Source organism: Pseudomonas sp. MUP55 (assembly GCF_034043515.1).
Taxonomy (GTDB): domain Bacteria; phylum Pseudomonadota; class Gammaproteobacteria; order Pseudomonadales; family Pseudomonadaceae; genus Aquipseudomonas.
On the sequence record NZ_CP138214.1, the window covers coordinates 3,723,311 to 4,184,683 of the forward strand.

Annotated in this window: 403 protein-coding genes, 10 tRNA genes, 4 pseudogenes and 1 riboswitch (2 of these 418 only partly in view); of the genes and pseudogenes, 150 read left to right on the forward strand and 267 right to left on the reverse strand. The window is 61.0% G+C overall.

The features are described from left to right. The 11 genes from SC318_RS16665 to SC318_RS16715 all read left to right on the forward strand — a co-directional run. Window positions 1-254 carry the final stretch of an alpha/beta fold hydrolase gene (locus tag SC318_RS16665; RefSeq protein ID WP_320427680.1) on the forward strand. The gene continues 502 nt to the left of window position 1, outside the view, so 254 of the gene's 756 nt are visible here — the last part of the coding sequence; its start codon lies beyond the left edge, outside the window; the stop codon is at window positions 252-254. A gap of 103 nt (window positions 255-357) precedes the next feature. Next, complete coding sequence (locus SC318_RS16670) at window positions 358-1,125, forward strand: FadR/GntR family transcriptional regulator (protein ID WP_320427681.1); 768 nt, start codon at window positions 358-360, stop codon at window positions 1,123-1,125. Between the two features lie 243 nt (window positions 1,126-1,368). Further along, window positions 1,369-2,571: an ABC transporter substrate-binding protein gene (locus SC318_RS16675; protein WP_320427682.1), complete on the forward strand. Its 1,203-nt coding sequence runs from the start codon at window positions 1,369-1,371 to the stop codon at window positions 2,569-2,571. Window positions 2,572-2,612: 41 nt separating this feature from the next. Further along, window positions 2,613-3,473: a branched-chain amino acid ABC transporter permease gene (locus tag SC318_RS16680; RefSeq protein ID WP_320427683.1), complete on the forward strand. Its 861-nt coding sequence runs from the start codon at window positions 2,613-2,615 to the stop codon at window positions 3,471-3,473. Between the two features lies 1 nt (window position 3,474). After that, window positions 3,475-4,485 (forward strand): branched-chain amino acid ABC transporter permease, encoded by a 1,011-nt coding sequence (locus tag SC318_RS16685; RefSeq protein WP_320427684.1) that lies wholly within the window; start codon window positions 3,475-3,477, stop codon window positions 4,483-4,485. Then, window positions 4,482-5,231, forward strand: coding sequence for an ABC transporter ATP-binding protein (locus SC318_RS16690; protein WP_320427685.1), 750 nt, complete (start codon window positions 4,482-4,484; stop codon window positions 5,229-5,231). Before SC318_RS16685 ends, SC318_RS16690 begins: the two co-directional genes overlap by 4 nt. Next, the gene (locus tag SC318_RS16695) at window positions 5,231-5,926 is read left to right on the forward strand and encodes an ABC transporter ATP-binding protein (RefSeq protein ID WP_306493608.1); all 696 of its coding nucleotides are present in this window, start codon (window positions 5,231-5,233) and stop codon (window positions 5,924-5,926) included. Before SC318_RS16690 ends, SC318_RS16695 begins: the two co-directional genes overlap by 1 nt. Window positions 5,927-5,939: 13 nt before the next feature. Further along, window positions 5,940-7,208, forward strand: a complete 1,269-nt coding sequence (locus SC318_RS16700; protein WP_320427686.1) for a Zn-dependent hydrolase — start codon at window positions 5,940-5,942, stop codon at window positions 7,206-7,208. Continuing rightward, window positions 7,205-8,611: an amidase gene (locus tag SC318_RS16705; protein ID WP_320427687.1), complete on the forward strand. Its 1,407-nt coding sequence runs from the start codon at window positions 7,205-7,207 to the stop codon at window positions 8,609-8,611. Before SC318_RS16700 ends, SC318_RS16705 begins: the two co-directional genes overlap by 4 nt. Window positions 8,612-8,756: 145 nt before the next feature. Next, complete coding sequence (locus tag SC318_RS16710; RefSeq protein WP_320427688.1) at window positions 8,757-9,620, forward strand: LysR family transcriptional regulator; 864 nt, start codon at window positions 8,757-8,759, stop codon at window positions 9,618-9,620. Window positions 9,621-9,678: 58 nt separating this feature from the next. Further along, window positions 9,679-10,683: a LacI family DNA-binding transcriptional regulator gene (locus tag SC318_RS16715; RefSeq protein WP_320427689.1), complete on the forward strand. Its 1,005-nt coding sequence runs from the start codon at window positions 9,679-9,681 to the stop codon at window positions 10,681-10,683. On the opposite strand, the gene SC318_RS16720 is transcribed toward SC318_RS16715, so the two are convergent. The 10 genes from SC318_RS16720 to SC318_RS16765 all read right to left on the reverse strand — a co-directional run bounded on the left by SC318_RS16720 (window position 10,680) and on the right by SC318_RS16765 (window position 24,428). Next, window positions 10,680-11,405: an SDR family oxidoreductase gene (locus SC318_RS16720; RefSeq protein ID WP_320427690.1), complete on the reverse strand. Its 726-nt coding sequence runs from the start codon at window positions 11,403-11,405 to the stop codon at window positions 10,680-10,682. The genes SC318_RS16715 and SC318_RS16720 overlap by 4 nt on opposite strands. Window positions 11,406-12,261: 856 nt before the next feature. Then, a complete protein-coding gene (locus tag SC318_RS16725; RefSeq protein WP_320427691.1) occupies window positions 12,262-13,794 on the reverse strand; it encodes an FGGY-family carbohydrate kinase in 1,533 nt (510 codons plus the stop codon). Window positions 13,795-13,796: 2 nt separating this feature from the next. Further along, window positions 13,797-14,876: an alcohol dehydrogenase catalytic domain-containing protein gene (locus tag SC318_RS16730; RefSeq protein ID WP_320427692.1), complete on the reverse strand. Its 1,080-nt coding sequence runs from the start codon at window positions 14,874-14,876 to the stop codon at window positions 13,797-13,799. Window positions 14,877-14,903: 27 nt separating this feature from the next. After that, entirely contained in the window at window positions 14,904-15,896 is a 993-nt protein-coding gene (locus SC318_RS16735) for an ABC transporter permease (protein ID WP_320427693.1), read from the reverse strand. Then, the gene (locus SC318_RS16740) at window positions 15,862-17,370 is read right to left on the reverse strand and encodes a sugar ABC transporter ATP-binding protein (RefSeq protein ID WP_320427694.1); all 1,509 of its coding nucleotides are present in this window, start codon (window positions 17,368-17,370) and stop codon (window positions 15,862-15,864) included. The genes SC318_RS16735 and SC318_RS16740 overlap by 35 nt, the downstream gene beginning before the upstream one ends. Before the next feature lie 63 nt (window positions 17,371-17,433). Then, window positions 17,434-18,357, reverse strand: a complete 924-nt coding sequence (locus SC318_RS16745) for a substrate-binding domain-containing protein (protein ID WP_320427695.1) — start codon at window positions 18,355-18,357, stop codon at window positions 17,434-17,436. 294 nt (window positions 18,358-18,651) lie between these two features. Further along, on the reverse strand, window positions 18,652-20,094 hold the full coding sequence (locus SC318_RS16750) for a pre-peptidase C-terminal domain-containing protein (RefSeq protein WP_320427696.1): 1,443 nt from the start codon (window positions 20,092-20,094) through the stop codon (window positions 18,652-18,654). A 147-nt stretch (window positions 20,095-20,241) separates the two neighbouring features. After that, the gene (locus SC318_RS16755; RefSeq protein ID WP_320427697.1) at window positions 20,242-21,306 is read right to left on the reverse strand and encodes a lipocalin-like domain-containing protein; all 1,065 of its coding nucleotides are present in this window, start codon (window positions 21,304-21,306) and stop codon (window positions 20,242-20,244) included. After that, a complete protein-coding gene (locus tag SC318_RS16760; RefSeq protein WP_320427698.1) occupies window positions 21,296-23,758 on the reverse strand; it encodes an ABC transporter permease in 2,463 nt (820 codons plus the stop codon). The genes SC318_RS16755 and SC318_RS16760 overlap by 11 nt, the downstream gene beginning before the upstream one ends. 1 nt (window position 23,759) lies before the next feature. Then, the gene (locus tag SC318_RS16765; protein ID WP_320427699.1) at window positions 23,760-24,428 is read right to left on the reverse strand and encodes an ABC transporter ATP-binding protein; all 669 of its coding nucleotides are present in this window, start codon (window positions 24,426-24,428) and stop codon (window positions 23,760-23,762) included. A 280-nt stretch (window positions 24,429-24,708) separates the two neighbouring features. Here SC318_RS16765 and SC318_RS16770 point away from each other — a divergent pair, with 280 nt between their 5' ends. From SC318_RS16770 to SC318_RS16780, 3 genes are all read left to right on the forward strand, one after another. Beyond that, a complete protein-coding gene (locus tag SC318_RS16770; protein WP_320431251.1) occupies window positions 24,709-25,386 on the forward strand; it encodes a lipopolysaccharide core heptose(II)-phosphate phosphatase PmrG in 678 nt (225 codons plus the stop codon). A 186-nt stretch (window positions 25,387-25,572) separates the two neighbouring features. Then, entirely contained in the window at window positions 25,573-27,228 is a 1,656-nt protein-coding gene (arnT, locus tag SC318_RS16775; protein ID WP_320427700.1) for a lipid IV(A) 4-amino-4-deoxy-L-arabinosyltransferase, read from the forward strand. A gap of 21 nt (window positions 27,229-27,249) precedes the next feature. Next, window positions 27,250-28,767, forward strand: coding sequence for an ArnT family glycosyltransferase (locus tag SC318_RS16780; RefSeq protein WP_320427701.1), 1,518 nt, complete (start codon window positions 27,250-27,252; stop codon window positions 28,765-28,767). A gap of 50 nt (window positions 28,768-28,817) precedes the next feature. Here SC318_RS16780 and SC318_RS16785 read toward each other — a convergent pair whose 3' ends face one another. Continuing rightward, window positions 28,818-29,531: an AAA family ATPase gene (locus SC318_RS16785; RefSeq protein WP_320427702.1), complete on the reverse strand. Its 714-nt coding sequence runs from the start codon at window positions 29,529-29,531 to the stop codon at window positions 28,818-28,820. Further along, window positions 29,531-30,271, reverse strand: a complete 741-nt coding sequence (locus SC318_RS16790; protein WP_320427703.1) for an ABC transporter permease — start codon at window positions 30,269-30,271, stop codon at window positions 29,531-29,533. Before SC318_RS16790 ends, SC318_RS16785 begins: the two co-directional genes overlap by 1 nt. A 661-nt stretch (window positions 30,272-30,932) precedes the next feature. Between SC318_RS16790 and SC318_RS16795 the strand changes: the two genes are divergently transcribed. Both SC318_RS16795 and SC318_RS16800 read left to right on the forward strand, forming a co-directional pair. Continuing rightward, window positions 30,933-31,241, forward strand: a complete 309-nt coding sequence (locus SC318_RS16795) for a DUF6124 family protein (RefSeq protein WP_320427704.1) — start codon at window positions 30,933-30,935, stop codon at window positions 31,239-31,241. A 472-nt stretch (window positions 31,242-31,713) separates the two neighbouring features. Continuing rightward, window positions 31,714-32,022, forward strand: coding sequence for a DUF6124 family protein (locus tag SC318_RS16800; protein WP_320427705.1), 309 nt, complete (start codon window positions 31,714-31,716; stop codon window positions 32,020-32,022). Window positions 32,023-32,544: 522 nt separating this feature from the next. Here the strand turns inward: SC318_RS16800 and SC318_RS16805 are convergent. After that, window positions 32,545-33,693 (reverse strand): integrase core domain-containing protein, encoded by a 1,149-nt coding sequence (locus SC318_RS16805; RefSeq protein WP_413817564.1) that lies wholly within the window; start codon window positions 33,691-33,693, stop codon window positions 32,545-32,547. A 120-nt stretch (window positions 33,694-33,813) separates the two neighbouring features. Then, window positions 33,814-40,086, reverse strand: a complete 6,273-nt coding sequence (locus SC318_RS16810) for a non-ribosomal peptide synthetase (RefSeq protein ID WP_320427707.1) — start codon at window positions 40,084-40,086, stop codon at window positions 33,814-33,816. Between the two features lie 489 nt (window positions 40,087-40,575). Here SC318_RS16810 and SC318_RS16815 point away from each other — a divergent pair, with 489 nt between their 5' ends. Together SC318_RS16815 and SC318_RS16820 are read left to right on the forward strand one after the other, a co-directional pair. Further along, on the forward strand, window positions 40,576-41,370 hold the full coding sequence (locus tag SC318_RS16815; RefSeq protein ID WP_320427708.1) for a helix-turn-helix transcriptional regulator: 795 nt from the start codon (window positions 40,576-40,578) through the stop codon (window positions 41,368-41,370). Then, on the forward strand, window positions 41,370-42,794 hold the full coding sequence (locus SC318_RS16820) for an efflux transporter outer membrane subunit (protein ID WP_320427709.1): 1,425 nt from the start codon (window positions 41,370-41,372) through the stop codon (window positions 42,792-42,794). Before SC318_RS16815 ends, SC318_RS16820 begins: the two co-directional genes overlap by 1 nt. A gap of 7 nt (window positions 42,795-42,801) precedes the next feature. On the opposite strand, the gene SC318_RS16825 is transcribed toward SC318_RS16820, so the two are convergent. From SC318_RS16825 to SC318_RS16880, 12 genes are all read right to left on the reverse strand, one after another. Next, the gene (locus SC318_RS16825) at window positions 42,802-43,635 is read right to left on the reverse strand and encodes a hypothetical protein (RefSeq protein WP_320427710.1); all 834 of its coding nucleotides are present in this window, start codon (window positions 43,633-43,635) and stop codon (window positions 42,802-42,804) included. Between the two features lie 119 nt (window positions 43,636-43,754). Continuing rightward, window positions 43,755-44,897 (reverse strand): RAD23 family protein, encoded by a 1,143-nt coding sequence (locus SC318_RS16830; RefSeq protein ID WP_320427711.1) that lies wholly within the window; start codon window positions 44,895-44,897, stop codon window positions 43,755-43,757. Between the two features lie 320 nt (window positions 44,898-45,217). Beyond that, window positions 45,218-45,724: a hypothetical protein gene (locus SC318_RS16835; protein ID WP_320427712.1), complete on the reverse strand. Its 507-nt coding sequence runs from the start codon at window positions 45,722-45,724 to the stop codon at window positions 45,218-45,220. Beyond that, window positions 45,721-46,239, reverse strand: a complete 519-nt coding sequence (locus tag SC318_RS16840) for a hypothetical protein (RefSeq protein ID WP_320427713.1) — start codon at window positions 46,237-46,239, stop codon at window positions 45,721-45,723. Before SC318_RS16840 ends, SC318_RS16835 begins: the two co-directional genes overlap by 4 nt. Continuing rightward, window positions 46,236-46,898, reverse strand: a complete 663-nt coding sequence (locus SC318_RS16845; protein ID WP_320427714.1) for a hypothetical protein — start codon at window positions 46,896-46,898, stop codon at window positions 46,236-46,238. The genes SC318_RS16840 and SC318_RS16845 overlap by 4 nt, the downstream gene beginning before the upstream one ends. Window positions 46,899-47,153: 255 nt before the next feature. Beyond that, window positions 47,154-48,086 carry a pyridoxamine 5'-phosphate oxidase family protein gene (locus tag SC318_RS16850; RefSeq protein ID WP_320427715.1) on the reverse strand — a complete coding sequence of 311 codons (933 nt, stop codon included), beginning with the start codon at window positions 48,084-48,086 and terminating at the stop codon, window positions 47,154-47,156. Window positions 48,087-48,166: 80 nt separating this feature from the next. Further along, entirely contained in the window at window positions 48,167-49,051 is an 885-nt protein-coding gene (locus tag SC318_RS16855) for a LysR family transcriptional regulator (RefSeq protein ID WP_320427716.1), read from the reverse strand. Continuing rightward, complete coding sequence (locus SC318_RS16860) at window positions 49,051-49,971, reverse strand: LysR family transcriptional regulator (protein WP_320427717.1); 921 nt, start codon at window positions 49,969-49,971, stop codon at window positions 49,051-49,053. Before SC318_RS16860 ends, SC318_RS16855 begins: the two co-directional genes overlap by 1 nt. 16 nt (window positions 49,972-49,987) lie before the next feature. Continuing rightward, window positions 49,988-50,614, reverse strand: a complete 627-nt coding sequence (locus SC318_RS16865; protein ID WP_320427718.1) for a glutathione S-transferase family protein — start codon at window positions 50,612-50,614, stop codon at window positions 49,988-49,990. Window positions 50,615-50,754: 140 nt separating this feature from the next. Further along, complete coding sequence (locus SC318_RS16870; RefSeq protein ID WP_320427719.1) at window positions 50,755-52,002, reverse strand: ATP-grasp domain-containing protein; 1,248 nt, start codon at window positions 52,000-52,002, stop codon at window positions 50,755-50,757. Next, entirely contained in the window at window positions 51,999-52,910 is a 912-nt protein-coding gene (locus SC318_RS16875; RefSeq protein WP_320427720.1) for an EamA family transporter, read from the reverse strand. The genes SC318_RS16870 and SC318_RS16875 overlap by 4 nt, the downstream gene beginning before the upstream one ends. Before the next feature lie 33 nt (window positions 52,911-52,943). Beyond that, on the reverse strand, window positions 52,944-53,276 hold the full coding sequence (locus SC318_RS16880; protein ID WP_320427721.1) for a pyridoxal-phosphate dependent enzyme: 333 nt from the start codon (window positions 53,274-53,276) through the stop codon (window positions 52,944-52,946). Window positions 53,277-53,663: 387 nt separating this feature from the next. Here SC318_RS16880 and SC318_RS16885 point away from each other — a divergent pair, with 387 nt between their 5' ends. The 4 genes from SC318_RS16885 (at window position 53,664) to SC318_RS16900 (ending at window position 57,710) form a co-directional block, all read left to right on the forward strand. After that, the gene (locus SC318_RS16885) at window positions 53,664-54,740 is read left to right on the forward strand and encodes an aldo/keto reductase (RefSeq protein ID WP_320427722.1); all 1,077 of its coding nucleotides are present in this window, start codon (window positions 53,664-53,666) and stop codon (window positions 54,738-54,740) included. Window positions 54,741-54,812: 72 nt separating this feature from the next. After that, window positions 54,813-55,055: a hypothetical protein gene (locus SC318_RS16890; RefSeq protein WP_306493644.1), complete on the forward strand. Its 243-nt coding sequence runs from the start codon at window positions 54,813-54,815 to the stop codon at window positions 55,053-55,055. Between the two features lie 151 nt (window positions 55,056-55,206). Beyond that, window positions 55,207-56,421, forward strand: coding sequence for a DUF1835 domain-containing protein (locus SC318_RS16895; protein ID WP_320427723.1), 1,215 nt, complete (start codon window positions 55,207-55,209; stop codon window positions 56,419-56,421). 452 nt (window positions 56,422-56,873) lie between these two features. Further along, a complete protein-coding gene (locus SC318_RS16900; protein ID WP_320427724.1) occupies window positions 56,874-57,710 on the forward strand; it encodes an HAD family acid phosphatase in 837 nt (278 codons plus the stop codon). 47 nt (window positions 57,711-57,757) lie between these two features. On the opposite strand, the gene SC318_RS16905 is transcribed toward SC318_RS16900, so the two are convergent. Further along, a complete protein-coding gene (locus SC318_RS16905; protein ID WP_320427725.1) occupies window positions 57,758-58,246 on the reverse strand; it encodes an Hcp family type VI secretion system effector in 489 nt (162 codons plus the stop codon). Between the two features lie 184 nt (window positions 58,247-58,430). Here SC318_RS16905 and SC318_RS16910 point away from each other — a divergent pair, with 184 nt between their 5' ends. Beyond that, a complete protein-coding gene (locus SC318_RS16910) occupies window positions 58,431-59,345 on the forward strand; it encodes an Ssp4 family T6SS effector (RefSeq protein WP_320427726.1) in 915 nt (304 codons plus the stop codon). 76 nt (window positions 59,346-59,421) lie between these two features. Here the strand turns inward: SC318_RS16910 and SC318_RS16915 are convergent, their stop codons facing one another. Next, window positions 59,422-59,706 (reverse strand): hypothetical protein, encoded by a 285-nt coding sequence (locus tag SC318_RS16915; protein ID WP_320427727.1) that lies wholly within the window; start codon window positions 59,704-59,706, stop codon window positions 59,422-59,424. A gap of 320 nt (window positions 59,707-60,026) precedes the next feature. On the opposite strand from SC318_RS16915, the pseudogene SC318_RS16920 reads away from it, so the two are divergent. After that, window positions 60,027-60,221: pseudogene (locus SC318_RS16920) on the forward strand (phosphohydrolase); the annotation flags it as partial. 6 nt (window positions 60,222-60,227) lie between these two features. Here SC318_RS16920 and SC318_RS16925 read toward each other — a convergent pair. The 18 genes and pseudogenes from SC318_RS16925 to SC318_RS17010 form a co-directional block, all read right to left on the reverse strand. Next, the gene (locus SC318_RS16925; protein ID WP_124387326.1) at window positions 60,228-60,650 is read right to left on the reverse strand and encodes a RidA family protein; all 423 of its coding nucleotides are present in this window, start codon (window positions 60,648-60,650) and stop codon (window positions 60,228-60,230) included. Between the two features lie 172 nt (window positions 60,651-60,822). Further along, window positions 60,823-62,406 carry a flavin monoamine oxidase family protein gene (locus SC318_RS16930; protein WP_320427728.1) on the reverse strand — a complete coding sequence of 528 codons (1,584 nt, stop codon included), beginning with the start codon at window positions 62,404-62,406 and terminating at the stop codon, window positions 60,823-60,825. Between the two features lie 11 nt (window positions 62,407-62,417). Next, complete coding sequence (locus tag SC318_RS16935; RefSeq protein WP_320427729.1) at window positions 62,418-63,341, reverse strand: ABC transporter substrate-binding protein; 924 nt, start codon at window positions 63,339-63,341, stop codon at window positions 62,418-62,420. 18 nt (window positions 63,342-63,359) lie between these two features. After that, window positions 63,360-64,133, reverse strand: a pseudogene (locus SC318_RS16940) (amino acid ABC transporter ATP-binding protein). Then, window positions 64,126-65,097 (reverse strand): amino acid ABC transporter permease, encoded by a 972-nt coding sequence (locus SC318_RS16945; RefSeq protein WP_320427730.1) that lies wholly within the window; start codon window positions 65,095-65,097, stop codon window positions 64,126-64,128. Before SC318_RS16945 ends, SC318_RS16940 begins: the two are co-directional and overlap by 8 nt. Window positions 65,098-65,116: 19 nt before the next feature. Next, window positions 65,117-67,510 carry a TonB-dependent receptor plug domain-containing protein gene (locus SC318_RS16950; RefSeq protein WP_320427731.1) on the reverse strand — a complete coding sequence of 798 codons (2,394 nt, stop codon included), beginning with the start codon at window positions 67,508-67,510 and terminating at the stop codon, window positions 65,117-65,119. Window positions 67,511-67,981: 471 nt separating this feature from the next. Then, window positions 67,982-70,108, reverse strand: coding sequence for a type II secretion system secretin GspD (gspD, locus tag SC318_RS16955; RefSeq protein ID WP_320427732.1), 2,127 nt, complete (start codon window positions 70,106-70,108; stop codon window positions 67,982-67,984). Between the two features lie 5 nt (window positions 70,109-70,113). Next, entirely contained in the window at window positions 70,114-70,614 is a 501-nt protein-coding gene (locus SC318_RS16960) for a type II secretion system protein, XpsN-like (RefSeq protein WP_320427733.1), read from the reverse strand. Continuing rightward, complete coding sequence (gene gspM / locus SC318_RS16965) at window positions 70,611-71,213, reverse strand: type II secretion system protein GspM (protein WP_320427734.1); 603 nt, start codon at window positions 71,211-71,213, stop codon at window positions 70,611-70,613. The genes SC318_RS16960 and gspM overlap by 4 nt, the downstream gene beginning before the upstream one ends. Further along, window positions 71,188-72,180, reverse strand: coding sequence for a PilN domain-containing protein (locus SC318_RS16970; RefSeq protein ID WP_320427735.1), 993 nt, complete (start codon window positions 72,178-72,180; stop codon window positions 71,188-71,190). Before SC318_RS16970 ends, gspM begins: the two co-directional genes overlap by 26 nt. Further along, complete coding sequence (locus SC318_RS16975) at window positions 72,177-72,878, reverse strand: type II secretion system minor pseudopilin GspK (RefSeq protein ID WP_320427736.1); 702 nt, start codon at window positions 72,876-72,878, stop codon at window positions 72,177-72,179. Before SC318_RS16975 ends, SC318_RS16970 begins: the two co-directional genes overlap by 4 nt. Continuing rightward, window positions 72,875-73,483 (reverse strand): type II secretion system protein GspJ, encoded by a 609-nt coding sequence (locus SC318_RS16980; protein ID WP_320427737.1) that lies wholly within the window; start codon window positions 73,481-73,483, stop codon window positions 72,875-72,877. The genes SC318_RS16975 and SC318_RS16980 overlap by 4 nt, the downstream gene beginning before the upstream one ends. Then, complete coding sequence (locus SC318_RS16985; protein ID WP_320427738.1) at window positions 73,480-73,812, reverse strand: type II secretion system protein; 333 nt, start codon at window positions 73,810-73,812, stop codon at window positions 73,480-73,482. Before SC318_RS16985 ends, SC318_RS16980 begins: the two co-directional genes overlap by 4 nt. After that, window positions 73,809-74,234, reverse strand: a complete 426-nt coding sequence (locus SC318_RS16990; RefSeq protein ID WP_320427739.1) for a GspH/FimT family pseudopilin — start codon at window positions 74,232-74,234, stop codon at window positions 73,809-73,811. The genes SC318_RS16985 and SC318_RS16990 overlap by 4 nt, the downstream gene beginning before the upstream one ends. 7 nt (window positions 74,235-74,241) lie before the next feature. Then, window positions 74,242-74,652, reverse strand: coding sequence for a type II secretion system major pseudopilin GspG (gene gspG / locus SC318_RS16995; protein WP_320427740.1), 411 nt, complete (start codon window positions 74,650-74,652; stop codon window positions 74,242-74,244). Window positions 74,653-74,673: 21 nt separating this feature from the next. Further along, on the reverse strand, window positions 74,674-75,870 hold the full coding sequence (gene gspF / locus SC318_RS17000) for a type II secretion system inner membrane protein GspF (protein ID WP_320427741.1): 1,197 nt from the start codon (window positions 75,868-75,870) through the stop codon (window positions 74,674-74,676). Beyond that, window positions 75,867-77,564, reverse strand: coding sequence for a GspE/PulE family protein (locus tag SC318_RS17005; protein WP_320427742.1), 1,698 nt, complete (start codon window positions 77,562-77,564; stop codon window positions 75,867-75,869). Before SC318_RS17005 ends, gspF begins: the two co-directional genes overlap by 4 nt. A 227-nt stretch (window positions 77,565-77,791) precedes the next feature. Continuing rightward, on the reverse strand, window positions 77,792-78,832 hold the full coding sequence (locus SC318_RS17010; RefSeq protein WP_320427743.1) for a LacI family DNA-binding transcriptional regulator: 1,041 nt from the start codon (window positions 78,830-78,832) through the stop codon (window positions 77,792-77,794). 206 nt (window positions 78,833-79,038) lie between these two features. On the opposite strand from SC318_RS17010, the gene SC318_RS17015 reads away from it, so the two are divergent. Further along, window positions 79,039-81,231: a TonB-dependent receptor gene (locus SC318_RS17015; protein WP_320427744.1), complete on the forward strand. Its 2,193-nt coding sequence runs from the start codon at window positions 79,039-79,041 to the stop codon at window positions 81,229-81,231. A 1-nt stretch (window position 81,232) separates the two neighbouring features. Then, window positions 81,233-82,576 (forward strand): LLM class flavin-dependent oxidoreductase, encoded by a 1,344-nt coding sequence (locus SC318_RS17020; protein ID WP_320427745.1) that lies wholly within the window; start codon window positions 81,233-81,235, stop codon window positions 82,574-82,576. A 113-nt stretch (window positions 82,577-82,689) separates the two neighbouring features. On the opposite strand, the gene SC318_RS17025 is transcribed toward SC318_RS17020, so the two are convergent. From SC318_RS17025 to thrS, 9 genes are all read right to left on the reverse strand, one after another. Then, window positions 82,690-82,766, reverse strand: a tRNA-Pro gene (locus SC318_RS17025). 90 nt (window positions 82,767-82,856) lie between these two features. Further along, window positions 82,857-83,213: a MerR family transcriptional regulator gene (locus SC318_RS17030; RefSeq protein WP_003174972.1), complete on the reverse strand. Its 357-nt coding sequence runs from the start codon at window positions 83,211-83,213 to the stop codon at window positions 82,857-82,859. Continuing rightward, window positions 83,194-83,496, reverse strand: a complete 303-nt coding sequence (gene ihfA, locus SC318_RS17035) for an integration host factor subunit alpha (RefSeq protein ID WP_002553164.1) — start codon at window positions 83,494-83,496, stop codon at window positions 83,194-83,196. The genes SC318_RS17030 and ihfA overlap by 20 nt, the downstream gene beginning before the upstream one ends. Window positions 83,497-83,499: 3 nt before the next feature. After that, window positions 83,500-85,878, reverse strand: a complete 2,379-nt coding sequence (gene pheT / locus SC318_RS17040) for a phenylalanine--tRNA ligase subunit beta (RefSeq protein WP_320427747.1) — start codon at window positions 85,876-85,878, stop codon at window positions 83,500-83,502. A gap of 26 nt (window positions 85,879-85,904) precedes the next feature. After that, window positions 85,905-86,921 carry a phenylalanine--tRNA ligase subunit alpha gene (pheS, locus tag SC318_RS17045; protein ID WP_034099107.1) on the reverse strand — a complete coding sequence of 339 codons (1,017 nt, stop codon included), beginning with the start codon at window positions 86,919-86,921 and terminating at the stop codon, window positions 85,905-85,907. A 109-nt stretch (window positions 86,922-87,030) separates the two neighbouring features. Beyond that, a complete protein-coding gene (gene rplT, locus SC318_RS17050; RefSeq protein ID WP_005789679.1) occupies window positions 87,031-87,387 on the reverse strand; it encodes a 50S ribosomal protein L20 in 357 nt (118 codons plus the stop codon). Between the two features lie 30 nt (window positions 87,388-87,417). After that, window positions 87,418-87,612 (reverse strand): 50S ribosomal protein L35, encoded by a 195-nt coding sequence (rpmI, locus tag SC318_RS17055; RefSeq protein ID WP_002553160.1) that lies wholly within the window; start codon window positions 87,610-87,612, stop codon window positions 87,418-87,420. A gap of 60 nt (window positions 87,613-87,672) precedes the next feature. Further along, window positions 87,673-88,224, reverse strand: coding sequence for a translation initiation factor IF-3 (gene infC, locus SC318_RS17060; protein ID WP_015884933.1), 552 nt, complete (start codon window positions 88,222-88,224; stop codon window positions 87,673-87,675). Next, the gene (thrS, locus tag SC318_RS17065) at window positions 88,224-90,146 is read right to left on the reverse strand and encodes a threonine--tRNA ligase (protein WP_320427748.1); all 1,923 of its coding nucleotides are present in this window, start codon (window positions 90,144-90,146) and stop codon (window positions 88,224-88,226) included. The genes infC and thrS overlap by 1 nt, the downstream gene beginning before the upstream one ends. 367 nt (window positions 90,147-90,513) lie before the next feature. Here thrS and SC318_RS17070 point away from each other — a divergent pair, with 367 nt between their 5' ends. Together SC318_RS17070 and SC318_RS17075 are read left to right on the forward strand one after the other, a co-directional pair. After that, window positions 90,514-90,828, forward strand: coding sequence for a hypothetical protein (locus SC318_RS17070; protein ID WP_320431252.1), 315 nt, complete (start codon window positions 90,514-90,516; stop codon window positions 90,826-90,828). Window positions 90,829-91,117: 289 nt separating this feature from the next. Continuing rightward, window positions 91,118-91,330 carry a cold-shock protein gene (locus SC318_RS17075; protein ID WP_003234260.1) on the forward strand — a complete coding sequence of 71 codons (213 nt, stop codon included), beginning with the start codon at window positions 91,118-91,120 and terminating at the stop codon, window positions 91,328-91,330. A gap of 72 nt (window positions 91,331-91,402) precedes the next feature. Here SC318_RS17075 and SC318_RS17080 read toward each other — a convergent pair whose 3' ends face one another. Next, window positions 91,403-91,723: an I78 family peptidase inhibitor gene (locus SC318_RS17080; protein WP_320427749.1), complete on the reverse strand. Its 321-nt coding sequence runs from the start codon at window positions 91,721-91,723 to the stop codon at window positions 91,403-91,405. Between the two features lie 144 nt (window positions 91,724-91,867). Beyond that, complete coding sequence (locus tag SC318_RS17085) at window positions 91,868-92,173, reverse strand: hypothetical protein (protein ID WP_320427750.1); 306 nt, start codon at window positions 92,171-92,173, stop codon at window positions 91,868-91,870. Between the two features lie 153 nt (window positions 92,174-92,326). On the opposite strand from SC318_RS17085, the gene SC318_RS17090 reads away from it, so the two are divergent. Next, the gene (locus tag SC318_RS17090) at window positions 92,327-92,533 is read left to right on the forward strand and encodes a hypothetical protein (protein WP_320427751.1); all 207 of its coding nucleotides are present in this window, start codon (window positions 92,327-92,329) and stop codon (window positions 92,531-92,533) included. 33 nt (window positions 92,534-92,566) lie between these two features. Here the strand turns inward: SC318_RS17090 and SC318_RS17095 are convergent, their stop codons facing one another. From SC318_RS17095 to SC318_RS17125, 7 genes are read right to left on the reverse strand one after another with little or no spacing between them, the layout of a single operon-like run. Continuing rightward, window positions 92,567-93,595, reverse strand: coding sequence for a nucleoside hydrolase (locus SC318_RS17095; protein ID WP_320427752.1), 1,029 nt, complete (start codon window positions 93,593-93,595; stop codon window positions 92,567-92,569). Window positions 93,596-93,621: 26 nt separating this feature from the next. Next, on the reverse strand, window positions 93,622-94,026 hold the full coding sequence (gene rbsD, locus SC318_RS17100; protein ID WP_320427753.1) for a D-ribose pyranase: 405 nt from the start codon (window positions 94,024-94,026) through the stop codon (window positions 93,622-93,624). Then, window positions 94,023-94,940 (reverse strand): ribokinase, encoded by a 918-nt coding sequence (gene rbsK / locus SC318_RS17105; RefSeq protein ID WP_320427754.1) that lies wholly within the window; start codon window positions 94,938-94,940, stop codon window positions 94,023-94,025. Before rbsK ends, rbsD begins: the two co-directional genes overlap by 4 nt. Before the next feature lie 23 nt (window positions 94,941-94,963). Beyond that, entirely contained in the window at window positions 94,964-95,986 is a 1,023-nt protein-coding gene (locus SC318_RS17110; protein ID WP_320427755.1) for a LacI family DNA-binding transcriptional regulator, read from the reverse strand. A gap of 3 nt (window positions 95,987-95,989) precedes the next feature. Beyond that, window positions 95,990-96,967, reverse strand: coding sequence for an ABC transporter permease (locus SC318_RS17115; RefSeq protein ID WP_124387360.1), 978 nt, complete (start codon window positions 96,965-96,967; stop codon window positions 95,990-95,992). Next, window positions 96,964-98,517 carry a sugar ABC transporter ATP-binding protein gene (locus SC318_RS17120; protein ID WP_320427756.1) on the reverse strand — a complete coding sequence of 518 codons (1,554 nt, stop codon included), beginning with the start codon at window positions 98,515-98,517 and terminating at the stop codon, window positions 96,964-96,966. Before SC318_RS17120 ends, SC318_RS17115 begins: the two co-directional genes overlap by 4 nt. A 57-nt stretch (window positions 98,518-98,574) precedes the next feature. Continuing rightward, complete coding sequence (locus tag SC318_RS17125; RefSeq protein WP_306493774.1) at window positions 98,575-99,534, reverse strand: sugar ABC transporter substrate-binding protein; 960 nt, start codon at window positions 99,532-99,534, stop codon at window positions 98,575-98,577. A 451-nt stretch (window positions 99,535-99,985) separates the two neighbouring features. Between SC318_RS17125 and SC318_RS17130 the strand changes: the two genes are divergently transcribed. The 3 genes from SC318_RS17130 to SC318_RS17140 all read left to right on the forward strand — a co-directional run bounded on the left by SC318_RS17130 (window position 99,986) and on the right by SC318_RS17140 (window position 102,187). Continuing rightward, window positions 99,986-101,074 carry an asparaginase gene (locus SC318_RS17130; protein ID WP_320427757.1) on the forward strand — a complete coding sequence of 363 codons (1,089 nt, stop codon included), beginning with the start codon at window positions 99,986-99,988 and terminating at the stop codon, window positions 101,072-101,074. Between the two features lie 167 nt (window positions 101,075-101,241). Beyond that, on the forward strand, window positions 101,242-101,493 hold the full coding sequence (locus SC318_RS17135) for a DUF1654 domain-containing protein (protein WP_306493776.1): 252 nt from the start codon (window positions 101,242-101,244) through the stop codon (window positions 101,491-101,493). A 4-nt stretch (window positions 101,494-101,497) separates the two neighbouring features. Beyond that, the gene (locus tag SC318_RS17140) at window positions 101,498-102,187 is read left to right on the forward strand and encodes an endonuclease (protein WP_057721559.1); all 690 of its coding nucleotides are present in this window, start codon (window positions 101,498-101,500) and stop codon (window positions 102,185-102,187) included. 31 nt (window positions 102,188-102,218) lie between these two features. On the opposite strand, the gene SC318_RS17145 is transcribed toward SC318_RS17140, so the two are convergent. Beyond that, window positions 102,219-102,584 carry an SPOR domain-containing protein gene (locus tag SC318_RS17145; RefSeq protein ID WP_320431253.1) on the reverse strand — a complete coding sequence of 122 codons (366 nt, stop codon included), beginning with the start codon at window positions 102,582-102,584 and terminating at the stop codon, window positions 102,219-102,221. Between the two features lie 260 nt (window positions 102,585-102,844). Here SC318_RS17145 and csrA (SC318_RS17150) point away from each other — a divergent pair, with 260 nt between their 5' ends. Together csrA (SC318_RS17150) and SC318_RS17155 are read left to right on the forward strand one after the other, a co-directional pair. Then, the gene (gene csrA, locus SC318_RS17150; RefSeq protein ID WP_003192511.1) at window positions 102,845-103,039 is read left to right on the forward strand and encodes a carbon storage regulator CsrA; all 195 of its coding nucleotides are present in this window, start codon (window positions 102,845-102,847) and stop codon (window positions 103,037-103,039) included. A 205-nt stretch (window positions 103,040-103,244) separates the two neighbouring features. Beyond that, window positions 103,245-103,508: a hypothetical protein gene (locus SC318_RS17155; protein WP_320427758.1), complete on the forward strand. Its 264-nt coding sequence runs from the start codon at window positions 103,245-103,247 to the stop codon at window positions 103,506-103,508. Between the two features lie 5 nt (window positions 103,509-103,513). On the opposite strand, the gene SC318_RS17160 is transcribed toward SC318_RS17155, so the two are convergent. Beyond that, a complete protein-coding gene (locus SC318_RS17160; RefSeq protein WP_320427759.1) occupies window positions 103,514-104,185 on the reverse strand; it encodes an HAD family hydrolase in 672 nt (223 codons plus the stop codon). 201 nt (window positions 104,186-104,386) lie between these two features. On the opposite strand from SC318_RS17160, the gene SC318_RS17165 reads away from it, so the two are divergent. From SC318_RS17165 to SC318_RS17175, 3 genes are read left to right on the forward strand one after another with little or no spacing between them, the layout of a single operon-like run. Next, on the forward strand, window positions 104,387-104,638 hold the full coding sequence (locus SC318_RS17165) for a DUF2790 domain-containing protein (RefSeq protein WP_320427760.1): 252 nt from the start codon (window positions 104,387-104,389) through the stop codon (window positions 104,636-104,638). A gap of 42 nt (window positions 104,639-104,680) precedes the next feature. Then, complete coding sequence (locus SC318_RS17170) at window positions 104,681-105,352, forward strand: heavy metal response regulator transcription factor (RefSeq protein WP_320427761.1); 672 nt, start codon at window positions 104,681-104,683, stop codon at window positions 105,350-105,352. Further along, window positions 105,349-106,749: a heavy metal sensor histidine kinase gene (locus tag SC318_RS17175; RefSeq protein ID WP_320427762.1), complete on the forward strand. Its 1,401-nt coding sequence runs from the start codon at window positions 105,349-105,351 to the stop codon at window positions 106,747-106,749. The genes SC318_RS17170 and SC318_RS17175 overlap by 4 nt, the downstream gene beginning before the upstream one ends. Before the next feature lie 12 nt (window positions 106,750-106,761). On the opposite strand, the gene SC318_RS17180 is transcribed toward SC318_RS17175, so the two are convergent. The 5 genes from SC318_RS17180 to SC318_RS17200 all read right to left on the reverse strand — a co-directional run bounded on the left by SC318_RS17180 (window position 106,762) and on the right by SC318_RS17200 (window position 110,856). Beyond that, complete coding sequence (locus SC318_RS17180; protein WP_320427763.1) at window positions 106,762-107,208, reverse strand: anti-virulence regulator CigR family protein; 447 nt, start codon at window positions 107,206-107,208, stop codon at window positions 106,762-106,764. Between the two features lie 62 nt (window positions 107,209-107,270). Next, complete coding sequence (gene pcp / locus SC318_RS17185; RefSeq protein WP_320427764.1) at window positions 107,271-107,900, reverse strand: pyroglutamyl-peptidase I; 630 nt, start codon at window positions 107,898-107,900, stop codon at window positions 107,271-107,273. A 7-nt stretch (window positions 107,901-107,907) separates the two neighbouring features. Beyond that, window positions 107,908-108,858 (reverse strand): DUF979 domain-containing protein, encoded by a 951-nt coding sequence (locus SC318_RS17190; protein WP_320427765.1) that lies wholly within the window; start codon window positions 108,856-108,858, stop codon window positions 107,908-107,910. After that, window positions 108,855-109,571, reverse strand: coding sequence for a DUF969 domain-containing protein (locus SC318_RS17195; RefSeq protein WP_320427766.1), 717 nt, complete (start codon window positions 109,569-109,571; stop codon window positions 108,855-108,857). Before SC318_RS17195 ends, SC318_RS17190 begins: the two co-directional genes overlap by 4 nt. A 556-nt stretch (window positions 109,572-110,127) precedes the next feature. Beyond that, on the reverse strand, window positions 110,128-110,856 hold the full coding sequence (locus SC318_RS17200; protein WP_320427767.1) for an ArsR/SmtB family transcription factor: 729 nt from the start codon (window positions 110,854-110,856) through the stop codon (window positions 110,128-110,130). Between the two features lie 74 nt (window positions 110,857-110,930). Here SC318_RS17200 and SC318_RS17205 point away from each other — a divergent pair, with 74 nt between their 5' ends. After that, window positions 110,931-112,091, forward strand: coding sequence for a cytochrome P450 (locus SC318_RS17205; RefSeq protein ID WP_320427768.1), 1,161 nt, complete (start codon window positions 110,931-110,933; stop codon window positions 112,089-112,091). Window positions 112,092-112,302: 211 nt separating this feature from the next. On the opposite strand, the gene SC318_RS17210 is transcribed toward SC318_RS17205, so the two are convergent. Then, a tRNA-Val gene (locus SC318_RS17210) sits at window positions 112,303-112,379 on the reverse strand. A 184-nt stretch (window positions 112,380-112,563) separates the two neighbouring features. Between SC318_RS17210 and SC318_RS17215 the strand changes: the two genes are divergently transcribed. Beyond that, window positions 112,564-113,847 carry an NAD(P)/FAD-dependent oxidoreductase gene (locus SC318_RS17215; RefSeq protein ID WP_320427769.1) on the forward strand — a complete coding sequence of 428 codons (1,284 nt, stop codon included), beginning with the start codon at window positions 112,564-112,566 and terminating at the stop codon, window positions 113,845-113,847. A 157-nt stretch (window positions 113,848-114,004) separates the two neighbouring features. Here the strand turns inward: SC318_RS17215 and SC318_RS17220 are convergent. The 19 genes from SC318_RS17220 to leuC form a co-directional block, all read right to left on the reverse strand. Continuing rightward, window positions 114,005-114,081: transfer RNA gene (locus tag SC318_RS17220), tRNA-Asp, on the reverse strand. A gap of 104 nt (window positions 114,082-114,185) precedes the next feature. Then, window positions 114,186-114,262: transfer RNA gene (locus SC318_RS17225), tRNA-Asp, on the reverse strand. Between the two features lie 56 nt (window positions 114,263-114,318). Then, window positions 114,319-114,394 (reverse strand) — tRNA-Val (locus SC318_RS17230). A 169-nt stretch (window positions 114,395-114,563) separates the two neighbouring features. After that, on the reverse strand, window positions 114,564-115,328 hold the full coding sequence (locus SC318_RS17235) for an SDR family oxidoreductase (protein WP_320427770.1): 765 nt from the start codon (window positions 115,326-115,328) through the stop codon (window positions 114,564-114,566). Window positions 115,329-115,339: 11 nt separating this feature from the next. Next, window positions 115,340-116,551: an O-succinylhomoserine sulfhydrylase gene (locus SC318_RS17240; RefSeq protein ID WP_320427771.1), complete on the reverse strand. Its 1,212-nt coding sequence runs from the start codon at window positions 116,549-116,551 to the stop codon at window positions 115,340-115,342. A 66-nt stretch (window positions 116,552-116,617) separates the two neighbouring features. Continuing rightward, entirely contained in the window at window positions 116,618-118,123 is a 1,506-nt protein-coding gene (gene purF / locus SC318_RS17245; protein ID WP_124363594.1) for an amidophosphoribosyltransferase, read from the reverse strand. A gap of 40 nt (window positions 118,124-118,163) precedes the next feature. Then, entirely contained in the window at window positions 118,164-118,721 is a 558-nt protein-coding gene (locus SC318_RS17250; protein ID WP_003192538.1) for a CvpA family protein, read from the reverse strand. A 248-nt stretch (window positions 118,722-118,969) separates the two neighbouring features. After that, complete coding sequence (locus tag SC318_RS17255; protein ID WP_320427772.1) at window positions 118,970-119,629, reverse strand: SPOR domain-containing protein; 660 nt, start codon at window positions 119,627-119,629, stop codon at window positions 118,970-118,972. Beyond that, window positions 119,613-120,920, reverse strand: a complete 1,308-nt coding sequence (folC, locus tag SC318_RS17260; protein WP_320427773.1) for a bifunctional tetrahydrofolate synthase/dihydrofolate synthase — start codon at window positions 120,918-120,920, stop codon at window positions 119,613-119,615. Before folC ends, SC318_RS17255 begins: the two co-directional genes overlap by 17 nt. Continuing rightward, window positions 120,917-121,837: an acetyl-CoA carboxylase, carboxyltransferase subunit beta gene (gene accD / locus SC318_RS17265; RefSeq protein ID WP_320427774.1), complete on the reverse strand. Its 921-nt coding sequence runs from the start codon at window positions 121,835-121,837 to the stop codon at window positions 120,917-120,919. The genes folC and accD overlap by 4 nt, the downstream gene beginning before the upstream one ends. A gap of 244 nt (window positions 121,838-122,081) precedes the next feature. After that, window positions 122,082-122,714 carry a phosphoribosylanthranilate isomerase gene (locus tag SC318_RS17270; RefSeq protein ID WP_320427775.1) on the reverse strand — a complete coding sequence of 211 codons (633 nt, stop codon included), beginning with the start codon at window positions 122,712-122,714 and terminating at the stop codon, window positions 122,082-122,084. 64 nt (window positions 122,715-122,778) lie between these two features. Continuing rightward, the gene (gene truA, locus SC318_RS17275) at window positions 122,779-123,603 is read right to left on the reverse strand and encodes a tRNA pseudouridine(38-40) synthase TruA (protein ID WP_320431254.1); all 825 of its coding nucleotides are present in this window, start codon (window positions 123,601-123,603) and stop codon (window positions 122,779-122,781) included. A 212-nt stretch (window positions 123,604-123,815) separates the two neighbouring features. After that, window positions 123,816-126,389, reverse strand: a complete 2,574-nt coding sequence (locus tag SC318_RS17280) for a FimV/HubP family polar landmark protein (protein ID WP_320427776.1) — start codon at window positions 126,387-126,389, stop codon at window positions 123,816-123,818. A gap of 163 nt (window positions 126,390-126,552) precedes the next feature. Further along, a complete protein-coding gene (locus SC318_RS17285) occupies window positions 126,553-127,563 on the reverse strand; it encodes an aspartate-semialdehyde dehydrogenase (RefSeq protein ID WP_320427777.1) in 1,011 nt (336 codons plus the stop codon). A gap of 238 nt (window positions 127,564-127,801) precedes the next feature. Beyond that, entirely contained in the window at window positions 127,802-128,914 is a 1,113-nt protein-coding gene (asd, locus tag SC318_RS17290; RefSeq protein ID WP_056861238.1) for an aspartate-semialdehyde dehydrogenase, read from the reverse strand. 64 nt (window positions 128,915-128,978) lie between these two features. Beyond that, the gene (gene leuB / locus SC318_RS17295; RefSeq protein WP_320427778.1) at window positions 128,979-130,061 is read right to left on the reverse strand and encodes a 3-isopropylmalate dehydrogenase; all 1,083 of its coding nucleotides are present in this window, start codon (window positions 130,059-130,061) and stop codon (window positions 128,979-128,981) included. Between the two features lie 53 nt (window positions 130,062-130,114). Beyond that, entirely contained in the window at window positions 130,115-130,879 is a 765-nt protein-coding gene (locus tag SC318_RS17300) for a class I SAM-dependent methyltransferase (RefSeq protein ID WP_320427779.1), read from the reverse strand. A 124-nt stretch (window positions 130,880-131,003) separates the two neighbouring features. After that, entirely contained in the window at window positions 131,004-131,645 is a 642-nt protein-coding gene (leuD, locus tag SC318_RS17305; RefSeq protein WP_306493798.1) for a 3-isopropylmalate dehydratase small subunit, read from the reverse strand. Between the two features lie 11 nt (window positions 131,646-131,656). Beyond that, the gene (gene leuC, locus SC318_RS17310) at window positions 131,657-133,075 is read right to left on the reverse strand and encodes a 3-isopropylmalate dehydratase large subunit (RefSeq protein ID WP_306493799.1); all 1,419 of its coding nucleotides are present in this window, start codon (window positions 133,073-133,075) and stop codon (window positions 131,657-131,659) included. A 139-nt stretch (window positions 133,076-133,214) separates the two neighbouring features. Here leuC and SC318_RS17315 point away from each other — a divergent pair, with 139 nt between their 5' ends. Both SC318_RS17315 and SC318_RS17320 read left to right on the forward strand, forming a co-directional pair. Continuing rightward, complete coding sequence (locus SC318_RS17315) at window positions 133,215-134,105, forward strand: LysR family transcriptional regulator (protein WP_320427780.1); 891 nt, start codon at window positions 133,215-133,217, stop codon at window positions 134,103-134,105. 65 nt (window positions 134,106-134,170) lie between these two features. Further along, window positions 134,171-137,449: a PAS domain S-box protein gene (locus SC318_RS17320; protein WP_320427781.1), complete on the forward strand. Its 3,279-nt coding sequence runs from the start codon at window positions 134,171-134,173 to the stop codon at window positions 137,447-137,449. 64 nt (window positions 137,450-137,513) lie between these two features. Here SC318_RS17320 and SC318_RS17325 read toward each other — a convergent pair whose 3' ends face one another. From SC318_RS17325 to gltX, 11 genes are all read right to left on the reverse strand, one after another. Then, a complete protein-coding gene (locus SC318_RS17325) occupies window positions 137,514-138,449 on the reverse strand; it encodes a hypothetical protein (RefSeq protein WP_320427782.1) in 936 nt (311 codons plus the stop codon). A 123-nt stretch (window positions 138,450-138,572) separates the two neighbouring features. Beyond that, window positions 138,573-139,247 carry a hypothetical protein gene (locus SC318_RS17330; RefSeq protein WP_320427783.1) on the reverse strand — a complete coding sequence of 225 codons (675 nt, stop codon included), beginning with the start codon at window positions 139,245-139,247 and terminating at the stop codon, window positions 138,573-138,575. Between the two features lie 386 nt (window positions 139,248-139,633). After that, on the reverse strand, window positions 139,634-140,593 hold the full coding sequence (locus SC318_RS17335) for a tRNA dihydrouridine synthase (protein ID WP_320427784.1): 960 nt from the start codon (window positions 140,591-140,593) through the stop codon (window positions 139,634-139,636). A gap of 55 nt (window positions 140,594-140,648) precedes the next feature. Further along, a complete protein-coding gene (locus tag SC318_RS17340; protein ID WP_320427785.1) occupies window positions 140,649-141,083 on the reverse strand; it encodes an acyl-CoA thioesterase in 435 nt (144 codons plus the stop codon). A 39-nt stretch (window positions 141,084-141,122) separates the two neighbouring features. After that, window positions 141,123-141,956: an alpha/beta hydrolase gene (locus SC318_RS17345; RefSeq protein WP_320427786.1), complete on the reverse strand. Its 834-nt coding sequence runs from the start codon at window positions 141,954-141,956 to the stop codon at window positions 141,123-141,125. Window positions 141,957-141,971: 15 nt separating this feature from the next. After that, window positions 141,972-142,511 carry a TetR/AcrR family transcriptional regulator gene (locus SC318_RS17350; RefSeq protein ID WP_320427787.1) on the reverse strand — a complete coding sequence of 180 codons (540 nt, stop codon included), beginning with the start codon at window positions 142,509-142,511 and terminating at the stop codon, window positions 141,972-141,974. Between the two features lie 186 nt (window positions 142,512-142,697). Continuing rightward, window positions 142,698-142,773, reverse strand: a tRNA-Glu gene (locus tag SC318_RS17355). Window positions 142,774-142,851: 78 nt separating this feature from the next. Continuing rightward, a tRNA-Ala gene (locus tag SC318_RS17360) sits at window positions 142,852-142,927 on the reverse strand. Window positions 142,928-142,976: 49 nt separating this feature from the next. Further along, a tRNA-Glu gene (locus tag SC318_RS17365) sits at window positions 142,977-143,052 on the reverse strand. A gap of 78 nt (window positions 143,053-143,130) precedes the next feature. After that, a tRNA-Ala gene (locus SC318_RS17370) sits at window positions 143,131-143,206 on the reverse strand. A 147-nt stretch (window positions 143,207-143,353) separates the two neighbouring features. Then, window positions 143,354-144,835 carry a glutamate--tRNA ligase gene (gene gltX, locus SC318_RS17375; protein WP_005789780.1) on the reverse strand — a complete coding sequence of 494 codons (1,482 nt, stop codon included), beginning with the start codon at window positions 144,833-144,835 and terminating at the stop codon, window positions 143,354-143,356. 323 nt (window positions 144,836-145,158) lie between these two features. On the opposite strand from gltX, the gene SC318_RS17380 reads away from it, so the two are divergent. After that, window positions 145,159-146,307, forward strand: a complete 1,149-nt coding sequence (locus SC318_RS17380; protein WP_413817565.1) for an integrase core domain-containing protein — start codon at window positions 145,159-145,161, stop codon at window positions 146,305-146,307. 176 nt (window positions 146,308-146,483) lie between these two features. Here SC318_RS17380 and uvrB read toward each other — a convergent pair whose 3' ends face one another. Next, a complete protein-coding gene (uvrB, locus tag SC318_RS17385) occupies window positions 146,484-148,499 on the reverse strand; it encodes an excinuclease ABC subunit UvrB (RefSeq protein WP_306493808.1) in 2,016 nt (671 codons plus the stop codon). 342 nt (window positions 148,500-148,841) lie between these two features. Here uvrB and SC318_RS17390 point away from each other — a divergent pair, with 342 nt between their 5' ends. Further along, a complete protein-coding gene (locus SC318_RS17390) occupies window positions 148,842-150,038 on the forward strand; it encodes an amino acid aminotransferase (RefSeq protein WP_320427789.1) in 1,197 nt (398 codons plus the stop codon). Between the two features lie 100 nt (window positions 150,039-150,138). Beyond that, a complete protein-coding gene (locus SC318_RS17395; protein ID WP_005789784.1) occupies window positions 150,139-150,348 on the forward strand; it encodes a hypothetical protein in 210 nt (69 codons plus the stop codon). A 107-nt stretch (window positions 150,349-150,455) separates the two neighbouring features. Here the strand turns inward: SC318_RS17395 and ptrR are convergent, their stop codons facing one another. Next, window positions 150,456-151,328 (reverse strand): putrescine utilization regulator PtrR, encoded by an 873-nt coding sequence (gene ptrR / locus SC318_RS17400; protein WP_320427790.1) that lies wholly within the window; start codon window positions 151,326-151,328, stop codon window positions 150,456-150,458. A 105-nt stretch (window positions 151,329-151,433) separates the two neighbouring features. Between ptrR and SC318_RS17405 the strand changes: the two genes are divergently transcribed. Then, on the forward strand, window positions 151,434-152,825 hold the full coding sequence (locus tag SC318_RS17405) for an aldehyde dehydrogenase family protein (protein ID WP_320427791.1): 1,392 nt from the start codon (window positions 151,434-151,436) through the stop codon (window positions 152,823-152,825). An 85-nt stretch (window positions 152,826-152,910) separates the two neighbouring features. On the opposite strand, the gene SC318_RS17410 is transcribed toward SC318_RS17405, so the two are convergent. Together SC318_RS17410 and SC318_RS17415 are read right to left on the reverse strand one after the other, a co-directional pair. Further along, window positions 152,911-153,213, reverse strand: a complete 303-nt coding sequence (locus SC318_RS17410; protein WP_320427792.1) for a protealysin inhibitor emfourin — start codon at window positions 153,211-153,213, stop codon at window positions 152,911-152,913. Between the two features lie 28 nt (window positions 153,214-153,241). Beyond that, entirely contained in the window at window positions 153,242-154,303 is a 1,062-nt protein-coding gene (locus SC318_RS17415; protein WP_320427793.1) for a M4 family metallopeptidase, read from the reverse strand. A gap of 133 nt (window positions 154,304-154,436) precedes the next feature. On the opposite strand from SC318_RS17415, the gene SC318_RS17420 reads away from it, so the two are divergent. The 4 genes from SC318_RS17420 to SC318_RS17435 all read left to right on the forward strand — a co-directional run bounded on the left by SC318_RS17420 (window position 154,437) and on the right by SC318_RS17435 (window position 158,485). Further along, complete coding sequence (locus tag SC318_RS17420) at window positions 154,437-155,366, forward strand: DNA/RNA non-specific endonuclease (RefSeq protein WP_320427794.1); 930 nt, start codon at window positions 154,437-154,439, stop codon at window positions 155,364-155,366. Window positions 155,367-155,403: 37 nt separating this feature from the next. Further along, a riboswitch (cobalamin riboswitch) is annotated at window positions 155,404-155,598 on the forward strand. A gap of 114 nt (window positions 155,599-155,712) precedes the next feature. Then, the gene (locus SC318_RS17425; protein ID WP_320427795.1) at window positions 155,713-156,723 is read left to right on the forward strand and encodes an ABC transporter substrate-binding protein; all 1,011 of its coding nucleotides are present in this window, start codon (window positions 155,713-155,715) and stop codon (window positions 156,721-156,723) included. Continuing rightward, window positions 156,720-157,724, forward strand: a complete 1,005-nt coding sequence (locus SC318_RS17430) for a FecCD family ABC transporter permease (RefSeq protein ID WP_320427796.1) — start codon at window positions 156,720-156,722, stop codon at window positions 157,722-157,724. Before SC318_RS17425 ends, SC318_RS17430 begins: the two co-directional genes overlap by 4 nt. Next, the gene (locus SC318_RS17435; RefSeq protein ID WP_320427797.1) at window positions 157,721-158,485 is read left to right on the forward strand and encodes an ABC transporter ATP-binding protein; all 765 of its coding nucleotides are present in this window, start codon (window positions 157,721-157,723) and stop codon (window positions 158,483-158,485) included. The genes SC318_RS17430 and SC318_RS17435 overlap by 4 nt, the downstream gene beginning before the upstream one ends. A gap of 151 nt (window positions 158,486-158,636) precedes the next feature. Here the strand turns inward: SC318_RS17435 and SC318_RS17440 are convergent, their stop codons facing one another. The 4 genes from SC318_RS17440 to SC318_RS17455 all read right to left on the reverse strand — a co-directional run bounded on the left by SC318_RS17440 (window position 158,637) and on the right by SC318_RS17455 (window position 162,472). Then, window positions 158,637-159,134 (reverse strand): GNAT family N-acetyltransferase, encoded by a 498-nt coding sequence (locus SC318_RS17440; RefSeq protein ID WP_320427798.1) that lies wholly within the window; start codon window positions 159,132-159,134, stop codon window positions 158,637-158,639. Window positions 159,135-159,140: 6 nt separating this feature from the next. Then, window positions 159,141-160,091, reverse strand: coding sequence for an alpha/beta hydrolase (locus SC318_RS17445; RefSeq protein ID WP_320427799.1), 951 nt, complete (start codon window positions 160,089-160,091; stop codon window positions 159,141-159,143). Further along, window positions 160,091-160,531 (reverse strand): tryptophan-rich sensory protein TspO, encoded by a 441-nt coding sequence (gene tspO / locus SC318_RS17450; protein WP_320427800.1) that lies wholly within the window; start codon window positions 160,529-160,531, stop codon window positions 160,091-160,093. The genes SC318_RS17445 and tspO overlap by 1 nt, the downstream gene beginning before the upstream one ends. A gap of 1,368 nt (window positions 160,532-161,899) precedes the next feature. Continuing rightward, window positions 161,900-162,472: a nucleotidyltransferase family protein gene (locus SC318_RS17455; protein WP_320427801.1), complete on the reverse strand. Its 573-nt coding sequence runs from the start codon at window positions 162,470-162,472 to the stop codon at window positions 161,900-161,902. 109 nt (window positions 162,473-162,581) lie between these two features. Between SC318_RS17455 and SC318_RS17460 the strand changes: the two genes are divergently transcribed. Further along, on the forward strand, window positions 162,582-162,938 hold the full coding sequence (locus tag SC318_RS17460; RefSeq protein ID WP_320427802.1) for a hypothetical protein: 357 nt from the start codon (window positions 162,582-162,584) through the stop codon (window positions 162,936-162,938). A gap of 196 nt (window positions 162,939-163,134) precedes the next feature. Here the strand turns inward: SC318_RS17460 and SC318_RS17465 are convergent. Continuing rightward, window positions 163,135-164,037: pseudogene (locus SC318_RS17465) on the reverse strand (LysR substrate-binding domain-containing protein); the annotation flags it as partial. A gap of 140 nt (window positions 164,038-164,177) precedes the next feature. Between SC318_RS17465 and SC318_RS17470 the strand changes: the two are divergent. The 3 genes from SC318_RS17470 (at window position 164,178) to SC318_RS17480 (ending at window position 166,439) form a co-directional block, all read left to right on the forward strand. Further along, window positions 164,178-164,573, forward strand: a complete 396-nt coding sequence (locus SC318_RS17470; protein ID WP_320427803.1) for a RidA family protein — start codon at window positions 164,178-164,180, stop codon at window positions 164,571-164,573. 313 nt (window positions 164,574-164,886) lie between these two features. Next, entirely contained in the window at window positions 164,887-165,831 is a 945-nt protein-coding gene (locus SC318_RS17475) for a hypothetical protein (protein ID WP_320427804.1), read from the forward strand. Window positions 165,832-166,226: 395 nt separating this feature from the next. Then, a complete protein-coding gene (locus tag SC318_RS17480) occupies window positions 166,227-166,439 on the forward strand; it encodes a DUF6124 family protein (RefSeq protein WP_320427805.1) in 213 nt (70 codons plus the stop codon). A 66-nt stretch (window positions 166,440-166,505) separates the two neighbouring features. Here SC318_RS17480 and SC318_RS17485 read toward each other — a convergent pair whose 3' ends face one another. The 10 genes from SC318_RS17485 to SC318_RS17530 all read right to left on the reverse strand — a co-directional run bounded on the left by SC318_RS17485 (window position 166,506) and on the right by SC318_RS17530 (window position 173,908). Continuing rightward, complete coding sequence (locus SC318_RS17485) at window positions 166,506-167,300, reverse strand: GNAT family N-acetyltransferase (RefSeq protein ID WP_413817647.1); 795 nt, start codon at window positions 167,298-167,300, stop codon at window positions 166,506-166,508. Window positions 167,301-167,456: 156 nt separating this feature from the next. After that, window positions 167,457-167,939 (reverse strand): GNAT family N-acetyltransferase, encoded by a 483-nt coding sequence (locus SC318_RS17490; RefSeq protein WP_320427807.1) that lies wholly within the window; start codon window positions 167,937-167,939, stop codon window positions 167,457-167,459. A gap of 151 nt (window positions 167,940-168,090) precedes the next feature. Beyond that, window positions 168,091-168,531 carry an SRPBCC family protein gene (locus SC318_RS17495; protein WP_320427808.1) on the reverse strand — a complete coding sequence of 147 codons (441 nt, stop codon included), beginning with the start codon at window positions 168,529-168,531 and terminating at the stop codon, window positions 168,091-168,093. 92 nt (window positions 168,532-168,623) lie between these two features. After that, complete coding sequence (locus SC318_RS17500) at window positions 168,624-169,010, reverse strand: nuclear transport factor 2 family protein (RefSeq protein ID WP_320427809.1); 387 nt, start codon at window positions 169,008-169,010, stop codon at window positions 168,624-168,626. A gap of 59 nt (window positions 169,011-169,069) precedes the next feature. Further along, window positions 169,070-169,450, reverse strand: a complete 381-nt coding sequence (locus tag SC318_RS17505; RefSeq protein ID WP_320427810.1) for a nuclear transport factor 2 family protein — start codon at window positions 169,448-169,450, stop codon at window positions 169,070-169,072. 68 nt (window positions 169,451-169,518) lie between these two features. After that, window positions 169,519-170,262 carry an SDR family oxidoreductase gene (locus tag SC318_RS17510; protein WP_320427811.1) on the reverse strand — a complete coding sequence of 248 codons (744 nt, stop codon included), beginning with the start codon at window positions 170,260-170,262 and terminating at the stop codon, window positions 169,519-169,521. A 64-nt stretch (window positions 170,263-170,326) separates the two neighbouring features. After that, window positions 170,327-171,430, reverse strand: coding sequence for an alkene reductase (locus SC318_RS17515; RefSeq protein WP_320427812.1), 1,104 nt, complete (start codon window positions 171,428-171,430; stop codon window positions 170,327-170,329). Between the two features lie 55 nt (window positions 171,431-171,485). Beyond that, window positions 171,486-172,067, reverse strand: coding sequence for a TetR/AcrR family transcriptional regulator (locus SC318_RS17520; RefSeq protein WP_320427813.1), 582 nt, complete (start codon window positions 172,065-172,067; stop codon window positions 171,486-171,488). Between the two features lie 57 nt (window positions 172,068-172,124). Next, a complete protein-coding gene (locus SC318_RS17525; RefSeq protein ID WP_320427814.1) occupies window positions 172,125-173,366 on the reverse strand; it encodes a cation:dicarboxylate symporter family transporter in 1,242 nt (413 codons plus the stop codon). Window positions 173,367-173,482: 116 nt separating this feature from the next. Next, window positions 173,483-173,908 carry a VOC family protein gene (locus tag SC318_RS17530; protein WP_124389013.1) on the reverse strand — a complete coding sequence of 142 codons (426 nt, stop codon included), beginning with the start codon at window positions 173,906-173,908 and terminating at the stop codon, window positions 173,483-173,485. A gap of 203 nt (window positions 173,909-174,111) precedes the next feature. Between SC318_RS17530 and SC318_RS17535 the strand changes: the two genes are divergently transcribed. Then, window positions 174,112-174,990 (forward strand): LysR family transcriptional regulator, encoded by an 879-nt coding sequence (locus SC318_RS17535; RefSeq protein WP_320427815.1) that lies wholly within the window; start codon window positions 174,112-174,114, stop codon window positions 174,988-174,990. A 49-nt stretch (window positions 174,991-175,039) separates the two neighbouring features. Here SC318_RS17535 and SC318_RS17540 read toward each other — a convergent pair whose 3' ends face one another. Continuing rightward, window positions 175,040-175,495 (reverse strand): winged helix-turn-helix transcriptional regulator, encoded by a 456-nt coding sequence (locus SC318_RS17540; protein WP_320427816.1) that lies wholly within the window; start codon window positions 175,493-175,495, stop codon window positions 175,040-175,042. Between the two features lie 151 nt (window positions 175,496-175,646). Here SC318_RS17540 and SC318_RS17545 point away from each other — a divergent pair, with 151 nt between their 5' ends. Further along, window positions 175,647-176,903: an MFS transporter gene (locus tag SC318_RS17545; protein ID WP_320427817.1), complete on the forward strand. Its 1,257-nt coding sequence runs from the start codon at window positions 175,647-175,649 to the stop codon at window positions 176,901-176,903. Between the two features lie 96 nt (window positions 176,904-176,999). Continuing rightward, complete coding sequence (locus SC318_RS17550; RefSeq protein ID WP_320427818.1) at window positions 177,000-177,896, forward strand: EamA family transporter; 897 nt, start codon at window positions 177,000-177,002, stop codon at window positions 177,894-177,896. A 132-nt stretch (window positions 177,897-178,028) separates the two neighbouring features. On the opposite strand, the gene SC318_RS17555 is transcribed toward SC318_RS17550, so the two are convergent. The 5 genes from SC318_RS17555 to SC318_RS17575 are packed head-to-tail and all read right to left on the reverse strand — an operon-like array spanning window position 178,029 to window position 182,255. Next, a complete protein-coding gene (locus tag SC318_RS17555) occupies window positions 178,029-178,565 on the reverse strand; it encodes a carboxymuconolactone decarboxylase family protein (protein WP_320427819.1) in 537 nt (178 codons plus the stop codon). A gap of 23 nt (window positions 178,566-178,588) precedes the next feature. Then, on the reverse strand, window positions 178,589-179,596 hold the full coding sequence (locus SC318_RS17560; RefSeq protein ID WP_320427820.1) for a zinc-binding alcohol dehydrogenase family protein: 1,008 nt from the start codon (window positions 179,594-179,596) through the stop codon (window positions 178,589-178,591). A gap of 25 nt (window positions 179,597-179,621) precedes the next feature. Beyond that, a complete protein-coding gene (locus tag SC318_RS17565; protein WP_320427821.1) occupies window positions 179,622-180,665 on the reverse strand; it encodes an alcohol dehydrogenase catalytic domain-containing protein in 1,044 nt (347 codons plus the stop codon). 10 nt (window positions 180,666-180,675) lie between these two features. Next, the gene (locus SC318_RS17570) at window positions 180,676-181,395 is read right to left on the reverse strand and encodes a hypothetical protein (RefSeq protein ID WP_320427822.1); all 720 of its coding nucleotides are present in this window, start codon (window positions 181,393-181,395) and stop codon (window positions 180,676-180,678) included. After that, window positions 181,392-182,255, reverse strand: coding sequence for an alpha/beta fold hydrolase (locus SC318_RS17575; protein WP_320427823.1), 864 nt, complete (start codon window positions 182,253-182,255; stop codon window positions 181,392-181,394). Before SC318_RS17575 ends, SC318_RS17570 begins: the two co-directional genes overlap by 4 nt. A gap of 365 nt (window positions 182,256-182,620) precedes the next feature. Here SC318_RS17575 and SC318_RS17580 point away from each other — a divergent pair, with 365 nt between their 5' ends. Together SC318_RS17580 and SC318_RS17585 are read left to right on the forward strand one after the other, a co-directional pair. Beyond that, entirely contained in the window at window positions 182,621-183,574 is a 954-nt protein-coding gene (locus tag SC318_RS17580) for a GlxA family transcriptional regulator (protein WP_320427824.1), read from the forward strand. 267 nt (window positions 183,575-183,841) lie between these two features. After that, entirely contained in the window at window positions 183,842-184,786 is a 945-nt protein-coding gene (locus SC318_RS17585) for an EamA family transporter (RefSeq protein ID WP_320427825.1), read from the forward strand. A gap of 47 nt (window positions 184,787-184,833) precedes the next feature. On the opposite strand, the gene SC318_RS17590 is transcribed toward SC318_RS17585, so the two are convergent. The 11 genes from SC318_RS17590 to SC318_RS17640 form a co-directional block, all read right to left on the reverse strand. Further along, window positions 184,834-185,064: a hypothetical protein gene (locus SC318_RS17590; protein WP_320427826.1), complete on the reverse strand. Its 231-nt coding sequence runs from the start codon at window positions 185,062-185,064 to the stop codon at window positions 184,834-184,836. A gap of 156 nt (window positions 185,065-185,220) precedes the next feature. Continuing rightward, window positions 185,221-185,769, reverse strand: a complete 549-nt coding sequence (locus tag SC318_RS17595) for a hypothetical protein (RefSeq protein WP_320427827.1) — start codon at window positions 185,767-185,769, stop codon at window positions 185,221-185,223. A gap of 14 nt (window positions 185,770-185,783) precedes the next feature. Beyond that, on the reverse strand, window positions 185,784-185,909 hold the full coding sequence (locus tag SC318_RS17600; RefSeq protein ID WP_320427828.1) for a hypothetical protein: 126 nt from the start codon (window positions 185,907-185,909) through the stop codon (window positions 185,784-185,786). A 156-nt stretch (window positions 185,910-186,065) separates the two neighbouring features. Continuing rightward, on the reverse strand, window positions 186,066-187,520 hold the full coding sequence (locus SC318_RS17605) for an MFS transporter (RefSeq protein ID WP_320427829.1): 1,455 nt from the start codon (window positions 187,518-187,520) through the stop codon (window positions 186,066-186,068). A gap of 236 nt (window positions 187,521-187,756) precedes the next feature. Continuing rightward, on the reverse strand, window positions 187,757-189,163 hold the full coding sequence (locus SC318_RS17610) for an amino acid permease (protein WP_320427830.1): 1,407 nt from the start codon (window positions 189,161-189,163) through the stop codon (window positions 187,757-187,759). 134 nt (window positions 189,164-189,297) lie between these two features. Next, window positions 189,298-191,022 (reverse strand): OPT family oligopeptide transporter, encoded by a 1,725-nt coding sequence (locus SC318_RS17615; protein ID WP_320427831.1) that lies wholly within the window; start codon window positions 191,020-191,022, stop codon window positions 189,298-189,300. Between the two features lie 83 nt (window positions 191,023-191,105). Next, window positions 191,106-191,732, reverse strand: coding sequence for a glutathione S-transferase family protein (locus SC318_RS17620; protein WP_320427832.1), 627 nt, complete (start codon window positions 191,730-191,732; stop codon window positions 191,106-191,108). Window positions 191,733-191,871: 139 nt separating this feature from the next. Then, window positions 191,872-197,595, reverse strand: coding sequence for a dermonecrotic toxin domain-containing protein (locus tag SC318_RS17625; protein WP_320427833.1), 5,724 nt, complete (start codon window positions 197,593-197,595; stop codon window positions 191,872-191,874). 90 nt (window positions 197,596-197,685) lie between these two features. Continuing rightward, window positions 197,686-199,743, reverse strand: coding sequence for a methyl-accepting chemotaxis protein (locus SC318_RS17630; protein WP_320427834.1), 2,058 nt, complete (start codon window positions 199,741-199,743; stop codon window positions 197,686-197,688). 250 nt (window positions 199,744-199,993) lie between these two features. Further along, on the reverse strand, window positions 199,994-200,689 hold the full coding sequence (locus SC318_RS17635) for a tRNA (adenine(22)-N(1))-methyltransferase (RefSeq protein WP_320427835.1): 696 nt from the start codon (window positions 200,687-200,689) through the stop codon (window positions 199,994-199,996). A 16-nt stretch (window positions 200,690-200,705) separates the two neighbouring features. Next, window positions 200,706-201,416: a FadR/GntR family transcriptional regulator gene (locus SC318_RS17640; protein ID WP_320427836.1), complete on the reverse strand. Its 711-nt coding sequence runs from the start codon at window positions 201,414-201,416 to the stop codon at window positions 200,706-200,708. A gap of 336 nt (window positions 201,417-201,752) precedes the next feature. On the opposite strand from SC318_RS17640, the gene SC318_RS17645 reads away from it, so the two are divergent. Further along, the gene (locus SC318_RS17645) at window positions 201,753-203,114 is read left to right on the forward strand and encodes an MFS transporter (RefSeq protein ID WP_320431255.1); all 1,362 of its coding nucleotides are present in this window, start codon (window positions 201,753-201,755) and stop codon (window positions 203,112-203,114) included. Window positions 203,115-203,132: 18 nt separating this feature from the next. Next, complete coding sequence (gene gudD / locus SC318_RS17650; protein ID WP_320427837.1) at window positions 203,133-204,458, forward strand: glucarate dehydratase; 1,326 nt, start codon at window positions 203,133-203,135, stop codon at window positions 204,456-204,458. A 68-nt stretch (window positions 204,459-204,526) separates the two neighbouring features. On the opposite strand, the gene SC318_RS17655 is transcribed toward gudD, so the two are convergent. From SC318_RS17655 to SC318_RS17665, 3 genes are all read right to left on the reverse strand, one after another. Next, window positions 204,527-204,904, reverse strand: coding sequence for an addiction module antidote protein (locus SC318_RS17655; RefSeq protein WP_320427838.1), 378 nt, complete (start codon window positions 204,902-204,904; stop codon window positions 204,527-204,529). Window position 204,905: 1 nt separating this feature from the next. Continuing rightward, window positions 204,906-205,208 carry a type II toxin-antitoxin system RelE/ParE family toxin gene (locus SC318_RS17660; protein WP_320427839.1) on the reverse strand — a complete coding sequence of 101 codons (303 nt, stop codon included), beginning with the start codon at window positions 205,206-205,208 and terminating at the stop codon, window positions 204,906-204,908. Window positions 205,209-205,479: 271 nt separating this feature from the next. After that, window positions 205,480-206,358, reverse strand: a complete 879-nt coding sequence (locus SC318_RS17665) for an MBL fold metallo-hydrolase (protein ID WP_320427840.1) — start codon at window positions 206,356-206,358, stop codon at window positions 205,480-205,482. Between the two features lie 125 nt (window positions 206,359-206,483). Between SC318_RS17665 and SC318_RS17670 the strand changes: the two genes are divergently transcribed. From SC318_RS17670 to SC318_RS17685, 4 genes and pseudogenes are all read left to right on the forward strand, one after another. Then, window positions 206,484-207,455 (forward strand): GlxA family transcriptional regulator, encoded by a 972-nt coding sequence (locus SC318_RS17670; protein WP_320427841.1) that lies wholly within the window; start codon window positions 206,484-206,486, stop codon window positions 207,453-207,455. Window positions 207,456-207,580: 125 nt separating this feature from the next. After that, window positions 207,581-208,192 carry an LbetaH domain-containing protein gene (locus SC318_RS17675; protein ID WP_320427842.1) on the forward strand — a complete coding sequence of 204 codons (612 nt, stop codon included), beginning with the start codon at window positions 207,581-207,583 and terminating at the stop codon, window positions 208,190-208,192. Window positions 208,193-208,247: 55 nt separating this feature from the next. Beyond that, window positions 208,248-208,463: pseudogene (locus tag SC318_RS17680) on the forward strand (dienelactone hydrolase); the annotation flags it as partial. A gap of 58 nt (window positions 208,464-208,521) precedes the next feature. Next, on the forward strand, window positions 208,522-208,692 hold the full coding sequence (locus tag SC318_RS17685; protein WP_320427843.1) for a DUF2986 domain-containing protein: 171 nt from the start codon (window positions 208,522-208,524) through the stop codon (window positions 208,690-208,692). Here the strand turns inward: SC318_RS17685 and SC318_RS17690 are convergent. From SC318_RS17690 to SC318_RS17715, 6 genes are all read right to left on the reverse strand, one after another. Then, on the reverse strand, window positions 208,664-209,659 hold the full coding sequence (locus SC318_RS17690; RefSeq protein WP_320427844.1) for a GlxA family transcriptional regulator: 996 nt from the start codon (window positions 209,657-209,659) through the stop codon (window positions 208,664-208,666). The genes SC318_RS17685 and SC318_RS17690 overlap by 29 nt on opposite strands. Before the next feature lie 4 nt (window positions 209,660-209,663). Continuing rightward, complete coding sequence (locus SC318_RS17695; RefSeq protein WP_320427845.1) at window positions 209,664-210,206, reverse strand: isochorismatase family protein; 543 nt, start codon at window positions 210,204-210,206, stop codon at window positions 209,664-209,666. A gap of 127 nt (window positions 210,207-210,333) precedes the next feature. After that, a complete protein-coding gene (locus tag SC318_RS17700) occupies window positions 210,334-211,545 on the reverse strand; it encodes a YeeE/YedE family protein (RefSeq protein WP_320427846.1) in 1,212 nt (403 codons plus the stop codon). Window positions 211,546-211,715: 170 nt separating this feature from the next. Beyond that, window positions 211,716-212,255: a GNAT family N-acetyltransferase gene (locus SC318_RS17705; protein ID WP_320427847.1), complete on the reverse strand. Its 540-nt coding sequence runs from the start codon at window positions 212,253-212,255 to the stop codon at window positions 211,716-211,718. Window positions 212,256-212,394: 139 nt separating this feature from the next. Beyond that, window positions 212,395-212,470: transfer RNA gene (locus tag SC318_RS17710), tRNA-Asn, on the reverse strand. Between the two features lie 54 nt (window positions 212,471-212,524). Next, window positions 212,525-213,427 carry a LysR family transcriptional regulator gene (locus SC318_RS17715; protein ID WP_320427848.1) on the reverse strand — a complete coding sequence of 301 codons (903 nt, stop codon included), beginning with the start codon at window positions 213,425-213,427 and terminating at the stop codon, window positions 212,525-212,527. 100 nt (window positions 213,428-213,527) lie between these two features. Here SC318_RS17715 and lldD point away from each other — a divergent pair, with 100 nt between their 5' ends. Next, a complete protein-coding gene (lldD, locus tag SC318_RS17720) occupies window positions 213,528-214,667 on the forward strand; it encodes an FMN-dependent L-lactate dehydrogenase LldD (protein ID WP_320427849.1) in 1,140 nt (379 codons plus the stop codon). Window positions 214,668-214,970: 303 nt separating this feature from the next. Then, window positions 214,971-215,897, forward strand: a complete 927-nt coding sequence (locus SC318_RS17725; RefSeq protein ID WP_320427850.1) for a GGDEF domain-containing protein — start codon at window positions 214,971-214,973, stop codon at window positions 215,895-215,897. 21 nt (window positions 215,898-215,918) lie between these two features. Here the strand turns inward: SC318_RS17725 and SC318_RS17730 are convergent, their stop codons facing one another. The 6 genes from SC318_RS17730 to SC318_RS17755 form a co-directional block, all read right to left on the reverse strand. Beyond that, on the reverse strand, window positions 215,919-216,692 hold the full coding sequence (locus tag SC318_RS17730) for an iron-containing redox enzyme family protein (RefSeq protein WP_413817648.1): 774 nt from the start codon (window positions 216,690-216,692) through the stop codon (window positions 215,919-215,921). A 76-nt stretch (window positions 216,693-216,768) separates the two neighbouring features. Next, the gene (locus SC318_RS17735) at window positions 216,769-219,231 is read right to left on the reverse strand and encodes an EAL domain-containing protein (RefSeq protein ID WP_320427852.1); all 2,463 of its coding nucleotides are present in this window, start codon (window positions 219,229-219,231) and stop codon (window positions 216,769-216,771) included. Between the two features lie 71 nt (window positions 219,232-219,302). Further along, on the reverse strand, window positions 219,303-221,120 hold the full coding sequence (locus SC318_RS17740; RefSeq protein ID WP_320427853.1) for an ABC transporter ATP-binding protein: 1,818 nt from the start codon (window positions 221,118-221,120) through the stop codon (window positions 219,303-219,305). Beyond that, window positions 221,113-221,748 (reverse strand): DsbA family protein, encoded by a 636-nt coding sequence (locus SC318_RS17745; protein ID WP_306493857.1) that lies wholly within the window; start codon window positions 221,746-221,748, stop codon window positions 221,113-221,115. Before SC318_RS17745 ends, SC318_RS17740 begins: the two co-directional genes overlap by 8 nt. 3 nt (window positions 221,749-221,751) lie before the next feature. Beyond that, entirely contained in the window at window positions 221,752-222,693 is a 942-nt protein-coding gene (locus SC318_RS17750) for an oxygen-dependent tRNA uridine(34) hydroxylase TrhO (protein ID WP_320427854.1), read from the reverse strand. Between the two features lie 154 nt (window positions 222,694-222,847). Beyond that, the gene (locus SC318_RS17755; protein ID WP_320427855.1) at window positions 222,848-225,754 is read right to left on the reverse strand and encodes an RHS repeat-associated core domain-containing protein; all 2,907 of its coding nucleotides are present in this window, start codon (window positions 225,752-225,754) and stop codon (window positions 222,848-222,850) included. A gap of 195 nt (window positions 225,755-225,949) precedes the next feature. On the opposite strand from SC318_RS17755, the gene SC318_RS17760 reads away from it, so the two are divergent. Genes SC318_RS17760 through SC318_RS17770 form a run of 3 tightly spaced genes read left to right on the forward strand, consistent with a single transcriptional unit; the run spans window position 225,950 to window position 238,175 of the window. Then, entirely contained in the window at window positions 225,950-228,775 is a 2,826-nt protein-coding gene (locus SC318_RS17760; RefSeq protein ID WP_320427856.1) for a Tc toxin subunit A, read from the forward strand. 2 nt (window positions 228,776-228,777) lie between these two features. Next, window positions 228,778-233,595: a Tc toxin subunit A-related protein gene (locus SC318_RS17765; RefSeq protein WP_320427857.1), complete on the forward strand. Its 4,818-nt coding sequence runs from the start codon at window positions 228,778-228,780 to the stop codon at window positions 233,593-233,595. After that, window positions 233,592-238,175, forward strand: coding sequence for a SpvB/TcaC N-terminal domain-containing protein (locus tag SC318_RS17770; protein WP_320427858.1), 4,584 nt, complete (start codon window positions 233,592-233,594; stop codon window positions 238,173-238,175). Before SC318_RS17765 ends, SC318_RS17770 begins: the two co-directional genes overlap by 4 nt. 80 nt (window positions 238,176-238,255) lie before the next feature. Here SC318_RS17770 and SC318_RS17775 read toward each other — a convergent pair whose 3' ends face one another. The 3 genes from SC318_RS17775 to SC318_RS17785 form a co-directional block, all read right to left on the reverse strand. Further along, window positions 238,256-241,243, reverse strand: a complete 2,988-nt coding sequence (locus tag SC318_RS17775) for an RHS repeat-associated core domain-containing protein (protein ID WP_320427859.1) — start codon at window positions 241,241-241,243, stop codon at window positions 238,256-238,258. 137 nt (window positions 241,244-241,380) lie between these two features. Next, a complete protein-coding gene (locus tag SC318_RS17780) occupies window positions 241,381-241,674 on the reverse strand; it encodes a BolA family protein (protein ID WP_124387483.1) in 294 nt (97 codons plus the stop codon). 6 nt (window positions 241,675-241,680) lie between these two features. Further along, window positions 241,681-242,199: a DUF2059 domain-containing protein gene (locus SC318_RS17785; RefSeq protein ID WP_003175221.1), complete on the reverse strand. Its 519-nt coding sequence runs from the start codon at window positions 242,197-242,199 to the stop codon at window positions 241,681-241,683. A gap of 203 nt (window positions 242,200-242,402) precedes the next feature. Between SC318_RS17785 and SC318_RS17790 the strand changes: the two genes are divergently transcribed. After that, window positions 242,403-243,791, forward strand: a complete 1,389-nt coding sequence (locus SC318_RS17790) for a class II fumarate hydratase (protein ID WP_320427860.1) — start codon at window positions 242,403-242,405, stop codon at window positions 243,789-243,791. Window positions 243,792-244,025: 234 nt separating this feature from the next. Here the strand turns inward: SC318_RS17790 and SC318_RS17795 are convergent, their stop codons facing one another. The 12 genes from SC318_RS17795 to pap form a co-directional block, all read right to left on the reverse strand. Further along, window positions 244,026-244,982, reverse strand: a complete 957-nt coding sequence (locus tag SC318_RS17795; RefSeq protein ID WP_320427861.1) for a DMT family transporter — start codon at window positions 244,980-244,982, stop codon at window positions 244,026-244,028. A gap of 73 nt (window positions 244,983-245,055) precedes the next feature. Further along, complete coding sequence (locus SC318_RS17800; protein ID WP_320427862.1) at window positions 245,056-246,024, reverse strand: fimbrial protein; 969 nt, start codon at window positions 246,022-246,024, stop codon at window positions 245,056-245,058. 37 nt (window positions 246,025-246,061) lie between these two features. Continuing rightward, window positions 246,062-246,598, reverse strand: coding sequence for a fimbrial protein (locus SC318_RS17805; protein WP_320427863.1), 537 nt, complete (start codon window positions 246,596-246,598; stop codon window positions 246,062-246,064). 12 nt (window positions 246,599-246,610) lie between these two features. Continuing rightward, window positions 246,611-247,090 (reverse strand): fimbrial protein, encoded by a 480-nt coding sequence (locus SC318_RS17810; RefSeq protein ID WP_320427864.1) that lies wholly within the window; start codon window positions 247,088-247,090, stop codon window positions 246,611-246,613. A gap of 43 nt (window positions 247,091-247,133) precedes the next feature. Continuing rightward, window positions 247,134-247,616 (reverse strand): fimbrial protein, encoded by a 483-nt coding sequence (locus SC318_RS17815; RefSeq protein ID WP_320427865.1) that lies wholly within the window; start codon window positions 247,614-247,616, stop codon window positions 247,134-247,136. A gap of 10 nt (window positions 247,617-247,626) precedes the next feature. Beyond that, complete coding sequence (locus tag SC318_RS17820) at window positions 247,627-248,208, reverse strand: fimbrial protein (RefSeq protein WP_320427866.1); 582 nt, start codon at window positions 248,206-248,208, stop codon at window positions 247,627-247,629. Window positions 248,209-248,225: 17 nt separating this feature from the next. After that, window positions 248,226-248,987 carry a fimbria/pilus periplasmic chaperone gene (locus SC318_RS17825; protein ID WP_320427867.1) on the reverse strand — a complete coding sequence of 254 codons (762 nt, stop codon included), beginning with the start codon at window positions 248,985-248,987 and terminating at the stop codon, window positions 248,226-248,228. Continuing rightward, the gene (locus tag SC318_RS17830) at window positions 248,984-251,587 is read right to left on the reverse strand and encodes an outer membrane usher protein (protein WP_320427868.1); all 2,604 of its coding nucleotides are present in this window, start codon (window positions 251,585-251,587) and stop codon (window positions 248,984-248,986) included. Before SC318_RS17830 ends, SC318_RS17825 begins: the two co-directional genes overlap by 4 nt. Before the next feature lie 20 nt (window positions 251,588-251,607). After that, window positions 251,608-252,168 carry a fimbrial protein gene (locus SC318_RS17835; RefSeq protein WP_320427869.1) on the reverse strand — a complete coding sequence of 187 codons (561 nt, stop codon included), beginning with the start codon at window positions 252,166-252,168 and terminating at the stop codon, window positions 251,608-251,610. A 51-nt stretch (window positions 252,169-252,219) separates the two neighbouring features. Then, window positions 252,220-252,729, reverse strand: coding sequence for a fimbrial protein (locus SC318_RS17840; protein ID WP_320427870.1), 510 nt, complete (start codon window positions 252,727-252,729; stop codon window positions 252,220-252,222). 496 nt (window positions 252,730-253,225) lie between these two features. Further along, complete coding sequence (locus SC318_RS17845) at window positions 253,226-254,410, reverse strand: thiolase family protein (protein WP_320427871.1); 1,185 nt, start codon at window positions 254,408-254,410, stop codon at window positions 253,226-253,228. Window positions 254,411-255,789: 1,379 nt separating this feature from the next. After that, window positions 255,790-257,304, reverse strand: coding sequence for a polyphosphate:AMP phosphotransferase (gene pap / locus SC318_RS17850; protein WP_320427872.1), 1,515 nt, complete (start codon window positions 257,302-257,304; stop codon window positions 255,790-255,792). 155 nt (window positions 257,305-257,459) lie between these two features. Between pap and mnmC the strand changes: the two genes are divergently transcribed. The 5 genes from mnmC (at window position 257,460) to SC318_RS17875 (ending at window position 264,764) form a co-directional block, all read left to right on the forward strand. Continuing rightward, window positions 257,460-259,451, forward strand: a complete 1,992-nt coding sequence (gene mnmC / locus SC318_RS17855) for a bifunctional tRNA (5-methylaminomethyl-2-thiouridine)(34)-methyltransferase MnmC2/FAD-dependent 5-carboxymethylaminomethyl-2-thiouridine(34) oxidoreductase MnmC1 (RefSeq protein ID WP_320427873.1) — start codon at window positions 257,460-257,462, stop codon at window positions 259,449-259,451. Between the two features lie 161 nt (window positions 259,452-259,612). Beyond that, window positions 259,613-261,385 (forward strand): N-acetylglutaminylglutamine amidotransferase, encoded by a 1,773-nt coding sequence (locus tag SC318_RS17860; RefSeq protein WP_320427874.1) that lies wholly within the window; start codon window positions 259,613-259,615, stop codon window positions 261,383-261,385. A gap of 3 nt (window positions 261,386-261,388) precedes the next feature. Then, window positions 261,389-263,134 (forward strand): N-acetylglutaminylglutamine synthetase, encoded by a 1,746-nt coding sequence (gene ngg / locus SC318_RS17865; protein ID WP_320427875.1) that lies wholly within the window; start codon window positions 261,389-261,391, stop codon window positions 263,132-263,134. 143 nt (window positions 263,135-263,277) lie between these two features. Continuing rightward, on the forward strand, window positions 263,278-264,477 hold the full coding sequence (locus tag SC318_RS17870; protein ID WP_306493884.1) for an osmoprotectant NAGGN system M42 family peptidase: 1,200 nt from the start codon (window positions 263,278-263,280) through the stop codon (window positions 264,475-264,477). Between the two features lie 59 nt (window positions 264,478-264,536). After that, window positions 264,537-264,764 (forward strand): YheU family protein, encoded by a 228-nt coding sequence (locus SC318_RS17875; protein ID WP_003192759.1) that lies wholly within the window; start codon window positions 264,537-264,539, stop codon window positions 264,762-264,764. Between the two features lie 8 nt (window positions 264,765-264,772). Here the strand turns inward: SC318_RS17875 and csrA (SC318_RS17880) are convergent, their stop codons facing one another. Together csrA (SC318_RS17880) and SC318_RS17885 are read right to left on the reverse strand one after the other, a co-directional pair. Next, the gene (gene csrA, locus SC318_RS17880) at window positions 264,773-264,976 is read right to left on the reverse strand and encodes a carbon storage regulator CsrA (RefSeq protein WP_320427876.1); all 204 of its coding nucleotides are present in this window, start codon (window positions 264,974-264,976) and stop codon (window positions 264,773-264,775) included. Between the two features lie 127 nt (window positions 264,977-265,103). Beyond that, the gene (locus SC318_RS17885; protein WP_320427877.1) at window positions 265,104-265,919 is read right to left on the reverse strand and encodes an SDR family oxidoreductase; all 816 of its coding nucleotides are present in this window, start codon (window positions 265,917-265,919) and stop codon (window positions 265,104-265,106) included. A gap of 329 nt (window positions 265,920-266,248) precedes the next feature. Here SC318_RS17885 and SC318_RS17890 point away from each other — a divergent pair, with 329 nt between their 5' ends. After that, window positions 266,249-266,401, forward strand: coding sequence for a DUF3309 family protein (locus SC318_RS17890; RefSeq protein ID WP_003192767.1), 153 nt, complete (start codon window positions 266,249-266,251; stop codon window positions 266,399-266,401). Window positions 266,402-266,462: 61 nt separating this feature from the next. Here the strand turns inward: SC318_RS17890 and SC318_RS17895 are convergent, their stop codons facing one another. The 5 genes from SC318_RS17895 to SC318_RS17915 form a co-directional block, all read right to left on the reverse strand. After that, entirely contained in the window at window positions 266,463-268,550 is a 2,088-nt protein-coding gene (locus tag SC318_RS17895) for an LTA synthase family protein (protein WP_320427878.1), read from the reverse strand. A 415-nt stretch (window positions 268,551-268,965) separates the two neighbouring features. Further along, the gene (locus SC318_RS17900) at window positions 268,966-269,157 is read right to left on the reverse strand and encodes a PLDc N-terminal domain-containing protein (protein ID WP_003172956.1); all 192 of its coding nucleotides are present in this window, start codon (window positions 269,155-269,157) and stop codon (window positions 268,966-268,968) included. A gap of 67 nt (window positions 269,158-269,224) precedes the next feature. Beyond that, complete coding sequence (locus tag SC318_RS17905; RefSeq protein ID WP_320427879.1) at window positions 269,225-269,755, reverse strand: hypothetical protein; 531 nt, start codon at window positions 269,753-269,755, stop codon at window positions 269,225-269,227. A 40-nt stretch (window positions 269,756-269,795) separates the two neighbouring features. Continuing rightward, window positions 269,796-270,311, reverse strand: a complete 516-nt coding sequence (locus SC318_RS17910; RefSeq protein ID WP_320427880.1) for an ankyrin repeat domain-containing protein — start codon at window positions 270,309-270,311, stop codon at window positions 269,796-269,798. A gap of 97 nt (window positions 270,312-270,408) precedes the next feature. After that, complete coding sequence (locus tag SC318_RS17915; RefSeq protein WP_320427881.1) at window positions 270,409-272,235, reverse strand: long-chain-acyl-CoA synthetase; 1,827 nt, start codon at window positions 272,233-272,235, stop codon at window positions 270,409-270,411. Between the two features lie 395 nt (window positions 272,236-272,630). On the opposite strand from SC318_RS17915, the gene SC318_RS17920 reads away from it, so the two are divergent. Further along, window positions 272,631-272,909, forward strand: coding sequence for a DUF3509 domain-containing protein (locus SC318_RS17920; RefSeq protein ID WP_003172952.1), 279 nt, complete (start codon window positions 272,631-272,633; stop codon window positions 272,907-272,909). Between the two features lie 60 nt (window positions 272,910-272,969). Here the strand turns inward: SC318_RS17920 and SC318_RS17925 are convergent, their stop codons facing one another. The 4 genes from SC318_RS17925 to aroC all read right to left on the reverse strand — a co-directional run bounded on the left by SC318_RS17925 (window position 272,970) and on the right by aroC (window position 276,238). Next, window positions 272,970-273,239, reverse strand: a complete 270-nt coding sequence (locus SC318_RS17925; protein ID WP_320427882.1) for a response regulator transcription factor — start codon at window positions 273,237-273,239, stop codon at window positions 272,970-272,972. A 209-nt stretch (window positions 273,240-273,448) separates the two neighbouring features. Beyond that, entirely contained in the window at window positions 273,449-273,979 is a 531-nt protein-coding gene (locus tag SC318_RS17930; RefSeq protein WP_320427883.1) for an acireductone dioxygenase, read from the reverse strand. Beyond that, window positions 273,976-275,136, reverse strand: a complete 1,161-nt coding sequence (locus SC318_RS17935; protein WP_306493894.1) for an MFS transporter — start codon at window positions 275,134-275,136, stop codon at window positions 273,976-273,978. The genes SC318_RS17930 and SC318_RS17935 overlap by 4 nt, the downstream gene beginning before the upstream one ends. 10 nt (window positions 275,137-275,146) lie before the next feature. Next, window positions 275,147-276,238, reverse strand: coding sequence for a chorismate synthase (gene aroC, locus SC318_RS17940; protein WP_320427884.1), 1,092 nt, complete (start codon window positions 276,236-276,238; stop codon window positions 275,147-275,149). Window positions 276,239-276,381: 143 nt separating this feature from the next. On the opposite strand from aroC, the gene SC318_RS17945 reads away from it, so the two are divergent. Further along, complete coding sequence (locus SC318_RS17945) at window positions 276,382-277,344, forward strand: alpha/beta hydrolase (RefSeq protein WP_320427885.1); 963 nt, start codon at window positions 276,382-276,384, stop codon at window positions 277,342-277,344. A 99-nt stretch (window positions 277,345-277,443) separates the two neighbouring features. Beyond that, entirely contained in the window at window positions 277,444-278,247 is an 804-nt protein-coding gene (locus SC318_RS17950) for a hypothetical protein (protein ID WP_320427886.1), read from the forward strand. A 127-nt stretch (window positions 278,248-278,374) separates the two neighbouring features. Here SC318_RS17950 and prmB read toward each other — a convergent pair whose 3' ends face one another. Continuing rightward, window positions 278,375-279,283 (reverse strand): 50S ribosomal protein L3 N(5)-glutamine methyltransferase, encoded by a 909-nt coding sequence (gene prmB, locus SC318_RS17955; protein ID WP_320427887.1) that lies wholly within the window; start codon window positions 279,281-279,283, stop codon window positions 278,375-278,377. Between the two features lie 239 nt (window positions 279,284-279,522). Between prmB and SC318_RS17960 the strand changes: the two genes are divergently transcribed. From SC318_RS17960 to SC318_RS17980, 5 genes are all read left to right on the forward strand, one after another. Further along, a complete protein-coding gene (locus tag SC318_RS17960) occupies window positions 279,523-280,113 on the forward strand; it encodes a cysteine hydrolase family protein (protein WP_320427888.1) in 591 nt (196 codons plus the stop codon). Window positions 280,114-280,255: 142 nt separating this feature from the next. Next, window positions 280,256-280,576, forward strand: coding sequence for a hypothetical protein (locus SC318_RS17965; RefSeq protein ID WP_300628290.1), 321 nt, complete (start codon window positions 280,256-280,258; stop codon window positions 280,574-280,576). Window positions 280,577-280,651: 75 nt separating this feature from the next. Then, the gene (locus SC318_RS17970) at window positions 280,652-281,209 is read left to right on the forward strand and encodes a Smr/MutS family protein (protein ID WP_003175227.1); all 558 of its coding nucleotides are present in this window, start codon (window positions 280,652-280,654) and stop codon (window positions 281,207-281,209) included. A 78-nt stretch (window positions 281,210-281,287) separates the two neighbouring features. Beyond that, window positions 281,288-281,833 (forward strand): GTP cyclohydrolase I FolE, encoded by a 546-nt coding sequence (gene folE, locus SC318_RS17975; RefSeq protein WP_003192797.1) that lies wholly within the window; start codon window positions 281,288-281,290, stop codon window positions 281,831-281,833. A gap of 102 nt (window positions 281,834-281,935) precedes the next feature. Next, a complete protein-coding gene (locus SC318_RS17980; RefSeq protein ID WP_320427889.1) occupies window positions 281,936-282,307 on the forward strand; it encodes a glutathione S-transferase N-terminal domain-containing protein in 372 nt (123 codons plus the stop codon). A gap of 44 nt (window positions 282,308-282,351) precedes the next feature. On the opposite strand, the gene SC318_RS17985 is transcribed toward SC318_RS17980, so the two are convergent. The 3 genes from SC318_RS17985 to SC318_RS17995 are packed head-to-tail and all read right to left on the reverse strand — an operon-like array spanning window position 282,352 to window position 285,288. Then, window positions 282,352-282,672, reverse strand: coding sequence for an AtuA-related protein (locus SC318_RS17985; protein ID WP_320427890.1), 321 nt, complete (start codon window positions 282,670-282,672; stop codon window positions 282,352-282,354). Beyond that, the gene (locus tag SC318_RS17990) at window positions 282,669-283,994 is read right to left on the reverse strand and encodes an acyclic terpene utilization AtuA family protein (RefSeq protein WP_320427891.1); all 1,326 of its coding nucleotides are present in this window, start codon (window positions 283,992-283,994) and stop codon (window positions 282,669-282,671) included. The genes SC318_RS17985 and SC318_RS17990 overlap by 4 nt, the downstream gene beginning before the upstream one ends. Window position 283,995: 1 nt before the next feature. Next, window positions 283,996-285,288, reverse strand: coding sequence for a CitMHS family transporter (locus SC318_RS17995; protein ID WP_320427892.1), 1,293 nt, complete (start codon window positions 285,286-285,288; stop codon window positions 283,996-283,998). A gap of 124 nt (window positions 285,289-285,412) precedes the next feature. Between SC318_RS17995 and SC318_RS18000 the strand changes: the two genes are divergently transcribed. The 20 genes from SC318_RS18000 to SC318_RS18095 all read left to right on the forward strand — a co-directional run bounded on the left by SC318_RS18000 (window position 285,413) and on the right by SC318_RS18095 (window position 304,715). Then, window positions 285,413-286,300, forward strand: coding sequence for a LysR family transcriptional regulator (locus SC318_RS18000; protein WP_320427893.1), 888 nt, complete (start codon window positions 285,413-285,415; stop codon window positions 286,298-286,300). Between the two features lie 156 nt (window positions 286,301-286,456). Further along, on the forward strand, window positions 286,457-286,762 hold the full coding sequence (locus SC318_RS18005; RefSeq protein WP_320427894.1) for a hypothetical protein: 306 nt from the start codon (window positions 286,457-286,459) through the stop codon (window positions 286,760-286,762). Beyond that, window positions 286,743-288,050: a type III PLP-dependent enzyme gene (locus SC318_RS18010; RefSeq protein WP_320427895.1), complete on the forward strand. Its 1,308-nt coding sequence runs from the start codon at window positions 286,743-286,745 to the stop codon at window positions 288,048-288,050. The genes SC318_RS18005 and SC318_RS18010 overlap by 20 nt, the downstream gene beginning before the upstream one ends. A 10-nt stretch (window positions 288,051-288,060) precedes the next feature. Next, window positions 288,061-288,960, forward strand: a complete 900-nt coding sequence (locus tag SC318_RS18015; protein ID WP_320427896.1) for a hypothetical protein — start codon at window positions 288,061-288,063, stop codon at window positions 288,958-288,960. A 58-nt stretch (window positions 288,961-289,018) separates the two neighbouring features. Beyond that, the gene (locus tag SC318_RS18020) at window positions 289,019-289,939 is read left to right on the forward strand and encodes a beta-ketoacyl-[acyl-carrier-protein] synthase family protein (protein ID WP_320427897.1); all 921 of its coding nucleotides are present in this window, start codon (window positions 289,019-289,021) and stop codon (window positions 289,937-289,939) included. After that, window positions 289,936-291,543, forward strand: a complete 1,608-nt coding sequence (locus SC318_RS18025) for a class I adenylate-forming enzyme family protein (protein WP_320427898.1) — start codon at window positions 289,936-289,938, stop codon at window positions 291,541-291,543. Before SC318_RS18020 ends, SC318_RS18025 begins: the two co-directional genes overlap by 4 nt. Then, window positions 291,521-291,775, forward strand: a complete 255-nt coding sequence (locus SC318_RS18030) for a phosphopantetheine-binding protein (RefSeq protein WP_306493910.1) — start codon at window positions 291,521-291,523, stop codon at window positions 291,773-291,775. Before SC318_RS18025 ends, SC318_RS18030 begins: the two co-directional genes overlap by 23 nt. After that, the gene (locus tag SC318_RS18035) at window positions 291,776-293,329 is read left to right on the forward strand and encodes an AMP-binding protein (RefSeq protein ID WP_320427899.1); all 1,554 of its coding nucleotides are present in this window, start codon (window positions 291,776-291,778) and stop codon (window positions 293,327-293,329) included. After that, window positions 293,298-294,818 (forward strand): AMP-binding protein, encoded by a 1,521-nt coding sequence (locus SC318_RS18040; RefSeq protein ID WP_306493912.1) that lies wholly within the window; start codon window positions 293,298-293,300, stop codon window positions 294,816-294,818. Before SC318_RS18035 ends, SC318_RS18040 begins: the two co-directional genes overlap by 32 nt. Window positions 294,819-294,939: 121 nt before the next feature. After that, a complete protein-coding gene (locus tag SC318_RS18045) occupies window positions 294,940-295,344 on the forward strand; it encodes a VOC family protein (protein WP_320427900.1) in 405 nt (134 codons plus the stop codon). Beyond that, window positions 295,341-296,468, forward strand: a complete 1,128-nt coding sequence (locus SC318_RS18050; protein ID WP_320427901.1) for an acyl-CoA dehydrogenase family protein — start codon at window positions 295,341-295,343, stop codon at window positions 296,466-296,468. The genes SC318_RS18045 and SC318_RS18050 overlap by 4 nt, the downstream gene beginning before the upstream one ends. Beyond that, entirely contained in the window at window positions 296,465-296,944 is a 480-nt protein-coding gene (locus SC318_RS18055) for a hypothetical protein (protein ID WP_320427902.1), read from the forward strand. The genes SC318_RS18050 and SC318_RS18055 overlap by 4 nt, the downstream gene beginning before the upstream one ends. Window positions 296,945-296,952: 8 nt before the next feature. Beyond that, the gene (locus SC318_RS18060; protein ID WP_320427903.1) at window positions 296,953-297,774 is read left to right on the forward strand and encodes an alpha/beta fold hydrolase; all 822 of its coding nucleotides are present in this window, start codon (window positions 296,953-296,955) and stop codon (window positions 297,772-297,774) included. Continuing rightward, window positions 297,758-298,744: a 3-oxoacyl-[acyl-carrier-protein] synthase III C-terminal domain-containing protein gene (locus tag SC318_RS18065; RefSeq protein WP_306493917.1), complete on the forward strand. Its 987-nt coding sequence runs from the start codon at window positions 297,758-297,760 to the stop codon at window positions 298,742-298,744. Before SC318_RS18060 ends, SC318_RS18065 begins: the two co-directional genes overlap by 17 nt. A gap of 38 nt (window positions 298,745-298,782) precedes the next feature. After that, window positions 298,783-299,901, forward strand: a complete 1,119-nt coding sequence (locus tag SC318_RS18070; protein WP_320427904.1) for an acyl-CoA dehydrogenase family protein — start codon at window positions 298,783-298,785, stop codon at window positions 299,899-299,901. Window positions 299,902-299,960: 59 nt separating this feature from the next. Then, window positions 299,961-300,752: a hypothetical protein gene (locus SC318_RS18075; RefSeq protein ID WP_320427905.1), complete on the forward strand. Its 792-nt coding sequence runs from the start codon at window positions 299,961-299,963 to the stop codon at window positions 300,750-300,752. Then, window positions 300,749-301,696, forward strand: coding sequence for a beta-ketoacyl-[acyl-carrier-protein] synthase family protein (locus tag SC318_RS18080; RefSeq protein WP_320427906.1), 948 nt, complete (start codon window positions 300,749-300,751; stop codon window positions 301,694-301,696). Before SC318_RS18075 ends, SC318_RS18080 begins: the two co-directional genes overlap by 4 nt. Continuing rightward, window positions 301,686-302,990, forward strand: a complete 1,305-nt coding sequence (locus tag SC318_RS18085) for a cytochrome P450 (RefSeq protein WP_320427907.1) — start codon at window positions 301,686-301,688, stop codon at window positions 302,988-302,990. Before SC318_RS18080 ends, SC318_RS18085 begins: the two co-directional genes overlap by 11 nt. Further along, window positions 302,974-304,044: a MupA/Atu3671 family FMN-dependent luciferase-like monooxygenase gene (locus SC318_RS18090; protein WP_320427908.1), complete on the forward strand. Its 1,071-nt coding sequence runs from the start codon at window positions 302,974-302,976 to the stop codon at window positions 304,042-304,044. The genes SC318_RS18085 and SC318_RS18090 overlap by 17 nt, the downstream gene beginning before the upstream one ends. Window positions 304,045-304,058: 14 nt before the next feature. After that, window positions 304,059-304,715 carry a GIN domain-containing protein gene (locus SC318_RS18095; protein WP_320427909.1) on the forward strand — a complete coding sequence of 219 codons (657 nt, stop codon included), beginning with the start codon at window positions 304,059-304,061 and terminating at the stop codon, window positions 304,713-304,715. On the opposite strand, the gene SC318_RS18100 is transcribed toward SC318_RS18095, so the two are convergent. Genes SC318_RS18100 through SC318_RS18125 form a run of 6 tightly spaced genes read right to left on the reverse strand, consistent with a single transcriptional unit; the run spans window position 304,652 to window position 312,595 of the window. After that, the gene (locus SC318_RS18100; RefSeq protein ID WP_320427910.1) at window positions 304,652-305,371 is read right to left on the reverse strand and encodes a 4'-phosphopantetheinyl transferase family protein; all 720 of its coding nucleotides are present in this window, start codon (window positions 305,369-305,371) and stop codon (window positions 304,652-304,654) included. The genes SC318_RS18095 and SC318_RS18100 overlap by 64 nt on opposite strands. Window position 305,372: 1 nt before the next feature. Continuing rightward, a complete protein-coding gene (locus tag SC318_RS18105) occupies window positions 305,373-306,698 on the reverse strand; it encodes a sensor histidine kinase (protein ID WP_306493925.1) in 1,326 nt (441 codons plus the stop codon). Next, a complete protein-coding gene (locus SC318_RS18110; protein ID WP_320427911.1) occupies window positions 306,691-308,103 on the reverse strand; it encodes a sigma-54-dependent transcriptional regulator in 1,413 nt (470 codons plus the stop codon). Before SC318_RS18110 ends, SC318_RS18105 begins: the two co-directional genes overlap by 8 nt. Window positions 308,104-308,150: 47 nt before the next feature. Continuing rightward, complete coding sequence (locus SC318_RS18115) at window positions 308,151-310,580, reverse strand: ABC transporter permease (protein ID WP_320427912.1); 2,430 nt, start codon at window positions 310,578-310,580, stop codon at window positions 308,151-308,153. 1 nt (window position 310,581) lies between these two features. Next, a complete protein-coding gene (locus SC318_RS18120) occupies window positions 310,582-311,298 on the reverse strand; it encodes an ABC transporter ATP-binding protein (protein WP_306493928.1) in 717 nt (238 codons plus the stop codon). Window positions 311,299-311,344: 46 nt separating this feature from the next. Next, the gene (locus SC318_RS18125) at window positions 311,345-312,595 is read right to left on the reverse strand and encodes an efflux RND transporter periplasmic adaptor subunit (protein ID WP_320427913.1); all 1,251 of its coding nucleotides are present in this window, start codon (window positions 312,593-312,595) and stop codon (window positions 311,345-311,347) included. Window positions 312,596-313,019: 424 nt separating this feature from the next. Between SC318_RS18125 and SC318_RS18130 the strand changes: the two genes are divergently transcribed. Next, window positions 313,020-313,565 (forward strand): helix-turn-helix transcriptional regulator, encoded by a 546-nt coding sequence (locus SC318_RS18130; protein WP_320427914.1) that lies wholly within the window; start codon window positions 313,020-313,022, stop codon window positions 313,563-313,565. A 199-nt stretch (window positions 313,566-313,764) separates the two neighbouring features. Here SC318_RS18130 and SC318_RS18135 read toward each other — a convergent pair whose 3' ends face one another. From SC318_RS18135 to SC318_RS18160, 6 genes are all read right to left on the reverse strand, one after another. Next, entirely contained in the window at window positions 313,765-314,811 is a 1,047-nt protein-coding gene (locus SC318_RS18135; protein ID WP_320427915.1) for an alpha/beta fold hydrolase, read from the reverse strand. Then, the gene (locus SC318_RS18140) at window positions 314,801-316,153 is read right to left on the reverse strand and encodes an MATE family efflux transporter (protein ID WP_320427916.1); all 1,353 of its coding nucleotides are present in this window, start codon (window positions 316,151-316,153) and stop codon (window positions 314,801-314,803) included. The genes SC318_RS18135 and SC318_RS18140 overlap by 11 nt, the downstream gene beginning before the upstream one ends. After that, window positions 316,150-316,794, reverse strand: coding sequence for a hypothetical protein (locus SC318_RS18145; protein ID WP_306493933.1), 645 nt, complete (start codon window positions 316,792-316,794; stop codon window positions 316,150-316,152). Before SC318_RS18145 ends, SC318_RS18140 begins: the two co-directional genes overlap by 4 nt. Beyond that, window positions 316,787-317,047, reverse strand: coding sequence for an acyl carrier protein (locus SC318_RS18150; RefSeq protein ID WP_306493934.1), 261 nt, complete (start codon window positions 317,045-317,047; stop codon window positions 316,787-316,789). The genes SC318_RS18145 and SC318_RS18150 overlap by 8 nt, the downstream gene beginning before the upstream one ends. Continuing rightward, entirely contained in the window at window positions 317,022-317,981 is a 960-nt protein-coding gene (locus tag SC318_RS18155; protein WP_320427917.1) for a 3-oxoacyl-[acyl-carrier-protein] synthase III C-terminal domain-containing protein, read from the reverse strand. Before SC318_RS18155 ends, SC318_RS18150 begins: the two co-directional genes overlap by 26 nt. A gap of 208 nt (window positions 317,982-318,189) precedes the next feature. After that, window positions 318,190-318,792 (reverse strand): glutathione S-transferase family protein, encoded by a 603-nt coding sequence (locus SC318_RS18160; protein ID WP_320427918.1) that lies wholly within the window; start codon window positions 318,790-318,792, stop codon window positions 318,190-318,192. A gap of 303 nt (window positions 318,793-319,095) precedes the next feature. Between SC318_RS18160 and SC318_RS18165 the strand changes: the two genes are divergently transcribed. After that, window positions 319,096-320,442, forward strand: coding sequence for an NCS2 family permease (locus tag SC318_RS18165; RefSeq protein ID WP_320427919.1), 1,347 nt, complete (start codon window positions 319,096-319,098; stop codon window positions 320,440-320,442). 80 nt (window positions 320,443-320,522) lie between these two features. Continuing rightward, window positions 320,523-321,161, forward strand: coding sequence for a LysE family translocator (locus SC318_RS18170; RefSeq protein WP_320427920.1), 639 nt, complete (start codon window positions 320,523-320,525; stop codon window positions 321,159-321,161). Here the strand turns inward: SC318_RS18170 and SC318_RS18175 are convergent. Together SC318_RS18175 and uraH are read right to left on the reverse strand one after the other, a co-directional pair. Further along, entirely contained in the window at window positions 321,139-326,397 is a 5,259-nt protein-coding gene (locus SC318_RS18175; protein ID WP_320427921.1) for a dermonecrotic toxin domain-containing protein, read from the reverse strand. The genes SC318_RS18170 and SC318_RS18175 overlap by 23 nt on opposite strands. A 151-nt stretch (window positions 326,398-326,548) precedes the next feature. Continuing rightward, the gene (uraH, locus tag SC318_RS18180; RefSeq protein WP_320427922.1) at window positions 326,549-326,902 is read right to left on the reverse strand and encodes a hydroxyisourate hydrolase; all 354 of its coding nucleotides are present in this window, start codon (window positions 326,900-326,902) and stop codon (window positions 326,549-326,551) included. 389 nt (window positions 326,903-327,291) lie between these two features. Between uraH and puuE the strand changes: the two genes are divergently transcribed. The 7 genes from puuE to SC318_RS18215 all read left to right on the forward strand — a co-directional run bounded on the left by puuE (window position 327,292) and on the right by SC318_RS18215 (window position 334,305). Beyond that, window positions 327,292-328,218 carry an allantoinase PuuE gene (gene puuE / locus SC318_RS18185; RefSeq protein WP_320427923.1) on the forward strand — a complete coding sequence of 309 codons (927 nt, stop codon included), beginning with the start codon at window positions 327,292-327,294 and terminating at the stop codon, window positions 328,216-328,218. After that, window positions 328,215-328,730: a 2-oxo-4-hydroxy-4-carboxy-5-ureidoimidazoline decarboxylase gene (gene uraD, locus SC318_RS18190; RefSeq protein WP_320427924.1), complete on the forward strand. Its 516-nt coding sequence runs from the start codon at window positions 328,215-328,217 to the stop codon at window positions 328,728-328,730. Before puuE ends, uraD begins: the two co-directional genes overlap by 4 nt. A 41-nt stretch (window positions 328,731-328,771) precedes the next feature. Then, window positions 328,772-329,767, forward strand: coding sequence for an allantoicase (gene alc, locus SC318_RS18195; RefSeq protein ID WP_320427925.1), 996 nt, complete (start codon window positions 328,772-328,774; stop codon window positions 329,765-329,767). Between the two features lie 144 nt (window positions 329,768-329,911). Continuing rightward, entirely contained in the window at window positions 329,912-330,415 is a 504-nt protein-coding gene (locus tag SC318_RS18200; protein WP_124387530.1) for an ureidoglycolate lyase, read from the forward strand. Window positions 330,416-330,466: 51 nt separating this feature from the next. Continuing rightward, a complete protein-coding gene (locus SC318_RS18205) occupies window positions 330,467-331,753 on the forward strand; it encodes a urate hydroxylase PuuD (protein ID WP_320427926.1) in 1,287 nt (428 codons plus the stop codon). 194 nt (window positions 331,754-331,947) lie between these two features. After that, window positions 331,948-333,294 (forward strand): nucleobase:cation symporter-2 family protein, encoded by a 1,347-nt coding sequence (locus SC318_RS18210; protein WP_320427927.1) that lies wholly within the window; start codon window positions 331,948-331,950, stop codon window positions 333,292-333,294. Window positions 333,295-333,519: 225 nt separating this feature from the next. Beyond that, window positions 333,520-334,305, forward strand: coding sequence for an outer membrane protein OmpK (locus tag SC318_RS18215; protein ID WP_003192827.1), 786 nt, complete (start codon window positions 333,520-333,522; stop codon window positions 334,303-334,305). Window positions 334,306-334,354: 49 nt separating this feature from the next. Here the strand turns inward: SC318_RS18215 and SC318_RS18220 are convergent, their stop codons facing one another. Further along, the gene (locus SC318_RS18220) at window positions 334,355-335,485 is read right to left on the reverse strand and encodes a patatin-like phospholipase family protein (protein WP_320427928.1); all 1,131 of its coding nucleotides are present in this window, start codon (window positions 335,483-335,485) and stop codon (window positions 334,355-334,357) included. A gap of 29 nt (window positions 335,486-335,514) precedes the next feature. Beyond that, window positions 335,515-336,450, reverse strand: coding sequence for a lipid A biosynthesis lauroyl acyltransferase (locus SC318_RS18225; protein ID WP_320427929.1), 936 nt, complete (start codon window positions 336,448-336,450; stop codon window positions 335,515-335,517). Between the two features lie 118 nt (window positions 336,451-336,568). Between SC318_RS18225 and minC the strand changes: the two genes are divergently transcribed. The 4 genes from minC (at window position 336,569) to SC318_RS18245 (ending at window position 339,309) form a co-directional block, all read left to right on the forward strand. Next, window positions 336,569-337,306 carry a septum site-determining protein MinC gene (minC, locus tag SC318_RS18230; protein WP_306493951.1) on the forward strand — a complete coding sequence of 246 codons (738 nt, stop codon included), beginning with the start codon at window positions 336,569-336,571 and terminating at the stop codon, window positions 337,304-337,306. A gap of 201 nt (window positions 337,307-337,507) precedes the next feature. Continuing rightward, window positions 337,508-338,320, forward strand: coding sequence for a septum site-determining protein MinD (gene minD, locus SC318_RS18235; protein ID WP_003192835.1), 813 nt, complete (start codon window positions 337,508-337,510; stop codon window positions 338,318-338,320). Between the two features lie 3 nt (window positions 338,321-338,323). Beyond that, a complete protein-coding gene (gene minE / locus SC318_RS18240) occupies window positions 338,324-338,578 on the forward strand; it encodes a cell division topological specificity factor MinE (protein ID WP_003175252.1) in 255 nt (84 codons plus the stop codon). Between the two features lie 95 nt (window positions 338,579-338,673). After that, window positions 338,674-339,309, forward strand: a complete 636-nt coding sequence (locus tag SC318_RS18245; protein ID WP_027603908.1) for an RluA family pseudouridine synthase — start codon at window positions 338,674-338,676, stop codon at window positions 339,307-339,309. A 134-nt stretch (window positions 339,310-339,443) separates the two neighbouring features. Here SC318_RS18245 and SC318_RS18250 read toward each other — a convergent pair whose 3' ends face one another. Both SC318_RS18250 and SC318_RS18255 read right to left on the reverse strand, forming a co-directional pair. Then, complete coding sequence (locus SC318_RS18250; RefSeq protein ID WP_320431256.1) at window positions 339,444-340,286, reverse strand: IS3 family transposase; 843 nt, start codon at window positions 340,284-340,286, stop codon at window positions 339,444-339,446. Beyond that, window positions 340,283-340,591: a transposase gene (locus SC318_RS18255; RefSeq protein WP_320427350.1), complete on the reverse strand. Its 309-nt coding sequence runs from the start codon at window positions 340,589-340,591 to the stop codon at window positions 340,283-340,285. The genes SC318_RS18250 and SC318_RS18255 overlap by 4 nt, the downstream gene beginning before the upstream one ends. 157 nt (window positions 340,592-340,748) lie before the next feature. Here SC318_RS18255 and SC318_RS18260 point away from each other — a divergent pair, with 157 nt between their 5' ends. The 3 genes from SC318_RS18260 to SC318_RS18270 all read left to right on the forward strand — a co-directional run bounded on the left by SC318_RS18260 (window position 340,749) and on the right by SC318_RS18270 (window position 344,665). Continuing rightward, window positions 340,749-342,038 carry a M18 family aminopeptidase gene (locus SC318_RS18260; RefSeq protein ID WP_320427930.1) on the forward strand — a complete coding sequence of 430 codons (1,290 nt, stop codon included), beginning with the start codon at window positions 340,749-340,751 and terminating at the stop codon, window positions 342,036-342,038. Window positions 342,039-342,247: 209 nt separating this feature from the next. Then, window positions 342,248-342,424: a hypothetical protein gene (locus SC318_RS18265; protein ID WP_194937676.1), complete on the forward strand. Its 177-nt coding sequence runs from the start codon at window positions 342,248-342,250 to the stop codon at window positions 342,422-342,424. 72 nt (window positions 342,425-342,496) lie between these two features. Further along, window positions 342,497-344,665, forward strand: a complete 2,169-nt coding sequence (locus SC318_RS18270) for a mechanosensitive ion channel family protein (protein ID WP_320427931.1) — start codon at window positions 342,497-342,499, stop codon at window positions 344,663-344,665. Between the two features lie 111 nt (window positions 344,666-344,776). On the opposite strand, the gene SC318_RS18275 is transcribed toward SC318_RS18270, so the two are convergent. The 5 genes from SC318_RS18275 to SC318_RS18295 all read right to left on the reverse strand — a co-directional run bounded on the left by SC318_RS18275 (window position 344,777) and on the right by SC318_RS18295 (window position 349,616). Further along, the gene (locus tag SC318_RS18275; protein WP_320427932.1) at window positions 344,777-344,998 is read right to left on the reverse strand and encodes an MbtH family protein; all 222 of its coding nucleotides are present in this window, start codon (window positions 344,996-344,998) and stop codon (window positions 344,777-344,779) included. 82 nt (window positions 344,999-345,080) lie between these two features. Beyond that, window positions 345,081-346,481 carry an aspartate aminotransferase family protein gene (locus SC318_RS18280; protein WP_320427933.1) on the reverse strand — a complete coding sequence of 467 codons (1,401 nt, stop codon included), beginning with the start codon at window positions 346,479-346,481 and terminating at the stop codon, window positions 345,081-345,083. A 245-nt stretch (window positions 346,482-346,726) separates the two neighbouring features. Next, entirely contained in the window at window positions 346,727-347,494 is a 768-nt protein-coding gene (locus SC318_RS18285) for an N-acetylmuramoyl-L-alanine amidase (protein WP_320427934.1), read from the reverse strand. Window positions 347,495-347,616: 122 nt separating this feature from the next. Then, window positions 347,617-348,936 (reverse strand): ATP-binding protein, encoded by a 1,320-nt coding sequence (locus SC318_RS18290; protein WP_320427935.1) that lies wholly within the window; start codon window positions 348,934-348,936, stop codon window positions 347,617-347,619. Further along, a complete protein-coding gene (locus tag SC318_RS18295) occupies window positions 348,936-349,616 on the reverse strand; it encodes a response regulator (RefSeq protein WP_320427936.1) in 681 nt (226 codons plus the stop codon). Before SC318_RS18295 ends, SC318_RS18290 begins: the two co-directional genes overlap by 1 nt. 176 nt (window positions 349,617-349,792) lie before the next feature. Here SC318_RS18295 and dsbD point away from each other — a divergent pair, with 176 nt between their 5' ends. From dsbD to dsbG, 3 genes are read left to right on the forward strand one after another with little or no spacing between them, the layout of a single operon-like run. Then, the gene (gene dsbD, locus SC318_RS18300) at window positions 349,793-351,520 is read left to right on the forward strand and encodes a protein-disulfide reductase DsbD (RefSeq protein ID WP_320427937.1); all 1,728 of its coding nucleotides are present in this window, start codon (window positions 349,793-349,795) and stop codon (window positions 351,518-351,520) included. Next, window positions 351,520-352,365, forward strand: coding sequence for a prolipoprotein diacylglyceryl transferase family protein (locus tag SC318_RS18305; protein WP_320427938.1), 846 nt, complete (start codon window positions 351,520-351,522; stop codon window positions 352,363-352,365). Before dsbD ends, SC318_RS18305 begins: the two co-directional genes overlap by 1 nt. Beyond that, entirely contained in the window at window positions 352,341-353,102 is a 762-nt protein-coding gene (gene dsbG / locus SC318_RS18310) for a thiol:disulfide interchange protein DsbG (protein ID WP_320427939.1), read from the forward strand. Before SC318_RS18305 ends, dsbG begins: the two co-directional genes overlap by 25 nt. 619 nt (window positions 353,103-353,721) lie before the next feature. Here dsbG and SC318_RS18315 read toward each other — a convergent pair. After that, complete coding sequence (locus SC318_RS18315; RefSeq protein WP_320431257.1) at window positions 353,722-366,621, reverse strand: non-ribosomal peptide synthetase; 12,900 nt, start codon at window positions 366,619-366,621, stop codon at window positions 353,722-353,724. A gap of 50 nt (window positions 366,622-366,671) precedes the next feature. Then, window positions 366,672-367,424, reverse strand: a complete 753-nt coding sequence (locus SC318_RS18320) for a thioesterase II family protein (RefSeq protein WP_320427940.1) — start codon at window positions 367,422-367,424, stop codon at window positions 366,672-366,674. 301 nt (window positions 367,425-367,725) lie between these two features. Here SC318_RS18320 and SC318_RS18325 point away from each other — a divergent pair, with 301 nt between their 5' ends. Then, window positions 367,726-368,277, forward strand: a complete 552-nt coding sequence (locus tag SC318_RS18325) for an RNA polymerase factor sigma-70 (RefSeq protein WP_124363749.1) — start codon at window positions 367,726-367,728, stop codon at window positions 368,275-368,277. Between the two features lie 527 nt (window positions 368,278-368,804). Here SC318_RS18325 and SC318_RS18330 read toward each other — a convergent pair. Together SC318_RS18330 and SC318_RS18335 are read right to left on the reverse strand one after the other, a co-directional pair. Beyond that, the gene (locus SC318_RS18330; protein WP_320427941.1) at window positions 368,805-369,593 is read right to left on the reverse strand and encodes a substrate-binding periplasmic protein; all 789 of its coding nucleotides are present in this window, start codon (window positions 369,591-369,593) and stop codon (window positions 368,805-368,807) included. Window positions 369,594-369,685: 92 nt separating this feature from the next. Next, window positions 369,686-370,309 carry a TetR/AcrR family transcriptional regulator gene (locus SC318_RS18335; RefSeq protein WP_320427942.1) on the reverse strand — a complete coding sequence of 208 codons (624 nt, stop codon included), beginning with the start codon at window positions 370,307-370,309 and terminating at the stop codon, window positions 369,686-369,688. A 153-nt stretch (window positions 370,310-370,462) separates the two neighbouring features. On the opposite strand from SC318_RS18335, the gene SC318_RS18340 reads away from it, so the two are divergent. From SC318_RS18340 to SC318_RS18375, 8 genes are all read left to right on the forward strand, one after another. Further along, the gene (locus SC318_RS18340; RefSeq protein ID WP_320427943.1) at window positions 370,463-372,241 is read left to right on the forward strand and encodes an acyclic terpene utilization AtuA family protein; all 1,779 of its coding nucleotides are present in this window, start codon (window positions 370,463-370,465) and stop codon (window positions 372,239-372,241) included. A gap of 12 nt (window positions 372,242-372,253) precedes the next feature. Next, window positions 372,254-373,126 (forward strand): SDR family oxidoreductase, encoded by an 873-nt coding sequence (locus SC318_RS18345; protein ID WP_320427944.1) that lies wholly within the window; start codon window positions 372,254-372,256, stop codon window positions 373,124-373,126. 3 nt (window positions 373,127-373,129) lie between these two features. After that, a complete protein-coding gene (locus tag SC318_RS18350; RefSeq protein WP_320427945.1) occupies window positions 373,130-374,746 on the forward strand; it encodes an acyl-CoA carboxylase subunit beta in 1,617 nt (538 codons plus the stop codon). Between the two features lie 16 nt (window positions 374,747-374,762). After that, entirely contained in the window at window positions 374,763-375,920 is a 1,158-nt protein-coding gene (atuD, locus tag SC318_RS18355) for a citronellyl-CoA dehydrogenase (protein ID WP_320427946.1), read from the forward strand. Further along, on the forward strand, window positions 375,917-376,678 hold the full coding sequence (locus tag SC318_RS18360) for an enoyl-CoA hydratase/isomerase family protein (RefSeq protein WP_320427947.1): 762 nt from the start codon (window positions 375,917-375,919) through the stop codon (window positions 376,676-376,678). Before atuD ends, SC318_RS18360 begins: the two co-directional genes overlap by 4 nt. Window positions 376,679-376,789: 111 nt before the next feature. Then, window positions 376,790-378,712 (forward strand): acetyl/propionyl/methylcrotonyl-CoA carboxylase subunit alpha, encoded by a 1,923-nt coding sequence (locus SC318_RS18365; protein WP_320427948.1) that lies wholly within the window; start codon window positions 376,790-376,792, stop codon window positions 378,710-378,712. Window positions 378,713-378,785: 73 nt separating this feature from the next. Continuing rightward, entirely contained in the window at window positions 378,786-379,328 is a 543-nt protein-coding gene (locus SC318_RS18370; protein WP_320427949.1) for a 3'-5' exonuclease, read from the forward strand. 63 nt (window positions 379,329-379,391) lie between these two features. After that, complete coding sequence (locus tag SC318_RS18375) at window positions 379,392-379,676, forward strand: pyrimidine/purine nucleoside phosphorylase (RefSeq protein ID WP_320427950.1); 285 nt, start codon at window positions 379,392-379,394, stop codon at window positions 379,674-379,676. 49 nt (window positions 379,677-379,725) lie between these two features. On the opposite strand, the gene SC318_RS18380 is transcribed toward SC318_RS18375, so the two are convergent. Next, complete coding sequence (locus SC318_RS18380) at window positions 379,726-380,529, reverse strand: MOSC domain-containing protein (protein WP_320427951.1); 804 nt, start codon at window positions 380,527-380,529, stop codon at window positions 379,726-379,728. 40 nt (window positions 380,530-380,569) lie between these two features. Further along, window positions 380,570-381,505 carry a chemotaxis protein CheV gene (locus SC318_RS18385; RefSeq protein ID WP_306493975.1) on the reverse strand — a complete coding sequence of 312 codons (936 nt, stop codon included), beginning with the start codon at window positions 381,503-381,505 and terminating at the stop codon, window positions 380,570-380,572. A 549-nt stretch (window positions 381,506-382,054) separates the two neighbouring features. Here SC318_RS18385 and SC318_RS18390 point away from each other — a divergent pair. The 3 genes from SC318_RS18390 (at window position 382,055) to SC318_RS18400 (ending at window position 384,342) form a co-directional block, all read left to right on the forward strand. After that, window positions 382,055-382,504: a hypothetical protein gene (locus SC318_RS18390; protein WP_320427952.1), complete on the forward strand. Its 450-nt coding sequence runs from the start codon at window positions 382,055-382,057 to the stop codon at window positions 382,502-382,504. A 288-nt stretch (window positions 382,505-382,792) separates the two neighbouring features. After that, window positions 382,793-383,686, forward strand: a complete 894-nt coding sequence (locus SC318_RS18395) for a sensor histidine kinase (RefSeq protein WP_320431258.1) — start codon at window positions 382,793-382,795, stop codon at window positions 383,684-383,686. After that, window positions 383,683-384,342 carry a response regulator gene (locus SC318_RS18400; RefSeq protein WP_320427953.1) on the forward strand — a complete coding sequence of 220 codons (660 nt, stop codon included), beginning with the start codon at window positions 383,683-383,685 and terminating at the stop codon, window positions 384,340-384,342. The genes SC318_RS18395 and SC318_RS18400 overlap by 4 nt, the downstream gene beginning before the upstream one ends. Here the strand turns inward: SC318_RS18400 and yegS are convergent. The 15 genes from yegS to flhA all read right to left on the reverse strand — a co-directional run bounded on the left by yegS (window position 384,301) and on the right by flhA (window position 399,717). Then, a complete protein-coding gene (gene yegS, locus SC318_RS18405; RefSeq protein WP_320427954.1) occupies window positions 384,301-385,221 on the reverse strand; it encodes a lipid kinase YegS in 921 nt (306 codons plus the stop codon). The genes SC318_RS18400 and yegS overlap by 42 nt on opposite strands. Before the next feature lie 254 nt (window positions 385,222-385,475). Next, a complete protein-coding gene (locus tag SC318_RS18410) occupies window positions 385,476-385,868 on the reverse strand; it encodes a DUF2802 domain-containing protein (protein ID WP_306493979.1) in 393 nt (130 codons plus the stop codon). Window position 385,869: 1 nt separating this feature from the next. Beyond that, entirely contained in the window at window positions 385,870-386,352 is a 483-nt protein-coding gene (locus SC318_RS18415) for a chemotaxis protein CheW (protein WP_057721368.1), read from the reverse strand. An 80-nt stretch (window positions 386,353-386,432) separates the two neighbouring features. Then, window positions 386,433-387,224, reverse strand: a complete 792-nt coding sequence (locus tag SC318_RS18420; protein WP_320427955.1) for a CheW domain-containing protein — start codon at window positions 387,222-387,224, stop codon at window positions 386,433-386,435. After that, window positions 387,224-388,012, reverse strand: a complete 789-nt coding sequence (locus SC318_RS18425; RefSeq protein ID WP_320427956.1) for a ParA family protein — start codon at window positions 388,010-388,012, stop codon at window positions 387,224-387,226. The genes SC318_RS18420 and SC318_RS18425 overlap by 1 nt, the downstream gene beginning before the upstream one ends. A 50-nt stretch (window positions 388,013-388,062) precedes the next feature. Further along, window positions 388,063-388,950 (reverse strand): flagellar motor protein MotD, encoded by an 888-nt coding sequence (motD, locus tag SC318_RS18430; RefSeq protein WP_306493982.1) that lies wholly within the window; start codon window positions 388,948-388,950, stop codon window positions 388,063-388,065. A gap of 181 nt (window positions 388,951-389,131) precedes the next feature. After that, window positions 389,132-389,872, reverse strand: coding sequence for a flagellar motor protein (locus tag SC318_RS18435; RefSeq protein WP_306493983.1), 741 nt, complete (start codon window positions 389,870-389,872; stop codon window positions 389,132-389,134). Continuing rightward, the gene (locus SC318_RS18440; RefSeq protein WP_320427957.1) at window positions 389,872-391,011 is read right to left on the reverse strand and encodes a protein-glutamate methylesterase/protein-glutamine glutaminase; all 1,140 of its coding nucleotides are present in this window, start codon (window positions 391,009-391,011) and stop codon (window positions 389,872-389,874) included. The genes SC318_RS18435 and SC318_RS18440 overlap by 1 nt, the downstream gene beginning before the upstream one ends. Window positions 391,012-391,059: 48 nt before the next feature. After that, entirely contained in the window at window positions 391,060-393,237 is a 2,178-nt protein-coding gene (locus SC318_RS18445; RefSeq protein ID WP_320427958.1) for a chemotaxis protein CheA, read from the reverse strand. A gap of 11 nt (window positions 393,238-393,248) precedes the next feature. After that, a complete protein-coding gene (locus tag SC318_RS18450) occupies window positions 393,249-394,037 on the reverse strand; it encodes a protein phosphatase CheZ (RefSeq protein ID WP_320427959.1) in 789 nt (262 codons plus the stop codon). 18 nt (window positions 394,038-394,055) lie between these two features. Continuing rightward, on the reverse strand, window positions 394,056-394,430 hold the full coding sequence (locus tag SC318_RS18455) for a chemotaxis response regulator CheY (RefSeq protein WP_015885173.1): 375 nt from the start codon (window positions 394,428-394,430) through the stop codon (window positions 394,056-394,058). 167 nt (window positions 394,431-394,597) lie between these two features. After that, a complete protein-coding gene (gene fliA, locus SC318_RS18460) occupies window positions 394,598-395,338 on the reverse strand; it encodes an RNA polymerase sigma factor FliA (protein ID WP_320427960.1) in 741 nt (246 codons plus the stop codon). Then, entirely contained in the window at window positions 395,335-396,168 is an 834-nt protein-coding gene (fleN, locus tag SC318_RS18465; protein WP_003192912.1) for a flagellar synthesis regulator FleN, read from the reverse strand. Before fleN ends, fliA begins: the two co-directional genes overlap by 4 nt. A gap of 105 nt (window positions 396,169-396,273) precedes the next feature. Continuing rightward, the gene (gene flhF, locus SC318_RS18470) at window positions 396,274-397,590 is read right to left on the reverse strand and encodes a flagellar biosynthesis GTPase FlhF (RefSeq protein WP_320427961.1); all 1,317 of its coding nucleotides are present in this window, start codon (window positions 397,588-397,590) and stop codon (window positions 396,274-396,276) included. Between the two features lie 12 nt (window positions 397,591-397,602). Continuing rightward, window positions 397,603-399,717: a flagellar biosynthesis protein FlhA gene (gene flhA, locus SC318_RS18475; RefSeq protein ID WP_320431259.1), complete on the reverse strand. Its 2,115-nt coding sequence runs from the start codon at window positions 399,715-399,717 to the stop codon at window positions 397,603-397,605. 281 nt (window positions 399,718-399,998) lie between these two features. On the opposite strand from flhA, the gene SC318_RS18480 reads away from it, so the two are divergent. Together SC318_RS18480 and SC318_RS18485 are read left to right on the forward strand one after the other, a co-directional pair. Next, a complete protein-coding gene (locus SC318_RS18480) occupies window positions 399,999-400,307 on the forward strand; it encodes a transposase (RefSeq protein WP_320427350.1) in 309 nt (102 codons plus the stop codon). A gap of 8 nt (window positions 400,308-400,315) precedes the next feature. Next, complete coding sequence (locus SC318_RS18485; RefSeq protein ID WP_320431180.1) at window positions 400,316-401,146, forward strand: IS3 family transposase; 831 nt, start codon at window positions 400,316-400,318, stop codon at window positions 401,144-401,146. A 914-nt stretch (window positions 401,147-402,060) separates the two neighbouring features. Here the strand turns inward: SC318_RS18485 and flhB are convergent. From flhB to fliS, 23 genes are all read right to left on the reverse strand, one after another. Continuing rightward, window positions 402,061-403,197: a flagellar biosynthesis protein FlhB gene (gene flhB, locus SC318_RS18490; RefSeq protein WP_320427962.1), complete on the reverse strand. Its 1,137-nt coding sequence runs from the start codon at window positions 403,195-403,197 to the stop codon at window positions 402,061-402,063. A gap of 3 nt (window positions 403,198-403,200) precedes the next feature. Next, window positions 403,201-403,986 (reverse strand): flagellar biosynthetic protein FliR, encoded by a 786-nt coding sequence (gene fliR, locus SC318_RS18495; protein ID WP_320427963.1) that lies wholly within the window; start codon window positions 403,984-403,986, stop codon window positions 403,201-403,203. A gap of 4 nt (window positions 403,987-403,990) precedes the next feature. Continuing rightward, window positions 403,991-404,260, reverse strand: a complete 270-nt coding sequence (gene fliQ / locus SC318_RS18500) for a flagellar biosynthesis protein FliQ (protein WP_010208761.1) — start codon at window positions 404,258-404,260, stop codon at window positions 403,991-403,993. Window positions 404,261-404,264: 4 nt separating this feature from the next. Beyond that, a complete protein-coding gene (gene fliP, locus SC318_RS18505; protein WP_124363771.1) occupies window positions 404,265-405,008 on the reverse strand; it encodes a flagellar type III secretion system pore protein FliP in 744 nt (247 codons plus the stop codon). Continuing rightward, a complete protein-coding gene (gene fliO / locus SC318_RS18510; RefSeq protein WP_320427964.1) occupies window positions 405,008-405,448 on the reverse strand; it encodes a flagellar biosynthetic protein FliO in 441 nt (146 codons plus the stop codon). The genes fliP and fliO overlap by 1 nt, the downstream gene beginning before the upstream one ends. 1 nt (window position 405,449) lies before the next feature. Continuing rightward, complete coding sequence (gene fliN / locus SC318_RS18515; protein WP_320427965.1) at window positions 405,450-405,917, reverse strand: flagellar motor switch protein FliN; 468 nt, start codon at window positions 405,915-405,917, stop codon at window positions 405,450-405,452. Between the two features lie 56 nt (window positions 405,918-405,973). Continuing rightward, the gene (fliM, locus tag SC318_RS18520; protein WP_105523143.1) at window positions 405,974-406,942 is read right to left on the reverse strand and encodes a flagellar motor switch protein FliM; all 969 of its coding nucleotides are present in this window, start codon (window positions 406,940-406,942) and stop codon (window positions 405,974-405,976) included. 9 nt (window positions 406,943-406,951) lie between these two features. Further along, window positions 406,952-407,452 (reverse strand): flagellar basal body-associated protein FliL, encoded by a 501-nt coding sequence (fliL, locus tag SC318_RS18525; protein WP_124387578.1) that lies wholly within the window; start codon window positions 407,450-407,452, stop codon window positions 406,952-406,954. Between the two features lie 211 nt (window positions 407,453-407,663). After that, window positions 407,664-408,956: a flagellar hook-length control protein FliK gene (locus tag SC318_RS18530; protein WP_320427966.1), complete on the reverse strand. Its 1,293-nt coding sequence runs from the start codon at window positions 408,954-408,956 to the stop codon at window positions 407,664-407,666. A 105-nt stretch (window positions 408,957-409,061) separates the two neighbouring features. Then, complete coding sequence (locus SC318_RS18535) at window positions 409,062-409,406, reverse strand: Hpt domain-containing protein (RefSeq protein ID WP_320427967.1); 345 nt, start codon at window positions 409,404-409,406, stop codon at window positions 409,062-409,064. Window positions 409,407-409,436: 30 nt separating this feature from the next. Next, entirely contained in the window at window positions 409,437-411,155 is a 1,719-nt protein-coding gene (locus SC318_RS18540) for an ATP-binding SpoIIE family protein phosphatase (protein WP_320427968.1), read from the reverse strand. After that, the gene (locus SC318_RS18545) at window positions 411,152-411,457 is read right to left on the reverse strand and encodes an STAS domain-containing protein (RefSeq protein ID WP_320427969.1); all 306 of its coding nucleotides are present in this window, start codon (window positions 411,455-411,457) and stop codon (window positions 411,152-411,154) included. Before SC318_RS18545 ends, SC318_RS18540 begins: the two co-directional genes overlap by 4 nt. 183 nt (window positions 411,458-411,640) lie before the next feature. Beyond that, on the reverse strand, window positions 411,641-412,090 hold the full coding sequence (gene fliJ / locus SC318_RS18550) for a flagellar export protein FliJ (RefSeq protein ID WP_306493995.1): 450 nt from the start codon (window positions 412,088-412,090) through the stop codon (window positions 411,641-411,643). A gap of 3 nt (window positions 412,091-412,093) precedes the next feature. Beyond that, window positions 412,094-413,452, reverse strand: coding sequence for a flagellar protein export ATPase FliI (fliI, locus tag SC318_RS18555; RefSeq protein WP_320427970.1), 1,359 nt, complete (start codon window positions 413,450-413,452; stop codon window positions 412,094-412,096). Then, window positions 413,442-414,206 carry a flagellar assembly protein FliH gene (gene fliH, locus SC318_RS18560; protein ID WP_320427971.1) on the reverse strand — a complete coding sequence of 255 codons (765 nt, stop codon included), beginning with the start codon at window positions 414,204-414,206 and terminating at the stop codon, window positions 413,442-413,444. The genes fliI and fliH overlap by 11 nt, the downstream gene beginning before the upstream one ends. A 10-nt stretch (window positions 414,207-414,216) precedes the next feature. After that, window positions 414,217-415,233, reverse strand: a complete 1,017-nt coding sequence (gene fliG, locus SC318_RS18565) for a flagellar motor switch protein FliG (protein WP_306493998.1) — start codon at window positions 415,231-415,233, stop codon at window positions 414,217-414,219. Further along, entirely contained in the window at window positions 415,226-417,001 is a 1,776-nt protein-coding gene (fliF, locus tag SC318_RS18570) for a flagellar basal-body MS-ring/collar protein FliF (RefSeq protein WP_320427972.1), read from the reverse strand. Before fliF ends, fliG begins: the two co-directional genes overlap by 8 nt. A gap of 16 nt (window positions 417,002-417,017) precedes the next feature. Beyond that, the gene (gene fliE / locus SC318_RS18575; protein WP_124387586.1) at window positions 417,018-417,347 is read right to left on the reverse strand and encodes a flagellar hook-basal body complex protein FliE; all 330 of its coding nucleotides are present in this window, start codon (window positions 417,345-417,347) and stop codon (window positions 417,018-417,020) included. A 132-nt stretch (window positions 417,348-417,479) separates the two neighbouring features. Then, the gene (locus tag SC318_RS18580; RefSeq protein WP_320427973.1) at window positions 417,480-418,856 is read right to left on the reverse strand and encodes a sigma-54-dependent transcriptional regulator; all 1,377 of its coding nucleotides are present in this window, start codon (window positions 418,854-418,856) and stop codon (window positions 417,480-417,482) included. 7 nt (window positions 418,857-418,863) lie between these two features. Further along, window positions 418,864-420,075, reverse strand: a complete 1,212-nt coding sequence (locus tag SC318_RS18585; protein ID WP_320427974.1) for a sensor histidine kinase — start codon at window positions 420,073-420,075, stop codon at window positions 418,864-418,866. A 110-nt stretch (window positions 420,076-420,185) separates the two neighbouring features. Further along, a complete protein-coding gene (locus SC318_RS18590) occupies window positions 420,186-421,661 on the reverse strand; it encodes a sigma-54 dependent transcriptional regulator (protein ID WP_306494001.1) in 1,476 nt (491 codons plus the stop codon). A gap of 170 nt (window positions 421,662-421,831) precedes the next feature. After that, the gene (gene fliT / locus SC318_RS18595; RefSeq protein ID WP_320427975.1) at window positions 421,832-422,128 is read right to left on the reverse strand and encodes a flagellar protein FliT; all 297 of its coding nucleotides are present in this window, start codon (window positions 422,126-422,128) and stop codon (window positions 421,832-421,834) included. A gap of 25 nt (window positions 422,129-422,153) precedes the next feature. Beyond that, window positions 422,154-422,558, reverse strand: coding sequence for a flagellar export chaperone FliS (fliS, locus tag SC318_RS18600; RefSeq protein ID WP_320427976.1), 405 nt, complete (start codon window positions 422,556-422,558; stop codon window positions 422,154-422,156). A gap of 256 nt (window positions 422,559-422,814) precedes the next feature. Between fliS and SC318_RS18605 the strand changes: the two genes are divergently transcribed. The 4 genes from SC318_RS18605 to SC318_RS18620 are packed head-to-tail and all read left to right on the forward strand — an operon-like array spanning window position 422,815 to window position 430,206. Next, window positions 422,815-423,939 carry a DegT/DnrJ/EryC1/StrS family aminotransferase gene (locus tag SC318_RS18605; RefSeq protein ID WP_320427977.1) on the forward strand — a complete coding sequence of 375 codons (1,125 nt, stop codon included), beginning with the start codon at window positions 422,815-422,817 and terminating at the stop codon, window positions 423,937-423,939. Continuing rightward, a complete protein-coding gene (locus SC318_RS18610) occupies window positions 423,936-425,081 on the forward strand; it encodes a hypothetical protein (protein ID WP_320427978.1) in 1,146 nt (381 codons plus the stop codon). The genes SC318_RS18605 and SC318_RS18610 overlap by 4 nt, the downstream gene beginning before the upstream one ends. Next, window positions 425,078-425,869, forward strand: a complete 792-nt coding sequence (locus tag SC318_RS18615; protein WP_320427979.1) for a class I SAM-dependent methyltransferase — start codon at window positions 425,078-425,080, stop codon at window positions 425,867-425,869. Before SC318_RS18610 ends, SC318_RS18615 begins: the two co-directional genes overlap by 4 nt. Continuing rightward, on the forward strand, window positions 425,866-430,206 hold the full coding sequence (locus SC318_RS18620; protein WP_320427980.1) for a glycosyltransferase: 4,341 nt from the start codon (window positions 425,866-425,868) through the stop codon (window positions 430,204-430,206). Before SC318_RS18615 ends, SC318_RS18620 begins: the two co-directional genes overlap by 4 nt. 68 nt (window positions 430,207-430,274) lie before the next feature. On the opposite strand, the gene fliD is transcribed toward SC318_RS18620, so the two are convergent. From fliD to SC318_RS18680, 12 genes are all read right to left on the reverse strand, one after another. Beyond that, on the reverse strand, window positions 430,275-431,666 hold the full coding sequence (gene fliD, locus SC318_RS18625) for a flagellar filament capping protein FliD (RefSeq protein ID WP_320431260.1): 1,392 nt from the start codon (window positions 431,664-431,666) through the stop codon (window positions 430,275-430,277). 79 nt (window positions 431,667-431,745) lie between these two features. Continuing rightward, window positions 431,746-432,096, reverse strand: a complete 351-nt coding sequence (locus tag SC318_RS18630; RefSeq protein WP_320427981.1) for a flagellar protein FlaG — start codon at window positions 432,094-432,096, stop codon at window positions 431,746-431,748. A gap of 75 nt (window positions 432,097-432,171) precedes the next feature. Continuing rightward, window positions 432,172-433,593 (reverse strand): flagellin N-terminal helical domain-containing protein, encoded by a 1,422-nt coding sequence (locus tag SC318_RS18635; protein ID WP_320427982.1) that lies wholly within the window; start codon window positions 433,591-433,593, stop codon window positions 432,172-432,174. A 309-nt stretch (window positions 433,594-433,902) separates the two neighbouring features. Next, window positions 433,903-434,832, reverse strand: coding sequence for a ketoacyl-ACP synthase III (locus tag SC318_RS18640; RefSeq protein WP_306494007.1), 930 nt, complete (start codon window positions 434,830-434,832; stop codon window positions 433,903-433,905). Window positions 434,833-435,111: 279 nt separating this feature from the next. After that, window positions 435,112-436,713 carry a flagellar hook-associated protein 3 gene (locus SC318_RS18645; protein ID WP_320427983.1) on the reverse strand — a complete coding sequence of 534 codons (1,602 nt, stop codon included), beginning with the start codon at window positions 436,711-436,713 and terminating at the stop codon, window positions 435,112-435,114. A 14-nt stretch (window positions 436,714-436,727) separates the two neighbouring features. After that, the gene (gene flgK, locus SC318_RS18650; RefSeq protein ID WP_320427984.1) at window positions 436,728-438,773 is read right to left on the reverse strand and encodes a flagellar hook-associated protein FlgK; all 2,046 of its coding nucleotides are present in this window, start codon (window positions 438,771-438,773) and stop codon (window positions 436,728-436,730) included. A 10-nt stretch (window positions 438,774-438,783) separates the two neighbouring features. Beyond that, window positions 438,784-440,049, reverse strand: coding sequence for a flagellar assembly peptidoglycan hydrolase FlgJ (gene flgJ, locus SC318_RS18655; protein WP_320427985.1), 1,266 nt, complete (start codon window positions 440,047-440,049; stop codon window positions 438,784-438,786). Window positions 440,050-440,053: 4 nt separating this feature from the next. Further along, complete coding sequence (locus SC318_RS18660) at window positions 440,054-441,142, reverse strand: flagellar basal body P-ring protein FlgI (protein ID WP_320431261.1); 1,089 nt, start codon at window positions 441,140-441,142, stop codon at window positions 440,054-440,056. A gap of 27 nt (window positions 441,143-441,169) precedes the next feature. Beyond that, the gene (flgH, locus tag SC318_RS18665) at window positions 441,170-441,865 is read right to left on the reverse strand and encodes a flagellar basal body L-ring protein FlgH (RefSeq protein ID WP_320427986.1); all 696 of its coding nucleotides are present in this window, start codon (window positions 441,863-441,865) and stop codon (window positions 441,170-441,172) included. A 52-nt stretch (window positions 441,866-441,917) separates the two neighbouring features. Continuing rightward, the gene (gene flgG, locus SC318_RS18670; RefSeq protein WP_057721328.1) at window positions 441,918-442,703 is read right to left on the reverse strand and encodes a flagellar basal-body rod protein FlgG; all 786 of its coding nucleotides are present in this window, start codon (window positions 442,701-442,703) and stop codon (window positions 441,918-441,920) included. 70 nt (window positions 442,704-442,773) lie between these two features. Further along, on the reverse strand, window positions 442,774-443,514 hold the full coding sequence (locus SC318_RS18675; protein ID WP_306494011.1) for a flagellar basal-body rod protein FlgF: 741 nt from the start codon (window positions 443,512-443,514) through the stop codon (window positions 442,774-442,776). 674 nt (window positions 443,515-444,188) lie between these two features. After that, window positions 444,189-445,751: a sigma-54-dependent transcriptional regulator gene (locus SC318_RS18680; RefSeq protein ID WP_320427987.1), complete on the reverse strand. Its 1,563-nt coding sequence runs from the start codon at window positions 445,749-445,751 to the stop codon at window positions 444,189-444,191. 257 nt (window positions 445,752-446,008) lie between these two features. On the opposite strand from SC318_RS18680, the gene phhA reads away from it, so the two are divergent. The 3 genes from phhA (at window position 446,009) to SC318_RS18695 (ending at window position 448,459) form a co-directional block, all read left to right on the forward strand. Continuing rightward, window positions 446,009-446,812, forward strand: a complete 804-nt coding sequence (phhA, locus tag SC318_RS18685) for a phenylalanine 4-monooxygenase (RefSeq protein ID WP_320427988.1) — start codon at window positions 446,009-446,011, stop codon at window positions 446,810-446,812. Between the two features lie 97 nt (window positions 446,813-446,909). Continuing rightward, complete coding sequence (locus SC318_RS18690; RefSeq protein ID WP_213547755.1) at window positions 446,910-447,266, forward strand: 4a-hydroxytetrahydrobiopterin dehydratase; 357 nt, start codon at window positions 446,910-446,912, stop codon at window positions 447,264-447,266. Beyond that, on the forward strand, window positions 447,266-448,459 hold the full coding sequence (locus tag SC318_RS18695; protein WP_320427989.1) for an amino acid aminotransferase: 1,194 nt from the start codon (window positions 447,266-447,268) through the stop codon (window positions 448,457-448,459). The genes SC318_RS18690 and SC318_RS18695 overlap by 1 nt, the downstream gene beginning before the upstream one ends. Before the next feature lie 119 nt (window positions 448,460-448,578). On the opposite strand, the gene SC318_RS18700 is transcribed toward SC318_RS18695, so the two are convergent. Next, a complete protein-coding gene (locus SC318_RS18700) occupies window positions 448,579-449,388 on the reverse strand; it encodes a UDP-2,3-diacylglucosamine diphosphatase (protein WP_320427990.1) in 810 nt (269 codons plus the stop codon). Between the two features lie 141 nt (window positions 449,389-449,529). Between SC318_RS18700 and SC318_RS18705 the strand changes: the two genes are divergently transcribed. Further along, window positions 449,530-450,411, forward strand: a complete 882-nt coding sequence (locus tag SC318_RS18705) for a DMT family transporter (RefSeq protein ID WP_320427991.1) — start codon at window positions 449,530-449,532, stop codon at window positions 450,409-450,411. A gap of 2 nt (window positions 450,412-450,413) precedes the next feature. Here the strand turns inward: SC318_RS18705 and SC318_RS18710 are convergent, their stop codons facing one another. After that, the gene (locus SC318_RS18710) at window positions 450,414-450,701 is read right to left on the reverse strand and encodes an Rdx family protein (RefSeq protein WP_320427992.1); all 288 of its coding nucleotides are present in this window, start codon (window positions 450,699-450,701) and stop codon (window positions 450,414-450,416) included. Window positions 450,702-450,786: 85 nt separating this feature from the next. Here SC318_RS18710 and SC318_RS18715 point away from each other — a divergent pair, with 85 nt between their 5' ends. Continuing rightward, a complete protein-coding gene (locus tag SC318_RS18715; protein ID WP_320431262.1) occupies window positions 450,787-452,976 on the forward strand; it encodes a patatin-like phospholipase family protein in 2,190 nt (729 codons plus the stop codon). 129 nt (window positions 452,977-453,105) lie between these two features. Here the strand turns inward: SC318_RS18715 and SC318_RS18720 are convergent, their stop codons facing one another. Beyond that, the gene (locus SC318_RS18720; protein ID WP_320427993.1) at window positions 453,106-453,540 is read right to left on the reverse strand and encodes a MarR family transcriptional regulator; all 435 of its coding nucleotides are present in this window, start codon (window positions 453,538-453,540) and stop codon (window positions 453,106-453,108) included. A gap of 121 nt (window positions 453,541-453,661) precedes the next feature. Next, window positions 453,662-455,788 carry a DNA helicase RecQ gene (gene recQ / locus SC318_RS18725; protein WP_320427994.1) on the reverse strand — a complete coding sequence of 709 codons (2,127 nt, stop codon included), beginning with the start codon at window positions 455,786-455,788 and terminating at the stop codon, window positions 453,662-453,664. 277 nt (window positions 455,789-456,065) lie between these two features. Between recQ and SC318_RS18730 the strand changes: the two genes are divergently transcribed. The 3 genes from SC318_RS18730 (at window position 456,066) to SC318_RS18740 (ending at window position 460,645) form a co-directional block, all read left to right on the forward strand. Continuing rightward, window positions 456,066-456,653, forward strand: coding sequence for a UPF0149 family protein (locus SC318_RS18730; protein ID WP_320427995.1), 588 nt, complete (start codon window positions 456,066-456,068; stop codon window positions 456,651-456,653). A 20-nt stretch (window positions 456,654-456,673) separates the two neighbouring features. Continuing rightward, a complete protein-coding gene (locus SC318_RS18735) occupies window positions 456,674-457,057 on the forward strand; it encodes a YbaN family protein (RefSeq protein WP_320427996.1) in 384 nt (127 codons plus the stop codon). 117 nt (window positions 457,058-457,174) lie between these two features. Further along, on the forward strand, window positions 457,175-460,645 hold the full coding sequence (locus SC318_RS18740) for a hybrid sensor histidine kinase/response regulator (protein ID WP_320427997.1): 3,471 nt from the start codon (window positions 457,175-457,177) through the stop codon (window positions 460,643-460,645). 124 nt (window positions 460,646-460,769) lie between these two features. Here the strand turns inward: SC318_RS18740 and rmuC are convergent, their stop codons facing one another. Beyond that, window positions 460,770-461,373 carry the 3' portion of a DNA recombination protein RmuC gene (rmuC, locus tag SC318_RS18745; protein ID WP_320431263.1) on the reverse strand. It continues 761 nt past the right edge of the window, so 604 of the gene's 1,365 nt are visible here — the last part of the coding sequence; its start codon lies beyond the right edge, outside the window; the stop codon is at window positions 460,770-460,772.

Here is a 461,373-nt window from a genome sequence, read left to right on the forward strand (position 1 = left end):
ATATCGGCAATGCCGACGCGGCGCGACTCGGCAACCGCTATGCCACGCTGTTCCCCGAACGCATCGCACGCATGGTGCTGGTCAACACCGGGCGCGGTGAACCGCTCGCGTACGGCATCGACCTGTTGCTGCTCAAGGAACCGCCCCAGGCCAGCGGCGATGGCTGCATCAGTCGCTGGCTCGGTGATTTTCTGGCTTACGGCAAACAGCCACCTTCGACTACACGGTGTCTGGACCGTGGCGGTTGGGATTGACCGTTTACGACCTGTTGATACCAGAAACGACACGCTGCGTTGACGCTGCGGCCCGATCGTTATTAAGTGCTATTTATCCGCATTAATACGATAAATCGAACCCATGCTGAGCCGCCCGCTACGCCGCAAACGCCAGAAGCTTTCCGATGTGATCGTCGAGTCGGTCAAGCGCTCGATCGTCACCGATGCCTTGAAGCCCGGCGACCGCTTGCCCACCGAACGCGAGCTGATGGAAAGTTTCCAGTGCTCCAAGGGCTCGGCGCGCGAGGCGCTCAAGGCGCTGGAAGTGGAGGGCCTGGTGAGCACACGCACCGGCCCCAGCGGCGGCGCCTACCTCAACCAGGCCGGCACCGAGCCCGCCAGCCGCGCCCTGCGCAACTACCTGCACTTCCAGCACCTGGACGGTGAACAGGTGTACCAGCTGCGCAAGGTCATCGAAGTGGAACTGGCGGTGTCGGTGCTCGGGCGCTTGAGCGAGGACGACTACCGGGCGCTGCAGGACAACGTCGACTTTTGCAGCGCCCCCGAAGACAGCGAAGCCGGCCAGCGTGAGCAGCGCCTGGCGGAACTGGAATTTCACAACCTGCTGGCCAAGGCCTGCCCCAACCCGCTGCTCAGTTTCATGGCGCAGTTTCTCAACGACCTGCTGCGTGACCTGGTGGTGCTGAAAAAAGCCTACAAGCCCAAGCGCAAGCAGTTCGATGCGGCCAACCTCGACTACCACAAGCAACTGCTGATCGCCTTTCGCGCCGGCGATGAAAGCGCGGTGCGCAGCTTGATGCATGAACACATGTGCGATGCCGAACACCATATGAGCGCCCTGGAAGGCCAGGTCAGCCCGCACTTCCTGCTGGAGTTCGATCACTCATAAACCATCACAAATCCCATGTGGGAGGGGCGGTGCGACGATTCGACTTGCTCCCGATGACTGAGCATCAGTCACTGCATCTGTGCCTGATCCACTGCTATCGGGAGCAGGCCCCCTCCCACATTGGATATGCATTCCAAGCGATAGACCCGCCTTACCTCAATAAAAAATGCCTGCCCACAGGCCCTTGCTCCACCGTATCGCCCTTGCCGCTCCTGCCAATAAAACCAAACCAGGGAGTCACCCATGCAGCGTCGTACGTTATTGAAAGCCAGTCTCACCTTCGCCTCCGCCCTCAGCCTCCCGCTGAGCGTGCGTTCAGCATTCGCCGCCGAGCCCTTTACCTTTTACGGCCTCAAGTCCATGTCTGGCGCTTTTGCCAGCTATGGCAAGTTTGCCGACATGGGGTCGCGCCTGGCGGTGGAACAGCATCCCGAGCTGCTCGGCCGCCCGTTGAACTACAAGGTCATCGACACCGAAGGCAATGCCGGCAAGGCGGTGCGCAAAGTGCAGGAGGCGATCCAGCAGGACGGCGCGCGGTTCTTCCAGGGCTGCACGCTGTCCTCCTCCGCCTTGGCGGTGGCCAAGGAAGTGGACAAGGTCGGCGGCGTCTTCATGACCCCGGTGGGCGCCGATGAGGTCACCGGCAAGGACTGCAACAAGGCCACGTTTCGCTGGTCGGTGCCCACCTACGGCGCGATCCGCGAAACCATGGTGCCGCTGATCAAGCTACTGCCGGACGCCAAGCGTTGGTACACCATCACCCCGCAATATGTGTTCGGTGAAGCCTTGCTTGAAGGCGCGAAAAATATCCTCAAGGAACACGGCCTGGAGCACGTCGGCAACAGCTACCACTCGTTGCAGGAACAGGAATTCTCCGGCTACCTGACCAACGCCATCTCCACCAAACCCGATGTACTGGTGCTGCTCAATTTCGGCAGCCAGTCATCCAACACCCTGCGCCAGGCGGTGAATTTTGGCATCAAGGAGCGCATGAAGGTGCTGCTGGTGTGGTCCGCCGGCCTCGATCAGTTCCAGGAACTGGGCAGCGATGTGCTCGAAGGCGTGTACCTGGGCGCGCAGTACTGGCACCAGGTCGACACGCCGCTGAACCGCGAGCTGGTCAAGCTGACACAGGCCAAATACGGCATCAACCCCACCTACCCGCTGGCCGCGGATTACATCAGCACCAAAGTGATGCTCGAGACCATCATTACGACCGGCAGCTTTGACGGCCCCACCGTGGCCAAAGCCATGCAGGGCCTGAGCTATGAAGGCCCGACCGGCAAGGAATCGATCCGCGCCGGCGACCATCAGGTGATCAAGGATTACTACCTGCTGATCGGCAAGGCCGCCGGCGATATGGCCGACAAGGACGACCTGGCCAAGGTGCTCAGCGCCGGCCAGTCCTTCCCGCCGGTGGAAGCCACGGGCTGCACGCTCGCCTGATTCCCTGAACGTTGCACCGGCTTCCTGCTGAGGGCTTGCGCATGCTTAATCTTTACCTGTTTCAGATACTCAACGGTCTGGGGTTGGGAATGATCTACTTCCTGATCGCGGTCGGGCTGACGATCATTTTCGGCCTGCTCAACTTCGTCAATTTCGCCCACGGCGCGTTCTTCCTGCTGGGCGCCTACCTCTGCTACACCGCCGTCAGCCTCACCGGCAACTTCTGGCTGGCGCTGCTGATTGCGCCGCTGGTGGTGGCCGCGCTCGCGTGGGTGATCGAGCGCCTGCTGATCCAGCGGATCTACCACTTGCCGCACATGTTCCAGATTCTGGTGACCCTGGGGATCGCGCTGATCATCCAGGAAGCCAGCGTGATGATCTGGGGCCCGGTGGGCAAGAGCGTCGCGGTGCCGGAACTGCTGCGCGGCGTGCTGGTGGTGGGCGATTTCATCTATCCCTACTACCGCCTGTTCCTCATCGTGTTTTCCGCGCTGGTGGGCCTGGGCCTGTGGCTGCTGCTGGAACGCACGCGCTTCGGTGCCCTGGTGCGCGCCGGCAGCGAGAGCACCGAAACCGTGTCGCTGCTGGGCACCAATATTTTCCGCCTGTTCTCCATGACCTTCGCCCTTGGCGTGGCCCTGGCCGGCGTCGCCGGGGTGCTGTTTGCGCCGCTGCGTGGCGCCCAGCCGTTCGTTGGCCCGGAGATCCTCGGCGTGGCGTTCGTGGTGGTGGTGATCGGCGGCATGGGCTCGTTCAGCGGTGCGCTGGTCGGCGGTTTGCTGGTGGGCGTAGTGCAAAGCCTGATGACCACACTCTGGCCCCAGGGCGCGAGCCTGATGATCTACGGCGCGATGGCCGTGGTGATTCTGGTACGCCCCTACGGCCTGTTCGGGAGAGCCTGACATGAGCGAGAAAAACCCCCTGCCGTTTGCCAAGACCCAATCGCGCGCGATGCTGCTGTGGGTGCTGGCGGTGCTGATCGGCCTGCCGTTGATATTGCCGTCGGCCACCCTGGCCACCGAAATCCTGATCTTTGCCCTGGCCGCGCTGGCCTGCAACCTGCTGCTGGGCTACACCGGGCTGTTGTCGTTCGGCCAAGGCATCTTCTTTGGTGCCGGTGCGTATTGCGCGGCGCTGCTGATGATCCACCTGCAACTGGGTCTGTTCAGCGCCCTGCTCGGCGCGGCCCTGACCGGTGGCTTCCTGGCCCTGCTGGTGGGCGCCCTGGCCATTCGGCGCACCGGTATCTACTTCGTGATGCTCACCCTGGCGTTCAGTCAGATGGCCTACTTCGTCGCCTACACCCTGAGCGACTGGACCGGCGGCGACAACGGCCTGCTCAGTGTGCCGCGCCCGGAAATCCGCATCGGTGACATCGTGCTGCTGTCGCTGGCCGACGCCCGCGCCTTTTACGGGTTTGTCGCCGTGCTGTTCCTGCTGATCTTTATCGGCGCGCGCCGGGTGATCGCTTCGCCGTTCGGCAGCACCCTGATGGCGATCCGCGAAAACGAAACCCGTGCCTCGGCCATCGGCTACGACACGCGGCACTTCAAGATCCTGGTGTTCGTATTGTCCGGCGCGGTCACCGGCATTGCCGGGGCGCTGTACGCCATGCTGCTGCACTTTGTGCCGCTGTCGAACATCGACCTGGCAATGTCCGAGAACATCCTGATCATGACCATCGTCGGTGGCACCGGCTCGTTGTTCGGCTCGTTGCTGGGCGCCGGTTCCATCGTGCTGCTGGGGGACTTCCTGTCGGACCTGTGGCCGCGCTGGCTGATGCTGCTGGGGGTGATCCTGATCCTGGTGGTGATCTTTATGCGCGGCGGCTTGTGGGGCGGGTTGGCCGCTGTGTTCGAAAAAATACGCGGCCGTCGCACGCCCAGCGTCGTGGCAAAGGAGCACGTGCAATGAGCATTTTGCTGGAAACTCAAGACCTGGAACTGGCCTACGGCGCGTTCCATGCGGTCAACGGCGTCAACCTCAAGGTCGAGGCCGGCACCATCCACACCATCATCGGCCCAAACGGTGCGGGCAAGACCAGCCTGTTCCACTGCCTCACGGGCGAGCGCCAGGCCACCGCCGGCGCGATCCACTTCGACGGCAAGAACCTGATGCGCAAACCCGCCCATGGCCGCGTGGGCCTGGGCATGGCGCGCTCGTTCCAGCTCACCAGCCTGTTCCAGAACCTCAGCGTGCGTGAAAATCTGCGCCTGGCCGCCCAAGGCCGTGACGGCGCGCGCGCCCTGAATTTCTGGCGCCGCGTGGACAGCAAGCGCGAGCACCTGGAGATGGCCGACCAGGTGCTGGAACGCCTGCAACTGACCGCCCGCGCCGAGACCCTGGCCGGCGAGTTGTCCCACGGCCAGCAGCGCGTGCTGGAAGTGGGCATGTCGATCTGTTCCAAGCCCAAACTGTTGATGCTCGATGAGCCCACCTCGGGCATGGGCATCGACGATATTCCGATCATGACCCAACTGATCAGCGACCTGGGCCGCGACCACACGGTGCTGCTGATCGAACACAACATGAGCATCGTCATGTCCATCAGCCAACGCATCACGGTGATGAGCCACGGGCAGATCCTGGTGGAAGGCACGCCGCAATTCGTGCGTGCCGATGAACGTGTGCGCACGGCTTACCTTGGGGAGGCGGCGTGATGCTGATCGTCGAAAACATTCACTCCTACTACGACAAAAGCCATGTGCTCGAAGGCGTGTCATTGACCGTCAACCCCGGCGAGCTGGTGACGCTGCTGGGCCGTAACGGCGCCGGCAAGACCACCACCTTGCGCAGCATCCTGGGCATCATCTGCCCGCGCCAAGGCCAGATCCACTTCAACGGGCAGGCGCTGGTGGGGCAGAAGATATTCGAAATCGCGCGCCAGGGCCTGGCGCTGGTGCCGGAGAACCGCGGGATTTTCCGCCTGCTCAGCGTCGAGGAAAACCTGCGCATCGCCGTGCGCAAGACCAGCCGCTGGCAACTGGAAGACGTGTACGCCATGTTCCCGCGCCTCAAGGAGCGGCGCAGAAATGCCGGGCATGCGCTCTCCGGCGGCGAACAACAGATGCTCGCCATCGCCCGCGCCCTGCTCAACGATCCCAAGCTGTTGATTCTCGATGAGCCCACCGAAGGCCTGGCGCCGGTGATCGTCGACGAACTGGTGAAGATTCTGCGCAAGGTCAAGGACGACGGCCTGCCCGTGCTGCTGGTGGAACAGAACCTGATGGTCTGCGACAAGCTCGCCGACCGTCATTACGTACTCGAACAGGGCCGCGTGGTGTACGAAGGCAGCGCCGCGGATTTCCGCGCCGACCCGAGCATCAAGAATCGCTATCTGGCCCTGAGTGCCTGACCGGAGAATGCCCATGAATTCTTTTGCGCAACCGCTGCAGAGCAACGCCCCGCTGATCAATCGCGACCGCCTGTGGCAATCCTTGATGGACCTGGCCCGGCTCGGCGCCACGGCCAAAGGCGGCGTGTGCCGCCTGGCCCTGACCGACCTTGACCGCCAGGCCCGTGACCTGTTCGTGCAGTGGTGCGAGGCCGCCGGCTGCAGCGTGACGGTGGACGCCATCGGCAATATCTTTGCTCGCCGCGCCGGACGCAACAACGCCCTGCCCCCGGTGATGACCGGTAGCCATATCGACACCCAGCCCACCGGTGGCAAGTTCGATGGCTGCTACGGGGTGATGGCCGGCCTGGAAGTGATCCGCACCTTGAATGAGCTCAACATCCAAACCGAGGCGCCGATTGAAGTGGTGGTGTGGACCAACGAAGAAGGTTCGCGCTTTGCGCCGTGCATGATGGGCTCCGGGGTGTTCGCCGGTAAGTTCGACCTGCAGGACACCCTCGACAAGCAGGACGAGCACGGCCTGTCGGTGGGCGCGGAATTGCAGCGCATCGGTTATGCCGGTTCCCGCGCCGTGCTGGGCCATCCGGTGGGCGCGTATTTCGAGGCGCATATCGAACAGGGCCCGGTGCTGGAAGACCAGGCCACCACCCTCGGCGTGGTGATGGGTTGCCTGGGTCAGAAATGGTTCGACCTGACCCTCACCGGCGTCGAAGCCCACGCAGGCCCGACGCCGATGCATCTGCGCAAGGACGCCCTGGTGGGCGCCGCCGAGGTGGTCAGCGCGGTCAACCGCATCGCCCATCAGCAGCAGCCGCACGCCTGCGGCACCGTCGGCTGTCTGAGCCTGCACCCCGGTTCGCGCAACGTGATTCCAGGCCAGGTGCACATGACAATCGACTTGCGCCACCTGCACGCAGACAAGCTGCAAGCCATGGTCGACGAAGTGCGCAGCGTGATCCAAACCAGCACCGCCCGGCACGGCCTCACGTATGAACTGACCCCCACCGCCGACTTCCCACCCCTGGACTTCAATCCCATCTGTGTGAACGCCGTGCGCGACGGCGCCAGCGCCCTGGGCTTGAGCCATATGGATATCGTCAGCGGCGCCGGGCATGACGCGATCTTCGTTGCCGAACTCGGCCCGGCCGGGATGATCTTTGTGCCATGCGAAGGCGGCATCAGCCATAACGAAATCGAAAACGCCGCACCGGATGACCTGGCGGCAGGCTGCGCGGTACTGCTGCGCGCCATGGTCAATGCGGCGCAGGGAGTTCAGCCATGAGCGAGATCGGCCAACTGACAGCGGTGCAACTGCTGCAGCATTTTCGCGACAAGCGCTTGTCGCCGGTGGAAGTCACAGAAGATGCGCTGTTGCGTATCGAGCGGCACAACCCGGTGGTGAACGCTTATTGCCATGTGGACCCGGAGGGCGCGTTGAACGCGGCACGCGCCGCCGAACAACGCTGGCTCAAAGGCCAACCCTGCGGCGCGCTGGACGGCGTGCCGGTATCGATCAAGGACCTGACGTTGACAGCGGGCATGCCCACCCGCAAGGGCTCGCGCACCACCGCCTCCGACGGGCCGTGGGACGTCGACGCGCCGTTCACGGCCTTCATGCGCAAGGCCGGCGCGGTATTGCTGGGCAAGACCACCACCCCGGAGTTCGGCTGGAAAGGCGTCACCGACAACCCGCTGTACGGCATCACGCGCAACCCCTGGGACACGCGCACCACGGCGGGCGGTTCATCCGGCGGTGCCGGTGCGGCGGCTGCGCTGAACCTGGGCGTGCTGCACCAGGGCAGCGACGCGGGCGGCTCGATTCGGATTCCCTGTGCATTCACCGGCACCTTCGGCATCAAGCCGACCTTCGGTTATGTGCCGCAATGGCCGGCAAGCTCCATGACGATTCTGTCGCACCTGGGCCCAATGACGCGCACCGTGGAAGACAGCGTGCTGATGCTAAAGGCCGTGGCACAACCGGACGCGCGGGACGGCCTGATCGGTGCACCCAGAGCCACGCCATGGCTGACGCCGGGCACTGACCTGAAAGGACTGCGTATCGCCTACAGCCCCACCTTCGGTTACGTGCAGGTCGACCCGCAAGTGGCCAAGGTGGTCGCCGCCGCCGTCGACGGCCTGGTGCAGCTGGGCGCCCAGGTTGAGCAGATCGATCCGGGCTTCAGTGATCCGCTGGAGGTGTTCAGCACCTTGTGGGCCGCCGGCGCTGCGCGCTTGACGCGCGGCATGAGCGACGCGCACAAGCAACTGCTCGATCCGGGTTTGCTGCGCATTGCACAACAGGGCGAGCGCTTGAGCCTGGATGATTTCAACGCGGCCCTGGAAGCACGTGCGGCGCTGGTGGCCCGGATGGCGGCGTTCCATGAGCATTACGACGTGCTGGTGTCACCGATGATGCCGATCACCGCGTTCGCGGCCGGGCACAACGTACCGCCCGGTTCCGGCCTGCAGGAATGGACGCAGTGGACGCCGTTCACCTACCCCTTCAACCTCACCCAGCAACCCGCCGCGTCGGTACCCTGCGGGCTGGCGGCGAATGGCTTGCCGGTGGGGTTGCATGTGGTGGCTGCGCGGTTTGCCGATGAGCAGGTGTTGCGGGTGTGCCAGGCATATGCAAGTGCATTTCCCACCGAGCATCTGCAAACACCGATCACCCCAACACCCTAGATCCAATGTGGGAGGGGGCTTGCCCCCGATAGCAGTGGTTCAGTCAGCTCATCTATCACTGACCCACCGCAATCGGGAGCAAGCCCCCTCCCACAGTTTTGACCGCATTCCACTACAATGCCCTCCATTCATTCCCGGGGGCTTCATGGACATCGAACTGGCACGCACCTTCCTCGAAATTACCCGCTGCGGCAGCCTGGCCGCGGCGGCGGAGAAACTGCACGTCACCCAGACCGCCATCACCGCACGGGTCAAAAACCTGGAAAACCAGTTGGGCAGTACGCTGTTCGTGCGCAACCGCGCCGGCGCCAGGCTGACCGCCGATGGCGAGGCCTTCGTGGTGTACGCCAACCAGTTGCTGCAGACCTGGGAAGCCGCCCGCCGTGACCTGCCGTTGCCCGATGGCTATCGCAACGTGCTGCACATCGGCGGTGAAGTCAGCCTGTGCAACCCGTTGATGCTTGGCTGGGCCAAGGCGCTGCGCGAGCGGATTCCGGGCCATGCGCTGCGCACGGAAGTGCGTGAAGGCGAGTACCTGCTGCGCCAGTTGGAGTTGGGCGTGCTCGACGCCGCACTGGTGTTCCAGCCGCACTACTGGCCGGGGTTGCAGGTGGAGCAGGTGCTGGAAGAAAAACTGATCCTGGTGCAACTGGCGAGCAAACCCGAGCCCTACGTGTATATCGATTGGGGCCCGGGCTTTCGTCAGCAGCACGACGCCGCCCTGCCCGACCGTGCACGCGCTGCCGTGAGTTTCAACCTGGGGCCGCTGGCGTTGCAGTACATCCTGGAGAACGGCGGCGCCGGGTATTTCCGCACGCGGGTGGTGCAGAGCTACCTGGACAGCGGCGTGATGCAGCGGGTGGCCAAGGCGCCGGAATTCAGTTTCCCGACCTACCTGGTGTACGCGCGGGCGCGGGATTCAGCGGTGCTGCAGCAGGCATTGACGCTGTTGCGCGAGGTGGTCAAGGCAGAGGACGATTGGTCGCAACGCTGGGACCCGCTGATTTGAATCACCCTGCGCCTGCGCGCATGCTAGCCTGCGGGTGTTTCCTTTCGCAGCCTTACCGATGAACAAGAAAAAGTCCGTCACCATCAGCGACATCGCCAAACGGGTGGGCATGACCACCATCACCGTGTCCCGGGCGCTGAGCAAACCTGACCTGGTCAAACCCGCCACCCTGGCGCGCATTCTGGAAGTGGCGCGTGAGCTGGACTACGTGCCCAACGCCTTTGCACGCGGGCTCAAGCGCAGCGAAAGCCTGATCATCGGGGTGATCACCGCGTCGGTGGACAACCCGTTCTACAGCGAAATGATCAAGGCGATTTCCCGCGAAGCGAAAAAGCACGGCTACACCATCATGCTGGTGGACACCGACGAACTGGAGGAACTGGAAAGCAAGGCCGTCGATACCCTGCTGGGGTATCGCGTGGCGGGGATCATCCTGTCGCCGGTCTCCGATGAGCCGAGCTACCAGCCCGACTATCTGGAGCGCCTGGGCAATGGCAAGACACCGGTGGTGCTGCTAGACCGCACGATCCACGACAGCCCGTTCAGCCGCGTGGTGCTCGACAACTACCACAGCGGCATCCAGGCCGCACACTACCTGCTGCGCCAGACCCCGAACCTCAAGCGCCTGCTGGTGCTGACCGGCCCCGAGCACTCGCGCATCACCGTCGAACGCCTCAAGGGCCTGCGCGAAGTGCTGGCCGAGCATCCCCAGGTGCAGGTCGAAGTGCAGGCCGGGGACTACACGTTGATGCCGTCCTACCTGCACACCCTCGACTACCTCGCCGCGCACTCGGCACCGGATGCGATCATGGGCTTCAATCAGTTGATCACCCTCGGCGCCCTGCGCGCCTTGCGCATGCACAACATCGCCCACGACAGCCTGACCATCTGCGGCATCGACCGCCTGCCCTTCGCCGATATTTTCGGCGTGCCGATTGCTTGCGTGGCCCACGACGCCTCGCTGGCCGGCAGCAGCGCGGTGCGCCTGCTGCTCGATCGCCTGCAAGACCCGCACAAGCCACGGGACAAGGTGGTCATCGCCGGGCAACTGGAGAACGGCTAGCGGCTGGTGTAGCCGCCATCGATGGGCAGGCTCACGCCGCTGATCATGCTCGCGGCGTCGCTGAGCAGGAACAGCACGGGCAACGCCACCTCCACGGTTTGCGCAAAACGGCCCAGCGGAATCGCCGCCAGCGCCGGATCGCGCTTGGCCGGATCAGACCAGGCCATGGTCGCCATGGGCGTCAGCGTGACGGTGGGGTTGATGCTGTTGACGCGAATGCCGAAGCGCCCCCATTCAGCGCATTGCACGCGGGTGATCGCATCGAGCGCGGCCTTGGAGGCGCAGTAACCGAGGTGATCGTCCAGGGCCACCAGCGACGCCTGGCTGGACACGTTGACGATACTGCCGCCCAGGCCAGCCTCGATCATTTTCGCCGCCACGCGACTGGCCACTTGCGCAGCGGCGCGGGCATTGACGTGCATGACCTGATCGAAGGCCTCGGCGCTGATGGCGGCGGCCGGTTCCAGGCGGGAAATACCGGCGCAGTTGACCAGGCCGTGCAGCGGTGGCAGCTCGTTAAGGGCGGTGTCGAGGGCACGGCTGTCGGCAATGTCCAGGCACAGAGTGCGGCACCCCAGTTGCGCGAGCGCCTGCGCGTCACGCCCCAGGGCAAACACCTCGGCGCCGCTGAGCATGAGCTGACGGGCGATTTCGCGACCGATGCCACTGCTGGCGCCGGTGACAAGGATGCGCTGGCCGGTGAAGTCAAAGGTGGCATGCATAAATAAAATTCCCGAAACAATGATGATCCCTGTGGGAGGGGGCTTGCCCCCGATGAGGCCGTGTCAGCCAATGCAGCGGTGACTGACCCACCGCCATCGGGAGCAAGCCCCCTCCCACATTTTTGGACTGGGTTGGGTCAGGCAGTCTGCAGGTCGTGCATGATCAAAAGTGGCTGCATAAATAAAACCCTCCAAACAATGAAGATCCCCTGTGGGAGGGGGCTCGCCCCCGATGAGGCCGTGTCAGCCAATGCAGCTGTGACTGACCCACCGCCATCGGGGGCAAGCCCCCTCCCACATTTTTGAACTGGGCTGGGTCAGGCAGTCTGCAGGTCCTGCATGATCGAAAATGACTGCATAAATAAAGCCCTTCAAACAATGAAGATCCCTGTGGGAGGGGGCTTGCCCCCGATGAGGCCGTGTCAGCCAATATAGCTATGACTGAACCACCGCCATCGGGGGCAAGCCCCCTCCCACATTTTTGAACTGGGTTGGGTCAGGCAGTCTGCAGGTCCTGCATGATCGAAAATGGCTGCATAAATAAAACCCTCCAAACAATGAAGATCCCCTGTGGGAGGGGGCTTGCCCCCGATGAGGCCGTGTCAGCCAATGCAGCTGTGACTGACCCACCGCCATCGGGAGCAAGCCCCCTCCCACATTTTTGGACTGGGTTGGGTCAGGCAGTCTGCAGGTCCTGCATGATCGAAAATGGCTGCATAAATAAAACTCTCCAAACAATGAAGATTCCCTGTGGGAGGGGGCTTGCCCCCGATGAGGCCGTGTCAGCCAATATAGCTATGACTGACCCACCGCAATCGGGAGCAAGCCCCCTCCCACATTTTTGGACCGGGTTGAGTCAGGTGGCTTGCAGGTTGTGCATGATCGGTTTCAAAGCCGGGTAGAGCTTCAGGTATTCGCTGAATGCCTGATCGTAGATCGCAACATTCTCGCGCTTGGGCTGCGCCCGCAGCGCCAACTGCACCCAGCCCTTGTCCATCTCCCCATCACTCACCAGCCCTACCGTGTGCGCCGCCAACAACGCAGCACCGAGCGCCGCTTCGACTTCCTGAACAATGGTGTACACCGGATAGCGCGTTACATCCGCGATGATCTGCATCCACACATCCGAATGGCTCGCCCCTCCCACCACAATCAAGCGCGGGTCTAGGGAGTGCGCGCCCTGGGAGCCGGCTTCGATGTTGTGGCGCAGGGCAAAGCTCACCCCTTCGAGCACGGCGCGGTACAGATGCAGGCGCGTGTGATACAGGTTCAGCCCGACAAAACTGCCGCTGGCGCGGTCATCCCATACCGGGCTGCGCTCGCCCATCAGGTAAGGCAGGAACAACAGCCCCTCGCTACCCGCCGGGATGCTCATCGCGCTGCGCTCCAGCAGCACCAGGCTGTCCTGGCCGGTGGCCTTGGCCTGCTGCTCCTCAGCCTGGCAGAACTGTTCGCGAAACCAGCTCACCGACGCCCCGGCGGTGATCGCGCCGCCGAAGATGTACAGGTCGCGATGGCCGTTGTAGACATGGGGCATACTCACCAACCCATGACGCGCATCCACCTGCTGGTTGAGGTAGCCCCAGCACATGCTGGTGCCGATCATCGCCACATGGTTGCCCGGCTGCGTGACGCCCGCGGCCAGGGTCGCCATGGCCGCATCCACACCGCCGGCGAGTATCGGCGTGCCTGCCTGCAAGCCCAGGCGCCCGGCCCAGTCCTCCAGCAAACCGCCCACCACTTCACCGGAATACACCAACCGCTCAGGCATCATCGATGGCGGGATGCCCAGTGCCTCGAGCATCTCGACGGACCAGTTGCGCGCAGCCACATCGTAGACACCGCCGATATTGCCGGCGCTGCTATGGTCCACCGCCAGCGCGCCGGTCAGGCACCAGTTGATATAGCTGTTGGGCGGCAGCAGGTAGCGCGTGTTCGCCCACACCTCAGGCTGGTGCTGCTTGAGCCAGAGCATCTTGGTAAAGCCGTAGTAACTGTCCACCGAGTTACCGGTGACGGCGAACAGTCGGTCCAGGTCCAGGTGTTCGCGCACCCACTGCACCTGCTCGCCGGCCCGCCGGTCCATCCAGATCAGGCACGGGTGCAACGGTGTGATCTGCGCATCCACCGCGATCCCCGAGCCGCCATACAGGCTGCTGATGCACAGCGCCTTGACCTGCGCCTTCTCCACCTCGGCCTTGGCCATGCACTGCGCCACGCAGGCCTCGACCGCCTCCAGCCAGACCTGCGGCCATTGCTCGGCCCAGCGCACTTTCGGCGTATCCACGCGATACCCCTGGCTGTGCTGGGCGATGATCGTGCCGTGGGCATCCACCAGCAGCGCCTTGGTGCTCTGGGTTCCTATGTCGACCCCCATCACGTAGTTCATGGTCAAAGCACCGGTTTGAGCAAGACCTTGATCGACTTCGTGGAATTGGCCAGCTCGAAGGCTTCGGCAAAATCATCCAGCGGGAAGTCGTGGGTCACGATGCCTTGGGACGTCACCAGGCCGCGCTCGAACAGGTCGATGGCAATCGGGTAGCAATACGGGCCAAGGTGGGCGCCGCGCACGTCCAGCTCCTTGCGATCGCCAATGATCGACCAGTCCACGCTGGTCTCGGCGCCGAACACGCTGAACTCGACGAAACGCCCGAGCTTGCGGATCAGGTCCAGGCCCTGGGTGACGCCGGCCGGTACGCCCGTGGTCTCGATGTACACGTCGCAGCCGTAGTTGTCGGTCAGCTCGTTGATGATCGCGCGGGCGTTGTCGCGGGACGGGTTGATCACCACATCGGCGCCGAACTTCTTCGCCAATTCCAGGCGCTCGTCGACCATGTCGATCACCACCAGTTTCTTCGGCGTCTTCAGCGCCGCCACTTGCACCATGCACAGGCCCAGGGTGCCGGCGCCGGCAATCACCACCACGTCATCGAGCTGGATATCGCCACGGTTGACCGTGTGGATCGAGCAGGCCATCGGCTCGACCAGCGCCGAGTCTTCCAGGGACACCGACTCGGGGATCTTGTGCACGATGGCGGTCTTGGGAATGCGCATGTACTGCGCCATACCGCCCTCGGCCACTTCGCGCTGGAAGCCGAAGATGTTGTGCACTTCGCACATCCAATACTTGCCCGACTTGCAGAAACGGCACTTGGCGCAGGGCACGATCTGCTCGGCGATCACCTTGTCACCCACCGCCACTTCGAAGTGCTCCCCGGCGCCCTCGCCCGCCTCCACCACATAGCCAAAAAATTCGTGGCCCGGCACCACTGGCGCCTTGACCCAGGGATTGTCGCCGCCCCAGAACATCGCAGCGCCCGAGTGACACTTGCAGTCGCTGGCGCAGATGCCGCACGCGGCGATGCGGATCACCAGTTCATGGGCGCGGGCCTGGGGCCGGCCGATACGCTCCAGGCGATAGTCTTTCGGGCCGTGGCAGACGACGGCTTGCATGTGAGTGTGCTTGTCCATGGTGTTCGGTCCTGTGTGGATAGGTGTTTATCGATGGCGCTGACGGCTGATAAAGATCGCCAGCAAAATGATCCCGCCCTTGATCACGCTCTGGACGTAAGGCGATACGCCGAGCATGTTCAAGCCGTTGTTCAATACGCCCAGGAGCATGGCGCCCAGCAGCGTGCCGACGATGACGCCGCGCCCGCCGGCAATCGACGCACCGCCCAGTACCACGGCGGCAATCGCATCCAGCTCGAACGACACGCCGGCATTCGGCTGGCCGCTCATCAAGCGCGAAGTCAGCACCAGCCCGGCAATCGCGGCGGTGAGGCCGCTGATGCCGTACACCAGCAGCTTGAAGCGCGCCGCGCGCACCCCGGACAAGCGCACCGCCTCTTCATTGCCGCCGATGGCGTAGATGTAGCGACCGATGCGGGTGTGCTGCAGCAGCACATAGGCGGCCAGATAGGTGAGCAACATGATCAGGATCGGCACCTGCATGCCGAAAACGCTGGCGCGGCCGAAGAAGGCGAACCACTCCGGCAGCCCGGAAATCGGATAGCCGTCGGTGTACATCAGCCCCAGGCCACGGGCGATGCCCATGGTCGCCAGGGTCACGATGATCGGCGGCATATGCAGGTAGGCCACGAACAGGCCATTGCCGATACCGAAGGCCACGCCCACCAGCATCCCGGCGCCGATGGCCAGGCCTGGCGGTACGCCGGCGACCATCAAGCCGGCCGTGAGCGTGCCGGACAACGCCATCACCGGCCCCACCGACAAGTCGATGCCACCGGTGAGGATCACGCAGGTCATGCCCACCGCGATAATCGCGTTGATCGACACCTGGCGGGCAATGTTCGACAGGTTGCTGGCGGTGAGAAAGGTGTCGCTGGCGAGGATCATCACCAGAGTCACCACCACCAGGCCCACGAAGGGATAGAACGCCGGCGAGCGCAGCAACCGCGCCAGGTTCAGGCGCAACCGGCTGCCGGCTGCGGTGTTAATGGACGTATTCACTTGAGCCCCCTGTTGCATGGCGCATGACCTCTTGAGGATTGACGGCGGACGCTTCCAGGACCTTGACGATCGCGCCCTTGTGGAACACCGCGACGCGGTCACACATGCCGATGACTTCCGGCAGTTCGGAGGAAATCATGATGATTGCGTAGCCCTGTTCGGTGAGGCTGCGCATCAGCGCGTAGATCTGTGCCTTGGCGCCGACGTCGACGCCACGGGTGGGTTCGTCGAACACCAGCACGTCGCAGTGGTGGTTGATCCAGCGGGCGATCACGACTTTTTGCTGGTTGCCGCCGCTGAGGTTCAATACCCGACTTTCCGCACTGGGCGCCTTGATCGACAGCTGGCGCATCAGCACTTCGACGCTGGCGCATTCCTTGGCCTTGTCGATCAGGCCGGTGGCGTTCTGGTATTTGGGCAGGTTGTTCAACGAGATGTTTTCGCGAATGCTGAAGTCGGTGATCAGCCCTTCGCTCTTGCGACTTTCGGGCAACAGGCCGATGCCATGGGCGAGCGCCTGGGCCGGGTCGTCGAGGCTGACCTTTTCACCGCGCAGCCACACCTCTTTGCTCACCGAGGGCAGCGCGCCCATCATGCCCAGTGCCAGCTCGGTACGGCCGGAGCCGACCAATCCGGCAAAGCCAAGGATTTCGCCCTGGTGCAAGTCGAAGCGGTTGTGAGGGCCGTCACGCACCAGCTGGATGTCCTTGACCTCCAGCAGCAACGGCCCGCGTTCAGTGGTGGGTTTGGGTGGGAAACTGCACTCCAGGCGACGGCCCACCATCATCTCGACCAAACGGTCGATATCGCTGTCGGCCACATCGGTAACGCCCACATTGCCGCCGTCGCGCAGCACGCTGATGCGGTCGCACACCTGGAAGATTTCCTCCAGATGGTGCGAGATAAAGATCACCGCCACGCCCTGGCGCTTGAGCTCGCGCATGATCTGGAACAGCAGCTCGGCTTCGCTGGGGGTCAGGGTGGCGGTGGGCTCATCGAGCACCAGCAGGCGCGCATCCAGAGCCAGGGCCTTGGCGATTTCGACGAACTGCTGCTCGGCCACACTCAGGTGCCTGACCGCGCAATCGAGGTTGATCGACACGCCCAGACGCTTGAACAGCGCCTCGCTGGCCTCGCGCATCTCGCGTTTGCGCAACAGGCCGAAGCGGTTGCTCAGCTCATGGCCAAGGAAGATATTCTCCACCGCCGTCAGGTAGGGAATCAGGCTGAATTCCTGGAACACGATGCCGATGCCGGCCGCAATCGCATCCCGGTAGGTCGCAAATTGCCGGGCCTGGCCGTCGATCAGGATCTGCCCTTCGTCCTGATGCTCGACGCCGCCGAGGATTTTCATCAGGGTCGATTTGCCCGCGCCATTTTCCCCCAGCAACGCGTGTATTTCGCCGCGCTCCACTTGCAGGTTGATGGACTTGAGGGCCTGTACCCCCGGGTAACGCTTACAGATATTTTCCAGCTTCAGAAGACTGCTCATACCGCCGACCTCACACTCGGAAGGACAACCCGAGCCCCACGGCAAGCGTGGGGCACAGGCGATTTACCAGCTGAAGTCCTTGGCCTTGGCCTGGTCGATCAAGGTGATGTCCACCGGCAGCGTGGCGGGCACTTGCGAGCCCCAGTGCTTGGCCAGGGCGATGCCAAGAGCCAGGCGGACCTGGTCGCGGGGGTATTGAGCGGAGGTGGCGATGAACTTGCTGCCGGGTTTCTGGATCGCCTTGATCGCTTCCGGCGCACCGTCGACGCTGACCAGCTTCACATCCAGGCCGCTGGCTTCGATGGCCGACAGCGCACCCAGGGAGCCGTTGTCATTCACGCTGAAAATGCCCTTGAGGGTGGGCTGGGCCTGCAACATGTTTTCGGTGACGGTCAGCGCCTGGTCACGTTCCTGCTTGCCGTTCTGAATGCTGACAATCTTGATGTCCGGGTGCTTGGCCACCGCCTCCTTGCAACCGCGCACGCGCTCCAGGATCGGCACCACGGCGATGCCGTCGAGGATCGCGATGTTGCCTTTGTCGCCGATGTTTTTGGCCAGGTATTCGCAGGCCTGGAAACCGGCGTCGTAGTTTTTCGAGCCGACGAAGGAATCCAGTGGGCCATCGGCCTGGGCGTCCACCGCCACCACGACCACCCCGGCGGCATGGGCGGACTTGACCGCCGATTGCACGCCGACCGAATCGGTCGGGTTGATCAGCAGAATGTCGATGCCTTTTTGCAGCATGTCTTCAACATCACTGACTTGCTTGGACACGTCATGGCGGGCGTCGGTGATGATCAGTTTCGCACCGATGCTCGCGCCAGCTTCTTCCAGGGCGTTTTTCATGGTGACGAAATAGGGGTTGTTGATTTCCTGGAACGAGGCGCCGATGCGGATCGGTTTGGCGGCGTCGGCAAACACCGGGCAAGCACTGCCCAGGGTGATGCTGGCAGCCAATAAACACAGGGTTTTCGGGAGCATTTTCATGGCGTGGGTCTCTGTTTTGTTTTTATTTTTAGAGCAAATGTTATCGTTAACATTTTGTCAGAAGCTAGCAAGTAAATCAGACCTGCGCAAGCCTCCACTGGTCGGTCGCGGTCAAATGTGGGAGGGGGCTTGCCCCCGATAGCGGTGGTTCAGTCAGTTCATCTGTCACTGACTCACCGCCATCGGGGGCAAGCCCCCTCCCACAGTTGTAGCGTGCCGCCTGCGAATCATGAGTGCGCCGCAAAAAAAAGGAGCAGCCTGTGCAGGCCGCCCCTTCTGTTTCACATCACGCTGTCAGTGGATGATGTCCTGGGTGCAGATATGCCCCAGGCTGACGTATTGCACGCTGTCACCGCCGACGCCTACACCCGGGAACTCGGCCAGCTCGATGCGCCAGCCACCCTGGTTGTAAGTGGTTCTCCACGTGTACGGCACGCCGGTGCTGCTGTCGTTGATCACCGTGGTGAAATCACCGAAGCAGGTGCCGATATTGGCCGTGGCCTCGGACACGCCCGCGCTGTTGGTGGTCGCCTTGTAGTCGACCCAGCGGTAGTTCAGGTCGATGAAGTGGTTATCCACGCGCAACACCGGGGTGACGCCCAGCAACGGCGCACCCGTGGTGTCCGACCACTGGGTCGACCAGTTCAACTGCCGCGCGGTTTGTGTTGCCAGCGGCATCTCGCTGACCGGCACCCGCACGATGTTGTCGCCTTTCACACTGCTGGTGTTCAGGCGCGGCGTGGACCCCAGGCTCAACTGGTAGTACTTGCTCGGGTCCTGCGCCACCGCTGGGTTGGCCCGCACACGCACCTTTACGGTGGTGCCCGGCGCGACGCTCGGGTAAGTCGAGGTGGAACCCGCTGGCACGGTGACCCAATTGGCGCCATCGAAGCGGTCGAAGATCCACTGGTCACGGCTGCCGTTTTCGTCGCCCGCCAGGTACAGGCTCACGCTTTGGCCACGCACCGCCTTGAAGTCGAAGTAATCGACATCATCGACGCTGTCGAGGTTACCGCTGACCTTGTTCATCGAGTCCGGCAATACGAACGCTGTTTGCGCGCTGTCGTTGGGCTCGAACGCATCGATGTTGCTGTCTACCGCCACGCCAAAACTGAACTGCGCGTTGTCGGCGACCTTGGCCACCATGTACCAGTAATAGTCGCCGGCCGGCAGTACACCGTTGAGGTATTCGTCCGCGTTGCCTGCGGCATCGGAAGACCCCACCACACTCAGGTTGCCCTGGCCGTCATCCTGAAACAGGGTCAGCGACATATCCGCCCCTGCGCTCTGGTTGACCAGTTGCACCTGCACCCGCGCGTTTTGCGGCAGGTTGAAATGGTAGGCGAACTCGTTGCCGGTCTGCACCGCATCGATGGTGTAGAGCGTGTTGATATCCAGGGTAGGAAACAGCGGTTCAAACGCCGCAGCGGCCGCGCTTTTCGAAGCGCCCTGCGCCGGTTTTTTCAGCTCGCTGACCACGCTGTCGAACGGCGCGGACTTGATGGCTTGGGGCACGGCCTTGGATTGACCGCTCTTGGCCGCCAGGAGTTTGTGCTTGAGCGCGGACGAAACCTTCGCCGCGTCCAGCTTGCCACCGGATTTGAGCGCTTTTTCCGCGGCCTGTTTTGCCGCTGCGGCACTGAGTGTGCGAGGCGCTTGATCAGCGAGGGAGAAGGCCGAAACGAAGCAGGAGGCCATCATGGCCGCACCTAGCATAAGGGCTTTTTTCGATTTCATTTTTTTATCCATCCATAGTTAAAAAATTGAAGCTCAGGTAACCGGTGACATCCGGTCACCTGGGATGGAATGTAGGACGATACTGTTTATATGTACAGTACTTTCTGAAAATTTTGTTGATCTAACCAAGGGCGTCATAAAACGTCCCTAGTACCCCGTCATCTCCAGATACCCCACCCCACCGTCAAATTTCACCGGTCCTTCCCAGTAGGGAATTGCCAGGTTCATCCACGCCTTCGGGTTGACAGCTTCGGTGGTGATGTCCAGGTGTTTGCCGGGAATTTTCAGCGACCAGCGCGTGGGGATACTGCGCCCTTCGATCTGGGTGTTGGCCAGCGGCGCGAGTTGGATATCGGCGTTGTGCAAGGTCTCGGTATGGCCTTGCGCATCGATCCAGGTGCCGGTGAGGTAGCCGCCGCCGTCCTTCTGCCGCACGCGAAACAGCATCAGGTGTTCGCCTCGGTCCAGGTGCAGGGAGAACCAGTCCCAGCCGGTCTGGCTCGCGGCCAGTGGCTGGCTGCTCCATTCGCGGTCCAGCCAGGCGGGGCCGCTGACCTGGTAGGTCTGGCCGTCGATGCTGAGGCTGCCGCTGGCGGTGAAAAACGGCTGGCTGTAGTAGTAGGACGCCTGGCCCTGGTCGGATTTGCGGCTGTAGCCGTTATCGCCCTGCAGCACCAGCGGGCGGCTGGAGGTCAATTGCAGGTCGTAGGCGAACTGCGCGCCGCTGGCCTTGAGTTGCATGTCGGCCAACGGGCTGGCGGCGCCCGGGCGGGTGGCGAAGTTCCAGTCGTCGATCCAAGCGCCAAAGGGCCGGGCCTGCGCCCCGGCCTGGCCGACGCCGCCACGGGCGAAGCGCTCGGCGGCGTAGTGCCGGGTGGCGGAGGTGACGGCGGCATGCCCGAGCCAAAGGGTCGAGTCGCGCCAGCCCGGTTGCGCAGGCCCCGCGTTTACGGCGTTGCGGAACAAGGTCCATTGCACACCGAAGGCATTGCCTTGGGCGTCCTTGAGGTTGGCGGTGACGTACCACCATTCGATGCGAAAGCCCGGATGCGGGCCGTGGTCTTCGGGGAAGGTGAAGACCTTGCCGGGCACCACCTGCACAAAGTCCGCCGCATCACTGCCCAGGCCGGCGAAGCCTTCTTCGGGGCGCGGTGCCTGGTCGCACGCGCTCAGCAGCAGCAAAACCGCCCACGCCAACGCTTTAATCTTCATGGGCAAACGTCCTCAACAAGTCCGCCGGGCGGCTTCGATACAGTTGCCACAACGGCCAGGCCGAGGCGAGCAACGTGGCAAGCATCGCCAGCCCCATCAACTGCGCCAGTTGCCACGGGAACACCTGCAACGGCAGGCGCCAGCCAAAGGCTTGCACGTTGATCACCGCATCCAGGCACCACGCCAGCAGCAGACCCAATGGCAACGCCAGCACCAGGGTGAGTACCGCCAGCAGCCAGGTCTGGCCCAGGTTCAGCAGCATCAGTTGGCGGCGCGTCACTCCCAGCGCCCACAGCGGTGCCAGTTGGCCCAGGCGGCTCTGGCTCTGGGTCAACAGGCTGATGAACAGCGCCACCCCGGCCACCCCCAGGGTCAGGCTGTTGAGCGCGGCGGTGGCGGCGAAGGTGCGTTCAAATACCTGGCTGGACCAACCCTTGAGTTGCTGTTGATCGACGATGCGGCTGTCTTCCAGGGCGAATTCTCCCTGCACCTGGGCGATCAGCGGCGGCACATCCTGGGGTGCCACGCGCAGGTTGAAGCGCACCGGCGACAGTGTCGGCCAATGCGCCAACAGGTGTTTGACGTTGACCAGCAAATGGCCCTTGGGGTTGCCGTAATCAGCGTAGATCCCGACGATCTTGGGCGTCCAAAAGCCCTGGGGCGTGGGGACTTGAACCGTATCGCCCAGGCGCACGTTCAGGCGCCGCGCCAATTGCTCGCTGAGCATCACGCTGTCGTCCTGCAGCAGGCGATCCCAGGGCGCGCTCGCCGCCTCCAGCAACGGCCAGTGCTGGCGATAGGTGGGGTCGTCGACCACGCCGAACAGCTCCGCCGGCCAGCCTTGCAGCTGCACCGCGACCTGCCAGCTGGGCAGCACTGCCTTCACCCGCGGTTGGTGCGCCAGCCAGGCCTGCAGTTGCTCGGCCTGGGCCGGATTTTGCGGGTTGAGGTACAGCTCGGCGGTAAGGCGTTGCTCCAGCCAGTGATTGAACGTGCTGCGAAAACCCGAGGTCATGGAGCCCGCGCCGATGTTCGCCGCCAGGGCCAGCAGCAGCGCCATCAGTGCCAGGCTCAGGGCCGGCAATTGCTGGCGACAGTCGGCGAGAAACCACTGGCCCAGCACCGAACGGCTGCGCCCCAGCACGCCCTTCAACAGCGCATTGAGCAGTACCGGCAAACCGAGGGCGGCGCCCAGCAGCAACGCCGCCATCAGCACAAACCCGGCCGCCAGACTGTTGCCCCAGCCCAGCGCTACCAAGGCGATGAGCAGGGCCACAGCCGCCACCCAACCCTGGCGCCGCAACCAACGACCGTGGGCCTCGTGCCAGGCCTGGGCGTTGGCCAGCGCCAGCAACGGCAGGCGGGCCGCACGCCACAGGCTGCTGGCCCCGGCGAGCAACGCACCGAGCAGGCTCAAGCCCAGGCCTGCAAGCCACCACCACGGGCTCAAGCTCAGTTGGCCGGCGACTTCGGCGCCGTAAAGCCCGCGCAAGCTGGCAGCCACGTCGGGCAGCAACAGACTGGCGAGCAGGTAACCGCTGGCCACACCGAGCACGCCGCCGAGCAACGCCAGAAAGCCCAGTTCCACGCTCAGGCTGAGGATCAGCATGCGTGCGCTGACCCCGCAGGCGCGCAAGGTGCGCAGCAGGCCCCGGCGTTGCTCCAATGCCAGGCCAATGGCTGCGTGCACGATGAACAGCCCTACCACGAAGGACAAAAAGCCCAGCGCGTCGAGGTTCAGGTGAAAGCTTTCGGTGAGGCGCGACAGGTTGTTGTCGTCGCCCTGCTTGAGTTGCAGCCCGGCAGGCAGCGTGGGATGGCGGGCGGCGAAGCGATTGTCCAGCAGCAGGCGCGACAGTCGCCCCTGCAGGTTGAGCACGGGTTGGGCAAAGCCGATATCGGTGAGCAGCAGGCCGGGGGCCATGTCCGGCTGAACCTGCAACGGCGGCAGCGGGTGCCCGTCAGCGGTCAGCGGTTGTTCGCCAGCCTGCAAGCCAAGCGCCTGCAAGGTTTGCGCGGCAATCCAGGTGCGCCCCGGTGCCTCGAAGAACGCCAGCATCTGGGCCTGGCTCAGGCGTTGCCCCGCCACGCTGCCGCTGCCAGGTAACGACACCGGTTCAATGCCCATCAACTGCAGGCGCTGTTGTTCATGCCCCTTGAGCACTATGCGGCCCTGCACCACCGGTGACACCGGCCACCCGGCACGGCGCAGTTCGGCGAACCACGCCTGGGGGAATGCGGCACCGTCCGGCGCGCTCAAGCTGGCTTGTGGTTCGCCGCCGATCAACTGGCTGGCACGCGCGTAGCCGTCGCGCGCCTGGCTGTTCAGCGCCTGCACGCCAATCAGCAGCGCGGTGGCCAACCAGAGGCCGGTCAGCACGCTGAAAAACTGCACCGGGTGGCGCCGCCAATGGCTCAACAGCGCCCGCAGCGCCCAATAGAACACCGCCATCTCAGCGCGGCTCCATCGGCACGACACGGCCGTGGTGCAGCACCACTTGCTGATCCAGGCGCGCGGCGAGACGTGGGCTGTGAGTGACCATCAACAGGCTGGTGGGGCTGTCGCGCAGCAGGTCGAGCAGCAGCTGCAGCACCTCGTCGCTGGTGGTTTCGTCGAGGTTGCCGGTGGGCTCGTCGGCCAACAGCAAGCCTGGACGGGACGCCAGTGCGCGCCCCACCGCCACCCGCTGCTGCTGGCCGCCGGACAACTGCTCCGGGTAACGCTTGAGCAAGTCGCCCAGCCCCAGGCGCTCCACCAACTGCGCCTGCCACTGCGCATCGAAACGCCCGGCCAGGCGCGCCTGGAACGCCAGGTTGTCCTCGACCCGCAAGCTGCCGATCAGGTTGAACTGCTGGAACACCAGGCCGATTTCAGTGCGTCGCCAGTGGGCCAGTTGCCCTTCGTTGAGGCGATCGAGGCGCTGGCCGCCGATCAGAATGCTGCCGCCGTCCACGCGGTCCAGCCCGGCCACCAGGTGCAGCAACGTGCTTTTGCCGCTGCCCGACTCCCCCATCAGCGCCAGGCTGCTGCGCGCCCCCAGGTGCAGGTCGACGCCTGCCAGAACGGCCAGCGGACCTTGGGGGGTCGCGTAGTGTTTAACCACACCTTCTACCTGCAACATAGGAACGCTCGGGTTAAGGACTGCAAACGAGAATAACGGCTGCGTGGCGTTCCTACGCAATTTTTTCACATTGATTTCACCGCCTGCCCACTCCGGACACTTTAAATTCTGCGCCCAGGCACCATTAACCGGACACTTTTAAGTTGGCCCACGCGATGTTTCTTAATATTCATATGTTCAGCTAAAAGACAGCAGCCGTATGACAGGCTTCTGCGCTACCAAGGCCCTCGGCCGTATAAGTTGCGTGCGTCTTTTAACAATAAAACAATCACTCGTGCCGATGGTGAACAGCGTGGCAGACATTACCCTGACCAAACCCCAACGGGCCAGGTTAAAGCGCCTTAGAAAATACCGCGTGCCGGTGGCAACCATCATCGTTTTCGCATTGCTGGTGACCGCTTTTTTATTCTGGCCACGGTCACCTGAAGACCTGGGCATTGGCAATCGCCTGGTCACCTCTGGCGTGATGGCCAGTTGGCGCAACGGCGACCTGGTGGTGCTGGTGCGTCATGAGGAGCGGTGCGATCGCTCGGACAATCCCTGCTTTGGTCCGGCCGACGGCCTGACGATCAATGGCACGCAGCGCGCGGCAGATCTGGGAATAGCCTTTGAGACACTGGGCATGGAACGCACAGACGTGCTCAGCAGCCCCACCACGCGCACCGCGCAGACGTCGCTGTTCATGTTCGGCAAGACCGAGCTTTCCCCTGGCCCGCTCGCCATCTGCGGTGACGCCATGGGCGAGGAAATCCTCAGCCATAAACAGCCCGATCGCAACCTGATGCTGATCACCCACAGCGCCTGCATGAACGACTTCCAGGAGGCACTCGGCTACCCCCATGCCCAGGCCGCCGAATACGGCAGCGCACTCTTCGTGCAGGTATTGCCCAACGGTACATTCAACGTCATGGGCACTATGAAAAACGAGGATTGGGCGGCCGTACTGAAACAACTTTAAATACACTTTTTTACATATTGGTGAATAGTGCGTTCAGCAAGATGACAGCCTGGGTCTGGCATTTTAAGTGCGCCTGTTAGTTCAGGAAGCCCTGACACCCCCATGAATTAGTGATGCCCTTAATGCTTGACGCCCTTAACTATTCAAACTTCGCATCCGCGACTCATATCAAGGAGCGATAGTGTCATGAACCCATTGAAGCCCGTGCCCGTGCTATTGCTTGGCCTGGTCATTTTCCTTGTGCTGCCGTTGGGCTTGCACGGCTTGTGGACGCCAGATGAAACCCGCTACGCCCAGGTCAGCCAGCAAATGCTGATGAGCGGCAACTGGGTCGCGCCGCACTTCATGGGGGTGCGTTATTTCGAAAAACCCGCCGCCGGTTATTGGCTGATTGCCCTGGGCCAGGCCGTGTTCGGCCAGAACCTGTTCGGCGTGCGCATCGCCTCTGTCCTGACCACGGCGCTGAGTGTGCTGTTGACGTACCTGATTGCACGGCGCCTGTGGAACGAGCCGCGTAAAAGCTTCGCCTGTGCCTTGCTCTACGCAAGCTTTGGCCTGGTGGCCGGGCAAGCGGGGTATTCCAACCTCGATCCGCAATTCACGTTCTGGGTCAACCTGAGCCTGGTCGCCCTCTGGTTTGCGCTCGACAGCGCCACGCCCCGCGCGCGTCTGGGTGCCTGGGCGCTGTTGGGGTTGGCGTGCGGCATGGGCTTTTTGACCAAGGGCTTTCTGGCGTGGCTGCTGCCCGTGTTGATCGCCGTGCCCTATCTGATCTGGCAGCGACGCGTCGGCGAGTTGCTGCGTTGCGGCCCATTGGCGATCCTGGTCGCGGTGCTGGTCTGCTTGCCTTGGGTGCTGGCGATCCATCTGCAGGAGCCGGATTACTGGCGCTTCTTCTTCTGGCATGAACACATCCGCCGCTTCGCCTCGGACAATGCGCAGCATGCGCGGCCGTTCTGGTTTTTCCTGCCGATCATGGTGGTGGCGTGCCTGCCCTGGGCGGCCCTGTTGCCCAACACCCTGGTCAAAGCCTGGAAAGACCGACGCCAGCCCGCCATCGCCTTTCTCGGCCTGTGGCTGCTGCTGCCCCTGGGCTTTTTCAGCCTGAGCAGCGGCAAACTGCCGACCTACATCATGCCGTGCCTGTTACCGCTGGCGCTGCTGATGGGCCATGCCTTGATTGACCTGCTCAACCGGCACAAGCCCCGTGCGATCTTCATCAACGGCGCGCTCAATTTCGTCCTCGGCATGGCGGCCATGGTGACGCTGATTTGCTTGCAGATCGCCAACCCGGTCTACAGCAACAGCCACGCCGAGATGTTCAGCCTGTCCCTGACCTTTATCGTGCTGCTCGGCTGGATCCTGGCCAACCTGCTGCAAGCGATGCGTCCGCTGACGCTATGGGCGATGCCAGCACTGGGGATCGGCCTGCTGGTGGCGCTGCTCCCGGCGGGCATGCCGCACATCATCGCGGCGAACGAAATGCCCGACCAGTTCGTGCTTGAGCATCTGGATGAACTGCAACACACCCATGCTTTGCTGAGCAACGACCTGAGCGCGGCATCGGCGCTTTCATGGCGCCTGCGCAGACCGCAGGTGGCGTTCTACAACACCACGGGCGAGCTGCGTTACGGCCTGGAGTACCCGGATTCCGAGCAACGCAAGGTCACGCTGGACAGCGTGCAGCCCTGGTTGGCCGAGGCACGCCAACACGGTTCAGTCGGCGTGCTGCTGCGCGTCATGAGCACCAGCGAACATCTTGAGGAAGGCCAATTGCCCCCGGGTGGCAAGCGCTACCGCAAGGGCGGCCTGGTACTGATGATTTACCCCCAACAACCTTGATCGCCTTCACAGGAACAGCCCATGCGCTTCTGGAAAACCGAACGCGGCGCCCTCGCCTTGTTGCTCGGTGTCTCGGCCTTGCTCCTGCTGCTGGGCCTGGGCAGTCGCGAGCTGTGGGGGCCGGAAACCCGCTGGGCGAACATTGCCCTGCAGATGCTGCAAAGCGGTGACTACTTCGACCCCTACCTCAAGGGCACACCGTATTACGACAAACCCCTGCCCTCCTACTGGCTGATCACCGGCTTCGCCAACCTGATGGGCGGCCTTGGCCCTTGGTCGCTGCGCCTGTCATCGGTAATCGCGGCCTGGCTGAGCATCTGGCTGGTGTACCTGATCGGCGAACAGCTGTTTCGCAAGGGCACCGGGCTGATCGCCGGGTGGATGCTAGCCACCACCTTCTACTTCCTGTTCTGGGCCCGCGTGGCCACGGCCGACGTGCTGACCGTGTGCGGCGTGCTGGCGGCGGTCTGGTGGTACTGGCGCGGGCCGGACGACACCCGGCTGGGGCGCTACAGCGTATTCTTTTTGCTGCTGGCGGCAACGTCGCTGTTCAAGGGCCTGATCGGCTTTGTGCTGCCGGGGCTGGCACTGCTGCCGCACCTGCTCAGCGAGCAACGTTACAAACGCCACCTCAACCTGCGGCTGGTCCTGGCCCTGGTTATCGCCGGCGCGTTCTACGCCATTCCCTTCGTACTGTCGCACCGCTACGGCGCGCCCACCTACGGTGAGAGCGGGCTGGAACTGGTGTTTCGCGAAAACGTGGTGCGCTTCTTCGACCCCTTCGACCATATGGGCCCGATCTACACCTACCTGATCTACCTGCCGGTCTACACCTTGCCCTGGGCGCCGTGCTGGATGCTCGGCGCATGGCTTGCCCTGCGCCACTGGCACCGCACGCCACCCAACGTGCGCTGGCTGGTGTGGAGCCTGGGCCTGTTGTTCCTATTCTTCACCGCCAGCGGCAGCCGACGCAGTTACTACGTACTGCCCCTGGTGCCCTTCGCCCAATTACTCGCCGCCTGGTGGCTGAGCGAACACCTGCGCCAACAACCGGCCAGTTGGCCGCGCTGGCAAAAAAGCTTCGGCATCACCGCAGGCCTGCTGGCCGTGGTGCTGGGCGTGATCTACCCCTGGACCACGCGCAACGGCGGCGTGACCCGCTTCGCCGAGGACGTCCAAGCCCAGGCGCTGAAAAGCGCGCCCTGGAACCATTGGCAGCTGATTCTGGTGGAAGTCGACAACAAGCTGCCGATGTACCTGCAGAACGGCGGCAAACCGTTCTACTACGTGAGCGAAACCCAAGACTACCCGCGCCAGGGCGACAGCGCCGCGTTCATGGCCTGGCTGGAAAAAACCAGCGGCCAGGGGTTTGATCCAAGGCACACGATTATCGTCGCGCAGTACTCCAGGGAGGACCCCGAACCGTTGGCGTTTCTGGGGGTTGATCATCAGGTGGTCACGACGCAACCGGATAATGGGGAGCGGTTGTTTCAGAAGCGCTCGGGGGGGAGCGTGGCGTTTATTCCTGCTGGGCGTTGAGACGTGAGGAATGAAGACCATATTTTTTCTCCACCTAGGCAAGGCCCTTTTCAGTCGTTCGTCATACTGGCCGCATGAATAAACGCCTCGTCCAGACTGCTGGCTTCATACGTGCGCATAAAGCCCGCCGCATCGGTGAAGCGATTAAAACGCCGTTGGCTAAGCATGTAAAAATCATCGCAGTGAGTGACAACTTCATCAACGTTATGCGACGACACAAGCACTGCGACACCTTCCGCCGCAGCCCCCTCAAGACACCGCCAGATGTGATACCGAAACTCAGGATCGACCCCCGCAGTCGGCTCATCAAGAATCACCAAATCAGCACCGACGCAGAGTAAGGACAATGTAAAAAACCAGCGCTTTTCCCCATAACTGCACAGGGATGATTTCTTCTTCCATATCTCGCAATAACGGTCGGCGATCCCAGGGCTCCACTTTTCAACCTTCTCCAAGGCATGGCGCTGCGTCACAGGCGCATCTGCGCAAAAAAGCATCATCATCTTGAACACATCGAACATACGCAATACAGGTGGGGTTGCAATGACTTGAGAGAGGTACAGCAGTTTGGAAAAGGAATGATGCATTTCGCCGCCATCCATTTTCTTCAGACGACAAATCACATCAAAAAACGTTGTTTTTCCGGAGCCGTTAGGCCCTAGCAGGCCTGAAACTGAACCAGCTTGGACTTTCAACGAGGCATTCTTGAACAGCACATGCTGTGCGTAACTGATATCCAATGAGCTCACGACCAGCTGTTTCATCAGTAGCGACTCCAAACCGGGTTAATCAGTAAGTACCGGAACGTTATAAAGCCTGTCGATACGAATAAAAGAACAACTACCCATACCACGGTTAATGACTGAGCCACGCCATCCGCCATAATTCGATTGGCCCACGACATTGGATTAAAAATACTGATTATCTCGATGATAGGCGCCGCTGAGTTCATGCTGGCAATACCCAGCGCCAACATGGAAAATGACAATATGGAAAATAAAGTATTCATATTTTGAAAACCAACCGGAATCAGTGTCAGCAACAGCGAAGGTATCGAGAAAAGGAGAAAGCACATATAAAAGCGCACAATAATAATAGCCAACTCCGAAAACGCCATCATGCCGAAATAGCTACGCGTCAATCCGTAAAAAACAGCGCAATACACAACTGACATAAAGGAATAGGCAAGAAACTGTCCTGCAAGAAAAGTTAATTTTGTATTTCGCGCATAGACAAACGATCGCAAAAATCCACTTTCTCTGCGCCCAACTATATAAAAAGCCAAGCCAAACAGCGCTACGCTTGAGGCGACGAAGGCGTAGAACCACGAGGTAACAGATAAATAATCTTGCGATAGCTCTCCAGGCGCCCTCGCGTACATTATTAGATAAAAGGTGGCTGCCGGGGACACCACGATCCAAAAAAGTGCGATGGGTTCCTTGAACTGTTCCTTGATGAAAAGCGTCGCGAGAAGGAGTGGTTTTAACAAGGGATAAATATACATATATCACCTCAAGGAAAAAGTCTGCCCTCACATCCCAAATATCACTTTCCGAATGTGCCTCTGACAATTTAGTTAACCTTGAAAAATGTGCAATATTTTAATAGTTTGAATGTAGGAAATTTACCACTTTTAATCAGGAATTCTCCTGCAACCAATTCAGAGCATTGATAGTTGCTAAAAAACAAGTTCCCGGATCAGGCCGCATCAACGATGCACTGTTTATTTTTCAAATTAAGGCCTTACGAGATATCCCTATCAATAGCTCTACCTACGAGAGTCGTGTAGGACAAGAAGCGCCATTTCACAAATGAGGAAAGTAATCCGACAAGCGGTAATGTGCCGTTCACCCGCTGAAACATTTCCAAAGAGCCAGCAAGCCACATCCCTTTAAATTGCAGGACGTTTCCGAGACAATCCCAGCCGCCTTGTGCCGGTTGGAATCGGTGGCTAGTCTGCGGTCCGTCACTGCTCATCAGTGATCGGGTTTAGTCGCTCGGTATGTCACAAGGCGCATGGTCACATGGAGTTTAATGGTGGCTGTGCGCAGGGCGCCTTCGGGCGCGCCGGATTTCCTTGTGGCCGGTCGACTAACCTGCGTACAGCCGCCACCTTCGTTTAGTCGCGAAAGGCGTTGGCTCCGATACTCACAAGGAGTTACACCATGAACAAAGTCATCCCCGACCCACCCCTCGATCCCGCCAAAGACCGTGCCGCGTTCAACCGTGCTATCGATCATTATCTGCCCACCCAAGGCTTCCACAGCGTCAACGAAAACCTGAGCTTCGAAGATGCCCTGCTCTACACCGCCAGCTTGCTCGACAGCGCTTCGGCGACGGCGTTGGATTGCGGGGAGTTGCTGAGCAGCCCGGAGCGGGCGAAGATTCTGGCGGTGTGGCATTTGCTGGAGATCGCCAAGACCACCGTGGATCGCTCCATCGAATGCATAAAGCCGTTGAAAACGGCTCCATAAACTGTGCGAAAGCGCTTCAAGATCGTTCCCACGCTCCGCGTGGGAATGCAGCCGGTGGCGCTCTGCGTCAGCCGTGCGCAGTCGTGATTGGCGGGACGCGGAGCGTCCCAGGAGGCATTCCCACGCGGAGCGTGGGAACGATCCGCCAGCTGGCATTTCGTCATGACTTGTAAAGGGCCAGCAAGCCACATCCCTTTAAATTGCAGGACGTTTCCGAGACAATCCCCGCCGCCTTGTGCCGGTTGGAATCGGTGGCTAGTCTGCGGTCCGTCACTGCTCATCAGTGATCGGGTTTAGTCGCTCGCCTCTTCCAACACGGCATAGTCTCCATGCGTTTTATGGTGGCTGTGCGTAGGGCACCTTCGGGTGCGCCGGATATTTCGTGTTGGGCCGGTCGACTAACCTGCGTACAGCCGCCACCCTCGTTTAGTCGCGACGGGTGTCGACTCCCAATCCAACACGGAGTTACACCATGAACAAAGTCATCCCCGACCCACCCCTCGATCCCGCCAAAGACCGTGCCGCATTCAACCGTGCTATCGATCATTATCTGCCCACCCAAGGCTTCCACAGCGTCAACGAAGACCTGAGCTTCGAAGATGCCCTGCTCTACACCGCCAGCTTGCTCGACAGCGCTTCAGCGACGGCGCTCGATTGTGGGGAGCTGCTGAGCAGCCCGGAGCGGGCGAAGATTCTGGCGGTGTGGCATTTGCTGGAGATCGCCAAGACCACCGTGGATCGCTCCATTGAATGCATAAAGCCGTTGAAAACGGCTCCATAAGCTGTGCGAAAGCGCTTCAAGATCGTTCCCGCGCTCCGCGTGGGAATGCAGCCCGTGACGCTCTGCGTCACCCGTGCGCAGTCGTGATTGGCGGGACGCGGAGCGTCCCGGGAGGCATTCCCACGCGGAGCGTGGGAACGATCCGCACCCTGTTCTTTGTTTAAAAAGACGGAGGGCGCTGCGCACTGCTTCTTAGCTGACGTGCGCTGATCCCGCGTCCTGGTTGGCTGTCAGGCCGCCATCGGGGGCAAGCCCCCTCCCACATTTGGATCGAGAGGCTTCGGCTGCTGAGCCGTCACAGGTTTAGGGCCGCGGGAAAGCTGTGTAGATACCTATGGCTATCGGGGCTCAATGTAGGAGCGAGCTTGCTCGCGAAAAACGCCCAGGCAACGCGTTCATTCTGAATGAACGCGCAGGCCCTGAGTTCTTCGCGAGCAAGCTCGCTCCTACAAAAAGCCTTAACTGACTGGCATTAGGTGTAGAACCGTAGACATCGTTTACATCTGAAACCGGGGACATCGTTTACACTTTTGAGGCCTGGACGCGGGTCATACCTCGTCCAAGCCTCCCCAAGGGATAATCACACAGGTACAAATCCCAAACATCATCTTCAGCTTCTTTGAGCCCTATCCGTTCCCCAGATAGCGCCTCGCTGATAAATACCAACTTGCCGTTCCATTTGATCGATCCATCCTGCCTGACGCTGCGAACCTTCATTTGCGCGGGATACTCCACATCGGGCAAGCATCCTGGGTAAGGTCGGGAGGACGGTACATACAAATCTCCCGGACGTTTCATACCGAGTGCTTCATGAGGGCGTACGTAATTGAACTCATGCCTGAAGTGCTCCAGCAAAAGCTGCTGCTCGACTAAGTTTTTTCCTAAGGGCAGCTCAAGCTTCAAACTACGGTGCATTCGCTCATGGCGGCCATTCTGCGCTGGCCTTCCAGGCATGGTGCGCTCCGGATAGATGCCCAGGCGTATCCACCAAACTGCCAATGTGGACATTCTTGCCAAGCCAGGAGAGGCGAACGGAACCCCGTTGTCCGAACGGATAACTTCCGGCATGCCGTACTCCTGAAAAAGCCTCTCAAATGTTTGTTTTACCGGCTGGGTCATGATCTTGGGATGGGCCCTGCACGCCAGAATCAGCCGGGACGCGTGGTCCGTAACGGTCAAAGGGAAGCACATCTGCGCGTTAAGCATCTTGAATTGCCCTTTGTAGTCAGCGCACCACGTCTTGTTAGGTTCGTTGGCTTCTCGCATCTCTACGTGGGAAATACTGTGCCGGCGCTTGAAGCGTCGCTTGTTGACGAGCCCGAGCCGATCAAGCCATTGGCCTGCTGTACTCGGAGAAGGCCAGGCGACTGAGGGATCTTCAAGCCGTAATAGCTCAAGAAGCTTCTTTGGCCCCCATTTATCGTGAGCCTGTTTCATCGCCACGACGCGGGCCAAGATCTCTTCGTCGGTTTTATTTGGGCTGTTGTGAGGTCGCCGAGACAGTTCGGATAAGGACTTTAAATCACCGTTGTGCCGGGCAATCCATTTGTCGACGGTAGGCCGACTAATGTTAAAGCGGCGTGCCAACTGGCTTTTGGTGTAGTTGCCAGAAAGCCAGTCGGCGACCAGTCTGATTCGCTGATTCATAGGGGACTCTTGGTTCCAGGGCATGATCAGTTACCTCCTGATCATGCGTATTAACCTGTAAACCATGTCCCCGGTTAGAAATGTAAACGATGTCCCCGGTTTGTACCAGGGCAAGCCCCCTCCCACATTGGTTACCTTCCCCCTTCAGATTCGGCGTCGGCGGTTGAGTGCGGGGATGGCGGTTTCGGGTGCTTCCACGCGCTGCACGTGTGCCACTGCGCGCGCCGCCAGTTGCGCCAGTGTCGGCTGACTGAACAAGGTGCGGGCATCCACTTCCAGACCCGCTTTGCGCAGGCGTGCGACCAGGTTCACCGCCAGCAGCGAGTGCCCGCCGAGTTCGAAGAAGTGGTCGTGGCGCCCTACCCGTTCCAGCTTCAGCACCTGCGCCCAGATCGTCGCCATCAGGTTTTCCACTTCGCCTTGCGGGGCTTCATAGGCGCGGCTCACCACGGCGTCCAGGCCGGGTTCCGGCAGGGCCTTGCGGTCGAGTTTACCGGCCGGGTTGAGCGGCAGTGCGTCCAGTTGCACGAAGGCGGCCGGTACCATGTATTCGGGTAACTGCTCCAGTACATGGGCGCGCAATGCGTCCAGGCTGGGGGCCGGCTCGCGCAGGGTGAAGTAGGCGATCAGGCGCTCGTCACGAATCAGCACCGCCACTTCTCGCAACGCGGGATGGGCGGTCAGGCGTGCTTCGATTTCGCCCAGCTCCAGACGCACGCCACGCAGTTTGACCTGGAAGTCGTTGCGCCCGAGAAATTCCAGGTTACCGTCCGGCAGGTAGCGCACCACGTCACCGGTGCGATACAGCCGGTCACCCGCGACGAAGGGGCTGTCGATGAAGCGTTCGGCGCTCATCTGGGGCAGGCCCAGGTAGCCCCGAGCCACGCCGACCCCGCCGATGTGCAGTTGGCCGCTGATGCCCATCGGCACGGGCGCGTCGTGCTCATCCAGCACATACAGGCGGGTGTTGTTGATCGCCCGGCCTATGGGCAGTTGCAGCGCGGGCACCGGCGCGCCCGGTTCCAGGGTCCATGCGCTGCTGTCCACCGTGGCTTCGGTAGGCCCATAGACGTTGTGCAACCGCACGCCGGGCAAGCGCGCCTGCACCCCGCGTGCCAGGGCTTCGGTCAGCTCGCCACCGCCGCACAGTATGTCGGTGAGGCTGGTGCACAGGGCTGACGCTTGCAATTCAAGAAACTGTTGCAACATTGCCGGCACAAACTTGATCACGCTGATGTGCTGCTCGCGGATCAGCTGTGCCAGGTACGCCGGTTCTCGATGCCCGTCGGGCCGCGCCAGCACCAGGCGCATGCCTTGGGTCAGCGGCCAGAACAGTTCCCACACCGAACCGTCGAAACTGAACGGCGCGCGCTGCAACAAGGCGCCGCCTGGAGCCTGCGGGCACAGCCGCGCGCCCCAGTGCATCAGGTTGCCCAGGCCGCGATGCTCGATCATCACCCCCTTGGGGGTGCCGGTGGAGCCGGAGGTGTACATCACGTAGGCCAGGTGATTCATGGTCAAACCCGGCACCACGGGGTTGTCGCTCGGTGCCTGGTGCCAGGTGCACTGGTCGAAATCGATCACCGGCAGCGCAACGTCCTGCACCCGGTCGCGGGTGGCGGCGTGTAGCAGCAGCGCCACCGGCTGGCTGTCTTGCAGCATGTAGGCCAGGCGCTCGCGGGGGTAGCCCGGGTCCAGCGGCACATAGGCGCCGCCTGCCTTGAGAATCCCCAGCAAGCCCACCACCAGGTCCAGCCCGCGTTCGACGCACAGCGCCACCCGCGCATCGGGCTGTACGCCGTGCTCGCGCAGGTGGAAGGCCAGTTGATTGGCGCGCTGGTTGAGTTCGCGATAGGTCAGTTGCTGCGCACCCGCCTGCACTGCCACGGCATCCGGCCGGTGCCGCGCCTGGGCTTCGAACAGCGCCTGCACGGTGAGGGTGTCGGGGTAGTCGACAGCGGTGGCGTTGAAGTCCACCAGCAACGTCTGCAACTCGTGAGCAGGGAGCACCGGCACCTCGCGCAACGGGGTGGCGGGCGCCTGCTCCAGCGCGTCGACCAGGCCGTTGAGCACAGTGTCGAGGTAACCCAGCACGCGTTCAGCCCCCACTTTGCGCGGCGCCTTGGCCTTGAGCCGCAAGCCGCTGGCGATGTCGTCCACGGTGAGCATCAGCGGGTAACTGAGGATGTCCTCGCTGCTGAGCAAGGCGATGCCCGGCACCAGTTTCAGGTCCGGCTCGGCGCTGGTGTGACGGTAGTTGAGCAGGCTGTTGAACAGCGGCGCGACGCTGCTGCAGCGCTGGGCCAGCGCCAAAGACGCTTGCTCATGCGCAAGCAAGGCGCTCAGTTGGCTGTGGGTGTCCGTCACGGCCGCCAACACGCTTTGCCCGGCCAGGCGCAGGCGCAGCGGCAGAGTGTTGATGAACATGCCCAGGGCGCGGTCCGCCCCCTCGCCGGCTTGCAGTCGGCCGAGCAACACGGTGCCGAACACCACGTCCTCGCGGCTTGCGACGCGGCTGAGCACCTGCGCCCAGGCCAGGTGGAACAGGCTGGCGACGCTCACTCCAACAGCGCGGGCCTGGGCCCGTAGTCGCTGGTTGAGCGACTCGTCCACCGCTTGCACGAATTCTTCGATGTCAGCCCGGTCCGCCTGGCGTTCCTGCAAGCCAAAGGCCAGGGTCGGTGCGTCCACATCCGCCAGGCGCTCACGAAAGAACACCTCATGTGCCGCTTGCCGCTGCGGTGAACGGGTCTGCGCGACCACGTTGCGGTACGGCACCGGCACCGGCAACTGCGCGTGCTGCCCCAGCAGATGGGCGCGAATTTCGTCCACCAACACGGCAGTCGACGTGGCGTCGTTGACCAGGTGATGGAAGCGCAACCTGGCGACCCAGCGCGAGTGATGCGGTTCTTCGGCGTAATCCAGGGCCATCAGCGGCGCGCGGCGCAAGTCCAGCGGCAAGGCGTGCTCACGCAGCGGTTCGACCGGCAACCGCGCTTGGCGCCACACCACTTGCATCGGTTGATCAAGGGCATCCCACACCAGGCTGGTGCGCAAAATATCGTGGCGGTCGATGACCTGTTGCAGGGCCTGGGCAAACGCATCCAACTGCTCGCGGCGTGCAAAGCTGAACAGCGCATGCTGCTGGTACGGATCGCGCTCATCGGTAATGTGGTGGTAGAGCAAACCTTCCTGCAATGGCGCCAGCGGGTAGATCTCCTGCACGTTGGCGGCGCCACCGGGGATGCTGGCGACGATGCGCTCCAGACTGGACTCGTCGAGGTCGGCCAGGACCAGCATGTCGGCCGTGATCCGCGTGCAACCGGTGGGGATGCGATTGGCCGGCACCGCCACTTCGCTGCCGACACTGGCCGCCGCCAGCGCTGCCAGGGTGGGCTGGCCGAACAGCACTTGCATGTCGGCCTGCAGGCCGGCCTCGCGCATGCGCTGCACCAGTTGCACCGCCAGCAGCGAGTGCCCGCCCAGTTCAAAGAAATGGTCCTGCCTGCCAACCTGTTGCACCTGCAGCAACTCGGCCCAGATCTGCGCCAGGGTGGCTTCGACGCCCTCGTGGGGCGCCTCATAGCGACGGGTCACGAACGCCTGCTGAGTGGGTGCCGGCAGCGCCTTGCGGTCGAGCTTGCCGTTGGCGGTGAGCGGCAACGCATCAAGGCGCACGTAGGCCGCCGGCAGCATGTAATCGGGCAGCGAGGCTTGCAGGTGCGCGCGAAGGGCTTCGATTTGCAGCGGCTGGTGCTGGATGAACCAGGCCAGCAATTGCCCGTCACGAAACTCCACCACGGCGGTCTTGACCGAGGGATGCGTGGCCAGGGCCGATTCGATTTCCCCGAGCTCGATCCGCACGCCGCGAATTTTCACCTGGTCGTCGTTGCGCCCCAGGTACTCCAGCGTGCCGTCCGCCAGCCAGCGCGCCAGGTCCCCGCTGCGGTACATGCGGCCACCGTTGAACGGGTCGTCGAGAAAACGTTCGGCACTCAGGTCGGGGCGATTCAAGTAACCACGCGCCACGCCCTTGCCACCGACGTACAACTCCCCCGCCGTGCCAATCGGTACCGGCCGTTGCTGCGCGTCCAGCAGGTATACGCGGGCGTTGGCGATGGGTGCCCCTATGTGCAACGGCTGGCCGACGGCAACGCGCCCGGAGGTGGCGACCACGGTGGCTTCGGTGGGGCCATAGTTGTTGATGACGTCGAACGTCTGCGCCCGATTGAACCTGCGCAGGCGATCGCCGCCGATCAGCAAGGTGCGCAAGGTGGGGTGCGCAAGGTGTTGACTGAACGCGTATTCGGCCACGGGCGTGGGCAGGAAACACACGTCCAGCGGCTGGCTGCGCCACCAGTCGAGCAGCGCATCGATATCTTCCGCGCCGTCATGCACGGGCGGCAGGTGCAGGGTCGCGCCCACGCACAGCGCCGGCCAGACCTCCCAGGCCATCGCGTCGAAACCAAACCCGGCGACACTCGCGGTGTGGCTGCCCGCGTGCAGGTCGAAGGCCCGGCAATGCCAGTCCACCAGGTTGGACACGCTGTGGTGTTCGACCATCACGCCCTTGGGCAAGCCCGTGGAGCCGGAGGTGTAGATCACATAGGCGAGGTTGGACGCCTTCACCGGCGCCTGCGGGTTGCTGTCGCTGCCGGGGTCGCTGCACGGCTCCAGCGCAAGCACTGGCACCTGCAAGGGCGGCAGGCGCTGCAGCAAGTCGTGCTGGGCCAGCACTGCCACAGGCGCGCTGTCGTGCAGCAGGTAGTTCACGCGTTCGGTGGGGTGCGCCGGGTCTATCGGCACGTAGCAGGCGCCGGCCTTGAGCACCGCCAGCAACCCTGCCAGGGTGTCCAGGCCGCGCCGCGCCAGCACCGCCACGCGGTCATCCGGCTGCAGGCCAAGGGCCAAGAGTCGATGGGCCAGCGCATTGGCTCGGCGGTTGAGTTGGGCATACGTCAGTTGCTGCCCCTGGTGTCGCGCCGCGACGGCCTGCGGTGTGCGCTCGGCCTGAGCCTCGATACGCCCGTGCAGGGTCTGCGGCGTGACGTTGGGTTGCGCGGTGGCATTCCATTGCTGCAACAAGGCCTGGTCCTGTGGCGTCAACAGATCAAACTCGCCCACCGTGAGCGTGGTGTCGGCCAGGCCCTGCTGCAACAACCCGGTCACGCACTGCACCAACCCCTGCACTTCATGATGCTCAAAGTACGCCTCGTTATAGACGCAATGCAGGCACGCGGTGTCCTGGTAACGGTTGCTACGCAAGTGGATCGCTATCGGCAGCGGTTCATGGTGGTTGGACACCTTGATCGCACGAGCCTGCACCTGGCCGTAGCGCAGGTCATGGTCGTCCTGCTCGAACGACACCGACAGGTCGAACAACTGGCCACGGTTCGTACGCCGCAGCCCCAGCTCGCGGTTCATCTCGCTCAGGGGGAAACGCTGGTGGCGAAAGTCCTGCTTGAGCTGGTCGCGCACCCCGCGCACCAACTCGCTGAAACTTAAGGCCTCGCTGAACTGAAAACGTACCGCGCTGACCTGGGCGAACATGCCGACCGTGGCGCGAAAGCGCGCGTTGGAGCGGTTGAGAATCGGCAGCCCCACCACCCATTCGCTGCGCTGGCTGGTACGGGTGAAATACACATACAGCGCCGCCAGCAACACATGGAACGCCGACGCCTGGTAGCGGTTGGCGACCTGTTCCATACGGTTGAGCAGTGCCACCTCAAAGGCTTGCACACAGGTGTTGCTCGCGGCTCTGGCGGTGTGCCTTGGGGTGAGCAGCGGCTCGGGCAGCACTTGGTATTTATCCAGCCAATAGTCACGGTCGCGGGCGCAGCGGGCGGATTGAAGGTAGCGCTGGTCGGTGTCGATGAAGTCGATATAGGACGGCGCCAGCACGTGCGTTTGCCCGCCGCGTTGCAGGCTGGTGTACAGCTGGGCGAGGGATTGCAGCATCTGGCCGAACCCCCAGCCGTCGAGGATCAGGTGATGGGCCTGGGTGCCGAGACGGAAATGGTCGTCGTCGAGCTTGACCAGGAAAAAGCGAAACAGCGGCTCGCCACTCAGTGCATAGGGCCGGGCCATCTGCGCCTGCATCAAGGCCTGGGCCGCGGCCTCACGATCGGGCAGCCCGCTGAAATCGTACTGCGCCACGTCCACCGCCCAGTCGGCGGTGAAGGTCTGTCGGGGCAAGCCATGGCTGTCGGTATGCAACCGGGTGCGCAAGGCATCGTGCCGTGCCACCAGCAGCTCGACCGCACGCTGGATCAGCTCGGGTGCGATGGCGCCGGCCAGCTCAACATAGCCGCCGATGTTGTACAGCGGCGAATCGCCGGCGCGCAGTTGGTCGAGCCAGATGTCCTGTTGTGCGGCGGTGAGGGGGAAGCTGGCCGGCAGGCTGGAAAGTTGCGTCATAAGATCCTTCTCATGGGGGTCAGGCACTGGCCGCGCAGGGTCGCCCATTACCACGAATTGGCCGGATTTGAGCATGGGGACGGGGCGGCGTCTGACACCCGAAACCCGGACATCCAAACGGATGGAAACGGGCTTGGCAGAGGGTTCACTACTGAAACGATTAAAGGCTTGTAGGAAATTGGCTACAGGCGCCCGAGGTTAAATTTGAAAAATATTTTTAATTTATGACTTTCCCCTTTTTTATCAATCACTTAAACAAACATAAATATTCCGACCCATCGGTCGTGCAGCGAATTATCCGTAGGAAACGTCGAATTAATGACGCAGATTTTATGGCAGCGTATGTCCCTCGTTTCCGCTACATACGCAGGATAAATCGATATGGCTAAATGAAATCTCGAACGCCGAGTTACGTTCAAGCAGTACGGAGCGCCCCGAACAGACCCAGGGCACCCGTTGACGGTTTTCGACATCAAGGATGAGATGGCTATGAGTCTGACCCGCAGTATTGACGACACCCAGAGCCCACATTTCTACGCCGAAATGGGCGAACTTATTTCAAGCAGCGGCCAGGAAAATTTCGCTGCCAACATGCTGCATCTGGTGGACAAATGGATACCCATTCATTTGGTCGACCTCAGCGAGTGGAGCCTTGATGAACTGCGTGACAGCGTGCTCGAGATCAAGCTGCTGGGCAGCGCCGGCCTGAACCAGGACCTGCCCGCCCCCCAGACCTTGCACGCGCTTGACGACCATCCCCTGCTGCAACAGATGCTGCACATGCAGGACCCGCTGCTGATCCAGATGAAGGCCAAGGCCGACAGCGCCCACCCGCGTGGCAGTTCGCATCAATGCAACCTGGTCTCGCGCCAGGGCCATCGACGCTGTGTGATTTCGTTCTACCGCCCGCCTGCCGAACGTGGCTTTTCCCTGGCGCAGCTGTCGTTTCTCAAATGCCTGTCCGACACCCTGTTGCCGCTGATGGAGCGCCATGCCCAACTGCTGCGCCAGACGCCACAGACCGAAGGGGAGCCTGGGCACACCGTGCTGGAGCAATCGCAATTGCAGCGTGAGTTCTACAAGCGCTTGTCGCTGAGTGACATCACCCTGTCGGCGCGCGAGCAGGAGGTCTGCCTGGGCCTGTTGACAGGCGGCACCGTGCCGCAGATCGCGGAAAAACTCAGTGTGAAAAACAGCTCGATTGAAACCTACCTCAAGCGCGCCGCCGCCAAGCTTGGCGTGAGTGGCCGACACGGTCTGGCCAAATGGATGGTGGGCGCCTGATGCACAACCGGATCTTCACCGCCGTTGGCGTGGCCTGGATGCTCGGCGGGTGTTCGCTGATCCCTGAGTACCAACGGCCCGACGCACCGGTGCCGGCGCACTATCCCCAGGACGGCGTGTACCGCCAGGCGCAGGCCGGCGCCCTGCCACCCACAGCGGACTGGCAGCAGCTGTTCCACGACCCGGCGCTGCAACAGTTGATTGGCGCTGCTTTAGTCAACAACCGCGACCTGCGGGTAGCGACGCTGAATGTGCAGGCGTTCCAGGCGCAGTACCGCATCCAGCGCGCCGACCTGTTCCCGGCGGTATCGGCCACGGGGGCCGGCAAACGTCAGAAGTTGCCGGGCAGCGTGACCGGTACCGGCAAGTCGGCGATCACCTCCAGCTACTCGGCGACCCTGGGCCTGAGCGCTTATGAACTGGACCTGTTCGGCCGCGTGCGCAGCCTCAGCGAACAGGCCATGCTGACTTACCTGGGTACCGAACAGGCCCGGCGTGGCGCGCAGTTGAGCCTGGTGGCCAATGTCGCCAACGCCTACCTGACCTGGCGTGCCGACCAGGAACTGCTGGCCCTGACCGAGCAGACCCTGGCCGCCAACGACCACAGCTGGCAGCTGACCCGGCGCAGCAAAACCGCAGGCAAGGCCTCGGCGCTGGACGTGGTGCAAGCGCGCACGGCGGTGGACAGCACCCGCGCCAGCGTGGCTCGCTACGAACGCCAGGTGGCCCAGGACCTCAACAACCTCACCCTGCTGGTCGGTGGCCCGGTGGATGCCAACCTGCCCTCGCGTCCCCTGTCCGACGACCTGGTGGCCAGCGTGCCTGCCGGCCTGCCCTCGGACCTTTTACAGCGACGCCCGGACATTCTTGAGGCCGAACTGCAGTTGCAGGCGGCCAATGCCAATATCGGTGCGGCCCGTGCGGCGTTCTTTCCGTCGATCACGCTGACGGCCAACGCCGGCAGCACCAGCACGCAACTTTCCGGTTTGTTCAAGGGCGGCGCGGGTACCTGGACGTTTCAGCCGCAAATCAATCTGCCGATCTTCAACGCCGGCAGCCTGCGCGCCAGCCTCGATTACGCCAGGCTGCAAAAGGACATCACGGTGGCGCAGTACGAAAAATCCATCCAGACCGCCTTTCAGGAAGTCGCCGATGGCCTCGCGGCGCGCCAGACCTACAACGATCAACTGGACGCGCAACGCGACTTCGTCGCCGCCAACCAGCGTTATTACGACCTGGCCCAGCACCGCTACCGCAGTGGCGTCGACAGCAACCTGACCTTCCTCGACGCACAGCGCTCGTTGTTCAGTTCACAGCAGGCGCTGATTGTTGATCGACTGGCGCAACTGGTCGCGCAGGTGAATGTGTATACCGCACTGGGAGGTGCGTGGGGCGCACCGCCGAGCCTGGCGGTTATGCGCTAGAGCAGCCTCAGGCCAACGGCGGAACGACTCCAGTTGTGGTCATCCAGTTGCCGTTTGTCCCCATAGCGATCCAGAAAGCCGTCCACGACCACCATTGAATGCGACCCGCTGGCGATCGTGCCGATAGCGCCGTTGCGAAAGTCCTCAAGGTCGCGGGCGCAACGAAGTCCTTCAAGCCCAGGCGGCGCAGCGCCTGCCCCGGATACTCGCCATCATTCAAGCTGTCCATCGCAGCGGCAAAGCTCTGACCGGCGACGCCGTCGTTATTTTCCAGCTGCGCGCGCTTGGCACTGACTGCATACAGGAACTGCGCGTTGACCAGCACATCATTAGACCGGGCGGTGCCGAAATTCGCGCCGGTCCTGGCGTGTTTCAATTCCTCGTGCGTAATGTCCAGCTTGAACCCGTCACGCATGACGACCCGATAGCCGGCGTCGGTGGCGTCAATGGACTTGTAGATGCCGTGAGGGTTGTGACCGAATCTCATCATGGCGGCTTTAATGGCAGATACGGTCACGCAGTTGCCTTCAGTCAGCTGATAGAAGTCCTGGAAAATATCATCGGGTTTGACCCCCGTATTCTGCGGTGTTCCTTTTAGAAACTGCTCCCGATTATCGACGCGCCGTTCATTCACTGAACTATTATCATAAGGCGCAGGTTTTACTTCGACTGTGGGTTTAAACCGCGCGGACAACAGCGCTAACAAACGCTCCAACTCACCCACCAGGCGACTTAACTGTTCGGTTGTTCCGGCCGGCGCAGCCTCAATGGAAGAACGTGGAGAAATAATCGCATGACTCGCTTCGGCAAAGCCTGCAACAGCATAATTAACATTAGACACTAGCATCTCAATCACTCGCATAACGGGCTTGAAAAAGGCGCACGAGACGTCAGCGCCATGAACATGAAGGCCCCGTGTTTTAATCAAATAAACAGCTTTAGAAAGTGGTCTGACTCGACTTAACCGCGCAGCGTTACAACCTTCAATGCTGGCGCAACCGGTTTATTGTATAACTGCCCTTCCATACTTCCGGCGAAGACAGCGCCATTCTTGTTTCTCGCACCCTTGTCCAATGGCACCCCGACGCGCGCGCCCAATGCTCCGGCATCAACGACCTGCATATGCTCTTTCAGCCCCAGGTACGACAACGCCGTGTCGCCGTCGATGCCGTGCCCTGCTGCGGCCAGCACACCCGGATAAGTACGGTGGGCATGGTAGGCACTGTCTTTGTCATACAGGCTGAAAAAACGGTCCGTCGCGTTGTTGCGCTCCAGTTCCACGTGTTGACGCTTGCTCATTACGCCAAACAGAAACTGCGCATCCTTGACCATGCCTTCGTCACCGCCACTGAATTTCGCCGCCTTGGCCGACAGTTGAAGCTCTTCACGGGTGATGTGCAGTTTAAAGCCGTCTTTCATCGTCACGTTATAGCCATCTCCACTCTTGGCGACCTCCTCGAAAACCCCAGCCGGGCTTTGTCCGAAGGTGGCCATGGCCACCTTGATCGCGGCGACGTGCTCCTCTCTGCCTGTCGTGCCCATGAGGGGATAATTCTCGTACGTGGCGCGCAGCCCGTTGCGGATATCGTCGGGCTTTTGCCCTTTGGCTTTATCCGACAAAAACGTGTTCGTCGGCTCGGTGTTCTTATCGGAAAACATGTCGATAAGTTCGGTATCGAAAGCGTTGCGACTGCGGGCCAGATCCGATCGGTTCATGAACGGCGCCAATCGTTCTTTCCATACTTGCTTACTGGGCCGCACGGTTTCAGGGGCTGGCGCCACATCAACCGGCGGTTTGGGAATCACCGTCACGGGTGGTTTGGGTATCACGGCCACGGGGGGCTGTGGCGCAGGTGGCGCGTTTTCCTGGTCCATCCATGTTTTGAGCGTGGTGATGAGCGTACCGAGTAACATCAACAGCTCAGCCATACGTTGGTCATTCCCGCTTGACGGGGAAGTTCGGCCAACCGCGTTCTGTGCTGGCAGTTGCCCGAAACGATTCAATCGGTCAGGGGTGGGCTGATCGCGTGTTTTATCGAGCTGTTCAGAAGTTGCATAGGCGGAATAAACCTGCCCGTTGTTCGACGTGTTGAGCGTGACCATCTTGTTTAGCCTCATTAATAAAAGGAAGGGAATCGCAGGGGTAACTCTTATTGCGATTCAACAAACATTACTTGCCAACCGTCACCGTCGGTTATTGCATCCGGCAAGTCCTCATGCGTGGCAAGTCGGTGAGAAAGGTTCCTGATTTCAGAGGGGCAACAGGTAACAACGTCCTTCTATTTCAGCTGATTTACATCGGAATATTCCTAAACCGCGACGCGTTCATCTGAACAATGCTCAGCGCAATCTGAACGGCGCCGCTTGCAGCGGCCTATCCAAACCAAACAACAGGCGTCATTGCTCATTTGAACAGGCGGCTGTCACTGATAAGGAATCAAGCGATCATGGTCCAGGTCACGCATCAAGTCGCTCAGCATTTCGCTTTCGCTGCGGGGCTCGGTCATGGGGATGTACCAGGTCGTGGCCGTCCAACCGCCACGCTTGTAGGCATAGGTTTTGAGCAGTTGACCGTCCTTGAACAACGAGCCGTGCAACTGGCGTTCGTAGGTGTATGGCACCGGCACGGTCAGCAGCGTCAATGCGCCAAGCAGTGCCGGGAACACACCAGCACCTTTACCGCCGCGCTGGTCGATCAACAGGCTGTAGCCGGTCTTGCTGACGCCGCCGTCCAGAAAACTGAAGGCGCCTGTATCACGCAACCGTTGGATGACTTCGCGCTGTGTCTGCTGCTCGAACCGCGACGTGGGCGAAGGCATTGTGACGCTCATCGGCACGTAGGCACGCTCTGCCTTGTAGTCCAAAGGTTTGAGCGCGGTACTGCAACCGCCGAGTAACAGCGCCACAGCCAATAGCGTAGTCCTGATCATTGCGCATGCTCCTCGGGCACCAGGCCGTCGCGTTGTACATCCTCAGCAAAGGCACGTGTGACACGATTAACGTTCTGGGGCTCCATCCCGCCAGGGCCGTCCAGGAGCCAGGAATATTTGTGGGTGACGTTGCGGTAGCTGTACTGCTTGAGCTGCTTACCGTTTTGCTGCAGGGAAAATTCGGTGGTGGTGTCGATGCTCACGGACAGGGGCATCAGAAACAGCGTGGCTGCGCTGAGCAGTACAACCGGGAAAGGCGGCATATCACGTTCAATGGTGTAGCGTACCCACACCGAATAATCTCCCGCATTGCCGCGGCCGCTCTCGACGCTGCGAAACACGCCGGTTTCGCGCAGCTGATTACGAATGAGTGCGGCATTGAGCGGGTCATCGATCATGACGTGGATCGGCTTGAGGTACTCCTTGCCATCCGGCAAGGCGCGCTCCGGCAACGTATGGGTGGTTGCGCACCCCGTCAGCAGCGCCAGGGCGCCGAGGGTAGTCAGGCGGTTCATGGGCGTGTCTCGTCAAGGGTGTTCCGGGCCGAGCCTTCTGGCTGCGGTGCGATGATATAAGGGGCGGCGCTGCGATAATCCAGGGGCAGCAACTCGAGAGTCGGCAGGCCTGGGACATAGTGGCGAGCAAGCGGCTCGTCGCGACCTTGCTGGTCACGCCAGCGAAAGGCACAGAGGGAGGCGCCCAGGCACAGTGAGCGGAACTCACCGAGGTAATAGGCGTTGCCGGCCTTCAGGCGCAGCGGCAGGTTGAATTTCTCTCGCGCTTGCACCGAGGTGTAGGTCGTACCCAGCGTGGGTGAATAGCTGCTGGAAAAAAACTGAAAGTCATAAAACTCATAATCCCCAGGCTTGAGCGCGAGCACGAATACGCTCGCCGCACCGCTCGCATCCTTCACGTCCTGAGGTGTTTGCTGCCCGGCACCGACCCATATCGCTGCGGCGCCAAACGCAGAACCGCGCTTGCGAAACAGAAGGCGCTGGTTGGGTGCAGGAGACGCATTGAGGCTCTGTGGGCCGATTGACCCCACAATATAAGCGACCGGTTCCTGGGGGCCAGGTTGCAATGGCTGGCTGACCAATGAGGCGGGTTGGGTACCGCAACCCGCGAGGGCCGCCGTCATCAAGAACAAGGCCAAGGGCCTGGAGAAGCAAGACATATCGAATCCCGAACGCTGGCAAAAGGAAATTGCAGGCGTCAGGACAACGAGGGGATGAGCCTTCCTGGCGCTGCGCCTCGCGTCACTGCGAGGGGTGCGAATGGTACGGGGGGATTCGAGGTTTGACTACACCCTGTGGGAGGAGGCTTGCCCTCGATGGCGATGCACTAGCTGCGAATGCGCCAGCTGAACCGCCGCTATCGGGGGCAAGCCCCTCCCACATTTGAATGCCTGTGCCGGGCAGGCCGCGCCTGGCTACCAGGTGCCCATCGCCAGGCTATGGGGCGAAAACTCGGCGAACTGCCAGCGCAAGGCCAACGCTGCCGGGCGGCGCACGGCATGCTCCACCGTTAACGTCCACAAGCGCTGCGCACCTTCGAACTCGGCCACTTGCGGCCCGCTGAGGATCAACGCAGTACGCCCGGCCACTTGCAGCACGTCGCCGCGCTCAAAATCAATGAACAACAACCCCGCCACCGGGTTGGCCTGCAGGTTACCGAGGGTGTTGAAGAAAAGATTGCCGGCAAAATCCGGAATGGTCAGCACGTTGCCCTCAACCCGCACGAACCCCGTGTTGCCACCGCGATGAGAAACGTCCACCGAGCGCTCGCCGTGCGCGTCCACATAGCTGGCAACGAAAAAGGTGTCGGCCTGGCGAATCAACGTCTGCGCGGCCTCGTCCAGTTGGTCGCTGCGCTCGACGGCGGTGCCGGGTTTGCGCGCTATCCCGGCGACGGGCCGCAGTTGGATGTACTTCGGGCAGTTGCCGAAGGTGTGCACCACATCGACCGCGAAGCCGTCGTGATCAAGCGATCCAATCCGACCATTCATGCGGTTGCGGCGGCGGGTACCAAGGTCGATGCCCAGCAGCCCGACAGACGCACCGTGAACCATGCCGGCCCGGGCGGGATCGCTGTTGGAGGGCAGGCTGTCGATCAGCAGCGTCTGCGGATCCGGCGAATGCGCAAACCCTGGCGCGCCTTCCAGCAGCGTCGCCCAGGGGATGCCCTGCTCGTCCACCACGCCCGCTACCAGGTAAGGCAGCAACGGATAGAAATCGCGATGCTGCTCCGGCAAGTGATCGCGTATGACCTTGGGCCCGATCACGGCCATTCGTTCGCCGACACCGGCACTGTCCTGCAATTGCCGTTCACCGGCATGCCACGGAGATTGTTCGATCGAGTTCATGGCGACCACCTCTGGTTGTGATACCTCGATGCTGCGCCCCTACCGTTTTGGGGAGAATGCCCAGCCAAGGCAATCCACCATTACGCCAACTGAAATGCCGGGTGCTCACGCAACGCCACGACGCAGTAGTCGACAAAACTGCGCACGCGCATCGACGCATGGCGGCCTTCGCGATGGACGATATAGACCGGCAGCGGCGGCAGGTCGAAGTCCGGCAAGATACGCCGCAGGTGACCACTCATCAGGTGATCGTGAACGGCATAGCTCAGGCAACGAACCACCCCCGCGCCCTGCACAGCGGCATTGATTGCGCCTTGCACCGTGGTGCAACTCAGGCGTGCGCGGGCCTTGAGTACATCGTGCGGGAACTGCCAGTGAACGGGCTCGGCGCCGGCGATCAGATGGTGCTGCTTGAGATCAGCCGGCTGCAGCGGCTCGCCCTTGGCCGCCAGGTAAGCAGGGCTGGCGCAAAGGATGCTGCGCACCTGCCCGACTTGCCGTGCAATGAGCGACGAACTGGGCAGTTCACCCACCAGCACGGCGACATCCAGCCCCTCTTCGTGCAGGTTCGGGTAATAGTCGTGGTAATGGGCGACGAGACGCACCGCCGGGTAGCGGTCCATATAGCCGGCCAGCAGCGGCGCCATCAAATGGCGGCTGAACAGCAAGGGCATAAATACCCGCAGATTACCCTGGGCCTGCACATGCGAGCCGTTGGCCGAGGCTTCAGCGGCGTCCACCGCCGCCAGCAACCGCACGCAATCGGCCAGATAGGCGTGGCCTGCATCCGTCAGGCTGACCCCACGGGTACTGCGCTGCAACAACATCACCCGCAGACGTGCCTCCAGACGCGCAATCGCGCGCACCAGGGTCGGGCCGGAGACCTGCGCAATGCGCGCCGCCGCCGCCAGGCTCGGTTGCCCGACCAGCGCCACGAACAGTTGCATGTCGCGATAACGTTCCATCAGTCGCGCTGCTTCATCGCCGGGTTCAAGGCGCTATCCTGCCCGAGGCGCTGGGTAAGAAAATCGACAAAGCTATGGACCTTGGCCGGCACTCGACCGTTGTTCTGGAACACCACCTGGATCGGCAGCGCAGCCGGCTCGAAATCCTGCAGCACAACTTCCAACTCCCCCGCCGCCACCGCTGCCGCAACCTGGTAGGACAGCACCCGTGTCATTCCCCAACCCAGGCGTGTCAGGTTGATCGCGGCATTGTTCGCGGTGACCACCAGGCGCGGCTCGATAGGCACTGCCAGCGGCTGGCCGCCGTCGACAAACGCCCATTCACTCACCAATTGGCTGGAGGAGGAGGTAACGACCTTGGCTTCACGCAATTGTTCAGGCCGCTGGGGTCGCCCCTGTCGGTCCAGGTAGTCGGGCGATGCGCAGACCACCCGGCGCACTTCACCGACCTTGATCGCCTGCTGCCCTGGCTCATGCAGATGGCCGATGCGCACGGCCACATCGACGCCTTCGTCGGTCATATTGACCACCCGATCGACCAGCAAGGCATGGATGTTCACCAGTGGGAACCGGTCCAGATAATCCGCGAGTGCCGGCGCCACGAACAGCTCGCCGAACAGCACTGGGGCGGTGACGTTCAGCTGCCCACACGGGATCGAATAACTGCCCGCCGCCGCTTCCTCGGCCTCATCGAGCTCGGCGAGAATGCGCCGACAGTCTTGCAGGTAACGCTGCCCGGCTTCGGTCAGGTGCAGGCTGCGGGTGGTGCGCGACAGCAGCTGGGTGCCGATGCGTTGTTCCATCGCAGCGATCGCCCGGGTCACGCTGGGCGGCGAGGTATTCAGGCGGCGCGCGGCGGCAGCAAAGCCCTCCTCGTCGGCCACCGCGAGGAATACCTGCATTTCATGAAAACGGTCCATCGACGCCCCTTGCTGGTTACTGTGATTGCAGACCCGCCGCCGTGCGCGGCATGCCGATGAAACCCGGCAGTGCTTCGATGCTGGCGAGCCAGGCGCGTACCTGAGGATAGTCGGCCAGCGACACGTTGCCTTCCGGCGCATGGGCCGTGTAGGTGTAGAACGCAATATCGGCGATGCTCGGCTGGTCGCCAGCCAGAAAACGGCTTTCGCCCAGTTGTTGCTCCATCACGGCCAGCAGCGCATGAGCACGACTGATCGCCACGCCCGTGTCCACCTCGGCGCCAAACACCGTGGCCAAACGCGCCGTGGCCGGCCCCGCATGCAGCTGACCGGCCGCAGCCGAGAGCCAGCGCTGCACGCGCGCCTGCCCAACCGGATCAGCGGGCAGCCACTGGCCGTTGCCATAGGTGGCGGCCAGATAAACCAGGATGGCGTTGGAGTCCGCCAGGATCGTCCCGCCATCGTCGATCACCGGCACCTGGCCGAAGCGGTTGAGGGTGGTGAGGAATTGAGGCGTTTTATGCGCGCCTTGCTTGAGGTCTACCTGGATATATTCCATGGGCAGGCCCAACAGAGAGAGCATCAGCTCGACCCGATGGGAGTGACCGGACAGGGTGAGACCATACAGTTTGATTGCGGGCATGACGGACTCCATGGGCTTGTCGACCGAGTATTCGTGTCGATGGCTGCAATCTTCCTATGCGCTAACCGTCAGCAGAATGACCAGCTTATACAATCGAGCATTTCATAAAATGAAACAACTACGCGATCCATCACTCGCAACTACCCGCTAGCCAGGTAAGCTCCCCGCAATTCAAGGGCGCGAATCCTGCGGTAATCCGCTTCGATCACCGCTGGGTCGCTATTTACCAGATACACCGTGCCGGGCTGACTGAACACATCTTGAGTTACGCCTATGTGCTGGCCGCTCTCGACGTAAAACACTGCCTCAAAAAACGACTCCAGCTTGAGCAGTTCTTTCAAAAACACGTCCCTTTCAAAACAGCCTTCCGAGCGATTGATCAAACAAACATTGTAGGTGTGTTGCAGACGCCGATAATCAACCTTGCTCTCCAATCGTTTCTGAAATACCTCAGGCTGTATGAGGGATAAAACCACGGCGTCAATCTGCCCAAGGCCAGTGGTCATTCTTGAAACATCAGGCCGGAGAATGCCGTCAGTGCGGGCAGCAATTTCTACCAGTTTCGGACCGCTTTCGGTGAGCATGACCTCGGCATGACTGGGGCCGTTTCGTATGCCGAGACACCGCACCACTGCTTTCGTGTAGTCGACCAGAATTGAGTAAACCGGCGAGTCAGGTCCAATCAGCTCATCAATGTCATAGAGAACCCCGCCAGTCGGCGTTCGCTGCTTTTGGTATCGTACGACCTCAGTGACAAGCTGCTGCCCGTCGAGAGAGACCATATTCACCACAAACTCCACCCCCACCAGATATTCCTGGATCAGGACCTGCGTGTTAGGGATATTCAGCTTATTGGTCGTTCCCAGTAGACGTTCCACGGCAGCCTGGCAGGCGTGCATACCTTCACAGATAAACACGCCATCGGCGCCTGCGCTTTCGAGGGGCTTGATTACTACAGGAAAACGTCCGTGCTCACTGATCCAGTCTCGCGCAAGCGCCCAAGAGCCAGCGATGAACTGCTGTGCGGCCGGCAGTTGCGCCTGAGTTATGCACTGGATCATTTCGTACTTGTTTCGACGTGCGTTAGTTTTGTCGAAATGATTGCGATAAGACAGTTGCAACCGCTCATTCAAGTGGTCAGCCAGAAGCACACCGGTTTCCGCACCCGCAAGAACGAACTGTGGCTTGAAACGTCGGACTTGCGCCAATGTCGTTGCAACGTCTGCGTTGACGATCATCTGTTCATAGAGCCCGCAGTCAAAACCTTTGTAATAGTAGCTGTCCAGCGCTTCTGAAGAAGCAACGTGCGCCAGCACACAACCTTCATCTTTTAAACGCTTGGCCAAGAACTTCCCTGATGAAAACCCATCGACCATGACGACTCTCATAAAACCTTCCTTTTCAATGCATACAACGACCTGCCTAGCAGTAAAAAGATAATCACAGAGACCGCTGCCACGCTGGCGAGGGAGAATTCAACTCTCGCATCCAGGTACTGGAGCAGTAAAACGAACACAGGAAGCGTCAGCAAAACCAGGGAAACGTGAATAGGCGTGAGGTAATAGATCGTTTTCTGGATCAGGTAAATGGGTAGCAAATGCCCTAACACTACCAGGAGCACGATAGCCGGTACCCGCTCGCCATCGAGTAGAAAACTCGCGCCTGTGAAAGGTATTGCCACGGCACAAACACCTACCATCGCAATATTTCTAATACCCAGAATCTCGTACACGGTCCATTGGCGAGCAAACATCTCCCTGGAAAAAATCGTGTACACGACCGTGCCCAGCGCACACACCAAAACACTGGCAATACCAAGCGCACGTTGCCCACCGGTGGTAGTGACTACTCCGCTCTCACCGATAAAAGAATTGAACAACATGATTGCCACCGAGATGAGCACTAGCCAGGAAACCGCCGTGTCTGCGAGAGCGACCTTGACGCTACGTTTTTTCACCAACGATATAATCAACGTTAGTGCTGGACCACAGGCTACCGAGGCCACCCCGACTACCGCGGGCTCCAGATAACGCAACGCATAAAACAGCCCGCCCCAATTAAGAAGAACCGCAAGATTGACGATAACGACCAATCGCCATTGGGCTTTAAATTTTGAACACAACAAATCGGTATTTTTATAGAACGCCAATAAACCAAAAAAGCAGGCTGAGGTAATGAAACAATAAAAAATCAAAGTCAACGTGCTGATGGTTTGAGTGACCAGCGCAACATAAACGTCGAACGCGGCGCTGATGAAACAAAACACCAAGCCGATGAGTACACCGATTCGCTGCATTATATTTATCCCCCAATGCGCACTTGAACGCCCTCATTCCACGCTAACGCCGTCCTCTCCAAAGCGTATCTGCGCTTTGCGCTCTTGCGTCATACCCTCGGGCATAAATATCTTTATTCTGTAGCCTTTCAGTCTGCCGATCCATGCCAGTGCTGCACCTCCATTACCTGTAGAGCAGTCAATCAGCGTCATACCAGGCACAATGATTCGAGCTTCTTCCAACCGATTTACAATATTTAGGTAAGTTCGATCCTTATGACTTCCCGAAGGATTTAAAAACTCGCACTTTGAAAGGACTCTATTGCCGTTTTCGAAAAGCGTCGCCAACTCAACCAGTGGTGTGTTGCCAATATCCTTGAGTTCCATTTTCAAGCTCCTGCGACTTTTACAACAGACTTGAACGCTAGCAAATCACTCAGAAAAAAAATAGCTAGCAAAACGGATAGGCAGAAGCAAGAAAACTCCGACTCCCCCTTGAGAAACATATGTAGGACGATACAACAGGGCCAAACTAATTAAGATCAGCGATAACAATTAATAGGTGTATGGATTTGTACTACAGCTGCTGCTGATGCCGCCGCCCACAGCCATTGGCGCTCCGGGTCCAGGCGCAACAGCAGAGGCAACGCGCCGCTGATCAGGATCAGCGAGGCGGCATTGTTGCGGTAGACGCCGAAGTTTTCATGAAAAAATTCAAACTATCGCCACCCCTGTCGTTCACACCTTCACGTGCAACGCAAAGTAGGAGGCAACATGCAATACCGACAACTGGGTCATTCCGGCCTGCTGGTTTCGCAAATTATCCTGGGCACGGTGCCCTTTGGCGGTCGCGCCGAGTTCGAGAAATGCGGTGCGGTGGACGTGCCCCAGGCCAGGCGCATGTTCGATATCGCGTTCGAGGCCGGGGTGAACATGATCGATACCGCCGACCTTTACTCCCATGGCCTGGCCGAGGAAGTGGTCGGTAAAGCCCTGGGCGACAAACGCAACGACGTCCTGCTAGCGACCAAGGGCCGCAGCCCGGTGGACCAGAACCCGAATAACTCCGGCTCATCGCGCTATCACCTGATTCGCGCCTGTGAAGCCAGCTTGAAGCGCCTGGGCACCGACCATATCGACTTGTACCAGCTGCACAACTGGGACGGCCTGACGCCCATCGAAGAGACGCTCGAAGCGCTGCGCCTGCTGGTCGGTTCGGGCAAAATCCGCTACTTCGGCACCAGCAACTTCACCGCCTGGCAAATGATGAAAACCCTGGGCAAGGCCGAGTTGCACGGCATGCTCAAACCGATCACCCAGCAGATCTACTACACGCCCGAATCCCGCGAGGCCGAGTACGAACTGCTGCCGTTGGCATTGGACCAACAGGTCGGCACGCTGGTATGGGGGCCGATGGGTGAAGGCCTGTTGACCGGCTCGACCCGGCGCGGACATAAACCGCCTGCCAACACCCGCCAGGGCAGCGACTGGCCGGAACCCTATGTGCATGACCCGGAACGGGCGCTGGACATCATCGAAACCCTGGCCGCCGTGGGCGATGAACACGGGGTGTCGGTGGCGCGCACCTGCCTGGCGTGGCTCAAGGACCGCCCGGGGATCACTTCGCTGATCGTCGGCGCCCGCACCGAGGCGCACCTGCGCGACAACCTGGCCGCCACGGAGTTGAAGCTGACCGAGGAGCAGTCCTCACGCATTGAGGCCGTGACACGTCGCCAGCCGCTTTACCCGTACTGGCATCGGTTCACCGCAGGGATCGATCGCTTTGATCCGGCGGAGCAGCCGTTCCTCGCCGAGCACCAGAAAACCATGGACGCGCGCAAAGACAAATAGCCGTCTGCGGCACACAGCAGATCAATGGGTGGGAGGGGCCTGTGCCCTCTCACTTCAATCAAGGAGACAGCGTTGATCGCACAAATCATGATCGCCGCCCTCGGGGTGGTCGCCATCTGGTTCAGTCAAAGCAAACGCCTGAAAGTACGCCGCTACGCCTGCCTGTTCGGCATGGCCGGCCAGCCGTTCTGGTTCTGGTCTTCGATCAATGCCGAGCAATGGGGCATTGTGCTGCTCAGCTGTTTTTATACAGTGGCCTGGGCCAAGGGCATCAAGACCCATTGGATTGATCGCAAGCCCGACCAGCTCGTCTGAGATTGCAATTGAGCGCCGCACTGCCTATATTTTGCGCCTGGCGCTCTCTACGCCACCTTCCGCGGAAAGGGCTGCGCCCAAGACACACAGCTCTACCTCATTTCTACGACTCCCAACCTTAAAGCGGAAAAGGTTTGTGCAAGGAGCTCGTATGTCACATCCCCCTTTTACCTCCAATACCAACGGCCGCCTCAACCTTGAGCAGCAGCGCAAGCGCGCCAAGGAACTGTTGGCGCAGCTTAAACACCAGGACCCCGGCGCAACCTTGTCCCAAGCCCAATGGCACATCGCTAAACAGTTAGGCTTCAGCAGTTGGCCCAAGCTCAAAGCCCATGTCGACGCCCTTGATTTCGCCGCGCGCCACCCGGACTTCATTGCCAGCGACGAAGCCCGCACCACTCACTGGCGGTGCGGCAATGACATCGCCCACAGCCTGCAGCTGGCGGGGTTCAACGGGCAGTTCCGGATGCTGACCGACCCGCTGTGCATGGGCCCGGTACGCGACCTGCCTGGCGGTGAATACCAAAGCCTGCGCGGAGCCTTCATCAGCCATGCATTCGGCCTGGAAGCAACTGACGTGGCGCGGCGGTTGGCCGACGAATATGCCCAGCTCCAAACCCTGGCCACAGCGCAGCACAGCGTGCTGTGGTGTGAAGCGGATGCCTACGACCAGCTGTTTCTGGTTCGCGCCTTGGCGGGTCTTGAACGGCTACCGTCTAAACTTGAACTGATTGAAGTGGACCATATTCCAGGCGTCGAGCGCTTTATCGGGATCGGCCAATTGGCGCCCGATGTACTCGCCTGGCTCTGGCCGCAGCGACGCACGATCGATGAGGCCGCGATACTACTGGCCAAACAGGCGTGGACGGCATACTGCAGCCACTCACCTTTGCAATGGGCGCAATTGGCTCACGGCAACCATCGCGCCCTGCCCTTTCTCGCTCCTGCGCTGCTGCGCCAGTTGCAGGAGTTGCCTGGAACGCAGGATGGCTTGTCCCTGACCGAACGCCTGGCCCTGAGCTACATCGCCGATACCGGGCCAGTACCATTTGGTCGGGTATTCGCAGAGCTGATGGCCAAGCGCGAACCGCTGCCGTTTCTGGGCGACATGATGTTTCATGCGCTGTTGCGGCCGTTGATCGATGGCGACCAGCCGTTGCTGGTGGAAACCGAGACGCATCTTGAGTGGCCTCGGCGAGGCTTGGCAGTGACCGCATTAGGTCTTGAAGTGCTTGACGCTAACGCCTATTGGCCCGACCACAGCTCACACATTCGCTGGGTTGGGGGCATCTGCATTGAACCAGGGCGGCCCCACTGGACGGTAGACAAGGATGCTCAGCCCGTTTGGCGAAGCGCCATCGAATAGGCTGGTTCGTCAGAGAAGCCTTCCACAATGAGCTCGATGATGGCTTCTCTCTATTCGCTCACGTTCAGGGCAAACCGGGTTTATCCTACGCAACCTGTAGCAGCCAACCGTCACCATGATGCGAAGTGAGCCGCTCTTGATCATGATCTCAGGCGCCCCGTTAAACTCCGTCAACGGGCTTTTTGTAGGATCGAACTTGCTCGCGAAGAACTCAGGCCCCCCCGCGTTTATTCAGAATGAACGCGTCGCTTAGACGTTTTTCGCGAGCAAGCTCGCTCCTACAGGGGGCCTTTTGCTTGACTGGTTTGAACGGGAGCAAGCTCCCTCGCCACGGTTGAGAGCCGTGTCAAAGTTGTGTAGATACCCATGTCGCCCTGCGGCAACCCAGGCATTGGCGCCTTGGATGTCGAGGCCCCCTGAGACGCAACCGCTTCCACCTGCGAGCCCTCACCATGCGTAACCTGATTTTCGCCACCGCCAGCCTTTTATCCATCGCTTTGGCAGGCTGCCAACAAACCCCACCGGCCAACGACCAGCTCGACGCCGTGCTCTGGACCCAGACCTCCATCGAGCACGAGCTGATCTACCGTCAGCTATTCGCCAACGCTACGCGCCAGCTCGATGCCGCCCTGGCCGATCCCACCTGGGACGCCTTGCCCTTCGCTGCGCGGGATTTGAAAGGGCTGCCTCCGGCCGTGGTGGTGGATATCGACGAAACCCTGCTGGACAACGTGCCGCTCAATGCCCGCGACATTCTCAACAACCAGGTGTATTCCTACGACCGCTGGAACACCTGGGTCGACCAGGCCAAGGCTGAGGCCCTGCCGGGTTCGGTGGCGTTTCTGCAGGCGGCCCGGCAAAAAGGCGTCAAGGTCTATTACCTCACCAACCGCGAACACAGCCAGGTTGCCGCCACGGCGCGGAACCTGCGCTTGCGCGGTTTCCCGGTTGAAGATGATGACCAGATCCTGGCGGCCAGCACGCCCACCGGCCACTGCGAAAGCGCCGGCTACGGCAAGAACTGCCGACGCCAATGGGTCGCCAGCCATGCGCGGGTGCTGCTGATGGCCGGCGATTCCCTGGGGGATTTCGTACAGGCCGAACACAACACGCTGGCGGCCCAGCGCAAGGCAGTGGAGCCCTATGTGAACTGGCTGGGGCAGCGCTGGTTCCTGCTGCCCAATCCAAGTTACGGCACCTGGTACAGCGCGCCGTACGGGGACAACGAGAAGTTACCGTTCGAGCAAAAGCGCAGGCTCAAACAGCAGGCGTTGCAGTTGCAGGAGTAGGTGGTAAGTTCAAAGCGCGGGAACGATCAACGTCGGCAGGTGATGGTTCAGGCTTTGACGTTCTGCCGAATACTCCATCCGAACTTCACCGGCCCACCCTCCTTGGCGCCGTCGGCCTTCTGCGGCTGGTAGCTCACATCTACTGTGGCGAAGTTCAAGGCGATGCGGTCGTACAACACATCGCCGGCCCGTTCCGCGCTGGTGCTGTAGGACACCACCATAACTTCCTTGAGAGTGATCATCAGATACTCCACCGGGCTGGCCCCTCCTGCCTTGCGTACCACCAGTCTGGCTTCGGGATAATGCTTGCCACTGGCACAGGCCATCATGAGGTTTGGGCTGGATTTATCCAGCGGTTTTGTAAGGTTGAGATTGGCGAAGTCCGCCTTGCCTGCTCCTCCTCCAGTACCGGCGTGCATCGAACCCGTCTGTGACAACCCCCATGCCCATTCGAAGATATCAATTTCATCGCGATGCGCCTGGTCGCGTGACTCACCCTTGATGTCGCCCAGTTTCAAAAACATATCAACAGCCATGTTGGCTCCTTGTCCTGATGTGCGCCGGGAGTGACGTGGGGCGCACTGTTCCTGAACCAGCGGCGTACTCACAAGACGGCAAAGCGAGATTGGGAAGCGCCTGTCTGTAGATGGCGAAACATCCGACATTAATTTGCGCCAATGCATCTTTACCCTTTCAACTCCCACAATCAGGAGTTAAGGAATGACGGCCCGTCTGTTCAAGGATGGATTCCCCTCAGCCCACCGTACAACCCGCCAGCGGATCGAAAGCAGTATCGACCTGCGTCGGTTGTTCTTTGCCATCGACAGCGACCCGGCGCTGATTGGTGCGGGGGTGGTATATATCGATGAAATGTTCAACGTGGTGATACTGCGCGAGTTTCAAGGTGTTTGCAGTGTGCGGCCGATCAAGGTGGTGCTGCGTGAGGCGCCTCGATATGTGGGGCCAGTGGAGTTCAAGCGGATGCTGGAGCATGAGCCGCGCCAGTCAAGGTTGGTGGGAGAGGCGCTGAATACCGCAGTGTCATGCGCTGGGGCGTTGCTCAGTTGGGTAGTAATTACAAGTGGTGCTGCGCTAATGCCTTTTACTGCAGGGGCCAGCGCGGTGATCACATTTATTGGTCAGGCAGCTCTACTCGCAAGCGGCACGCAATGTTTCATCGGCCTAGGTCGAACGAGCGTTGAAGCATTAGCTCCTGAGCACCTTGATCGACTGGATAACGAAGCTTGGTTTCAGGCCGTGTCCGCAGCGCTGGATACCATTGCATTACTCGGCGTCGCCACCTCAGCCTCAACCGTCATAAAAACAGTCAACACAACAACAAGAGTTACTGGCAAGCCACTCACTCAAGTGTTGAAAGGTCTGAACCGACAAGAAAGGGTGAGGCTGAATAATGAGCTGCTCAGGCTCCAAGATCCCCGATTAACGCTAAAACTGCTCAAAATAAAACAAGCCAACAGGGCGGTTCCAAAGCGAATCAGCGCCACAGATATGCAAATGGCTACCGCCAACCATATACGAGAGTCGCTGGCCGCTGCGTTAGGTCTTACCGGAAGCGCAGTGTCTGGGAACGTTAAGACACTGGCAATTGGTATCTACGAGGAAGTCATCCAATAAACAACTTTCGGTAACACTGCGCAGTTGCCTTGATGCCAGTGACCTGGATACTCACGGATCCCGGGAATCCTAGCGATTAACCTCCCTTGACTTTTTCATTTTTAGATATTGCGCTGGAGATCCATGCAACACCTAGCGTCATGGCAATCAGAAAAGCTTCAACAATAGCGAGCCAGCCCAAGGTCATCCAATACTGCTTTGGTTGTTCCAAAAGCGTGTAAGTGGTCGAAGGCCCTACGCGGCTGAAAGCCACAATCACACCACGAATTAAACCATCAACTATTTGATAGCCTAAAAGTCCGACAACAACGATCAGAACCGCTGTGATGCACCAGAACGATCGACTGTCTGAACGTTTCATAGAGCTTCTCCAAAGATCCAGGATACATTTTGCCTGCATGGACTGAAGGATCTGCCACTGAGTGGCATTAATTTCATCGCGGTGCACGTAGCCCGTGATTTAACCTTGATGTCGCCCAGTTTCAAACACATATCAACGGGCAGGCTGACTTCTTATCCTCATGTGCGCCAGGAGTTACGTGAGGCGCACTTTTCCTGAAACGACGACGTAATCACAAGACGGCAAAACGAGATTGGGAAGCGCCTGTCTGTAAATGGCGAAAAATCCGACATCAACTTGCGTCGCTGCATCTTTACCCTTTTGCCACCCGCTACTAAAACGCGCTGTCGTCAAAAGCCACGCTGAACGAGCTGGAGACCCTGCTACAGCACACCCAGGGCCTCAACCCGCCTGATTTCGATTATGCCTTCAACCTGGCGTACGGCAAAAAACATACGGATGCCGAGCCGCTATTCGAGGCGCTGCGCGCGTTGATCGACCGCGCTACCCAGGAACGCCTCGACACCGCACAGTGACTGACATCACCCCGCCCTGGCCGCCACCGCCTCCACTTCCACAAGCGCCCCCGGCAGGGGCAACGCCACCACCTGCAACGCGGTGCGCGCCGGTTTGTTTGGTTGCTCGGGAGTGGCGAAAAACTGCGTATAACCACGCTGCAGCCCGGCGAAATCCAGCTTGCCGTCGGTTTCCGGGGCGCCGACCAGAAACACCCGCAGCTGCACGATATCGCCCAGGTCGAGGTCCTGCTGCCGGAGGATCTTGCGCAGTTTGTTGAACACCGACACCGTCTGCACTTCGGTGTCGCCGTAAACCCCGGGCACGTTCGGGTCGGCCGGGTCCGGCAAGGTGCCGCTGACGAAGACCAGGCTGGCCGAGGCCGGCACGGTCACGGTTTGCGAGATGGGAAAATCGCCGACGCTGGTGCGTTGGATGCTATCGCTCATGGTGTTGCTCCTTGATTGAATGTCTACACAACGCTCGAAGGCTGCCCCTCCCCTTGTGGCGAGGGAGCTTGCTCCCGCTGGGCCGGGACAGGGTTCGCCGCGCTCGTGGCTTTACACGAAGGGGACTGCTACGCACTCCAGCGGGAGCAAGCTCCCTCGCCACAGCGCAGTTTCATGACACCGCCAATGCCGTGATCTGGCGCTGTTGCGTCACGCGCTCCGCCAATTGCGCGACCACGTGCCGCGCCGAATTGGCTGCCGACTCCTGCCAGATGCCCACGCCGCTTTGCACCAGACCGTCACCGGCGAAATAGACGCGGCCGTGGGCCTGTTCCAGCAGCGCGCTGGCATCGGCCGGGAAATGCTCGCGTTGCAGCCACGGGCCTTCGCTGTAGGGGATCTGCTCCCAGGACACCGCCAACGGGTGGCGCAGGTGCCTGGAATAGCCTGGGTGCAGCAGTTCCACCGCTTGCCTGGAGGTGGCGTATTGCGCGTCGAAGGACTGCGCGCCGAACACGTCGGCGCCCTCCCCGGTGACGTAACCGGCCACCAGCACGCCTTCGCGGGTGTTGAGGTCGTTGCTCGGGTACCAGAGCAAACGCGCCGGGTGTTCGACCCAGGACAGGCCGCCATAGGTGCGGTAATCGCTTTCCCAGAAGCGCGGCGATTGCCACGCCACTTTGGTCGCCTGGTCGCTGCGGGTGCTGAGCAAGGCCGCCTTGATCGGGTCGCTGAAATCGGTGTCGAGTCTGTTCAGCAACGGCAGCGGCAAGGTGGAGATCAGGTAATCGGCGCGCACCACTTGCTCACGGCCGCTGTGCTGGTCGTGATAAGTCACCGCCACGCCGTCTTCCAACTGGCGGATCTGCCGCACCTGCGCGCCCAACTGCACCTGCTCGCGCACGCGCTGGTAGAACGCCTCGGTGATACGGTCCATGCCGCCCACCGGCTGAAACATGGTCGCTGAAAACTCCGGGAACTCAGTGTGCAGCAGCGCGCCCCACAGCTCGGGATGCAGCAGGCGCTCAAGGCCAATCGGCGTGGCGCTGGCGGGCAGCGCACCGGGGTGTGCGGGCGATTCAAGGTGGCCGGCGCGCAAGCTGCCTTCGTAGGCCAATGCCTGGGAGAGGTCGCCATACACCTGCAGGAAGGCGAGCAGCCGCGTGCGCTCATCCAAGGTCAATACGTCATCGAGCGCATCGCGCTGCACCGCCTTGGCGAGCAGGCCGGACAGATGCCCGCGTGCATCGTTGACCGCCTGGCCGACGGTGAACGCCGGTTGTTGCAGGTCTGGCCGCACCTGGGCGCCATGGCTGCTGTTGACCAGCACCTCCAGCGGCACGCCCAGTTCGCTGCAATAGTCGAGGAGGGTGCGATGCTGGCTGGGGATGCGCGCCGGGCCGGCGTTGAAATACTGGCCCGGATCGAACGCCACCGTTTGCGAGCGGCCGTCCTTGTAGTCCACGCGGTCGCCATTGCGCAGGGTCCAGGTGCGTCCGCCCACGCGGTCGCGGGCCTCCAGCACCTGCACGGCGAACCCGGCGCGGGTCAGTTCCAGCGCGCTGACCAGCCCGGCAATCCCGGCGCCCAGTACCAGCACGCGGGTGCCCTGCCCCAGGCCGTCCTTGAGTTTGAGCGGCTGTGGCCGCCGGTGTGAAGACGGCCCCAGTCCCAGTGCAGCCAGCGCATCCTGGGCCGCCTTTTCGCCGCCGACTGCGGCGATGCTCGACAGTGCTTCACGTCGTGTCAGTCCCATGTTCGATACTCCTAATCCGGCAGCCCAGGTGGGTTGATCAACGATTGGTCAACGCGCTCCACATCCAGGCCCCAACGCTGCAACACTTGCGCGTATTGCCCCCCGGCAATCGCACCTTCCAGGGCGGTGTGGATCGGCTTGACCAGGCCGTTGTCCTTGCGCGTGGTCACGGCGATATCGGCCTGCAACGGCCAGCCGCCGTTGACGGTGCCGACGCGCTTGATGCCGCCGGTGATCGCCGCCGAGTAGGCGTACACCGAGTTGGGCCCGAACAGCGCATCGCTGCGTCCCGACTGCACCGCCAGTTGCGCAGCGGCCTGGTCGTCGAAGTACTGCAGCAGCGCAGGCTTGAGGCCAGCCTTTTCATTGGCCTCGTTCCACGCCAGCAAGACCTTTTCCTGATTGGTGCCGGAGCCGACGATGATCTTCAGCCCGGCGATGTCGGCGGCCTGCTTGATCTCGCTGATCGGGCTGGTGCTCTTGACGTAAAAGCCGAGCACATCCTGTCGATAGGTGGCGAAGTCAAACCGCTTCTTGCGCGCCTCGGTCACGGTGACGTTGCTGATCACCGCGTCGTACTTGCCCGAACTGACGCCCAGGGGCCAGTCCTCCCAACTGGTCTGCACCACGTTGAGTTGCAGGCCGAGACTGTCGGCGACCAACTGCGCGGTGTCGGCTTCGCTGCCGATGGTGGTCTTGTCATCGCTGGCCAGCAGCGCCAGGGGCGGCCCGGCCACACCGGACACGGCGACGGTGAACTTGCCGGGCTGGGCGAACTTGAAGCCCGGCGGGATTTGCGCGATGGCCGCTTCGTTACGTGGCGCATGAATGCGCGGGCGGTCGGGGCTGAGGTCGACCTGCTGCACCGCGAACACCTGGGGTGCGGTGCCGATGGCAAGCGCCAGCACGGCCAGGCGGATAGGTTGGATAAACATGGGCAGTCACTCCTTGAACTAAAGCACCTTGCCGAGAAAGGCCTGGGTGCGGGGGTGTCGGGGTTGGCGGAAGATCTGTTCGGGCGGGCCTTCTTCGATCAACTGGCCGTCGCAGAGAAACACCACGTGGTCAGCGACCTCGCGGGCAAAGCCGATCTCATGGGTGACGATCACCAGGGTGACGCCCAATTGGGTCAGGCCCTTGATCACGTCGAGCACTTCGCCCACCAGCTCCGGGTCGAGGGCCGAGGTGGGTTCGTCGAACAGCAACACCTTGGGGTCCAGCGCCAGCGCACGGGCAATGGCGACGCGCTGCTGCTGGCCGCCCGAGAGCTAGCGCGGGTAGGCGTCGAGCTTGTCCGCCAGGCCGACCTTGGCCAGCAACTCGGCCGCTTTGTCTCGCGCCTGGGCCTTGCTCCAGCGCTTGTGGGCCAACGGCGCTTCGGCAATGTTTTCCCAGGCGCTGAGGTGCGGGAACAGGTTGAAGTTCTGGAACACGAAGCCCACGTCGATGCGTCGCTTGAGAATTTCTCGCTCTTTGAGCTCGAACAGCAGGTCACCCTTGCGCCGATAGCCGACGTACTCACCGTCGATGGTGATGTGCCCGCTGTCGATCTTCTCCAGGTGGTTGATGGTGCGCAGCAAGGTGGACTTGCCCGAGCCGGACGGCCCGAGGATCACCGTGACCTTGCCCGGATCGATGGTCAGGTCGATGTTATCGAGCACCTGCTGGTTGCCGAAGCGCTTGCCTACGCCCTGGATCTGGATACGCCCTGCGCGTGCTTCAGCCATGGGTTTTCTCCTTGAGCCAATGGCGCAGACGTTGCAGCGGCGTCGGCGGCAACACGCGCGCGGTGCCACGGGCAAAGTGGCGCTCGACGTAATACTGGGCGCTGGTCAGCACCGTGGTGATGATCAGGTACCACACGGTGGCCACGATCAGCAGCGGGATCACCGCCTGGGTGCGGTTGTAGATGACCTGCACGGTGTAGAACAGCTCCGGCAGGGCCAGCACGTAGACAATCGAGGTGCCCTTGACCAGGCCGATGATCTCGTTGAAACCCGACGGCAGGATCGAACGCAATGCCTGGGGCAGGATGATCCGGAATATCCGCCGCGAGGCCGGCAGCCCCAACGCCGCAGCGGCTTCGTGCTGGCCGGCATCCACACCGATCAGGCCACCGCGAATGATCTCCGCCGCGTATGCCGCCTGCATCAGGCTCAAGCCCAGTACAGCCACGGTGAACTGGCTGAGCACATCCACGGTGGACCACTGCGCGAACACCTGATCGGTAAACGGCACACCGATCACGATGTGGTCGTACAGGTAGGCAAAGTTGTAGAGGATGATCAGCACCAGCAGCGCCGGCATCGAGCGGAAGAACCAGATATAGCCCCAGGCCAGCGCCGCCAGCAGCGGCGAGCCCGACAGCCGTGCCAGGGCCAGCGCGGTGCCGAGAATGATGCTGAACAGCGTGCTCAGCAGCGTCAGCAAGAGGGTCTGCCCCAGGCCGCGCAGCACCGACGGCGAGAAGAACCACTGGCCGAACACGCCCCACTCCCAACGCGGATTGGTGGCCAGGGAATGCACGATGGCAAGCAGCACCAGCGCGGCAAAGATCGAGCCGGCCCAGCGCCAGGGATGCCGGGCCGGTACTACCTGCAGGGCGCGGATCGGCGTGGACACGCGGCGCTGGCGAAGCGGGTAATCGGTGACCTCATCGATCAGGTCATAGGGTTTGGCGACAGTGGGCATGTGCTAGTCCTCGCAGGCCTTAGAAGGCATAAGTCAGCCGGGTGTAGTAATACCCGCCGGTAAAACCATAGGGCGAATAGGTGCCGTAGCTGGCGAGCATGGTGCTGCTCGGCACGCCTTGTTTCTTGGGGTAGATGTCGAAGAGGTTCTTGGCGCCGACGGCCACGTTGAGGTCTTTGGTGAGGTTGTAGCCAAGGTCGAGGTCGGTGATCCATTTGGCGCTGTAGACGCGGTCCAGGTCGCGATTGGCCGATGAGTTCACTTCCTTGTAGGCGCCGTAGCGGGTCAGGGCCAGGTTGAGGTTCAAGCGCCCGATGCTCCAGTCGCCGCCGAGGATCAGCTTGGTGTTGGGTTGCACATCGGTGATCAGGTTGCGCGCCTGGCGGTCCATCAGTTCGTAGGAGGTGCCGAGGATGTTGGTCGACTCCTTGTAGTTGAGGATCTTGGTCTGGTTCCAGTTGAACGCGGCGGTCCACTTCAGTGCACCGAAGGCGCCCAGGTCCTGGTTGTAGCTGCTGACCAGGTCCAGGCCCTTGGTGCGGGTGTCGGCGCCGTTGATGAAGTACTGGCCGCCAGAGGTGGAATTGACGCCGTTGTTCTGCAGCACCTGGGTGACTTCGGGCCCGAGCAGGGTGCCGGTGAGGGTGATGCGGTCGCGCAGGTTGATCACGTAGGCATCGGCGGTGAAGCTCAGGCGATCGGTGGGTGTAAGCGTGACGCCGAGGCTGAAGTTGGTGGAGCGCTCGGGCTTGAGGTCCTCGGCGCCCAGTGCCCTGGCCGCCGCAGAACCGACCGGCAATACGCCGTAGTTGATCGACTGGTACACCCCATCGACCACGCCATAGGTGGTCGAGCGTGCACTGAACAGGCTGTTGGCCAGCGAGGGCGCACGAAAGCCATTGCTCACCGTGGCACGTACAGCCAATTGCGGCGTGAAGTCATAACGGGTGGTCAGTTTGCCGCTGCGGGTGGCGCCCACGCCCTGGTTGTAATGCTCGTAGCGCACGGCGGTGCCCACGTACCAGTCCGGCAACGGGTTGAAGCCCGCGTCCACGTAACCTGCGACGCTGTTGCGCGAGGCGGTGCTTTCTTCGTCGGGGGAAATGCCGTTGGTGACCTGGGCCCCGGACGACGCGCAATTGCCCGGTGCCACGCAGTAACCGCCGTTGGCGTAGGACGCGTAATCGCCGGCCTGCACCTCATAGGTGTCGCGCCGATGTTCCAAACCATAGGACAGGTCCAGCGGCTTTTGCAGGCCGATATCGAAGCCGCGCTTGAAGTCCAGGTTGGTGGTCAGCTCGGTGGAAATCCACGTGCCGGAGGTGAAGCGGTTCGGTGTGGCCTCGCCCAGGGATGGGTTCTGGTTATGGGTGGTGCCCTGCTCCGCTTCGTTGCGCCCGTAGGTGGTGGACAGGTCCCAGTCCCACTCGCCCAGGGTGCCCTTGCCGCCGAAGGCCGCCTGGAAATCATCCTCGTCGATAAACCAGGTGGGCGTGTAGCCGGAGGGGTAGCCGTTGGGCCCGGTGGTGATGGTGTTGGTGATGGTCGGCAGGCGGAAGTTCTGGCCCTGCTCGGCCTTGCGCCGTGAGTAGGTGGTGAAGGAGTAGAGGCTGAGCGTGTTGTCGATGGGCAGCTCGGCGTTGTAGCCCAGGGTCAGCAGATGGGTCTTGGGCGTGCCGTAGCCGCCGTAGGTGGACTTGCCGGCCAGGCCGTAGGCTTGTTCATAGGTATAGCCATTGGCGCTGGCCTTGTTGTCGTCGTTCTGGCTGCGCGCATCCAGGGCCAACTGCACGATACCGCCGTCGCCGATTTCAAAACCCTTGTTGAGGCTTTGCTGCACGGTCTGCTTCTTGCCGTCATAGCCCAGGCCCGCATTGGTGACCGAGGTGCCGCTGGTGTCGGCCTTGAGGATCACGTTGATCACCCCGGCGATGGCGTCGGACCCGTACTGGGCGGCGGCGCCATCGCGCAGCACTTCCACATGGTCGATGGCGCTGATGGGGATCAGGTCCAGGTCGGCCGGGGCCGCGCCGGTGTTGATGCCGTTGATGTTCAGGGTGGCGCTGGTATGGCGGCGCTTGCCGTTGACCAGCACCAGCACTTCGGCCGCGCTCAAGCCTCGCAGGTTGGGGGCGCGGGCAATGCCACTGGCATCCCAGCCGGTTTTCTCCGGTAGCGTCAGCGAGGGGATCACCGCACTGAGCGCTTCCATCAAACCGGGTTTGCCGGTGCTTTGCAGTTGCCGGGCGCTGACCACATCGATGGGCACCGGGCTGCTGGTGACGGTGCGCTGCTCGGCGCCACGGTTCCCGGTGACAACCACGGTGGACAAGGTGCTGTCATCCTGGGCCTGGGCCGCGGCGGCCAGCAGGGACAGGGTCAAGGCTGCGGTGGGGGGTAGAACATGCTTCATCGCTATTCCCAGATTTTCAAATCGCAGGGTCGGGCAGGCACGCGCTGGGCGCGGCATGGCCGGTGTTCACGGTTGGGTGCGGTTTGAACTAGGTGTGGGGCGAGCGAGGGGCTTGAAGGGGCAACATACGTTGAACTCCGTTCCAACGATTCTGCTGCCGGGGATTACCCGGTCAGTTGCGCAGAATCTGAATCACGCTGGGTACCATCCGGGGTCAGGGGTAGGCTGTTGAGTTCAAACATAACGGAATGAATTTCAAAAACATAATGCTATTTGGGCATAAGCTAATATTCTTGAATTTCATTATTTTTATATATATTTATTCATATAAATAATATTTTAGAGCCATTGAGATGCAAATGTGGGAGGGGGCTTGCCCCCGATGGCGGCGGGTCAGCTGTGGATGCAGTGGCTGACACTCAGCTATCGGGGGCAAGCCCCCTCTCACATTGGTACGGTGTGTAGTCAAGCTTATTGAGCGGGCCGCAACAGTTGCATCTGCTGGCGGTAATCGTCCGTCACCTGCCGCGCCTGGCTGTTGCTGGTAATTACCCTGGGGGTAATCAACACGATCAACTCGGTGCGGTCCTTGGACTTGCTGGTGTTGCCAAACAACCAGCGCAAGCCGGGGATCTTCCCCAGGTACGGCACGGCACTGACACTTTCGGCGTTGTCCTGCTTGATCAACCCGCCCAGCAACACCGTCTGCCCGCTCTGCACCGCCACCTGGGTGGACACCGAGCGCGTGGAGATCCGCGGGTTTACCGGCGTTTCACTGTTGCTGCTCTGGCTCTGTGCATCGCTGACCTGCTGCTGAATGTCCATGTACACCAGCCCGCCCGGATTGATGCGCGGCACCACGTCGAGGATCACGCCGGTCTGCACGTATTCGACGCTGCTCAAGGTGGTGTCGGCGTCCCCCGTGTTGACGGTGGTCTGGCTGATGGGAATGTTGTCACCGACCTGAATCTGCGCCGGCTGGTTGTTCATCACCACCAGCGACGGCGCCGACAGCACCTGGGTGCGGCCGTTGGTTTCCAGGGCGTGCAGGGCCACTTGCAGGTTGGAGCTGACAAAGGAATAGAACAGCGAATCCGCCGCCCCCAGCCCTGCCCCGCCGCCGCCCAATGCACCCTGGCTGCCGGACGCATTCGCCACCGTGGTGCTGGTGGAATTGCCGGCCAGGCGCCCGAGGTACCACTGCACGCCAAGGTCCAGTTCACCGGTGAGTTTGACTTCGAGAATGCGTGTCTCGATCTGCACTTGCAGCGGCGGGTTGTCGAGGCGCTTGATCGCCGCCTCGATTTCTTTCCATTGCGCAGGACGCGTGCGCACCAGCAGCTGGTTGCTGCTTTTTTGCGCGGTGATGCGGGTGCCGGCCTCCAGGTCGCTGATGGGCGGTGCCGGGGCGTCTTCGCTGCCTTCAGAGGCCGGTTCCTCGGCGACGGGCATGGGGGTGCTGGCCTGCAGACCGGCGCTGGTGGACGAGGACAGCGTGGTGGTACGCAAGCCCGGCGCGACCTTGGCCGGGGTGTCGTCCTTGATCGCGCCAGTGCCGTAGATCTGCCGCAGGTAGCGGGCCAGGTCCGCTGCCTTCATGTTGCGCACGTCGTACACATACATCTGCGGCTCGTTGCCGCCGCCTTCGTCGATGGTGCGAATCCAGTCACCCACTTCGCTGAGGTACTGCGGCTGGGAAGAAATCGCCACCACCGAGTTGGTGCGCTCCACCGGCAAAAACCGCAGCATGCCGGCCAGGGGCGTGCCGCTGTCGGCGCCGAACATGGCTTGCAGTTGGGGCATCAGCTCAGCCACCGACGCGCGTTGCAGGCCGAACACCCCCACCGACATGCCCTTGAGCCAGTCCACATCGAAGGTGTCGATGGTGTCCTGGTAGTTGGCCAGTTCTTGCGGGGTGCCGGCCAGGCTCAGCACATTGCGCGCCGGGTCCACCAGCAGGAAGGCGTTCTCCCGGGCGAACGGCTTGAGCAGTTTCTGCATCTCGGTGGCGGAGATATAACGCAGCGAAAACAGGCGTGCCGAGAGGCCGCTGGAAGGCTGCGCCACGCGCATCTGCGGCACCAGCTTGCCGGCCACCGCCTGATTGCCCGGCAGGATCACATATCGGTTGCCCTGCTTGATCATGGCGTTATCGGTCCAGGACAGCAGGGTTTCGAGGATCGACAACGCCTGCTGCTTGTCCACCGGTTTGGAGGTGGAAAAGCTGACGTTGCCCTTCACGCCTTGGGCGATGCTGTAGTTTTCGTGCAGCAGGTCGCCCATCACGCTGTTGATCACCGCTTCAATGGGCTGGTCCTGAAAGTTGAAGACGATGTCGCCCCCCGCCTCCTCCACCGCAGGCCTGGATACCGGCGCGCGCACCAACTGCTGGTTGCCCCGAATCAACTGGCGCTGCGCGGGTGGCTGCGCCTGCGGCGGCGCGCTTTGCACGGTGGGTGCCTCGCTGGGCGGGCGTTGCGAACCGGTGCCCTGCAGGGCTTCGTGCAAAAGCGCCTGATCCGGGTCGAGGCGGTCGGGCAACGCGCCACAGCCGCCGAGGGCGACGCTGGTGGCCAGGCAAAACAACGAGGTGCGCATATCAATCAAGGGAGGGGCTCGCGAGAAGAAGAAATCGAGGGCAACCGCTTGCCGTACAGGCTCAGGGTCTGGGTACGCCCATCCAGGGCGAAACGGGCGTATTGCGGGGTGAGGTGTTCCAGGCGCCAGCCGTTGGGCAGGCTCTGGCCCAGGCGCACCGTGAGAGGTGGGCCGTCGGCTTGTTTAAGCATGGCCATTTGCAGGTTGCCGGTGATCATGATGCCGCTGAGGGTCAGGTTGGACAGGCTGGTCACCTGCGCTTTGCCTACCGCACGGTCAGGGCTGCGGTCCGGGCTGAACAGCGGCGCCTGCCAGGTGCCGGCAAGGTCGGCCAGGGCCACTGTGGGTGGCGTCTGCAGGCTGGCGGAGGGCTGCGCCGCCAGCGGTGCTGCGGGTAACCACTGCGGCTCATCGCCGATGCTGCTGAGGATCACGGCCATCAGCAGGCCCAACAAGCCTGCAATGCCGAGCAAGCCCCACTCCAGGGGGCGCAATCTGCTGTTCATGGTGTCACCCGCGCCGGTTGCAGGTAGCCGCGCACCAGCAGGTTCACCACCAGCTTGCCCGCCCCGCCCCGTGCGGGTGCCTCGCGACTGCGGCGGATGCGCAATTCGTCGACGAACAGAAACGGCGGCTGGTATTCCAGCGCATGCAGGATCGCGGTCAAGGGTTCGATGGCGCAGTTGAGGGTCAGGCTGACCTTGACCTGACGATACGGCTCGCCGTCGTCCTGCTCGGCGGTGATGGGCTTGCGCTGGGTCAGGCTGCAACCGCCGCCGCGCCCGGCCTGGCTGGCGACCAGGTCGGCCAGGCGCTGCATCAGGTCGGCGGCGACCACGTCGGGGTCATCCCCCGGCAACAGGCTGGCGCTGCTGGCCGGGTCCTGCTGCGCCCGCTCAAGCTGCTGGCGCAGCGCGTCGCCCTGGCGCAACACGCTGGCATAGCGCTGCTGCTGTTCGCGCAACTGTTCGGCGTGGGCGCCCATGCTGCGCAGCGGCCCGGCGAACCAGCTGTCGACAAGCAGCCAGTAGGCCGCGCCAAGCACAGCGGCCAGCACCAGCAAGGCTGCCCCGCGACGTTCACGGGGTGTGAGGGGTCGGCGCATCGGCTGCCTCCTGGCGCAAATGGGCACGCAAGGCAAACTGATCCTTGCCGGTGCGGGCATCGGGTTGAATCACCCCTTCGAACTGGGCGTTGTCCAGACGCTGGCAGCCTTTGATCCGGCTGATCAGACCGCTGGCCTTGGCGCTTTGGCCGGCGATGGAAATCTCGCTGCCCTTGACGTCCAACTGGTCGAGCCAGGTGTCGGCCGGCAGGCAGTGGGTCAGGTCATTGAGCAGCCCGGCCAATGGCGGTTGCGCCAGTTTGCGTCGCGCCAGGTACTGCGCCGCGCCCTGGTTGTTGAGCAGTTGCTGGCGCAGCGCATGCACCTGGGCCACCTGGGCCTTCTGTTGCTGGACACTGTGCTGCATGGCATCGACTACACGCTGGCGGTCGTTGAGCCACAGCAGCATCGCACCGACCAGCAACGCGCCGCACAGCCACGGCAGGCTGCGCTGCAAACCCAGGCCCGGCGGGCGTTGGCGCGGGCGCAGGCTGGTGGGCAACAGGTTGATGCCCAGGTCCGCCGCATCCACGCGATGGGGCCGCAGGCCCAAGGTGGCGCAGGCGGCGAGGATCGGGTCCAGGCGTTCGCGCAGGATCGCCACCAGCGTCACCTCAAGGTGAGTGGGCGTGCGTTGCTCCTGACGCGCGACGAAGTACAACTGTTCGGCCTCGAACGGGGTGTAGCGGTCCAGTTCATAGCTCACCACATTGTCCAGGTGGCGCGCGGCGGCCAGGGGCAGTTGCACGGTTTGCCGCAGCACGTGGTCAGGGCCGAGCATCAGCACCTGGCGCGCATGGCCCGGTTCGACCGGTGCGGTCAGCGGCCAGTGATGGATGCGCTCCGGCGGTTCCTGCAGGGCCAGCCAGCTCGGCACACAGCCGCGCAGCTCTGTAAGCCACAGGCGCCAGGCCTGTTGCAGCAGGCTGCCGCGCCAGTGGCGGGCGATAGGTTCGAGTCGATTCATTCTTGCCACCGCACCACCCGATAGGGCTGTGCGCTGTCCTCCACGGGGCTCAGTGAGACGGTGATACGCAGGCGCGCCTGATAACCGCCGGGCCGTTCGGCGCGGCTGTCGATTTCTACGACCTGGCCGGGGTCGGCGCCCTCGGCGTTGCGGCTTGGCAGGTTGAGCGCCTTGCGCATCAAGGGGCTGGCGAACGCCGGATCGGGTCGATCCAGGTCGCTCCATAAGGTGATTTCGGGCAACAGTTGGCTGTAGAGCGCCTGGGTCATGCCAGGCAGCTGGCGCACTTCTTCCAACACCCGCAACGGCGCCAGGCCCTGGCGGCGCCGGGCTTGGAGGGCCTTGACCCATTGCTGCGCCTGAACGGGCGTGGCACCGCAGGCCAGGGCCAGGCGCGTGAGGTCATCCGCCGCAGCATTGATCAGGTACAGCTTGCCGCGCTCGCTGCGCAGGCTGACCTGCAACCGCGCATCATCAAAGTTCAGCGCGATAGCGCGCCCATCGGCCACCCAGTGCGGCTGCGCCATGACCATGGCGATACCGGCCTGGGCGGCCAGTTGCGTGCGGGTGTGCTGGCCCAGCCACAGCGCCTGGCGGCTTTGCAATTGCACCCAACCGGCCAGGCCGCCGAGCAGCACGCTGAGCAAGGCCAGCACCCACAGCACCAGCAGCAACGCCGCACCGCGCTGGCGCTTCATTCTTCCAGGCTGCCGCTGGAAAGGTTCAGGCGCAGCGCAATCACTTGGGTGACCCACGGCACCGGCCCGTTGAGGCTGGCCGCGATGCGCACCGCATCAGGCAGGCGCCGCGGCCAGGGCCAGTCGCTGACCCAGCCGGTCGGCTGGCCCAGGGGCGACAGGCCGCGGTAGCTGAACTGCAGCTGCTCAACATGGTTGAGCAGTACCTGCGGGTCAACGCGGGCGGGGTTGATGCGCGATTCCAACTGCGCAAACTCCACCTGCAAGGCCTGGTCGACCCGCTGCAGGGTAAAGCGCTGGATACCGCCACCGAGCACACCGGGCAAGGTCGCCACAAACTGCAGGCGCTCGGGCGTGCCGCTGAAAAAACCTTCAGCCTGGCTGTCGTCCTCGGTTATATCCAGGGGCAGCGCCTCGCTGATGGCGGTGCGCAAGAACTGCTGGGCGGCCCGCATTTCGTCCAGGCTGACGCTGTAGCGCTGGGCCTTGGACACCGCACGGTTGGCGCCCAGCAGCGCGCCGCCGACCAGCACCAGCAGCACCGCCAGCAAGCTGAGCACCACGAGGATTTCCAACAGGGTGAAGCCCTGTTCGCGGCGCTTCACAGGCGCGCCTTCAAGGTGCTGAAGTGGGCCTGATGCGGGCCTTCGCTGACGGTCAGGTCGACGCGATACAGGTGCGGCGGTTGGCGGCTGAGCGTGAGTTGCCAGTGGATGCCGTCCAGTTCGCCCTGGCTGACCCCGCTGTCGAGGCGGCCGGCGGTTTCCTGATCGAGCACCGTGAGCGCCGCGTGGGTCAGGCGGTCACTGCGCGCCACCTGTGCCAGGGAACGTGCGCTCTGACCGAAGGCGACCAGCAGCACCGTGCTGCACACCGCCAGCAGCGTCAGGGCGGCGAGCATCTCGAGCAGGGTGAAACCCGCCTGGCGCTTCATGGCAACGCCTTGGACTGCACGCTGCCGGTCAGCCAGCCGATATCGATACGCCAGCGCCGCGTGCCGTTGGCGAGCAGCAGGTTGCCGCCCGTGGAGCTGCCGTCTGGGTAGAACTCCACCGCCGAGCCGACCTGCTCGGCGGTGTGCACACTCAGCTGCAGGTCTTGCGGCCAATAGCGCGGCGCGCGGCCCGGTGCGCTGAACGCGCGGTGGGGCAGATCGAACTCGGTACGCGCCGCCTGGCCGCTGATAATCGCCGCGGCCCGCGTGGTGCGCAGTGCCTCGACCATTTGCCCGACCACACGACGCTCCTTGGCCACTTGCAGGCCCTGGCGCAACCCGACGCTGAGCACGCCGGCAGCGAGGCTGACCAGCAGGATCACCACCAGCATTTCCAGCAGGGTGAAACCACGCTGGGCCATCGGCTGCTTATTCCCAATTGCCCAGGTCGGCACTGTAGCCCTCGCCACCGGGTTGGCCGTCCTGGCCGTAGAAGATCAGGTCAAACGCGCCGTGCTCACCGGGAAACCGATAGCCGAACGCGTGGCCGAACGGGTCTTTCAATTCCGACGGCTTGGCGTACGGCCCCGCCCAACCGGAGGCCGTGGCGGGCTTGTCCACCAGCTGTTGCAGGCTGGTGGGCGGCGAGCCGACGTCCAGCGCGTAGCTGTCGATTTTCATGCTCAAGCCGGCGAGCTGCGCCTTGCCGGCGCCGTACTTGCCCTTGTCCACATTGCCGCCGACCTGACGTACCACGATGGTCGCGACAATGCCCAGCAGCACGATCACGGCGAGCATTTCCAGCAGGGTGAAACCACGTTGGCGGCGTCGGGCATTCATCGTTTATAGCTCCTTGAACATTTAGATATGGCTGGTGAGGCTCATCAACGGCAGCATGATTGCGAGCATGATCACCGCCACCAGCACCGCCATGAACACGGTCAGGCTGGGCACCAGCGCGGCGAGCAACCGGTCGATGCCGCGCTTGGCCTCGACGTCGAAAATATCGGCGACCTTGAGCAGCATGCTGTCCAGTTCACCGGCCTGTTCACCGACTTCGATCATTTGCAGGGCCAGCTCGGGCAGCAAGGGTTGCTCGCCAAACGCCCGGCCCAGGGTGCCGCCCGCCTTCACCGCTTCGGCGGCCATCGCCACTTGCGCCTGCAGCGCACGGTTACTGCAGACTTGCCGGGCAATCACCAGCGCCGGCAGCAGCGCGACGCCATTGCTGAGCAAGGTGCCGAGGGTGCGCGTCAACCGCGCCGCTTCGACCCGCTGCAACAGCGGGCCAAGCACACGCAGGCCGAGCACGCGACGGTCCCAGCGCTCGCGACGGCGTGGCTGGCGCAGGCTGATCAGCAGCGCCCACAGGATCGCGATCAATCCGGCCAGCACCAGCAGCCCATGGGCACCGAGAAACTCGCCAAGGCCCAGGATCACTTCGGTGATCAGCGGGATCGGCACGCCCAGGTCCTGGAATATCGGCACGAATTGCGGCACCACATACGCCAGCAACAACGCCAGCGAACCCAGCACACCCACCACCAGGAACGCCGGGTAGATCAGCGCATTGATTACCTCGCCACGCAGCCGCTGGCTGCGTTCCAGGTAGTCGCCGAGCTGATGCAGGGTGCGTTCCAGCGCGCCGCCGGCTTCACCGGCGCGCACCAGGCTCAGGTACAACGGCGAGAAGCTGCCGCCCGCCTGTTCCAGCGCGGCCGACAGCGGCTTGCCGGCCTTGACCTCGTCGCGGATGCGCTCGATCAAGCCGCGTACCTGGGGCGGGCCGGGTTGTTTTAGCAACAGGCCAAGGCAACGTTCTAGAGGCTGACCGGCGCCCAGCAGGGTCGCCAGTTGTTGCGTGAAGCTGACCAGGCCCGCGCCTTTCAGCGCCCCGCGCACCGGGGTCAACAAGGGCCTGCCCGCCGTTTCGAGCTGCAACAACAGCAGGCCGCGCTTGTGCAGCGCGGCAACGGCAGCGGCCTGGTCCCGGGCTTGCAGGGTGCCGTTGTGGGCGACACCCTGGCTGTCGAGGGCGCGAAACTTGAACAGCGTCACACAGGTTCCCCACGGGTGACGCGCAGCACTTCTTCGAGCGTGGTGATGCCGGCCAGCGCCTGGCGCAAGCCCTCTTCATACAAGGTGCGCAGGCCGGCGCGGCGGGCAGCTTGCTCAAGGGTGGCGGCGTCGGCGTGGCGCATCAGCAGGCCGCGTAATTCATCGTCCATCACCAGCAATTCGGTGAGGGCGCTGCGGCCATGGTAGTCGCCGTGGTAGAGCAGGATCGGGCGCTGGTCGGTCAGACGCCCCAGGCCATGTTCCTCGATCAACGCCGGTGGCGCTTCGAACGCCACGCGCGTGGCCGGGTCCAGGCGGCGCACCAGGCGCTGGGCCAGAATGCCGCTGACGGTGGAGGCGATCAGGTAGCTTTCCACGCCCATGTCCAGCAGCCGCGTGATGCTGGCGGCGGCGCTGTTGGTGTGCAGGGTGGACAGTACCAGATGGCCGGTGAGCGAGGACTGGATGGCGATGCGGCAGGTTTCCAGGTCACGGATTTCGCCGATCATGATCACGTCCGGGTCCTGGCGCACGATGGAGCGCAGCACGCCGGCAAAGTCCAGGCCGATGGCGGGTTTTACCTGAATCTGGTTGATGCCTTCGAGCTGGTATTCGACCGGGTCTTCCACGCTGATGATCTTGCGCTCAGGGGTATTGAGGCGCGACAACGCGGTGTAGAGCGTGGTGGTTTTGCCCGAGCCGGTCGGCCCGGTCACCAGCAGAATGCCGTGGGGCCGTTCCAGCAATTGGAGGAAGGTATCCAGACGCTGGCCATCGAAGCCCAGGCTGGGAAAATCGAACTGCACGGTTTGTCGGTCGAGCAAACGCATCACCACCGATTCGCCGAAACTGGTGGGCACGGTGGACACGCGCAAGTCCAGCTCCTTGCCCTGGATGCGCAGCATGATGCGCCCGTCCTGGGGCAGGCGGCGCTCGGCAATGTCCAGGCGCGCCATGATCTTGACCCGTGAAATCACCGCCGCCGAAGAACTTGCCGGAGGTGCCTCGGCGTCGTGCAGTACACCGTCGATGCGGTAGCGCACCTTGAGCTGGTGTTCGAAGGGTTCGATGTGGATATCCGAGGCTCGCTGTTCCACGGCGCGCTGCAGGATCAGGTTGACCAGGCGAATCACCGGCGCTTCGGACGCCATGTCCTTGAGGTGCTCGATATCTTCGACGGAGCCGCCCTGCTCGCCCAGGTTCTCCACCAGCGTGCCCATGGCGGATCGGCCCTGGCCGTAATAGCGCTCGATCAGGCTGTCGACTTCAGTGCGTGGGCCGACGGCCAGCCAGATCGGCACCTGGCAGGCATAGGCCAGGGCCTGGAACGGATACACCTGGGAAGGGTTGGCCGACAGTACGCGCAACCCGCCATCTGCCCAACTGATGGGCACCAGCTGATAGTGACGCAGAAAGCGCTCGGTCAGCGTGGGTAAAGGGTCGAGCAGCGGCGGCGCCGCATCGGCGTGCAAGAGGGGCGCGTCGAGCAAGGCGGACCAGGCGCGGGCCAGTTCGGCTTCGCTGACCAGCCCCAGGCGCGTGAGCAGACCCAGCAGGTCCGCACCCTCGGTGGACAAGCGCCGGGCGCGTTCCAGGTCGACCGTCTTCAACCCGGCATGCGCCATCAGCCATGCGCACACCCGTTCGGTGTGCGGGACAGGCATCTGGCAGGCATCGATAAGGGCTGACGACATAGTGGAGTGATATCTGATAAGGCGAAAAGTATGGCTATTTGAAACTACCGAACAATGCCATTAGTTCGCCATTGCCCTGGCAGGAATTAGCCGGGGGTATCGACTGGAAGTTATAGCTCTAGTTCCTGAAGATGGGGAATAAAAATACAAAACATTGCTGAATGCACTGATTTAGAGCGCTGGCAGCCAAAAGCCACTAGTTGCAATTAGCCATACCTATTAGTTGCTCAGGCACTTTCTCGTTCAATTAACCGGCAGTGCAAAAGATTCAGGCGCTCAACTTCGCCCTCGACCGGTAATACACCCAAACTTTCCAGAACACGCGTGGCGGCTAATACCCCGATCTCCAGGGCAGGCGGCTGGATGGTGCTGAGGCTGGGCAGCAACATCTGCGCAAACGGGTAGTCGCCAAAGCCCAGCACCGCGCAATCCTCAGGGATGCTCAACCCTGCGCGCTGCCCGGCCAGCAGCCCGCCGGCGGCCAGGTTGTCATTGGCAAAAAAGATGGCGTCGGGTTTCAGGGCCTGGCTCATCAGCGCTTCCATGGCCTGTTTGCCGGCTTCGAAGGGCGCGCGGTCGGCGTCCGGGGCGAACACCCAGCGTGGCACGCCGAGTTCGTTGAGGGTCGCGATAAACCCATCGCGCCGCTCAAGCGCGCTGAAGTCCCCGGCCGCGCTGTTTTGCACGAAGGCCATGCGCCGATACCCCTTGCCATGCAGGTAATGCGCGGCCGTGACGCCGACTTCATAGTGGGAAAACCCCACCTGCAGCGGCTCGCGCTGCGGCACGTAGTCCCAGGTTTCCACCACCGGAATCTGCGCCTCGGCGATCATCTTTTCGGTGCCTGCACTGTGAAAGCGGCTGGTGAGGACCAATGCCGCCGGCGACCACCCGAGAAACGCACGCACCGCACTTTCTTCTTGCTCGACGCTGAAATAGCTGGACGCCAATAACAGCTGGTAGCCATGGCGGCTGAGGGTGTCGCTGAAACCCTGCAGGGTGTTGGCAAAGATCGGCCCCGAGATATTCGGGATCACCATCGCCACGATCCGGCCCCGTGCGGAGGCCAGGCCACCGGCCACCAGGTTTGGCACATAGCCCAGTTGCGCGACAACCTGGGCGATACGCTCGCGGCGTTCGGGCGAAACCTGCTCCGGCTGGTTGAAATAACGCGACACGGTGATCGCCGACACCCCGGCCTGGCGCGCTACGGTGTTGAGGGTGACGCGGCCGGCGCCACGACGTTTGCGCGGTTTTACTGGGTCCACGGAATGATCCTGCTAAAAACCAAAAAGAATATAAAACTAATTTATTAGTATTTGACGCTCTAAATCGGCGCCTTCAATAATACCGATGTTAGCGCTACCAAGGCGCATTGTCAGCTACTCGCTCGAGCGAATGCCCATGACATTACACAGGCGCTGACGGTCGCAGAACCGCAGCGGACCAGGGCTTTTTTTCGAGCGGGCACTCTATGCACAACTTTCCACGGCACACATCCTTACTGCTTCTGGCTGGCCTGAGCGCCCTTCCCGCCCCCGGCGCCTACGCTGGCGACGAACAGCAACCTACGCTCGAAGCGGTGACGGTCACCGCCACCCGGCGTGAAGAGTCATTGCAGAAAGTGCCGGTGGCGGTCTCGGTGCTCGACGGCGAACAACTGGAGCGGGACAACCGCAACGGTGTGGCGAGCATTGCGCAGCAAGTGCCGTCGCTGAATTTCCGCACCGGCGCCTCAAACAAGGACACCTCATTGTTCGTGCGCGGCGTGGGTACCATTTCCACCTCCCCCGGCGTAGAACCGACCGTGGCCACGGTGATCGACGGCGTGGTGTATGCGCGCCCCGGCCAGGCCACCCTCGACCTGCTGGACCTGGAGCGCATCGAAGTGCTGCGCGGCCCGCAAGGCACGCTGTTCGGCAAGAACGCGTCGGCCGGTGTGCTGAACATCACCAGCAAGGCGCCGACGGCCGACACCCACGGTTTTATCGATCAGTCGTTCTACAGCGGCAATGAAAGCCGTACCCGCTTCGGCATCGGTGGCAGCCTGGTGCCGGAGGTGCTCAAGGGCTCAATCAGTACCCTGTTCGGCAGTTATGACGGCAATGTCGACAACCGGCACAACGGCCAAGAGGTCAACGGCTACAACCACAAAGGTATTCGCGGCAAGCTCGAGTTCACGCCCAATGACGACGTGAAGCTGACCCTGATCGCCGACTACATGCAGTCCCACGATGACGCGCCCAACGGCGTGGTCAGCAAGTCCCTGAGCCCGGCTTTCAGCAACGCCTTGAGCCCGGTGCGCGCCGCGAACGACAACCGTGACATCAACACCGACACCCGCAGCCATGTCGAAGACACCAACAAAGGCTTGTCGGCCCAACTGGACTGGAACCTGGGCGACTACACCCTGACGTCGATCACCGCCTGGCGCGGCTGGGACAACACCCAGTACCAGGACGGTGACCGCCTCGGCACCGTCACCGCTGCCTTTCCCGGCACCGCCGACAAGGGCGAGCTGGCGTTCGACCAATACTCCCAGGAGCTGCGCCTGGCCTCACCCAAGGGCGAATTCCTCGAATACGTCGCTGGCCTGTTCTACATGCATGGCAAGGACGAGGAAACCTATCAACGCACCCTGACCACCAATGCGCGCACCGACCGTGGCGTCGCCGACTACAGCACCACCAGCGACAGCTACGCGGCGTTCGGCGAGACAACCCTCAACTTCACCTCGCGCTTTCGCGGCATCGCCGGGTTGCGCTACACCCACGACGACCTGAAGTACGATCACCGTCGCGTGTCCACCTCGGCCACCACCGTCAGCGGCATTCAACCGACCACCGCAAGTTCTGGTTCGGTGGACGAGGACGGTTGGTCCGGCCGGCTCGGTGTGCAGTACGACCTTGCCGACAGCGTCACCAGCTACCTCACTTACTCGCGTGGCTACAAAGGCCCGGCATACAACGTGTTCTTCAACATGCAGCCGCGCGACACCGAGGCGCTCAAGCCGGAAACCTCCAACACCTGGGAAGCCGGGATCAAGGCCACCGCCTGGAACAACCGCCTGACCACCAACCTGGCGGTGTTCCACAGTGACTACGACAACTACCAGGCCAACTTTTTCGACACCGTCGCCGGCCAAGTGGTGACGCGCCTGATCAACGCCGGCAGCGTCAGCACCGAAGGCGTCGAGCTCGATTACGCGCTGCAGGCCACCCAGCAACTCAAACTGTCCGGCGCCCTGGCCTATACCCGCGCGCGCATCGATGAATTCGCCTGCCCGCCAGGGGCGGCGGCCACCTGCAATGTGAATGGCAAGCCCCTGCCGTACAGCCCGGATTGGAAAAGCTACGTGCGCGCCGATTACACGATCCCGCTGGACAATGGCCTGGATATCGAACTGGGCACCGACTACAACTGGCAGAGCGAAGTGCAATACGACATCAGTCAGAACCTGGACACCAAGCAAGGCGCGTACGGCATCTGGAACGCCAGCGTCGCGTTGGCCGACTACACCAACGGCTGGCGCGTGGCGCTGCTGGCGAAGAACCTCGCCGACAAATCCTACTCACCGCTGCTGGCCAGCGGCGGCAACTACATCTACCGCGCCGTGCCCCGTGACGATGAGCGTTACTTCGGCGTGCAACTGCGCAAGGATTTCTAAGATGAGCCGCCAACTGAAACTCGGCGCCTTTCTGATGGCCACCGGGCACCACGTGGCCGCATGGCGCCACCCGGATGTGCCGGCCAATGCCGGGCTGGATTTCGCCCACTACAAGCACCTGGCGCAGGTAGCGCAAGCGGCAAAGTTCGACACGCTGTTCGTCGCCGACAGCATCGCCGCCGCCACCGGAGAGGTCGCCAGCCAGATGGCACGCTCGGATCATTTCGAACCTTTGACCCTGCTCTCGGCCCTCAGCGCCGTGACCGAGCATATCGGCCTGATCGCGACCGCCACCACCAGCTACAACGAGCCCTACCACGTGGCGCGCAAATTCGCCTCGCTGGACCACCTCTCCGGCGGGCGCGCAGGTTGGAACCTGGTGACCTCGGACAACGCCGCCGAGGCGCTGAATTTCGGCCGCGAAGAGCACCTGGGTCATGAAGAACGCTACAGCCGCGCGCGGGAGTTTCACCAGGTCGTGACCGGGCTGTGGGACAGCTGGGACGACGACGCCTTCGTGCGCGACAAAGCCAGCGGCCGCTACTACGACCCCGAAAAGCGTCACGTGCTCGACCACGTCGGCGAACACTTCCGGGTCAAAGGCCCGCTGAACGTGGCGCGCTCCCCCCAGGGCCAACCCGTCATCGTACAGGCCGGCTCCTCGGAAACCGGCCGAGAACTGGCCGCGCAAACCGCCGAAGTGGTGTTTACCGCACAAACCTCATTGGCCAACGCCCAAGCGTTTTACAGCGACCTCAAGGGACGCCTGGGCCGCTACGGACGCGCGGCGGACTCACTGCTGATCATGCCCGGCGTGTTTGTCGTGGTCGGGCAGACCGAGGCCGAGGCACAGGCCAAGTTCGAGGCCTTCCAAAACCTGGTGGAACCACAGGTGGGCGTCGCCCTGCTGGGACGCATGCTGGGTAATTTCGACCTGTCCGGCTACCCACTCGATGGGCCGCTACCGGAACTGCCGCTGACCGACAGCGGGCAACGCAGCCGTCAGCAACTGCTGAGCGCATTGGCCCAGCGCGAACACCTGACACTGGCACAACTGGGGCGGCGGATTGCGGGCGGACGCGGTCATTACAGCCTGATCGGCACACCGGTTAAGATCGCGGATGAGATGCAGCATTGGTTCGAACACGGTGCGGCGGATGGTTTCAACATCCTGGTGCCGCACCTGCCAGGCGGGCTGGAGGATGTGGCTCGGTGGGTGGTGCCTGAGCTGCAACGGCGTGGGGTGTTTCGACGGGAATACAGTGGCAGTACTTTGCGGGAGAATCTGGGGTTGGTTCGGCCGGGGAATCGGTTTGTGGGGGTGGGTTTGGAGAGGCTCGTTTAATGATGAGGCTCAGAATATTTCGCGGTGCGTTTGACTTGGGGGGGTCGAAATCGCAGGCACAAAAAAGCCGATCTACCTGATCGGCTCAATTGTCTGATTTTACTCAGTGAATATGGTCGGGACGGAGTGATTCGAACACTCGACCCCTAGCACCCCATGCTAGTGCGCTACCGGACTGCGCTACGCCCCGACTAGGCGTGTTACTGGGTTTGCTTCTTGACGAAGCGAACCGGAATATACCGCAAGCTTTTGAAATGTGGAAGTATTTTTAAAGCCTGAATCACTTCTTCAATACCACCAGCACATCTTCGAGTTCGGAGATCATCTGGCGGATCAGTTGCTTGTATTGGGTGGTGTCGTCTTTGGCTTCATCACCGGACATGCGCTGGCGCGCGCCGCTGATGGTGAACCCCTGGTCGTACAGCAATGCGCGGATCTGTCGGATCATCAGCACGTCCTGGCGCTGATAATACCGACGGTTCCCAGTACGTTTGACGGGGTTGAGTTGAGGAAACTCCTGCTCCCAGTAGCGCAGCACGTGCGGTTTTACCGCACACAGCTCGCTGACTTCACCGATGGTGAAGTAGCGTTTGCCCGGGATGACGGGTAGTTCGTCGTTATGACTTGGTTCCAGCATAAGCCTCAACTCGGGCCTTCAACTTCTGCCCTGGACGAAAGGTGACCACACGGCGAGCCGTGATCGGGATTTCTTCTCCCGTTTTTGGATTGCGGCCAGGCCGCTGGCGTTTGTCCCGCAGGTCAAAATTGCCGAAACCGGACAATTTGACCTGTTCGTTGTCTTCCAAAGCGTGCCGGATCTCTTCAAAAAACAGCTCGACCAATTCCTTGGCCTCGCGCTTGTTCAGACCCAGCTCTTCGTACAGACGTTCCGCCATCTCAGCTTTCGTCAAAGCCCCCATACGTCACTTCCTTAACGTGGCGTTCAACCTTTGTTCGAGCGAGGTGAGGATATTTTGTGTCGTGGTATTCACCTCATCGTCATTAAGAGTGCGCGATGGATGCTGCCAGGTCAAGCCAACCGCAAGGCTTTTTCTATGCGGATCAATGCCTTTACCCTGATAGACGTCAAATAGCCTGAGGTCTGTCAGCCATTCCCCTGCATTTTCACGGATTACATCCAGAACGGCAGTGGCGGCGACTTCACGATCGGCGATCAGGGCCAGGTCACGACGCACTTCAGGGAAGCGCGACAACTCGCTGAATTTAGGCATCTTGCCCGACGCAACTTCAGCCAGGACCAGTTCGAAAACGAAGACGGGTCGATCCAGACCCAGGGTTTTCGACAGTTCCGGGTGAATGGCGCCGACAAAGCCGACCAAACGACCTTCGCGCTCGATGCGGGCAGTCTGGCCTGGGTGCAGCGCAGGGTGTTTACCGGGCAGGAATGTGAAGGCGTCCAGCGCACCGGCGAAGCCCAGCACCGCTTCCACGTCAGCCTTGACGTCAAAGAAGTCCACGGCGTCGCGGCCCTGTGCCCAGCCTTCCGGCAGGCGGCTACCGCAGACCACACCGGCCAGCATGGGCTCTTGCTTCAAGCCATCGAGTTGACCCACAAAGCGCAGGCCGCTTTCGAACATGCGCACGCGGTCTTGCTGGCGGTTCAGGTTGTGAGACAGCGCCTTGACCAAGCCTGGCCACAGCGACGAACGCATGGCCGCCATGTCGTTGGAAATGGGGTTGGCCAGCAACAAAGGCTCAACGCCTGGGTTGAACAGCTCGAACTGCTTTGGATCGATGAAGCTGTAAGTCACGGCTTCCTGATAGCCACGAGCAACCAGCAGGCGACGCAGCTCAGGCAGGTGCGCACGCGCTTCGGCCTTGGGTTGCGGTGCAAGACGCGCTTGCGGGTAGCGAACCGGCAGGCGGTTGTAACCGTACAAGCGCGCCAGTTCTTCGATCAGGTCGACTTCCAGGCTGATATCGAAACGATGGCTTGGTACTTCAACGTGCCACTGCCCTTCCCCACCGGCGGAGATGGCCAGGCCGAGGGCCGACAGCAGTTGCTCGATCTGGGCAGGCTCGATCACCAGGCCGAGCATTTGCTCAACGCTTTTGGCACGCAGCGTGATCGGCGCAATGGACGGCAGGAACTGTTCGTTGACGGTTTCGGTGATCGGGCCGGCTTCGCCACCGGTGATTTCCAGCAGCAGGCCGGTGGCGCGCTCCATGGCTTCACGGGCGAGCTTCCAGTCTACGCCGCGCTCATAGCGGTGCGATGCATCGGTGTGCAGGCCGTAGGAACGGGCCTTGCCGGCGATGGCGATCTGGTCGAAGAATGCGCTTTCAAGGAATACGTCGCGAGTGGTCGCGGACACACCGCTGTGCTCGCCGCCCATCACGCCGGCGATGGCCAGGGCGCGGGCATGGTCGGCGATAACCAGGGTGTCTGCACGCAGGCTGACTTCCTGGCCGTCGAGCAGTACCAGCTTCTCGCCTTCTTCGGCCATGCGCACGCGGATGCCGCCATTGATTTCGGCAAGGTCGAACGCGTGCAGCGGTTGGCCCAGCTCCAACATCACATAGTTGGTGATATCGACGGCCGCATCGATGCTGCGCACGTCGGCACGGCGCAGGCGCTCAACCATCCACAGCGGGGTAGGTTTGGACAGATCGACGTTACGGATAACGCGTCCCAGGTAACGTGGGCAGGCGTTTGGCGCCAGTACTTCAACCGAGCGCACCTCATCGTGCACGGCTGGCACGCTGGCAACCACTGGACGGGTGACAGGAACGTTGTACAGCGCGCCCACTTCACGGGCCAGACCCGCCAGGGACAGGCAGTCGCCACGGTTCGGGGTCAGGTCGACCTCGATGCTGGCATCTTCCAGTTCCAGGTAGACACGAATGTCCTGGCCTACCGGCGCGTCGGCCGGCAGCTCCATCAAGCCGTCGTTGCCCTCGCCGACCTGCAGCTCCGCCTGGGAGCACAGCATGCCGTTGGACTCAACGCCGCGCAGCTTGGCCTTCTTGATCTTGAAGTCGCCTGGTAGTTCGGCACCGATCATGGCGAACGGAATCTTCAGGCCCGGGCGCACATTGGGCGCTCCGCACACGACCTGGAAAGTCTCCGCGCCATTGCTGACCTGGCACACACGCAATTTGTCGGCATCCGGGTGCTGCTCGGTGCTCAGCACCTCGCCCACTACCACACCACTGAATACACCGGCGGCCGGGGTGACGCTATCGACCTCAAGACCGGCCATCGACAGACGGGCAACCAACTCGTCGCGCTCTACCTGCGGGCTTACCCAGCCACGCAGCCATTGTTCACTGAATTTCATCCTGCTCTCCTAAAGATTCGTTACGACTAGCGAAATTGCGCGAGGAACCGCAAGTCGTTGTCGAAGAACAGACGCAAGTCGTTCACGCCGTAACGCAGCATGGCCAGACGCTCAACGCCCATGCCGAAGGCAAAGCCCGAAAATTCTTCCGGGTCGATCCCGGACATGCGCAGCACGTTGGGGTGAACCATGCCGCAGCCCATCACTTCCAGCCAGCCGGTCTGCTTGCACACGCGGCAGCCTTTACCGCTGCACATCACGCATTCCATATCGACTTCAGCGGACGGCTCGGTGAATGGGAAGAAGGACGGACGGAAACGCACCGCCAGTTCTTTTTCGAAGAACACCCGCAGGAACTCTTCGATGGTGCCTTTGAGGTCGGCGAAATTGATGTCGCGATCAACCAGCAGGCCTTCGACCTGGTGGAACATCGGCGAGTGGGTGATATCGGAGTCGCTACGGTACACACGGCCTGGGCAGACGATGCGGATCGGCGGCTTGTTCGCTTCCATGGTGCGGACCTGTACCGGCGAGGTATGGGTGCGCAGCAACATGTTCGCGTTGAAATAAAAGGTGTCGTGCATCGACCGGGCCGGGTGATGGCCTGGGATGTTGAGCGCCTCGAAGTTGTGATAGTCGTCTTCGACCTCAGGGCCCTCGGCAATGCCGTAGCCAATGTGGGTGAAGAACTGTTCGATACGCTCCAGAGTCCGAGTGATCGGATGCAGACCGCCCGACGCCTGGCCACGGCCAGGCAAGGTCACATCAATGGACTCGGCGGCGAGCTTGGCCGCAAGATCGGCCTCCTCGAGCGACGCCTTGCGCGCATTGAGAACCTCGGTGACGCGCTCCTTGGCAACGTTGATCAGCGCACCGACCTGCGGACGCTCTTCTGCCGGCAAATTCCCCAGGGTCTTCATCACCTGAGTCAATTCGCCCTTTTTGCCAAGGTAGTGAACCCGGATTTGCTCCAGGGCATTGATATCTTCAGCGCTTTGCACAGCCTCAAGAGCTTGAGCGACGAGCGCGTCCAGGTTTTCCATGTACAGACTCCAGATACAAAATAGGGGAAGAGCTTGAAGGCTCTTCCCCTATTTATGACGTTTACCACCGTGGGCTACAGGCGTAACCCAGGGTGACTGTCGGGGGTACTTAAGCCAAGGAGGCTTTAGCTTTCTCGACAATCGCAGCAAACACCGCTTTTTCGTTCACGGCCAGTTCAGCCAGAACCTTACGGTCGATTTCGATGGACGCTTTTTTCAGGCCAGCGATGAAACGGCTGTAGGACAGACCGTTAACACGTGCACCAGCGTTGATACGAGCGATCCACAGAGCGCGGAACTGACGTTTTTTCTGACGACGGTCACGGTAGGCGTATTGGCCTGCCTTGATTACCGCTTGCTTGGCAACACGGAATACGCGTGAACGCGCGCCGTAGTAGCCTTTAGCAAGTTTCAGAATTTTTTTGTGACGCTTACGGGCAATGACGCCACGCTTTACACGAGCCATGAGTTACTTCCTCTATTCTTGATCCAAAAATTAACGAAGGCGCAGCATGCGCTCGACTTTTGCCACGTCAGACGGATGCAGCAAGCTGCTACCGCGCAGTTGACGCTTACGCTTGGTCGACATTTTGGTCAGGATGTGGCTCTTGAAAGCGTGCTTGTGCTTGATACCGTTAGCAGTTTTCAGAAACCGCTTAGCAGCACCACTTTTAGTCTTCATCTTTGGCATGTTCGGATACTCCGCATTCAGTTGATAAACATAATCAGAAGGCCTGCCGTGCCCTGTTGATTACTTCTTCTTTTTCGGGGCGATGACCATGATCAGTTGGCGTCCTTCCATCTTAGGATGCTGTTCGACCGAACCGTACTCGAGCAGGTCAGCTTCAACCCGCTTGAGGAGTTCCATCCCCAGCTCCTGGTGGGCCATCTCACGGCCGCGGAATCGCAAGGATACCTTGGCCCTGTCCCCATCACTCAGGAAACGTACCAGGTTGCGCAGTTTTACCTGGTAATCCCCTTCCTCCGTCCCTGGACGAAACTTGATTTCTTTTACTTGAATCTGCTTCTGGTTCTTCTTCGCTGCGGCAACCTGTTTCTTCTTCTCGAAGATCGACTTGCCGTAGTCCATCACCCGGCAAACGGGTGGGATTGCATCGGCGGAAATTTCCACCAGGTCCAGCTTGGACTCTTCTGCAATACGAAGCGCTTCATCAATCGAGACGATGCCAATCTGCTCGCCATCAGCGCCAATTAACCGAACCTCGCGTGCCGAGATATTCTCGTTGATCGGGGCTTTCGGTGCAGCTCGTTTATCTTGTCTCATTTCACGCTTAATAATAATTACTCCGAATCTGGGCGACCACGCCGGGAAACCGCTTGCGCGAGGAACTCAGCGAACTGGGCGACGGGCATCGAGCCCAGGTCAGCACCTTCACGAGTACGCACAGCGACAGTCTGCATCTCGACTTCCCGATCTCCAATAACCAAAAGATAGGGAACCTTGAGCAAAGTATGCTCACGGATTTTAAAGCCGATCTTTTCATTTCTCAAGTCGGACTTGGCACGAAATCCGCTTTCGTTGAGTGTTTTTTCAACCTCGGCGGCAAAATCTGCCTGTTTATCAGTGATGTTCATGATCACTGCCTGAGTCGGAGCAAGCCACGCCGGGAATGCACCCTCGTAGTGCTCGATCAGGATTCCGACGAACCGTTCGAACGAGCCGAGGATCGCCCGGTGCAGCATAACCGGGTGTTTACGGCTGTTGTCTTCGGAGACGTATTCGGCTCCCAGACGGATCGGCAGGTTAAAATCGAGCTGCAGGGTACCACACTGCCAGACGCGGCCAAGGCAATCTTTCAGCGAGAACTCGATCTTGGGACCGTAAAACGCCCCCTCTCCCGGTTGCAGATCGTACGCAAGGCCCGCACTGTCGAGCGCTGCGGCCAGTGCAGCTTCGGCGCGATCCCAGAGCTCGTCGGAGCCAACACGCTTTTCCGGACGAGTGGACAGCTTCATTTCGACTTCGGTAAAACCGAAATCGCGGTAAACGTCCATGGTCAACTTGATGAACGCGGCGGATTCAGCCTGCATCTGTTCTTCAGTACAGAAGATATGCGCGTCGTCCTGGGTAAAGCCGCGTACACGCATGATGCCGTGCAGCGCACCCGATGGCTCGTTGCGGTGGCAGGCACCGAACTCGGCCAGACGCATTGGCAACTCGCGGTAGCTTTTCAGGCCCTGGTTGAACACCTGCACGTGGCAAGGGCAGTTCATCGGCTTGATGGCGTAGTCGCGGTTTTCCGACTGGGTGGTGAACATATTGTCGGCGTAGTTGGCCCAGTGCCCGGACTTCTCCCACAGGCTGCGATCAACGACCTGCGGGGTCTTGATCTCAAGGTAACCGTTTTCACGCTGAACCTTGCGCATGTACTGCTCGAGCACCTGGTACAGGGTCCAGCCGTTCGGGTGCCAGAACACCATGCCCGGCGCTTCTTCCTGGAGGTGGAACAGGTTCAGACGCTTGCCGATCTTGCGATGGTCGCGCTTTTCGGCTTCTTCAATACGCTGGATATAGGCGGCCAGCTGTTTCTTGTCAGCCCAGGCAGTGCCGTAGATCCGTTGCAGTTGCTCGTTCTTCGCATCACCGCGCCAGTAGGCGCCGGACAATTTGGTCAACTTGAAGGACTTGAGAAAACGTGTGTTCGGCACGTGCGGGCCACGGCACATGTCGACATATTCTTCGTGGTAGTACAGGCCCATGGCCTGCTCGTCCGGCATGTCTTCCACCAGACGCAGCTTGTAGTCTTCGCCACGGGCGGTGAATACATCGATCACTTCGGCACGCGGCGTGACTTTCTTGATGACGTCGTAATCTTTTTCGATCAGCGCGTGCATGCGCTGCTCGATCGCCGCCAGATCGTCTGGCGTGAAAGGACGCTCATAGGCGATGTCGTAATAGAAGCCTTCGTCGATGACCGGGCCAATCACCATTTTTGCGGTGGGGTACAGCTGCTTGACCGCATGGCCAATCAGGTGCGCACAAGAGTGGCGAATGATCTCCAGCCCCTCTTGATCCTTGGGCGTGATGATCTGCAGGGTGGCATCGGAGGTGACCAGGTCACTGGCATCGACCAGCTTGCCGTCGACCTTGCCGGCCACGGTGGCCTTGGCCAGGCCTGCACCAATGGATGCGGCGACCTCGGCTACGGAAACCGGATGATCGAACGAACGTTGACTGCCGTCGGGTAGAGTAATAGTTGGCATGGCGCCTCCTCTCCTAGTGGTGACCCCTACCAAAGGTCACGTGGGTTGGGATGAGCCAGTACAAGATCCAACACCAGGCCGCTCAATGCTGAACGCCTGCCTTACAGCGGCAGGAGCCTTTCGGCCAACCGATAATCGAACCAGAGTGACTGGATTGAACAAAAAAAGAACCTGGCAAGGCGGCAAATGGCACACCTGGAAAAAGCCAAGCCCAGGATGCTAGCACAGATGAACGGTCATCGCGCCGACGCAGCCTGCGGTAAAAGCAAATTCCATGCTTTATGGCGGCAAAAGTGAACTTGAGCTGTACGCCACGCCTCAAACACCCCGAGAATCGCCGTTCGTCCCCGACCCAAAGGAGCATCCCATGATGCGTTTTACCTCGACAATCGCCCTCGCCGCTTCCCTGGCATTCCTTTCGCTCGGCGCGCAAGCCGCGGCCCCATCGAACTGGCCTGCCGGCGCTCGTGACGCCTTCGTCAACGACTGCAGCGCCGCGGCCAGCCAGAACGTGGACGTCAAAACCGCCAAAGCCCACTGCGAATGTGGCGCCGACAAGATCAACGCCGAACTGAGCACTGCAGAAATCAAGGAATTGATGACCAATCAGAACGCCAGCGCGCAGCTTAAAAACAAAGCGGTCGCGGCAATTTCGTCCTGCAAAGTCGTGAAGAAAAAGTAAGAACGCTCACTGATCGGGCGTCTTTTTCGTCAGAAAAACAGCCCTAAAACGGCTGTTTCTCACAAATTATGCAGGTTTTACGGCTTTTTTTAACAGCTGATATTTCGCACCAAAGCCCCGTAAATCGGGGCTTTCAGGCAAACCAGGCACGAAACGCAACGCTATTGATTAGCAAACAATGCCTTGGGGGGGCTCCCAAGCCGAACATTTCGACTATGATAGCCCTGTGTGCCCAGTTGGCCTGAGCAGCACAGCACTACTGAAAATATATGTTTCTTGGAGATACACCATGTCTAATCGCCAAACCGGCACCGTTAAATGGTTCAACGATGAAAAAGGCTTCGGCTTCATCACTCCTCAAGGTGGCGGTGACGACCTGTTCGTACACTTCAAAGCTATCGAAAGCGACGGTTTCAAAAGCCTGAAAGAAGGCCAAACCGTTTCCTTCGTGGCTGAGAAAGGCCAAAAGGGTATGCAAGCTGCACAAGTTCGCGGCGAGTAATACTCCGCTGAGCTAAAAAAACCCCGTCCATGTGACGGGGTTTTTTATGGGCGCTGCAAAAGCCAGACGCTATCAGCCGCAGTTGACCCGCGTGATCACCAGATTATCGTCGGTGTTCAGGTTCAAGCGGTCGGACCGGTATTCCAGCGTGATCATGTCATTGGGCTTGAGGATACGGGCGTTCTGCGCACCGGCACGCGCACGCGCCTGCTCCAGCAGTTGAGGCGAGGCTTTCTGGCCGATCGTGAACTCGGCGGCCTTCGACTCACAGCGGCTATGACCGGCATCGGTCACGCTGGCATCTTTGCCTGGCTCAGAGGCACCCGGGGTGCTGCAACCCGCCAACGCGAGTGCTGCCAACAAAGTACCGAATGATGCGAGCTTCCAAGGCATGAAGCCTCCTATGATAAAAAATGGACAGAGATCGTGCGACAGCGATTGAGTTGATTGGTTTCAAGACATTAACGCCTCATACCCAAGTCTGCCTGACTCAGGCCGGGCAAGCGTCCAGTCAATCGTGACTGGATATGAACATGCTCAGTAGATATCGATGTAGTCCGACGTTGGGGTGGGCCAATTCTGGCTGAGCGCGTTGAAAATCTGCATCACCCAGACTTCATCGTTGGCGGCCACATTTCCCACATAACCGGAACCCTTGGCCCAGGTTTCCAGGCGAAACAGAAGACCTCCAATTTCGGCCCCCCCTACCACGCCAGAAGAGATGTAGGCGATACCGGCCTTGGTGACCCGCAATTGGGTGTGTTCATCGTCATTGGCGCTGGCAAGCAGTTGGCGCACGGCTACCAGCGTAAGATTCTCGGGGTTGTTCAAATCGATCTGCACGCGGTGTTTCCTGGCCAATAAACAGGACGACAGTGTCGCACACCCCGCCCTCATGCCTAAGTCGCAGTGCCAAATCCCGTGCAAAATGCTTAACTGCGCCCGTTGCAGCCGCACGCCAGCGCAACGCCCAGTACCTACAATCGCGAGATTCCCATGACCACCGTAACGCTCCAAGCCGATATCAAAGCCAAATGGCCCCAAGGGCAAAGCTCCTACAGCCCCGGCAGCCCGGAAGAATTGGCGATCATCGGTATCGACCTGCTGGTCAAGGAGCTCGGTACCCAGGGCGCTCAAGCCTTTGTCGGCCAGGTATTCGAGAAATACCCGACCGACCACCCGGGCGCACAAGAGCACGCATAAGAACCGGCCGGCGAACGCCGACCGGCAAGGAGTTTACTTCAGGCGTGCCAGGCGTTCGGTCAACAGATCGAAGAAGCCTTGGGCGTCGCCATTCTCGACCCAGAATGCGTTCTTGTCCTGCTTCAGGCCATCGTACCAATCGACGATGGTCTGGCCGAAAGTCGGACCTTCACGACTATCGACGACCACGTTGACCTGACGACCGCTGAACAGCGACGGCTTGAGCAGGTAGGCAACCACCGTGGCGTCATGCACTGGCCCGCCGGGAATGCCGTAATGCTCCATATCGCCTTTGACGTACTCGTTGAGGATATTGCTGACGACCTTGCTTGCATTGTTGTTCAAGTCTGCAATTTTCTTCAGGCGCGCCTCGCTGGTCAGCACTTTATGGGTCACGTCCAGCGGCAGGTAGGTCAACTTCACGCCGCTTTTGAGCACAATCTCAGCCGCCACAGGGTCGGCGAACAGGTTGAACTCGGCCACCGGCGTGATATTGCCGCCATTGAAATGCGCACCGCCCATCACCACCACTTCCTTGATGCCCTGGGTGATTTCTGGCGCCTGGGTCAACGCCAGGGCCAGGTTGGTCTGCGGGCCGAGCATGGCGATAGTGATGCTGTGAGGCTTGGCGGCAGTCAGCGTCTTGATCAGGTAATCCACGGCGTTGCCTTCCGCCAGGCCTTGCTTCGGCTCGTGCACGGTGACGCCGGAAATACCTTCCTTGCCGTGAATGTTTTCGGCATAGATCGGCTTGCGCAGCAACGGCGCTGGAGCACCGGCGTAGACCGGGATGTCCTCGCGCCCTGCCCACTCACGCGCTAGGCGCGCATTGCGTGATGTTTTGTCCAGGCGCACGTTGCCGGCCACGGTCGTCAGCGCGCGGATGCTCAGCTCTTCGGGCGAAGCCATGGCGAACAGCAAGGCCACCACATCATCGGCGCCCGGGTCGGTATCGATGATCAGGTCGATTTTTTCCGCCGCCTGGGCGCTTGCAGCTGTGAGTGCGGACAAAAGCAGAACACTCCGGAACAGGTTTTTCAGGGATGGAAGACCACGTTGCATAAAACACTCCTTGTCGTAGGGGGACTCTAGAAGGTTACGCCGGAGACCAGCGCGATATTGCAGTAAGGCTGGCATTCGCCCGTGCGCACGACGGCACGCGCCTTGCCACTCAGCTGCTTGAAGGCGTCATGGCTGAGCAGACGACGCTCGCCAAGGGCAGCTTGTGCGGTAAGTGCATCGAGTTCAATCAGCGCCGGCGGTTGCTTGAGCAGGATTTCTTCAGCCAGCACGTGGCTTTCTACCTGCATCTCGCTGAGCACAACGCGCAGGGTGCTGATGAAATCCGGGATGCCATGGGTCAGCGCCAGGTCGATCAACTCGACACCGGGCGGCACCGGCAGACCGGCATCACCGATGACCAGGATGTCGCCGTGGCCCAGTGACGCGATCACGCGGGACAGGGCGATGTTGAGCAGAGGTGTCTTTTTCATGAGGGCACAAAACCTTGTACGTCGTGCAGCGTAGGAATGGAAGGCTGGGCGCCGGCACGGGTCACCGATAACGCTGCCGCGACCTGGCCGAAACGGATCGCTTCCGCTTCGCTGTTGCCAGCGGCCAGCGCCGCGGCAAAACCACCCACGAAGGTATCACCGGCAGCCGTGGTGTCCACCGCCCTGACCTTGGGCGCGACCAGGTGCGCGAAGCTGTCGCCGTCAGCAAACAGTGCGCCCTGGGCACCAAGGGTGATGATGACCTTGCCGGCACCAGCCTTGATCAATGCTGTTGCGGCGAGCTTGGCGCTGTCGAGCGAGTCGACCGCGACACCGCTCAAGGCAGTGGCTTCACTTTCGTTGGGAATCAGGTAGTCAATCGAGGCATACCACTCGGCCGGCAAAGGCCCACTGGCCGGTGCTGGATTGAGGATCACCGTCTTGCCCAGCTCGCGACCGCGCTTGAGCGCATGGCCGACCGTTTCCATCGGCACTTCGAGCTGGCAAATGATCACGTCGGCGGCCTGTAACACAGCATCACAGGCCGTCAACGACGCGGGGGTCAACTGACCGTTACTGCCCGCCACAATCACAATCGCGTTCTGGCTGCTGTCATCCACCACGATCAACGCCACACCACTTGAGCCTTCCACCGTGCTGACGGCCCGGCAATCGATACCTTCGTCCACGAGTGCATCGCGCAATTGGTCGCCGTAGGCATCGGTGCCGACGCAACCGACCATCGCGACATCCGCACCCAGGCGCGCCAGAGCGACCGCCTGATTGGCGCCCTTGCCACCGGGAACGGTGGAGAAGGTCTGGCCGATCAGCGTTTCACCGGCACGCGGCAAACGACTGGCACGGGTGACCAGGTCCATGTTCAGGCTGCCTATTACCACTACTTTTGCGGGCATACTTCAGTACTCATCAATTCGGTTCAGCGGTATTGGGCGAACACGCCGGCAACCGCCGCCGTCGATTCACGCAAGACAATACTCGGCGTCACGATGCGTTGATCGATCGGCAGTTGGGGTGTCGCTATACGTCGCAATAATAGTTCAGCCGCTGTCTCGCCCAGTTGCACGATCGACTGCCCGACCGTGGTCAACGCCGGATAGACGTAACGGCCCATTTGAATGTCATCGAAACCAATCACCGATAACTCGCCTGGCACGCGGATATTGCGCTCTGCCGCGGCACGCAGCACGCCAAAACCGATCATGTCGTTGCAGGCAAAAATCGCACTCGGCGGTTGTTCTGCCAGCAATTGCACGGCGGCGGCATAACCCCCGGTACTGGTGAAATCACTTTCGCGGACACGCTCAGGCGCGATTTCAACGCCCGCTTCGCGCAGCGCACGCCGATAGCCTGCCAGACGCATTTGCGCCACGCGCGTATGGGCGGGGCCGGCGATGCAGGCGATGTCGCGATGGCCCAATTCAAGCAGGTGCCGGGTCGCCAGGTAAGCGCCCTCTTCATGATCGATGCGCACCAGGTCGACATTGATGCCGTCCAGTGCCCGGTCGACAATCACCATCGGCGTGCGCACCGCACTCAAGCCAGCGGCGAGGCCACTGTCGTCGCCGCCCACCGAGGTCACGATCAAGCCGTCGACGCGTTTCTCCAGCAGCACGCGCAAGTAGCTGCGCTGCTTTTCGGCGTTGTCGTCGGAGTTGCAGAGGATCACGCAGTAGCCATTGCGCTCGCAGTAATCCTCAATGCCCCGGGCCAATTCCGCGAAGTACGGGTTGAGGCTGTTGGGCACCAGCAACCCGATCGTCGCCGTGGTCTTGGCCTTGAGTGAGCGCGCGACCGCACTCGGCACATAGTCCAACTGCTTGATCGCCGCCTCGACCTTGATGCGCACCGGCTCGCTGACCGGGCGGGTCTTGTTCACCACGTGGGATACCGTGGTGTAGGAAATACCCGCCAGCGCTGCCACATCCTTGATCGTTGCCATGGATCAGCCCCGCCGACTGGCGCGCTGGCTGCGATAAGTGTCAAGAACCACCGCGATCACAATGACCGCACCCGTGATAATGCGCTTGGTAGGTTCGGTCGCGCCAATCTGCGCCAGGCCCGCAGCCAATACCGAAATAATCAGCACACCAAAGAACGTGCTGATGACCGAGCCGCGCCCGCCCATCAGGCTGGTACCGCCGATCACCACAGCTGCGATCACTTGCAGCTCAAGGCCCGAGCCGGCATTCGGATCCGCCGCTTCCAGGCGCGAGATCTGAAACAGCGCGGCCACACCGGCGAGCAGGCCCATCAGGCTGAACACCAGGATCTTGTAAGGTTTGGGATTGATACCCGCCAGGCGCACCGCTTCTTCGTTGGTACCGATACCGATCAGGTAGCGACCAAACACGGTGCGGGTCAGCACTAACTGGGCGGCGATGATCACCAGCAACGCAATGATGAACGACGGCGAGATCCCGAACGCAATCGGATTGGACAGCCAGGCAAACGAGTCGCCGATATACGCGGTGCGCGAGCCGGTCATCTGGTAGGCCACGCCGCGGGCCATCTCCAGCACACCGAGGGATACGATAAAGGAAGGGATCCGCCAGGCCACGGTGATGGAGCCGGTAAGGGTACCGGCCAACGCAGCGCAGCCCATGCCGAGCACGGCGGCCGGCAGCACGCTCCAGCCCCAGCTCAGAATCGCCACGCTGACCGCCGACGCCGCCAACGCCAGTACCGAACCTACCGACAGGTCGATGCCACCGATGATGAGGATGAACGTCATGCCCACCGCCAACACCATCAGGTCCGGAATCTGATTGGCCAAGGTGCTGAACGTGTCATAGGACAGGAAGTGGTCGCTGAGTACCGAGAACAGCGCAATCATCGCCAGCAAGGCACCTGCCAGCCCAAGGTACGTACCCAGGCCGTAGAAGTTGCCGCCAGTCTTACCGGGGGAAAGGGTTGTTTTCATGGGGTATTCCTAGGCGCTGCATCATTGAGCAGCGCATCACGTTTCTGATAGCCGGCAAACGCGGCGGCGAGCAATTGGTCCTGGGTCCAGCTGTCACGCTCGAATGTTTCGATCAAGCGTCCGGCGGACAACACGCCGATGCGGTCACAGATCAGCATCAACTCGCGCAGATCACTGGAGACCACGACCAGCGCTTTGCCCTGGCGCGTCAGCTCGCCGAGCAAGGCATAAATGTCGAATTTGGCACCCACGTCGATGCCTCGAGTGGGCTCGTCGAACAGCATCACCGAGCAATCGCGCTCCAGCCAGCGGCCAATCACCACCTTCTGCTGGTTACCGCCCGACAGCTCGGAGACCAACTGCGCCGGGCTGGAACTGCGGATACGCATGGCGTCGATCTGGCGTTTGGCCAGGGACGTCTCATCGCGACTGTTAACCAGCCCGCCAGCGGAGATTTCCGGCATGTTGCCCAAGGCGATGTTGGCGCTGATGGACTGGGTCAGCAGCAGCCCTTCGCCTTTGCGGTCTTCGGTGATCAGGGCGATGCCATGCCCGACCGCATCCACCGGGGAGCGAATGCTCACCACATTGGCCTGCGGCCCCAGGGCCACGGTGCCGCTGTCGGCCAGGTCGGCGCCGAAAATCAAGCGCAGCAATTCGGTACGACCGGCGCCGATCAGGCCGGAGATACCGTAGATTTCGCCGGCACGCACCTGGAAAGACACATCGCGGACCTTGTCCGAGCGCGTCAGGCCTTTGACCGTCAAGGCCGGCTCGCCGATGGTGCGCGGGCCCAGGTCGATGTGCTCGCCCAACTCGCGCCCCACCATCAGGGTGACCAGTTGCTCGCTGTTGTAATTGGCCATCGGCTCGACACAGACCAGCTGGCCGTCGCGCAATACCGCAATGCGTTGGGCCACACGGGCCAGCTCTTCAAGCCGGTGCGAAATATAGATAATCGCCACGCCCCGGGCCTGCAGGCGGGTGATTTGTTCGAACAGCATCTCGACTTCACGGGCAGTGAGCATCGCCGTGGGTTCGTCGAGAATCAGTACGTGGCAGTCGCCGATCAGGTTGCGCGCAATCTCGACCATTTGTTGATGGCCAATCCCCAGGCTGCCCACCAGCGTGTCCGGGTCGATGGCGTCCAGGCCCACCTGGGCCATGGCTTCGGTCGCGGCTTTGCGCAGCTGTTTACGGTTGATCCAGCCGCCTTGGCTGGGCAGGTTATGCAGGAACAGGTTTTCAGCCACTGTCAGCGTGGGCAGCAGGTTGAGCTCCTGCATGACCATGCGCACGCCCAGCGCTTCGGCCTGGGTGCGGCTGGCGGGCTGGTAAGCCTGACCATTGAATTGCATGTTCCCGGTGGTCGGCGTGACCAACCCGCCGATGATCTTCGACAAGGTACTTTTGCCTGCGCCGTTTTCACCGGTCAGCGCCAACACTTCACCACGGTTTAGCGTGAGCGTGATGTCGGACAGAACGGGTTGGGCATAGGTCTTGCCGATACCGCTGACCGAGAGGACAGCGTTCGGGGCGGAAGATGACATAGGAAAATCTCCAGGCGCCCGTTCAGGACGAACGGGCGCTGTTGGCTACTGCCGCAATTACTTCTTGAGGACGAGTTCAACCGGGGTTTCGATCACGCCTTCGGTGGCATCGACCTTCTCGCCCTTGACCAGCTTCAGCGCGTTCTGGATACCGAACACGGCTTGCTGGGCAGCAGCCTGGTCGGCGGTTGCCAGCACGCGGCCGTCCTGCAGCATCGGCTTGATGGCTTCGATGTTGTCGTAACCCACCACCAGCACTTTACCGGCCTTGCCTGCCGCACGTACGGCGGAGACGGCGCCCAGGGCCATGTTGTCGTTACCGGCCAGCAGTGCCTTGAGGTCCGGGTACTCGCTCAGCATCGCCGATGCGACTTTCTGGCCCTGGTCGATTTCCCAGTTACCGGATTGGGTGGACACGATCTTCATGCCGGCGGCATCCATCGCATCCTTGAAGCCAGCGGTGCGCTGCTGGGCGTTGGTGGTGGTCGGTACGCCTTCGATGATGCCAACCTTGTCGCCGGCAGCCAGTTGCTTGGCCAGGTAGTCACCGACCAGCTTGGAGCCTTTGCGGTTGTCCGGGCCTACGAAGGGGATGTCGAGCTTTTTGCTTTTCAGCACGTCCGGATCCAGGCGATTGTCGATGTTGACCACCTTGATGCCGGCGTCCGAGGCTTTCTTCAGCACGGTGACCAGCGCCTTGGAGTCGGCCGGCGCAATGACGATGGCGTTGACCTTGGCCAGAATCATCTGGTTGACGATGTCAATCTGCGCGCTGGTGTCGGTTTCGTTCTTGATGCCGTTGGTGATCATGTCGAAGTCGGCGGCGTGGGACTTCTGGTAATCCTTGGCGCCCTCTTGCATGGTCACGAAAAATTCGTTGGCAAGGGACTTCATCACCAGGCCAACCTTGGGCTTGGTGGCAGCGTCGTCAGCGAAAGCAGAAGAGAGAGGCAGGGCAGCGGATGCGGCAGCAAGCACAGCGACAGCGAGAAGACGTCCTGCAAATGGCAGCTTCATGGATGTACTCCGATCTTATGATTATTGTGAGCAACGCTTGCACCGAAGAAACATCTCGCAAACGTTTGCGTTAACTGAACTATGAGAACCTTGTTGAGATTTGTCAACGGCAAGCACTCACCTTTCATTCTGAACACGCCCATCAGGTCGCCGCCGTCTGAAATGACAGGATCGGCGTGGACTTAGCACCCAGCTCAAGGCAAATCCCGTCAGAGTTTTCGGACAACCGAACACCGGAGCTTCCCGCGTTCGGAAAGCCGGACGATGCCGTGCGGGAGCAGCCCGGAATATCAATTTTAATTGTTCTAAATCAACAGGTTAATTTATCTACTCGGCAATCATGGGTTTGGTACAGATCCTGCTCTTTCTCAGCACCTCGAGGCGTTCAGAGTCGCCCGGGTGTTCTGGATGAACCTGCTACCGCACTCATCAAAAACCAGAGAGAAAAATAATGAAATCTGCATTGAAGTCCTTTGTTCCCGGGGCACTCGCCCTGCTGCTGCTGTTCCCCGTCGCTGCCCAAGCCAAAGAAGTAGAAACCAAGACCAAGCTCTCCAACGTGGTGATTCTCGCCACCGGCGGCACCATCGCCGGCGCCGGCGCCAGTGCGGCCAACAGTGCCACCTATCAGGCGGCCAAGGTCGGCATTGAACAATTGATCGCCGGTGTTCCTGAGCTTAGCCAGATCGCCAATGTACGCGGCGAACAAGTGATGCAAATTGCTTCGGAAAGCATCAACAACGAGAACCTGCTGCAACTGGGTCGCCGCGTCGCCGAACTGGCTGACGACAAGAATGTGGATGGCATCGTGATCACCCACGGTACCGACACCCTTGAGGAAACCGCCTACTTCCTCAACCTAGTAGAAAAAACCGACAAGCCCATCGTAGTGGTCGGTTCCATGCGCCCAGGCACCGCCATGTCGGCTGACGGCATGCTCAACCTGTACAACGCCGTTGCCGTCGCCGGCAGCAAGGATGCACGGGGCAAAGGCGTGCTGGTGACCATGAACGACGAGATCCAGTCGGGTCGCGACGTAAGCAAGATGATCAACATCAAGACCGAGGCGTTCAAGAGCCCATGGGGCCCACTGGGCATGGTCGTTGAAGGCAAATCCTACTGGTTCCGACTGCCGGCCAAGCGTCACACCATGGATTCGGAATTCGACATCAAGACCATCAAGAGCCTGCCTGACGTTGAAATCGCCTACGGCTACGGCAACGTAAGCGACACGGCCTACAAAGCCCTGGCCCAAGCCGGCGCCAAAGCTATCATCCATGCCGGCACCGGCAATGGCTCGGTGTCGTCCAAGGTCGTTCCCGCGCTGGTGGAATTGCGCAAGCAAGGCGTGCAGATCATTCGCTCTTCTCACGTGAACGCCGGTGGCATGGTGCTGCGTAACGCCGAGCAGCCAGACGACAAATACGACTGGGTCGCTGCCCTCGACCTGAACCCGCAGAAAGCACGCATTCTGGCCATGGTCGCCCTGACCAAGACCCAGGACAGCAAAGAGCTGCAGCGGATGTTCTGGGAATATTGATCCCACGGTTTTACCTGTAGGAGCGAGTTCGCTCCTACAGTTCCTGATAAAAAAATCACAGCAATTTTCCAAATTCGTTGTCAGACGGAATTCTTTGAATTTAAGCAGTTGCGAAATTACTTACAGTTAAATACTGTATGTGCGTACAGCTTACTAAGGAATACTCCGTGGCAAAGCCCTCCTCCGCAGCACCCGCAGCGCCAGATGCCTACCAACGCCTGGCCATTCGCGTACAAAAAATCATCAATTCGACCAATGCCCAGAAAGCCAAGGCGGCGTTGATCTTTCGTTTGCCGGATGAGCCCGAGGACGACTGGGCGCGCTTGCTTGAAGAGATAGCGGAAAACGACAACGTCACCCTCGCCTACCGGGACGACGGCGGCGTGCAGATTTTCTGGGTTGTGCCGAAGGAAGATTGATTGAATGAGTGTCCGTTTTTTTGCTGTGTGCTGTCTGTTTTTTGCCGTCACCGCCAACGCCCAAGCCCCGCGAACCTTCAGTGAAGCCAAAAAAATCGCCTGGAAGCTGTACGCCCCGCAATCCACCGAGTTCTATTGCGGCTGCAAATACACCGGTAACCGGATAGACCTCAAAGCCTGTGGCTACATCCCGCGCAAGAACGCCAACCGCGCCGCACGCATCGAATGGGAGCACATTGTGCCCGCCTGGCAGATCGGCCATCAGCGTCAGTGCTGGCAAAATGGCGGGCGTAAAAACTGCACGCGTCATGATGATGTGTTCAAGCGCGCCGAAGCAGACCTGCACAACCTGGTACCGAGCATCGGCGAGGTGAATGGCGACCGGAACAACTTCAGCTTCGGCTGGCTGCCGGTGCAAAGCGGGCAATACGGTTCATGCTTGACCCAGGTGGACTTCAAGGCCAAGAAGGTCATGCCGCGACCGTCCATTCGAGGAATGATCGCGCGCACCTATTTTTACATGAGCAAGCAATACGGGCTGCGTCTGTCGAAACAGGATCGCCAACTGTATGAAGCCTGGAACAAAACCTATCCCGTGCAGGCCTGGGAGCGTCAGCGCAACCAGACGGTGGGTTGCGTGATGGGCCGTGGCAACGAGTTTGTGGGCCCGGTGAATCTCAAGGCCTGTGGCTGAAGCTGGGCGCAACGTGCGCCCATCCGCCCCGCTACTGCGCGACCTTGTGTTCGATGACCTCTGACACGGTGTCGTTTTTCTTGGCCCGTGCCATCTTTTCGTTGAGCAGTGCCTGCTTGGCTTCAGCCTCGGCTTTGCTGGCAAACGGGCCCAGCAGCACCTCATCCTTACCGTCGACCTTCACGATATAGAAATTGAAACCATGCTCCAGCAGCCAGGCGGTCAAATCAGTGAGCGCCTGCAGCTTGTGATCCGGCGGGCCGACCCATACATCCCATTCCTGAGCGGCAATCGCACCGGTTTGTGGCGGGCTTTGGGTCACGACAGGCTTGGCCTTGGGCGCATCGACAGGTTTACCTTCGCCGCATCCGGCCAATGCCAACACCGCAATTGCCATCGCTACTTTACGCACTGCCCTGCTCCTTTGAAGATAAAGAGGCGACTTTACCATTCACTGTCTATTCTGGCCGTCATAAACGTTGGCTTAAACAATGCGAATGATGTATCGCGACCTGTATGATGCCGCCATGGGAATTAATGTCGCCTCTATGCGTCCTAAAAGAGGCAGTCACAGGGAAGCGCTTCGCAGTAAGCTACGCACATCCGACACCTGCCCTGTCTGAACATGTGTCCTTAAAAGTAATCAAGGAGAAGTCCATGCTTATACTCACCCGCAAAGTTGGTGAAAGCATAAACATCGGTGATGACATTACGATCACCATTCTGGGCGTTAGCGGCCAGCAAGTACGAATCGGCATCAACGCCCCCAAGGATGTTGCCGTGCATCGCGAGGAAATCTATCAGCGCATCCAGGCCGGCCTCACTGCGCCGGACAAAAACCAGACGCCTTGAAGCACCTCCAGTAGCCAGCCTTTTGCTTCACCGTAACGGCTGGCGAAAACCTGATTGGCCCATTCGCTTTTCCTACCCGAGCTGTGCGCCCCGTAGATGCCCCTTCGCTGCAAGATGAAACTGCCAAGATGCCCGGAACTTGTTGCATCATTTGTAGCCAAATCCCACGTCATCCTGCGGTCCGAGTGCATTCAGGAGCACGTCGATGAGGCCAACCGTTACACAGCCCATGGTTTCCCTATCCTGGACGATCGCCTTGCTCATAGGGCTGATCTTCCTGGCGCTCGGGTATGGACTGCGATGGGAGGTCGAGGGCGTGATCGACCCCGCCGACCATTCCTGGCTGGACCTGACGCTTGTGCTGTGTGCCTACTTGTTTGCGTTCTGCCTCAAGCCGATTCAGAAGGTTATCTTGCGCAAGCTGTGCCAGCGCGAGTCGCATCGCGCTGATCAGAAAACGGCACGCTGAGTTTCCTACCGCTCTCGCACAATCAGCTGGCCGTCAGCTTCCTGCACGACTTCAAGCCGCTCATACCCATCGATACACGCATGCTCAGTCTCCATCGGTGAGAGGTGCGTCGAGGTCACCACCATGACATCCGCTCCTGCCGCTTCTGCTGCGCGAATACCTACGGGCGCGTCCTCGAACACCAGGCAATCCTGCACCGGCACGCCCAAGCGCTGGGCGCCAAGCACATAACACGCCGGATCCGGCTTGCCGCTGGCGACATCTTCGGCCGTCACCATGACCGGCGGGGCGCAAATACCTGCCGCTTCCATTCGACGCAACGCCAGTGCTTTGGGCGCAGACGTAACCAGAGCCCACTGTTCGGCGGGCAAGCTGTTCAGGAACTCAACCGCACCGCAAATCGCCACGACACCCTCGACGTCGTTCAATTCCGCTTCGGTAATCCATGCCGCTTCCTTTTCTGCATCTACACCCGGCAGCCCCTGGCGCGTGATCGTATCAATCGCGCGGGCGCCGTGAATGGTGGTCAGAAAGGCCTCCACATCCAAACCATGACGTTCGGCCCAACGGCTCCATACCCGCTCGGCAGCGGCGATGGAGTTGAGCAGGGTCCCGTCCATGTCGAACAGAAAGGCACGGTAACGCTGAGTAAATACGGCTGGATTTGGGCTGGGCACTGCGTGGTTTCCCCCTGTGTTCAAGCGATCGTGGATCCCTGCAATCTACGGTTCACCTCGGCACTTGTAAACGCCGCGAAGTGCCAGCCTCAAATCTTGAATGACGAACTTGTCATCATCCTGTTGGTTGGCTGTTCGGGTCGCCTGGTTACTGTGAACTCACTGCCAAGCCCGGCAGCCAACCTACACAGAGATATCGCCATGAAACGGTTTGCCCTCGCCTTCGCCGCCTTGCTCGCCACTGGCTCGGTATTCGCCGCTGACACCGCTCCAGTGATCCACGATCAGACCGGCTTCTTCGTTCACCTGGATGTCGCCAAGGTGCTGTCCAGTACCGACACCTACGGCCAATGCGGTATCGTCCCGGCGCAACTGCGCTATTTGGACCATCAGGACCGTGAGCATGTGCTGGACTACCGGGTGCTGGGCACGGGTTGCGCCAGTGACAATTGATCAGGCTACACTTGCGCAACCCATTGAATCAGGGCATTTCCCATGAACATCCTCGTAGTCGAAGACGAACCCAAGGCCGGTAATTACCTGCTCAATGGCCTGCAAGAGCTGGGCTACAGCGTGAGCCTGGCCCGCGACGGCGCGGACGGTTTGCACCAGGCCCTGGAAACGCCGTTCGACGTGATTGTGCTCGACGTCATGATGCCGAAAATGGATGGCTGGGAAGTGCTGCGCCGCTTGCGCAAGGAAGCCGACACGCCCGTGCTGTTCCTCACGGCCCGCGACGATATCGCCGACCGTATCAAGGGCCTGGAACTGGGCGCCGACGATTACCTGATCAAGCCCTTCTCCTTTGCCGAGCTGGTCGCGCGCCTGCGCACCCTGACCCGACGCGGCCCGACACGAGAAGAAGAGCACCTGCACATCGCCGACCTGCAAATCGACGTGCTCAAGCGCCGCGTCACCCGCGCCGGCACGCGCATTACCCTGACCAACAAAGAGTTCGCCCTGCTGCACCTGTTCGCCACCCACCAGGACCAGGTGCTGTCACGCTCGCTGATTGCCTCGCGGGTGTGGGACATGAACTTTGACAGTGACACCAATGTGGTCGACGTGGCCGTGCGGCGCCTGCGCCTGAAAATCGACGACCCGTTCCAACTCAAGTTGATCCACAGCGTGCGTGGCATCGGCTACCGCTTCGATACCCAGCCATGAGCCGCGCTCGCCACTATTCGCTGACCCTGCGCCTGGCACTGATCTTCGCCCTGCTCGCCTTCGCCTTGCTGGCCACCCTGGGCGTAGCACTTTACCGTGAGCTGGAGCGCGAGCTGATCCGCCGCGACGACACCGCCTTGATCTCCCGCGTGGACCAACTGCGCAACCTGCTCAACGACAGCAATACCCTGGGCCTGATCAAGACAAAGCCCGAATTGTTCCAGAACATGCTGGGCAACCGCGAATCCGTATTGAGCATCGCCGCCCCCGGTCAACAACCGTTACTGCTGGTGAACCCCGCGAATATCGAACTGCCTTCGATCAAACCGGTGCCCAAGGGCCACGTACTGGCATTGAGCGATGTGCAGCATCTGCCGGGGCTCAATGGCATTCCCTTCTCAACCGTGGCCGCGACCATCGACTCCGGCGACCTGGGCAGCCTGCAAGTCACCAGCGGCCGCCTGATGACCGAGCGCACCGCCGTGCTCGCCAACTATCGATTGAGCGTTTACATCCTGGCGAGCATCGCGGCGATCCTCCTGGCATTGGCCGGTTACCTGCTGGTGCATCGCGGCTTGCTGCCTTTGCGCCGGCTCGCCCGGCACGCTCAAGGGATCGGCGTCGGCAACCTGGCCGAACGCCTCGACAGCCAGGGCGCACCCAGGGAATTGCTGCCGATGATCGAGTCGTTCAACACCATGCTGGAACGCTTGTCCAAGGGCTTTGTGCAACTGGGCCAGGTCTCCACCGACATGGCCCACGAACTGCGCACACCAATCAATAACCTGCTTGGTGAAACCCAGGTAGCCCTGCAACAGCAACGCAGTATCGAAGGCTACCAGCAGCTGCTGGCCTCCAATGTCGAAGAGCTTGAACGCCTGGCGCGGATGCTCGACAACATGCTGTTCCTGGCGCGCACCGACCCCGCCAGCGCGCTGCGCCAACGTCAGGCGCTGGACGCCGCCGAGGAAGTGGAACGCGTCGCGGATTATTTTGAAGGGCTCGCCGGTGACGTCGGCATGCACATTGTTGCCGAAGGCGAAGGCGTGATCTGGGCGGAACCGATGCTGCTGCGTCGCGCCCTGGCGAACCTCTGCGCCAACGCCATCAAGTATGGTTCGCCGGGCTCGCAGCTGAGTATCCAGGCCATTGCAGATGATGAGGGCGTCAACCTGAGGGTCAGCAATCACGGTAAAACCATTCCTGCCGAGCATCTGCCGCGGCTGTTCGAACGGTTTTACCGGGTAGATGAATCTCGCGAACGCTCTTCCCAATCCAATGGACTGGGATTGTCGATCGTGGCGACCATCATGCAGCTGCATAACGGTAGATACAGCGTCAGCAGTGAAGACGGCGTCACGCGTTTCGAGTTGTTTTTCCCCGCGCAGCAAGCGTGAGGCAGTGCCCCGTCAATCAAAAGCCCCGTTGAGCACTTCGTAGATAATACCGGTGGCGATGGCTACCAGAATCAGGTCGGTGCCCGCTTGCTGCCACTCGTAACCATCGTAATGAGGCAGGCGGCCCGCCAGGCGGCCATCAAGTTTCTTGGCGATACCGGGCGGGAGCGGCTTGCCGCGAGCCAGATTCTTCTGAATGCCCGGAGGCAAGGCAGGCCCCGGGCTCCAGTAATCGCGGTTTCCGCCCACCAGACTCAGCACACTGCCTCGATCGACGCTGGGGCCATGACTGCCTGCCGAGCCTTTGCCTTTAGGCTTGTCGTGGCCCTGCCCCGCCTGATTATTACCTTTGTTGTTCCCCTGGCCTTTGCCATTGCCAGGATCGGCCAAGGCAACACCGCTGCCTGCAAACAAGGCGAGCGACAACACGACAGACACAAACTTCGGGCACTTGATCATGATGGGGTTTCCAGAGGGATACCTGTTGAACTCTAGCCGAAGTTGCACCGCCGCGTATTGAATCAGCTCACCCTGCCACCCGCTTCCACGATATCCACCTGGGTTTGCCAGGCTGCCGCGACCGCAAGGCGCAGGCCTTCCACCAACGTAGGCAGCGCCATCGACGGCTGACCGGACTCAGGCAATCCCGGCACATGGATAAACCCACTGCGCACCTCAGAACCCGCCAGCGCATGCTGCAATCGATAAAACACCTGGTTGCACACGAACGTACCCGCCGTCTGGGAAACCGAGGCGGCAATACCCGCTTCACGCACCGCCCTGACCATGCTCTTGATCGGCAATGACGAGAAGTAAGCAGCCGGGCCGCCTTCCACCACCGCCGTGTCAATCGGCTGGGCGCCCAGGTTGTCCGGAATGCGCGCGTCATTGACGTTGATCGCGACGCGCTCGATGGAAATATCGCTGCGCCCAGGGCCCAGGCCTGTTGCGATAACCATTGCCGGATTTGACTCCTCGATAAACGCTATCAACGTCTCGGGAGCCGTGGCAAAGGCGCAGGGCAATCGGCGCGCGACAATCCGCACATCCTCAGTCAACTGCAACCCGTCCAGCTGGCGCACCGCCTCCCAGGATGGGTTGACGACGTCGTGATCGAAAGGCTCGAAGCCCGTCAGCAATAGAGTTTTCATCCTGACCTCACATCAACAGATAAAGCAGCACGATATTGACCACCAGCATCATCAACGCGGTCGGCAACTGGGCCTTGATCACCGCGTTCTTGTCCGGCAGCTCCAGCAGTGCGGCCGGCACGATATTGAAGTTGGCCGCCATCGGTGTCATCAGCGTACCGCAGTAGCCGGAAAACATGCCGATCGCCGCCATGACCGCCGGATTGCCTCCGTAAATGCCCACCAGCACCGGCACGCCGACGCCACCGGTCATCACCGGAAAGGCGGCAAAGCCGTTGCCCATGATCACGGTAAACAAGGCCATGCCCAGGACATAAACCATGACCGCCACCAACTTGAAATCCAGGTTGATGTACGTAGTGGTGACGTGGGCCACGGCCGTGCCCACCCCGGCCTCGTTGAACAGCAGCCCGAGCATCGCCAGCATCTGTGGCAGCACCATTGCCCAGCCCAAGGCTTCGGTCAGGCGACGCGATTCGCGCAAGGCTTGCACGGGCGTATCGCGGGTCAGCCAACAGGCCAGGCCAAGGGCGATCAAACAGCCTATGCCGAGCGAGACGAAGGTGGTGTTCTTCGGATCAAGCAGCGGTACACCGCCGATTTCGGTGTGCTTGAGCAATACCGAACCGATCACGGTGGTCAACGGGATGGCCAGCGCCGGGATGAACAGTTTATGGCCCAGGCGACCGGCGCTGGCGCGGGAGGCCTTGTCGTGCAGTTCGGCGTGCTGGCCGCGGCCAACGCCGCCCAAGCCAGCAATCACCGCCATCACCACAACACCAACGCCGATAACTACCGAGGGCAGGCGCTCCCCCACCAGGAACGGAATGGCAAACAGCAGCCAGAACAGCGCGCTGGACCAACGCTTGGGGTGCGTGCGATCCAGCAGGATCATGCCGGCGGTGATCAGCAACAGCACACCGGCCAACCAGTACAGGTATTGAATGGAAATAATCATCGTGCGGCCTCCACCGAGGGGGCAACGGCGGTCATCTCACGGGTCAGCCTTCGATCGAACCGATGCAGCCGGATGGCATGAATGATAAAGGCGCAGATCGCCGTCGGGATGCCCCACACCGCGATGTGCAGCGGCTCGACATCAATCCCCGAGCCCAGCAGAAAGGTATGCATCAAGGCAATCGCACCAAAGGCGACGAAGATGTCCTCACCAAAAAACAGCCCCACATTGTCGGTGGCGGCGCACATGGCCAGGACCTTGTGACGCAGTTTGTCCGGCAGCTTGCCGTAACGTTTTTCCGCAGCGCCTTCAGCCATCGGTGCCAGCAAAGGCCGCACCATCTGCGGATGCCCACCCAGGCTGGTCAGCCCCATGGCCGCGGTCGATTCACGCACAAACAGATAGATGATCAGCAAACGCCCGACTGTCGCCCGCTCGAAGCGGGCGATCCAATTCTGCGCATGCAGGCGCAGGCCGTGACGCTCCAACAGGCCAATCACCGCCAGCGGCAATAGCAGGATCAACTGCAGCGCACGGGTTTGAAGGAAGCCATCGCCCATGGTGGCGAGAATTTTTTCCAGCGGGAACTGGGCGGCAACCCCGGTCGCGATCGCGGCGGCGGTAACCACCAGCAACGGATTGAAGCGCAATACAAAGCCGACCACGATGACAAGTACGCCGATCAACGGCCATAAGTTCACAACAGTTTGCATGGCGAAGAGGTCCTTTAGTGCGCGCTGCGGCGCCATTACAGCAGGATGTGAGCAAAGGGCTCACAGCATGAAAGTGGCGTGCAGTCGGCTCGGTTTTTTTATTGTTGACCCGAAAGGTCGAGCGGTGGCGGCAACTTTGCTGCCTTGAGGCGGGAGGTGTCCAACAAGAAAAATTGTTGTTGCGGACCAATAAATTTTGTCGATATTGGCACCACCATGCGGGCCAAGTGGAGGGATTCTGGATTGGCTCTATACTCAGCAGTGATACTCCTGCAGATCATCGCGCTTTTGCCGACAATGAGGGGTCCTGCTATGTATGCCGGTCAAATGAGCAGTATTGCGACAACGATTGGCGAGATACGCTGCCAGATGGCGGTACAGATCATTTGCCTGCTGTCGGTGGCTACGCTTTTCTGTTGATTGAGACGCCAACGCCCAAGTGCGCCGCAAGGTGTCACTGGGTATGGCAGTGCTTAATTCCAGGCCTACCCATACCGAGCCATAGATCACTTTACTACGTGAGATATCGCTATCGTTGAACTCGATATTGTCGATCTTACAATCTTGATCTACCGGTCTCTTCGTTTTCAAGCAAGATCCCAAATCTGCCAGACAGCTCCTTTTGCCCATTGAGCGTCAATGCAAGTGCCCGACTATCAAGGTCCTGGGTAACCCATTTGCGCCTTATGACCGTTTGCAGTAAAGCGGCGCCGAGTGCTCCGGCAAGATGAGGGCGGCGCATGCTCCAGTCCAGGCATGAGCACGCAAAACGACGTCGCTGTGCCCTTACCGTTTCTAGCTCGATACCCAGAGTGGTCATCGCTTTTTCGCCGCTCATCGTAAGCTGATACATACCCTCCCCAGCGAACGGCACGGTTAACCAGCCTGCTCCCATGAAATGGTCGTGCAGTCGCACCGCCAGTGTTCCTGCCATGTGGTCATAACAGGTGCGTGCGAACTGCAAACGGGTTGGGGCAGTGGGAACATAACGCGTAACCGCGTTTTGGCCGATCACCATGAGGGCTTCAATAGCCTGGGCCACTTGAGCGTCCGCCAGACTGTAGTAGCGATGCCTGCCCTGCGTGTGCAACCTAACCAACCCGTCCTGTCTTAATCTTGCCAAATGCGCGCTCGCCGTGGATGCACTCACGTCAGCAACGACGGCCATTTCGGTACTGGTACGAGCGTGGCCGTCCATCAGCGAACAAAGCATTTTCGTCCTCGCAGGCTCGGCAATCGCGCCGGCGATCCGAGAAATCGCAGTGTCATTGCTTTGAGCGTCCATATTTCGTTCCTGAGCGAATCATCGGCATGGAGGGTGTCCGATAGTAGCTGTTCTTAGCAAACAGGATTTGCGCCATGACGCCCTTTGAAGCAGCTACCCACGCTGATCCCTACGTTTATTACTCACGCCTCAGGCGGCAAAACGGTCTGTCGTTCGATGCAGACCTTCGTTTATGGGTCGCATGTGACGCCCAGGCGGTTGAAACCATCCTGGCGCATCCCGACTGCCGGGTGCGTCCGCTGAACGAGCCGATCCCTCCAGCCATTGCGCAAGGCATCGCAGGAGGAATTTTCGGTCGTTTGATGCGCATGAACGAGGGCGCGCAGCACCTTTGCCCCAGGATGGCTATCGAGCCTGCCCTGAGATCTATCGAGACAGAAAACAATGCAGAGATGGTTTCACGCGTGGTTGAGACCCTCGATAACCCACTCGAAAACCCTGACGAGCTGATGTTTACGTTGCCCGTTTCGGTCATGGCGGGTTTGATAGGCCTTCCCTCCAGCCGGCTACGGGAAGTCGCGGGGCTGGTACGGGATTTTACTGCCTGTCTTTCGCCGTTAAGCGACGCAGCTCAGCTTGGCGCAGCTCATTGCGGCGCGACTCGGCTAAGCGAATTATTCACTCAGCTGCTACGCAGCGACGCTGAAAGTAGCCGCCTCTTGCGCCATATCCTGAGCAGTGGCGAAGCCATCGACTGGAGCGATCACGATGCGTTGATCGCTAACCTCATCGGTCTGCTGTCACAGACCTGCAAAGCCACCGCGGGCTTGATCGGCAATACCCTCGTGACACTCCATCGTAACCCTGGCCTGATCACAGACATGCACACAACGCCCAAGCTCGTAGCAGACTTGGTGGCAGAGGTAGCGCGCTACGACTCGCCCGTGCAAAACACCCGGCGATTCGTAGCAAAGCGATGCACTGTCAGGGGCAACGTACTGGCGGCGGGCGACACCGTTCTATTGTTGCTCGCTTCAGCCAACCGGGATTCGTACAGGAACCCAGACCCCGATAGCTTCTTGCTCAAACGAACACAACGACGAACCTTCAGCTTCGGCTCAGGGAGGCATGAATGTCCAGGTCAGCAACTTGCACTAACTATCGCTTGCGAGGCGATTTCGGTATGGCTACATCGCTACACAGCCCAGGCTGATCATCCTTGTCGGTGGAGCTATTTGCCGTCCCTTAATGGCCGCATTCCTAAGTTTTATCGTGGTCAGGAAACTGAGCAATGATCGCAACTATGGTTGCGTCGCCTTGAGCGGCATCGTGCGGACCACTTAGCTGGCCGTAGGCAGTTTTTCAGGTTTATATGAAGGTGAAAGCTGACTTGGAGTGGGCGGTCGTTTGCTCAAAGTATTCCCAGCATGACCAAACGACAGACAACAAAAAAGGGCCCACCTTTCGGTGAGCCCTTCTAGACCGCCCAGCAGAGCGGATTTTGTTTGGTAGGCGCGATTGGACTCGAACCAACGACCCCCACCATGTCAAGGTGGTGCTCTAACCAACTGAGCTACGTGCCTGCTGTGAGGCGGCATTCTACGGAATTCCGTAGGGGTGTCAACATCTTTTTTGCAGCTAACCCTATGAATATGCGAATTTTTTATTCGCGGGCAGCGCACCCGTGATTTGCGGGTGGCTGGCGGGCAATTTTCAACTCAGGTAGGATCGCCGCACTCGTAAAAAATATAAAACAGAGGTTCCAGGATGGCGAACACCCCCTACCCCCAATCCTATTACGCCGCGTCCGCGAACGCGGTTCCGTCGCGCCCAGTACTGCAAGGCGAGGTGGAAACCGATGTCTGTGTAATCGGCGCCGGTTACACCGGCCTTTCCAGCGCGCTGTTTCTGCTGGAGAACGGCTTTCGCGTGACGGTCCTGGAAGCCGCCAAGGTGGGTTTTGGTGCGTCCGGTCGCAATGGCGGGCAGATCGTCAACAGTTACAGCCGCGACATCGACGTCATTGAACGCAGCGTCGGGCCCAAGCAGGCGCAGCTGCTGGGCGAGATGGCCTTCGAGGGCGGCAGGATCATTCGTGAGCGTGTGGCCAAATATCAGATCCAGTGCGACTTGAAGGACGGCGGTGTGTTCGCCGCCCTCAACAGCAAGCACATGGACCACCTGGAATCGCAGAAGCGCCTGTGGGAGCGCTACGGCCATACGCAACTGGAACTGCTGGACGAGCGCCGTATCCGCGAAGTCGTGGCCTGTGACAACTATGTAGGCGGTCTGCTGGACATGAGCGGCGGTCATATCCACCCGCTTAACCTGGCACTGGGCGAGGCGGCGGCCGTCGAGTCCCTGGGCGGCACGATCTATGAGCAATCGGCAGCGGTGCGTATCGAACGTGGCGCCAATCCGGTGGTGCATACCGCCGAGGGCAAGGTCAGGGCCAAATTCATTATCGTCGCGGGCAATGCCTACCTGGGCAACCTGGTGCCGGAGCTGGCGGCGAAATCGATGCCGTGCGGCACCCAGGTGATCACCACCGCGCCGCTGGGTGACGAGTTGGCCAGGACGCTGCTGCCGCAGGATTACTGCGTGGAAGACTGTAACTACCTGCTCGATTATTACCGCCTCACCAGCGACAAGCGCCTGATCTTCGGCGGCGGCGTGGTGTATGGCGCGCGGGACCCGGCGAATATCGAAGCGATCATTCGGCCGAAAATGCTCAAGGCGTTCCCCCAGCTCAAGGACGTAAAGATCGACTACGCCTGGACCGGCAATTTCCTGCTGACCTTGTCGCGCTTGCCACAGGTCGGCCGCCTTGGCGACAACATCTATTACTCCCAGGGCTGCAGCGGCCATGGCGTGACGTACACGCACCTGGCGGGCAAGGTGCTGGCCGAAGCCCTGAGAGGCCAGGCAGAGCGCTTTGACGCGTTTGCCGACCTGCCCCATTACCCGTTCCCAGGCGGACAGCTGATGCGCACGCCTTTTGCTGCGATGGGCGCGTGGTATTACGGGCTGCGGGATAAGCTGGGCTTTTGACGCACAATGGGAGCCGGTTCGCCGGCTCCCTGGCAGGATAGTCAAATCGCAGACACAAAAAACCCCGGTCTTTCGACCAGGGTCTTTGCTATCGAATCAAGCTCAGCCAATGGCTTTGCTTGTGCTTCAAGGCGTTCAGTGGGCCTTGAGGCTGATATGGCGCAGCGGACGGGACTCGAACCCGCGACCCCCGGCGTGACAGGCCGGTATTCTAACCGACTGAACTACCGCTGCGTATCGCTTGGCTGACTGAGCGTAAACCCTCAATCACCTTTAAACATCTGACTGATCAGCTTTGCTGTTCAATCTCAGACCCGACGAATCGAACCTGGAAAATATGGCGCAGCGGACGGGACTCGAACCCGCGACCCCCGGCGTGACAGGCCGGTATTCTAACCGACTGAACTACCGCTGCGCGTCGGTGCAACCTTTAACGTTGCGTCTTGCCACAAGGGCAAAACTCTCAAGAAGTGGTGGGTGATGACGGGATCGAACCGCCGACCCTCTGCTTGTAAGGCAGATGCTCTCCCAGCTGAGCTAATCACCCTTTGCTTCGTTGAGGCCGCGAAATTTACGCAGGTAGCGGACCTAAGTCAATAGCAGGATTGAGTTTTTTTCAAAAACAGCTGTAAGTCGCAAGCTTCAAGCCGCAAGTTCAAAGCCACCGAAAATCTGCTTTCACTTGCAGCTTGCAGCTCGCGACTTGAATCTGCACCTCAGTGCTCGTAGACCATCTTCTTGCTCATGCCACCGTCCACCACAAACTCCTGGCCAGTGACAAACCCTGCCTGGCGCGACAGCAACCACGCCACCATGGCCGCTACGTCCTCCACCGTCCCTACCCGGCCCGCCGGATGCTGGGCATGATCGGCATCGGTGAGTGGCTCGGCACGCCGCGCAGCAGGATCACGCGCATCGATCCAGCCAGGGCTGACCGCATTGACCCGCACTTCCGGCCCCAGGCTCATCGCCAACGCGTGAGTCAGTGCAAGCAGCCCACCCTTGCTCGCCGCGTAGGCCTCGGTGTCCGGCTCCGATTGGCGGGCCCGGGTCGAGGCCAGGTTGACGATAGCGCCGCCATGGGCGCGCAGGTATGGCGCACAGTGCTTGGCCAGCAGCATCGGCCCACTGAGGTTCACCGCCAGCACGCGATTCCAGTAAGCCAGGTCGAGGCTTTCCAGGGTGATATTGCGCGGGTCGGCCACCGCCGCATTGCACACCAACGCATCCAGGCGCCCGAATTGCCCCAGCACCTCGGCGACGCCCTGGGCCACCTGCTTCTCGTCGGCCACGTCCATGGTGATAAACCAGGCATTCTCGCCCAGCACCTTGGACACCGCGGAACCGCGCACCCGGTCCAGGTCGGTCAATACCACCTGCCAGCCTTCGCTGATCAGCCACGCGGCGATGCCAAGGCCAATGCCCCGCGCCGCGCCGGTCACCAGCGCAACGCGCCCGTTAGTGGCCGCTGCAGCTTCCATGGACCACTCGATCACAAGGCCGCCAGCCCGCGGGCCAGGTCGGCCTGCAAGTCCGTCACGTCTTCCAGGCCGACCGCGATGCGAATCAGGCTGTCACGGATGCCTGCGGCTTCACGCTCCTGAGGCGCCAGGCGCCCGTGGGAGGTGGTGCTCGGGTGGGTGATGGTGGTTTTGCTGTCACCCAGGTTGGCGGTGATCGAGATCAGGCGCGTGGCATCGATAAAGCGCCAGGCGCCCTCTTTGCCGCCCTTCACTTCAAAACTCACCACCGCGCCGAAACCGCGCTGCTGGCGCTGGGCCAATGCGTGCTGCGGGTGGCTCTTGAGGCCGGCGTAATGCACTTTCTCGATACCGTCCTGCTGCTCCAGCCACTCGGCCAGCGCCTGGGCGTTGGCGCAGTGGGCTTTAATGCGCAGGCTGAGGGTCTCCAGGCCCTTGAGGAAGATCCAGGCGTTGAACGGGCTCAGGGTCGGGCCGGCGGTGCGCAAGAAGCCCACCACTTCCTTCATCTGCTCGCTGCGACCAGCCACCACACCGCCCATGCAACGGCCCTGGCCGTCGATGAACTTGGTGGCCGAATGCACCACAATGTCCGCGCCCAACTTCAACGGCTGTTGCAGGGCCGGGGTGCAGAAGCAGTTGTCGACCACCAGCATCGCGCCCTTGGCGTGCGCCACTTCGGACAGCGCGGCGATATCCACCAGTTCAGCCAGCGGGTTGGACGGCGACTCGACGAACAGCAGCCGGGTGTTGGCCTTGATCGCCGCCTCCCAACCGGACAAATCCGCCAGGGGCACGTAGTCCACTTCGATACCAAAGCGCTTGAAGTACTTCTCGAACAGGCTGATGGTCGAACCGAACACGCTGCGCGATACCAGCACGTGGTCGCCGGCGCTGCACAGGCTCATTACCACCGCCAGGATCGCGGCCATGCCGGTCGCCGTGGCCACCGCTTGCTCAGCGCCTTCCAGGGCGGCGATACGCTCTTCGAACGCACGCACGGTCGGGTTGGTATAGCGCGAGTAGACGTTGCCCGGCACTTCACCGGCAAAGCGCGCAGCGGCGTCGGCCGCCGTGCGGAACACATAGCTGGAGGTGAAAAACATCGGGTCACCGTGCTCCCCTTCCGGGGTACGGTGCTGGCCGGCGCGCACAGCCAGGGTATCGAAAGCTACGCCATCGAGGTCGCTGTCCAAACGACCGGCATCCCATTCCTGACTCATGCTGCGACTCCTTACTCGAATTCTTTATTTAAGATACAAAACCGGCCCCTCAGGGCCGGTGTTTACTCAGTTGTTGTACAGATCGATGATCGCGCTGACCGCCTGGGTCTTGATCTTCGACGAGTCGTTGCGCGCCTGCTCGATCTTGTTCAGGTAAGCCTCATCGACATCGCCGGTCACGTATTTGCCATCGAACACGGCGCAGTCGAACTGGTCAATCTTGATCTTGCCGCCGCCGACCGCTTCGATCAAGTCCGGCAGGTCCTGGTAGATCAACCAGTCGGCGCCGATCAGGTCGGCCACGTCCTGGGTCGAGCGATTGTGTGCGATCAGTTCGTGGGCGCTCGGCATGTCGATACCGTACACGTTCGGGTAACGCACGGCAGGCGCGGCGGAACAGAAGTAGACGTTCTTCGCACCGGCTTCACGGGCCATCTGGATGATCTGCTTGCACGTGGTGCCACGTACGATGGAGTCATCCACCAGCATCACGTTCTTGCCACGAAATTCCAGCTCGATGGCATTGAGCTTCTGGCGCACCGACTTCTTGCGCGCAGCCTGGCCCGGCATGATGAAAGTACGGCCGATGTAGCGGTTCTTGACGAAACCTTCGCGGAACTTGACGCCCAAGTGGTTGGCCAGTTCCAGCGCAGCGGTGCGGCTGGTGTCCGGGATGGGGATAACCACATCGATGTCGTGCTCGGGACGCTCGCGCAGGATCTTCTCGGCAAGCTTCTCCCCCATGCGCAGACGTGCCTTGTACACCGAAACACCGTCGATGATCGAATCCGGACGCGCCAGGTAGACGTGCTCGAAGATGCAGGGCGTGAGTTTCGGCGCAACAGCGCACTGGCGGGTGTGCAGTTTGCCGTCTTCGGTGATGTAGACCGCTTCGCCCGGCGCCAGGTCGCGAATCAGGGTGAAACCCAGCACATCCAGGGACACGCTTTCGGAGGCGATCATGTACTCGACGCCTTCGTCGGTGTGACGCTGGCCGAACACGATCGGGCGGATGCCGTGGGGGTCGCGGAAACCGACGATGCCGTAACCGGTGATCATCGCCACGACCGCGTAGCCACCCACGCAACGGTTATGCACGTCGATCACGGCGGCAAACACGTCCTCTTCGGTCGGCTGCAGCTTGCCGCGCTGGGCCAGCTCATGGGCGAACACGTTGAGCAGCACTTCCGAGTCGGAACTGGTGTTGACGTGGCGCAGGTCGGATTCGTAAATCTCCTTGGCCAGCTGTTCAACGTTGGTCAGGTTACCGTTGTGCGCCAAAGTAATGCCGTAAGGCGAGTTGACGTAGAACGGCTGAGCTTCGGCCGATGTGGAGCTACCGGCGGTCGGGTAGCGCACATGGCCAATGCCCATGTGCCCGACCAGGCGCTGCATGTGACGCTGGTGGAACACGTCACGTACCAGGCCATTGTCCTTGCGCAGGAATAACCGGCCGTCGTGGCTGGTCACAATACCGGCAGCGTCCTGGCCGCGGTGCTGGAGGACGGTTAGCGCGTCATACAGCGCCTGATTGACGTTCGACTTACCGACGATACCGACGATGCCACACATGCGACGCAACCCCTACTTTATGGATCTTGACTGAACACTCTTACTGCGGCGTTTTGGCCGGCAAGAGGTGTTCCTTGAACGGAAGATCAGCGGGTACGCTGATTCCGCTGGCCAGCCACTGACTGCTCCACCCCAATATGAGGTTCTTGGACCAGTCTGCAACCAATAGAAATTTTGGCACGAGTACCGACTCCTGCCACCACGAATCCTGCTGTACCGGCCCCAGGCTCAACAGCCCGACCGCCACGACCACCAGCAACGCGCCACGCGCGGCGCCGAAGGCCATGCCGAGAAATCGATCGGTCCCGGAAAGGCCGGTGACACGTATCAACTCGCCAATAAGATAATTGACCATTGCCCCCACCAGCAGCGTGGCGATGAACATGATGGCGCAGCCCGCGATGACGCGAGCCGAAGGTGTCTCTATGTACCCGGCCAGGTAGACCGACAATGAACCACCGAACATCCAGGCTACGACTCCTGCGATGATCCAGGTCAGCAACGACAGTGCTTCTTTTACGAAGCCGCGGCTCAGACTGATCAAAGCGGAGATGGCGACGATTGCAACGATCGCCCAATCAACCCAGGTAAATGGCACAGTGCAGCCTACGTACGGATAAGGCGGCGCATTTTAGCAGAGCGCCGGGTTATCGGTAAGCAGTGATTGCGGGTGCTTTGCAAATCAATAGATGGGGCGGTGCGAACACCATTTCAAGACTGCTGAAAACCAATGTGGGAGGGGGCTTGTCCCCGATGGCGGTGTGACAGTCAACAGATGTATTGGCTGACCCACCGCTATCGGGGGCAAGCCCCCTCCCACACTTGACTGCATTTCAAATTTCGAAATCAGCCGCGCTCAGGCTGGAAACGGGTAACGAACCCCTTGAGGTTCTGCTGACGATCCAGCAAGTCCCGCAGGCGGTCGGCCTCGGCTCGCTCGATCAGCGGCCCGATAAACACCCGATTCTTGCCATCGGCGCTGCGGATGTAGGCGTTATAGCCCTGGGCCCGCAGCTTTTTCTGCAAGGCGTCGGCGCCTTCGCGATTGCCCAGGCTGGCCACTTGAATCGACCAACTGATCGGCAAGCCATTGGGGTCGATGCGGCTCTGACCTACGTCCGGCTTGCCCGGCGCGGCAGGCTGCGGCGCTACCGGTTTAGGCGCAGGCGCTGGCGTCGCCGGCTTGGCGGCAACCGCCGGCGCCGGTGTCGGCTTGACCACCGGCACGCTCGGCTGCACCGGCATGGTAGGTGCCTGTTGCGCAGCGACCTCTTCATCGCTCGGTACGGGCTCTTCTTCAGGCAGCGCCTGGGGCTCGGGCACCACCACCGGTTCAACCTGAACCTGAGGAACCACCGGCGCCTGCGGCGCAGCGGGCGCTTCAACCACGACCTGACGCTGCTCGTCCTGACGGGAAAACAGCATCGGCAGGAAAATCACCGCCAATGCCACCAACACCAGGGCTCCCACCATTCGCTGCTTGTATGCGCTATCCAGTAATGCCATGTGCAGCTTCCTCCGTGGAGCGCCGGGCCAGCCATTCGAGCGCCTCGGCAACACAATAAAATGATCCGAACAACAGAATCTCGTCCTCGGCCTTCGCCACCGCGCACTGCGCCTCAAGCGCAGCGGTAACGCCTGCATACGACGTCACCGACGCACCAAGGTTCTGCAACGCGCTTTCCAGCTCAGCCGCCGGACGGCTGCGCGGCGTATCCAGCGGTGCAACCGCCCAGGACTGCACGCTGCTCAGCAGCGGCGCAACCACGCCGTCAAGATCCTTGTCGGCCAGCAAGCCGAACACCGCCAGGCGACGGCCGGACAATGGCGTGCGCGCCAAGCGCTGCGCCAGGTATTCGGCGGCGTGCGGGTTGTGACCGACATCCAGCAGCAGGTTGAGACGCTTGCCTTGCCATTCGACGGTACGCCGATCCAGACGCCCCACTATCCGCGCTGCCTGCAGGGTGGCGGCAATTTGCGCGGCATCCCATGGCAAATCCAGCAGCAGATAGGCTTGCAGCGCGAGCGCAGCATTTTCCATAGGCAGGTTCAGCAGCGGCAAATCGCGCAACGCTACCGGTTGGCCGCGGCTATCGCGCCCGGACCACTGCCAATGCTGATCGCCAATCTCAAGGTTGAATTCGCGCCCGCGCAGGAAGAACGGGCAATCCAGCTCGCGCACCTTGTCCAGCAAGGGTTGCGGTGGGTCGAGGTCACCGCACAAGGCAGGTTTGCCCTGGCGGAAGATGCCAGCCTTTTCGTAAGCCACCGATTCGCGGGTGTTACCCAGGTAATCGGCGTGGTCGACACCGATGCTGGTGACCAACGCCAGGTCGGCATCCACCACGTTGACCGTGTCCAGACGCCCGCCCAGACCCACTTCCAACACGACGACATCCAGTTGCGCACGCTCGAACAGCCATAACGCCGCCAGGGTGCCCATCTCGAAATAGGTCAGGGAAATATCGCCACGCCCGGCATCGAGGGCAGCGAAGGCTTCGCAGAGTTGCTCGTCGGTGGCTTCGACGCCATTGAGCTGCACCCGCTCGTTGTAGCGCAGCAGGTGCGGAGAGCTGTACACGCCGACCTTCAGCCCCTGGGCCAGCAGCAGCGCCGCGACAAAGGCACAGGTGGACCCCTTGCCGTTGGTGCCGGTCACCGTGATCACACGCGGTGCCGGCCGCCCTAACCCAAGGCGGGCCGCTACCTGCTGCGAGCGCTCCAGGCCCATGTCGATGGCGGACGGATGCAACTGCTCAAGGTAGGCGAGCCATTCGCCAAGGGTACGTTGGGTCATAGGTTTTCTGGCACCGGCGGCACGACAATCGGTTCGACTTTAGGCGCGACGTAGACAGGTGTCGGCAGGCCCATCATTTGCGCCAGCAGGTTACCCAGGCGTGGACGCAGCTCACCACGCGGGATGATCAGGTCGATGGCGCCGTGCTCCAACAGGAACTCGCTGCGCTGGAAACCTTCCGGCAGTTTTTCACGCACGGTCTGTTCGATCACGCGTGGGCCGGCAAAGCCGATCAGGGCTTTTGGCTCGCCGACGATCACGTCGCCCAGCATCGCCAGACTGGCGGAAACGCCGCCGTAGACAGGGTCGGTCAGCACCGAGATGAACGGAATGCCTTCTTCGCGCAGACGCGCCAGTACCGCCGAGGTCTTGGCCATTTGCATCAGGGAAATCAGCGCTTCCTGCATACGCGCACCACCGGAGGCGGCGAAGCAGATCATTGGGCAGCGGTTTTCCAGGGCATAGTTGGCGGCGCGTACAAAACGCTCGCCGACGATGGCACCCATGGAGCCGCCCATGAAGGAGAACTCAAACGCCGAAACCACCACCGGCATGCCCAGCAGCTTACCGCTGACGGAAATCAGCGCGTCTTTCTCGCCGGTCTGCTTCTGCGCACCGACCAGACGGTCCTTGTATTTCTTGCTGTCGCGGAACTTGAGACGGTCGACCGGCTCCAGATCAGCGCCCAACTCGTTGCGGCCGTCGGTATCGAGGAAGATGTCGATACGGGCGCGTGCGCCGATACGCATGTGGTGGTTGCACTTGGGGCAAACGTCCAGGGTCTTTTCCAGCTCCGGGCGGTACAGCACCGCGTCGCAGGACGGGCACTTGTGCCACAGACCTTCAGGAACCGAGCTTTTCTTCACCTCGGAACGCATGATCGAAGGGATCAGTTTGTCTACTAACCAGTTGCTCATGCTTTCTTTCTCCAGTACCGGTGGCTTGAACACAGCCCCGCGTATGCCCTTGAGCTAAATTCATATATGGCGATGATGCCGGGGGACGGGGTCAGACGTTCGACCAGCCATTTCCCGCCTGCATCCTCAGCCTTCCAGACAACCTGCCAGCGCAGGGTTGCCACTTCGTTTCCGGGCCTCCCGCAGGCGGCGCCGGTGCTGTTTTACACAGTGGTAGTTATGGACGGCGGCAGACTGCCAGCCGTCACATCGCACCGCTGCTGTTGCGCACGGCTTGCACGAATGCGCGAATCTTGTCGTGATCCTTGATGCCCTTGCCCTGCTCCACCCCGCCACTGACATCCACGGCATACGGCCCGACCTGCTCGATGGCCCCGCCGACATTCAACGGGGTGAGCCCACCGGCCAGGATAACCGGCTTGCTCAGGCCCTGCGGAATCAGCGACCAGTCGAACGCCTCCCCCGTACCACCGGGAACGCCCTCGACGTAGGTGTCCAGCAGAATCCCGCGGGCGCCAGCGTAGGCGGCGCAGGCTGCGGCGATATCGTCTCCGGCCTTGACTCGCAACGCCTTGATATAGGGGCGCTGATAGCTTTCGCATTCGTCCGGGGTTTCGTCGCCATGAAACTGCAGCATGTCCAGCGGCACGGCATCCAGGGTTTCATTGAGTTCGCAACGGCTGGCGTTGACGAACAGGCCCACGGTGGTCACGAACGGCGGCAACGCGGCGATGATGGCCCGCGCCTGCAACACATTCACCGCCCGCGGGCTCCTGGCATAAAACACCAGGCCAATGGCATCCGCCCCGGCCTCGACCGCCGCCAACGCGTCTTCGATGCGGGTAATCCCGCAAATCTTGCTGCGAACGGCTGACATAACCTAGAAACCTCAGGGGTTGCACCGAGAAAGTCCCGGATGGTAACAAAAGCTTTTCCAGGCGTCAGCCGCCAAGTTCGCTGAAACCGGTGAGGAAGTGTGGCCCGAGAAAACGTTCCGGCAACTCGAACTCGTCGCGGTACTCCACATCCACCAGGTACAGACCGAACGGATGGGCCGTGACCCCGCCTGTACGGCGGATGCGGCTTTGCAGCACTTCCCTGGCCCATTCCACCGGACGCTCGCCGGTACCGATGGTCATCAGCACGCCCGCAATGTTGCGCACCATGTGGTGCAGGAACGCCCCGGCACGGATATCCAGCACAATCATCTTGCCATGACGGGTCACGCGCAAATGATGGACTTCCTTGATCGGCGACTTGGCCTGGCACTGGCCAGCACGGAACGCGCTGAAATCATGCACACCCACCAGGTGCTGCGCGGCCTCGGCCATGCGCTCGGCATCCAGCGGACGGTGGTTCCAGGTGATTTCCTGGTTGAGGTGCGCCGGGCGGATCTGGTCGTTGTAGATCACATAGCGGTAGCGCCGGGCGATGGCCTTGAAGCGCGCATGAAAGTGCGCCGGCATGACCTTGGCCCAGGTGACGCTGACATCATGGGGCAAGTTGATATTGGCGCCCATCACCCACGCCTTCATCGAGCGTTCGGCCTGGGTGTCGAAATGCACCACCTGACCGCAGGCATGCACGCCGGCGTCGGTACGCCCGGCACACATCAGCGACACAGGCGAGTCAGCGACTTTCGACAAAGCGTTTTCCAGGGTTTCCTGCACCGTCAGCACGCCGGAGGCCTGGCGCTGCCAGCCGCGGTAGCGCGAGCCTTTGTATTCCACGCCGAGGGCGATGCGGTAAAAGCCTGCGGCCGCCATTTCGGCAGCCGCGTTATCTATATTTGCCAAGAACTGAGAGCCTGATGAGTTGCGCAAAGGCGGGCATTATGCAGGTTTGCGGGAAAACTGGCTTGCCTGCGATAACTTCGGGCCGATTTTACTGGAAGAGCACCCCGCCTGCATCACGGCCAAGCCAGCCCCCACAAAAGCAAACGGCGACCCGAAGGTCGCCGCACTGTTCATAGCCTGGCTTACGCCAATCGGCCGAGCATTTCCTTGGCCTCGCCGCGCTGGACCTCGTTGCCCTCGGTCAGCACTTCGGAAAGGATGTCTTTGGCACCATCGGCATCGCCCATGTCGATATAGGCCTGGGCCAGGTCGAGCTTGGTGGCGACTTCATCGGAGCCCGACAGGAAATCGAACTCAGGTTCGTCGTCACCCATTGCCGCGTCTTCAGCCGTGAAGGACGGCTCGATGGACGGGTGCTCAAGGCTCTGGGACAGACGGTCCAACTCAGCGTTGACGTCGTCCAGCTCCGAAGCGAACGCATCGGGCTTGGCCACCGATGCAGGCTCGTCAGCCAGCGAGAGGTCGAAATCTTCCGGCAGATCGAAGTCATCCAGCGCTGCCGGCGTCAGGGTCGGCGGCTCGACGGCAGGCACGTCCTTCATCTGCTCTTCGAGCCCGGACAGGAAGTCGTCATCGGACTGCGCGGAGGCCGGGGCATCCAGTTGCAGGTCCAGGTCAAAGTCAGAGAGGTCGTCCGCGCTGTTGTTGGCGGCGGTCTGCTGCTGAAGAAGCGTCTCGAATGTCTGCTGATCGTCCTTGACCTCAGCCGGCGATGCCGCCTCCAGGTCGTCCAGGCTCAGGTCGAAATCGGTATCGAAAGGCTCCGGCGCTGGCTCTGGCGCGGCCGGCTTGTCTTCCAGCAAGTCCTTGACGTACTGGGCGTCCAGCGCTGCTGCCGCAACTGCGGCACTCACGCCTGCCGCCAATACGGCCATGGCCGGGAAACGGCCTTTGAGCTGCTCGACCTGGGCGTGGTTTTCACCATTGGCCACCAGTTGACGCTCCTGGCTGACAAAACCGTTCTTGTCATTTTGCAGGCCGTACACTTCCATCAGCTTCAAACGCAGGTCGCTGCGCTTGGGCTCCTGCTTGATGGCTTGCTCAAGCACGTCAGCCGCCTGGTTCAGGTGACCACGATCAATATGGGACTGGGCCTGAGCCAGCGCGTCGCTGGAACTTGGGGCCACGGCAGTCGCCAGCGGCGCCAGCACGGAGGCGACAGTCGGCACCACAGGCTCAACCAGCGGAGTGCGGGCGGGTGCGGGAGCAGGCGCGGCCGCCAGGGTGACGCTCGGCGGCGGTACTTCCAGGCCTTCGAAACTGTCAGGCGGCAGGTCGCTCTCGATATTCGACGTAAATTGCGGTTCTTCAGCCAGCGCTCGCGCCATGCGCAGGTGCTTTTCTTCTTCGAGACGGGCATTGCGATGGCGCACCCACAGCAGCAGGAGCAGCAGCGCCAGAATCACCGCCGCCCCGCCAAGCACACCGAGCACGACAGGGTTGGTCAGAAGCTCGTTGAACTTGCCTTCGGTGGTCGCAGGTGCCACTACCGGCTTGGCCGACGCAGGCTCCGGCGCAGGTGCAGGTGCAGGTGCTGCAACCGCTTCCGGGGCCGGCGAGGCCGCCGGGGCTGGGGCCGGCTCACCGGCCAGCTGAGCTGGCATCGCCGCCGTTGCAGGAGCAACCGCATCACCCTTCTCGGCCTGCAGCCGGGCCAACTGGTCGTTCTTCAGCTGGATCAGCTTTTGCAGCTTGTCCAACTGGCTTTGCAAATCAGCCGCGCGGCTTTTGAGTTCGTCATTATCGCGGCGGGTGGTGTCGAGCTGCTCCTGAGTCATCGCCAGCTTGTCGCTCAACGCGCGGTTATCACCGGCCTTGCCCGCTGCGCCTTTTTTGGCGGCCTCGGCCGAAACCAGGCTCAAGTTATCCTTGGCGTTCGTGCTCGACGGCGCATTGCCCGTCTCGGTGCGCTTGGTGGCGTCCAACTGGGCCTTGCCCGCCACTTGCCGGCCGGCGGCGCGACGGCCCTGGCGCCAGGCGGCGTTCTGCGCAGCCACTTCGGCGATCGCTTGGGGCTGGGCCAGTGCGGTGCTTTGCACGGTGTCCGGCAGGCGCAGGACCTGGCCGGTTTTCAGGCGGTTGATGTTGCCATCGACAAAGGCATCCGGGTTGAGCGCCTGAATGGCCAGCATGGTCTGTTGCACAGAGCCACCATTGCGATTTTTCTCGGCAATTTCCCACAAAGTATCGCGAGCAGTGGTGGTATGTTGCGCGGACTTGCTGACGGCGGACCCAGTGCCGGCCGGCGCACTCAAGCGCGGCGCTGGCGCGCTGGCGGTCGGTGCGGGCTGGTCGAACTTGGCAGGGTCGAGCAGCACGCTGTAGTCACGCATGAGCCGACCATTGGGCCACTGCACCTGCAACAGGAAGCGCACATAGGAATCGGGCAGCGGTTTGCTGGAGGTGACACGCACCACGCTGCGGCCATTGGGGTTGACCACGGGCGTAAACGTCAGCTCGTCGAGAAAGGCCTGACGGTCGACACCGGCATCGACGAACGCCTGGGACGAGGCCAGGCTCGGGGTGATCTCGGAGGCCGTGAGGCCACCCACGTCGAGCAACTCGATTTCCACCGACAGCGGCTGGTTCAACTTCGACTTGAGGGTCATCTCCCCCAGTTGCAGCGCCTGCGCCATACCGGAGGACAGCGCCGAGGCGGCCGCTATTGCTAACACCAGTTTGCGAACTTGAACCATAGCCTCATCCTTTGTCTGAACACTCCCCGGCCTGCGAGAAGGTTGGTAACCGCTGCCATAAGAGGCATGGCGAGCCGATAGGTCACCGACGCGCTTCTGTTCCGCTTTGGGCCAAGCATAGCGCTTGGTGAGAATCAATCTACAAATTGGCGCCAAGTATCTTTTACGCAAGGCCTTTTATCAACAACTGAGCCAGCTGCACGGCGTTCAGCGCAGCGCCTTTGCGTACGTTATCTGACGTCAGCCACAGATTTAGTTCCGCCGGGTCGTCGACACCGGTGCGCACTCGGCCCACATAAACAACGTCCTGGCCCACCGCATCGCCTACTGCCGTTGGGTAGTCGCCCGCCTCGACCAGTTCGATCCCCGGCGCCGCATCCAGTTCGCGGTTCACCGCAGCCAAATCGGCCGGCGCCGCCAACTGCAGCGACACAGTCAGGCTATCGCCAAAAAACACCGGGGCTTGAACGCAGGTTGCGCAAATCTTCAGTAAAGGTGTTTCCAGCACGGCGCGCAATTCATGTACGAGACGTTTCTCCAGAGCCGTGTGACCTTGGGCATCCGGCGTGCCGACTTGTGCCAGCAGGTTGAAGGCCACTTGCCGATCAAAGAAAGTCGGCTCCAGCGGGCGCACATTCAACAGCTCGGCGGTTTGCCGGGCCAGCTCACTGACGGCCTCGCGCCCCAGGGCAGACACGGCCAGGTTGGCGGTGACGCTGACGCGCTGGATATCCAGCAGGCCGCGCAATGGCGCAAGCACCACCGCCAGGTGGGTGGCGCACGGGCTCGGGCTTGCGACCTGGAAAGGTTTTTTCAAGCCTTTGAGCACAGCAGCATTGGCTTCCGGCACCACTGGCGGTGCCTGCTCGGCCGGCAACGCGCCAGACAGGTCGATCACCGAGCAACCGGCGGCGATGGCACGCGGGGCGAAGCTCAGGGTCACCGCCGGGCCGGCCGCGAAGAAGGCCAACTGCGCCTTGCTGAAGTCAAACTCATCGACTTCCTTTACCCGCAGGTTCTTGCCGCGGAACGGTACCGATGCACCGGCGGAGTTGTTACCCGCCAGCAGATACAAAGTGCCTACCGGAAAGTCCAGCTCTTCGAGAATCTGCACCAGGGTTTCGCCAACGGTACCGGTGGCGCCGATCACGGCGATTTCAAAGGTCTGGGTCATGGGGGCTGCCTCGGGCATTGCGGGGAGCGGCACTTTACCGGGTGGTGCGGGGCGAGGCAATTAAACTGGGGGTTGTGGTGTGGCTGATGGCCCTATCGGGGGCAAGCCCCCTCCCACACTTGAATGTGTTCACAGGTCAAAATGTGGGAGGGGGCTTGCCCCCGATAGGGCCCGAAAGAACCATAAAAAACCCCGCGCCTGTCACTAGAACGCGGGGTTTTTCAAAGCCTGCAAGCGATCAACGCTCCAGCAGAATCCGCAGCATGCGACGCAACGGCTCGGCCGCGCCCCACAGCAGTTGGTCGCCAACGGTGAACGCACCGAGGAACTGGCTGCCCATGTTCAGCTTGCGCAGACGGCCCACCGGTACATTCAGAGTGCCGGTGACCTTGGTCGGGCTCAGCTCCTGCATGCTGATATCGCGGTTGTTCGGCACCAGCTTGACCCAAGGGTTGTGCTGGCTGATCAGCCCTTCGATATCGGCGATCGGCACGTCCTTGTTCAGCTTGATGGTCAACGCCTGGCTGTGGCAGCGCATGGCGCCGATACGTACGCAGATGCCGTCCACCGGGATCGGGTTCTTGAAGCGACCGAGGATCTTGTTGGTCTCGGCCTGAGCCTTCCACTCTTCGCGGCTCTGGCCGTTCGGCAGTTCCTTGTCGATCCAGGGAATGAGGCTACCGGCCAGTGGCACACCGAAGTTTTCGGTCGGGTAGGCTTCGCTGCGCATGGCTTCGGCCACGCGACGGTCGATATCGAGGATCGCGCTGGCCGGGTCGGCCAGTTGATCGGCGACCGCGGCGTGAGTCGCGCCCATCTGCTTGATCAGCTCGCGCATGTTCTGCGCACCGGCGCCGGAAGCAGCCTGATACGTCATGGCGCTCATCCACTCGACCAGGCCAGCCTCGAACAAGCCGCCCAGGCCCATCAGCATCAGGCTGACGGTGCAATTGCCGCCGACGTAGTTCTTGGTGCCGGCGTCCAGTTGCTGGTCGATGACCTTGCGGTTGACCGGGTCGAGGATGATCACGGCATCGTCCTGCATGCGCAGGCTCGACGCGGCGTCAATCCAGTAGCCCTGCCAGCCGGCTTCGCGCAGCTTGGGGAAGACTTCGCTGGTGTAGTCGCCACCCTGGCAGGTCAGAATCACATCGAGGGTCTTCAACTCTTCAATGCTGTAGGCGTCCTTGAGCGGAGCAATGTCCTTGCCCACGGACGGACCTTGGCCACCTACGTTCGAAGTGGTGAAAAACACCGGCTCAATAAGATCGAAATCCTGCTCTTCCAGCATCCGCTGCATGAGCACGGAACCGACCATACCGCGCCAACCGATCAGACCTACACGTTTCATCGCAACTACACCTTGTTAAAAAGTGGGCCGTCTTGCAGCGACAACTGCAAGCGGGCCCGAGAGATTACAGATTCCGCAGCGCGGCGACTACAGCGTCGCCCATTTCTTGCGTGCCTACCCGGGTGCAACCCTGCGACCAGATGTCGCCGGTACGCAAGCCCTGGTCCAGCACCAGGCTCACGGCCTTCTCGATCGCGTCCGCTGCGTCAGTCAGGCTGAAGCTGTAGCGCAGCATCATCGACACCGACAGAATCGTCGCCAGCGGGTTGGCAATGCCCTGGCCGGCGATGTCCGGCGCCGAGCCGTGGCAAGGCTCGTACATGCCCTTGTTATTGGTATCCAGCGACGCCGAGGGCAGCATGCCGATGGAACCGGTGAGCATCGACGCCTGGTCGGACAGGATGTCGCCGAACAGGTTATCGGTGACGATCACGTCGAACTGCTTGGGCGCGCGCACCAGTTGCATCGCGGCGTTGTCGACGTACATGTGGCTCAGTTCGACGTCCGGGTAATCCTTGGCGACTTCTTCGACGATTTCGCGCCACAGCTGGCTGGAGGCCAGGACGTTGGCTTTATCCACCGAGCAGACCTTCTTGCTGCGTACGCGGGCCATGTCGAAACCGACACGGGCGATACGGCGGATTTCGCTCTCGCTGTAAGGCAGGGTGTCGTAGGCCTGACGCTCGCCATTTTCCAACTCGCGCACACCCCGTGGCGAGCCGAAATAGATACCGCCGGTCAGCTCGCGCACGATCAGAATATCCAGGCCCGCGACCACTTCCGGCTTGAGGCTCGACGCGTCGGCCAACTGCGGGTAAAGGATCGCCGGGCGCAGGTTGCCGAACAGGCCCAGTTGCGCGCGGATTTTCAGCAGGCCGCGCTCAGGACGGATATCACGCTCGATCTTGTCCCACTTGGGGCCACCCACGGCGCCCAGCAGCACGGCGTCGGCCGCACGGGCACGCTCCAGGGTTTCGTCCGCCAGCGGTACACCGTGCTTGTCGATGGCCGCGCCGCCGATCACGTCGTGGCTCAGTTCGAAGCCCAGGCTGTACTTGCTGTTGGCAAGTGTCAGGACCTTGACCGCTTCGGCCATGATTTCCGGACCAATACCGTCGCCAGGAAGAATCAGAATCTGCTTGCTCATGCGTTCCTCATTTCATCAAGCGACCTGCCCATGGGCAGGTCGGGAAAAATCAATCAGCGTTCGGCCCACACCACCAGCACGTCGGTGCTGAAGGTGCCGTCGGCTTGAATTTCGTAATAATCGCGCACTTCCTGACCCATCGCCTGTTGCAGCTCAAGGATCGCCGCGCGCAAGGCCGGCGGTGTGCGCATGCGCTCGACCCACGAGGTGTATTCCAGGCGCAGGCGTTGGCGGCTGCTGTTGCGTACCTGCAAGCCGGCTTCGCTGAGCTGGCGCATCCACTCGGCGGCAGAGTAATCGCGCACATGGCTGGTGTCGCGCAATACTTCGACCGTTTGCAGGTAGGTGTCCAGCAACGGGCTGCCCGGGGACAACACATCCACGAAGGCCGCCACGCCGCCGGGCTTGAGCACTCGACGCACTTCACGCAAGGCCAGGCCGAGGTCGCTCCAGTGGTGGGCCGAGTAGCGGCTGAAGACGAAGTCGAATTCGCCATCGGCGAACGGCAGGCGTTCGGCGGCGCCGTTAACGGTGCTGATATTGGTGAAGCCGCGATCTTGCGCAGCGGCAGCGACCACATCGAGCATCTGCTGGGACAGGTCGTAGGCGACCACGTCCTTGACCAGTGGCGCCACCTGGAAGCTGACATGCCCGGCACCGCACCCCAGGTCCAGCAGGCGAGCAGCGCCCTGCCCGGCCAGTTCGGCCTGCAGCAGCGCGAATTCGGTGCCCTGGGCGTGTACGGCGCTGCTCAGGTAGGCCGAGGCTTGCTCGCCGAATTGTTTTTGCACGACTTGGGTGTGGGCGGTGCTGGTCATGGGGGCTTTCCTTGGGTTTTGTGTTGTTAACACTGGCCTTATCGGGGGCAAGCCCCCTCCCACATTTGAAATGCGTACACCTGTGGGAGGGGGCTTGCCCCCGATGGCGGCGGTCCTGCCTACATCAATCGCGAAACAACCAAGGCTGGCTGGCCCGATGCTTGGCTTCAAACGCCGCAATCGCGTCACCGTCCTGCAAGGTCAGGCCGATATCGTCCAGGCCGTTGATCAAACAGTGCTTGCGAAAGGCGTCGACTTCGAAGTGATACACCTTGCCATCCGGACGGGTCACGGTTTGCGCGGCGAGGTCGACGGTCAACTGGTAGCCCTCTTGCGCTTCCACTTGCTTGAACAACTCGTCGACTTCTTCGTCGGTCAGGATGATCGGCAACAGGCCATTCTTGAAGCTGTTGTTGAAGAAGATGTCGGCATAGCTCGGCGCGATGATGCTGCGAAAGCCATATTCTTCCAGGGCCCACGGCGCGTGTTCACGGCTGGAGCCGCAGCCGAAGTTTTCCCGGGCCAGCAGCACGCTGGCGCCCTGGTAACGCTCGGCGTTGAGCACGAAGTCCTTGTTCAGCGGGCGCTTGGAGTTGTCCTGGTAGGCGTAGCCCACGTCCAGGTAGCGCCACTCGTCGAACAGGTTGGGGCCGAAACCGGTGCGCTTGATCGACTTCAGGAACTGCTTGGGGATGATCTGGTCGGTGTCGACGTTGGCACGGTCCAACGGCGCGACAAGACCTGTGTGTTGGGTAAAAGCTCTCATCGGGTTTTCCTTTAGATCAATTCGCGAACGTCGATGAAACGACCGTTGACGGCAGCAGCGGCAGCCATGGCCGGGCTGACCAGGTGGGTACGGCCACCGGCGCCCTGGCGCCCTTCGAAGTTACGGTTGGAGGTCGAGGCGCAATGCTCGCCGGACTCCAAACGGTCCGGGTTCATCGCCAGGCACATCGAGCAGCCCGGCTCACGCCATTCGAAACCGGCTTCGAGGAAGATCTTGTCCAGGCCCTCGGCTTCGGCCTGGGCTTTGACCAGGCCGGAACCTGGCACCACGATGGCTTGCTTGATGGTCGAAGCAACCTTGCGGCCCTTGGCGATCACGGCAGCGGCGCGCAGGTCTTCGATCCGCGAGTTGGTGCAGGAGCCGATGAACACGCGATCGAGCTGAATGTCGGTAATCGCCTGGTTGGCCTTCAAGCCCATGTACTTGAGGGCACGCTCGATGGAACCGCGCTTGACCAGGTCGGCTTCCTGCGCCGGGTCCGGCACGTTCTGGTCGACGGCCAGCACCATTTCCGGGGACGTGCCCCAGCTGACTTGCGGCTTGATCTGGGTCGCGTCGAGCTCGACCACGGTGTCGAACACCGCATCGGCGTCAGACACCAGGTCTTTCCAGGCCTGCACCGCAGCGTCCCAATCGGCGCCTTGGGGAGCGAACGGGCGACCCTTGACGTATTCAACGGTTTTTTCGTCCGCCGCCACCATGCCCACGCGGGCGCCGGCTTCGATGGACATGTTGCAGATGGTCATGCGGCCTTCGATGGACAGGTCGCGAATCGCGCTGCCGGCGAACTCGATGGCATGCCCGTTACCGCCGGCGGTGCCGATCTTGCCGATCACCGCGAGCACGATGTCCTTGGCGGTCACACCGAACGGCAACTGGCCTTCGACGCGCACCAGCATGTTTTTCATTTTCTTGGCCACCAGGCACTGGGTGGCGAACACATGCTCCACCTCGGAGGTGCCGATGCCATGGGCCAGGGCACCGAAGGCACCGTGGGTGGAGGTGTGGGAGTCGCCGCAGACCACGGTCATGCCCGGCAAGGTCGCGCCCTGCTCCGGGCCGATCACGTGGACGATGCCTTGACGCACGTCATTCATCTTGAATTCGGTGATGCCATATTCATCGCAGTAGTCGTCGAGGGTCTGCACCTGAAGGCGCGACACGGTGTCGGCGATGGCGTCAATCCCGCCCTTGCGCTCCGGGGTGGTCGGCACGTTGTGGTCCGGCGTGGCGATGATCGAGTCGACGCGCCATGGCTTGCGCCCGGCCAACCGCAGGCCTTCGAACGCTTGGGGCGAGGTCACTTCATGGATGATGTGACGGTCGATATAGATCAGCGACGACCCATCATCGCGCCGTTTCACTTCATGGGAATCCCAAAGCTTGTCGTAAAGCGTTTTGCCGGCCATCAGTCGGTCCTCATCAACGGTGTTTCTTTGCGCCGGGCTTTCAATAACCCTTTGGCTTGTGAGGCTGATGGTATGGCGCTACATTAAATAACTCAAATTCATATTTTTTATGCTTTGGATTACCAACTGGAATAGCACCATGGACCTGGCCAACCTCAACGCCTTTATCGCTATCGCCGAGACCGGCAGCTTCTCCGGTGCCGGTGAACGCCTGCACCTGACCCAACCGGCCATCAGCAAACGCATTGCCGGCCTGGAGCAACAATTGAAGGTGCGTTTATTCGATCGCCTGGGCCGTGAAGTGGGTTTGACCGAAGCCGGCCGGGCCCTGCTGCCGCGGGCCTATCAGATCCTGAACGTGCTGGATGACACCCGTCGCGCCCTGACCAACCTGACGGGAGAAGTCAGTGGGCGCCTGACGCTGGCGACCAGTCACCACATCGGCCTGCATCGCCTGCCGCCGGTCCTGCGCACCTTCACCCGGCAGTACCCGAACGTGGCGCTGGATATTCAGTTCCTCGATTCGGAAGTGGCCTACGAAGAAATCCTCCACGGCCGCGCCGAAGTGGCGGTGATCACCCTGGCGCCGGAACCGCACAACCTGGTGCGCGCGACGCCGGTGTGGGACGACCCGCTGGATTTCGTGGTGGCGCCCGAACACAGCCTGATCAGCAACGACACCGTCAACCTGGCCGATATCGCCGGGCACCCTGCGGTGTTTCCCGGCGGCAACACCTTTACCCACCATATTGTCAGCCGCCTGTTCGAAGCCCAGGGGCTGACGCCGAACATCGCCATGAGCACCAACTACCTGGAAACGATCAAGATGATGGTGTCCATCGGCCTGGCCTGGAGTGTGTTGCCGCGCACCATGCTCGATGATCAGGTGGCGAGTATCGCTTTACCGGGCATACAGCTCAGTCGCCAGCTAGGCTATATCGTGCACACCGAAAGGACGCTGTCGAACGCTGCGCGGGCTTTCATGAGCCTGTTGGATGCACAGGTCGATCTGCCAGGGATACCGGCATGACACCGTGCGGCCTCGGGTTTTGACTAAACCGCGCTGTCTTCCATCGAGCCAAGGCCCTTTGAACAATGCGCACCCCCGTTGATTCCGTGCCACCCCTGCCCCGCATACACGCCCTGGACCCTCAAGAGGCGGAACAACGCTGGGACAGCGCCCCGCAACTGCTGTCGGCGCTCAATGCCGCTCGGCTGGGCGCGTGGTGCTGGGAAATCGACACGGGGCTAATCAGCTGGTCGCGCGGCACCCAGGCATTGTTTGGCTACGATCCTCGCCAGCCACTGCCCAACGACCTCAATTACCTCGACCTGCTGGCGTCGGAAGACCGCGCCCGCGTGGTGCGGGCGTTTCATGCGGTGCTGGCGGGCGAGCCGGTGGAACAGGCCATGCACCACCGCATTCAATGGCCCGATGGCAGCCTGCACTGGCTGGAAATCAGCGGCAGCCTGGTGCCGGACAAAAACGGCCGGCGCCGCATGATCGGCGTGATCCGCGAAATCACCCACCAGCGCGAGCGGGAACACGCCCTCAGTCACTCTGAAAAGCGCTTCGCCACGCTTTTCCACCTGTGCCCGAACATGGTGCTGCTGACGCGTCAGTCCGACGGTCTGATCAGCGAAGCCAACCATCATTTCGAAATGCTGTTCGGCTGGCCGGTGAATGAAGCCATCGGCCGCACCACCTTGGAGCTGGGCCTGTGGCGGCACCCGGAACAGCGCGCCCACCTGGTCAAGGCCACCCAGCGCAAAGGTGAATCCATCACCATGGAAGTGCAGTTCTGTGCCAGCAACGGCCAGCTCCACGATGGCACGCTCAGTGCCCAAAAGGTCGAACTGGACGGCGAGGCCTACCTGATCAGTACGTTCCTTGATACCACCGAGCGCAAAAATGCCGAGCAAGCGCTCAAGGACAGCCAGGAGCGCCTGGACCTGGCGCTGGACTCGGCACAACTGGGCACCTGGGATTGGCACATCCCCAGCGGGATGCTCTACGGCTCGGCCCGTGCCGCCCAGCTCCACGGCCTGCCGTGTGAACCGTTCCACGAATCCTTCGACGCGTTTTTTGAAGGCATGTCCGATAAGGACCGCGAGGGCATGCGTCATGCCTACCGCACCCTGCGCGAAGGCCCCGACGGTAATTACCAGTTGACCTATCGGGTGTTGCTGGAGGATGGCAGCCCGCGCTACCTGGAAAGCCGCGCACGCCTGTATCGCGATGAGTCCGGCAAGCCCCTGCGCATGGCCGGCACCCTGCTCGATATCACCGACCAGGTGGAGCGCGAGCAGCGCCTGAGCGCGTCCGAGGAGAAGTTCGCCAGCCTGTTCCAGGCCAGCCCCGACCCGATCTGCGTGACGTGCCTGGACAGCGGCGCGTTTATCGAGATCAATCCGGCGTTCACCCTGACCTTTGGCTGGACAGCCGCCGAAGTGATCGACAAGAGCGCCGAGCAGATCGGCTTATGGGATGAGTCAAGCAAGCGCCTGCAACGCATCGAGCAGGTGATTCGCGAACAGTCATTGAACAATGTGGCCATCGTGGTGCATGCCAAGAACGGCGAGAGCCTGACGTGCGTGATTTCCAGCCGCCTGATCAAGGTCAACGAGCAGCCGTGCATCGTCACCACCCTGCGCGATATCACCCAGCAGCAGCGCTCGGAGGCGGCGCTCAAGGCCAGCGAAGAGAAATTCGCCAAAGCCTTCCATTCCAGCCCCGATGCCATTTCGATCACCGAGCGCGATACGGGACGGTATGTGGAGGTCAATGATGGGTTTTGCCGCCTGACCGGCTACCGCGCCGAAGAAGCCATCGGCCTTACCCTGTACCAGATTGGCATCTGGGCCGATGAAAACCAGCGCACCGCGCTCTTGGCCGAACTGCAGATCAAGGGGCGCATCCATCACCTGGAAATGCTGTGGCACAACAAGCTGGGCGAGGTGCTGGCGGTAGAGGTGTCGGTCGAACCGATTACCTTGAATGAAACGCCGTGCCTGCTACTGACTGCGCGCGACGTCAGCCTGTTGAAAAATGCCCAGGCACAGATCCGCCATCTGGCCTATCACGATCCGCTGACCAACCTGCCTAACCGAGCGCTGCTGATGGACCGTCTGAGCCAGCAGATCGCCCTGCTCAAGCGCCACAACCTGCGCGGAGCCTTGCTGTTTCTGGACCTTGACCACTTCAAACATATCAACGATTCCCTCGGTCACCCCGTGGGCGACACCGTACTTAAAATCGTCACCGCGCGCCTGGAAGCCAGTGTACGCATGGAAGATACGGTGGCACGCCTGGGCGGGGATGAGTTTGTGGTGCTGCTCAGCGGCCTGGAGGGCTCACGCACGCAAGTCAGCGGCCAGGTGCAGGAGCTGGCCGATACCCTGCGCGAACTGCTTTCCGAGCCGATGTTCCTTGACGGTCATCGCTTGCAGGTGACGCCAAGCATCGGCGTGGCGCTGATCCCCGACCATGGCACCACGCCCGCCGATTTGCTCAAGCGCGCCGATATCGCCCTGTACCGCGCCAAGGATTCGGGGCGCAACACCATCCAGATGTTCCACAACAGCATGCAGAAGACCGCCAGCGAGCGCCTGCGCATGGAAACCGATCTGCGCCTGGCCTTGTCACGCGGCGAATTCAGCGTGCATTACCAACCTCAGGTGGATGCGCGCGGCAACACGATTGTCGGCGCCGAGGCCCTGGTGCGCTGGCAGCACCCTCAACTGGGCGCGCAGTCGCCGGCGGAATTTATCAAGGTGCTGGAGGACAGCGGCCTGATCCTGGAGGTAGGCACCTGGATCCTCGATCAAGCGTGCAGTGCATTTGCCGGTTTGATTGCCGAGGGCCTGGTGGACCCGCTCAATTTCAGCCTGTGCGTGAATATCAGCCCCCGGCAGTTTCGCCAGAACGACTTTGTGGAACGGGTCGAACGCAGCCTCACCCAGCACCAACTGCCCTACAGTTTGCTCAAGCTGGAAATCACTGAAGGCATCGTGATCCAGAACCTGGATGACACGGTGATGAAGATGCGGCGCCTGAAAAAACTGGGAGTGAGCTTTGCGATGGATGACTTTGGCACCGGTTATTCGTCCCTGACCTACCTCAAGCGCTTGCCGGTGGATGCACTGAAAATCGACCAGTCGTTTGTGCGCGACGCGACTCACGATCCCAATGACGCTGAAATCATCCGCGCCATTGTCGCCATGGCCCGCAGTTTGAGTCTGGAAGTGATTGCCGAAGGCGTTGAAACCACAGAACAGCTGGCGTTCCTGCAGAAGCTTGGCTGCCATTTGTATCAGGGGTATTTGCACAGCCGGCCGTTGCCGATAGAGGGTTTCAGGCAGTTACTGGAATAGCTCGTTTTGAAACGCAGCAGAAACAAAATGCAGCCTGGGTTATCCCTGCCCAGGTGCATCAGGGTCAAATCAGCGCCACGGCTTGACCTCGCGTGGGGACTCGCCCCTGTTTACCCCATAGCTCCTCGCGGCCGTTGATGACCGCCACCGAATGCCCCGTCCGGTTACACATTCCTATCTGCCCACGGGCCAGGTCACGCACCGGCACTCTTTTCATGTGGGCTTTCAACCCCAGGCGTAGAAAGCCTTCTCCAGGCCCTGTCTCATCTTCGCCGTCGTTGAGGCTGCGAATTGCCGCCTGATAACTGCGACCTGCCGTACGATCATTGTTTTCCAATTGCGCACGCTTGGCGCTGACGGCAAACAGGAACTGCGCATCCTTGAGCATGCCTTTGTCGGGCCCAATGAACCTCGCGCCCCGAGCGCCCTCCGCCAATTCGCGGTCGGTGAGCGTGAGCCGATAGCCATCACGCATGATCACCTGATAACCGTTGTTAGCCCTGGTCACTGCCTTGAAAATATCCGTCGGGCTTTGACCGAAACGATACATCGCGGCCTTGATAGCCGACACCGTCACGCAATTGCCATCCGGCCCCTGGCGAAAGCCGCTCCAGATATTGTCGGGTTTCGCGCCGTTGCGTTTGTTCGATAAACCGGGAATATCCGCTGCCGCATCAGGTTTGGGTAGCACAGGCTCAGGGGTTACCTGTGGAACAACAGGTAAGCGTGAAGGAAGAGTGTCCGGAATGTGAGGATCTTTTTTACCCGCGGCCAGAGCGAGTAACTGAGTAAAGAACGAATCAAATAAAGCCACGACTGCAGCAATTGCTGGCGAGTCATTACCGACGTCGGCTGAATGTTGCGATGTATCAGGACAGACGGTGAACGGCACGCTTTTGAACTGGCGAGGGTGATCATTACTTGCGTTGAGTGCGCCGTCCGATATTGACGGCCTTACATCAATGACTCGCGCAATATTATTAATTGGAAAGAGTGACATAGAGTTCTCCATACACAGGCATTTTCCCGACATACACTTCGAAAAAATGCCTGTATTGATTAAACAACTGAACCGCGATGGTGGCCTTTAAAACCTGGAACTTAGCCGATGATTAAAGCGACCCTACCGGCCAGCGACTTGGCCGTCCGCAGGACCTGGACTGGTCAGATCAGGTGTCGAACTGTCGGGCCTTGGCTCTGGCCGGTTACCCGGCAAGACTGCGGGCAAAGAATGGCTATTCATTGGCCCGCTCGGCTTTGGCAAGTTGCCGGGCACCAAAAGTGACTGGGGCCGGGTATCCGTAGACACCTTCAGAGCAGGCACTCGATTTGGCGGCACCCGCGCATCATCGCTGCGCCAGTCACTGACGACCACATTCACATGTACCTTTGCCCTGGGGTCGTTCACGCTGACTTCAGGCCTGGGCACCGTTGCTGCAAACGGCATGGAGCGCCGCCTGTTCCCGCCAGGCACCATGACCGGAAAATCACCGGGCTGCGGCAGATTTCGCAGATCGCCTGAGTCGGGCCTGATCACGTGATTGCCCGAAAACAGGTCGCGCATGGCACTGAAGATACTTTCAAGCATATCGAACAGCTGCCTTAGACCTCTCTGGGGAGGGAGTACCGTTTCGCCCAAATCACCGAGATCGTAGGGGGGCATTGGCGTTTTAAACGATGTTGCGCCAAGGGATTGCGCGTTCGAATTTACAACAGACTTATTATTCGATATCGCTTGTTGATCAAGCGCAATCGTATCGAATTTTGCCAGGGGTGGAGTGTGAATCGAGATAGACATTCGCAAGTTCCTTAACTTCATACGACCTGACCTGTTGAGGGTCAGAGGGAGTGATAGTTTCAATGACTGATAACAACAGTGCTGCTTCACAGTCCCTCCATTCGTGGAGAGTTAGGCTATCGAGTTCCGCAAATCGCAGTTCATATAAGGACATCAAAGCGCATTATCAGACTTTGCCCCATGGACAATTTCCAGCAGGCCTTGATTTATCGCTTGGTTAAGACTCAAGTGTGGTCACACGCGCTCATACTCTGCGTAAATGTCACTCGTCGATAACATTCCACGCGTCTACTCATCGCTCACTTGTGCTAACCCACCGACGAAAAAAAGGCGCCTGCAGTGGCGCCTTCATGGGGACAAGGAATAAGACGTTGCAGTGACTGGCTCTAGGCAGCCATGGGGTGGGGCATTCCCAGCAGCCGACTGACCTGCTGTAGGTCGGTTTCGCGGCGCATCGCCGTAAACAGCTCTACCGCTTCGGGGTAGTTGCGCGTCAGCATCGCCAGCCACTGTTTCAACCGACCGGGCGCCTGGCGCTCAGTCAATTGCGCCACCGATTGGGTCCAGAACGCCTGAAGCATCGGCTGCATCTGGGCCCAAGTCATTTCAACGACTTCCTGCCCTGCACGCGCCGCCGCGATCTGCCGCGCCAGATCAGGGCGCGCCACCAGACCACGGCCCAACATGATGTCTTCGGCGCCGCTGACTTCGCGGCAACGCCTCCAGTCTTCGACGCTCCAGATATCGCCATTGGCAAACACCGGCACCTTGACCACATCCTGCACCCGTGGGATCCACTCCCAATGGGCCGGTGGCTTGTAGCCATCGGTTTTGGTGCGTGCATGCACCACGATATGCGCAGCACCGCCTTCGGCCAGCGCCGTGGCGCAGACCAGCGCGCCGTCCGGGCTGTCGAAGCCCAGGCGCATCTTGGCGGTGACCGGAATATGGGCCGGGACCGCGCGCCGCACATGCTCGACGATCCGGTTGAGCAGCTCCGGCTCCTTGAGCAGCACTGCACCGCCGCGGGACTTGTTGACCGTCTTGGCCGGACAGCCAAAGTTGAGGTCGATCACCTGCGATCCCAACTCGCAGGCCAGGGCGGCGTTTTCCGCCAGGCATACCGGGTCAGAACCCAGCAATTGCACGCGCAGCGGCACGCCCGCCGCGGTATGGGCGCCGTGCAGCAGTTCCGGGGCGAGCTTGTGGAAGTAGGCGGGGGTGAGCAAGCGGTCGTTGACGCGGATGAATTCGGTCACGCACCAGTCGATACCGCCCACGCGGGTCAACACGTCCCGCAGGATGTTGTCGACCAACCCCTCCATGGGCGCCAAAGCAATTTGCATGGAAAACACTCAACAAAAATCGTGGCGCAGTTTACTGGGTTTCCCACGACAACCGTTAACCCCCTGTCAGCGCAGGCCCATAACCTTCGATAAACTCGGCGGGCATGCGTTTGGGTCTGCCGCTGGACAGTTCGATACAGACAAAGGTGGTGTGCGCGCGCAACAAGGTGGCGCCGTCACGCGGGCGTACCAGCTGGAAACGGCGCGTCATCTTAAGACGCTGGTCCCAGTCGACAATCCACGTGGCCAGTTGCAGTTCATCACCTTCGTAGGCGGCCGCCAGGTAGTCGATCTCATGGCGCACCACAGCCATGGCACGGTCCAGTCGCCGGTATTCGGCGAGGTCCAGCCCCAGGCGCTGGGAATGCCGCCAGGCGCAACGCTCCAGCCAGGCCACGTACACCGCGTTATTGGCGTGCCCCAGGCCGTCGATGTCCTCAGGGGCAACCTGCAGATCAATGATAAACGGCGTTGCCAAATCCCAGCCCATGCCTTGCTCCAGTCGATTGATGTCGGCCGGCGCAGTGTATCAGGCGGTTTGGCGCTCCTGTAAATGGCACCCCGCCAACAGGGCGAGCACACCTTCGATCACGCGCGGGTCGGCCAGGACCCTCTGGTGCCCACCCTGCTCAAGGCGCAGCAGGCGGCTGTCGAACCAGGCCTGGTGAATGACCTCAGAAGCCTTGACCGGGACAAACGTATCGTCTTCGGCATGCACGATCAGGCCGGGCAGGTTCATGTGATAGCGGGCGACATCCAGGTGCTTGAGCGGCATGCCGAACGTCAGCTCGACCTCCTGGATAAACGCCGAACGCGCGCGCGGTGGCAAACCCATCATGCGCGTGAAACCGCGCAGTACATCGAGGAATCGCGCAGGCGCAGCGATACTCACCAACGCCTGCGTGCGCAGCCCCAACTGCACGGCAAGCATCGCGCTGGCACCGCCCATCGAGTGGCCGACCACCGCATGCAACGGCGGCAACTCGGCCGCCGCCTCCAGCATGGCACGGGCGAACAGCAGCACGTGAGCTTCACGCCCCGGCGATTGGCCATGGGCCGGGCCATCCAGCGCAATCACCGAATAGCCGCCCTCCACCAGCGCGGTAATCAGGCTGGCGAACTGCGTGGGGCGCCCTTCCCAACCGTGCATGAGCAACACGGCAGGCCCTTGGCCCCAGCACAGCGCCGACAAGCCAAAGCGCAGGGTGATGCGCTGCGACTGCGCCAGCAATGGCAGCTCCCACTCACGGGGTGCCAGCTCGCGGGGCGTCATGAAGGTGCGACGCATCCTGTTGGCCACCGTATGCGGTGCAAGTCGGCCAACAGTGCCATTGAAGCCACGAACCCAGCTCAAGCTGCCCATGCCATGAACCCCTATTCAGCGTACCGCCGACTTGGCGGCGCGCAACACACGATCGGATAATTCGCCGGGACCAAGGGCTCGCGCCAGCGTCAGGCCGCCGACCATCAGCGCCATGTCGGCCAGCGCCTTGTCGGTCTCTTCGGGGCTCGTCGCCAGTTGGGCCGCCATCAGCTCGCAGTGCTCGCTCAACACCTGACGAAATTCGTCCGGCAGGCGCCCCATCTCGCCGACCGACGCAGGCAGCGGGCACGCCTGGGCGGTGGCGTCGCGGTGCTTGCGCGACAGGTAGAACGCCGCCACCAGGCTTCTGCGCTCCTCGCCGGTCAGTTGTGAGTCGACTTCCTCAATCGCCGCGCGGCGCTTGGCCAGCAACTGAGTGAACGCCTCCAGCATCAGTGCGTCCTTGCTCTCAAAGTGCGCGTAAAACCCACCGACCGTGAGCCCCGCCGCCCCCATGACTTCACCAACGCTCGGCTCAGCCGGGCCACGCTGGATCAATGCCGCGCTGGCGGCCTGCAAAATACGTTCGCGAGTTTGCGCTTTCTTATCGCTCATCAAAGCCTCCGTCTCTCATGGGTTGAATATTATTACCATAATAATATTGCGCAAGCGACAAGCATGACCATTGGTCAGAACAGAAGAAAGAAAAGAAGAGAGGAAAGGATTGGCCAAACGCCAGACAAACAAAAGGGCCATTCAATAATTGAATGACCCTTAAAAATCCCGCAAAGCGGGTAATCGTGGCGTCCCCTAGGGGACTCGAACCCCTGTTACCGCCGTGAAAGGGCGGTGTCCTAGGCCACTAGACGAAGGGGACACAAACCTTCTGTACAGTGATCAGCGATGAGGCTGATCGATTCAAGGACGGTGTGGCCGGAACCTTGAACCTGTAAATTGGTGGAGCTAAACGGGATCGAACCGTTGACCTCTTGCATGCCATGCAAGCGCTCTCCCAGCTGAGCTATAGCCCCGATTTTTCGCCTGGCGGCGCAGCAGACCTTTCGAGCTGCTTGTTGAAACTGGCGTCCCCTAGGGGACTCGAACCCCTGTTACCGCCGTGAAAGGGCGGTGTCCTAGGCCACTAGACGAAGGGGACAAAACCTTCTGTACATCCGATCAGCGCTGAGTGCTGATCGATTCAAGGACGGTGTGGCCAGACCTTGAACCTGTAAATTGGTGGAGCTAAACGGGATCGAACCGTTGACCTCTTGCATGCCATGCAAGCGCTCTCCCAGCTGAGCTATAGCCCCTCATCGGTGAGGACGGGGCGAATCTTAATGGCGGTTTGGAAACGTGTCAAATTTATTTTCAACAATTTTCAAAATTTTTTGCCGGGATAACAATCACTTACCGTCGAAACCCCGGAAGACCGGGGTTTCGTCGTTACCGCCGTCTGTTTAAGCGATAGCGCCCAACAGCTTTTCCCACTCTTTGTTTTCTTTCTTCGAGACACCGCCAAGCAAATCAAGGGCTTGGCGCAGACGGAAACGCGTGAGGTCCGGGCCGAGGATTTCCATCGCATCGAGCACCGACACCGAACTGGCCTGCCCGGTGATCGCGGCAAACATCAGCGGCATGGCATCGCGCAACTTCAGCTCCAGAGACTCGACCACCGCCTGGATCGTCGCGGTGATTGCATCCTTCTCCCACTGGCGCAGGCTTTCGAGCTTCCACAGGATCAACTGCATCAGTTGGCGTACCTGGTCACCCGAAAGCTTTTTCGACTCAAACAGCTTGGCGTCCGGGTTCACGCCACCTGCGAAGAAGAAGCTGGCCAACGGTGCGACCTGGCTGAATGTCTCCACCCTGCCCTGCACCAGCGGCGCGATCTTCATCATGTACTCGGGGTTGAGCGCCCATTGCTGCACGCGGCTGGCGAATTCCTCTACGGGCAAGTCACGCAGCCACTGGCCGTTGAGCCACGAGAGCTTTTCGATATCGAAAATCGGCCCGCCCAGGGAGACGCGGGACAGGTCGAAGTTATCGACCATTTCCTGCAGCGAGAACTTCTCGCGCTCGTCCGGCATCGACCAGCCCATGCGGCCCAGGTAGTTGAGCATCGCCTCGGGCATGAAGCCCATGCGCTCGTAGAAGGTCACCGACGTCGGGTTCTTGCGCTTGGACAGCTTGCTCTTGTCCGGGTTACGCAGCAGCGGCATGTAGCACAGCTGCGGCTGTTCCCAGCCGAAGTATTCGTAGAGCAGGATCAGCTTCGGCGCCGACGGCAGCCACTCTTCGCCGCGCAGCACGTGGGTGATGCCCATCAGGTGGTCGTCCACCACGTTGGCCAGGAAGTACGTCGGCAAGCCGTCGGTCTTCATCAGCACCTGCATGTCCATGCGGTCCCACGGGATCTCGACGTCGCCGCGCAGCATGTCCGGCACCACGCATACGCCTTCGCTCGGCACTTTCATGCGGATGACATGGGGCTCGCCGGCAGCCAGGCGCGCGGCGACTTCTTCTTTGGACAACAGCAGCGCGCGGCCATCGTAGCGTGGGGTTTCGCCACGGGCCTGTTGCTCGGCGCGCATCTGGTCCAGCTCTTCGGCCGTGCAGAAGCAGGGGAATGCATGGCCCATGTCCACCAGTTGCTGGGTGTACTGCTTGTAGATGTCGCTGCGCTCGCTCTGGCGATACGGGCCGTGGGGGCCGCCGACGTCCGGGCCTTCGGCCCAAGTGATACCCAGCCAGCGCAGGGCATCGAAAATCTGCTGTTCCGACTCACGGGTCGAGCGCAGTTGATCGGTGTCTTCGATCCGCAGGATGAATTCACCGCCATGCTGCTTGGCAAAGCAGTAGTTGAACAAGGCGATGTAAGCAGTGCCGACGTGGGGATCCCCAGTAGGCGATGGCGCGATGCGCGTGCGGACGGTGGTCATGGCAGGTCTCGAATGGGCGATAAAACTGAAAATTGAAACAAGGGGCGAATGGTAACAGCCTGGGTGATTTCTGGAAAACCGAGGCGCGGCCATCGGGGGCAAGCCCCCTCCCACACTTTGATTTGTGAACGCATGCTCCCGATGAGGCCAGCCCGGTCACCGCCAATCAAACAGCCAGTAACCTGCCATCTCCCCATCTCGATGTGCGAACACCCTCAAATGTGGGAGGGGGCTTGCCCCGGTACAAACCGGGGACATCGTTTACATCTCTAACCGGGGACATGGTTTACAGGTTAATACGCATGATCAGGAGGTAACTGATCATGCCCTGGAACCAAGAGTCCCCTATGAATCAGCGAATCAGACTGGTCGCCGACTGGCTTTCTGGCAACTACACCAAAAGCCAGTTGGCACGCCGCTTTAACGTTAGTCGGCCTACCGTCGACAAATGGATTGCCCGGCACAACGGTGATTTAAAGTCCTTATCCGAACTGTCTCGGCGACCTCACAACAGCCCAAATAAAACCGACGACGAGATCTTGGCCCGCGTCGTGGCGATGAAACAGGCTCACGATAAATGGGGGCCAAAGAAGCTTCTTGAGCTATTACGGCTTGAAGATCCCTCAGTCGCCTGGCCTTCTCCGAGTACAGCAGGCCAATGGCTTGATCGGCTCGGGCTCGTCAACAAGCGACGCTTCAAGCGCCGGCACAGTATTTCCCACGTAGAGATGCGAGAAGCCAACGAACCTAACAAGACGTGGTACGCTGACTACAAAGGGCAATTCAAGATGCTTAACGCGCAGATGTGCTTCCCTTTGACCGTTACGGACCACGCGTCCCGGCTGATTCTGGCGTGCAGGGCCCATCCCAAGATCATGACCCAGCCGGTAAAACAAACATTTGAGAGGCTTTTTCAGGAGTACGGCATGCCGGAAGTTATCCGTTCGGACAACGGGGTTCCGTTCGCCTCTCCTGGCTTGGCAAGAATGTCCACATTGGCAGTTTGGTGGATACGCCTGGGCATCTATCCGGAGCGCACCATGCCTGGAAGGCCAGCGCAGAATGGCCGCCATGAGCGAATGCACCGTAGTTTGAAGCTTGAGCTGCCCTTAGGAAAAAACTTAGTCGAGCAGCAGCTTTTGCTGGAGCACTTCAGGCATGAGTTCAATTACGTACGCCCTCATGAAGCACTCGGTATGAAACGTCCGGGAGATTTGTATGTACCGTCCTCCCGACCTTACCCAGGATGCTTGCCCGATGTGGAGTATCCCGCGCAAATGAAGGTTCGCAGCGTCAGGCAGGATGGATCGATCAAATGGAACGGCAAGTTGGTATTTATCAGCGAGGCGCTATCTGGGGAACGGATAGGGCTCAAAGAAGCTGACGAGGATGTTTGGGATTTGTACTTGTGTGATTATCCCTTGGGGAGGCTTGGACGAGGTATGACCCGCGTCCAGGCCTCAAAAGTGTAAACGATGTCCCCGGTTTCAGATGTAAACGATGTCTACGGTTCTACACCCCGATGAGGCCAACCCGGTCACCGCCAATCAAACAGCCAGTAACCTGCCATCTCCCCATCTCGATGTGCGAACACCTTCAAATGTGGGAGGGGGCTTGCCCCCGATGAGGCCTGCACAGCCACCGCCAATCAAACAGCCAGCAACCGCTCACGCAGCTTGCCAATCTCATCGCGCGTCTGCGCCGCGGCCTCGAATTCAAGATCCCGCGCCAGTTGGTACATTTTCTCCTCCAACTGCCGAATCCGCTTGGTGATCTCACTCGGCGAGCGCAGTTCGTTTTCGTACTTGGCGCTTTCCTCTGCCGCCTTGGCCATGCCCTTGCGCTTCTTGCTGCGCGAGCCAGGCACGGTGGCGCCTTCCATGATGTCGGCCACGTCCTTGAACACACCTTTGGGGGTGATGCCATGTTCCAGGTTGAACGCAATCTGCTTCTCGCGACGGCGCTCGGTCTCGCCAATCGCCCGCTCCATGGACCCGGTGATGCGGTCCGCATACAGGATCGCCCGGCCATTGAGGTTACGCGCCGCACGGCCGATGGTCTGGATCAGCGAGCGTTCGGAGCGCAGGAAGCCCTCCTTGTCCGCATCCAGGATCGCCACCAGCGACACCTCCGGCATGTCCAGACCTTCGCGCAGCAGGTTGATGCCCACCAGCACATCGAAGGTGCCCAGGCGCAGATCACGAATGATTTCCACGCGCTCCACGGTGTCGATGTCCGAGTGCAGGTAACGCACACGCACGCCGTGGTCGGCCAGGTAGTCGGTCAAGTCTTCGGACATGCGCTTGGTCAGGGTGGTGACCAGCACCCGCTCTTCCAGCGCCACGCGCTTGTTGATTTCCGACAGCAGGTCATCGACCTGGGTCAGTGCCGGGCGGATTTCGATTTGCGGGTCCACCAGGCCGGTCGGCCGCACCAGTTGCTCGATCACCCGGCCGGCATGTTCGGCCTCGTAGTTGCCAGGCGTCGCGGACACAAAGATGGTCTGCGGGCTGATGGCTTCCCACTCATCGAAACGCATCGGCCGGTTATCCAGCGCCGAGGGCAGACGGAAGCCGTATTCCACCAGGGTTTCCTTGCGCGAACGGTCGCCCTTATACATCGCGCCCACTTGCGGCACGCTGACGTGGGACTCGTCGATCACCAGCAAGGCGTCCGGCGGCAGGTAGTCATAGAGTGTCGGTGGCGGCGCCCCGGAATCGCGGCCCGAGAGGTAGCGCGAATAGTTTTCGATGCCGTTGCAGTAGCCCAGCTCCAGGATCATCTCCAGGTCGAAGCGGGTGCGCTGCTCCAGGCGCTGGGCCTCCACCAGCTTGTTATTGGCGCGCAGATATTCCAGGCGCTCGGCCAACTCGACCTTGATGCCTTCGATAGCCCCCATGAGGGTTTCACGCGGGGTCACGTAGTGGCTTTTTGGATAAAAGGTGAAGCGCGGCAGTTTGCGGATCACCTCGCCGGTCAACGGATCGAAGGCCGACAGGCTTTCGACTTCATCGTCAAACAGCTCGATGCGGATCGCTTCGAGGTCGGATTCGGCCGGGTAGATGTCGATCACATCGCCACGCACACGGAACGTGGCGCGGGCAAAGTCCATGTCGTTGCGGGTGTACTGCAGGCTCGTCAGACGGCGCAGCAGTTCGCGCTGGTCGAGTTTGTCGCCACGGTCGACGTGCAACACCATTTTCAAATAGGTTTCGGGGCTGCCCAGGCCGTAAATGCACGACACCGTGGTGACGATGATCGCGTCCTTGCGTTCCAGCAAGGCCTTGGTCGCCGAAAGCCGCATTTGCTCGATGTGGTCGTTGATCGACGCGTCCTTCTCGATAAACGTATCGGAGGACGGCACGTAGGCTTCCGGCTGATAGTAGTCGTAGTAGGAAACGAAATACTCCACCGCATTGTTCGGGAAGAACGCCTTGAACTCGCCGTACAGCTGGGCGGCCAGGGTCTTGTTCGGCGCCAGCACCAGGGTCGGGCGCTGCACCTGTGCGATCACGTTGGCGATGCTGAACGTCTTGCCTGAACCGGTCACCCCGAGCAACGTCTGATGCGCGAGGCCAGCCTCGATGCCTTCGACCATCTGGCGAATGGCTTCCGGTTGATCGCCGGCGGGTTCAAAACGGGTGACGAGCTGGAAATCCGACATAACGTACCTCGTGTGGTCACCCCAGACTCAACACCGCCAGGGACGAAATAGCTCAGCAACCGGCGAATAGTCATCGCAGGCTGCAGGAAAAAACCATGATAGCCGTAGTAGTGGTGACGAATGTGACCGGTTTCAAGGCAATCGTCCTACCTGCCGTCCGAGTCAATATTGCAATAAGACTAACGGTCGGCAAATAAACCGAAAAACTTGGCCGAAAAGCCATTTCGGCTGTCGCCCTCAGCCGTCATGGCCTCTATACTAGCTCCCCGTTTGTGCACCGCTCTAGTGCAACCGGCTGGAGCGCGACACGTCCCTCCCTTCCCCCATAGAGCTGCCGCAAAAATGAGCCTGTTCTCCGCTGTCGAAATGGCACCACGCGATCCAATCCTGGGCCTCAACGAAGCATTCAACGCTGATACACGAACCACCAAGGTCAACCTTGGCGTGGGCGTTTACTGCGACGAGGAGGGGAAGATTCCACTCTTGCGTGCCGTTGCCGAAGCGGAAGCCATTCGCGTGGCGCAACATGCAGCCCGTGGCTACTTGCCGATTGACGGCATCGCCGCCTACGACAAGGCCGTGCAAACCCTGCTGTTCGGTGCCGAGTCGCCGCTGCTCGAAGCCAACCGTGTGGTGACCGTGCAGGCCGTGGGTGGCACCGGTGCGCTGAAGATCGGTGCCGACTTCCTCAAGCAGCTGCTGCCCGACGCCGTCGTCGCCATCAGCGACCCAAGCTGGGAAAACCACCGCGCGCTGTTCGAAACCGCCGGTTTCCCGGTGCAGAACTACCGCTACTACGACGCCGCTACGCACGACGTCAACCGTGCCGGCCTGCTCGACGACCTCAACGCCCTGCCGCCACAGTCCATCGTGGTGCTGCACGCCTGCTGCCATAACCCGACCGGCGTCGACCTGAGCCCGGCCGACTGGCAGAACGTGCTGGACGTGGTCAAGGCCAGGAACCTGGTGCCATTCCTCGACATGGCCTACCAGGGCTTTGGCGACGGCATCCAGGAAGACGCCGCCGCTGTGCGCCTGTTCGCGGAGTCGGGCCTGACCTTCTTTGTATCCAGCTCGTTCTCCAAGTCGTTCTCCCTGTATGGCGAACGCGTGGGCGCGTTGTCCATCGTCAGCGACTCCAAGGAAGAAAGCGCGCGCATCCTGTCCCAGGTCAAGCGTGTGATCCGTACCAACTACTCCAACCCGCCGACTCACGGTGCGGCGATCGTTGCAGCGGTGCTGAACAACCCTGAGCTGCGCGCCCAGTGGGAAGCGGAACTGGCCGAAATGCGCCTGCGCATCCGCGGCATGCGCGAGCAGATGGTGGCCGAACTGGCCAAAGCTGCTCCCCACCACGACTTCAGCTTCGTCGGGCGTCAACGCGGAATGTTTTCCTACTCCGGCCTGAGCGTTGAGCAAGTCACCCGGTTGCGCAGCGAGTTTGGTATCTACGCACTGGACACCGGGCGTATCTGCGTGGCGGCACTGAACCAGTCGAACATTGGCGCAGTGACCAAAGCCATCGTTCAGGTGCTGTAAACCTGCCGGCGTCATATAAGGGGGAAGCCAATGGCTTCCCCCTTTTTGTTGGCGAACCCACTAGACTGGACACCAACTGCCCTCTTGCTGCGAGAACCCTATGAGAAACGATGACCTGGACCTGCGCGCCGATCGCGACGAACTGCACGACTACGCCCCGCGTGCGCCCCAGGCCAAGCGCCAGAAAAGCCTGGTGCTGCAAGTGGCGCTGGGGGTGTTCCTCGGTGGCCTGGCGTTGTGGCTGGTGCAATTGGGCGCGACTGCAATCATGGCCAAGCTGGCCATGGGCACTCTGCAATTTGGCGGCTGATGAAGATCAAAATGTGGGAGGGGGCTTGCCCCCGATGGCGGCAATCCAGCCAGTATTTCGGTAACTGACACACCGCTATTGGGGGCAAGCCCCCTCCCACATTGGACCTATGGCGCTACCAAGCCGCGTTCCTCCAGCAGTTTTACGAAGCTGCTCAAACTCTGCGACACCGTGCCCCTGCGCCAGATCAGCCAGGTGTTCAACACACGGTAGCTGTCTGCCAGCGGCCACACGCTCACCGCCGCAAACCCCGGCATGCTTTCCAGCATGCTGCGCGGCATCAACGCCAGCCCTGCCCCCGCGCTGACGCACGCGAGCATGCCGTGGTAGGACTCGATCTCGAAGATCTTGCCCGGCATTGCGCCGTCCTGTGAGAACCAGCGCTCAAAGTGGTGCCGGTAGGAGCAGTTCGAGCGAAAGGTGTAGATATTCTCGCCATTCACCTCTCGCCCCCGCGTGATCGGCGCGTGGTGCAGTGGGGCAATCACCACCATTTCTTCCTCGAACACCGCCACGCCTTCCAGGGTGGAATGCAGCACCGGGCCATCGACAAAGGCCGCCGTCAGACGCCCGGACAGCACGCCTTCGATCATCGTGCCCGACGGCCCGGTGCTCAGGTCCAGCTCGACCTTGGTGTGCTTCTGGTTATACGCCGCCAGCAACGCGGGAATACGCACCGCCGCGGTACTTTCCAGCGAGCCCAGGGCAAACGCACCCTGGGGCTCCTCCCCCGCCACCGTTGCGCGGGCTTCCTGTACCAGATCGAGAATACGTCGCGCATAGCCGAGGAAATTCCACCCGGCCGGTGACAGGCGCAGGCGACTCTTCTCACGAATGAATAACTCCACGCCCAGATCCTGCTCCAGTTGCTTGATACGCGTGGTCAGGTTCGACGGCACGCGGTGAATCAACTGCGCGGCGGCGCTGATGCTGCCTTGTTCGGCAACCGCCTTGAAAATTTCCAGTTGCACCAGGTCCAAGTCATTCTCCAATCGTGAATGTATCGCTTAATATTATTCAGTTTCCAGAAAAGGTACAGCGCCGTACGCTGGGCTCCATTCCAGTCACCCCAGCAGGACAATGCCATGAACGCTATTTCGCACCAGACCCACGCGTTGTCGATCAACCCGGCCAACGGCGAAACCGTCGCCAGCTACGCGTATGAAAGCCCATCGCTGCTGGATGCCGCGCTCAACCGTTCCACCGCTGCCTTCCGCACCTGGCGCCGCCAACCCGTCGGCCAGCGCGCCGAATTGCTGTTGGCCCTGGCCAGCGCCCTGCGCGACCAGGCCGAAGCCATGGCACAGATGATCACCCTGGAAATGGGCAAACCGATCGCCCAGGCCCGCGCCGAAATCGAAAAATGCGCCCAGCTCAGCGAGTGGTACGCAGCGCACGGCCCCGCCATGCTCGCGCCGGAGCCGACGCTGGTGGACAACGGCAGCGCCCAGATCGAATACCGCCCGCTGGGGCCGATCCTTGCCGTGATGCCGTGGAATTTCCCGGTATGGCAAGTGCTGCGCGGCGCCGTACCGACCATGCTCGCCGGCAACACCTACGTGCTTAAACATGCGCCAAACGTGATGGGCAGCGCCTACCTGATGCAGCAGGCGTTCCACAAGGCCGGCTTCGCTGAAGGCTTGTTCGAGGTGATCAACGTCACCACCGAGGGTGTGTCCAGCGCCATCGCCGACCCACGCATCGCCGCCGTCACCCTCACCGGCAGCGTGCGCGCCGGGATCGCCATCGGCTCCCAGGCCGGTGCAGCCTTGAAGAAATGCGTGCTGGAACTGGGCGGCTCCGATCCGTTCATCGTGCTCAACGACGCCGACCTCGACGCAGCCGTACAGGCCGCGCTGATCGGCCGCTTCCAGAACAGCGGCCAAGTCTGTGCCGCCGCCAAGCGCCTGATCATCGAAGCCGGGGTGGTCGAAGCCTTTACCGCCAAGTTCCTCGAAGCCAGCCGCAACCTGGTGATGGGCGACCCGACCTCGGCGACCACCTACATCGGCCCCATGGCGCGTTTCGACCTGCGTGATGAACTGCACGGTCAGGTCCAGTCCACCCTCGAAGAAGGCGCGACCCTGCTGTTGGGCGGCAATAAAGTCGCAGGCGCAGGCAACTATTACGAGCCCACCGTGCTGGCTGACGTCACCGACCAGATGACCTCGTTCAAGCAGGAACTGTTCGGCCCTGTTGCGTCCATCATCACCGCCCGCGACGCCGACCATGCGGTGGCATTGGCCAACGACAGCGAATTCGGCCTGACCGCAAGTATCTTCACCACCGACCCGGCGAAAGCGCGGGACATCGCCAACCAGCTGGAAACCGGCGGCATCTTCGTCAACGCGTTCAGCGTCTCCGACCCTCGGGTGGCGTTTGGTGGCATCAAGAAAAGCGGGTTCGGACGCGAACTGTCGCACTTCGGCGTACGCGAATTCTGCAATGCGCAGACGGTATGGCTGGATCGTAAATAAACAGCCCTGGCGTCAACACACATCAAATGTGGGAGGGGGCTTGCCCCCTCCCACATTTGGACCCAGACAGCCCTGAAGGGCCGTATCAACAGCGGATATGCCGCCGCACGCACTGCACCAGCCCATCCAATGCCTGCGGCTTTACCGGCGCCAGGACGCACACCGTGTGTTCACGCTCGCCTTCGGTCACGGTGAGCGTGTAATGCACCTGGCTCGGATTGCCGGAGGGCCGGGTGCTTTGGGGCAACTGGAAAAACTTCGACTCCGCGATCAGTTGCCGCAACTCCTGCTGATCCTGCTCGGGCAGGGCATCGAGCTCGACGCTGCGAGGCTGGGCCAGGCCCGGAAAGTACGCCGGGCCGCCGTTTTCCTTGATCGAGATTCGCATCGCTGTTCCTCACCGCCGTGGCGGATTGTCAGACGTTAATGCCCACTGCTTTCCAACCTTCCTTAACGGCTTTCTGCTCATCCTTGTTCGCGCCATACAGACGCCCGGCCACATCGTACGTGATGCGTGCAAAACGCAGAAACCCCGAATTCGGCCGCAATCGCGCGTCGCGCAAGGCGTCATACCAGATGCGCCCGGCCCGCTCCCAGGCAAAGCCGCCGATCCGGGTCGCGACCTGATAGAACGCATGGTTGGGGATGCCGGAATTGATATGCACGCCGCCATTGTCGTCATAGGTTTGCACAAAGTCATCCATGTGCCCCGGCTGAGGGTCCTTGCCCAGCAACGTGTCGTCAAACGCGGTGCCGGGTGCCTTCATCGAGCGCAGCGCGGTGCCTTTGATTTTTTTCGTGAACAGCCCCTTGCCGATCAGCCAGTCGGCGTCTTCAGCTTTCTGCTGCAACGCATACTGTTTGATCAATGAACCGAACACGTCCGACAGCGACTCGTTCAACGCCCCGGACTGGTTGAAATACATCAGCTTGGCTTCATCCTCGGTAACCCCATGGGCCAATTCATGGCCAATCACGTCGAGTGCCACGGTGAAGCGGTTGAACAGCTGCTGGTCGCCGTCGCCAAATACCATCTGGGTCGAATTCCAGAACGCGTTGTTGTAGTCCTGGCCGAAGTGCACCGTGGCATCCAGGGCCATGCCGGCATCGTCGATGGAATTGCGGTCGAATACCTGGTCGAAAAAGTCGAAGGTCGCGCCCAGGCCGTCATAGGCCTCGTCCACCGCGGCATCACCGCTGGCTGGCTGGCCTTCGCCGCGGATCAGCTTGCCCGGCAGGCTGTCGCTGTTTTCGGCACTGTAGATCGAGCGCTGTTTCACGGCACCCGCGGCCAGCGCCATGCGGGCTGGACCCTTGGCGGGGACGGCGACCATGCGCAACGAGCGGAACGTACTGTCCTTGGCGCGCGTGCGCAGCGCGACCTCCCGTTGGGCTTTATCGCCGTGGCGCGCGATCTGGTCGAGCATGTACGGCGGGATCAGGCAGAAAATCGGGTTGCGCTGTTGGCGAACACACATAAGCTGGCTCCTTTTTGGCGTGTGGTGAACGGCCGGTTAACGGTTTCAGGATAGACCCGAGTCTGCCGCCTTGGCTAAATTGTCATGAAAAGATGTTGCAGTCGTGTTTATCCCAAACCATCAGGAGTACCCCATGCCGGCACGTACCGTCAAAATCGACCTGGCCTGGCGCCCAAGGCTGGCGGACCTTCGCCCCGTGGTCACGCCGAGCCCCTCCCTGCTGGACGCCAGGGCCGCAACGCCACGCGTCACCTCAGCCAAGGACCTGCAAGACCGGCGCGGTTACGCCGAAGATTTTCTTGGCAGCTTTGGCGTGCCCTGGCCCACGCTTGACCCGGCCCTGGCGGGCGACGCCCAGCCCGGGCGCCTGGATTACACGCACTTTTCCATCAGCATGTCGCGTTCCCGCCGGCTGGCCCTGTATGTAGGCGTCAACATCGACGGCGCAAAGCATGTGGACATCGTGCGCAGCAATGACAGCTGGGCCTACGATGGCCGCCTGCCCATCGACGCCCAGGTGGGAGAAGACCTGTACGCCGGCAATGGTCTTGACCGTGGCCACCTGGTGCGGCGCCAGGACCCCAACTGGGGCGACGACGCGAACACTGCCAATGGCGACACCTTCCACTTCACCAACTGCTCGCCGCAGATGACCGGCTTCAACCAGAAGACCTGGCTGGAACTGGAGGATTACATTCTCGACAACACCCAGCGCTGGAAAGCCCGCGCCAGCGTATTTACCGGCCCGGTGTTCGCCGACGACGACCGCCTGTACCGTGGCGTGAAAATCCCCAAGGCGTTCTGGAAAGTCGTGGCCTACCTCAGCGACGACGGCAAACCCTCGGCCAGCGCCTACATGATCGACCAGAGCCGCGAACTGGGCCAACTGGACCTGGTGTTCGGCCCGCTCAGGACCTACCAGCGCAGCGTGATTCAGATCGAACAGTTGACCGGCATCCGCTTCGGCAACCTGGCCGACTACGACGGCTTCAGCAACGAAGAGCGCGCCACGGGAACGCGCATCGAAGCGTTGATCCGCGGGCCTGGAGATATCCGCCTGTGACCGGCGTCACTTCAACCTCCCTCTCAAGGGCCGAATCAACTACCATAGCGCCGCCGGTTCCCCCACGGGACTAATAGGGAATTCGAAACGCCGCCCGCGACGTCAATCGAAACTGCCCCCGCAACTGTAGATGCCGAGCCTGCTCCCCACTGCCACTGGACGTTGTCCGGGAAGGCTGGAGCATGGCGACGACGCATCAGTCAGGAGACCTGCCGGCCCAGTGACTGACTAACCGGCGGGGTGTCCGGGAAGGCCATCCTTGCCCTGCCCGGCCGGCAGCGTTCGTGGGTGTATTTCCGTACCGTACCGCCCCTGCTTCACCTACGGTTCAAACGGAGATTGCCCCATGCTGCCACGCGTTACGGCCCTGATCATCGGCCTGGGTTGCTGTGCCCTGGCACACGCGGCGCCTACCCACTACCCGCTGACGCTGGAAAACTGCGGCAGCCACGTCACGTTTGCGCAAGCGCCAGCGCGCAGCGTGACCATCGGCCAGGCCGCCACCGAGATGCTGTATGCGTTGGGCGTTGGCGATAAAGTGGTCGGCACCTCGCTGTGGTTCAACGATGTTTTGCCACAGTACAAAGCGCAGAACGACAGCATCGAGCGCCTGGCCAATAACGAGCCGAGCTTCGAAGCGGTGATCGCCAAGCGCCCGCAGCTGGTGGCCGCCGAGCTGGAATGGGTGGTCGGCCCCCAAGGCGTGGTGGGCACCCGCGAGCAGTTTCATGAGCTGAACATCCCCACCTACCTGCTACCGTCGGACTGCGAAGCCAAGGACAATCGCGTAGGCGCCGACGGCACGCGGCTGGAAGCGTTCCGTATCGAGACGATCTACAAGAGCCTCAGCCAACTGGCCGAGATCTTCGACGTGCAAGCTCGCGGCCAACAGCTTACCGACGAACTCAAGGCGCGCCTGGCCAAGTCCATTGCCACCGTGCAGCGCAAAGGTTTGAAGCAGGCCAGCGCGCTGGTGTGGTTTTCCAGCGCCGAGATGGCCAGCGATCCATACGTGGCGGGCCACAAAGGCGTTCCCGAATTCATGCTGCAAACCCTGGGCCTGCGCAACGTGGTGCAGTCCGATGAAGAATGGCCCGCCGTTGGCTGGGAAACCATCGCCAAGGCCAACCCCACCTTCCTGGTAATTGCGCGCATGGACCGTCGCCGCTATCCCGCCGACGACCATGAAAAGAAACTGGCCTTCCTGCGCAGCGACCCGGTGACCCGCAACATGGACGCGGTGAAACACAACCGCATCATCATCCTCGACGCCCTGGCGCTGCAGGCCAGCCTGCGCACCTTCGACGGCCTTGAACAACTGTCTGCCGCCATCGACAGCTACGACCTGCCGCAATGATACGAACCCTGCTCGCCCTCACGCTGCTGCTGATCGCCCTGCTCGCCGGGGTGGCCATCGGCGAAACCGCCATCTCGCCGCAGGTGGTGCTCCAGGTGCTCGCCAACAAACTCTGGGCGGCCGGCTACGTGCTGGACCCCATCGATGAAGGCGTGGTGTGGAATTACCGTCTGACCCGCGCCCTGGTGGCCGGCGCCTGTGGTGCGGGCCTGGCCACGTGTGGGGTCATCCTGCAGTCGTTGTTGCGTAATCCGTTGGCCGATCCGTACCTGTTGGGCATCAGCGCCGGCGCTTCGACCGGTGCGGTGCTGATTGCGTTGATCGGCGTGGGCGGCGGTTTGATTTCGTTGTCGGCCGGCGCATTCGTCGGCGCCATGGCCGCGTTCGCGCTGGTGATTCTGTTGGCGCGGGCCAGCGGCTCGTCCAGCGGCACCGGGCAGATTATCCTGGCTGGCATCGCCGGCTCGCAGCTGTTCAATGCGCTCACCGCGTTCCTGATCACCAAATCCGCCAGCTCCGAACAGGCGCGCGGCATCATGTTCTGGCTGCTGGGCAACCTCAGCGGCGTGCGCTGGCCGGCGGTGTGGCTGGCGGTGCCGGTGGCGTTGATGGGGCTGGTGGTGTGCCTGTGGCACCGGCGCGCGCTGGATGCGTTTACCTTCGGCACCGATTCAGCGGCCTCCGTTGGTATTCCGGTGCGGCGCGTGCAGTTTGTGCTGGTGGGCTGCGCGGCGGTGGTGACGGCGGTGATGGTGTCGATTGTCGGCTCCATTGGCTTTGTCGGACTGGTGATTCCCCATGCCGCACGCCTGATACTCGGCACCGGGCACTCGCGTTTGCTGCCCGCCAGCGCCCTGGGCGGCGCGTTGTTTCTGATCGCCGCCGATGTGCTGTCACGCACCCTGATCAAAGGCCAAGTGATTCCGGTGGGTGTGGTCACCGCACTGGTCGGCGCGCCGGTGTTTGCGCTGATCCTGATCGGCCGGAGAAATGCGCGATGAGTGTATTAAGTTGCAACGGGCTGGGCTTCAGGGTGCGTGAGGCTGAGCTGTTGCGTGACATTAACCTGCAGGTGGAGTCGGGTGAAACCCTGGGCATCGTCGGGCCAAACGGGTCGGGCAAGTCGACCCTGCTCAAGTTGCTCGCGGGGTTGCGTACGCCGGCCAACGGCGAGGTACGCCTGGGCGACCAGCGTTTAGGCGACTTGTCCCGTCGCGCCATCGCGCGGCAAGTGGCCGTGGTGGAGCAACAGGCCGATACCGACGACGCCATCCGCGTGTTCGATGCCGTTGCCCTGGGCCGCACGCCGTGGCTGTCGGCACTGAGCCCCTGGTCGCAGGAACATGACGCCATCGTGCGCCAGGCCCTGCACGACGTGGACGCCACCCACCTGAGCCATCGCGCCTGGCGCAGCCTCTCCGGCGGCGAACGCCAGCGCGTGCACATCGCCCGCGCGCTGGCGCAGCGGCCGCAGATTCTGCTGCTGGACGAGCCGACCAACCACTTGGACATCCAGCACCAACTGACCATTCTCAAAGGCGTGCAGGCGCTACCGGTCACTACCTTGATTGCCCTGCACGATCTCAACCAGGCGCTGACCTGTGATCGCCTGGCCGTGCTCGACCGTGGACGGTTGGTGGCGCTGGGCACGCCGCTGCAGGTACTGACGCCGCAGCGGCTACAGGAGACATTCGGGGTGCAGGGCCATTACCTGACAGATCCGTTTGACGGTGCAAAAATCCTGCGCCTGCGCTCCAACTGACGCCTGGAGCAGATCATCGAGCAGATCGTTCCCACGCTCTGCGTGGGAATGCCGCCTGTGACGCTCCGCGTCCCGCAAACCGCTGGGTGACGCAGAGCGTCACGGGCGGCTTTCCCACGCGGGAGCGTGGGAACGATCAGACGCAAGGATCTTACATAGCCCGATGCATGTGCGTGGTCTGCCACACCGGATCCGTCTCGACGTCCACTACCTCAAACCCTTGCCGTCGCCAGAAATCAATTGCCCCAGGCAGAAACGGGTGGGTGTGCAAGTAGACCATCTCCACGCCATCGGCCCGTGCCAGCAGCTCCAGCGAACGGTATAACTCACCCGCCAGGCCGAAGCGACGCCATGCGGGGAGTACGTACAGGCGCACCACTTCCACCGTCTTGAGCCCCTGGTAATTCAACTGCGGGAAACGCCCGTCATACGGCAGATAGCCAATGGCGGCAACGATCTGCCCATCGGCCTGGGCAGTCAGAAATCGCCCGCCTCCGTGAAGGTATACCGCCTCGAAGCGCGCCAGATCGTCCGGCAAGGCGGCAGTGCTGAGCAGGGGAAAAAGCTCGGCACGCGCCCGCATCACAAATTCCAGAACATCGGGGATAGCCGCAGCGCTAACCGCCTCAATGGTGGGCTTCTCGTGCATAAACCCTCAATAAGGCTGAAGCTGCTCGGGATGCAGGGCAGCGCAAATCCTGCCGGTTATCCACTGGCGGCTATACGCCAGAACCCGATCAGCCATCGCCACCGGAAAATGAATAAAACCATGGGCCGTTTCAGGCAACAGATGCGCCTCAACCTCTGCCCAGCGCTCGGCGATCAGCAGCGTGTCGTCCTTGAGCGGGTCCAACTCGCCCACGAACATCAGCGCCGGCGGCATGCCTGCAAAGTCTCCATACAAGGGTGATAACGGCGGCTGGCGACGCTCTTCGTCGGTGATTCCCGGCGTGAGCAAGCGCAGCGCCGTTACCATGCCCGGACCATCGAGCAACAGCGTCTGCGGCCCAGCGGTGCGTACGCTCGGCGTGCCGGTCAGGTCGTAAACGCCGTAGTACAACACCGCGCCACTGACGCGCTTGAGCAGCTGCGGCCACTGCTTGAGCGCCAGCAACGTCGCCGCCGCCAGGTGCCCACCGGCCGACTCGCCGACAACAATCACCGGCAAATCGGCAAACTCGGCGCAGTCTTCCAGCAGCCAGCGCGCAGCGACCAGGCAGTCTTCCAGCAGCCCTTCGACTGGCGTGTTGACGGCCAGCCGATAATCCACCGACACCACCGCCACGTCGCAGGCGCGCACCATGCCCAGGTTGAGGTCGTCATTCATCTGCGCGTTGCCGATCACCCAGCCGCCGCCGTGGATATCCAGCACCACGCCTTTGGGTGCACCGGCCGGGCGCATGATGCGCACCGGCACGGAGCCGACGAGCCTGCGTTCCACCACCGGCGCCTTCTTGAGGCTTTGGCGAGTGCGCAACAGCGCCTGGATCAGCCGTGGCGTGACGCGGTTGCGCACCTTGAAGCGGGGCATCCACGCCAGCGTTTGATTGAAGCGGCGCATCTGCGCCAGCTCGGGCTCGCTGGCGGGCCAGTGTTGGTAAGCCATCAGCGGTTGTTACGCAGGATCGAGAAGTTCAACGCCACCGCCACACACAGCCAGGCCAGGTACGGGAACAGGATCAAGCCGGTAATCAGGTCCAGACGCACCGCCAGCACCACCATCGCCGCCACGGTCAGCCACAGCAGCACAATGATCACCATCCCCGCGAACAAGCGATGCGCGCCGAAGAACACCGGCGTCCACAGCGTATTCAACGCAATCTGCGCCGCCCACAGCGCCAACACCATTTCACTGCCCGGGATCAGGCTCAAGCGATAACCGGCCCAGGCCAGCAGCAGATAGATGATCGTCCACGCCACCGGGAACAACCAATTGGGCGGAGTGAAGCTGGGCTTGACCAGGGATTCGTACCAGGCGCCGGGTTTGAAGATCACACCGGTACTGGCGGCGGCGGCGCAGGCGAGCAGGAAAATGAAGAAGGTCATGATCGGTCCTTGAGGTCGAGTGGGTGGAAAGCAACGCTCTGCTTTCAATGACTCAAACTAGCGCAGATAAATTCAATATGCGCCGCAAAAATGACAGGCAGGCCGCTTCGTCCCCACGTCATGAAGCCAAAACAACCGCGGCGCCCACAGGGGGGTTAGCTGTGTCAGCGGGATCCTGGTTTCCAGGGCCATCGAAACGAGTGCAGTTCTGACCAACAACACCGCTCGAATGTGGGAGCTGTCGAGCCCCGGCGAGGCTGCGATGGCGGCGGCACAGTCGACATTTTCATTGCCTGACACACCGCTTTCGCAGCCTCGCTAAAGCTCGACAGCTCCCACAGGGGATCGGCGGTGTCAGCGGGATCCTGGTTTTCCAGGGCCATCGAAACGAGCGCAGTTCTGGCCAACAACACCGCTCAAATGTGGGAGCTGTCGAGCCCCGGCGAGGCTGCGATGGCGGCGGCACAGTCGATATCTTCAGCGCCTGACACACCGCTTTCGCAGCCTCGCTAAAGCTCGACAGCTCCCACAGGGGATCGGCGGTGTCAGCGGGATCCTGGTTTCCAGGGCCATCGAAACGAGTGCAGTTCTGACCAACAACACCGCTCAAATGTGGGAGCTGTCGAGCCCCGGCGAGGCTGCGATGGCGGCGGCACAGTCGATATCTTCAGCGCCTGACACACCGCTTTCGCAGCCTCGCTAAAGCTCGACAGCTCCCACAGGGGATCGGCGGTGTCAGCGGGATCCTGGTTTCCAGGGCCATCGAAACGAGTGCAGTTCTGACCAACAACACCGCTCAAATGTGGGAGCTGTCGAGCCCCGGCGAGGCTGCGATGGCGGCGGCACAGCCGACATTTTCATTGCCTGACACACCGCTTTCGCAGCCTCGCTAAAGCTCGACAGCTCCCACAGGGGATCGGCGTTGTCAGCGGGATCCTGGTTTCCAGGGCCATCGAAATGAACGCAGTTCTGACCAACAACACCGCTCAAATGTGGGAGCTGTCGAGCCCCGGCGAGGCTGCGATGGCGGCGGCACAGTCGACATTTTCATTGCCTGACACACCGCTTTCGCAGCCTCGCTAAAGCTCGACAGCTCCCACAGGGATCGGCGGTGTCAGCGGGATCCTGGTTTTCCAGCGCCATCGAAACGAGTGCAGTTCTGACCAACAACACCGCTCAAATGTGGGAGCTGTCGAGCCCCGGCGAGGCTGCGATGGCGGCGGCACAGTCGACATTTTCATTGCCTGACACACCGCTTTCGCAGCCTCGCTAAAGCTCGACAGCTCCCACAGGGGATCGGCGGTGTCAGCGGGATCTCGGTTTGCAGGGCCATCGTGACAGGCGCAGCGCTAGACCGCCCTCGGCGGGTTATTCGGCGGGTCCCGGTTGCACAATCCTGAGCCAAGGCCAGCGCGCCTGATAACTGCGGGCCTTGTGCAAAAACAGCTCCGGCTCCGCATGCGTGGGGTTAATGCGCAGCACGCCCTGCTCCACATCTGCCAACCCGTACGGCGCATACACCTCTCCCGTGGCAATATCCAACGCGATGCACGTGCCCGCCACCAGGTAACGGTCCACCCCTTGCCTGGCCGACTGCAGCTGGGGGTATGGCCGGCCAAACCGCTGCCCATACCAGAGGTGAACCCGCGCCTGGTTCTTGACCTCCACGTTGACGCCCAGGTCCTGGAATAACTGCTCGGCTTTACGAATCACCGCATCCTCTGCCTCGTAGGACAGATCCTGATCAAAGTAAAAAACGTCATAGTCCTTCACCCCCTCGTCCACCGGGCGATTCGCCTGATGGTTCCACACCGCCTGAAACAGACAACCGGCTGTGAGCAGGCACTGCTGTACCCCGAGCGACGGCAAGCGTGCGGTAATCTCAGCGTTGACGGGGTTGGTCATGGCCAGCTGGAGTAATGTATCGACGGTCAATGTCATGAAGATTCCTGGGGGATCTGTTCTACGCGCCTCGACTCTACCGCAGATCAGCCGCGCCCACGACTCCAGTATGATGGGCGCCCTGCACTTACAAAAACCGGAGCCCCAGATGCCGCTGACCCAACGCGACAGCGCCCGCCTCGACCGCCAATTGATCGCCGCCCTCACTGAAGCCTGCGAAACCGCCAAGGCCGAAATCCCGGGCTTCGACTGGCTGACCCACACGGTCGACTACAGCGCCTTCCCCCAAAGCCTGCGGGTAACCTGGGTGTTCGACACCCGCGCCAACAAGGCACTCGCCCTCGCCACCGGTGCCGACCAACGCATGCGCGAGCTGACCGCCACGGCTTTGCATGCTGCAGACGTTCCGGCCTTGGCGATGGAGCGTTGCGTGCAGTTTGATTCCGAAGAAGAGTGCCGCGTGCAACAGGGGGGTGACTGGCGTGCGAGGCTGGCGCGTCGATAACCCAAATGCTGGAGACGACTGAAACCGATTCGAATGGCGAATGATTGAATCGAATTCGGCGATGACTCCAGGCCAGAAAAGGTCATTCATGAGATACAGATCGCACCATGCTCGCGTGCATGGCGGTTGCGCTGATTTCACTTGACGTTTCTTGTTCGAGGGGCTTGGTCATCGAGCCTGTCCTTGCTCCAGCCACCGGCGCATGCTCGGCCATCAACTCTATTACCCAGTCGATAAAGACCCGCACCTTGGCGCTGACATGGCGATTGGGCGGGAATGCCAGGTACATCGGCATTGGCGCCATGTGCCAGTCCTCAAACAGCGGCAGCAACTCGCCGCTGAGCACGTGCGGTTTGGCCATGTACTGCGGTAGCCAAAGCATGCCCAGACCCGCCAGGCCGGCGGCGAGGTACGCATTGCCGTCGTCGACCGTCAGTTGCGGGCGGCCCTGGGTCTCGATGCGTTCCTCACCACGCCGCATCGCGTAGGGCAAGGATTTGCCCGTACGAAACCAGAGAAAGCCCACGGTGCTGTGCCCGCCCTCCTCGATTTCATGGGGGTGCTCTGGCGTACCGAAGCGCTGCAGATAAGCGGGCGCGGCATACATGCCGATGTTCAAATCGCCCACATGCCTTGCCACCAGTGACTGATCGATGATTTCGCCGCCGCGCACCACGCAGTCGATGTTTTCGCCAATGATGTCGACAATCCGATCGCTCACGCCCAGGGTCAGCTGGATTTCCGGATAGCGTGCAAAGAAGCCCGGCAAGGCGGGTATCAGCAGCATGCGCGCAAACGGGCTGGGCACATCCACCCGCAGGCGCCCGCGCGGGGTCATCGAGGCGCTGGACAGGCTGGTCTCGGCGTCGTCCATATCGACCAGTAGCCGGATGACGCGCTCGTAGTAGGCCGCGCCATCGGCGGTGACGTTGACCTTGCGTGTGGTGCGGTTGAGCAGGCGCACGCGCAGCCTCGCTTCCAGTTGCTGAACGAGCTGCGTCACGGTGGTCTTGCTCATGTGCAGGGTGGCTGCCGCCTTGGTGAAACTGCCGGTTTCCACCACTCGGGCAAAGGCCTGCATTGCATCGAAACGGTCCATTTCACGCCTCATTGGGGTCTGGATAGTTTGGATTCTACAAACAGTCATGACCAGCGTTGCGCGTTTATTGGGGGCGCTCGTCTTTTTACACTGGCCCCCTCATAAACAGCGGGCCGCGTTGGCCCCGAAGGAGGTATGCAATGACCGGTAAACGTGATGTCGTTTTCCCGCCTGACCGCCATGCACTGTACGAGCTGCACCGCTACTCACCGGCGATTCGCTCCAACGGTTTTCTGTTCGTCTCCGGTCAGGTCGGCAGCCGCAAGGATGGTTCGGCCGAGCCGGACCTCGCGGCACAGGTTCGCCTGGCCTTCTCCAACCTCAACGCGATCCTGGCCGAGGCTGGCAGCAGTTTCGAGGATGTGGTCGACACGACCATCTTCATGGTCGACCCCGCCTCGACATTCGAAACGATCTGGGAAGCAGTGGCCGAGTACTGGGGCGAAGCGCCCTACCCGACGGCGACCGCGATCGGCGTGACCTGGCTGTCCGGCTTCGACTTCGAGATCAAGGTGATTGCCAAACTGCCCCAATAAACTCGGCTCAGCCGTTCTCCGACCATCAAGGGTAACCCTCTCGTTTTCAGGCGCTTTGAAGTAATGGGCATGAGGAAAATACTGACAGCCCGCAAATACCAGCAGCGTCAGAAAACAGAGGGTCAGGCGAGTCCGGAAACCTCCCCTGGTTCAGGATATTGCACCGATGGTGACCGCATGGACGGAGGCGGTTATCTGGATGGGTATGCGTTCTTAGAAAGCAGGCCCTGCATAAGGTATTCTGCACTGCATCAACCTCGACCCCAGGCTACCGACCCCTGCGGTACTGAGCCGGCGCCTATGGGATCTCTACATGCTAATCGGCCACCGCTTCGAACACCTCGCCAACGGCGATCTGCACATCCACTCACGCAACCTCGTGCAAAGCGCATTTATGCTGCTGATCGGCGCAATCACCTTGATCCTGCCGGTGGCCTGCGTCGGATTCTGGCTTACCGAATGGCAAGCGCAACTGGCCGATCTGAATCCCTTGTCGACCCTCCTGTTAGTACTCACGCTGCTGTTGATGCCTGCCTTGGGCCTATCGCTGATGGTGTACATGGGCTCCCGCGAGTCGTTGCGCTTGTCACGCGTCGGCGGGAAAGGCGAGCGCCGCACGCAGAACTTTTTCGGGCGCCGAGAGCGTGTGAAGTCGGTATTCAACCTCGATAACCCGCGCGCTTTGGAACTGCGCCGCCGCGAGCAGGCCGAGCCCATCTATACCCAGCTGTGGCTGGTAATGCGCGATGGCGGCGAGCACCGCTTGACCACCGATAACGTCCCGGTGGTGCCGGGCAGCAAACGCACCGACCTTTGGCTGCGGACACTGGCCGACTACCTCGACGTGGCCGTGCCTGACGAGGTCGTCATGGAATCGGCGGTCGGTAACCCGGCACCCTATCGGCCGGCGCCAACGCCGGCGAAGATCGCCAGGCAGCGCAAAGCCAAAGGCCCCGTGCCTGCGGCTGAGTCGACCGAACAACTCGGCATTCCCGCGCGCGCCCTGCTCGCGCTGATAGGCACTTTCCTCGCAGTGCTGGAGCTGAATCAGGCCGTCGCATTGGTGCCGGCGGTGATCAGCGGGCGGTTGCGGATCAGCGGTTTCAGATCGGGATACACGACGTTCTACTGGGCCGAACAACCGGTCGCTTTTTCATTCAACGTGTTTTTGGGTGTGATCGAGGTGCTGGTTATCGGGTTCATCGCCTGGCAGTGCCTGCGCACGGCGGTGCTGGGGCGGATGAAAGCCGATCCTTGAAAACGCGACAGATGGAACTGGTGACTTGCGCGTGGAGAGCCAGACGCGGAGGAACTCAAGCTGAAGGAAAATTCCCACCGCCCTTGGGGCACCTTGCTCCACTGCCTACGCTTGCGTCAGAATCCGCCGGCTTGTGCGCTGGGGTGGCCGTCTTTAAGGTGGCTCGGTCGCTGAATCTCTCGGCGATCGGGTTTAGTAGCCTGACGGTTTATCCAGACAACAGTGCATGAGCTGCATCAATCAGAGGTTGCTGTCTGTGCTTGATGGCGGCTGTGTGCAGGGCACCTTCGGGTGCGCCGGCTTTCGTTTGGATTCCCCGGTCTACTAACCTGCGCGCAGCTGCCACCCTTCTGTTTAGTAGCTGAAGGGAGCTAGCCACACTCAGGAATTCAAACATGCTCTTCACCGTCTCTCCCAACGCCAGCAAAGAAGCCCTCATTACCAATAGCTACGAAACCTTCACCAGCGTCAGCACCTTGCTGCTCGACCTGTCCGAAGACCTCAACGGCAAACACCGCGACGTCGCACTGGCGATCCACCAACTGAGCGAGCTGGGCGTGCTTCTGACCGCCAGGCTGCTGGACCGCGAGGCGCCGTGCACCCACTGATTTAAAGCAACTCAAAAGCGCGATTATCGCTGAGTCGTTGTAGAAGCTCGGCGATTTGCTTTTTGATCAGAGGGTTGCCAAGCGATATAGCGCTTGAACATGGGACGTCGCTAGCCCAAAACGCTGCAAATTACGGCGACTTTGCGAGCTGGCAAGCGCAGTTGCAGCGATCACCACACTGCCATGCTTTTTCGCTTGCGCTATTCGATGACCTATCAGGGCTGCGTGATAGCCCAAACCTCGCGCACTTTTTTGTGTAGCCGCCGTCCCAAGGTAGGCAATTCCATTGCTGGCCAGGTACATCAGCGCTCCAGCGACAACCCGCCCATCCACTTCAAGCACGTAGATTTTAAGACGGTCATTTGACATCAGTCCCGCGAACGAAGCCTGGCTCATCTGACGATGCTCTGGCTTGGTATGAAACCCACTCGCATGAACGGATGCGAACTCAGGAAGCGTGTGTGAGGTGGCCTCTTCGATTTTAAATGAGTGCTGGTTCAAGATGACGTTATCGATGGAGCACGCAAGTTGCAGATGTGTCCACCCCCTCAGGCGCTCCAATCGCTCACCGCCCACATGAGCGTGCTGTCCCAGCGTCGAGGCCGTTCCGATCAGAGGTGTTACGGTCGAATACGCTGCCGACGTCTTGAGCAAGCTCAGCAGTGCCTCAGGGCTGCCGGCACTGTCGCCGTAGATGCGATTGAGCATCGGGCTAGGTGATGCCTTCACGTGAAAGCATGGAAAAGCCTCGTTGAAAAACACACGAGCACCAAAAGGGTTTCCACTTACCCGAGACAAGCTCTCAACTCGAGCACACAAATACTCGCTTTCTGCAGCCTCGATCGCCTTAGCCATCTCCATATTCACGTGCAGAGTCCTTTTCGAGTATTCATTAGGAGGTAGCGGTAAATCATAGAAGACACGTCACTGACTAAGACGTAAATAACTGCCCTTTCCCGATAAGCCGCTATCGGCACCATGGCGCGTTAAAACCTACATCCGGTGCATCGCATCCAACTAGCAAGCGGGGCCAATCGGCGCAACGCTCTGTCGAACATAATAATTGTCGAATTCGCTGCTCTCGACGAATTGGAAGCCATGGCGAGTATAAAAGCGATTCGAAGCGCTTCCTTTGAGTGCACCCACTTTCACAGGGAGTGCAGCCGCATCCGCCGTTTTGAAAATCTGCATAAGAACAGCGGCGCCTATCCCCAATCCTTGCGCGCTGGGTCTCACATATAAGTGGTCGAGCAACAATTGATTGTGGTGATGCTTGAGCACAACAAACCCAACCCTCTCTCCCGACACCTCGATGTAGTGCGTGCTGTGCGCTTCAAAACCGCTAAGAAACCGCTCGCGCGCGCGTACTGGATCAAATCGCCCAACACGCTCCAGGCTTTCGCGCATCGCCTCAATTCGGATGGCTACGAGATTGTCCAGGTCGCTCTGTTGGGCTCGGGCCAAAACAACCGGGAAATTTTGATTGGGCACAACGGGCATATTCTGGCCTCGAACTACCGTCCTGGGCGGTCAGTATAGAGCTGCTGCAAAGCGAAAACGACGCACAGTGGTCATGCCACTGACGTCGCGATGCTGGTCCGTTGCATGTGACCACGGCTAGGCGACATACCCCACTGAGCCAGTTGTTTATTCAGCGCTGCTCAAGAAACAGCTGAAGGCTGTTGTGACCATCAACGATCAGTTGTCGAATGAGCGCTTGATAGTGTTCGCCAGTATTCAGGTCTTGCAGGTCGAAGCCTGCAGACCACTTGATGAACGTCTTGGATTGTCCCGTCAGAGATTCCAACTTCACGGTGGCGACATAGTTGTCCAAGGGCAATGGGGCCTCCTCGAAACAGTAGGAAAGCATTGTGTTGCGGTCATCGACCGCCAGCAGGCGCTCCCTGACAACTGCGCCATCGACCAGTTTGAGCTGGCGGATGCAGCCAACCATTCCATCCGGCTGATTGTCCTCAATACTGCTTTGGACAATTGACGGATGCCATTTATGAATCTCGCCAAATTTCTTCAATACGTTCCAGGCGTGTCCTGTATCGCTGTCCAAGACAGCGGAAAACTCAACGACAGGCATTTTGTAGTCCCTTCAACTTGTCTATTTTTGAACACATCCAGGCCCTCCTCAGTGCACCGCTCGAAGGGAAATGATGTGCAATCGGTGAACACTCACCCTTCGAACTGGTGATAGACCTTGGCGATGATCTTCCAGCCACCGTCAATCTTGATCAGAGTCAGGTAGTCGTTGTAGTCGGCGCCGATGGCGTCCTTTTCCATATCGACACGCACCACAGCTGTCGTGGGGGTGATAGCCAGCACGTCGAGTCGGGTGGTGATTTCGGGGGCTTCGCCATTCTTCTCGACGAAATCAAACAGGTTGTTGATCGGGCCTCCGAGCAGTTCGCCATTGGTGAAACCGTACATCACGGCATCTTGATGAAAGGCGTGTGCAACGTTCCCTGCGCTGCCTACACGCAGTCCTTCAACGTACTGAGTCGCGGTGGCGATGACAGCGTTGTATTCACAAGTAGGTACGGCCTTGATGTTCTTTGACATGGGTGTCTCCTTTGGGTGGGGACGAGATACAACGTATCTCGCCAACTGCAATCGTGGGATTAATCGCTTGTATGTGTGTGGTAAATCTTGCTGACAATCGTCCACTCGCCATCCACCTTCAGCAGGTTGAAGAAGTCGGTGAAGCGAAATCCAGAAATATTATCGGTATCAACGCGAGCACTGGCGGCACTGCCCACTATGTCTATGCGAACGATAGCGGCTGTGGCTTCGGGGGACGGACGGAAGGCGTTGTCGATGACGTCGTACAGGTTCTGGATCGGGCCGCCGACAAGGTTGCCTCCATCGAGGCCAAAAATCGTAGCCTGTTCATTAAACGCAGGCTTCATCAAAGCGCTATCGGCTTTGACTCCACCTTCGTTGTACTTGCTCAGAACGGCAACGATCGCGTTGTATTCCTGGACGTAAGTTGGATGGCTCATGGTGTGCTCCTGATGAATGATGCCAATGACCTGGTGGGTCATTCGGAAACTAAAAACTCAACCGACCGTCACCAATCCTGACGAGTCGGTGAAATGATCAAATCGTTTACGGTGACGTTTTGGGGCTGGTTGAGCGCGTAAATCACCGCGCGGGCTATATCGTCAGGCGCAATGGCAATCCGGTTGAGCTCCTGAGCAGCCTTGCGCCCTTCAGGATCGCTGACCTTGTCCGCCCAGCCGGTATTTATCACGCCGGGACTAACGGTATTTACGCGGATGCCATGCTGTACGCCCAACTCCTTGCGCATGGATTCGGTCATGGCTTGCACGAAAAACTTGGTAGCGCTGTAAACCCCTGCTGAGGGCCCGACCTGGTGGCCGGCAACCGAGTCCATATTGAGAATCTGCCCGGACTTCTGCTCCAACATAAAGGGAAGTACCGCAGCAGTAGCGTTGAGGTAACCCTTGATGTTTACATCGATCATCTTTTCCCAATCCTGCACGGCCAGATCGACCCAATTGGAAAACAGCATCAAACCGGCGTTATTGACCAGAATGTCCACGGCGCCATAGGTGTCTTGCGCAAACTTGGCCAGCGCCCTGGTTTGATCCAGCTGGGTAACATCCGTGGTGTAGGCGACCACGTCACTGCCGGACGCTCGCAGTTGTGCAACAAACGCTTCCAACCCTTGATGATCAAGCGCTGCAGCTACCACGCGAACACCCTGTGCGGCGAGTGCGCGAGTGGTGGCGGCGCCGATGCCCGAAGATGCGCCTGTCACAATGGCAACTTTGTTTTGCAGGTAGTTCATGCTCAGAATCCTTCGTACGGTGAATGGCTTCGCGACGCAGCCGCGCTGACGCAGGGAGAACGACTCAATAGTGGGCGGTTGGCCAATCGGTATAACCCTTGGCGCCTCCGCCGTAGTAACTCTCACGTGGTGCAATGGTAAGTTCGGCGCCACGACGCAGACGCTCTACAAGGTCCGGGTTGGAAATGAACAGGCGGCCAAAGGCAACTGCATCGATTTTCCCTTGTGCGCGGCGCTCAACGGCCATCTCCAGGTCGTAGTTGTTATTCACGATGAAAGCCCCTTCAAACTGAGCACTCAGTGCGTCCAGATCGACACCTTCAGGAACCGTGCGGGAGGTGGCGGTGGCGCCTTCGACAAAGTGCAGGTAGGCCAGGTTGAATCGGTTGAGCTGCTGGATCAGGTAGCCGTAGGTAGCCATTACGTTGCTGTCAGGCGGCGTATTGCCTGCATCCGGTGTCACCGGTGATAAACGAATACCCACTCGGTCACTGCCCCAGATCGCAGCCACAGCTTGGGTGACTTCAAGGGTCAGCCGCGTTCTGTTCTCGATGGATCCGCCGTACTGGTCGGTGCGATGATTGGTTGAATCACGCAGAAACTGGTCGAGCAGATAGCTGTTTGCAGAGTGGACTTCCACACCATCAAAACCCGCTCGCTTGGCGTTTTCAGCCGCATGCTTGTATTGCTCGATAACTCCCGCAATCTCTGAAGTCTCAAGCGCGCGAGGCATGGACACTTCCACCATGCCATTGTTGGTGTAGGTGGTACCTTCGGCCTTGATGGCGGAGGGCGCTACGGGAGCCTCTCCGTCTGGCTGCAACTCGACGCTGGAAAAACGACCCACGTGCCAAAGCTGGCTGACGATCTTGCCGCCTGCTGCATGTACCGCATCGGTAACCTTTTTCCAGCCTGCCACTTGTTCTTCTGTCCAGATCCCCGGCGTCATCGCGTAACCGCGCCCTTGCGCCGAAATGTTCGTGGCTTCCGCAATGATCAAGCCTGCGCTTGCACGCTGGGCGTAATAGGTGGCGTGCAGTTCGTTCGGAACGCCATCATCGGCCATCCGGCTGCGTGTCACCGGAGCCATGACGATACGATTTGCCAACTGGATGGCACCCATCTGCGTCGGTGAAAAAAGATCGGTGTTAAGACTGTTATCAATCATGTTCAACCCTTAAATATTAGACCGGTCGTCTATAAAAATGCTTAAAAAAAACGCCCTACCCCAGAAGGCGTTTACTTGTGATCAGTGCGGTTTCAAACGGCGCCGTAGTCTTCTTGACCTTGACCAACAGAGACGCACCGAGCCAAAGCTGATAGAGCGACTCAGCCAAGGTCGCCGCATCCTGTCCGACGAGAATCGAACCATCGGCCATGCCTTGCTCAACACATCGCATGATGCGCTGAATGATCAGCGCGGTGCCCTCCTCCAGCACGGTGCGCATGTCCTCGGACAAGTCGCAGACTTCGGCACCCAGTTTCACCACCAGGCATTTCTCATCGGGATGATCGAATGCCTGGGTCTTGGCCCAATAATTGAGGTAGGCCAAGAGTCGTTCAGCGCCAGTGCCTTCGGCTGCCATCACAATGTCGACGCGACCGATGTATTCCTGAAAGTATTCCTCGAGCAGCGCCTGGCCAAATTCCTCTTTCGAGCGAAAGTAGTGATAAAACGACCCTTTGGGCACGCCGGCGGTTGTCAGGACTTCCGACAAACCAACGGCGGTGTAGCCCTTGTTGGTCATCAGTGACTTAGCGACATCAATGATGTGCTGTCGCATATCTTGTATAGGTTTCTTCATAGGGAAGGCACTCTACACAAAACTAGACCGGTCGTCTAGAGAATCCTCTTATCCCGCTCACGTGATGCTTGCAGGCTCCAGCGCTTCCCTTTCCCATTTAGCGATAACCAATGGCGCTACGGCATTACCCAGCACGTTTAGCGTGGTGGTTCCGCTGTCAATAATCCTGAAAATTCCAGCGATGAGAGCGACCCCTTCCAATGGAAGGCCAGCAGACGCCAATGTCGCGGACAGGATAATGATGGCAAAACCAGGCACCCCAGCAGCCCCTTTAGAAGTCAACACCATCGTGACCACAAGCAGGATCTGCTGGGAAAGGGACAAATCAATACCGTAGAGCTGAGCCACGAAAATGGTCGCCACGCCGAGGAAAATCGATGCACCATCAAGATTGAACGCATAGCCCACCGGCACCACAAAACTGACGATCCGACGTGGCACACCGTAGCTCTCCAATTTGCTCATAAGCTGCGGCATGACGGCTGCAGAGGCCGCGCTGGAAAACGCCAGAATCAGCTCGTTCCGAAAGTATTTGATCAGCTTGAATATATTCTCACCGATCAGATAGCAGATCCCGCCGAGCACCACCAAGGCGAAAACAATCAGTGCCAGGTAAACCACACCGATCAGCTTGAGCAATGGCAACAGCGAAGCAAAACCAAACGTCGCAACCGTGGCGCCAATCATGCCGAACACACCTATTGGTGCATAAGCCATGACAATGGAAACCACTTTGAACATCGCATCGGAAAGGCCCTGCACCACCGCGACTACCGGCGCACTTTTCTCGCGGGGCAGAGCATTGAGTGCCATGCCCAATAACATGGCGAAGAACAACACCGAGAGTAACTTCGCTTCCGACATCGCCACCAATATGTTGTCCGGGACGATGTTCTGCACAATGATCAAGGCCCCCTTTGAAGGCTCCATCGTTAGCGACGCCGAGCTATGAGTGATACCGGAAATATCGGTACCGTTGCCCGGCTCGAAGAAGTTGGCGAAACACAGCCCCAGTACAATGGCCAGACCCGTAATCGCGAAGAAGTAACTCAGCGATCTGATACCCATGCGACCGAACGATTTGTTATCGCCACCACCGGCAATACCCAAAATCATGCAACAGAACACAATCGGCACCACCACCATCTTCATCATCTTGATAAAGATGTCGCCCAGCGGTTTCAGAATTTCCGCGCTGACCCACGCTTGATAGTGAGGATGCGTATTGAAATACCAACCGACGAGCACGCCAAGCAACAGCCCGGCAACGATTTGCCACACCAAGGGAATACGTTTCATGTCTAGCCTTCTTGTTGGAATGAAAGGTCTGCGTTTATTGGCAGTTGCTAGAGTCATGAGCTTCCAGCTCACTTGAGATCCAATGGCACAACGCGGTTGTGCCATGGGTGCTGCGATTACTTGGCAAAGAGCTGGCTCATATCCTTGAAGGCCTTGAATTCGAGCGCGTTACCGCAAGGGTCAAACAGGAACATCGTGGCTTGTTCGCCGACCTGGCCTTTAAAGCGTATATAAGGTTCGATCACAAACTCGGTGCCAAATGACTTCAGGCGTTCCGCCAGCGCTTCCCACTCTGCCCAGCCGAGAATGATGCCGAAGTGCGGCACAGGCACGTCATGCCCGTCGACCGGGTTGCTGTGAACACTTTCCTGCGACGCGGTTTTCGGGTGTTCGTGAATGACCAGTTGATGGCCGTAAAAGTCAAAATCGACCCACTGGTTGCTGGAACGTCCCTCCTCCAGGCCAAACACTTTTCCGTAAAAGGTGCGTGCGGCGGCGAGGTCGTAAACAGGGATTGCGAGATGGAAAGGTGAAAGGCTCATCAGAACTCCAAAGACTTTATTGTTGTGGTGGGCGTGGGGTGGCGTCATATCGCTCACCCTGGTATCGCATGACGTCCAGGTCATGCGTTTCACGACATTGGCATTCGTGCAGCACCAGTTGCCGGGAATGGGTCCATCGTAGTCCGGCTTTTCCAGCAAAAAAATCAATATAATTTTCTTAGAAACACAATTAATATTTGTGAATGATCAAAGAACTCAAAACACTTGTCGCCGTAGCACGGGAAGGCACCTTCGCAGCGGCGGGGAATAAGATCGGCCTTACCCAGGCGGCGGTGAGCGCTCAGATTCAGCGCTTGGAGGCCGAGCTCGGTTTCGAGATATTCGACAGAAAAGGTCGCTCGGCCAGCCTCAATAGAATGGGCCACCAGATACTCCTGCAAGCGCAGGAGCTGCTCAGGCTCTACGACAGTCTGGGTTCCACTACAGTCGGACTTCCCGCCAGCGTCCTGGTGAATATCGGCGCTATCGCTTCCGTTCAGCGATCCTTTTTACCTGACGCGCTAGCCAAGTTTCATCAACAGTGCCCGCAGTGCCGGACCCGCGTGATCCCGGGGCTTTCCATGGAGCTGGTCAATATGGTGGATGCGGGAGAAATCGATATGGCGGCGATCATTCGCCCGCCGTTTTCGCTGCAAAGCGATCTGCGTTGGACGACATTGGCGCTGGAACCCTACCGTCTGATTATCCCGCGCGACGTGCCTGGGGAGGATTGGTCAGCGCTGCTTTCCAACCAACCGTTCATCCGATACGACCGATCATCCTTCGGAGGCAGGCAGGTCGACCGATTCCTGCGGCACATGCATTTCACCCTGCGTGAAGTGTGCGAACTGGATGAACTGGAAGCGATTATCAAGCTGGTTGCAAACGGTGTGGGCGTCGCTTTAGTGCCGCAGACAGCGACTCATGAAGAGTGGCCAGCCGGTGTGCGGGTTCTTGATCTGGGGCAGCACACCTTTCACCGTGACATTGGGCTCGTCCATCGAGCCCGGCAAAGCTTCACGGAACCGGTGCGGGTATTGGCTCAGCTGATTACTGAGCAGGTTTCATCGAGTTCGAAATAAAACCAGAAAACAGATCCGTTGCTGTCGAGCCGCCGTTTCGACTCGCCTCTCAACCCCGGCGCTTGACGACCCGTCGATGGCAGTCGGCCGGGGCCAACACCTTGCCCGCCCTGGAGCGCACGGCGATGGTCTCTACCGGCTCCGACAATTCGCTGTCGAGCAGCACCGAGTAGCTCTCCCCTTTGTCGAACAGGTAGCGCTCCCCCCACTGGCGCATGCTGACGACGATGGGAAACACTGCGCGCCCCCTGTCAGTCAGCACATATTCTTTGTAGGCACTGCCGTCGGATGCCGGCTGGATGTCAAAAATGCCCAACTCGACGAGCAGTTTGAGCTTGACCGTGAGGATGTTCTTGGCGAGACCAAGACGTTTCTGAAATTCACTGAAGCGGCGAACGTCATCGAACGCGTCGCGGATGATCATCAATACCCAGCGATCGCCGATTGCTTCGAGCGTGCGGGCGACCGGGCATTCGCTCTGCGCCAGTAGGTGCTGTCTGGCCATGGGTCTCCTGGAAGCGAGTCAGTAGGAAGCGGGAAAACGTTCTAACGTCAGACGAAAACGCTCTGCAAATGTGGTTGCATTTAACAACTTCATTTGCTAAAAATCAACGGACTGGTTTCTATTTAAAACTACATACCCCAAGGATGGAGTGATGCCGTTCAAGTCTCACGCCCAGGTAAAAATGGACATCGACGCTGAAAAAACCAGCGGTGGGCACACGCAAACGCCCCAAACCCGGGGCACCTCCACCCTCAGTCGCTATCAGACTTTTCTTTTTGCCATTACCTGCGCCATGGCGGTCGCAAACGTCTACTTCGCCCAGCCTTTGCTGGAATCGATGGCTGCCAGCCTGTCGGTTTCGCCCGGTACGATTGGTGTCGTAGTCACCGCGACACAAGCCGGTTACGCCGTCGGGTTGTTGTTCATCGTTCCGCTGGGTGATGTGCTCAATCGCAAGAAACTTATCCTTACGCAAATGCTGCTGTCGGCGCTGGCCCTGTGCGCCGTTGGCCTGTCGCAGGATTGGGGCATGTTGCTCGGCGCGATGGTGCTGGTGGGCCTGATGGCGGTCGTGGTGCAAGTGGTGGTTGCCTACGCAGCTTCGCTGGCGAGTCCCGAGCAACGTGGCGAAACCGTCGGCACCGTGACCAGTGGCGTGGTGCTGGGCATTCTGCTGGCCCGTTTCGTCTCCGGCGCAGTGGCTGATCTGGCCGGCTGGCGCGGCGTTTATTTTGTCTCGGCGGCCCTGATGATCGGCATGGCGCTGGTGCTGATGCGCACCCTGCCTGCCTCGACCACGCCACCGGCGAACGGTGGTTACTGGCAATTGTTGCGATCAGTGTTCCAGTTGTACCTGACCGAACGCACATTGCGCGTGCGAGGCACCTTCGCCCTGCTGATCTTCGCCGCGTTCAGCGTGTTGTGGACCTCGATGGTACTGCCGCTCAGCGCGCCACCGTTGTCGCTGTCACACACCCAGATTGGTTTGTTCGGACTCGCCGGTGTGGTCGGTGCGCTGGCAGCGGCACGCGCCGGACGGCTCGCCGACCAAGGGCTCGGCAATCGCACCACGGGCGTCGCGTTGGCACTGTTGACCGTGTCCTGGCTACCTACGGCGTTCGTTGAATACTCACTGTTCGCCATGGTGGTGGGTGTGGTGTTACTGGATTTCGCCGTGCAAGCCGTCCATGTCACCAATCAGAGCCTGATCTTCGCCGCACGCCCCGATGCCCAAAGCCGACTGGTGGGCGCCTACATGTGTTTCTACTCGGTGGGCAGTGGCCTGGGTGCAATAGCCGCAACGTTTACTTATGCACACTTTGGCTGGATTGCCGTTTGCGTATTGGGTGCCGCCATCAGCGCAGTCGCCCTGTTGTACTGGATTTACCTGGGATTGACCTGCAAATAACTTTCCAACGGCAATCAAACTTCCTGCGTCCGCAAGTAACGGACCGCGCGACTTCTATGGCGTGACACCGACCTTCTTCATCAAGGCAGATAATCCATGAAACCACTGCACGTAGTGTTGGCTGTACTGATAACGGCCATCTGGGGTGTGAATTTTTCGGTGATCAAACTGGGGCTGGCCACCGTCGATCCGTTTATCCTGGCGGGTATCCGCTTCAGTCTGTGTGCGTTACCGGCGATGTTCTTCATCCGCAAGCCCGACGTGCCGTGGCGCTACATCATCGGCTATGGCCTGATATTCGGCATCGGTCTGTGGGGCGTGGTCAATCTGGGTATCAAGGCCGGGCTGTCGGCGGGCATCGCGTCGCTGGTGCTGCAGTTCAGCGCGTTCTTCACCCTCCTGCTCGGCAGTTGGGTGTTCAAGGAAACGCTGACCCGCTTCCAGGTGCTGGGCATGTTGATCGCCCTCGCGGGGCTGTTGTGCATTATCAAGATCAGTGACGGTTCGGTGAGCCTGACCGGCGTGTCGCTGGTGCTGGTGGGCGCGGCGTCCTGGAGCGTCGCCAACGTCATCAGCAAGAAGGCCCGCACCAGGGATGTCTTCGGCTTTCTGGTGTGGGCCAGCGCGTTCGCACCGATTCCGTTGTTCACCCTCGATTACGCGGTGAACGGCAGCGCCGGCTACACCGCGCTTGTCAGTCAGGTGAACACGACTACCCTGTTGTCGATCCTGTTCCAGGTCTATCCCAACACGCTGTTCGCCTACTGGGTCTGGAACTCGCTGCTCAAAACCTATCCGGTCTCCACAGTGGCGCCGCTGTCTCTGCTGGTGCCGATCTTCGGCATGCTCGGCTCGGTCGTGGTGTTCAACGAAAGTGTGCCGGTGAGCAAGGTACTGGCGGTGGTGCTGATCGTACTCGGCCTGGCCGTCGGCCTCTATGGTCAGCGCATTTTCAACGCTGTTTTCGCGCGCCCTGCGCGTACCTCGATGTGAAGACGTGATTTGATGGGCGCCGTTGAAGGAGCGCCCCAGATTGGAGGCAGCATGTGTGCAGCTGCCGTATTTAAGGTGGCTCGGACGACGAACCACTCGGCGATGTGCTTTTCGATGGCGTGGCGGGACCTCTCACGCGGGCTCGGGAAAATCGACGACCGTCTCGTTGATGCGATTGAACACGTTGGTAAAGGTGATCACAGAGATTGCCAAGGCAATGTGAACGATCTCCTCACCACTGTATCCCGCCTCTTGAAATGACTGCACCTGCGCTGGCGCGACGGCCCCGGGATTAAGGGCCAGGCTGCGTGTGAAGGCAACCAGCGCATCTCGTTTGGTATCCCCTGTGGACTGGCCGGCACGTAGTTGGCGCATAGCGTCAGCCGACAGTCCCACTAGCTTGCCGACCATGCTATGGGCCGCAACGCAGTAGTCACAGCCCGAGAGCTCACTGATCACCAGTTTGACCGTCTCCTGATCGGGTTTACTGAGTGGTCCGCTCGCCAGCACCCTGTCGGCCGCCAGCATCGCCTTCAGCGCTTGCGGCGCGAGGGTTGCCAGTGTGGCATAAGCGTTAGGCACTCTGCCCAGCGCCTGCTTGATACTCGTGTAAACCTCGGCGGTTGCGCCGCTGGCCTGGTCCGCTGGAATCGCGTTGAAATGAGTCATTGTTCAGTCTCTTGTGTAAAGGGTCAGAAGCCTTCCAGGACGATCTTGCCCTTGGATTTGCCGCTTTCGATCAGGCCATGGGCGCGTCGCAGGTTTTCGGCATTGATGGTTCCGAAGTTTTCGCCCAGCGTCGTTTTCAACATCCCGCTGTCGATCAGTTCGGCCACTCGATTGAGCAACTGGTGCTGCTTGAGCATTGCTTGGGTCCGGAACATCGAGCGCGTGAACATGAACTCCAGATGAAGCGAGATCGACTTGCGCTTGAGAGGCATCGCATCCAACGACGCGGGGTCGTCGATCAGCGCGAGATTGCCTTCGGGCTTGAGCAAACCGATGAGTTGCTCGTAGTAGGTATCGGTATGGGTCAGGCTGATCACGTGATCGACCTCACTCAGGCCTAGTGCCTGGAGTTGAGGCTGAAGCGGCTCGCGGTGATCAATGACAACATGCGCGCCCAGTTCGCTGATCCACTCCCTGGTTTGCTGGCGCGAGGCGGTACCGATAACGGTCAGCGCTGTGAGTTGGCGCGCCAGTTGAACAAGAATCGAGCCCACTCCACCGCCAGCACCGACCACCAACAGGCTTTGCCCCTCGCCAGCACCTTGCTCGATCTTCAGACGATCGAACAGCAACTCCCAGGCGGTGATGCTGGTCAGGGGCAATGCTGCCGCGTGCGCCGCGGGAACGGTTGAAGGACGATGGCCGGCAATGCGCTCATCGACCAGACCATACTCGGCATAACTGCCTGCGCGCGTAATGTCGCCGGCATACCAGACCTCGTCACCGACCTTGAACAGGCTGACGTCAGTGCCCACCGCCTCCACCTTGCCGACGGCGTCCCAGCCCAGTACACGCGGCGCGTTGGTCGCCATGCTCAGGCGCAACTTGCTGTCCACGGGGTTCACCGAAATGGCCTGGATCTTTACCAGCAAGTCATGCGCTCCCGGCTGAGGCACGGGCAGTTCGATATCGTAGAGAGACGCCGGATCGTCGATGGACAATCCCGCCTGATCGTAAGCTACCGCTTTCATGGTGGGTCTCCTTAGGTGGCCAGAATCAGGCACGTTGGGCTGGTTGCGGGGACATGACTAAAACCGCACGCAAACGCACATCGGCTCGCATCATCCGGTCGTAGGCCTGCTGGGCCTGATCCAGGGTGAAGGTTTCGATCAATGGGCGGATGTTCTGCAGGTTGGCGAATGCCAGTGTTTGTTCGTTGTCATGCACACTGCCGGTCAGGGCGCCCACCACAGAGCGAGCGCCGAAGATCAGGTCGGTTGCATTCAGGGTGATCGGATCACCGGGCACCGCAACCACAATCAATTGGCCGCGAGGCGTCAGGCCGGGAACGGTCTGCGCCATCCCTTGCCCGGTGGGGGCGGTGCCCAGTACCACTTTGGCGCCTCCCAGGGAGCGCAGCACGTCAGCAACATGTTCTTCGGTAGCGTCGATGTACCGATGAGCCCCCAAGGCAAGCGCCTGCTCGGCCTTGTCGGCGCCGCGTGCGATGGCAACGGTGTAGAACCCCATTTTACGAGCGAATTGCACGCCCAGATGCCCCAGACCGCCGAGCCCATGAATGGCCACCACGTCGCCGGCTCGAGCACTTGAATTGCGCAGCGCATTGAAGGTGGTGAGCCCTGCGCAGAGTAACGGTGCGGCCTCGGCAGCATCCAGCTCTTCAGGTATTTGCACCAGACCGCGCGCCTCGGCCAGCATGATTTCGGCATAACCGCCGTCAACGTTCATGCCGATGATCACCGGATTGTGGCAGTTCACCCCATCGCCCTGGCGGCAGGACGGACAACTGCCGTCTTCGCCGCCAAGAAAGCCGACCCCGACACGCTGTCCGATCATCCAGCCATCCACACCGGAACCTATCGCCTCGATTCGCCCGACGACTTCATGACCGGGCACGCGGGGATAACTGATGGCTCCCGTCAGATTTTCTACCGTTGCACTGTCGGAATGGCAGACACCACAAGCCTCGACCCGGATGCGCACCTGCCCAGGCTGCGGCGCGGGAACCTGACGCTCGACCAGTTCCAGTTGCCCCGGGGCGGTCGCCACTACGGCGCGGTAAGTTGTACGAATTGTCATGAGTCACCTGTTATTCGAATCGGAAGTCGGAAAGATCCACGCCAACGATGAGGGGCTCGGCAAGGGCGAGGTTATCGGCTGTGCGCGGATAGATGCGAAAGCGCGTCGGCATGCGAATGCCTTGTACTTCGATGTAATCACTGAGGTAACGAGCAGCAGCATTGCGGCCTTGAATGTCGACTTCATAGTCATGGCGGCGCAGCAAACCATCGCTGTCGAAATAGAACGTCTGCACCGCACTGTGGCTGGCGATCTGGGGAGCGAACTCGACACGCAGTCGGCGCCAGGGCAAGCCGTCGACGTACCAGGGTTCGATCTCTTCGGCGCGAACACCCGCATGCCGCAGCAGGAATGGCGATGTCAGATAGGTCCACATGGTGTAGCCGGCGAAGTAAGCCAGTTGAGGGCGAGACCAGGGTGTCTCCATCTCGAATCCGGCGAAGGAGGCACGCGGTGCTTCGAGCGCTTCAGCCAGGCTGCCATCCTCGTGTCGAATCTCGACACGCGACGGTGTGTACACCGAATAATCGCTGCCTGGCGCGAATGGCCCATGGGAGACTCGCTGCTGGTGAAGCTGCACCGTGACCCGCGAATGGCTGAGGACACCGTCACACTGCTTGAGCGCCCACAGGCCTCCGCTGTGATCCAAGGTTGCGCTAACGCGCTGGAACGCCTTGAAACGCTCCAGTCCGCCAGCGGCATCGATTGCCAGATCGATCAGATCGCTCATTGGTCTTCCTCGACGCTGGTGCTGACGAACGCTGCGATGTGCCGCGCGGCTGCACTCGGGTGCTGCAGGTGCGGGCCATGACCGGCGCTTGGGAAGGTGACCAGATGCAACGTTGGAAGCTGGTCGCTGAGGCTGTACCAGTTTTCAACCGGAAAGACGATGTCGTGGTCCCCGCCCAAGTGCAGCACTGGAATGCGGGTGGACTTCAACACTTGCAGCACCGCGTCTACCGGGAACATCGGATTCTTCGGGCCATCGCCGAGTTGTTCTCCAGCCCACGCATAAGGCACCTCGGGGCTGGCATCGTCCCTGGCAATGTTCAAGCGCTGCCATGAGCGTTCGGCACTGGCTCGTGAAGACGCGGATTCGGGCTCGAAGAACAGCTTGGCGAAATCTTCAAAGTCGTTCTCGCGTCGGGCCATTTCATAAAACAGCGCCTCACCGGGTTTGACCAGATGGCCAGGTGGCGTAGTTGCCAGCAGCACGACACGGCTGATCAATTGCGGCGCTTGTGCCAGCACAATCTGCGCAGCAATGCCCCCAAGTGACCAACCCCCGATAATGACTTTTCCCAGCTTCAGAGCGGTAATAAGTTCAATGGCGTCCTTGGCCAGCGAAGCAGGACTGTAAGTCCGTTCACCGGTTGACTGCCCCAAGCCACTGTAATCAAAAATCGTGACCTGAAACCCCTGCTCGACCAGGTTATTCAGGAAGAGCGGGTCCCAGGACTCCATGGTGCCCCGGAATCTTACGCACAGAACCAGAGGCGTGCCGCTGCCAAACGTGCGATAGGCGAGGCGCCTGCCGTTGATGTCTATGAACTGCGTGGCGGCCTCGGAACTAAGGAATTGTTTATTCATCTCGTCACTTCCTGAAGGTGTTGCGTTAGAAACCTAGACCTAAACGGAGCCGGCAAGCGTCCGACCCATTATTCATATCGGGATACTTAACTACTGCACTGAGGCGAAACTGGATCGAATTAAAAAAGATAATAAAAAGCGCAAACAACGTTCTATTTACAGGCCAGCCAAACAGCTAAAAAGATTAAATAGACTTCAATCCAATAGGAATATTAGTTGTAAGGATGCACAGCCCTGATGCCTGATTAAACATCAACCACCATCGGCTCTTTTGCGCTGGAAGTGTCATTAATATTGCATCGCGTTGACGGGAATTGAAACGACATTTATGGTCGTGTTTTCGGACATGACGCGAGGAGACAGACATGCATCGGATCGGCTATTTCTTGACGGATGGATTTCAGGTGATGGCGTTGGGAACACAGTCTGTGTTCGAGTTCGCCAACGTGGTGGCCAAGGAAGAAATCTATCAGATCACCAATTACTCCATACGCGGCGGCGAGGTCAGGTCGTCGGTCGGCGCTACGGTGAAAACACAGCGGGCCAGCTCTGAAGCGCTGGCTGATACCTGGATGGTCTCCGGCATCGTCAATCCCTCCGTTCGCAAAACCCCGGATGATGAGTTGAAGTTCGTCAAAGCCGCCGCCAGTGGGGCGCGACGCACCGCGGGGCTGTGCACTGGCGCATTTGTCCTGGCCCAGGCAGGACTTCTTGAAGGCCGCCGAGTCACCACTCATTGGGCCTATGCCAAGCTGCTCAAGGCCCAATTCCCAAATACTCGGGTAGAGCCGGATCATATTTTCGTCAACGACGGGTCGATCTGGACATCAGCCGGGCTTTCCGCCGCAATGGACCTGGCTCTGGGTATCGTCGAGAACGATCTGGGCCAGGCCATTGCCAACAAGGTAGCGCGGGTGCTGGTCATGTATCACCGGCGTTCAGGCGGTCAGTCGCAACATTCACAGATGCTCGAAATTGCGCCAAGGTCGGACCGCATACAAGCCACGCTTGATTACGCGCGCTCGAATCTTTCCAGCGCACTGACCGTCGAGAACCTGGCCAAAGTCGCGCACCTGAGTGAGCGACAGTTCAGCCGCATCTTCTATGCAGAAACCGGGCAGTCCCCGGCCAAAGCCATTGAACAGCTTCGCATCGAGACCGCGAGGAACATGGTGGAGCGAGGCAGTCATTCGCTGGAAGTGATCGCAAGGGAAACAGGCTTCCGCGACAGGCGCCATTTGCGTGAAGTCTTTATCCGCAAGCTAGGCGTCGCCCCGCAGTCGTTGAGGAGGGAAGCAAGGGAATTGGTTGTCGAGTGACGAGTGCATCAAGGTGGTCAAGCAACAAGGTTTTTCACGAGGCCATGGTGGCGGCCAAGGTCTCGGTAACTCATACGATAACTCGGCGAATTGTCGCTTGATCAGCTTTAGAAGGCCTGCGCCTTAAGGCCCGGTGTTTCACACGATATTCATACATCACCTTGCGCCTCCATACCAAACACGTTACAAATCCCATCACCAAGTTGTACGACAACCTAAAAATAATCCCCATCCCTCGAGGATGGCGCCAACTGTCCGAGCCCCGCCATGACTCCGCCTGCCGTCGCACCCTTCTCACGCCATATTGCCGTGCTCATCCTGCTCTGCATGGGCTGTGCCTTCGCCGGCAACCACATCGCCGCACGCGTAGCCTTCGACGACGGCGCCGGTGTCCTGCTGGCCATCCTGATGCGCTCAGGTGGCACCCTGCTCGTGCTGGCCATCTTGGTCCTGTGGCAACGCCAAAGCCTGCGCCTCCCTCCAGGCGCATGGCGCTGGCAAGTACTTCTGGGCCTGCTGATCGCCACCCAAAGCCTCTGTCTCTATTCCGCCGTCGCCCGCGTTCCGGTAGCGCTGGCCCTGCTGGTCGCCAACGTCTTCCCGATTTTGCTGGCGCTGCTGACCTGGGGGCTCGGCGGCCCGCGCCCCACTGCGCGCACGGCCATGCTGATGGGCCTGATTCTGGTGGGCCTGGTGTTCGTGCTGGACGTACCCGGCCGCTTCGCCACCCACACCAGCCTCGGCCCGCAATGGCTGCTCGGCGTCACCCTCGCCTTTTGCGCCGCGTTCGTATTCGCCTGTGCGCTGTGGATCACCGACCACAAGTTGTCCCAGGTACGCGGTTCTGTGCGCAGCCTGCTGACGATCTTCATCGTATTCAGCAGCGTCAACATCGCGGGCTGGACCGGTGCGCTTGCCGATGGCTTGAACCTGCCGGCAACCAGCACCGGCTGGCTGGCACTGGCCACGCTGGTGGTGCTGTATGGCACCGGTTTTATCGTGCTGTTCATTTCAGTGCCACGCCTGGACATGCCGCGTAATGCTCCGGTGATGAACATCGAGCCGCTGGCAACCTTGTTGATGGGCTGGATCGTGCTCGACCAGATGCTCAGCGCCGGGCAGATGGCGGGCGGGGTTATTGTGGTCACGGGGATAGTGTTGCTGACTTATCGCACGTCGCCTCGGCCGACCGCCAAGGCGCAGGTGGCGTAATGCCTGGTTTCGTATAGGACACGAGTGATACCCCGCTGCAGCGGGCGTTACTTCAACTCGCTGGCCCGATGACTGGCCGCATCATCGTAAGCCACATACAGCGACTCGGCGATCTGGCTTTTGATGGCCTTGGTGGATTCCAGGCCCAACACAAAACCTTCGGCCTTGCCGCCGGCGCGGTTGAGTTCTTCATGGGTGGACGCGCCGGTGATGGCGTCGAGCAGTTTGGCGGCGTGGGGGCCGACGCCTTTGGGCAGGGAGATTTGGTCGATGGACATGGCGATACCTTCAGAAATGAAATCGGTAGCGCTTTTAACCACTGCCGGGAGCTGGCATGGTAAACCGGTTGGCGCAGAAAGGGGCTGCTTTTGGTCGTAGGCCAGTTCAACAACGGCCTACCCCCCTGAACGCTTGCGTCCCCCTTACCGTAGCCTTCAGACCGTCACGTTGATCACCTCGCCCCCGCGCCGCTCAAACATTGCCCTCTCCGTCTCCTCAGTCGCCCGTTCGCCCTTGTAGGCCAACTGAGTGATGAACAGCCGGTCCTGGGCGCCCTTGAGGTTCGACGGGGCATGGGGCCTGAGCAAGGGCGCCAGATCAATAGTACTGGCGAAATTCTCGTTGGTCAGGCTGCGCAAACCCATGAGGCTGCCCGACGACGGCGAGCCGGCGTCGACCATGTCGATGGCGGCGTTGCGGTAGGCCACGGCGGCCGCTTGCAGGCCGGGGGCGCGGTTGAGCAGGTCGGTGAGACGTTGGGCATTCGCATCGCTCAGTTGGCCGGCCTTATCGAGTACTTTCAGGCGGCCATCAGCTTGCACGGTAAACCCGTAATCGGTTCCAGCCAGGTCGGGCGCGGTGCTGGCCAGGGAGGCCTGGAATGCGTTGAACGCGCTTTTGAGCACGCCGTGTGCGCCATTGAAGCGGTCGACGAAGCGAGGCAGATCCGGCGAATCGGATCGGCCGACCCAGGTGTTGACCACCTCCAGTGGCGCGCTCAGGGTCTGGGCGGCTTCGCTGGGGTGGCGACGTCCGGCATCGCCTGGGGCAGGCGTTTCTGGTCGGAAGGCGCCAGGCTGACAGTGGCCGGGGCGAGATGGGCAGCGCTGACGGAAAGTGCCATTTTAATCGATCCATGATTGGCGGGGTCATACAGGTTATCGACGCGGATGAGGCAATCTTTAGACGCCCCCATTTGAACGTCGTTGCGTCCAAAGCTACGCGTGTGGCGATGGCTCGATACCCACACAGCGCCAACCTGTGGCGCGGGCACCCACTTTCAATCAGCTGCCTGCGACAACGGCCGCGCCACCCGTTCCAGCGCCTTGCGCTCCGCCGCCACGCCCCAGATCGCCTGCACTATCGCAGCGGCGCACATCAGCGCTGCCCCGATCAAATACCCCACGAACAGACTTTCACGCTGTTGCGTCTGTATCAATTGCCCAAACAGCGTCGGCCCGATGATCCCGCCCAACCCCGTGCCGAAGGCATAGAACACTGCAATCGCCAGCGCGCGTATTTCCAGTGGAAACGTCTCCGCCACGGTCAGGTACGCCGAACTCGCCGCTGCCGAGGCGAAGAAGAAAATCACCATCCATGCGATGGCTTGCTGGGTCACGTCGAACCAGCCCTGCTGGAACGCGTAACCACTGAGCGCCAGCAGCACGCCGGAGATCGCGTAGGTAGAGCTGATCATCACGCGCCGGCCGACCACGTCAAACAACCGCCCCAGCAGCAGCGGCCCGCAGAAGTTGCCGAGGGCGAGCGGCAGCACGTACCAGCCGACGCGCTCGGCGGGCACGTCGTAAAAGTCGGTGAGCACCAGCGCATAGGTGAAAAAGATCGCGTTGTAGAAAAACGCCTGGGCGGTGAGCAGCGTCATGCCCACCAGGGCGCGACGGCGAAAGCTGACAAACAGAGTATGGAAAATCTCCGCCAGCGGGGTGTGGTCGCGCGCGTGCAGACGCAAGGCTGGGCCATTGACCGGCGCCAGTGCGTGGCCTTGTTCGCGCAGGCGCGCTTCGATGCCCTCGACGATGCGCCGCGCTTCGTCCTGCTGGCCGTGGATCAGCAACCAGCGCGGGCTTTCCGGTAACCACAGGCGCATCACCAGAATAATCAGGCCCAGCGCGGCACCGATGCCGAAGCACAGGCGCCAGCCCAGGTCGCCGCCGACGATGTGCGGGTCGAGCAACACGATGGCGCCACCGGCACCCAGTGCGGCGCCCAGCCAGAAGGTACCGTTGATGGTCAGGTCGACCCAGCCGCGATAGCGCGCCGGGGTGAATTCCTGGATGGTCGAGTTGATTGCCGTATATTCGCCGCCGATGCCCATGCCGGTGAGGAAGCGGAACAGCAGAAAGGTTTCCAGGTTGAATGAAAACGCCGTGGCCGCGGTGGCGCCCACGTAGAGCCACAAGGTAATGAAGAACAGCTTGCGCCGCCCCAGACGGTCGGTGAGCCAGCCGAACAGCAGCGCACCCAACACGGCGCCAGCGATATAGACGCCACCGGCGAGGCCAATGTCGAAGTTGCTCAGGTTCAGGCCCGCGCTGCTTTTCAGCGCCCCGGACACCGAGCCGGCCAGGGTCACTTCCAGCCCGTCGAGCAGCCAGGTGATACCCAGGGCGAACACCAGCAAGGTGTGGAAGCGGCCCCAGGGCAAGCGGTCCAGGCGCGCGGGCAGGTCAGTCTCGAACAGCGCCCCTTGGGTATCTGCGTGTGGTTGAGTCATGGTCACCTCCGTCCTTGTGCAGTGCCTCGTCAGTTATGAGTCAGCCTTTGCCGGGGGAGTTCAAAGTCGTCGCGCTGGTGCCCTTGATCGTCTCCACGCTCTGCGTGGGGATGCCTCTTGGGACGCTCCGCGTCCCGCTGCACGTTCTGGCTACCGGGCACGGGTGACGCGGAGCGTCACTGGCTGCATTCCCACGCGGGAGCGTGGGAACGATCGTCAGGGATTGGGGAGGCTTGTCAGGACTGCTCCAGCGCAACCGCCTTGACCGCATGCCCCTGCTGACGCGAGGTAACCAGGCCAATAAAGGAAATCACCAGCGCCAGGCCAATCGTCGAGGACACCTCGGTGCGGTGCTCCGGCGTCACCATCATCACTGCCAGCGCCGCGCAGATGAACGCGATCACCAGATAGGTCAGCCAGGGAAACAGCCACATGCGCAAGGTCAGTTCGACGTTCTGCCTGAGCAGCAAGCGCCGCATGCGCAGTTGCGAGACGGCGATCACCAGATACACCAGCAACGCAATGGCACCGGAACTGGCGAGCAGAAACTGGAACAGCCCGGCAGGCATGAAGTAACTCAGCAGCGTCACCCCGGCTCCGATGATGGTGCTGGCAATCACCGCCGCCCTCGGCACGCCCGCCGCTGACGTGTGTTTGAGGGCGCGTGGCGCATCGCCGCGTTTACCCAGGGAGAACAGCATGCGCGAAGAGATGTAGATCGAAGAGTTCATGCAACTGGCGACGGCGATCAGCACCACCACGTCGACCATGAACTTGGCGTTGGGGATGTTCATCAGCTCCAGCGCACGCTGGTAAGAGCCCACGGACGCCAGCAGCGGGTCGTTCCACGGCACCACGGAAATGACGACCGAGATCGACAACAGGTAAAACACACCAATGCGCCAGATCACCGAGCGTGTTGCCTTGGCGATGTTCTGCGCCGGGTTGCTCGACTCAGCCGCGGCAATAGTCACCGCCTCGGTACCAATGAAACTGAACATGATGGTGATGAACGCCCCCACCACCGCCGACAGCCCGTTGGGGGCAAAGCCGCCGTGCTCTTGCATCAACCGGCTCAAGCCACTGGCTTGGCGATCAGGAATCCAGCCCATCAGCACGCTGAAACCCAGGCCGATAAACCCGACGATGGCGATGACCTTGGCCATCGCGAACCAGAACTCGAACTCGCCATATTTGGCAACGCTGAACAGGTTGGTGATCACCAGCAAAATGATCGACAGCAACGCGAACAACCAGGCATCGAGCTGTGGAAACCACTGATTGAGCACATGCCCGGCAGCCAGCGCCTCGATCGGAATCACCAACACCCAGAACCACCAATACAACCAGCCGATGGTGAAGCCTGCCCAGCGTCCAATGGCCTGGTCGGCATAGGTGGAAAACGAACCGGTGTCCGGGCGCGCCACGGCCATTTCGCCGAGCATACGCATCACCAGCACCACCAACAGGCCGGAGCACAGGTAAGCCAGTAGAACCGCTGGCCCCGCTGCCGCGATGGCATGCCCGGAACCGACAAATAACCCCGCGCCGATAATGCCTGCGATGGACAACATGGTGACGTGACGCGGCTTGAAACCCTGCGCCAGTTGACCGTTGGAATCGTTGGAGTTGAGGCTATTCATTGTTTTTGTTGTTCTCGGGCGACCAGTGCCCTTCACCTTAAGTGCGCTGGACACGGCCAAAGTAGCCTGAGCGCGCCATCATCGTGTCTGATCTCGACATTTGCCCACACTCATCGCGCGGGCTTTTCACGCCATTAATGGATCATCTGCCACAGCGACGCGCCAACCCCGGTAATGCTCTCCCCCGCAATCAAACCCGCCGCTGCGGTAATTGCAAAGCGCTCCGTCACACTGGGCCAACGACAGCTGACCAGCCAGGTGATGACTGCACCCAGTGCCATCGTCAGTGACACCGAGGCCGGCAATACAAACGCCAAACCCAGGGCCGCCGCGCTGGGCAGGTAGCGGCTGCGATGGGCGGGTAATGTGCTGTCGAGCACACCCAGCACGACGCCGATCAGGCCTGCAATGCCGATGGCCCAGCGAATGCTCGGCGACAGTGAGTCCAGCCCGTGGGTCAGGGTTTGCGCCACGGCTTTCCAAGTGGCGACGGCCGGCGCCGGCCACTCTTCGGTGAGCAGCATGGTCTGTGGGTCGGGGATCAGCGCCAGGTAGGCGAATACACCGACGATGCTGCCGACAAAAATCCCCAGGATCTGCGCGATCACCTGCTTGTGGGGCGTGGCGCCAATCGCCTTGCCCACCTTGAAGTCGTTCATCAGGTCCGTGCATTGCCCGGCCGAACCGCCGGCCGTGTTGGCGCTCATCAGGTTGATCGGCACCTGCCCCGGCGCGGCGATGCCGAAACTCAACTGGGACAGTTGCCCAATCGCGCCAATCGGCGGAATGCCGGTGGCCCCCACCACCCGCGCCGCCACGGCGGCCAGGCAGATCGCCAGGGGAATGGTCAACAGCGCCATCCACAGGTTGATCCCGAACAACAGCGCCTGCAGGCTCACCACCAACCCGATCGCCAGGACGAAGCCTGCGGCTGGACCGGGTTTGGGAACTGCCCATGGCGTGCCACCGTCAGCCTGAGTGGAGCGATGCAACGCCCACAATCGAATCGCCAAGGAGGCCAGGGTGGAACACACCATCAAGCTCACCCCTGGCCAGAGCAGCCACTCCACCAGCGCGGCGAATTGCGGGCCGCTGCTGCCTGGCGGGATGTTCACCAGCCCCTGCGCCAATAGCCATGGCCCCAACCCGCCCCAGGCCAGCAAGGCGCCGAGCAGCAGGGTCAGGCCCACGCGGATGCCGATGATGCCGCCAAACCCCAGCAGCAACAGCGAAGGGTCGGCGGTAAACGTCAGCCTTTCAAGCTGCGCGCTCGGCGACCAGCGTGGGAAGGCCCACAGGAAGGTGTCCACCCACTTGACCAGCCCTGACAGCACGGCGGCGCTGAGCAGCACTTTCAAGCGTGTCGCGGCTTCGCGCCCGTGGTTATAGATATGCAGCAAGGTCTCCAGCGTGGCCATGCCTTCGGGAAACTTCAGCGCCTTGTCATTGAGCAATGACGGCCGCAGATACCAGGCGATCCAGATACCCAGGAAGCTCACCGAGAACACCCAGGCGATCATCGGGATCGCCTCCAGCTGGTTACCCGTGAGCAAGGTGTAGGCCGGGATGGGCGCGACCAGCCCGCCGGAAATGATCGACGCGGCGGCCGAGGCGACGGTCTGGTTGATATTGCTTTCGTGCAGCGTCCACGGCAATGCAGCCGACGAGCGCTTGGCAAGGCCCTGCCAGATCGCATAGCCGATCAGCAAGGCGATGATCGACATGTTGAACGACCAGCCGATCTTCAGGCCGGCGTACACATTGGAGGGGGTCAGCAGGATGCCGAGCAGCACCCCGGTGATGACGGCTCGCCCGCTGAGTTCGCGCTCTACGGGATTGGTTGACGAGATCGGATGCATGCAGATTCCTTTCGACCGGAAGACAGCGTCACTTGATAAGTGAACGCTGCCTGGCGTGAAGGTTCAGCGCGCTTTACGCCCGTCTATTTTGCAAACGCATACTCGCCGCCCTGCTCCACCGCCTGGCGATAAGCCGGTCGTTGCTGGAGCGTGTCCACCCATGCCGCCAGGTTCGGATACGCCTGCAACTTGCCCTGGGCCTTGGCAATCTCGCCGATGAAGCTCATCTGAATGTCCGCACCGCTCAGCTCATCACCCGCCAGGTAGGCGGTTTTGCCGAGCACGTCATTCAGGTAGCCGAGGTAGTTGGCCAGCTCCGACTCAATGCGTGGATGCAGCGGCGCGCCGGCTTCACCCAGGCGCCCGACGTAGAGGTTGAGCATCAGCGGCAGCATGGCCGAGCCCTCGGCGAAGTGCAGCCATTGCACGTATTCGTCGTAGGTGGCGCTGGTCGGATCGGGTTGCAGTTGACCGTTGCCGTGGCGGCGGATCAGGTAGTCGATGATGGCCGCCGACTCGATCAGTACGCGGGAGCCGTCCTCGATCACCGGCGATTTACCCAGGGGGTGAATGGCCTTGAGCTCAGGTGGTGCGAGGTTGGTTTTCGGGTCGCGCTGGTAGCGCTTGATTTCGTAGGGCAGGCCCAGTTCTTCGAGCAGCCAGAGGATGCGTTGGGAACGCGAGTTGTTGAGATGGTGAACAGTGATCATGGGCGCTCCGCTGTAGGTTCGTGTTAAGAGAGACTACACCGTCACCGAGGCGTTCACGTGTCATTCAACGGATGGCACCGTTCAGCCAAAACCCGGCCCCCCACCACTTGGAGGGCCAGGACCAACATGGCTGGTGCCGTTACACGACGGCGGTCAACCTCACTTCCATTTCGAGTGCAAAGCTCAACTCTTCCAGCGTTCGATAGCTTTTGCCGCTCAATTGCGGCCAACGATCAATAAAAAACAGCCCCTTGTCATTAACTTGAATAGGCGTGGTAATAATTTCTCCGCTTTTGGAATGGTGGACCAGGTTCGCCTGGGCTCTTGAAGGCCGCTCGATATGGAAATTACCGACTGCCCTGAGCCGTGTACGGTCAGGCAGCGCCTTGGTTTCAGGAGAAGCGGTACCGGCAATGCCGACCTGTACCTTGAAATCACTGTGCAAGGCCATCGTGACAGGATGATTAATATCCGGATCAAGAATTTCCCAGCCACCCGGATGCAGGGAGCGCGCGCTGCTGGGGGCGACGTCACGAACCGTCAAGCTGACTGCATCCTGCAACTGAGCGATACCCGGGATGCCCTGGAATATATCGGAGTGGGCCGTGCCCACGAAAGCCACCCATTTATGAGGCCCCAACGCCGCCTGATCAGCCTTGATCACCTCGTTGGCAAAATAACTGAACAGGATTTCCCGAGAGTCCGTTCCCTCCATGCCCTTAACGTGATAACTGGCAGTGCAATCAAGTGCCCTGACCCGTATTGCGTACTTGTTCGCGGCCTTGACCACGTTGGTGTAAGTGGCATCTCCCCGGTAACCGGGCATTTGCCCCCCGTCCTGCGACCTCAGATAGCCCTTCAGGCTTTTCGGCATTTTCTTCGTACTGAAAAAGGCTTCCAGCTCTGCCTGATGCAGGTCAGTGAGCAGGTGTTCGATGTACAACGTCTTTACGCCCTCTGCCTTCAGGCGCTTCATATGTTTGATCAGGAACTGTTTGCTCGAGCGGTGAACATGGGCTTCGCCGATAACCAGCCCCGACTTCTGTGTGTAGAGTTTTTCAATGAACGCCTCTTCATTGGCCGCCGTGGCGAGCTCGGTGAAGTCGGCGCGCGCCGGTGGGGTGTACGCGACAAAAGCCTGTTTGGCGGTTTCTTCCAAGCGCTCACGGGTACGCACAAATGCCTCGAACGTCTTTTCGTTCCAGCTTCCGGGTGATGGGCCGTAGCTGGAATCCAGGCCCTTGTCCAACTTCAGCATTTCTTCCAGATTGCTTTTATGAACTGCAGGCAGATCGAACGCATCGTAATGCGACACCGCACCCGTTACCTGTACCGGTCTTGAAGGGCCGACCGTGGGCAGCGTTTGTGCGGGCGGGGCCATTGTCAGCCTGTAGTCGCCACGCGACAGCGCGCCGGAAGAGGTATCGAACTGGACACCAACGGCCTGGCCCGGCGCAACGTCATCCACACGCACGGCAATCACATTCTGCAGATCGGCCAGGCCTGGCAGCTCTTCAGCACTGCCTATGCGACTGTGATCAACCAGGGCGATCCAGCCTTCGTCGGAATCACGTGTCGCAAGCGCTTTGTGGGAGTAGAAGTTTCTGAGTTTGCCGCTGCGCGGGATAAACCGTTCTCCGCTATTGAGCTCCAGGACGTGCTCCATATGATAGGAGCTCGACGCATCCACGCCGTCGATGGCGACCTTGTGCTTACGCGCTTCCAGCATCAGTTTGCGGTAGGTAAACGGGGTGTCCTTGCCCCAACCCAGGGCACTGTCGACCCGCGTCAGGTGGTCTTTGACGCGTCTCAAGGCGTGCGCGACATTGCCTTTGGCTTCCCCGTTGATCACTTTGAGTTTGCTGCGAAACACATCGGCCGGCAGGTTTTCGATGTACACACGCTTGAGCCCTTGCTTGGCCAATGCTTGCATATTTTCGATCAGTAATTGCTTGCTGGCGACGCCAGTGTTGGCGGCCCCGATAATCAGGCCTTTTTTGAGCGGGAACAGGGTGGCTAGCACGGTGGCGGGGCTGGAGTCCTGCGCCAGTACCGGCAAGCCTTCGCGACTCGGGCGCGCTGGCGGTGACGTGTAGAACGCCTCGGCATCCTGGGTCAGCTGTTTCACCTGAATGGAATAGCTGTCGCGCAGCGGCTTCGAGTCGATATAGGCCCCTTCAAAGGTGGGCCCCGCAAGGACGTCGTCCGGATTGTTGCGAAGTCTCTGCACAATTTCAGGGTCCAGTACGGCTCTGAACTCTGCGCCTTGCGCAGGTGAAATTTCGTAGGGGGCCAGCGACTGCTCAACCTCCTGCGGGAGTAGCTGATACTTCTTGCGCCCCCCTCCCACAACGCCAGAACGTACCCAGTGGCCTTTGGCATTCTGGTTGACCAGACGTGAGGTCGAACGCATTTGCCCGGTGCCAGCATCAAAGCTGTACATCAAATAACGCCCCAGGGCATCCGGCGTGTTTTTTATCCAGAAACTCTTGGCGCCGAAGAGCACAGGTTTCATATCGGCGGGAATCCGTGGGTCAAGCTGTTTGAGCAGCGTGGCCTGCTTTTGCGCCTTGATGGCCGGCCTGATGGATATGGCATTGAACGGGCCTTTAAAGGCTGGGCGGAAGTCGAACAGCGCGGCGCCCCCCAAGTTGCCCAGGTAGCCGATCAAGTGTTGCAGGGCGGCGTCCTTGTCGCCCTGCTCAAACGCGCTGATGGCGAGCATCGCATCCTTGAACGCCAGCAGGCCGCCCAGGCTCAGGCTCAATATCGGAAAGGGGATGGTGGCGACGGCCGTGACCAGTTCCACGCAGGTCCAGAGAATGCCCATGATCATTTGAGTGCGGTTAACCGTGGTGGCAGCCACGTCATCCATTTTGCGCTGCAACACCATGTTGTAGAACTCATGACGCAGGTCGATCAGGGGTTCGGCGCGCTCTATCGGGTCATGGCGCGCAGGACTTGGCGTCGTGGGGTCTATCGTCTCCGGCAGCCCTTTGCGCGCGGTTTCCAGGAAGCTCGCGACGCGAACCTGGCCGTTGACCGCCACGCGGTCATGCAGATAACCCGACACGCCATCGACTTTTTTCAGCCAATAATTGAACAGCTTCGCCTCACGCACCTCGATACCGTCCGGGGCGTTAGGGGTGTACAGCAGAACCGGGTAATCGGAATGACTGAACAGGTAAACGCCCATGACCCATTCGCCGTCAATCACCAGTCGATGAATCTTATAGTCATTGCGCGCCGCCGCCGTGGTATCACCAAGACTGTCGATAGCGCGTTCCAGCCAGGCCAGGTCGATGCGGGCGATGTGGCCGCGCAGGCAGCAGTCCAGCGCCGCATATTTCATCTGCAGTTGGTTAATCGCCAGCGTGGCGTTGCGCCGTTCGGTATAGCCGGGGCTGGTCGCGCTTTGCAGCTGAGCGCGCACTTGGTCGGTGTAGCGCTGGCCAATCCATATGCCGGTGACCGAGCGAGCAACATTCTGCGGGGTCAGGCGGCTCAGGTCGACGCCGTCCGGCCCGCTGAAGGTGGCCGAGGTGGAAAACTTCGGGTCGATGAACCCGACGTTATCCTCGTAGCCGTCCCTGTACAACCGGGTGTAAGACAGTGGACGCGACACTCTGCCCAGCAGCGGCCAAGGGGCTGAAACATACACGGTGTCCGGGTCCACGTCGTTCTGGCGACGGCCCAGCAGTGCGTTGAGACTGAGTTTGGCTTGTTTGTGCAGATAATCGTTGAAGGTGATGAAGTTGGCTTCGGAATCAGGCCTGGCGTTATAGGTGCGCAAGGCACCTGCGGCGTCCTCGGCCAGGCTGGTCAACCGGGTCCTGTCGGCGGCGGAGGCAGAGCGATACCACAGTGGGGTGCTGTGTTCGTAGTCATCCGTTGCCGCGTTTTGCGAATGAACGACCATGGCGTCCAGGCAAATGGTATGGGTGCACACAGGCCCGAACGTCACCTCCTCATGCTCCTTCGTGTCTGGCCTGAAACCCAGCCCGGCGAGGAAGGTGCCCATCTTCGGGCGAAAACGCAGGGGGCACTGCTCCAGCAGGTAGTCGCTCATGGTCCGGCCGTCGTACCGGGTCTTGTCATCGGCCCAGGCGATGATATGCGCCTGGCAGTCGCGCTCAGTGGCGAAGGCGATGAACTGCTGCTCACGAGGCGAACCGGGAGCACATAACAGCAGACGTCGGGTTTGACCATTGCCATCTTCCTGGCGCAGCAGCCACAGGTCTTTGAGTTGCGCGCCATGCAGCAGCACGGTCTGCGCGCACAGCTGTGGGTTCGTGCCGGCTCGCAGGTTTTCGAACAACTGGTAATCGGCCTGGCTCAAGTCGCCGCGCAACTTCGCGATATAGGCCAGCAACACCAGGCGTTGATCGAACAGGTCACGGGCTGCCTGCCTGACTTCAGGTCTGACGTGCATGTCCTTTTGCAGCGCGGCAAAGTCCAGACGCGGTTTCAGCTCAGGCTCGCGGAGCATGTCGAGCAGGCTCTGCGCATCCAGATCGGCCTGCTCGCCTTGCAGTGCAGCCTCCGCATACGTGAGGGTGGTGTTGGTCAGAAAGTCCGAGTCGGGCAGTTCGTCATGGGTATGCAGACCCGAATAACACAACTGCACCAGGCTGCGCTGCTGCTCGTAGGTGCCGACGTTGGCGACTTTACGCTGGGTGGTAAGGAGCAACTGCTGGGGGTCCAGGTCATGCATCTCCAGCACTTCGTCCAGGTACTCGGTCAACTGAAAACGCGCCAGCGCCTGGGGTGAAGCACCAGGGCCGAGTAGGTCGACAAAGGCGTTGCGGGCCTGATTGTAAGCGCGCATGCACCGACCCAGGTTTTCCTGGGCCGCCGCGTCTGCGCTGCGATACCAGTCCGGCAGGCTGACATAGACGCTGCGTTCCAGCAGCCGTTGCTGCCGGAACGCCAGGCGCAAGGACAGGTCCGGAAGCGCGGCTTTTACGGCCTCCTCCAGCGCGGACATCAGTAACGCGGCATCGTGCGCCGGGTTGTCGGCCAGGCTCAAGGCCAGGTCGATGTCCTGGCGACGCTTATCGAGCATCGCATCGTAGGTATGCTCAAAGAGTGGCTCGCCTTCAATCGGTTGCAATTGCAGGGGCCAGATACCCGCTGCGTCCAGCGCCTGGTAAGCCCTCGGCAAGTGGCGGCAGATCTCCTCGCGACCCGCCGGCATGTGCATAAACGCCTTGAGACTTCGGTCGAGCTCCGCCAGAGAGTCGAAGGGTTCCAGGCCTCGGTTCGGCGTGAACAACAGCACCTGGCCAAGGTCCTGCCCTGACGTCAGGTTATCCACCACCGGGCTGGATTTTCGGGTGAGGACGAAGGCACCGGCAAACTCCACGGTTGCGTCCTGATAACTGAAGTTGAGCGAATACATGCCCGGCCGCAAGGACGGGCCTCGGCCACAGTCTTCGATCATGCGCTGTTCGGCGGGCGACATCAGGTAATCACGCACATCCAGGGCAGTCTGCTGCTCCACTGCGCCAAGGCCGGCTGTCTGGGCGAAATAGCTGCGGCGGCCCAGCCCCTCGACCGTGCTGCTTTCGTCGAGTTTTTGCAGGTCGTTATTGAGGTTGGCTCTGAGCCTGACAAGCAGCGCCTTGCCGGTCTCGTGGGTGAGGTCTGCGTCAGTCAACGCCTGGAACAGGCTGCGCGACTGGCTCAGGAGCTGTTCATTGGCGGCGATCAGGGTGGTGTTGAGTTTTTCCAGCGCCAGCAGCTCTGCGGGCAGTTTTACGGGAAGTCGAGTTTGGCTGCGCAGGTCAGGATCGATTTCAAGCACATGCGTGCGCAGTTCCTGAAACGACGGCCGGGGTACGGGATTATTTGACGCGCTCATGGGCACTGTCCTCATGCTGATGGGATGAACCCTCAGCATGAAGCGCGGCCCGTGCGTGGCAGCGGTAGATATTCACGGGGTGGCTCGGCCTCAGCCCAAGCGAAACCGCGCCGTATTGTCACTCAGCGCCTTGCTGCCTTTACTCAAGGTATCAGCCGCCTGGTTGACCGCCCGCGCGCCTTCCAGCAAGCGCCCTGCCGCCTGGTCCACTTGCTGGATATTGCCGCTGACCTCATCGGCGGTCGCGGCTTGCTCCTCCACCGCCGCCGCAATGTGCGCCAGGGTGTCGGTGACGTTTTGCACCGCGCCGGCGATCTCGCCCAGGCGTGTGCCCAGGCCGGTGACGGACTCGGCGTCGGTCAACGCCTGGTCGCAGGATGCGCCCATCAGCGTGACGGCCTGGCTGACCGTCGCGCGCAGGCTGTCTACCGTGCTGGCGATTTGCGCGGTAGAGGCCTGAGTGCGTTGCGACAGGCTGCGCACTTCATCGGCCACCACGGCAAAACCCCGACCCTGTTCGCCAGCACGGGCGGCCTCGATGGCGGCATTGAGCGCCAGCAGATTGGTTTGTTCGGCGATGCCACGAATGGTGTCGACCACCGATTGAATCTGCTGGCCCTGCTGGCTGACCTGTTCCAGGGCATTGGCGGTGTCGGTCAGGCGCTGGTTGAGTTGCTGGATGCTCGCCGTGGTGCGCTGGCTGTCGCGGCTGCTGTCCTCGGCGATACGCCGTGTGTGCTGCGCGCTGCCCGAGGCCTGTTCGCAGCTTTTGGCGACGCCCATCGACGTGGCGGCCAATTGGGTGGCAGCGGCGGCGATCTGGCTGATCTGGTGCTGCTGGTCTTCAACTTCGGTGAGGGTGCTGCCCGACTGTGCGTTGAGGGTGAGCACGGTGGCGCTCAGTTGCTGGGTTTCGTGATTGACCCCGAGCAGGCTGGCGCGCAATTGCACCACGGCAACGTTGAGCGCCGTGCTGATGGCGGCCAGCTCGTCGCGCCCCTCCACCGCCACTTCGACGCGCAGGTTGCCGTCGCGCAATGACTCGGCAAGCGTGGTGATGCCACTGGCGCTGCGGCGGATCGACGCTTGCAGGCAGATGAACAGGTACAGCGCGGCCAGCGCCAGCAGGCTGAACGTCGCCGCCACCGGGACGAAGTGTTGCAACGATCGTTCACGGTAGTAACTCAGGCGTGCGTCGAGCGAATGCAGCGACTGGCTGCGCAATGCGCCCAGTGCGGCGAGCATCGCATCGACGCTCTGGTCGAAGGCCGCGGCGTCGAGCTTGATGGTGCCGCCGAATACGCCGTCGTCCAAGGCCTTCAGCTCGCTGTCCAGGCGTTGCAGACTGGTTTCGTATTGCACCATCCAGGGTTCCAGGCCGGGATATTGCCTGGCTTTGAGCGCACCGGCTGCCTTGACCAACTGGTCCCGCGCATCACCGATGCGGCCGCGCAGATCGCGCATCTGCAAGCGGCTTTGCAGGGTGAACTGGCCCGAGGCAATCGAGGATTGGCCGACGCTGGCCGTGCGCCCGATACGCTCGATCAGGTCCGGTGTGTGCTGGGTGGAAATCTGCATCAGCAGGTAGGTTTCCAGCCATGGGTCGAGGATCAGGCCGGCGTCCAGGGTGATCTGCTCCCGCAACGATTGCATCGCGGTCAGGGCGGCGGTGAAGCGGTCGTAGCCATCCGGCCACCAGCCGACGGTGCGCAGGGCCTGGGTGTCCATGCCCTTGACCGCGGCCTGCAACGTGTCGAAGCGCGCCAGGGTGTCGGCGCTGGCGTTATGGGTTTTGAGCGTGTCGCCCAGGTTTTGCAGGCCTTGTTGAATCAGTGGGCTGCCCGCATCCACCTTGTCCATCGCGGCCTGGGCGGCAGGGGTTGGGGTGTGCAGGATGTCCACGGCTTTCCAGCGGGCGGCCAGGTTGCGTTGGGCGCCCAGTTGCGCATCGAGCGGGTCCAGCGCCAGCAGTTGGTACACGCCGGACTGTTCGCTGGAAATGACCGCGAGTTTGTCGTGGTAATCCTGGCCAATCATCCACAGGCTCCCAGCCAGCGGCAGCATGAACAGGCAGAACAGCACCTGGAACTTGCGCGCGAAACCGAACCGTCCAAGCAGGCGGATACCCGGTGATAAAAGTCTTTGCATGCCCTGCAGCTCCCCTGAACGAACCCATACTTCACAGCCTGGAAATGACTAACGGCAAAATGCCATGTCATTGATTAGTCTGGCTCTAGCAAGATATGGGCCGTGCGCTGCAAGCGCGGCGACACGCGCTACCGCGCCCCGAAACTGGCCAGAAGTGCGCAAAAATGGGGCAAAAGCACTCAGTGTCGGGCACGTCCTGTAACCGCCGGGGACACCACGCCTGGGAGGCGGATGCAGGACATATCGGTTTTCAGGCCAGCGCGTGATTGATCCATTGGATGTGCCGGGCAATCTCTCGCAGCTTTTCTTCCGGCACCGACTGCCTGGCTTTCTGGAAACTGGCCAGGGTCTTGTGCTTCTTGCGCAGCAGGCGTTGCCACTTCGCCACGAACACCGGGCTGCGCATTTGCAGGTGCAGCGGCCCGAAGTAGAGTTGTTCCTCGGTATAGGTCACCGGCCCGGTACGCTCGGCGACAATGATTTCGTAGTAGAAGCGGTTCTCGTGCAGCAGCTCTTCATGCAGGATTCGGTAGCCGTTATTCATCAACCATTGGCGCAGCGGTTGCTCGCCGCCATTGGGCTGCAGGATCAAGCGTTCCTGGCCGTTCAATTGCGCCTTGCCGCTGTCGAGAATGTCGCGAATCGTCTCGCCGCCCATGCCGCACAGGCTGATGGCGGTGATGGCGTCGCCCGGTTCGATGGCGGCCAGGCCATTGGCCCGGCGTACCTGAATGCGCTGCTCCAGGCCGTTGTCGCGCACGGTACGCTGCGCCGCATGAAACGGCGTGGCCGCGACCTCCCCCGCCACCGCCAGGGCAATCACGCCACGGCGCATCAGCGCCACGGGCAGGTAAGCATGATCCGAGCCGATATCGGCCAGGCGCGCGCCAGCCGGTACCAGGGCCGCCACGCGTTCCAGGCGCATGGACAAGGTGTGTTCGTTCAACGGGGGTTCCTTTTTTTCATTCTCCGGAAAACCGGTCCCGGCTGTTGGTCAGGTGCAGCACCATCGCCGCTCGCGCCGCGTCCGGGTCCTGGCGTTTGATCGCGTTGAAGATCGCTTCATGCTCCAGGTTCGCCAGTTGCCCCAGCTTGGCAAAATCCGCCCCGCCGCGTTCGGCGCCCACGACGAGGGTGCGCGGGATCATCGCAGTGCCCAAGTGCTGCATGATTTCGCTGAAAAACGTATTGCCGGTGGCCTCGGCGATCAGTTGGTGAAAGCGCTTGTCGTCTTCCACACAGCTGTCGTTGTTGGCGAGCGAAGCCTGGTAATCGTCCAGCGCCTGACGCATGTGGGCAAGTTGCACATCGTTACGGCGCAACGCGGCCAGCGCCACCGCTTGCACCTCCAGGCCCAGGCGCAGTTCGAGCATGTTGCGCACGCTGGCGACCGTGTCCACGTGCAGGCGCAGGCCTTGCTGAGGATGTTGCGCCAGCACGAAGGTGCCAATGCCGTGGCGCGTCTCCACCAGCCCGGAAGCTTGCAGCTTGGAGATGGCTTCGCGCACCACCGTACGGCTCACCCCATGCTCGAGCACGATGGTGGATTCGGACGGCAATTTTTCGCCGGGCTTGAGCTGCCCGAGCAGGATGCGCTGGGTCAGTGCGTCGACCACGCCCTGGGCCAGGTTGGTGGAGCGTTTGCGCACGGCGGGTGCGTTTTCAATGGGCATTGCTAGGGTCCGCGGGGTTGGGCTGGGGGGAGCTTAACACCCTGCTTATGGGTGGTGCCGAGTTGATTCATAACGGCATCAACTTGTATGACAACCAACCTTGAGCCTAACCACACCGATTTCGCCTTTCCAGCTTTTTTCGAACCAGCACTACCTTGAAGACCTCCTTGAACCGCTGTAAACGCTGGTAAATAACCAAAATATCGGCTGACGCACGCGCTTAGAAGAACAAATACACGCGGCGCTGCATTGCAGTTTTCAAAATATCACTTGTATGATGTCTGGCAACAAGACACACCAACCCGCATAAAAACAAATCAGGGGGAGTTTTGAATGGTGAACACTTCAAGCCATGCACCTGCCGCACCAGAAACTGATTCGGTGCTCACCCGCGCCGTGAGCAAAGTGAAGGGCCATGTGCTCCCACTGTTCGTGATCATGTTCATCCTCAACTACATCGACCGGGTCAACATCGGCTTCGTGCGCACGCACATGGAGCATGACCTGGGTATCGGCGCGGCGGCCTATGGCTTCGGCGCCGGGCTGTTCTTCATTGGCTACGCCATCTTCGAAGTGCCGTCCAATATGCTGCTGCAAAAAGTCGGCGCACGCATCTGGCTGACCCGCATCATGTTCACCTGGGGCATTGTCGCCACGCTCATGGCGTTCATCCAGAACGAAACCCACTTTTATATCCTGCGCTTCCTGCTCGGCGTGGCTGAAGCGGGCTTCTTTCCGGGCGTGATCTACTACTTCACGCGCTGGCTGCCCGGGGTGGAACGCGGCAAAGCCATTGCGATCTTCCTCAGCGGCTCGGCGGTTGCATCACTGATCTCCGGCCCGCTGTCGGGTGCGCTGTTGCAGATCGAAGGTTTCGGCTTTCACGGCTGGCAATGGATGTTCGCCATCGAAGGCCTGGCGTCGGTGGCGCTGGGCTTCTTCGTATGGTTCTGGCTGGACTCCAAGCCCCATGACGCCAAGTGGCTCAGCCGCGAGGAACAGGACGCGCTGGTGGAGGCTATCGATCAGGAACAGCGTGATCGCGAAGCCCTGACCACGGTCAAGCCAACCCTCGGCAAGCTGCTCAAGGACCGGCAGATCCTGCTGTTCTGCGCCTTGTATTTCTGCATCCAGCTGACGATCTACGCAGCGACGTTCTGGCTGCCGAGCATCATCAAGAAAATGGGGAACCTGAGCGATGTGCAGGTCGGGTTCTTCAACTCGATTCCGTGGCTGATCTCGATCATCGCCATGTACGCCTTCGCCTCGCTGTCGGGCAAGTTCAAGTTCCAGCAGGCCTGGGTTGCCGCCGCACTGTTGATCGCCGCAGCCGGGATGTTCATGTCGACCACGGGCGGGCCGGTCTTCGCCTTTGTGGCGATCTGCTTTGCCGCCATCGGTTTCAAGTCCGCCTCTTCGCTGTTCTGGCCAATCCCCCAGGGCTATCTGGATGTGCGCATCGCCGCTGCCGTGATCGCGCTGATCAACTCCATCGGCAACCTCGGCGGCTTTGTCGCACCGACCACGTTCGGCTTCCTGGAGCAGACCACCGGTTCGATCCAGGGCGGGCTCTACGGCCTGGCCGGTACCTCGGTGCTGGCGGCGATCCTGGTGTTTTTTGCCAAGACTTCGCCGTCTGCCGGGTTGATGTCGCCCAGCGTTGCCTCCACCGGCGCCGCCATCAGCAAACCTCTTTAAATTGATCAGGACCTTGCCATGACCACTCCTATCGTTACCGACTTCCACGTCATCCCCGTCGCCGGCCACGACAGCATGCTGTTGAACCTGAGCGGCGCCCACGGGCCTTTTTTTACCCGCAACATCGTGATTCTCAAGGACAGCAGCGGCAATACCGGCGTGGGCGAAGTGCCCGGTGGCGAACGCATTCGCCAAACCCTGGAAGACGCGCGCAGCCTGGTGGTCGGCCAGCCGATCGGGCAGTACCAGCGCGTCCTCAACCACATGCGCACCACCTTCGCCTCACGGGACGCGGCCGGTCGCGGGCTGCAGACCTTTGACCTGCGCATCACCATTCATGCCGTGACCGCAATGGAGGCCGCCCTGCTCGACTTGCTCGGCCAGTTCCTCGAAGTGCCGGTGGCTGCCCTGCTCGGCGAAGGCCAGCAACGCGACGCGGTGAAAATGCTCGGTTATCTGTTCTACGTCGGCGACCGCAGCGCCACCGACCTGGCCTATCGCAACGAGGCCGACGCCGACGACGACTGGTTCCGCCTGCGCCATGAAAAAGCCCTGACCGCCGACGCCGTGGTGCGCCTGGCCGAAGCCGCCAAAGCAAAATACGGTTTCAATGACTTCAAGCTCAAGGGCGGCGTACTGAGTGGCGATGAGGAAATCGAAGCCGTCACGGCCCTGGCCGAGCGCTTCCCGGATGCGCGCATCACCCTCGACCCGAATGGCGCCTGGTCACTCAAGGAAGCGATCCGCCTGTGCCGCGACCAGCATCACGTGCTCGCCTATGCCGAAGACCCCTGCGGTGCGGAAAACGGTTACTCGGGCCGCGAAGTCATGGCCGAATTCCGCCGCGCCACGGGCCTGAAAACCGCCACCAACATGATCGCCACCGACTGGCGCGAAATGGGCCATGCGATCCAGCTGCAATCGGTGGACATTCCCCTCGCCGATCCGCACTTCTGGACAATGCAGGGCTCAGTGCGCGTGGCGCAGATGTGCAACGAGTGGGGCCTGACCTGGGGTTCGCACTCCAACAACCATTTCGATATTTCCCTGGCGATGTTCACTCAGGTGGCGGCCGCCGCGCCGGGAGACATCACGGCTATCGACACGCACTGGATCTGGCAGGACGGCCAACGCCTGACCAAGGCGCCGCTGCAGATTGAGGGGGGCTACGTGAAGGTGCCCGCCAAGCCTGGCCTGGGCGTGGATATCGACATGGACGCCGTGGCCCGCGCCCACGAGTTATACAAAGACATGGGGCTGGGGGCACGGGATGACAGCGTGGCGATGCAGTTCCTGATTCCGGGCTGGAGCTTCGATAACAAGCGCCCTTGCCTGGTGCGATAGGGCTGGTTGTGGGCGCCATCGCAGCCTCGCAGGGGCTCGGCCGCTCCCACGTTAAGTGTCGTGGTCGCTTATTTCCCAGCGGCCACGGGCTTGGCCACCGATGCTTTCTTGCGCACAAGCGGCCGCACGGTCAGCTCCACCCCCAACGCCGCCATTAACTTCTGGACCGTCTCATAGCGCGTTTTAGAGCCGCCCTTGAGGGTTTTATACAGGCTCTCCCGATTGACGCCCGCAGCCTCGGCCACTTTGTTCACGCCTTGGGCCTTGGCCACTTCGGCAAGGGCTTTCATGAGGATGTGAGGGTCTTGGGCTTCCATGCTATGCGCAAGGTAGGCGCTGATGGCCTCGGGATCGTCGAGGAAACGCGAAGCTTCGTAGACGCTGGTCCCGGAGGTATCAAGGTCGAGGATCGGCATGTCCTCGGGTTTGAATTTCGATTCGCTCATTTCATCTACCTCTCAGGGCATCAAGGATCTCTTTTGCCCGTTTGATTCCTCTTTTCTGGTCGGTTTTATCGCTTCCCCATAACATCAAGTAAGCGCTGATGCCCGTGCGTACAAAGTAAACCCTGTATCCAGGCCCGACAAAAACACGCATCTCACTCAAGCCATCGCCGACCGGCGCGCAATCGCCAAAATTATTCTCTTCGGCCCGGTCGAGCCGGGTCAGCAACGCTGCTTTTGCCCAAACGTCCTTCATGCCATCGAGCCATGTATCGAACTCCAGCGTCCTGCCAATCGTATTGATCACAAAGCCACATGTAGCCTACTGGCTACTCCCTGTTGATGCCAGCGAATTTTTTAGTGCGGTGTAGGCCGCAAGAAAAAAACCTAGTCAGCAATCAGCTGAGCAGCCGTTCGATACTATTAGCGCTTGTTTCACTCAGTGGGTTGGTTGATTCCACTTGCCGCCACCACCGCGCTGTTCGATGCCCTCGGCGCCAGTGCCGCCGCCAGCGACAATGGCGAGTGGGGGTGGCGACATGATTGCGCCCTCCCACATCCTGATCAAGGCAGGACAATCAGAACGCCAGTGATGCGCCATCTTCAGGAATGTCCACACGCCCTTCGATACCGTGCTGCTGGACGTAGCTGCGCAGCGCCTCGCGCGTCAGCGACATGTGGTTGATGGCGTCCATGTGCACGGCGACGATCTTCGCGTCTTTCGCAACCTGGCTGGCACGCAGTACATCTTCCTCACCCATGATGATCGCCCCTTCATAGCCGGTCATTTTGGCTTTACCGGCATTGAGTACGATGATCTGCGGGTGATACTTCTCGATGGCCTGGTCGACCTCTTTACGCCACACCGTGTCGCCGGCCAGATAGAGGGTCTTGTAACCCGGCGACTGGAACACCACACCCATGGCTTCGCCCAATGGCTTTGCCAGGGCAGGCACGGCATACATCTCGTCGGTACCGTGCTGGCCGCCGGTCTTGCTGATTTTGACGCCGCCGAACTGCGCCTCGTCGGTCAGCACATGCACATTCTTGAAACCTTGGGAGCGAATCAGTTGCGCGTCGGCTTCATGCTGGGCGAACAGCGGAATGTCCTTGGGCAGCGCTTGTTGTGCAGCATCATCCCAATGGTCAAGGTGAGTGTGGGTGACGATCACCGCGTCGACGCCGGCAATGACTTCAGCCGGCGACTCGGGCAAATCCACCAATGGGTTGCGCAGCTCGCTGCGGTAGGTGTTTTCAAAGCCTGGGTAGGTGCCCTTCTTGGCCAGCATCGGGTCAATCAGAAAGGTGGTGCCGCCGTACGTGATTTTCACCGTGGCGTTGCGTACTTGCTGCAGCTCTACCTTGTGGGCGGCGTCAGGCGCGGTTGAGGCGGCGAAAGCGGATGAAGTGGCTGCACAGGCCATAGCCAGCGCAAGGGGAAGTGTCGTGAATTTCATAAGAGAGTCCCTGTTTGATGTATCGAGGCGTCAATTCTTGCCCAAGTGCATCAACGTCAACAGTGGCCTGAATGACATATATCGCTATAATTGGGCCATTCATCACAGCACTGCGAGGTAGCCAGATGCCACCCATCCGCGTAGCCGTTCTGGCTTTCGACGGCGTAAGCCTCTTCCATCTGTCCGTCCCGGGCATGGTACTGGGCAGCGCCCAGCCAACAATTGACGCACCTCACTACAGCGTCGAGTACTGCGCAGAGTCGCCTGGCATGATTACCAGCGATCAGGGGCTGGGGCTGTCGGTCAATCACGGCCTGGAACTGATGCACACGGCTGACGTGATCATCATCCCGGCCTGGGGCGACCAGTCGGTAGTGGCATCGGCCACGCTTATCCAAACCCTGCGCCTGGCCGATGCTTCAGGCAAGCTCATCGTCGGGCTGTGCCTGGGCGCGTTCGTACTCGGGGATGCCGGCCTGCTGGACGACAAGGAGGCCACCACCCACTGGGCCGCACGCGATGAGTTCGCGCGGCGTTTTCCAAAGGTTCGCTTCAAGCCGCAGGTGCTGTACGTGAGTGCTGGCAACATCATCACATCGGCTGGCACCGTAGCGGCCATCGACTGCTGCCTGCACTTGATCCGCCAGCGCCTGGGCGCTGACGTGGCGAACCGCACCGCGAAAATGCTGGTCACACCGCCGCACCGCCAGGGCGGCCAGGCGCAATACGTGGAGCACGTCGTGCCGCAGTTATCCAGCGAGACGCACTTGTCCGAGGTGCTGGCGTGGGCACGCGAGCATCTGGCTGATGACCTGTCGCTTGATGTGCTGGCAGACCGGGCAAGAATGAGCCGGCGTACCTTTACCCGCCGATTCAAGGAGGCGACCGGCACCACCGTTTCCAAATGGCTGACCGCTGAACGGGTGGCCCAGGCGCAGGCGTTAATGGAAACAACTGAACTGCCGATTGAGTGCATCGCGGGGCAAGTGGGGTTCGGCACGGCATTGTCACTGCGCCAGCATTTTGCTGCGCAGTTGAGGACGTCACCGTCGGAGTATCGGAAGATGTTCTGCCTGGGGACGGTACCAAAGGCGTGATGACGGCAGTCACAGAAAGTCTCAACGCCGAGGTGACCCTAAGTGTAAAAAGTGGCCCGACTAACAGTAGGCTTTCGTCACACTCGCAGCACGCTCGCACCCTTCACCTGAACCGGAGACTTTTCATGAGTTCACCAGCGATCAGCACTTTCATCAGCCAATGGCCCTCACTTGGCCTGGCGCCCTCAGCCGCCTGGGAAATCTCCCAGGACTGCGAAAACCTAGTCCTCGCGTTGCTTTCGCGCCTAGGCGCCGGTTATCGCCGCCACGGTCACTGCGCTATCCATGAAAGCGCCATCGTCGAGGACGGCGCCGTGCTGAAGGGCCCGATCATTATCGGCGAAGGGTCATTCGTGGCCGCGGGTGCGTATTTGCGTGGAGGCGTCTACCTGGGCCGCGATTGCATCGTGGGGCCCAGTTGCGAGCTGAAAAGCAGCTTCATGCTGGATGGCAGCAAGTTGGCGCACTTCAATTTTGTCGGCGACTCGCTGATAGGTGAAGGCGTGAATATCGAGGCCGGGGCAATCATCGCCAACTATCGCAACGAGCTCAATGGCGCGGCGATCAGGATCCGCCATGGGGCCAGCGTGATAGAGACCGGCGTGAACAAATTCGGTGCCTTGGTGGGCGACGGCAGCAAAATTGGCGCCAATGCAGTGATCGCTCCCGGTGCGCTCTTGCAACCCAACAGCCAGGTGCCACGTTTGGGGCTGGTTGACCAGTTTGCCTACGATTGAGCAGTCAGCGGGGAAAGGGCAGCACATTACCAAAACGGGCTGTTCCAGATATGCTGCGCCCTCACTCCCCAGGGCTTCAACGCACTATGTTGAGATCAGCGATGCGAGCCACTTCAGCTTTATGGCGCAGTGCAAGCCTGGCGCAGCGGCCATACTCGACGAGGATGCGCCCGGCGACGGCATCATTTGCCAGGATGGCGACGACGCACGGCCACGGGCGGTGATTCAGCAGCAGGTCATCGGGCTGATCACCGAGTTTCTGCCACGCTGATCGGCCAGGCTTTTTGAAGCTGGTATCATCCGCGCCCTCACCCACCAGGCCAGCACCCATGAACCGCCAGAAAAAACTCCAGCAGCTCTTCAAGGCCAAAGCTAAAAAGGCCAGCGCCAAACTGGCGCCGAAAAGCAAAGACAAATACGTCAGCAAGGCCGACCGTTTGAAGCTGGCGGCCGAGGCCGACCCAGCGCCGGTTACGTCACCCCAGACGCCTGCTGAGTAAAGCGCATCGCTGAAGGCGTGCCCGTTTCGTATTTGCCCCAGATACGCCGCAGATGGCGGGCCGAACCAAAGCCTGCGCGCTCGGCGACGGTTTCAATATCCAGGCTCGACTCGACCAGCAGTTCGCGGGCCACGGCCAGGCGCAGGCGGTGCAGGTAATCCAGCGGGCTGATGCCGACATGCTCGTGGAACAGGCGCGCCAGATGGCGACTGCCGGTGCAGGCCAGGTCCGCCATGCGGGTGACGGTCCACGCTTCGCAGGGAGCGCAGGCAATAGCGTCCTGCACGCGGTGGACGGCCGGGTGCAGGTGATTGCGTCCGGTTATCCATGGCGATAGCTGCGGGTCACTGCCGCTGCGGCGCAGGTACACCACCATGTCCCGCGCGACGGCGCAGGCCAGCCTGGGCCCGGCGCGCTCGGCGACCAGGTGCAGCAACATATCGATGCCGGCGGTGATCCCGGCACTGCAACTGACCGGACCGTCGGTGACGTAAAGGCGGTTTTCCAGGACCCGGGCCTTGGGCGCAAGCGCCTGGAGGCTGGCACACAGCGTGTGGTGCGTAGTGCATTGACGCCCGTCGAGCAGCCCGGCGCGGGCGGCCGTCAACGCGCCGGCGCACACGCATATCAACCGCTCGCCAGACGGCGCGAACACATCCTGCAGCCACTGCACCAGGCGGTCGCTGGCTGATTCGAAGGCTTGCTGGCGCGCCTTGTCCACCTTCATGCTGGAGCCGACCAACACCACCAGGGTGCCGGGGGCCAGGCTGGCCGGCAAGGGCGCCAGGCCTGTCAACGGCAAGCCGATGGAGCTGTGCAAGGATTGCACCGGGCTGACGTACTGCAGCTCGAAAGCCACCGCCGCCGGGTCATCGACCTGGGCGGCCAGGCGCAGCACTTCGGCAGGGCCCGCCAGGTCGAGCATCAGCACATTGGGCAACAACACGAACAGCACCGGCACGCTCATCGGTTCACCCCGCCAGTGCCTGAGCGACGGTGACAATGCGCGCAAACCGATCCTCCAGGACCAGTTCCGTATGCTCGCGAATCTGCGCCGGGGTGTAGACGCGGCCGCTGCGTGCGTGGGTCATAGGAAACGTCAGCGTGGCCTCACTGACGAAGTCGACATTAAAACCGCTGTCCGAGGCCTGCCGCGTCGTGGTTTCACAGCACTGTTCGGTACGGATACCACTGATGATCAGCGTGGTGACGCCCATCTGCGTGAGGCGCGCGGCCAGTTCCGTACCGGCCAAAGCGCTGTGCAAGCGCTTATGGATGACCAACTGCGGGTCTATCGACAGTTCGCTCAATGCCCTAACGTTACCCGATGCCATCGAAAAGTGCCCCTGGTCTTCCACATGAAAGACTTGTACCACCGGGATGCCTTGCTGAACACAACCGTCGATGAGCGCCTGCTGGTTTGCCAGGAAATCGGGTAGGTCATTTTCGGACCAGTAGGATGAATGGCGAAAGGAATGCTGGGCGTCGATCACGATCAGGGCTTTGTGGCTCATGGGTGGTCCTTCCTGACTTGCGTTGCGATGAATGATGCAAGCCATGGTAAGGACCGGGCCGCAGGCGCAACAGGCGCGAGACGGACCGGTTCAGGACCGATTCGGACATGCAACCTTCGCCGCTCGTTCAGCAACCACTCAACGCCACCTGAGGCCGTTCGCCAGCGAAGAACAACGGCCGCAGGCGCACGCCCACGCTATTGCCGATAAACGCCGCCACCAGCCACAGCCAGCCATGCAGGCTGCCCGAGGCGATTCCGCTGAAGTAGGCGCCAATGTTGCAGCCGTACGCCAGGCGCGACCCATAACCGAGCAACAGGCCGCCGATGACCGCCGCAATCAACGAGCGCGCCGGAATCTTCAGGCTCGGCGCGAAACGCCCGGCCAGGCCTGCGGCCAACAGCGCGCCAAGTACGATGCCGATGTCCATGACGCTGGTGATGTCTTCCCAGACCGGCGCGGCCAGGGCCTTGGCGTTGCCCGGCATTTGCCAGAACGCCCAACTGGCCACGTCCACACCCAACCCACTCGCCACCTTGGCGCCCCACAGCGCAAATGCGGAAGTAATGCCCCACGGCCGGCCGGCCAGGGCCAGCGTGGCATAGTTGAGCAAGGCCAGGCCAATCGCGCCCCAGACCAGCGGCCAAGGCCCGCGCAGGAAACGGCGCAGGCCCTGATGCTCGCTGCTTACGCCAGCCTCAAGCTGGCCGTGACGGCCCTTCTCCAGGCGCACTGTCACCACCGCAATGATCGCGAATACGGCCAGGCTCAAGAGCAACGCCGGCAGTACACCGAAGCTCTTGACGATTGAAACGGGCGGAAATGATGGCAAGGCAAACCACCAGTCAACGTGATGGGTGGCGATCAGCGAGCCGCAGATAAAGAACAACAAAGTCACCAGCATCCGCGCATTACCGCCGCCCACGGTGAACAGCGTGCCCGACGCACAACCGCCGCCCAGCTGCATGCCGATGCCGAAGATAAACGCCCCGAATACCACCGACACTCCCGCCGGCGCCACCAGCCCGACCACCGGCTGGCCAAACAAGGTACCCGCCCCCAGCGCCGGGAAAAACAGCACCACCGCCACCGCCAGCATCACCATCTGCGCCCGCAGCCCGGCACCGCGCCGATCCTTGATAAACACCCGCCAGGCCGAGGTAAAACCAAAGGCGGCGTGGTACAGCGTCAAGCCCAGGGCAGCGCCGACGATCAACAGCAGAACCTGGCGGATACCCACCGCGTTTTGCAGGAACAGGGCGCCTGCCACCAGAACGATAAAGGCCACCAGGGGCGCGACCGGCTTGCGCGCCGGCGTCAGGGAAAGAGAGGTGCTCATGGGGATCTCGATGTGTTTGAAGGTGGCCAGTATAAACCCGGAGTGATTGCGACCGACTTCGTCAGTATGTTTGGAGATACCAGACGGCTTAGCCAGCCAAACTCGTGACTCGTGACAGACAACAACCGACCGTACAGCAGCTAGCGCCCTCTCCCACCAATGAGAACTTTTTATCGAGGATTAATCAGCGATCTCAGTACGTGGTCTTGCCAGGCACCAGCAATTTTTAGATAGGCTCGTGCGTAGCCCTCCCTTTCAAACCCCAAGGACTGCAGAAGGCGCTCGCTTCGCACATTGCTCGGCAAATGGTTGGCCATAATCCGATGCAGGCCGACTTGCTCAAAGCAGTAACTGTTGGTGATTTGAAGTGTTTTCCTCATCAAACCTCTGCCTTGGGCAACCTCTGCCAATGAAAAGCCGAGGTTGCATGCTTGAAAAACGCCCCTCACGATATTCGTGTAGTTACACCGCCCCAGAAGCTCTCCACTCTCAGGTTCCAGCAGGAGAAAAAAAACGGACTCCGCGGCTTGCATACTTTCAAGCTGCTCCTGGACCCTCGCCCTAGCGCTCTCAGCGGTGAAGTACTGCTCATCTCTTAGCGGTTCCCAGCGTTGCAAGTGGCCGCGATTCGCTTTTTCGTAGCGGTTGATCAACTCACAATCGTCACTCGTTAATGCTCGAAGAAAAAATCCTTCCCCTGAGTACTCCATACGCCCTCCAAACCCATCCATGACTGAGTTTAACGAATTGAAGGCTTAAAGGTGGCATCACGAATTGCGCCATGCATCTCGATGGCTTGGTGAAATCCAAGGCAAAAAAAAGCCTGCATCGCTGCAGGCTTTTCCTATATGGCTCCACGACCTGGACTCGAACCAGGGACCCAATGATTAACAGTCATTTGCTCTACCAACTGAGCTATCGCGGAATGCGCCGTATGTTACTGATTAAAAAGAAGAAGTCAACCCTCTTCTGACGTGCTTCACGCCCGAACAGGATGATCGGACGAAACCGCCTGTTCCTTGGCCAGTTCCAGCCAGGCCCGTGCTGCCGGTGGCAAGTGGGCGCTGGCGCGCCAGGCCAGGGCGATGTGCCAGTCGGTGTGGGGCTCGTCCAAGGGGATCAGTGCGATGCCGGCGTGCTGGTGTTTGTGCGCCAGCATGCGTGGCAGGAAGGCGACGCCCAGGCCGGCGGCGACCAGGTCGACGATGAAGTCGATCTGCCCGCTGCGTGCCGTCACCTTGGGGACAACGCCCTTGCGTTCACAGGCGGCGAGGATTTTCGCGTTGAGGGCAAAACCCGCTTCGAACAGGATGAACGGTGAGTCGGCCAGGTCGGTGAAGTCGATGCGCTCGCGGCGCGCCAATGGGTGGCTGACAGGCAATACGGCAATCAGCGGTTCGTTGCGTACAGGCTGGTAGTCGAAGCCTTCGTCTACCGGCAGCAGCAGGGCCGCCAGGTCGACCTCCCCTGCTTCCAGGCATTCGCGCAGTTTTTTGCTGCCGTATTCGGTGAGTTCGATGTCAATGTCGGGGTAGCGGGTGCGGTAGGTGGCGAACATTGCCGCAAACAGTACGCCGCAACCCACCGGCGGCAGGCCGATGCGCAGCACGCCGCGCTTGAAGCCGCGCAGGTCGTTGATCTCCACCATGAGGTCATGATGCTCGGCAAGCAGTACCAGGGCGCGCCGGTAGGCAATTTCACCAGCGGCGGTGAGTTCGTTCCTGTGGCCGAGGCGGTTGAGCAGCGGTGTGCCCAATTCTTCCTCAAGGGTCTTCACCGCCTTGCTGACGGTGGACTGGGTCAGGGACACCACCTCGGCCGCCTGGGAAAAACCACCCTGGCGTACCACTTCGACAAATGCTCGCAGGGTTCGCAGGTTCATCCGTATTCCTTATGCGACTGGATAGCAGCGATAAAAGTTGTTTTTATCATGCCAGAACTTTGCTTATCGTGGAGCACTTTGCCGAGTGGAGCCCACGTGCATGATTATCTCGTCCGCATCCGATTACCGCGCTGCCGCCAAGCGCAAGTTGCCGCGCTTTCTATTCGACTATATTGATGGCGGCGCTTACGCCGAGCACACGCTGCGCGCCAATAGCTCGGACCTGGCAGCAATCAGCCTGCGCCAGCGCATCTTGCGCAACGTGAACAACCTGAGCTTGAAGACCACGCTCTTCGATCAGGAACTGGCTATGCCGGTCATTCTCAGCCCGGTCGGCTTGACGGGCATGTACGCACGCCGCGGTGAAGTGCAGGCGGCCAAGGCTGCGGCGAACAAAGGCGTGCCCTTCTGCCTGTCGACGGTGTCGGTGTGCCCGATTGAGGAAGTGGCCTCGCAAAGCCCGCAGTCGATCTGGTTCCAGCTGTACGTGCTCAAGGATCGCGGCTTCATGCGTAATGCGCTGGAGCGGGCCCAGGCAGCGGGTGTGACCACGCTGGTGTTCACCGTCGACATGCCCACCCCCGGCGCGCGTTACCGGGATGCGCACTCGGGCATGTCCGGGCCGTATGCGGCGCAACGGCGGATGCTGCAAGCCGTGACCAAGCCGCAATGGGCGTTCGATGTAGGCTTGATGGGCCGCCCCCACGACCTCGGCAACATTTCCAGGTACCTGGGCAAACCCACCCATCTGGAAGACTACATTGGCTGGTTGGCCAACAACTTCGACCCGTCGATCAGCTGGAAAGACCTGGAGTGGATTCGCGAGTTCTGGAAAGGCCCGATGATCATCAAAGGCATTCTGGACCCGCAGGACGCCAAGGATGCCGTGAGCTTCGGCGCCGACGGCATCGTGGTCTCCAACCATGGCGGGCGCCAGCTCGATGGCGTGCTGTCTACCGCCAAGGCGTTGCCGCCGATTGCCGAGGCCGTCGGCGATGACCTCACCGTGCTGGTGGATTCGGGTATTCGCTCCGGGCTCGACGTGGTGCGCATGCTCGCGCTCGGCGCCAAGGCCTGCCTGCTGGGGCGCTCTGCAGTGTATGCGCTGGCCGCCGACGGCCAATATGGCGTGGAAAACCTGCTGGAGATTTTCGCCCGGGAAATGCGTGTGGCGATGACGCTGACCGGGGTCACTTCCATCGCGCAGATCGACCGCTCCACATTGGTAACCGCGTCATAATCCCTCAACCTTAGCCAGAGAAATGACGCGGCTGTTTGTTGACTGTTTTTCAAAGCATGGCAGTCGATTGATTTATATAGCTAATTATTAATTCAAACGATTTGGCACGAATCTAGCTCTAACCCCACTCAAGCAGGTCAAGCGATGACAAGACGTGTGGCAGTGCTCCGGGCTTATAACCCGGCGCAAAGCGGTTTAGACTGTTTCCAATGTTTTACGGAACTGAAGGAACAGTAAGACGCTTGGCACGTGCCACCCTCATCCCGCCTGTAAGACAGTCAAGTGCTTAGAGGCCGCCTATTTATGAAAACACCGACCCAGACCAACGCAATTGACTTCGACAGTGCCAAATTGCAACGCCTGGGATTCGGTCAGCCGTCCCTTCGCCCACATCGCCCCACCAGCCTCGACCAGCTTCGCCAGCAACTGGGACAGCAACTGCAGACCAGCCTGGAACCGGAGCGCATCCTCGGCCTGTTCTTCCGTGAAGTGCAACATCTGGTGCCGCTGGATGCCCTGCATTACCGCCATGCCCTCAGCGACCTGCGCCTTGAGTTCGGCCATCGCGGCCATCATTCGGTGAGCTACACCTTGAGTCATGAGGGCGAGCATTTGGGCGAGTTGATATTTCGTCGCAACCAGCGGTTTCTGGAAGAAGAACTGGGCCAACTCGAATCCTTGCTGGCCACGTTGCTTTATCCCATGCGCAACGCCCTGCTCTACCGCACCGCCACACGCAGCGCGTTGCGCGACCCCTTGACCGAAACCGGCAATCGCGTTGCCATGGACCAGACCCTGCAACGGGAAATCGACATGGCTCGGCGCCATACGCACCCGCTGTCCCTGTTGATGCTCGACATCGATCATTTCAAGAAGGTCAATGACACCCACGGCCATGCTGCTGGCGACAGCGTACTGCGTGCCGTGGCCGCAGCGATCAAAAGTCAGTTGCGCAACGTGGACATGGTGTTTCGGTTCGGCGGGGAAGAATTTCTGATTCTGCTCTCCAACACCGGGCGCGATGCGGCGCGGATGGTCGGCGAGCGCCTGCGCCAGGCGGTACAAGTACAGGATTACTGGGTGGAAGGTACGCGGGTCGAATTGACGGTCAGCCTGGGCTGTTCGACGCTGCTGGCGGCGGAGTCGGCTGACAGCCTGTTGCGCCGAGCCGACAATGCGTTGTACGTGGCCAAGCGCGAAGGCCGCAATCGCTTGGCCATGGCGGGGTAGAACCCCGCCATCACCGGTGCATCACGCTTCGCTGGCGACGCGAGCCTGGCGCTCACGAACGAGTGACGGCGCCTTTTCCTTCTCTTGCTCCAGGCGCATGCAGCTTTCCAGGAACAGGTACATATAGTCGTAGCTTTTGCACACCGCCTGGCGCAACTCCACCTGCAGAGACTTGCCCGGGTTCGTGCCGGCCAGGGTGCAGATGATTTCCAGGGCTTCCCAAGGGTGCGCGTCATCGTACTGGGCGTGCATCTTCAGCCATTTCATCGCGCGCTTGCGTTCTTCCTCCGGGAAGGCGGCGGCATACACGCCGGTAGAGCAGACCACGGCGGACCATTCCCCGGTCGCGCCTTCGATGGCGTAGTTGGTGGCGGCAATCGCAACGATCAGCGAGTCGGCAGAACTGGTGTGCCAGCACCAGTGACTCAATGCGTGCAGTTCCGGTGGCACTTCCTGTGCTTGCAGCTCATCAAGGCTGACGCCGTGGGCACGCGCCCAGTTCACCCAATAATCGGCGTGGTTCAATTCCACGCGAATATTGCGCATCAGCCAGCGTCGCGCCATGTCCTCCCCAGGATGACGGGCAAACTTGGTCTTGGTGAGGTTTTGTGCCATGTACAAGGCAAACTGCTCCACCACAGGCCAGCCACCGATCAGGTAGTGGCGCATGGTCTTGGCGCTGAGCGTGTTATCGCGCATGCGCTGATACAGTTCGTGTTCGACAACCCGACGCTTGCTCTCGCTACAGTCCTGGATCAGTTGCTGCGCCCAGGTGGGGTAACTCGAGGCTTCCATAAGCGGGCCGGTTCTGTTGAATGCGTCGATCACTGTAGGGCTCCTTTTTAAGTGTGATGTACAGACCAGCAAAGTTTCAGCGGAATGTGCCGGGCGCCTTGAATAACAGGGGCTGTGGCCGCACGGGTCGGCACTGCAGGCTATCAAAGGTAAACAGTTGCGGACGCTCGATCAGGTAGCCTTGAGCGTAGTCCACACCTATCTCAAGTAACGCCTGTTCGATCTGCGACGTTTCAACAAACTCGGCAATGGTGCGTTTACCCATGACATGGCCGATGTGATTGATCACTTCGACCATGGCGCGGTTAATCGGGTCGTCCAGCATATCCTTTACGAAACTTCCATCGATCTTCAGGAAGTCTACAGGTAAATGTTTAAGATAAGCGAACGAGGACATTCCGGCGCAAAAGTCATCCAGGGAAAAATGGCAACCTAACGCTTTGAGTTCATTAATAAAACGAATTGCACTGCCTAAATTGGCGATAGCGCTGGTTTCAGTTATTTCAAAACAAATCATTTCCGGCGGAATGCTGTAAGTGCCGAATTTATCACGTAAAAACCCGAGAAAATCATCATCGCCAATGGTTATTCCTGACAGATTAATCGCACACATGGCCATAGGTCGGCCCGGACGCTCGTGCATGCAACGCGCAATGATCTTGAAGACGTTTTCAACTACCCAGCGATCCAGGGACGTCATGAGGCCATAACGCTCGGCGGCTGGAATAAAACTGTCGGGCAGAATGATTCGCCCCGCTTCGTCGTGCAGCCGCAGCAGGATTTCGACGTGCCCATTGCCCGCCTCGGTATGGCCCAGCGGTGAGATTTCCTGGGCGTACAGGCAAAAGCGATCCTCTTCCAGCGCCATGTGCAGGCGCTGCACCCAGGCCATCTCACCAAAACGCAGGGACAGCTCCGAGTCATCGGCGTGATACACCTGCACCCGGTTGCGCCCCTTTTCCTTGGCCATGTAGCACGCCATGTCGGCGGCGCGCAGGGAAGTTTCCAGGGTGGTCGGGGTTTTTGAGATATGCACCAGGCCGATGCTGACGGTGGTCATGAACGGTCGACCCTTCCACACAAAATGCAGGCTCTGCACGGTGTGGCGCAGGCTCTCGGCGATCTTCTCGGCCACCGATGCCGGGCAGTTCTCCAGCAGAATGCCGAACTCATCGCCGCCCAGCCGAGCCAGGGTATCGCCTTCGCGCAGGTCCGATTGCAGCAGCGCACAGATGTGGCGCAGCAACTCGTCGCCCGCCGCGTGGCCGCAGGTGTCATTGACCAGCTTGAACTGGTCCAGGTCGAGAAACATCAGGGCGTGGCGGCCGTTTTTCTGGCGCGCCACCTGCTGCAGCACCTGCTCCAGGCGGTATTCGAATTCACGGCGATTGGCCAGGCCGGTCAAGGCATCGTGGGTCGCCTGCCACGAAAGGTTGGCGATGTACTGGCGCTCCTGAGTCATGTCATGCAGCACCAGCACCGCACCACTGACCTTGCCGGCGCTGCGAATCGGCGCACCAACCAGGGTCACGGAGACGGTACTGCCGTCCAGGCGCTGGATCAGCTTGGAATGGTCACTGCCGCCACTGAGGTCGCCTGTGATGATGTGCTCGATCAGGGTAAAGCCGTCCGGCTCGGCGTTTTCATCCAGCAGCTTGAACAACGCCGCCAGCGGCAGCCCCTGGGCGCGGGCCGAGGTCCAGTGAGTCAACGCCTCGGCGGCAGGGTTCATATAGGCAATCGCACCGTCCACGTCGGTGGTGATGACACCGTCGCCAATCGATTCGAGGGTGATCTGCGCCCGCTCCTTTTCCGCCTGCAGCGCATCGGCGAAGGCATGGCGCTGGGCGAGCAATTTGTGGGTGCGCAGCAGCGCCAGGACGATCAGGCCCAGCGCCGTGGCCAGGTTGGTGATCAACAACAGGCGCAGGATCATCCGTGACCCTTCACCCAAGGCATCACTGAACGCCTTGGCGGCCGGTGTCACACTCTCGTTGATCGCAGTGATGCGTGCCTTCCACTGGCGCACATCGTTGGCATTGACCCGTTGCGCGACGATGGCACCGTGCATTTCCCGGGCAAGGTCGTCCAGTTGCAACAAATAGCCGTCACCCACCGTCCACAGCTCGATGGCTTTTTCCAGGTAGCTGAAATGGCGAAAGTTGAGGTACAGCCAGATCAGGCTGGAGACGTCGTCGGGGTGGTTGCCACCCTTGATGATGCCCTGGCGGGCGGCGGCGATATCCGGCGTGGGGCGATCCAGAGCGATGCGCAATTCATGCCCGCCTTGTGGCACGGCAATGGCCTGCTGATACTTGAGGTAGGTAGTCGCCTCGCGATTATCGGCGTAGAGGGTCAGGTAGTAGATGGCATCCTTCTGGCCCTTGGACCACAGGCTTTCGCCTGCCACATAGCCACGCACCGCCGAGAGCACGTAGAGACTGACGCAGCCTAACAATGCCTGGAACAGCACAACGGCGATAAAGGGCCAGACAATGCCCAGCAGCCGTGGCGTTCCGAGAGTCCGCTTTTGCTTCATGAAGTCCCTTGCACATGCACAGCTCAATACGCACGCGAAAATCCGCTCCCGATCGCACAGCCTAAGCTAAATCACCGCACTTGTTGCAAGTGTCCATACAATTTGGCGTACAGCCCGCCCTCGGCTATCAACTGCTGATGGTCGCCATCCTCGGCGATACGCCCGCCATCGAACACCAGCACCCGATCAGCCTGTTTCACCGCTGAAAGCCGGTGGGCGATAATCAGTGTAGTACGCCCGCTGAGAAAGCGCGCCAGCGCCTGGTGCAAGTTGTACTCGGTGGCTGCATCCAGCGCCGAGGTGGCTTCATCCAGAATCACCACCTTGGGCTCAGCCAGCACCATGCGGGCGATGGCCAGGCGCTGGCGCTGTCCACCGGAAAAGCGCACGCCAGAGCGGCCAACTATGCTGTCCAGACCCAATGGCAAGGCTCTGACGGTAGCGTCCAGCTGGGCAATCTCCAGTGCCTGCCAGCACTCCTGGTCCGTACGTTCGCGGCCCATGGTCAGGTTGGCACGCACGGTATCGTTGAACAGCGCCGGGTGTTGCAGCACCACCGCGACGTTTTCGCGAATGGTCGCCAGGCCGACCTCCTGCTGGGTAGCGCCGCCAAACCGAATGGTGCCGGCCTGCGGCGTGTAGAGGCCCAGCAACAGTTGCACCAGGGTACTTTTGCCGCCGCCGCTGGCACCGACAATTGCAACCTTCTCACCCGGTGCGATGATCAGGTTCAACTGGTCGAGCACCAAGTCGTCGCCATAGCCGAAGTCCAGGCCCCGCACTTCGATGCCCACCGTCGCACGCTCGCTGAACGGATCGGTACCACCCGCGTATTGCGGCTCGTCGGCGCGGGCCAGCAGCTCGTTGATGCGCGTCAACGCACCGCCCGCCGCGTAGTAGGCATATTGCAGGTTGAGCAATTGCTCCACCGGGCCGATCATGAACCACAGGTAGCTGAACACCGCGAGCATCTGGCCGATGGACAGGTCGGAAAACAGCACGGTGAGCATCGCCGCTGCGCGAAAAATGTCGATGCCGAACTGGAACAGCAAGCCACTGGCACGACTGGAAGCGTCGGTTTTCCATTGCGAGTGAATGGCATAGTCGCGCACTTCCTGGGCCCGCTGGCCCAGGCGCCCGAGGAAAAAGCCCTGGCGGTTACCGGCGCGCACTTCCTGAATGGCGTCCAGGGTTTCGGTCAGCGCCTGGGTGAACCGCGAGGTGCTGTCGTTTTCCAGCTTCTTCAGGTGTTTGACGCGCTTGCCCAACTGCACCGTGGCGTAGATCACCAACGGGTTGAACAGCAGGATCAGCAGCGCCAGTTGCCAGTGCATCCACACCAGGATGGCCGAGGTGCCGAGCAGGGTCAGCATCGCCACCAGAAAGCGGCTGAGGGTTTCGCCGACGAATTTGTCGAGGGTGTCCAGGTCGGTGACCAGGTGAGTCGTCACCGTGCCGCTGCCCAGGCTTTCGTATTCGCCGAGGGAAATGCGCTTGAGCCGTTCGATCAGCCGCACGCGGATGCGGTAGACGATGTCCTTGGCCAGCCGCGCAAACAGCCGCGCCTGCACCACGTTGAACACCAGTGCGCCGCAGCGCAGGGCCAGGGTCACCAGGAGCATCAGGCCGATATAGCCAGCGGCCTTCTGCCAGCCCAGCGGCAGGAAGGTGTTCATCACCTTGAGCGCGGCATCGCCACGGCCCAGCAGCACTTCATCGACCAATAGCGGCAGCAGCAACGGGATGGGGACGCTGCACAAGGTCGCAAGTACCGCAACGCTATTGGCGATCCACAGGGATTTCTTGTGACGCAGCGCCAGGCGGCGAATTTCCGCCCAGGTCAGACGGTCGGTACGCTTTGATTCAGGCGCGTCAGGCTGATCATGCACAGGCAGCTCGCTCCAGCCATCGGCCCAGCAAAGGCGAGAGCTCGGACAGCGGCTGGTAACCGTTGGTCAGCAGGGCCAACTGGCCATTGCGCTCGGCCAGCAAGGTCGGAAAGCCGGCAATGCCCAGGTCCTGCACCCACGTAAAATCGGCGGCGGTGGCCGCGTGCTGTTCGGCGCGATCGAACTCGCCGGCAAACTCGATACGCGGGATGCCAGCCTGCTCGGCCAGTTCCACCAACACGTGGGCGGAGGTGACGTCGCGGCCCTCTACATAGAACGCTTGCTGGATCAGCCCTAGCAGCCTCCAGGCGCAATCGGGTGCCAGGCTGCGCGCCGTGACAATGGCACGGCACGCAGGCTCGGTGTCATAGACAAACCCATCAGGCAACGCACCCTCGCGCTTGAACGGCTGGCCGGTGGCGTCGGTCACCGCCTGCCAGTGCTCGAGGATATAGCGCCGGGTGGTCGGCTCCAGCGCCGCGCCGCTACCGGTGCGCAAGCCGCCCACCACCAGGTGCAACTCCACACCGGCCGCCTGGGCCTGCTCAACCAGCGCCTGCGCCACCGGGGCAAAGCCCCAGCACCAGGAACACATCGGGTCCATTACATAGAGCAGGCGCGCGGGCATGGTTCAGGCCTCGGAAGGGGTTTGCTTGTAGTTGAAGCCAATCGGGTGCGGCATATTGCGGGCCTTGGCCAGTTCGATCTGCTTCTGTCGGTCGATGGCGCTGCGCCGGGTTTTCTCCGGAAGCTTATCCCAGCAATGCGGGCAACTGATGCCGGCCACATAGTGCTCGGACGCACGGTCTTCGACGCTGACCGGTGTGCGACAGGCATGACATTGATCGTAGTCGCCTTCGCTCAAGTCGTGGCGCACCGTCACGCGATTGTCGAAAACAAAGCAGTCACCCTGCCACTTGGTCTCTTCCTGCGGCACCTCTTCGAGGTACTTGAGAATGCCGCCCTTGAGGTGGTAGACCTCGCCGAAGCCTTCACTGAGCATATAGCTCGAGGCTTTCTCGCAACGAATGCCACCGGTGCAGAACATGGCGACTTTCTTGTGTTTCGCCGGGTCGAAGTTGGCTTTGATGTAGTCGGGAAATTCGCGAAAGCTTGTGGTTTTCGGGTCGATCGCGCCTTCGAAGGTGCCGATCGATACTTCGTAGTCGTTGCGAGTGTCGATCAGCAATACTTCGGGGTCGCTGATCAGCGCGTTCCAGTCCTTGGGGTCAACGTAGGTGCCGACCTTTTTGTTCGGGTCGACGCCTTCGACGCCCAGGGTCACGATTTCTTTCTTGAGCTTGACCTTGGTGCGATAGAACGGCTGGTCGTCGCAGTACGACTCTTTGTGGTCGATATCGTCCATGCGGGGGTCGTTCTTGAGCCACGCCATCAGGCCGTCGATGCCTTCGCGGCTGCCGGAAACGGTGCCGTTGATGCCTTCTTCGGCGATCAGCAACGTACCTTTGATGCCGTTGTCGACCATCGCCTGCAGCAATGGCTCGCGCAGGGCGACGTAATCTTCGAGGGTGACGAACTTGTACAGTGCCGCCACGACGATCGGTTGAGTCATGGGTGTTCTCTCCAGGTGGCTACCCTCGTAAAGGGTGAACCGGATGCAAAAGGACGCCGGCCAGGCGGCGCGGCGCGCATTCTAGCAAAACCACGCAGCCACCGCATCGACACGCAGTCGCTGACAGTGCTCGACGCCCTGGCGGCGATCGGTCTCAGCGGTGTGGGTTGCGTATGCCTTCCACTCGGTACCGCTGGCCACCGAGATGTTTCAACATCAAACGATAGGCACCGCGTCCACGCGAAGCGGCATAGCCATGCAAATCTGCGGACCACAGTTGATCTTTGTGAGAATGCCAGTGAACCGCGCCCAAACGCCCTTCGCCCAAGTGGCTGAGGGTAAGGGCAATACTGCGGCCCTCGCGGCTCAGTGGATCAACATTTCCAAGCGCCAGAGTATCGATCTGCATCCGTGGGGCATCGGCTCTCGCCGCCGTCGGCGCCACCATCGGCAGTTGGGCTGGCGCTTGCCGAGCACCGCGTGCACGGCCGGAGCCGCCAACCTGTGTCGTCGCCCCAGCCTCGAACGCGCTTGGCCCCACCTGCCGGTTGCTCGCGGAAGCGGACTCACGCTCGGGTCTTCGCAGCAGTACCGCGCCATAGCCCATGCGTTTCAACTCGGGCATCGGGTTACGACTCCCCGTCAATATGCCTTCGACGTCCCCCGGTTCGCCCACAGGCCCCGCATAGCCATAGATGGACCCTTGCGGTGAATAGACGTAAAGGGACATGCCTCCCTCAGCAGGGCGGCGCGCATAGGCAAAATTCACCAGCCGCTCCGTTTCTTCGTGACTCAATTGCGTCTGCTGCGCCAACTTGATCGCCAACTCCGAAATATCCCTGGCGAATTGTTCTTCCACTTGTTCTGCGGCCCTTGCCACGGCCTGCGGTTGCATTTGCTGATAGGCACTCAGGCGACTGGCGCCAAACAATACACCGCCCACCAGAGCCCCAACGGAAGCTCCCAGCGTCGCATTGCCAAGCAGCGCCCCCGCGCCCAGGCCCAGCAAGACCAAAAGCAGGAGGATGACAGTACCGCCCTGGATTTGGGCGCTTTCCACGGCAGCCGGCTGCAGCCCCATCGAATCAACGAATGTGACTGGATTGTTATACGCCATCAGATAAGGATTGAGCGCTGCTCCCCCACCTGCAGGGTCCGGGCTTATCCAGCGCTGCAGCCACGGGGCGTAGTAGCGAAAACCGTAGTAGTACAAACCGCTGGCGTCACGCTCTTTGCCTGAATACCGGCGAGTCTTGTAGCGACCCTCTACCTCGCTGCGCGACGCCCACCACGCCGTCCCTCCATAGGGAAAGTAACTCTCCTGGCTCAACAACTGCGCCTGCTCGCCCAACTCCAGCCCATGACTCGATTGCTGATCCGTCAGGCAAAAACGCAGGGTTTCATCAGCGGCCTGCTCATCGAGCCCCAGTTCCCATTGCACCACCTCAACCGTGCACCGCGCCACTTCCAGGCGCACTACATTCAGCCGGCGCAACGGCTGATGGCGGATCTCCAGGCCTGGCAAGTAATACACGCGCGCGGTCTGCCGACTGCCGGCCACCTGCTGATGGGTGAGCTTGAGCGCACGCTGGCCGTCGCCTGCGTATACATAGGCCTCCTCGTCCGGATCGCCCTCCTCTCGTAGAATCGTCGTGACGTTAGTCAGCTGATTACGCACGTTCCACGTCATCGGCAAGCTACGCCCCAGCTGTTGCTGATTGCCGTTGGCATCAAACCCCTGGGCCAACTCAGCCACCGGATGTTCACTGGACAGCGCACGATTGCTGCCGCTTGCGACCCGCATTTCACGGGTGTAACCGACGCCGCTGGAGGGCACATGACGCAGCCGTGTCAGGTTGCTCCCCTCGTCATAGGCATAGTGCTGGGTGTAATTGCGCCATAAACCGGTATCGGTCGAGCCGAACGAAATACGTGGGGGCAATGCCTGGCCGATGGCAGCGGCGGTACTTTCCCGGCCCGTGGCCTGGGTCAGTTGGTACAGCGAATCGTATTCATAGCGACATGAAGCCTCCACTTGCGTGTTGTGGCTCCATTTCGTCGGTTGCGCCCGATCCTGCAGGTTTGAAATGTTTCCCACGGGATCATAGTCGTAGCTCAAATCCTGCAGCGGGGCCGCCAACTCATTCTTGCGGTACGCCATCAGCCGGTGCATACGGCCATCCTCGGCCCGATAGGTCGCCGTGCTGGTCACGCCATTCCCCAGCACCGCCGCTTCCACCTGACCGGCGGCATTGTAGAGGTAGCGTTCTATGACGGTCTTGCGCGTGACACCTTTCAAGGTGAGGTGAACATTCTTTGCCTGCCCGTCCAGCCCATAGGCGAACTGTCGGGCATTTCCCTTGGCGTCGACCTGTTTCACCGTGCCGCCAAGGGCGTCAAGCGTCCAGCGTGTGGTGTATTGCGCACCTTCCAACTGCTGGTCCTGGTCGGTCCGGGCCGGCGGCCAATCCACCCCGCCTGGCGCTTCGCGAAACCGCCGGGTTTGACCTAGCACTTGCCCGGTCATTGCGTACGCCTCGAACACCTGAGTGCCCGCCGGGTCGGCGTGGAGTAGCAGACGTCCACTGCGGTTAAGAGCGACGTGCTCGGGCGTTGGCGTGGCATACACCAGGCGTTCGACACACCGCGGTTGCGCTTGGCCGGCAGCTTGTTCGAACACCGCCACCGGACGCTGCAAGGCATCGTAGTCGTGGCGCTGATGGGCACCCCGCCCGTCCCAGGCATGCAGCAGTTGGCCCGCTGCCCCCGCCAGCATCAACCGCGTGCCGGCGTCCACAGCCTTGCTGCGAATCAGCGTACCGGACAGGCTGTACACCGACACCTGATTCGCCTCGGTCGACGGTTCGCGCGATTTACGGGTAAGCAGGCGTGGGTCCCATTGCTCGAGCAACAGGCCGCTGGCCCCATAGACGTGGCGCCTGACGCGGGTTGTTGGCGCAGCCTCAGAGGTCGCGCGCAGATAAGCGACGCTGCGCACGGTCAATCCACGGGGATCGAATGCTGCAAGCGAGGGCGTATTTCGATGAAGTGAAGCAGACATGATCAGATGACCTGTATTCGCACAATGGTCGGCAAAGCCTAGGGTTCATGTCTCGCACAGAGGCGGTAACGGCGTATGGACGCCTCGCTCGGTGGGGGCCGGCGATGCCTGTAAATAGCTATGCCTGACCCCGTTAACCTGCGTGATAGCGTTTTTCATTGCCCACCGGCCCCATCGGCGGGCGTGAAGGAACGTATGAATATGCCAACCGACAGCCGCTCCTTGCTCGAGCAACTAATTGATCACACACGCACTCCCGCCTCCGGTCGGGACGATTTCAAGACTGCGCTGCAGCGCCTCAAGATTCATTCGGTATTCGATATTGTGCGACTCGGCGAACAGGCCTTCGCTGAGCAACTGGCCATCCACAACGACGACGATGCCCACGCGGTGTACCGCAAGGCTCAAAGCGCTGCAGCGCAACTGGAAAGATTGTTTCGCGAGCAGCAAGTCTCGCCGGACCGCTCATCCCTGGGCGATAACCAAGATGTCGCCGCCGATAGCGATGCCACCTACCAGGCCTTGTTCAAGGAAAACTGGGAACAGTTCTGCGCCAGCTCGTCCATAGCCGCGGTCGATTCGCCGGCTGCCTACTTGCGTGCGCTTTATCTGTTCGCCCTGCAATTGGAAGAGAACGCCAAGGGGACAGACGCGATCAAGTTGTCGAAGCGGCGTGAGGACCTCAAGGAGCTGGTGATTGACCAACACAGCGCTGCGGAGCAGGTACCCATGTTGGCAATCGTCAATCAGACCTTGCTACGCAATATCGTGGGCGCCAACGACAGTGACGCCTACGCGTTACTGAGCAAGACCTGGTACCCGTTTGCGCTGCCGTATCATTTCCACCACCAGCAATGCCGGCTGGGCCTGTCGGGCGACAGGCCGATGTTGGGGGAATTGAACTATCGCATCAGCCGCCAGTTGCCCCTGGCGGGAGAAACCAGCGCTTATGGGCAAGTCATTACCCAGAATAACGAGGTCCAATGCCTGTTATCCGGGTTGAGTCCTGAACAACAGACAATGCTGAAAAAGGACTGGGCGACGGCGCAGGACACGCAAAATTTCTATCGCACGTACTTCAACTGGACGGCTGACAAGGAGCCGGAAAACGTCACTGACTTTCTGCAGCATACGCAACTGGATGCCGAACAACTTCAAGCGCTGCTGGCACAACAGACACAAACACCGCGCAAATCGCCCAACTGCAAGCAGAACACCGATCTCACTTACGGTGCCTGTTACATCAACGGTGCGACTGCCCCTGATGCTGCACCTGCTCCCGCGATCAGCCTGGACAACGGCACCCCCGCCAAGCTGGTCAACGTCAGCCTCGAACGCTTCGACAGGCTGCAACGAATGATTCGCCTGCAGCGCTGGCTCGGCCTGCCTTTTGCGCAACTGGACACGTTGCTGGTCAGTGCCATGCGCTGCGAAGGCGCCAGCAACGCCGGATTGCTGATCACCCATAACACCCTTCGGGCGCTGGGGGTCTTTTGCTATCTGAGCAAGCGCTACAGCGTGCAAGCCGAAGAGTTTGCCGCCTGGCTCCATCAGTTACCCGTTCACGCCTCGGGTGAGCGCGTGTCTTTGTTCGATCAGGTGTTCAACCGCGCAGGCTCCGCACTGCCGCCCCTGTATCTGGACGGCCATGCATTCGACGCAACGACCAAGCAACAGCTCTGCGCCGGGCTGGGCCTGCAGGACGATTCGCTGCAACTGCTGATCGCCGATAAGGCAGCAACCCGTACGATCGAGACCGTCAGCACACTCTATCGGCAAGCGCGAATCGCTCGCGTGTTCGGCTTGTCGGTCATGCAATGCCAGCAACTGGCGCAGTTGCTCGGCAAGGCGAGCTTTGTTGCGCAACTGCATCAACCAACGCTGCGCGCCACGCCGAACGGCGCGAGTGACTTTCTCGATATGCTCATGCACCTGGAATGGGCCAGCCGTTGGTTCAAGGAGAATGGCAACAGCCTGTCACTGCTAAGGCACCAATTATTGCTCGATCAGCAGGTCCAGGACCCGGCCATCACCCTGCTGTTGAAAGAGTTCGCGGCCTACGATCAGGGTTCTCTCTCAAAACAGTTGAAGTTGCTCGATCTTCCCCAACAATCCAAAGATGAAGAAACTCGCTTACCCGCCGTGGACTGGGAAGCACTGGCCCAGCAAGTACTGAAAAAAATGCGCTCAAACAGGCCCATCGAGGTGGCGCTCGACGAGGTGCTGTCTTCCGTTGTCATCAGCACGCAATCCACACGCACTGCCTTCATCATCAAAGAAGTCAAACCCAAGCTTGAGAAACTGGTGAGCACCGTGCGTGATGAATTATGGGCGTTGTACACGCGCCTGAGGGACATCATCCGCGCCGTACCCCAACTGCCAGGCGATGCCACCGGTCATGAAAAATATGACCATCACGGCCATTTCCTGCGCTTATACGCGCCCGCTGCCCCTGCCCCGCAAACCCTCGGCTACTTGATATTGCTGCTGCCTCACGCCGTCGATGTTCTGCGATTGCCGCTCGGCCGCCTGGCGCTGGATCAGTTTCTGATAAACCCGCACTGGCTGGACAGTGACTATCAAGCGTCCTCGTTACTTGAACTGACCCCGCACACCTTGTACCTCATGCAGCAATTCAACCATTGCATCGACCGCTTTGGCCTGACGGAAGAACAAATGCTCGAATACTTCAGGCAAGCCAACACACTGCCCAATGGCGCTGCACGAAACAACAGTGACGAACTCAACGAGCATCTCGCCCGTCTGTGTGGCTGGAGTGCCAGCGAAATAGACATCTTCAGCAGCAAACTGAGTCCGCCACGCATCACCTCCATGGACCGCCTGGACTGGCTGCTGCGCTGCTGCCAAGCCAGCACCGCAACCGGCCTGTCGGCCGCCCTGCTGATTGCAGCCAGCCAACTTGAAACCGGCTCGACATTCGCCCAATGGAAAGCCGTCGGTGATGCGCTCACAAGCGTGCATGCCTACGCCTCTCCCACTGCCGACCTGCTCAAGGATTGATCATGTCCCACTCGCTTGAACAACAGCTTAATGAAAGCCTGCGCGACGCCATGCTCGCGTACTACCTCACCCATAAAGTGCCTGCGGCCCTGAAGACAACAATCAGCACTGCCGATGACCTTTACGCGCATTGGTTACTCGACGTACAAGTCAGCCAAGCCGTGCCAACCAGCCCGATAGCCTGCGCCGTTTCCAGCCTGCAGCAATACATCAGCCGTATCGAATTGGGCCTGGAGCCGGGTTACGAACACCAGGGCATGACCGCGCAACAGGGCAGCCTCTGGCGCGAACAGTTGCACACCTACCCGCTGTGGCATGCCAGTCAGCAACTGCGCTACCACCCCGCCAACTATCTGGACCCGACGTTACGACGTGACAAGACCGACAGTTTTCAACAGTTGGAAAACGACCTCAGCCAATACCGCATTCAAGCGGACACCGTCGCCACGGCGGTTCAGCATTACCTGGCCAGGTTCGAGGAAATCGCCAACATACGCACGATCAACGGCTATATCGACGCAGACTTGAGCAAGCTGCACAGCGGCACCTATTACTTCGTCGGTAAGTCGAGTTCCGAGAACACCTATTACTGGCGCACTCTTCACCTGTCCAGGCGCTCCGGCGCGGTGCTGTTGCCGGGCGCCTGGTCAGACTGGAAAAAGATCAACCTGTCGGTGTCCGATGCCACCGCAGAGCAAAGTATCCGGCCGGTGTATTTCAATGGCCGATTGTTTTTCATCTGGGCCGAATGCATCAAACCCACCCCGTCCAGTTCGTTTAAACCGGCGCAATCGGATTCGGAGGACGAGGAGTATCTGGACGATTGGATCAACACTCACTACGTAAAATTTCGGCTCAATTTCTCGTATAAAAAGCACGACGACAGTTGGAGCGTGCCCCAGGCGTGCATTGAGCAGCATTGCGCGACCGAAGACGTTAACGCATCGAGCGCCGAGCTGCTCAAAAGCATTACGCAAACGGTCGCAATCGTCGACAGCAGCAGCAGCACGCCTGTCCTGTTTTTAAGTGTGCTCGCCACCAGCCGAAAAGATCCTAAACAGCAGGGTCATTTCATCGGCAAATTTTTCCAGGCGGTTCATCTCGACCAGTCTTTCAATATCACCACCGTCGCCGATGGCGGCAGCCCGGAGCGCTATCGCGTGCGGCCCGGTTCAAAGGTAGCCATAGAAATAAACCGGTTGCTGGAAACCTTCGATCCGTCCCAGAAGACCAAAGTCAGGGCCACCGTCAAGGGTGAGACGCCACACACTAACGGGTATTACAACGAATTGCTGCCTGACAGCTCCCGACAATTTCTCACGCTCTTTGCTCACAAGAACGAGGGCAACCTGCAGTTCAAGATAGCGCCGGCAGCCGAGCACACGATTACCATAACGTCGCAAAAGGTTTTCAACGGCTTAGATGATTGGAATTTTGAAAATAAACAGACAAACATAAAAGACACCGACAACACTAACGTTTTCTTCGATTCAAACACCCAAGAGCTTGTGTTTTCTTCTGTCCTCAAAGAAGGTTTCAAACAGCCATACGCCGTCACATTAACCAAACAGCAGGGCACCACTATCACGTTAATGACCAATGATACGCTGGACGACTCGAAAAAGACTTGGGTTAAACTGAGCAAGGGCTCTGCCATCACGGGTGCATCAACAAACCTGCAAACTGACTTGTACGCACTTTATCTCAAAAATCCAACTACACAGGAAGAGTTTCCCAACGCCATATATGATGCTGAAGGGGCGCTCTTTACCCCTGTAGTTGACCCGAAAAACGCAGGCAACCTCTTGTTGGAAAATAAATTCATCGACAAGAGCGCTTTCGTAGATTTATACACAAACAAAAGCTTTCACATCGCCCTCAACCGTTATGGCTTTTACAATAACGAGGGTAGAGGAAAAAAGCTACATTCACAAAATGTGTTATTGGTCGAAAAGGCAGAAGTATCCACAGTCAAGTTACGCGCCTATAAACACGTCATCATGAGCGCGAACTTCAAAAAATTCCCTTTTACTGAAACCGTCAGTGCCAACTCTCATCGCATCATCAACTTTCAGGACACCGATCACGAAAGCCTCACCGGGTCCAGTCCCGAATTGCCTGCCGGTCACAGAGTCACGACGCGCCTTCCGGTAACACAGCAGCAGCTAACGTCCGGCATCACCCTGGTACATGGCGTGGTGACCTTTGGGCCTAAGGAGGAAAGCACGAAAATCCTTGGCAATGCGTTGAACACGGCAACCCTCAAGCTGACAACACATGTTGCTGACCCCGCGCTCAACCAGCAATTGGCGCCGACAATCAAGAGACTCGAATCGGACACAGGCATCGCCGAATTCATGGACTTCTCCAACAACTCGGCAAGCCTCCCGGAGGGCATGCCCACCACCCTGCGCATGAATACCTGTTTTGCCGCAAAGCTGGTCCAGGCGGCCAATATCAGCCTTGAGCGGTTGTTCTCGTTGACGCCAGAAACGTGGCAGGAGCCTCCACTCACACCGGGCGGCACCGCAGAAGGCATCGACTTCAAGGGGGCCAATGGCAAGTACTTCTGGGAACTGTTCCTGTACGTGCCCTGGCTGATAGCCCATCGCCTGAATCAAGAGCAACAATATGCACAAGCGCAAGCCTGGCTCGGCTATCTGTTCGACCCTGGGCGAGCCGCCGATGCTTCCGGCCACCGGCCTGCCTTTTGGGGATTGCGCGAACTCACCCGTAATGATCGGTTGCCCGGTTACACCAGCCACGATCCCCACAAACTGGCAATACACGCACCCGTGCATTTTCGCAAGGCGATCTACCGGTTTTATCTGGACATCCTGCTCAATCGCGGCGATGCCTACTATCGCCAGCTCACCCCGGACAGCCTGACCCAAGCCAAACTCTGGTACACCCGCGTCCGCTATTTCCTTGGCGCACGACCCAAGGTCATCACCACTGAACCGTGGGCGCAAATCACCCTTGCCACGTTGGCAACGCAGGGCTCTGATGCCTTGAAAGAATTTGAGCAAACAAAGCCGAAAATCGACGTCAACCTGTCGCTCGAAGGCGACGCACGGCCTTGGCTCCCGGCCACCGACAATCTGCGCCTGGCCTTCAACGCCGAGCTGGTGACGCGCTGGGACAAGCTCGACAGCCGTCTGCACAATCTGCGGCACAATCTCGACATCACCGGCAAACCCTTGCGCCTGCCGCTCTATGCGGCCCCGCTGTCGCCTCTCAAACTGATGGCCAGCCAAGGCAAGGGGGCATTTGGCGAAAGCCATGCAGCGTCGTTCATCGACGCGCAGGTCGGCCATTATCGCTTCCAGGTGATGTTGAACCACGCGCTTACGGCCACCGAAGCGGTGATTCAATTCGGCAATACGGTGCTGACCCTGATTGAACGCAAGGAACAGGCGGAATATTTGGAGTTACAGCAACAACAAGCGTGGGACCTGGCCAATATCGTCGTGACCCAGCAAACCCAGGCGTTGCAGGTCGACGCGAATAACCGCCAGGCACTCCACGCCAGTCGACGCATGATCGAGTCACGGATGCATTACTACACGCACCAGCTCACCGAAAGCATCAGCCCCGGTGAACTCCAGGCAGGCGCGCTCTACCTGACCAGTACCGGGTACGACACCGCTGCTTGCGTCGCTGCCGCAGGGGCCGGCATCGCGATGGTGGCACCGAATATTTTCGGCACAAGTGTCGGCGGCTCGCGCTGGGAAGGGCCGTTCTACGCCGCCCAGGCCATCGCCCAAGGCGTTGCTACGGCGCTGCGCGGCACCGCCGCGGACCTGGATCGTTCCGAGCAATTCAACCGCCGGGCGCAAGAGTGGGCCCACGCCCAGGATCAAGCCCGACTCGAACTGGCCCAGGTCGATGCCCAATTAAACGCCTATGCCGAGCAGGAAAAAGCCACGCGCCTGCAATTGCGCCTGGCCGAGACCTCCCTGGCCCAGGCCTGGTCGAACTATCAGTTGCTGGCCAAGCGCTATTCCAAGGCACAGCTGTATGACTGGCTCAATGCTCAACTGAGCACGTTCTACTACCAGGTCTATGACCTCAGCCTCTCCCTGTGCCGCACCGCGCAGGCATGCTGGCATTACGAGGTAGCGGACTATGAGCGTACGTTTATCCAGCCCGGCGCCTGGAACAACAACTACCGTGGCTACCTGGCGGGTGAAGCCCTGAAGCTGTCGCTGTTGAACATGAACACGGCCTATCTGAACCAGAACGTGCGGGATCTGGAGATCGTCAAGACCATTTCCCTGCGTCACCGCCTGAACGCGTGCGAACTGTCCTCCCCCTCGACCGACACCTCCCAGACGCCGCCCTCCCCTCCTGAAGACAAGTGGGTCGCTCATAAACGCCAACTGGTCAATAAAGGCACGTTGTGCTTCAAATTGCCTGCGGCGCTGTTTGAAGAGGACTATCCAGGGCACATCCTGCGACGGATCAAAGGCATCAGCGTGTCGTTGCCCGCAACCCTGGGGCCTTATGAAGACATCAAGGCGATACTGACCCAGACCCGCAACGAAATCGTATTGCCCACAGGCCAGGTGCGCACGGACATGCGTGCCCATCAGCAAATCGCACTGTCCACCGGGCTGGATGACAACGGCCTGTTCACCCTTACGTTTGACAGCAACGAGCGTTATTTACCGTTCGAATACACCGGGGCGATCTCCGACTGGACCCTGGAATTTCCCAACCCGGACCGGCAAAAAGCCGCCCTGGAATCAATCAACGATATTGTCATCCACCTGCGCTACACCGCCAGGGCGACCGCTGCCAGTGGGGGTAAGGCATGAGCGACGACACGCTGAAGCTGCAGGTCAACACGCCGGCCCTGCCCAAAGGCGGTGCGGCCATCCAGGGTACCGGTAAGGGTTGGGGCGATATCGGTTCCAGCGGTACGGCAAGCTTTGAAATTCCCTTGCCAGTCTCCCCAGGGCGCGGCTATGCGCCGGCCATGTCGCTGACCTACCAAAGCGGCGCGGGTAACGGCCCCTTCGGCCTCGGCTGGGGGGTGCACCAGCCCGCCGTCAGCCGGCGCACCTCCCACGGCGTGCCAGGCTACACGACGGACGATGTGCTGGTGGGCCCCGACGCGCAAATCTGGCTGCCGGAACGCGACGCCAAGGGCGCGATCATCAGCAGCCGCCTCGCCTCGTTCAATGGCTTGCCACTGCCCATCGCGTATACGGTGACCCGCCACTTCCCCAGGGTCGAGAGCCGCTTCGACCGTATCGAGCACTGGCAATCGGCAACCGACACAGCCGGCTTCTGGCTGATACAGAATGCCGATGGCAGCCAGCACTTTTACGGGAAAACCGCGCTGGCCCGGATTGCCGACCCGGACCAGGCGCACCATGTGGCGCAGTGGCTGTTGCAGGAAAGCCTGAATGCCCGCGGCGAGCACATTTATTATCACTACCAAAGAGAAACCGACACTACGCGCTACCCCAGGGACTGCCGCGCCCGGCATTACCTGCAAAGCATCTGCTACGGCAACTTCACCGCCAAGGAGCAAGAGCAGCTTTACCTCTGGCAGACCGACGATAAAACGGACGTGGGCTGGCACTTTCAATTGCTTTTTGACTACGGCGAGCGCGCCCTTGAGCTGGATCAGCGCCCGACGTATGGGAAAACCCGGGCATGGCCGGCACGGCCCGACCCCTGCTCGGATTTTGCCTTCGGCTTCGAGTTGCGCACCCTGCGCCGTTGCAGCCAGGTCCTGATGTTTCACCACTTCCCCAAGGAAACGCCCATGGGCGCCGACCCGGTGCTGGTCAAGCGCTTGCTGCTGGAATACCGCACCTCCGGGCATGTCAGCCTGTTGGGCGCGGTGCATGAGCAGGCCTTCGACAGCGCCGGCAATAGCGTGAGCCGCCCGCCGCTGGAGTGTTTTTATCAGTCGAGCCATCTCAACGTTGACCCTGGCCGTTACCAGCCATTCAGTGCGTTGCCCAGGCTGCATGACAGCACGCGTTATCAACTGGTGGATCTCTACGGCGAAGGCCTGCCCGGTGTGTTGTACCGCACCGACAAGAGTTGGTATTACCGCGAACCACTCAGGCCCCAACACTCGCCCACCAGCGACGAGGTGAGCTACGGCTCGGCGGTGGAATTGACGCGGGTGCCGGTGGCCGACAGCAGCCGGCCCATCCACCAGGCGCTGGCCGATGTGAGCGGCGACGGGCGTCTGGACTGGCTGGTGGCCGGGCCCGGAATGAGCGGTTTTTTCAGCCTGGACGAACAGCGCAACTGGTCAGCCTATACGCCGTTCGATGCATTCCCCTCGGAGTTCTTCCACCCCCAGGGCATGCTCGCTGACTTGATGGGATCAGGCCGTCATGACGTTGCGATGATCGGCCCGCGTAGCGTGCGCCTGTATGAAAATCGCCGCGCTTCCGGCTTCGCACCCGCCACCGAGGTCGCACATAGACCCGACGATGGCTTGCCGATCATTTCTTCCTCGCCCAACGAACTGGTGGCGTTCAGCGATGTACTTGCCACGGGCCAGCAGCATCTGGTGCGTGTTCGGCATGACGAAGTGAAATGTTGGCCTAACCTGGGTCGCGGCCGTTTTGGCCAGGGGTTTGTATTGGCCACATTGCCGCTGCGTTATCGAACGTTCAACGCGGCGCATGTACTGCTCGTCGACCTTGATGGCGGTGGCGCGACAGACTTACTGTATTTAACGGCAACTCACCTGCTTATTTTCCTCAACAAAGGCGGCAACGGCTTTGAGACACAGGCGATCAACGTCCCGTGGCCTGAGGGCGTGCAGTACGACGACCACTGCCAGGTCAGCGTTATCGACGTGCTCGGCCTGGGCTGTCCGAGTCTGATCCTGACCGCCGCTCACCAGACCCCCCTTCACTGGCGCTACGACTTTTTCAGCCACAAGCCCTGGCTGCTCAGGGGCACCGACAACAACATGGGCGCCCAGGCGGTGCTCAAATATCGCAGCAGTGCCCAGGAGTGGCTGGACGAAAAACGCGAGCTGCATGCCAAGGGTCAGCCTGCGGTCAGCCAGTTACCCTTTGCGCTGTTGCTGGTCAGCCAACACACCCAACGGGACGAGATTACCGGCAACCAACTGACCCAGAGCGTGAGCTATCGCCAGGCTTACTACGACCGCCAGGACCGCGAGTTCCGTGGCTTCGGGCTGTTGCTGCAAACCGACACCGACAGCCGCAAGGGCTCCCCTCCCACGCCCGGTTCCAGCGCCCCCGTGCTCAGCAAGACCTGGTTTCACACGGGAAGATCTTTCGACACGCCCACTCTCGGCCATAGCCCTCACGACCCAAACGCCAAGGCTTGCGGGCCCACACTGGTCAGCCGCCACAGGGCGGCGCCCCAGGCGCTGCCGCTGGATCATCATGACGACTTGATCAGCGCTCCTGCGCCAGCGCTGGCACGCGACGTGGCGCGTGCACTCAGTGGCGCGGTGCTGCGGGTTGAGGTGATGGCGGCGAACCCGGCGCACGGCGTGGTGCCCTATTCGGTCAAACAGCAGCGGTATCTGGTCCGCGAACTGGCGCCGGCCAGTGTCCATACGCCGTACGCCCGGTTGCTGCCATTGGCGCTGGAGTCGATCAGCTATCAGTATGAAGGCGTGGCAGACGATCCCGTCTGCCAACACCAGATCAACCTGCGCTGGGATGCCTATGGTTGCCTGGTGCATGGCGTGACCCTGCATTACGCCCGCCGTACCAGCGCCGACGACACGCCACCCGCCGTGCTCGTGGATGAGCACCAGCAGCGCTGGTGGCGCGATACCCATGACAGCGCGCAACAGCTCTATTACCTGAGCGAAACGCTGGCGCAGCCGATTCACCTGGACGACGCCCAGCAGTGGTGCCTGGCCTTGCCCTACCGCCAACGACACAACGCCCTGGTGCTCGGCAAGGCGCCTGCCCCTGGCGGGCTTGACCCTGCGCGTATCGCCTATGAGCTGTTCATCGACACCCGCAACGGGCCATTGGCCGCAGGGGCCAAACGCACACTGAGCGGCTTGTCGGTGCAGCGCTACCGGCAGGGCGGTGGCTTCGGTAAAACCCTGGAGCCTGGGGTCGCCACGGCCCAGGCATTGGCCGATTACCTGGAAACCGCCGAGCTGGATGACCAGGCCCTGAATGCTTATAACGACATCCCGGCCATGCCCAACCAACCCACGGTGGATCTGGTGCAAAAGCTCACCGACGTTGGCTATCGCCCCATGACGATGTTTTTTCTGTTCGACGGCGAGACGCCGCCCGCGGAAAATCGCCTGTGGTCGATTCGCCGCCACTTTCCCCGTTATGACAAGCCCAGCCGGTTTTGTCGGTTGAGGGCGCTGCGGGCCACCGAGGCCCACGGCGAAACGAAGCTGCAATATGACCCCTACTTGCTGCAAACCGTGCTGGTAAAAACACCCGACGGTTGCGTGACCAAGGCCGAATACGACTATCGATTGCTGCTGCCGACAAAAATCGTCGACCCGAACGGCACTGTTCAAGAGGCGCTTTATGATGGTTTCGGGCAGTTGCTTGCCAGCAGCTTTCACGGCCATGAACAAGGCCTCAAGGCGGGCTTTGCCGCTCTGGACAGCTACCGCCCGCTCAACGATATGACGCCCGGGCTTGCCGTCAAACAGGCGCAAAGCGTATTGCAGGACATGGCCAGCGCACACTGCTACGCCCCGTTCAGCTGGATGGGCAGCATCGACGTGGCCCAGGTCAAGCCCGAGTGGATTACCGAGGCCTACCTGCTCCCCGGCGGGCATATCCGCATGAGCGCGCGCGCGCGCCTGAGTGGCACTCGCCAAGCACTCGGCGACAGCGAAAAACAACTCAAGGCGTTGATCGATACGGCCAGCCGGACGCCGGTACATGGGCTCATGCTGCAAGCCGACCGCTACCCCGGCGATGCCGAACAACAGGTCCGCATGACCTTGACCTGCTGGGATGGCTTCGGCCGTTCATTGCAGACCAAGCAGAAGACCGAGCCAGGCCTGGCCCATGCGGTCGACGACAAGGGCAACTTGATGGTCGACAAGCTGGCGGATGCATCCGGCATCGTGAAGAAGCAGCTGCGCCAAGTGCATGCCGACCCCCGCTGGCGCGTCAGCGAGCGTGTCGAATACAACAACAAGGGTCTGGTCATACGCGTTTACCGCGCGTATTTCGCCAACAGCCACGCCTACGTCAATGATCGCTCCATGCGCAAGCTGGGTCACAGCGATCGGCAATTGTATGACCCCCTCGGGCGTCCGACACAGACCTTCACCGCAGCAGGGTTCATGCGGCGTACCACCTATTGGGCCTGGTACACCGTCAATGAAGACGAAAACGACACCTATGAAGAGCTGAACGTCGCCCAGGTACCGACCAAAGAACCCTGACGGGTCAGGTATCGTCACAATTTTTTCGTAAACGCCAGACTTGCATGATGGGCCGCGGCGACGGCCCATTCATGTGCTCGTCAGGAGCGCCGGGCTGAACCCCAGGTCGAGGCAAGGGTGGTGTACCCGCGCCTGGCAAACGCCACGACAAAGCCGCGCCATTCGGTCAGTGATGCGATCAGGCCGCGGGCCGCCATGACAATCGTGCGAGTGCGAGGGCTTTGTGCGGCCTGGGGCAGGCCGGTCAGCGCAACGGCCAATGCCTCGACCCCAGTCGCGGCCCAGTACGTCCATACCTGATTGAACATTCTGCTCAGCCCGCCGTGCATCAGCGCGGCAGGGTCCGGCGCCTGCACGGTAAGGTCATGGGGATCGTGGGCGGCCGTGGAGCGACCGCTACGAATCATCGTTCCCATCGCCCCACCGTAGGCCTCGATTGCAGGTGACACATTGGGCTGCATCAGCGCTGGCACTTCCCCGCCGTATACCGCGTTGGCGACGGTTGCGACCGCGTACGCCGCCGTCGCGCCGGCAGTGCGGCCGACCCTGGCCCGCAGGGGCGTGCTGCCCCAGGATGCGCCGGTGCCGTGCCCACGCATGATCTGCTGCACCAGTTCCCTGGAGAGCGCGCGGACATGCCCGCTCAACCGCTGCACCGCCACAGGGTCCCAGCCTTCCTCGGTTTGAGCGCTCGGCGCGTCAAACTGGAGGGCATAAGCAGCGCCCACGAGGCCTGCCGAAATAGCACCGATAGGCGGCGCAAAGCGTGTCCAGTTACCGGCGATACCGGTGCTCATATGCATCGTGGCCAAGGCGTCCAACGTCGCGACGGTATAACGCAAGGCCTGATTACGTTCCGGCGTGGCCTCGATGTTGCTGAATATCGCCAGATCGACGCCTGTGGCAACTGCATTGGCGATGTAGGTGGATAAACCATCGCGAATCGCGGCCGACGAGGCGGCTTGTATCCGCGGGCGCATGATCCACCCTATGTTTGCGAGCCGGCGGGTAATGGAAAGCCTGCCCATTTGTTTGTCCCGGGGCGCCTCCAGGGCTGGCGTTGCGGCCAGCCCTTGCGCATCGACCCGGGTGACAGGGTTACCGCCCACCATGGCGTACAGATTCAAGCCATCGGCATCACCAGTCGGATCCGGATTGATCCAGCGGCACAGCCACGGTGCGTAATACCTGAAGCCGTAATAGGACAGCCCGCTGGCATCGCGCTCCTTGCCCGAATAACGGATAAACCTGTAACTCGCCTCGCTGGCGTTTTTCGCCGCCCACCACGCGGTCCCGCCGTAGGGGTAATAACTTTCCTGGCTGAGCAGTTGCGCCTGCTCGCCCAGCTCCAGGCTGCTGCTGCCCAAGTGGTCGGACAAGCCGTAACGGATCTGCGCGTCCTTGCGCTCCCCCGAGGGATGGCGATCCCAAACCAGGACGCGGACGGTGGTCGTACCGGCATCGAGGTTAAGCACATTCAGTTGCTCGCCCGTTGCGCTGTCATGGCGAATTTCCAACCCCGGCAAGTAGCGCACCTCGGCCGTATGCACCACGCCCCGGGCATGGGAGACCCGACGTTTGAGCAGACGCTGGCCGGTGGCGTCGTAGGCGTAGCGTTCTTCATCGTCGTTGCCATCCTGGCGCCGCACCTGCGTGCACCGCATCAGTTGATTGCGCACATCCCAGCCCATCGTGTGGTCGCCTGCCAACGCTTGCAGATTGCCGTTGCGGTCAAAACCCTGGCCCAACCCCGGCGCGGCCTGGCCATCGGCCCGTGGCAGAAAATGATTGCTGCCTGCGGCCACGTTCATCTGCCGCGTGAAGCCCGTGCCGCTGCTGGGCACGTGCTGCAACGCGAGCACATTGCCCGCGGCGTCATAGCTGAACCGCTGGGTGTAGCGACGCCATACGCTGTCGTCAGTCGAGCCAAACGCTACGCTCGCCGGTAACGCCGGGCCTCCAGTGCTGCCGGCCGTTTCGCGGCCGGTGGCCTTGGTCAGTTGCGATAAGGTGTCGTACTCATAGAGGCTGGTCGAACTGATTTGGGTATTGCTGGACCACTGCGTCGGCTGGGCAAGGTCGTCGATCCGCACGACGTTGCCTACGCCGTCATAGTCGTAGCGCAGGTCTTGCAGCACGGCGCCCGATGGCGCGGGCAGACGCGCAGTGATTTGCCGCAAGCGGCCATCGAACGCGCGGTATTGCATGGCGCGCACCACGCCGTTGCCGGCGCGTTCGCTGAGCACCTGGCCTGCGGCATTGTAACGGCGCTCGCCCAGCACCTGCTGACGTACGCCGCCTCTGGGCGTCACATGGATACTCGCCGGTTGGCCGTCAATGCCGTAGGCATAGTCGAAGCGATTGCCCTTGGCGTCCGTGTGATGCAGGCGTTCTCCCAGCGCGTTAAACCCAACGGATGTCTGGAACGTCTCGGGCTCCAGGCGCAGTTCGCGTTGCGCATCGGGCTGCGGCCAATCCAGCGCAGCACCCGCCAGCCTGAAGCGTCGGGTCTGCCGCACCACCTGGGCGTGCAGCCCATACAGCTCGTGGAACAACGAACCGCCGCCGTCATCGTGGCGAATCACCCGGCCGCAGCGATTGCGTGCAGCCTCTTCAGGCGAGGATGAGGCATAGGCCAGACGTTCGACGCACAGTGCTTGGGCGTCACCGGCCGCCTGTTCGAAGACGGCGACCGGCCGCAGACAGTGATCGTAGTGATGAGCCTGGTGCGCGCCGCGCCCATCCCACTCTTCCAGCAACTGCCCGGCTTCGCCCACCAGCGTCACCCGCCAGCCCGCGTCCACGCTGTCGGTGCGCAGCGCTTGTCCGCCCAGGCTATAGACCCTGCGTTGGTTGGGCGCAGTGTCGGGCTGGGAGCGTGACAACTGCAGCAAACGTGGGTCCCATTGCTCCATCAGCAAGCCGGTACGGCCAAACACCTGACGATGAATGCGTACCTGCGGCTCGTCTTCTGCACGTGCGCGGTGGTAGCCGATGTTGCGAACAATTAACCCACGCGGGTCGACCGCGGCCAGGGACGGCGTGTTTCGATGGACGGAATCAGACATGACCTCAAGACCTTATTGCTGAATAAGTAGTCCTGAAAGCCTAGGGATAGGGGGCGGAGCAAGGTGGTGCTGGAGGATGTTTTGTGTATCCGGGTACTGGCATCGCCTCGACCCGCTCGCGCGGGCCGAGGCTGCGCTCAATGCCCGCCGGCGCAGGTCGGCGAGGCCGGCGCTGCGTCGATGTTCGCCCATTCTTCAGGCGTGTAGGTATGAAGCGCCAGCGCATGAAACTCGCTCATCAGGTCACCCAGGCTGGCGTAGACCTTCTGGTGGCGCTTGACGCGATTGAGCCCCTCGAACTGCTGGCTGACCAGCACGGCCTTGAAGTGGGTCTGCAACCCACGGCTGTGCATGTGGCTCTCATCCAGCACGCTCAAGTGCTGCGGGCTCAGGGCGGCGAGTGCCGTTTCGATACGCTGTTGCATGGTCATTCCTGTTTACTTCTTCTTGGCCGGTGCGGCTGCCTTGGGCGCCAGCTCGTTGGTCATGTCTTCCAGCAGCTTGTTCACCACCGGCACGGCGCTTTCCAGCTTGGCCTGGGTCATCTGGGCCGATTGCTGGGTCAGTTGCGGCATTTTTTCCAGGACTTTCTTGCCCAGTGGCGACTGGTAGAAGGCAACCAGGTCCTTGAGCTCCGATTCGCTGAAGTTGGTGGTGTAGAGCTTGACCATGTCCGGCTTCAGCTTCGGCCAGCCGATAGCCTGGTCCAGAGCGGCATTGGCCTTGGCCTGGTAGCTGTCGAGGACCGACTGCTTGGCGGCAGGCGCCTTGGTCTGTTCGAAACGCTGGGCGAACATTTGTTGCACTTGCATGTACACCGGGGTACCCAGCTTGTCAGCGTGGGCCAGGGTAAGGAAGGCTTCGGCACTGGCGTTGTGGCTGGCGGTATCGGCAAAAACCTGGCCGCTGGCGCAAACCAGAGCAACCGCGGTACAGATGGCACGAAGACGAGTCATCGAGTTTCCTTTTCTAGCAGGCGAGGTAAGACCCCAAGGGCGCCCATTCTGCGCCTAAAAAACCTCGCGGCTCAACCCCAGGCCTTGTCGGGCCTTGTCGGGCCTGGTTTTGCGCGGTGCAAATCCGATGAAGCGTGTTTTTTGGAACCCACTGGGCCGATCACAGCCTAAACTGCGCAAACGAACCTGAAGGAGTGTGCCCGATGAGCCGTATCGAAACCGACAGCCTGGGAGACGTCCACGTCCCGGATGACGCTTACTGGGGCGCCCAGACCCAACGTTCGCTGGTGAACTTCGCCATCGGCGAACAGCGCATGCCCCTGGCGGTGCTGCATGCCCTGGCCCTGATCAAGAAGGCCGCCGCACGGGTCAACGACCGCAACGGCGACTTGCCCGCCGATATCGCCCGCCTGATCGAACAGGCCGCCGACGAAGTGCTCGACGGCCAGCACGACGACCAGTTCCCGCTGGTGGTGTGGCAGACCGGCAGCGGCACCCAGAGCAACATGAACGCCAACGAGGTGATCGCCGGCCGCGCCAACGAACTGGCCGGCAACAACCGCGGCGGCAAGAGCCCGGTACACCCCAACGACCATGTGAACCGCTCGCAAAGCTCCAATGACTGCTTCCCCACGGCCATGAGCATTGCCACCGTCAAGGCCGTGCACGAGCAGTTGCTGCCGGCCATCACCGTGTTGTCCGGTGGCCTGGCCGAGCTGGCGGCGCGGCATATGAAGCTGGTCAAGACCGGCCGCACGCACATGATGGATGCCACACCGATCACCTTCGGCCAGGAACTCTCGGCGTTCATCGCCCAGCTGGACTACGCCGAGCGCGCCATCCGCAGCGCCCTGCCCGCTGTGTGCGAGCTGGCCCAGGGCGGTACCGCCGTCGGTACCGGGCTGAACTCGCCCCATGGCTTCGGCGAGGCGATTGCCGCCGAGCTGGCGGCGCTGTCGGGCTTGCCGTTCGTCACCGCGCCGAACAAGTTCGCCGCCCTCTCCGGCCACGAGCCGCTGGTGACCCTGCACGGGGCACTGAAAACCCTCGCCGTGGCGCTGATGAAACTCGCCAACGACCTGCGCCTGCTGGGCTCGGGCCCGCGCGCCGGGCTGGCCGAAGTCAAGTTGCCGGCCAACGAACCAGGCAGCTCGATCATGCCCGGCAAGGTCAACCCCACCCAGTGCGAAGCGCTGTCGATGCTGGCCTGCCAGGTACTGGGCAACGACGTGACCATTGGCATTGCCGCAAGCCAAGGGCACCTGCAGTTGAACGTGTACAAACCGGTGATCATCCACAACCTGCTGGAATCGATCCGCCTGCTGGCCGATGGCTGCAACAACTTCCAGGAACACTGCATCGCCGGCCTTGAGCCGGACGCCGAGCAGATGGCCGAACACCTGGAGCGGGGGCTGATGCTGGTGACCGCGCTCAACCCGCATATCGGTTATGACAAGTCCGCGCAGATCGCCAAGAAGGCCTATGCCGAAGGGCTGACCCTGCGTGAAGCGGCACTGGCGCTGGGCTACCTCACTGATGAGCAGTTCGACCAGTGGGTACGCCCGGAGAATATGCTGGAGGCTGGGCACTAAAAGCCCAAGGCAAGTGTAAATGTGGGAGGGCAAGCCCTAATGCCCGTCAGTTAAGGCGAACCCGCACCTGTGGCGAGGGAGCTTGCTCCCGCTGGACTGCGCAGCAGGCCCATTGTTTGGGGCCGCTTCGCGGCCCAGCGGGAGCAAGCTCCCTCGCCACAGGTTACTTCTCGCTTGTGCTGTTTCTTAACTGACTGGCATTAGGGCTTGCCCCCTCCCACATTTCGATCGAAATCATGCAGCCATGCGCAATCGCCGAGCTTTGAGCCCGGCAATCAGCGACGGCGCCAGCGCCACCATCGCCGAGCCGATCACCACCACCAACGCACCGAAATACCCCAGGGCATTGATCTCTTCGGCCTGCACAAAATCAGGCCACAGCCACGCCGCCACCGCCACCGCGACAAAGGTTACCAACGGCGTCAGGGCCAGCGTCGCACTCACCCTCGATGCCTCCCAATGGGCCAGCGCCTCAGCAAACGCGCCGTAGGCCACCAGGGTATTCATGCAGCACGCCAGCAGCAGCCAGCCTTGCAGCGGACTCAGTTGCAGCGCCTCCAGCGGGTGCGCCCAGGGCGTGAGCAACACGGCGCAAAACAGGTAGATCACCATCATCACCTGCAACGAATTCCACACCGTCAGCAACTGCTTCTGGCCCAGGGCATAGAACACCCAGATGGTGGTCGCCAGCAGCACCGTCAGCACGCCGGCGGTGTAGGTGCCCATGGATGTGAGCAGTTCCACCAGGCGCTGGTTGAAGAACAGCCCGAAGCCGACGATCAGCACCATCAGACCCACGCCCTGCCCCAGGCTGAAACGCTCCCTGAACACGAACACACTGGCGACCATCAGAAAAATCGGCCCCATCTGCACCACCAGTTGCGCGGTGCCGGGGCTGAGCATTTTCAGGCCCACCAGGTACAACACGTAATTGCCGACCAGCCCGCACACGGCCATCGCCACCAGCCAACCGCCTCTGGGGCCGAGCACCTTGGGACTGGGCAAGCGCCGGGTCGCCGCGAGATAAACAAACAGGCAACTGCCGGCCACCATCAGGCGAAACCAGGTGACCGTGATCGGGTCCATCACCTGCAGCACCTGTTTGAGTTTGATCGGCAGAATGCCCCAGAGCAGCGCGGTCAGCAGGGTCAGGAAAAAACCATAGACCCAGCGGCCCGAAGAAATATGCATGAGTGCCCCAGATGCCAGAGGAAGTGGAACCGGCATTCTAGGGGCACGCAGTGGGCTTTGGGTATCACCGTGTTCAGGGCACGCCCATCACCAGCACCCCGCTGCCGGTGATGGGGCCGGCGGCCGGCAACGAGCCCGCTCGCCGGACCAGGGAAAACGTCACGTCGTCCGCGCCCGTGCTGTTGGTGATGCGGGTCAGGAACGAGCCGTTGACCTGTACGGGAACGCCCCCGCGCACAAGGGCCGTGCCCACGTCGGCATTGGTCATCAGCAGCAGGCGTGAATCGAACGCGGTGCGGGTACCCTTGTAGGTGATGGTGATCGGTGTATTGATCCCGCCATCCGGGCACGAATAGGTGAGCCTGCGGTTGCTGACGACGGAAGACGTCAGCGGGTCGGTGCCGATGGCACGCTGGTGCACGTTGCCGAAGTTGATCTCGATGGGGTTGTTGTTGTTGATCGTGCAGGTTGAAGGCGAGACGGAAAAGTTATTGGCGGCGATGTAGGTGAGCGCGAGGAGCGTGCTGCTGGTGTTGTAGTTGTTTGTCTGACGCAGGCGCAGCACGCCGAGATTGTCTCCTATTCGAACGTCGATAGGGTTCGTCGGGTTGTTGCGTATCAGAATGTAGGGCGTTACATCAATGGGCACGCCCACCCCGTTATTGGGCATGCCCGCCAAATGGATGTCATACGGTACCGGTGTGTTCAGGTAGGCACCGCTGATTCGCAAGCCTGTGCCCTGGTTGGCAAATTTTGGTCCGGGCGTCCACGGAGCACCGGCCTGAATCGCGGTCCTCCAGTAGTCCATGAACGTCGGATAAGGCTGGCCCGGCGTGAACCGGCACTCCAACCGCGCGCCCTCAAGGAAGATACGGGAGTTGTCCGAACCCGGTTGCACCGTGACAGGCACCTGCAGATTCAGCGTGCCGCCCGCCCCTACATGCACCCATCCCCCGCCATTCACGCGGCAATCGGCGGCTGACACAACGGTACTGGCACCGGCCGATACAAGAAGCGCCAAGGCGCCAAATAGTCGTTTCATCTTGTTCTCTCGTTGCTCTGCTCTACCCAGACAAGCGCTATGGATAGTCCAGGGTAAAAGTGGAGGTCACCGTGTACGCACCGTGCCCGATGGTTTGATTGTTGAGGGCGGTCGGCTCGCCCTGCACATACGCCTTGAGTTCAATGGCGTTGCTGCCGTCGCTCAACACCTGCTTGTCGCTGACGGTATTGAGGGGCAAGGGTTTATCGCCCAACGTCTCGATGCCGATGCCAATGCCCGAGGCGCCGCTGCCCGCGTCCAGTGCGAGCAAACCGGGAAGCTCTCTGTTCTGCGCGCCGCCGAACGTGATGGTCACTGAGTTGCCGATCGTGGTATCGCAGTCCTCCAGGTGCAGCTTGAAACGCTTACCCACCGAGCGCGTGTTGAGATAGAGGTGCTTGCTGGTAAGGTCCCAGAGTTCCAGCGCGATGGCTTCGTCGCCGGGGCGAAGGGTGCAGGCTTCTTCAACCAGATTGCCTTTGAAACTCAGGTTGTCCGCCGCGTACCCCATGGGTATCAGGCCGACGATGAACAGCAGCGCCAGGCCGTGCTTTTGAACCCGTTGATATCGCATCGATTCAGCTCCCTACTGGTATTCGGCCAATAACGTGGCCACCGCCGTGAATCGGGCGGGCGGCAGCGTTGCACCGGGCTGTTGCACCGGCACCACTTCCAATGTCGGCGGTGACGACAGGGTGATAGTGAGCGGCGTGTTGAGTGAAAACGGCCGGTTGTTCTGAAACAGCCGGATGCCCAGCGCGGGCACGCTGGTCTGCACGGCTGCAGCGTCGAACGCGGTGGGGGTGCCGTTGACACTCAACTTCAATTGCCAGGGCAGCGTGTCGGTGCCGCAGTTGATCGCGTAGCCGACCCCTCTGCGATACCTCACGCCATCGACGCGCTTTACCCCGACATCGCCGAAGTCGACTTCAATGGTGTTGCCCGCGTCGATGGTGCAAGGGGGCGGCTCATTCAACGTGCCGCTGAACGTCACGTTGGCCGACGCGCCACTGCACAGGCCGATGGCCCACAGGGCGAACAACGCTCGCGGCTGCCAAGCTCTCATGGGTCATTCCTCTTGTTATCAGTCGCCGTTGTATGGGTCGCTATCATTGGTAGTCGACCACCAGGGTCGCGGTGGCATCGAAGGCTCCGCCGGTCAGCTTGCTGCCCGCACGTTTGACCGGCACTGCCTGCACCACGGGAAAGTTGGGATAGGTGAAGTTCACCGCCGTGTTCAGCGGCCAGTCAGCGCCGTTCACAAACAGTTTTACCCCAAGGTCCGCCTTGCGGGTCGCCAGTGAACGGCTGTCAAACGATGCCCCTGTGCCCTTGAGTTCCAGGGTCAACGCGTTGCTGAACGGGGCGCTGCAGGTGACGGTATACGGTACGTCGCGACGGTAATTGACTCCGTCGACCCGTGATGTCAGCAGATCATTGCCAAACGGCACATCGAGCGTGCTGCCACCGTTGATGACACACGGCGGGGGCGCGATGATCACTGCGCGAATGGTCAAACTGGTCTGGGCCTGCACGCCCTGGCTGACCGCCAGCAACACACCGCCGGCGATCAAGCCGATTGATTTAGCCATCGTTGAACCCTTAGTCATAATTGAGCCTGACATCCACCACGGCCCTGAATGCCCCGCTGGTCAACGGCGCGGCGGTGCGCGTGGGACGCACATTCCAGGTCTGGGTATTGCGGCCCACGGGCAAAAACAACGGCTGGCCGCGCGTGCCCAACTGCACGTCACGGCCCAGCGCATCAGTCAACTGCAGGCCCATGCCGGTAATGCCCTGTACCCTGACCAGACGCGGATCATCGGCATCGGCGGGTGCGTTGAACGTGACCGACAGCACCGGTTGGTAGGCACTCCAGGTCAGGTTCCCCGTACGCTCATTGCGTATTCGGCCGGCGGTGCGCAGACAATCGGTGAACCGCAACTGAAAGGCTTTGGCGGTCGCCTGGTCGCCAGGGCGTTGCAACTGGCTGGTCGACACGGCATCCAGGTCGACGGTCTGGTGCAGGGACGTCATGTCCAGACTGCAGGGCGACTCATGCATGGACCCGAGCACGTTCAGCATGCCGCTCATGCCCTCGATATCTTCTTCATCTTCGGCATGGGCGCCCGCCGCCAAGACCCACAACAGGCCGCCCAGGACCTTCACTTTTTGCGACTTCATGGCGTTCTCCAGCAGCATCACTCATTGGCCGGCGCGGCCTGCCGGTTCACTGTGCAAGTGTCGCCACTGCAGGAGAACGCCAGCAGCGGGCGGCCGCCGTAATCGTTGACATAGGCCAGATAGGGGCTTGTACCCAGCTCCCTGGCCGTGGCGCCCAAGGTCAAGGCACCTTTGGGCGGCACCATCAGTGGGGCAAAACCCGGCACGGTTTTGCCGTCCTTGCTGCTGCGCGCATCCACCAGGGTCACGTAGTACGGCGTCGGGTTATTGACCCGGTACTGATCGCCCTCACGGGTCAGCGTCAGCTTTTCCTGCCAGGGGTTGGACAAGTCCTGCTGACTCGGCGCAATGGCTTGCGGACGGTAGAACAACTTGATCCGGGTTTGCAGGGCAATCTGCAGGGTGTTGGACTTGTCGCTGCGCGGCGGAATCTCCCTGAGGTTGAAGTAGTAGACCGTTTCCCGATCCTGCGGCAGCGACTTGGCCGCCGGCAACGCCTGCACTTTCACCTGGCTTTGCTTGCCCGGCTCCAATCGCTGGACCGGTGGCAGTACGATCAACGGCGAGGTGATTTTTGTGCCGGTTTCATCTTCGATCCAGCCCTGGGCCAGATACGGCAGTTGGGTGTTGTTGTTGGTGATGTTCACGCTAGTGGCGTCTTTGCCGCCGTCGAAAATCACGCGGGTACGGTCCAGGCCCACCGCAGCGTTGGCGCACTGGCTCACGCCCAGGGCCAACAGCACGAAGGCCGGAAAAGTGGAACAGGTGGTCGGTTTCATGAAGCTGTGTTCTCCGTATCGTTAGGCTTGCCGGTCAGCCCGGCGGGCTCGGGCAAGGTTGAGTCAGCGGCGACCACCTGGCAGCGCAGTTGCAGGGCGTCGGTCAAGCCATCGGCAGGCAAGGTGACAGGCAGCGTAAGCACGCAGCGCTCGCCGCCCCCCCAACTGACGGTCATCTGTTCGCCGGCCTGGATGCCGCTGAGGTAGACATGCCCACCGTCATTGACAATGCCGGTGTCCTGTTGCTTGAGGTTCTTCACCGTCGCGCCGAAGGGCGGCGAACTGCCATCCGCCAGGCGCACCACCGCCATGGCCTTCTCACCGGCAATCACGTCCAGCGAGCGATAACCGATCGCGCCTTCGGTGAGCGTCAGCTGCGTGACCGAACGCGTGGCTTCGACGTTGCTCGGCAAGCGCTCCAGATCAACACTGGCGGCGGTACGCTGGTAACTGCTGATGTCCGATATCACCGCCTTGCCGAAGGCATTGCTGCGGGTCGGCGCGCCATAGCCGCGTACCGGCACATCGGGCACGCCCGCCGTATCGACCATCAGCCGAGTGCCGCCGGTGCTGGTGGTTCGGTGAAGCGCAGCGCCCTGAGCCGTGAGCGTCGCACCGCCGCGTGCAGAGACACTGAGGCTGCTGGAGCCGCCCTGCTGTCGGCTGGCGCTCACGTCAATATCGGCGTGGTCGCCCATGTGGCTCAGGTAGCCGCTGGCCGAGGTATCGCTCGCACTGAGCTGGTAGCTGTTGCGCTCATCGAGACGATCGCTGTAGCGCGTGGCAAGGTTGTTGTTGCCGGCGGCTCGGCTGGCGTCCAGCGAGAGCGTGCCGGTGCGCCCCAACGGCAGGCTGACCGTCAGCGCCATGCCGTTATCCCTGTAGTTATATTCCTGGGTGCGGTACGTGTTCAGGGACAGGCTCATGTTCTTGACCGAGCCCACGTTGAAATAGCGCGACAGCGACAGGTTCCAGCGATGGGTGTCCGGCCGGTCCCAGTAGGTTTGCTTGTTGTAGCTGGCGTAGACGGTGGCGCCCAGGTCACGAAACTGCTTGTTGAGCGTTACCGTATACAGCGCCTTGCTGCCGCCGATCGGCTTCCAGCTCTCGTTGGGGTCGCGATAATCCCCACGTCCGCCGAGTTCGCCGTTCAACCCGTAATGCCGAGCATCCAGGTATTCACTCATGCTCAGGAAGTTCTTCTCGGAAAAGCGGTAACCGGCGAACGTCACCTGGCTGTCGTACTGCTCGAAGTTCTTGGAATATTGAAGGCGATAGGATTTACCCGAGAGCGTCTCGTTCCACACGTTGGCATGGGACTGGGTGACGTCCAGCGAGACGGCGCCGAACGCCAACAGGTCCCGACCGGCGCCCACGGACAACGCCCGATAGTTGTTATCGGCAATACCGCCACCGAACAACGACCAGCCATTGCTCACGCCCCAGGAAAACTCTCCGGTACCGAAGAAAGCGCCGTCGGAGCCGTACTGAAGATTGGACGGCCGCCCGCTCGCCAGCTTGTAACGGACCTGGCCCGGGCGCGTCAGGTAGGGCACACCGGCCGTATTGAGCTGGAAGGTCTGGACCGAACCGTCCTGTTCTTCCACCCGCACATCGAGCTTGCCGGTCACCGCATCATTGAGGTCCTGGATGCGAAAGGGCCCCGCCGCCACCAGGGTCTCGTAGAGCACACGGCCCTGCTGGCTGATGATGACTTTCGCGTTGGTCTTGGCCACCCCGACAACTTCCGGCGCGTAACCGCGCAAGTTGGGCGGCAGCTGGCTCTGATCCGAGTTGAGCGAAGCACCGGTGAAACGGAAGCTGTCGAACAGGTCCGAATACAGGTAGCTCTCCCCCACCACCAGGCGCGCCTTCAATGCCGGGATAGCGCGATACGCGTAGTAACGGCTCCACTCCAGCTTTTGCGGCCCGGCCGCTTCCTGCCGCCCATCTTCCACGCGGCCCTGCCAATCGGCCCGCAGGCGCCAGGCGCCGGCATTGGCGCCAACGGTGCCGTTGCCACTGAGGTTTTTGCGCTGGCCGTCGTTCTTCTGGTAGTTGGACTGCGCCGTCAGGCTGTAGTCCAGCAGCAGCCCCGGCACCCCTTCATCCCATCGCGAAGGCGGGTCCCAATTGAGCGCGTTGTATTCGAGGTAAGCCTGGGGCAGGTTGATGCTCAGGGTCGAGGTGGCCAGATCACCACTGACCTCCATGCCGGGCAAGCTGGCGATATCCAGGCACTCGCCGTCCTTCCACCATGCAAGTTTGCCGGCTTCGGATGCTTTCAGGCCCAGTTGCTCGACCAGACCGTGCGACAAACAGGCCTGGCTGCCTTTGGGATCGTTATCAGGGGGATGGAATGTCACCGATTGCTCAGGCAAAGGCTGGGCATTGAGCTGCACCGCCATCGAGTAAGTGCCTGGCAGAATGAATCCGCTGCGCGCAAATTGAGACAGGTCAATATTGGTGCGATCACTCAGATCCAGAACGTCGGTATTGAACTCGATATCGCCTGCGCCTATTGCAGTGCCCGCCAGCGACATCAACCCGCCAAACAGTCCCGGGCGGAGCGTATTTTTGATTTTCGACGTATTCAACATGCAAGGCTGTCCATCAGTGTTCAAAAGTATTCCAACTTGAACCGCACCGCGGCACGGTGAGCGCCCACCACCAATGGCAAGCCGTTGCCGACCAGGTAAAACCGGTAGTTGAGCGTCATGTCGCCCTCAGCCAGCGGCACCGGGGCCATGCGTTGCCCCGGCAGGCTTTCCTCACCGGCGGCGTCCACAATGTGCAAGGCAACCCCCTGGGATGCGCCGAAGACCGCGAAGGACAGCCCGGCCCTGTCGGTGGGGCCATCGAACGTCACGCGCATGTGCTCCCAGTCAGGCAGGGTTTCACCTGGGCGCGACGGGTCCGGACGGGTCAACGTGCAATTGACCAGGCGCAACTGGAAGGGATGGTCTTCACCCCGCGTGTTGCGCAAGAGTCGGCCAACCGGTTCGGGTGGCATCTCGATGGTTTGGTCGATACTGGCCAGTTCCAGCCCACAGGCGGAGTCAATCACTTGACCTGCGAGCAGCACGACCCCATCGCCTTGCGAGGACGCCTGGGCAACCACGCAAGGGCTGATGAACGTCGTCAATGAAGAGGCGATAGCCAGACGTATGAATGTGTTCACCTGGATCTCCCGTCAGCGTCCCCCGCCACACCAAGTGGCGGGGGTAAAAACTTACTGATAAGCCAAGGTGAAATTGGTGACCGCGCTGAAGTCACCCGGAATGATCGGGGCCGTGGCGGCGCCTTGTACGTAGGCACCGAACTCCAGCGTGTTATTGCCCACGGCGATGATTTGCGGGGCGGTCGGCTCCCCCAACTTAACCAGCGCGCCACCGTGAGTCATCATGATGCCCACGCCACCCGCACCGCCGACCGTACCGATCGCACCCGGCACCGCGTTGGAGGGCGCGCCGGTGAAGGTGGTCGTGACGGTGTTGTCAGTCAGGCCGGTCAGGTCGCAACCTTCCAGCTCGATCAGCACGCGTCGGGCCTCGGACTTGCCACCCGATTGCAGCTGATGCTTGGCTATCGCCCCCAGGCGAACGGTTTGATCAACGGAGTCAGGCTTGATGGAACAAGCGCCTGAATGCACCGACCCCAGGAACGTGATCGTTCCATCCGTCGCGTGCGCCATCGACATCGAACCCGCCAGCAGACCGACAGACAACAGCACAGTTTTCATTTTGGTTTTCATCTACAGTTTCCCACTTAACAAGTGTCATTAAGAAGCCTTGCCACCGGTTGGCACGGGCTGATTAAAAGAGCGGTATGACCAATGCTTCGAGGGGTTGCTCCTGCCTTGCCTTTCCAACTTTTTGTATTGCATTTCAGGACCACGCTCAACGCCGGGCAAGTGTCCGCTTCACACTTGAAGAAGTAAGCCAGCTGTTTCTTTTAACGATGTAGCCTTTGCATATAAAGGCTTGCAGGAAAATTATGGCAATTTGCCAAAACTTTGAAATTGGCTGAAGGAATTGGACTACATGCAAGTTAATGCTAATAATTCAGCGCCAGATATGTCCGTAAGAATATGACTACAGGCACTTATAAAACAATGAAACTTGCGGAGGATTTGCAACTAAGCATTTAGCCGCCGAGTACTGAATACTGCGCAACGGCAAACAAAAGAAAGGGGAGCAAAGCTCCCCCTGTGACACGCGCGGCAACCGTCAAACCATTCAGCGCACCGCTTCAAACAACCCGGTTGCGCCCATCCCGCCGCCCACGCACATGGTGACGATGCCATAGCGTAAATCGCGCCGTTGCAGCTCACGCACCAGATGCCCCACCTGCCGCGACCCGGTCATGCCGAACGGATGGCCGATGGCGATAGAACCGCCGTTGACGTTGTATCGGGCATTGTCGATGCCCAGGCGATTGCGCGCATACAGGCACTGCGAGGCAAACGCTTCGTTGAGCTCCCATAGGTCGATGTCCGCCACCTGCAGGCCCTTGGCCTTGAGCAGCTTGGGCACCGAGAACACCGGGCCGATGCCCATTTCGTCCGGCTCGCAGCCAGCCACGGTGAACCCGCGAAAAAACGCCTTGGGCTTGAGCCCCAGCGCCAGGGCTTTTTCCAGGCTCATCACCAGGGTCATCGACGCGCCGTCGGACAGCTGCGACGAATTGCCGGCGGTCACCGAGCCGTCTTCGGCAAACACCGGTTTGAGGCCACTGAGGCTGGCCAGGGTGGTGTCGGGTCGATTGCAGTCGTCGCGGTCGACCACGCCGTCGAGCACTTGCACCTGGCCGGTGGCTTTATCTTCAACGCGGTACTTGACCGCCATCGGCACGATTTCATCGTCGAACAGGCCATCAGCCTGGGCCTGGGCCGTGCGCTGCTGGCTTTGCAGGGCGTACAGGTCCTGGTCTTCACGGCTGACGTGGTAGCGCCGCGCAACGATTTCGGCGGTCTGGCCCATGGGGAAGTAAATGCCCGGTACCTGCTCTGTAAGCAGCGGATTGATCAGGTGATCGGTGTTGACGCTTTTCATGGTCAGGCTGATGGATTCAACGCCGCCGGCGACGATGATGTCGCTGCACCCCGAAGCAATCTGGTTGGCGGCGATGGCAATTGCCTGCAAGCCCGATGAACAGAAACGGTTGAGCGTCATGCCCGCCGTACCGGTGCCCAGTTGGGACAGCACCGCCACATTGCGCCCGATGTTGTAGCCCTGAGCGCCTTCGTTGGAGCCGGCGCCGACGATGCAGTCTTCCACTGTTGTCGGGTCGATACCATTGCGGCTCAACAGCGCGTTGACGCAATGGGCCGCCATGTCATCAGGGCGGGTCTGGTTGAACTTGCCCCGAAAGGATTTGGCCAGGCCGGTTCGCACGCTATCGACGATCACTACTTCACGCATGGGGCTACCTCGATCTTGTGGTTGTGAACCGAGGATAGAGCGGGCCCTGGGTGATCGCGATGATCATTCACTGCATGGATGCAAAAGCATGAGGCCGGTAGGCGGTCTATACGATCGTTCCCACGCGTGGGAACGATCAACTGGCCTGAGTGAATGAGTCAACCTGTGGGAGGGGGCTTGCCCCCGATGGCTGTGTATCACTCAGCACATTCGCAGCTGACCCACCGCTATCGGGGGCAAGCCCCCTCCCACATTTGATTTAGGTTGACTCACAATAGGATCGTACGATCATTCCCACGCTCCCGCGTGGGAATGCAGCCCGTGACGCTCTGCGTCACCCGTGCGCAATTGCCGAAACTGGCAGCGCTGGCGGAACGCGGAGCGTCCCAAGAGGCATTCCCACGCAGAGCATGGGAACGATCAACTGGCCTGAGTGAATGAAGTCAACCTGTGGGAGGGGGCTTGCCCCCGATGGCTGTTTATCACTCAGCACATTCGCAGCTGACCCACCGCTATCGGGGGCAAGCCCCCTCCCACATTTGGTTCGCGTGGTCAGGTAACACGCGCCAGGCAATACGATCGTACGATCATTCCCACGCTCCCGCGTGGGAATGCAGCCCGTGACGCTCTGCGTCACCCGTGCGCAATTGCCGAAACTGGCAGCGCTGGCGGAACGCGGAGCGTCCCAAGAGGCATTCCCACGCAGAGCATGGGAACGATCAACTGGCCTGAGTGAACGAGTCAACCTGTGGGAGGGGGCTTGCCCCCGATGGCTGTGTATCACTCAGCACATTCGCAGCTGACCCACCGCTATCGGGGGCAAGCCCCCTCCCACATTTGGTTCGCGTGGTCAGGTAACACGCGCCAGGCAATACGATCGTACGATCGTTCCCACGCTCCCGCGTGGGAATGCAGCCCGTGACGCTCTGCGTCACCCGTGCGCAATTGCCGAAACTGGCAGCGCTGGCGGAACGCGGAGCGTCCCAAGAGGCATTCCCACGCAGAGCATGGGAACGATCAACTGGCCTGAGTGAATGAAGTCAACCTGTGGGAGGGGGCTTGCCCCCGATGGCTGTGTATCACTCAGCACATTCGCAGCTGACCCACCGCTATCGGGGGCAAGCCCCCTCCCACATTTGATTTAGGTTGACTCACAATAGGATCGTACGATCGTTCCCACGCTCCCGCGTGGGAATGCAGCCCGTGACGCTCTGCGTCACCCGTGCGCAATTGCCGAAACGTGCAGCGGTGGCGGAACGCGGAGCGTCCCAAGAGGCATTCCCACGCAGAGCATGGGAACGATCAACTGGCCTGAGTGAATGAGCCCCCTCCCACATTGGACGGTGGTTGACCAGCAATTCGCAATCAACCTTGAAGGGTTATTTCTTTTTCTTCTTGTCGTGCTTGTCGCTCTTGGCAAACGCGTCTTCCAGCGCCCGGTTGAGGGTGCGCAGTACCTTGACCCGCGCCCAGCGCTTGTCATTGGCTTCGATGAGGGTCCAGGGCGCGATTTCGGTGCTGGTACGGTCGACCATGTCGCCGACGGCGGCACGGTAATCGTCCCACTTGTCGCGGTTGCGCCAGTCGTCTTCGGTGATCTTGAAACGCTTGAAAGGGATTTCTTCACGCGCCTGGAAACGCTGCAGCTGAGTTTCCTTGTCGATGGCCAGCCAGAACTTGACCACGATCACCCCGGCATCACGCAGTTGTTCTTCGAAGTCATTGATCTCGCCATAGGCGCGCATCCAGTCGGCCGGGGTGCAGAAGCCTTCGATGCGTTCCACCAGCACCCGGCCATACCAGGAGCGGTCGAACACGGTGAACAGGCCGCGAGCCGGGATCTTCTGCCAGAACCGCCACAGGTACGGCTGGGCGCGCTCGTCTTCACTGGGCGCGGCAATGGGCACGATGTGATACTGGCGCGGGTCCAGCGCGGCCGCCACGCGTCGGATCGCCCCGCCCTTGCCGGCCGCGTCGTTGCCTTCGAACACGCTCACCAACGCGTGCCTGCGCATGCGTTTGTCGCGCATCAGGCCGGAGAAGCGCGCCTGTTCGGTAATCAGTTGTTCTTCGTAATCGTCCTTGTCCAGGCGCAGGGACAGGTCGAGGCTGTCGAGCAGGCTTTTCTCGTCCACCGACGCAATCAAGGGCGCCGGGTTCATGCCGCTGGCCTTGCCCTTGGGCAGCTTCAAGGCGTTCTGCAAGCCCTCGAGCAAAATCTTGCCCACGGTAAGCCCACGGTAATGGGGGTCGACACCTTCGATCACATGCCACGGCGCGTAGTCGCGGCTGGTGCGGCGCAATACGCGTTCGCCGAAATGCACAAACTTGTCGTAGGTCGCCGACTGCTGCCAATCCAGCGGGCTGATGCGCCAACTGTGCAGCGGGTCATCGGCCAGCGCCTTGAGCCGCGCCTTCATCTGTTTCTTGGACAGGTGGAACCAGAACTTGAAGATCAGCGCCCCTTCATCGCACAGCATCTTTTCCAGACGCTCGGCCCCGGCAATGGCCTGGTCCAGACGCGCGTCCTTGATGCGCCCGTGAACCCGGCTCTGCAACATCTGGCTGTACCAGTTGCCGAAGAAAATCCCCATGCGCCCCTTGGCCGGCAGATGCCGCCAGTAGCGCCAGGCCGGTGGGCGCGCCAGTTCCTCGTCGGTCTGCTGGTCGAAGGTGCGCACCTCGATCAGGCGCGGGTCCATCCACTCGTTGAGCAGCTTGACCGTCTCGCCCTTGCCGGCGCCCTCGATGCCGTTGATCAGGATGATCACCGGGAAGCGCTTTTGCTGTTGCAGCTCGTACTGCACTTCCAGCAAGGCTTCGCGCAGGGCGGGCACTTCGGCCTCAAAGGTGTCTTTGTCAATGGCGTGACCGATTTCGGCGGATTCGAACATGGGCTGCTCCGTTTCAAGATGGCTCAAGACTAGCGGATTGGGCAGCAACGCGCGGAGGGAAATTCCACCGATGCGTGCCGTGGGTCAATTCCAGGCCTGTCGATCGGCTAGAATGGCCGCCTAGTGTTTGCCCGCTGTCTATTTATGAGCCGCCCATGACCCCCATCGCCCACGCCCAGCTCGACTGGGACGACCACGGCCGCCCGCATTCGCGGATGTTCGACGACGTGTATTTCTCCGACCAGTCGGGCCTTGAAGAAACCCGTTATGTGTTCCTGCAACAGAACCGTTTGCAGGAGCGCTTCGCTGCGTTGCCCGTGGGTGGGCGGCTGGTCATCGGCGAAACCGGCTTCGGCACCGGCTTGAATTTTCTATGCGCCTGGCAGCTGTTCGATCAACACGCGGTGGCCGGAGCACGCCTGCATTTTGTCAGCGTGGAGAAATACCCGCTGAGCCACGCCGACCTGCAACGCGCCCTCGCCCTCTGGCCTGAACTCCAAACCTACGCCGAAGCGCTGCTGGCCCAGTACGTCGCCATTCACCAAGGTTTCCAGCAGTTGGTGCTGGACAATGGTCGCGTGACCCTGACGCTGTTGATCGGCGATGCCTTGGAACAATTGCCGCACCTGGATGCCCAGGTCGACGCCTGGTTTCTCGACGGCTTCGCCCCGGCGAAAAACCCGGACATGTGGACCGCCGAGCTGTTCGCCGAGCTGGCGCGCCTGGCGGCACCGGGCTCGACCATCAGCACCTTCACCAGCACCGGGTGGGTAAGGCGCTTGATCAATGCCGCCGGCTTCAAGATGAAACGCATGCCGGGCATCGGCCACAAATGGGAGATCCTGCGCGGCGAGTTTCTCGGCTGGCCCGAACACGCGCCGCCGCCCGCCGTGACCGCGCCGTGGTTCGCGCGGCCAGCACCTGCGCCCGGTGAACGCCGAGCGCTGGTGATCGGCGGTGGGCTGGCCGGTTGCTGCACCGCAGCGAGCCTCGCGGCGCGGGGCTGGCAGGTGTGCCTGCTGGAACGCCACGATGCCCTGGCCCAGGAAGCCTCCGGCAACCCCCAGGGCGTGCTGTACCTGAAGCTCTCGGCCCATGGCACGGCGCTGTCGCAATTGATTGTCAGCGGTTTTGGCTACACGCGCCGGCTGCTTGAGCATTTGCAGCGCGGGGTGGATTGGGACGCCTGCGGCGTGCTGCAACTGGCGTTCAATGCCAAGGAGGCCGAACGCCAGGCGCAACTGGCCGAGGCGTTCGCGCCGGGTCTGCTGCACCGCGTAGATGCAACCCAGGCGCAGGCCCACGCCCAGATTCCACTGGACACGGGCGGGCTGTTTTTCCCCGAGGGCGGTTGGGTCCATCCGCCTGCGCTGTGCCAGTGGCAGGCCCGCCATCCCGGCGTGCAAGTGCGCCTGCATGAGGAGGCGCTGACGTTGCAACGCATTGACGGCCAGTGGCAGGCCTACAACGGCGAGACGCTGGTGGCGAGCGCGCCGGTGGTGGTTCTCGCCGGTGCCGCCGAGATCAAGCGCTTTGCCTTCAGCGCCGCGCTGCCGCTCAAGCGTATTCGCGGGCAAATCACCTGCCTGGCGCAAACCGCCGCCAGCCAAGCGTTGAGCACGGTGGTCTGCGGCCAGGGCTACGTCGCGCCGGCACGGCTGGGCGAACACACCCTGGGCGCCAGTTTCGATTTCAACAGCGACGATCTGACGCCCACCCTCGCCGAACACGCCGATAACCTGGCGATGCTGCGGGAAATTTCCCCGGCCTTGCTGGACGCCCTGCACCCTGAAGGCGAGCCGCTCGACACCCTGGCGGGCCGCGCGGCGTTTCGCTGCACCAGCCCCGACTACCTGCCTATCGTCGGCCCGCTGGCCGATGCCACCGCGTTTGCCCAGGCGTACGCCGTATTGGCCAGGGATGCACGCCAGGTACCCGATACGCCGTGCCCGTGGCTGGACGGCGTGTACATCAATAGCGGCCACGGTTCTCGCGGATTGATCACCGCACCATTATCGGCGCAACTGCTGGCGGCATGGCTGGATAACGAGCCCTTGCCCGTGCCCCTGAGCGTGGCCCAGGCCTGTCATCCGAACCGCTTCGCCTTGCGCGAATTGATTCGCGGCAAATCGCGCACGGCATCCTGAGCGCCGGGGGAGAAATGCGGCGTGCGCCATTAATAAAAGTCCACTTATAACTTATCGTTCTAAAACTCCGGCGTTGTGCCTGGGGTCAGTTTCTGAGTAAGCGCCCTTTTGGTGCGTATTGAGTATTGACCCTCCCCAACGGAAAAACCGGTAAGGAACTTATGTGTGGATTAGCTGGCGAGTTACGCTTTGATCATCAACCTGCCGACCTGGCAGCTGTGGAACGCATCACGCATCACCTCGCCCCTCGTGGCCCCGACGCCTGGGGCTTCCATGCCCAAGGGCCGATTGCCCTGGGCCATCGCCGCCTGAAAATTATGGACCTGTCGGACGGCTCCGCCCAACCGATGGTCGACGCCCAACTGGGCCTGTCCCTGGCGTTCAACGGCGCGATCTATAACTTCCCGGAACTGCGCCAAGAGCTCGAAGCCCTGGGCTATGCCTTCTATTCCGGCGGCGACACCGAAGTGCTGCTCAAGGGCTATCACGCCTGGGGCGAAGCGCTGCTGCCCAAGCTCAACGGCATGTTTGCCTTTGCCATCTGGGAACGCGATGCCCAGCGTCTGTTCATCGCCCGCGACCGTCTCGGCGTCAAGCCGTTGTACCTGTCACGTACCGGCCAGCGCCTGCGCTTCGCCTCGGCGTTGCCGGCGCTGCTCAAGGGCGGCGATATCAACCCGATTCTTGACCCGGTCGCGCTCAACCACTACCTCAATTTCCATGCGGTGGTGCCGGCCCCGCGCACGCTGCTGGCCGGCATCGAAAAGCTGCCGCCAGCCACCTGGATGCGCATCGAGGCCGATGGCAAGACCGAACAGAACACCTGGTGGACCCTGCCCTACGGCCCCCATGAGGACGAAAAACACCTGACCCTGGAAGACTGGACCGACCGCGTGCTCGACAGCACCCGCGAAGCCGTGGCCATCCGCCAACGTGCGGCCGTGGACGTCGGCGTGCTGCTCTCCGGCGGCGTCGACTCGAGCATGCTAGTGGGCCTGTTGCGCGAAGTGGGCGTGGAAGGCCTGTCGACCTTCTCCATCGGCTTTGAAGACGCCGGCGGCGAGCGCGGCGACGAGTTCCAGTATTCGGACCTGATCGCCAAGCACTACGGCACCCATCACCACCAGTTGCGCATCGCTGAAAGCGAAATCATCGAGCAACTGCCGGCGGCCTTTCGCGCCATGAGCGAGCCGATGGTCAGCCACGACTGCATCGCCTTCTACCTGCTGTCGCGGGAAGTGGCCAAGCACTGCAAGGTGGTGCAAAGCGGCCAGGGCGCCGACGAATTGTTCGCCGGTTACCACTGGTACCCGCAGGTGGATGGCGCCAGCGACCCGTATGCGGCGTACCGTGAAGCATTCTTCGACCGCAGCTACGACGACTATGCCGCCACCGTTGCACCGAAATGGCTGACCGCCAACGATGCCGCCGGTGACTTCGTGCGTGAGCATTTTGCGATGCCTGGCGCGGACGCTGCGGTGGACAAGGCCCTGCGCCTGGACAGCACGGTGATGCTGGTGGACGACCCGGTCAAACGCGTCGACAACATGACCATGGCCTGGGGCCTGGAAGCGCGTACGCCGTTTCTCGACTACCGCCTGGTGGAACTGTCGGCCCGCGTGCCGGGCAAGTTCAAGCTGCCCGACGGCGGCAAGCAGGTGCTCAAGGAGGCCGCGCGCCGCGTGATCCCCAGCGAAGTCATCGACCGCAAGAAAGGCTACTTCCCGGTGCCCGGTCTCAAGCATTTGCAGGGCGACACCTTGAACTGGGTACGCGAACTGCTGATGGACCCGAGCCAGGACCGTGGCTTGTTCAACCCCGCCATGCTCGATCGCTTGCTGACGGACCCACAAGGCCAACTGACCCCATTGCGCGGCTCCAAGCTGTGGCAACTGGCAGCGCTGAACCTGTGGCTCAGCGAACAAGGAATCTGATCCATGAAACCTAACGCTGCGGCGTACAGCCAACGCTTGCTCAAAGGCCAGGCGCCAACCTACGAACGCCTGCAGGCCCGACTTGCCGAAGACGGCAGCGCCCAGGGCCCCGAACCGATTGCCGTGCATTGCGGCTGGGGCCGTCTGCTGATCGGGCATACCTTTGCAGACCCCGCGAGCCTTGCTCAGGAGTTGCTCAAGGAGCAGTCCGGCGAGCGCGACATCGCTCTGTATGTGGCCGCGCCTCAGCAGATCCTCGGGATCGATCCGCAAAAGCTGTTCCTCGACCCCTCCGATACGCTGCGCCTGTGGTTCAGCGATTATCGCCCCGCTACACGGGTGTTTCGCGGCTTCCGCATCCGTCGGGTGCAAAGCGAAGCCGACTGGCACGCGGTGAACCTGCTGTACCTGGGACGCGGCATGTTGCCGGTCGACCCCGAGCGCCTGACGCCGCGCCATCAAGGCGGCCCGGTGTATTGGCTGGCGGAGGACGAGGACAGCGGCGCCGTCATCGGCAGCGTGATGGGCCTGAACCACCAGAAAGCCTTTCACGACCCGGAAAACGGTTGCAGCCTGTGGTGCCTGGCGGTGGACCCGCAGTGCACCCGGCCGGGCGTGGGTGAAGTGCTGGTGCGCCACCTGGTGGAACACTTCATGAGCCGTGGCCTGAGCTACCTGGACTTGTCGGTGCTGCACAACAACCGCCAGGCCAAAAGCCTGTACGCCAAGCTGGGTTTTCGTGCACTGACCACGTTTGCAATCAAGCACAAGAACGGCATCAACCAGTCGCTGTTTCTGGGCCCTGGCCCGCAGGCCGGGCTCAATCCGTATGCGCGGATCATCGTTGAAGAAGCCCACCGACGTGGCATCGATGTGCAGGTGGACGATGCCGATGCCGGTCTGTTCACGCTGTGCCTCGGCGGTCGGCGCATACGCTGCCGCGAGTCGCTGAGCGACCTGACCAGCGCCGTGAGCATGACCCTGTGCCAGGACAAGAGCCTGACCCACAGGACGCTCAAGGCCGCCGGCTTGAATTTGCCTTCGCAGCAATTGGCGGGCAGTGCCGACGACAACCTTGAGTTTCTCGACGAGCATCAGCGCGTCGTGGTCAAGCCGCTCGATGGCGAGCAAGGCAAAGGCGTGGCGGTAGACCTGCAGACCATCGAGGAAGTCCAGCAGGCGATCGAAGCGGCGCGCCAGTTCGACAGCCGGGTGTTGCTCGAAAGCTTCCACGAAGGCCTGGACCTGCGCATTCTGGTGATCGGTTTTGAAGTGGTCGCCGCCGCGATTCGTCGCCCCGCCGAAGTGATCGGCGATGGTCAGCATTCGATTCGCACCTTGATCCAGGCCCAGAGCCGTCGCCGCCAGGCCGCCACCGATGGCGAAAGCAAGATTCCCATGGACGCGGAAACCGAGCGCACCCTGAAAGCCGCCGGGTATGACTACGACAGCATCCTGCCGCGCGGCGTGCACCTGGCCGTGCGCCGTACCGCCAACCTGCACACCGGTGGCTGCCTGGAGGATGTCACCGCGATCCTGCACCCGACCCTGGTGGATGCCGCCGTGCGTGCCGCACGCGCCCTGGACATTCCCATGGTCGGTCTCGACTTGCTCGTGCCGGCCGCCGATCAACCCGAGTACGTGTTTATCGAAGCCAACGAGCGGGCCGGCCTGGCCAACCATGAACCGCAACCGACGGCGGAAAAATTTGTGGACCTGTTGTTTCCCCACAGCCAGCCCGCGACCTGACCTCCGATCGTGATCGTTCCCACGCTCCGCGTGGGCATGCAGCCTGTGACGCTCCGCGTCACCACAGCGGACGCAGAGCGTCCCTCGAGGCATTCCCACGCAGAGCGTGGGAACGATCTGCCCTCAACTCATCAGGAGTTTCCATGACCCGAACCATTCCCGAACCCGATCTCGCCTACCTGCAAAAAGTCCTGCTGGAAATGCTCGCCATTCCCAGCCCCACCGGGTTTACCGACACCATCGTGCGCTACGTCGCCGAACGCCTGGAAGAACTTGGCATCCCGTTTGAAATGACCCGGCGCGGTACCATTCGCGCCACCCTCAAGGGCCAGAAAAGCAGCCCTGACCGCGCCGTCTCCGCGCACCTGGACACCATCGGCGCCGCCGTACGCGCCATCAAGGACAACGGCCGCCTGACGCTGGCGCCGGTGGGCTGCTGGTCGAGCCGCTTTGCCGAAGGCAGCCGTGTCAGCGTGTTCACCGACAGCGGCGTGATTCGCGGCAGCGTATTGCCCCTGATGGCCTCCGGGCACGCGTTCAACACCGCCGTGGATGAAATGCCGGTGAGCTGGGACCATGTTGAACTGCGTCTGGACGCCTACTGCGCGACCCGCGCCGATTGCGATTCCCTGGGCATCGGCATTGGCGACTACGTGGCGTTCGACCCCCTGCCGGAGTTCACCGAAAGCGGGCACATCAGTGCGCGTCACCTGGACGACAAAGCCGGCGTCGCCGCCCTGCTCGCCGCGCTCAAGGCGATCATCGACAGCGGCGAACCGCTGCTGATCGACTGCCACCCGCTGTTCACCATCACCGAGGAAACCGGCAGTGGCGCGGCTGCGGCCCTGCCCTGGGATGTGAGTGAGTTTGTGGGCATCGATATCGCCCCGGTCGCCCCCGGCCAGCATTCCAGCGAGCACGCGGTGAGCGTGGCCATGCAGGATTCCGGCGGGCCTTACGACTATCACCTGTCACGCCACTTGCTGGGCCTGGCGGCGGATAACGAGTTGCCGGTGCGCCGCGACCTGTTCCGCTATTACTTCAGCGATGCGCATTCGGCGGTGACCGCCGGGCACGATATTCGTACCGCCCTGCTGGCGTTCGGTTGCGACGCCACTCACGGCTACGAGCGCACCCATATCGACAGCCTGGCGGCCCTCAGCCGCCTGCTGGGTGCCTACATCCTCAGCCCGCCGGTATTTGCCAGCGACGCGCAACCGGCCCAAGGCTCCCTGGACCGCTTCAGCCATCAGATCGAGCACGAGACGCACATGGAGAACGATACCCGCGTGCCATCGGTAGACAGCCTGGTCGGCCATAAGTCTGACGCCGGCAACAGCTGATACTGGCAACCAAGGTCCCGGCGCAGTAGCATCGCCGGGACCTGACACCTGAGGCTTGTATGCTGATTCCCTACGACGCGCTTGAAGTCGACACCCTGACCCGCCTGATCGAAGATTTCGTCACCCGCGACGGCACCGACAATGGCGACGACACGCCCCTGGAAACCCGCGTACTGCGCGTGCGCCAGGCACTGACCAAAGGCCAGGCCCTGATCGTGTTCGACCCGGAAAGCGAGCAATGCCAATTGATGCTCAAGCACGATGTGCCCAAGCATCTGTTTGACTGACGGCAGGACTAAGGGTTGGGGACCGGCACCGGATAAATCGCGCTGGCCTCGCGTTCGCGGATTTTGCGGTAAACCTCGGCGCGGTGCACGCTCACCCCGGCCGGCGCTTCGATGCCGAACTTCACGTGGTGTGCGCTGACTTCAAGAATGTGCAAAGCGATGTCATCGCCGATGGAAATGCTTTCGCCTACAGCGCGACTCAAGACCAGCATGATGGTTGTCCTTTTCCAATATCAGGACCCCGACCATCCTTGTTTGCCGCGCAACCCACAATGACTCGCGGCCAAATCAGGCGCTACCTACACAGATAGGTAACTTACCTGACAGACCGCACCCTGATCAGCCCTTGGTAGCCTGCGCCTTGGCGCGCATCTTGTCGGCCATCAGGGTCATCTCGTCATACAGCAACTGCGGGTTCTTCTGTTTCAACGCCCAGGCCATCCGCCCTTGTTCATGGGGCAGAATCATGAACTCGCCTTCGGCCACGCGCTGGTAAATATAGTCGGCGATATCGGTCGCCGAGATCGGCGAACTCTCGAGCAACTTGCCCACCTGTGCCTTCATCGCCGGGGTCGGCCCACGGAATGAATCGAGCAGATTGGTCTGGAAAAACGACGGGCATACCACATGCACGCCGATTTCCTGCTGCTTGAGTTCCACCAGCAGGCTTTCCGACAGCGCCACCACACCGGCCTTGGCCACGTTGTAGTTGCTCATGGCCGGCCCCTGCATCAGCGCAGCCATCGAGGCGATGTTGATGATGCGGCCCTGGCTCTTTTCCAACAGCGGCAAGAACGCCTTGCAGCCCTTGACCACGCCCATCAGGTTGATTGCGATCTGCCAGTCCCAGTCCTCCAGCGACAGCTCGGCAAAGAAGCCACCGGACGCCACACCGGCGTTATTGACGATCACATCGATGCCCCCCAGCTTCACTTCGCACGCTTGCGCAAACGCGGTGAGCTGGCTGTAGTCACGCACGTCACAGCGCTGGGTGAAACCCTCGCCACCGGCTTGGCGCACCAACCTGAGGGTTTCCTGCAAGCCGGGCTCGCTGACATCCGACAAGGCCAGCTGCCAACCCTCACGGGCCCAGCGCAGAGCGATTTCACGACCCAGGCCGGACCCGGCGCCAGTGATCATCATGCGGTTTTGCATAGGAAGTAGCCTTGTGGTTCACCAGAGGAGTAACCGGCAGTGTAGCGAAGGTTTTTGCCACACCCACGCACCATCAGAGTGATGAATGCCCCAGGCAAACTGCGGGCTCGGTCGGATGCGCGCACTAAGACTAAGTTCAATCTTTTTCAACTAAGTTGATGCAGTTGCGCAGGGGTTAAAAGAAATAAGCGAGCAATCGAATTGTTTTAAAATAATACGGAATTTTTCGAGAAGCGGCGCAGTCGGAGTTAGTAAGCCGTCCATCATCAAGTGGACGAGACTCCCGCTGAATAACCGGTCTTTACAGAAGGCCTATAAGGAATAAAACCATGAGCCTGATTCTGATCATTATCCTGATCCTGTTGCTGGTCGGTGGCCTGCCCGTGTTCCCGCACTCGCGTAACTGGGGCTATGGCCCGTCGGGTATCCTCGGTGTAGTGCTGGTCGTTCTGCTGGTGCTGTTGTTGCTCGGCAAGATATAACACCGGTTCCACGGACAAAAAAAAGAGGCCTCGACGAGGCCTCTTTTTTATTGCCGGTCGGTTAATCCGGCTTACCGTCTACAACGCCTGCGGTGTTATCCAGCAGGCTCTTGGTGGCGGTCTGCAGGAACGACTCGAGTTTCTGCTTCAGCGCCGCTTCGTCAGGCGACTCTGCAATCACTTTGCCGGTCGGGTTGGCGCCCAGTTCGTATTGCCACAACTTGGGTGGCATTTCCTTGGGCAGGACCAGCACGCGGTCAGCGGTGAGCAAGGCGACAGTCTGGTCGCTGCCCGACGGCTTGATCACGCCGAAGCCCTTGTCGCCTTCCGGCAGGTTGAGCAGGTCACGGCCCCAGCACTGGTGCAGGGTGTCACCGCCCAGGCGGCCCATGATGGTCGGGACGATATCGATCTGAGTGCCCACGGTGTGGTCACGCTCGCCGAACTTTTCCTGCATGCCCGGCGCGATCATCAGCATCGGCACGTTGAAGCGGCCCAGGTCCATCTCGGTGATCTGCTGCTCGTTACCGAAGCCGTGGTCACCCACCACCACGAACAGGGTTTCCTTGAAGTACGGCTCCTTGCGGGCCTTCTCGAAGAACTGACCCAACGCCCAGTCGGAGTAACGCATGGCGGTCAAATGCTCGTTGAGGCTGCCACGGTCGGTGACTTTCTCAACCGGCAATGGCGTCGGCAACGCGTACGGCGTGTGGTTGGAAAGGGTCTGCAGCAGCGCGTAGAACGGCTTGCCGCCCTCGCGGGCCTTCAGTTCTTCCAGGCCACGGTTGAACATGTCCTGGTCGGACACGCCCCAGGTCGGGTCGGAGAACACCGGGTTGACGAAGTCATTGCGGCCAATGAAGTTGGTCATGCCCTGGTTGCTGAAAAAGCCCGACTGGTTGTCCCAGGCGAAGTCGCCGTTGTAGACATACACATCGTTGAAATCACGCGCGCTGAGCAACTGCGGCAGGCCCGACAGCTTGTGGCTGCCTTCGGGGGTCTGCATCAGGTATTCGAAGCCCGGCAGGTTCGGGAAGCATGCCATGGTGGCAAACATACCCTGGTGGGTGTGGGTGCCGTTGGAGAAGAAGCGATCGAACAGCAGGCCTTCCTTGGACAACTTGTCGAAGTACGGCGTGATATTGCCAGGACGGCCCAGGGCGCCTACCGAGTGACCGGCAAAGCTTTCCATCAGGATCACGACCACGTTCTTGATCGGCAGGGTCTTCTCGGCCGGCGGCGTGTAGTCACGGCGCACGGCAGCGGTGTCGGTATCCACCAGCTTCTCGCTCGGCAGTACCAGCATGTCACGCACGGTCTGGGTGGCCAGCGGTTGCTCCAGGGTGGCTTTCCAGATGTTGGAACGCTCTTCGGAGAAGCGCGACTTGGCGGCGGCGATCAGCGACAGCGTGCCATTGAGGCCCAACTGGTTGGCGAAGTTCGAATCGGTGGTGTACACATCACCCCAACGCAGCGGTGGGCCCTGGCGCAGGGTGCCGCGGATGGCGACCACGGCGACCAGCAGGCACACCACGAACACCGCGATGCGGCTGTACCACGGCGCCACCTGACGCGTGCCGATGCTGCCGCCACTGAACGGGCCACGCGGGCGCGTTGCGCGGTCGGCGCCCTTGAAGGCCATGCTCAGGATCAGCGTGCCCACGGCCCAGGCCAACAGGTAGCGCACCACCGGGAAACCGTACCAGAGCATGCTCATCACGGTTTTCGGGTCTTCCTTCACATACTGGAAGACCAGGCCGTTGAGGCGCTGGTGGAACTCGCGGTAGAAGTCCATCTCCATCAGGCCCAGGAACAGCGCGATGCTGGACGCGACGGTCAGCCACAACCGGAAGAACCCGCGCGCCGCCATGGCCCGTACGCTGAACAAGGCCAGCAGCAGCGGGATCAGCAGGTACATCACTAGGCGAATATCCAGGCGCAGGCCGTTGGCGAACGCTTCGAGGAAGGTCGAGGCCGGTGTGTCGAGGATCATCTCGCGGTTGTAGACCAGCAACGCCAGGCGCAGCAGGGAGAACATCACCATCATGACCAGTGCGCAGAGCAGCGTGTACGCCAGATGGGATTTGACGGTCGGTTGCAGCAGGCGATTTGAAGCTCGCTGCTGATTCAGGGCGTCCGGGTTTGCCATGTCGTTTTAGGACCCATTGGAAGTTGAAGTTGCGAAATAATGCGGTGGCGTACGCCCCTCGCCCAGGCTGGCCGGGGTGGGCGGTTAACGCGGTGGGGCAAATGGTGCCCGATCAACGGCATCAACGCTATAGATTACTGAACGTGCGCCGCCGCCCTGCCTTTACAAGTGCTAGGGGATAGAGCCTCGGCAGGGGAACAAAGCGGGGGAATTGTCTTGGATGGGATGTGAAAAATTCGTGCAGCGAATAGTTTCGACACACAAATCTCTTATCCTCGATGAAAGCAAATGTGGGAGGGGGCTTGCCCCCGATAGCGGTGGGTCAGCACTGGATAGAGTGACTGTCACTACGCCATCGGGGGCAAGCCCCCTCCCACATGACTGTGCTCACTTTAGAGTTCAAGTGAGCGCACGATCAGATCCGCACGTTGCCGCGCGGCCCGGCGATCGCCCAGATGATCAGGCCCAGTACCGGCAGCAGCAGGATCAGCAAGATCCACAGCACCTTGGCGCCCGTGCTCGCGCCGCTTTTGAACACGTTGATGATCGCCCAGATATCCAGCGCGAGGATGATCAGGCCAATCAGGCCATTGAAAGTGGAACCCATGGTGTCGCTCCTAAGTGAGGGCTTGCCCTCTTAGGATAGTCAGCCCTGGCAGGGGTTCCGTATTATTTCAGACGTGAACGGCAATCTTCAGCGCTTCCAGCGACGGCTCGGCCTGGATGCCGACTTCGGCGCACAGTTGCAGCACCCGCGGCAGGTCATTGCCGAACACCAGTACGGCCTGGATTTGGTCATCGAGCAATTGGCTGAAGTTGAGCAGCACATAACCGCCGTCTTCCGGGCTCAGGGCGCTCATCTGGATCTGGATGCGATTGAGCGCGGTCAGGTCTTCGGCCTTAGCCAATTGCTTGGGCTTGAGGTTGAACGCCACACCAGGGCCGAACGAGGCGACGATCTGGGCAAACAGGTCGGCGTAGGTATCGGCCTGGAACAGCACCGTGTCCGGCAGGCTGCCGACCACCACCCATTCCCCCAGCGGAATCGGGAAGGTGTCGTCGTAATTGATATCCGGATTGGCCGCCAGGAACGCCGCAGGGTCTGCGTAGGCCTGGGCCGCTTCGTCGGCGATACGCGCGACTTCGTCCGCGCCCATGACGCCGGCGCTGATTTTACTGATGAGTTCGACGAGAGCGGTTTTCATGGGCAGTCCTGTGACGGGCGGGTTTTGGAGGGCGCGTAGCCTACACCAGTTTTTGCAACAACGCCGCCGTATCCACGGCCCCCATGGTCTGCGCTGCGGCCAGCGCCGTCGCGCCCTGGGCGTCGGTGGCCTTGGGGTTGGCACCCTGGCCGAGCAGGTAGTCCACCATGTCGACGCGGTTGAACATGGCCGCCATCATCAAGGCCGTGCGCCCATCCGAGGAAGCCGCTTCAACCGGCGTTCCGCCTTCGATCAGCGCCTTGACCACCGCCAGGTGGCCCTTGAACGCCGCACCGGCAATCGGCAGCTGGTTCTTGTCGTTGGCGATCAAGGGATCAGCCTTGAATTCCAGCAGCACTTTTACCGCCTCGGCGTGACCGTGATAGGCCGCCAGCATCAGCAGCGTGTCGCCATTGTGATTGCGAAAATTGGCGGGCAAGCCTTTGGTCAGCAGGGCTGCGAGCATGGCAGCGTCGCCCTTGCGGGCGACGTCGAAGACTTGCTCGGCAAATTCGGCGGCTTCGTCTTCGGTCATCTGTTTGGGCTGGGTCGACATGTAGGGGCCTCCTTTGTGATGCAGTATAGGGCGCCCAGTGTCGCGACGGAGTTCCCCGCTGTCATGGCTTTTTTGCCAAAAGCGTCCATAGGTACAATCAATAGCGAAAGTGACCGCCCTGTATCTGCGCACGCAGTTGCGCGGTTATCGGCACGTAGCTGTCCGAGCCCGGCAACCAGGCAAACAGCGGATCGCCGCCAACCTTGTCAGGGTCGAACGCCTCTTCCTTGAGCCGCACCTTCTGATACTTGAAGGTGCCGGTGGTTTCCATCTTCACTTTGATCCGCAGGAACAACGGCACCGCATAAGGTGGCAAGTGGCCGTGGGCGAACTGCAGCAACTGGCGCATATCCAGCGCGGCCAGGGACTCGCGTGGCGTGATTGCGACCATCCCGGCACGCCCGTTGGTGTTGTCGATCTGAACCCCATAGGCCACCACTTCGGCAATCTGCGGGTGCTGCAGCAGGGTATTCTCGACCTCGGTGGTGGACACGTTTTCGCCCTTCCAGCGGTAGGTGTCGCCCAGTCGGTCAACGAATTGCGCATGGCCGAAACCGATACTGCGCACCAGATCGCCCGTGTTGAAATAGCGGTCGCCCTTCTCGAACACGTCGGTGAGCACCACCTTGCGATTCTTTTGCGGGTCGGTGTAGCCGTCGAACGGTGACTTTTCATCGATCCTCGCCAGCAACACGCCCTGCCCGCCCGTGGGCACCTTGTGCATGTAACCGTCGCTGCCCCGCAGCGGCTCGCCGGTGTCGTGGGTGTAATCCACCAGCGCCCAGTGCTGCAGGCAAAAGCCGATGGTGTTGTCGAAGTTCAGCAGGTTGGTAAAGCCGATATTGCCGTCACTGGCTGCGTAGAGTTCGCAGATATGCTCAACCCCATAGCGCTGCTTGAACTGCGTCCACACCCCTGGGCGCAGGCCATTGCCTACCATTTTGGTCACGCCGTTGTCGCGATCGCGCTCGCTGGGCGGCTGGTCGAGCAGGTAGCGACACAGCTCACCGACATACCCCAGGGTGGTCGCATTGAACGTGCGCACGTCGTCCCAGAACTGGCTGGCGCTGAACTTGCGGCGAATGGCGAAGCCGGACGCGCCAATGATTGCCGAGCCCCAGCACACACACAGGCCGGTGGCGTGGTAAAGCGGCAGCGTGCAATACACAACGTCCTGCGGGCCCATGTCCAGGGCGATGCTGCCGAAACTCACGGCGGTTTTGGTCCAGCGCCCGTGTTTCATGATGCCGGCCTTGGGTAGACCGGTGGTGCCGGAGGTATAGATATAGAAGCAGGGATCGTTGAAGAACACCTGGGCGCTGCTGGCGGGGTTGTTCTGCGGGCTTTGCGCGCAGGCTTGCATCAGGTCGACAAACCCCTCGGGCACCCCGCTCACGTGCTGATCGGCAACGAACCAGGTGCGTTGAGCCGCAATTTCCACCTGGTTGCGCACTGCCGCGTAGGTGTCTGCCAATTCCTCGCCCACCACAATCGCCGCCGGACTGACCAGGCTCAGGCTGTGCACCAGCGCTGCCTGGGTCTGCGCGGTATTGAGCATGGCGCAGATCCCTCCGAGCTTGGTCACGGCCAGTACGGTCAGCAGCAACTCCGGGCGATTTTCGATGAACAGTGCCACCACTTCACCCTTGCCGATGCCCTGATCCTGCAGGTAATGGGCGATGCGATTGGCACGCCGATTGGCGTCGTGGTAGCTGATCACGCTGTCGCCATAGAGCAAGGCGGCCCCGTGCGGGTTGCGCAGCGTGGCTTGCTCGAAGTGCCAGCCAAGGCCACAGGGTTGTGTGGGGTCGGTAACGTTGGCAGCGCGCATGCCGCGCAACACCCGCGGCAGCGCCCGCACGATAGTTGGCACCTTTCGCAGCAGCATGCGCCAGGTGATCATGTCGTTTGGATGATGAGCCATGGCGGGACGTCCTGTTCTTATTGTTTATCGGGTGCGGAACAATCGACGGTGACCGAGTGAATTCGCCTTACCCCTCAAAGGAAAATACGTCAGCCCTTCTCAGGCTGTACACGCACGATTTGAAATGTTTTGTATCCCGAGGCTCGGATGGGATTTATTGGTCAAACACGCGGTCAGAATCGTTAGGAAAGGAACATTGTGCGTAGGAAATAGCCGCGCAGATAACGCAAAATGCAGGATGCACGATGGCCTTTCATGCAATTTGCACGAAAACGAAAAATCCTGAAATTTATAAGTAGCTGTTTTATAAGGGTTTTTTATAAGATTCAATACTGGCACAAACGCTGCACCTATCACTCCATGCTTGCCAACTTGAGCCAATGGAGCTGATAGACATGAGCCTGATCCAAGATAAATTCGCTTCAGTATTTTCCAACTACGACGTCACCACCCAACCACGTCCAGACGGCGGCATCCTGTTGACTCTGCGTAACAGCGAAGGCAAGCAGGTCAAGCGCTCGATCTCGTATCAGCAGCTGCACACCGCCGACCAACTCACTTGGGTGATCAGTGCAATTCGCCGTGACCTGGCCGAACAAGCCAGTGAGCTGCCGCAGATTTCGATGCTGCAAAGCCAGAATCGCTTTGCCCTGCCGACTTACCATTCGGCATAAGCACCACCCCAATAAAAAGGGCCGCAACGCCGTTGAGCGTCGCGGCCCTTTTTTATGCCGTCAGCAAAGCCCCCGCCGCCCCGCTTCATTCATCGCCTGCACGCGGTTGGTCACATCCAGCTTGCTGTAGATATTGCGCAGGTGGAATTTGACCGTGGCCTCGGAGGTGCATCGGATCTTGCTCATCTCCCAGATGGTCTTGCCTTCGGAGGCCCACCGCAGGATCTCCAGCTCCGTCCTGGTCAGGGGCTTGCCGAGTAAACTCAAACGTCTTCTGATGGCCGTCGGCACAGTGTCCAACGGCTGAGACAACTCCTCAGGGCGACTCATTGACTTCTCCTTTTTATATGCCGATTCGCTGCCCACCTTCGGATTGCTCCTATTGACAGGCAACATAAACATCGAATTAAGGAGAGAGTTACACAGTGTGCGGAACAGGAGGACAAGGCCGAGAATAAACAGCTAAGCCCTACATGTGTTTAGGCTTATTCCCACAGCACATTCCAACTTGCCGGGGTTGAACATTTAAAAGACTCGTCTTAATCGTCCAGCTTGCCAAAGTCACGGGCAATGTCATTACCGGTGAAGGTGGGCACCGAGCCTTCCTGCGTGTTGAACAGATGCAGGGCTATCACATGGGGGTTCTCGCCAATGTCGAACCAATGGGGCACCCCGGCGGGTACGATCAGCAGATCGTACTTCTCACACCGCACGCCGTAGACGTGATCGCCTATGTGCAACGAGAACAACCCCTGACCCGCGATGAAGAATCGCGCCTGGTCTTCACTGCAGATTCGCTCCTGGAGGCCTTCAGCGCGCAACGTGTCGTGATGGGGATGCTCACCGGTCAGGCTGATCACCTTGACACCGGCATAGCCCAGCGCGTCGATCTGCGGCTGATACGCGGCAATCATCTGTGCCTCGCTGGCACCCTTTTCGAGAGGGCTGGGCTGCCAGCGCTCAAAGCGCACGCCGTTTTCGGCCAGGGTCGACTGGATGTCGTCGAAGTGGGTCAGCACTTTGTTCGGGGTGTCCGGTGTAGTGATGTGATAGACAGCGACGTAACTCATTGCACGGCTCCTTGGTTCGGCTCTTGCAATCGAAAGCCAATGATAACGGCGGCAGCCAGGGCCGCGATGCTGGCGATACTGAATGTGAGGGTCGGGCCCAGCAGGTTCCAGCTGTAACCGGCGTACAGCGCACCCAGCGCGCCGCCGGTACCGGCCAATGCCGCGTACAGCGCCTGGCCCTGGCCTTGCTGGTGATCACCGAAACTGCGCTGCACGAAGGCGATGGCTGCCGCATGGAAACTGCCGAACGTGGCGGCATGCATCACCTGCGCCAGCAACAGCACCCAGAAAAATTCGGCAAAGCCGCCGAGCAGCAGCCAGCGCAGCGCCGCCAGCAGGAAACTGGCCAGCAGCACCCGGCGCACCGAAAAGCGCGCCAGGATGCGACTCATGCCCAGGAACATCAAGACTTCCGCCACCACCCCGAGGGCCCACAGCAGGCCGATCACGCCTCGGCTGTAGCCCAGGTGTTCAAGGTGCAACGTAAGGAAGGTGTAATACGGGCCATGACTCATCTGCATCAGCGCCACACAGGCATAGAAAGCGAGCACGCCGGGGCTGCGCAATTGTCGGATGAAACCGTCGCCGACCCGGCGTTGGCCGTGGCTGGCGGGCTGGGCATTCGGCACCCACAGGCTGGCGCCGATGATGCCGGCCATGATCACCACGACCACCACCGGGTAGATCGCCACGCTCAGCCAGTCAAACAGCCGGCCCATGATCACCACGGTGAGGATAAAACCGATGGAGCCCCACAACCGTATCTGGCTGTAGCGCGACGTCTGCTGGTGCAGGTGCGCCAGGGTGATCACTTCGAACTGCGGCAGCACGGCGTGCCAGAAGAACGCGTGCAAGGCCATGACCAACGCCAGCCAGGCATAGGTCTTGCTGACGAATATCAGCGAAAAACTCAACAGCGTGCACACCGCCCCGAACCGCACAATGGCCAGCCGCCGGCCGGTGTAGTCGCCCAACCAACCCCAGAGGTTGGGCGCCACGCAACGCATCAGCATCGGAATGGCCACCAGCTCGCCGATACGCGCGCTGGAAAAGCCCAGGTGATCGAAGTACAGCGCCAGGAATGGCGCCGTCGCCCCGAGCAGGGCGAAGTAGAACAGGTAAAAGCTGGAGAGGCGCCAGTAAGGGAGAGCTGTCACCTTCAGCGCGTCACAGCTGGCCCAACACAGGCGTACTCACCCGCACATCCGCATTCTGCCCGCGGTTGCGCAGCAGGTGGTCCATCAACACGATGGCCATCATCGCCTCGGCAATCGGCGTGGCACGGATGCCGACGCACGGGTCGTGGCGGCCTTTGGTGATCACGTCAACCGGGTTGCCGTGCACGTCGATCGAACGGCCCGGGGTGGTAATGCTCGACGTGGCCTTGAGCGCCAGGTGCGCCACGATCGGCTGGCCCGACGAGATACCGCCAAGGATGCCGCCGGCGTTGTTGCTGAGGAAACCCTGCGGGGTCATCTCGTCGCGATGCTCGGTACCGCGCTGGGACACACAGGCGAAACCGGCGCCGATTTCCACGCCTTTGACCGCGTTGATGCTCATCAGCGCGTGGGCCAGTTCGGCGTCGAGACGGTCGAAGATCGGCTCGCCCAGGCCCGGCTTCACGCCTTCAGCCACCACGGTGATCTTCGCGCCGACCGAGTCCTGGTCGCGGCGCAACTGGTCCATGTAGGCTTCCAGTTCCGGGACTTTATCCGGGTCGGGGCAGAAGAAGGCGTTGTCTTCGACGCTGTCCCAGGTCTTGAACGGGATTTCAATCGGGCCGAGCTGGCTCATGTAGCCACGAATGACGATGCCCTGGGTCGCCAGGAATTTCTTGGCAATGGCACCGGCCGCCACGCGCATCGCGGTTTCGCGGGCCGAACTGCGGCCGCCGCCACGGTAGTCGCGTTCGCCGTATTTGTGATGGTAGGTGTAGTCGGCGTGGGCCGGGCGGAACAGGTCCTTGATCGCCGAGTAGTCCTTGGACTTCTGATCGGTATTGCGGATCAGCAGGCCGATGGCGCAGCCGGTGGTGCGGCCTTCGAACACGCCGGAAAGGATCTCGACTTCGTCGGGTTCCTGGCGCTGGGTGGTGTGACGGCTGGTGCCGGGCTTGCGGCGATCCAGATCACGCTGCAGGTCTTCCACAGACAGCTCGAGGCCGGGCGGGCAGCCGTCGACAATGGCGACCAACGCCGGGCCATGGCTTTCGCCCGCGGTGGTGACAGTGAACAGCTTGCCGAAGGTATTGCCGGACATGCAGGGCGCTCCGTGAAGTCAGTTGAAACACGTCAACCGTAATAACTTAAGGCGGCCAGTATACGCAGGCTAACCGACTAGTTCATCCTCGAAACCTTACCGGTAGACGTTGGTCCAATCGGCACCTCTCCAATGATGGCGCTATGATGCTGCGAGTTCTGCTGTTCACCCTCACCCTCTTCACCTTCGCGGCCCAGGCCGCCTCCCCTGTCGTGCTGCAACGGCCCATCAGCCTGGACACCGGCAGCGGTGAGCTGTTTGGCTCGCTGCTGTTGCCGCAGTCCGACCAGCCCGTGCCGGTGGTGCTGATCATCGCGGGCTCCGGCCCCACCGACCGCAACGGCAACAGCGCCGACGGCGCACGCAACGACAGCCTCAAGCGCCTGGCCTGGGTGCTGGCCCGGCACAATATTGCCAGCGTGCGCTATGACAAACGCGGCGTGGCTGCCAGCCTGGCCGCGACCCCGGACGAACGCAACCTGACCCTCGACGCCTACGTGTCCGACGCCGTGGCCTGGGGCAAATTGCTCAAGGCCGACGCGCGCATGGGCCCGCTGATCGTGCTGGGCCACAGCGAAGGCGCGCTGGTCGCGGCCCTCGCTGCGCCGCAGTTGAATCCGGCCGGGGTGATTTCCTTGTCCGGCAGTGCCCGCCCGGTCGACCAGGTCATTCGCCAGCAACTGGCCGATCACCTGCCCCCGGCCCTGCTGCTGCGCAGTAACGAAATTCTCGACCACCTCAAGTCCGGTCAGGTGGATGCCGATGTACCGCGCCCGCTGGAAGGTATTTTCCGACCCAGCGTACAGCCTTATCTGATCAGCCTGTTCCGCGCCGATCCGTCGGCGGCCTTTGCACGGCTGACCATGCCGGCCCTGATCATCCAGGGTACCAACGACATACAGGTGGGCGTCGGCGATGCCCAGCAACTGAAGAAAGCCAAGCCCGACGCGCAGTTGACCGTGATCGAAGGCATGAACCATGTGATGCGCATCGTGCCCAACAACGTCGAGCAGCAACTGGCGTCCTATAACGACCCAAAACTGCCCCTCGCCGCCGAACTGGGTGAGCGGATAGTGCGTTTTATCGAGGGACTCAAACCCCGTTAAGCGGCAATTTGCCTCCAGTCCTGAAGAAAGCGGCCGATAAGCCCAGAATCGACAGTAAAAAGACTGTCGGCTCGCAGGGCCTGGACAGGATCGCGCCGCATGACTACCACTGAAGCAACCCCAGAATCCACCGCCGACATCCCGGCTGACACGGAGGCGGCCGCCGCAGCGGCTCTGCCGTGGGCGGACGTACACGCCGAACATTTCAAGATGCTGCGCCTCGCCCCGCTGGCCATAGACCGCGCGACCGGCGCGCGTCCGTTGCGGTTTGTACAGTTCGGTTATGCCGAGCGCCATGACCCGCACCACAGCCTGTTGCGCATGGTCATTCAACTGCCCGGCCAGCGGGTACGGCGCGAGCAGAACCAGTTGGACGTCTGGGTGGATCACGATAAACATCGCGTGCATTTCGGCCCGGGCAGCAGCCTGGAAATCGAGCCGGCCAACCGTGGCCTTGGCCGTTTCCTGGTGGCCCAGGCAGCCGCCTGGGCCAAGAAAAAGTGGTCACACTACCGCGTCGACGGCGTAGACCTGGCCAACAAGGACGCACTCAACGAAGCCACGCGCCTGCGCCGCGATCACTTCCTGCGTATCCAGGGTTTCGATGTGGCCTACGCCGATGTGCAGCACCTCAAGGGCAACGTGCAGCCGGGCAAGGTCAGCGATGTGCTGGACAGTTGGAACACCGAGAAGGTGCAATTCGTGGAGATCCTCGAAGCCGCGCAGATGCTGCAGCAGGCCGAGAAGAACCTGGCCGAGCAGGAAGTGAAACTGCGCAAGGAAGAGGAAAAAGTCACCAAGTTCAAGCGCGAGGACAGCGGGTTGCGCTTTACCATCACCTGTTTGGTGGCGTTTACCGTGTTTCAGGCGGGGTTGTTGATCTGGATTGCCACCCACCGCTAGCAGATTGAAATGCGATCAAACGGTGGGAGGGGGCTTGCTCCCGATGACGGTGTGTCAGTACTGCATCTGTAGCTGACACACCGCTATCGGGAGCAAGCCCCCTCCCACATTGACCCCATCGCTCCCGTTATACCCGGGCGGCGAAGACCGCCTGATGCTCCCGGCACTGCTGCGCGGTGAGCATGAACACCCCGTGACCACCGCGCTGGAAGTCCAGCCAGGCAAAGTCCACTTCCGGATACAGCGCCTCGACGTGCACCTGGCTGTTGCCCACTTCGACAATCAGCAAACCCTTCTCGGTCAGGTGGCTCGCCGCCTCGGCCAGCATGCGCCGTACCAGGTTCAGGCCGTCATCGCCGCAGGCCAGGCCCAGTTCCGGTTCGTGCTGGTATTCATCCGGCATGTCGGCAAAATCTTCGGCATCCACGTACGGCGGGTTGGATACGATCAGATCGAAGCGCTGGCCCGGCAGGCCATCAAAGCCGTCGCCCTGCACGGTATACACGCGCTCATCCACGCCGTGACGCTCGATGTTCTGGTTGGCCACTTCCAGGGCTTCGAAGGACAGGTCGCCCAGCACCACCTCGGCGTCGGGAAACTCGTAGGCACAGGCAATCCCGATGCAGCCGGAACCGGTGCACAAGTCGAGAATGCGCGCCGGCGGTTGGGCCAGCCAAGGCTCGAAGCGGTTCATGATCAATTCGCCAATCGGCGAACGCGGGATCAGCACGCGTTCGTCAACGATGAACGACATGTCGCAGAACCAGGCTTCTTTCAGCAAGTAGGCGGTGGGCACGCGTTCATGGATGCGACGGTGCAATAAACGCTGCACATGGGAGATTTCCTCTTCTTCCAGGTTGCAGTCCAGGTAGCTGTCGGCGATTTCCCAGGGCAGGTGCAGCGCGCCGAGCACCAGTTGCCTGGCTTCGTCCCAGGCATTGTCGGTGCCGTGGCCAAAAAACAGGTCTTCCCCATGGAAACGGCTGACAGCCCAACGGATATGGTCGCGCAAGGTGCGCAGGCGGGAAGTGATCACGGGGGCAGACTCCTGGAAAAAACGACTGGCGATTCTAACAGCGTTCGCCTGTACCGACGATGTACGAAACACCTTTGCCATCTGTCGGATTTCATCCAAATTGCCACTATTGAGTTAAACAAGCGGCCCACTTGACATGGCTGCACGTCAACAACGGCGTACCTTACGATGGTAGCGATTCACAGAACCGCTCAGCCAGTGGACAATGTCGCAAAAGCCCCCCTCACAGGAGCCCCAGAATGTCCGTTCCAAAGACGATGTTTCAACTCAGCGGTCGTGGTTACGCAGCTGCCAACCTGGCCCATGCGACCCTCGTGATCATCGACGCCCAGAAGGAATACCTCAGCGGCCCACTCGCCCTCTCGGGCATGGACGCAGCGGTCGGCAATATCAAGCAGCTGGTCACCGCTGCGCGCAACGCCGGGCGGCCGATCGTGCATGTGCGCCACCTGGGTACCGTTGGCGGCCTGTTCGACCCGCAAGGCGAGCGCGGCGAGTTCATCCCCGGCCTGGAACCCGAAGGTGACGAAACCATCATTGGCAAACTGCTGCCCAGCGCCTTTCACGGCACCGGCCTGGAAAAACACCTGCAGGACCTGGGTTCGCTGGACCTGATCGTCTGCGGTTTCATGAGCCACTCCAGCGTCAGCACCACCGTGCGCGCCGCCAAGAACCTGGGCTTTCGCTGCACCCTGGTGGAAGATGCCTGCGCCACGCGCGACCTGCCCTACAAAGGCGGCGTGCTAAGTGCCGAGCACGTGCAGCAGACGGAAATGGCCATCATGGCCGACAACTTCGCCACCCTGGCGTTGACCAAAGACCTGATCTGATCGCCGCCCTGATGAGCGGTGCGCCAATGTTCATTGCCCCGCTCATCTGCAAAGCGCACTCATTTCGCGCATTTACCTGGGGCACAGGAACAACCTGTGTATCTTCCGGTCGAAGGGCCGATACCCTGGAGGAAAGGTCGGAATGAAGATATCCGATGGTTTTGATGCTCGTCGCTTGCGCCCCAAGGGCCCGAGCAATTGGCGTCTGCGCCTGGTGGCGGGCATTGCCGCGCTGCTGGCGATCGTAGGTCTGCTGTTGGCCGGCGCTGGTGGCGCCGGTCTGTTTGGGCACTCGCCGGCACTCGGCGAACTGAATGCCAGCCCTGGCGGCTCGGCGATCCTGCTGGGCATCGGCCTGCTGGTGGTGTGGCTGGGCGTGTGGTTATGGCGCCGCAGCCGGCGCAAAATGCGCCAGCCGCTGTCGTTGAATATCGCCTCGCACCTGATGAAAAAGCACGACTGATGGCGCTTGGATAGTATTTGCTGCGCCGCGGCCGCCGCGATTTAGGTAAACTGCCCGCCCTTCGCGGAGGCTGACATGCAAGACGACGACTTTTCCCTGTTCAAGAACGAGCTGCGCGGCGTCAAGCCGATCAAGCACGACCGCGCCGACACCGGCAAGCCCAAGGCTGATCGGGCGCAGATCGCCAAGCTGCGCCAGGCCGCGACCGTGCGCACCGATGCCACTACCGTCGATGGCCTGTCAGACCAGTTCGTGATCGACGTCGGCCCCGAAGATGAGTTGATGTGGGCGCGCGACGGCGTGCAGGAAAGCCAGATGCGCAAGCTCAAGGCCGGCCAGATCCCGTTCGAAGGCAGCCTCGACCTGCATGGCATGACCGTGGAAAAAGCCCGGGAAACCCTCTGGGCCTTCCTCGCCGAAGCGACCAAATTCGAAATCCGCTGCGTGCGCGTCACCCACGGCAAGGCCGTGCGGTTGGACGGCAAGCGGCCGATGATCAAGAGCCACGTCAATACCTGGCTGCGCCAGCATGCCCAGGTACTCGGCTTTACGTCGTGCCAGGCCCGCCACGGCGGCGCCGGCGCGGTGTATGTGATGCTCAAGCGCACCATGATGGAAGGTCGTGACGAGTAACAAGTGCCATCGTCAGGCTTGCAGCGATGTGTCCGCCCCCGTAACCTTGCGCTTTGCGAAAATCCCACAGGTAGTTTCATGTCCCTGGAACAGAATTACACAGAGATTCTCGGCCAACTCGGCGAGGACGTCTCCCGCGAGGGCCTGCTCGACACGCCAAAGCGTGCCGCCAAGGCAATGCAGTACCTCTGCCGCGGCTACGAACAGACGTTGGAAGAAGTCACCAACGGCGCCCTGTTCAGCTCCGACAACAGCGAAATGGTGCTGGTCAAGGACATCGAGTTGTACTCGCTGTGCGAACACCACCTGCTGCCTTTTATTGGCAAGGCTCACGTAGCGTATATCCCGAGCGGCAAAGTGCTGGGCCTGTCGAAGGTCGCACGGATCGTCGACATGTATGCGCGTCGCCTGCAGATCCAGGAAAACCTCAGCCGACAGATCGCCGATGCGGTGCTGGAAGTGACCGGCGCCCTGGGTGTGGCGGTGGTGATCGAGGCCAAGCACATGTGCATGATGATGCGCGGTGTGGAAAAACAGAATTCGTCGATGATCACTTCGGTGATGCTCGGTGAGTTCCGTGAAAACGCGGCCACCCGCAGCGAATTTCTCAGCCTGATCAAGTAAATGGCTGCGTAGGAAAAGACCGGCGTTCATCGTCGGTTTTTTTTCGCCTGCAAAATTCAGGTAAGCTGCGACCCCTTCTTCATGGGCAAGAGGTTTTCAGCCATGTTCGTCAAAGCACTTCGAGTGGGCCTCGGCCAGATCATTATCGCCGGCGACTTCCTGACCCGTCCGCGCAAAAAGCAGCGCCCCGCCGAGCAACAGGCCCAGGTCAACGCAGCGGCCAAGGACCTGACCCTGTATCAGTTCCACGCCTGCCCGTTCTGCGTGAAGACCCGTCGCACCCTGCACCGCCTGAATGTGCCGGTAGCCCTCAAGGACGCGAAAAACAACGCGCAAGACCGTCAGAACCTGCTGGAGCAAGGCGGCAAGATCAAGGTGCCGTGCCTGCGTATCGAGGAAAACGGCCAGACCACCTGGATGTACGACTCCAAGATCATCATCGATTACCTGGACAAGCGCTTCGCCGCGATCTGACAGACCTGTGCGATCCAAGGTGGGAGGGGGCAAGCCCCCCTCATTTAGTCTGGCTTTACCAGGTCGAGATCGAGCAGCGCCGAACCCAGGCACTTGCCATGGGCATCCAGCGCCAGCGAGCGCGTCACGCCGCCGCGCAGGATGCCGGGCAGCACGAAATTCAATGCCTGCACATTGTGCAGCTCATAACGTCGCACCGGCGCCGCGCCGGGTTCCAGCAGGCCTGCGAAACATTCGGCGACGCGCTCGGCGGTGAGCTGTTCACACAGCAACGGGTAATCCTCGGCGCGGTAGGCGATGATCGAAATATTTGAGGTGTCGCCCTTATCCCCGGTGCGGGAGTGGGCCAATGCGTGCAACTTCATCCTTCTATCCTCGGTTTGACCTTGTCGCGGGGCAGCAGCAGCGACGCCACCGCCACCACCTGCCGGACACTTTTACTGGCCCCGCCGCCGCCAGACGGACCGTTGGTGTAGAGCGTTTCCACTTCATTGCCGACGCGTACGGCGTCGCTGCGTTCTTCAAAGCGAGCGGCAACGCGCAAGCGCACTTCCCAGGGCTCAACGCTGCTGCGAGGGCCGTGCAATGAATCCATGCCGATCAATTCGGCGCGCACGTCCTGCATCTTCACGCCGATCAGTTCCAGGCGCCTGAGCACCACCTCCCGCGCCAACTGCGCCCGTGCGACCGCGCCGGGGCCGCCGTAGGACATCTGCCCTTCGCCGATCCAGCCATCCAGGTATCCAACGCTGACTTTCAGCTGTTCGGGCCGCGCCCGCCCCGCGGCACCGTGGGCACGTACGCGGTCAACGCCCTCTTCGACAAACCCCACCGCTGAAAAATCGGCCGTGACGTCCGGGGTCAAATACGCTTGGGGATCGTGCACTTCATAGATCAACTGTTCACTGCAGGTGGCGCGGCTGACCTGCCCCCCAGAGCCCGACACTTTGGTGATCAAGCCATTGCCGTCGGCATCGACCTCGGCCAACGGAAAGCCCAGGCGGGCCAGGTCATCCACATCCTTGAAACCGGGATCGGCAAAATAACCACCGCTGACCTGCCCCGCGCATTCAAGCAAATGCCCCACCAGCGTGCCCCTGCCCAGGCGCTGCCAATCGTCAGCGGCCCAGCCGAACTCAAACATCTGCGGCGCGAGAAACAACGACGGGTCGGCTACCCGACCCGTAATCACCACATCGGCGTCAGCGCGCAGCGCCTCAAGGATGCCGTCAACGCCCAGGTAGGCATTCGCCGAAATCAGCCGTTCACCCAAGGCCTCAACGGTGTAGCCGTTATCCAACCGCTGCTTGGGATTCAACACGCTGAGCACGTCATCCCCAACCACGGCGACAACCTTGAGACTCAAGCCCAACTCAGCGGCAATCCGCCGTACTTCAACAGCCGCCGCCACCGGATTGGCTGCGCCCATATTGGTGATGACGCGCAGGCGACGACGGTTTTCACGCCGTCCGACAAAGGGCAGCACCCGGCGCATGCGCTCACTTAACAGTGGATCGTAGCCACCGTTCGGGTCGCCGATCCGCGCCTGTTGGGCCAGGGCAATGGTGCGTTCGGCCAGGCATTCGAACACCAGATAATCCAGGTCGCCCTGTTCGGCCAGTTCCACGGCGGGTTCGATGCGGTCACCGGAGTAGCCGGCACCGGCGCCGATGCGCAAGGTTTTCATCTTAGATAACTCCCAGAAGCAGCGCGGTCAGGGTCATCAGCACCGACGCGGCAAACAGAAAAGGAATGGTGAAGCGCTGGTGATCGGCCAATTCGATCTTGCACAAACCCACCAGCAGAAAGGTCGCGGGGGTCAGCGGACTGACCGGAAAACCCGTGGTGTGCACACCCAGCAGCGAGGCCTGGGCCACCTGCAGCGGGTCGACGCCCAGGGCCTTGCCGACTTCGGCAATCACCGGCATCACGCCAAAATAGTAGGAGTCGGGGTCGAACAGCATGCTCAACGGCATGGAAATAAAGCCCACCACCGCCGGGATCAACTTGCCGTGGCCCGCCGGAATCTGCGCCACCGCCACTTCGGCGATGGCCTTGAGCATGCCGGTGCCCTGCATGATGCCGGTGAACACCCCGGCGGCGAGCAGGATGCTGGCCATGGTCAGGGCGGTTTTGGCATGGGCATCGATGCGGGCGCGCTGGGCGTCGACGTTGGGGTAGTTGATACACAGCGCCACCACGGTGCCGAGCATGAACATCACCACCGGGTCAACCCAGCCGGCGATCATCACCACCATCACCAGCACCGTGAGGATCAGGTTGACCCAGAACAGCCGTGGACGGCGCAGCTTGATGTCATCGTCGCTGAGCACTCGCTGCGGCATCGCGTCCACGCTGGAACCCGCGCCCAGGCCCAGGCGTTTTTCTTCACGATGACCCAGCCACCAGGCGCAGGCGAACACAAAGATCAGCCCGACGATCTGCACCGGGATCAGCGGCTGGAACAGGTCTGCCACCGGCACATGCAGCGCTGCCGACGAGCGCAGCACCGGGCCGGTCCAGGGCAGGAAGTTGACCCCGGCGGCCATCGCGCAGACACAGGCGAGGATGCGCTTGTCGATGCCCAGCCGGGTGTACAGCGGCAACATCGCCGGTACTGTCACGAGGAAGGTCACCGCGCCGGAACCGTCCAGGTGCACCAGCAGCGCCAGGGTCGCCGTGCCGACGACAATGCGTGTAGGACGCGTGCCGACCGTGCGCAGGATGCGATCAATGATCGGGTCGAGCATGCCGGCGTCGGTCATGATCCCGAAGAAGAGGATCGCAAACACAAACATGCCCACCACGGGGGCGACGTTCTTGATGCCGGTGATGATGAACGCACTGGTTTGCAGACCGAAACCGCCGAGCAGCGCGGCGAGGATCGGCAGGGCAATCAGCGCCACCAGGGGCGAGAGGCGCTTGCTCATGACGGCGGCAAGCAGGCAGAGGATGGTGATGACACCCAGGGTTGCGAGCATGGGGTACTCCAGGGCGGCCTTGTGGCCGGTTATTGTTTTCCCTGGAGTATTGGAATCAGGTTAGGCTTTGTAAATTGGAATATTCAGGCACCCGCATTCGGAAAAACAAAATGAAGCTGGCGTTATGAAAAACAGCATCCAACACATTCAGGCGTTTCTCGCCGTCGCTCGCACGGGCAGCTTCACCAAGGCCGCCAGCGAGCTGAACCTGTCCCCCTCGGCGCTGACCGTGCAGGTTCAACAATTGGAAGACTGGCTGGGCGTTGCCCTGCTCGACCGCAGCCCTCGTCATGTGACCATCACCGCCGCCGGCCAGGATGCGCGTGGTCCCATGGAAAAGCTGCTGCTGGACCTGGACAACATCGTCACCGGCTCGCGTGACCTCGCGGCCCTGCGCCGTGGCGTCGTGACCATTGCCGCCCTGCCCTCGGTATGCGCCGGCAGCCTGCCGCCGGTGTTGCGTCTGTTCCGTGAACGCTTCGCCGGGATCGAAGTGCGCTTGCACGACCTGGTGGCCCACCGCATCCATGCCCAGGTGCGGTCCGGCGAGGTGGACTTCGGCATCGGCGTACGTGCGCGCCTGAGCCACGGCCTGGATTTCGTGCCGGTGCTCAATGACCGCCTGTGCGCATTCGTGCCGCTGGATCACCCCCTCGCCCACCATCGGCAGCTGAGCCTGGCCCAACTGGCGGACCAGCCGATCATCCTCACCGGGCGTGACAGCAGCGTGCGCGAGCAGGTGGATACGCTGTTTGATCAGACGCGGTTGACGCTGAATGCGGGCATGGAGGCCAACTACATGTCCACGGTGCTGGCACTGGTGCGCCAGGGGTTGGGAATCAGCGTGCTGCCGGAATCGGCGGCGGACAGCCTGGAGGGGTTGAAGCGGATCGACATTGATCATCCCGGGGTGAACAGGGAAATTGGCTTGATCAGTCGCAGCGCGATGGCGTTGAGCCCGGCAGCGCAACGCTGTTTCGACCTCCTGAGTGAGCGGCTGGCCAGTGCTTAGTTGCCTGTAGTGCAGGAAAAAACTCGAGGCTACACCGCCCGCACACGCCTTAGTTGAATAAAGAGCAAGCGGCGAGTGCCGTTGCAATTTGAAGCAAATCCGGCCAAATGCCATGTATATGATCACGCCTACGACGTTTAAAGGGTTATCACATTCATGAGCAACTCACCTACAACAGCTCGGGCTTTTATTCTCGCATCGCTCAAAGACATAGGCATTGCCCAGGACAAGTTGACGTCTATCAACGACGGTGCAGAAATGTATGGTCCGCAGGGGCTACTGGATTCTGTGCATTTAGTTGGGCTTATTTCAGCCATTGGTGAGCGGATCGACAACACAACCGGCGACGCCGAGAGTTTTTTCGACGTTCTCGATGACGACCTGTTCGACAACTTCAAAGACATCAATCGCATCGAGTCGTTATTGAACGGGAAATTCAGCCATGTCAGCTTTTGCTCCTGATAGTCACTACATCCACACCGACAAGATTGAAGACATTCCCTATCACTTGCTGGCCGATAAAGTACCCACGCCTTTCTATGCGTACAGCGCCACACAAATAAGAACCGATTTTGCAGAACTTAAACGCAGGCTCCCCCAAGACATTGATTACTTTTACTCGCTGAAGGCCAACCCGAATAAGGCACTGGTGGGGTTATTGCATCAGGCCGGCACGGGCTGCGAAGTATGCTCTCTGGCGGAACTTGAAATTGCACTGCGCCAAGGTGTGCCACCGAACGAAATCATCTTTGTCGGGCCGGGAAAGCATATCAACGAGTTAACGCAATGTTGCATCGCCGGCATTAAAGCCGTGGTGGTGGAATCCATTGAAGAAATGCTTCTGCTCAATGATATTGCCGCAGGCCTGGAAGTCACTCAGCGTATCGCCCTGCGCATCAACCCCGATTTCACCGGCGAAAAAGCCAAGCTGGTAATGAGCGGCAAACCCCGGCAGTTCGGTATCGATGAGCAGCTGCTGCCGCAGGCATTCGGCGTACTTGCACAACTGGGGCACCTGCGACTGGCAGGTATCCATATTTATCTGGGCACGCGCATTCTTGACTGGCAGGCCCTGGCCAACAACACGCAGAACATCCTGGCATTGGCCGCCACGCTGCAGCAGACCCATGGCGTGAACTTCGAGTTTGTCGATGTGGGTGGCGGCTTCGGCGTGCGCTACTTCGACAAGGAAAAAGCACTCGACCTGGCTGCCCTGGGTGAAGCGTTGATGCCGGTAGTCGACGTTTACCGCCGACGTTTTCCACAGTGCAAAATCGTGATCGAACTGGGCCGTTTCCTGATTGCGCGCGCGGGTATCTTCGTCACGCGGATCAACTACCTCAAACCGTCCCGAGACGAGTGGTTTGCCGTGTGCGATGGCGGTGCCAACTGTCACGGCAGTGCGGCCGGCATCAACTCCCTGATCCGCCGTAACTTCCCGATGGCGCGTCTTGGCCCATCCCGGCAGAACGCCCAGCGTCGTTATCAAGTGACCGGTCCCCTGTGCACGCCCACCGACTTGCTGGGCGAGAACGTGATGCTCGACGAGCTTCGCTCGGGCGATCTGATCGGTATCGGGCATTCAGGTGCCTATGGGGCCAGTGCGTCGCCGGTGGGTTTCTTGAGCTTCGGTCACCCGGCGGAAGTGCTTGTCGAGCGCGATCAGGCTTTTCTGATCCGCACCGCAGACAGCGTGGACACTCTGTTGGCGCCGCAGGTGTGCCAGCGTTTGTCTCTGCCCAACGCCTGAAGGAGTCGCCATGTCGCTGGAATTCACGACTTCTCACATCCGCTGGCGCCAGTTCGAGCGGCAAGACGATGCGCCTGCCCCGGACGGCGCTCAAATGAAACTGGTGACGGACTTCGTCAACGGCTTTTTCGATTCGCATGGGCGTAAGGAACGGGCACAGGAACAGCATGCACGGCGCTGGTATGCCTCACAAAACCAGGCGTTCAGGGTTATGCTCAAGCAGGTGGTCGCAGCGCTGCAAAACCAGGTTCGACTCGATGACCTGGACCTGCTGGTGCTCACCCACTGGACGCCGGACGTTGAGGTCGGTTGTTCGGTGACCAATGCCATCATCCATGAGACGGGCTGCCACGACGCCTTTGGTATCGCCATCAGCGATCACGGCTTGAGCAGCCCGTTTCTGGCATTGCAAGTCATTGAGGATTACCTCGATGACGGGAACCATAGCGACCGCGAAAAAAAGGCCCTGCTGCTGATCGCAGACCAGGACGCCATCCTGTATGACAGCCCTGCCCTGGCCCGCCTGAACCCGGAGCCCAGCGCCTGTGTGGTGATGTTGCGCAGCCTGCCGAGCGGCCCCGCCGCCGAACCCCGCGCGGGCATCGCGTTCAAGCACTATCGCAAAGTGGCCTTCCCTCAGGCATTGGATACCCTGCTGCCCATCCTGGATATGTTCACCTCCACGGAAGACTTGCTGCCCCTGCTGATCCTGACCACGCCGGGCTTTGCCGAACAATTGCGCCAGCACGCGCCGTTGGCTGCTCATCGCATCGAGAGCTGGGACGAGTCATTACTGTCCTGCGCGCCCTGGGCGCGGCTGGCCCAACTGGCACCGACCCACCTGCGTATCCTGCTGATGCTGCCGGAGGGTGAGTCCCTGGCCTGCGCAGGCTTTGTGGCGGGGGCCTGACGTGTATATCCACACGATAACCAGCCTCGTCGCCGAGCACCTTACTGCGCTTCCCGCCATGGCACAAAAGTATGCCTGGGGTGAGCGAAACACCAAGATTTTTGGACGCTTCCATCGCATGGAGTCGGCCAGCCTGTTTGCGCACGAGACCTTGCCTGAGTTGATCATGAAGCTGCTGCAGCGGCTGCGCGCCGAGTGCGACCCGGTGCTGTTCGGGCGCATTGGCTATGTGGCCTGGGCACACTCGCTCAATTGCCCCAGCCCGTTTGACCTTGGCTGCGACCTGGCCGATGAGATACGTCGGTTCATGGATCGACCGCAGGTTGAGTTTTTCTCTGTCTCCCAGGCTTCATGTGCCTCGGCACTGGTTGGGCTGAAGTTTCTCGACGCCAAGCTTTCTGCGGCCCAGGCCAGGCAGGAAGACGTCTGCGGCCTGTTGATCACCGGAGAAAAGTGCTTCCACGACACCGTGCAGTACGTTGATCAGAATGGCTATTTCGGCGAAGCCTTCTGCGCCACATTGGTCAGCGCGCAGCCGATCCCTGGCGCGGTGCGCGTGGGTGCCCTGCACGTTCAGCAACTGGCCGCCTACGCGACACGCACCCACTCGACGGATCGTGCCAGTGAAAACGCCTATGACCACGCGTTTATCCCGACGATGCTCGATACCGTGCAAACCGTATTGCAACAAGCGGGGCGTCGTCCTGACGAACTGCGCACGCTGATCCCCTATCACATCAGCCCGCCCACCTTCGACAGGATTGCCGACGGCGCCGCTTTCGCCCGCGACATCATTTACCGCCGCCATCTTTACCAATTGGGACACTGCTTTTGCAGCGACGCGTTCCTCAACCTGCAAAGCCTGCTGGCGCAGCGCGACAGGGCTGTCGCCGTTCACCCTATCCTGGCCGTAGCGTCCGGCATTGCGGGCACGTTTGCCGCCATCGTTCTTGAAATGAATCCAGAGGAGCAGACATGAGCACGAACCATTTGACCCAGTGGCTGGTGCAGGCTGCAGAGCGGTTCCCCGAAAAAGTCGCGCTGATCGAGGGTGAGCAGGCCGTGACGTGGGCCGCCCTTTATCAGCGCGTAATCAACACCGCCACATACTTGGCCCAGCAGCAGGTCGATCGCGGCGATCGCGTACTGGTGTGGCTGCCGAATGGGGTGGATTTCGTCGTCTGCTTCTGGGCCGTGCAATACCTGCAGGCGGTGTTCGTGCCGGTCAATCCGGATACGCCGTTGGCACGGGTCGGCTGGTTACTCGATAACGCGGAGTCACACCTGCTGATCGCGCAGGCCGGGCAAGCCACGGCGCTGGCTGAAACGCTTGGCGAGCGTGACGTACACGTCCTGTTCGATCAGCCACTCAGCGCGCCAGCGTGCGGCTCTTCACCGTCCCTGCAGCAGATAGCGCTGTTCCCGCCGGCGCAGCCTTCGCATTTGCAAGGTGCGTTGGACATTGACCTGGCTTGCCTGATCTACACCTCGGGTTCGACGGGCGATCCCAAGGGCGTGATGCTGACCCAGCGCAATATGCTCAGCGCGGCGGACTCCGTTGCCACTTACCTGCAGTTGAGCGCCGCTGACCGGATCTTTTGCACGATTCCCATGAGCTTCGACTATGGGCTGTACCAAGCGATCATGACGGCCAAAGTCGGCGCAACGCTGATTATCGAAAAAGATTTCAGCCGCCCGCTGTTTGCGCTCAAACAACTGGTGAAGCACAAAGCAACTGTGCTGCCGATTGTTCCCACGCTGCTGGCGATCATCGCGCCCCTGGCCAAGCGCTACGATTTTTCCAGCCTGCGCAAAATCACCAATACGGCCGCGGCCCTGCACACCAGCGATATCGATCTGCTGATCTCGCTGTTCCCGCAAGCCCAGATCTACTCCATGTACGGACTGACCGAGTGCCATCGCTGCACCTGGCTGCCTCCGGCGTTGTTGTCACAACACAAGGACAGCGTGGGCTACGCCATCCCCAATACCGAGCTGTGGGTGGTGGATGATGACGGTGTTGCACACCGCAGCAATGCCACTGGCGAGCTGGTCATTCGTGGCGCGACGGTGATGCGCGGCTACTGGCGCAACCCGGAGCAAACCGCGAAAAAGCTGCGCCCCGGACCGTTGCACGGTGAGTCGCTTCTCTACACCGGCGACATTTGCCGGCTGGATGAACAAGGCTTGCTTTACTTCCTTTCGCGCAGCGATGACATCCTCAAGACTAACGGCGAAAAGGTCGCGCCCCGGGAAGTCGAAGGCGTGCTCAAGCGTGTGCCTGGCGTACTTCAGGTCGCGGTGATTGGCATTGCCCATCCGGTCCATGGCGACGAAATAGTCGCGTGTATCGAATGCGTCGCGCCCCTCGATGAAGCGTCGCTCAAAGCGTTCTGCCAAACCCACCTGGAAGCCTACAAGCGGCCCCATCGCTATTACTTCAGCCAAGCATTACCCAGGAACAACAACGGCAAAGTTGACCGTGGCCAGCTATCCACCCTTATGCCGCGCCGCGAAAACAACCTTAACGTCGGCTGCACACAACAAACGGGGAGCCACCATGTATACGCCAACCATCATTGAAGCCATCGGACTGGTCCTGGAAACCTCAAACCTCTCGGAACTCAATGCCGCAACCCATCTGGAGCGCGATCTGGGGTTTGAGAGCGGCTTGTACATCGAACTGATCATGTACCTTGAGGAAAGTATCGAGGACCTGGTCCTCGACCCGGCCACGCTGGAATTCCAGCACTTCGAAACCGTGGGCAGTCTGTCCAATTTCATTGAGCTGCAACTCGCCAGCCGGGCGGCATGAATGGACGCCTGGTCTGCGCTCATAAGCGTGTTCATGCGCTTTGGGGTTCAACCCGCTGCCGCCTGGCACCACCAGTCAGTGACGCACAGCTACGCGGCGCTGAGCCAGCGGGCGCAGGATATCGCGCATGAAATAATGCGCCAGCATGCCCATGGCGAAACCCCCATGGCGCCGGTTCTGGTGTATGGCCATAAGTCTTTCGATTTTCTAGCCGCCTGGTGGGCCTGCCTGCTGTGCGGCTGTCCCATCGTGCCGGTGGAGTCGGACAACGCACCTGAGCGCCTGGAACGGATTGCCCGCACTGTCGGCGCAAGCCTGATCCTGAACACGGACGGCCCTGCGCTGTTGGCGGCCAATGCCCGGGTGGTCGCCCTCGCTGACCTGCCCTGGCGGCACCATGATCAAGCGGCACTGCGGCAGTTGCTCGACGCCACCCGCCGACGGCTCGACGACGCGGTCATCGCCCCGCTGGCCTACATCATGTTTTCCTCAGGCACCACCGGGGAGCCCAAGGGCATTCAGATCAGCCTGTCCAACCTGGCTGATTTCGTGTCCTGGGTGCGCAACGATTTTGCCCTGGAGGGGGCCGTCACCGGCAATGTGCGGTATTGCTTCGATGTCTGCCTGTTTGAAATCTGGCTCGCCTGGACATTTGTGCAACCGCTGTCGGTACTCGATCATCGAGAGTTGATCAACACCCGCAAGATGATTGCTCAGCACGCGCACATGGCGCTGACCTGCTGGGTCTCCACGCCGTCGATGGTGCGTCTCTACCTGCTGGATCCGACCTTCAACGCCGGAACGCTTGCACAGCTGCGCCGGTTTATCTTCTGCGGTGAAACGCTGCCTAAAGAGATCGTCACGCAGTTATGGGCACGCTTCCCAGGTTGCGAGGTGATCAATACGTATGGCCCCACTGAATGCACCGTGGCGGCCTCGCAGGTGCTGATCACTGTGGAGATGGTGGCGTCGTCATTGCCGCTGCCGATTGGGCGCGCCCGCCCGGGCGCGGCATTGCGCCTGGCCCATCCGCTGGACGCTTCGGGCCGCGGACAGATATTGATCAGCGGCGCGTGCGTCGGCCCCGGCTACCTCAACGCGACGCCCGCGCGCCAGGCCAATTTCAGTCGACAGGCGGGGCACGCCACTTACGCCACCGGGGATATCGGACTGTTTGATGGCCACTGGTTTTACTTCCTTGGGCGCGAAGACGCCGAGGTCAAGGTTCAGGGCCACCGTATTGACCTGCACGAAATCGAGCATTTCCTGCGTGACCGTAACCTTGTCGCCGATGTGGTGGTCGAGCCGTATTGGCGCAAGGGCAACGCTGAGGCGATCCAGGCGTGCGTCATCCTCAATGCGGGCGGTGATCTGTCCCAACTGGGCACTGCCATGCAAGCCCATTTCCCCCCGTGGGCCATTCCACGTTACTGGTACAGCACCCCGCGCACCGTACTGAATCACAACGGCAAACTGGATCGCTCGGTTGCCTGGCAACTGGCGAAGGACCATGGAGAAAAATATGTTTTCATCGCAAATCAAACCGCTGTTTGAGCGCCTGAAAAATCAGCACCCGACTGTCGCGCTGATCAACCAGGAGGGCAGCTACAGCTTCGCGGAACTGGGCCTGCGCACGGCCGCGATTGCCCGTGCACTCGCCCCCTGGGCAGGCCGCAACGTGCTGGTCCATGGGCATAAGCAACAAGATGCGGTAGCGGCCATGCTGGCGTGTATCAGCCAGGGAAGCTGCTTCACCTTCGTCGACCAGTCCAACCCGGTTGCGCGGGTTGAAAAGATTGCCGACCTGATCCGCGCCGAGGTGATCGTCACTGCGACGCCGCAACGGCTGGAAGGCCTGGATCGCTGGCCACAATGGGTCACGTCATCCCTGGACAATGGCGACCCGGCGACACTGCCGCTTGAGCCTGAACTGACCCAGCCGGCCTTTTATATTCTTCCCACCTCCGGCAGTACCGGTGAACCCAAAGGCGTGGTGGTCAGCTATGAGAACTTCGCCGCATTCTCCACGTGGTACAGCCCGATGATCAGCGACGGGATTGCACAGGGGTGCCACGTGAGCCACGCCTGTTTCTCCTTCGACATGGGCTTGCTCGATCTCTTCCCGGTGCTGTGCGCGGGCCGAGCGCTGCTGATGCTCGATCACCGCCACAATATGCTGCCCAGGCAGAATATTCGTTTGATGTCGCGTTACCCGCAATGCCCTGTCACCAGTTGGTTTTCCACGCCGAGCTTTGTCGATCTGATGTTGAAGGACCCGTTGTTCGGGCGCGAACAGTTCCCTGACCTCAAGCGGTTCTTCATGGCCGGCGAGCGCGCCGCACTGGGCCTGGTGACGCAGTTGCAGGCCCGCTTTCCAGGCCTTGAAGTGATGCACGGATATGGCCCTACCGAAACCACTGGCATGACGCATACGTTCGCGCTGGGCCAGCCGCCCGAGCACAATGCAGGCCTGCTGTCGCTTGGCAGACCCTGCGGGTTGACCCAGGTCAGGATCGTGGACGCCGATGGCCGCAGCCTGCCGCCTGGAGAAATGGGCGAAGTGCGTTTGTACGGCCCGCAAGTTGCACTGGGCTACCAGCCGGAGGACGACCCGCGCAACAACGCCTTCAGCCATGACACATTCGGACGTTACTACGCCACGGGCGACCGCGGTTTTGTGGATGACGATCAGTCGCTGTTTATCCACGGCAGGGATGACAACCAACTGAAGTTGAACGGCAATCGGGTGGAACTGGGCGAAATCGAAAGCAGCGTGTGTCGCTACCCGCAGGTGATCCAGTGTTGCGCCGTTCCGATCAGAGAAGAAGGCAAGGTCATCGACCTGCAACTGTTCATACAGCTGCATGACGACAGTGCGCCTCACCGCGAAGCCCTGCGCCAGTTCCTGGCGGAGCAATTGCCGGGCTACATGATCCCCAAGTCCCTGTTCTTTTGTCAGACCTTCCCCGTCACGTTGCACGGCAAGATCGATCGCCAGCAACTGGTACAGGCGCACAAGGCAGCGCCGGGGGTCACGGGATGATGGGCTGCAAGCACATATAAAAAACTTTGCGCCATGCCGGCGAAAATGCTCGCCACGCTGTAAGCCGGTACCGCACAGGTGCCGGCGTCAAACACTCTCTTCAAGGATAAAGGGCGGCGCGATGCGTTTCAGTCATATCGGTTATGTGGTGTGCGACAGCGATGCAACGGCTGCTGCGGTCAAACCGTTTTTCCCGGTGGTCGTCCGATTCAGAGAATACATGGCCGCACAAAAAGTCTTCATCACGCTGATGGCGACGGCTGAAGGGAACAGCCAGATCGAGTTGGTAGAACCTTCGCAAAACAACCGGCCGTTATGCGAGCTACTGGACAAATCCGGCAAGTCGTCACTGCCCTACCACATCTGTTTTGAGGTCAATGACTTCGATCAGCAACTGCAGACCATGAAAGCGGCTGGCTGGATGGTGTTGACGCGCCCATTCAACGCCTTCGATGACCACCATCGCTCCAGCCACCTTTATCACCGTGATGCCGGGATTATTGAAATCATGTCGGGCCCGCTATGAATCGAATCTACGATGAACTGTTCGCTCGCTCATCCAGCCCGCTGGGCGCAGACGCCGAGCAGGTGGCGGACCAGTTGCGTCATATGGGCGATACGCGACAGGTCCTGGGGCAGTGGTCGTTCGCGGCGACATTGAATCAGCTCGGCGTGCCACAACGCTATCTGGCCTGTGCCAATGATCAGGCAGTCAGCCTGGCGGCGCGCTTTGAGCTCTACGAGCAAATTGGCTTCGTTTCACCGGCACTCATCTTCAGTGCGCCAGGCCCCAGCATGGCGGCCTATGTGGTGGCCGGGCTGGGCAGCGAACAGCAGCAGGATGCATTCTTCGGCCAGTTTCAACGGGCGTTGTGCTGGTCGTGTTTTGCAATGACCGAACCCACCCAGGGCAGTGATGCCGGGGCCATGCAAACCACCGCAACGGCGGTTGACGGTGGCTACCTGATCCACGGCAGCAAGATGTTCATCGGCAACGGCGTAGTCGCCGACACCGGCGTCTTGTTTGCGCGCACCGCACCGGGACAATTGGGCATCAACGCCTTTGTGTTTTCGCCACAAAACCCGGCGGTGACTCGCCAGCGCCTGTCGCTGACCGGGCTTGACGGCACCAACCTGGCGTTGATGCATTTCGACGATCTGTTTATCCCGACTGCGGATCTGCTTGGGCAGCACTTGAAACCTACTCAGCGGTTTGCGCAATCAGCGATGGCCACCTTCGATGCACTGCGTCCCTGTGTCGGCGCCCTGGCCCTGGGTGTGGCGCGACGCGCCTTGCAGGAGTGGCACGCCTGCGTCACGCCGACCCCGGACCAGTCGCAACGGCTGGCGGTGCTGAAGCGGCGCTGGAGTAGCGCTTACCGTGACGCGTTGACGGTCTGCCAGCGGGCGGACGCGCAACAGGCGTCAGGCAAAAGCCCCGGCATGGTCAAAACCGCGTGCGTCGTCCTTGCCGATGAGATTGTCAGCCATCTGATCCACGCGTTCCCCAAAGGCGCACAGCCTGTTCCGACAGCCCTCTGGCAGGCTTTTCGCGATGTAAAAGCCTTTGAGTACACCGAGGGCACACGGCAAGTCCACCAACTGGGCATGAGCTTCTCACCTCCACCCTCCAGCCTGGAATGCCGATGACCCTCGCCCCTCTGCTGCAGGGTCAACTGGACATCGTCAGTACCTGCGAACCCATTACACTGGACAGCCGACACTTTATTGCCGGCACTGTGCAAACTGCCGAGGCCCGCTGGTATCAGCACTGGCCGCAGGTCGACTGCGGCGAGCGCTTGCACGCCATGGACGCTGTGCAGCTGTGTCGTCGCATCGTCAGCGAGCCTTTTCCAACACAGTTGGTGTATCACAGCGTTCACCCAGCCGCGCGTGGCGCCACGCCACTGCTGCAAAGCCTGATATCCCAATGCCCGGGCTTTGTCGAAACCTGGGGCATCAGCACCGGGCAATTTGAGCCGCAACGCGTCGGCACGCTGGCAAGCACGCTGCTTGAACCCGGACAGCGCCTGCTTTACCTGTATGACCCGCTGCAGCGCCTGAGTGCCGATGCCACGCCCCAACGGGCAACGCTGCACTACCTGCTGTTTTGCGCACAAGCCTAGGGGGCGCTATGGACACCCAGCTTGTTTCATTGATTCAGCGCCTGGCCAACCCGGCCGTGATGCCGATGCGTTCAGCCGAACTGCAACAACTGGCCAGCATGAAAACCGAGGTTGTTACCTGCGGCGCCTACCGCAGCCGGGTGTTGATCAACGACACCCCCAGCCCCCAGGCCAAAAGCGTGCTGTTACTGCACGGTTGGGGCGGTCATCCGATGATGCTGTGTGCGCTGCAAAGCGTATTGCACGCCTGCGGCTATCGGGTGTACACACCCTTCCTCCTGGGCCATGACCCCGAAACACCCGCCGGTTGCGAATTACCTGCCCAACCGCCGTTATTGCTGATGATGCAGGCCAGATACGGCGCGTTCGACAGTGTTGTAGCCCATTCGGCCGGCGGGATCATCACGGCAATGGCCCATAGCCAGGGGTTTATCCTCAACCAGGTAGCGTTGCTCAATGCCCCCGCCTCATTGGCAAACCTGTTGCAGCGTTACCTCGTACTGCATCGTGCGGCCGAGCACTACCTGCCATTGCTTGGCGCCGACTTCCAACGCCGCTACCCCATGTTTGCCGACTTGCAAACCTGCAGCCCCTACGCGTTCAGCGAGGCTCGGGTGCTGATTATGCAAGGCCTGCGGGACCAGCGAATCAGCCCGGCCAACGCCAGGCAAATCCAGTCTCAGTTGCCCGGCAGCCAATTGCACATGATCGAGGACACAGGGCACTTGGGCATTCTTTCGCATCAACCGGCGCTGCAAACACTGGCCCGGTTTCTGTGCGCGAACCAGGCTGACACTGCAAAAGGGAACACCCATGCTTGGGCACATTGAATCCATTACCCTGCACATTCCCGAGCAGCGCAAATCGCTGGCCGAGGTTGCCCACCCCCTTGGGCTGAGCGCGCTGGACGTGCGGATGTTTTCGCGGTTCTACGGCCTTGAGCACTTCCCGCGCCAGCCCGGTACGGTGGATGATCTGATACGCCCGTTGCTGGAGCAGTTCGTCGCCGCTCATTCCCACCTTGTCTCGCGCATCCGCCATGTGGTGCATGCGCATACGGTGCCCAGCCTGCGCCCGTTTCACGAAACCGGCAGGGCCTTGCTCGACGGCTGCGGATTCGCCGAAGACACCCAGTACTGCAGCCTCACGATGGGCCACTGCGCGACCTCGCTGGCTGGCGTGGAATACCTCTGCAGCCGTCTCAGGGACGGGGAATACGCCTTGATGCTGATCGGAGAAAAAGCCTTCCATCCCAAAGTCGAGCTGCTGGACGACACCACCATCATGGGTGAAGCCGGCTGCGCCGTGCTGCTCAGCCGGTCCGGCGATCGCGCCAGGGTCATCGCGCGGTACAGCGAGCAGGCCGGCGAGTTCAGCCAGCACAAGGGTAACGAGCCACGCACCAACCCGGCCTTCGCCGAGGCCTATTTCGCATTCGTCAGCAATGCGATGCGCAACGCCGCCGAGCATTTTGATTGCGCCCTTGACACCGTGGACTGGATAGCCCCGCACAACGTCAACCTGTCCTCCTGGCAGAAAGTGGCCGACGCGCTGCAAATCCCTCGCAATAGGGTTTTCCTGCGTAACGTTGCGCGCTTCGGACACTGTTTCGGTGCCGATCCCTATTTGAACCTGGCGGCACTTATCCGTGGGCAACAGCTTTCCCGTGGCGCCAAGGTAATGCTGGCCAGCGTGGGAATGGGAGCGACCTTTTCCTCGCTGTTGCTGGAGGTGCCGGCGGGCAACGAAATCCCGGTGTTTTGCAACCTCAAGCAATACCCGGACGTTGGGGCCCACTAAGTTAACGCTCAGTTCTTTCTCTACGCGAATGCACATTTATGAGCGATATCACCCGCCGCTATCCACAACTCTATGCGCTGTCAGAACGACTTCTTGCTGCCGGACAGCTCGCGGAAACCGACGTTCATCAGGCGATTGCCCATCTGGACCACGCGGACCTCAAAAGCGTCGCCTGTATTGGCATACCCTCACGGTTCAACTGCTGGGAGACACCGGCCTTTTCGACGGTGAGTTATTCCCAACACCTGCAAATCATCGAATACCTGAGCCGCACGGACGCCAGCGCCATGATGTTAATGCCAGGCGCTTCGCTCACGACGCGTGCCATCCTGACCCTGGGCGACGAACAGCAGCAGGCACGTTTTTTTGCCTGTTTTACTGAACGCCCGGCATGGACATTCTTCGCCGTCACCGAACCCCAGACCGGCTCGGATGCCGGTGCCGCCAGTACTGAACTCACGCACAACGAGAAGGGCTGGCGCCTCAACGGCACCAAAACGCTGATCGGCGGTGCGCTGCGGGCCAGCGCAGGCCTGGTGTTCGCGCGCTATCGAGAAAGCCAGCGGCTGGTGATGGTGTTCCCTGACCAAGCCGTACCAAGCTTGCGACGTGAGTCGCTGGACACCCTGGGCCTGGCCGGTGCGGGCTTGACGCGCCTGACGTTCACCGACCACCGCGTCGCGCAGGAAGATATTCTGGGGCACGAGCGCCGCGAGCTTTTGCAGGGGCTCAACGCCCTGAGCCTGGTATTCGAACGTCATCGGCCCATGGTGGCGGCCATGGCCCTGGGCACCACGTTCGGCCTGCTCACCGCGCTTGATGTGCGCCCGGTGTCGGCTGCGGTAAAACGTTGGTCGGCAAGGCAGTGGCGCACCTATCGCGCCGTCTACCAACAGATGCTGAACGTCGCTCAGGGCTATGGCGACGGTCAGCACCAGCATGCACTTACCAGCCAGCTCAAACGCAACGCCACGCGCCTGCTCGAGGAGACCGCGTGCCACCTGCCCCATTGGCTGGACCGCGATGACTGGCTGGAAGATCACATGCTGCGCAGGCGCTATCGCGACAGTTTTGCGTTTGAATACATGGAAGGCACCAGCAATATCCATCTGCTCAACAGCTTCCGTCCACCCGCCGCTCAGGGGCAAAGCCTGTGACACTCTGCCTGGATCCCGCCGATATTGTTTTCCAGTCGTTTCATCAAACCGAAGCGGCCATGCCCGCAGACGACCTGGACATCCCTCACTGGCGCTCGTACGCACAGCATTTTTTCCGCGCCAACGGTCAGACGCTCAGCCCACAGGATGATCAGGTAGACGCCTGGGTCACCAGCCCTGGACGCGCATCCTTCAGCGACATGATCGCCGTCCTGCTGCCAAGGCTGGCCACGGTGATCGACCCGGCCCGGGTGAAAACCGTGCTGATGGCGCACTGGACGCCCGACCTGCATATGGGCAGCTCGGTGGTCAATGCCGCCATCCATCAACTGGGTCTTAGCGCCTGCCTGGCATTGGCGATCAGTGACCGCGGACCGGACGCCGGCCTGTTCGCGCTGGACGGTATCAATGATTGCCTGGCCGGAAAAGACGAGGACGGCCTCTTGCTGATCGCCGAGCAGAAAAGCCTGATGTACGCGTCGCCGTTGATGACAGCGCTGCAACCGCAAAACAATGCCTGCGCCTGCCTGCTGAACAAACAGCAACGCGGCCTGCGCTACCGAGGGTTCAGGCGCACGACGCTGACACACTGGTCCACCGAGTGGCTGTTGCACGCCGTTGAGCAATTGGGGCTGACCAGCGAGCGCCTGAGCCTGATCGGCCCCGCACCGTTGCTGGAAGCCGCGCATGCGAGCACCCATTCGTATGCCGTGAACCCCCAGTTACTGTGCGCGGCGCCCTTCGTGGCACTGCGCACCCTGTGGGAGCCACAACGTGACTACCTGCTGATCAGCGAATCCGCGAACGGGATCAGCCTGTGCGGTTTCGCGACCGAGGAGGGTCCACGATGAACATCGCTTCGCTGGCCACCTACATTCCACCCGCCAGAGTGCAACTGGACCAAGTCATTGCACATCGCGGCGGGCCTCCATCGGAAGCGCGTACGTTCAGTCAACTGTTCGGCATGCGCCAAGCGGCTACGCTGGCCGATGGAGAAAGCGCCGAAGGCTGTTTCCACACGTTGTTACAGCAACTGGGCGAGAGCCTGGGGCAAGGCGAGAAGGTTGATGCGGTTATCCTGGTGCAGGGCTTGCCCTCGCCTTCCCCGCGCCAAAGCGTCAACCTGCCCTCCTTGCGAAAACGGTCAAGCTTCATCAATGCGGATGCACCGCTGCTGACCCTCAACCAGCAAAACTGCGCCACGGTGTTCTGGGGGCTGCGCCTGGCTGAACGCTTGCTGGCAAGCGGTACGCATCGTTGCGTGGCGCTGCTGGCGGGCGACACGCTGGCCGACTTCGACCTTGCCGAGCGCTATATCCCCGGTTGCACGATGATTGCCGACGGTTTCGTGGCCGCCCTGCTCAAACCCGGCGGTGGCCAACGCAGGGTGTCGGGCATCCAGTGCTTCTATCATCCCGGATTCTGGCAAGGCCTGGATGGCACACGCGAAGATATCAAGCGCTTCTATCAGTCCCATAACCAGCTGGTGGATCACGCACTGGCAGGCTACTGCGACACCCTGCGCAAGCAGGCCTGGTTGCTGCCGCACAATATCAACCGCCTCAGTTGGCAGACCTGGCTGCGTCACCCGCAAAACCGTGATCGCGCCGTCGCCACCGACCTGCTGGGCGAGTGCGGGCACTGTTACACCGCAGACCCCCTGCTGCTGCTGGATCGTTACGCCCCCGAGCAAACCGGGCGCCCTGCCCTGCTGCTGTCGGTGGGCCTGGGCGGCTGGGTCGGTAGCGCCGCCGTTACCTCGGACGCCTTATCGGAGACTGCCCATGCTCGATAATCCTGCTGGCATCGCAACCGTCAAACCGTCAGCCATCAAGTTCGCGCAACTGGGCTTCCTCAAAGTTGCGGAAAGCGCTTGTCGCCAGCACGGCGACAAAGTCTGGATCGGCGAAGGGCAGGAAGCCGTGCTGCTGCTCGCTGGCGCCCGCCATATTCGGTTTTTTCTCGAGAACGAAAGCAGCTTTCACAAAGAACTCGAAAATGACCACACCGCCCGGCGGTTGGTACTTGGGCAATCACTGATCACCGCCCGGGAAGGTGAAGAATGGCACCTGGCCAGAAAACTCACTGCGCCGTTGGTCAATCCCAAATCAGCATTGCTCAAACAGGGCACTCAAGGCGCCGCACAGTGGTTAGTGGACCGGCTCCAGATCGGAGGAAACCACTCGATACAGGAAATGTGTCTGCAGTGGGCCCTGCGCTGCGTTGCCGACGGATTTGTCGGTTCCGCGCTCAGCCCTCTGCAGCTTGAAAGCCTGATCGATCACTTTCGCAGGATCTACCTGCAACTGATTGTGGCCGCGCCGGCCACCGACTATGCCGTGCTGTGCCAACATCCGGCCCTGGTCGCATTCCGTGAAGAGCTTGAGTCAATGGTCGGGCCATTGATCAAGGGGGGCGCAGGCGGCGCGGATATGCTGCAACGCTTTTGCCAGGCCCTTGATGTCGACGCCCACCCGCATGAGCGGGAACGGGCAATCAGCATGTTGCTGGGTAACCTGGTGGCCAGCGTGGACAACACCGGGGTCGCACTGCTGTGGTGCCTGACTCACCTTTCCCAGCACGCCCACTACCAGCACCAGGTCCGTGACGAGTCCCGTCTGGGTACACACGAGCTGGCCAGTGCCATCGTCAAGGAATCGTTGCGCATCACACCGGTTACGGCGTTCTTCGAGCGCTTCACTCAGGGCCCGCTGGAGATCGACGGAGTGAGGATCCCGCCCGGTACCAAGGTGCTGTTTTCCCCCTGGCTGGTCCAGCGCAATGCCGCTTACTGGCCCGAGCCCCTGAGCTTCAGGCCAGAACGTTTTCTGCAGGGGAGAAAGATTCCACGGGAACACTTTGTGCCGTTCAGCATCGGTAAGCGCAACTGCGTAGGCATGGCACTGGCCATGGACCAACTCACCACGGCCATTGAAACGCTGTGCAGCCATTATCTTTTCGCATTGGCCCCCTCGACGACGCCCGCCGCACTCACGCCGCTTTATGGGTTGAATGTGCTGCCCAGGGGGCCTATCTGCTTCACCATTGAATCGGCAGCCGAGGCCAATGCGCATGAATGCATTGCCTGATTCGACGCCGGATGCCATCCCGCAACTCAGCGTGTTTTGCTTCGCTGACGTAGCTCGGGACAGCTTCGCTGAGAAGTACGAACAGCTGATGAGCACCGCCAGGCTGGCGGATGAACTCAACTTTCATGCTATCTGGACGCCTGAACGCCATTTCCACACGTTCGGTGGGATGTTTCCCAACCCCTCGGTGATCAGTGCCGCGCTCGCCGTCGTCACGCGACGTATCCGGATTTGTGCCGGCAGCGTGGTGCTGCCCTTGCATGATCCGTTGCGCGTCGCCGAAGAATGGGCGCTGGTGGATAACCTCTCACGCGGCCGAGTGGGTGTGGCGTTTTCCGCCGGCTGGCAACGTAACGATTTCGTCCTGCAAGCACACAACTACCGTGAGCGTCATGAGGTGCTCTTTCGCGCGCTGGAGCAGGTTCAAGCGCTGTGGCGCGGGGAGCCGGTGACGCGTCACGAACTGTCCAGGCCCGGTCAACCCGAACCGCTGAAGGTGCAAACCTGGCCGCCGGCCTACCAAAGCACCCTACCTGCCTGGGTCACCACGGGAAGCAATCCGTTGTTATTCAACGAGGCCGGAAAACGCGGCCTGAATGTGCTGACGCACTTGGTCTCACAGACTCGCGAACAACTGCAGGAGAACTGCGCCAGCTACCGCCTTGCACGCCAGGACGCGGGGCTGGACCCGGCGGGCGGCAAAGTGACGCTGATGATGCATGCCCAGGCGGGAGAAGAGCGCCAGGCGCTGCTGCCGCAGTTGCGGCCAGCCCTCACCGGCTATCTGCGTGCGTTTATGCAGTTGTCCGAAAACCTCAACGCACCCTCTGCGAACGATCACCAGACCGCAGACAAGAAGCACGACTACGCGCTTAAGTGGGGCGTGGAAAAGTACCTCAACCACTACGGTTTGTTCGGCTCTGCTGCAGAGTGCCGCAAACAGCTGGAACAGCTCAAGCGTGAAGGCGTTGATGAAGTGGCGGGGCTTGTAGACTTTGGCATGCCCCAGGAAAGTGTGGAAACAACGCTGCGTACACTCGCGACATTACTGTGAAAAACGGAGGCTCTATGAACAAGATGAAACTGATGCTGGCGCTGCTGGCCGGCACGACTGCCTGTTCTGCGCTGGCGGCAGAGAAAACCGTGGCATTGAGCGCGTTCAACAGCGTCGAGGTCCGACAAGGTATCAACCTGACGATCAAATGCGCTGCAACCTCATCGATGGTAGTCACAGGCTCTGCCGATACGCTGAAAAAGCTCCAGGTGACGACCAACGACAAAGCCCTGTTGCTCGTTAACGATGCAGGACAGACCGATCGGCTGTTCTCCAACGCGCTGGATATCACGCTTTACACCAGTGGGCCGCTGACAGCGCTGACGGGCACGGCGGGAGTCGAAATCCAGGCGCCTGCCTGTGCGATCGATGAACACAAACTGGCGGTTACCGGCAGCATGGGCGCCAACATTGAGGTCCAGGGCAAGACGGCTGAGCTGGTGCTCGATTTGGCAATGGGCGGCACCTTCAACAAGAAACCGTTGCCTTTCACGGCGCAGGTGGCGACCGTGCGCATGAGCATGGGTGCGCAATCCTCCCTGTGTCAGGTTCCGCGGATCAACGGCAGTCTGTCGGCCGGCGCGCGCATGTCCGTCAGCCCATCGGCTCAGGTCGATACCGGGGCGGCGGCCGCTTTCGGCAGCGATATCTCGACCTCCGATTGTTCGTGATCCACGGGCGCCAACCCATCGATCGGCGTTTCATCACAGACCAACTGCCAGTGCAATGATGGTTGATGCGGGGCAAGGATCGCCCCGTAGGCCAGGCAAAAAAGCTGCGCGGCCTGAACCTGACCATAGTGAACCTGCCCAACGCTCACGGGCGGGTTCACCATGATCTCGGCCACCCCGCTTGCGCTGCTTTGCGGTACCGCACAAAAACCTGCGAGCGATTGGGTCAGCCCCGTGCCCCGGGCCTTGAGCCAGGTTTCCTTGATGCTCCACAGTTGCGTAAAACGCGACAGGTAGTTGGCTTCATCAAGCGCCAGCCAACACTGCTCGTGCGGATGGAAAAAACGCCGGGCGATGGCTTTTTTCACCGCCACTTTCCCGCTGATTGCTTCCAGGTCAACGCCCACCTCGTGGCCCCGGCACAGAGCGATGGCAGCCGAACGACCGCTATGGCTCACGTTGAAACGCAACCAGGTGTGCTCAGGCAGCCAAGGCTTACCGGCGGCGGTTCGCGCGATACGCACTTGATCGACCGGGATGGCAAGGTAGACGGCCAGCACGTGGCACAGCCAACGGTGCGCCAGTTGACGAACCGGCATGTGCCCCGGCTCATCGTCAAAGTGGCGCAGCAGGCAGAGGCCGTGGCCTTCGATCAACTCAGGCAGAGCGTTGCAACGGTAAATTGATGGTGACCTTGCAACCGGTCTGCTCATGACGATTTTCCAGAGACAAGTAGCCACCGTGGCTTTCGACAATCTGTCGGCAAAAGATCAGGCCAATGCCGGTGCCATTGGGTTTGGTGGTGTAGAACGGCACGAACAGGTTCTTCGGGTTGGTCAGCCCCACTCCGCTGTCGAGGATGGTGATCCGCAAGCGCCCCTTCTCCTCGGCCCATTCGATGTCGATGCCCTCAGCGCTGCTTTCCATCGACTCATCGGCATTCTTGATCAGGTTGATCATTAACTGATGGATCTGGGCCCGATCAAGGCTGGCCATCAGCGGGCGCGGTCCGTGCAAGCTCATCACGCGGTGAGCGAACAGCAGTGGCAACTCGGCCATCACGGCGGCCAAATCCAGAGGCTCCTTGCGTGCCGGCGCCAGTTTGCTCAGTTGCCTGTAACTGCTGATGAACTCAATCAGCTCGCGCGCCCGTCGGCTGATCAGGTCGATACCCTCGGCAAAACCTGGCGGTAAGTTTTCAGCGTTATGCCGATAATGCTGCTGCAGCATCTGGCTGATGGAGGCGATGGGACTCAGGGAATTGTTGATTTCATGACTGATCACGCGCAGCAGATCCTGCCAGGCTTTCTGCTCCTCCTGACGCAACATGTCGTCGACGTCGCTGACAAACAACAGCACGTTCTGCACGCCATCCACCATGTAGGTGTCACTGGAAACCTTATAACGCCCTGGTCGCCCTTCATGCTCGGAGACCACCGGCTGCTGCGTATTGGCGTTGAGCAGCAAGGTATCCAGCTGCCAGCGACTGGCGGGATCGCCAATCAACTTCTCCAGCGAGGTGCCCAGCATTCGTGACGCTGCCGCATTGCACCAGATCAGGCGATGGTTGGCGTCCAACGCATAGATCGCGACCGTGATGTTGGAAATCACCTTTTGCAGCAGAAAGTCCATCTCTCGCTGCTGCTGACGGTGGCGTGACAATTGGCTGGAAATATCATTGATCTGTGCGATAACGCCTTCAAAAGCCCCCGCCCCGGTGGACACCCCGCGCAGGCTGAAATCCTCCTGTTCCACGGCTTCGAGCAAATTGGATATGACGTTGATTTTGTAGATCAACTGCTGAAAAAAGTGATAGCAGAAATAAACCATCGTCACGCACAAGACGAACAGCGTGAAAAGCTTCAGGTAAATGGACTGGTGCGGAAAAAACCATAGCAGCAGATAGGCAATGATGGCGCCCATCGGCGCCAGGCTGCACAACAGCAGGTGACGTCTTTCAAATGCGTAAAAAAATTTACTCATGGCAAATTTTTAGTTTTTCAAGCCGGCGATAAAACGCGCTGCGGCTCAGGCCCAGCGATTCGGCAGCCTTGACCGCGTTGCCGTCGTACTGACGCAGGCGTCGTAGCAGCAAGGTTTCTTCGACCTCGGCCAGGGTGCACGCATCGCTTATCCCTGCCGACGCGTCGGTGACCGAACGCGCCGTGCTCTGCGACAACACCGAAGGCGGCAGGCAAAGGTCTTCCAGGTCAATCACACTGGCGCGACACAGCAACACGGCACGTTCCAGCAGGTGACTGAGTTCACGGATATTGCCGGGCCAGGAATACTCAAGCAGGCCCTGTCGCGCTTGCGGCAATAACACGGGCCGGGGCTTGTTGTACTTGCGCGCAAAACGCTTGAGGAAACGCTCGGTCAACGGCTCGATGTCTTCCAACCGCTCTCGAAGCGGCGGCAGCTGAATCTGAATCAGGTTCATGCGATACAGCAGGTCCTGACGAAAACGCCCCTCGAGCACGGCCTTTTCCAGGTCTGAATTGGTGGCAGCGATAATTCGGCACTGCGTGGTCTGCGTACGTGAAGATCCGACGCGCTCAAACTGCCGCTCCTCCAGCACCCGCAGCAACTTCACCTGCTGGGTCAGGGGCAAGTTACCGATTTCATCGAGAAACAGCGTGCCTTTGTCGGCCAATTCGAATCGACCGATTCGGTTTTCCCGTGCATCGGTAAAGGCGCCCTTGATGTGGCCGAACATCTCGCTTTCAAAAAGCTGCTCGTTGATGCAGCCCATGTTCACTTCGACAATACTGTGTTCGCAGCGTGACGAAATCTGGTGGATGTAGCGCGCGAGCAGGCTTTTACCGGTACCGTTTTCGCCCAGGATCAGCACGCTGGTATCCGTGACCGCCACCTTTTCCACGAGGCTGATCAGACGTTGCATCGCCGACGATCGGACAACCCATTCGCTGTCCATGTCATCTTCGAGCGCCAGCTTGAGCAGCTTGTTTTCTTCACGCAGGCAATTGCCCGAACGACGCGTCTGGCTCAGCGTGATCTGCTGTTGGACGATGCTCAGCAAACGCTCGTTATCCCAGGGCTTCTGAATAAAGTCGGCCGCCCCCGCACGCATGGCGTTGACGATGATGTCGACGCTTCCCCACCCGGTCATCGCCACAGCCGGCAAGCAATCATCGAATTTCTTCATTTCGGCCAGCAGTTGCAGCCCTTCCACGCCTGACGTCGTGTCCTTGCGAAAATTCATGTCCATCAACACCAGATCAACGGGCCTCGCATACAAATGCGCAAGCAGGCGATCAGCGTGGGTTTCCATCGTCACGTCGTAGCCGTGCATGCGTAGCAGGATATCGAGGCTGGTCAGGATGCCGGCGTCGTCGTCTATAACCAGGATGTGTTTCTTATCGTTCATGTTAAGCATCCAGCTTGTACTACCGTGCGTGGAAGCACGGCAGTCGTTTATTCATAACGAATCGCATCGGCGGGCGACATATTGGTCGCCCGGCGGGAAGGAAGCCAGACCGCCAAGGCCACAACCAGCGTAATCATCAGTGCCACCATCCAGAAGAGCAGCACAAACGGGGTGTTTCCATTACCCAGGATACGCGTCAACTTGGGCGCCACGAAGAACGCCAACGGCAAGCCAATCACAAGTCCGGCCAACAATTGCTTGCCGCCCTGGAGCATCAACATACGTAACAAATTGCTTTCAGTGGCGCCCATGGCCATGCGCAGGCCTATTTCCTGGGTACGCTGATTGATCAGATTGCACATCACTGCGTAAATACCCGTTGCGGCCAATATCATCGCCACCAGGCCGAACAACATGAAAAGGTTGGCGATAAAATGCAAGCCTGCAGTGTTGCGGGCCAGGCGTTCATCCAGCGTCTGGATCTGATTGACCGAAAGATTGTTATCCACCTGGCGGACCGCATCGATCAGCGCCGGGCCCACGCCTTCCGGCTGTTGGGTGCGCAGCACCAGCATCAATGAGGAAGAGGGTTGCTGTTCCAGGGAACGATACACCGTGGCGCGGTGGCGAAATGCACTGAAAGGCCGCCCATGAATAACGCTGGGCACCACGCCTACGACTGAGTACCAGCGCTGGTCATCGTTATCACGAAACCGCAGACGCTTGCCGATCACATCCCGTTGCCCGGGCCAGAACTGCTCGGCAAAGGACTGACTGACGACAACGACCGGTTCTGAGCCCTGGGTATCACCATGGGAGAACTCCCTGCCCGACGTCGGCGTGATTCCCATCGCGGACAGGCTGCCGGGCATGACCTGTACATCGTTGACTATCGGGTAAGACCAGCGCTCATTGGTGTTGTTGGTCGACGAGTCGACATCCACCTGGCGCGGCAGGGTGAATTGCCCGACGGCACTGGTGGTCAATGCGGCACGTTCGACCCCTGGGATCGTGGCGACGCCGTCATGCAAGCGCTGATAAAACAGGATACGGCTGGCATCGTCGGGGTAACTGTTGGGGTTGAGGTGGATCTGTGCGGTCAGGTAGCCATCAGTATCGACACCGTAGTCCGCGCGTGTCGCCTGGTAGACCAGGACTGCGAATAGCGCGCTGATACACAGGATCGAGCAGGAAAGCCCGACTTCGAAGATCACCAGAATCCGTGACATCCGGCCCGCACCACGACTTTGCGCGCCACGGGTACCGTCGCGCAGCACGTCATTGAAGTTGCCATGCACGATTTTCCAGGCCGGTAAGGCGCTGGTGAGCAACGCCGTGATGGCTACCAGCGCCAGTGCATTGAAGATCAGCACATTGTCGAGGGACAGTTGCCACCAGAAAGGGATCTTGATGGGTACGAAACCAGGCAGTATCTGGTTGGTGACTTCCAGCCCCCATGCAGCCAGCAAGACCGCCACGACACCGGACAGACAACAGATGAATAAGCTTTCGAGCATCATTTGAAGCACCAGACGGCCCGCGGGAGAGCCCAGCGCCACGCGAATCGCGATTTCCTTGGAACGCTCGGTGGTCCGTGCCAGCAGCAGATTCCCGACATTGCAGCACGCCAACAGCAGCACAAAACTGACCGCGAACAACATGACGATAAAGATCGGCCGGGTCTCCTCGCCCATGAAATTTTCCTGGAAGGTCAATGCTTGCGCAGAGAGCCCCTTGTTACTTTCCGGGTGCTCAAGCGCGACGGCCTGCATCACCCTGTTGAGGTCGCGATTGGCATCCTCAACGCTCGTGCCGGGCTTCAAACGCGCGTACACCGACACTTCCGGAGCGCCCTTGCGCGCCAGGTACCGCGAAGGTTCAAGCTGCGACGGCAGCCATAAGTCATGGAAGAAAGGAAAGGCGAAATTTTGCGGCATGATGCCGACAATGCGCGTAGGGACGCCGTTGATCCTGATATCGCGACCGATGACCTGCGTGTCCTGAGCAAAGTAGTTTTGCCACATGGCATAGCTGATCACCGCGACGGGCTCGGCACCTGCCTGTACATCTTCCTGATTCAGGACTCTTCCTTGAAATGGCTGAACGCCTGCATATGAAAACATCTGTGGGGTGTTTCTGATGGCCATATAGGAAACTGCCTTGCTGCCATCACTGATATCCGCGCGCTCGGCATAAAAATACCCCACCTCTTCAAGCTCGGTAACGCGCGCCTTGATGTCGCTGTAATCCATGAAGTTCAAGCCCGAGTCACTGAGGCTGACGCCATTCACGGTCGGATTGATCAGGACCATGTTTTTCCCGTCCGGATAAGGGAGCGGCGCGAACATAATGGTGTTGATCACCGAGAACATATACAGGGTCAACGCCAGTCCACAGGACATGATCAACACGGTAATAAAGGTAAAACCAGGACTCTTCAGGAGTAGACGCAAGGCGTAGCGAATGTCAAAAAGCATCTTATGCTTCCTTCACCAGAGTCAGTTGCCGCACCTGTTCTCCATCACCGACAACCTTTCCGTCAGACAGGACAATGCTGCGCTGTGCACGCTCTGCCGAGCGTGGATCGTGAGTGACGATGCAGATAGTGGCTCCCTCACCATGCAATTTGTCGAGGATGTTGAGTACCGCCTCGGCATTGTGCGAATCCAGGTTGCCGGTGGGTTCGTCCGCGAGAATAATTGAGGGGTTGCCGACAATCGCCCGGGCCACCGCGACGCGTTGCTGCTGGCCGCCTGAGAGTTGTGACGGGTAGTGGCGACTGCGATGAGACATATTGACCTTGGCCAGGGCTTCGACGACCCGCTGATGCCGCTCGGCTTTGGAAATGTCCGCGCGATACGTCAGTGGCAGCGCGACATTTTCTTCGATGGTCAGGTCGCTGATAAGGTTGAACGACTGAAAGATGAAGCCGATGTCTCGGTTACGCACCTGCGCACGCTGTTTTTTGGAAATACTGTCGACATTGTGGCCGGCCAACTGATAAGTGCCGCTCGAAGGCGTATCCAGCAGCCCCAGCACCGAGAGGAGCGTCGATTTCCCACAGCCAGATGGCCCGGAGATGGCTACATACTCACCTTTTGAAAGGGTGAAGGTGATCTTGCTGAGCGCATGAGTCTCGATTTCGTCGGTCAGGAAGATTTTGTTTACGTCAGTCAGTTTTACCAGCGGTTCCATGGTTGCTGTCTCCTGGGCATTGTTGCGAAGGCCGGCGCGAGCGGTATCAGTTGACGATTTCAATCTGGTCGGCCCCCTGCCACGCGGTGCTGTCACTTAGAATTATCTTGTCGCCAGCCTTGAGCCCGGCGGTGATCTGGATGTAATCAGCAGACCCTTGCCCGAAATTGACTTTCATTTTGGTAGCCGAGCGGTCCTTCTCATCCAAGCGGTAGAGCATAGAGGGTAGGTTATTCTGCGCGAACGGAGGACGCTCGACATATAGCGAATGATTGATTTTCGTCACGGCGATCAAGCCGTCGACACTCAGATCAGGACGTGCCTCCTGAGGCAGCGGCTGATTGAACGTGACATCCACTTTGACCGTCCCGTTCGTCACTGCCGGGTCCACCCTGGACAACACACCGGTAAAACGACTGCGCCCTGTGTTGATCGTGACAGCCTGCCCCACCGCAAGATCGCGTGACTGCAACTCGGGGACCTTAAGCTCGGCGTACAGCTCTTTTTCCTTGGCGAGGCGGGCAATATCACTGCCCACCGTCACCCGCTGGCCGACCTGCACCTTGACGTCCTGCAGGATGCCGTCAATGGGGGATTTGACCTTGAGCGAATCAACTTCCTGCTGACTCAATGCCACCTGCGACTCCATCTTGTTGAGGCGCATCAAGTTCGCCTTCACATCCGCCTGCACGCTGAGTTTGAGTGTCTTTAACCGCCGCTCTTCAAAGCCGACCTGCTGCGTGTACTGTTCAGTCAGAATGCGCGTCGTTTCATATTCCAGCCTGGGCACTGCGGCAATATATTTTTTCTGGGCCGCCAGGCGCAGGGTAGAACCAAGCAGTCGACTCTTTGCATCCAGCGTCAACGCTTCCTGGTTCAGAATCTTGTTCTGCAGCTCGGCATTCTTTGCCTCCGTCTCCGCGCGACGCGCATCCAACTCCAGCCGATTTTCCTGAAGCCGCTGTTCAAGTGTCGGATTGCTCATGACCACCAGCAATTGACCTTTGCTGACTTTCATTCCCGCTTTATAAATGACTTCCTCTACCCGAGCGTCAACGTTCGCGGCCACCCAGTTGATGTCCCAAGGAAGAAGCACGCCATTGCCCCTTACTTCAACAGAAAAATCACCGTATTTGACTTCCGCAATGGCCACGCTGCTGCGAACTACCTGGTAGGGCGAAAATCGGTAGTTATAGATAAGCAACAGCAGCACGAGTAGAAAAACACCACCGGCAATAATATTACGGTGCTTTTTCCATTGACTCTTGTTTCCCTCGTTTGAAATCGAGATATCCATAACCGTACCAATTCAAAAAAGCTCAAGCAGGCTTTAGCACGCATCGTGCCAATTTAAGCTAAAACTCATAACGTGCTGATAATAAAATGATTTATCCGCCTCGTCGTCTTTCAAAGCCAAACAGCAATGGCCGACAGTTTCACTTCCGGAACCACCGTATAAGCATTTTCGAGACACTGATTGCGCTGCCTTCCCCACACGCCGCTCAGCAATCCCATTAGCGGGACGAACAACAACGTGGTTTTCAAAAATATCCCGAAAATGGGACTGAGCGTTTCTGGTAGTGCGAAACATCTAAAAAAACATTGAACAAACAGCCACTTAAATTCGTTAAATAGTGGCATAGCATTTGCCTGTTCATTCGCGAGTCAACGCCAACACCATAATAAAGCTACGCCATCGAGCGCTGCAGAACGGAGTCTGTATGTGGGAACGTAAAATTACTTACGCGGAACAGTCATTATTTACACAACAGATAATGGACGACCTGAATAAGCGTCACTTCGAAACCTATGGGAAATATGCACACACCGATAAAACGCTGTGCATTGTCAGAGTGATTAACCACATGGTGGAAAATATTTCAGAGGAGATCACCCTGGAAGACCTGGAGAAAGTCTGTGGCAAGTCCCGCTTCGACATCTGTCGAATGTTCAACCTGTTTTACAACGTCACACCGATCAAGTGGATGTGGAAGGTCCGACTGGCACTGGCGAAGGAATTTATCCTGCTGGCGCCAGAATGGTCATTGACCGATATCAGCTATGCCTGCGGCTTTTCCTCACTGCCACACTTCTCGCGAAGTTTCAGCAAAACCTATAATGAAACCCCGCTTAAACTCAAACAATGCATCATGAAGTCAACACGACAGGACCCCAGAAAAGAAGCTTGCGAGTATGACTTTATTTTTGGGATACAGCGCAATGACTTCTCGCGCAACATGCTGATCAACAACATCAACTCCTTATAACAAGTCACCCAACCAACGACGCACTAACCTCAGGCCACTCGCACGCTGTGTATAGCACGGACTTTTCCCATTAGTGCCAGGCTGTCGTCTTCCTGTTGCCGGGTAACAGCGACAATGGCAGTAACGGTATTATTTCGGTCGGGCTGTATGTCAGGTGAGTGGGGCCTGAGGGGAAGGCCACGACGCGGGATGCAACGCATTAACTCTTGAAACGTACATCAATAGTTGGGCGCAGGCGCAATACGGGATTGGCCATGCGGGTAGCGTCTTCCTGCGCGGTAGGCTCCAGAAAAGCAGAGATACGCTTGAATACACTGGCATCGCGCAAAGCGCCATTGTGGCCCTGACCCGCTGTGACTATCAGTTTGCTTTTTTCCAGTACGTGGGTAAGCACCATCGCATCTTCCAGGTCGATGCTGATATCCCCCTTGTCATGCACAATCAAGACCGGCTGTTTTATCTGTGCAATCCATTCAGGCCCAATCTTGTCGGGATGAACACCGTAACGCAGCTGATAAAGTTTTTTCATCGCGCTGGCGATATGACGAGGCAGTTTATGGCTGAGTACATAATTATCCACTACCTCGCCGAAGCAGCACGGACTGCTGATCAGGATCATGCGCTTGAAGTGCAGCCCTTGCATGGCGGCCATACAGCCCACCAACCCGCCGGACGAGTGGCCGATCACTATCGAAAACGGACCATATTGTCGCTCGATAGCAATCACAGCGCTGGAGAGGTCGTAAAAAGACACGCCCCTGCCCGGGGACGCTCCATGTGCAGGCAGATCAGGCGCATGCACACTGTACCCTGTTGCCTGCAGGCGCTGGGCAAGGTGCCTGAGCATGATGCTTCGACCGTCCCAGCCGTGCAGCAGCAAAACTTTCTCTGCTTGCTGATCTGATTGTGGGTAGATGAACATGTTGACGAGAGCATGGCGCCACGTGAAGTTTTCCTGCCGGCACTGCTTGAGCAACATCATCTCTGCGGGCTTGTAGGGCAATGGCCGGGTCTTTTCAAACAAGTACATGGCATACAGTGCGGACAGGTAAGACGACATCATGTCCAACGAATACAGATCAAATAATCTGATTGAACGACACACTCGGACGTAGTGCGTCGTCGGCCTGACTTTAGCTTTCATCAGCAATGTCGGCCGCCGGTGCATCACCACCAATATACGAAGGTAATTCTGGTGGACCAGCGACACGATCAGCAGCAGCGGATAAATAACACTAAAGAACATGCTCGCGCCCCAGCTTGTTCGCGAGCCGCCAGTATTCATTGGCAAACGCCAGAAAATTGATGGCGCTGAATACAATAATGGTCGCCATGATTGGCTTCACGCTGGAGAAGTGCTCCCAACCCGCCCATAAAACTATCGCCATCGTCAACTCGATGATGACCGTCAGTATCAACACACGTCGCGCCTGATCCAGTTGCTCGAGCAGCGCCTGCAACGACGCTACAAACGCTGTCAGAAAGAACGTCGGCAATAAAACCAGCATCATCTGGCTACTCGCCTCCCTGATCGCGCCGTCGCCGGAAAGTAGACCGATCAACGTACGCTCGCTGAAATAGACCCCGGCAGTGAGCACCAGATAGAGCCCAGCGATAAACATTAACCCGCGGTGCAAAAGCCACTTCAGCCCTTCACCGCTGGTGACCGTCAATCGCTGGTTTATCAGGATCGCCAACGCGGAGCCGCAGGCCACGGCAGGAATGACAATGAACATCCTGATCTTGGTAATGATCAGGAACGCGGCCACATACTGTTCGCCGGCTTTTGCTATCAAGGGAAATACCAGCAGTGAACTGAGAAACACCACGATAAACGATATGAAAATCGGCAAGCCAACCTGCTGAAGCAAACCTTTCAAGCGCGCAGTGAATGCGTGCGGGCGATCATCCTGTGCCTGGCGACCGACATGCCACACCAACCATGTGGCAACGGGAATCAACAAACAGGACGCCAGCGCGTTAGCCACGATAATGGAATAAAAACCCAAGCCGTACACGTGGTAGCTGGTATAGCAAATCACGCCGTTCAAGAGGATGAAGGCAATCACCAGAAGCATGCTCGACGCGCTTCTGCCCTGCCCGCGCAAGGCGCTGTTGCACATTTCCAGCTGAATGAACGGCACCATCGAAAGGAAATACAGGGGAAGCGCCTCTTGATAAAAATGTTCCCCCGCGACAGGAAGCACTCTTTCCAGCCACGGCGCAGATAAGGCCACCGCCGCACTTAGCAAGGCAATGACCACAACCCCCAACACGGCTAAAAGAAGGGTGGCGCGCAACACTTTCTGTTTTGACCAGAGGTTCACTGACCTGGCGCTGAACACCTGATTGCTGATAGCCAAACATTCCAGAATCGCCAGGAACAGAAAACTGAACGGTTGAATCATCGACAACCAATAAATCGAGGTGGTCTCGGCGCCGTGTCCCAGAATGGCGGTCTGCATGTTTTGTGAAAAAGACACCGCGACGGCTACCACAATCATGGGCCAGGCGAGCTTCAACAGGTCTGCGATATCCCGTCCAGCCCTGCGGCGTTGCGACAGAACCAAGCTGGGTGATGTGTTCACACACCCTCCCCCAGGCTATCGCGCTGTGGCAGGCCGTGATGACGGGTAGTCTTGCCATACAGGCTGTAAATCATCATCGAGAGATAAGACAGCGTGTGGGTCGCGCCAAGCAGATAGCCATGGCCTCCCATCAATTTTTCCGCTCTGTTAGTCAATTGTGTGATGTGCCAATGGTCCTCTTCAGCGTCCTGGAAATCCTGCGCCTCGATCCGCATGCCCCACTGCAACGACAACAGGCTGCAGTGGCTGCTCAGATCCGCGAACTCGGCTTTGATCAACTGGTGCCGGGTGGCTTTCACGCCAAAGCTTCTGCGAGCGGACAGGTGTGTCCAGCTCATACCCAGCATGCGGGTCAACAGGCCCAGTCGGGCAGCGACAGAGACCATGAGCGGGGTATCGTCGGCAGCGATCACTTGCTCTTCTCCCAGCCAGCGCAGGTCCAGGCCAAGGGAGGCAAGCACCCGGTCTACCTGCGCTGATGGGTCGGCCAGTGCCACATGCTGCTGGGGCACCAGTTGATAGCCCTGACTGAACGTGCGCCGGGTCTGGGGCGGCAATTCCAGGCGCAACTGCCGCACTGCCTCGGCAGGCTCATTGCCCGCAAACAGCTGATAAATCCTGTTGAACGGACGGTCAGGCATATGCACGCTCCGCCTGCAGGTGCTGCTCGATCCAGGCAATCAACTTACCGACCGAGGTGAACGCATCCTGACTGATTTGATCAGGCTCAAACATTAATCCAGGCACTTTCTCTTCAAGCGTCAGCAAGAACTGCACAAACAACACCGAATCTAGATCGAGGTCTTCGTTAAAGTCCGTTTCCAGGCTGACCGTCACCGCCGAAGCCATGACTTCGTTAAGTGCTTTATTAATCGCCACAAGAAGATCTGACATGTAAAACCTCACTGGATTGGTGTCTTTCGATTAGCACGCATGAAAGCGTAACGCCCATGCCCATGGTCAGGCAGAGTATTCTTTGCCCTGTAAACTTCTTCAGCAGCGCGGACAGATTAAATAGAATATCGGCGCAGTAAGCGTGCCCATACTCGGCAATATGCTCGGTAAACAGAATGCCTTTGAACTCGAGTTTCTCCACCACGCGTTTAAGCATCGGCAGGTCCAGATTACACGGGACGATCGCGTCGATACTCTCCAGCGGAACATTGAACTGGCGCACGGCATAAAGATAAAAGTCGTGGTAATCATGTTCCAGCGACGCATATAACTCGCGTCGGCGCGCGGGTGTCTGCTGGCGGTGATTATCATAGAAGCCGGCCATGTGCCGGACGGCGGTATGTGTCACATTCCACTGGGCAGGCCCCGCATTGAGCAGCATCACCGCGGGCACTTCGGCCAGCACGCTGTTATCGAGCCGATTGATCGCGCTGTGAAAGGCTTTTTCTCCCGTCAACAGCAACATCGGCTCGCCACGTTTAATTAATCTGTTTTTCAGCAAGTGAACCGCCGACAAGGCCGACGAACAATGATTCAAGCTGACGCTAAGTACTTCCCAATGACCAAGCCCGCACACGTCGGCGACTTCGTGCAGCCAATCATTATCAAAAAACGTGTTATGCGTCTGGGTCTTGGCATACACCAGACAACCTTTGCGCGCTTTCAAGTGCGGGTTGGCAACGATCAGCGATTCCAGTGTTTCCACAAGCATATGTGCGTGTGTGCGGGAAGACAGCGCGACGGCATTCAGAAAATAATAACGTTGCAATACCTTGCACGCGCCCGACTTGAGGTCGTGCGACTGTTCAAGGGTATCCAAGGGGTTTAATGAAATACGATCCGGCAACCAACATAAATAATTAAGTGGCAGCATAACGTTCCCGCGTGGCGTAATTTTTAGTTCATCTAATTACCCACATCGTCCCAGAAACGGTTCGTGCTTTTTGCCTCAAATTGCTTAAAACCAAGAATTTCCCATTTGCAGGTCCCACAAACGGAATTTTCCAACCACTTCATCGACTCGTCGTCTGCCGACGCGGGCATTTGAGCAACGCCAACGCCAGCAGAGAGGCTGCTTGTTGTCAGTCCATCATCGGGACATGTCCTGGATGGCCGGCCACCCGAGCCAGCCATGCCTGTACACCCGGATAGGCCGCCAGATCAAACCCACCTTCATGGGCCACATGGGTGTAGGCATACAACGCGATGTCGGCAATCGAATACTGCTCGCCCACCAGATACGGCGTGGCTTGCAGCTGACGCTCCATGACCTTGAGCGCCTTGTAACCGCCCTTGTGGGTGGTTTTGTATTCCTCCAGACGATCTTGCGGCATGTTCAGGTAAAACTGAATGAACCGCGCCACTGCGATATACGGCTCGTGGCTGTATTGCTCGAAGAACTGCCACTGCAACACCTGGGTGCGCAAGCGCGGCTCGCTCGGCAGAAACTCGCTGCCGTCGGCGAGGAAGTTAAGGATCGCGTTGGACTCCCAGAGGCAGGTCCCGTCTTCCAGTTCCAGTACCGGGATCTTGCCGTTGGGGTTCTTGGCGAGGAATTCTGCGGTTTGGGTGTCACCCTTGAGGATATCGACATCAATCCATTGATACGCAATGCCCAGCAGGTTGAGCATCAATTTGACCTTGTAGCAGTTGCCCGACCTGTAATCGCCATAAACCTTGTACATGGGCTCCCCTTTATGCCGCTGTGCGCGCTCTGAGCGAGCGCTTGCGCCAACAAAATGAGGGTAGCGAAGCATTGTTTCAAGGCGTATTGCGCAATTAAACCTGCTGAGCCGCTGTGGAAGCTGCCTTTCATCCCCTTGCGCCAAGATAATCGAAAACATTATTTGCTTTATTTGTATACAAAAGCATAATTCGCTTCGTGCGAGTTCCTGACCCATTGGTCAACAAAACCCGCCAGTACCTCAAAGCGCTGTTGCCCACTGATGTGACCGGCGCTGGAAATAACAATAAGAGGAGTACTCGCTGTGGATAGCCGCAAAACCGAAGCCCCAACCCTGGACCTCAGCCCGCCGCAGCACGGCTGGCTGGAACGCCTGTTCAAACTGCGCTTGCATGGCACCACAGTGAAGACCGAGCTGATTGCCGGCCTCACCACCTTCATCACCATGGCCTACATCATTTTCGTCAACCCCAACATCATGGCCGACGCCGGTATCGACCATGGCGCAGCCTTCGTCGCCACCTGCATCGCCGCCGCCCTGGGCTGCCTGTTGATGGGCCTGTACGCCAACTGGCCGGTGGGCCTGGCGCCGGGCATGGGCTTGAACGCGTTTTTCACCTACACCGTGGTCGGCACCATGGGTTACCACTGGGAAACCGCGCTGGGTGCGGTGTTTGTCTCGGGCGTGCTGTTCATGGGCCTGACCTTGTCCCGCGTGCGCGAATGGCTGCTCAACAGTATTCCGGTGAGCCTGCGCCACGCCATGGGCGCGGGTGTCGGGTTGTTTCTGGGGGTAATTGGCCTGAAAACCGCCGGCATCATCGTCGACAGCCCCGCCACGCTGATCAAGCTCGGTTCGCTGCACGAACCCGCACCGCTGCTGGCGGCGGTGTGCTTTTTGCTGATCGCGATCCTCAGCTACCACCGGGTATTCGGCGCGATCCTGATCAGCATCATCGCCGTGACCCTGGCAGGCTGGGGCCTGGGCCTGGTGCACTACAACGGCATTCTCTCCACCCCGCCGAGCCTGGCGCCGACCTGGATGGCCATGGACATTAAGGGTGTATTCAATATCAGCATGATCAGCGTGGTATTTGCCTTTCTTTTTGTACACATGTTCGACACAGCCGGTACACTGATGGGCGTTGCGCAGCGCGCCGGGCTGGTCAAGGCCGATGGCAAGATCGATAACCTGTCCCGCGCATTGAAAGCCGACAGCGCGTCCAGCGTGTTCGGGGCCATGGTTGGCGTGCCACCCGTGACCAGCTACGTGGAAAGCGCCGCCGGGGTTGCCGCTGGCGGGCGCACAGGGCTGACGGCCGTGACGGTGGGCATTCTGTTTGTGGCGGCGATGTTTTTTGCGCCATTGGCCGGCATGATTCCGGCCTATGCCACAGCGGGCGCGCTGATTTACGTGGCGATGCTGATGATGGCGAGCATGGCGCATATCAACTGGGACGAGGCCACCGACAGCATTCCGGCCATCGTCACAGCGATCATGATGCCGCTGACGTTCTCGGTGGCCGACGGCATCGCGCTGGGCTTTATCACCTATGTCGCGCTGAAGGCCGGCACCGGCAAGCACAAGGAAATTTCCGCCAGCCTGTGGGTGCTTTGTGTGATCTTTATCGCCAAGTTTGTATTTCTATGACATAGCAGCACGTTTTCAGCGGCAAGCGACAGGCTTTAACTTGCGGCTTGAAGCTTGCCGCTGACTACTGGAGCAATGAAATGACGATTGAAACCTGGCTGCTGTTCAGCGGCGCGGCGCTGGTGGTGATCCTGATCCCCGGCCCTCTTTCCCTGCTGATGATCAGCAACAGCTTGAATTACGGTCTGCGCCGTTCCTACCCGGCGTTCCTGGGCGGGGTGTTTGCCTCGATCTGCCTGCTGAGCGCCTCGGCCCTGGGCCTGGGCGCGCTGTTGCTGGCCTCCGAACAGGTATTCAGCGCGCTGAAAATCGTCGGCGCGCTGTACCTGTTCTACCTGGCCTGGCAGAGCTGGCAGCAATCACGCCAGCCGGCCGAGGCTGCCAATGTGCCGCAGGTGGCCTGCACCCCGCGTTTTCGCGTGCTGTTCGGCCGCGCCTTTGTACTGGGCGCCAGCAACCCCAAGGACATCCTGTTCTTTGCCGCCTTCCTGCCGCAATTTCTCAGCCCCGAGCACGCATTCCTGCCGCAACTGCTGACCATGATCGCCACCTGGACCGCACTCGACCTGCTCTGCAAGCTGGGTTACGGCCTGGGCGCCCAGGGCGCCGCGCGGTATTTGCGCAGCGGCTCGGGCCAGAGCTGGTTCAACCGCATCAGTGCCGCCTTGTTCGGCTGTGCCGGCGTGGCGTCGCTGATCAAGGTTCGAGCGACAATTTGATGAAGTAAACGGAGGGCGGGACTCGTCCCGCAGTCGGCCATTGGATACCTGCAATAATCCGAACCAGGCGATTACTCCTCAGTGCACGGTTGATATCGTCTGTCAGCTCCGAGTCTATGGGAGCCCGGAACGCACGTATCCAGCTTTGCCTGGCCTTTGCCCCTTTTCTGAAGGACGCCCTTGAAACCCATTCACAGGTCACATAGTAGAGTTGGCCAGGAGAGTTGGGATGCGTGGCGATCAATTCATGGGCAGGTCTGAAGTAGCGTGTCCCGCTGCGCTCCACGACAGTGAAACCCTGCCGCTCAAGCACCGTCCTGACGGCCGCACGCTGCGCGCCCTCTCTCTGCGCCATCACCGCTTTGCCGCCGTGCTGGAGCTGCACCTCCAAAGTGGCCGGCACGTAGTCAACACGCGTGAAACCAGGCGCCTTGCCGTCATAGCCGATGAACACCGAGTTGCCGGGGCTTTCAGTGGGGCGCAACATTTTCAACAGATCATCCGTCTGCCCAGGCCTGGCGGGTAGCGCTGGTAACCACTCATCCAGCGTCGCACGGATATTGAGCAGATGAGTGGCCGTTGCCGGACGATCCGGACCGCTCAACTCGACCACCCTTGCCACGACAAATTCGCGGCTATGGCTTGTCAGGTTGGGGAAGGCCGTCGTCGTATAGTCCACCAAAGGCCTGTCAAACAAGCGGGCATGGAGCGTCCATCCGCCTGCCGAATTGTAAGAGACCGGGAAAGGTTGTTCGTGCATCGCCGTGCTGGTCCAACGCCTGATGTCGACCCAGGCTGCTGATCCGGATACTTTGTCCGGCTGGATAAAAACGATCCCGGTCAAAGGCGCCTGGTCCCCCGCGGGAAGCAATCTGTAATACGCGGGCGTGTCCGTTGTGGGTATCATCAGGGCGTTATGGGGCACCCCCCCGGCATCCGCCGGAACGTAAAAAATGTCGGGCGCCACCGAACTCATACCTGGGTCCATCTGACGTTGAATAGGCCACTCCAGCCATTGGGTAGACGTTGAGAATGTCTGGGTGATTCTGTTCTCCGTCGCGGTCCGTACAGCGGGTGGTTGCCAGCCCGGCGGCTCTGGCGTGGGCGCACGCCACGGACGCAGTGTCCCCGAACTCGTTCCCGCGACCGGCTGCGGCGCGTCCGCACCGAGCAACCACTCCCTGGGCTGGTGAATGTTCAAAATCAACTCATCCTGCCCCGGCGTCTGCGAGTTTTTCACGCGATACGTGGTTTCACCGGCGCGCTTGTAAAGTGGGTAATGGCCTGCGTCATCGGTCACAAACGCCTCGCCATTCTTGACATAGACGCCCTTCTCGCTCGGCGCTCTCAGTTCAACCGCCCCTTGAGGCACACCGTCGACTTTGAAACGCGTCAAGACGTCCAGTTGAGTACCCGCTGACGACGCCGAGCGCGAAGCGCCTCGCGTCGTCATGCGCAAACGGTGCAAGCCTTTCAAGGCAAGCTTATGGACGGCGCGCCCAGTACCCACAACAGCCCTGCCCACCTTCTTGGGGCCGGGTAAAAAGCTCAGCAACAGATCAATCGCCATGTAGGCGCTCATAAAGCCCACATCGACCGCATCGTGGGGATCGCCAAAACGGTGATAACGCCGCGCAGCCACCAGCAATTCATAGAAGTCATTGAGCATCCCGAATAGCGGGAAAATAAACCCCACCAACCGCCTTGGAGTGCCCTCGTGTCGCTCAGCAAGGCGGCGGGTTCGATAGGCTTTCAGCGCCTTGCCGGACTGACTGGCGGCCTGGGTCTGGCGTTGCAACTCAAAGACATTGGCGTGGTATAACAAGGCCTGGGCGTCACTGTGTGATGTGGGCACCAGCACCAGCCAGCGCCCCTTATCACTGGCAATCTGCTCATGAATTATTTTTTCAATCTCATCAAGTATCACGGTCGGCTCTAGATGCGTGATGTTGAATGAGCGAATGAACTCACGTACCTGCCATATCCCACGCACCAGCATAAATGCAGGCGTCATCTCATAAAACCTGAGCGTCTCGTCGAGCTTGTCCGGATGGTGGTTGATGGCCTCGAACGCCCAGCCCGGGGCGACTTGCCGTGCGAGTATCCTGATGTTTTCAGGCAATGCGCCAATGCGATTAAGGGCGTCCTGGGCCTGTTGCAAACTGCTGTACTCGGTCAGGACCAAGGCGGGCGCAGCCTGCGGCCAATAAACCACGCAAAGACCAGTGCGTTTGTCCTGCACCACCACTAGCCCGGCGATATAGCGATCATGCTGCATGGTGTGGCCCACCAGATGCACCGCGTGCACTTGCAACTCGTGCTGGTTTTTCATCAGGTCTTGCGGGATGCGGGCCGCCATCGCCGTGCTGAACAGACTTTGCGCATCTGCCGTCAGGCCGCACTGTATCGCTGAAAACAGATGATGCTGAACACCTGCGCGTAAAGCGCGCTTGAGTAACTCGGGAATCCGTCCTTTGCTGAGCGACTGGTCATGCGCCACTGGCGGATAAAATTCCTTGCGGATCAAAGCGTCGTGCTGGCCACCTATATCCAGCGACGAGACTATACGGATCAGAAATTCGGCGCTGAGCCGTTGTTTCCAGGCAGGTTGCAAAAACGAGGCGTATTCAAATCGCCACTTTGTCCACGTCGCCAGAGGGTCCAGGTTATGCAGCGCCAGTTGCAGCAGGCTGAAGGTCATCCGCGTTTCGCTCGGGGTTAATATGATTTTGCGATCACCCACCACACAGCGGCTATCAAATCGGTCGCAAAAGCTGGCGTACACATTATCGGGCATATCCACCAGGGGCTGGTCGATATCCAGCTCCTCGGAGATACCCTCCTGGCGCAACCGCGCAGTCAAGGCGGCGCGAGCGAAGGTGTACAGGTTGGGCAAGCGCTCCTCAAGCCGGGTCCTGTAAGCAAACAAGCCACTCAGATAAACACGCTGAGAGCGCTTGAAGTGTTTACGCCGGGCACGTGTGGCGGACGCCAGCCATACCGGCATTTTTTTCGCTTCTGACATGACCTTGCGCACCAGCTCAATGTTGGCCTGAGCCTGATTCAGGGCGCTATTGGGCGGGACGTTAAGATGCCGCTCCAGCTCATACGCCAGCAGCGTGCGGCTCAACTCGGCGCTCGTCACCTCGCTGAAAATCCGGGTGATGTCCTCGGTGCTTTTATTCAGGCGATCATGGCAACCCAGAAGTTTCTTGAGTGCGACCAGTGCAGGCTTGCCATCGATGGGCAAGTAGCGCACGGCCAATGTTTTACGCACAGCATGGGCGCGCAGGTCGTTGCGTTTATCGCGTTCGACACAGCCCCACAGCACAGAGTCATCCAGACTGCCCAAGCTCGCCTTGACGCCCAGGGTCAAGGCGTCCAAACCGGCAAAGGCCTGGAGACCGCCATCCTCGCCGAACATGTACAGCACCACCGGAAGCTGGCGGACCGGAACCCGCACCGCCGCAGCCGTCGTGACCACCCACGCGTTATGGAGTGGGTAGAAGGCATCCGGCTCGTTGCCCACGGCGATCGACAGCACCTGGGTTTGACTGTCTGCACGTTGGCGGGGCAGCGGATGGTCCAGCACCTCGATGACCAAGTCGCGATGGGCCGTGCTCAGTAGCTTGAGCCGGTGTTGCAACTCAACTTCGCAGCGCAGCACCTCGGCTTGGGCGCTCAAAAACGCGGTAGCACGCCTGGGCGTTCCGGTGCCGTCGGGGCGTTCGCTCCAAAAGCCCAGGGTAAGCAATCGCGGCCGCGCGTCCCGAACCAACGCACTCAACGTCTGCGTATGCTCCTTAAGGCGGTTGGTCAGCGACACGAACTCTTTATACGCTGGCGTCTCTACGCTGAGATCCTGCGGATCCAGCAGCGCAAGCAGCCCTGTTTCGTAACGTTGGATCTGCTGCTTCGCGGTGCGTAGGGCCAAGCCGAGGCCGGTGCTGGCGAAGATGATTTCCGTGCGTCGTCGTTGCTCGTCCCATTTGAGCAACGGCTCACGAAGCTCGCCAAGCCGAGCGCTGCCGATCAGTTGCTTTCTGGTCCCTTCCACATACCTGAGAAAGCGTGCGGCATTGCGTGGCGGGGCGCGCGGTCGCTCATCAGAAAACACATGGGCGGAATTGACCATCACCGCGCAGGCCAATTCGTTTCCCCATTGCTCACTCAGTAGCGCCTGCGCGCCAAGTGCCAGTGCATCGCCCATCACTTCCAGGCCTCGAACAACACTGGACGCCGGGGACAAGTCCTCGGGCCGACATAGCTTGTTGCGACGGTTCAACGGCAAACAGTGCCAGAGGTTGTGAAACAGGGAACGGTTTAACTCCAGCAGGCCGCATTGCGCGACGGCAAAGGAGGGATACTCGTAAAAATTGCGCGTCACGCCCGGCAGGTAAACAATATGAGGAACATCGGCGGGATCATTCTCGCGGTAAATATGCACTGCGCCGGGGATCGCTATTGACGGCGTACCGGGCCACATCAACGCGGCCACCCGCACGCTGGCCCGCTCCCCACCTGCACGCTGGCGTGCCTCTGAGGTTGGAGCATCAATCACGGCCTGGACCATGGCCATCCCCGCGCTCGAGAGTTCTTCCAGTTGCCGCGCTATAAACGCCCGCTCCGCAAACAGATGCTTGTGTAACTCCACCCAGCGCTCCCGACGCGAGAGCCATGATCCTTGCGCCAGGGAGTCCCAGTATTGGCTTGCCGCCTGGGCCAGCCGCTCAAATAGCCTCAACGCGATTACGCGCTCCAGGGCCACCAACGGTGTGAAGGGCAAGCGTCGCCCCGGATCGCCTTTGATACTCAAGGCCGTGAATTGATTGACGTTGATCGACACGTGCGGCTGCACCAGCAATGCCAGCGCTCGATCGGTCAGGGTATTGACCTTCTCGGGCTGGAGGGGCGGCTTGGGCTCGGTGAAAAGCAAGCTGTCCGGGTCGATGTCGAACGCATTGCGCAGCTCGGCGCGGACCACCTGGAGGATTTTTGGCGAGCGGCCTGTCAGGCGTAACAGTGCGTTTACCGACTCGCTGCACCGCATGTCGGCCAGGCAGATCTGGTTGACCAGGCGGCTGGGATGGGTGGCGCTGTTGACCCGCGCTTCCAACTGCTCGCGAATGTTCCGAGACTGCTCTTCGATAACGACATCCGGCGCCTCGGTATCGGTGGGCTCGGCGGAGCGACTGGCGGGGGGAGCGGCACCCGGCGGATTGGGCAAGGACGTCATAGGCTTCTTCTCTGTGAGGAAAAGACCCAGCCTAGGCACCGGCGCCGTTCAAAAGGTGCTAGATAAGTGAACGCGCAGCCGAAAAAAAGCCCGCAGTGTGGGCGGGCGAAAAACCAACGAAGAGCTTTGGGGGTATGAAGCGAGGTGACGCTCAGCTACCGCGATAGGTGGAGTAGCTGTAAGGCGAAATCAGTAGCGGGACGTGGTAATGATCCTGCTCGGCGCTGATGCCGAAGCGCAGCACGACGACGTCGAGAAACGCAGGTTCCGGCAATTGCACGCCACGGGCGCGGTAATAGTCGCCGGCGCTGAACTGCAATTGGTAGACACCGCTGCGGTAGTCGTCGCCCTGCAGCAATGGCGCATCGCAGCGGCCATCGTCGTTGGTCACGGCCGTGGCGACCAGGGCCAGCTGCGCGCCTTCGACGCGGTACAGTTCAACCTTGATGGCGCTGCCGGGGCAGCCGTGTGCAGCGTCCAATACATGTGTAGTCAAGCGTCCCATGGCGTTGTCGCGCCTCCCGCAGTCAGTCGTAGAGAGCCCGCACTCTTTCAGGGCATCGAAAAAGCCGGCGATGGCTGATTAAGACATTTTCTAAAAAAATTGTACACAATAAAAATCACAAAACTTCGGATTCGCCCGTGCTTGTTGCTTGAGCGGCCAGTTCCCGAGTAATCCTTGCTTTTAAACGACCTTTTGTCCATTAGCTGACCAGTCAGGCAAGTTTCTTGCTACACCCCTTATGGCGAGCCCCAGCGAAAAAATGCAGAAATGCGGGCTTACAAAGTTCGCGATAAGTTGTATACAATCACTCATCGCTGTGACGCCACCCAGTCTGTCCACTGCCCGGCCGCCACACACACTTGCTACCACGAACAAGAAGGAAGACTGCAGTGAGCGCTGACTACCCACGCGACCTGATCGGTTACGGCAGTAACCCTCCTCACCCCCATTGGCCGGGCAAGGCACGCATTGCGCTGTCGTTCGTACTCAACTACGAAGAAGGCGGCGAGCGCAATATCCTGCACGGCGACAAAGAGTCCGAAGCCTTCCTTTCGGAAATGGTCTCGGCGCAACCGCTGCAGGGCGCGCGCAACATGAGCATGGAGTCGCTGTATGAATACGGCAGCCGTGCCGGGGTGTGGCGCATCCTCAAGCTGTTCAAGGAATTCGACATCCCGCTGACGATCTTCGCCGTGGCCATGGCCGCCCAGCGCCATCCGGACGTGATCCGCGCGATGGTTGCCGCCGGCCACGAGATCTGCAGCCACGGCTACCGCTGGATCGACTACCAGTACATGGACGAGGCCCAGGAACGCGAGCACATGCTCGAAGCGATCCGCATCCTCACCGAGCTGACCGGTGAACGCCCGCTGGGCTGGTACACCGGCCGCACCGGGCCGAACACGCGGCGCCTGGTGATGGAGGAAGGCGGCTTTCTGTATGACTGCGACACCTACGACGACGACCTGCCCTACTGGGAACCGAACACGCCCACCGGCAAGCCGCACCTGGTCATCCCTTACACTCTGGACACCAACGACATGCGCTTCACCCAGGTGCAGGGTTTCAACAAGGGCGATGACTTTTTCGAGTACCTCAAGGACGCCTTCGACGTGCTGTATGCCGAAGGGGCCGAGGCGCCGAAGATGCTTTCCATCGGCCTGCACTGCCGCCTGATCGGCCGCCCGGCGCGCCTGGCCTCGTTGAAGCGCTTTATCGAATACGCCAAGAGCCACGAACAGGTGTGGTTCACCCGCCGCGTCGACATCGCCCGGCACTGGCAGCAAACCCACCCCTATACGGGAGCGGCGAAATGACTGCGTTCCAAACCCTGACACCGTCGAGCTTGAGCCGCGATGAGTTCGTCGCCGCCTTCGCCGATATCTACGAACACTCGCCATGGGTGGCCGAAAAGGCCTTCGACCTGGGCCAGGACGCATCGATCGACCAGATCGAAACCCTGCACCAGCGCATGAGCGATATCCTGTTGAGCGCCGATCACGCCAGTCAACTGGCACTGATCAATGCTCACCCGGACCTGGCCGGCAAAGCCGCCGTCCAGGGCCAACTGACCCAAGCCAGCACCGATGAACAAGCGGGCGCGGGTATCCACCAATGCACGGCCGAAGAGTTTTCGCGCTTCACCGAGCTGAACGAGGCCTATAAAGCCAAGTTCAAGTTTCCCTTCATCATGGCGGTAAAAGGCAGCAACCGGCACCAGATCCTCGCCGCGTTCGAAACGCGCATCCACAACAACACAGACGTCGAGTTCAAGTGCGCGCTGGACGAGATCAACAAGATCGCGTTGTTCCGATTACTGACCCTCTAAACGACCATTCCCAGCCACTCTATCCAAGGCAGACAAGAAGAATGAAAGCTTACGCCGTACCTTTCGAAAAGTTCGTCAACCTGGCCGACGCCCGCCTGGGCACCAAGATCATTTCCGTTACCGATGACTGGTTTGCCGACGCCAACCGCCTGTTCCAGCCGACCCCGGCCGTGTGGAAGGAGGGCGTTTTCGATGACAACGGCAAGTGGATGGACGGCTGGGAGTCACGCCGCAAGCGCTTCGAAGGCTACGACAGCGCGGTGATCCGCCTGGGTGTACCGGGTTCGATCAAAGGCGTGGACATCGACACTTCATTCTTCACCGGCAACTTCCCGCCATCGGCCTCCCTGGAGGCCTGTTTCCTCGCCTCGGGCGAGCCGGATGCCAACACCCAGTGGGTGGAAGTGCTGTCGGCCGTGGAGCTGCAAGGCAACAGCCACCATTACCACGAGATCAACAACGCGCAGGCGTTCAGCCACCTGCGGTTCAACATCTACCCGGATGGCGGCGTGGCCCGTTTGCGTGTGTACGGCGTGCCGTTCCGCGACTGGTCCGCCGTGGGCGACAACGAACAGGTCGACCTGGCAGCAGCCTTGAACGGCGGGCGTGCCCTGGCCTGTTCCGATGAACACTTCGGGCGCATGAGCAACATCCTCAACCCGGGCCGTGGCATCAACATGGGCGATGGCTGGGAAACCGCGCGTCGCCGTACGCCGGGCAATGACTGGGTAATCGTCGCGCTGGGCCACCCTGGCGAGATCGAGAAAATCATCGTCGACACCCTGCACTTCAAGGGCAACTACCCGGACACTTGCTCGATCCAGGGCGCCTTCGTCAAGGGCGGTACCGACAGCCAGATCGAGACCCAATCGCTGTTCTGGCGTGAACTGCTGCCGGCACAGAAGCTGGAAATGCACGCCGAACACACCTTCGCTGAGCAGATCAAGGCGCTGGGGCCGATTACCCACATCCGTCTGAATGTGTTCCCGGATGGCGGTGTGAGTCGCCTGCGGGTACTGGGCAAGGTAGCCAAATAAGCGGTGAACCCTGTGGCGAGGGAGCTTGCTCCCGCTGGAGTGCGAAGCGCTCCCAAGATTTCAGGGCCGCTACGCAGCCCAGCGGGAGCAAGCTCCCTCGCCACAACAACAGATCCAACACAGAATTCGGATAAGAAGACAGCCATGCGCACCCTGATGATCGAACCCCTGACCAAAGAAGCCTTCGCCCCTTTCGGAGACGTTATCGAAACCGATGGCAGCGATCACTTCATGATCAACAATGGGTCGACCATGCGCTTTCACAAACTGGCGACGGTCGAAACAGCACAGCCTGAAGACCACGCCATCATCAGCATCTTCCGCGCCGACGCGCAGGACATGCCGCTGACCGTGTGCATGCTGGAGCGACACCCGCTGGGCAGCCAGGCCTTCATTCCGCTGCTCGGCAACCCCTTTCTGATCGTGGTCGCGCCACTTGGCGATGTACCTGTATCAGGCTTGGTCCGCGCCTTCGTCACCAACGGCAGGCAGGGCATCAATTACCATCGCGGCGTCTGGCACCACCCGGTGCTGACGATCGAAAAGCGGGATGACTTCCTGGTGGTTGATCGCAGTGGCACAGGCAATAACTGCGATGAGCATTTTTTCAAAGAGGATGAGCGGTTGATCCTCGCCCCCCACCAATAAGAGAAGGTCTGATCACCCGACAACAAGGGTGACAGGCGAGAGGTAAAGACTGTGGAAGCACATTTGATGGAATGGCTGAACCTGAGCGTGCGCTGGGTTCACATGATCACCGGCGTCGCCTGGATCGGCGCTTCTTTCTACTTCGTCTGGCTGGAAAACAACCTCAATCGCGTCAACCCCAAGAGCGGCCTGGCCGGTGACTTGTGGGCGATTCACGGTGGCGGCATCTACCACCTGGAAAAATACAAACTGGCCCCGCCGACCATGCCGGACAACCTGCACTGGTTCAAATGGGAAGCCTATTTCACCTGGATGTCGGGCATTGCGCTGCTGTGCGTGGTGTTCTACTGGAATCCGACCCTGTACCTGCTCGCCCCCGGCAGCAGCCTGAGCGGCACCGAAGGCGTATTGCTGGGCATCGGCTCACTGTTTGCCGGCTGGTTCATCTACTCCTTTCTCTGCGACTCGGCCCTGGGCAAGCGCCCTGCCCTGCTCGGTTTGATCCTGTTCGTGCTGTTGATTGCAGCGGCCTACGGCTTCAGCAAGGTGTTCAGCGGCCGTGGCGCTTACCTGCATGTGGGTGCGGTGATCGGTACGATCATGGTCGGCAACGTGTTCCGCATCATCATGCCTGCCCAGCGCGCACTGGTGGCGGCCATCGCCGAAAACCGCACACCCGACCCGGCGCTGCCGGCCAAGGGTTTGCTGCGCTCGCGGCACAACAACTACTTCACCCTGCCGGTGCTGTTCATCATGATCAGCAACCACTTCCCGAGCACCTATGGCAGCCACTACAACTGGCTGATCCTGGCCGGGATCGCCGTGGCGGCGGTGTTGGTGCGGCACTACTTCAACACTCGGCATAACAGCCAGAAGTATGCGTGGACCTTGCCGGTGGGCGCGCTGGCAATGATCAGCCTGGCGTACGTGACCGGGCCAAAACCCGCCGAGCCGATCGCCAAGGCACCAGCGGCCATCGAGTACCAGCCATTGCCGGAAACCGCCCTGGGTGGGGGTTTGAAAAAACCGGCCGAGCCTGCCGCTCCTGCGGCCGAACCGGCACCGACCCAGGCCAGCACCGATTTTGGCCAGGTGCACAACGTGATCGAACAGCGCTGTACCGTCTGCCATTCGGCCAAGCCCACCAGCCCGTTGTTCAGCACCGCACCGGCTGGGGTGATGTTCGACACGCCTGAGCAGATCCAGCAACAGGCCGCGCGCATTCAGGCGCAAGCCGTGGCGAGCCAGATCATGCCGCTGGGCAACATTACCCAGATGACTCAGCAGGAGCGGGATTTGATTGGCACCTGGATCAACCAGGGGGCCCGCACCAACTAGTTGATTCACACAGATCCAATGTGGGAGGGGGCTTGCCCCCGATGAGGGTGTGTCAGTGCATGCATCTGTAAATGACCCACTGCTATCGGGGGCAAGCCCCCTCCCACATTTGGGCCTGCATCGTTTGAAGATTGAGTTACACCCGGCAATTGAATGCCACACAACACAACAATAAAAAAGATTCGAGGTGTTGCATGTCCCAGTTAGAAACGCAGCACCCTGCCGCGCCCGCCATGGTGCGGCTGCCCCTCTTGCAACTGATTCTGGTAGGCCTGCAACACGTCTTGCTGATGTACGGCGGTGCCGTCGCCGTGCCCCTGATCATTGGCCAGGCCGCCGGGCTGAGCCGTGAAGAAATCGCCTTTCTGATCAACGCCGACCTATTGGTCGCCGGCATCGCCACCATGGTGCAGTCGTTCGGCATCGGCCCGGTGGGTATTCGCATGCCGGTGATGATGGGCGCCAGTTTCGCCGCCGTCGGCAGCATGGTCGCCATGGCCGGCATGCCCGGTATCGGCTTGCAGGGGATCTTCGGCGCAACCATCGCCGCCGGGTTCTTCGGCATGCTCATCGCGCCGTTCATGTCCAGGATCGTGCGTTTTTTCCCGCCGCTGGTGACCGGGACCGTGATTACCGCCATCGGCCTTTCGCTGTTTCCGGTGGCCGTGAACTGGGCCGGTGGCGGCAGCGCCGCCGCTACGTTCGGCTCGCCGGTGTACCTGGCGATTGCTGCGCTGGTGCTGGGCACCATCTTGCTGATCAACCGCTTCATGCGCGGCTTCTGGGTGAATATCTCGGTGCTGATCGGCATGGGCCTGGGCTACGCATTGTGTGGCACCCTCGGCATGGTCGACCTCAGCGGCCTGGCCCAGGCGCCGTGGGTGCAGGTGGTGACGCCGCTGCACTTCGGCATGCCCACGTTCGAGTTGGCGCCGATCCTGTCGATGTGCCTGGTGGTGGTGATCATTTTTGTCGAGTCCACCGGGATGTTCCTCGCCCTGGGGAAGATCACCGGCCAGGACGTCACGCCGAAAATGCTGCGCCGCGGTTTGCTGTGTGATGCCGGCGCGTCGTTCTTTGCCGGCTTCTTCAATACCTTTACCCACTCCTCGTTCGCGCAGAACATCGGCCTGGTGCAGATGACCGGCGTGCGCTGCCGCTCGGTCACGATCATGGCCGGGGCATTCCTGATTGTGCTGAGCCTGTTGCCCAAGGCCGCCTACCTGGTGGCGTCGATTCCTCCGGCGGTACTGGGCGGCGCGGCGATTGCGATGTTCGGAATGGTCGCGGCGACCGGCATCAAGATCCTGCAGGAAGCCGACATCGCCGACCGGCGCAACCAGTTGCTGGTGGCGGTGAGCATCGGCATGGGCCTGATCCCGGTGGTGCGTCCGGAGTTCTTCGCACAATTGCCGTTATGGATGAGCCCGATCACCCACAGCGGCATCGCCATGGCCACCCTCAGCGCCTTGTCGCTGAACATCCTGTTCAACATTCTCGGCGGCGCTGAACGCCCTGCCGTTGAGCACGCCCACAGCTGAAGCGTGCCCCATCGTCGCCTGGTGCGCGCTGTAAAGGCGCACTTGAGCCCAGACGTGGGAGCCAGTATTCTCCGCGCCCGCTTGAATCGACGGTTTTTTATCGCCTTGGCGCGGCTTTTGCTACAGCCATAAAGTTGACCAGTCAGACGAGTTCTTCAGCAAATCCAAAGGCGCCACACCAGAGCGCCAGATAAAAAACATAAAACTTTAACTCGGGAGCACCGAATGAAACCTATGTTCAAAGGCCTGATGCTGGCGGGATCCCTGCTGGCCGGTGGCCAAGCCGTGGCCGGCGATTTGTTGCAGTGGCAGAACAACAGCCTGACGTATCTGTGGGGCAAGAGCTTTACCGTCAACCCGCAGATCCAGCAGACCGTCACGTTCGAACATGCCGACGCGTGGAAATACGGCGACAACTTCTTCTTCCTCGACCGCATCTTTTACAACGGCAAGGAAGACGGCAACGTCGGTCCGAATACCTACTACGGCGAGTTCAGCCCACGGTTGTCGTTCGGCAAGATTCTCGACAAGGATTTGTCATTCGGTCCGATCAAGGATGTATTGCTGGCCTTCACTTACGAGTTCGGCGAAGGCGACAACGAGTCGTACCTGCTGGGCCCGGCGTTTGATTTGAATATTCCGGGCTTCGACTACTTCCAGTTGAACTTCTACCAGCGCCAGACCGAGGGCAACCGCCCGGGTGACGGCGTGTGGCAGATCACGCCGGTGTGGTCGTACACAATTCCCGTGGGCAACTCCGATGTGCTGATCGACGGCTTCATGGACTGGGTGGTGGACAACGACAAGAACGCCCGCGGCACTTACCACGCCAACCTGCACTTCAACCCCCAGGTTAAATACGACCTGGGCAAGGCGCTGCATTGGGGCGACAAACAGTTGTATGTGGGCTTTGAATACGACTACTGGAAGAACAAGTACGGGATCGAGGATTCGGGGGCGTTCAAGACGACTCAGGATACGGCGAGCTTCCTGGTCAAGTATCACTTCTGATTGAACACCGCAGGTCAAAATGTGGGAGGGGGCTTGCCCCCTCCCACATTCAGTTCAGCGTCAGGCCGAGGAATCGCGACAGTTCCTCGCGCTTGGCCAACGCATCTTTGCGCCCCAACTCGATCAACTCGCTGCAATACCCCGCCTCGAACAACAAGTAACTCAACACCCCTGCACCACTGGTCTTGGTCGCCCCAGGCCCGCGCAAGAACATGCGCAACGCTGCTGGCAGTTCCTGGCGATGGCGCGCCGCGATTTCGTCGATCGGCTGGCTGGGTGCAATCACCAACACGTCAACTGCCGCCACGCCGGGCGAGGCATGGCTGAATTGATTCAAGCGTTCCAGCAATTCGATATCGCTTTCCAGGCTGTCGATGAATGTGCTGTTGAGCATGTGCCCGCCGATTTGCGCGAGTGTCGGCTCCTGGCCGGTGTAGGTGCGCGGTGCCGACGGTTCATTGCCGCGCGGGTTACCGCTGACGCCCACCACCAGCACACGACTCGCGCCCAGGTGCAAGGCCGGGCTGATGGGGGCCGACTGGCGAACGGCGCCGTCACCGAAAAATTCCTGGTCGAGTTTCACCGGGGCAAACAGCAAGGGAATCGCCGAACTGGCCAGCAAGTGTTCCACCGTGAGTTGGGTCGGCACGCCGATCCGCCGATGGCGCAGCCAGGGGTCGATGGTTCCGCCGCCTTGGTAGAAGGTCACCGCCTGACCGGATTCATAGCCGAACGCGGTGACCGCCACGGCCTGCAGATGCTTGAGCCGGATGGCTTCGTCGATGCCCGCCAGGTGCAGTTTGTCCTGCAGCAGCTCGCGCAGCGGTGAACTGTCGAGCAAGGCCACCGGCAACTGCCGGCCCAGGCCCAACAGGCTATGAATGAAGAACCGGCTCGCCTGGCGGATCACGCCCGGCCAGTCGCTGCGCAACACCAGATGGCTGCGAAAGCCTTGCCAGAATGCCGTAAGGCGTTCGACAGCGGCGGTGAAATCAGTTGCGCCACTGGCCAGGCTGACCGCATTGATCGCCCCGGCCGAGGTGCCGACAATCACCGCAAATGGATTCGGTGCCCCTGGCGGCAGCAACTCGGCAATCGCCGCCAACACCCCCACCTGATACGCCGCTCGCGCCCCGCCGCCGGAAAGAATCAAGCCTGTGACCGGTTCAGCTGGACGCATTGCATTACTCCATGTGGAAAAAGGAAGGCTTACCGACGGCGTTTTTCGTACAGCTTGGGTTCACCCGATGGCCGGCTCTTGAAGCGGCGGTGGGTCCACAGGTATTGCTCGGGGCACTCGCGAACCGAGGCTTCGACCCACTGGTTGATGCGCAGGCAGTCGATCTCGTCCGTCTCGCCCGGGAAATCGGTGAGCGGCGCATGGATCACCAGACGGTAGCCACTGCCATCGGCCAGGCGCTCCTGGGTGAACGGCACCACCAGCGCCTTGCCCAGGCGTGCAAATTTGCTGGTGGCCGTGACCGTGGCGGCCTGGATACCGAACAGCGGCACGAAGATACTTTGCTTGGCGCCGTAGTCCTGGTCCGGCGCGTACCAGATCGCACGGCCAGCGCGCAGCAGCTTGAGCATGCCGCGCACGTCATCGCGTTCGACAGCCAGGGAATCGAGGTTGTGGCGCTCGCGGCCACGGCGCTGGATGAAGTCGAACAGCGGGTTGCCGTGCTCGCGGTACATGCCGTCGATGGTGTGTTTCTGCCCGAGCAGAGCGGCGCCGATTTCCAGGGTGGTGAAGTGCAGGGCCATCAGGATCACGCCCTTGCCTTCCAATTGCGCCTGGGTGAGATGCTCCAACCCCTGCACATGGGCCAGTCGCGCCAGGCGCGGCTTGGGCCACCACCAGCTCATGGCCATCTCGAAGAAGGCGATACCGGTGGAGGCAAAGTTTTCCTTGAGCAGGCGTTTGCGCTCCTTGGCGGACTTCTCCGGGAAGCACAACTCCAGGTTGCGCGCGGCGATGCGGCGACGTTCGCCGGCCACGCGGTACATGCCCGCGCCCAGCAGGCGACCAATGGTCAACAGCACGCGGTACGGCAGTTGGGTGACCAGCCACAGCAGGCCCAGCCCCAGCCATAACGGCCAAAAACGCGGGTGCAGAAATACAGCTCGAAAACGCGGGCGATCCATTACAGATTCCGGTAAAGACAAGGGCCGCGCATTCTACAACGGTTCGACTCGGCTTGCGGCGGGTGAGTGTTCTCGTTATAAGTCTCGACACTTTTCGTGACAAGCCGCTTTGCCGACCATGAGCCAAACCGAACCGCTAGACCAAGATCCCGTGTTCCAGCTGAAGGGCAGCATGCTCGCCATTACTGTGCTGGAACTGGCGCGCAATGACCTCGACGCCCTCGACCGCCAACTGGCCGCCAAGGTCGCCCTGGCGCCGAACTTTTTCAATAATGCCCCGCTGGTGCTGGCCCTGGACAAACTCCCGGCCGGCCAGGGCGTCATCGACCTGCCCGGACTGATGCGCGTGTGCCGTTCACACGGCCTGCGCACCCTGGCGATTCGCGCCAGCCGGATCGAAGACATCGCCGCCGCCATCGCCATTGAACTGCCAGTACTGCCGCCGTCCGGTGCGCGCGAGCGTCCACTCGAACCGCCGGTCGGTGAAGAGAAGAAAAAACCGGAAAAACCCCCTGAGCCGACGATCAGGCCGACCCGGATCATCACCTCGCCCGTGCGCGGCGGGCAGCAGATTTACGCCCAGGGCGGCGACCTTGTGGTGGTTTCCTCGGTCAGCCCGGGCGCGGAACTTCTCGCCGACGGTAATATCCATGTATACGGCCCGATGCGCGGCCGTGCACTGGCCGGCATCAAGGGCGATACCAAGGCGCGTATTTTCTGCCAGCAGTTGACCGCTGAGCTGGTTTCCATCGCGGGTCAGTACAAGGTTTCCGAAGATTTGCGCCGTGATCCGCTGTGGGGGGCTTCGGTACAGGTCAACCTGTCGGGCGATGTGTTGAACATCATCCGCCTTTAACGGATACTGCCGCATTTTCCAAGCATCTCTAGACTCTGATAGCAAAGCGAAACCGGCAATACTTGCGTAGGACTATTTGAAAGTAAGGTGTTTCCCCTGGGGAAAACCTGGCTTTCCCCTACACAGGCTGTCCGCCTGCAGCGAGTTTCAAGAGATGTTTTTCAGGGACCGAAAGTCCTTTTTCCTTAGGGGTGAAACACCTTGGCCAAGATTCTCGTGGTTACATCCGGCAAGGGTGGTGTGGGTAAGACCACCACCAGCGCCGCTATCGGTACCGGCCTCGCTCTGCGCGGCCACAAGACAGTCATCGTCGACTTCGACGTGGGTTTGCGTAACCTCGACCTGATCATGGGCTGCGAACGCCGCGTGGTGTACGACTTCGTCAACGTGGTGAACGGCGAAGCCAACCTGCAACAGGCCCTGATCAAGGACAAGCGCCTTGAGAACCTGTACGTGCTGGCCGCCAGCCAGACCCGTGACAAAGACGCACTGACCAAGGAAGGCGTAGGCAAAGTCCTCGCCGAGCTCAAAGAAACCTTCGAATACGTGGTGTGCGACTCCCCGGCCGGTATCGAAACCGGTGCTCACCTGGCGATGTACTTCGCCGATGAAGCTATCGTCGTGACCAACCCGGAAGTGTCCTCGGTACGTGACTCCGACCGTATGCTCGGCCTGCTGGCCAGCAAGTCCAAGCGCGCCGAAGAAGGCCAGGACCCGATCAAGGAACACCTGCTGCTGACCCGCTACAACCCTGAGCGTGTCAACAACGGCGAAATGCTCGGCGTTGAAGACGTCAAGGAAATCCTCGCAGTGACCCTGCTGGGTGTGATCCCCGAGTCCCAGGCCGTCCTGAAAGCTTCCAACCAGGGCGTGCCGGTTATTCTCGATGACCAGAGCGACGCCGGCCAGGCGTACAGCGATGCCGTTGATCGCCTGCTGGGCAAGACCGTGGAACACCGCTTCCTCGATGTGAAGAAGAAGGGATTCTTCGAGCGTATCTTTGGAGGCAACTAAACAATGAAATTTCTCGACTTCTTTCGTGCCAACAAAAAGCCAAGCACCGCGTCGGTCGCGAAAGAGCGTCTACAGATCATCGTGGCGCACGAACGCGGCCAACGCAGTACCCCGGACTACCTGCCAGCCTTGCAGAAGGAACTGGTCGAGGTGATCCGCAAGTACGTCAATATCGGCAACGATGACGTGCATGTCGCCCTGGAAAATGACGGCAGTTGCTCGATTCTGGAACTCAATATCACCCTGCCTGATCGTTAATCGAACAGGCGGCCGCCACGGCGGCTCGCTCACCTGATCCCGTTAGGGGAACCGGGTGGGCGAGCCGCCGTTGGCGTTTGTTACGAGGCTGTTTAATGCCGCTGTCCACTATCCACATCCTGCATCAGGACGACGCTGTCCTGGTGGTGAACAAGCCGACCCTGCTGCTCTCGGTGCCCGGCCGGGCCGACGACAACAAGGACTGCCTGATTACCCGCCTGCAGGAAAACGGCTACCCCGAAGCCCGCATCGTTCATCGCCTGGACTGGGAAACCTCGGGCATCATCCTGTTGGCGCGTGACGCGGACACCCACCGCGAACTGTCCCGCCAGTTTCATGACCGTGAAACGGAAAAGGCCTACACGGCATTGGCCTGGGGCCAGCCGGAACTGGACAGCGGCAGCATCGACCTGCCCTTGCGCTATGACCCGCCGACCAAGCCACGTCATGTGGTGGACCACGAATTCGGCAAGCACGCGCTGACCTTCTGGAAGGTGCTGGAACGTTGCGGCGACTGGTGCCGCGTCGAACTGACGCCGATCACTGGGCGCTCGCACCAGCTGCGCGTACACATGCTGTCCATCGGCCATCCGCTGCTCGGTGATGGCCTATATGCCCACGAACAAGCCCTCGCGGCCTGGCCGCGCCTGTGCCTGCACGCGAGCATGTTGAGTTTTACTCATCCGCAAAGCGGCGAGCGCTTGCGTTTCGAGTGCCCCGCGCCCTTCTAAAGCTCTAAACACAGTACCTGTGGGAGGGGGCTTGCCCCCGATAGCAGTGGGTCAGCTAAACATTGGCTGACTGATACACCGCAATCGGGGGCAAGCTGTTCTGGTCAAGTTTTTCCGGACACCGGTTACGGTGATCAAGCCGCCTCCTGCTCCATGGCTATTGGCGACAGGTAATTGTTGTAGCTGTGGAGCCTGATTCGGTTGTATCGCATGAAAAAGCGGGTCATATCCTGCTTGGCTTCTTCAACTGTCGTATAGCCTTTGGTGGGCACCCACTCTGATTTGAGCGTCCCGAAGAAACGCTCTGTTGGCGCGTTGTCCCAGCACTGCCCCCTGCGGCTCATGCTTTGCGTTATTCCATGCTCCAGCAGCTCGGACTGAAAGAGCTGGCTGGTGTATTGGCAGCCTTGATCTGAATGAAACATCAAGCCTGCATGTTTGCCTCGAACCTCCACCGCCATTCTCAGCGCCCTGCTAACCAGGTTGGCGTCATTGATCAGAGAAAACGCCCAGCCAACGATTCGGCGGGCGAACAGATCAATCACCGCTGCCAAGTGATACCAGCGTTTCCCAACCATCAGGCTGGTAACGTCGCCGCACCAGACCTGATTAATTGCGGTTGGCTCGAAGTTACGCTCGAGCAGGTTCTTGGCCACAAATGCTTCGACGCCTCTAGAGCGATACTGATGGCGGCGACGCTGTTTGCTGGCCAGATTTGCCTCCGCCATGAGCTTTGCAACTAAATACCTTCCCGCCTTGATCTGTTGGGCCTTCAGGCGCTGAGAGATCATCCGTGTGCCTGCACTTTCCCGGCTTTCGACATGCAATTGCACGACTTTTGCTCTAAGCGCGTCACGCTCGGCATTCGGTGCTGAGCGACGCTTAATCCAGTCATAAAACGCGCTGCGAGAAACGCCTAGCGCACTGCAAAGCAGGCTGGTCGGATATGAACTCGACTCCCTCAGTTCCTCGATCAGGAAAAACGATCGGGATCCGACATCAAGAGAGCCGTAGCCTTTTTTAAGATTTCAGCCTCAGTCTCCAGGCGCTTGATCTTGGCTCGTAGCTGTTGAAGCTCTCGCTGTTCGTCGCTGATAGCCTTGGTACCTGCCACTGGCTGCCCTTTGTGACGTTCTTTACGAACCTGATCAACCCAGCGGCGCAGAGCCGTAGGGCCAACGTCCATCGATGCGCAGACGTCGGGAACTGAGCAGTTATCATCAAGAACCATGCTTGCAGCACGTTGCTTGAACTCGTGGGTATAGGTCTTTCGCTGTTGCATTCGGAACCTCCTGATTGGGCGAATCATATCGCCCTTAAGAGGTGTCCGGGATCATTAGGCCAGTTCAAGCCCCCTCCCACATCTTGTTCTGTGTCAGTTCTAGACACCGAGTCAAACCAATACGGTAAACTCGGCGCATTGCTGTCTGGAGCTAATTATGCGCGAAGCGTTGAATCAAGGCCTGATCGACTTCCTCAAGGCCTCCCCTACTCCCTTTCATGCCACCGCTGCCCTGGCCCAGCGCCTGGAAGCAGCCGGTTACCAGCGTCTCGACGAGCGCGACACCTGGACCACCGAAGCCAACGGTCGCTATTACGTGACCCGTAACGACTCCTCGATCATTGCATTCAAGCTGGGCCGCCACTCGCCGCTGCAAGACGGTATCCGCATGGTCGGCGCCCACACCGACAGCCCGTGCCTGCGGGTCAAGCCCCAGCCCGAGCTGCAACGCCAGGGTTTCTGGCAGTTGGGCGTGGAAGTCTACGGCGGCGCATTGCTGGCCCCGTGGTTCGACCGCGACCTGTCCCTGGCTGGCCGCGTCACGTTCCGTCGCGATGGCAAGGTCGAAAGCCAGCTGATCGACTTCAAGCTGCCGATCGCCATCATTCCCAACCTGGCCATCCACCTCAACCGTGAGGCCAACCAGGGCTGGGCGATCAATGCCCAGACCGAACTGCCGCCGATCCTCGCGCAATTTGCCGGTGACGAGCGCGTGGACTTTCGCGCTGTACTCACCGAGCAACTGGCGCGCGAGCACGGGCTCAATGCCGACGTGGTGCTCGACTACGAGCTGAGCTTCTACGACACCCAGAGCGCTGCGGTGATTGGTCTCAATGGCGACTTCATCGCCGGTGCGCGCCTGGACAACCTGCTGTCGTGCTACGCCGGCTTGCAAGCCCTGCTCACCCGCGACACCGATGAAACCTGCGTACTGGTGTGCAACGACCACGAAGAAGTCGGCTCCTCCTCGGCCTGCGGCGCCGATGGCCCGATGCTGGAACAGACCCTGCGCCGGCTGCTGCCGGAAGGTGAAGAATTCGTGCGCACCATTCAGAAATCGCTGATGGTGTCTGCGGACAACGCCCATGGCGTGCACCCCAACTACGCCGAGAAACACGACGCCAACCACGGCCCCAAGCTCAACGCCGGCCCGGTGATCAAGGTCAACAGCAACCAGCGCTACGCCACCAACAGCGAAACCGCCGGGTTCTTCCGTCACCTGTGCATGGCTCAGGAAGTGCCGGTGCAGAGCTTTGTGGTGCGCAGCGACATGGGCTGTGGCTCGACAATCGGGCCGATCACCGCCAGCAACCTGGGTGTGCGCACCGTGGACATCGGCCTGCCGACGTTTGCCATGCATTCGATTCGTGAACTGTGCGGCAGTCATGATCTGGCGCACCTGGTCAAGGTACTGGGCGCGTTCTATGCAAGTCGCGACCTGCCCTGATCTCAGGGGCTGAATGCGCTCAAAAATGTGGGAGGGGGCTTGCCCCCGATAGCGGTGGACCAGCCAATACATCTGTTGACTGACCCGCCGCAATCGGGGGCAAGCCCCCTCCCACATTGGTTATGTGTTCACCTGATCCATATCACCTGCATTTCCCATAATCCGACCTAGACTTGTCAGTATTCCCACTCTGACAAGGCCGTCACACCATGATCTCCATGTCCTCCTTCCACGCCATGCTGATCCCCATCCTGATCGGCATGATCATGCTTGCTGTCGGCTTCAACTTTCGCGACAAGCCCGTTGGCGTGTTCGGCATGTGGGTCGGCATGCTGCTGATCCTGGGCACCGTGGTGTACAAGATCCTCGCTAAATTGGCGGAATGACAAATGCGCTCGCATCTGGCATAGCGGCCTCGTACACTCGATCAATTCGTCGTTTTCAAGGTTGACCGCCTCGTGCTTTCCCGTCTGCTTGCCCTGCCCTGCTACCTGCTCATCGCCCTGCTCACCCTGCTGCCGCTGACGTCCGCCCAAGCCGTCGGCCTGCCCGGACTGCTGGGCAGTTCCACCAAGGCCCAACCCCAGGCCGAGGTACCCTTGGGGCAGTCGCTGGACGAAGTGATCAAGACCCTGGAGAACGACCAGCAGCGCACCCAATTGCTGAGCGACTTGAAGAAACTGCGCGCGGCCACGCAAAAGGCCCAACCGGCCGCCGAACTTGGTGTGCTGGGCCTGATCGGCAGCACGCTGTCGGGGTTTGAACAGCAGTTCTCCGGCGCCGACAGCCCGCTGGGGCGCTGGTCCAATGAGGTCGACCTGGCCAAGGATGAACTCAGCACGCTGATGCTGCCGGCCAGCGAATGGTTGCCGATCATCTTTGGTTTTGCCGTGATCCTGGCGGTGTGGAGCCTGTTGGCCGCGGCGCTGATCTGGCTCAGCCATCGCGTGCGCGAACGCTTCGGCCTGCCCGAGGAGCTGCCGCAACACCCACGCACCTGGGACATGCTGCGCTTCGCCCTGCGCAAGCTCGGCCCGTGGTTGATCGCACTGGTCATCACGGTTTACCTGAGCTACGCCCTGCCTTCGTCCCTGGGCAAGTCCCTGGCGATGGTGCTGGCGTACGCCCTGGTTGTCGGCACCTGCTTCTCGGCAATCTGCGTGATTGCCTTTTCCCTACTGGACGGCCCGCACCGCCACCGCGCCCTGTATATCCTGCGCCACCAGGCCTTCCGCCCGCTGTGGTGGATCGGCAGTTTTGCCGCCTTTGGTGAAGCCTTGAGCGACCCGCGGCTGGTCGCGGCGCTCGGCCAGCACCTGGCCCACACGGCCGCAACCGTGGCCAATGTGATGGCGGCGCTGTCCACGGGCGTATTCATCCTGCGGTTCCGTCGACCGATTGCCCACCTGATCCGCAACCAGCCGCTGTCGCGTCGCCTCACCCGCCGCGCCCTCACCGACACCCTGTCGATCATCGGCACTTTCTGGTACTTGCCCGCGCTGTTGCTGGTGGGCATTTCGCTGTTTGCCACCTTCCTGTCCGCCGGCGACACCAGCACCGCCCTGCGCCAGTCGCTGCTGTGCACGGTGCTGCTGGTGTTGTGCATGGTGATCAATGGGCTGGTGCGGCGCCACGCGCTCAAACCGCAGCGCGGGCACAAGCGCCATGCGTTGTACTCCGACCGCCTGAAAAGCTTCGTCTACACCCTGGCGCACCTGCTGGTATGGCTGGTGTTCATTGAGCTGGGCCTGCGCGTGTGGGGCCTGTCGCTGATTCGCTTTACCGAGGGTGACGGCCATGAAATCAGCGTCAAGCTGTTCAGCCTAGGCGGCACCCTGCTGTTTGCCTGGCTGATCTGGATTCTCAGCGACACCGCGATCCACCACGCCCTGACCCGCTCGCGCAAAGGCCTGGCCAACGCACGTGCGCAAACCATGATGCCGCTAATCCGCAACGTGCTGTTCGTGACCATCTTCATCATCGCCGCCATCGTCGCCCTGGCGAACATGGGCATGAACGTCACGCCTCTGCTGGCCGGTGCCGGTGTGATCGGCCTGGCAATCGGTTTCGGTGCGCAGTCGCTGGTGGCCGACCTGATCACCGGCCTGTTCATCATCATCGAAGATTCCCTGGCCATCGATGACTACGTCGACGTCGGCGGCCACCTCGGCACCGTCGAAGGGTTGACCATCCGCACCGTGCGCCTGCGCGATATCGACGGCATCGTGCACACCATCCCCTTCAGCGAAATCAAGAGCATCAAGAACTACTCGCGCGAATTCGGCTACGCGATCTTTCGCGTGGCGATCCCCTACAACATGGAGATCGACGACGCGATCAAGCTGATGCGCGATGTGGGCCACGCCATGCGCAATGACCCGCTGCAACGCCGCAATATCTGGTCGCCGCTGGAAATTCAGGGCGTGGAGAGTTTCGAATCGGGCAGCGCCATCCTGCGCGCGCGGTTCAAGACGGCGCCGATCAAGCAGTGGGAAGTGTCGCGGGCGTTCAACCTGTCACTCAAGCGGCATCTGGATGAAGCAGGGCTGGACCTGGCGACACCGCGCTTGAGCGTGCAGGTGGTGACAGGGGGATCGGGCGCATTGGAGAAAGAGAAGAGCGTTTAGAAGGCAACACTGTGCAAATGTGGGAGGGGGCTTGCCCCCGATGGCGGTGGGTCAGCTGAAAATAAGCTGACTGACAGACCGCTATCGGGGGCAAGCCCCCTCCCACATTTGTCAGGCGAGTGCGGCGCCATCCATTTTCTGGCGCAGGCTCAGCGGACGCATATCCGTCCAGGTCTCTTCGATGTAGGCCAGGCACTCTTTCTTGAAGCCGCTCTTGCCTACAGTGCGCCAGCCCTGCGGCACAGCCTTGTAGTCGGGCCAGATCGAGTATTGCTCTTCGTGGTTGACCACTACCTGAAACAGGATGTCGTCGCGGTCAAATACTGAGGTCATTGCTGTTCTCCGTCGTTCAAAGGCTGGCTGTGCACCATGCGCAGCGCTGATATCTGTAGAAACGTACCAAGGGTCACGAAAATTAGAGGCCGGCGAGCGCCGCCGCCAAGGCGCGCCCGAAGATCTCGGCGACCTGGTCGACTTCAGCAGCGGTGATCACCAGCGGCGGCAGGAAGCGCACCACGCTGCCATGTCTCCCCCCCAGTTCAAGGATCAGGCCACGCTTGAGACACTCACGCTGGAGCAGCGGCGCGAGCAGCCGATGCACAGGCGGGTGGCCCTGGATGTCGCGCTTGCCAGCCGGGTCCACCAACTCCACGCCAAGCATCAGCCCACGCCCGCGAATATCCCCCAGTTGCGGGAAGTCACGCTGCAACAGGCGCAGGTGTGCGCCCAGGCGCTCGCCCATGGCCGCCGCATGACCGGCCAGGTCGTGCTCCTTGAGGTAGCGCATCACCGCCGAACCTGCCGCCATCGCCATCTGATTGCCCCGGAACGTCCCCGCATGGGCACCGGGCAGCCAGGTGTCAAGCCAGTCGCGATACACCACCACCGCCAGCGGCAAGCTGCCACCAATGGCTTTGGACATGACCACCACGTCCGGGATGATGCCCGCGTGCTCGAAGGCAAACATTTTGCCGGTACGGCCAAAACCACTCTGGATTTCATCGACGATCAGCGCGACGCCCGCCTGCTCGGTGATACGCCGCAGGCCGCGCAGCCAGTCGAGGTCCGCCGGGACCACGCCGCCCTCGCCCTGCACCACTTCAACGATCACCGCCGCCGGCGGCAACACGCCCGCTTCGGGATCGTTGAGCAGGTTTTCCAGGTAATGCAGGTTGACCCGCACCCCCTCAGCGCCACCCAGACCGAACGGGCAGCGGTAGTCGTAGGGGAATGGCAGAAATTGCACGCCACTGCCGAGCAATGCGCCCAGCGGTTTCTTCGGCCCGAGGCTGCCCATCAGGCTCAACGCGCCCTGAGTCATGCCGTGATAACCGCCCTGGAACGACAGCACCGTGCTGCGCCCGGTGGCCGTGCGCGCCAGCTTCAACGCCGCTTCCACCGCGTCGGTGCCGGTGGGGCCGCAGAACTGGATTTTCGCCTCTCGCGCCAGTTCCGGCGGCAACAGGCCGAACAGATCCTGCACGAACTGATCCTTGACCGGTGTGGTCAGGTCCAGGGTGTGCAACGGCAATTCATCGCTCAGGACCTGTTGAATGGCCTGGATCACCACCGGGTGGTTATGGCCGAGCGCGAGGGTTCCGGCACCGGCCAGGCAGTCAATGAAACTACGACCTTCCACGTCTTCCACATAGATCCCCCTGGCACGTTTGAGGGCCAGGGGAATGCGCCGAGGATAGCTGCGGGCATTGGACTCCTGCTGGCGCTGGCGGGCCAGCAACGGGCTGTCGTCGAACTGGTAAAGCGTTTCGCTGACGTGCACGGGCGCGGCGTCGATGGGGCTGGTGGCGACTGACATCTCGTTATCCCTCAATACGCGGGTGATGGTGGTCATCCGTGGGGGGCGGAAAATGCGCACGGACTTTATATTCTGAAGACGCATCAGGCTCGAGGGGATTTAGGGCCTTGCTCGGACTTACAGCTGTATACAGATCAAATGTGGGAGGGGGCTTGCCCCCGATAGCAGTGTGTCAGCTAACCATTGGCTGACTGATACAGTGCAATCGGGGGCAAGCCCCCTCCCACATTTGGCCCGTGTTCGGCTTAAAGCCCGCGGTATTTTTCATTCAGTGCGTACAGGATCGCGCAGGTCTCGGCATCCAGAAGCCCACTGTAATCGCGCGCGCGAAAGTGCATTTGGAACGCCCGGGTGCGCTGTTCAAAGGCCTGGCGATTCCACGCCGGCTTGTAGCCATAGCGCTGAAATGCCCGCTCCACCTCCACCTCCGGCGGCAGCCCCAGGCAGAACCGGCGCTGGTACATCGCTCGGGTTGCCTCGTCAAACCAGGCCCCTGCCCCGGCCTCATACAGGCACCGCCAGGGCAGCCGGGGCCCCGGATCGCTTTTGCGCCAGTACGCCACGTCCGAATGCCCGAGCACATCAGCCGGCCCGATGCGCGGGTAGCGCTCGAGAATGTCACGCACCAGCGCAATCAGAACCTGCACCTGTTCCTCGCCATAGGCCGGGAAGGTGAACACCCCTTTGTCATCACGCGCCAGGTTGACGATTTCGATGCCAATCGAGCGGCTGTTGAGGTTATCCCGCCCACCCCAATGGCTGGCGCCGGCATGCCAGGCGCGCTGGTCCTCGCTCACCAGGCGGAACACGCGCAGTTCGTCATAACCGGCGGCGCGGTAGGCGGGTTCATCGGGATCGGGCAGCAGATAGTGAGCGCTGACCCCGTTCTGCGTCAGGGTGCGCAACGACGACGTAAAGGGCGCCGCGGTGTAATGCAGGATCACCTGCCCCACGGACTCGCCATTACGTTCATTGAAATCCCTGGCAGGGAAACTGGTATCGATGACCAACATAAGATCCGTCCTTTCAGTAAGGGCCGAATCATTCGGCCCTTTCAAGCGCAAAAAAATTACCGCCATCCTGAAGACTTGAGCCTCAGGGGGGCGGTAACTATTTGGCACGTGCAGAAAAGCGATCAGCGTCGCAACGGCATACCCAATTCAACCCGCAGGCCATCGGCCTGGCTGTCGAACTTCAGCGAGCATGAGCAGCGCTGGACGATCGCTTGAACGATCGCCAGGCCCAGGCCACAGCCCTCGCTGCTGCCATTGCGCCAGAAGCGCTGGGTCAGGTATTGCAGGTCATCACTGGAAATCTGCGGGCCATGGTCCCGCACGCGAAATACCACGTTGTCAGCGCTGGAAAACACCTTGAGCTCCACCCGCGTATCGGCCGGGGTATGCCGCAAGGCGTTGTCCAGCAGGTTGCGCAAGGCCGCGACGGCCAGGCCCACGGGCATGTCCACCGGCGTGTCGACCAGGTTGTCGGCAAGGATCAGGTCAATGCGCGAATTGTCCCCGGCGCTGGCATCCTGGATCGCCAGCCTGGCGACTTCCTCGGCGCTGGACTGCAAACCATCGTCAAACGACAAACTGCCCTCCACCCGCGCCAGCAGCAACAATTGCTCCAGGGTGCGATGCAGCCGGTCGGCGCCTTCCTCGGCGTGGGCCAGGGATTGGTCGCGGGCCGCGCCCTCGGTCATGCGGGCCACTTGCAGGTGGGTCTTGATCGCCGTCAACGGGCTGCGCAGTTCATGGGCCGCGTCGCCGGTCAGGCGCCTTTCGCGCTCGATGGCCTTGGCGATGCGTTGCAACAGTTGGTTCTGGGTGTCGAGCAACGGTTTGAGTTCGCTGGGCAGCGGATGGATCTCCAACGGTTCGAGTGAGTCCGCACTGCGGCGCATCAGGGCGTCACGCATGCGATTGAGCGGCACCAGACCCTGGCCGATGCCCAGCCACAACAGGCACAGGCAGCCCAGCAAGGCCACGCCGACCGGCACCGATGCGGCCAGCAGGATCGACAGGTTCAACGCCTCGCGCTCCACCTGGCGGTCCGCCGTGGTGATCAGCAGGTCACCGCGGGACAGGGTGAAGCTGCGCCAACCCACGCCGTCGATGATCTGGTCGCGAAAACCGCTCTTGCGCGACTCCAGCCCTTCATCCGGCGCGGTGTGGCTGCGCGCAAGGATTTCGCCGTGCAACGAGCTGACCTGGCAGGCCATGCCCCCCGGCACGTTGAGTTGTTCGGTGCGTAAACGGGTGCCAGCGCCTACGCTGGCCAGGCCCGGCATTTGCTCGGTCAGACCCGCCACCATGCGCGCCGACGCCACCAGACGCTGGTCAAGGGAAAACATCATCTGGTTGCGCAGGTCGTTGAGCATCCAGGCCGCCGCCAGGGCCCAGATCAGCACAAAAGCGGCGCCGAGCTTGAACGTCAGGCGCAGGCGCAGGCTCATCACGAAGCATCCTCTCCCGCATCGGCCGAGCCCAGGCGATAGCCGAGGCCGCGTACGGTCTCGACGATGCCATTGCCCAATTTGCGCCGCAGGTGATGGATGTGCACGTTCAGCGCGTTGCTCTCCAGCTCGTCGTTGAACCCGTAGACGCTGTCCTTGAGTTGCTCACTGGAGAGCACACGGCCCTTGTTGTGCAGCAACGCCTGCAACAGCGCTTGTTCACGGCGCGACAGGTCCACCGGCTGGCCGCCCAGGAAGGTTTCGCGGCTGCTGGGGTCATAGGCCAGGCGGCCATGTTCGATCAGGTTGACACTGCGCCCCGCCACCCGGCGCAGCAGGGTTTGCAGGCGGGCGGCGAGTTCGCGCAGGTCGAAGGGTTTGAGCAGGTAATCATCGGCGCCCGCCTGCAGGCCGTCGACACGGTTGGTCACCGAATCGCGCGCGGTGAGGATCAGCACCGGAATCTCCAGGCCCTGGCTGCGCTGTTGCTGCAGCAGTTTCAGGCCGTCTTCGTCGGGCAGGCCGAGGTCGAGCACCATGATGTCGAAGGTCGCCGCCCTGAGCATCGCCCTGGCCGCCGCGGCCGTGCCCACGCGTTCTACCGTGAAGCCCTGGGCGGTAAGGCCGGCCACAATGCCGCTGGCGATCAGTTCGTCGTCTTCGCAGACCAGTACGTGCATGCTGAACCCTTCATGAAAGATGCGGGTGATTAGAAAAGGCACGGATTAAGCGCGCATTATGCCGCTAACTTCGCAACACCAGATAATCCCTACGCTCTAGAATAGCCCCCGGTTAATCATCGGTTAATCAACGCCACACATTGTGTGCCTCACTTGCATCGAACTAAGGCTGGACCATGCGGCATCTATTGACCTTTCTGCTGGTGTTGTTCGCCGGGACGGCCCAGGCCGCGGCGGGCAACCCTTTCGAGACCAAACCCGATTTTCTCCCGGTGGGCAAAGCCTTCACGTTTACCTCCGAACGTCTTGAAAGTGGCGAGACGCAGCTGTATTGGCAGATTGCCGACGGTTATTACCTCTACCAGCAACGCATGAAATTCGACGGCCTGGCCGAAAAGCCCGTGTTGCCCCAGGGTGAAGCCCACAGCGATGAATTCTTCGGCGAACAGCAGGTGTATCGCCAGGGCCTGGAAGTGAAGATCCCGGCCGGCACTACCGGCCAGGTCAAGCTGGGCTGGCAGGGCTGCGCCGATGCCGGCCTGTGCTACCCGCCGCAATCGATCACCGTGGACCTGGGCGGCAATCCGGCGGTCGCCGCCACCGCCCAGGCCCAGGACCAGAGCCTGGCCAGTGGCCTGCAACAACGCAGCCTGGGCTGGAGCCTGCTGATCTTTTTCGGCCTGGGCCTGTTGCTGGCGTTTGCTCCTTGCTCGTTGCCGATGCTGCCGATCCTCGCCGGACTGGTAGTGGGCAGCGGTGCCAGCCCGCGCCGCGGCTTTGCCCTGGCCAGCAGCTACGTGGTGTGCATGGCACTGGTGTATGCCGCGTTGGGCGTAATGGCCGCCCTGCTCGGCGGCAACCTCGCCGCGCTGCTGCAAACCCCGTGGATCCTCGGCAGTTTCGCCGCGCTGTTCGTGATCCTGGCCCTGCCGATGTTCGGCTTCTTTGAACTGCAACTGCCGGCCTTCCTGCGTGACCGCCTCGACAACGTCAGCCGCCAGCAAAGTGGCGGCAGCCTGATCGGCGCCGGTGTTCTCGGTGCGTTGTCCGGCCTGCTGGTGGGCCCGTGCATGACCGCGCCCCTGGCCGGCGCTCTGCTGTATATCGCTCAGAGCGGCAACGCGCTGCACGGTGGCCTGATCCTGTTCGCCATGGGCGTCGGCATCGGCATCCCGCTGTTGCTGCTGGTCACCGTGGGCAACCGTTTCCTGCCCAAGCCGGGCACCTGGATGAACGTACTCAAGGGTGTCTTCGGCTTCCTGTTCCTCGGCACCGCCGTGCTGATGATTCGCCCGGTAGTCGGTGAAAGCCTGTGGATCGGCCTGTGGGGCGTACTGGCACTGGTCATGGCCTATTGCGGCTGGACGCTGGCCCGTGAACACGGCCTGGCCGCCAAGGTGCTGGGTGCCGGCTCCCTGGTGCTGGGCCTGTGGGGCGCGGTGCTGGTGGTGGGTGCGGCAGGTGGCAGCAATGAGCTGTGGCAACCGCTGAAGGTGTACAGCGGCTCGCGGGTCGCTGCGGCAACCAGCGCGCACGACGCCTTCGTGACCCTCAATGACCCCGCCGCACTGCAAGGCCAGCTCGACAGCGCCAAGGCCCAGGGCCAATGGGTGCTGGTGGATTACTACGCCGACTGGTGCGTGTCGTGCAAGATCATGGAAAAACAGGTGTTCGGCAAACCCGAAGTGATGGACGCGCTCAAAGACGTGCGCCTGCTGCGCCTGGACGTTACCGCCGACAACGCCGCCAGCCGCGAGCTGCTCGGCCGTTATAAAGTGCCTGGGCCACCGAGCTTCGTCTGGATCGGCCCGGACGGTGAAGAGCGTCGCGCCCACCGCATCACTGGCGAAGTGGATGCCGCCGCCTTCCTGCAACGCTGGACGCAAACCCGAGACGCGCCTTGATGCTGACCCTTACCATCGGCACCTTCGCCATCGCCCTGAATCATATCCTGCTGATCAGCGCGCTGATCCTCGCCACCCTGGTGGGCTGGCGCGTAGCCAAAAGGGGCGGTGAAAACCCGGAGTCGGTGCTGTTCAGCCTGTTCCTGCTCGGCATGCTCACCGCCCGCATCAGCTTTGTGCTGATGTACTGGAGCGAGTACAGCAACGACTGGCTGCAGATGGTCGACCTGCGCGACGGCGGCTTTCTTGCCTGGCCCGGCATTATCGCCCTGGTGCTGGGTGCGCTGGTCTACGGTTGGCGGCGCCCGGCCCTGCGCAAGCCGCTGAGCGCCGGGGTGATCACGGGCCTGGTGTTCTGGGGCATGACCAGCCTGTCCCTGAACCTTTACGACAAGGGCTCGCAACTGCCGGATATCACCTTGCGCGACGCCAACGGCAATGTGGTGCAACTGGCCGATTACAAAGGCGGCCCGCTGGTGATCAACCTCTGGGCCACCTGGTGCCCGCCGTGCCGTCGGGAAATGCCGGTACTGGAACGCGCCCAGCACCAACGCCCGGATGTCACCTTCCTGTTCGTCAACCAGGCCGAGAGCATGCAAAGCGTCAGCACTTACCTGGCCACCCAGGGCCTGAACCTCGACAACGTGCTGTTCGACGCCAGCGGCCGCCTCGGCCAGGCCGTCGGCTCCATGGCTTTACCCACCACGCTGTTCTATACCGCCGATGGACGCTTGATCAACAGCCACCTTGGCGAGTTGTCCCAAGCCAGCCTGGCCCGTGCCATGGAACCCTTCGACACCGCCCCACAAAGGAAACCCACATGCCTCGCCTCCGCCACCTGCTGACCCTGCTGCCTTTGACGCTGGCCGCCACCCTGGCCCAGGCCGAAGACTGGCCGGCCCCGATCAAACAGATCGAAGCCAAGGGCGCCAAGATCCTCGGCAAATTCGACGCCCCCAGCGGCCTCACCGGCTACGCGGCGCAATACCAGAACCGCGGCATGGCGCTGTACCTGACCGCCGACGGCAACAGCGTGCTCGCCGGCAACCTGTACGACGCCCAGGGCAATGACCTGAGCAGCGCGCCCCTGGAAAAACTGGTGTACGCGCCGATGGCCAAGGAAGTCTGGGCCAAGATGGAAAAGAGCAGCTGGATCCAGGACGGCGACAAAAACGCGCCGCGCACCGTCTACCTGTTCAGCGACCCCAACTGCCCCTACTGCAACATGTTCTGGGAACAGGCCCGCCCATGGGTGAAGGCCGGCAAGGTGCAACTGCGCCACATCATGGTTGGCATCATCCGCGAAGACAGCCCCGGCAAATCCGCCGCGCTGTTCGCCGCCAAGGACCCGCAAAAGGCCCTGGAAGAACACGAAGCCGCCGGCAAGGGCAGCAAGTTGCAGGCCCTGGCCAAGATCCCGGCGGATATCGAAGCCAAGCTCGATGCCAACATGAAGTTGATGGAGGAGCTGGAGTTGTCGGCGACGCCGGCGATTTTCTATCTGGACGACAAGGGTGGCTTGCAGCAACAGCAGGGGGCGCCGTCGCCGGATAAGTTGGTGAAGATTCTGGGGCCGAAATAAGCGCCGTCTGGACTGAAGTTATCGGGGGCAGCTACTCCCCCTCTGTGCATACACATCACACCCTGTGGGAGCAGCTTGCCCCCGATGAGCATGGGTATCTACACAACTTTGGCTCGGCCCTGAATCTATGACGGGGCGGGGAGCCGAAGCCTCTCTAACTGACGCTCCGCGTTCCAAATGTGGGAGGGGGCTTGCTCCCGATGGCGGCCTTACAGCCGACCATGGTGTTGGATCAGCGCGCGTACATATCCGTTGCTGCGGTAACGGCGGCTTAGGGTTCCGCCCTGACGGCGGGTCACTTTTGGAAAGAGCCCCAAAAGTAACCAAATGGGCTCCTGCCCCACCACTCGGCACCTCGCCCAGGCTCGGTGTGCCCGTAACCCGACATTGATTTGGAGGGCCGCCGCCACGCGCCATCCATGGCGCGGGGCGGCTAAACCGGCATCCCTGCCGGTTTACCCTCCAAATCAATGTCAAATTCCGGCCAGCGTGGTTTAACGGGGCGCCTAAGATCAAGAGCAAGATCAAGAGCGGCTCGCTTCGCATCGTGGTTACCGTAAGCTGCTACAAGATTGTGTAGATACCTATGCCCCGACGAGGCCCTCAAGTACGGCGACCTTTACAGCCCCTCCAACTGCGCCATCAAATCACTCAACCGGTCCACCTTCTCGGCACTGATCTCATTCACCGCCAACCCCTCGATATACCCAGCCAACTGCGCCACCGTGCTGCACTCGAACATGGCCCTTAACGGCACATCGCGCTGCAGGGTTTTCTGCACCCGCGAGGCGATCTGCGTGGCCAGCAACGAGTGCCCGCCCAGTTCGAAGAAGTTGTCCTGCACCCCTACCCGTTCGACTTTCAGCACCTGGGCCCAAATATCGACCAGGGTGGTTTCCAGTTCGTTGCGCGGCGCCAGGTAGTCCTGGCTGTGCAACTGGCCGATCTCCAGGGCCGGCAGAGCCTTGCGGTCGAGTTTGCCGTTGGCGTTGAGCGGCAGGCGGTCGAGCCATAGCCAGTGCAGCGGCACCATGTATTCCGGCAGTTCGCTGCGCAGGCGTTGCTTGATGCGGTCCAGGCGCTCGCTGGCATTCAACGCCTGGTCCGCGGCGACGAGATAGCCGACCAGGTGCTTGCCATTGACGCCCTCTTGCACGCCGACCGCCGCATCGCGCAGCTCCGGCTGTTCGTGCAGGCGTGCTTCGATTTCACCCAGTTCGATGCGGTAGCCGCGAATCTTCACTTGATGGTCGATGCGCCCGACGTACTCCAGCACGCCGTCGCTGCGTCGCCGTGCCAGGTCGCCGGTGCGGTACAGCCGCTCGCCCGGTGCGCCGAACGGGTTGGGCACAAACACCGGCGCGGTGCGCAACGGATCGCTGACGTAGCCCCGCCCGACACCGGTGCCGGCCACGCACAGTTCACCGACAGCGCCCTGCGGCACCAGCTCCAGTGCGCCGTCGAGCAGGTACAAACGGTTGTTGTCGGTCGGTGTGCCAATCGGCAGGTAAGTGCCACGGGTCGAGGCCAGGTCGACGCGGTAGAACGCCACATCGTCCGAGCATTCCGCCGGCCCGTAGGCGTTCACCAAGCCAATCTGGGGGTAGCGCAACAGCCATTGGTGCGCCAGCTCCGGCGGCATCGCCTCACCGGTCGGCAGCATCCAGCGCAAGCCATCAAGGCTGATACGGTCCTGGGCGAGCATGCCCTGAATCAAAGACGGCACGCTTTCCAGCACCGTAATGCCTTGTGCCTGGACGTGTGCCAACAACCCCTGGGGATCATGGGCAATGGTATTGGGCACGATGTCCACACGCGCGCCGAACAGCGGCGCCGCGAGGAACTGCCACACGGAAATATCGAAGCTTTGCGAAGCGGTCTGCGCGATCACGTCCGTCTCGCTCAGTTGCAGGTACGGCACCTTGCTCAACTGGTTGTTGAGCATGCCGCGCTGTTCGACCATCACGCCTTTGGGCAGGCCGGTGGAGCCCGAGGTGTAGATCACATAGGCGAGGTTGTCCGGGGCACTGTAGACGCCTGGGTTCTCGCCACGGGCGGGGACTTCTTCCCACACCAGCAACTTGCAGTCGACACCGTCGAGCAGTTCGACAGCCTGCTCGCGGCAGGCTTCGGTGCACACCAGCAACGGCGTGCGGCTCAATTCGATGATGCGGCTCAGGCGCGGGCCCGGCAGGCCAGGGTCCAGCGGCAGGTATCCGGCACCGGCCTTGAAGCTGCCGATGATCATGCCGAGCAGTTCCAGGTTACGCTCGGCCAGCACCGCAACCGGCTGGTCCGGGCCGACACCGGCGGCGATCAGCGCATGCCCCAGGCCGTTACTGCGCCGGTTCAACTCCTCATAGCTCCATTGCCGGTCGAGGCAGCTGGCGGCGATACGTTGCGGCTGCTGCGCCACCTGCTCCTCGAACAGCTCGACATAGCTGCGCTGCAGCGGGTAGTCATGGTCGCTCTGGTTGCAACCGTCCACCAGGAATTCACGCTCCTGCGCGCCTATCAGCGGCAAGTCGGCCATGTCGCCATGGAAGCCCTGCACCAGTGCCAACAACAGGCGCTTGAACTCGCCAAGCATGCCTTGCACGGTGGTTTCATCGAAATAGCGCTGGTCGTAAGACAGGTGCAACCCCAGATCATCGCCCGGATAGCACACGGCGGTCAGCGGGAAGTTGGTGTGGGTACGGCCGGAATCCGAGGTGGCATTCAGGCTTTGGGCATGGCTCAGCACCGCGGTTTCCACCGGGGCATTCTCGAACACGAACAGGCTGTCGAACAGCGGCTGGCCTTTGGGCAGTTCGCTGTGCTCCTGAATGGTCACCAAGGGCAGGTATTCGTACTCGCGCAGTTGCATGTTGCTGTCGAGCAGGCCGCTCAGCCAGTCGCGCACGCGGCAAGGCTGGTGGTCTTCCGGCAGTTTGACCCGCAGGGCGATGCTGTTGATGAACAGGCCCACGGTGCGTTGCATCTGCGGCATGTCGACCGGGCGGCCGGCCACGGTGACGCCGAACAGCACGTCGCGATCACCGCTCAAGCGCCGCAGCACCAGCGCCCAGGCCGCCTGGGCAAAGGTGTTGACCGTCAATTGGTGGGCCTGGGCCAGCTCGCGCAATTGCGCGCCGTCGCGGGCCTCCAGGCGGGTGTAGCAGTCGCCCACCAGCATGCCGCCGCTGTGGCCGGCGTGTTCGCGCAGAAACGGACGGTCGCTGGGGATCGGTGTGGTGCGTTCAAAACCTTGCAGGTTGCGCTGCCACCACTGGCGCGCTTCGTTCAGGTCCTGGCGTTGCAGCCAGGCGATGTAGTCGCGGTAACGCGGTGGCGTGGCCAGTTGCGCCTGGCGCCCTTCGCCCAGGGCCAGGTAGATTTCGAAGAAGTCATTCATCAACAGCGAACGGCACCAGGCATCGATGAGGATGTGGTGGTTGCTCATCATGAACCAGTAACGCGCCTCGCCCACGCGGATCAGGCGCAGGTGGAACGGCGCCTGGTTGAGCAGATCGAAACCGGCTTCGCGTTCGCGCTTGAGCAAGGCTTGCAGACGCGGCTCCTGCTCGCTCTCGGGGTCGGCGCTCCAGTCCAGGTACTCGATTGGCGTGCTGCCCGGTGTGTGGATCACTTGCAGCATGTCTTCGCCGACGTTCCAGCAGAACGAGGCGCGCAAGGCTTCGTGGCGGGCAATCACCGCCTGCCAGGCCTGGGCGAAACGTTGCGGGTCCAGGGCGCTGTTGATGCGGTAGCGGTCCTGCATGTAATACAGGCCGGTGCCCGGTTCCAGCAGGGTGTGCAGCAACAGGCCCTCTTGCATCGGGGTCAGCGGGTAGACGTCTTCGATGACGCTGGCCGGTACCGGCAGGCTGTCCAGTTGCGCCTGGCTCAACCGCGCCAGCGGGAAGTCCGACGGCGTAAGGCCGCCGGCATCGTCCTTGAGGCAATGGGCGATCAGGCTGTGCAATTCGGCCAGGTACGCCTCGGCCAGATCGCGAATGGTCTGCTGGTCGTGGCGCTCGCGGCTGAAGGTCCAGCGCAGCACCAGTTCGCCGCCGTACACCTGGCTGTCGACACTCAGCTCGTTGGGCAGCGGAGCGTCGGGGTCGTGGGCGAGACCGGCGGATTCATCCAGTGGATGGAACAGCGCATCGGCGCCGAAACTCTGGTCGAACTGACCGAGGTAGTTGAAGGTGATATCGGCGCTCGGCAGCGCCGCCAGGGTGCGTTGGCACAGGTCGTCCGCCAGGTAGCGCAGCACGCCATAGCCCAAGCCCTTATGCGGCACGCCGCGCAGTTGCTCCTTGATCGCCTTGATCGAATCGCCCAGCTGCGCCTGCGGGGTCAGGCGCAACGGGTAAGCGCTGGTGAACCAGCCGACGCTGCGGGTCAGGTCGACGTCATCGAACAGGTTTTCACGGCCGTGGCCTTCCAGTTGGATCAACGCCGCGTCGTGGCCGCTCCAGCGGCACAGCACGCGGGCCAGCGCGGTCAGCAGCAGGTCGTTGACCTGGGTGCGGTAGGCGCTCGGCGCCTGTTGCAGCAACTGCCGAGTGCGCTCGGCATCCAGGCGCACGCTGACTGTCTCGGCGTCCCGATTACGCCGTGCACCGTGGGCTCGATCTACCGGCAATGCCAGCGCCGGGCCCGCCAGTTGCGCTTGCCACAGGCTCAGTTCTTCGCGCAGGGATTCGCTGTGCGCATAGGCCTGCAAACGCGCGGCCCAGTCGCGCAAGGCGCTGGTCTTGGCCGGCAGACTGACGGACTGGCCTGCGCTCAGTTGGCGATACACATTCTGCAAATCTTCCAGCAGTACCCGCCACGACACGCCGTCCACCACCAAGTGATGGATGGCGATCAGCAGGCGCTGCTGGCCTTGGGGGCCGTCCACCAGCAACGCGCGCAGCAGCGGGCCGTGTTGCAGGTCGAGGCTGCGCTGGGTGTCGGTGAACAGCGCGGTGCAGTCGGCCATGTCGCGCACTTGCGCCTGCATCAACACGCCGCCTTCGGGCACGGCCAGGTGTTCGGCATGCCACTGTGCATCGCGTTGGGTAAAGCTCAGGCGCAGCGCGTCGTGATGTTCAAGCACCGCCACCAGGGCCTGCTCCAGGCGATGCGGGTCCAGCAGCTGCAGCGGCTTGAGCACCAGCGCCTGGTTCCAGTGCTGGCGCGCCGGGATGTCGCTGTGGAAGAACCAATGCTGGATCGGCGTAAGGCCCGAGCCGCCAGTCAGTAAACCCTGCTCGGCGCTGACCTGTTCGGCGCGCGTGGCGACGGCGGCCAGGCTGTGCACGGTCTGGTGCTGGAACAGGTCACGCGGGCTGAAATGAATGCCCGCCTGGCGCGCCCGGCTGACCACCTGAATCGACAGGATCGAATCGCCGCCCAGCTCGAAGAAGTTATCGTCCAGGCCGACTTGCTGCACGTTCAGCACCGCGCACCAGATGGAGGCCAGGCTTTGCTCCAGCGCATTGCGCGGCGCCACGTACTGCCTGCGATTGGCCTCGGGATCCGGCTCGGGCAAGGCGCGACGGTCGAGCTTGCCGTTGGCGGTCAGCGGCATGCTGTCGAGCACGATCATCTGGGCCGGCACCATGTAGTCCGGCAAGTGCGCCTGGAGGTGAGCCTTCAGCGCGTCACGCAAGGCAACCTGCTCGGCATCACCGACCAGGTACGCCACCAATTGTTTGCCGCTCGGCGACTCCAGCGCCAGCACCACCGCTTCACGCACGGCTGGATGCTCCAGCAGGCGGGTTTCGATTTCGCCCAACTCGATGCGAAAACCACGAATCTTCACTTGATGGTCGATACGCCCCAGGTACTCCACCTGCCCATCGGCGCGTTGGCGCACCAGGTCGCCGGTGCGGTACAGGCGACCACCATTGGCTGCGAACGGGTCGGCGACAAAACGCTCCGCGGTCATCCCCGCACGCTGGTGATAACCCTGGGCCAAGCCCGCACCGCCCACGTACAACTCGCCGGTCGCGCCTTGCGGCACCAGCGCCAGGTCGGCGTCGAGAATATAGGCCACGCGCGCGCCGATGATGCTGCCGATCGGTACGCTGGCGGCGCCCTCCTCCAGTTGTTCCGGCGCCAGGCTGGCCAGCGGCATGACCACGGTTTCGGTCGGGCCATAGGCATTGAAAAACACCTGGGGCTGGAACGCGGCGCGGATGCGTTGCAGGTGCTCGCCGGTCAAGGCTTCGCCGCCGGTGATGCACATGCGCACGGGCAAGGTCTGGTTTTGCGTGGCCAGCCACTGCGCCAATTGGCTGCCGTAGCTGGGGGTGAACCCGAGGATGGTGATGCGATGGGTGCGGATCAGCGCGCAGATTTCCTGCGCGTCCCACTGGCCCTGGGCGCGCAATACGACGTGGGCGCCGCTGAGCAAGGGCACCAGCAAGCGCTCGGTGGCGGCGTCAAAATTGATCGAGTAGAAATGCAGCTCGCAGTCGTCCGGGCGCATGCCGAACCGCTCGATCACGGCCTGGCAGTGCATGGCGATTTCGCCATGGGACACCACCACGCCTTTGGGCTTGCCGGTGGAACCGGAGGTGTAGATCAGGTACGCCTGGTGTTGCGCCAGGCTGATCAACGGCAGCGCGCTGGCCGGGTAGTTGCTCAGCAGCGGCAGGTCCTGTTCCAGGCACCAGGTCGCGACGGTTGTCGGCAACGGGCCGAGGGCTTCGAACATCGCGGCATCGCTGAGCAGCAGGCCGATGCCGCTGTCTTCGATCATGTAATGCAGGCGATCCAGCGGGTATTCCGGGTCCAGCGGCACGTAGGCGCCGCCGGCCTTGAGGATCGCCAGCAGGCCGATGACCATTTCCAGCGAACGCGGCAGCGCCAGGCCGACGCGCACCTGCGGGCCCACACCACGCTCGCGCAGCATCCAGGCCAGGCGATTGGCGCGGGCGTCGAGTTCGGCGTAGGTGAGCGTGACTTCGCCGAAAGTCAGCGCCGGCGCATCGGCACGCTTGCGCGCCTGGTGGCTGAACAGCGGGTGAATGCACTGGTCGAGCCGATGCTCGCCGGCTTCAGCACCGAGGCTGTCCTGCACGGCGCGCTGCTCGGCGGCGCTCAGCAACGGCAGTTCGCTGAGGCGTTGCTGCGGATGCTCGACCAACCCTTCGAGCAGGTTGCGCCAATGCGCGGCCATGCGGGCGATGCGTGGTTCGTCGAACAGGTCGGTGCTGTAGGTCAGGCAGCAGCCCAGGCGATGGTCGAGGTCGGTGACTTCCAGGTTGAGGTCGAACTTGGTGGCGCGGGCGTCGTTGGCCAGGTACTCGACGGTCATGCCGGCCAGTTGACGGCTCTGCTGGAATTCCCAGCGCTGCACGTTGCACATCACCTGGAACAGCGGGTTATACGCCGCGCTGCGCGGTGGCTGCAGTGCCTCCACCAGATGGTCGAACGGCAGGTCCTGATGGGACTGGCCTTCGATCACGGTGTGACGCACCTGCTCGAACAGCTGCGCGACCGTCATCTGCCCATCGAGCCGGCAACGCAGCACCTGGGTGTTGAGGAACGCCCCGATCAGCCCTTCGCTTTCCGGACGAATACGATTGGCCACCGGCGCGCCGATGCGCAGGTCGGCCTGGCCGCTGTAGCGGTAGAGCAACACGGCCAGGGTGGCGGTCATGGTCATGAACAGGGTCAGGCCATGCTCGGCATTGAACGCGCGTACGCGGGCGGCCAATGCGTCGCTCAGGTCGAAACGGTACAGCTCGCCCCGGTGACTTTGCACCGCTGGGCGCGGACGGTCGGCAGGCAGTTCCAGCAGCGGATGTTCATTGCCCAGTTGCGTGGTCCAGTAATCCAACTGGCGTTGACGTTCGCCGGACTCGAGCCACTGGCGCTGCCACACGCTGTAGTCCAGGTACTGCACCGGCAGCGGCGCCAGCGGTGAGTCGCGCTCGTCGATAAAGGCTTCGTACAGCGCGCTGAGTTCACGGGCAAAGATGTCCATGGCCCAGCCTTCGGTGACGATATGATGCAGGGTCAGCACCAGGTAATGGTCCTGCTCGCCGGCCTTGACCAGGCAGGCGCGCAACAGCGGCCCGGTCTCCAGATTGAACGGCGTATGCGCGTGTTGATCGGCCAGTTGCTGCACACGCTGCTGGCGCTCGGTGTCATGCAGTGCCGAAAAGTCCTGCCAGTCCATGCGCAGGCCGGTCTGTGGCGAGACGTGCTGGCAGGCCACGCCATCGACGCTCGGGAAGGTGGTGCGCAGGGTTTCGTGACGCATGATCAAGGCTTGCAACGCCGCCTCGAAACGCCCCACGTCCAGCACCCCGCGCAAGCGCGCCATGCCACCGACGTTGTAGGCCGGGCTGTCCGGCTCCATCTGCCAGAGGAACCACATGCGCTGCTGGGAATAGGACAGCGGCACCTTTTGGCTGCGGTCGACCTTGGCGATGGCCGTCTGTTGATTGCGTTGGCCCGACGCCTGGATCAACCCGACCTGCTCGGCAAACGCACCCAGCTCACTGGCGTCGAACAAGATGCGCAGCGGCAGTTCGACGTCGCAGGCCTGGCGGGTGCGGGAGATGATTTGCGTGGCCAGCAACGAATGGCCACCGAGGGCGAAAAAGTCGTCGCGCAGACCGATACGCGGCAGGCCGAGCACTTCGCGCCAGATCGCCGCAATCTGCTGCTGCAACGGCGTCTGCGGTTCGATGTGTTCGCGGGTTTGCCACACGGGGTCGGGCAGCGCGCGGCGGTCGACCTTGCCGCTTGGGCTCAGGGGCATGGCGTCCAGGCGCATCAGGTAGGCCGGCACCATGTAGTCGGGCAATTCAAGGGCCAGGGCGGCTTTTACCGCCGCGGCGTCGAGTTCGGCAGGGGCGGTGTAGTAACCGATCAACTGGTGATCACGCACCTGCACCACGGCGTGGGCGACGCCCTGCAGGGCCAGCATGCGCGCTTCGATTTCCTCGGGTTCCACCCGCAAGCCGCGCAGCTTGACCTGCTGATCGAGACGGCCAAGGTATTCCAGAACCCCTTCGGCGTTCCAGCGCGCACGGTCACCGGTGCGATACAGACGCGCCCCGGCGCTGCCCAGCGGGTCGGCGACAAAGCGCTCAGCGGTGAGCCCCGCCCGCCCAAGATAACCGCGCGCCAGGCCGATGCCGCCGATGCACAATTCACCGGGCACACCGGCCGGCAGCGGGTTGAGGTGTTCGTCCAGCACCCGACAGATCACATTGCCCAACGGCCGGCCAATCGGTGAGCGTTCGCCATCCTCCACGGCGCAGCGCCAGTGGGTGACGTTGATCGCGGTTTCGGTCGGGCCATAACGGTTGTGCAGTTGCACCGCCGGCAGCCGCGCCAATACGCGGTTGCGCAGTTCGGCGGGCAAGGCTTCGCCGCCGGAAAACAGACGCCGCAGGCTGGTGCATTCGGCGACCAGAGGTTCGTCCATAAACAACTGCAACAGCGGCGGCACGAAGTGCAACGTGGTCACGCCGTGGGCCTGCACCAACTGAGCGATGCGATGGGGATCACGGTGTTCACCCGGCCCCGCCAGCACCAGCCGGCAACCGCTGATCAACGGCCAGAAGCACTCCCACACCGATACGTCGAAACTGATCGGCGCCTTTTGCATCAGCACATCGGTAGCGTCGAGACGATAGGTGGCTTGCATCCACTGCAACCGCTCGGCCAGCGCCGCATGGGTAACGCCGACGCCCTTGGGCTGGCCGGTGGAACCGGAGGTGTAGATCACGTAGGCGAGGTGGTCGCCGTGCAGGTGCAGGCCCGGTGGCTGGGTCGGCCAGCTCTCCAGGTGCAGGCTGTCCATGGCGATCACGCACACGCCCGCGCGCGTCGGCAATTGGTCCAGCAGCGAGGTCTGGGTCAGCAGCAGGTGCACGCCGCTGTCCTCAAGCATGTAGGCCAGGCGTTCGCTGGGGTAATCCGGGTCCAGCGGCACGTAGGCGCCGCCGGCCTTGATGATCGCCAGCAGGCCGATCAGCAACTGTGGCGAACGCTCGGCGGCGATGCCCACGCACACGTCCGGGCCGACCCCCTTGTCGCGCAGGTAATGCGCCAGGCGGTTGGCCTGGGTGTGCAACTGGGCGAAGCTCAGGCTGGCGTCGGCCCAGACCAGCGCGGTGGCGTCCGAGGTTTGCTGCTGGTTGAGCAACTCGGGCAACCACTGCCTGGCCGGTGCGCACGGCGCCTGGCTCCACGCCTGTTGCTCGTCCACGGCCGTCAATTCCAGCTCGCCCAAGGCTTGCTGCGGTTGCGCGCAGACCGCGTGCAGCAGGTTGACGTAATGCTCGGCCAGGCGCTGCAGGGTTGCCGTGTCGAACAGCTCATCGGCATAGTCGAAGGCCAGGCTCAAGCGCCCGTTGCGATCCTCTTCGCTGTGCAGCTGCAGGTCGAACTTGGCTTCGCGGCTGTGCCACGGCAGTTCCTCGGCGAGCATGCCCGGCAGGCGACGCAAGGCGCTGAGGTCACGTTGCTGATGGTTGAACATGACCTGGAACAGGCCCTGCTCACGCGCCTCGGGGAAAGCCTCCAGCAATTGTTCGAAGGGCAGGTCCTGATGCGCCTGGGCGTCCATCGCCGCCTGGCGTGTGGCGGCCAGCAGTTGGTCGAAAGACTGGCGGCCGTCGAGCTCGGCCCGCAGCACCAGGGTGTTGATAAAGAACCCGACCAGCCCTTGGGTTTCCTGGCGCGGACGGTTGGCATTGGGCACGCCGATGCGGATATCGCGCTGGCCGCTGTAGCGATACAACAGCGTCTGGAACGCGGCCAGCAGCAGCATGAACGGGGTGGATTCATGGGCCTGTGCGGTCTGGCCAATCGCCTCGCTGAGCTTGGCGCTCAGGCGGACGGTGTGCCGCGAGGCGCTGTTGAGCACCTGCGCCGAGCGCGGGTGGTCGGTGGCCAGGTCGAGGGTCGGGTGGTCGCCGCCCAGCGCTGCTTTCCAGTAGGCCAACTGGCGCTGGCCTTCACCGGCGGCCAGCCATTGGCGCTGCCAGCTGGCGTAGTCGGCGTAGTGCAGGTGCAGGGGCGGCAGCTCCAGGGCCTGGCCCTGGGAGGCTGCGGCGTAGAGACGGGAGAACTCGTCGATCAGAATATTCAACGACCAGCCATCGGCGATGATGTGGTGCAGGGTCACCAGCAACTGGTGGTCTTCGTCATCCAGGCGCACCAGGGTCACCCGCAGCAGCGGGCCTTTTTCCAGGTCGAAGCCGGTGCGTGCCTGGTCTTCGCGGATCTGCTGCGCCCGGGTTTCACGCTCGGCGCCGGGCAGGTCACTGAGGTCGATGACCTGCAGGTCGAACGCCACATGGGGCTCGATGCGCTGAAAGCCCTGGCCGTCACGTTCATAAAAGCGCGTGCGCAGGGCTTCGTGCCGCTGGATCAGCTGCTGGAAGCTTGCGCGCACGGCGTCTTCGTCCAGCTCGCCACGCAGGCGCAGGCCACCGGGGATGGTGTAGGCGCTGCTGTGGGGGTCCAGCTGCCAGGTGATCCACAAGCGATTCTGGGCCAGGGACTGCGGCAGGTCGTCCTGGCGCGACAATGCGGGGATCGCGCCTTGGGCAACGCCGCCGTCGTGCTGCAACTGCGCGACGCTGGTGGCAAAGCCTTGCAGTGTCGGCGCTTCGAACAACAGCCGCAGGTTCAGCTCCAGGCCCAGGGTTTCGCGCAGGCGCGCGACCACTTGAGTGGCGCTGATGGAGTTACCCCCCAGCAGGAAAAAGTGATCGTCGGCGGCAACCGTTGCCACCTGCAGCTGCTCACACCAGATCGCGGCGATCTGGTTGTGCAGGGTCGACGCCAGCGCTGCCCCGCTCGCCTGCGTGTGCAGGTCGGGGAACTGCGCATAGCTGTCCAGGCTGCCATCGGCATGGTGCAGCGCACACGCCGCCCGTTGCAGCTTGCCGCTGGAGGTTTTCGGCAGCGCGCCCGGATTGAGCAGCAGCACCACGCACGGCGCCTCCTGGTAAGCCTCGGCCACCGCTTGGCGAATCGCCTTGATCAGCGCTTCGGGCGGCAGGATTTTCTGCACGCTGCGGCTGATTTCCGCGGCAATGCCGATGCCTTCCAGGCCCTGATCATTGACCGCAAAAGCCGCCACCCGGCCCTTGCGCACCACCTCGACTTCACGCTCGATGGTGTGCTCGATGTCCTGCGGGTAAAGGTTGTGCCCGCGCACGATCAGCAGGTCCTTCAGGCGCCCGGTTATGTACACCTCGCCGTCACGGATAAACCCCAGATCACCGGTGCGCAGCCAGGTGCGGCCGGCATGCTGGACGAAGGTCCTGGCGCTGGCTTCGGGGTTGCGCCAGTAACCGTGGGCGATGCTCGGGCCGCTCGCCCAGAGCTCGCCCACGCAGTTGTCGGCCAACTCGCTCAGCGTGTGCGGGTCGGCGATCAGCACGGCGTGGTCCGGCTGAGCGGTGCCGCAGCTCATGATCGCACTGCCCTGCCCCGGCTCGGCGCGGTTGGCGGCCAGCGCCTGCTCATCGACGCGCAGCGCGGGGATGCCATGGCCACGGCTGCCACCCGCGACGAACAGGGTGGCTTCGGCCAGCCCGTAGGAAGCGAAGAAGTTGTTTGAGCTGAAACCGCAGGCGGCAAATTTGTCGGCGAAGCGTTCCAGGGTGTCCAGGCGGATCGGTTCGGAACCGGAATAGGCCACGCGCCATTGGCTCAGGTCCAGGCGGTTCAGGGCCGACTCGCTGATCCGTTCGCTGCACAGGCGATAGGCGAAATCCGGGCCACCGCTGATGGTGCCGCCGTATTCGCTGATCGCTTCCAGCCAGCGTAACGGCCGCGCCAGAAAGTAGGCCGGTGACATCAATACGCACGGCACGCCGCTGAAGATGGGTTGCAGCAGGCCGCCGATCAGGCCCATGTCGTGATACAGCGGCAGCCAGCTGACGATTACATCGTCCGGGTTGAGGTCGATGCCGAAGCCGCGACGAATCAGCACTTCGTTGGCCACTAGGTTGCCATGGCTGACTTGCACGCCCTTGGGCAGCGCAGTGGAGCCGGAGGTGTATTGCAGGAAGGCGATGTCGTCGGGTTGCAGCTCGGGCGCGACCCAGTGGTCGGCCAGCTGTGCGTCGAGGGTATCCACGCTCAACACCGGTGGTGCGTTTTCAATCTGCGCCAGGCCATCGGCAAGGCTGGCGATGGTCAGCAACCGGCGCGGCTCGGCGTCGCTGATGATCGACAGCAAGCGCTCCTGGTGATGACGCCGGGTGGATTCCGGCGGGTAGGCCGGCACCGCGATCACCCCGGCGTACAGGCAACCAAAGAACGCCGCGACATAGTCCGGGCCGCTGGGGAACAACAGCACCGCGCGCTCGCCCGAGGCCACATCGGCTTGCAAGGCGGCGGCGATGGTGCGGGCGCGCAGGTCCAGGTCTCGGTAGCTGAGCACCACGCTGTGCTCGGCGGACTCGGCCAGAAAGCGCAGGGCTACCTGGTCCGGCGTTTGCGCGGCACGCTGTTGAAGGGACTGGACCAGAGTGCGGGGAAGTTCGAAGGCGTCCATGATGGGTTCCTGCCTGAAATCGGCTTACGGGAAATACGGAAAGTCGGTGAGGGTCAGCCGGCAACGCGTTGCCGCGCCGCGCCACTGCGCCAGCGCGCCAGGTGTTCGTCGGCATAGCGGCGCAGGCAGCGCAGCACGGCGCTTTCGTGCTGCACGAGAAAGAAGTGATGACCGTCGAACATGTCGAGGGAAAAACCGCTGGCGGCATCGAGCTGCCAGTCGAGCAATTGGTCGGCACGCACGCTGTCCTGCTTGCCGCCGAACACATGGATCGGCAGGCCCAGCGGCTCGCGCTCGCCATAGGTGAAACTGCCGCACAGCAGGAAATCGGCGCGCAGGATCGGCAGCATCAACTGCATCAATTCGGCATTGGCCAATGCGGCGTCGCAGGTGCCCTGCAGTTCGCGCAGACGGGCGATCAGTTGTGCGTCGGTCTTTTCGATGGCGTATTCGCTGACATCGCGCCGCGCCGGACCGGCGGTACCGGAGGCAAACAAGGCCAGCGGGGCCGGCGCGTTGCGCGCTTTCAACGCGTGCGCCAGTTCGAACGCCAGCAGGCCGCCGAGGCTGTGGCCGAACAATGCGTAAGGGCCCTTGAGATCGCGGCTGATTTCAGCGGCGAGCTGGGCCGCCAGGGCCTTGATATCGCGCTGCAGCGGCTCGCCCATGCGCATGCCGCGCCCCGGCAGTTCCAGCGGGCAGACCTGCAACCAATCGGGCAGCACGCGGCGCCAGCGTGCGTAGACCGAGGCGCTGGCGCCTGAATGGGGCAGGCAAAACAGACGCAGCGGCGCAGGCGTACTCATCGAGCGAAGCCCCCAAGCTGAAACACGCTGCGTGCACGATAAAAACCCATTTCGCCCTCCTGCGGGTGCTGATCCTTGGCCACTTGCTAACGGACCTGTCACCCAAAAGAACGGACGGCTGCGGTAAATAATTAGTCGCCGCGGTCGAGCGCGACGTGCTTCACACCTTCCGGGAAGGCATAAGATTAGTTCGCCTTCTCATTTGACAATCATTATCATTCAGCATAATTTGTTGCCCGATGTGTAGGAGGCCTCAGCAAGGACGCCCTCCCCTAACCTCTTTTGCAACAAGGTGATTTCCATGACGGAACCAGTATCCACAGGCAGGTGCGACTCACCACTTCTCCAGGCGTTCGTCGACAATCGACTGATTCTGGTGAAGATCGCGGCACGTATTACCGGCTGTCGTTCCCGTGCCGAGGATGTGGTGCAGGACGCCTACTTCCGGCTGCAGTCGGCACCGACCATCACCTCCTCGTTCAAGGCCCAGCTGAGTTATCTGTTTCAGATCGTGCGCAACCTGGCGATCGATCACTACCGCAAGCAGGCCCTGGAGCTCAAGTATTCCGGGACCGAAGAGGAAGGCTTGAATGTGGTGATCCACGGCGCTTCACCGGAAACGTCCCACATCAATTTCAACACCCTGGAAAACATCGCCGACGCCCTGACGGAGCTGCCGCAGCGCACCCGCTACGCGTTCGAGATGTATCGCCTGCACGGCGTACCGCAGAAGGATATCGCCAAGGAACTGGGGGTTTCACCGACGCTGGTGAACTTCATGATTCGCGACGCGCTGGTGCACTGCCGCAAGGTGTCGGGCAACCACAGCGACACCTTTGCGCGCAGGGTTTGAAAAAACAGCAGAAACCAATGTGGGAGGGGGCTTGCCCCCGATGGCGGCCTAAAAGCCGACAATGATGTTGGATCAGAGCGAGTACATATCCGTTGCTGCGGTAACGGCGGCTTAGGGTTCCGCCCTTACCGCGGGTCACTTTTGGAAAAGAGCCCCAAAAGTAACCAAAAGGGCTCCTGCCCCACCACTCGGCACCTCGCTCACGCTCGGTGTGCCCGTAATCCGACATTGATTTAGAGGGCCGCCGCCACGCGCCATCCATGGCGCGGGGCGGCTAAACCGGCATCCCTGCCGGTTTACCCTCCAAATCAATATCGGATTCCGGCCAGCGTGGTTTAACGGGGCGCCAAAGATCAAGAGCAAGATCAAGAGCGGCTCGCTTCGCATCGTGGTTACTGGGTTACCGTAGGCTGCTACAAAGTTGTTTAGATACCTATGCCCCGATGAGGGAGTGTCAGCAAATCCATCTGTTACTGACCCACCGCCATCGGGGGCAAGCCCCCTCCCACATTTGACCTTCTGCAACCTCAGGGGACAGGTGTTACATCAATTCGATACGGCTCGAAAATCTTCAGCATCTGGCCATTGTCCCGCAGTTGCTTGAGCATCCCGGCGAACACCGGGCCGCTGATCGGGGCCTTGGGCCGCAGCAACGCGTAATGGTGATAGACCTGGTCAGTGCGCTCCGACACCAGGAATTTGCCCGCCATGTCGGCGTTGCGCACCATGAAGTCACTCAGGTACGAACGCGTCACCAAGGCGATGTCCGCACGCCCGCGGGCCACCATCAGCAAGTTGCTGTCGTGGGAGTAGGTCAAGGTGGCGTGAAAGTGCTCGGTCAGGTATTTGGGGTCGGGGTTGAAGTTGGCGAAGGCGTAGTGATAACCGCTGAACACCGCCAGCCGTTTACCGCCCAGGTCGTTGAAAAAGCTCTGGTCGCGACCGGGTTCACGCTCGGCGACGAAGATTTCAGCGTCTTCCAGGCCCATGTCGACGCTGGTATGGGCAACCTCGTTCCAGCCCCAGGACGGGTTTTCGAAGATCGCCATGTCGACCCGGCCTTGCTCGAAATCGCGGAACCGCCGGGGGATCGAGGTCGGCACCAGCACAAACTGGTAGTCGCTTTGCACGGCGTTCAGCGCTTCAACCAATTGCGGCAGTAAACCGGTATCGGCGCCTTGCTCAGGGCGTACGGTATACGGCGGGAAATGCGCGGCGCCCACCCTCACCAACTGCGCCGCGCCAGCCTGCGTCCACCCTGCGGTACCCAGTGCCAAAAAAGTAAGTCCTGCAGCCAGCCGCCATGGCGAAAACATCTAGGCACACACCGTCGAATTCTATGATGGCGATAAGCTAGGCGTTTTTCCCAGGCGAGACAACGCTCGCCCGCAAATTAATAGCATGCGCCTCAGTCCGCCTTGAGCACCATCAGCAGGGCCTCTTCGGCCAGTTGTTCGAGTGTCAGGCTGCCCTGGGTGCGGAACCAGGTGGTGGTCCAGGACAGCGCGCCGGTCAGGAAGCGCCGGGTGATAAACACGTCGCCCTTGATATAGCCGGCAGCCTTGGCCTCGCCCAGCACCTGCAGCCAGACGTCTTCATACACATCACGCAAGGCCAGCACCTGGGCTTGACCCTCGGCCGACAGTGAACGCCATTCGTACACCAGCACCGCCATCGCCTCCCCGCTGCCGCCCATGATCGACTGCAATTCGCAGCGGATCAGCGCCAGCACGCGCTCGCGCACCGTGCTCGCCTCTTCCAGCGCAGCCCGCATCATCGCGGTGTTGTAAAGGATGGTTTCTTCCATCACCGCGCGCAGGATCTCGTCCTTGCTCTTGAAGTGATGAAAGATGCTGCCGGACTGGATGCCCACCGCGCTGGCCAGGTCGCGTACGGTGGTGCGCTCGAAGCCCTTGTTGCGAAACAGGTGCGCCGCGGTTTGCAGCAACTTGCCCCGGGCACTCTCGGGGTCGGTCAATTGTCCACCGTCGACCATGGTGCGCATTACCCGCAGGGCCTGGGGGTCATCCATGCTGCTCTCCCTCATGTCTACTATCGTCTTGGGCGGCAATTTAGGCCGTGACCGCCAACCAAGCAAGCGCTCGGGTAAAACTTGTGCACAGGGTTTACAAACCAAGCGCTTGCTTGGTAGCCTCGCCACCAGCCATTCGAGGAAGGATTTCTCATGAGCAAGACCGTTCGCATCGGCTGTGCCAGCGCCTTCTGGGGCGACACCTGCACCGCCGCCGCCCAACTGGTGCATGGCGGCGCCCTGGATTACCTGGTGTTCGACTACCTGGCGGAAGTCACGATGTCGATCCTGGCCGGGGTGCGCATCAAAGACCCCAAGGCCGGTTACGCCACCGACTTTGTCGAGGTGCTCACGCCGCTGCTGGCCGATATCCAGCGCCAGGGCATCCGGGTGATCAGCAATGCCGGCGGTATCAACCCCCAGGCGTGCGCGGCGGCGCTGCAGGCGGCCTGCGACAGCGCCGGGGTTGGCCTGAGGATCGCCGTCCTGCTCGGCGATGACCTGCATTCGCAACTCCAGCACCTGCCCGACGTCACCGACATGTTCAGCGGCGCCCCGCTGCCACCTGCGTGCGTGTCCGCCAATGCCTACCTCGGCGCGCCAGGTATTACCGCAGCGCTCGAGCTCGGCGCCGACATCGTCATCACCGGCCGGGTGGTCGACAGCGCAGTGGTCAGCGCAGCGCTGGTGCATGAGTTCGGCTGGTCGTGGCAAGACTATGACCACCTCGCCCAAGCCGCCCTGGCCGGGCACATCATCGAATGCGGCGCGCAATGCACCGGCGGCAACTTCACCGACTGGCGCGACGTGCCGGACTATGAGCACATCGGTTTCCCCATCGTCGAAGTCAGCGCCGACGGCCAGTTCACCGTGAACAAGGTCGAAGGCAGCGGCGGCTTGATCAGCGAACTGAGCGTGGCCGAACAACTGCTGTACGAGATCGGCGATCCCCGCGCCTACCGGTTGCCGGACGTGATCTGCGACTTCAGCCAGGTCAAGGTGCAGCAGCAGGGCAAACACTGCGTGCGCCTGCACGGCGCCAAGGGGCTGCCGCCGACCGATCAATACAAGGTCAGCGCCACTTACCTTGACGGTTTCCGCTGCACCGCCACGTGTCTGCTCGCCGGCATCGATGCGGTGGCCAAGGCCGACCGGGTCAGCCAGGCCATCATCCACAAGACCTCGGAACTGTTCAGCCAACATGGCTGGGCACCCTACACCGAGGTGAACATCGAACTGCTCGGCAGCGAAGCCACCTACGGTGGTCATGCCCAACGCCACGACTGCCGGGAGGTGGTGATCAAGCTGGCGGTGCGCCACCCCAACAAGCAGGCGCTCGTGCTGTTCGCCCGCGAAATCGCCCAGGCCGCCACCGGCATGGCGCCGGGGCTGACCGGGATCGTCGGCGGCAGGCCCACGGTGTATCCCCTGATCCGACTGTTTTCGTTCCTGATCGATAAATCCGCCTGCGCCTTGACCCTCGACTACCAGGGCGCCCATCACGCCGTGGAATTACCCGCCGCACGGCCGCCGCTCACCCCTGCCGCGCCCCTCGAACCGCCCAAGCCCCAGGGCCGCGCCGACGCCAGTGTGCCGCTGGTGAAACTGGCGGTGGCGCGCTCCGGCGACAAGGGCAACCACAGCAATATCGGCGTGATTGCCCGCGCGCCCGAGTACCTGCCGTGGATCGCCGAAGTGCTCACCCCCGAAGTGATCGTCGACTGGATGAGCCATGTGCTCGACCCGGTCTACGGGCGTGTCGAGCGCTGGTACCTGCCCGGCAGCCACAGCCTCAACTTCCTGCTGGAAAACGCCCTGGGCGGCGGCGGCATCGCCAGCCTGCGCATCGACCCCCAGGGCAAGGCCTTCGCCCAGCAACTGCTGGAAATTCCCATCGCCGTGCCGCAACACATCGCCGATCAACTCACTTAAAGGACCGTCGCCGTGGCCTTCGACTCGATCTTCAAAGCCGACCTGTTCCAGGGGCAGAGCGTTATCGTTACCGGAGGCGGCAGCGGGATTGGCCGTTGCACCGCCCATGAGCTGGCGGCCCTCGGTGCGCACGTGATCCTGGTGGGGCGCAAGCCGGACAAGCTGCAAAAGGTCGCGGCGGAAATCGCCGAAGACGCTGGCAACGCCGATTGGCACGCCTGCGACATCCGCGATGAAGACGCCGTGAAGCAACTGGTCGCACAGATCGTCGCCGACCACGGCCCGGTGCATGGCCTGGTCAATAACGCCGGCGGCCAGTACCCGTCGCCGCTGGCCTCGATCAATCAGAAAGGCTTTGAAACCGTGCTGCGCACCAACCTGGTCGGCGGCTTTGTGATGGCGCGGGAAGTGTTCAACCAGTCGATGAGCACCCACGGTGGCGCCATCGTCAACATGCTCGCCGATATGTGGGGCGGCATGCCCGGCATGGGCCATTCGGGCGCGGCGCGTGCGGGGATGGACAACTTCACCAAGACCGCAGCGTTTGAATGGGGCTATGCCGGCGTGCGCGTCAACGCGGTGGCGCCGGGCTGGATCGCCTCCAGTGGCATGGACACCTACGAAGGCGCGTTCAAAGCTGTGATCCCAACGTTGCGCGAGCACGTGCCGCTCAAGCGGATCGGCACCGAGTCGGAAGTCAGCGCGGCCATCGTGTTTCTGCTCAGCCCCGCCGCCGCGTTTATCAGCGGCAGCACCTTGCGCATCGACGGCGCCGCCAGCCTGGGCAGCCGCGCCTGGCCGCTGCACAAGGCGAAGGCGCCCAGTGAAGCTTTCAATGGTTTTCATCGCGCCTACCTGCCCGATGTGCTCAAGGCGGAGCACTAGGCCATGCCGCTGATTGACAGCCTGATCGACCCCCACAGCCCGCAATTCGCACAAAACCGCGAAGCCATGCTGCACAGCCTGCAGCACGTGCGCCAGCTGGAACACGCCCTGCTCGCCAAGGCCGAGCAAGCCCGGCCCACGTTCGAACAACGCGGCCAACTGCTGCCACGCGAACGCCTCAACCTGCTGCTCGACCCCGGCGCCCCGTTCCTGGAACTGGCCAGCCTGGCCGGCTACAAACTGCATGACGACAAGGACGGCAGCGCCGCCGGCGGCGGGTTGATCGCCGGCATCGGTTACGTCAGCGGCGTGCGCATGCTGGTGGTGGCCAACAACAGCGCGATCAAGGGCGGGACCATCTCCCCCTCCGGCCTGAAAAAATCCCTGCGCCTGCAACAGATCGCCATGGACAACCAACTGCCGGTGGTGACCCTGGCCGAAAGCGGCGGTGCCAACCTCAATTACGCTGCCGAAATATTTGTCGAAGGCGCGCGCAGTTTTGCCAACCAGGCGCGGATGTCGGCCATGGGCCTGCCGCAGATCACCGTGGTGCACGGCTCGGCCACCGCCGGCGGCGCCTATCAGCCGGGGCTTTCGGATTACGTGGTGGTGGTGCGCGGCAAGGCCAAGCTGTTTCTTGCCGGGCCACCGCTGCTCAAGGCCGCCACCGGTGAAGTCGCCACCGATGAAGAACTGGGCGGCGCCCAGATGCACGCGCAAACCGCTGGCACCGCTGAATACCTGGCCCAGGACGATGCCGATGGCGTGCGCATCGTGCGTGAGATTGTCAGCCTGTTGCCCTGGAATGATCACCTGCCGCCAGCGCCGCAACGGGCCTACAGCGAGCCGCTGTATGCCGCTGAAGAGCTGCTGGGACTGATCCCGGACGACCCTAAAAAACCCTACGACGTGCGTGAAATCCTCGCGCGCCTGGCCGACGGCTCGCGCTTTCTTGAGTTCAAGGGCGAGTTCGATGCGCACACGGTCTGCGGCCACCTGCATATTCACGGTTACGCCGTCGGCGTGATCGGCAATAACGGCCCGATTACCCCGAAAGGCGCGAGCAAGGCCGCGCAGTTCATCCAGCTGTGCGACCAGAGCCGCACGCCGCTGCTGTTCCTGCACAACACCACCGGTTTCATGGTGGGCACCGAATCGGAGCAGCAAGGCGTGATCAAGCACGGCGCCAAGATGATCCAGGCGGTGGCCAATGCCCGCGTGGCCAAACTCACCATTGTGGTCGGCGGCTCCTACGGTGCCGGTAACTACGCGATGTGCGGCCGTGGCCTGGACCCGCGCTTCATCTTCGCCTGGCCCAACAGCCGCACAGCGGTGATGGGCGGGGCGCAGGCGGGCAAGGTGCTGCGCATCGTCACTGAGGCCAAGCAGCTGAAGCAGGGGCTGGTACCCGACGCCACGGCGTTGGACCTGCTGGAGCAGGTCACCGCGCAGAAACTCGACAGCCAGTCCACCGCACTCTACGGCACAGCCAACCTGTGGGATGACGGGTTGATCGATCCACGCGATACGCGAACCTTGCTCGGGTTTCTACTGGATATCTGTCATGAGGCCCAGGTGCGCTCATTGCAGCCCAACAGTTTTGGTGTGGCGCGGTTCTAACAGGAGAACGACAACCATGATCTTCACCCAGGAACACCAGGAACTGCGGCGCACCGTGCACGCCTTCGTCGAGCGCGAGATCAACCCCTATGTAGACGAGTGGGAAAAAGCCGGGCGCTTTCCCATCCATGAGATTTTCCGCAAGGCCGGCGACCTCGGCCTGCTGGGCATTTCCAAGCCGCAGCAGTTCGGCGGCATGGGCCTGGACTACAGCTACTCGATCGTCGCCGCCGAAGCGTTCGGCAGCATTCGTTGCGGCGGCATCCCCATGTCCATCGGTGTACAGACCGATATGTGCACCCCCGCCCTCGCCCGTTTCGGCTCGGATGAACTGCGCGAGGAGTTCCTGCGCCCGGCCATCAGCGGCGAGCAGGTCGGTTGCATCGGCGTGTCGGAAACCGGCGCCGGTTCCGACGTGGCCGGGCTCAAGACCCATGCGCGCAAGGACGGCGACGACTACGTGATCAACGGCAGCAAAATGTGGATCACCAACTCGCCCAGCGCCGACTTTATCTGCCTGTTGGCCAATACTTCCAACGACAAGCCGCACATCAACAAATCGCTGATCATGGTGCCGATGAACACCCCGGGCATCAGCGTCAGCCCGCCCCTGGAAAAGCTCGGCATGCACAGCTCCGAGACCGCCCAGGTATTCTTTGATGGGGTGCGCGTGCCGCAGCGCAACCGCATCGGCCAGGAAGGCGCAGGCTTCATGATGCAGATGCTGCAGTTCCAGGAAGAACGCCTGTTCGGCGCGGCCAATATGATCAAGGGCCTGGAATACTGCATCGACAGCACCATCGACTATTGCCGGCAACGCCACACTTTCGGCAAGGCGCTGATCGACAACCAGGTGATTCACTTTCGCCTGGCCGAGCTGGCGACCGAAATCGAATGCCTGCGCGCGCTGGTCTACCAGGCCACCGAGCAATACATCAAAGGCCAGGACGTGACCCGCCTGGCGTCCATGGCCAAGCTCAAGGCCGGGCGCCTGGGCCGCGAGGTCAGCGACAGTTGCCTGCAATATTGGGGCGGCATGGGCTTCATGTGGGACAACCCGGTGGCCCGCGCCTATCGCGACGTACGCCTGGTGTCGATCGGCGGCGGCGCCGATGAAATCATGCTGGGCATCATCTGCAAGCTGATGGGCACCCTGCCGGGGAAAACGCCATGAACACCTTGCTGCTCGAAGCGCACAGCGGTGTGCTGCACATCACCCTCAACCGCCCGCACTGCCGTAACGCAATGAGCCTTGAGATGGTCAACGAACTGCGCGCCGTGCTGGCGCAGCTGGACAGTCAGGTGCGTGCCATCGTGATCAGCGGCGCGGGTGGGCACTTTTGCGCGGGGGCGGATGTGAAGGACCTGGTCACCGCCGGTGATCAACTGGCCGCGTTGAATCGGGCGTTTGGCAGCTTGTTGCAAGAAGTGGAGGCGGTTTCGCCGGTGGTGATCGTGGTGCTGCAAGGCGCCGTGCTGGGCGGCGGGTTTGGCCTGGCCTGTGTGAGTGACATTGCGATTGCACAAGGCACGGCGCAGTTCGGCTTGCCGGAGACCAGCCTGGGGTTGCTGCCGGCGCAGATTGCGCCGTTTGTGGTCAAGCGCATCGGCTTGACCCAGGCGCGTCGGCTGGCGCTGACGGCGGCGCGGTTTGATGGGGTTGAAGCGGGCCGGTTGGGGGTGGTGCATTGTGTCGAGCACGATGGGCAGGCATTGGCCGAGCGCCTGGATGAGGTGCTGGGGCAAGTGCTGCGCTGCGCGCCCGGCGCCAATGCGCGCACCAAGGCGCTGTTGCTGGCCAGTGTGGAGCAGCCACTGGAGCCGCTGCTGGACCAGGCGGCGCAGTGGTTTGCCGAGGCGGTGGTGAGTGAAGAAGGGATTGAGGGGACGCAGGCTTTTGTGCAGAAGCGCAAGCCTGGGTGGTGCAAATGACGCCATCGGGAGCAAGCCCCCTCCCACAGGTGGGACGCATTTCAAAATGTGGGAGGGGGCTTGCCCCCGATGAGGCCGGAAAACTCACCCGATCAACCAAGGGATAAGCCAATGCCCGCCTTCACCAAGATCCTGATCGCCAACCGCGGCGAAATTGCCTGCCGTATCCAACGCACGGCCCAGGCATTGGGCTACCGCACGGTGGCCGTCTACAGCGACGCCGACGCCCAGTCCCTGCACGTCGCAATGGCCGACGAAGCCGTCAATATCGGCCCCGCCGCCGTTCACGCGTCCTACCTTGATAGCCAGGCGATTCTCGATGCCGCCCGCCGCACGGGAGCCGACGCGATTCACCCCGGTTACGGCTTCCTCTCGGAAAACCCTGCGTTCGCCACGGCCTGCCTGAAGGCGGGCATCACCTTCATCGGCCCCAGCCCCGAGGCCATCGAACTGATGGGCAGCAAGCGCCTGTCCAAACTCGCCATGCTCCAGGCCGGCGTTCCCTGCATCGCCGGGTATCAAGGCAGCGCCCAGGACGACGCGACCCTGCTCCACGAAGCCCTGCGCATCGGCTACCCGCTGATGATCAAGGCCAGCGCGGGGGGCGGCGGCCGCGGCATGCGTCTGGTGCAGCACCAGGACCAACTGCTGGAGCACCTGCGCGCGGCGCGCTCCGAAGCGCTGAACGCTTTCGGCAGCGACGAACTGATCCTCGAACAGGCGCTGATCAATCCTCGCCATGTGGAAATCCAGCTGTTCGGCGACCAGCATGACCAGCTGATTTACCTGGGCGAGCGCGATTGCTCGCTGCAGCGTCGCCATCAGAAAGTCATCGAGGAAGCGCCCTGCCCGGTCATGACCGACGCACTGCGCCACGCCATGGGCGACGCCGCGCTCAAGGCGGGTCGCGCGGTGAACTATGTCGGCGCCGGCACGGTGGAATTCCTGCTCGACGGCAATGGCCAGTTCTACTTCCTGGAAATGAACACACGCCTGCAAGTCGAGCACCCGGTGACCGAACTGATCACCGGCGTAGACCTGGTGGACTGGCAACTGCAGATCGCCGCCGGCCAGCCATTGCCGTTGACCCAAGCCGAGGTGACGTTCAGCGGCCACGCCATGGAGGTGCGCCTATACGCCGAAGACCCGGCCAACGACTTTCTGCCGCAAACCGGCGCGGTGCTGCGCTGGGCGCCGGCGCAGGGTATTCGCATCGACCATGGCGTGCGCGAGGGCGACAGCATCAGCCCGTTCTACGACGCGATGCAGGGCAAGCTCATCGCCCATGGCGCCACCCGCGAAGAGGCTCGGCGCAAGCTGCTGCGGGCAGTGCAGGATACGGTGTTGCTCGGCGTCGCCACCAATCAGCGCCTTTTGGCCGACCTGCTCAGGCATCCGGCCTTTGTCAGCGGTGATTTCGGTACCGGTTTTATCGCCGAGCATTTCAACCACATTCCCCGCCCCCCGGCCTGCGCCGAAGAACTCGCCGTGGCCGCCGCGCTGTTCTACCAGCACAGCGCCAACGCCCATCGCCACGGCCTCGCAGGTTGGCGCAACAACGCCACGGTGCCCTGGGCCTGCCGCCTGGAGGTCAACGATGTGGTTCACTCGGCCAGCGTCAGCGTGATTGCCCACGAGCACTTGCACGTCAACGGGATCGACATTCAGCACCTCGGCAGCGACGGGCGCTGGGCGACTCTGGTGCTCAACGGTATCCGCCGGCGCGTCGCCTATCACCTCGACGGCAACCAGTTGTGGCTACCGGGCCTGCGGGTAATCAACGGCACCCAGCCCATCGCCAACCGCCAGGCCGATGCCGGCAGCGGCACGCTGAAGGCGCCGATGGCTGGGGCGGTTGTCGAGGTGCGGGTACGCGTCGGCGAAAACGTCAGCAAAGGCCAACTGCTGGTGGTGCTCGAAGCGATGAAAATGGAGCACCCGCTGAAGGCCGGTATCGACGGCATTATCAAAGGTGTGCAGGTGGTGGCGGGCGATCAGGTGCGCAATCGTCAGGTTTTGCTGGAGATCGAATAAGCCCCTGGGCGGAACTACAAGGCCCGGCTACGCTCTATCCCCATCAGGACAGGAACAGTACGGGAACCAGCGCATGCCTCATTGGCTGATTATTGACCTTGAAGCCACCACGGATGACGGCGGCTGGCCCGTGACGGAGATGGAAGTCATCGAAATCGGCGCGAGCCTGGTCAACCGCCAGGGCCGCGAGCTGGATCACTTCCAGCGCTTCGTGCGACCGCTGCGGCGGCCGTTGCTGACGCCGTTTTGCCGCAAATTGACCCACATCACCCAGGCCAATATCGACGCGGCAGCGCCCATCACCGAGGTGTGGCCGCTGTTCGAGCGCTGGCTGGGCCAGCATCAGCCACGCCTGGAAGGCTGGGCCAGCTGGGGAGACTACGACCGCGTGCAACTTGAGCTGGAGTGGCAACGCCATGGCCTGGCCAGCGCGCTCGGCCAGACGCCCCACGTCAACCTCAAGCAACGTTTCGCCAAGGCCCGGCGCCTGGACAAGCCCCTGGGGCTCAATGGCGCGCTGCAATTGGCGGGCATGCAGTTCCATGGCCAGCAGCATCGAGCCCTGGAGGATGCGCGCAACACGGCACGCCTGCTGCCACTGACTTTGCCGGTCTAGGCAGCTCCCCTGCCCTTGGGCATACTGGCTGACCTTTCCAGACCCTTTTCCGAGGATTCACCCATGTTCAAAGTCAATGAATACTTCGACGGCACCGTCAAGTCGATCGCTTTCGGCACCGCGGAAGGTCCGGCGACCATCGGCGTGATGGCCCCGGGTGAATACGAGTTCGGCACCGCCCAGCGTGAAATCATGCACGTGGTCTCCGGCGCACTGGTGGTCAAGCTGCCAGACAACAGCGGCTGGGAAACCTTCGCCGCCGGCAGCCAGTTCAACGTACCGGCCAACAGCAAGTTCCAGTTGAAGGTCGCCGTAGACACCGCTTATCTGTGCGAATACCGCGGCTAACCGTCAGTTGGCAGAAAAAAATGCCCGTCTCCTGCGAGACGGGCATTTTTCATTCAAGCACCGTTACCGGCATGCCGACTTCCAGTCGCCCTGCCCCATCGTTGACCAGGTTCTGGCCGAACATCGCGCCCTTGTCGGTGCCGCGGTAGGCCTGCAGGGTGGCGAACGGTTCGCGGTCCGGGCTGCGCTCACCGGTCTGCGGGTCGATGGTGGTCAGAATGCAGCGTGAACAGGGCTTGACCACACGAAACTCTACCTCGCCGATGCGCAGGCGTTTCCAGCCATCCTCGGCAAAGGCGTCACCGCCTTCGATCACCAGGTTGGGGCGAAAGCGCAGCATCTCCATCGGCCGGCCGATCTGCTCGCACAGATCGTTCAGGGAAGCCTGGCCGATCAGCAGCAGTGGGTAGCCGTCGGCGAACCCGACCTGGTCGTCATCCAGGCCATAGCCGGCGTCGGTTGCGCGCGCGCGATCCACCGGCATGTGCACCAGGCGGGTGGGCTTGCCGATAAAAGCACTGACCCAGGCCGCTGCGGTATCACCCGCGTCCGGTACACGCAGGCTGTCATGCCAGATGGTCACACCGCGCAACGTGTCGGTGCCAGGCAAGGCCACGTCCAGCGTCGGGTAGCCGGGCGAGCTGAGGGTAAGGCCACCGGCCGTGTTCCACAGGGCCGTCAGCTGGCTCATTTTGGCCACGGCGCGTTGCGTCAGGAAACGCCCGCTGGCTTCGTCCACCAGCATCCAGCGTCGATCCCCCTCCAGTCCCAGCTTATCCAGGCCAATCTGCTGCAAAGCCTGGGCTTTGCCGGATTTCAAGGGGTAACGGTACAACGCGCTGAGACGGAGCATGAGCCTGCGTTCCTGGGAAACAAAGTGTCATAGACTAAAGTCAGGCAGACACTTCGTCCAGCATCAGTCGTTGACGCACCACATCCACCAGCTTGTCGGGCTGGAATTTGGAGAGGAAGTTGTCGCAGCCGACCTTCTTCACCATCGACTCGTTGAAGCTGCCCGACAGCGAGGTGTGCAGCACCACGTAGAGACCACGCAGACGCGGGTCGTTGCGAATTTCGGTGGTGAGGCGGTAGCCGTCCATCTCGGGCATTTCGGCGTCGGTGAAAATCATCAGCAGCTTGTCGGTCATCACCTGGCCACTGTCGGCCCAGGCCTTGAGCATGTTCAGCGCCTTGAGGCCGTCGCTGGCGATGTGCATTTTCACGCCCAGCTGGCCCAGGGTGTCACGCAACTGCGACAGCGCCACGTTGGAGTCGTCCACCAGCAGTACTTCGCGGCCACGGGCGCGTTCGAGCACTGGGTCTTCGAGTTTTTCCCGGGAGACCTTGGCGTTATAGGGCACGATTTCAGCGAGGACTTTTTCCACATCGATGATTTCCACCAACTGGTCCTCGACCTTGCTGATGGCGGTGAGGTAGTGCTGGCGCCCGGCGCTGGCCGGCGGTGGCAGGATGGCTTCCCAGTTCATGTTGACGATGCGGTCGACGCCGCCCACCAGGAACGCCTGTACCGAGCGGTTGTACTCGGTGACGATAATCGTGCTGTTGGGCCCCGGCACCAGCGGGCGCATGCCGATGGCCTGGGACAAGTCGATCACCGGCAAGGTCTGGCCGCGCAGGTTGACCACGCCGCAGACAAACGGATGGCGCTGGGGCATCAGGGTCAACTTGGGCAATTGCAGTACTTCCTGCACCTTGAACACGTTGATCGCAAACAGTTGCCGCCCGAACAGACGGAACATGAGGATCTCCAGGCGATTCTCACCCACCAATTGCGTGCGTTGATCTACCGTGTCGAGAATGCCGGCCATTAAAAGCTCCTGATGTGCACGCTGGTTTCGCGCTGAGAGGGTGTGCAGTTCATATAGGCAAGTTATCGGCGGCAAGCGCCAGACCTTGACCCCGGTAAAATGCCATGTAAAAGCATTGATGTCACACTGACATCATGCTTTACTGACTCAGCCCTTCATGGACCCGTGTCGCGGCTCGCCCGACACTCAAATCAGCGCGCGGTTCCCCATCGTAGGGGATTCCCCTATGCGCAATCAGGCCCGACCTGATATTCGCAATATCTAATAGCCATTAATGTGACGCCATTCTCATTGCATGAATGGAGTCAGGCTTTTGTTTGCCATCCCAAGCCCTTGGTCCGCAGGCCTTCCAGGCATTCTCGTATCGGCAACTAAAGTCGTGTCATCCCGCTCAACGGGGGATACACGCGACTTTCGCGGGCATTTAAATAAACGTCCTACAGGAATATCGGAAGCAGCCTACAAGCCTCAATTAAATTTCAGCGCTAGTTTTAAGCTATTCACCCGGTGCGATATCTCATCACCCGAGCTTAAGTTGTGGAGACTTGCATGATGAACAGCGCGAAAGAATGGCAAACGGGACTTCCCGAATTTCTGATGGAAGCCGAAATGCTGCTGATCAAGTCGCAAGAGTGCTTGAGCCATCTGCATTTGATCCGCAACGACAGCGACGCCATCGACTGCATGAAGACCAGCCTCGCCAAACTGGCTGAAAAGGCCGACAGCCTGGCGCTGCAGGCGATCAGCGAATTCTCCAGGCACCTTCAGCATTTGATCGCCAATGCCCAGAGCCCCATGCAACTGCATGACGACGCGCTGGATGCCTTGCATAACTGCCTGACACTGCTGGCCTGGCAATTGGAGCTGATCGACACACGCACCGGCGAACTGGGCCTGGATGAAAGTGAACAAACTTCACTGATTGCGACGGTCACCCTGCAAATCCCGCAAAAGGACTTCGGGCATAAGCCGCAACAGCGTTTACATCATGCGTCCTGAGTCTGTCGTATTTGATCGCCAGGCTATCCGAAAACGACCTGCACGCTGATAACGTTACAAATCCATTCTGGCGGTACAACTTTTCCTTTTTGAAACCCTGGGGTTACCCGCCCAGAGTAATTACATGGGCCATAAACCAATCAGGCGACCAGCGGTAACGGGGGTGGTACTATGCCCCCCTCGAAGTGACACAACTTCATCATGTCTAAAAACGATTCGGCAGCGCATTCCAAACAGAGCCCGGCCAACCGGACTCCCCGCAGCGAACACTCAGTGGCTCCATCCGCTATGTACGCCAACCTCAAACCACTTCTCTCACGGTCTGTGTCGCGCGGCAGCGCTCGCCGTATCGTCCTGGTGCTGTGCCTGTGTTCGTTGTCTGCCAGTGTGTGGGCCTATGTGCACGCATCGCCCTGGTCGCTGCTGATGCTGCTGCTCAACCTGGCCACGCTGGCGGTGGTCTGCGTGCATCAATGGCGTTCGCGCAAAGCCATCAAGCTGCAGCCCCAAGAATTGGCCGACCGCCTGTTGCAGGTCCAGGAAAACGAACGCCATCGCCTCAGCCGCGAGTTGCACGATGACATCGGCCAACTGCTGACCGCCGCCAAGCTGCAAAGCGAATGGCTGCAACGTCGCTTGCCGCCTGAGCTGCAGGATTCTTGCACGGCGCTGTGCAATACCCTCAACGAAACCCTGGCCAAAGTGCGCGACGTGTCCGCCATTCTTCACCCGCGCCAGCTGACCAGCCTGGGCCTGGAAGCCAGCTTGCGCGCGCACCTGCTCAAGACCCTGGCCAACACCCCGGTGCGCTGGAGCCTGGAATGCCAGCAGCGCCTGGCCGGTATCCCCGAAGAAATGGCCGTGGCGGCGTTTCGGATTACCCAGGAAGCGGTCACCAACATGCTGCGTCACGCCCAGGCACATAACCTGCTGGTGCGCCTGCAACGCCTGCCCGAAGGCCTGTCGCTGATGATCTGCGATGACGGCCTGGGCTTTTCGCCTGCTCCGGACCCAGGCCTTGAAGGCCAACGCGGCATGGCCGGCATGGCCGAGCGCATCGATCAACTGGGGGGCACGTTGTCTGTCAGCAGCCAGCCAGGCAAAGGCACGCAGATCGACGCGCTTTTCCCCTGGGCGCCGCGCGCCCTCGAACGGGCCCGCGCGCCTAAGGTTGTCGAGTGACCTGCAACTTACTTCTGGTGGATGACCACGCGCTGATTCGCGCCGGCGTGCGTGCGCTGATCCTGGATATTCCCGGCTACAACGTGGTCGGCGAAGCCAGCGACGGTGCGCAACTGCTGGAGCAATTTCACGCCCTGCAGCCGGATATCGTGCTGCTGGACCTGTCGATGAAACACACCGGTGGCCTGGATGCCTTGCAGCAACTGAAGGGGGCCTACCCCAAGAGCAAAGTGCTGATCCTGTCGATGCACACCGACCCCGACCTGATCATGCGCGCACTGGAGTCGGGCGCCCACGGCTACCTGCTCAAGGACATGACCGCCAGCGAGCTGGAACACGCCCTGCGGGCCTTGCGCAACAACGAGCGCTACCTGAGCCCGGCCATCGCCCATACCGTGATCAACCAGGCGCTGATCCGCAGCCACGGTGCTGCTTCGTCCGTTCCCCACAGCCACAACCTGACGGCGCGCCAGCTGGAAATCCTGCGCTTGATCGTGCGCGGCAAGTCCACCCGGGAAATCGCCCACGGCCTGGGCTTGAGCATCAAGACCGTGGAAGCGCATCGCTCGCAGATCATGAAGCGCCTGCAGATTTTCGACGTGGCGGGCCTGGTGCTATTCGCGGTGCGCGAGCAGATCATCAGCCTGGACGACTAGGGGCGAACCCAGCGGCAGGTGCACGCGCAGGGCCTTGGGCAAGGCTTCGAAATGCAGGTCGTCACCTTCCAGCGGCTCGCCATCGAGGTTGATGTACAAGCCTTGCGCCACCTTGATATTCACCCACGGCAGGCGCGCGCGGACGAACATGGTGTCCAGGCCCCAGCCGTTGCTCATCAATTCGCGCAAGGTGCCGACCACTTCCTGGGGCGCCGGCAGGATACTGATGTCCAGCAACCCATCATCGGCCAGCGCGCCAGGGCACAGTACATGCCCGCCCCCGGCCTGGCGCCCGTTGCCGATACCCAAGGCGAGCAGCTCGCCTTTCCAATGGAAATCCGGGCCTTCGAGTTCACCGTAGGCGGCCTTCAACTCACTGAAACGCGACAAACCGGTGAACAGGTAGGCGGCGCCGCCGAGGATTTTCTTCAAGTCTTCGGAGGTGTTGGCGGTGACCTGGCTGCCGAAACCGCCAGTGGCCATGTTCAAGAAGATCTGCCCGCCGACCCGACCAAGGTCGATTGCTCGCGGCTCAACATCCAGCAACGCCAGGGCACCGGCCGGTTCCAACGGCACGCCGGCGGCCTTGGCAAAATCATTGGCAGTGCCCAGGGGCATCAGCACCAGGCTGGCGTCGGTGCTGGCCTGGGCCATGGCTTCGGCCACATCGCGCAAGGTGCCATCGCCGCCACCGGCAATGATGTGGGTGTAACCGTCGGCCAGGGCTTCATTGACCAGGCGCTGGGCATCACCGCCCTCCCAGGTGACCCGCACCGCCAACTCCCACCCCTGCTCACGCCGCGCCGTCACGGCAGCACGCACGTCCTCGTTGAGGGCTTGTTTGCCGTGGAGGATCAACAGGGCTCTGGGGCTGGTCATCGGAAAATCTCCTGGGTCAAAGGTGCTTGCAGGATGTGGACCTTCGGGCAACAGGAAAAGTCTGTGACGGACGAAAATTGGCGGATGTATGGAGATCAAAATGTGGGAGGGGGCTTGCCCCCGATAGCAGTGGGTCAGCTATAGATAAGCTGACTGATACACCGCCATCGGGAGCAAGCCCCCTCCCACATTGGGCCGAGGAGCATCAGTTGGATCGCCACCGGCTGCCCTTCCCACATTGCGCCCTGCACTGATCAGCTCTTGTGCAACTTGCTCATCAACTGCGCTTCAGCCTGGGTCAAGCCGCAGGACTGGGTCAGCTCATCCACCGTCGCGCCCATGCCCACCAGCCTCGCGGCCTGAGCGAACGACAGATTCGAAGGATCACGCTGTTCCAACTGCACCAGCTTGTCCGGCAACGGCGCAAGAATGGCGCGCAGTTCATGCACTTCATCCCCGACGCGCACGGCGCTTTGCTGGAAATGGTCGACCCGCTTGACCAGCTCCAGCAGGCGCCGATCACGCACCGCATCGCGCTCGGCCTGTTGCAGGAGCAACTCCCGCTGCTGGCGCATATAGCGCAGCACGAACGCCAAAGTCCCGGCCCACAACAAGGCCAGGACAATCACCGCCGCCTCAAGGAACAAATCAGATGCTCTCCAGTTCCGACCACTCTTCTTCGCTCATCATTTTGTCCAGCTCAACCAGAATCAACAGCTCGTTGTTCTTGTTGCACACGCCCTGGATAAACTTGGCGGATTCTTCGTTGCCCACGTTCGGCGCGGTTTCCACTTCCGACTGACGCAGGTAGACCACTTCGGCCACGCTGTCGACCATGATCCCGACCACTTGCTTGTCGGCTTCGATGATGACGATGCGCGTGTTGTCGTTCACATCGGTCGGTGCCAGGCCAAAACGCTGACGGGTGTCGATCACCGTCACCACGTTGCCGCGCAGGTTGATGATGCCCAGCACGTAGCTCGGTGCACCCGGTACCGGGGCGATCTCGGTGTAGCGCAGCACTTCCTGCACGCGCATAACGTTGATGCCGTAGGACTCGTTGTCCAGTTTGAAGGTAACCCATTGCAGGATCGGATCATCCAAACCTTGTGCGGACGCTGACTTGTTCATGCTTGTGACCCCTTCAAATGCCGCTAATCGACGGCGTGTGTGCTAGTGGGCCGCGCAACCGCACGACCTTTATTGTTCAATCAACTGCGTTTGTTTTGCGCCATCGTCTTGACTGCGCCACTGGCGATCAACTCGGCCAGCTCGGCGACGTCGAGCAATGCGCACATGTGTTCAATCACGGTGCCCGCCAGCCACGGCCGTTGGCCGCGCTGGCTGCGCCATTTGATTTCGTTCGGGTCCAGGCGCAACGAGCGGCTGACCTGATGCACCGCCAGCCCCCACTCGTAGCCCTGCACGGAAATAACGTACTGCAGGCCCTGGCGGAAGTCGTCGCGGTAGCGGTCGGGCATCACCCAGCGCGCAGTGTCCAGCACCTTGAGGTTGCCAGCCTGGCTGGGCAGGATGCCGAGGAACCACTCCGGTTGCCCGAACAGCGGCGTCAACTCCTGGCCTTCCAGGGAATAGATCGAACCCAGGCATACCAGCGGCACCGCCAGGGTCAACCCGGCGACGTCGAACAACAGGCACTCGAACGGCTCGGCGGCCCACGACGGGCGACCATCGCCGCTCACCGGCGGCGGCGTGATGCCGGGCGGCAGGTGCACTTGCACGATCGGCTCGACCACCACCGGCACCACGATGTCAGGCGTGATCGGCACCACAACGGGCGCCGCCTCAATGTGCGCATCGCGCGCCTGCTCTTCGAGCACCGCCAGCTGGAACTCATCCAGCGCGGTCTCGGGCTCGACGATAGGCTCCAGCAGCAGGACCGGTTCCGGCAACTCTTCGGCTGTCGCATCCTGCAGCAAGGCATCCAGGTAGGATTCCAGTGCCAGTTGCGGCCGGGTCTTGAATTCCAGGGGACGGTTCATCACGCCACCTGCGCCATGATCTGCTGGGACAGCAGGTGTTTGAGCAATGCCCGATACGCCAGCACTCCGCGGCTCTTGCCGTCGAATTGCGACGGTGTGAGCCCGGCGCGGCTGGCGTCACGCAGGCGCGTGTCCACCGGGATGTAGCCATTCCAGATGGTGTCCGGGTAGGCATCGCGCAGTACGCGCAAGGTGCCGAGGGACGCCTGGGTACGGCGGTCGAACAAGGTCGGCACGATGCTGAACGGCAGCGCCTGCTTGCGCGAACGGTTGATCATCGCCAGGGTGCTGACCATGCGCTCCAGGCCTTTGACGGCCAGGTGCTCGGTCTGTACCGGGATCACCAACTGCTGGCTGGCCGCCAAGGCGTTGACCATCAGCACGCCCAGCAAGGGCGGGCTGTCGATGATCGCGTAGTCGAAGTCCTGCCACAGTTGCGCCAGGGTCTTGGCGATCACCAGGCCCAGGCCGCTCTGGCCCGGCGACTGGCGCTCCAGGGTGGCCAGCGCGGTGCTGGACGGCAACAGCGAAATGCTGTCATTGCTGGTGGGCAGCAACAGTTGCCCAGGCAAATCGCTCGGCACGCTGCCCTGATGCAGAAACAGGTCGTAGCAACTGTGTTCCAGCGCATCCGGGTCGTAGCCGAAATAGCTGGTCATGGAGCCGTGGGGATCCAGGTCGACCACAACCACGCGCTTGCCCGCCTCGGCCAGCAAGCCGGCTAAAGCGATGGACGTGGTGGTCTTGCCGACTCCACCTTTTTGATTGGCTACTGCCCAGACTCTCATTCGGTTGATTCCTCCCGGTGGGCACAAACGCGACCGAGACATTGCATAGGTTATTGAGCCGGTGACGGAGAATTGACGGAGCTTGCCCGCACCGACGGCTTTGCAGGGGCCGGTGCAGTTTGTGTGCCAGCGCGCCTCAACGCCGCATCCGGTGTTGCATTCGCCGTGCCGGTGCCGGTCAGGCTGCGGCGTACATCCAGGTTGCGCGACACCACCAGCACCACCCGCCGGTTGCGCGCACGGCCTTCGACCGTGGCGTTATTGGCCACCGGCTGGAACTCACCATAGCCCACCGACGCCAGGCGCTGGGGGTTCACGCCCTGCATCGCGAGCATGCGCACGATGCTTGACGCCCGGGCCGAGGACAGTTCCCAGTTGGTCGGGTACTGCGCGGTGGCGATCGGAAAATTGTCGGTAAAGCCTTCGACATGAACAGGGTTCTCAAACGGTTTGAGAATCGCCGCCACCTTGTCGATGATGGTGAACGCCTGGTCGCTGGGCAGCGCATCGGCGCTGGCGAACAACAGGCTGGAGTTAAGCTCGATCTCCACCCACAACTCATTGCCACGCACGGTCATCTGGTTGGAACGGATCAGGTCGCCAAACGCAGCGCTGATATCGTCGGCGATGCTTTTGAGCGGGTCGCTGGTGCCACCGACGCCGGCAGCGGTTTCATCGCTGTCGTTGACCAGCGGCTTGGCCGGGGTCACGGTCTTGGGGCGCTCTTCGCCAATGGGGATCGGCTTGAGCGCGCGCTCGGTATCGTTGAACACCCCCACCAACGCCTGGGAAATGATCTTGTACTTGCCTTCGTTGACCGACGAGATCGAGTACATCACCACGAAAAACGCAAACAGCAAGGTGATGAAGTCCGCGTAGGACACCAGCCAGCGTTCATGGTTGACGTGTTCTTCAGGCTCGCGACGGCGACGGCTCACAGGCACTTCCCTCTCTGACCAACAGCGAACACTTCATTGTGGCGAGCGAGCTTGCTCGCGCTGGGGCGCGAAGCGGCCCTGACCTCAGACGCTGCGACCTGTCTGAATGACCGTGCTGCCTGGAGTGGGGCTGCTTCGCAGCCCAGCGCGAGCAAGCTCGCTCGCCACATGCCCATTCCCATCAATCCATGAAGCCCTGGAGCTTCAGTTCGATGGAGCGCGGGTTTTCGCCCTCGGCAATCGACAGCAGGCCTTCGAGCAGCATTTCGCGGTAACGGGATTGGCGCATGGCAATCGACTTGAGCTTGCTCGCCACCGGCAGCAACACCAGGTTGGCGCTCGCCACACCGTAGATGGTGGCGACAAACGCCACGGCAATGCCGCTGCCCAGTTGCGAAGGGTCGGCCAGGTTGCCCATCACGTGGATCAGGCCCATCACCGCACCGATGATGCCAATGGTCGGCGCGTAGCCGCCCATGCTTTCAAACACTTTGGCGGCGTTGATATCACGGCTTTCCTGGGTGTAGAAATCCACCTCAAGGATGCTGCGAATCGCCTCCGGCTCGGCACCGTCCACCAGCAGCTGCAAGCCCTTGCGGGCGTAGCTGTCGGGCTCGGCATCGGCCACGCCTTCCAGGCCCAGCAAGCCTTCCTTGCGCGCAGTCAGACTCCAGTTGACCACACGGTCGATGCCACCTGGCAAGTCGACCCGTGGCGGAAAAATGATCCAGACCAGAATCTGCATGGCGCGCTTGAACGAACTCATCGGCGACTGCAACAAGGCCGCGCCCACGGTGCCACCGATCACGATCAGCGCCGCCGGGCCGTTGGCCAGGGCGCCCAGGTGGCCGCCTTCGAGGTAGTTGCCACCGATGATGGCGACAAATGCCAGGGTGATGCCGATCAGGCTCAACACATCCATCAGAGACAGGCCTCCACCAGATGCTTGCCAATGTCGTCCAGGCTGTAGACCGCATCGGCCAGGTCAGCCTTGACGATGGCCATGGGCATGCCGTAGATCACGCAACTGGCCTCGTCCTGGGCCCAGACGGCGCTGCCGCCCTGCTTGAGCAGGCGCGCGCCTTCACGGCCGTCGGCGCCCATGCCGGTGAGCACCACCGCCAGAACTTTGTCGCCGTAGGATTTGGCCGCCGAACCGAAGGTGATGTCCACGCACGGCTTGTAGTTGAGACGCTCGTCACCCGGCAGGATTTTGATCGCGCCACGCCCGTCCACCATCATCTGCTTGCCACCCGGAGCCAGCAGCGCCAGGCCAGGGCGCAGGATGTCGCCGTCCTCGGCTTCCTTGACGCTGATGCGGCACAGCTTGTCCAGGCGCTCGGCGAAAGCCTTGGTGAAGGCGGCGGGCATGTGTTGCACCAGCACGATCGGCGCCGGGAAGTTGGCCGGCAGTTGGGTCAGTACACGCTGCAAGGCCACCGGCCCACCGGTGGACGTACCGATTGCCACCAGCTTGTAGGCCTTGCGCTTGGGCGCGGGCGAGTGGGCGCTCGGGGCAGCCGCGCGGGTCGGCGCAGCCGGTGCAGGCCGAGCGACGGGCGCAGGTGCGGGTGCCGGACGGCTGAACGACGAGGTCGGCGCAGCGGCGGGCGTGGGTGCAGGTGCGGATGTCGGCGCGGGTGCGCTGAACAGGCTGCGGCGGTTACTGCGCGAAATGCTGTGCACCTTCTCGCACAGCATCTGCTTGACCTTCTCGGGGTTGCGCGAGATGTCTTCGAAATTCTTCGGCAAAAAATCCACCGCGCCGGCGTCCAGCGCGTCCAGGGTGACCCGGGCGCCTTCGTGAGTCAGCGAGGAGAACATCAACACCGGTGTGGGGCAGCGCTGCATGATATGACGCACGGCCGTGATGCCATCCATCATCGGCATTTCGTAGTCCATGGTGATCACGTCCGGCTTCAACGCAATGGCTTGATCAATCGCCTCTTTGCCGTTGGTGGCCGTGCCGACTACCTGGATCGTTGGATCGGCGGAAAGAATCTCCGAGACGCGGCGGCGGAAGAAACCCGAATCGTCCACCACCAGGACCTTGACTGCCATAAACACTCCGTTAGACGGGGCGGGCATTACTGCCCTGCCCCGCCAGAATCAAATACGCCGTGCGGCGTAACGCTTGAGCATGCTCGGAACATCAAGAATCAGCGCGATGCGGCCGTCACCGGTGATGGTGGCGCCCGACATGCCCGGGGTTCCCTGCAGCATTTTGCCCAGCGGCTTGATGACCACTTCTTCCTGGCCCACCAGTTGGTCGACCACAAAGCCGATGCGCTGGGTGCCCACCGACAGAATCACCACATGGCCTTCGCGCTGCTCTTCATGCTTGGCCGATGCCACCAGCCAGCGCTTGAGGTAGAACAGCGGCAAGGCCTTGTCGCGCACGATCACCACTTCCTGGCCGTCCACCACATTGGTGCGCGACAGGTCGAGGTGGAAAATCTCGTTGACGTTGACCAGCGGGAAAGCGAAGGCCTGGTTGCCCAGCATCACCATCAGGGTCGGCATGATCGCCAGGGTCAACGGCACCTTGATGACGATCTTCGAACCCTGGCCCTTGGTGGAGTAGATGTTGATCGAGCCGTTGAGCTGGCTGATCTTGGTCTTCACCACGTCCATGCCGACGCCACGGCCGGACACGTCGGAAATCTCGGTCTTGGTCGAGAAGCCGGGGGCGAAGATCAGGTTGTAGCACTCGGTGTCGGTGAGACGGTCGGCGGCGTCCTTGTCCATCACGCCGCGCTTGACCGCGATATTGCGCAAGATGGTCGGGTCCATGCCTTTGCCGTCATCGGTGATCGACAGCAGGATGTGGTCGCCCTCTTGCTCGGCCGCCAGGATCACCTTGCCACCGCGTGACTTGCCGGAGGCTTCGCGTTCTTCCGGGGTTTCCACGCCATGGTCGACGGCGTTGCGCACCAAGTGGACCAGCGGGTCGGCCAGGGCCTCGACGAGGTTCTTGTCGAGGTCGGTTTCTTCGCCAACCAGTTCCAGATTGATTTCTTTCTTGAGCTGACGCGCCAGGTCGCGCACCAGGCGCGGGAAACGGCCGAAGACCTTCTTGATCGGCTGCATGCGCGTTTTCATCACGGCGGTCTGCAGGTCCGCGGTGACCACGTCCAGGTTCGACACGGCCTTCTGCATGGCCTCGTCGCCACTGTTCAGGCCCAGGCGCACCAGGCGGTTACGCACCAGTACCAGTTCGCCGACCATGTTCATGATGTCGTCCAGGCGCGCAGTGTCCACGCGCACGGTGGTTTCGGCTTCACTGGCAGGCTTGTCGGCAACCGGCGCAGCGGCGGCACGCGCCGGGGCGGGCGCGGCGGCCGGAGCCGCGGCTTTGGCGGCGACCGGTGCTGGCGTAGCCACCGCCGCGGCGGCGGCAGGGGCCACTTCGGTGAACTTGCCTTTGCCGTGCAGCTCGTCCAGCAAGGCTTCGAACTCGTTGTCGGAGATCAGTCCGTCAGCGGCCGGTTCAGACTTGGCAGCTGGAGCGGCTGCGGTGGCCGCAACGTTCGGCAGGGCATCGGCGACGAACGTGCCTTTGCCATGCAGCTGGTCGAGCAGCGCCTCGAATTCGTCGTCGGTGATATCGGTGCTGGCGCTGGCGGCTGGCGCCGGCGGTGCAGCGGCCGGAGCCACGGCGTCAGCCGCGAACTGGCCCTTGCCATGCAACTGATCGAGCAGGGATTCGAATTCCGCGTCGGTAATGTCTTCGCTGGTCGGCGCGGCAACAGGCGCGGCTGCAGCCGGAGCCGGGGCCTCAGCTTGAGCCTTGACCGCATTGAGCGAATCGAGCAGCTGTTCGAACTCGCTGTCGGTCACGTCCGGCTCGGCTTCTACCACAGGCTCAGGCTCGGCTTGCGCGGCCGGTGCTTCGGCCGCCGGTTCGGCCAGGCGCGCCAGGGCGGCCAGCAGTTCCGGGGTGGCGGCGGTGACCGGTGCACGTTCACGCACCTGGCTGAACATGCCGTTGACCGCATCGAGTGCTTCGAGAATCACGTCCATCAATTCCGAGTCGACCTGACGCTCACCCTTGCGCAGGATGTCGAAGACGTTCTCGGCGATGTGGCAGCACTCCACCAGCTCATGGAGCTGGAGGAAGCCGGCGCCCCCTTTTACAGTGTGAAAACCGCGAAAAATTGCATTGAGCAGGTTCGCATCATCCGGACGGCTTTCCAGCTCGACCAGTTGTTCGGACAGTTGCTCTAAAATTTCGCCGGCCTCTACAAGGAAATCCTGAAGGATTTCTTCATCGGCGCCGAAGCTCATGTGGGTGCTCCTTAGAAGCCTAAACTGGACAGCAAATCGTCTACGTCATCTTGACCGGATACGACGTCTTCACGTTTATCGGCATGAATCTGCGGACCTTCACCCTTGGCGAGATGTTTTTGTGGATCTTTTTCCGAGAGGATCGCTTCGCGGTCATGTTCGATGCCGGCAAAACGGTCGACCTGGCCGGCCATGAGCACCAGTTTGAGCAGGTTGCTTTCCACTTCGGTGACCAGTTGGGTCACACGCTTGATCACTTGACCGGTGAGGTCCTGGTAATCCTGGGCGAGCAGAATGTCGTTGAGGTTGCTGGCCACCGTGCGGTTTTCCTGTTCGCTGCGCGACAGAAAACCGTCAACCCGGCGGGCCAGCTCACGGAACTCTTCAGCCCCCACTTCACGGCGCATGAAGCGGCCCCAGTCAGCGCTCAGGGCCTGGGCTTCAGTGGCCATGCCGTTGACCAGAGGCGTGGCGTTCTCCACCAGGTCCATGGTGCGGTTGGCCGCCGCCTCGGTCAGCCTGACCACATAGGACAGGCGTTCGGTGGCATCGGTGATCTGCGAAATTTCTTCGGCCTGGGGCATGCGCGGGTCAATCTGGAAATTGACGATCGCGCTGTGCAGCTCACGCGTGAGCTTGCCCACTTCCTGGTACAGGCCGCGGTCACGGGTCTGGTTAAGCTCATGGATCAACTGCACCGCATCACCGAACTGGCCCTTTTCAAGGCTGTCGACCAACTGGTGAGCATGTTTCTTCAGGGTCGACTCAAAATCGCCCTGTGACGTTTCGTTATTCTCCATAGCTCCCCCGCGATGGCTTTAGCCGTGGATGCGTTCGAAGATTTTTTCGATCTTCTCTTTCAAGGCCAATGCTGTGAATGGCTTGACCACGTAACCGTTGACCCCGGCCTGGGCGGCTTCAATGATCTGTTCACGCTTGGCTTCGGCGGTCACCATCAACACCGGCAGGCTGCGCAGTTTTTCATCGGCACGCACGTGGCGCAGCAAGTCGATACCGGTCATGCCCGGCATGTTCCAGTCGGTTACCAGAAAGTCGATGCTGCCGCTGTTGAGGATCGGAATGGCGGTAATGCCATCGTCCGCCTCGACCGTGTTTGTGAACCCAAGGTCACGCAACAGGTTTTTTATGATCCGCCGCATCGTTGAGAAGTCATCAACGATGAGGATTTTCATGTTCTTGTCCAATTCGACCTCCAAGCAGTCTTAAACGCGCCCAGCACCTGGACGCGCCACTTCATTCAACAGGCGTTACACAAAAAGGACTGCCCAGGGCACCACGCAACGAAACCGCGAAGGCTCATACCCCCGCGGTAGCGTCTGCAGTGTCCCCACACTGCCTGTCAGCGCGCGCGCCACTCTCCCAACCGCCCCCGCAAGCGGGCCGCGCACTGGCTATGCAACTGGCTGACACGCGATTCGCTGACCCCCAGGACCTCACCGATTTCCTTGAGGTTCAGCTCTTCGTCGTAGTACAGCGCCAACACCAGGCGCTCGCGCTCCGGCAAATTGGCAATGGCCTCCGCCAGCGCCCCCTGGAAGCGTTCATCTTCCAGATCGCGCGACGGTTCCATATGCGCGCTCGCGCCGTCCTCGTGCAGCCCTTCGTGTTCGCCGTCCTGCAACAGGTCGTCGAAACTGAACAGGCGGCTGCCCAAGGTATCGTTCAAAATCCCGTAATAATCATCGAGACTCAATTGGAGTTCGGCCGCAACTTCATGATCTTTAGCGTCACGACCGGTTTTTGCTTCAATTGCGCGAATTGCGTCACTGACCATTCGCGTATTGCGGTGTACCGAACGCGGCGCCCAATCCCCTTTACGCACCTCATCGAGCATCGCACCACGGATACGAATACCCGCATACGTCTCGAAACTCGCGCCTTTGCTCGCATCGTATTTGGTCGACACTTCGAGCAGGCCGATCATGCCGGCCTGGATCAGGTCTTCCACCTGCACGCTGGCGGGCAGACGAGCCAACAGGTGATAGGCAATACGCTTGACCAACGGCGCATAGCGCTCGATCAATTCGCCCTGAGTGTCACGGGCGGACTTCTTGTAGGCGTTGTAGCCGTTCGCTGTCATAGCACCGGTCCTGCGCTCGTCTGATGTACCAATCGCTCGACGAAAAACTCCAGATGCCCCCGAGGGTTGGCAGGCAACGGCCAGGTATCGACCTTCTGGGCAATGGCCTTGAACGCCAGTGCGCACTTCGAACGGGGGAACGCTTCATAGACCGCACGCTGCTTCTGCACGGCCTTGCGCACACACTCGTCGTAGGGCACCGCACCGACGTATTGTAAGGCGACGTCGAGGAAGCGATCCGTGACCTTGGTCAACTTGGCAAACAGGTTGCGGCCTTCCTGCGGGCTCTGGGCCATGTTGGCCAGCACGCGGAAGCGGTTCATGCCGTAGTCACGGTTAAGCAGTTTGATCAGGGCGTAGGCGTCGGTGATCGAGGTGGGTTCGTCGCAGACCACCAGCAGCACTTCCTGGGCGGCGCGCACAAAGCTGACCACCGACTCGCCGATCCCGGCGGCGGTGTCGATCACCAGCACGTCGAGGTTGTCGCCGATATCGCTGAAAGCCTGGATCAGGCCGGCATGCTGCGCCGGGCTCAGGTGCACCATGCTCTGGGTGCCCGAGGCGGCCGGCACGATGCGGATGCCACCGGGGCCCTGGAGCAGCACATCGCGCAGCTCACAGCGACCTTCGATCACATCGGCGAGGGTGTGTTTGGGTGTCAGCCCCAGCAGAACGTCCACGTTCGCCAGGCCCAGATCAGCATCCAGCAGCATGACGCGACGGCCAAGCTCTGCCAGGGCCAGGGACAAATTCACTGACACGTTAGTTTTGCCGACGCCACCTTTGCCGCCGGTCACCGCGATCACCTGTACGGGATGCATGCTGCCCATTTTATTTCTTTACCTTGTCTTGCTTAGACGCAGGCTACAGGGGTTGGCCGCGTGTATCGCTTGCAGGCCATCGATGTAGGTACATTTCACGGTGTTCATCCTGCCTCACCCCACCCGCTTTGCCGGGTTGTGGTAAAGGTCGGCGAACATGTCGGCCATCGCTTCCTCGCTAGGCTCGTCTTGCATTTGCACACTGACAGCACGGCTGACCAACTGATGACGGCGCGGCAGATGCAAATCATCCGGGATCCGCGGCCCGTCGGTCAGGTAGGCGACCGGCAGTTCATGACTGATTGCCAGGCTCAACACTTCGCCCAGGCTGGCGGTTTCATCCAGTTTAGTCAGGATGCAACCGGCCAGGCCACAGCGCTTGTAACTGTGATAGGCAGCGGTAAGAACCTGTTTCTGGCTGGTGGTTGCGAGCACCAGGTAATTTTTTGACTTGATGCCGCGTCCGGCCAGGCTTTCGAGCTGCATGCGCAGGGCCGGGTCGCTGGCTTGCAGGCCGGCGGTATCGATCAACACCACGCGCTTGCGCAGCAGCGGATCGAGGGCATTGGCCAGGGACTGGCCCGGGTCGACGTGGGTCACCGGCACATTGAGAATGCGGCCCAGGGTCTTGAGTTGCTCCTGGGCGCCAATGCGGTAGCTGTCCATGCTCACCAGCGCGATATTCGACGCGCCGTACTTGAGCACATAACGCGCGGCCAGCTTGGCCAGGGTGGTGGTCTTGCCCATGCCGGCGGGGCCGACCATGGCGATCACACCGCCTTCTTCCAGGGGTTCGATTTCCGGGGTGGCGATCATCCGCGCCAAATGCGCCAGCAGCATGCGCCAGGCTTGGCGCGGCTCCTGGACTTCGGCGGTCAGCGCCAGCAGGTCGCGGGACAACGGACCGGACAGGCCGATGCGCTGCAGGCGACGCCACAGGTTGGCTTGTTGCGGCTTGCTGCCTTGCAGTTGCGTCCAGGCCAGCGAGCCGAGCTGCACTTCGAGCAGCTCGCGCAGGCCGTTGAGTTCAAAGCGCATCGAATCGAACACGCGCTGGTCGACCGTGGCGGCCGGGGCTGGCGCGGCGGGACGTGGCGGTTCGACAAAGGTAGGTTCAACCAGCGGCTCGGCGGCGGTCAGGGGCAAGCCGGCGAACAGCTGGCGGTTGGTGGTGGCATCGCTGTCGCCACGCATGCTCAGTTCGGCCTGGGCCGAGACGATGCGCGAAGCGGTCTTGCGCAGCTCGTCCTCCAGCTCCATGTTCGGCACGCGCGGAGCCAGGGCCTGGGGCGTGTAATCCAGGGCAGCCGTCAGCTCGACACCGCCGGCAATACGACGGTTGCCGATAATCGCGGCATCGGCGCCCAGCTCATCGCGGACCAACTTCATGGCCTGACGCATATCGGCGGCGAAAAAACGCTTCACTTGCATAACCCACTACCCTCAGCCGTTGGGCCCTACTGTCGCGACGATAGTCACTTGCTTATTGTCAGGAATTTCCTGGTAAGCCAACACGTGCAAATTCGGTACTGCCAGGCGTCCAAAGCGCGACAACATCGCGCGGACCGGACCGGCCACCAGCAGAATCACTGGCTGGCCCTGCATTTCCTGGCGCTGCGCGGCTTCGATCAACGAACGCTGCAGCTTTTCAGCCATGCTTGGCTCCAGCAGAACGCCCTCTTCCTGGCCTTGTCCTGCCTTCTGAATACTATTGAGCAATATCTGTTCCAACCTTGGCTCCAAGGTGATAACAGGCAGCTCAGACTCAATGCCTACAATGCTTTGCACGATTGCACGGGACAAACCGACGCGCACCGCGGCCACCAGCGCGGCAGTATCTTGACTCTTGGCGGCATTGTTGGCGATGGCCTCGGCAATGCTGCGAATGTCCCGGACCGGCACCTGTTCGGCGAGCAAGGCTTGCAACACCTTGAGCAACTGCGACAGCGAGAGCACGCCCGGCACCAGTTCTTCGGCCAGTTTCGGCGAGGCTTTGGCCAGCAAACCCATCAATTGCTGGACTTCCTCGTGGCCGATCAGTTCGTGGGAGTGCTTGTAGAGAATCTGGTTGAGGTGGGTGGCGACCACGGTGCTGGCGTCGACCACGGTATAACCGAGGGACTGCGCCTGGCTGCGCTGGCTGACTTCGATCCACACCGCTTCCAGGCCAAAAGCCGGATCTTTGGCGGTGATGCCGTTGAGCGTGCCGAACACCTGGCCTGGGTTGATCGCCAGTTCGCGGTCCGGGTAGATCTCCGCTTCGGCCAGGATCACCCCCATCAGGGTCAGGCGGTAGGCGCTGGGGGCCAGGTCGAGGTTGTCGCGAATGTGCACGGTGGGCATCAGAAAGCCCAGGTCCTGGGACAGCTTCTTGCGCACGCCCTTGATCCGCGCGAGCAACTGGCCGCCCTGGTTGCGGTCCACCAGCGGAATCAGGCGGTAGCCGACTTCCAGGCCGATCATGTCGATCGGGGTCACGTCATCCCAGCCCAGCTCCTTGGTTTCCTGGGCGCGGGCCGGGGACGGCAGCAGTTCCTGCTGGCGGGCAATTTCCTGCTGGGCCTGGACCTTGACCGCATTCTGCTTTTTCCAGAACAGGTAGGCACCGCCGCCAGCCATGGCCGCCATGCTCAGAAACGAGACGTGGGGCATGCCCGGCACGATGCCCATGATCGCCATGATGCCCGCCGCCACCGCCAATGCCTTGGGGGACGCGAACATTTGGCGGCTGATCTGCTTGCCCATGTCTTCGGAGCCCGACGCACGGGTCACCATGATGGCTGCGGCTGTGGATAACAACAGTGATGGCAATTGCGCCACTAAACCGTCACCGATGGTCAGCAAGGCGTACACCTTGCCCGCATCGCCGAAGGTCATGCCGTGCTGGAAGATACCGACCGCCATGCCGCCGATCAGGTTGATGAACAGAATCAGCAGGCCGGCGATGGCGTCACCGCGCACGAATTTGCTCGCACCGTCCATGGAGCCGTAGAACTCGGCTTCCTGGGCGACTTCGGCACGGCGCGACTTGGCCTGGTTCTGGTCGATCAGGCCGGCGTTGAGGTCGGCGTCGATGGCCATCTGCTTACCGGGCATCGCGTCCAGGGTAAAGCGCGCGCTCACCTCGGAGATACGCCCGGCACCCTTGGTCACCACCACGAAGTTGATGATCATCAGGATCGCGAACACCACGATACCGACCACGTAGTTACCGCCGATCACCACTTCACCGAAGGCCTGGATCACCTTACCGGCGGCGGCGTGGCCGTCCTGGCCGTGCAGCATCACCACGCGGGTGGACGCCACGTTCAACGCCAGGCGCAGCAGGGTCGCCACCAGCAGAATGGTGGGGAACACCGCGAAATCCAGCGGCCGCAGGGCGTACACACACACCAGCAGCACCACCACTGACAGCGCGATGTTGAAGGTGAAAAACACGTCGAGCAGGAACGGCGGCATTGGCAACATCATCATTGCCAGCATCACCAGCAACAACAATGGCACACCCAGATTGCCCCGCGACAGGTCAGTCAGGGTGCCACGGGCCGTGCTGAGCATTTGAGAGCGATCTACCACCGGTATTCCTCGTGTCCTTGAAGCAAAGTTTTGACGCGCAGAAGCGTCCTGGAGGCGGTATTGCAAGAAGCCTTCCAACTTTGCTCTGGAACCCGTACGACTCCATGCGGGACCCAATGTGGGAGGGGGCTTGCCCCCGATGACGGTGCATCAACCACCTATTTCGGGGCCTGACACACCGCTATCGGGGGCAAGCTGAACTGGCCTAATGATCCCGGACACCTCTTAAGGGCGATATGATTCGCCCAATCAGGAGGTTCCGAATGCAACAGCGAAAGACCTATACCCACGAGTTCAAGCAACGTGCTGCAAGCATGGTTCTTGATGATAACTGCTCAGTTCCCGACGTCTGCGCATCGATGGACGTTGGCCCTACGGCTCTGCGCCGCTGGGTTGATCAGGTTCGTAAAGAACGTCACAAAGGGCAGCCAGTGGCAGGTACCAAGGCTATCAGCGACGAACAGCGAGAGCTTCAACAGCTACGAGCCAAGATCAAGCGCCTGGAGACTGAGGCTGAAATCTTAAAAAAGGCTACGGCTCTCTTGATGTCGGATCCCGATCGTTTTTCCTGATCGAGGAACTGAGGGAGTCGAGTTCATATCCGACCAGCCTGCTTTGCAGTGCGCTAGGCGTTTCTCGCAGCGCGTTTTATGACTGGATTAAGCGTCGCTCAGCACCGAATGCCGAGCGTGACGCGCTTAGAGCAAAAGTCGTGCAATTGCATGTCGAAAGCCGGGAAAGTGCAGGCGCACGGATGATCTCTCAGCGCCTGAAGGCCCAACAGATCAAGGCGGGAAGGTATTTAGTTGCAAAGCTCATGGCGGAGGCAAATCTGGCCAGCAAACAGCGTCGCCGCCATCAGTATCGCTCTAGAGGCGTCGAAGCATTTGTGGCCAAGAACCTGCTCGAGCGTAACTTCGAGCCAACCGCAATTAATCAGGTCTGGTGCGGCGACGTTACCAGCCTGATGGTTGGGAAACGCTGGTATCACTTGGCAGCGGTGATTGATCTGTTCGCCCGCCGAATCGTTGGCTGGGCGTTTTCTCTGATCAATGACGCCAACCTGGTTAGCAGGGCGCTGAGAATGGCGGTGGAGGTTCGAGGCAAACATGCAGGCTTGATGTTTCATTCAGATCAAGGCTGCCAATACACCAGCCAGCTCTTTCAGTCCGAGCTGCTGGAGCATGGAATAACGCAAAGCATGAGCCGCAGGGGGCAGTGCTGGGACAACGCGCCAACAGAGCGTTTCTTCGGGACGCTCAAATCAGAGTGGGTGCCCACCAAAGGCTATACGACAGTTGAAGAAGCCAAGCAGGATATGACCCGCTTTTTCATGCGATACAACCGAATCAGGCTCCACAGCTACAACAACTACCTGTCGCCAATAGCCATGGAGCAGGAGGCGGCTTGATCACCGTAACCGGTGTCCGGAAAAACTTGACCAGAACAAGCCCCCTCCCACATTGGATTGCGTGCAGTCAGAACTCTCGGAGAAATTTCCGGCACGTAGGGTGATCTCCCACGCGGAGCGTGTGAACGATCAGAATGCTCAACGGCCACCACCGTTGCGCGCCTTGATCGGTAACGCATACACACCCTGAGGCCTGTGGACCAATTGGAAGCTCATGCGCTTGCCCACCCAAAGCTCAGTACAGCACCAATCATAGCAATTGATAAACACCTCTTCTGCTCCGTAATCCAGCTGGATCAACCACTCTCCCCGGGTCCAGAGATAGGCGCTGACAGTCCCCGTAATCACCTTCAATACCGCTCTCCCTGCATCTCGTCTACTACATGCGCGCAGTGTCTACAGAGTAATCAAATCGTGATAAGCGCCGCTTGGCTACTGTCAAAGTTGACAGGTAGACGCTCGCTGCCAGGAGTGCTAAGCGGCAGGCACGATTGCGATGCTGATCGTTCCCACGCTCTGCGTGGAAATGCCGCCTGGGACGCTCCGCGTCCCGATTGAGCAAGGCTGACGCAGAGCGTCAAGGGAGGCATTCCCACGCAGGCGCGCGGGAACGATCTGATGGTAGCCGGTTCAGGCCTCCGGCGACTGCTTTCGCTTGCGGGGTTTGGGCGGTTTGGGCAGTGGTTGCGGTGCTGGGGCGTCACAGCATTCAGTGCTTGCCGATTGAATGGAAACGCGGTTGCCGTCGCGATCCAGAGCCCTGAAACCAATGCCCTTGACCGCATCGCACCACTTGACCGTGCCCCTGTCCATCACCGCCTCCCGAGCTGCGCATGGCTGCGCGCCTCATCGCTCTATCAGACAGTGAAGGCGGCATATTGGCTACTGTCAAAGTTGACAGGTCAGCGCACATTTCAAGTGTCGCGACGCAGGTCCGGCGGAATGGGCAGGTCCTTGAGCGGATCCGGCCGCTTGCCCTTGCCCGCTCGGTACTGGCGGATCTGGTAGACGTAGGCCAACACCTGCGCCACGGCCAGGTACAGCCCGGCCGGGATTTCCTGGTCAAGGTCGGTGGAATAGAAGATCGACCGTGCCAGCGCCGGCGATTCCAGCAGCAGAATGTCGTTGGCCACGGCGATTTCGCGAATTTTCAGCGCGGTAAAGTCGCTGCCCTTGGCCAGCAGCATCGGCGCGCCGCCCTTCTCCGGGTCGTACTTGAGGGCGACGGCGTAGTGGGTCGGGTTGGTGATGATCACATCGGCGTCGGGCACCGAGGCCATCATCTTGCGCTGGGACATTTCGCGCTGCAGTTGACGGATGCGCTGCTTGACCTCCGGGCGCCCTTCCTGATCCTTGTGTTCGTCGCGCACTTCCTGCTTGGTCATCAGCAGTTTCTTGTGGCTTTCCCACAACTGGATCGGCGCATCCACCGCCGCAATGATGATCAGCCCGGCGGACATCCACAGCGCGCTCCAGCCCACCACCTGCAGGCTGTGAATGATCGCCGACTCCAGCGGTTCGTGGGCGATGCGCAGCAAATCGTCGATGTCGGACGACAACACCGTCAACGCTACGACCAGAATCAGGATGAACTTGGCCAAGGCCTTGAGCAGCTCCACCAGGGCCTTGGTGGAAAACATGCGTTTGAGTCCGGCCCCCGGGTTCATGCGGCTGAACTTGGGCGCCATGCTGCCGGCGGCGAACAGCCAGCCGCCGAGGGCGACCGGGCCGATCAGCGCGGCCAGCAGTAACGTGATCAGAATCGGCTGCACCGCCAGGATGGCGATCTTGCCCGAGTGCAGCAGGTATTGCCCCATGGAATCGGGGTTGAGCAGCACCTCGCGGGGCAAACTGAAGTTGTGCTTCATCAGTTCCAGCAAGTCCAGCGCCAGGCCACCGCCGTAAATCAGCAGCGCGCCGGCACCCGCCATCATGGTCGCAACGGTATTGAGCTCTTTGGAGCGTGCGATCTCGCCCTTTTCCCTGGAGTCTTTTTTACGTTTCTCCGTGGGGTCTTCTGTTTTGTCCTGACCGCTCTCGCTCTCGGCCATGGCTCAGCGCGCCCGTGCCAGGTCACGTAAGAACTGCAAGGCGTCGGTCGCCAGCGGTTGATACTGATTGAGAATGTCAGCCAGGCCGATCCAGAAAATCCCCATGCCCAACACCAGGGTCAACGGGAAACCAATCGAGAAGATGTTCAGTTGCGGCGCCGCGCGGGTCATCACGCCAAACGCGATGTTGACCACCAGCAGTGCGGTGATCGCCGGCAACACCAGCAACAGCGAAGCGCCGAGCACCCAACCGAGGCGCCCCACCACTTCCCAGAAATGGTTGACCACCAGCCCCGAGCCCACTGGCAAGGTGGTGAAGCTTTCGGTCAGCACCTCGAACGCCACCAGATGGCCGTTCATGGCCAGGAACAGCAGGGTCACCAGCATGGTCAGGAATTGCCCGATCACCGCCGCCGACACCCCGTTGGTGGGGTCGACCATGGACGCAAAGCCCATGCCCATCTGCACCGAGATGATTTGCCCGGCGACCACAAACGCCTGGAAGAACAGGCTCAGGGAAAAGCCCAGCATCGCGCCGATCAGCACCTGTTCGGCGATCAGCATCAGCGCACTGAGGTCAAGCGCGTTGACCGCAGGCATCGGCGGCAGCCCCGGCACGATGACCACGGTGATCGCCACCGCGAAATACAGCCGCACACGCCGCGGTACCAGGGTGGTACCGAACACCGGCATGGCCATCAACATCGCCGTGACGCGAAACAGCGGCAGGATGAACGAGGCCACCCAGGTACTGATCTGGGTGTCGGTCAAGGCCAGCAAGGATTGCATCGGTTCAGCCGATCAACTGCGGAATACTGCCGTACAACTGCAGGATGTATTCCATGAAGGTTTGCACCAGCCACGGGCCGGCGACGATCAACGTGACCAGCATCACCAGCAGACGCGGCAGGAAGCTCAGGGTCTGTTCGTTGATCTGGGTGGCCGCCTGGAACATCGCCACCAGCAGGCCGACCAGCAGGCTCGGCACCACCAGCACGGCGACCATCACGGTGGTCAGCCACAGCGCTTCACGGAACAGGTCGACGGCAACTTCTGGGGTCATGGCGCTATACCCCTCCGAAACTGCCGGCCAGGGTGCCGATAATCAGCGCCCAGCCGTCCACCAGCACAAACAGCATGATCTTGAACGGCAACGAGATGATCAGCGGCGACAGCATCATCATGCCCATCGCCATCAACACGCTCGCCACCACCAGGTCGATGATCAGGAACGGGATGAAAATCATGAAGCCGATCTGGAACGCGGTCTTCAATTCCGAGGTGACGAACGCCGGGACCAGGATGGTCAACGGTGCCTGGTCGGGCGTGGCGATGTCGGTGCGCTTGGACAGGCGCATGAACAGTTCAAGGTCGCTGGAGCGGGTCTGCGACAGCATGAAATCCTTGATCGGGCCCTGGGCCTTGTCGATCGCGTCCTGGGCGGTCATTTTTTCGGCAAGATAAGGTTGCAGAGCTTGCTGGTTCACCTTGTCGAACACTGGCGCCATGATGAACAGCGTCAGGAACAACGCCATCCCGGTAAGGATCTGGTTCGAGGGCGTCTGTTGCAGGCCCAGGGCCTGACGCAGGATCGAGAACACAATGATGATCCGCGTAAAGCTGGTCATCAGCATGACGAACGCCGGGATGAAACTCAGCGCAGTCATGATCAACAGGATCTGCAGGCTGACCGAATACTCCTGCGCCCCCGCCGCGTTGGTGCCCAGGGTGATCGCCGGGATCGACAACGGGTCGGCGCCCAGCGCCATCGGCGCGGCCAGCAACAGCATGAGCGTCAGGAACACGCGCATTACTTCTTATCCTTCTGATCCTTGCCCAGCAACTCCATCAGGCGCTGAGCGAATTCTGGCGTGGCGGCCTCGGTCTTGGCCGCGTCCACCGGTGTCTTGAGTACGTGCAACGGGGTGATGCGCCCAGGTGTGATGCCGAGCAGAATCTGCTCCTCACCCACCTGCACCAGCACCAGGCGATCACGCGGGCCCAGGGCGCGCGAGCCGATCAGTTCGATGACCTGGGCGTTGCCCGGGCCAATACGCTGCACGCGGCGCATCAGCCAGGCCAGCACGAAAATCAACCCGACCACCAGCAACAGGCCGAGCATCAGCTGCGTCAATTGCCCGCCGACGCTGCCGACCGCAGGTGTGGCAGTCGCAGCCGCTTGCGCGACCGGTTCAGCCGCCAGCGCGCTCAATGGCAGCGCCAGTAACAGTCCCGCCATTGAATACTTCATTTCAGCGCAACTTCTTGATGCGTTCGCTCGGGCTGATCACGTCCGTCAGGCGAATGCCGAACTTCTCGTTGACCACCACCACCTCGCCATGGGCGATCAGCGTGCCGTTGACCAGCACATCCAGCGGCTCGCCGGCCAGGCGGTCAAGCTCGATCACCGAACCCTGGTTGAGCTGCAGCAGGTTGCGGATGTTGATTTCGGTGCTGCCCACTTCCATGGAAATCGACACCGGAATGTCCAGAATCACATCCAGGTTGGGGCCGTCGAGGGTCACCGGGTCGTTGTTTTTCGGCATGCTGCCGAATTCTTCCATCGGCAGGCGCTTGCCGGCCGGCGCAGAGGCGGCGTCGGCGGCCAGCAGCGCGTCGATGTCGTCCTGGCCGACATCGCCGGTTTCTTCCAGGGCCGCAGCCCACTCGTCAGCCAGGGCCTGGTCTTCGGCGGATGTGTTTTCGTGTTCGGTAGCCATTACATGTCCTCGGCGCAGCAAACAATCAGAAATAGGGGATGCATCACGGGGTTGGGTCAGCGTCGGTTGATCGGCTCAACCACTTGCAGCGCCAGGTTGCCCTTGTGGGAACCGAGCTTGACCTTGAACGACGGCACACCGTTGGCGCGCATGATCAGTTCTTCCGGCAACTCGACGGGGATCACGTCCCCCGGCTGCATGTGCAGGATGTCGCGCAGGCGCAACTGGCGACGGGCCACGGTGGCGCTCAGGGGCACGTCGACGTCCAGCAGGTCTTCGCGCAGGGCCTTGACCCAGCGTTCGTCCTGGTCGTCGAGGTCGGACTGGAAGCCCGCGTCGAGCATCTCGCGCACCGGCTCGATCATCGAGTACGGCATGGTCACGTGCAGGTCGCCGCCGCCGCCATCGAGTTCGATGTGGAAGGTCGACACCACAATGGCTTCGCTCGGCCCGACGATGTTGGCCATGGCCGGGTTCACTTCCGAGTTGATGTACTCGAAGTTGACTTCCATGATCGCCTGCCAGGCTTCCTTCAAATCGATGAAGGCCTGCTCCAGCACCATGCGCACCACACGCAGTTCGGTGGGCGTGAATTCACGGCCTTCGATCTTGGCGTGACGACCGTCGCCGCCGAAGAAGTTGTCCACCAGTTTGAACACCAGCTTGGCGTCGAGGATGAACAGCGCGGTGCCGCGCAACGGCTTGATCTTGACCAGGTTGAGGCTGGTGGGTACGTACAGCGAGTGCACGTATTCACCGAACTTCATCACTTGTACGCCGCCCACCGCCACGTCCGCCGAACGGCGCAGCATGTTGAACATGCTGATGCGGGTGTAGCGGGCGAAACGCTCGTTGATCATTTCCAGGGTCGGCATGCGTCCACGGACGATGCGATCCTGGCTGGTCAGGTCGTAACTTTTGACGCTGCCGGGTTCGGCAGCCATTTCGGTCTGTACCAGACCATCGTCGACGCCATGCAACAGCGCGTCGATTTCATCCTGGGACAGCAGGTCTTGCACGGCCATGTCGTGGTCCTACTGCAATACGAAGTTAGTGAAGAGCGCCTGCTCGACCACGACTTTGCCGAGCTCTTTCTGGGCCACTTCCTGCACGCTGGCAGTGACCTTCTGGCGCAGCATTTCCTGGCCCACGGGCGTGGCCAGGCTGTCGAAGCTCTGCCCGGAGAACAGCATGACCAGGTTGTTGCGGATTACCGGCATGTGCACCTTGAGCGCGTCCAGGTCCGCCTGGTTGCGCGCCAGCAAGGTGATGCTCACCTGCAAGTAGCGTTGGCGACCGTTCTGGTTGTAGTTGGCGACAAACGCCGGAAGCATCGGCTCGAAGATTGCCGGTTGCTTGACGTTAGTGGCGGTCTCGGCGGCGGGGGCCGGCTTGCTGGCACTGCTGTGCATGATGTACCAGGTGCCGCCTACCGAGGCGCCAATGGCCAGGAGCAGGCCCAGCACAATCAGCAGGATCAGCTTGAGCTTGCCTTTGCCTGCGGGGGGAGTTGCTGCGTCGTCGCTCTTCGCCATGCCAATAATCCGTCACTATTCTGGGATTCATAGATCTACGCAAAGGCAAGAGCAAGTGTTATGCCAGAGTTGTCTGGCATCAGGGCAACATTAATCAAATGTGGGAGGGGGCTTGCCCCCGATGGCGGTGTATCAGCAAAGGATTTGTTGACTGACACACTGCTATCGGGGGCAAGCCCCCTCCCACATTTCAGATCGCTGATCGGCTGGGTCAGGCGTAGTAGTCGACGGCGCTGGAGCCGATCACACTGCTCACCACCGGCGCGACGGCGGCCGCCACGTCGACAGGGTCGGCGACGTCGCCACCGTTGCCCCTACCGCCGCTGCCACTCACGGCCCGCGCCTGGTTCTGCTGCTGTTGCTGCTCCTGCCCCCGAGACTGGTCGGACACATTCACGTCCACCTGGCCCATGCCCTGCTGAGCGAACATCTCGCGCAAGCGGCCGGACTGGCTTTCCAGCGCTTCACGCACCACCGCATGCCCGCTCATGAAATTCACCTGGGCCTGCTGATCGGGCGTCATGTTGACCTTGATGTCCAGGCGCCCCAGCTCCGCCGGCTGCAACTGAATTTCGGCTGACTTGAGGTTGGTGCTGGAGAGGTACATGACGCGGTTGACCACTTCTTCGGTCCAGCCGCTCTGGTGCATGGCCAGCGGCGCATTGATCACCGGCGGCAAGGCGTTGGCGGTTTTCGGCGTGGCGGCCTGAGTCAGCGCGGCCAGGCGGTTGGCGAAGTCATCCACGCGGGTGTCGCTGCTGGCGTCTTTCAAATCCTTGAGGCCGTCATCGATCAGCGCGCCGAAGGCTTTGTCGCCGCCCTGGTCAGTGCTGTCCTTGGTGGCTTGCTGATCGACCAGGGTAGCCAGGCCCGTCGCGAAGTTCTGCGCGGCGGTCGGCTGATCCTGCGGGGTGGTTGGCGCGGCTTTCTGTGGCGCCTGGCTGCTGGCAGACACGTGACCGCCCTGCTCCATCGCCAAACGCACGGCGGGCATCGCATCCAGGGGATCGGCTTCAGGGTCGAAGGCCGGCTGCTTGGCCTCATCGATCACTGCGACGGGGGCGGCGACGACCGGCGCAGGCTTGTCATCCGCCACCACCACCGCGGGCGCTGGGGTTTCTACCGGTACGGCAGCGGGCGTGACCGCAGCGATCAACGCGGGGTCGACCGGCGCATCTACCGGCGGCTGTTGCGCCACGGACGGGTCGGCGGGCGCGTCGTCGGCCGCTTCATCGGCCTTGGCCGGCGTGGCAGGCAAGGGATTGCCGCTATCGGCAACCGCTGGCGTGCTGGCGGCAGCTTTATCGTCGCCCGCTGTCGGCGTCGACTTGCCGGGGGTGTCGCTGGTTTTCGACGCCGGCTTGGCGCCTTGGTTGGCAAACACTTGAGCGAAGCCAGGGCCCTTGTCCCGTGGGTCCGCAGCCGCTACCGCAGGGGTGGCGGCAGGCGCTTGAGGCTTGGCCGCGGGGGCAGCCTGAAGGAGCGAATTGGGGGCGACTGGCATAGATAAAGGTCTCCACTGCATGGGGGATCGGGGATGCAGTATGCAGAGGCAGAGCAAGAGTCGGGCCAAGTTGGCCAGCGCTGGTACATTACGCTTCAGCGGGACTCAGAGACTGAAGCGCTCACGCTCGGACTCATACAACGGCCGAACCAGCGCAAACTCGTGATCAATCTGATCGACCAGGGCACCGAGGCCTGCCTGCGCCCCTACCGACTCCGCTTCCAGCCGCTCACACAACTGCGCCAACCGAACCGCCCCAAGGTTGCCACTGCTGCCCTTGAAGCTATGCGCGATGCGCCCCAGCGCCTTGGCATCATCGCGTGCCTTGCGCAGCGCGGTGACGCGTTCTTCGCAATCATGCAGGAAAGTCTCCAGCAGCCGCGGGTACTCGGCCTCCATCACCTCTTGCAGGCCCGACAACACATTGGGGTCCAGATGAATCTCAGCCACTTGCTCGCTCCTTGATCAAGAATCGGCGGATTATGCCAGAGCCTTCCAGCAAAACTCCACGCAGACACTGCGCCCGCCGTCGGACCAGCGTACATCGCTGCTCAGTTGACGCACCAGGCTCAAGCCGCGACCGGACAGACGGTCGATGTCCAGCGGCTGCGCAAGCACGTGCTCAACGTCGAAGCCAGGCCCGCTGTCGTCAATGCGCAATGTCATCGTGCCGCCCGTTTCGGTCGGCACCACCTGTACCTGCACGCGGATGTACCCGTGATCCAGCTGCGCCAGCCGTTCGTTGCGCTGTTGATAATACTGCGCAAAGCCTTCGGCATCGCGCTTGATCCGGGAGTCCAGGCCCAGCACGCCATGCTCCAGCGCATTGGAATACAACTCCGCCATGACGCCGTACAGCGCCCCGCTCTGCTCCCGCAGGCCATGGACTTCCAGCAGCAGTTGCAGCAGGTAGGGCAACGGGTTGTAGCGCTTGAGCGTCTGCGCGCGAAATTCGAAACTCACCGACCAGTCCAGCGGGCACGACTGGCCGCTGTCGGTATACAGGGGCTCGGCCGCAGGCAATGGCTGGCCGGCCTGCAAGGTAATCTCCACCAGGCTGACGTCATCCCTGGCCTGCCCACGGAAGGACGCCAGTGCCTGCTCGATCTCTTCAAACAGCCGGTCGGGCTCACGGTTGGCGGCAAAAACCTGCCGCAAGCGCTCGGCGCCGAACAGCTGGTCGTTGGCGTCAGCCGTTTCCAGCACCCCATCGGACAGCAGAAACACCCGGTCGCCCAAGGCCATCGGCCAGACCTCGGTACGGTCATCGAACGCCTGCGCCGACAGCACGCCCAGCGGCAAGTGTCGCGACACCAGCGCGCTGCGTTTGCCCGTCGCAATGGCATGCACATACCCCTCGGGCATGCCGCCGTTCCACACTTCCACCACCCGCCGCTGGGGGCTCAGGCACAACAGCGTCGCGCAGCAGAACATGTCCACCGGCAGGATGCGCTTGAGCTTGGCGTTCATTTCCCTGAGGATCTGGGTCAAGCCGTAGCCCTTGGCGGTCATGCCGTAGAACACCTCCGCCAGGGGCATCGCACCGATCGCGGCCGGCAAACCGTGGCCGGTGAAATCGCCGAGCAGCACGTGCATGTCGCCGGACGGCGTGTAGGCGGCCAGCAGCAGGTCGCCGTTGAACAGCGCATAGGGCGATTGCAGGTAGCGGATATTCGGCGCCGCATTGATGCAGCCCGAATGCGCGACTTTGTCGAACACCGCCTTGGCCGCGCGCTGCTCATGCAACAGGTAGTCGTGATGCCGGGCGATCTGGTCGCGCTGTTGCAGCACCGTGGCCTGCAGCCGGCGCAGACGGTCCATGGCGTTGATCTTGGCGGCCAGGATCAACGGGTTGTAGGGTTTGGGCAGGAAGTCATCGCCACCGGCATCCAGGCATTCGGCCAGGTCGGCGCTTTCGCTCAAGGAAGTCAGAAAGATAACCGGGACCAGTTCTTCCCCGGCCAGTTGCTTGATCCAACGCGCGGCGAAAAAACCGTCCATCACTGGCATCAGCGCGTCCATCAGCACCAGTTGCGGGCGCTCGCGGGCAAACACCTCCACCGCTTGCTCGCCATTGGTCGCGGTGAGCACGTGGTGCCCCTGGCGCCGTACGATGGTCGTCAGCAACAGCAGATCGGCGGCGCTGTCTTCGGCGATCAGGATCGTCAGCGGTTCAATAACGGCGGCCATGGTACTCAACTGATGTCGAACAGTTTGTCGAAGTTGGAGATACCGAGGATCTTGCGTACATCCGAATTGCTGTTGATCACCTGGACTTCGGAATCGTCACCACCGGCGTGGTCCCGCAGCAGCAGGAGCATGCCCAGGGCCGAACTGTCCATGTAGGTGGTTTCCTTCAAATCAACGACATACGTCTCAGGCACCTTGTAGAAGCGCTCGTAGGCATCACGAAACGGCTGGTGACTGCCAAAATCGAAACGGCCCTTGACCGCAATGGTCAACTTCTTCCCGTCCAGGGATACTTCTGACTCGACTGACATGTGACTGCTTCCTTGTCGTTGGCACTAGTCACAAGGTGTAGCAGCTGAACCGGATGTGAGCAACACAGGAATCAAATGTGGGAGGGGGCTTGCCCCCGATGGCGGTGTGTCAGAAAAGGATTTGCTGGCTGACACTCTGCTATCGGGGGCAAGCCCCCTCCCACATTTGCCCTGCGTCGTTGGTTAGAACTGTTCCTGACGGGGAAGACGCTGGGACAGCTCATCGAGCAGTTTCTGCTCACGCTTGTCTTCGATGGCCCGTGCTTCGTCGATGTAGCGCTGCACCAGCTTGCGCAACCCTTCGACGCGGGCGAACGCCGCTTGCCAGCTTTCGCGGGCCTTATCGAGGTTGTTCTGGTGCCAGGCCAGGCTCTGGCGCTGTTGGCCGACGGCGGTTTCCAGTTGATTGAGAAAGCCCTGGTACCCCATCAGCCACTGCCCCGACACGCCCTTGCTGCCGCGCTCGATCCACTGCTGCTGGTATTCGCTGCGAAAGCGTTCGAGGTCGCCCAGCTTGCTTTCCGCCAGACGCACCTGGCCCTGGAAATACCCCAGGCGCTGAACGGCGGCTTTTTCGGCCTTTTCGGCCATGTCCACCACCGGGGCCAGGCGCGCGGCACGGCTGTTGGCCATGGCTTAGCCGCCTGGCGCCGGGGCGAAGATCGATTGCAGGTGCGCTTCGCTCTCACCCATGCTGATCTTGTCGTTGAGCCCCTGACGCAGGTAGGTCACCAATTGCGGTTGCAGGGCAATCGCCAGGTCGGTCTCGCGATCGCCACCGGCCACGTAGGCGCCGACGCTGATCAGGTCGCGGCTCTGCTGGTAACGTGACCACAGCTGCTTGAAGTATTGCGCGCGGGCCATGTGCTCCGGCGTGACCACCGCCGGCATCACCCGGCTGATGGACGCCTCGATGTCGATGGCCGGGTAGTGCCCCTCTTCGGCCAGGCGCCGCGACAGCACGATGTGCCCATCGAGCACGCCCCGCGCCGAGTCGGCAATCGGGTCCTGCTGGTCGTCGCCTTCGGACAGCACCGTGTAGAACGCAGTGATCGAGCCGCCGCCGGCCTCGGCATTACCGGCCCGCTCCACCAGCTTGGGCAGCTTGGCGAACACCGACGGCGGGTAACCCTTGGTCGCCGGCGGCTCGCCGATGGCCAGGGCGATCTCGCGCTGGGCCTGGGCGAAACGGGTGAGCGAGTCCATCAGCAACAGGACATTCTTGCCCTTGTCGCGAAAATATTCGGCGATGCGCGTGCAGTACATGGCGGCACGCAAGCGCATCAGCGGGGCGTCATCCGCTGGGGAGGCGACGACCACCGAGCGCTTGAGCCCTTCCTCACCGAGGCTGTGCTCGATGAATTCCTTGACCTCACGGCCCCGTTCGCCGATCAGCCCCACCACAATGATGTCGGCCTCGGTAAAGCGCGTCATCATGCCCAGCAACACCGATTTACCCACACCTGTACCGGCGAACAGGCCCAGGCGCTGGCCGCGACCGACCGTCAATAAACCGTTGATGCTGCGAATGCCCACGTCCAGCGGCACGCTGATGGGGTTACGGTTGAGCGGGTTGATGGTGGGTCCGTCCATGGGCACCCAGTCCTCGGCCTTCATGCCGCCCTTGCCGTCCAGCGCGCGACCGGCACCGTCGAGCACGCGGCCGAGCATGCTCATGCCCATCGGCAAGCGCCCGGTATCGGCCAATGGCACCACGCGGGCGCCGGGGGCGATACCGGCGAGGCTGCCCACCGGCATCAGGAATATCTTGCTGCCGGAAAAGCCCATCACTTCGGCTTCGACCTGCACCGGGTGATAGCTGTCGTCGTTGATCACCATGCAGCGGCTGCCCATGGCGGCACGCAAGCCCTCGGCTTCGAGGGTCAGGCCGACCATGCGCAACAGGCGCCCTTCCAGGATCGGTTGGCCGGGCAGCTCAGTGGCCTCGGCGTAGCTGTCCAGGCGCTTGGCAAAGCTGGTGCGTTCAAGGCGCATCGCTGGCGTCCAGGTCAACACTGATATCGGCTTGGGTGGGGTTCAATGCCTGCTCATGCTGCTGGTCCAGCAATTTGGCCATGATCTGGCTGATGCGGGTTTCCACCGTGGCATCGATGCGGCTGTGCTCGGTCTCGACGCGGCAACCACCCGGCTGCAGCGAGGCGTCCTCGACGATGCGCCAGGTTTCTTCATGGCGCTCGCGCAAGGCTTTGACCTGCTCGAAATCCTGCGGGTTGACGTACAGCCGCACATTGCCGACACCCAGGGGCAGCAGCTTGAGGGCTTCGCGCATCACGCTTTCGATCTGGCTCGAGTCAAGCACCAGTTCGCGCTGGATCACCTGGCGCGCGATGTGCTGCACCAGGCCGATCATGGACTTTTCCAACTGCGAGTCCTGCCCGGCAATCGGGTCGAACAGGCTGCCCATCAAGCGCTCGAGGCTGGCCAGCTTGCCGCTGAGGGCTTCTTCGGCTTCCTGGCGGACCTTGAGAGTGGTGCTGCGAAAGCCGTCTTTTTCACCGGCCGCAAAGCCTTCGTTGTAAGCCTCCTGGCGGATCGCTTCCAACTCTTCAAGGGTCAGTGGCTGGACTTCTTCCAGCGGCACTTCTTCCATCTGCACCGGAAGCTCTTCCACCGGCTCAGGCTCAGGTTCCGGCACGTGGGGGTCGAAGCTGGGCAACGACCAGATATCGAACCCGCCGACATCCCGCGCGCGAATCAGATCGCTGGGCGTCTCATCTTTGTTCGACATGCAGGGCGCCTTAGATCATTTCTTCGCCGCCCTTCCCGCCGAGAACGATTTCTCCGGCTTCGGCCATACGGCGGGCAATGGTGAGGATTTCTTTCTGCGCGGTTTCCACGTCGCTGACGCGCACCGGGCCCTTGGCTTCCAGGTCGTCGCGCAACAGTTCGGAGGCGCGCTTGGACATGTTCTTGAAGATCTTTTCCTTGACGCCTTCGTCCGAGCCCTTGAGGGCCAGCACCAGCACGTCGGACGACACTTCGCGCAGCAACGCCTGGATGCCACGGTCGTCGACATCGGCGAGGTTGTTGAACACGAACATCAGGTCTTCGATCTGGCCGGACAGGGTGTCGTCGATCTCGCGGATCGAGTCCATCAACTGGCCTTCGACCGAGCTGTCGAGGAAGTTCATGATGTCGGCGGCACGCTTGATCCCGCCCAGGGTGGTGCGCGAGGCATTCGAGTTGCCCGAGAACTGTTTCTCGAGAATCGTGTTGAGTTCTTTCAGGGCGGCCGGCTGCACGGTGTTCAGCGACGAGACGCGCAGGATGATGTCCAGGCGCACTTTATGGTCGAAGTGGCCGAGCACTTCACCGGCCTGGTCCGGGTCCAGGTAGGCCACGACGATGGCCTGGATCTGCGGGTGTTCGTAGCGGATCACATCGGCGACCGCGCGCGGTTCCATCCATTTGAGGCTGTCCAGGCCACTGGTGTTGCCGCCCAGCAGGATGCGGTCGATCAGGCCGTTGGCCTTGTCTTCGCCCAGGGCCGAGGTCAGCATCTTGCGGATATAGCTGTCGGAGCCGACGCCCAGGCTGGTCTGGTCGCCGACGATCTCGACGAACTCGCTCATCACCTGCTCGACTTGCTCGCGGTGCACATTGCGCATCTGCGCCATGGCCACGCCTACGCGCTGGACCTCTTTGGGCCCCATGTGGCGCAGCACTTGGGCAGCGTCGGTTTCGCCCAACGACAGCAGCAGCACGGCGGCTTTGTCGACCCGGGAGAGCTTGGCAACAGCGGCTCGATCATTCATCAGCGTTAATCCACTCTTTCACGACCTGGGCCACACGGCCCGGGTCTTCTGCCACCAGACTCTTGATTGCGTTCAACTGAGCGTCATAGCCTTCGCTCGGGCTCGGCAACAGGATGCTTTGCGGACCGCCCAGGCTGACGCGGTCGTTGGCCAGCTCGCCGTCCAGACCACCCATGCCGCCCAGTTCCACGTCGCCACCGGCCAGGGCCAGTTGTTTCTTGCCGTTACCGGTGATGTTGTTGAGCACCGGACGCAGCACGCCGAACACCAGCACCAGAATGAACATCACCCCCAGCACTTGCTTGACGATGTCCCAGAACCACGGCTGGGTGTAGAACGCAGGGTCTGCGATCACTTCGCCGCGCTCGGCGGAGAACGGCATGTTGATTACGCTGACGCTGTCGCCACGGCTGGCGTCGAAGCCGACGGCGTCCTGCACCAGGCGGGTGAAGCGCGCCAATTCATCGGCGGTCCATGGCGCGCGGGTGACGGCGCCGTCAGCGGCGTTGACCTTGACCTGATCATCGACCACCACCGACACCGACAGGCGATTGATCTTGCCCTGCTGCTGCTTGGTGTGGCTGATGGAACGGTCGAGTTCGAAGTTCTTGGTGGACTGGTTACGCTTGTCCGCCGGGTACGGCGCGAGCATTGGCTGGCCGGTGGCCGGGTCCATGATCTGCTGGCCGTTGGCATCCAGCAACGGCTGCCCAGGCTGGATCGCACCCGCGGTCGCCGCAGCGCCACCGGTGGTTTGCGGGGCCGAAGCCGGTGCAGGTGGCTGGTTGCTCAAGGCTCCCGGTACACCCTGCGGGCCGTTGCTGGCAGTGCGTTGTTCGCTGGTGGACTGCTCGCTGCGCAGGGCGGGCTGGTCCGGGTTAAATTGCTCGGACGTCGATTCGACGGCGCTGAAGTCCACGTCGGCAGACACTTCAGCCTTGTAGCGGTCATTGCCCAGCACCGGCTGCAGAATGTTGTGCACGCGCTGGGTGAGCATGCTTTCCATGCGACGGCTGTAGTCGAACTGCTTGCCGGCCTGGGTCAGCGCGGAATTTTCGGCCATGTCCGACAGCAGGTTGCCCTTCTGGTCGACCACGGTGATTTGCGACTTGCTCAACTCCGGCACGCTGGTGGCCACCAGGTTGACGATCGCCAGTACCTGGCCAGGCTCCAGGGAGCGGCCGGAAAACAGCTCGACCAACACCGAGGCGCTTGGCTTGCGTTCGTCACGCACGAACACCGAGCTTTTCGGAATGGCCAGGTGCACGCGGGCACCCTTGACGTTGTTCAGGCTGGAAATGGTGCGCGCCAGTTCGCCTTCCAGGCCGCGACGGTAGCGGGTGGCTTCCATGAACTGGCTGGTGCCCAGGCCCTGATCCTTGTCGAGGATTTCAAAGCCGATGTTGCTGTCGGACGGCGTCACGCCGGCGGCGGCCAGTTTCATCCGCGCACGCGCCACATCATCGGCCTTGACCAGCAAGGCACCCGAGTTGGGCTCGACCGTGTAGGCGATGTCGGCGGCGGCGAGGGTTTCCATGATCTGCTTGGAATCCATGCCCGCCAGGCTGCCGTACAGCGGCCGGTAATCAGGCTGCTGCGACCACAGCACCACGGCAAAACCAATCGCCACGCTGGCCGCCAGGCCGACCATCAGGCCTACCTGACGCAGCATGGTCATTTCCGAGAGGTTTTCCAGGAACGACAGGCCAAACAGAGGCGACTTGCCTTCTGTCTTGGCGGGTACGTTGTCCACGACTGCTTCTGCCATGAGTTAAATCTCGCCCTTAAACCGGCATCTGCATGATGTCTTGATAAGCCTGAACCAGCTTGTTACGCACTTGGGTCAAGGCCTGGAAGGAAACACTGGCCTTTTGCGAGGCGACCATCACATCGGTGAGGTCCACGCCGCTTTTACCGATCTCGAACGCGGTCGCCAACTGGCTGGAAGCCTGCTGGGTATCACTGACTTTATTGATTGCCTGACCGAGCATGTCGGCAAAATTGCTTTGGCCCAATTCCGGCGCTGGCGCGACGGATTTCGGCTGAGCCATGGCATCCATTTGCATGGAGCGCATATCCAACATCAACCGATTGAACTCAATACCCTGGCTCATGAACTTCCTCTCTCCGACGACCCGCAATTTTTTGACACTACGCAGCGGTTACTAGGGGTGGTAGCAACAAGGGTGCCAGCTCCGTGGCGATTCGTAAGAAAAGGCGACAAACCTTGTCAGCCCAGGTTTTGCTCAGGTGGCGAAAAGATACGCTTCAACGTCCATCCCGGCGTCGCGCATCTGCGCCAGCTTGTAGCGCAGGGTGCGCGGGCTGATGCCAAGGCGTTCGGCCGCTTCTTTGCGGCGGCCGCGCTCGGCGCGCAGGGTGTCGATGATCATCTGGAATTCGCGGCGGCGCAGGTCATCGCCCAGGCCGCCAGCCGATTCGGCTTCGGCCAGCACCGGTGCCGGCGCCAGGCTCGGCAACGGCGCCACGCCATTGCCCATGGCCAGGCAGAAATCCTGCGGCTGGATCAGGCCGCCCTGCTGCAGGATCAGCGCGCGCTGAATGGCGTTGTCCAGCTCGCGCACGTTACCCGGCCATGGATAACCGACCAGGCAGGCCTGGGCCTCGGCCGACAGCCGTGCCTGGGCGTGCTTCATTTTTTTGACGTGGTTGTTCAGCAGGCGCTCGGCCAGCGGAATGATATCGGCCGGACGCTCGCGCAACGGGCGCCAGGCCAGCGGGAATACCGACAGGCGGTAGAACAAGTCTTCGCGAAACCGCCCCGCCGCCACTTCGCCCGCCAGATCGCGGTTGGTGGTGGCGACCACGCGAATGTCCAGCTGGATCGGCTTGCGTGCGCCCACCCGCTCCACTTCGCGCTCCTGCAACACGCGCAGCAGCTTGGCTTGCAGGCCCAGGGGCATTTCCGAGATTTCGTCGAGCAGAATGGTGCCGCCGTCGGCCTGCTCGAATTTGCCGGCCTGGGCTGCGATGGCGCCGGTGAACGAACCTTTCTCATGGCCGAACAGCGTGGCTTCGAGCATGTTGTCCGGGATCGCCGCGCAATTGATCGCGATGAACGGTTGCCGGGCCCGACTCGATTGCTGGTGGATATAGCGCGCCAACACTTCCTTGCCGGTGCCGGACTCGCCGGAGATCAATACGGTGGAGTCACTGCGCGCCACGCGGGCCGCCAGTTCCAGCAATTGCGCGCTGGCCGGTTCGAAGGCAATCGGACCGTCACCCTCGCCCGCCGAAATCACCCCCAGGGCATGCCGGGCCACCAATTCGATCAGCGCCTTGGGCTCGAACGGCTTGACCAGGTAATCCGCCGCCCCCTGGCGCATGGCGTCCACGGCCCGCTCCACGGCGCCATGGGCGGTCATCAGCAGCACCGGCAATTGCGGCTGGCGCGCGCGCAGCAGGCCGAGCAACTGGTGGCCGTCCATGCCCGGCATGTTTACATCGCTGACCACCAGGTTGAAGGCTTCTTGCTCAACCGCCTCCAAGGCCTCCTCGGCAGAGCCGACCGCACGGTAGTCATGGCCCGCCAACAGCAGCGTGTCAGCCAATGCCTCACGCAGGGCGCGATCGTCTTCCACCAATAAAACCTTGATAGTCATGATCCTTCTACTCCGCGCTTGCCGCGCTGGAAAACAGCGGCAAGGTCATCAATGCACAGGTGCCGCGCCCCAACCGGGAGCGCAACTGCAATTGTCCCTGATGCGCACGCGCCACGGCCTTGACCACGGTCAGGCCCAGGCCGGTGCCGTTGGTCTTGGTGGTGAAAAAAGGTTCTCCCAGGCGCTCCAGCACGGCCGGAGCTATACCGCTGCCGCTGTCGCTGATGCACAGGCGCAGGGTTTGCTCGCGGCGATACAGATGCACCTTGAGCCGCGCACCGGGGCCGCTGGCCTGGGTGGCGTTTTCGATCAGATTGAGCAGCGCGCCCACCAGCGTGTCGCGGTTGCACAGCAACTCGCCGTGGTGGCTGTCGCATTGCCAGCGCAGACTCGCGCCCTGGATATGCGTGGCCGCCGCCGCTTGCAGGGCCTGCATCAAACCGGCCGGGGTGATGCGGTCGGTCAAGGGCAATTCGCCGCGGGCAAACACCAGCATGTCGCGCACCTGGTGTTCCAACTCATGCAGGCGCTCCTTGAGACGCCCGGCAAAACGCTGGTGGGTGGCCGTGGGCAATTGCTCATCAGTCAAATGACTGGCGTAGATCAACGCTGCCGACAGCGGCGTGCGAATCTGATGCGCCAGGGAAGCGACCATGCGCCCCAACGACGACAAACGCTCGTGGCGGGCCAGTTGATCTTGCAGGTGACGGGTTTCCGTCAGGTCGTTGAGCAGCACCAACTGGCCTGGCTCAGCGTCCAGGGACCGGGTGGCGATGGACAGGCGGCGCCCATCCTTAAGGGACACTTCGTGGCCGTCATCCTCACGCGGCGCGAAGCAGCGGGTGATGACGTGGCGCCACAGCTCGCCTTCCAGCGGCAGGCCAAGCAGGTCGCAGGCGGCCGGGTTGGCTTCGCGCACACGGCCCTGGTCATCGATGACGATCACGCCACCGGGCAACAGTGAGAGCAGATTCTGCAGGCGGTTGGCCAAGCGTTCTTTTTCGGCCAGCTCCTGCATGCGCTGAGCACTGACCACCGCAAGTTCGCCTTTAAGCTCGGACACCCGGGCTTCAAGCAGACTGTAGGAATCGGTCAGCTGGCTCGACATCTGGTTGAAGTGCGAGAACGCCTGCTCAAGACCCTGGCGGGTCGGCGGCTCTACAGGCGGAACCAGCCCCTGGATCACAGGGGCGGTAGATAGTTGGGCGGCGTGGGGCATCGTGCTCTCTCGCTTGGCTGACCGTCAGTTAAACGGAACGTTGCGAGGGATATAGCAATACCCGTGCCGAAAAAAACCTACTTATAAATCAAACGGTTGAAAAACAGGCGTCAATCATCCGCCTGTTCGTCACCTTCTTTGCGGCTCATACCGTACTTGCGCATCTTCTCCACCAGGGTGGTGCGACGAATGCGCAGGCGCTCGGCAGCGCGGGCGACGATGCCATTGGCGTCGTCCAGGGCCTGCTGGATCAGGCCTTGCTCCAGGTTGCCGAGGTAGTCCTTGAGGTCCAGGCCCTCGGGCGGCAGCATGGCCGATGCACCGAAGTCCGGCGTATGGCCGTTGATCGCCACGCGCTCTTCCATGTCGCTGCGCAGGCTGTCGACCATCTGCTCGTCTTCGTCATCGACGTAACGGAATTTCTTCGGCAACTCGACCACGCCGATCACCCCATAGGGGTGCATGATCGCCATGCGCTCCACCAGGTTGGCGAGCTCGCGCACGTTGCCCGGCCAGCCGTGGCGGCACAGCGACATGATCGCGGCGGAGTTGAAACGGATGGAGCCGCGTTTTTCGTGCTCCATGCGCGAGATCAGTTCGTTCATCAGCAACGGGATGTCTTCCACGCGCTCACGCAGCGGGGCCATCTCGATCGGGAATACGTTGAGGCGGTAGTACAGGTCTTCGCGGAAGCTGCCGACCTCGATCATGCTTTCGAGGTTCTTGTGGGTGGCGGCAATGATGCGCACGTCCACGCTCTGGGTCTTGTTGCTGCCCACGCGTTCGAAGGTGCGCTCCTGCAACACGCGCAGCAACTTGACCTGCATCGGCAGCGGCATATCGCCGATTTCGTCGAGAAACAGCGTGCCGCCATTGGCCAGCTCGAAGCGCCCGGCACGGCTGGTGATCGCCCCGGTAAAGGCGCCCTTCTCGTGGCCGAACAATTCGCTTTCCAGCAGCTCTGCCGGGATCGCCCCGCAGTTGACCGGCACGAATGGTCCGTCGCGGCGCTTGGAGTGATAGTGCAGGTTGCGCGCGACCACTTCCTTGCCGGTGCCCGACTCGCCGAGGATCAGCACGCTGGCGTCAGTGTCGGCCACCTGCTGCATCATCTGGCGTACGTGCTGGATCGCCCGGCTGGTGCCGACGAGGCTGCGGAACAGGTTGGGTTCGCGGTGACGGCCGCGCTCGCGGGCCTGGTCGTACATCTCGCGATAGACCTGGGCGCGGTGCAGGGAATCAAGCAATTTGCTATAGCTGGGCGGCATTTCCAGGGTGGAAAGCACGCGGCGGCGCTGGTCTTCAGGCAGGTCGACAGAAGAAATATCGCCCATCAGCAACACCGGAAGGAACTCATCCCAGGTTGACAGTGTCTTTAACAAGCCCAAAACAGCGCCTGGAGCGTTTACCGTCCCGATCAGCACACAAATGACTTCACGGCTCGACGCCAACGAGCTGACCACCTGCTGCCAATCATGGCTACCGCAGGGCAAATTTTCTTCACCGAGAAAATTTAAAATCACCGCTAAATCGCGGCGGCGGACGCTATCGTCATCGATCAGCAGAATTTTGGTTTCACGCCACATGCAATAGCAACTTCCCTAGTAAAACTTCCTGCCCCGGAATGAAGGCAATCAAGACGTCAGTAAGACTTATCCTCTACTAGACGTCTGAAATCTGAAAACAGCACTAGTTAAGTCAAAAATGCTGGCACAGTCAAATATATGACGCACCGTTCGGACTAACCGAGCCCTTATCAGCCGAAAAGATGGTAAACCTTTGACGCATTTTTCGCTTGGTTGATCTGCGCCATCTCTTCGAAAATCGCCTGGCGCTCGCCGGTCGTCACCTCAAGCAACTGCTGATACACCGCCAACAGAGCCTCGAGCTTTTCGCGCAACGCATCCTCGTCCACCGGCGCTTCGCTGAGCACGTTATCGATCACGTTGCGGCACCCCAGGTCCAGCTCGCCAATGGCGTCCCAGTTGCGCGCAGCCAGTGCGTCGACCAGGGCTTCACGGGTTTCATCGATGCGTTGCAGTGCTTGATTCATGACGTATTCCTCAAGGCCATTGGCCTTATTCTGCCGCGCCTTGTGGCACGCCAATAGCATCCCAGCCTTCTTTAACAGTGATCATCAAACGCGCTACTTCGTCGATCATATCGGCGTCATTATGCAGGTTGGCCTCCATCAGGCGATTGGTCATGTATGCGTACAGACTTTCCAACTGCTGGACGTAAGCCGGGTTTTCGCTTTTCTCCGCATCCAGACCGTCCCGCAGGCCGATGATGATATCCACCGCCTTGCCCAACATCAGCCCCTTCTGCGAGATATCACCACGAGCCAGCGCACCCTTGGCCTGCGCCATACGGTCCAACCCGCCTTCCATCAACAGTTGCACCAAGCGATGCGGACTGGCTTCGGATATCTGAGCGTGAGAATTGACCTTCTGGTACTGGCGAAGGGCTCTGATGGGGTTCATGGTTCTACCTCGTGACAGGCGAAAGCGGAAAGGATTTCAGTAGCCTTAATGTCGACTGGATTGCCAATTACTTTAGTGCGCCGGTTGTTAAAAAAGCCCGCGATCAGGATGTTGGCTGTCGGCAAGCTCTATCAAGTTCTGTGCGGAAGCTCATCCGTACCCTCTGCAGCGGGCCGGCCTCACTTCGATTGGTACAGTTCCTGCTATGCCCTGCTGCAATAGCAAAAACGATACTTTATTGACAGCCGTGGGCACCATGAAAAATATCATCAAGCTGTTAGTACCGGAAATGCCGAAGATCGAGCAGATTCTTCCTTACTGGCGACAAATCGATGAGAACCGCTGGTACACGAACTTCGGCCCGCTGGTCAGTGAGCTTGAAAGGAGGCTGTCGCGTTCATTTAGCCGGGAACCTGCGCAAGTTCACGTGGTGTCCATGGCCAACGGCACGTGCGCGCTACAAATAGCCTTGGAAGCATTGAAACTACGTAAGGGGAGCCGGGTACTCGTACCTGGGTTGACGTTTGTTGCGACTGCAACCGCAATCATCCGTGCCGGACTCAATCCACTGATAAGCGATGTAAACCCCGAAAACTGGCTGCTTACACCGGCCATAGCACGGGCGCTGCTGGCTGAAACGTCATTTGAAGCGGTAATGCCTGTCGCCACTTATGGCTGTCCTCAAGATGTCGCGGACTGGGACGTGTTTACTGCCGAAACCGGCATTCCGGTGGTAGTGGATGCCGCAGGCGCCTGGGGTAACCAGCAAATAGGTCTGACAACGAAAGCCGCTTTCAGCCTACACGCCACAAAAGCTCTCGGCGGAGGCGAAGGCGGTTTCGTCGCGTCGCGACATCACGCATATGGTCAGAGCATGCGGACACTCAGCAACTTTGGTATCGATGCCCATAGTGGCGGGCTCGTGTTTGATGCAGGTGAGAACGGCAAAATGAGCGAATACCACGCAGCCGTCGCGTTGGCCGCGCTGGACAACTGGCCAGTCGTGGCCGAAGCGCGTCGAACCCTGCATCAACACTACGCTACGAGGATATTGGAAAAAATTCCTGCGCTGAAACTTCAAGTCAAACCGATGACTGGCGTCTACAGCCTTATGCTCGTATTGCTACCTCCAGGCTTCCGTGGTGTGGATATTCAGTTACGCCTTTTGGGCAAAGACATCGAAACCCGTCGCTGGTATTGCCCTCCCTTGCATGGCCACCCTGCCTTTCAGGCTTTCACGGTCGGCCCGCTGCCTGTAGTTGAAATGTTGACAGAGCGTTTAATTGGGCTGCCATTCCATCTTTCATTAACCAAAGCAAACGTTGAAACAATCATTGATTGTCTCGCGGAATTGCTCGCTGACCCATCGGTAGCAATATGACTCCAATGCTTGAGAAAAAGCCTTTGGTAGTCATATTCACTGGGGCCAACGAACGCGCGATCGGCGCTTTCTGCCGATCTTTGCGGCGGGAGCATATCGACTTCGTATTGATTACGCGTAACGCAAAAGATTTGTTGTACCACACTCGTCTACGTCGTCATTTATTTGCCCAGCGCACGCTCGACAGCCTGGACGAAAACGAATTCAAGCGCTTGTTGCTCGACGTCAAGACACATTACCCCGAACGCGCGTTAACCGTAGCTCCCAGTGCCGAGTCAATAAATCGTCTGTTACTTGGCATGCAGGAGTGGATGCATCACGAAGGCATACAAGGGATCAACGTCAGCTCGCAGATCTACGAGCTATTTTCAGACAAGGAAAAGCTCCTTGCCGCGGCGGTGACAGCCGGTCTTGAAATACCGCCACTGATAGAGCACCTATCTGAAAGTCAATTACCGTTCGTGCTTAAGCCTAAAGTCGAGAGCATTGCCAAGGGTCAGCGTATTTACCCGCTGCTGGTGCGCAATGCTGCCGAATATGTCGAACACGTTGCTAGCTACGACGCTACACGCTATTTGATTCAACGCTATATAGACGGACAGAGCTTTTACTATCTTTATTTCCGCAACGATGTAGGCGTTCTTGCGCTGTATCAGCGCAACATCGCCCAGCAGGCGGCTGGCAAGTCAATAGTTGCCGCCGAACTGGTGAGCTGCCCAAACAGCGCTACAGATCAGCGTCTGCGAGCATTACTTGAACAGTATGAATATCGCGGATTCATCATGTTCGAAGTAATGGAAAGCGCTGGGCAGCATTTCCTGATAGAGGCTAACCCGCGCATGTGGGGGCCGATGCAGTTGGCGCTGGAGAATGGCTTCCGCGCGAGTTGGCTGGTGCAAGCCCAGCATGACTCGCCACAGATGGCCGAGACTCGGCGTTTTCTCCGCTTTTGGCGCCGTGAAAAATATCTTTGGCTCGGCGGATTCGCCGGCCAGACACGCACCCAAATGCGCTTTTTTTCTGGAGCTCGGCTCTGGCTGTTACAGGCCTGCTGTTGGTTACCGCGCTATGACATCTGGTTCGCCACCGACAGCCTGAGGCTGTTTTTTTTCGAATTCCTTCGCTCAGGCAAACGCCAATGACCAAAGAACAATTACTGGCGCTCTATGTACACTCGGGTAAACATGCCAGCTATCAGCCGCTGCCTGCTTTTGTGGTCAAGCAGCTGGGAGTCGACGTGCCCGTAAACCCCCGCTGGCGCGCAGACCATGGTCGCCTGGACTACCTCAACGCGCATTTCGACTTCAGTGGTCAGCGCTTACTGGACGTCGGCGCCAATACAGGCCTGTTCACCACGACACTGGCGCATACATACCCTGACAGCCATTGCGTTGCCTGGGAGCTGGATCAGAGCAGCGCGGATTTTATCCGCGCCCTCGCCGCTGAATTCAACCTGACCAATGTCGAAGTGGTTCAGCAGGCGCTCGATTATCAGGTCGCCCAGACCATACCGGAACACTTTGACACATTATTGCTGTTCAACGTGCTGCACCACGCCGGGGTCGACTTTGATGCCGCGCTGGTGCCCGACAAACAAGCACTGAACAGTTACATCCAGGGTTTCTTGAAAGCGTTGCGCCCGGCATCGGATTGCCTCCTCTTCCAGATGGGATTCAATTGGGGCGGCGATACCGCGCAACCCGTAGCAGGGCGCAACGCATTGGGTGAGAAGCTTGCCTACGTAGAAGCGGCGCTGGTCGATACCGGATGGCAGGTTGAGCATGTTGGGTTGGTGCTGGATCCGCAGACCCGGCAAATAGAGCTATTTGATTGGGCTGGCGCCCTCGATAAGGCTGATGTTTGCGACCGCCTGGGCCGTGAAGGCAACCTAAGCGAGTTCTATCTTCGCCCTTTGTTCAAACTGGTATGAACATGACAACGATTCTCTCGGCCGAACGCTTACCGCTGATCAGCATAGCAATACCCGCCTACAGCCCTCGATTTTTTGAGGCGGCACTGAGCAGTGCGCTGAGTCAGCAATACTCCAATATCGAAGTGGTCATCACCGATGATTGTCGCGGCGACGGCATTCGTCTAATTACTGAGCGTCTTGCTGAGCAGTCGGTTGTGCCGGTCCGCTATCTTCACAATGAACAGCAGTTGGGCGGGATGCTGAATCTTAACCGTTGCCTGGAGGAATCCCGAGGCGAATACATCAAGTTTCTCAACGACGATGACGTCCTGCTGCCCGATTGTGTGCCACGTATGGCGGCAGTACTGCAATCTCGCAGTGATATCGCGCTGGTCACCTCACGGCGCCAGCTAATAGATGCCCAGGGCGAGACGCTACCGGACATCCTGGAGACCACCGACGTATTTAAAGAAGACACCTGCCTGCATGGCGAGGACGTTATTTCGCTGCTTTGCGACTGGCCTGTGAACTTCATCGGCGAACCCAGCACCGTGATGTTTCGTCGAACTCAAATAATCGACAAGGTACCGCACATCTGTGCCCTTGGAGGGGTAGTTATCCGGGCGATCAACGACTTGGCGTTGTTCGTAAACCTGCTGCAGCACGGCCACTTGGCGTTTCTACATGAGCCTCTGTCGCTGTTTCGTCGGCATGCCGACCAGCGCCAGAACCAGCCCGACATGAAGGAGCTGTTCATGCAGGGCAGCACACATTTCACCCAGCAGATCCGGGCACTGAAGCTATACCGACCGCAATTTCTATTACAGGTACGCCGCACACCACTATCAGCCCCCCCCGTTTTCACACTGTTTCAGTTAAGGGGGGCTTATGTTGCATCCGATACCGTACCCGCCGCTTCACCAAGCAGCGCCGATGGGTACACTCAAACATGTGAATTGCTGGAAGTGGAGCGGCCCTCTCTTGAGGACGGCGCCCCCCCGGTCGGTGTGGTCATCCACGCCTACCACCCCGACTTGCTACAAAATATATTGCAGCGCCTGATTCAATTGCATGAACGTCTGCATTTATATGTTACCTGCATAGCGGGAGCGGAAAATGACATACGCGCCCAGTTAAAGGCTACGGGACTAGGTTATTCACTTTTTAGAGTAACGAACCATGGTCGCGACGTTTTTCCCTTCCTGCAGGTACTGCCGTTTCTACGCGCTGATAACATCCATACGCTAGTCAAGCTGCACACCAAGCGCTCGCAGCACCTGGGCTCGGCCAACTCGTGGGCGAACGATCTTTTCGATGACCTGCTCGGCCCGGTGCGATTCCGTCAATCGATAGAGTATCTTGCCAACCCCACGCACCACCCCCTGCTTGGCACAGAAAAATACCGCCAGGAGGTGACCACCCGCCTTGCTGAAAACAACCGTATACATTTGCTCGCCCTTGCCGCACGCGCCGGCATTGATCCACAACAAATCGATGTGTCGGATTTTTTTGCCGGAACCATGTTTTTCATACGTCTGGATGCATTGGCCCCGCTGGAGCGCATGCGTCTGACGGCAGCCGATTTCGAAACTGAATGCGGCCAACTCGATGGCACACTCGCCCACGCTTTCGAACGTTTTTTCGGCGTACTGGGAAATCTCGGCAAACAGCAGCGCAACAACCACCTTTATAAGCGCTGGCTGGAAACCCGACAACTGTCCACCACCGAGTTCGAAGGGTTGCCGGCACGACTGGCGAGCTGGTCACATCAATCAACAGTCTTGCTGGTCCTGACCGATACCACAGGTGACATTGCGGCGTTACGCGCAAGCCTCGACAGCATTGACCGTCAGCTGTACCAGGCAGCTGCCATCGCAGTGCTTTCCAATGCCCAACCCTTGGGGGTGAAACCGGCCGACAATCTTGTCTGGCTACCGCTGGCGGATTCCTGGCCAAGCCAACTCAATGAGCTACTTCAAGGCATCCAGGTGGACTGGTGCTATCTGTTGCGCGGCGGCGACCAACTCGATCCGCATGCATTGCTGCTGCTTGCCGAGGGAATCGCACTCAATCCAGGCATCAGCGTCTGTTACAGCGATGAAGACTCGATAACCGTATCAGGTTGCCAGGACCCGGTATTCAAACCTGACATGAACCTGGATCTTCTACGCAGTTATCCATATGTGGGTCGCGCCCTGGCCTTTAGCCGCGAAGCAGCACTGAAGGCTGATGGATTCAATCCCACTTTTGCTGAGCTGGCACCCCACGACCTGCTCTTGCGGCTCGTGGAGAGTCATGGGCTGGGTACCGTCGGCCACATCGCTGAAGTGCTGGTTCACCAGGAAATCAACTTCGGCCAATGGCTTGGCGAAAACCAAGTCATCGTCCATTCCGCCGCTGTCATACAGGCACACCTCCAGCGGCTAGGCGTGGCTCACAAGTTGAGCACGGGCCCTCTTCCGATGGTCAACCGTGTGATCTACCAACACACGGGAAAGCCGTTGGTATCAATCGTGATTCCTACCAAAGATCAACTGCCTATGCTGATGCGCTGCATAGAAAGCCTGATGGGTAACACTCGCTACACCCATTACGAACTAATCATCATCGACAACAACAGCCAAACCCCCGAGGCCCGGGAATGGTTCAAAGGCATGGAGCGCCTGAACGATGCCAAAGTGCGCATCCTGCGCTACCCGCACCCGTTCAATTATTCTGCCATCAACAACTTTGCAGTGAGCCATGCGCGCGGCGAGTATCTGGTGCTGCTCAATAACGACACTGCGGTCATCGATGGCGACTGGCTGGGTGCAATGCTCCATCATGCTCAGCGACCGGAAGTGGGGATTGTCGGTGCAAAATTGCTGTTCCCCAATGGGAATATCCAACACGCTGGCGTGGTGCTTGGATTGCGCGGCGTTGCAGATCACCCGTTCATCGACAGCCCGATGCTGTCCAACGGCTACCTTCACCGTCTGCAAATCGATCAGAACTACAGCGCTGTCACCGCCGCCTGCATGATGATCCGTACCGCGTTATACCGGCAGGTGGGCGGGATGGATGAGGCCGGCCTGGGTGTTTCCTATAACGATGTAGACCTGTGCCTGAAAGTAGGACAGGCCGGTCAATTGGTCGTCTGGACCCCTTACGCGGTGCTGATGCATGAGGCCAACGTAAGCCAGAACAAAGTAGACAAGACCACACAGGAAGCCAAGCGCGAGCGGTTCAAACGCGAACAGGCGGTGATGTACCAACGCTGGCTGCCGCAACTGGCGAACGACCCTGCCTACAATCGCAACCTGACCCTAGAAGGCAGTGGTTTTGCCTACGAATGTCGTAGCGACGTCGGCTGGCGACCGTTCGCCACTCGTGCGCTACCCTACGTATTATGCTACCCAGGTGACTCATTCGGCAGCGGTCATTATCGGGTACGCCAGCCTTTTGCTGCACTTCAGGCCGCCAAGCTGGTCGACGGTGAAGTGAGTGACTCGCTTCTGCAACCAGTGGAACTGGAGAGGCTGGCCCCGGACACAATCATCTTCCAACGTCAGTTCAGCAAACCCCAACTGGAAGTCATCCAGAATGCCCGATCACTGTCCAAGGCATTTAAGGTGTACGAACTGGACGATTACATTCTCGATATTCCCGCTGGCAATCTGACCCGCGCGCTGTTCCCCAAAGACACGGCAAAGCGCTTGAGGAAAGCTGTGAGCCTATGCGATCGACTGGTGGTTTCGACTCAACCGCTGGCCGATGCCCTGAAAGGCTACAACACCGACATTCGTGTGATGGAAAACCGCCTGCCAGGCCAGTGGTGGGCTGGGCTGGTCAGCCACCGCAAACAAGGGCGAAAACCTCGGGTGGGCTGGGCCGGTGGATTGAGCCACGGCGCCGACTTGCGAGTGATTGCCGACGTGGTTCGCGAACTGGCCGGGGAGGTGGAATGGGTGTTCATGGGAATGTGTCCGACGGCCCTGCGCCCCTATGTGCAGGAGTTTCACAGCGGGGTAAGTATCGAAACATACCCTGCACGGCTGGCAGGCTTGAATCTGGACTTGGCATTGGCACCGGTGGAAGACAATTTTTTCAACGCCTGCAAAAGTAATCTGCGTCTACTGGAATATGGCGCTTGCGCGTTTCCGGTCATCTGCTCGGACGTACTCTGTTATCGCGGTAACTTTCCGGTGACCCGGGTCAAGAACCGGTCCGGAGACTGGATCGCCGCCATTCGCGAACATCTCGCTGAACCGGATGCCAGCGCCCAGTCCGGAAATGCCTTACGCAACGTGATACTGGACAAGTGGCTACTAAGGGAAGAAAACCTGTCGGCCTGGCGAGACGCCTGGCTGCCTTGACCGGCCCGTTTTCAATGCTCAAAAAAAAGCCCGGGTGTAGTACCCGGGCTTTTTGCATGGAGGCTCAATCAAGTACTTTTCTGATTGTTCAGAGCGTTGAGCGTACCCAATATGTTATTACTCTGCTGCCGCAATTGTGCAACAAGCGTATCCATCGCTGCGTACTTATTGGTCAGCGTGGTCTGGTAGGCGTCGATACGTTGGTCGAGTGCGGATTGTTGCTTGGCCAAGTCTTTGAGGCTGTCAGACAGCGAGGTAGAGCGAGTCGCTAGCAGGCCAGTGGTCGGCTTGGCATAGGCTTCCGTCGCCGAGGTCAAACGCGCCAGCAGGCCGTTCTTGCCATTGAAAATGCTGCTTATATCTGCAGCGTTGGTTTTCATGGCATTGTCCCATTGCTTGTCGTCGATCGACAGCATCCCCGTGGTCTGGTCGGTTTCAACACCGAATTGGGCCAGGGATTTCAAGGTACCGCTGCCGGACATTGTGTTGAACTCGTTACGGATCGCCGATTGCAGCGTGCGCATGGTCGAGTCGCCGGTCAGGGTCGCCGCCACCGGGTCGCCCGCCGCGTTCTTGGTTACCGCTGTTTCAGCGGTCATCGCCTTGAGCAAAGCGTTGTAGGTATCGACAAAACCCTTAACGCCGGATTTGAGTGCGCTGGTACTGGTGCTGACGGAGATGGTCAGGGCGCTACGGACATTTGGATCCGACTTGTCGACCAAGGGAGACACCGTCAGCAACTTGATGCTGACACCGCTCACCGCATCGGTGATGTTGTTGGTCTTCGACTCAGCGGCAATCCCGTCAATGGTGTACTTGGCATTTTGAGGCGGGTTGACCACGCTGTAACCCGTGTCAACGCCCGAGTTGCCGGACAGGGTCAAGTCCGTACCCACACCGCTATTGGTGGAGGTCAGTATCAACCGCGAACCGTTAGAATCCGTCAGAATATTGGCACTGATGCCGGCGGTTCCAAACTGCGAGTTGATAGACTCTCGCACCTGCTGCAGGGTTGCACCGGGCGCTACGCTCACATCAAAGTTCTTGCCTGACTGCGAAATAGTCAGCGTAGTGGCGGTGTCAGTCTTGTTGACCACGGTAGATGCGCCACCCGCAAAATTGGCGGTGGTCAGTTTCGAAGGTTGGGCCAGCTGCGATACCACCAGCGAGAACGAGCCGTTTGAAGCACCCGCCCCTGCAGTCATGGTGGCAACTTTTTCATCCGAAGAAGTACCGACCAAGCCACTGAAGCTGTTATCGGTCCCCATGGTCTTGAGTGCACCACGAAACGCATCCAACGCCGCTTGAATCTTTCCGATGGACGACAGTTGAGTGGTCGCTTTCTGCGATTGAGTGTTGATCTGAAGCTGTTTCGGTGCTTTTTCAGCATTTACCAGCGACGTAATGATCCCGCTGGTATCGATACCAGAACCAACACCACTAACCGTTGTACTCGCCATCATCTTGCTCCTAATTCGGGAGTTACCGCTTTCTTGACAAACAACTATCACGAACCGCAGCAACAAGTTTCATGCCAGGTCAGACCTTTTCGTCAAAGAGCACATGGCTGGCATTCGCCAGGTTTTGCGCCAACTTTAACGCTGTCTCCGACGGAATCTGGCGAATTACCTCACCCGTGTCGGTGGCAATGACCTTGACCACAACACGGTGAGTCGAATCATCAATCGAAAAGTCCAGTTTACGCTGGGCCGATTGTACGAATTCTCGAATATCAGTAACCGCTTTTTCAAGATCAGCCCGTTCAGGCGCACCAGCGACTGGTGCAACAGCCTCGACGCTGGTTTTATCCTTGTTCGCAAAGGTAGCAGCGGGCACGCCTTGAGGTGCGACCGGTGGATAAGACGAGGCCAGCTTTACATTCATGTCCATGTCCAATCTCCTCTAAAACCTAAACGACGAAAGGGCACGTAAACGCACCCTTCCGTCAGTTACCAATCGCGGTTATTACTGAAGCAGCTTCAGTACAGCAGATGGCAGTTGGTTAGCCTGCGACAGAATCGCGGTGGCTGCCGATTGCAGGGTTTGCTGTTTGGTCAACTCGGCTGTTTCAGCAGCGAAGTCGGTATCTTGTACAGTCGAACGTGCTGCAGTGGAGTTCTTCTGAATGTTGGTCAAGTTGTCTACAGTAGTGGTCAGACGGTTCTGAACAGCACCCAGACCCGAACGTACGCTGTCGATACCACCGATAGCCTTGTCGATGACCGCTACAGCTGCCTGTGCATTGAAGGCACTGGTCACGTCGGTTTGCGCGATGGTAGTTTTGGTCGACGCTGCGGCAGTGCCGGTAGCGGCGAACAGACCGGTCACACCGGCACCATTCAATGCATAGCCTTTGGACGAGTCCAGGTTGACGGAACCAGTCGCGGTCAAGCCGTTAGCCAGGGCAACGGCAGTGCCGTATGCGCCGGAACCATCTTTGGTTGCGACAGTGATAGCACCGGCTGCAGTCGTTGCACTGAAAGCCAGGTTTTCACCGGAGTCGGATTTAACCGACAGGGTGCCCTTGGATTCGTCGTAGTTGACACTGATGCCGAGCTTGGCTGAGTTGGATTTCAACTGGTCAGCCAGGCTTGCAGTATCTGTTACGCCGGTGAAGGTTGTGGTTTGGCCGCCGACGGTCATGCTGAACGAGGCAGGAGTGGTCTTGGCAGCAGCGCCGACTACGAACTGAGCTTCGGTGCTGGCGGTAGCCGACAGGCCGCCTACAGCGCCGTTCAGTTGGCTGGCGATGGTTTTGGCCGAAGAACCTGCAGCTACGGTTACGCTGGCGGTCTGGCCGTTACCGGTGATGCCAACTACGCCGCCTGCGACACCAGAAGCGCTCGGTGCAATACCAACGCTTTTGATCTGTTGCGAACCGATGTTATTGGCGGCAACGTTGTCCAGGCTCAAGTTGATGGTTTCGTTAGCGTTGGCGCCAACCTGAATGGCTTTGGTACCGTACGAACCGTCAAGCAACTTCTGGCCACCGAAAGTAGTGGTCTGCGAGATACGGGTCAGTTCCGACGTCAGTGCCTGGTATTCTTCGTTGTTCGAAGTACGGTCAGCGTCGCTCAGGGAGCCGGTAGCCGAGGACAGAGCCAGGGTACGCATCTTTTGCAGAATGTCGGTCGAAGCCTGCATTGCGCCTTCAGCGGTTTGCGCGATGGAGATACCATCGTTGGCGTTCTTTACAGCTTGGCCCAGGCCGTTGATTTGGCTGGTCAGACGGTTGGAGATCTGCAGGCCCGAAGCGTTGTCTTTAGCACTGTTGATGCTCAGGCCAGTGGACAGGCGCTGCATGGAGGTTTGCAGCGAGTTAGCCGCTTTGCCAAGGCCGTTCTGGGTAGTGATCGAAGCAATGTTGGTGTTTACTGTTAAAGCCATGACGAAATCCTCGTTGGATGGATACTGCGGCTTCCGGCCCTGGCAACCGCCGGGTGTGGCCTGAGAACCTACGTAATAGTTATCGTCGTGGTAGCCGGTTGCTTGAGGGTTTTTTTGATTTTTTTTACTAGCCCTGTGCCAGCCCTTGCATTTCAACGGGTTGCGCTGGTGCAACCCCGCCGTTTTACGGGGGGGAGCCACCGCTTGAGGGGCTGCTGCGCAGCCCAGCGGGAGCAAGCTCCCTCGCCACAAATGAAAAACGCCGGTGATCTTTCGATCATCGGCGTTTTTTATGCGGCCACTAAAGCATCACGGGCGATAGAGAATCGCCGAGCCCCAGGACAGGCCCACACCGAAGCCACTGATCGCCACGCGCTTCCAGGTGGCGTCCATCACATGCTTTTCCAGCAGCAACGGAATGCTCGATGACACGGTGTTGCCGGTCTCGACCATGTCCTTGATGAATTTGTCCACCGGCGCCTCTTCAAAACGTCGCGCCACAGCGTCGACAATCGCCGCACTGCCCTGGTGAATGCAGAACGCGTCGATGTCATCGGCCTTAAGGTCCGACTCATCGAGCAGCTCGTGCAAATGCGCCGGCACCTTGAGCAAGGCGAAGTTGAACACCTGACGACCGTTCATGAAGAACACGCCATCACTGACCTTCAGGTGCGGTGCGCCGGAACCGTCGGTGCCGAACTTGGATTTGCCCAGCAACCACGGCGCGTCTTCGCCCATCCAGGTGGCCGTGGCGGCGTCGCCAAACAGCATGGTGGTGTTGCGATCTTCCGGGTCGACGATCTTGGAGTACGGGTCGGCGGTGATCAGCAGGCCGTTTTTCAGGCCGGTGGCTTCCATGAAGCCCTTCATGGCGTAGATGCCATACACGTAACCGGAACAGCCCAGGGAAATATCGAACGCGGCCACGTGGGTGGGCAGGCCCAGTTTGTCTTGGACGATGGCTGCGGTGTGGGGCAGCCCTTCTTCATCGCCGTTCTGGGTGACCACGATCACGGCGTCGATGGACTCGCGCTTCAAGTCCGGGTTGTTGGCAAACAACGCGTTGACCGCCTCGACACACAGGTCGGAGGTTTCCTGCGCGGCTTCCTTGCGCGGCAGGAACGCCGAACCGATCTTGCCGATGATGAATTCTTCATCCTTGGCGAATTTGGCACCCTGGGCGTAGTTATCGATACCGTCCGCCGGCACGTAACTGGCGATGCTTTTTATGCCAATCATTGTGGCTTCCCAATACTAAATAGCTGGAGAACACCCCAGGGCCTGCGCCCGAAGTGCTGACAATAAAGGGGATAACCCCATAAAGATTTCGCTGAAAGCCGCGCAATAACAACGGCAACGCGACTTATCCTTTTCACACGATACAGTGAAGATGCGCTTTATGACTCACAGGTCACTCAATTTTCAATGGATCCGCGCAAAATCTGCAAACAAATCAGCCGCAAAAACGACAACGGCCCACCCCGTTTCCGGGATGAGCCGCTGGTCTACCGCCAGAATTTACATTTTATTGAACAGGCTCAACTGGGAGATTTTCACAAAGGCCAGTTGTGAGGCCTGCAACATGGTCTGCTGCAGCGTCAGGTTGATCGCCGCCTCGCCCATGTCGATATTGGCCAGGTCGCTCATGGTGCTGGTGTTGGCGATACCTACACTGGTGTTTTCGCTGGATTGAATATCCAGCGCGTTTTCCCGTGCGCCGATGGAACCGCGCACATTGTTGATCTGGGTACTCGAATTGGCGAGATTGCTGATAGACGCATCCAGCACGTCCTTGAGCTTGATCGTCGCGGCGGGATTACCGTCCGCCGGCAGTTCCAGGGCCTTGCGCAATTGGCCGAGGGTGTCCAGTGCGTTCTGGGTTTTCTGGGTGTTGGCCCCTACGGAAAACTGATCACCCGGCTGCGGTGGCCCGGCGCTGACATCAAAGGTCACGCCAGCAGCCGTTACCGTGGTACCGCCGCCAGTATCACCAGTGGCAATAGCCTTGCTATCGTTCGTATACGGCTGGGCGTATACCTCATAGGCGGTCGCACTGCTGAACTTGATCAGCGCCCCACTATTGGTGGGAAACGTGCTGGCGTAGTCCGCCTGGCTGGATACGCGAGCGCCAGTCAACTGCGCAGTGGACGTATTGCTCGGCGTACGCGAGACGCTGAAAGTATCCGGCTTGGCTTCAAGGTTGAAGGACCGATCCTTGACCAGCACGTCGGAGTTGGCGCCCGGGGAGACATCCCCCAGATTGAGGGTGATGTCAAACTTCACCCCGCGCAATGCCACGCTGGAACTGCCTTCCTTGGTGGAGTCGAAGGTGCCGCTGCCCGGTATCTCCGAGGTCACGTCATTGCCGTTCTTATCGGCCACTTTGTATTGGGTGCTGCTGGTAAACGTCAGCTTGTACGGCTGGCCATCAGCAAACTTGTTCGAATAATCGGAGCTCGACGTCACCAGCCCGGCCGACAAGGCAACTTTGTTGTCGTTGACCGTTGGCGGCACCGTCTGCGGCACTGGCGCTTGCCATACGGCCTGTGTACGGCTGGAATTGGCTGCGCCTTCCAGGATGGTTTTACCAGTATCACCGGCACTGACCGTCAGCGTGTTGGAAACCTGCAGGCTCAGCGGAGTTTCGTCGCCCTGATAGCTGTAGGTGCCGTCATTGTTGCGCGCATACGGCGGCGTCTGGGTCTTGGAGCCGGAAAACAGGTAATTGCCGGAGGAGTCCTTGCTGTTAAGCAGGCCCAGCACCTGATCTTCAATGGCACCGACTTCGCTGGCAATCGACCGACGGTCCGCGTCACTTATCGAGCCACCCGCACGCAGGGCCAATTGAGTGGCGCGCTGCATGGCGTCGCTGATCGCGCTCAGCACGCTTTCCTCATTGGTGAGCGAGTTCTTCAAACTGGTTATATTGCCGTTGAACTGCCCTAGCATGTCTTTCTGCTGCTGCAGCAACAACAACCGCGCCGCCGCCACCGGATCATCCGCCGCGGTCTGTACCCGCACACCGGAACTGGCCTGATCCTGCGCCTTGACCACGCTGGAGTAGTTATCCGAATACTTGACGGAACTGGTTTCGAAATATTGAGCGGTAGAAATACGCATCGTCCCAGGCTCCCTTAAAGACTATTGATCAGCGTGCTGAAGGTTTCTTGCGCAGCCTTGATGATCTGCGACGACGCGGTGTAGTACTGCTGGAACTTGATCATGTTGCCCGCCTCTTCATCCAGATTGACCTGGGACACCGAGTTGCGCGCATCCTGGTTGGCCTTGAGCAAGGCACCGGTGGCCGTGGTGTCGGTATTGGCCGAAGCGGCCTTGGCGCCCACGGTCGAGACCAGGCGGCTGTTGGCAGTCACCAGGCTCACCCCGCCACCACTGCCGTCGGACAGGCCGACCGTGGCCTTGGTCTGCAGGTCGAGCAGGGCCAGGGCATTACGGTTATCCGATTTGCCCGAGGCATTGAAGGAAAACGTGGTGCTGTCACCGTCAGCTGGCGAACCGCCGACTGTGGTATCGAACTTGAAGCTCTTGGCCGGAACCAGCACTGCGCCGTTGGCGTCACGCATCGGCACATCGACGGTGATCTTGTTGCCCTGGCCCGGAACGATGGTGCCGGTGCCGATCGGGTTGCCCTGGGCATCGTTGAGCGTGTAGCCCTGGGTGCCGTCAGCCGCGGGCTTGCCGAACACCATCTTGACCGGCATCGAGTGTTCAATCCCGGTACGCAGTTGCGCGGTATTGGCGCCGCCATGGATATCGATCGGCACCGTCAGGGTCGGCGGAGTAAAGGTACCGGTGCCCTGGTTGGTCTTGCTGCCCTCGCCCAGCAATGGCCCGGCGAACGCGATTTTATTGGCGTCGGTCAGCGCCGTGCCGATGTTGGCCGCGCCAGTGGCGGTTGGGCTGACTTTGAAACTGTCGCCTGCGGCGATCGGGCCCTTGCCATCCAGGGCCAGCGTGAAGCCGTCGATCACCGGTGGCGGCGCGGTGTTGGTGTCGAATGCGCCCATGGCCTTGCCATCGGAACGCACGACCGTGTAGTTATTGGCGCTGCTGAAGGTCACTTTGTAGTCGTAGGTCGACAACTTGCTGGTGTCGCTGATGCTTACGTTCAGGTTGCCGGAGCCGGTGCTGTTGCCCATCGCGCCCTGACTGCGCTGGGCAATGGCGGCGGCACTGTTGATGTCCTTGAACAGCGACGAACCGAAGTCACCGTTCAGGTCCAGGCCCTGGCCCAGTTGGCTGTTGACGGTGTCGGCGGTCGCCAGGGCGATTCGCCCCAAATCATTGATGGCCGGCATCAGCGCATCGCTGCGATAACGCAACAGGCCGCCGATGCTGCCGCCACTGAGCACATTGCCCAGGTCGATCGCGGTACCGCCGCCGGCATTGAGCTGAATGGTGTACTGGCTGGGGTCGCTGTTGCTCGGTACCGCCGAAATGGTGTTTGACTGATCCCCCAACACCAGGGATTGACCGGTGCCGGTGCTGACGCTGAACACGCCGTTTTTTTCGCTGGTGGTCACGCCGACCAGCTCATTGAGCGAACGCACCGCTTCGTTACGTGCGTCCAGCAGGTTGGCCGGGGCGCTGCTGCTGGAGCCTTGAGCCAGGGTGATCTGCTTGTTGAGCGAGGCAATCGAGGAGGTCAACTGGTTGACCTGATCGCTCATGGTGCCCAACTGGCCGTTGATCGACTGTTTTTGTTCGTTCAACTGGCTGGAAATCGAGTTGAAACGGTTGCTCAGGGTCTGGGCACCTGTCAGCAGCACTTGCCGGGCCGACACGTCACTGGGGTTGGCCGCCGCAGTCTGCACAGCGGAGAAGAACGCACTGAGTACCGACGACATGCCCGTGGTCTTGTCCGACAGGGTCTTGTCGATGGCGCTGGCCTGGCTGGCATAAGCCTTGGCATCGTTACTCAGCGCCGTGCTGTTCTGGTAAGCGGCATCAAGGAACTCGTTATACACCCGGCGCACGTCCGCCAGGGTCGTGCCGCTGCCGATGTACACACCGCCGTACGGGTTGTTGGCGTTGGCATTCTGCGTGGTCTGCTGACGCGAATAACCCGAGGTGTTGGCGTTGGCGATGTTATTACTCAAGACCGACAACGATCCTTGAGCGGCATTGAGCCCTGACATCCCGATACTGAGCAAACTCATGGTTCAGACCTTATAAATGTGTGGTTGCGCCAGCGGCAGCGTAGTTCTGGTAACTGTTCATGTTTTTTGCGATCTGCGAAATCTTGCTGGCGTAATCCGGGTCGGTGGCGTAACCGGCTTTTTGCAACTCGCGCACAAAGCGTTCCGGGTTGTCGGCTGATTTCACAACTTCTTTATAGCGATCATTGCTTTGCAGCAGGGTCACGAGGTCATGGAAGCTGTCTTGATAGGAGCTGTAGGAGCGGAACTGCGCCGTCTCCTTGACCATCGCGCCGTCGCGAAACTCGCTGGTGATCGCACGCGCCTGGCCGCCCTGCCAGCTCTGGCCGGCCTTGATGCCGAACAGGTTGTGGCTGCTGCTGCCGTCTTCGGCGCGCATTACCGATTTACCCCACCCGGTTTCCAGGGCGGCCTGGGCCACCAGGTACTTCGGATCGATACCAATACGCTCGGCCGCAGCCTTGGCCATCGGCAGCATGGTGGCGACAAATTCATCCTGCGAGCTGAACGCCTTTTTCGCCGGGGCCAGCGGTGGCTGGGCGATGGCACGGCCGTAGACCTGCATGCGCCCGCTCGGCACCGCAACGCTGCGCGCGGTGCTATTGACCACATTGTCGTCGGCGGCACTGTTGCGCAGCGGCGCGCTTTGGGTTTGGGCGGCGACCGGCGTGCTTGGCACAATGCCGGCCAGCAGGCGGTCGGTCAGTTTGCTTGGCAAGGCGATACGGCGCTGGTTCATCAGCTCCATATCGTTGGCATGCGCACTGGCGCCTTCGGGCACCGCCACGCGGTAAGCCCACAACGGGCGCTGGCCATTGGTGCGACCCAGCGGACCTTGCGCCTGGGTGCCGGCGGCAATTTCCGTCGGCACGTCGGCTTTCTTCGCCGGCGCCTCGGCTGCCGGCCCCTGCAAGGTGGCCGCCTGGGCGTCCACCGGTTTGTTCTTCTGCATCTGGCGCATCAGTACGTCGGCCAGGCCGATGCCACCGCCCTCGCGGGACATCGACACCGCCAGTTGCTGATCGTACATTTCCTGATACTGCTTGGCCGCCGGGGTGTTCATCGGGTTGTCCTTGCCCAGCGCTTCGGTGGCCGAACGCATGGACTTGAGCATCTCGCTGAGGAACAACGACTCGAACTCCTGCGCCACTTTGCGCATGTTGCCGTCGCTGTTCTTGTCGGCGCCGACCTTGAGCTGATTAAGCCGATTCAGGTCCGAGTAGGACCCCGAATCCGCCGTGCTGCTGATCCCGCTCTTGCGCATGTCCATGACCATGGCCTCAGATCACAATCAGGTCGGCTTGCAAGGCGCCGGCCTGTTTCAGGGCTTCGAGGATCGCCATCAAGTCGCCGGGGGCCGCACCCACCTGGTTCACCGCGCGGACAATCTCGTCCAGGGTGGTACCGGGGCCGAACTTGAACATTGGCTTGGCTTCTTGCTGGGCATTGACCCGCGAGCGCGGCACGACCGCCGTCTGGCCGTTTGACAGTGGCCCAGGCTGGCTGACAATCGGGTCTTCGGTGATGGTCACCGTCAGGCTGCCGTGGGTCACCGCCGCCGGCGAAACCTTGACGTTCTGGCCGATCACGATGGTGCCGGTGCGCGAATTGATGATGACTTTGGCCACTGCCTGGCCGGGGTCCACTTCCAGGTTTTCCAGGATCGACAGGTAGTCGACGCGCTGGCCCGGGTCCAACGGCGCGGTCACCCGCACCGAACCGCCATCGATGGCCTGGGCCACGCCTGGGCCGAGCATGTCGTTGATTTTGTCGACCACGCGCTTGGCGGTGGTGAAGTCGGAGCGGTTAAGGTTCAGGGTCAGGCTGTTGCCCTGGTTGAAACCGCTCGGCACGGTGCGTTCAACCGTGGCGCCACCGGGAATGCGGCCGGCCGACGGCACGTTGACGGTGATCTTCGAACCGTCACGGCCCTCGGCGTCGAACCCGCCCACCACCAGGTTGCCCTGGGCGATGGCGTAGACGTTGCCGTCGATACCTTTGAGCGGCGTCATCAGCAACGTACCGCCACGCAGGCTCTTGGAGTTACCCATGGACGACACGGTGATGTCCACCACCTGCCCCGGCTTGGCGAACGCCGGCAAATCGGCGCTGATCGACACCGCCGCGACGTTCTTCAACTGCACGTTGCCCGACCCTGGCGGTACCTTGATGCCGAACTGGGACAGCATGTTATTGAAGGTTTGCAGGGTGAACGGGGTCTGGGTGGTCTGGTCACCCGTGCCATTGAGCCCCACCACCAGGCCATAGCCGATCAACTGGTTGGTGCGCACGCCGGAAATGCTGGCGATGTCTTTCAGGCGCTCGGCCTGGGCGACGGCGCTCAGGCACAGCAACAATGCCGCCGCCATCAGCTGCTTGAAGTTCAAAGTGGCCACCTAGAAAGGGAACAGCGGGCTAAGGAAGAAACGGTCAAACCAGCCCGGCTGGCTTGCATCAGCAAACGAACCCGTACCCGAGTAGGTAATCCGCGCATCGGCAATCCGCGTCGACGGCACGGTGTTATCGGTGGAAATGTCATCGGCACGCACCATGCCGGCAATGCGCACCAGCTCGTCGCCGGTGTTGAGGGTCATCCACTTTTCCCCGCGCACGGCGATGATGCCGTTGGGCAGCACGTCGGCCACGGTCACGGTGATCGAGCCGGTCAGGCTGTTGCCCTGCCCTGCCGCACTCTTGCCGTTGGTGGCGCGGTCGCCGCTGTAGCCGGCATTGAGGCTCAGGTCACCATCGCCAAACGGGTTATTGGTGTTCACGCCGCCGCCGAACAGCGACGTCAGGCCGATACCGGTCTTGCTGGTCTTGCCGATCTGCGAGTTGGCGTTCTTGCTGGCCTGGGTCTTCTCGTTCAGGGTGATGGTGATGATGTCACCGACCCGGAACGCCTTGCGGTCGCTGTACAGGTTCTGCTCGAAACCGGCCTGGTAGATCGAGCCATTGTTGGCCGCCGCCGGCAACGGCGTGCGTGGCAACACCGGCGCGTAGTACGGGTCATTGGGCTTCGGCGTCGGGGCGACGCAGCCCGCAAGTACGGCGATCCCACCCAGTGCCAAAACAGAAACAAAGCGATTCATGACCCTTACCTCACGGTGTTGCAGGCGCTTTCAAGGGCGCCCCATAGACTGATTACAGATTCTGCGTTACGAACGAAAGCATCTGGTCGGCGGTGGAGATCACCTTGGAGTTCATCTCGTAGGCGCGTTGAGTGGTGATCATGTTGACCATCTCCTCGACCGTGCTGACGTTGGACGTTTCCAGGGTGCTTTGCAGCGTGGTGCCGAAACCGTTCAGGCCAGGGGTGCCGATTTGCGGCGCGCCACTGGAGGCGGTTTCCAGGAACAGGTTGTTGCCCATGGCCTGCAGGCCGGCCGGGTTGATGAAGTCGGCGGTTTGCAGGTTGCCGATCACTTGCGACGCGGGGTTGCCGGCCACGGTGATCGACACGGTGCCGTCGTTGCCGACGGTGAAGGTCTTGGCGTCTGCCGGAACCACGACAGCCGGCTCCAGGGCGAAACCGTTGGCGGTCACGATCTGGCCGTTGGAATCCAAGTGGAAGGTACCGTCACGGGTGTAGGAGGTGGTCCCATCCGGTTGCAGGATCTGGAAGAAGCCACGGCCGTTGATCGCCATGTCCAGCGGCTGACCGGTCTGCTGCAGGTTACCGGCGCTGAAGTTTTTCTGGGTGCCGACGATCTGCACACCGGTACCCAGTTGCAGGCCCGACGGCAGTTCGCTGTCCTGGGTCGACTGGGCGCCTGGCTGACGCTTGATCTGATAGAGCAAGTCCTGGAACTCGGCGCGATCACGTTTGAAACCCGTGGTCGACACGTTCGCCAGGTTGTTGGAAATGGTCGTCAGGTTGGTGTCCTGGGCGGACAGGCCTGTCTTGGCAACCCATAGAGCCGGAAGCATGCTGTTCTCCTTCGTGTGCCTGTTTGTCGGCACCGTGCTGCGCTGTTTATGTAAAAGCCAACTAAGGCAATTAGCTCATCTGCATGACGCGAGTCATGGCCTGATCGTCTTCTTTAGCGCTGTTCATCATCTTGACGTGCAGCTCGAACTGCTTGGAAAGCGCCAGTACCGCGGTCATTTCCTCCACGGCGTTGACGTTGCTCGCCTGCAGGAAGCCCGAGGTCAGCTTGACGTTCGCGTCGGCCTGGGCCGGCTGGCCATCCTTGGTGTGGATGGTGCCGTCCAAGCCTTTGGTCATGTTCTTGAGGTCGGGCTGGACCATCTTGATGCGGTCCACTTCCGCCATCACCCGCGGGCCTTCGCCCATGGCACGGATGCTGATGGTGCCGTCGGCGCCCACTTCGATCTTCTGCTGGGGCGGCACGGCAATCGGACCGCCGTTGCCCATGATCGGCATACCGTTGCCGGCCCGCAGCACGCCCAGCGCATCCACGTTCATGCTGGCGCTGCGCACGTAGGCTTCGCTGCCGTCCGGGGTTTGCACCGCCATCCAGCCGTCGCCGCTGACGGCCACGTCCAGGTCACGACCGGTTTCGATCATCGCGCCCGGCGTGAAGTCGGTGGCCGGCCGTTCGGTCAGGGCAAAGGCCCGCGCCGGAAAGCTGTCACCGAACACCGGCATCGACCGCGCCTGCTCCAGGTCGCGCTGGAAACCGTTGGTGGAAATGTTCGCCAGATTGTTGGCATGGGCCTTCTGCGCCAGAGCATTCTGGCTGGCGCCGGTCATTGCCACATAAAGGTACTTGTCCACGCTCTATCCTCTTTCTGACGGACGCTTGCCGCCCACCGCTGTACTGAGGAGGCTTAAGCAATTTGCGAACCAACTTTTCAAAAGCGGACGAAGTCCAGGCGGGACGGGGGTTTGCGGGGGCGACCCCAGATTGCGAGCGTGGATGAGAGTCGAAAAAACGGCGGACTACTGCCGCTAACGGCAAGCCTCGGTCTTGTAGGCGACGCAAATCAAATGTGGAAAGGGGGCAAGCTTGATTGATCGTTCCTACGCTCCGCGTGGGAATGCCTCCTGGGACGCTCCGCGTCCGGCCAACCGCTGCGCACTGGCGACGCAGAGCGTCATGGGCTGCATTCCCACGCGGGAGCGTGGGAACGATCAGCCATAGAAGTGACGCAAATCAAATGTGGGAGGGGGCTTGCCCCCGATGGCGGTGGGTCAGTCCATAAGTGTGTGGCTGATACACCGCTATCGGGGGGCAAGCCCTAATGCCAGTCAGTTAACGCGAACACCAAACCTGTGGCGAGGGAGCTTGCTCCCGCTGGACTGCGCAGCAGGCCCATTGTTTGGGGCCGCTTCGCGGCCCGGCGGGAGCAAGCTCCCTCGCCACAGATGCTTCTCGCTTCTGCTGCTTCTTAACTGACTGGCATTGGGGAAAGCCCCCTCCCACAGTTTTGACCAAGTTGCGCCGGTTGTTATTTGGCGGTCTTGAGGATTTCGTAGTCGCGCAGTTTGTTGGCAATGGTGGTGTGGGATACCTCCAGGCGCTTGCCCAATTGCCGACTGCTGGGGTGCTCGGCATACAACGCTTCCAGAACAGCCTTCTCGAACCGCCCGACAATTTCCTCCAGGCCGCCCTCCAACGAGAAATCGCCAAGGGGCTGGCGCACGCCGTAATCCGGCAAGCGAATATGCTCAAGCTTGACCGTCCCGCCTTCGCACAGCGAAACCGCCTGGAACAGCACATTCTCCAACTGCCGCACATTACCCGGCCAGTGATAATGGCTGAGCTTGTCCATCGCGGCCGGCGCCAACTTGGGCAGGGGGCAACCGATCTGCCGGCTGGCCTGGTCGAGGAAGTGCTCGACCAGGGGCGCCAGGCCGTCAAGGCATTCGCGCAGCGGCGGGATGTGCAGCGACAGCACGTTCAAGCGGTGATACAGGTCCTGGCGAAATTCGCCGCGGGCGCAGAGCTCGGACAAATCCACCTGGGTCGCACAGATCACCCGCACGTCGAGGTACACCTCCTCATCGCTGCCCACACGACGAAAGCAGCCGTCCTGCAAAAAGCGCAGCAGTTTTACCTGCAGGCGCGCACTCATTTCCCCAACGCCATCGAGAAACAACGTACCGCCGGCGGTCAGTTCCAGCAGCCCGAGCTTGCCTTCGGCCCGCGCGCCTTCGAACGCGCCGGGGCCGTAGCCAAACAGTTCGGTCTCGGCCATTGACTCAGGCAAGCCCGCGCAGTTGAGCGCCATCAAAGGCGACTGACCACGCGGGCTGGCAAGGTGGCAGGCACGGGCCAGCAGTTCTTTGCCGGTACCGGTTTCGCCTTCTATTAATAGCGGCGCATCCAACGGCGCCATGCGCCGGGCCTCGCGCACCACGGCGGCCATCACCCTGGAACTCTGGAAAATGCTGTCGAAGCCGCGCAGTTCCTGCTTGCGCACGTTGTAGATGCGCTCGCCCACCCGGTCGGCGCGGTGCAGGGTCAGCACCGCGCCGGCCATGGCTTCGCTGTCGTCGTGCTCGGAAGATTGCAGTGGCGCGATGTCCGCCAGGAACACGTCGCCCTTGACCTTGACCCGCAGGCCATTGATCCGCGACTTGCTGGCGCGCACCAGTTCCGGCAAGTCGAAGTCTTCGGCGTAGCGCGACAACGGAATTCCCGGCACTTCGTCCACCCGCACGCCGAGCAGCTGCGCCGCCGCACGGTTGGCCGCAACGATGGAGCCGCCCATGTCGATGGACAGCACGGGAAACTCCAGGGCACCGAGCAGCGCATTGAGTTCCATATGTCGACGCTCGCTGGGCATCAGCCCTACCCTTTTCACGCCAAATACCCCGGCGATCGCCTCGAACTGCGGGCGCAACGCCTGGAACTGCATGTTCACCAGGTTCGGGCAGAACAGGTAGATGGCATTGCCATGCTCACCGCCGACCTCGCCCTTGGCGACGTTCACGCCGTACTCCACCAGCAGGTTGAGGATGTCCCGCAGGATGCCGATGCGGTTCTGGCAATGCACTTTGATACGCATGAAAAGGCTCGAAAAGTGGATAGGCGCCGCGTCTTTTTGCCGCTGGGCGTAGATATTCGTCAAGATTATGTGACAGCCCGTGAGCTTTTCCCAGCCCAATGCAACGCAGCGCGCCCCATCCGTAACGAATAGTTTACGAAATCCGGTAATTTTTCCTACCTAAAGGTCTTCGAGGCCGGTGGAAACCTGCCCTGCACGGGTTATCAATAGAGACATCGCAGGACATAACAAGAACGAATGCCTAGCAGGAGAGCCGTATGAAGCAGACGCACTACGTGGCCCGCGAGCCCGATGCGCAAGGTTTTATTCACTACCCACCGGAAGAACACGCGGTGTGGAACACCCTGATCACGCGCCAGTTGAAAGTGATCGAGGGCCGTGCCTGCCAGGAATACCTGGACGGCATCGACAAGCTTGGCCTGCCGCTGGATCGCATCCCACAGCTGGGCGAGATCAACAAAGTCTTGGCCGAGACCACTGGCTGGCAAGTTGCCCGCGTGCCGGCACTGATTCCCTTCCAGACCTTCTTCGAATTGCTCGCCAGCAAGCAGTTTCCGGTGGCGACCTTTATTCGTACCCGTGAAGAACTGGACTACCTGCAAGAGCCGGATATCTTTCACGAAATCTTCGGTCACTGCCCACTGTTGACCAACCCCTGGTTCGCCGAATTCACCCACACCTACGGCAAGCTCGGCCTGGCGGCCACCAAGGAGCAACGGGTGTACCTGGCGCGCCTGTACTGGATGACCATCGAATTTGGCCTGGTGGACACGCCCGAAGGTCGACGCATCTACGGTGGCGGTATTCTGTCGTCGCCCAAGGAAAGCGTGTATTGCCTGTCGGACGAGCCCGAACACCAGGCCTTCGACCCGCTGGAAGCGATGCGCACCCCCTATCGCATCGACATCCTGCAGCCGTTGTACTTCGTGCTGCCCGAGCTCAAGCGCCTGTTCGATGTGGCACAGGAAGACATCATGGGCATGGTCGAGCGCGGCATGCAGCTGGGCCTGCATGCGCCGCTCTTTACCCCAAAAGCAGCCTCCAAAACCCAAAGCGCGTGAACCTTGCATTTTAACGCCAGGTGAGTCTGTTCCCTGGCCGCGCGTTGCTTTAGGGTGACGCCACTGACCTTCAATCATTCGAATTCAGGACACCTTCATGACCACCTTGAACCAAGCCCATTGCGAAGCCTGCCGCGCCGACGCCCCGCAAGTCAGCGATGAAGAACTGCCGGTGCTGATTAAACAGATCCCGGACTGGAACATCGAAGTCCGCGACGGCGTGATGCAGTTGGAAAAGGTTTTCCTGTTCAAGAATTTCAAGTTCGCCCTGGCCTTCACCAACGCCGTGGGTGAAATCTCCGAAGCCGAAGGCCATCACCCTGGCCTGCTCACCGAATGGGGCAAAGTCACCGTGACCTGGTGGAGCCACTCCATCAAGGGCCTGCACCGCAACGACTTCATCATGGCCGCACGCACCGATGAAGTGGCCAAGAGCGCCGAGGGTCGCAAGTAATGCACTTCGATGCGATTGGCCGCGTGCCCGGCGATCCGATCCTCGGGTTGATGGACCTGTACGCCCAGGATGCCAACCCGAACAAGTTCGACCTGGGTGTGGGCGCCTACAAGGACGACCAGGGCCTGACGCCGATTCCGCACTCGGTCAAGCTAGCCGAGCAGCGTCTGGTCGACAGCCAGACCACCAAGACCTACATCGGCGGTCACGGTGACGCAGCGTTCGGCGCACTGATCAGCCAACTGGTGCTCGGCGCCGATTCGGCCTTGCTCGGCGAGCACCGCGCCGGTGCCACCCAGACGCCGGGCGGCACCGGTGCACTGCGCCTGACAGCCGACTTCATCGCCCACAGCCTGCCCGGCCGTGGCGTGTGGCTGAGCGACCCGACCTGGCCGATCCACGAAACCATTTTCGCCAAAGCCGGGCTCAAGGTCAGTCACTACCCTTACGTGGGCAGCGACAACCGCCTGGATGTGGCGGCGATGCTGGCCACACTGTCCAGCGTGCCCAAGGGCGACGTGGTCCTGCTTCACGCTTGCTGCCACAACCCCACCGGGTTCGACCTGTCGCAGGATGACTGGCGCCAGGTGCTGCAGATCGTGCGCGAGCGCCAATTGCTGCCGCTGATCGACTTTGCCTATCAGGGCTTTGGCGACGGCCTGGAGCAGGATGCCTGGGCGGTACGCCTGTTCGCCGCCGAACTGCCGGAAGTGTTGATCACCAGTTCATGCTCGAAAAACTTCGGTTTGTACCGCGACCGCGTTGGCGCCTTGATCGTGTGCGCGGCGGATGCGCAAAAGCTTGTGGATGTGCGCAGCCAACTGGCCAATATCGCACGCAATTTGTGGTCGACGCCGCCGGACCATGGCGCTGCCGTGGTCGCGACCATCCTGGGCGATGCCGAGCTGAAAAAGCAGTGGAGCGACGAAGTCGAAGCCATGCGTTCGCGCATCGCCCAGTTGCGTGCCGGGCTGGTGGAAGCACTGACGCCCCACGGCCTGGCTGAGCGGTTTGCGCACATCGGGACGCAGCGTGGGATGTTTTCCTATACCGGCTTGAGTGCCGAGCAGGTCAAGCAACTGCGTGAGAAACACAGTGTGTACATGGTCAGTTCGGGACGGGCCAACGTGGCGGGGGTCGATGCCACACGCTTGACGCTGCTTGCCGAGGCCATCGCCGACGTCTGCAACTAAACCGGTACTCAATGTGGGAGGGGGCTTGCCCCCGATAGCGGTGTGTCAGCCAGCCTATTTCCAGCTGATACACCGCCATCGGGGGCAAGCCCCCTCCCACATTTGGATTGAGCTGATCTCTAGACGGGGACCCCCTCGGCCTGCAGCTGCGCTTGCCTAGCCTGCGCATCCGCCAACCGATACAACTCGATATGCCCATCCCAGTGCTCGATCAAGGCCGTGCACGACTCCACCCAATCGCCGCAGTTGAGGTAATCCACCTCACCCACCTTGCGGATCTCGGCATGGTGGATATGCCCGCACACCACCCCGTGCAACTCACGCTTGGTTACCTCATGGGCGATGGCTTCTTCGAAATCGCTGATAAAACTCACGGCGGTTTTCACCTTGTGTTTCAAGTACGCCGACAGCGACCAATAACCGTAGCCATAGCGCGCTCGCCAGTGATTGAGCCAGCGGTTCAAGGTGAGGGTGAATTCGTAGGCCGAGTCGCCCAGGAAGGCGAGCCAGCGGTGATAGCGGGTGATTACGTCAAACTGGTCGCCATGAATCACCAGCAAATGGCGCCCGTCGGCGGTGACATGCACGGCCTCGTCCACCAGCTGGATATTGCCCAGGATCAGCTTGGAATAGCGCCTCAGAAACTCGTCATGGTTACCGGTGACATAAATCACCTCCGTGCCGCGCTTGGCCATGGTCAGCAGGCGACGGATCACGTTGGTGTGGGCTTGCGGCCAATACATGCCGCCGCGCATTTTCCAGCCATCGATAATGTCGCCGACCAGATACACCTTGTCGGCATGGTAGCCCTTGAGAAAGTGCGACAAGTGCTCGGCCTGACAGTCCCGGGTGCCCAGGTGCACGTCGGAAATCCACAGGGTACGCACCCGTTGCTTGCGGCTGGGCTTGGCGAATTCGGCACGGGTCATGGGTGTCCCTCGACGCTGTTTTCGCGAGCTTGCGCCCTGGCGATTAATAGTCGGTGACAGCCGCGCGTCAGTCTGATGACAGCGCACGCGTCGCCATGCGTTGTAGACTGCGATCCGTTACCCCCAGGCTCAAGGATCGCCATGACTCCCCGCTCAGCCCTCGGCGCCCTGCATATCGGCGCATTGATGTTTGGTCTCACTGGCGTATTCGGCAAGCTGGCGGCCGCCTCCCCCGCCATCATCGTCTTTGGGCGCGCTGCGTTTGCGGTGATTGCCCTGGCGGCGTTTGCCCGCTTTGCCAGCCATGCGCCATGGAAGCGGCTCGAGTGGCGTGACTGGCGCCGCTTGCTCGTCAGCGGTGTGCTGCTGGCGGCGCATTGGGTGACTTTCTTTATTGCGGTAAAAGTGGCCGGCGTGGCGGTCGCGACCTTGGGGTTTACCGCCTTTCCAGCGTTTACGGTGATCCTCGAAGGGCTGATTTTCCGCGAGCGCATTCGCGCCAATGAAGTGCTACTGGTGGCGTTGGTCACCGTAGGGCTGGTGCTGGTCACCCCGGACTTCAACCTGGCCAGCGAAGCCACCGGTGGCCTGTTATGGGGGATTGCGTCCGGGCTGCTGTTCTCCCTGTTGTCGCTGAATAACCGCGCCAGCTCCGGGCGAATTCCCGCCGTACAGGCCGCGCTGTGCCAGAACCTGGTGGTTGCGGCCTGCCTGTTGCCCGTGGCCGCGCCGGGCCTGGCCGATGTGCGCGCGCTGGACTGGCTGTGGATCGGCCTGCTCGGGGTGTTCTGTACCGGCCTGGCCCATAGCCTGTTTGTCGCCAGCCTCGCAGTGATCAAGGCGCGCACCGCGTCAGTGGTGTTCGCCATGGAACCGGTCTATGGCATCACGGTGGCCTGGCTGCTGTTTGCCGAAACCCCGACCTTGCGCATGCTGCTGGGCGGCGCGCTGATCATCGTCGCCATCGTGCTGTCCGGTCTGATGGGCGGCGCCAGCCAGGCCAAGCAGCCGGCGGCGGCCTGACTTCACTGGGCGCGGTCGTTGTGCCCCAGGTCGCGCTGCGGATCGATCTGATCACGCACGCGCTGCTTGAGCACCTTGGCCTCCGGGAAGCCACCATCGGCCTTGCGCTCCCAGATCTGCACATCGTCGCAGGTGATGCGAAACGCGCCGCCGGTTGATGGTGCCAGGGACACTTTCCCCAGATCGTCGGCAAACGTACTCAACAGCTCCTGTGCCAGCCACGCAGCACGCAACAGCCACTGACACTGGGTGCAATAGGTGATCACGATCTCGGGTTTATGTGCGGACATAAGGTGAAAGGCTCCTGCGTGACGGCTTCGTTGGATCGAGTGGCTATAATACCGGCCTTTATCGACCAGCCTCGAGAAACTCATGATGCGCCGCCTGCTGTCCTGCCTGTTCCTCTGCCTGCTGCCCCTGCTCGCCGATGCCGCCGAAAGCCCGCGGCCTAAAATTGGCCTGGTGTTGTCTGGGGGCGCCGCACGTGGCCTGGCGCATATTGGTGTGCTCAAGGCGCTGGAAGAACAAGGCATCCAGGTCGACGCGATTGCGGGCACCAGCATGGGCGCGGTGATCGGCGGGTTGTACGCCTCGGGCTACAAGATCGATGAGCTGGAAAAACTCGCGCTCAATATCGACTGGCAACAGGCCTTGTCCGACGCCCCGCCTCGGGAAGACGTGCCGTTCAGGCGCAAGCAGGATGACCGCGACTTCCTGGTCAAACAGAAACTGAGCTTTCGCGACGACGGCAGCCTCGGCCTGCCGCTGGGCGTGATCCAGGGCCAGAACCTGGCGTTGCTGCTGGAAAGCATGTTCGCCCACAGCAGCAATACGCGTAATTTCGACAAGCTGCCGATTCCATTCCGGGCCGTGGCCACCGACATCACCACCGGCGAAAAAGTCGTGTTCAGCAAGGGCCACCTGCCCCAGGTGATACGCGCCAGCATGTCGATCCCGGCGGTATTCGCTCCGGTGGAGCTGGACGGGCGCCTGCTGGTGGACGGCGGCATGACCGACAACATCCCGCTGGACCTGGCACGAGAAATGGGCGTGGACATCGCCATCGTGGTGGACATCGGCACGCCGCTACGCTCACGCAAGCAATTGGCGACGGTGGTTGATGTGCTTAACCAGTCCATCACCTTGATGACGCGGCGTAACTCCGAGGAGCAACTCAAGGCCTTGCACCCCAAGGACGTGTTGATCCAACCGCCCCTGGCGGCCTACGGCGTGACGGATTTCGGACGCGCCAAGGACATGATCGATGCCGGCTACCGCGCCACGCGTGCCCTCGACCTGCGCCTGGCGCACTTGCGCCCCGCCGAACCGGTAGACCCGCAACTGACCGCCGCCCGCACGCCAGGCGAGCGCACCCCGGTCATTACCGCCATCGAGGTGGAAAACGACTCCAAAGTCAGCGACGACGTGATCCGCTACTACATCCGCCAGGAGTTGGGCGAACCGCTCAACCTCGGCCGCCTGCAATCGGACATGGGCACGCTGTACGGCCTCGACTATTTCGAGCAGGTGCAATACCGCGTGGTGAAAAAGGCCAAGAACAACACTCTGGTCATCAGTGCGCGAGGCAAACGCAGCGGCACCGACTACCTGCGCCTGGGCTTGAACCTGTCGGATGACATGCGCGGCGACAGCGCCTTCAACCTGGGCGCCAGCTATCGGGTGAACGGTATCAACCGCCTCGGCGCCGAATGGCTGACGCGGGTACAGATCGGCGATCGCCAGGAGCTGTACAGCGAGTTCTACCAACCCATGGATACGGGCTCGCGCTACTTTGTCGCGCCCTATATCAGCGCTCAGGCGCAGAACGTCGAGCTCATCCTGGACAACGACCCCATCTCGGAATATCGGCTGGAGCGCTACGGTTTCGGCTTGAACGTCGGACGGCAAATCGGCAACAGCGGCGAAATCCGCTTCGGCGTGGGTGAAGCCTGGGGCAAGGCGGACGTGCGCATTGGCGATCGCGACCTGCCGAGCGTGAGCTTCAGCGAGGGCTTCTATGAGCTGAAATACTCGTTCGATTCTTTCGACAACGTGTATTTCCCGCACACCGGCGAAGACATCGCCCTGGCCTTCCGTGAGTTCGAACCGGGGCTGGGTTCTGACCAGCGCTACCGCCAATGGGAATTCAAGCTGGACAAAGCCATGAGCCGCGGCCCCGACACCCTGATCCTGGGCGGACGCTACGGCCGCACCCTGGATAAATCCGATGTGGTGATCTCCAGCTTCCTGCTGGGTGGCGCGCGACAATTGTCGGGCTTTCGCGAAGATGCGATCTCGGGCCAGAACGTCAGCCTGATGCGCGCCGTGTACTACCGCCGCCTCACACCACGCTCCTACCTGCCGCTGGATTTCCCCTTATACCTGGGCGCCTCGGTGGAGCGCGGCCGGGCATGGAACAACGACAATCAGTTCGACAGCGGGTATATCAACGCGGCGAGTATTTTCCTCGGCTTTGATACGCCACTGGGCCCGCTGAATTTCAGCTATGGATTCAATGATGACAACCAGAAGGCGGTGTACCTGAACCTGGGCCAGACCTTCTGACACAACACAAAACAAATGTGGGAGGGGGCTTGCCCCCGATGGCGGTGGTTCAGTTGGAGCATTTTTGACTGATACACCGCTATCGGGGGCAAGCCCCCTCCCACCTTTTGATCTTCAATGGACCTGGAATCAGGACTTTTCCAGATTCGCCAAAATATGCCCGTGCACGCGCATGCACACCCGCAGATCCTCTTCGTCCACGCCCACGAACAGTTCGTGACGCAACGCCGTGGCGATGGTCTCGATCTGGTCAATAAGAGGCCTGGCGCTGTCACACAGCAGGATACGTTTGGCACGGCGGTCTTCCACTACCGCCTGGCGTTGCACCAGGCCCTGGCCTTCCAGGCTGTCGAGCAGACGCGCCAGGGTCGGCCCTTCTACCCCGACACTCTGTGCCAGTTCACGTTGCGTAGGTGCTTCGGTAAAACGGGCCAGGTGCAACAGCACCAGCCACCGCGCCTGGGACAACCCCAGCCCCGCCAAACGGCGGTCCAGCTCGGCGCGCCAACCACGGGACATCTGCGCCAACTGCATGCCAAAGCGGTGTTGATCGGTTAACGGCATAAAAAACTCATGTTTTAGACTGAAAATAAAGTGTGGCTAATTATTAGTCAGCTAAGCATGAGCCCTGCCCGTAGGCAAGGCCCGGCATGGACTGATTCGTTACATTGTCGTAATTGGCACACTAAATCTCGAATTCAGACTGCAAAGCGGCACGAACGCAGTACAAGACGCCCTCGGGAACACGCCCGGTAAACAGTGGCGCGATCTCCGCGACAGGTGGCAATTCGCCTTCCCCGTCGAGAAAAGCGTCCTGGATCTCGCCGAGCAGATCCTCAGGCAAATCAAGGGCCTGCTCCAACGACAACTGCTGCTTGCCGATGGCTTCGGCGAGCAACGTGTAGACGTTCTTTTCCGAGCACTGCAGCTGGCCGGCGATCTGCAGCGGGGTCATGCCGGCACGGGCCAGGCTGATCAGTTCGTGGCGAATATCGGCGACTTCCCTGGGCGCTTCGGCCTGGCCACCGAGCACTTCGAGGAAGGCCTGGCCATAACGCTCCAGCTTGCGCGCCCCCACGCCGCTGACCCTGGCCATCTCGGCCATGGTGGTGGGTTGCTCGCGAAGCATCTCCAGCAAGGTCGAGTCGGGAAAGATGACGTAGGGCGGCACACTGTGTTCCTGCGCCAGGTTGCGGCGCAGGGTACGCAAGGCTTCCCACTGTTCGCGCTCCTCGCCACGCACCAGCTGGCTGGCCTGGCTGGTGCTGCTCTTGGCGGTGGTCTGCGGTTTGAGGTCGCGGCGCAGCTCCAGGCTGACTTCGCCCTTGAGCAAGGGCCGGCAGCTGTCGTTCAGACGCAGGCCGCCGAAGCCTTCGATATCGATGTCCACCAGCCCGCGCGCGACCATCTGGCGGAACAGTGAACGCCATTCGCCCTCGGCGCGGGCCTTGCCGACGCCGTAGACGGAGAGTTTTTCGTGGCCGAAGCTGCGGACTTTTTCGTTGTCCTTGCCCAGCAGCACATCCACCAGATGGCCCACGCCATAGCGCTGACCGGTGCGGTAGATCGTCGACAACGCCTGACGCGCCGGCTCGGTAGCGTCCCAGGTCTGCACGCCGTCGGTGCAGTTATCGCAATGACCGCACGGTTGCGGCATGTCTTCATCGAAATACGCCAGCAGCGTCTGGCGACGGCAGCGGGTCTCTTCACACAGCGAGAGCATGGCGTCGAGTTTGTGCTGCTCCAGACGCTTGTGGCGCTCGTCGCCTTCGGAGTTCTGCAGCATCTGCTTGAGCATCACCACGTCTTGCAGGCCGTAGACCATCCACGCATCCGCCGGCAGGCCGTCACGACCGGCGCGGCCGGTTTCCTGGTAATAGGCCTCGAGGGACTTGGGCAGGTCCATGTGCGCCACGAAGCGCACGTTGGATTTGTCGATGCCCATGCCGAAGGCGATGGTCGCCACCATGATCAGGCCTTCCTCGTTGAGGAAGCGCTTCTGATGGGCCGAGCGTGTTTCGTTGGGCAAACCGGCGTGATAAGGCAGCGCCGGGTAACCCTGCTCACAGAGGAACGCGGCAACTTCATCGACCTTCTTGCGTGACAGGCAATAGACGATACCCGCATCGCTGCGGCGCTCGGACAGGAACGCCAGCAACTGCTTGCGCGGCTGTTCCTTGGGCACGATGCGGTAGAAGATATTCGGTCGGTCAAAGCTCGACAGGAAACGCTCGGCATTCTGCAAGTGCAGACGCTCGACGATTTCCTCGCGGGTCCGCTTGTCGGCGGTGGCGGTCAGGGCAATACGCGGCACGTCGGGAAACAGCTCCGCCAGTTGACCGAGTTGCAGGTATTCGCGGCGGAAATCGTGGCCCCACTGAGACACACAGTGAGCTTCGTCGATGGCGAAGAGGGCAATTTCCAGGCTCTGCAGGAACGCCAGCATACGTGGCTGCACCAGCCTTTCCGGCGCCAGGTAGAGCATCTTCACTTCGCCGCGCTTGATCCGCGCCGCCAGGTCGCGCTGCTGCTCGGCGCTGAGGGTGGAATTCAGGGAAGCGGCAGCGACGCCGAGCTCTTCCAGGGTGGCGACCTGATCGTCCATCAATGCGATCAGCGGCGACACCACCACGGCCAGGCCATTGCGCAACAGCGCCGGCACCTGGAAGCACAACGACTTGCCGCCACCGGTAGGCATCAGGACCAGGGCATCGCCGCCACTGGCCACGCGCTCAATGATCGCACCCTGGCGGCCACGAAAACTGTCGTAGCCGAAGATGTCCTTGAGGACGCGTTGAGCCTGCTCGAGCATGTAAAACTCCAAAATGGTGCTGAAATCCCTCTGTACAGGCTGGCCGAAAAAAACCGCTTTCATGGAAAATAATCCGTAAGCGAAGTTTTCCCGGATTGCTGCATGGCCTGCAGGGGCATCACAAAACGCGGCAGTATACCCGAGCGTTCACCGGCAAAGGGCGCGACTGACGAATAGACCGCCGCCGTCTAAAACCTTGCAAAAATGCACTGCGGCTGGCCTGGGCGCTCAAGAAAGCCTAGAATTCAGCATCGTTTATTCCCAAGGTAGTCCTTCAATGTCCTTCGCTGAGCAACTAACCCGCCTGCAAGCCTTCCTCGACGCCGATGAGCTGCATGACGAGGCGCTGGACTACGTGGCCGCCCACGGCTACCTGACCGCGCTGTCGATCTGCTCCGAAGAGGTGCCCGAGCGTGAATGGATCGATGCGCTGTTCGCTGAAGAGCCTCACTACGCCGACGCCGCTCAGCGCGAAGAAATCGAAGCCACCCTGCTGGCCCTCAAGGCCCACATCGGTCGCCAACTGGCCTCCGACGAGGAATTCGAGCTGCCTTGCGAGCTGGACCTGGGCGAAGATCCGGACGATTCCGACCTGCGCGGCTGGTGCATCGGCTTCATGGAAGGCGTGTTCCTGCGCGAAGCCGCCTGGTTCGAAACCGCCGAAGAAGAAGTCAGCGAAATGCTGCTGCCGATCATGGTCGGTTCAGGCCTGTTCGACGACCAGCCGGAGTTTTCCGATATCGCCGCCGACGCCAACCTGATGGACGATATGATCGTGCAGATCCCCGAAGCCCTCACCGCGCTGTACCTGCTGTGCAACGCGCCTGACGAGAAACCGGCGATCCTCAAGCCACGCCACCACTGAGTCGCTTGCCCGTGGACCCCATGGGCACCCGCTCGCCACTCCTGCGTTACGCGCTGCTGGCCGTCGGCTGGCTGAGCGTAGCGCTGGGGGTTATCGGCATTTTCCTGCCGGTATTGCCGACTACACCCTTTCTCCTGCTGGCGGCTGCCTGCTTCGCGCGAAGCTCCCCGCGCTTCTACCACTGGCTGGTGGAACATCCGCGCCTGGGCCCCTGGATCCGCGACTACCTGGACGGTAATGGCATCCCGCTCAAAGGCAAGGTCTACGCCATCGGCTTGATGTGGCTGAGCATCGCACTCTCCTGCTACCTGGTGCCGCTGCCCTGGGCACGAGGCTTCATGCTGACCAGCGCCATACTGGTAACCATCTACATCCTGCGCCAGAAAACCCTTCCGCCTCGCTGAGCACGCCTGCGACATTCGCCCTCACGCGACCTTGGTCGACACTGACTAACCCCAAGCATCATGCGAGACTGTCCAACCGGGCCCGGAATGCCCGGTGTTCTTATGCTCGGAGTTACCATGACGCTGTCCAGCGGGCTGATCGCCGCCGTTGCCCTGGCCTATATGGCCATTATGTTTGCCATCGCCTTTTACGGTGACCGTCGCCATGCGCCGCTGCCGCCACGGATGCGTGCGTGGGTGTATAGCTTGTCGCTGGCCGTGTATTGCACCAGTTGGACTTTCTTCGGCGCGGTAGGCCAGGCGGCCGAACAGCTGTGGGCATTTTTACCGATCTACCTGGGCCCGGTGCTGTTGCTGGTGCTGGCGCCCTGGGTGCTGCAGAAGATGATTCTGATCAGCAAGCAGGAAAACATCACCTCCATCGCCGACTTCATCGCCGCCCGCTACGGCAAATCCCAGACCCTGGCCGTGGTGGTCGCGTTGATCTGCCTGGTTGGCGTATTGCCTTATATCGCCTTGCAGCTCAAAGGCATCGTGCTGGGCGTGAACCTGCTGATCGGCTCCGGCCCCGACACCACGGGCACCCGGGCCCAGGACACCGCGCTGATCGTGTCGCTGGTGCTGGCGCTGTTCACCATTGTGTTCGGTACCCGCAACCTCGACGCCACCGAACACCACCGCGGCATGGTGCTGGCGATTGCCTTCGAATCCCTGGTCAAGCTGTTCGCATTTCTGGCGGTCGGGGCGTTTGTGACCTACGGGCTGTACGACGGTTTCGGCGACCTGCTCAGCCAGGCGATGCTCGCGCCGCGCCTGGAGGAATACTGGACAGAAACCGTCAACTGGCCGTCGATGGTGGTGCAGACCGGTGTTGCGATGATGGCGATCATCTGCCTGCCCCGGCAATTTCATGTGACGGTGGTGGAGAATATCGACCCACAGGACTTGCGCCTGGCCAAGTGGGTATTCCCGGCTTATCTGATCCTGGCCGCACTGTTCGTGATCCCCATCGCCCTGGGCGGCAAGATGCTATTGCCCGCTTCGGTGCTGCCGGACTCCTACGTGATCAGCCTGCCGATGGCCGAAGCCCATCCGGCCCTCGCCGTACTGGCCTTCATTGGCGGTGCCTCGGCGGCCACCGGCATGGTGATCGTGGCCAGCATTGCCTTGTCGACCATGGTCTCCAACGACATGCTGCTGCCATGGCTGCTGCGCCGCTCCAGCGCCGAGCGGCCCTTTGAAGTGTTCCGCCACTGGATGCTGTCGGTGCGCCGGGTGAGCATCGTGATCATCCTGCTGCTGGCCTATGTGAGCTACCGACTGCTGGGCTCCACCGCGAGCCTGGCAACCATCGGCCAGATCGCCTTTGCCGCCGTGACCCAGCTCGCACCGGCAATGCTCGGCGCGCTCTATTGGAAACAGGCCAACCGACGTGGCGTATTTGCGGGGCTGGCGGCCGGTACATTCCTGTGGTTCTACACCCTGGTCCTACCGGTTACCGCGAAAAGCCTGGGTTGGTCGCTGAGCCTTTTCCCCGGCCTGACCTGGATGCACTCCCACCCGTTCGGACTTTCTGTAACCTCGTTGACCTTGGGCACCGTGGTGTCGCTGGCCGGGAATTTCACTTTGTTCGTGTGGGTGTCGATGCTGTCGCGTACACGGGTGTCCGAACATTGGCAGGCCGGCCGCTTTATCGGCCAGGAGATCAGCCAGCGCGCCAGCGCCCGTTCCATGTTGTCGGTACAGATCAGTGATCTGCTCAGCCTGTCTGCACGCTTTGTGGGCGAAGAACGCGCCCAGCAGAGCTTCATCCGCTTCGCTTATCGCCAAGGCAAGGGCTTCAACCCCAACCAGAATGCCGACAACGACTGGATCGCCCACACCGAGCGCTTGCTGGCCGGCGTGCTCGGCGCGTCCTCGACGCGGGCCGTGGTGAAAGCGGCGATTGAAGGGCGCGACATGCAGCTGGAGGATGTCGTACGGATCGCCGACGAGGCATCCGAGGTGCTGCAGTTCAACCGCGCCCTGCTGCAAGGGGCGATCGAGAACATCACCCAGGGCATCAGTGTGGTGGATCAGTCGCTCAAGCTGGTGGCGTGGAACCGGCGCTATCTGGAGCTGTTCAACTACCCCGACGGCCTGATCAGCGTTGGCCGGCCGATTGCCGACATCATCCGTTACAACGCCGAGCGCGGCCTGTGTGGCCCAGGCGAGGCGCAAGTGCATGTGGCGCGACGCCTGCACTGGATGCGCCAGGGCCGTGCACATACCTCCGAGCGCTTGTTCCCCAATGGACGCGTGATCGAATTGATTGGCAACCCGATGCCCGGCGGCGGTTTTGTCATGAGCTTCACCGACATCACCGCGTATCGCGAAGCCGAACAAGCGCTGACCGAGGCCAACGAAGGCCTGGAACAGCGAGTGACCGAGCGCACCCATGAACTGTCGCAGCTCAACGTCGCGCTGACCGAGGCCAAGGGCGTGGCCGAAACTGCCAGCCAGTCGAAGACCCGCTTTCTGGCAGCCGTCAGCCATGACCTGATGCAACCGCTGAACGCCGCACGCCTGTTCTCCGCCGCCCTTTCCCACCAGCAGGAAGGCCTCTCTGCCGAGGCTCGGCAACTGGTGCAGCATCTGGACAGTTCGCTGCGCTCTGCCGAGGATTTGATCAGCGACTTGCTGGACATCTCGCGCCTGGAAAACGGCAAGATCAACCCACAACGCCAGCCTTTCGCACTCAACGAGCTCTTCGACACCCTGGGCGCCGAATTCAAGGCCCTGGCCCATGAGCAAGGCTTGCGTTTCCGCTTGCGCGGCAGTCGCCTGCGGGTGGACAGCGACATCAAGTTGTTACGGCGCATCCTGCAGAATTTCCTCACCAATGCCTTCCGCTATGCCGACGGTCCGGTGCTGCTGGGCGTACGTCGTCGCAAGGGCGAACTGTGCCTGGAAGTGTGGGACCGAGGCCCCGGCATCCCGCTGGATAAACAGAAAGTGATTTTCGAAGAGTTCAAGCGCCTGGACAGCCACCAGACCCGCGCCGAAAAGGGCCTGGGCCTGGGCCTGGCGATTGCCGACGGCCTGTGTCGCGTACTCGGCCATCGCCTGAGCGTGCGCTCATGGCCGGGCAAGGGCAGCGTGTTCAGCGTGCGTGTGCCGCTGGCGCGCAATCAGGCAAGCCCGCAGCACCCGGCGCCCCAGGAAAACGGCTTGCCGCTGAGCGGCGCGCAGGTGTTATGCGTGGATAACGAAGAAAGTATCCTCATCGGCATGCGCAGCCTGCTCACGCGCTGGGGTTGCCAAGTGTGGACCGCTACCGGCCAGGCCCAGTGCGCGGCCCTGCTCGCTGAAGGCATGCGCCCGCACGTAGCGCTGGTGGATTATCACCTGGACAACGGCGAGACCGGCACTGAGTTGATGGGCTGGCTGCGGGCGCAACTGGCCGAGCCGATTCCCGGCGTGGTGATCAGCGCCGATGGGCGCCCGGAAAGAGTCGCGGAGGTACATGCAGCAGGGCTGGATTACCTGGCCAAGCCCGTGAAGCCTGCAGCATTGCGGGCGCTGTTGAGCAGACATCTGCCTCTGTAGAGAGAATGTACTCGGTAAAAATGTGGGAGGGGGCTTGCCCCCGATGGCGGTCTGTCAGTTAAAAAATCGCTGACTGTTACACCGCTATCGGGGGCAAGCCCCCTCCCACATTTCGGACTGTACATTACTCAGGAGAATGCGCCACGCCATCCGAATCTGTCATCGCGCGCTCCAGCAAATCCGCCGGCAGGCTTTTGCTCGCACGGGCGCCAAGCAGGCGTAGCTGCTCGGTGCGACTGACCAGATTGCCGCGTCCATCCGTAAGCTTGTTGCGCGCTGCGCTGTAGGCCTTATCCAACTGTTGCAGGCGATTGCCCACTTCATCGAGATCCTGGATAAACAGCACGAACTTGTCGTACAGCCAGCCGGCGCGCTCGGCGATCTCCCGGGCGTTCTGGCTCTGGCGCTCCTGCTTCCACAGGCTGTCGATCACCCGCAGGGTAGCCAGCAAGGTGGTGGGGCTGACGATCACGATATGCCGGTCGAAAGCTTCCTGAAACAGGTTTGGCTCGGCTTGCAGCGCTGCGGAAAACGCCGCTTCAATCGGCACGAACAGCAGCACGAAATCCAGGCTGTGCAAACCTTCCAGGCGCTTGTAATCCTTGCCGGCCAAGCCTTTGACGTGATTGCGCAGGGACAGTACATGCTGCTTCAACGCCGCCTGGCCAATCACCTCGTCATCCGCCGCGACGTACTGCTGATAAGCAGTCAGGCTGACCTTGGAGTCC

Coding starts and splice junctions, on each gene's coding strand:
- SC318_RS16670 (WP_320427681.1), top strand. CDS start 358: ATGCTGAGCCGCCCGCTACGCCGCAAACGCCAGAAGCTTTCCGATGTG.
- SC318_RS16675 (WP_320427682.1), top strand. CDS start 1,369: ATGCAGCGTCGTACGTTATTGAAAGCCAGTCTCACCTTCGCCTCCGCC.
- SC318_RS16680 (WP_320427683.1), top strand. CDS start 2,613: ATGCTTAATCTTTACCTGTTTCAGATACTCAACGGTCTGGGGTTGGGA.
- SC318_RS16685 (WP_320427684.1), top strand. CDS start 3,475: ATGAGCGAGAAAAACCCCCTGCCGTTTGCCAAGACCCAATCGCGCGCG.
- SC318_RS16690 (WP_320427685.1), top strand. CDS start 4,482: ATGAGCATTTTGCTGGAAACTCAAGACCTGGAACTGGCCTACGGCGCG.
- SC318_RS16695 (WP_306493608.1), top strand. CDS start 5,231: ATGCTGATCGTCGAAAACATTCACTCCTACTACGACAAAAGCCATGTG.
- SC318_RS16700 (WP_320427686.1), top strand. CDS start 5,940: ATGAATTCTTTTGCGCAACCGCTGCAGAGCAACGCCCCGCTGATCAAT.
- SC318_RS16705 (WP_320427687.1), top strand. CDS start 7,205: ATGAGCGAGATCGGCCAACTGACAGCGGTGCAACTGCTGCAGCATTTT.
- SC318_RS16710 (WP_320427688.1), top strand. CDS start 8,757: ATGGACATCGAACTGGCACGCACCTTCCTCGAAATTACCCGCTGCGGC.
- SC318_RS16715 (WP_320427689.1), top strand. CDS start 9,679: ATGAACAAGAAAAAGTCCGTCACCATCAGCGACATCGCCAAACGGGTG.
- SC318_RS16720 (WP_320427690.1), bottom strand. CDS start 11,405: ATGCATGCCACCTTTGACTTCACCGGCCAGCGCATCCTTGTCACCGGC.
- SC318_RS16725 (WP_320427691.1), bottom strand. CDS start 13,794: ATGAACTACGTGATGGGGGTCGACATAGGAACCCAGAGCACCAAGGCG.
- SC318_RS16730 (WP_320427692.1), bottom strand. CDS start 14,876: ATGGACAAGCACACTCACATGCAAGCCGTCGTCTGCCACGGCCCGAAA.
- SC318_RS16735 (WP_320427693.1), bottom strand. CDS start 15,896: ATGCAACAGGGGGCTCAAGTGAATACGTCCATTAACACCGCAGCCGGC.
- SC318_RS16740 (WP_320427694.1), bottom strand. CDS start 17,370: ATGAGCAGTCTTCTGAAGCTGGAAAATATCTGTAAGCGTTACCCGGGG.
- SC318_RS16745 (WP_320427695.1), bottom strand. CDS start 18,357: ATGAAAATGCTCCCGAAAACCCTGTGTTTATTGGCTGCCAGCATCACC.
- SC318_RS16750 (WP_320427696.1), bottom strand. CDS start 20,094: ATGAAATCGAAAAAAGCCCTTATGCTAGGTGCGGCCATGATGGCCTCC.
- SC318_RS16755 (WP_320427697.1), bottom strand. CDS start 21,306: ATGAAGATTAAAGCGTTGGCGTGGGCGGTTTTGCTGCTGCTGAGCGCG.
- SC318_RS16760 (WP_320427698.1), bottom strand. CDS start 23,758: ATGGCGGTGTTCTATTGGGCGCTGCGGGCGCTGTTGAGCCATTGGCGG.
- SC318_RS16765 (WP_320427699.1), bottom strand. CDS start 24,428: ATGTTGCAGGTAGAAGGTGTGGTTAAACACTACGCGACCCCCCAAGGT.
- SC318_RS16770 (WP_320431251.1), top strand. CDS start 24,709: ATGGTGAACAGCGTGGCAGACATTACCCTGACCAAACCCCAACGGGCC.
- arnT (WP_320427700.1), top strand. CDS start 25,573: ATGAACCCATTGAAGCCCGTGCCCGTGCTATTGCTTGGCCTGGTCATT.
- SC318_RS16780 (WP_320427701.1), top strand. CDS start 27,250: ATGCGCTTCTGGAAAACCGAACGCGGCGCCCTCGCCTTGTTGCTCGGT.
- SC318_RS16785 (WP_320427702.1), bottom strand. CDS start 29,531: ATGAAACAGCTGGTCGTGAGCTCATTGGATATCAGTTACGCACAGCAT.
- SC318_RS16790 (WP_320427703.1), bottom strand. CDS start 30,271: ATGTATATTTATCCCTTGTTAAAACCACTCCTTCTCGCGACGCTTTTC.
- SC318_RS16795 (WP_320427704.1), top strand. CDS start 30,933: ATGAACAAAGTCATCCCCGACCCACCCCTCGATCCCGCCAAAGACCGT.
- SC318_RS16800 (WP_320427705.1), top strand. CDS start 31,714: ATGAACAAAGTCATCCCCGACCCACCCCTCGATCCCGCCAAAGACCGT.
- SC318_RS16805 (WP_413817564.1), bottom strand. CDS start 33,693: ATGCCCTGGAACCAAGAGTCCCCTATGAATCAGCGAATCAGACTGGTC.
- SC318_RS16810 (WP_320427707.1), bottom strand. CDS start 40,086: ATGACGCAACTTTCCAGCCTGCCGGCCAGCTTCCCCCTCACCGCCGCA.
- SC318_RS16815 (WP_320427708.1), top strand. CDS start 40,576: ATGAGTCTGACCCGCAGTATTGACGACACCCAGAGCCCACATTTCTAC.
- SC318_RS16820 (WP_320427709.1), top strand. CDS start 41,370: ATGCACAACCGGATCTTCACCGCCGTTGGCGTGGCCTGGATGCTCGGC.
- SC318_RS16830 (WP_320427711.1), bottom strand. CDS start 44,897: ATGGTCACGCTCAACACGTCGAACAACGGGCAGGTTTATTCCGCCTAT.
- SC318_RS16835 (WP_320427712.1), bottom strand. CDS start 45,724: ATGATCAGGACTACGCTATTGGCTGTGGCGCTGTTACTCGGCGGTTGC.
- SC318_RS16840 (WP_320427713.1), bottom strand. CDS start 46,239: ATGAACCGCCTGACTACCCTCGGCGCCCTGGCGCTGCTGACGGGGTGC.
- SC318_RS16845 (WP_320427714.1), bottom strand. CDS start 46,898: ATGTCTTGCTTCTCCAGGCCCTTGGCCTTGTTCTTGATGACGGCGGCC.
- SC318_RS16850 (WP_320427715.1), bottom strand. CDS start 48,086: ATGAACTCGATCGAACAATCTCCGTGGCATGCCGGTGAACGGCAATTG.
- SC318_RS16855 (WP_320427716.1), bottom strand. CDS start 49,051: ATGGAACGTTATCGCGACATGCAACTGTTCGTGGCGCTGGTCGGGCAA.
- SC318_RS16860 (WP_320427717.1), bottom strand. CDS start 49,971: ATGGACCGTTTTCATGAAATGCAGGTATTCCTCGCGGTGGCCGACGAG.
- SC318_RS16865 (WP_320427718.1), bottom strand. CDS start 50,614: ATGCCCGCAATCAAACTGTATGGTCTCACCCTGTCCGGTCACTCCCAT.
- SC318_RS16870 (WP_320427719.1), bottom strand. CDS start 52,002: ATGAGAGTCGTCATGGTCGATGGGTTTTCATCAGGGAAGTTCTTGGCC.
- SC318_RS16875 (WP_320427720.1), bottom strand. CDS start 52,910: ATGCAGCGAATCGGTGTACTCATCGGCTTGGTGTTTTGTTTCATCAGC.
- SC318_RS16880 (WP_320427721.1), bottom strand. CDS start 53,276: ATGGAACTCAAGGATATTGGCAACACACCACTGGTTGAGTTGGCGACG.
- SC318_RS16885 (WP_320427722.1), top strand. CDS start 53,664: ATGCAATACCGACAACTGGGTCATTCCGGCCTGCTGGTTTCGCAAATT.
- SC318_RS16895 (WP_320427723.1), top strand. CDS start 55,207: ATGTCACATCCCCCTTTTACCTCCAATACCAACGGCCGCCTCAACCTT.
- SC318_RS16900 (WP_320427724.1), top strand. CDS start 56,874: ATGCGTAACCTGATTTTCGCCACCGCCAGCCTTTTATCCATCGCTTTG.
- SC318_RS16905 (WP_320427725.1), bottom strand. CDS start 58,246: ATGGCTGTTGATATGTTTTTGAAACTGGGCGACATCAAGGGTGAGTCA.
- SC318_RS16910 (WP_320427726.1), top strand. CDS start 58,431: ATGACGGCCCGTCTGTTCAAGGATGGATTCCCCTCAGCCCACCGTACA.
- SC318_RS16915 (WP_320427727.1), bottom strand. CDS start 59,706: ATGAAACGTTCAGACAGTCGATCGTTCTGGTGCATCACAGCGGTTCTG.
- SC318_RS16925 (WP_124387326.1), bottom strand. CDS start 60,650: ATGAGCGATAGCATCCAACGCACCAGCGTCGGCGATTTTCCCATCTCG.
- SC318_RS16930 (WP_320427728.1), bottom strand. CDS start 62,406: ATGGGACTGACACGACGTGAAGCACTGTCGAGCATCGCCGCAGTCGGC.
- SC318_RS16935 (WP_320427729.1), bottom strand. CDS start 63,341: ATGTTTATCCAACCTATCCGCCTGGCCGTGCTGGCGCTTGCCATCGGC.
- SC318_RS16945 (WP_320427730.1), bottom strand. CDS start 65,097: ATGCCCACTGTCGCCAAACCCTATGACCTGATCGATGAGGTCACCGAT.
- SC318_RS16950 (WP_320427731.1), bottom strand. CDS start 67,510: ATGAAGCATGTTCTACCCCCCACCGCAGCCTTGACCCTGTCCCTGCTG.
- gspD (WP_320427732.1), bottom strand. CDS start 70,108: ATGCGCACCTCGTTGTTTTGCCTGGCCACCAGCGTCGCCCTCGGCGGC.
- SC318_RS16960 (WP_320427733.1), bottom strand. CDS start 70,614: ATGAACAGCAGATTGCGCCCCCTGGAGTGGGGCTTGCTCGGCATTGCA.
- gspM (WP_320427734.1), bottom strand. CDS start 71,213: ATGCGCCGACCCCTCACACCCCGTGAACGTCGCGGGGCAGCCTTGCTG.
- SC318_RS16970 (WP_320427735.1), bottom strand. CDS start 72,180: ATGAATCGACTCGAACCTATCGCCCGCCACTGGCGCGGCAGCCTGCTG.
- SC318_RS16975 (WP_320427736.1), bottom strand. CDS start 72,878: ATGAAGCGCCAGCGCGGTGCGGCGTTGCTGCTGGTGCTGTGGGTGCTG.
- SC318_RS16985 (WP_320427738.1), bottom strand. CDS start 73,812: ATGAAGCGCCAGGCGGGTTTCACCCTGCTCGAGATGCTCGCCGCCCTG.
- SC318_RS16990 (WP_320427739.1), bottom strand. CDS start 74,234: ATGGCCCAGCGTGGTTTCACCCTGCTGGAAATGCTGGTGGTGATCCTG.
- gspG (WP_320427740.1), bottom strand. CDS start 74,652: ATGAATGCCCGACGCCGCCAACGTGGTTTCACCCTGCTGGAAATGCTC.
- SC318_RS17005 (WP_320427742.1), bottom strand. CDS start 77,564: ATGTCGTCAGCCCTTATCGATGCCTGCCAGATGCCTGTCCCGCACACC.
- SC318_RS17015 (WP_320427744.1), top strand. CDS start 79,039: ATGCACAACTTTCCACGGCACACATCCTTACTGCTTCTGGCTGGCCTG.
- SC318_RS17020 (WP_320427745.1), top strand. CDS start 81,233: ATGAGCCGCCAACTGAAACTCGGCGCCTTTCTGATGGCCACCGGGCAC.
- SC318_RS17030 (WP_003174972.1), bottom strand. CDS start 83,213: ATGCTGGAACCAAGTCATAACGACGAACTACCCGTCATCCCGGGCAAA.
- ihfA (WP_002553164.1), bottom strand. CDS start 83,496: ATGGGGGCTTTGACGAAAGCTGAGATGGCGGAACGTCTGTACGAAGAG.
- pheT (WP_320427747.1), bottom strand. CDS start 85,878: ATGAAATTCAGTGAACAATGGCTGCGTGGCTGGGTAAGCCCGCAGGTA.
- pheS (WP_034099107.1), bottom strand. CDS start 86,921: ATGGAAAACCTGGACGCGCTCGTCGCTCAAGCTCTTGAGGCTGTGCAA.
- rplT (WP_005789679.1), bottom strand. CDS start 87,387: ATGGCTCGTGTAAAGCGTGGCGTCATTGCCCGTAAGCGTCACAAAAAA.
- rpmI (WP_002553160.1), bottom strand. CDS start 87,612: ATGCCAAAGATGAAGACTAAAAGTGGTGCTGCTAAGCGGTTTCTGAAA.
- thrS (WP_320427748.1), bottom strand. CDS start 90,146: ATGCCAACTATTACTCTACCCGACGGCAGTCAACGTTCGTTCGATCAT.
- SC318_RS17070 (WP_320431252.1), top strand. CDS start 90,514: ATGATGCGTTTTACCTCGACAATCGCCCTCGCCGCTTCCCTGGCATTC.
- SC318_RS17075 (WP_003234260.1), top strand. CDS start 91,118: ATGTCTAATCGCCAAACCGGCACCGTTAAATGGTTCAACGATGAAAAA.
- SC318_RS17080 (WP_320427749.1), bottom strand. CDS start 91,723: ATGCCTTGGAAGCTCGCATCATTCGGTACTTTGTTGGCAGCACTCGCG.
- SC318_RS17090 (WP_320427751.1), top strand. CDS start 92,327: ATGACCACCGTAACGCTCCAAGCCGATATCAAAGCCAAATGGCCCCAA.
- SC318_RS17095 (WP_320427752.1), bottom strand. CDS start 93,595: ATGCAACGTGGTCTTCCATCCCTGAAAAACCTGTTCCGGAGTGTTCTG.
- rbsD (WP_320427753.1), bottom strand. CDS start 94,026: ATGAAAAAGACACCTCTGCTCAACATCGCCCTGTCCCGCGTGATCGCG.
- rbsK (WP_320427754.1), bottom strand. CDS start 94,940: ATGCCCGCAAAAGTAGTGGTAATAGGCAGCCTGAACATGGACCTGGTC.
- SC318_RS17110 (WP_320427755.1), bottom strand. CDS start 95,986: ATGGCAACGATCAAGGATGTGGCAGCGCTGGCGGGTATTTCCTACACC.
- SC318_RS17115 (WP_124387360.1), bottom strand. CDS start 96,967: ATGAAAACAACCCTTTCCCCCGGTAAGACTGGCGGCAACTTCTACGGC.
- SC318_RS17120 (WP_320427756.1), bottom strand. CDS start 98,517: ATGTCATCTTCCGCCCCGAACGCTGTCCTCTCGGTCAGCGGTATCGGC.
- SC318_RS17125 (WP_306493774.1), bottom strand. CDS start 99,534: ATGAAGCTGCCATTTGCAGGACGTCTTCTCGCTGTCGCTGTGCTTGCT.
- SC318_RS17130 (WP_320427757.1), top strand. CDS start 99,986: ATGAAATCTGCATTGAAGTCCTTTGTTCCCGGGGCACTCGCCCTGCTG.
- SC318_RS17140 (WP_057721559.1), top strand. CDS start 101,498: ATGAGTGTCCGTTTTTTTGCTGTGTGCTGTCTGTTTTTTGCCGTCACC.
- SC318_RS17145 (WP_320431253.1), bottom strand. CDS start 102,584: ATGGCAATTGCGGTGTTGGCATTGGCCGGATGCGGCGAAGGTAAACCT.
- csrA (WP_003192511.1), top strand. CDS start 102,845: ATGCTTATACTCACCCGCAAAGTTGGTGAAAGCATAAACATCGGTGAT.
- SC318_RS17155 (WP_320427758.1), top strand. CDS start 103,245: ATGAGGCCAACCGTTACACAGCCCATGGTTTCCCTATCCTGGACGATC.
- SC318_RS17165 (WP_320427760.1), top strand. CDS start 104,387: ATGAAACGGTTTGCCCTCGCCTTCGCCGCCTTGCTCGCCACTGGCTCG.
- SC318_RS17170 (WP_320427761.1), top strand. CDS start 104,681: ATGAACATCCTCGTAGTCGAAGACGAACCCAAGGCCGGTAATTACCTG.
- SC318_RS17175 (WP_320427762.1), top strand. CDS start 105,349: ATGAGCCGCGCTCGCCACTATTCGCTGACCCTGCGCCTGGCACTGATC.
- SC318_RS17180 (WP_320427763.1), bottom strand. CDS start 107,208: ATGATCAAGTGCCCGAAGTTTGTGTCTGTCGTGTTGTCGCTCGCCTTG.
- pcp (WP_320427764.1), bottom strand. CDS start 107,900: ATGAAAACTCTATTGCTGACGGGCTTCGAGCCTTTCGATCACGACGTC.
- SC318_RS17190 (WP_320427765.1), bottom strand. CDS start 108,858: ATGATTATTTCCATTCAATACCTGTACTGGTTGGCCGGTGTGCTGTTG.
- SC318_RS17195 (WP_320427766.1), bottom strand. CDS start 109,571: ATGCAAACTGTTGTGAACTTATGGCCGTTGATCGGCGTACTTGTCATC.
- SC318_RS17200 (WP_320427767.1), bottom strand. CDS start 110,856: ATGGACGCTCAAAGCAATGACACTGCGATTTCTCGGATCGCCGGCGCG.
- SC318_RS17205 (WP_320427768.1), top strand. CDS start 110,931: ATGACGCCCTTTGAAGCAGCTACCCACGCTGATCCCTACGTTTATTAC.
- SC318_RS17215 (WP_320427769.1), top strand. CDS start 112,564: ATGGCGAACACCCCCTACCCCCAATCCTATTACGCCGCGTCCGCGAAC.
- SC318_RS17235 (WP_320427770.1), bottom strand. CDS start 115,328: ATGGAAGCTGCAGCGGCCACTAACGGGCGCGTTGCGCTGGTGACCGGC.
- SC318_RS17240 (WP_320427771.1), bottom strand. CDS start 116,551: ATGAGTCAGGAATGGGATGCCGGTCGTTTGGACAGCGACCTCGATGGC.
- purF (WP_124363594.1), bottom strand. CDS start 118,123: ATGTGTGGCATCGTCGGTATCGTCGGTAAGTCGAACGTCAATCAGGCG.
- SC318_RS17255 (WP_320427772.1), bottom strand. CDS start 119,629: ATGGCATTACTGGATAGCGCATACAAGCAGCGAATGGTGGGAGCCCTG.
- folC (WP_320427773.1), bottom strand. CDS start 120,920: ATGACCCAACGTACCCTTGGCGAATGGCTCGCCTACCTTGAGCAGTTG.
- accD (WP_320427774.1), bottom strand. CDS start 121,837: ATGAGCAACTGGTTAGTAGACAAACTGATCCCTTCGATCATGCGTTCC.
- SC318_RS17270 (WP_320427775.1), bottom strand. CDS start 122,714: ATGTCAGCCGTTCGCAGCAAGATTTGCGGGATTACCCGCATCGAAGAC.
- truA (WP_320431254.1), bottom strand. CDS start 123,603: ATGGCGGCCGCAGGCTTTTACCGCATCGCCCTCGGCGTGGAATACAAA.
- SC318_RS17280 (WP_320427776.1), bottom strand. CDS start 126,389: ATGGTTCAAGTTCGCAAACTGGTGTTAGCAATAGCGGCCGCCTCGGCG.
- SC318_RS17285 (WP_320427777.1), bottom strand. CDS start 127,563: ATGACCCAGACCTTTGAAATCGCCGTGATCGGCGCCACCGGTACCGTT.
- asd (WP_056861238.1), bottom strand. CDS start 128,914: ATGAAACGTGTAGGTCTGATCGGTTGGCGCGGTATGGTCGGTTCCGTG.
- leuB (WP_320427778.1), bottom strand. CDS start 130,061: ATGAGCAAGCAGATTCTGATTCTTCCTGGCGACGGTATTGGTCCGGAA.
- SC318_RS17300 (WP_320427779.1), bottom strand. CDS start 130,879: ATGACCAGCACCGCCCACACCCAAGTCGTGCAAAAACAATTCGGCGAG.
- leuD (WP_306493798.1), bottom strand. CDS start 131,645: ATGAGAGCTTTTACCCAACACACAGGTCTTGTCGCGCCGTTGGACCGT.
- leuC (WP_306493799.1), bottom strand. CDS start 133,075: ATGGCCGGCAAAACGCTTTACGACAAGCTTTGGGATTCCCATGAAGTG.
- SC318_RS17315 (WP_320427780.1), top strand. CDS start 133,215: ATGGACCTGGCCAACCTCAACGCCTTTATCGCTATCGCCGAGACCGGC.
- SC318_RS17320 (WP_320427781.1), top strand. CDS start 134,171: ATGCGCACCCCCGTTGATTCCGTGCCACCCCTGCCCCGCATACACGCC.
- SC318_RS17325 (WP_320427782.1), bottom strand. CDS start 138,449: ATGTCACTCTTTCCAATTAATAATATTGCGCGAGTCATTGATGTAAGG.
- SC318_RS17330 (WP_320427783.1), bottom strand. CDS start 139,247: ATGTCTATCTCGATTCACACTCCACCCCTGGCAAAATTCGATACGATT.
- SC318_RS17335 (WP_320427784.1), bottom strand. CDS start 140,593: ATGCAAATTGCTTTGGCGCCCATGGAGGGGTTGGTCGACAACATCCTG.
- SC318_RS17340 (WP_320427785.1), bottom strand. CDS start 141,083: ATGGGCTGGGATTTGGCAACGCCGTTTATCATTGATCTGCAGGTTGCC.
- SC318_RS17345 (WP_320427786.1), bottom strand. CDS start 141,956: ATGGGCAGCTTGAGCTGGGTTCGTGGCTTCAATGGCACTGTTGGCCGA.
- SC318_RS17350 (WP_320427787.1), bottom strand. CDS start 142,511: ATGAGCGATAAGAAAGCGCAAACTCGCGAACGTATTTTGCAGGCCGCC.
- gltX (WP_005789780.1), bottom strand. CDS start 144,835: ATGACCACCGTCCGCACGCGCATCGCGCCATCGCCTACTGGGGATCCC.
- SC318_RS17380 (WP_413817565.1), top strand. CDS start 145,159: ATGCCCTGGAACCAAGAGTCCCCTATGAATCAGCGAATCAGACTGGTC.
- uvrB (WP_306493808.1), bottom strand. CDS start 148,499: ATGTCGGATTTCCAGCTCGTCACCCGTTTTGAACCCGCCGGCGATCAA.
- SC318_RS17390 (WP_320427789.1), top strand. CDS start 148,842: ATGAGCCTGTTCTCCGCTGTCGAAATGGCACCACGCGATCCAATCCTG.
- SC318_RS17395 (WP_005789784.1), top strand. CDS start 150,139: ATGAGAAACGATGACCTGGACCTGCGCGCCGATCGCGACGAACTGCAC.
- SC318_RS17405 (WP_320427791.1), top strand. CDS start 151,434: ATGAACGCTATTTCGCACCAGACCCACGCGTTGTCGATCAACCCGGCC.
- SC318_RS17410 (WP_320427792.1), bottom strand. CDS start 153,213: ATGCGAATCTCGATCAAGGAAAACGGCGGCCCGGCGTACTTTCCGGGC.
- SC318_RS17415 (WP_320427793.1), bottom strand. CDS start 154,303: ATGTGTGTTCGCCAACAGCGCAACCCGATTTTCTGCCTGATCCCGCCG.
- SC318_RS17420 (WP_320427794.1), top strand. CDS start 154,437: ATGCCGGCACGTACCGTCAAAATCGACCTGGCCTGGCGCCCAAGGCTG.
- SC318_RS17425 (WP_320427795.1), top strand. CDS start 155,713: ATGCTGCCACGCGTTACGGCCCTGATCATCGGCCTGGGTTGCTGTGCC.
- SC318_RS17430 (WP_320427796.1), top strand. CDS start 156,720: ATGATACGAACCCTGCTCGCCCTCACGCTGCTGCTGATCGCCCTGCTC.
- SC318_RS17435 (WP_320427797.1), top strand. CDS start 157,721: ATGAGTGTATTAAGTTGCAACGGGCTGGGCTTCAGGGTGCGTGAGGCT.
- SC318_RS17440 (WP_320427798.1), bottom strand. CDS start 159,134: ATGCACGAGAAGCCCACCATTGAGGCGGTTAGCGCTGCGGCTATCCCC.
- SC318_RS17445 (WP_320427799.1), bottom strand. CDS start 160,091: ATGGCTTACCAACACTGGCCCGCCAGCGAGCCCGAGCTGGCGCAGATG.
- tspO (WP_320427800.1), bottom strand. CDS start 160,531: ATGACCTTCTTCATTTTCCTGCTCGCCTGCGCCGCCGCCGCCAGTACC.
- SC318_RS17455 (WP_320427801.1), bottom strand. CDS start 162,472: ATGACATTGACCGTCGATACATTACTCCAGCTGGCCATGACCAACCCC.
- SC318_RS17460 (WP_320427802.1), top strand. CDS start 162,582: ATGCCGCTGACCCAACGCGACAGCGCCCGCCTCGACCGCCAATTGATC.
- SC318_RS17470 (WP_320427803.1), top strand. CDS start 164,178: ATGACCGGTAAACGTGATGTCGTTTTCCCGCCTGACCGCCATGCACTG.
- SC318_RS17475 (WP_320427804.1), top strand. CDS start 164,887: ATGCTAATCGGCCACCGCTTCGAACACCTCGCCAACGGCGATCTGCAC.
- SC318_RS17480 (WP_320427805.1), top strand. CDS start 166,227: ATGCTCTTCACCGTCTCTCCCAACGCCAGCAAAGAAGCCCTCATTACC.
- SC318_RS17485 (WP_413817647.1), bottom strand. CDS start 167,300: ATGGAGATGGCTAAGGCGATCGAGGCTGCAGAAAGCGAGTATTTGTGT.
- SC318_RS17490 (WP_320427807.1), bottom strand. CDS start 167,939: ATGCCCGTTGTGCCCAATCAAAATTTCCCGGTTGTTTTGGCCCGAGCC.
- SC318_RS17495 (WP_320427808.1), bottom strand. CDS start 168,531: ATGCCTGTCGTTGAGTTTTCCGCTGTCTTGGACAGCGATACAGGACAC.
- SC318_RS17500 (WP_320427809.1), bottom strand. CDS start 169,010: ATGTCAAAGAACATCAAGGCCGTACCTACTTGTGAATACAACGCTGTC.
- SC318_RS17505 (WP_320427810.1), bottom strand. CDS start 169,450: ATGAGCCATCCAACTTACGTCCAGGAATACAACGCGATCGTTGCCGTT.
- SC318_RS17510 (WP_320427811.1), bottom strand. CDS start 170,262: ATGAACTACCTGCAAAACAAAGTTGCCATTGTGACAGGCGCATCTTCG.
- SC318_RS17515 (WP_320427812.1), bottom strand. CDS start 171,430: ATGATTGATAACAGTCTTAACACCGATCTTTTTTCACCGACGCAGATG.
- SC318_RS17520 (WP_320427813.1), bottom strand. CDS start 172,067: ATGAAGAAACCTATACAAGATATGCGACAGCACATCATTGATGTCGCT.
- SC318_RS17525 (WP_320427814.1), bottom strand. CDS start 173,366: ATGAAACGTATTCCCTTGGTGTGGCAAATCGTTGCCGGGCTGTTGCTT.
- SC318_RS17530 (WP_124389013.1), bottom strand. CDS start 173,908: ATGAGCCTTTCACCTTTCCATCTCGCAATCCCTGTTTACGACCTCGCC.
- SC318_RS17535 (WP_320427815.1), top strand. CDS start 174,112: ATGATCAAAGAACTCAAAACACTTGTCGCCGTAGCACGGGAAGGCACC.
- SC318_RS17540 (WP_320427816.1), bottom strand. CDS start 175,495: ATGGCCAGACAGCACCTACTGGCGCAGAGCGAATGCCCGGTCGCCCGC.
- SC318_RS17545 (WP_320427817.1), top strand. CDS start 175,647: ATGCCGTTCAAGTCTCACGCCCAGGTAAAAATGGACATCGACGCTGAA.
- SC318_RS17550 (WP_320427818.1), top strand. CDS start 177,000: ATGAAACCACTGCACGTAGTGTTGGCTGTACTGATAACGGCCATCTGG.
- SC318_RS17555 (WP_320427819.1), bottom strand. CDS start 178,565: ATGACTCATTTCAACGCGATTCCAGCGGACCAGGCCAGCGGCGCAACC.
- SC318_RS17560 (WP_320427820.1), bottom strand. CDS start 179,596: ATGAAAGCGGTAGCTTACGATCAGGCGGGATTGTCCATCGACGATCCG.
- SC318_RS17565 (WP_320427821.1), bottom strand. CDS start 180,665: ATGACAATTCGTACAACTTACCGCGCCGTAGTGGCGACCGCCCCGGGG.
- SC318_RS17570 (WP_320427822.1), bottom strand. CDS start 181,395: ATGAGCGATCTGATCGATCTGGCAATCGATGCCGCTGGCGGACTGGAG.
- SC318_RS17575 (WP_320427823.1), bottom strand. CDS start 182,255: ATGAATAAACAATTCCTTAGTTCCGAGGCCGCCACGCAGTTCATAGAC.
- SC318_RS17580 (WP_320427824.1), top strand. CDS start 182,621: ATGCATCGGATCGGCTATTTCTTGACGGATGGATTTCAGGTGATGGCG.
- SC318_RS17585 (WP_320427825.1), top strand. CDS start 183,842: ATGACTCCGCCTGCCGTCGCACCCTTCTCACGCCATATTGCCGTGCTC.
- SC318_RS17590 (WP_320427826.1), bottom strand. CDS start 185,064: ATGTCCATCGACCAAATCTCCCTGCCCAAAGGCGTCGGCCCCCACGCC.
- SC318_RS17600 (WP_320427828.1), bottom strand. CDS start 185,909: ATGGCACTTTCCGTCAGCGCTGCCCATCTCGCCCCGGCCACTGTCAGC.
- SC318_RS17605 (WP_320427829.1), bottom strand. CDS start 187,520: ATGACTCAACCACACGCAGATACCCAAGGGGCGCTGTTCGAGACTGAC.
- SC318_RS17610 (WP_320427830.1), bottom strand. CDS start 189,163: ATGAATAGCCTCAACTCCAACGATTCCAACGGTCAACTGGCGCAGGGT.
- SC318_RS17615 (WP_320427831.1), bottom strand. CDS start 191,022: ATGCATCCGATCTCGTCAACCAATCCCGTAGAGCGCGAACTCAGCGGG.
- SC318_RS17620 (WP_320427832.1), bottom strand. CDS start 191,732: ATGATCACTGTTCACCATCTCAACAACTCGCGTTCCCAACGCATCCTC.
- SC318_RS17625 (WP_320427833.1), bottom strand. CDS start 197,595: ATGAGCGCGTCAAATAATCCCGTACCCCGGCCGTCGTTTCAGGAACTG.
- SC318_RS17630 (WP_320427834.1), bottom strand. CDS start 199,743: ATGCAAAGACTTTTATCACCGGGTATCCGCCTGCTTGGACGGTTCGGT.
- SC318_RS17640 (WP_320427836.1), bottom strand. CDS start 201,416: ATGCCCATTGAAAACGCACCCGCCGTGCGCAAACGCTCCACCAACCTG.
- gudD (WP_320427837.1), top strand. CDS start 203,133: ATGACCACTCCTATCGTTACCGACTTCCACGTCATCCCCGTCGCCGGC.
- SC318_RS17655 (WP_320427838.1), bottom strand. CDS start 204,904: ATGAGCGAATCGAAATTCAAACCCGAGGACATGCCGATCCTCGACCTT.
- SC318_RS17665 (WP_320427840.1), bottom strand. CDS start 206,358: ATGAAATTCACGACACTTCCCCTTGCGCTGGCTATGGCCTGTGCAGCC.
- SC318_RS17670 (WP_320427841.1), top strand. CDS start 206,484: ATGCCACCCATCCGCGTAGCCGTTCTGGCTTTCGACGGCGTAAGCCTC.
- SC318_RS17675 (WP_320427842.1), top strand. CDS start 207,581: ATGAGTTCACCAGCGATCAGCACTTTCATCAGCCAATGGCCCTCACTT.
- SC318_RS17685 (WP_320427843.1), top strand. CDS start 208,522: ATGAACCGCCAGAAAAAACTCCAGCAGCTCTTCAAGGCCAAAGCTAAA.
- SC318_RS17690 (WP_320427844.1), bottom strand. CDS start 209,659: ATGAGCGTGCCGGTGCTGTTCGTGTTGTTGCCCAATGTGCTGATGCTC.
- SC318_RS17695 (WP_320427845.1), bottom strand. CDS start 210,206: ATGAGCCACAAAGCCCTGATCGTGATCGACGCCCAGCATTCCTTTCGC.
- SC318_RS17700 (WP_320427846.1), bottom strand. CDS start 211,545: ATGAGCACCTCTCTTTCCCTGACGCCGGCGCGCAAGCCGGTCGCGCCC.
- SC318_RS17705 (WP_320427847.1), bottom strand. CDS start 212,255: ATGGAGTACTCAGGGGAAGGATTTTTTCTTCGAGCATTAACGAGTGAC.
- SC318_RS17715 (WP_320427848.1), bottom strand. CDS start 213,427: ATGAACCTGCGAACCCTGCGAGCATTTGTCGAAGTGGTACGCCAGGGT.
- lldD (WP_320427849.1), top strand. CDS start 213,528: ATGATTATCTCGTCCGCATCCGATTACCGCGCTGCCGCCAAGCGCAAG.
- SC318_RS17725 (WP_320427850.1), top strand. CDS start 214,971: ATGAAAACACCGACCCAGACCAACGCAATTGACTTCGACAGTGCCAAA.
- SC318_RS17730 (WP_413817648.1), bottom strand. CDS start 216,692: ATGGAAGCCTCGAGTTACCCCACCTGGGCGCAGCAACTGATCCAGGAC.
- SC318_RS17735 (WP_320427852.1), bottom strand. CDS start 219,231: ATGAAGCAAAAGCGGACTCTCGGAACGCCACGGCTGCTGGGCATTGTC.
- SC318_RS17745 (WP_306493857.1), bottom strand. CDS start 221,748: ATGCCCGCGCGCCTGCTCTATGTAATGGACCCGATGTGTTCCTGGTGC.
- SC318_RS17750 (WP_320427854.1), bottom strand. CDS start 222,693: ATGACTCAACCGATCGTCGTGGCGGCACTGTACAAGTTCGTCACCCTC.
- SC318_RS17755 (WP_320427855.1), bottom strand. CDS start 225,754: ATGTCTGCTTCACTTCATCGAAATACGCCCTCGCTTGCAGCATTCGAT.
- SC318_RS17760 (WP_320427856.1), top strand. CDS start 225,950: ATGAATATGCCAACCGACAGCCGCTCCTTGCTCGAGCAACTAATTGAT.
- SC318_RS17765 (WP_320427857.1), top strand. CDS start 228,778: ATGTCCCACTCGCTTGAACAACAGCTTAATGAAAGCCTGCGCGACGCC.
- SC318_RS17770 (WP_320427858.1), top strand. CDS start 233,592: ATGAGCGACGACACGCTGAAGCTGCAGGTCAACACGCCGGCCCTGCCC.
- SC318_RS17775 (WP_320427859.1), bottom strand. CDS start 241,243: ATGTCTGATTCCGTCCATCGAAACACGCCGTCCCTGGCCGCGGTCGAC.
- SC318_RS17780 (WP_124387483.1), bottom strand. CDS start 241,674: ATGACCATGCAACAGCGTATCGAAACGGCACTCGCCGCCCTGAGCCCG.
- SC318_RS17785 (WP_003175221.1), bottom strand. CDS start 242,199: ATGACTCGTCTTCGTGCCATCTGTACCGCGGTTGCTCTGGTTTGCGCC.
- SC318_RS17790 (WP_320427860.1), top strand. CDS start 242,403: ATGAGCCGTATCGAAACCGACAGCCTGGGAGACGTCCACGTCCCGGAT.
- SC318_RS17795 (WP_320427861.1), bottom strand. CDS start 244,982: ATGCATATTTCTTCGGGCCGCTGGGTCTATGGTTTTTTCCTGACCCTG.
- SC318_RS17800 (WP_320427862.1), bottom strand. CDS start 246,024: ATGAAACGACTATTTGGCGCCTTGGCGCTTCTTGTATCGGCCGGTGCC.
- SC318_RS17805 (WP_320427863.1), bottom strand. CDS start 246,598: ATGCGATATCAACGGGTTCAAAAGCACGGCCTGGCGCTGCTGTTCATC.
- SC318_RS17810 (WP_320427864.1), bottom strand. CDS start 247,090: ATGAGAGCTTGGCAGCCGCGAGCGTTGTTCGCCCTGTGGGCCATCGGC.
- SC318_RS17815 (WP_320427865.1), bottom strand. CDS start 247,616: ATGGCTAAATCAATCGGCTTGATCGCCGGCGGTGTGTTGCTGGCGGTC.
- SC318_RS17820 (WP_320427866.1), bottom strand. CDS start 248,208: ATGAAGTCGCAAAAAGTGAAGGTCCTGGGCGGCCTGTTGTGGGTCTTG.
- SC318_RS17825 (WP_320427867.1), bottom strand. CDS start 248,987: ATGAAACCGACCACCTGTTCCACTTTTCCGGCCTTCGTGCTGTTGGCC.
- SC318_RS17830 (WP_320427868.1), bottom strand. CDS start 251,587: ATGTTGAATACGTCGAAAATCAAAAATACGCTCCGCCCGGGACTGTTT.
- SC318_RS17840 (WP_320427870.1), bottom strand. CDS start 252,729: ATGAAAACTGTGCTGTTGTCTGTCGGTCTGCTGGCGGGTTCGATGTCG.
- SC318_RS17845 (WP_320427871.1), bottom strand. CDS start 254,410: ATGCGTGAAGTAGTGATCGTCGATAGCGTGCGAACCGGCCTGGCCAAA.
- pap (WP_320427872.1), bottom strand. CDS start 257,304: ATGTTCGAATCCGCCGAAATCGGTCACGCCATTGACAAAGACACCTTT.
- mnmC (WP_320427873.1), top strand. CDS start 257,460: ATGACCCCCATCGCCCACGCCCAGCTCGACTGGGACGACCACGGCCGC.
- SC318_RS17860 (WP_320427874.1), top strand. CDS start 259,613: ATGTGTGGATTAGCTGGCGAGTTACGCTTTGATCATCAACCTGCCGAC.
- ngg (WP_320427875.1), top strand. CDS start 261,389: ATGAAACCTAACGCTGCGGCGTACAGCCAACGCTTGCTCAAAGGCCAG.
- SC318_RS17870 (WP_306493884.1), top strand. CDS start 263,278: ATGACCCGAACCATTCCCGAACCCGATCTCGCCTACCTGCAAAAAGTC.
- SC318_RS17875 (WP_003192759.1), top strand. CDS start 264,537: ATGCTGATTCCCTACGACGCGCTTGAAGTCGACACCCTGACCCGCCTG.
- csrA (WP_320427876.1), bottom strand. CDS start 264,976: ATGCTGGTCTTGAGTCGCGCTGTAGGCGAAAGCATTTCCATCGGCGAT.
- SC318_RS17885 (WP_320427877.1), bottom strand. CDS start 265,919: ATGCAAAACCGCATGATGATCACTGGCGCCGGGTCCGGCCTGGGTCGT.
- SC318_RS17890 (WP_003192767.1), top strand. CDS start 266,249: ATGAGCCTGATTCTGATCATTATCCTGATCCTGTTGCTGGTCGGTGGC.
- SC318_RS17895 (WP_320427878.1), bottom strand. CDS start 268,550: ATGGCAAACCCGGACGCCCTGAATCAGCAGCGAGCTTCAAATCGCCTG.
- SC318_RS17900 (WP_003172956.1), bottom strand. CDS start 269,157: ATGGGTTCCACTTTCAATGGCCTGATTGGCCTGATCATCCTCGCGCTG.
- SC318_RS17905 (WP_320427879.1), bottom strand. CDS start 269,755: ATGAAAACCGCTCTCGTCGAACTCATCAGTAAAATCAGCGCCGGCGTC.
- SC318_RS17910 (WP_320427880.1), bottom strand. CDS start 270,311: ATGTCGACCCAGCCCAAACAGATGACCGAAGACGAAGCCGCCGAATTT.
- SC318_RS17915 (WP_320427881.1), bottom strand. CDS start 272,235: ATGGCTCATCATCCAAACGACATGATCACCTGGCGCATGCTGCTGCGA.
- SC318_RS17920 (WP_003172952.1), top strand. CDS start 272,631: ATGAGCCTGATCCAAGATAAATTCGCTTCAGTATTTTCCAACTACGAC.
- SC318_RS17925 (WP_320427882.1), bottom strand. CDS start 273,239: ATGAGTCGCCCTGAGGAGTTGTCTCAGCCGTTGGACACTGTGCCGACG.
- SC318_RS17930 (WP_320427883.1), bottom strand. CDS start 273,979: ATGAGTTACGTCGCTGTCTATCACATCACTACACCGGACACCCCGAAC.
- aroC (WP_320427884.1), bottom strand. CDS start 276,238: ATGTCCGGCAATACCTTCGGCAAGCTGTTCACTGTCACCACCGCGGGC.
- SC318_RS17945 (WP_320427885.1), top strand. CDS start 276,382: ATGATGCTGCGAGTTCTGCTGTTCACCCTCACCCTCTTCACCTTCGCG.
- SC318_RS17950 (WP_320427886.1), top strand. CDS start 277,444: ATGACTACCACTGAAGCAACCCCAGAATCCACCGCCGACATCCCGGCT.
- SC318_RS17960 (WP_320427888.1), top strand. CDS start 279,523: ATGTCCGTTCCAAAGACGATGTTTCAACTCAGCGGTCGTGGTTACGCA.
- SC318_RS17965 (WP_300628290.1), top strand. CDS start 280,256: ATGAAGATATCCGATGGTTTTGATGCTCGTCGCTTGCGCCCCAAGGGC.
- SC318_RS17970 (WP_003175227.1), top strand. CDS start 280,652: ATGCAAGACGACGACTTTTCCCTGTTCAAGAACGAGCTGCGCGGCGTC.
- folE (WP_003192797.1), top strand. CDS start 281,288: ATGTCCCTGGAACAGAATTACACAGAGATTCTCGGCCAACTCGGCGAG.
- SC318_RS17980 (WP_320427889.1), top strand. CDS start 281,936: ATGTTCGTCAAAGCACTTCGAGTGGGCCTCGGCCAGATCATTATCGCC.
- SC318_RS17985 (WP_320427890.1), bottom strand. CDS start 282,672: ATGAAGTTGCACGCATTGGCCCACTCCCGCACCGGGGATAAGGGCGAC.
- SC318_RS17990 (WP_320427891.1), bottom strand. CDS start 283,994: ATGAAAACCTTGCGCATCGGCGCCGGTGCCGGCTACTCCGGTGACCGC.
- SC318_RS17995 (WP_320427892.1), bottom strand. CDS start 285,288: ATGCTCGCAACCCTGGGTGTCATCACCATCCTCTGCCTGCTTGCCGCC.
- SC318_RS18000 (WP_320427893.1), top strand. CDS start 285,413: ATGAAAAACAGCATCCAACACATTCAGGCGTTTCTCGCCGTCGCTCGC.
- SC318_RS18005 (WP_320427894.1), top strand. CDS start 286,457: ATGAGCAACTCACCTACAACAGCTCGGGCTTTTATTCTCGCATCGCTC.
- SC318_RS18010 (WP_320427895.1), top strand. CDS start 286,743: ATGTCAGCTTTTGCTCCTGATAGTCACTACATCCACACCGACAAGATT.
- SC318_RS18015 (WP_320427896.1), top strand. CDS start 288,061: ATGTCGCTGGAATTCACGACTTCTCACATCCGCTGGCGCCAGTTCGAG.
- SC318_RS18020 (WP_320427897.1), top strand. CDS start 289,019: ATGGCACAAAAGTATGCCTGGGGTGAGCGAAACACCAAGATTTTTGGA.
- SC318_RS18025 (WP_320427898.1), top strand. CDS start 289,936: ATGAGCACGAACCATTTGACCCAGTGGCTGGTGCAGGCTGCAGAGCGG.
- SC318_RS18030 (WP_306493910.1), top strand. CDS start 291,521: ATGTATACGCCAACCATCATTGAAGCCATCGGACTGGTCCTGGAAACC.
- SC318_RS18035 (WP_320427899.1), top strand. CDS start 291,776: ATGGACGCCTGGTCTGCGCTCATAAGCGTGTTCATGCGCTTTGGGGTT.
- SC318_RS18040 (WP_306493912.1), top strand. CDS start 293,298: ATGTTTTCATCGCAAATCAAACCGCTGTTTGAGCGCCTGAAAAATCAG.
- SC318_RS18045 (WP_320427900.1), top strand. CDS start 294,940: ATGCGTTTCAGTCATATCGGTTATGTGGTGTGCGACAGCGATGCAACG.
- SC318_RS18050 (WP_320427901.1), top strand. CDS start 295,341: ATGAATCGAATCTACGATGAACTGTTCGCTCGCTCATCCAGCCCGCTG.
- SC318_RS18055 (WP_320427902.1), top strand. CDS start 296,465: ATGACCCTCGCCCCTCTGCTGCAGGGTCAACTGGACATCGTCAGTACC.
- SC318_RS18060 (WP_320427903.1), top strand. CDS start 296,953: ATGGACACCCAGCTTGTTTCATTGATTCAGCGCCTGGCCAACCCGGCC.
- SC318_RS18065 (WP_306493917.1), top strand. CDS start 297,758: ATGCTTGGGCACATTGAATCCATTACCCTGCACATTCCCGAGCAGCGC.
- SC318_RS18070 (WP_320427904.1), top strand. CDS start 298,783: ATGAGCGATATCACCCGCCGCTATCCACAACTCTATGCGCTGTCAGAA.
- SC318_RS18075 (WP_320427905.1), top strand. CDS start 299,961: ATGCCCGCAGACGACCTGGACATCCCTCACTGGCGCTCGTACGCACAG.
- SC318_RS18080 (WP_320427906.1), top strand. CDS start 300,749: ATGAACATCGCTTCGCTGGCCACCTACATTCCACCCGCCAGAGTGCAA.
- SC318_RS18085 (WP_320427907.1), top strand. CDS start 301,686: ATGCTCGATAATCCTGCTGGCATCGCAACCGTCAAACCGTCAGCCATC.
- SC318_RS18090 (WP_320427908.1), top strand. CDS start 302,974: ATGAATGCATTGCCTGATTCGACGCCGGATGCCATCCCGCAACTCAGC.
- SC318_RS18095 (WP_320427909.1), top strand. CDS start 304,059: ATGAACAAGATGAAACTGATGCTGGCGCTGCTGGCCGGCACGACTGCC.
- SC318_RS18105 (WP_306493925.1), bottom strand. CDS start 306,698: ATGAGTAAATTTTTTTACGCATTTGAAAGACGTCACCTGCTGTTGTGC.
- SC318_RS18110 (WP_320427911.1), bottom strand. CDS start 308,103: ATGAACGATAAGAAACACATCCTGGTTATAGACGACGACGCCGGCATC.
- SC318_RS18115 (WP_320427912.1), bottom strand. CDS start 310,580: ATGCTTTTTGACATTCGCTACGCCTTGCGTCTACTCCTGAAGAGTCCT.
- SC318_RS18120 (WP_306493928.1), bottom strand. CDS start 311,298: ATGGAACCGCTGGTAAAACTGACTGACGTAAACAAAATCTTCCTGACC.
- SC318_RS18125 (WP_320427913.1), bottom strand. CDS start 312,595: ATGGATATCTCGATTTCAAACGAGGGAAACAAGAGTCAATGGAAAAAG.
- SC318_RS18130 (WP_320427914.1), top strand. CDS start 313,020: ATGTGGGAACGTAAAATTACTTACGCGGAACAGTCATTATTTACACAA.
- SC318_RS18135 (WP_320427915.1), bottom strand. CDS start 314,811: ATGTTCTTTAGTGTTATTTATCCGCTGCTGCTGATCGTGTCGCTGGTC.
- SC318_RS18145 (WP_306493933.1), bottom strand. CDS start 316,794: ATGCCTGACCGTCCGTTCAACAGGATTTATCAGCTGTTTGCGGGCAAT.
- SC318_RS18150 (WP_306493934.1), bottom strand. CDS start 317,047: ATGTCAGATCTTCTTGTGGCGATTAATAAAGCACTTAACGAAGTCATG.
- SC318_RS18155 (WP_320427917.1), bottom strand. CDS start 317,981: ATGCTGCCACTTAATTATTTATGTTGGTTGCCGGATCGTATTTCATTA.
- SC318_RS18160 (WP_320427918.1), bottom strand. CDS start 318,792: ATGTACAAGGTTTATGGCGATTACAGGTCGGGCAACTGCTACAAGGTC.
- SC318_RS18170 (WP_320427920.1), top strand. CDS start 320,523: ATGACGATTGAAACCTGGCTGCTGTTCAGCGGCGCGGCGCTGGTGGTG.
- SC318_RS18175 (WP_320427921.1), bottom strand. CDS start 326,397: ATGACGTCCTTGCCCAATCCGCCGGGTGCCGCTCCCCCCGCCAGTCGC.
- uraH (WP_320427922.1), bottom strand. CDS start 326,902: ATGGGACGCTTGACTACACATGTATTGGACGCTGCACACGGCTGCCCC.
- uraD (WP_320427924.1), top strand. CDS start 328,215: ATGACTGCGTTCCAAACCCTGACACCGTCGAGCTTGAGCCGCGATGAG.
- alc (WP_320427925.1), top strand. CDS start 328,772: ATGAAAGCTTACGCCGTACCTTTCGAAAAGTTCGTCAACCTGGCCGAC.
- SC318_RS18200 (WP_124387530.1), top strand. CDS start 329,912: ATGCGCACCCTGATGATCGAACCCCTGACCAAAGAAGCCTTCGCCCCT.
- SC318_RS18210 (WP_320427927.1), top strand. CDS start 331,948: ATGTCCCAGTTAGAAACGCAGCACCCTGCCGCGCCCGCCATGGTGCGG.
- SC318_RS18215 (WP_003192827.1), top strand. CDS start 333,520: ATGAAACCTATGTTCAAAGGCCTGATGCTGGCGGGATCCCTGCTGGCC.
- SC318_RS18220 (WP_320427928.1), bottom strand. CDS start 335,485: ATGCGTCCAGCTGAACCGGTCACAGGCTTGATTCTTTCCGGCGGCGGG.
- SC318_RS18225 (WP_320427929.1), bottom strand. CDS start 336,450: ATGGATCGCCCGCGTTTTCGAGCTGTATTTCTGCACCCGCGTTTTTGG.
- minC (WP_306493951.1), top strand. CDS start 336,569: ATGAGCCAAACCGAACCGCTAGACCAAGATCCCGTGTTCCAGCTGAAG.
- minE (WP_003175252.1), top strand. CDS start 338,324: ATGAAATTTCTCGACTTCTTTCGTGCCAACAAAAAGCCAAGCACCGCG.
- SC318_RS18245 (WP_027603908.1), top strand. CDS start 338,674: ATGCCGCTGTCCACTATCCACATCCTGCATCAGGACGACGCTGTCCTG.
- SC318_RS18255 (WP_320427350.1), bottom strand. CDS start 340,591: ATGCAACAGCGAAAGACCTATACCCACGAGTTCAAGCAACGTGCTGCA.
- SC318_RS18260 (WP_320427930.1), top strand. CDS start 340,749: ATGCGCGAAGCGTTGAATCAAGGCCTGATCGACTTCCTCAAGGCCTCC.
- SC318_RS18265 (WP_194937676.1), top strand. CDS start 342,248: ATGATCTCCATGTCCTCCTTCCACGCCATGCTGATCCCCATCCTGATC.
- SC318_RS18275 (WP_320427932.1), bottom strand. CDS start 344,998: ATGACCTCAGTATTTGACCGCGACGACATCCTGTTTCAGGTAGTGGTC.
- SC318_RS18280 (WP_320427933.1), bottom strand. CDS start 346,481: ATGTCAGTCGCCACCAGCCCCATCGACGCCGCGCCCGTGCACGTCAGC.
- SC318_RS18285 (WP_320427934.1), bottom strand. CDS start 347,494: ATGTTGGTCATCGATACCAGTTTCCCTGCCAGGGATTTCAATGAACGT.
- SC318_RS18290 (WP_320427935.1), bottom strand. CDS start 348,936: ATGAGCCTGCGCCTGCGCCTGACGTTCAAGCTCGGCGCCGCTTTTGTG.
- SC318_RS18295 (WP_320427936.1), bottom strand. CDS start 349,616: ATGCACGTACTGGTCTGCGAAGACGACGAACTGATCGCCAGCGGCATT.
- dsbD (WP_320427937.1), top strand. CDS start 349,793: ATGCGGCATCTATTGACCTTTCTGCTGGTGTTGTTCGCCGGGACGGCC.
- SC318_RS18305 (WP_320427938.1), top strand. CDS start 351,520: ATGCTGACCCTTACCATCGGCACCTTCGCCATCGCCCTGAATCATATC.
- dsbG (WP_320427939.1), top strand. CDS start 352,341: ATGCCTCGCCTCCGCCACCTGCTGACCCTGCTGCCTTTGACGCTGGCC.
- SC318_RS18320 (WP_320427940.1), bottom strand. CDS start 367,424: ATGAGTACGCCTGCGCCGCTGCGTCTGTTTTGCCTGCCCCATTCAGGC.
- SC318_RS18325 (WP_124363749.1), top strand. CDS start 367,726: ATGACGGAACCAGTATCCACAGGCAGGTGCGACTCACCACTTCTCCAG.
- SC318_RS18330 (WP_320427941.1), bottom strand. CDS start 369,593: ATGTTTTCGCCATGGCGGCTGGCTGCAGGACTTACTTTTTTGGCACTG.
- SC318_RS18335 (WP_320427942.1), bottom strand. CDS start 370,309: ATGGATGACCCCCAGGCCCTGCGGGTAATGCGCACCATGGTCGACGGT.
- SC318_RS18340 (WP_320427943.1), top strand. CDS start 370,463: ATGAGCAAGACCGTTCGCATCGGCTGTGCCAGCGCCTTCTGGGGCGAC.
- SC318_RS18350 (WP_320427945.1), top strand. CDS start 373,130: ATGCCGCTGATTGACAGCCTGATCGACCCCCACAGCCCGCAATTCGCA.
- atuD (WP_320427946.1), top strand. CDS start 374,763: ATGATCTTCACCCAGGAACACCAGGAACTGCGGCGCACCGTGCACGCC.
- SC318_RS18360 (WP_320427947.1), top strand. CDS start 375,917: ATGAACACCTTGCTGCTCGAAGCGCACAGCGGTGTGCTGCACATCACC.
- SC318_RS18365 (WP_320427948.1), top strand. CDS start 376,790: ATGCCCGCCTTCACCAAGATCCTGATCGCCAACCGCGGCGAAATTGCC.
- SC318_RS18370 (WP_320427949.1), top strand. CDS start 378,786: ATGCCTCATTGGCTGATTATTGACCTTGAAGCCACCACGGATGACGGC.
- SC318_RS18375 (WP_320427950.1), top strand. CDS start 379,392: ATGTTCAAAGTCAATGAATACTTCGACGGCACCGTCAAGTCGATCGCT.
- SC318_RS18380 (WP_320427951.1), bottom strand. CDS start 380,529: ATGCTCCGTCTCAGCGCGTTGTACCGTTACCCCTTGAAATCCGGCAAA.
- SC318_RS18385 (WP_306493975.1), bottom strand. CDS start 381,505: ATGGCCGGCATTCTCGACACGGTAGATCAACGCACGCAATTGGTGGGT.
- SC318_RS18390 (WP_320427952.1), top strand. CDS start 382,055: ATGATGAACAGCGCGAAAGAATGGCAAACGGGACTTCCCGAATTTCTG.
- SC318_RS18395 (WP_320431258.1), top strand. CDS start 382,793: ATGTACGCCAACCTCAAACCACTTCTCTCACGGTCTGTGTCGCGCGGC.
- yegS (WP_320427954.1), bottom strand. CDS start 385,221: ATGACCAGCCCCAGAGCCCTGTTGATCCTCCACGGCAAACAAGCCCTC.
- SC318_RS18415 (WP_057721368.1), bottom strand. CDS start 386,352: ATGAACAAGTCAGCGTCCGCACAAGGTTTGGATGATCCGATCCTGCAA.
- SC318_RS18420 (WP_320427955.1), bottom strand. CDS start 387,224: ATGAACCGTCCCCTGGAATTCAAGACCCGGCCGCAACTGGCACTGGAA.
- SC318_RS18425 (WP_320427956.1), bottom strand. CDS start 388,012: ATGAGAGTCTGGGCAGTAGCCAATCAAAAAGGTGGAGTCGGCAAGACC.
- SC318_RS18435 (WP_306493983.1), bottom strand. CDS start 389,872: ATGGATGTGTTGAGCCTGATCGGCATCACCCTGGCATTTGTCGCCATC.
- SC318_RS18440 (WP_320427957.1), bottom strand. CDS start 391,011: ATGGCAGTCAAGGTCCTGGTGGTGGACGATTCGGGTTTCTTCCGCCGC.
- SC318_RS18445 (WP_320427958.1), bottom strand. CDS start 393,237: ATGAGCTTCGGCGCCGATGAAGAAATCCTTCAGGATTTCCTTGTAGAG.
- SC318_RS18450 (WP_320427959.1), bottom strand. CDS start 394,037: ATGGAGAATAACGAAACGTCACAGGGCGATTTTGAGTCGACCCTGAAG.
- SC318_RS18455 (WP_015885173.1), bottom strand. CDS start 394,430: ATGAAAATCCTCATCGTTGATGACTTCTCAACGATGCGGCGGATCATA.
- fliA (WP_320427960.1), bottom strand. CDS start 395,338: ATGACAGCGAACGGCTACAACGCCTACAAGAAGTCCGCCCGTGACACT.
- fleN (WP_003192912.1), bottom strand. CDS start 396,168: ATGGGCAGCATGCATCCCGTACAGGTGATCGCGGTGACCGGCGGCAAA.
- flhF (WP_320427961.1), bottom strand. CDS start 397,590: ATGCAAGTGAAGCGTTTTTTCGCCGCCGATATGCGTCAGGCCATGAAG.
- flhA (WP_320431259.1), bottom strand. CDS start 399,717: ATGCTCAGCACGGCCCGTGGCACCCTGACTGACCTGTCGCGGGGCAAT.
- SC318_RS18480 (WP_320427350.1), top strand. CDS start 399,999: ATGCAACAGCGAAAGACCTATACCCACGAGTTCAAGCAACGTGCTGCA.
- flhB (WP_320427962.1), bottom strand. CDS start 403,197: ATGGCCGAGAGCGAGAGCGGTCAGGACAAAACAGAAGACCCCACGGAG.
- fliR (WP_320427963.1), bottom strand. CDS start 403,986: ATGCAATCCTTGCTGGCCTTGACCGACACCCAGATCAGTACCTGGGTG.
- fliQ (WP_010208761.1), bottom strand. CDS start 404,260: ATGACCCCAGAAGTTGCCGTCGACCTGTTCCGTGAAGCGCTGTGGCTG.
- fliP (WP_124363771.1), bottom strand. CDS start 405,008: ATGCGCGTGTTCCTGACGCTCATGCTGTTGCTGGCCGCGCCGATGGCG.
- fliO (WP_320427964.1), bottom strand. CDS start 405,448: ATGAAGTATTCAATGGCGGGACTGTTACTGGCGCTGCCATTGAGCGCG.
- fliN (WP_320427965.1), bottom strand. CDS start 405,917: ATGGCTACCGAACACGAAAACACATCCGCCGAAGACCAGGCCCTGGCT.
- fliM (WP_105523143.1), bottom strand. CDS start 406,942: ATGGCCGTGCAAGACCTGCTGTCCCAGGATGAAATCGACGCGCTGTTG.
- fliL (WP_124387578.1), bottom strand. CDS start 407,452: ATGGCGAAGAGCGACGACGCAGCAACTCCCCCCGCAGGCAAAGGCAAG.
- SC318_RS18530 (WP_320427966.1), bottom strand. CDS start 408,956: ATGCCAGTCGCCCCCAATTCGCTCCTTCAGGCTGCCCCCGCGGCCAAG.
- SC318_RS18545 (WP_320427969.1), bottom strand. CDS start 411,457: ATGTCAGTCGAGTCAGAAGTATCCCTGGACGGGAAGAAGTTGACCATT.
- fliJ (WP_306493995.1), bottom strand. CDS start 412,090: ATGGCCAACAGCCGTGCCGCGCGCCTGGCCCCGGTGGTGGACATGGCC.
- fliI (WP_320427970.1), bottom strand. CDS start 413,452: ATGCGCCTTGAACGCACCAGCTTTGCCAAGCGCCTGGACAGCTACGCC.
- fliH (WP_320427971.1), bottom strand. CDS start 414,206: ATGTCGAACAAAGATGAGACGCCCAGCGATCTGATTCGCGCGCGGGAT.
- fliG (WP_306493998.1), bottom strand. CDS start 415,233: ATGAATGATCGAGCCGCTGTTGCCAAGCTCTCCCGGGTCGACAAAGCC.
- fliF (WP_320427972.1), bottom strand. CDS start 417,001: ATGGCAGAAGCAGTCGTGGACAACGTACCCGCCAAGACAGAAGGCAAG.
- fliE (WP_124387586.1), bottom strand. CDS start 417,347: ATGAGCCAGGGTATTGAGTTCAATCGGTTGATGTTGGATATGCGCTCC.
- SC318_RS18580 (WP_320427973.1), bottom strand. CDS start 418,856: ATGACTATCAAGGTTTTATTGGTGGAAGACGATCGCGCCCTGCGTGAG.
- SC318_RS18585 (WP_320427974.1), bottom strand. CDS start 420,075: ATGCCCCACGCCGCCCAACTATCTACCGCCCCTGTGATCCAGGGGCTG.
- SC318_RS18590 (WP_306494001.1), bottom strand. CDS start 421,661: ATGTGGCGTGAAACCAAAATTCTGCTGATCGATGACGATAGCGTCCGC.
- fliT (WP_320427975.1), bottom strand. CDS start 422,128: ATGAATCAAGCACTGCAACGCATCGATGAAACCCGTGAAGCCCTGGTC.
- fliS (WP_320427976.1), bottom strand. CDS start 422,558: ATGAACCCCATCAGAGCCCTTCGCCAGTACCAGAAGGTCAATTCTCAC.
- SC318_RS18605 (WP_320427977.1), top strand. CDS start 422,815: ATGAAAAATATCATCAAGCTGTTAGTACCGGAAATGCCGAAGATCGAG.
- SC318_RS18610 (WP_320427978.1), top strand. CDS start 423,936: ATGACTCCAATGCTTGAGAAAAAGCCTTTGGTAGTCATATTCACTGGG.
- SC318_RS18615 (WP_320427979.1), top strand. CDS start 425,078: ATGACCAAAGAACAATTACTGGCGCTCTATGTACACTCGGGTAAACAT.
- SC318_RS18620 (WP_320427980.1), top strand. CDS start 425,866: ATGAACATGACAACGATTCTCTCGGCCGAACGCTTACCGCTGATCAGC.
- fliD (WP_320431260.1), bottom strand. CDS start 431,666: ATGGCGAGTACAACGGTTAGTGGTGTTGGTTCTGGTATCGATACCAGC.
- SC318_RS18630 (WP_320427981.1), bottom strand. CDS start 432,096: ATGGACATGAATGTAAAGCTGGCCTCGTCTTATCCACCGGTCGCACCT.
- SC318_RS18635 (WP_320427982.1), bottom strand. CDS start 433,593: ATGGCTTTAACAGTAAACACCAACATTGCTTCGATCACTACCCAGAAC.
- SC318_RS18640 (WP_306494007.1), bottom strand. CDS start 434,832: ATGATTGGCATAAAAAGCATCGCCAGTTACGTGCCGGCGGACGGTATC.
- SC318_RS18645 (WP_320427983.1), bottom strand. CDS start 436,713: ATGCGTATTTCTACCGCTCAATATTTCGAAACCAGTTCCGTCAAGTAT.
- flgK (WP_320427984.1), bottom strand. CDS start 438,773: ATGAGTTTGCTCAGTATCGGGATGTCAGGGCTCAATGCCGCTCAAGGA.
- flgJ (WP_320427985.1), bottom strand. CDS start 440,049: ATGGTCATGGACATGCGCAAGAGCGGGATCAGCAGCACGGCGGATTCG.
- SC318_RS18660 (WP_320431261.1), bottom strand. CDS start 441,142: ATGGCGGCGGCATTGTTGCTGTGCCTGAGCGCCGTCGCCCAGGCCGAG.
- flgH (WP_320427986.1), bottom strand. CDS start 441,865: ATGAATCGCTTTGTTTCTGTTTTGGCACTGGGTGGGATCGCCGTACTT.
- flgG (WP_057721328.1), bottom strand. CDS start 442,703: ATGCTTCCGGCTCTATGGGTTGCCAAGACAGGCCTGTCCGCCCAGGAC.
- SC318_RS18680 (WP_320427987.1), bottom strand. CDS start 445,751: ATGCGTATCAAAGTGCATTGCCAGAACCGCATCGGCATCCTGCGGGAC.
- phhA (WP_320427988.1), top strand. CDS start 446,009: ATGAAGCAGACGCACTACGTGGCCCGCGAGCCCGATGCGCAAGGTTTT.
- SC318_RS18690 (WP_213547755.1), top strand. CDS start 446,910: ATGACCACCTTGAACCAAGCCCATTGCGAAGCCTGCCGCGCCGACGCC.
- SC318_RS18695 (WP_320427989.1), top strand. CDS start 447,266: ATGCACTTCGATGCGATTGGCCGCGTGCCCGGCGATCCGATCCTCGGG.
- SC318_RS18700 (WP_320427990.1), bottom strand. CDS start 449,388: ATGACCCGTGCCGAATTCGCCAAGCCCAGCCGCAAGCAACGGGTGCGT.
- SC318_RS18705 (WP_320427991.1), top strand. CDS start 449,530: ATGACTCCCCGCTCAGCCCTCGGCGCCCTGCATATCGGCGCATTGATG.
- SC318_RS18710 (WP_320427992.1), bottom strand. CDS start 450,701: ATGTCCGCACATAAACCCGAGATCGTGATCACCTATTGCACCCAGTGT.
- SC318_RS18715 (WP_320431262.1), top strand. CDS start 450,787: ATGCGCCGCCTGCTGTCCTGCCTGTTCCTCTGCCTGCTGCCCCTGCTC.
- SC318_RS18720 (WP_320427993.1), bottom strand. CDS start 453,540: ATGCCGTTAACCGATCAACACCGCTTTGGCATGCAGTTGGCGCAGATG.
- recQ (WP_320427994.1), bottom strand. CDS start 455,788: ATGCTCGAGCAGGCTCAACGCGTCCTCAAGGACATCTTCGGCTACGAC.
- SC318_RS18730 (WP_320427995.1), top strand. CDS start 456,066: ATGTCCTTCGCTGAGCAACTAACCCGCCTGCAAGCCTTCCTCGACGCC.
- SC318_RS18735 (WP_320427996.1), top strand. CDS start 456,674: ATGGGCACCCGCTCGCCACTCCTGCGTTACGCGCTGCTGGCCGTCGGC.
- SC318_RS18740 (WP_320427997.1), top strand. CDS start 457,175: ATGACGCTGTCCAGCGGGCTGATCGCCGCCGTTGCCCTGGCCTATATG.